Annotated in this window: 381 protein-coding genes, 3 tRNA genes and 4 pseudogenes; 147 read left to right on the forward strand and 241 right to left on the reverse strand. The window is 72.1% G+C overall.

Annotation, left to right across the window (positions count from 1 at the left end):
• Window positions 1-942 precede the first annotated feature (942 nt).
• Window positions 943-1,371, forward strand: coding sequence for a hypothetical protein (locus C503_RS37220; RefSeq protein WP_018680297.1), 429 nt, complete (start codon window positions 943-945; stop codon window positions 1,369-1,371).
• Here the strand turns inward: C503_RS37220 and C503_RS0100855 are convergent.
• The gene (locus C503_RS0100855) at window positions 1,313-2,305 is read right to left on the reverse strand and encodes an aldo/keto reductase (protein WP_026315860.1); all 993 of its coding nucleotides are present in this window, start codon (window positions 2,303-2,305) and stop codon (window positions 1,313-1,315) included. The two genes, C503_RS37220 and C503_RS0100855, sit on opposite strands and share 59 nt — an antisense overlap.
• Window positions 2,306-2,386: 81 nt before the next feature.
• Between C503_RS0100855 and C503_RS0100860 the strand changes: the two genes are divergently transcribed.
• The 3 genes from C503_RS0100860 to C503_RS0100870 are packed head-to-tail and all read left to right on the forward strand — an operon-like array spanning window position 2,387 to window position 5,022.
• Complete coding sequence (locus C503_RS0100860; RefSeq protein WP_018680299.1) at window positions 2,387-3,436, forward strand: LLM class F420-dependent oxidoreductase; 1,050 nt, start codon at window positions 2,387-2,389, stop codon at window positions 3,434-3,436.
• Complete coding sequence (locus C503_RS0100865) at window positions 3,433-4,260, forward strand: undecaprenyl-diphosphate phosphatase (protein ID WP_018680300.1); 828 nt, start codon at window positions 3,433-3,435, stop codon at window positions 4,258-4,260. Before C503_RS0100860 ends, C503_RS0100865 begins: the two co-directional genes overlap by 4 nt.
• Window positions 4,261-4,320: 60 nt before the next feature.
• On the forward strand, window positions 4,321-5,022 hold the full coding sequence (locus C503_RS0100870) for a histidine phosphatase family protein (RefSeq protein ID WP_018680301.1): 702 nt from the start codon (window positions 4,321-4,323) through the stop codon (window positions 5,020-5,022).
• 2 nt (window positions 5,023-5,024) lie between these two features.
• On the opposite strand, the gene C503_RS37225 is transcribed toward C503_RS0100870, so the two are convergent.
• The 4 genes from C503_RS37225 to C503_RS37230 form a co-directional block, all read right to left on the reverse strand.
• Window positions 5,025-5,420: an SSI family serine proteinase inhibitor gene (locus tag C503_RS37225; RefSeq protein ID WP_018680302.1), complete on the reverse strand. Its 396-nt coding sequence runs from the start codon at window positions 5,418-5,420 to the stop codon at window positions 5,025-5,027.
• Between the two features lie 581 nt (window positions 5,421-6,001).
• On the reverse strand, window positions 6,002-6,655 hold the full coding sequence (locus C503_RS0100880; protein ID WP_018680303.1) for a hypothetical protein: 654 nt from the start codon (window positions 6,653-6,655) through the stop codon (window positions 6,002-6,004).
• A complete protein-coding gene (locus C503_RS0100885; RefSeq protein WP_018680304.1) occupies window positions 6,652-7,476 on the reverse strand; it encodes an ATP-binding cassette domain-containing protein in 825 nt (274 codons plus the stop codon). Before C503_RS0100885 ends, C503_RS0100880 begins: the two co-directional genes overlap by 4 nt.
• A gap of 19 nt (window positions 7,477-7,495) precedes the next feature.
• Window positions 7,496-10,606 (reverse strand): GH92 family glycosyl hydrolase, encoded by a 3,111-nt coding sequence (locus C503_RS37230; RefSeq protein ID WP_018680305.1) that lies wholly within the window; start codon window positions 10,604-10,606, stop codon window positions 7,496-7,498.
• Between the two features lie 435 nt (window positions 10,607-11,041).
• Between C503_RS37230 and C503_RS0100895 the strand changes: the two genes are divergently transcribed.
• The 4 genes from C503_RS0100895 (at window position 11,042) to C503_RS42875 (ending at window position 15,382) form a co-directional block, all read left to right on the forward strand.
• The gene (locus C503_RS0100895; protein WP_018680306.1) at window positions 11,042-12,211 is read left to right on the forward strand and encodes an LLM class flavin-dependent oxidoreductase; all 1,170 of its coding nucleotides are present in this window, start codon (window positions 11,042-11,044) and stop codon (window positions 12,209-12,211) included.
• Window positions 12,212-12,873: 662 nt separating this feature from the next.
• Window positions 12,874-13,827, forward strand: coding sequence for a DUF2637 domain-containing protein (locus C503_RS0100900; protein ID WP_018680307.1), 954 nt, complete (start codon window positions 12,874-12,876; stop codon window positions 13,825-13,827).
• A 222-nt stretch (window positions 13,828-14,049) separates the two neighbouring features.
• The gene (locus C503_RS0100905; protein ID WP_018680308.1) at window positions 14,050-14,577 is read left to right on the forward strand and encodes a hypothetical protein; all 528 of its coding nucleotides are present in this window, start codon (window positions 14,050-14,052) and stop codon (window positions 14,575-14,577) included.
• Between the two features lie 94 nt (window positions 14,578-14,671).
• Window positions 14,672-15,382: a hypothetical protein gene (locus C503_RS42875; protein WP_156892884.1), complete on the forward strand. Its 711-nt coding sequence runs from the start codon at window positions 14,672-14,674 to the stop codon at window positions 15,380-15,382.
• Between the two features lies 1 nt (window position 15,383).
• Here C503_RS42875 and C503_RS0100915 read toward each other — a convergent pair whose 3' ends face one another.
• The 3 genes and pseudogenes from C503_RS0100915 to C503_RS0100925 all read right to left on the reverse strand — a co-directional run.
• Window positions 15,384-16,589: an RNA polymerase sigma factor gene (locus C503_RS0100915; protein ID WP_026315862.1), complete on the reverse strand. Its 1,206-nt coding sequence runs from the start codon at window positions 16,587-16,589 to the stop codon at window positions 15,384-15,386.
• Window positions 16,586-16,930, reverse strand: coding sequence for a YciI family protein (locus C503_RS0100920; RefSeq protein ID WP_026315863.1), 345 nt, complete (start codon window positions 16,928-16,930; stop codon window positions 16,586-16,588). The genes C503_RS0100915 and C503_RS0100920 overlap by 4 nt, the downstream gene beginning before the upstream one ends.
• A gap of 79 nt (window positions 16,931-17,009) precedes the next feature.
• Window positions 17,010-18,323: pseudogene (locus tag C503_RS0100925) on the reverse strand (M20/M25/M40 family metallo-hydrolase); the annotation flags it as partial.
• Between the two features lie 263 nt (window positions 18,324-18,586).
• Between C503_RS0100925 and mptB the strand changes: the two are divergent.
• Entirely contained in the window at window positions 18,587-20,209 is a 1,623-nt protein-coding gene (mptB, locus tag C503_RS37240; RefSeq protein WP_018680313.1) for a polyprenol phosphomannose-dependent alpha 1,6 mannosyltransferase MptB, read from the forward strand.
• An 83-nt stretch (window positions 20,210-20,292) separates the two neighbouring features.
• On the opposite strand, the gene C503_RS0100935 is transcribed toward mptB, so the two are convergent.
• The gene (locus tag C503_RS0100935; protein ID WP_018680314.1) at window positions 20,293-20,766 is read right to left on the reverse strand and encodes a nuclear transport factor 2 family protein; all 474 of its coding nucleotides are present in this window, start codon (window positions 20,764-20,766) and stop codon (window positions 20,293-20,295) included.
• A gap of 98 nt (window positions 20,767-20,864) precedes the next feature.
• Between C503_RS0100935 and C503_RS0100940 the strand changes: the two genes are divergently transcribed.
• Entirely contained in the window at window positions 20,865-21,440 is a 576-nt protein-coding gene (locus tag C503_RS0100940; protein ID WP_018680315.1) for a TetR/AcrR family transcriptional regulator, read from the forward strand.
• On the opposite strand, the gene C503_RS0100945 is transcribed toward C503_RS0100940, so the two are convergent.
• Together C503_RS0100945 and C503_RS0100950 are read right to left on the reverse strand one after the other, a co-directional pair.
• Window positions 21,433-22,350, reverse strand: coding sequence for a S66 peptidase family protein (locus tag C503_RS0100945; RefSeq protein WP_018680316.1), 918 nt, complete (start codon window positions 22,348-22,350; stop codon window positions 21,433-21,435). The genes C503_RS0100940 and C503_RS0100945 overlap by 8 nt on opposite strands.
• Window positions 22,347-24,263, reverse strand: a complete 1,917-nt coding sequence (locus tag C503_RS0100950) for a dipeptidyl-peptidase 5 (protein ID WP_018680317.1) — start codon at window positions 24,261-24,263, stop codon at window positions 22,347-22,349. Before C503_RS0100950 ends, C503_RS0100945 begins: the two co-directional genes overlap by 4 nt.
• Before the next feature lie 112 nt (window positions 24,264-24,375).
• On the opposite strand from C503_RS0100950, the gene C503_RS0100955 reads away from it, so the two are divergent.
• From C503_RS0100955 to C503_RS0100965, 3 genes are all read left to right on the forward strand, one after another.
• Window positions 24,376-24,942, forward strand: a complete 567-nt coding sequence (locus tag C503_RS0100955; protein WP_018680318.1) for a DUF3090 domain-containing protein — start codon at window positions 24,376-24,378, stop codon at window positions 24,940-24,942.
• 7 nt (window positions 24,943-24,949) lie between these two features.
• Window positions 24,950-25,744, forward strand: coding sequence for an SCO1664 family protein (locus tag C503_RS0100960; RefSeq protein WP_018680319.1), 795 nt, complete (start codon window positions 24,950-24,952; stop codon window positions 25,742-25,744).
• Window positions 25,745-26,542: 798 nt separating this feature from the next.
• Complete coding sequence (locus C503_RS0100965) at window positions 26,543-26,752, forward strand: hypothetical protein (RefSeq protein WP_026315864.1); 210 nt, start codon at window positions 26,543-26,545, stop codon at window positions 26,750-26,752.
• A gap of 4 nt (window positions 26,753-26,756) precedes the next feature.
• On the opposite strand, the gene C503_RS37250 is transcribed toward C503_RS0100965, so the two are convergent.
• Window positions 26,757-27,506: a VOC family protein gene (locus C503_RS37250; protein ID WP_018680321.1), complete on the reverse strand. Its 750-nt coding sequence runs from the start codon at window positions 27,504-27,506 to the stop codon at window positions 26,757-26,759.
• A gap of 139 nt (window positions 27,507-27,645) precedes the next feature.
• On the opposite strand from C503_RS37250, the gene C503_RS0100975 reads away from it, so the two are divergent.
• From C503_RS0100975 to C503_RS0100985, 3 genes are read left to right on the forward strand one after another with little or no spacing between them, the layout of a single operon-like run.
• Window positions 27,646-28,455, forward strand: a complete 810-nt coding sequence (locus C503_RS0100975) for a DUF3097 domain-containing protein (RefSeq protein WP_026315865.1) — start codon at window positions 27,646-27,648, stop codon at window positions 28,453-28,455.
• 40 nt (window positions 28,456-28,495) lie between these two features.
• Complete coding sequence (locus C503_RS0100980) at window positions 28,496-28,924, forward strand: NfeD family protein (protein ID WP_018680323.1); 429 nt, start codon at window positions 28,496-28,498, stop codon at window positions 28,922-28,924.
• 37 nt (window positions 28,925-28,961) lie between these two features.
• Window positions 28,962-30,149, forward strand: a complete 1,188-nt coding sequence (locus C503_RS0100985) for an SPFH domain-containing protein (protein ID WP_425393496.1) — start codon at window positions 28,962-28,964, stop codon at window positions 30,147-30,149.
• A 208-nt stretch (window positions 30,150-30,357) separates the two neighbouring features.
• On the opposite strand, the gene C503_RS0100990 is transcribed toward C503_RS0100985, so the two are convergent.
• The 4 genes from C503_RS0100990 to C503_RS0101005 form a co-directional block, all read right to left on the reverse strand.
• Window positions 30,358-31,044 carry a methyltransferase gene (locus C503_RS0100990; RefSeq protein ID WP_018680325.1) on the reverse strand — a complete coding sequence of 229 codons (687 nt, stop codon included), beginning with the start codon at window positions 31,042-31,044 and terminating at the stop codon, window positions 30,358-30,360.
• A 478-nt stretch (window positions 31,045-31,522) separates the two neighbouring features.
• On the reverse strand, window positions 31,523-32,332 hold the full coding sequence (locus C503_RS0100995; protein ID WP_018680326.1) for an LLM class flavin-dependent oxidoreductase: 810 nt from the start codon (window positions 32,330-32,332) through the stop codon (window positions 31,523-31,525).
• 365 nt (window positions 32,333-32,697) lie between these two features.
• Window positions 32,698-33,588: a ferredoxin family protein gene (locus C503_RS0101000; protein WP_026315866.1), complete on the reverse strand. Its 891-nt coding sequence runs from the start codon at window positions 33,586-33,588 to the stop codon at window positions 32,698-32,700.
• A 67-nt stretch (window positions 33,589-33,655) separates the two neighbouring features.
• Window positions 33,656-34,624 (reverse strand): helix-turn-helix transcriptional regulator, encoded by a 969-nt coding sequence (locus tag C503_RS0101005; protein ID WP_026315867.1) that lies wholly within the window; start codon window positions 34,622-34,624, stop codon window positions 33,656-33,658.
• Between the two features lie 64 nt (window positions 34,625-34,688).
• Between C503_RS0101005 and C503_RS0101010 the strand changes: the two genes are divergently transcribed.
• Window positions 34,689-35,786, forward strand: a complete 1,098-nt coding sequence (locus C503_RS0101010) for a winged helix DNA-binding domain-containing protein (protein ID WP_018680329.1) — start codon at window positions 34,689-34,691, stop codon at window positions 35,784-35,786.
• A 10-nt stretch (window positions 35,787-35,796) separates the two neighbouring features.
• Window positions 35,797-36,072, forward strand: coding sequence for a hypothetical protein (locus tag C503_RS37255; protein ID WP_084476714.1), 276 nt, complete (start codon window positions 35,797-35,799; stop codon window positions 36,070-36,072).
• Here C503_RS37255 and C503_RS0101020 read toward each other — a convergent pair whose 3' ends face one another.
• Window positions 36,073-36,732, reverse strand: coding sequence for an O-methyltransferase (locus C503_RS0101020; protein ID WP_018680331.1), 660 nt, complete (start codon window positions 36,730-36,732; stop codon window positions 36,073-36,075).
• Window positions 36,733-36,785: 53 nt separating this feature from the next.
• On the opposite strand from C503_RS0101020, the gene C503_RS37260 reads away from it, so the two are divergent.
• Both C503_RS37260 and C503_RS0101030 read left to right on the forward strand, forming a co-directional pair.
• Window positions 36,786-37,619 carry an SRPBCC family protein gene (locus C503_RS37260; protein WP_018680332.1) on the forward strand — a complete coding sequence of 278 codons (834 nt, stop codon included), beginning with the start codon at window positions 36,786-36,788 and terminating at the stop codon, window positions 37,617-37,619.
• 10 nt (window positions 37,620-37,629) lie between these two features.
• Window positions 37,630-38,151: a DinB family protein gene (locus tag C503_RS0101030; protein ID WP_018680333.1), complete on the forward strand. Its 522-nt coding sequence runs from the start codon at window positions 37,630-37,632 to the stop codon at window positions 38,149-38,151.
• Window positions 38,152-38,154: 3 nt separating this feature from the next.
• Here C503_RS0101030 and C503_RS0101035 read toward each other — a convergent pair whose 3' ends face one another.
• The 3 genes from C503_RS0101035 to add all read right to left on the reverse strand — a co-directional run bounded on the left by C503_RS0101035 (window position 38,155) and on the right by add (window position 40,342).
• Window positions 38,155-38,745: a class I SAM-dependent methyltransferase gene (locus C503_RS0101035; RefSeq protein ID WP_026315868.1), complete on the reverse strand. Its 591-nt coding sequence runs from the start codon at window positions 38,743-38,745 to the stop codon at window positions 38,155-38,157.
• A gap of 270 nt (window positions 38,746-39,015) precedes the next feature.
• The gene (locus C503_RS0101040; protein ID WP_018680335.1) at window positions 39,016-39,291 is read right to left on the reverse strand and encodes a hypothetical protein; all 276 of its coding nucleotides are present in this window, start codon (window positions 39,289-39,291) and stop codon (window positions 39,016-39,018) included.
• A gap of 49 nt (window positions 39,292-39,340) precedes the next feature.
• A complete protein-coding gene (add, locus tag C503_RS0101045; protein WP_018680336.1) occupies window positions 39,341-40,342 on the reverse strand; it encodes an adenosine deaminase in 1,002 nt (333 codons plus the stop codon).
• A gap of 125 nt (window positions 40,343-40,467) precedes the next feature.
• Here add and C503_RS0101050 point away from each other — a divergent pair, with 125 nt between their 5' ends.
• Complete coding sequence (locus C503_RS0101050; RefSeq protein ID WP_018680337.1) at window positions 40,468-40,881, forward strand: STAS domain-containing protein; 414 nt, start codon at window positions 40,468-40,470, stop codon at window positions 40,879-40,881.
• Between the two features lie 607 nt (window positions 40,882-41,488).
• A complete protein-coding gene (locus C503_RS0101055; RefSeq protein ID WP_156892886.1) occupies window positions 41,489-42,367 on the forward strand; it encodes a hypothetical protein in 879 nt (292 codons plus the stop codon).
• A 266-nt stretch (window positions 42,368-42,633) separates the two neighbouring features.
• On the opposite strand, the gene C503_RS0101065 is transcribed toward C503_RS0101055, so the two are convergent.
• On the reverse strand, window positions 42,634-43,197 hold the full coding sequence (locus tag C503_RS0101065) for a hypothetical protein (RefSeq protein WP_018680340.1): 564 nt from the start codon (window positions 43,195-43,197) through the stop codon (window positions 42,634-42,636).
• Window positions 43,198-43,273: 76 nt separating this feature from the next.
• On the opposite strand from C503_RS0101065, the gene C503_RS37265 reads away from it, so the two are divergent.
• A complete protein-coding gene (locus tag C503_RS37265; protein ID WP_018680341.1) occupies window positions 43,274-43,831 on the forward strand; it encodes a TetR/AcrR family transcriptional regulator in 558 nt (185 codons plus the stop codon).
• Entirely contained in the window at window positions 43,828-44,580 is a 753-nt protein-coding gene (locus tag C503_RS0101075; RefSeq protein WP_018680342.1) for an SDR family NAD(P)-dependent oxidoreductase, read from the forward strand. The genes C503_RS37265 and C503_RS0101075 overlap by 4 nt, the downstream gene beginning before the upstream one ends.
• A 6-nt stretch (window positions 44,581-44,586) precedes the next feature.
• On the opposite strand, the gene C503_RS0101080 is transcribed toward C503_RS0101075, so the two are convergent.
• The 3 genes from C503_RS0101080 to C503_RS0101090 all read right to left on the reverse strand — a co-directional run bounded on the left by C503_RS0101080 (window position 44,587) and on the right by C503_RS0101090 (window position 46,822).
• A complete protein-coding gene (locus tag C503_RS0101080) occupies window positions 44,587-45,900 on the reverse strand; it encodes an MFS transporter (RefSeq protein ID WP_425393495.1) in 1,314 nt (437 codons plus the stop codon).
• Window positions 45,901-46,031: 131 nt separating this feature from the next.
• The gene (locus C503_RS45565) at window positions 46,032-46,202 is read right to left on the reverse strand and encodes a hypothetical protein (protein ID WP_018680344.1); all 171 of its coding nucleotides are present in this window, start codon (window positions 46,200-46,202) and stop codon (window positions 46,032-46,034) included.
• A complete protein-coding gene (locus C503_RS0101090) occupies window positions 46,199-46,822 on the reverse strand; it encodes a class I SAM-dependent methyltransferase (protein ID WP_018680345.1) in 624 nt (207 codons plus the stop codon). The genes C503_RS45565 and C503_RS0101090 overlap by 4 nt, the downstream gene beginning before the upstream one ends.
• Window positions 46,823-46,908: 86 nt before the next feature.
• On the opposite strand from C503_RS0101090, the gene C503_RS42880 reads away from it, so the two are divergent.
• The 4 genes from C503_RS42880 to C503_RS0101110 all read left to right on the forward strand — a co-directional run bounded on the left by C503_RS42880 (window position 46,909) and on the right by C503_RS0101110 (window position 51,507).
• Window positions 46,909-47,517 carry a TetR/AcrR family transcriptional regulator gene (locus C503_RS42880; RefSeq protein WP_156892887.1) on the forward strand — a complete coding sequence of 203 codons (609 nt, stop codon included), beginning with the start codon at window positions 46,909-46,911 and terminating at the stop codon, window positions 47,515-47,517.
• Between the two features lie 366 nt (window positions 47,518-47,883).
• Complete coding sequence (locus C503_RS0101100; RefSeq protein ID WP_026315869.1) at window positions 47,884-48,873, forward strand: tyrosine-type recombinase/integrase; 990 nt, start codon at window positions 47,884-47,886, stop codon at window positions 48,871-48,873.
• Window positions 48,874-48,943: 70 nt separating this feature from the next.
• Window positions 48,944-50,527: a methyl-accepting chemotaxis protein gene (locus tag C503_RS0101105; RefSeq protein ID WP_018680348.1), complete on the forward strand. Its 1,584-nt coding sequence runs from the start codon at window positions 48,944-48,946 to the stop codon at window positions 50,525-50,527.
• Between the two features lie 50 nt (window positions 50,528-50,577).
• Complete coding sequence (locus C503_RS0101110; protein ID WP_026315871.1) at window positions 50,578-51,507, forward strand: RluA family pseudouridine synthase; 930 nt, start codon at window positions 50,578-50,580, stop codon at window positions 51,505-51,507.
• A gap of 352 nt (window positions 51,508-51,859) precedes the next feature.
• Here the strand turns inward: C503_RS0101110 and C503_RS0101115 are convergent, their stop codons facing one another.
• Window positions 51,860-52,327: a pyridoxamine 5'-phosphate oxidase family protein gene (locus C503_RS0101115; RefSeq protein WP_018680350.1), complete on the reverse strand. Its 468-nt coding sequence runs from the start codon at window positions 52,325-52,327 to the stop codon at window positions 51,860-51,862.
• A gap of 66 nt (window positions 52,328-52,393) precedes the next feature.
• Here C503_RS0101115 and C503_RS0101120 point away from each other — a divergent pair, with 66 nt between their 5' ends.
• Both C503_RS0101120 and C503_RS0101125 read left to right on the forward strand, forming a co-directional pair.
• Window positions 52,394-53,212, forward strand: a complete 819-nt coding sequence (locus C503_RS0101120; protein WP_018680351.1) for a prolyl oligopeptidase family serine peptidase — start codon at window positions 52,394-52,396, stop codon at window positions 53,210-53,212.
• The gene (locus tag C503_RS0101125) at window positions 53,185-54,126 is read left to right on the forward strand and encodes a phosphotransferase (RefSeq protein WP_018680352.1); all 942 of its coding nucleotides are present in this window, start codon (window positions 53,185-53,187) and stop codon (window positions 54,124-54,126) included. Before C503_RS0101120 ends, C503_RS0101125 begins: the two co-directional genes overlap by 28 nt.
• Window positions 54,127-54,145: 19 nt before the next feature.
• Here C503_RS0101125 and C503_RS0101130 read toward each other — a convergent pair whose 3' ends face one another.
• From C503_RS0101130 to C503_RS48375, 3 genes are all read right to left on the reverse strand, one after another.
• Entirely contained in the window at window positions 54,146-55,084 is a 939-nt protein-coding gene (locus C503_RS0101130) for an aminoglycoside phosphotransferase family protein (protein WP_018680353.1), read from the reverse strand.
• Between the two features lie 162 nt (window positions 55,085-55,246).
• Window positions 55,247-56,683 carry an FAD-dependent monooxygenase gene (locus C503_RS0101135; RefSeq protein WP_018680354.1) on the reverse strand — a complete coding sequence of 479 codons (1,437 nt, stop codon included), beginning with the start codon at window positions 56,681-56,683 and terminating at the stop codon, window positions 55,247-55,249.
• 206 nt (window positions 56,684-56,889) lie between these two features.
• Window positions 56,890-58,383: a hypothetical protein gene (locus C503_RS48375; protein WP_156892888.1), complete on the reverse strand. Its 1,494-nt coding sequence runs from the start codon at window positions 58,381-58,383 to the stop codon at window positions 56,890-56,892.
• 312 nt (window positions 58,384-58,695) lie between these two features.
• Here C503_RS48375 and C503_RS0101145 point away from each other — a divergent pair, with 312 nt between their 5' ends.
• Window positions 58,696-59,271: a YbhB/YbcL family Raf kinase inhibitor-like protein gene (locus C503_RS0101145; RefSeq protein WP_018680357.1), complete on the forward strand. Its 576-nt coding sequence runs from the start codon at window positions 58,696-58,698 to the stop codon at window positions 59,269-59,271.
• Between the two features lie 42 nt (window positions 59,272-59,313).
• On the opposite strand, the gene C503_RS0101150 is transcribed toward C503_RS0101145, so the two are convergent.
• Entirely contained in the window at window positions 59,314-60,003 is a 690-nt protein-coding gene (locus tag C503_RS0101150) for a MerR family transcriptional regulator (protein WP_018680358.1), read from the reverse strand.
• A 114-nt stretch (window positions 60,004-60,117) separates the two neighbouring features.
• Here C503_RS0101150 and C503_RS0101155 point away from each other — a divergent pair, with 114 nt between their 5' ends.
• The gene (locus C503_RS0101155; protein ID WP_018680359.1) at window positions 60,118-61,287 is read left to right on the forward strand and encodes an erythromycin esterase family protein; all 1,170 of its coding nucleotides are present in this window, start codon (window positions 60,118-60,120) and stop codon (window positions 61,285-61,287) included.
• 313 nt (window positions 61,288-61,600) lie between these two features.
• Window positions 61,601-62,803, forward strand: coding sequence for a tyrosine-type recombinase/integrase (locus C503_RS37280; RefSeq protein WP_018680361.1), 1,203 nt, complete (start codon window positions 61,601-61,603; stop codon window positions 62,801-62,803).
• Between the two features lie 129 nt (window positions 62,804-62,932).
• On the opposite strand, the gene C503_RS0101170 is transcribed toward C503_RS37280, so the two are convergent.
• The 5 genes from C503_RS0101170 to C503_RS47570 all read right to left on the reverse strand — a co-directional run bounded on the left by C503_RS0101170 (window position 62,933) and on the right by C503_RS47570 (window position 65,171).
• Window positions 62,933-63,304 (reverse strand): VOC family protein, encoded by a 372-nt coding sequence (locus C503_RS0101170; protein ID WP_018680362.1) that lies wholly within the window; start codon window positions 63,302-63,304, stop codon window positions 62,933-62,935.
• 119 nt (window positions 63,305-63,423) lie between these two features.
• Window positions 63,424-63,888 carry a hypothetical protein gene (locus C503_RS0101180; protein WP_026315874.1) on the reverse strand — a complete coding sequence of 155 codons (465 nt, stop codon included), beginning with the start codon at window positions 63,886-63,888 and terminating at the stop codon, window positions 63,424-63,426.
• A 98-nt stretch (window positions 63,889-63,986) separates the two neighbouring features.
• Window positions 63,987-64,289 carry a darcynin family protein gene (locus tag C503_RS37285; protein WP_018680363.1) on the reverse strand — a complete coding sequence of 101 codons (303 nt, stop codon included), beginning with the start codon at window positions 64,287-64,289 and terminating at the stop codon, window positions 63,987-63,989.
• Window positions 64,279-65,052: an NAD(P)H-binding protein gene (locus C503_RS42480; RefSeq protein ID WP_245572377.1), complete on the reverse strand. Its 774-nt coding sequence runs from the start codon at window positions 65,050-65,052 to the stop codon at window positions 64,279-64,281. The genes C503_RS37285 and C503_RS42480 overlap by 11 nt, the downstream gene beginning before the upstream one ends.
• Entirely contained in the window at window positions 65,031-65,171 is a 141-nt protein-coding gene (locus C503_RS47570; protein WP_245572378.1) for a hypothetical protein, read from the reverse strand. The genes C503_RS42480 and C503_RS47570 overlap by 22 nt, the downstream gene beginning before the upstream one ends.
• Before the next feature lie 106 nt (window positions 65,172-65,277).
• Between C503_RS47570 and C503_RS0101195 the strand changes: the two genes are divergently transcribed.
• On the forward strand, window positions 65,278-66,213 hold the full coding sequence (locus C503_RS0101195) for a LysR substrate-binding domain-containing protein (protein ID WP_018680364.1): 936 nt from the start codon (window positions 65,278-65,280) through the stop codon (window positions 66,211-66,213).
• 7 nt (window positions 66,214-66,220) lie between these two features.
• Here C503_RS0101195 and C503_RS0101200 read toward each other — a convergent pair whose 3' ends face one another.
• Window positions 66,221-66,598, reverse strand: a complete 378-nt coding sequence (locus C503_RS0101200; protein ID WP_018680365.1) for a DUF4267 domain-containing protein — start codon at window positions 66,596-66,598, stop codon at window positions 66,221-66,223.
• A gap of 94 nt (window positions 66,599-66,692) precedes the next feature.
• Here C503_RS0101200 and C503_RS0101205 point away from each other — a divergent pair, with 94 nt between their 5' ends.
• Window positions 66,693-67,283, forward strand: a complete 591-nt coding sequence (locus tag C503_RS0101205; protein WP_018680366.1) for a TetR/AcrR family transcriptional regulator — start codon at window positions 66,693-66,695, stop codon at window positions 67,281-67,283.
• An 11-nt stretch (window positions 67,284-67,294) separates the two neighbouring features.
• Window positions 67,295-67,429, forward strand: coding sequence for a hypothetical protein (locus C503_RS48380; RefSeq protein WP_281170480.1), 135 nt, complete (start codon window positions 67,295-67,297; stop codon window positions 67,427-67,429).
• Window positions 67,430-67,802: 373 nt separating this feature from the next.
• Here the strand turns inward: C503_RS48380 and C503_RS0101210 are convergent, their stop codons facing one another.
• Window positions 67,803-68,558 carry a putative protein N(5)-glutamine methyltransferase gene (locus C503_RS0101210; RefSeq protein WP_026315875.1) on the reverse strand — a complete coding sequence of 252 codons (756 nt, stop codon included), beginning with the start codon at window positions 68,556-68,558 and terminating at the stop codon, window positions 67,803-67,805.
• Between the two features lie 147 nt (window positions 68,559-68,705).
• Between C503_RS0101210 and C503_RS0101215 the strand changes: the two genes are divergently transcribed.
• From C503_RS0101215 to C503_RS37295, 8 genes are all read left to right on the forward strand, one after another.
• Window positions 68,706-69,581, forward strand: a complete 876-nt coding sequence (locus tag C503_RS0101215) for an NAD-dependent protein deacetylase (protein WP_018680368.1) — start codon at window positions 68,706-68,708, stop codon at window positions 69,579-69,581.
• Window positions 69,582-69,669: 88 nt separating this feature from the next.
• Window positions 69,670-70,599 carry an NADP-dependent oxidoreductase gene (locus C503_RS0101220; protein ID WP_026315876.1) on the forward strand — a complete coding sequence of 310 codons (930 nt, stop codon included), beginning with the start codon at window positions 69,670-69,672 and terminating at the stop codon, window positions 70,597-70,599.
• A gap of 225 nt (window positions 70,600-70,824) precedes the next feature.
• Complete coding sequence (locus C503_RS0101225) at window positions 70,825-71,946, forward strand: Gfo/Idh/MocA family protein (RefSeq protein ID WP_018680370.1); 1,122 nt, start codon at window positions 70,825-70,827, stop codon at window positions 71,944-71,946.
• Window positions 71,943-73,409 (forward strand): TldD/PmbA family protein, encoded by a 1,467-nt coding sequence (locus C503_RS0101230; protein WP_018680371.1) that lies wholly within the window; start codon window positions 71,943-71,945, stop codon window positions 73,407-73,409. Before C503_RS0101225 ends, C503_RS0101230 begins: the two co-directional genes overlap by 4 nt.
• Window positions 73,409-74,731 carry a metallopeptidase TldD-related protein gene (locus C503_RS0101235; RefSeq protein ID WP_018680372.1) on the forward strand — a complete coding sequence of 441 codons (1,323 nt, stop codon included), beginning with the start codon at window positions 73,409-73,411 and terminating at the stop codon, window positions 74,729-74,731. The genes C503_RS0101230 and C503_RS0101235 overlap by 1 nt, the downstream gene beginning before the upstream one ends.
• On the forward strand, window positions 74,728-75,534 hold the full coding sequence (locus C503_RS0101240) for a DUF4438 family protein (RefSeq protein WP_033400091.1): 807 nt from the start codon (window positions 74,728-74,730) through the stop codon (window positions 75,532-75,534). The genes C503_RS0101235 and C503_RS0101240 overlap by 4 nt, the downstream gene beginning before the upstream one ends.
• Window positions 75,531-76,322, forward strand: coding sequence for a DUF4438 family protein (locus C503_RS0101245; protein WP_018680374.1), 792 nt, complete (start codon window positions 75,531-75,533; stop codon window positions 76,320-76,322). The genes C503_RS0101240 and C503_RS0101245 overlap by 4 nt, the downstream gene beginning before the upstream one ends.
• On the forward strand, window positions 76,315-76,950 hold the full coding sequence (locus tag C503_RS37295; RefSeq protein WP_018680375.1) for a GntR family transcriptional regulator: 636 nt from the start codon (window positions 76,315-76,317) through the stop codon (window positions 76,948-76,950). Before C503_RS0101245 ends, C503_RS37295 begins: the two co-directional genes overlap by 8 nt.
• Before the next feature lie 223 nt (window positions 76,951-77,173).
• Here the strand turns inward: C503_RS37295 and C503_RS0101255 are convergent, their stop codons facing one another.
• The 6 genes from C503_RS0101255 to C503_RS0101280 are packed head-to-tail and all read right to left on the reverse strand — an operon-like array spanning window position 77,174 to window position 85,106.
• Window positions 77,174-78,196, reverse strand: coding sequence for a D-2-hydroxyacid dehydrogenase (locus C503_RS0101255; RefSeq protein WP_018680376.1), 1,023 nt, complete (start codon window positions 78,194-78,196; stop codon window positions 77,174-77,176).
• Entirely contained in the window at window positions 78,193-79,419 is a 1,227-nt protein-coding gene (locus C503_RS0101260; protein WP_018680377.1) for a pyridoxal phosphate-dependent aminotransferase, read from the reverse strand. The genes C503_RS0101255 and C503_RS0101260 overlap by 4 nt, the downstream gene beginning before the upstream one ends.
• Before the next feature lie 38 nt (window positions 79,420-79,457).
• Window positions 79,458-81,482, reverse strand: a complete 2,025-nt coding sequence (locus tag C503_RS0101265; protein WP_018680378.1) for a dipeptide ABC transporter ATP-binding protein — start codon at window positions 81,480-81,482, stop codon at window positions 79,458-79,460.
• Entirely contained in the window at window positions 81,479-82,375 is an 897-nt protein-coding gene (locus tag C503_RS0101270) for an ABC transporter permease (RefSeq protein ID WP_018680379.1), read from the reverse strand. Before C503_RS0101270 ends, C503_RS0101265 begins: the two co-directional genes overlap by 4 nt.
• Entirely contained in the window at window positions 82,368-83,345 is a 978-nt protein-coding gene (locus C503_RS0101275) for an ABC transporter permease (RefSeq protein WP_018680380.1), read from the reverse strand. The genes C503_RS0101270 and C503_RS0101275 overlap by 8 nt, the downstream gene beginning before the upstream one ends.
• 51 nt (window positions 83,346-83,396) lie before the next feature.
• Window positions 83,397-85,106 carry an ABC transporter family substrate-binding protein gene (locus C503_RS0101280; RefSeq protein WP_018680381.1) on the reverse strand — a complete coding sequence of 570 codons (1,710 nt, stop codon included), beginning with the start codon at window positions 85,104-85,106 and terminating at the stop codon, window positions 83,397-83,399.
• Between the two features lie 249 nt (window positions 85,107-85,355).
• On the opposite strand from C503_RS0101280, the gene C503_RS0101285 reads away from it, so the two are divergent.
• From C503_RS0101285 to C503_RS0101310, 6 genes are all read left to right on the forward strand, one after another.
• Window positions 85,356-86,285 (forward strand): succinylglutamate desuccinylase/aspartoacylase family protein, encoded by a 930-nt coding sequence (locus tag C503_RS0101285; protein WP_018680382.1) that lies wholly within the window; start codon window positions 85,356-85,358, stop codon window positions 86,283-86,285.
• 10 nt (window positions 86,286-86,295) lie between these two features.
• The gene (locus tag C503_RS0101290; protein ID WP_018680383.1) at window positions 86,296-87,033 is read left to right on the forward strand and encodes an SDR family NAD(P)-dependent oxidoreductase; all 738 of its coding nucleotides are present in this window, start codon (window positions 86,296-86,298) and stop codon (window positions 87,031-87,033) included.
• Complete coding sequence (locus C503_RS0101295) at window positions 87,030-87,770, forward strand: SDR family NAD(P)-dependent oxidoreductase (RefSeq protein ID WP_018680384.1); 741 nt, start codon at window positions 87,030-87,032, stop codon at window positions 87,768-87,770. Before C503_RS0101290 ends, C503_RS0101295 begins: the two co-directional genes overlap by 4 nt.
• The gene (locus C503_RS0101300) at window positions 87,767-88,132 is read left to right on the forward strand and encodes a RidA family protein (RefSeq protein WP_018680385.1); all 366 of its coding nucleotides are present in this window, start codon (window positions 87,767-87,769) and stop codon (window positions 88,130-88,132) included. Before C503_RS0101295 ends, C503_RS0101300 begins: the two co-directional genes overlap by 4 nt.
• Window positions 88,133-88,207: 75 nt before the next feature.
• Window positions 88,208-89,119, forward strand: a complete 912-nt coding sequence (locus C503_RS0101305; RefSeq protein ID WP_018680386.1) for a LysR family transcriptional regulator — start codon at window positions 88,208-88,210, stop codon at window positions 89,117-89,119.
• Between the two features lie 130 nt (window positions 89,120-89,249).
• Entirely contained in the window at window positions 89,250-90,464 is a 1,215-nt protein-coding gene (locus tag C503_RS0101310; protein WP_018680387.1) for an FAD-dependent monooxygenase, read from the forward strand.
• Window positions 90,465-90,466: 2 nt separating this feature from the next.
• On the opposite strand, the gene C503_RS0101315 is transcribed toward C503_RS0101310, so the two are convergent.
• The 11 genes from C503_RS0101315 to C503_RS0101365 form a co-directional block, all read right to left on the reverse strand.
• On the reverse strand, window positions 90,467-90,835 hold the full coding sequence (locus tag C503_RS0101315; RefSeq protein WP_018680388.1) for a hypothetical protein: 369 nt from the start codon (window positions 90,833-90,835) through the stop codon (window positions 90,467-90,469).
• A gap of 160 nt (window positions 90,836-90,995) precedes the next feature.
• Window positions 90,996-91,436 carry a hypothetical protein gene (locus tag C503_RS0101320; RefSeq protein ID WP_018680389.1) on the reverse strand — a complete coding sequence of 147 codons (441 nt, stop codon included), beginning with the start codon at window positions 91,434-91,436 and terminating at the stop codon, window positions 90,996-90,998.
• A complete protein-coding gene (locus C503_RS37300; RefSeq protein ID WP_018680390.1) occupies window positions 91,433-92,857 on the reverse strand; it encodes an endonuclease toxin domain-containing protein in 1,425 nt (474 codons plus the stop codon). Before C503_RS37300 ends, C503_RS0101320 begins: the two co-directional genes overlap by 4 nt.
• The gene (locus tag C503_RS0101330) at window positions 92,854-93,150 is read right to left on the reverse strand and encodes a WXG100 family type VII secretion target (protein ID WP_018680391.1); all 297 of its coding nucleotides are present in this window, start codon (window positions 93,148-93,150) and stop codon (window positions 92,854-92,856) included. Before C503_RS0101330 ends, C503_RS37300 begins: the two co-directional genes overlap by 4 nt.
• Entirely contained in the window at window positions 93,151-93,462 is a 312-nt protein-coding gene (locus C503_RS42885) for a WXG100 family type VII secretion target (protein ID WP_018680392.1), read from the reverse strand.
• Window positions 93,463-93,779: 317 nt separating this feature from the next.
• Entirely contained in the window at window positions 93,780-94,109 is a 330-nt protein-coding gene (locus tag C503_RS45575; RefSeq protein ID WP_018680393.1) for a helix-turn-helix domain-containing protein, read from the reverse strand.
• Window positions 94,106-94,543, reverse strand: a complete 438-nt coding sequence (locus tag C503_RS45580) for a cupin domain-containing protein (protein ID WP_018680394.1) — start codon at window positions 94,541-94,543, stop codon at window positions 94,106-94,108. Before C503_RS45580 ends, C503_RS45575 begins: the two co-directional genes overlap by 4 nt.
• 64 nt (window positions 94,544-94,607) lie before the next feature.
• Window positions 94,608-95,480 carry a helix-turn-helix domain-containing protein gene (locus C503_RS0101350; RefSeq protein WP_018680395.1) on the reverse strand — a complete coding sequence of 291 codons (873 nt, stop codon included), beginning with the start codon at window positions 95,478-95,480 and terminating at the stop codon, window positions 94,608-94,610.
• 16 nt (window positions 95,481-95,496) lie between these two features.
• Window positions 95,497-96,411 carry a transporter substrate-binding domain-containing protein gene (locus C503_RS0101355; RefSeq protein ID WP_245572379.1) on the reverse strand — a complete coding sequence of 305 codons (915 nt, stop codon included), beginning with the start codon at window positions 96,409-96,411 and terminating at the stop codon, window positions 95,497-95,499.
• The gene (locus C503_RS0101360) at window positions 96,389-97,147 is read right to left on the reverse strand and encodes an amino acid ABC transporter ATP-binding protein (protein ID WP_156892923.1); all 759 of its coding nucleotides are present in this window, start codon (window positions 97,145-97,147) and stop codon (window positions 96,389-96,391) included. Before C503_RS0101360 ends, C503_RS0101355 begins: the two co-directional genes overlap by 23 nt.
• Before the next feature lie 47 nt (window positions 97,148-97,194).
• A complete protein-coding gene (locus C503_RS0101365) occupies window positions 97,195-98,004 on the reverse strand; it encodes an amino acid ABC transporter permease (RefSeq protein ID WP_018680398.1) in 810 nt (269 codons plus the stop codon).
• 216 nt (window positions 98,005-98,220) lie between these two features.
• Here C503_RS0101365 and C503_RS0101370 point away from each other — a divergent pair, with 216 nt between their 5' ends.
• The 4 genes from C503_RS0101370 (at window position 98,221) to C503_RS45585 (ending at window position 102,048) form a co-directional block, all read left to right on the forward strand.
• The gene (locus C503_RS0101370; RefSeq protein ID WP_211222290.1) at window positions 98,221-99,252 is read left to right on the forward strand and encodes a sensor histidine kinase; all 1,032 of its coding nucleotides are present in this window, start codon (window positions 98,221-98,223) and stop codon (window positions 99,250-99,252) included.
• Window positions 99,249-99,902, forward strand: coding sequence for a response regulator (locus tag C503_RS0101375; protein ID WP_026315878.1), 654 nt, complete (start codon window positions 99,249-99,251; stop codon window positions 99,900-99,902). The genes C503_RS0101370 and C503_RS0101375 overlap by 4 nt, the downstream gene beginning before the upstream one ends.
• 59 nt (window positions 99,903-99,961) lie before the next feature.
• On the forward strand, window positions 99,962-101,530 hold the full coding sequence (locus C503_RS0101380) for a carboxylesterase/lipase family protein (protein ID WP_084476663.1): 1,569 nt from the start codon (window positions 99,962-99,964) through the stop codon (window positions 101,528-101,530).
• A gap of 194 nt (window positions 101,531-101,724) precedes the next feature.
• Window positions 101,725-102,048: a hypothetical protein gene (locus C503_RS45585; protein ID WP_018680402.1), complete on the forward strand. Its 324-nt coding sequence runs from the start codon at window positions 101,725-101,727 to the stop codon at window positions 102,046-102,048.
• Between the two features lie 830 nt (window positions 102,049-102,878).
• Here C503_RS45585 and C503_RS0101390 read toward each other — a convergent pair.
• From C503_RS0101390 to C503_RS0101400, 3 genes are all read right to left on the reverse strand, one after another.
• Window positions 102,879-104,414, reverse strand: coding sequence for an FAD-dependent monooxygenase (locus tag C503_RS0101390; protein WP_018680403.1), 1,536 nt, complete (start codon window positions 104,412-104,414; stop codon window positions 102,879-102,881).
• The gene (locus C503_RS0101395) at window positions 104,411-105,028 is read right to left on the reverse strand and encodes an acyl-CoA-like ligand-binding transcription factor (RefSeq protein ID WP_018680404.1); all 618 of its coding nucleotides are present in this window, start codon (window positions 105,026-105,028) and stop codon (window positions 104,411-104,413) included. The genes C503_RS0101390 and C503_RS0101395 overlap by 4 nt, the downstream gene beginning before the upstream one ends.
• A 117-nt stretch (window positions 105,029-105,145) precedes the next feature.
• Window positions 105,146-105,895, reverse strand: a complete 750-nt coding sequence (locus C503_RS0101400) for a dienelactone hydrolase family protein (RefSeq protein WP_018680405.1) — start codon at window positions 105,893-105,895, stop codon at window positions 105,146-105,148.
• A gap of 355 nt (window positions 105,896-106,250) precedes the next feature.
• Here C503_RS0101400 and C503_RS0101405 point away from each other — a divergent pair, with 355 nt between their 5' ends.
• Complete coding sequence (locus C503_RS0101405) at window positions 106,251-109,430, forward strand: S8 family peptidase (RefSeq protein ID WP_018680406.1); 3,180 nt, start codon at window positions 106,251-106,253, stop codon at window positions 109,428-109,430.
• 320 nt (window positions 109,431-109,750) lie between these two features.
• Here the strand turns inward: C503_RS0101405 and C503_RS0101410 are convergent, their stop codons facing one another.
• From C503_RS0101410 to C503_RS45590, 8 genes are all read right to left on the reverse strand, one after another.
• Window positions 109,751-110,302 carry a hypothetical protein gene (locus C503_RS0101410; RefSeq protein ID WP_018680407.1) on the reverse strand — a complete coding sequence of 184 codons (552 nt, stop codon included), beginning with the start codon at window positions 110,300-110,302 and terminating at the stop codon, window positions 109,751-109,753.
• An 18-nt stretch (window positions 110,303-110,320) separates the two neighbouring features.
• Window positions 110,321-110,443: a hypothetical protein gene (locus tag C503_RS48385; protein WP_018680408.1), complete on the reverse strand. Its 123-nt coding sequence runs from the start codon at window positions 110,441-110,443 to the stop codon at window positions 110,321-110,323.
• Window positions 110,443-110,997 carry a hypothetical protein gene (locus C503_RS0101420; protein ID WP_018680409.1) on the reverse strand — a complete coding sequence of 185 codons (555 nt, stop codon included), beginning with the start codon at window positions 110,995-110,997 and terminating at the stop codon, window positions 110,443-110,445. Before C503_RS0101420 ends, C503_RS48385 begins: the two co-directional genes overlap by 1 nt.
• Window positions 110,969-111,439, reverse strand: a complete 471-nt coding sequence (locus C503_RS0101425; RefSeq protein ID WP_018680410.1) for a hypothetical protein — start codon at window positions 111,437-111,439, stop codon at window positions 110,969-110,971. Before C503_RS0101425 ends, C503_RS0101420 begins: the two co-directional genes overlap by 29 nt.
• Complete coding sequence (locus tag C503_RS0101430; RefSeq protein ID WP_018680411.1) at window positions 111,436-112,140, reverse strand: hypothetical protein; 705 nt, start codon at window positions 112,138-112,140, stop codon at window positions 111,436-111,438. Before C503_RS0101430 ends, C503_RS0101425 begins: the two co-directional genes overlap by 4 nt.
• A gap of 34 nt (window positions 112,141-112,174) precedes the next feature.
• Window positions 112,175-113,809: a SelB domain-containing protein gene (locus C503_RS0101435; RefSeq protein WP_342663360.1), complete on the reverse strand. Its 1,635-nt coding sequence runs from the start codon at window positions 113,807-113,809 to the stop codon at window positions 112,175-112,177.
• Window positions 113,810-113,929: 120 nt separating this feature from the next.
• Entirely contained in the window at window positions 113,930-115,201 is a 1,272-nt protein-coding gene (selA, locus tag C503_RS0101440) for an L-seryl-tRNA(Sec) selenium transferase (protein WP_018680413.1), read from the reverse strand.
• A gap of 6 nt (window positions 115,202-115,207) precedes the next feature.
• Window positions 115,208-115,299: transfer RNA gene (locus tag C503_RS45590), tRNA-Sec, on the reverse strand.
• A 35-nt stretch (window positions 115,300-115,334) separates the two neighbouring features.
• Here C503_RS45590 and selD point away from each other — a divergent pair.
• Window positions 115,335-116,369: a selenide, water dikinase SelD gene (gene selD, locus C503_RS0101450; protein ID WP_018680414.1), complete on the forward strand. Its 1,035-nt coding sequence runs from the start codon at window positions 115,335-115,337 to the stop codon at window positions 116,367-116,369.
• On the opposite strand, the gene C503_RS42890 is transcribed toward selD, so the two are convergent.
• The 6 genes from C503_RS42890 to pqqA all read right to left on the reverse strand — a co-directional run bounded on the left by C503_RS42890 (window position 116,362) and on the right by pqqA (window position 120,382).
• Window positions 116,362-117,225: a phosphorothioated DNA-binding restriction endonuclease family protein gene (locus C503_RS42890; RefSeq protein WP_018680415.1), complete on the reverse strand. Its 864-nt coding sequence runs from the start codon at window positions 117,223-117,225 to the stop codon at window positions 116,362-116,364. The two genes, selD and C503_RS42890, sit on opposite strands and share 8 nt — an antisense overlap.
• A 64-nt stretch (window positions 117,226-117,289) precedes the next feature.
• Entirely contained in the window at window positions 117,290-118,162 is an 873-nt protein-coding gene (gene pqqB, locus C503_RS0101460; protein WP_018680416.1) for a pyrroloquinoline quinone biosynthesis protein PqqB, read from the reverse strand.
• On the reverse strand, window positions 118,159-119,241 hold the full coding sequence (gene pqqE / locus C503_RS0101465) for a pyrroloquinoline quinone biosynthesis protein PqqE (RefSeq protein ID WP_018680417.1): 1,083 nt from the start codon (window positions 119,239-119,241) through the stop codon (window positions 118,159-118,161). The genes pqqB and pqqE overlap by 4 nt, the downstream gene beginning before the upstream one ends.
• A complete protein-coding gene (gene pqqD / locus C503_RS0101470) occupies window positions 119,238-119,510 on the reverse strand; it encodes a pyrroloquinoline quinone biosynthesis peptide chaperone PqqD (RefSeq protein ID WP_018680418.1) in 273 nt (90 codons plus the stop codon). The genes pqqE and pqqD overlap by 4 nt, the downstream gene beginning before the upstream one ends.
• Window positions 119,507-120,217, reverse strand: a complete 711-nt coding sequence (pqqC, locus tag C503_RS0101475; RefSeq protein ID WP_018680419.1) for a pyrroloquinoline-quinone synthase PqqC — start codon at window positions 120,215-120,217, stop codon at window positions 119,507-119,509. Before pqqC ends, pqqD begins: the two co-directional genes overlap by 4 nt.
• 66 nt (window positions 120,218-120,283) lie before the next feature.
• Window positions 120,284-120,382, reverse strand: a complete 99-nt coding sequence (gene pqqA, locus C503_RS45595; RefSeq protein WP_018680420.1) for a pyrroloquinoline quinone precursor peptide PqqA — start codon at window positions 120,380-120,382, stop codon at window positions 120,284-120,286.
• Window positions 120,383-121,001: 619 nt separating this feature from the next.
• Between pqqA and C503_RS42895 the strand changes: the two genes are divergently transcribed.
• The gene (locus C503_RS42895) at window positions 121,002-122,966 is read left to right on the forward strand and encodes a collagen-like domain-containing protein (protein ID WP_051114709.1); all 1,965 of its coding nucleotides are present in this window, start codon (window positions 121,002-121,004) and stop codon (window positions 122,964-122,966) included.
• A 389-nt stretch (window positions 122,967-123,355) separates the two neighbouring features.
• On the opposite strand, the gene C503_RS0101490 is transcribed toward C503_RS42895, so the two are convergent.
• Window positions 123,356-126,364, reverse strand: a complete 3,009-nt coding sequence (locus C503_RS0101490; protein ID WP_018680421.1) for an amidohydrolase family protein — start codon at window positions 126,362-126,364, stop codon at window positions 123,356-123,358.
• Window positions 126,365-126,517: 153 nt separating this feature from the next.
• Window positions 126,518-128,122 (reverse strand): outer membrane protein assembly factor BamB family protein, encoded by a 1,605-nt coding sequence (locus C503_RS0101495; protein WP_018680422.1) that lies wholly within the window; start codon window positions 128,120-128,122, stop codon window positions 126,518-126,520.
• A gap of 628 nt (window positions 128,123-128,750) precedes the next feature.
• Here C503_RS0101495 and C503_RS48730 point away from each other — a divergent pair.
• Window positions 128,751-128,972 (forward strand): annotated as a pseudogene (locus tag C503_RS48730) (thiamine pyrophosphate-binding protein); the annotation flags it as partial.
• A gap of 168 nt (window positions 128,973-129,140) precedes the next feature.
• Window positions 129,141-130,298 (forward strand): thiamine pyrophosphate-dependent enzyme, encoded by a 1,158-nt coding sequence (locus C503_RS48735; RefSeq protein ID WP_342663366.1) that lies wholly within the window; start codon window positions 129,141-129,143, stop codon window positions 130,296-130,298.
• 84 nt (window positions 130,299-130,382) lie between these two features.
• Here C503_RS48735 and C503_RS0101505 read toward each other — a convergent pair whose 3' ends face one another.
• The 7 genes from C503_RS0101505 to C503_RS0101535 all read right to left on the reverse strand — a co-directional run bounded on the left by C503_RS0101505 (window position 130,383) and on the right by C503_RS0101535 (window position 146,974).
• On the reverse strand, window positions 130,383-134,570 hold the full coding sequence (locus C503_RS0101505; protein ID WP_156892891.1) for a DUF7507 domain-containing protein: 4,188 nt from the start codon (window positions 134,568-134,570) through the stop codon (window positions 130,383-130,385).
• Between the two features lie 387 nt (window positions 134,571-134,957).
• Window positions 134,958-136,028, reverse strand: a complete 1,071-nt coding sequence (locus tag C503_RS37325) for a M4 family metallopeptidase (RefSeq protein WP_018680425.1) — start codon at window positions 136,026-136,028, stop codon at window positions 134,958-134,960.
• A 146-nt stretch (window positions 136,029-136,174) separates the two neighbouring features.
• Window positions 136,175-137,209, reverse strand: coding sequence for a hypothetical protein (locus C503_RS0101515; protein ID WP_018680426.1), 1,035 nt, complete (start codon window positions 137,207-137,209; stop codon window positions 136,175-136,177).
• 14 nt (window positions 137,210-137,223) lie between these two features.
• Entirely contained in the window at window positions 137,224-142,200 is a 4,977-nt protein-coding gene (locus C503_RS0101520; protein WP_018680427.1) for an ATP-binding protein, read from the reverse strand.
• A complete protein-coding gene (locus C503_RS37330) occupies window positions 142,197-144,710 on the reverse strand; it encodes a CHAT domain-containing protein (RefSeq protein WP_018680428.1) in 2,514 nt (837 codons plus the stop codon). The genes C503_RS0101520 and C503_RS37330 overlap by 4 nt, the downstream gene beginning before the upstream one ends.
• Window positions 144,710-146,095 (reverse strand): hypothetical protein, encoded by a 1,386-nt coding sequence (locus tag C503_RS37335; RefSeq protein ID WP_018680429.1) that lies wholly within the window; start codon window positions 146,093-146,095, stop codon window positions 144,710-144,712. The genes C503_RS37330 and C503_RS37335 overlap by 1 nt, the downstream gene beginning before the upstream one ends.
• A 33-nt stretch (window positions 146,096-146,128) precedes the next feature.
• Window positions 146,129-146,974 carry an SDR family NAD(P)-dependent oxidoreductase gene (locus tag C503_RS0101535; RefSeq protein WP_018680430.1) on the reverse strand — a complete coding sequence of 282 codons (846 nt, stop codon included), beginning with the start codon at window positions 146,972-146,974 and terminating at the stop codon, window positions 146,129-146,131.
• A 70-nt stretch (window positions 146,975-147,044) separates the two neighbouring features.
• Here C503_RS0101535 and C503_RS0101540 point away from each other — a divergent pair, with 70 nt between their 5' ends.
• Window positions 147,045-147,971, forward strand: a complete 927-nt coding sequence (locus C503_RS0101540) for a LysR family transcriptional regulator (RefSeq protein WP_026315883.1) — start codon at window positions 147,045-147,047, stop codon at window positions 147,969-147,971.
• A gap of 16 nt (window positions 147,972-147,987) precedes the next feature.
• Here C503_RS0101540 and C503_RS0101545 read toward each other — a convergent pair whose 3' ends face one another.
• Window positions 147,988-148,761 (reverse strand): DUF899 family protein, encoded by a 774-nt coding sequence (locus C503_RS0101545; RefSeq protein ID WP_026315884.1) that lies wholly within the window; start codon window positions 148,759-148,761, stop codon window positions 147,988-147,990.
• Window positions 148,762-149,031: 270 nt separating this feature from the next.
• Between C503_RS0101545 and C503_RS48400 the strand changes: the two genes are divergently transcribed.
• The 3 genes from C503_RS48400 to C503_RS0101560 all read left to right on the forward strand — a co-directional run bounded on the left by C503_RS48400 (window position 149,032) and on the right by C503_RS0101560 (window position 153,601).
• Complete coding sequence (locus C503_RS48400) at window positions 149,032-150,627, forward strand: methyl-accepting chemotaxis protein (protein WP_026315885.1); 1,596 nt, start codon at window positions 149,032-149,034, stop codon at window positions 150,625-150,627.
• A gap of 400 nt (window positions 150,628-151,027) precedes the next feature.
• Entirely contained in the window at window positions 151,028-152,299 is a 1,272-nt protein-coding gene (gene aspS, locus C503_RS0101555) for an aspartate--tRNA(Asn) ligase (protein WP_018680434.1), read from the forward strand.
• Between the two features lie 117 nt (window positions 152,300-152,416).
• On the forward strand, window positions 152,417-153,601 hold the full coding sequence (locus C503_RS0101560) for a globin domain-containing protein (protein WP_018680435.1): 1,185 nt from the start codon (window positions 152,417-152,419) through the stop codon (window positions 153,599-153,601).
• Between the two features lie 215 nt (window positions 153,602-153,816).
• Here the strand turns inward: C503_RS0101560 and C503_RS37340 are convergent, their stop codons facing one another.
• Genes C503_RS37340 through C503_RS0101580 form a run of 4 tightly spaced genes read right to left on the reverse strand, consistent with a single transcriptional unit; the run spans window position 153,817 to window position 157,097 of the window.
• Window positions 153,817-154,239, reverse strand: coding sequence for a hypothetical protein (locus C503_RS37340; protein WP_018680436.1), 423 nt, complete (start codon window positions 154,237-154,239; stop codon window positions 153,817-153,819).
• 47 nt (window positions 154,240-154,286) lie between these two features.
• Window positions 154,287-154,916 (reverse strand): GNAT family N-acetyltransferase, encoded by a 630-nt coding sequence (locus C503_RS37345; RefSeq protein WP_018680437.1) that lies wholly within the window; start codon window positions 154,914-154,916, stop codon window positions 154,287-154,289.
• Window positions 154,913-156,376, reverse strand: coding sequence for an APC family permease (locus tag C503_RS0101575; protein WP_018680438.1), 1,464 nt, complete (start codon window positions 156,374-156,376; stop codon window positions 154,913-154,915). Before C503_RS0101575 ends, C503_RS37345 begins: the two co-directional genes overlap by 4 nt.
• A gap of 43 nt (window positions 156,377-156,419) precedes the next feature.
• Complete coding sequence (locus C503_RS0101580) at window positions 156,420-157,097, reverse strand: GPP34 family phosphoprotein (RefSeq protein ID WP_169514478.1); 678 nt, start codon at window positions 157,095-157,097, stop codon at window positions 156,420-156,422.
• A 1,080-nt stretch (window positions 157,098-158,177) separates the two neighbouring features.
• Here C503_RS0101580 and C503_RS0101585 point away from each other — a divergent pair.
• Together C503_RS0101585 and C503_RS0101590 are read left to right on the forward strand one after the other, a co-directional pair.
• Entirely contained in the window at window positions 158,178-158,831 is a 654-nt protein-coding gene (locus C503_RS0101585; protein ID WP_018680440.1) for a TetR/AcrR family transcriptional regulator, read from the forward strand.
• Window positions 158,832-158,978: 147 nt separating this feature from the next.
• On the forward strand, window positions 158,979-160,295 hold the full coding sequence (locus C503_RS0101590; RefSeq protein WP_033400027.1) for a cytochrome P450: 1,317 nt from the start codon (window positions 158,979-158,981) through the stop codon (window positions 160,293-160,295).
• Here C503_RS0101590 and C503_RS0101595 read toward each other — a convergent pair.
• From C503_RS0101595 to C503_RS0101610, 4 genes are all read right to left on the reverse strand, one after another.
• A complete protein-coding gene (locus C503_RS0101595; RefSeq protein ID WP_018680442.1) occupies window positions 160,292-160,768 on the reverse strand; it encodes a DoxX family membrane protein in 477 nt (158 codons plus the stop codon). The genes C503_RS0101590 and C503_RS0101595 overlap by 4 nt on opposite strands.
• Window positions 160,769-160,898: 130 nt before the next feature.
• Window positions 160,899-163,370 carry a SpoIIE family protein phosphatase gene (locus C503_RS0101600; RefSeq protein WP_018680443.1) on the reverse strand — a complete coding sequence of 824 codons (2,472 nt, stop codon included), beginning with the start codon at window positions 163,368-163,370 and terminating at the stop codon, window positions 160,899-160,901.
• Between the two features lie 19 nt (window positions 163,371-163,389).
• The gene (locus C503_RS0101605; protein ID WP_051114711.1) at window positions 163,390-167,916 is read right to left on the reverse strand and encodes a HAMP domain-containing protein; all 4,527 of its coding nucleotides are present in this window, start codon (window positions 167,914-167,916) and stop codon (window positions 163,390-163,392) included.
• Between the two features lie 112 nt (window positions 167,917-168,028).
• A complete protein-coding gene (locus C503_RS0101610) occupies window positions 168,029-168,430 on the reverse strand; it encodes an ATP-binding protein (protein WP_018680445.1) in 402 nt (133 codons plus the stop codon).
• Window positions 168,431-168,634: 204 nt separating this feature from the next.
• Between C503_RS0101610 and C503_RS0101615 the strand changes: the two genes are divergently transcribed.
• The 4 genes from C503_RS0101615 to C503_RS0101630 all read left to right on the forward strand — a co-directional run bounded on the left by C503_RS0101615 (window position 168,635) and on the right by C503_RS0101630 (window position 178,109).
• Window positions 168,635-174,850: a beta strand repeat-containing protein gene (locus tag C503_RS0101615; protein WP_018680446.1), complete on the forward strand. Its 6,216-nt coding sequence runs from the start codon at window positions 168,635-168,637 to the stop codon at window positions 174,848-174,850.
• Between the two features lie 102 nt (window positions 174,851-174,952).
• Window positions 174,953-176,479, forward strand: a complete 1,527-nt coding sequence (locus tag C503_RS0101620; RefSeq protein ID WP_018680447.1) for a M48 family metallopeptidase — start codon at window positions 174,953-174,955, stop codon at window positions 176,477-176,479.
• 8 nt (window positions 176,480-176,487) lie between these two features.
• Window positions 176,488-177,567, forward strand: a complete 1,080-nt coding sequence (locus tag C503_RS0101625; protein WP_018680448.1) for a DUF4034 domain-containing protein — start codon at window positions 176,488-176,490, stop codon at window positions 177,565-177,567.
• The gene (locus C503_RS0101630; protein ID WP_018680449.1) at window positions 177,564-178,109 is read left to right on the forward strand and encodes a GNAT family N-acetyltransferase; all 546 of its coding nucleotides are present in this window, start codon (window positions 177,564-177,566) and stop codon (window positions 178,107-178,109) included. The genes C503_RS0101625 and C503_RS0101630 overlap by 4 nt, the downstream gene beginning before the upstream one ends.
• Here the strand turns inward: C503_RS0101630 and C503_RS0101635 are convergent.
• On the reverse strand, window positions 178,094-178,804 hold the full coding sequence (locus tag C503_RS0101635) for a TetR/AcrR family transcriptional regulator (protein WP_018680450.1): 711 nt from the start codon (window positions 178,802-178,804) through the stop codon (window positions 178,094-178,096). The genes C503_RS0101630 and C503_RS0101635 overlap by 16 nt on opposite strands.
• An 85-nt stretch (window positions 178,805-178,889) precedes the next feature.
• On the opposite strand from C503_RS0101635, the gene C503_RS0101640 reads away from it, so the two are divergent.
• Window positions 178,890-179,543: a DUF998 domain-containing protein gene (locus tag C503_RS0101640; RefSeq protein ID WP_018680451.1), complete on the forward strand. Its 654-nt coding sequence runs from the start codon at window positions 178,890-178,892 to the stop codon at window positions 179,541-179,543.
• A 246-nt stretch (window positions 179,544-179,789) separates the two neighbouring features.
• Entirely contained in the window at window positions 179,790-181,241 is a 1,452-nt protein-coding gene (locus C503_RS0101645; protein ID WP_026315888.1) for an amidase, read from the forward strand.
• A gap of 513 nt (window positions 181,242-181,754) precedes the next feature.
• On the opposite strand, the gene C503_RS0101650 is transcribed toward C503_RS0101645, so the two are convergent.
• Both C503_RS0101650 and C503_RS0101655 read right to left on the reverse strand, forming a co-directional pair.
• On the reverse strand, window positions 181,755-182,645 hold the full coding sequence (locus C503_RS0101650) for a phosphotriesterase family protein (RefSeq protein ID WP_018680453.1): 891 nt from the start codon (window positions 182,643-182,645) through the stop codon (window positions 181,755-181,757).
• Window positions 182,642-183,058, reverse strand: a complete 417-nt coding sequence (locus C503_RS0101655; protein WP_018680454.1) for a carboxymuconolactone decarboxylase family protein — start codon at window positions 183,056-183,058, stop codon at window positions 182,642-182,644. The genes C503_RS0101650 and C503_RS0101655 overlap by 4 nt, the downstream gene beginning before the upstream one ends.
• Before the next feature lie 74 nt (window positions 183,059-183,132).
• Between C503_RS0101655 and C503_RS0101660 the strand changes: the two genes are divergently transcribed.
• Window positions 183,133-183,708: a CGNR zinc finger domain-containing protein gene (locus C503_RS0101660; protein ID WP_018680455.1), complete on the forward strand. Its 576-nt coding sequence runs from the start codon at window positions 183,133-183,135 to the stop codon at window positions 183,706-183,708.
• A 101-nt stretch (window positions 183,709-183,809) separates the two neighbouring features.
• On the opposite strand, the gene C503_RS0101665 is transcribed toward C503_RS0101660, so the two are convergent.
• Entirely contained in the window at window positions 183,810-185,039 is a 1,230-nt protein-coding gene (locus C503_RS0101665; protein WP_018680456.1) for an MFS transporter, read from the reverse strand.
• Window positions 185,040-185,165: 126 nt separating this feature from the next.
• Here C503_RS0101665 and C503_RS0101670 point away from each other — a divergent pair, with 126 nt between their 5' ends.
• On the forward strand, window positions 185,166-186,098 hold the full coding sequence (locus C503_RS0101670) for a LysR family transcriptional regulator (RefSeq protein WP_018680457.1): 933 nt from the start codon (window positions 185,166-185,168) through the stop codon (window positions 186,096-186,098).
• Between the two features lie 318 nt (window positions 186,099-186,416).
• Here the strand turns inward: C503_RS0101670 and C503_RS48405 are convergent, their stop codons facing one another.
• Window positions 186,417-186,995, reverse strand: coding sequence for a TetR/AcrR family transcriptional regulator (locus tag C503_RS48405; RefSeq protein ID WP_018680458.1), 579 nt, complete (start codon window positions 186,993-186,995; stop codon window positions 186,417-186,419).
• Between the two features lie 153 nt (window positions 186,996-187,148).
• Between C503_RS48405 and C503_RS0101680 the strand changes: the two genes are divergently transcribed.
• Window positions 187,149-188,108, forward strand: a complete 960-nt coding sequence (locus C503_RS0101680; RefSeq protein ID WP_018680459.1) for a helix-turn-helix transcriptional regulator — start codon at window positions 187,149-187,151, stop codon at window positions 188,106-188,108.
• An 80-nt stretch (window positions 188,109-188,188) separates the two neighbouring features.
• Window positions 188,189-188,662, forward strand: coding sequence for a DUF3291 domain-containing protein (locus tag C503_RS37350; protein ID WP_018680460.1), 474 nt, complete (start codon window positions 188,189-188,191; stop codon window positions 188,660-188,662).
• Here the strand turns inward: C503_RS37350 and C503_RS0101690 are convergent.
• The gene (locus C503_RS0101690; protein WP_018680461.1) at window positions 188,619-189,746 is read right to left on the reverse strand and encodes a DUF418 domain-containing protein; all 1,128 of its coding nucleotides are present in this window, start codon (window positions 189,744-189,746) and stop codon (window positions 188,619-188,621) included. The two genes, C503_RS37350 and C503_RS0101690, sit on opposite strands and share 44 nt — an antisense overlap.
• A gap of 175 nt (window positions 189,747-189,921) precedes the next feature.
• Window positions 189,922-190,605, reverse strand: coding sequence for an eCIS core domain-containing protein (locus tag C503_RS0101695; RefSeq protein ID WP_018680462.1), 684 nt, complete (start codon window positions 190,603-190,605; stop codon window positions 189,922-189,924).
• 325 nt (window positions 190,606-190,930) lie between these two features.
• Here C503_RS0101695 and C503_RS0101700 point away from each other — a divergent pair, with 325 nt between their 5' ends.
• The 4 genes from C503_RS0101700 (at window position 190,931) to C503_RS45600 (ending at window position 193,652) form a co-directional block, all read left to right on the forward strand.
• The gene (locus C503_RS0101700; protein ID WP_018680463.1) at window positions 190,931-191,605 is read left to right on the forward strand and encodes a sensor histidine kinase; all 675 of its coding nucleotides are present in this window, start codon (window positions 190,931-190,933) and stop codon (window positions 191,603-191,605) included.
• Window position 191,606: 1 nt separating this feature from the next.
• Window positions 191,607-192,260, forward strand: a complete 654-nt coding sequence (locus C503_RS0101705; protein ID WP_018680464.1) for a response regulator — start codon at window positions 191,607-191,609, stop codon at window positions 192,258-192,260.
• A 146-nt stretch (window positions 192,261-192,406) separates the two neighbouring features.
• Entirely contained in the window at window positions 192,407-193,045 is a 639-nt protein-coding gene (locus tag C503_RS0101710) for a helix-turn-helix transcriptional regulator (protein ID WP_018680465.1), read from the forward strand.
• Window positions 193,046-193,214: 169 nt separating this feature from the next.
• Complete coding sequence (locus C503_RS45600; RefSeq protein ID WP_156892893.1) at window positions 193,215-193,652, forward strand: hypothetical protein; 438 nt, start codon at window positions 193,215-193,217, stop codon at window positions 193,650-193,652.
• On the opposite strand, the gene C503_RS0101715 is transcribed toward C503_RS45600, so the two are convergent.
• The 15 genes from C503_RS0101715 to C503_RS0101785 form a co-directional block, all read right to left on the reverse strand.
• Window positions 193,579-194,877: a COG1470 family protein gene (locus C503_RS0101715; RefSeq protein ID WP_018680466.1), complete on the reverse strand. Its 1,299-nt coding sequence runs from the start codon at window positions 194,875-194,877 to the stop codon at window positions 193,579-193,581. The two genes, C503_RS45600 and C503_RS0101715, sit on opposite strands and share 74 nt — an antisense overlap.
• A gap of 63 nt (window positions 194,878-194,940) precedes the next feature.
• Window positions 194,941-197,682, reverse strand: a complete 2,742-nt coding sequence (locus C503_RS42900) for a PKD domain-containing protein (RefSeq protein WP_026315890.1) — start codon at window positions 197,680-197,682, stop codon at window positions 194,941-194,943.
• Window positions 197,679-198,848 (reverse strand): zinc ribbon domain-containing protein, encoded by a 1,170-nt coding sequence (locus C503_RS42905; protein ID WP_018680467.1) that lies wholly within the window; start codon window positions 198,846-198,848, stop codon window positions 197,679-197,681. The genes C503_RS42900 and C503_RS42905 overlap by 4 nt, the downstream gene beginning before the upstream one ends.
• Window positions 198,845-199,465, reverse strand: coding sequence for a phage tail protein (locus C503_RS0101730; protein WP_018680468.1), 621 nt, complete (start codon window positions 199,463-199,465; stop codon window positions 198,845-198,847). Before C503_RS0101730 ends, C503_RS42905 begins: the two co-directional genes overlap by 4 nt.
• Window positions 199,466-199,468: 3 nt before the next feature.
• The gene (locus tag C503_RS0101735; protein WP_018680469.1) at window positions 199,469-201,406 is read right to left on the reverse strand and encodes a putative baseplate assembly protein; all 1,938 of its coding nucleotides are present in this window, start codon (window positions 201,404-201,406) and stop codon (window positions 199,469-199,471) included.
• On the reverse strand, window positions 201,407-201,835 hold the full coding sequence (locus C503_RS0101740; protein WP_018680470.1) for a GPW/gp25 family protein: 429 nt from the start codon (window positions 201,833-201,835) through the stop codon (window positions 201,407-201,409).
• Between the two features lies 1 nt (window position 201,836).
• The gene (locus C503_RS0101745) at window positions 201,837-202,118 is read right to left on the reverse strand and encodes a PAAR domain-containing protein (RefSeq protein ID WP_018680471.1); all 282 of its coding nucleotides are present in this window, start codon (window positions 202,116-202,118) and stop codon (window positions 201,837-201,839) included.
• 66 nt (window positions 202,119-202,184) lie between these two features.
• Entirely contained in the window at window positions 202,185-203,954 is a 1,770-nt protein-coding gene (locus C503_RS0101750; protein WP_018680472.1) for a VgrG-related protein, read from the reverse strand.
• The gene (locus C503_RS0101755) at window positions 203,944-204,705 is read right to left on the reverse strand and encodes a CIS tube protein (RefSeq protein ID WP_018680473.1); all 762 of its coding nucleotides are present in this window, start codon (window positions 204,703-204,705) and stop codon (window positions 203,944-203,946) included. The genes C503_RS0101750 and C503_RS0101755 overlap by 11 nt, the downstream gene beginning before the upstream one ends.
• The gene (locus C503_RS0101760) at window positions 204,705-205,136 is read right to left on the reverse strand and encodes a phage tail protein (RefSeq protein ID WP_018680474.1); all 432 of its coding nucleotides are present in this window, start codon (window positions 205,134-205,136) and stop codon (window positions 204,705-204,707) included. Before C503_RS0101760 ends, C503_RS0101755 begins: the two co-directional genes overlap by 1 nt.
• Before the next feature lie 16 nt (window positions 205,137-205,152).
• Window positions 205,153-206,613, reverse strand: coding sequence for a hypothetical protein (locus C503_RS45605; protein WP_156892894.1), 1,461 nt, complete (start codon window positions 206,611-206,613; stop codon window positions 205,153-205,155).
• 1,335 nt (window positions 206,614-207,948) lie between these two features.
• Complete coding sequence (locus tag C503_RS37380) at window positions 207,949-208,107, reverse strand: DUF6760 family protein (RefSeq protein ID WP_156892928.1); 159 nt, start codon at window positions 208,105-208,107, stop codon at window positions 207,949-207,951.
• Complete coding sequence (locus C503_RS0101775; RefSeq protein ID WP_018680476.1) at window positions 208,104-208,553, reverse strand: hypothetical protein; 450 nt, start codon at window positions 208,551-208,553, stop codon at window positions 208,104-208,106. Before C503_RS0101775 ends, C503_RS37380 begins: the two co-directional genes overlap by 4 nt.
• Before the next feature lie 3 nt (window positions 208,554-208,556).
• Complete coding sequence (locus tag C503_RS0101780) at window positions 208,557-209,000, reverse strand: phage tail protein (RefSeq protein WP_018680477.1); 444 nt, start codon at window positions 208,998-209,000, stop codon at window positions 208,557-208,559.
• An 18-nt stretch (window positions 209,001-209,018) separates the two neighbouring features.
• Window positions 209,019-210,527 carry a phage tail sheath family protein gene (locus tag C503_RS0101785; protein WP_026315892.1) on the reverse strand — a complete coding sequence of 503 codons (1,509 nt, stop codon included), beginning with the start codon at window positions 210,525-210,527 and terminating at the stop codon, window positions 209,019-209,021.
• Between the two features lie 206 nt (window positions 210,528-210,733).
• Between C503_RS0101785 and C503_RS0101790 the strand changes: the two genes are divergently transcribed.
• The 3 genes from C503_RS0101790 to C503_RS0101800 all read left to right on the forward strand — a co-directional run bounded on the left by C503_RS0101790 (window position 210,734) and on the right by C503_RS0101800 (window position 212,702).
• Window positions 210,734-211,300, forward strand: a complete 567-nt coding sequence (locus C503_RS0101790) for an RNA polymerase sigma factor (protein WP_018680479.1) — start codon at window positions 210,734-210,736, stop codon at window positions 211,298-211,300.
• Complete coding sequence (locus C503_RS0101795; RefSeq protein ID WP_018680480.1) at window positions 211,293-212,135, forward strand: CU044_5270 family protein; 843 nt, start codon at window positions 211,293-211,295, stop codon at window positions 212,133-212,135. The genes C503_RS0101790 and C503_RS0101795 overlap by 8 nt, the downstream gene beginning before the upstream one ends.
• A 93-nt stretch (window positions 212,136-212,228) precedes the next feature.
• Complete coding sequence (locus tag C503_RS0101800; RefSeq protein WP_018680481.1) at window positions 212,229-212,702, forward strand: TspO/MBR family protein; 474 nt, start codon at window positions 212,229-212,231, stop codon at window positions 212,700-212,702.
• Here the strand turns inward: C503_RS0101800 and C503_RS0101805 are convergent.
• On the reverse strand, window positions 212,628-213,353 hold the full coding sequence (locus tag C503_RS0101805; protein WP_018680482.1) for an ABC transporter ATP-binding protein: 726 nt from the start codon (window positions 213,351-213,353) through the stop codon (window positions 212,628-212,630). The genes C503_RS0101800 and C503_RS0101805 overlap by 75 nt on opposite strands.
• Window positions 213,350-214,384 (reverse strand): ABC transporter permease, encoded by a 1,035-nt coding sequence (locus C503_RS0101810; protein WP_018680483.1) that lies wholly within the window; start codon window positions 214,382-214,384, stop codon window positions 213,350-213,352. The genes C503_RS0101805 and C503_RS0101810 overlap by 4 nt, the downstream gene beginning before the upstream one ends.
• Before the next feature lie 162 nt (window positions 214,385-214,546).
• Here C503_RS0101810 and C503_RS0101815 point away from each other — a divergent pair, with 162 nt between their 5' ends.
• The 3 genes from C503_RS0101815 (at window position 214,547) to C503_RS0101825 (ending at window position 217,203) form a co-directional block, all read left to right on the forward strand.
• Window positions 214,547-215,680: a sensor histidine kinase gene (locus tag C503_RS0101815; protein ID WP_018680484.1), complete on the forward strand. Its 1,134-nt coding sequence runs from the start codon at window positions 214,547-214,549 to the stop codon at window positions 215,678-215,680.
• Complete coding sequence (locus tag C503_RS0101820; RefSeq protein ID WP_018680485.1) at window positions 215,677-216,300, forward strand: response regulator; 624 nt, start codon at window positions 215,677-215,679, stop codon at window positions 216,298-216,300. The genes C503_RS0101815 and C503_RS0101820 overlap by 4 nt, the downstream gene beginning before the upstream one ends.
• 183 nt (window positions 216,301-216,483) lie before the next feature.
• A complete protein-coding gene (locus C503_RS0101825; RefSeq protein WP_018680486.1) occupies window positions 216,484-217,203 on the forward strand; it encodes a GON domain-containing protein in 720 nt (239 codons plus the stop codon).
• 54 nt (window positions 217,204-217,257) lie between these two features.
• Here the strand turns inward: C503_RS0101825 and C503_RS0101830 are convergent, their stop codons facing one another.
• The 3 genes from C503_RS0101830 to C503_RS0101840 all read right to left on the reverse strand — a co-directional run bounded on the left by C503_RS0101830 (window position 217,258) and on the right by C503_RS0101840 (window position 219,777).
• On the reverse strand, window positions 217,258-217,923 hold the full coding sequence (locus C503_RS0101830; RefSeq protein ID WP_245572385.1) for a zinc ribbon domain-containing protein: 666 nt from the start codon (window positions 217,921-217,923) through the stop codon (window positions 217,258-217,260).
• 169 nt (window positions 217,924-218,092) lie between these two features.
• Window positions 218,093-219,172 carry a P1 family peptidase gene (locus C503_RS0101835; RefSeq protein WP_018680488.1) on the reverse strand — a complete coding sequence of 360 codons (1,080 nt, stop codon included), beginning with the start codon at window positions 219,170-219,172 and terminating at the stop codon, window positions 218,093-218,095.
• Entirely contained in the window at window positions 219,172-219,777 is a 606-nt protein-coding gene (locus C503_RS0101840) for a TetR/AcrR family transcriptional regulator (RefSeq protein WP_018680489.1), read from the reverse strand. The genes C503_RS0101835 and C503_RS0101840 overlap by 1 nt, the downstream gene beginning before the upstream one ends.
• Window positions 219,778-219,914: 137 nt before the next feature.
• On the opposite strand from C503_RS0101840, the gene C503_RS0101845 reads away from it, so the two are divergent.
• Window positions 219,915-221,339 (forward strand): APC family permease, encoded by a 1,425-nt coding sequence (locus tag C503_RS0101845; protein ID WP_018680490.1) that lies wholly within the window; start codon window positions 219,915-219,917, stop codon window positions 221,337-221,339.
• Between the two features lie 79 nt (window positions 221,340-221,418).
• Here C503_RS0101845 and C503_RS0101850 read toward each other — a convergent pair whose 3' ends face one another.
• Window positions 221,419-223,023, reverse strand: a complete 1,605-nt coding sequence (locus C503_RS0101850) for a PucR family transcriptional regulator (protein WP_018680491.1) — start codon at window positions 223,021-223,023, stop codon at window positions 221,419-221,421.
• A 127-nt stretch (window positions 223,024-223,150) separates the two neighbouring features.
• On the opposite strand from C503_RS0101850, the gene C503_RS0101855 reads away from it, so the two are divergent.
• Both C503_RS0101855 and C503_RS0101860 read left to right on the forward strand, forming a co-directional pair.
• Window positions 223,151-224,647 (forward strand): CoA-acylating methylmalonate-semialdehyde dehydrogenase, encoded by a 1,497-nt coding sequence (locus tag C503_RS0101855; protein ID WP_018680492.1) that lies wholly within the window; start codon window positions 223,151-223,153, stop codon window positions 224,645-224,647.
• 32 nt (window positions 224,648-224,679) lie between these two features.
• Window positions 224,680-226,056, forward strand: coding sequence for an aspartate aminotransferase family protein (locus C503_RS0101860; RefSeq protein WP_018680493.1), 1,377 nt, complete (start codon window positions 224,680-224,682; stop codon window positions 226,054-226,056).
• Window positions 226,057-226,180: 124 nt separating this feature from the next.
• On the opposite strand, the gene gad is transcribed toward C503_RS0101860, so the two are convergent.
• Entirely contained in the window at window positions 226,181-227,587 is a 1,407-nt protein-coding gene (gene gad, locus C503_RS0101865; RefSeq protein ID WP_018680494.1) for a glutamate decarboxylase, read from the reverse strand.
• 114 nt (window positions 227,588-227,701) lie between these two features.
• Window positions 227,702-230,245: a P-loop NTPase fold protein gene (locus tag C503_RS0101870; protein ID WP_169514480.1), complete on the reverse strand. Its 2,544-nt coding sequence runs from the start codon at window positions 230,243-230,245 to the stop codon at window positions 227,702-227,704.
• A 191-nt stretch (window positions 230,246-230,436) separates the two neighbouring features.
• On the opposite strand from C503_RS0101870, the gene C503_RS44005 reads away from it, so the two are divergent.
• Complete coding sequence (locus C503_RS44005; protein WP_018680496.1) at window positions 230,437-232,326, forward strand: S8 family serine peptidase; 1,890 nt, start codon at window positions 230,437-230,439, stop codon at window positions 232,324-232,326.
• Between the two features lie 45 nt (window positions 232,327-232,371).
• Here C503_RS44005 and C503_RS37390 read toward each other — a convergent pair whose 3' ends face one another.
• Entirely contained in the window at window positions 232,372-233,709 is a 1,338-nt protein-coding gene (locus C503_RS37390; protein WP_018680497.1) for an FAD/NAD(P)-binding protein, read from the reverse strand.
• A gap of 137 nt (window positions 233,710-233,846) precedes the next feature.
• On the opposite strand from C503_RS37390, the gene C503_RS0101885 reads away from it, so the two are divergent.
• Window positions 233,847-234,302: an RrF2 family transcriptional regulator gene (locus C503_RS0101885; protein ID WP_018680498.1), complete on the forward strand. Its 456-nt coding sequence runs from the start codon at window positions 233,847-233,849 to the stop codon at window positions 234,300-234,302.
• Window positions 234,303-234,386: 84 nt separating this feature from the next.
• Here C503_RS0101885 and C503_RS37395 read toward each other — a convergent pair whose 3' ends face one another.
• From C503_RS37395 to C503_RS0101910, 5 genes and pseudogenes are all read right to left on the reverse strand, one after another.
• Window positions 234,387-237,563 carry a S8 family serine peptidase gene (locus C503_RS37395; protein WP_018680499.1) on the reverse strand — a complete coding sequence of 1,059 codons (3,177 nt, stop codon included), beginning with the start codon at window positions 237,561-237,563 and terminating at the stop codon, window positions 234,387-234,389.
• Window positions 237,564-237,610: 47 nt separating this feature from the next.
• Window positions 237,611-241,588, reverse strand: a pseudogene (locus C503_RS37400) (type I polyketide synthase); the annotation flags it as partial.
• Between the two features lie 68 nt (window positions 241,589-241,656).
• Window positions 241,657-242,295 carry a sulfotransferase family protein gene (locus C503_RS0101900; protein WP_018680501.1) on the reverse strand — a complete coding sequence of 213 codons (639 nt, stop codon included), beginning with the start codon at window positions 242,293-242,295 and terminating at the stop codon, window positions 241,657-241,659.
• Window positions 242,292-243,620 (reverse strand): adenylyl-sulfate kinase, encoded by a 1,329-nt coding sequence (gene cysC, locus C503_RS48740; protein ID WP_018680502.1) that lies wholly within the window; start codon window positions 243,618-243,620, stop codon window positions 242,292-242,294. Before cysC ends, C503_RS0101900 begins: the two co-directional genes overlap by 4 nt.
• A complete protein-coding gene (locus tag C503_RS0101910; RefSeq protein ID WP_018680503.1) occupies window positions 243,617-245,068 on the reverse strand; it encodes an arylsulfotransferase family protein in 1,452 nt (483 codons plus the stop codon). The genes cysC and C503_RS0101910 overlap by 4 nt, the downstream gene beginning before the upstream one ends.
• A 299-nt stretch (window positions 245,069-245,367) precedes the next feature.
• Here C503_RS0101910 and C503_RS47595 point away from each other — a divergent pair.
• From C503_RS47595 to C503_RS37420, 4 genes and pseudogenes are all read left to right on the forward strand, one after another.
• Window positions 245,368-250,212: pseudogene (locus tag C503_RS47595) on the forward strand (SDR family NAD(P)-dependent oxidoreductase); the annotation flags it as partial.
• A 116-nt stretch (window positions 250,213-250,328) separates the two neighbouring features.
• Window positions 250,329-251,414, forward strand: coding sequence for a daunorubicin resistance protein DrrA family ABC transporter ATP-binding protein (locus tag C503_RS0101920; protein ID WP_018680505.1), 1,086 nt, complete (start codon window positions 250,329-250,331; stop codon window positions 251,412-251,414).
• Window positions 251,411-252,439, forward strand: a complete 1,029-nt coding sequence (locus C503_RS37415) for an ABC transporter permease (RefSeq protein ID WP_018680506.1) — start codon at window positions 251,411-251,413, stop codon at window positions 252,437-252,439. Before C503_RS0101920 ends, C503_RS37415 begins: the two co-directional genes overlap by 4 nt.
• A 12-nt stretch (window positions 252,440-252,451) precedes the next feature.
• Window positions 252,452-254,314: an AfsR/SARP family transcriptional regulator gene (locus C503_RS37420; RefSeq protein ID WP_018680507.1), complete on the forward strand. Its 1,863-nt coding sequence runs from the start codon at window positions 252,452-252,454 to the stop codon at window positions 254,312-254,314.
• On the opposite strand, the gene C503_RS44230 is transcribed toward C503_RS37420, so the two are convergent.
• The 5 genes from C503_RS44230 to C503_RS0101955 all read right to left on the reverse strand — a co-directional run bounded on the left by C503_RS44230 (window position 254,200) and on the right by C503_RS0101955 (window position 267,322).
• A complete protein-coding gene (locus C503_RS44230) occupies window positions 254,200-255,360 on the reverse strand; it encodes a glycosyltransferase (RefSeq protein WP_084476681.1) in 1,161 nt (386 codons plus the stop codon). The genes C503_RS37420 and C503_RS44230 overlap by 115 nt on opposite strands.
• A 73-nt stretch (window positions 255,361-255,433) precedes the next feature.
• Complete coding sequence (locus tag C503_RS0101940) at window positions 255,434-256,231, reverse strand: alpha/beta fold hydrolase (RefSeq protein WP_018680509.1); 798 nt, start codon at window positions 256,229-256,231, stop codon at window positions 255,434-255,436.
• Entirely contained in the window at window positions 256,232-256,522 is a 291-nt protein-coding gene (locus C503_RS0101945) for an acyl carrier protein (RefSeq protein ID WP_018680510.1), read from the reverse strand. It lies immediately after the preceding gene.
• Window positions 256,515-260,717 carry a beta-ketoacyl synthase N-terminal-like domain-containing protein gene (locus C503_RS37425; protein WP_156892896.1) on the reverse strand — a complete coding sequence of 1,401 codons (4,203 nt, stop codon included), beginning with the start codon at window positions 260,715-260,717 and terminating at the stop codon, window positions 256,515-256,517. The genes C503_RS0101945 and C503_RS37425 overlap by 8 nt, the downstream gene beginning before the upstream one ends.
• Before the next feature lie 5 nt (window positions 260,718-260,722).
• Window positions 260,723-267,322: a type I polyketide synthase gene (locus C503_RS0101955; protein WP_018680512.1), complete on the reverse strand. Its 6,600-nt coding sequence runs from the start codon at window positions 267,320-267,322 to the stop codon at window positions 260,723-260,725.
• 274 nt (window positions 267,323-267,596) lie between these two features.
• Here C503_RS0101955 and C503_RS0101960 point away from each other — a divergent pair, with 274 nt between their 5' ends.
• The 3 genes from C503_RS0101960 (at window position 267,597) to C503_RS0101970 (ending at window position 270,622) form a co-directional block, all read left to right on the forward strand.
• Window positions 267,597-268,433 (forward strand): SDR family oxidoreductase, encoded by an 837-nt coding sequence (locus tag C503_RS0101960; RefSeq protein WP_018680513.1) that lies wholly within the window; start codon window positions 267,597-267,599, stop codon window positions 268,431-268,433.
• Window positions 268,434-268,436: 3 nt separating this feature from the next.
• On the forward strand, window positions 268,437-269,447 hold the full coding sequence (locus C503_RS0101965) for an aldo/keto reductase (RefSeq protein ID WP_018680514.1): 1,011 nt from the start codon (window positions 268,437-268,439) through the stop codon (window positions 269,445-269,447).
• 203 nt (window positions 269,448-269,650) lie between these two features.
• The gene (locus C503_RS0101970) at window positions 269,651-270,622 is read left to right on the forward strand and encodes a LysR family transcriptional regulator (protein WP_018680515.1); all 972 of its coding nucleotides are present in this window, start codon (window positions 269,651-269,653) and stop codon (window positions 270,620-270,622) included.
• A 56-nt stretch (window positions 270,623-270,678) separates the two neighbouring features.
• On the opposite strand, the gene C503_RS0101975 is transcribed toward C503_RS0101970, so the two are convergent.
• From C503_RS0101975 to C503_RS0102005, 7 genes are all read right to left on the reverse strand, one after another.
• Window positions 270,679-271,638 carry a CU044_5270 family protein gene (locus tag C503_RS0101975; protein WP_018680516.1) on the reverse strand — a complete coding sequence of 320 codons (960 nt, stop codon included), beginning with the start codon at window positions 271,636-271,638 and terminating at the stop codon, window positions 270,679-270,681.
• Window positions 271,631-272,203 (reverse strand): RNA polymerase sigma factor, encoded by a 573-nt coding sequence (locus C503_RS0101980; protein ID WP_018680517.1) that lies wholly within the window; start codon window positions 272,201-272,203, stop codon window positions 271,631-271,633. Before C503_RS0101980 ends, C503_RS0101975 begins: the two co-directional genes overlap by 8 nt.
• Before the next feature lie 82 nt (window positions 272,204-272,285).
• Window positions 272,286-273,527 carry an RNA polymerase sigma factor gene (locus tag C503_RS0101985; protein WP_018680518.1) on the reverse strand — a complete coding sequence of 414 codons (1,242 nt, stop codon included), beginning with the start codon at window positions 273,525-273,527 and terminating at the stop codon, window positions 272,286-272,288.
• On the reverse strand, window positions 273,528-273,947 hold the full coding sequence (locus C503_RS0101990) for a YciI family protein (RefSeq protein ID WP_018680519.1): 420 nt from the start codon (window positions 273,945-273,947) through the stop codon (window positions 273,528-273,530).
• A 228-nt stretch (window positions 273,948-274,175) separates the two neighbouring features.
• A complete protein-coding gene (locus C503_RS0101995; RefSeq protein ID WP_018680520.1) occupies window positions 274,176-274,775 on the reverse strand; it encodes an NADPH-dependent FMN reductase in 600 nt (199 codons plus the stop codon).
• Window positions 274,772-275,701, reverse strand: a complete 930-nt coding sequence (locus C503_RS37430) for an acyl-CoA dehydrogenase family protein (RefSeq protein WP_018680521.1) — start codon at window positions 275,699-275,701, stop codon at window positions 274,772-274,774. Before C503_RS37430 ends, C503_RS0101995 begins: the two co-directional genes overlap by 4 nt.
• A gap of 15 nt (window positions 275,702-275,716) precedes the next feature.
• The gene (locus C503_RS0102005) at window positions 275,717-276,865 is read right to left on the reverse strand and encodes an acyl-CoA dehydrogenase family protein (protein WP_018680522.1); all 1,149 of its coding nucleotides are present in this window, start codon (window positions 276,863-276,865) and stop codon (window positions 275,717-275,719) included.
• Between the two features lie 125 nt (window positions 276,866-276,990).
• Here C503_RS0102005 and C503_RS0102010 point away from each other — a divergent pair, with 125 nt between their 5' ends.
• The 3 genes from C503_RS0102010 to C503_RS37435 are packed head-to-tail and all read left to right on the forward strand — an operon-like array spanning window position 276,991 to window position 278,960.
• Window positions 276,991-277,251, forward strand: a complete 261-nt coding sequence (locus C503_RS0102010) for a hypothetical protein (RefSeq protein WP_018680523.1) — start codon at window positions 276,991-276,993, stop codon at window positions 277,249-277,251.
• Window positions 277,252-277,254: 3 nt separating this feature from the next.
• Complete coding sequence (locus C503_RS0102015; protein ID WP_018680524.1) at window positions 277,255-277,905, forward strand: 4'-phosphopantetheinyl transferase family protein; 651 nt, start codon at window positions 277,255-277,257, stop codon at window positions 277,903-277,905.
• Window positions 277,902-278,960: a phosphotransferase family protein gene (locus C503_RS37435; protein WP_018680525.1), complete on the forward strand. Its 1,059-nt coding sequence runs from the start codon at window positions 277,902-277,904 to the stop codon at window positions 278,958-278,960. The genes C503_RS0102015 and C503_RS37435 overlap by 4 nt, the downstream gene beginning before the upstream one ends.
• 983 nt (window positions 278,961-279,943) lie before the next feature.
• On the opposite strand, the gene C503_RS0102030 is transcribed toward C503_RS37435, so the two are convergent.
• Window positions 279,944-281,632 (reverse strand): carbamoyltransferase C-terminal domain-containing protein, encoded by a 1,689-nt coding sequence (locus C503_RS0102030; protein ID WP_018680527.1) that lies wholly within the window; start codon window positions 281,630-281,632, stop codon window positions 279,944-279,946.
• Window positions 281,633-281,665: 33 nt separating this feature from the next.
• Window positions 281,666-281,935 carry an acyl carrier protein gene (locus C503_RS0102035; RefSeq protein ID WP_018680528.1) on the reverse strand — a complete coding sequence of 90 codons (270 nt, stop codon included), beginning with the start codon at window positions 281,933-281,935 and terminating at the stop codon, window positions 281,666-281,668.
• Between the two features lie 151 nt (window positions 281,936-282,086).
• Between C503_RS0102035 and C503_RS42915 the strand changes: the two genes are divergently transcribed.
• Window positions 282,087-282,731, forward strand: coding sequence for a GNAT family N-acetyltransferase (locus C503_RS42915; RefSeq protein WP_018680529.1), 645 nt, complete (start codon window positions 282,087-282,089; stop codon window positions 282,729-282,731).
• A 33-nt stretch (window positions 282,732-282,764) separates the two neighbouring features.
• On the opposite strand, the gene C503_RS0102045 is transcribed toward C503_RS42915, so the two are convergent.
• Window positions 282,765-284,018, reverse strand: a complete 1,254-nt coding sequence (locus tag C503_RS0102045; protein WP_018680530.1) for an acyl-CoA dehydrogenase family protein — start codon at window positions 284,016-284,018, stop codon at window positions 282,765-282,767.
• Window positions 284,019-284,155: 137 nt separating this feature from the next.
• Here C503_RS0102045 and C503_RS0102050 point away from each other — a divergent pair, with 137 nt between their 5' ends.
• Entirely contained in the window at window positions 284,156-285,730 is a 1,575-nt protein-coding gene (locus C503_RS0102050; RefSeq protein ID WP_018680531.1) for a (2,3-dihydroxybenzoyl)adenylate synthase, read from the forward strand.
• Window positions 285,727-286,212 (forward strand): PaaI family thioesterase, encoded by a 486-nt coding sequence (locus C503_RS42920; RefSeq protein ID WP_018680532.1) that lies wholly within the window; start codon window positions 285,727-285,729, stop codon window positions 286,210-286,212. The genes C503_RS0102050 and C503_RS42920 overlap by 4 nt, the downstream gene beginning before the upstream one ends.
• 25 nt (window positions 286,213-286,237) lie before the next feature.
• Here the strand turns inward: C503_RS42920 and C503_RS0102060 are convergent, their stop codons facing one another.
• Complete coding sequence (locus C503_RS0102060; protein ID WP_156892897.1) at window positions 286,238-287,452, reverse strand: class I SAM-dependent methyltransferase; 1,215 nt, start codon at window positions 287,450-287,452, stop codon at window positions 286,238-286,240.
• On the opposite strand from C503_RS0102060, the gene C503_RS37450 reads away from it, so the two are divergent.
• Window positions 287,393-288,712: a condensation domain-containing protein gene (locus C503_RS37450; RefSeq protein WP_063710741.1), complete on the forward strand. Its 1,320-nt coding sequence runs from the start codon at window positions 287,393-287,395 to the stop codon at window positions 288,710-288,712. The two genes, C503_RS0102060 and C503_RS37450, sit on opposite strands and share 60 nt — an antisense overlap.
• Here the strand turns inward: C503_RS37450 and C503_RS0102070 are convergent, their stop codons facing one another.
• On the reverse strand, window positions 288,713-289,150 hold the full coding sequence (locus tag C503_RS0102070) for a VOC family protein (RefSeq protein ID WP_018680535.1): 438 nt from the start codon (window positions 289,148-289,150) through the stop codon (window positions 288,713-288,715). It lies immediately after the preceding gene.
• 102 nt (window positions 289,151-289,252) lie between these two features.
• Between C503_RS0102070 and C503_RS0102075 the strand changes: the two genes are divergently transcribed.
• Both C503_RS0102075 and C503_RS0102080 read left to right on the forward strand, forming a co-directional pair.
• Window positions 289,253-290,689 carry an MFS transporter gene (locus tag C503_RS0102075; RefSeq protein WP_018680536.1) on the forward strand — a complete coding sequence of 479 codons (1,437 nt, stop codon included), beginning with the start codon at window positions 289,253-289,255 and terminating at the stop codon, window positions 290,687-290,689.
• Between the two features lie 24 nt (window positions 290,690-290,713).
• Window positions 290,714-291,583, forward strand: coding sequence for an acyl-CoA thioesterase domain-containing protein (locus C503_RS0102080; protein WP_018680537.1), 870 nt, complete (start codon window positions 290,714-290,716; stop codon window positions 291,581-291,583).
• Between the two features lie 105 nt (window positions 291,584-291,688).
• Here the strand turns inward: C503_RS0102080 and C503_RS37455 are convergent, their stop codons facing one another.
• The 5 genes from C503_RS37455 to C503_RS42930 form a co-directional block, all read right to left on the reverse strand.
• Window positions 291,689-292,117 carry a hypothetical protein gene (locus C503_RS37455; RefSeq protein WP_018680538.1) on the reverse strand — a complete coding sequence of 143 codons (429 nt, stop codon included), beginning with the start codon at window positions 292,115-292,117 and terminating at the stop codon, window positions 291,689-291,691.
• Window positions 292,118-292,122: 5 nt separating this feature from the next.
• Window positions 292,123-292,833, reverse strand: a complete 711-nt coding sequence (locus C503_RS0102090) for a hypothetical protein (protein WP_018680539.1) — start codon at window positions 292,831-292,833, stop codon at window positions 292,123-292,125.
• Window positions 292,834-293,027: 194 nt separating this feature from the next.
• The gene (locus C503_RS0102095) at window positions 293,028-293,690 is read right to left on the reverse strand and encodes a response regulator (protein ID WP_018680540.1); all 663 of its coding nucleotides are present in this window, start codon (window positions 293,688-293,690) and stop codon (window positions 293,028-293,030) included.
• Window positions 293,675-294,778 carry a hypothetical protein gene (locus C503_RS42925; protein ID WP_018680541.1) on the reverse strand — a complete coding sequence of 368 codons (1,104 nt, stop codon included), beginning with the start codon at window positions 294,776-294,778 and terminating at the stop codon, window positions 293,675-293,677. The genes C503_RS0102095 and C503_RS42925 overlap by 16 nt, the downstream gene beginning before the upstream one ends.
• Complete coding sequence (locus C503_RS42930; protein ID WP_018680542.1) at window positions 294,771-295,937, reverse strand: sensor histidine kinase; 1,167 nt, start codon at window positions 295,935-295,937, stop codon at window positions 294,771-294,773. Before C503_RS42930 ends, C503_RS42925 begins: the two co-directional genes overlap by 8 nt.
• 202 nt (window positions 295,938-296,139) lie before the next feature.
• Between C503_RS42930 and C503_RS0102110 the strand changes: the two genes are divergently transcribed.
• The gene (locus tag C503_RS0102110; protein ID WP_018680543.1) at window positions 296,140-296,427 is read left to right on the forward strand and encodes a hypothetical protein; all 288 of its coding nucleotides are present in this window, start codon (window positions 296,140-296,142) and stop codon (window positions 296,425-296,427) included.
• 64 nt (window positions 296,428-296,491) lie between these two features.
• On the opposite strand, the gene C503_RS0102115 is transcribed toward C503_RS0102110, so the two are convergent.
• Genes C503_RS0102115 through C503_RS37470 form a run of 4 tightly spaced genes read right to left on the reverse strand, consistent with a single transcriptional unit; the run spans window position 296,492 to window position 301,348 of the window.
• Window positions 296,492-296,914: a VOC family protein gene (locus C503_RS0102115; protein ID WP_018680544.1), complete on the reverse strand. Its 423-nt coding sequence runs from the start codon at window positions 296,912-296,914 to the stop codon at window positions 296,492-296,494.
• Between the two features lie 12 nt (window positions 296,915-296,926).
• Window positions 296,927-298,198 (reverse strand): cytochrome P450, encoded by a 1,272-nt coding sequence (locus C503_RS0102120; protein WP_018680545.1) that lies wholly within the window; start codon window positions 298,196-298,198, stop codon window positions 296,927-296,929.
• On the reverse strand, window positions 298,195-299,607 hold the full coding sequence (locus C503_RS47175) for an FAD-dependent oxidoreductase (RefSeq protein ID WP_018680546.1): 1,413 nt from the start codon (window positions 299,605-299,607) through the stop codon (window positions 298,195-298,197). The genes C503_RS0102120 and C503_RS47175 overlap by 4 nt, the downstream gene beginning before the upstream one ends.
• Before the next feature lie 22 nt (window positions 299,608-299,629).
• Window positions 299,630-301,348 (reverse strand): FAD-dependent oxidoreductase, encoded by a 1,719-nt coding sequence (locus C503_RS37470; protein WP_018680547.1) that lies wholly within the window; start codon window positions 301,346-301,348, stop codon window positions 299,630-299,632.
• A 60-nt stretch (window positions 301,349-301,408) separates the two neighbouring features.
• Between C503_RS37470 and C503_RS37475 the strand changes: the two genes are divergently transcribed.
• Window positions 301,409-302,668, forward strand: coding sequence for a condensation domain-containing protein (locus C503_RS37475; RefSeq protein ID WP_084476685.1), 1,260 nt, complete (start codon window positions 301,409-301,411; stop codon window positions 302,666-302,668).
• A gap of 251 nt (window positions 302,669-302,919) precedes the next feature.
• Here the strand turns inward: C503_RS37475 and C503_RS37480 are convergent, their stop codons facing one another.
• On the reverse strand, window positions 302,920-304,293 hold the full coding sequence (locus C503_RS37480) for a cytochrome P450 (protein WP_018680549.1): 1,374 nt from the start codon (window positions 304,291-304,293) through the stop codon (window positions 302,920-302,922).
• Between the two features lie 190 nt (window positions 304,294-304,483).
• Between C503_RS37480 and C503_RS37485 the strand changes: the two genes are divergently transcribed.
• Window positions 304,484-305,929, forward strand: coding sequence for an amidase family protein (locus C503_RS37485; RefSeq protein WP_169514481.1), 1,446 nt, complete (start codon window positions 304,484-304,486; stop codon window positions 305,927-305,929).
• A 575-nt stretch (window positions 305,930-306,504) separates the two neighbouring features.
• On the opposite strand, the gene C503_RS0102150 is transcribed toward C503_RS37485, so the two are convergent.
• The 17 genes from C503_RS0102150 to C503_RS0102230 form a co-directional block, all read right to left on the reverse strand.
• On the reverse strand, window positions 306,505-306,780 hold the full coding sequence (locus C503_RS0102150; RefSeq protein WP_156892898.1) for a hypothetical protein: 276 nt from the start codon (window positions 306,778-306,780) through the stop codon (window positions 306,505-306,507).
• A gap of 23 nt (window positions 306,781-306,803) precedes the next feature.
• On the reverse strand, window positions 306,804-309,185 hold the full coding sequence (locus C503_RS37490) for an alpha-L-rhamnosidase-related protein (protein WP_169514482.1): 2,382 nt from the start codon (window positions 309,183-309,185) through the stop codon (window positions 306,804-306,806).
• 51 nt (window positions 309,186-309,236) lie between these two features.
• Window positions 309,237-310,415: an acyl-CoA dehydrogenase family protein gene (locus C503_RS37495; protein ID WP_018680553.1), complete on the reverse strand. Its 1,179-nt coding sequence runs from the start codon at window positions 310,413-310,415 to the stop codon at window positions 309,237-309,239.
• Window positions 310,416-310,491: 76 nt separating this feature from the next.
• Complete coding sequence (locus C503_RS0102165) at window positions 310,492-311,388, reverse strand: TIGR03560 family F420-dependent LLM class oxidoreductase (RefSeq protein ID WP_018680554.1); 897 nt, start codon at window positions 311,386-311,388, stop codon at window positions 310,492-310,494.
• 11 nt (window positions 311,389-311,399) lie between these two features.
• Window positions 311,400-312,530 (reverse strand): steroid 3-ketoacyl-CoA thiolase, encoded by a 1,131-nt coding sequence (locus tag C503_RS0102170; protein ID WP_018680555.1) that lies wholly within the window; start codon window positions 312,528-312,530, stop codon window positions 311,400-311,402.
• Window positions 312,527-313,762, reverse strand: coding sequence for a cytochrome P450 (locus tag C503_RS37500; RefSeq protein ID WP_018680556.1), 1,236 nt, complete (start codon window positions 313,760-313,762; stop codon window positions 312,527-312,529). The genes C503_RS0102170 and C503_RS37500 overlap by 4 nt, the downstream gene beginning before the upstream one ends.
• Complete coding sequence (locus tag C503_RS0102180; RefSeq protein WP_018680557.1) at window positions 313,759-313,947, reverse strand: hypothetical protein; 189 nt, start codon at window positions 313,945-313,947, stop codon at window positions 313,759-313,761. Before C503_RS0102180 ends, C503_RS37500 begins: the two co-directional genes overlap by 4 nt.
• The gene (locus tag C503_RS0102185; RefSeq protein WP_018680558.1) at window positions 313,944-314,654 is read right to left on the reverse strand and encodes a 2-hydroxychromene-2-carboxylate isomerase; all 711 of its coding nucleotides are present in this window, start codon (window positions 314,652-314,654) and stop codon (window positions 313,944-313,946) included. The genes C503_RS0102180 and C503_RS0102185 overlap by 4 nt, the downstream gene beginning before the upstream one ends.
• A complete protein-coding gene (locus C503_RS0102190; RefSeq protein ID WP_018680559.1) occupies window positions 314,651-315,445 on the reverse strand; it encodes an alpha/beta fold hydrolase in 795 nt (264 codons plus the stop codon). Before C503_RS0102190 ends, C503_RS0102185 begins: the two co-directional genes overlap by 4 nt.
• Window positions 315,442-316,497, reverse strand: a complete 1,056-nt coding sequence (locus C503_RS0102195) for a beta-ketoacyl synthase N-terminal-like domain-containing protein (RefSeq protein ID WP_018680560.1) — start codon at window positions 316,495-316,497, stop codon at window positions 315,442-315,444. Before C503_RS0102195 ends, C503_RS0102190 begins: the two co-directional genes overlap by 4 nt.
• On the reverse strand, window positions 316,494-317,690 hold the full coding sequence (locus C503_RS0102200) for a beta-ketoacyl-[acyl-carrier-protein] synthase family protein (protein WP_018680561.1): 1,197 nt from the start codon (window positions 317,688-317,690) through the stop codon (window positions 316,494-316,496). Before C503_RS0102200 ends, C503_RS0102195 begins: the two co-directional genes overlap by 4 nt.
• A 3-nt stretch (window positions 317,691-317,693) precedes the next feature.
• The gene (locus tag C503_RS0102205; RefSeq protein ID WP_018680562.1) at window positions 317,694-317,948 is read right to left on the reverse strand and encodes an acyl carrier protein; all 255 of its coding nucleotides are present in this window, start codon (window positions 317,946-317,948) and stop codon (window positions 317,694-317,696) included.
• Between the two features lie 50 nt (window positions 317,949-317,998).
• On the reverse strand, window positions 317,999-318,733 hold the full coding sequence (gene fabG / locus C503_RS0102210; RefSeq protein ID WP_018680563.1) for a 3-oxoacyl-ACP reductase FabG: 735 nt from the start codon (window positions 318,731-318,733) through the stop codon (window positions 317,999-318,001).
• Complete coding sequence (locus C503_RS37505) at window positions 318,730-319,803, reverse strand: methyltransferase (RefSeq protein WP_018680564.1); 1,074 nt, start codon at window positions 319,801-319,803, stop codon at window positions 318,730-318,732. The genes fabG and C503_RS37505 overlap by 4 nt, the downstream gene beginning before the upstream one ends.
• Window positions 319,804-319,806: 3 nt before the next feature.
• Entirely contained in the window at window positions 319,807-321,504 is a 1,698-nt protein-coding gene (locus C503_RS0102220) for a carbamoyltransferase N-terminal domain-containing protein (protein WP_018680565.1), read from the reverse strand.
• Between the two features lie 50 nt (window positions 321,505-321,554).
• Window positions 321,555-321,842, reverse strand: a complete 288-nt coding sequence (locus C503_RS0102225; protein ID WP_033400033.1) for a phosphopantetheine-binding protein — start codon at window positions 321,840-321,842, stop codon at window positions 321,555-321,557.
• Between the two features lie 76 nt (window positions 321,843-321,918).
• Window positions 321,919-323,610 (reverse strand): carbamoyltransferase N-terminal domain-containing protein, encoded by a 1,692-nt coding sequence (locus C503_RS0102230; RefSeq protein WP_018680567.1) that lies wholly within the window; start codon window positions 323,608-323,610, stop codon window positions 321,919-321,921.
• Window positions 323,611-323,793: 183 nt separating this feature from the next.
• Between C503_RS0102230 and C503_RS37510 the strand changes: the two genes are divergently transcribed.
• The 3 genes from C503_RS37510 to C503_RS0102245 are packed head-to-tail and all read left to right on the forward strand — an operon-like array spanning window position 323,794 to window position 327,514.
• Window positions 323,794-325,470, forward strand: coding sequence for an AMP-binding protein (locus tag C503_RS37510; protein ID WP_018680568.1), 1,677 nt, complete (start codon window positions 323,794-323,796; stop codon window positions 325,468-325,470).
• A gap of 11 nt (window positions 325,471-325,481) precedes the next feature.
• Entirely contained in the window at window positions 325,482-326,408 is a 927-nt protein-coding gene (locus tag C503_RS0102240) for an FAD-dependent oxidoreductase (protein WP_156892901.1), read from the forward strand.
• A gap of 53 nt (window positions 326,409-326,461) precedes the next feature.
• Window positions 326,462-327,514 carry a hypothetical protein gene (locus tag C503_RS0102245; RefSeq protein ID WP_018680570.1) on the forward strand — a complete coding sequence of 351 codons (1,053 nt, stop codon included), beginning with the start codon at window positions 326,462-326,464 and terminating at the stop codon, window positions 327,512-327,514.
• Window positions 327,515-327,554: 40 nt separating this feature from the next.
• Here the strand turns inward: C503_RS0102245 and C503_RS0102250 are convergent, their stop codons facing one another.
• Genes C503_RS0102250 through C503_RS0102260 form a run of 3 tightly spaced genes read right to left on the reverse strand, consistent with a single transcriptional unit; the run spans window position 327,555 to window position 329,690 of the window.
• A complete protein-coding gene (locus tag C503_RS0102250; protein WP_018680571.1) occupies window positions 327,555-328,421 on the reverse strand; it encodes a Scr1 family TA system antitoxin-like transcriptional regulator in 867 nt (288 codons plus the stop codon).
• 44 nt (window positions 328,422-328,465) lie between these two features.
• The gene (locus C503_RS0102255) at window positions 328,466-328,804 is read right to left on the reverse strand and encodes a hypothetical protein (protein ID WP_018680572.1); all 339 of its coding nucleotides are present in this window, start codon (window positions 328,802-328,804) and stop codon (window positions 328,466-328,468) included.
• A gap of 10 nt (window positions 328,805-328,814) precedes the next feature.
• Complete coding sequence (locus C503_RS0102260; RefSeq protein ID WP_084476691.1) at window positions 328,815-329,690, reverse strand: helix-turn-helix domain-containing protein; 876 nt, start codon at window positions 329,688-329,690, stop codon at window positions 328,815-328,817.
• A gap of 159 nt (window positions 329,691-329,849) precedes the next feature.
• Here C503_RS0102260 and C503_RS42935 point away from each other — a divergent pair, with 159 nt between their 5' ends.
• Window positions 329,850-330,587, forward strand: a complete 738-nt coding sequence (locus C503_RS42935) for a helix-turn-helix transcriptional regulator (protein ID WP_084476692.1) — start codon at window positions 329,850-329,852, stop codon at window positions 330,585-330,587.
• 36 nt (window positions 330,588-330,623) lie between these two features.
• Window positions 330,624-331,085 (forward strand): hypothetical protein, encoded by a 462-nt coding sequence (locus C503_RS42940; protein WP_018680575.1) that lies wholly within the window; start codon window positions 330,624-330,626, stop codon window positions 331,083-331,085.
• Here C503_RS42940 and C503_RS0102275 read toward each other — a convergent pair.
• Window positions 331,063-331,890 carry an alpha/beta hydrolase gene (locus C503_RS0102275; protein WP_026315899.1) on the reverse strand — a complete coding sequence of 276 codons (828 nt, stop codon included), beginning with the start codon at window positions 331,888-331,890 and terminating at the stop codon, window positions 331,063-331,065. The genes C503_RS42940 and C503_RS0102275 overlap by 23 nt on opposite strands.
• Window positions 331,891-332,168: 278 nt before the next feature.
• On the opposite strand from C503_RS0102275, the gene C503_RS48745 reads away from it, so the two are divergent.
• From C503_RS48745 to C503_RS47610, 4 genes are all read left to right on the forward strand, one after another.
• Entirely contained in the window at window positions 332,169-332,654 is a 486-nt protein-coding gene (locus tag C503_RS48745; protein ID WP_156892902.1) for a hypothetical protein, read from the forward strand.
• A 10-nt stretch (window positions 332,655-332,664) separates the two neighbouring features.
• Window positions 332,665-333,105: an NUDIX hydrolase gene (locus tag C503_RS44235; protein WP_169514483.1), complete on the forward strand. Its 441-nt coding sequence runs from the start codon at window positions 332,665-332,667 to the stop codon at window positions 333,103-333,105.
• Between the two features lie 124 nt (window positions 333,106-333,229).
• Window positions 333,230-333,922 (forward strand): RibD family protein, encoded by a 693-nt coding sequence (locus C503_RS47605; protein WP_018680579.1) that lies wholly within the window; start codon window positions 333,230-333,232, stop codon window positions 333,920-333,922.
• Window positions 333,919-334,374: a hypothetical protein gene (locus tag C503_RS47610; protein WP_018680580.1), complete on the forward strand. Its 456-nt coding sequence runs from the start codon at window positions 333,919-333,921 to the stop codon at window positions 334,372-334,374. The genes C503_RS47605 and C503_RS47610 overlap by 4 nt, the downstream gene beginning before the upstream one ends.
• 208 nt (window positions 334,375-334,582) lie before the next feature.
• Here C503_RS47610 and C503_RS0102295 read toward each other — a convergent pair whose 3' ends face one another.
• Window positions 334,583-335,758, reverse strand: coding sequence for an alpha/beta hydrolase family protein (locus tag C503_RS0102295; protein ID WP_033400035.1), 1,176 nt, complete (start codon window positions 335,756-335,758; stop codon window positions 334,583-334,585).
• Window positions 335,759-335,834: 76 nt separating this feature from the next.
• Between C503_RS0102295 and C503_RS0102300 the strand changes: the two genes are divergently transcribed.
• Together C503_RS0102300 and C503_RS0102305 are read left to right on the forward strand one after the other, a co-directional pair.
• A complete protein-coding gene (locus C503_RS0102300) occupies window positions 335,835-336,239 on the forward strand; it encodes a hypothetical protein (protein WP_051114713.1) in 405 nt (134 codons plus the stop codon).
• 14 nt (window positions 336,240-336,253) lie between these two features.
• On the forward strand, window positions 336,254-336,463 hold the full coding sequence (locus tag C503_RS0102305) for a helix-turn-helix transcriptional regulator (RefSeq protein WP_018680584.1): 210 nt from the start codon (window positions 336,254-336,256) through the stop codon (window positions 336,461-336,463).
• 79 nt (window positions 336,464-336,542) lie between these two features.
• Here the strand turns inward: C503_RS0102305 and C503_RS0102310 are convergent, their stop codons facing one another.
• The 7 genes from C503_RS0102310 to C503_RS0102340 form a co-directional block, all read right to left on the reverse strand.
• The gene (locus C503_RS0102310) at window positions 336,543-337,172 is read right to left on the reverse strand and encodes a response regulator (protein WP_018680585.1); all 630 of its coding nucleotides are present in this window, start codon (window positions 337,170-337,172) and stop codon (window positions 336,543-336,545) included.
• A complete protein-coding gene (locus C503_RS0102315; protein ID WP_018680586.1) occupies window positions 337,169-338,443 on the reverse strand; it encodes a sensor histidine kinase in 1,275 nt (424 codons plus the stop codon). Before C503_RS0102315 ends, C503_RS0102310 begins: the two co-directional genes overlap by 4 nt.
• Window positions 338,444-338,446: 3 nt before the next feature.
• Complete coding sequence (locus C503_RS0102320; protein WP_018680587.1) at window positions 338,447-339,187, reverse strand: ABC transporter permease; 741 nt, start codon at window positions 339,185-339,187, stop codon at window positions 338,447-338,449.
• A gap of 10 nt (window positions 339,188-339,197) precedes the next feature.
• The gene (locus C503_RS0102325; RefSeq protein WP_018680588.1) at window positions 339,198-340,106 is read right to left on the reverse strand and encodes an ABC transporter ATP-binding protein; all 909 of its coding nucleotides are present in this window, start codon (window positions 340,104-340,106) and stop codon (window positions 339,198-339,200) included.
• A 373-nt stretch (window positions 340,107-340,479) separates the two neighbouring features.
• The gene (locus C503_RS0102330; RefSeq protein WP_018680589.1) at window positions 340,480-341,904 is read right to left on the reverse strand and encodes an aldehyde dehydrogenase family protein; all 1,425 of its coding nucleotides are present in this window, start codon (window positions 341,902-341,904) and stop codon (window positions 340,480-340,482) included.
• Window positions 341,905-341,918: 14 nt separating this feature from the next.
• Window positions 341,919-342,827, reverse strand: coding sequence for an NAD-dependent epimerase/dehydratase family protein (locus C503_RS0102335; RefSeq protein WP_018680590.1), 909 nt, complete (start codon window positions 342,825-342,827; stop codon window positions 341,919-341,921).
• An 11-nt stretch (window positions 342,828-342,838) separates the two neighbouring features.
• The gene (locus tag C503_RS0102340; RefSeq protein WP_018680591.1) at window positions 342,839-344,020 is read right to left on the reverse strand and encodes a glycosyltransferase; all 1,182 of its coding nucleotides are present in this window, start codon (window positions 344,018-344,020) and stop codon (window positions 342,839-342,841) included.
• A 95-nt stretch (window positions 344,021-344,115) separates the two neighbouring features.
• On the opposite strand from C503_RS0102340, the gene C503_RS37525 reads away from it, so the two are divergent.
• Window positions 344,116-345,336 carry a cytochrome P450 gene (locus C503_RS37525; RefSeq protein ID WP_018680592.1) on the forward strand — a complete coding sequence of 407 codons (1,221 nt, stop codon included), beginning with the start codon at window positions 344,116-344,118 and terminating at the stop codon, window positions 345,334-345,336.
• Between the two features lie 541 nt (window positions 345,337-345,877).
• Here the strand turns inward: C503_RS37525 and C503_RS37530 are convergent.
• The 7 genes from C503_RS37530 to C503_RS0102380 form a co-directional block, all read right to left on the reverse strand.
• Window positions 345,878-347,155, reverse strand: coding sequence for a serine hydroxymethyltransferase (locus C503_RS37530; RefSeq protein ID WP_018680593.1), 1,278 nt, complete (start codon window positions 347,153-347,155; stop codon window positions 345,878-345,880).
• The gene (locus tag C503_RS0102355) at window positions 347,152-347,910 is read right to left on the reverse strand and encodes a thioesterase II family protein (RefSeq protein WP_018680594.1); all 759 of its coding nucleotides are present in this window, start codon (window positions 347,908-347,910) and stop codon (window positions 347,152-347,154) included. Before C503_RS0102355 ends, C503_RS37530 begins: the two co-directional genes overlap by 4 nt.
• Window positions 347,911-348,229: 319 nt before the next feature.
• The gene (locus tag C503_RS0102360) at window positions 348,230-349,321 is read right to left on the reverse strand and encodes a Gfo/Idh/MocA family oxidoreductase (RefSeq protein WP_018680595.1); all 1,092 of its coding nucleotides are present in this window, start codon (window positions 349,319-349,321) and stop codon (window positions 348,230-348,232) included.
• A complete protein-coding gene (locus tag C503_RS0102365) occupies window positions 349,318-350,439 on the reverse strand; it encodes a saccharopine dehydrogenase NADP-binding domain-containing protein (protein WP_018680596.1) in 1,122 nt (373 codons plus the stop codon). The genes C503_RS0102360 and C503_RS0102365 overlap by 4 nt, the downstream gene beginning before the upstream one ends.
• Before the next feature lie 172 nt (window positions 350,440-350,611).
• On the reverse strand, window positions 350,612-356,092 hold the full coding sequence (locus tag C503_RS37535) for a non-ribosomal peptide synthetase (RefSeq protein ID WP_018680597.1): 5,481 nt from the start codon (window positions 356,090-356,092) through the stop codon (window positions 350,612-350,614).
• A complete protein-coding gene (locus C503_RS37540) occupies window positions 356,089-362,664 on the reverse strand; it encodes a non-ribosomal peptide synthetase (protein WP_018680598.1) in 6,576 nt (2,191 codons plus the stop codon). Before C503_RS37540 ends, C503_RS37535 begins: the two co-directional genes overlap by 4 nt.
• Window positions 362,624-363,748, reverse strand: coding sequence for a ParB/RepB/Spo0J family partition protein (locus C503_RS0102380; RefSeq protein ID WP_156892903.1), 1,125 nt, complete (start codon window positions 363,746-363,748; stop codon window positions 362,624-362,626). Before C503_RS0102380 ends, C503_RS37540 begins: the two co-directional genes overlap by 41 nt.
• Before the next feature lie 537 nt (window positions 363,749-364,285).
• Between C503_RS0102380 and C503_RS0102385 the strand changes: the two genes are divergently transcribed.
• Window positions 364,286-365,506, forward strand: coding sequence for a cytochrome P450 (locus C503_RS0102385; protein WP_018680600.1), 1,221 nt, complete (start codon window positions 364,286-364,288; stop codon window positions 365,504-365,506).
• A 49-nt stretch (window positions 365,507-365,555) separates the two neighbouring features.
• On the opposite strand, the gene C503_RS0102390 is transcribed toward C503_RS0102385, so the two are convergent.
• Together C503_RS0102390 and C503_RS0102395 are read right to left on the reverse strand one after the other, a co-directional pair.
• Window positions 365,556-366,821: a cytochrome P450 gene (locus C503_RS0102390; RefSeq protein WP_018680601.1), complete on the reverse strand. Its 1,266-nt coding sequence runs from the start codon at window positions 366,819-366,821 to the stop codon at window positions 365,556-365,558.
• The gene (locus tag C503_RS0102395; RefSeq protein WP_018680602.1) at window positions 366,818-367,909 is read right to left on the reverse strand and encodes an LLM class flavin-dependent oxidoreductase; all 1,092 of its coding nucleotides are present in this window, start codon (window positions 367,907-367,909) and stop codon (window positions 366,818-366,820) included. The genes C503_RS0102390 and C503_RS0102395 overlap by 4 nt, the downstream gene beginning before the upstream one ends.
• Window positions 367,910-368,116: 207 nt before the next feature.
• Here C503_RS0102395 and C503_RS0102400 point away from each other — a divergent pair, with 207 nt between their 5' ends.
• Window positions 368,117-369,652: an AMP-binding protein gene (locus C503_RS0102400; RefSeq protein WP_018680603.1), complete on the forward strand. Its 1,536-nt coding sequence runs from the start codon at window positions 368,117-368,119 to the stop codon at window positions 369,650-369,652.
• Between the two features lie 64 nt (window positions 369,653-369,716).
• On the opposite strand, the gene C503_RS0102405 is transcribed toward C503_RS0102400, so the two are convergent.
• From C503_RS0102405 to C503_RS0102440, 8 genes are read right to left on the reverse strand one after another with little or no spacing between them, the layout of a single operon-like run.
• Window positions 369,717-370,445 (reverse strand): class II aldolase/adducin family protein, encoded by a 729-nt coding sequence (locus C503_RS0102405; protein ID WP_018680604.1) that lies wholly within the window; start codon window positions 370,443-370,445, stop codon window positions 369,717-369,719.
• Complete coding sequence (locus C503_RS47615; protein ID WP_018680605.1) at window positions 370,442-371,302, reverse strand: hotdog family protein; 861 nt, start codon at window positions 371,300-371,302, stop codon at window positions 370,442-370,444. Before C503_RS47615 ends, C503_RS0102405 begins: the two co-directional genes overlap by 4 nt.
• The gene (locus C503_RS37545) at window positions 371,299-372,075 is read right to left on the reverse strand and encodes an alpha/beta fold hydrolase (protein ID WP_156892904.1); all 777 of its coding nucleotides are present in this window, start codon (window positions 372,073-372,075) and stop codon (window positions 371,299-371,301) included. The genes C503_RS47615 and C503_RS37545 overlap by 4 nt, the downstream gene beginning before the upstream one ends.
• 11 nt (window positions 372,076-372,086) lie before the next feature.
• Complete coding sequence (locus tag C503_RS0102420) at window positions 372,087-372,866, reverse strand: beta-ketoacyl synthase N-terminal-like domain-containing protein (protein WP_018680607.1); 780 nt, start codon at window positions 372,864-372,866, stop codon at window positions 372,087-372,089.
• Window positions 372,863-373,951, reverse strand: coding sequence for a beta-ketoacyl synthase N-terminal-like domain-containing protein (locus C503_RS0102425; RefSeq protein ID WP_018680608.1), 1,089 nt, complete (start codon window positions 373,949-373,951; stop codon window positions 372,863-372,865). The genes C503_RS0102420 and C503_RS0102425 overlap by 4 nt, the downstream gene beginning before the upstream one ends.
• A gap of 3 nt (window positions 373,952-373,954) precedes the next feature.
• Window positions 373,955-374,452, reverse strand: coding sequence for a 3-hydroxyacyl-ACP dehydratase FabZ family protein (locus tag C503_RS0102430; protein ID WP_018680609.1), 498 nt, complete (start codon window positions 374,450-374,452; stop codon window positions 373,955-373,957).
• Window positions 374,453-374,457: 5 nt separating this feature from the next.
• Entirely contained in the window at window positions 374,458-374,826 is a 369-nt protein-coding gene (locus tag C503_RS37550; protein WP_018680610.1) for an ApeI family dehydratase, read from the reverse strand.
• Window positions 374,807-376,027, reverse strand: coding sequence for a CaiB/BaiF CoA transferase family protein (locus C503_RS0102440; RefSeq protein ID WP_018680611.1), 1,221 nt, complete (start codon window positions 376,025-376,027; stop codon window positions 374,807-374,809). The genes C503_RS37550 and C503_RS0102440 overlap by 20 nt, the downstream gene beginning before the upstream one ends.
• A gap of 365 nt (window positions 376,028-376,392) precedes the next feature.
• Here C503_RS0102440 and C503_RS45615 point away from each other — a divergent pair, with 365 nt between their 5' ends.
• The 3 genes from C503_RS45615 to dapF all read left to right on the forward strand — a co-directional run bounded on the left by C503_RS45615 (window position 376,393) and on the right by dapF (window position 382,117).
• A complete protein-coding gene (locus C503_RS45615; protein WP_156892905.1) occupies window positions 376,393-376,560 on the forward strand; it encodes a hypothetical protein in 168 nt (55 codons plus the stop codon).
• A gap of 677 nt (window positions 376,561-377,237) precedes the next feature.
• Window positions 377,238-381,227, forward strand: coding sequence for a Pls/PosA family non-ribosomal peptide synthetase (locus C503_RS37555; protein WP_169514484.1), 3,990 nt, complete (start codon window positions 377,238-377,240; stop codon window positions 381,225-381,227).
• A gap of 20 nt (window positions 381,228-381,247) precedes the next feature.
• Window positions 381,248-382,117: a diaminopimelate epimerase gene (gene dapF / locus C503_RS0102450; RefSeq protein WP_018680613.1), complete on the forward strand. Its 870-nt coding sequence runs from the start codon at window positions 381,248-381,250 to the stop codon at window positions 382,115-382,117.
• A 247-nt stretch (window positions 382,118-382,364) separates the two neighbouring features.
• Here the strand turns inward: dapF and C503_RS0102455 are convergent, their stop codons facing one another.
• Both C503_RS0102455 and C503_RS0102460 read right to left on the reverse strand, forming a co-directional pair.
• Complete coding sequence (locus C503_RS0102455) at window positions 382,365-385,745, reverse strand: TM0106 family RecB-like putative nuclease (RefSeq protein WP_018680614.1); 3,381 nt, start codon at window positions 385,743-385,745, stop codon at window positions 382,365-382,367.
• A 594-nt stretch (window positions 385,746-386,339) separates the two neighbouring features.
• The gene (locus C503_RS0102460; protein ID WP_026315906.1) at window positions 386,340-386,726 is read right to left on the reverse strand and encodes a DUF5997 family protein; all 387 of its coding nucleotides are present in this window, start codon (window positions 386,724-386,726) and stop codon (window positions 386,340-386,342) included.
• A gap of 57 nt (window positions 386,727-386,783) precedes the next feature.
• Here C503_RS0102460 and C503_RS0102465 point away from each other — a divergent pair, with 57 nt between their 5' ends.
• The gene (locus tag C503_RS0102465) at window positions 386,784-387,467 is read left to right on the forward strand and encodes a LysR family substrate-binding domain-containing protein (protein WP_018680616.1); all 684 of its coding nucleotides are present in this window, start codon (window positions 386,784-386,786) and stop codon (window positions 387,465-387,467) included.
• 34 nt (window positions 387,468-387,501) lie between these two features.
• Here the strand turns inward: C503_RS0102465 and C503_RS0102470 are convergent, their stop codons facing one another.
• From C503_RS0102470 to C503_RS0102505, 8 genes are all read right to left on the reverse strand, one after another.
• Complete coding sequence (locus C503_RS0102470) at window positions 387,502-389,181, reverse strand: hypothetical protein (RefSeq protein WP_018680617.1); 1,680 nt, start codon at window positions 389,179-389,181, stop codon at window positions 387,502-387,504.
• Window positions 389,178-393,002 carry a DUF5682 family protein gene (locus C503_RS0102475; RefSeq protein ID WP_018680618.1) on the reverse strand — a complete coding sequence of 1,275 codons (3,825 nt, stop codon included), beginning with the start codon at window positions 393,000-393,002 and terminating at the stop codon, window positions 389,178-389,180. Before C503_RS0102475 ends, C503_RS0102470 begins: the two co-directional genes overlap by 4 nt.
• Window positions 392,986-394,155 carry an ATP-binding protein gene (locus C503_RS0102480; protein ID WP_018680619.1) on the reverse strand — a complete coding sequence of 390 codons (1,170 nt, stop codon included), beginning with the start codon at window positions 394,153-394,155 and terminating at the stop codon, window positions 392,986-392,988. Before C503_RS0102480 ends, C503_RS0102475 begins: the two co-directional genes overlap by 17 nt.
• Before the next feature lie 49 nt (window positions 394,156-394,204).
• Complete coding sequence (locus tag C503_RS0102485) at window positions 394,205-399,070, reverse strand: hypothetical protein (RefSeq protein WP_033400037.1); 4,866 nt, start codon at window positions 399,068-399,070, stop codon at window positions 394,205-394,207.
• Window positions 399,071-399,072: 2 nt separating this feature from the next.
• The gene (locus C503_RS0102490; protein WP_018680621.1) at window positions 399,073-399,921 is read right to left on the reverse strand and encodes a DUF4132 domain-containing protein; all 849 of its coding nucleotides are present in this window, start codon (window positions 399,919-399,921) and stop codon (window positions 399,073-399,075) included.
• 446 nt (window positions 399,922-400,367) lie between these two features.
• Window positions 400,368-401,525 (reverse strand): serine hydrolase domain-containing protein, encoded by a 1,158-nt coding sequence (locus tag C503_RS0102495; protein ID WP_018680622.1) that lies wholly within the window; start codon window positions 401,523-401,525, stop codon window positions 400,368-400,370.
• 130 nt (window positions 401,526-401,655) lie between these two features.
• A complete protein-coding gene (locus tag C503_RS0102500) occupies window positions 401,656-404,214 on the reverse strand; it encodes an FtsX-like permease family protein (protein WP_018680623.1) in 2,559 nt (852 codons plus the stop codon).
• 3 nt (window positions 404,215-404,217) lie between these two features.
• On the reverse strand, window positions 404,218-404,943 hold the full coding sequence (locus tag C503_RS0102505) for an ABC transporter ATP-binding protein (protein ID WP_033400039.1): 726 nt from the start codon (window positions 404,941-404,943) through the stop codon (window positions 404,218-404,220).
• Window positions 404,944-405,084: 141 nt separating this feature from the next.
• Here C503_RS0102505 and C503_RS0102510 point away from each other — a divergent pair, with 141 nt between their 5' ends.
• Together C503_RS0102510 and C503_RS0102515 are read left to right on the forward strand one after the other, a co-directional pair.
• Window positions 405,085-406,341, forward strand: coding sequence for a sensor histidine kinase (locus C503_RS0102510; RefSeq protein WP_018680625.1), 1,257 nt, complete (start codon window positions 405,085-405,087; stop codon window positions 406,339-406,341).
• Entirely contained in the window at window positions 406,329-406,985 is a 657-nt protein-coding gene (locus C503_RS0102515; protein WP_018680626.1) for a response regulator, read from the forward strand. Before C503_RS0102510 ends, C503_RS0102515 begins: the two co-directional genes overlap by 13 nt.
• On the opposite strand, the gene C503_RS0102520 is transcribed toward C503_RS0102515, so the two are convergent.
• Window positions 406,963-407,799 carry a hypothetical protein gene (locus C503_RS0102520; protein WP_211222291.1) on the reverse strand — a complete coding sequence of 279 codons (837 nt, stop codon included), beginning with the start codon at window positions 407,797-407,799 and terminating at the stop codon, window positions 406,963-406,965. The two genes, C503_RS0102515 and C503_RS0102520, sit on opposite strands and share 23 nt — an antisense overlap.
• A 13-nt stretch (window positions 407,800-407,812) precedes the next feature.
• Window positions 407,813-408,481, reverse strand: coding sequence for a papain-like cysteine protease family protein (locus tag C503_RS0102525; protein ID WP_156892907.1), 669 nt, complete (start codon window positions 408,479-408,481; stop codon window positions 407,813-407,815).
• Window positions 408,482-408,971: 490 nt separating this feature from the next.
• On the opposite strand from C503_RS0102525, the gene C503_RS37560 reads away from it, so the two are divergent.
• Both C503_RS37560 and C503_RS37565 read left to right on the forward strand, forming a co-directional pair.
• Window positions 408,972-409,865 carry a hypothetical protein gene (locus C503_RS37560; protein ID WP_018680629.1) on the forward strand — a complete coding sequence of 298 codons (894 nt, stop codon included), beginning with the start codon at window positions 408,972-408,974 and terminating at the stop codon, window positions 409,863-409,865.
• Window positions 409,862-411,058: a hypothetical protein gene (locus tag C503_RS37565; protein ID WP_051114714.1), complete on the forward strand. Its 1,197-nt coding sequence runs from the start codon at window positions 409,862-409,864 to the stop codon at window positions 411,056-411,058. The genes C503_RS37560 and C503_RS37565 overlap by 4 nt, the downstream gene beginning before the upstream one ends.
• A 216-nt stretch (window positions 411,059-411,274) precedes the next feature.
• Here the strand turns inward: C503_RS37565 and C503_RS0102540 are convergent, their stop codons facing one another.
• A complete protein-coding gene (locus C503_RS0102540) occupies window positions 411,275-412,186 on the reverse strand; it encodes a hypothetical protein (protein ID WP_018680631.1) in 912 nt (303 codons plus the stop codon).
• Window positions 412,187-412,555: 369 nt separating this feature from the next.
• Here C503_RS0102540 and C503_RS0102545 point away from each other — a divergent pair, with 369 nt between their 5' ends.
• Window positions 412,556-412,918: a PLD nuclease N-terminal domain-containing protein gene (locus tag C503_RS0102545; RefSeq protein WP_018680632.1), complete on the forward strand. Its 363-nt coding sequence runs from the start codon at window positions 412,556-412,558 to the stop codon at window positions 412,916-412,918.
• Window positions 412,919-412,923: 5 nt separating this feature from the next.
• Complete coding sequence (locus tag C503_RS45620; RefSeq protein ID WP_018680633.1) at window positions 412,924-413,073, forward strand: hypothetical protein; 150 nt, start codon at window positions 412,924-412,926, stop codon at window positions 413,071-413,073.
• Here C503_RS45620 and C503_RS0102555 read toward each other — a convergent pair.
• Window positions 413,043-413,810, reverse strand: a complete 768-nt coding sequence (locus C503_RS0102555) for an ABC transporter permease (RefSeq protein ID WP_018680634.1) — start codon at window positions 413,808-413,810, stop codon at window positions 413,043-413,045. The two genes, C503_RS45620 and C503_RS0102555, sit on opposite strands and share 31 nt — an antisense overlap.
• On the reverse strand, window positions 413,807-414,724 hold the full coding sequence (locus tag C503_RS0102560; protein WP_018680635.1) for an ABC transporter ATP-binding protein: 918 nt from the start codon (window positions 414,722-414,724) through the stop codon (window positions 413,807-413,809). Before C503_RS0102560 ends, C503_RS0102555 begins: the two co-directional genes overlap by 4 nt.
• A 244-nt stretch (window positions 414,725-414,968) precedes the next feature.
• Here C503_RS0102560 and C503_RS0102565 point away from each other — a divergent pair, with 244 nt between their 5' ends.
• The 5 genes from C503_RS0102565 (at window position 414,969) to C503_RS37570 (ending at window position 418,866) form a co-directional block, all read left to right on the forward strand.
• Window positions 414,969-416,114: a sensor histidine kinase gene (locus C503_RS0102565; RefSeq protein ID WP_026315909.1), complete on the forward strand. Its 1,146-nt coding sequence runs from the start codon at window positions 414,969-414,971 to the stop codon at window positions 416,112-416,114.
• Window positions 416,111-416,779 carry a response regulator gene (locus C503_RS0102570; protein WP_018680637.1) on the forward strand — a complete coding sequence of 223 codons (669 nt, stop codon included), beginning with the start codon at window positions 416,111-416,113 and terminating at the stop codon, window positions 416,777-416,779. The genes C503_RS0102565 and C503_RS0102570 overlap by 4 nt, the downstream gene beginning before the upstream one ends.
• A 150-nt stretch (window positions 416,780-416,929) precedes the next feature.
• Window positions 416,930-417,715, forward strand: coding sequence for a hypothetical protein (locus C503_RS0102575; RefSeq protein WP_018680638.1), 786 nt, complete (start codon window positions 416,930-416,932; stop codon window positions 417,713-417,715).
• A gap of 191 nt (window positions 417,716-417,906) precedes the next feature.
• The gene (locus C503_RS0102580; protein WP_018680639.1) at window positions 417,907-418,275 is read left to right on the forward strand and encodes a hypothetical protein; all 369 of its coding nucleotides are present in this window, start codon (window positions 417,907-417,909) and stop codon (window positions 418,273-418,275) included.
• A gap of 288 nt (window positions 418,276-418,563) precedes the next feature.
• Complete coding sequence (locus C503_RS37570; protein WP_018680640.1) at window positions 418,564-418,866, forward strand: DUF2218 domain-containing protein; 303 nt, start codon at window positions 418,564-418,566, stop codon at window positions 418,864-418,866.
• Window positions 418,867-418,886: 20 nt separating this feature from the next.
• Here C503_RS37570 and C503_RS0102590 read toward each other — a convergent pair whose 3' ends face one another.
• Together C503_RS0102590 and C503_RS0102595 are read right to left on the reverse strand one after the other, a co-directional pair.
• A complete protein-coding gene (locus C503_RS0102590) occupies window positions 418,887-420,338 on the reverse strand; it encodes a chemotaxis protein CheW (RefSeq protein ID WP_018680641.1) in 1,452 nt (483 codons plus the stop codon).
• Window positions 420,335-422,755 (reverse strand): methyl-accepting chemotaxis protein, encoded by a 2,421-nt coding sequence (locus C503_RS0102595; protein WP_018680642.1) that lies wholly within the window; start codon window positions 422,753-422,755, stop codon window positions 420,335-420,337. Before C503_RS0102595 ends, C503_RS0102590 begins: the two co-directional genes overlap by 4 nt.
• A 130-nt stretch (window positions 422,756-422,885) precedes the next feature.
• Here C503_RS0102595 and C503_RS0102600 point away from each other — a divergent pair, with 130 nt between their 5' ends.
• The 3 genes from C503_RS0102600 (at window position 422,886) to C503_RS0102610 (ending at window position 427,643) form a co-directional block, all read left to right on the forward strand.
• A complete protein-coding gene (locus C503_RS0102600; RefSeq protein WP_018680643.1) occupies window positions 422,886-423,542 on the forward strand; it encodes a class I SAM-dependent methyltransferase in 657 nt (218 codons plus the stop codon).
• Window positions 423,529-425,532, forward strand: coding sequence for a putative bifunctional diguanylate cyclase/phosphodiesterase (locus tag C503_RS42950; RefSeq protein ID WP_156892908.1), 2,004 nt, complete (start codon window positions 423,529-423,531; stop codon window positions 425,530-425,532). The genes C503_RS0102600 and C503_RS42950 overlap by 14 nt, the downstream gene beginning before the upstream one ends.
• A gap of 65 nt (window positions 425,533-425,597) precedes the next feature.
• Window positions 425,598-427,643, forward strand: a complete 2,046-nt coding sequence (locus C503_RS0102610) for an MDR family MFS transporter (protein ID WP_051114730.1) — start codon at window positions 425,598-425,600, stop codon at window positions 427,641-427,643.
• A gap of 1 nt (window position 427,644) precedes the next feature.
• On the opposite strand, the gene C503_RS37580 is transcribed toward C503_RS0102610, so the two are convergent.
• Entirely contained in the window at window positions 427,645-428,298 is a 654-nt protein-coding gene (locus tag C503_RS37580) for a TetR/AcrR family transcriptional regulator (protein ID WP_018680646.1), read from the reverse strand.
• A gap of 113 nt (window positions 428,299-428,411) precedes the next feature.
• On the opposite strand from C503_RS37580, the gene C503_RS0102620 reads away from it, so the two are divergent.
• On the forward strand, window positions 428,412-429,617 hold the full coding sequence (locus tag C503_RS0102620; protein ID WP_018680647.1) for a cytochrome P450: 1,206 nt from the start codon (window positions 428,412-428,414) through the stop codon (window positions 429,615-429,617).
• A gap of 194 nt (window positions 429,618-429,811) precedes the next feature.
• Window positions 429,812-430,144 carry a hypothetical protein gene (locus C503_RS37585; protein WP_156892909.1) on the forward strand — a complete coding sequence of 111 codons (333 nt, stop codon included), beginning with the start codon at window positions 429,812-429,814 and terminating at the stop codon, window positions 430,142-430,144.
• Window positions 430,145-430,264: 120 nt separating this feature from the next.
• Here C503_RS37585 and C503_RS0102630 read toward each other — a convergent pair whose 3' ends face one another.
• From C503_RS0102630 to C503_RS0102675, 11 genes are all read right to left on the reverse strand, one after another.
• Window positions 430,265-431,578, reverse strand: a complete 1,314-nt coding sequence (locus C503_RS0102630) for an amidase family protein (RefSeq protein ID WP_018680649.1) — start codon at window positions 431,576-431,578, stop codon at window positions 430,265-430,267.
• Window positions 431,579-431,705: 127 nt separating this feature from the next.
• Window positions 431,706-433,676: a tetratricopeptide repeat protein gene (locus C503_RS37590; protein ID WP_033400041.1), complete on the reverse strand. Its 1,971-nt coding sequence runs from the start codon at window positions 433,674-433,676 to the stop codon at window positions 431,706-431,708.
• Between the two features lie 108 nt (window positions 433,677-433,784).
• Window positions 433,785-434,195, reverse strand: a complete 411-nt coding sequence (locus C503_RS37595) for a hypothetical protein (RefSeq protein WP_018680650.1) — start codon at window positions 434,193-434,195, stop codon at window positions 433,785-433,787.
• Window positions 434,192-435,127: a metallophosphoesterase family protein gene (locus tag C503_RS0102645; RefSeq protein WP_018680651.1), complete on the reverse strand. Its 936-nt coding sequence runs from the start codon at window positions 435,125-435,127 to the stop codon at window positions 434,192-434,194. The genes C503_RS37595 and C503_RS0102645 overlap by 4 nt, the downstream gene beginning before the upstream one ends.
• Window positions 435,124-435,540, reverse strand: a complete 417-nt coding sequence (locus tag C503_RS37600; RefSeq protein ID WP_018680652.1) for a cupredoxin domain-containing protein — start codon at window positions 435,538-435,540, stop codon at window positions 435,124-435,126. The genes C503_RS0102645 and C503_RS37600 overlap by 4 nt, the downstream gene beginning before the upstream one ends.
• Before the next feature lie 43 nt (window positions 435,541-435,583).
• Entirely contained in the window at window positions 435,584-436,231 is a 648-nt protein-coding gene (locus tag C503_RS0102655; protein ID WP_026315911.1) for a QcrA and Rieske domain-containing protein, read from the reverse strand.
• On the reverse strand, window positions 436,231-436,800 hold the full coding sequence (locus tag C503_RS37605) for an RNA polymerase sigma factor (RefSeq protein WP_051114715.1): 570 nt from the start codon (window positions 436,798-436,800) through the stop codon (window positions 436,231-436,233). The genes C503_RS0102655 and C503_RS37605 overlap by 1 nt, the downstream gene beginning before the upstream one ends.
• A 78-nt stretch (window positions 436,801-436,878) precedes the next feature.
• A complete protein-coding gene (locus C503_RS0102665) occupies window positions 436,879-437,739 on the reverse strand; it encodes an NAD(P)-dependent oxidoreductase (RefSeq protein WP_018680655.1) in 861 nt (286 codons plus the stop codon).
• Window positions 437,736-438,329 (reverse strand): TetR/AcrR family transcriptional regulator, encoded by a 594-nt coding sequence (locus C503_RS37610; RefSeq protein ID WP_018680656.1) that lies wholly within the window; start codon window positions 438,327-438,329, stop codon window positions 437,736-437,738. Before C503_RS37610 ends, C503_RS0102665 begins: the two co-directional genes overlap by 4 nt.
• Window positions 438,330-438,368: 39 nt before the next feature.
• Window positions 438,369-438,440, reverse strand: a tRNA-OTHER gene (locus C503_RS45625).
• Window positions 438,441-438,444: 4 nt separating this feature from the next.
• Window positions 438,445-438,518 (reverse strand) — tRNA-Arg (locus C503_RS0102675).
• 274 nt (window positions 438,519-438,792) lie between these two features.
• Here C503_RS0102675 and C503_RS0102680 point away from each other — a divergent pair.
• Window positions 438,793-439,623: an EamA family transporter gene (locus C503_RS0102680; protein ID WP_245572380.1), complete on the forward strand. Its 831-nt coding sequence runs from the start codon at window positions 438,793-438,795 to the stop codon at window positions 439,621-439,623.
• 66 nt (window positions 439,624-439,689) lie between these two features.
• Complete coding sequence (locus C503_RS37615) at window positions 439,690-439,902, forward strand: hypothetical protein (protein ID WP_018680658.1); 213 nt, start codon at window positions 439,690-439,692, stop codon at window positions 439,900-439,902.
• 43 nt (window positions 439,903-439,945) lie between these two features.
• On the opposite strand, the gene C503_RS0102690 is transcribed toward C503_RS37615, so the two are convergent.
• From C503_RS0102690 to C503_RS0102745, 12 genes are all read right to left on the reverse strand, one after another.
• A complete protein-coding gene (locus tag C503_RS0102690; protein ID WP_026315912.1) occupies window positions 439,946-441,553 on the reverse strand; it encodes an FAD-binding oxidoreductase in 1,608 nt (535 codons plus the stop codon).
• A 144-nt stretch (window positions 441,554-441,697) separates the two neighbouring features.
• Window positions 441,698-443,704: a tetratricopeptide repeat protein gene (locus C503_RS37620; RefSeq protein ID WP_051114716.1), complete on the reverse strand. Its 2,007-nt coding sequence runs from the start codon at window positions 443,702-443,704 to the stop codon at window positions 441,698-441,700.
• Window positions 443,705-443,712: 8 nt separating this feature from the next.
• Complete coding sequence (locus C503_RS48805; RefSeq protein WP_018680660.1) at window positions 443,713-444,333, reverse strand: VWA domain-containing protein; 621 nt, start codon at window positions 444,331-444,333, stop codon at window positions 443,713-443,715.
• A 1-nt stretch (window position 444,334) separates the two neighbouring features.
• Window positions 444,335-445,828, reverse strand: coding sequence for an Hsp70 family protein (locus C503_RS0102705; protein ID WP_018680661.1), 1,494 nt, complete (start codon window positions 445,826-445,828; stop codon window positions 444,335-444,337).
• Window positions 445,825-446,001 carry a hypothetical protein gene (locus C503_RS45630; protein WP_018680662.1) on the reverse strand — a complete coding sequence of 59 codons (177 nt, stop codon included), beginning with the start codon at window positions 445,999-446,001 and terminating at the stop codon, window positions 445,825-445,827. The genes C503_RS0102705 and C503_RS45630 overlap by 4 nt, the downstream gene beginning before the upstream one ends.
• Complete coding sequence (locus C503_RS37625; RefSeq protein WP_018680663.1) at window positions 445,998-447,578, reverse strand: TRAFAC clade GTPase domain-containing protein; 1,581 nt, start codon at window positions 447,576-447,578, stop codon at window positions 445,998-446,000. The genes C503_RS45630 and C503_RS37625 overlap by 4 nt, the downstream gene beginning before the upstream one ends.
• Window positions 447,579-447,581: 3 nt before the next feature.
• Window positions 447,582-450,125 (reverse strand): GTPase-associated protein 1-related protein, encoded by a 2,544-nt coding sequence (locus tag C503_RS37630; RefSeq protein WP_018680664.1) that lies wholly within the window; start codon window positions 450,123-450,125, stop codon window positions 447,582-447,584.
• A complete protein-coding gene (locus C503_RS0102725; RefSeq protein WP_033400042.1) occupies window positions 450,122-451,318 on the reverse strand; it encodes a hypothetical protein in 1,197 nt (398 codons plus the stop codon). Before C503_RS0102725 ends, C503_RS37630 begins: the two co-directional genes overlap by 4 nt.
• Complete coding sequence (locus C503_RS42955; protein ID WP_018680667.1) at window positions 451,318-453,984, reverse strand: SaeA-related protein; 2,667 nt, start codon at window positions 453,982-453,984, stop codon at window positions 451,318-451,320. Before C503_RS42955 ends, C503_RS0102725 begins: the two co-directional genes overlap by 1 nt.
• The gene (locus C503_RS0102735; protein WP_018680668.1) at window positions 453,984-455,663 is read right to left on the reverse strand and encodes an Hsp70 family protein; all 1,680 of its coding nucleotides are present in this window, start codon (window positions 455,661-455,663) and stop codon (window positions 453,984-453,986) included. Before C503_RS0102735 ends, C503_RS42955 begins: the two co-directional genes overlap by 1 nt.
• Window positions 455,656-456,261, reverse strand: a complete 606-nt coding sequence (gene grpE, locus C503_RS0102740; protein WP_245572381.1) for a nucleotide exchange factor GrpE — start codon at window positions 456,259-456,261, stop codon at window positions 455,656-455,658. The genes C503_RS0102735 and grpE overlap by 8 nt, the downstream gene beginning before the upstream one ends.
• Window positions 456,262-456,645: 384 nt before the next feature.
• Complete coding sequence (locus C503_RS0102745) at window positions 456,646-457,644, reverse strand: zinc-binding dehydrogenase (protein ID WP_018680670.1); 999 nt, start codon at window positions 457,642-457,644, stop codon at window positions 456,646-456,648.
• Between the two features lie 66 nt (window positions 457,645-457,710).
• On the opposite strand from C503_RS0102745, the gene C503_RS0102750 reads away from it, so the two are divergent.
• Both C503_RS0102750 and C503_RS0102755 read left to right on the forward strand, forming a co-directional pair.
• Entirely contained in the window at window positions 457,711-458,373 is a 663-nt protein-coding gene (locus C503_RS0102750) for a TetR/AcrR family transcriptional regulator (RefSeq protein WP_018680671.1), read from the forward strand.
• 42 nt (window positions 458,374-458,415) lie between these two features.
• On the forward strand, window positions 458,416-458,784 hold the full coding sequence (locus C503_RS0102755) for an MmcQ/YjbR family DNA-binding protein (RefSeq protein ID WP_018680672.1): 369 nt from the start codon (window positions 458,416-458,418) through the stop codon (window positions 458,782-458,784).
• A 10-nt stretch (window positions 458,785-458,794) separates the two neighbouring features.
• Here C503_RS0102755 and C503_RS0102760 read toward each other — a convergent pair whose 3' ends face one another.
• The 3 genes from C503_RS0102760 to C503_RS0102770 form a co-directional block, all read right to left on the reverse strand.
• Window positions 458,795-459,220 (reverse strand): Imm1 family immunity protein, encoded by a 426-nt coding sequence (locus C503_RS0102760; RefSeq protein WP_018680673.1) that lies wholly within the window; start codon window positions 459,218-459,220, stop codon window positions 458,795-458,797.
• A 177-nt stretch (window positions 459,221-459,397) separates the two neighbouring features.
• Window positions 459,398-459,943, reverse strand: coding sequence for a hypothetical protein (locus C503_RS0102765; RefSeq protein WP_033400043.1), 546 nt, complete (start codon window positions 459,941-459,943; stop codon window positions 459,398-459,400).
• A gap of 122 nt (window positions 459,944-460,065) precedes the next feature.
• Window positions 460,066-460,716, reverse strand: coding sequence for an S-adenosylmethionine decarboxylase (locus C503_RS0102770; RefSeq protein WP_018680674.1), 651 nt, complete (start codon window positions 460,714-460,716; stop codon window positions 460,066-460,068).
• Between the last annotated feature and the right edge of the window lie 220 nt (window positions 460,717-460,936).

Raw genomic sequence — 460,936 nt, forward strand, 5'->3', positions numbered from 1 at the left:
ACGGAACTTTCCCGGGCGTGTCGTTCGTTGCGAGTTGAGGTTGTGCGAGCGCGAGGGGAAGTCATGATCGCCCGCCCGACAGGACAGCGGGCCGCGACACCGGATGTGGATCGGGCAGGGCCGGGACACGGATTGCATTGGACAGCGGAACGGGGTAGCGGGGGAGAGGAAGCGGTAGGGCCAAGCAAGGCCACGGGAATGGCGTGGCCGCCGCAGCGCCGAGGGGATCCCGGTGAGGCTGGCGGACATGGGCACCCGGGCATCCCGCCTGCACGGGGCTGGCGGTGCCCGATCGTGAGCCGTGAGGCCCGTGAAGGGTGAGTCGCCGACCGCCAGTTGTGGAGGTGACGACACTTGGCGGTGGCTGCCACCGCCCGGGGCGCGCCTGCCGTGGCCGTCGCCCAGGCGCCCTGCGGGCCCGACCTCGATTGCCGAGGGGCGACATCGATCCATGCAGGCCCACCCAGTGTGCAGGCCTGCCCAGCGCGGACCACGCCGCCGTATCCGGGCTGCTGGCGTGCTGGGCGGGGTTAGGGCTGTCGGGAGTGTCAGGCTCGGTATCGCCGCTTGGCTACCGAGTTCGAGAGGGCGTGCTCGGCAGTGCTCAAGCGCCGCGTGCCCAGGGCCGCCGAGCGGGCGCGCGGAACGGAGCCAACAGGCACCCGGGCGGGAGGGCCGGTTCGTGTCCGCGCGGCGGGTTCGGCCGTTGGCGACCGCGTTGTCGCTCGGCGGGCGGGGGCGTGGATCGAGTCACGGGGCTGAGCCCGGGGGAGAAGAGCGCTACCCGGAGTCCGGACCGGATGGTCGGTTTTCGGCGACGGAAGTGCCATCACCGCATTCACCACACCGGGTTTTGTTACGACTGACGGGTGAAGTCGCAACCCAGCTGTAACACGGAGCGTGCTCGGGTCGACGGATCGGGCACGAGTGCCGGAGGTGGCTATGGCGATTGATCCCGCGCATCGGCCGATCCTCGGCGACACCGAGCCCGCCGATCCACCCGCACCCGTGCGCGCCGCCAGCGTGTTGCTTCTGCTCCACGTCACCGTCACCGGCGCCCACCTGGCGCTACTCGGCGACAACGGGCTCCCCGCCGTGCTCGTGCCGATGGCCCTGGTCACCTGGTTCGCGCTGAGCATCCGCGCCGGGCGCGACTGGGCACGCCCGGCCGCCCTCCTCGTCGCCGGCCTGACCCTGGTCCTCATGTCGGGCTTCGCCGACGGCCTCGCGGGCCTGTCCGCGCTCGCCGTGTCCGCGCTGCTCGTGCTCGGCGCCGCGCACCTCGTCTACCGGGTCGACGTCCGCGCCTACTTCATCGACGACCCGGCTGGTGCGGAATCCGCTCCGGGTAGCCGAACTCGACCGCACTGACATCGTCCAAAGCGGACCGGATCGCCGCGGGCAACGTCAGCTCCTCCGCCGCCAGCGACCCCCGCAGCTGCGCCGCGTCCCGGGCCCCCACCACCGGCGCCACCACACCCGGCCGGTCCCGAACCCACGCCAGCGCCACCGCCAGCGGCGAGGTTCCGAGACCGTCGGCCGCCGTCACCACCGCCTGCACGATCCGCGCCGCCCGCTCGGTCCGATGCCGCTCCACATACCGGGCCAACGTCGCCGACGCCCCACGCGAGTCCGCGGGCGTGTTCGCCCGGTACTTCCCGGTCAACACCCCGCGCCCCAACGGCGCCCATGGCAGCACACCCAACCCGTGGTGTTCACACGCGGGCACGACCTCCCGCTCCACCGACCGCTCCAGCAGCGAGTACTCCACCTGCGTGCTCACCAACGGCGCCGCCCCCGCCACGCACGCCTGACGGGTCGCCGCCGACGCCGTCTGCCATCCCGCGTAGTTCGACACCCCCGCGTACCGGACCTTGCCGCTGCGCACCGCCGCGTCCACCGCGGCCAACGTCTCCTCCAACGGCACCGCCGAGTCCCACGCGTGCAGCTGCCACAAATCGACGTGATCGGTGTCCAACCGCCGCAGCGACCCCTCCAACGCCGACAGCAACGCGCCCCGTGACGCCCCGCCCCCGAACGGCCCGTCGTGACGACGCGCGACCGCCTTCGTCGCCAGCACGATCCGGTCGCGCGGCACAAGATCGTCCAGCAGCCCGCCGAGCAGCTCCTCCGCCGCCCCGTCCGCGTAGATGTCCGCGGTGTCGACCAGGGTCCCGCCCGCCTCGACGAACGTCGCCAGCTGCGCCGCCGCCTCATCGGCGTCGGTGTCCGCGCCCCAGGTCAACGTGCCCAGGCCCAGTCTCGAAACCCGCAGCCCGCTGCGCCCGAGGTGTCGTTGCTCCACGATCACTGAGCCTAGGACGCGCGCCGTGCCGACGCGCCCGCGCCCTGGCGAGCGGCGGCTACCGGTGGGTAACCTCTGCGCATGCGACTCGGACTGAACATGGGCTACTGGGGTGCGGGCAACGACGCGGCCAACCTCGAAATGGCCAAGGAGGCCGACCGTCTCGGCTACGCGGTCGCCTGGGTCGCCGAGGCCTACGGCTCCGACGCGCCCACCGTGCTCGCCTGGGTCGCCGCGCAGACCGAGCGCATCGACGTCGGCAGCGCGATCCTGCAGATCCCCGCCCGCCAGCCGACCATGGCCGCGATGACCGCCGCCACCCTGGACACCCTCTCCGGCGGCCGCTTCCGGCTCGGCCTCGGCGTGTCCGGCCCGCAGGTCTCCGAGGGCTGGTACGGCGTCAAGTTCGACAAACCGCTTGGCCGCACCCGCGAATACGTCGACATCGTCCGCGCCGCCCTGCGCCGCGAACGCGTCACCCACCAGGGCAGGCACTTCACGCTCCCGCTGCCTGATGGTCCGGGCAAGGCCATCAAGCTCACCGTCCACCCGGTACGCGAGCGGATCCCGATCTACCTCGCCTCCATCGGCCCCAGGAACCTCGAACTCACCGGCGAGATCGCCGACGGCTGGCTGGCCATCTTCTACTCGCCCGAACACGGCCGCGAGTCCCTCGAACTCATCGCCCGCGGCCGCGCCAAGGCAGGCAAGACCCTCGACGGCTTCGACGTCGTGCCCACCGTGCCGATCGTCGTGGCCGACGACTGGCGCCAGGCCGCCGACCTCGTCCGCCCCTACGCCGCCCTCTACGTCGGCGGCATGGGCAGCCGCGAGCAGAACTTCTACAACAACCTCGCCTGCCGCATGGGCTACGCCGCCGAGGCCGCCGAATGCCAGGAGCTGTACCTCGACCGCGACTACGCGGGCGCCGCCGCCAAGGTCCCGCTCGGCTTCCTGGACGCCACCTCGTTGCTCGGCCCGAAGGAGCGCATCGCGGACAAGATGCGCGAACTCGCCGACTCGGGGGTCACCACACTCACGGTTTCGCCGATCCTGCAAGATCTGGAGCGCAGCAAGGCGGCCCTGCGGGTCGCCGCGGAAGCCCTGGAACTCGCGGGAGTCGGTAGTTGACCTGGTTTCAAGCAATCATCCTCGGCCTCGTCCAAGGACTGACCGAATTCCTGCCCATCTCGTCCTCGGCGCACATCCGCATCGTCTCCGAACTCTGGTTCGGCGACGACGCGGGCGCCTCGTTCACCGCGGTCATCCAGCTCGGCACGGAGACCGCGGTCATCATCTACTTCGCCAAGGACATCTGGCGACTGCTCAAGGCCTGGTTCGTCGGACTGGTCAAATCGGACACCCGTGCCGACCCGGACTACAAGCTGGCCTGGTACGTGATCATCGGCTCGGCCCCGATCGCCGTGCTCGGCGTGGTCTTCAAGGACCTCATCCGCACCGAGCTGCGCAACCTGTGGATCACCGCCATCGTGCTGATGGTCTTCGCCGTGGTCCTCGCCGTCGCCGACGAGCTGGGCAAGCAGACCCGCGACAAGCTCACCATGCGCGACAGCTTCCTGATGGGCCTGGCCCAGGCCATGGCGCTGGTGCCCGGCGTGTCCCGCTCCGGCGGCACGCTCACCGCGGGCCTGTTCCTCGGCCTGACGCGCGAGTCGGCCACCCGCTACTCGTTCCTGCTGGCCATCCCGTCGGTGTTCGGCGCGGGCATCTTCAGCATCCCGGACGTCCTCGACCGCAGCGGACCCGGCGTGCAGGCCAGCATCCCGCAGACCGTGGTCGCCACGATCATCTCGTTCGTCGTCGGCTACGCCTGCGTCGCCTGGCTGCTGCGCTACGTCGCCAAGCACAACTACATGCTGTTCGTCTGGTACCGGATCCTGGTCGGCGCGCTGCTCTGCGGCCTGCTCGCCACCGGCGCCATCTCGGCCACCTGATCGAGTGAGAGGACGACCTGGTCGGCCGCGGGTGATCGGCTCCGCTTAGGCTGTTCGGCCGTGGCCACCGTCGTCCTCCTCCGCCATGCCCGCTCCACCGCCAACGGCTCCGGCGTGCTCGCCGGCCGCAGCGAAGGCGTCTCGCTCGACGAGACGGGCCAACGGCAAGCCGCCGAGCTCGTCGAGCGCCTGACCGCCCTGCCGCTGGCCGGGCTCGTGCGCTCTCCGCTGCTGCGGTGCGCGCAGACCCTCGCGGCCCTGTCCGCCGCCCGCGACCTGGACCCGGTCGTCGACGACGCGCTCGCCGAGGTCGACTACGGTTCCTGGACCGGCAAGGCCATCAAGGACCTGGTCGGCGAGCCACTGTGGAAGGTCGTGCAGCAGCACCCGTCCGCCGCGGTCTTCCCCGACGGCGAGGGCCTCGCCGACGTACAGGCCCGCGCCGTGCGGGCGGTGCGGGCGCACGACGCCCGGATCACCGCCGCCCACGGCGAACGCGCGGTCTGGCTGCTGTGCAGCCACGGCGACGTCATCAAGTCGGTGCTCTCCGACGCGCTCGGCCAGCACCTGGACACCTTCCAGCGGATCATCGTCGACCCGGCGTCGGTGTCGGTGATCCGCTACACCGCCACCCGCCCGTTCGTGCTGCGGATGAACGACTCCGGCTCCCAGCTGGCAAGCATCGTGCCGCCCGAGCCCAAGCCGGACGAGGACCTCGAACGCGCAGGCGAGGCCACCGTGGGCGGCTCCACCGGCGCCTGACCTCAGGCCGGGTTCTTCCGCAGGTTGAACACGTCGTCGCTGGTGACCTCGGCGACGCACTGGTTCGGGTAGTCATGTGTGAAGTGGACCTCCCGGGCGCCCCAGGTCCCGTCCACGGTCACGGTGACCGGGTCGTAGTTGTAGGGACACAGCCTGCCCGTGTCGGGCAACGCGTTGAAGTCCCCGTCCACCTTGTCCAGGCTCGCGCACGCCCGGCCGGGCGTGGGATGCGTGCTGCCGTCGGTGGGGTCGCAGTTCAGCTGGGCTGAGTCGATCCCGTCGGTGCCGATGATCGAGATCGCCAGCCCGGCGGGCGTGCCCGCGGTGTCGGCCAACGCGGGCACGGCTCCCGCGGCGAGCAGCCCGAGCACGGCGAATCCGGTGAGCGCGGTACGCATGAAATCACTCCTGCGGATGGACTAATATCGAATGGTCCGTTCGGTGGTATGGACTCGTCCTACCCGACATCGGTCCGGCCCATGTCCTTCCGACGATGGGGAGCACTCGATCGAAGGACCCGATTCACCTGCGCCTTTACCCATCGACATCCGGATGCCTCTCCCTTTGGTTCATTATCCGCTATTCACTATCAAGATAAACAATGGCTGTTCAGCTCAGCTGGTGGCGCTCGCACACACCCAAAAACGCCCGGAGGGAAGAGGGCCACTCGGGTCCGCGCGGCGGGTATGGCTGTGGAGGTCCGCGTCGTCGTTCGACAGGCAGGGGAGTGGAACGCGTTCGAGCTCCGGGGGAGGGCTGTTGTGTGTACGTGGGCGCTCTCCGAACGGCCGCGCTCTGGCTGCGGCTCTCTTGTCCCTGGTCACGAATCACCGGAAGTAGTCCACAGGCAAGATCATCGGCGCTGGTGGACGGCCTGTTTTCGCTGGTAGAGTTGATTAGGGGGTTCCCCGGCAAGTTGTCCACGGGGTGTCGAGCGGTCCACAGGTGGGGTGTGGGGGCTTGCGTGGCGAGGTCGTGGTCAGTCCTTGCGGATGGAGATCTGGTGGGTGGCTGTCGCGGCCAGGGCGAGGATCGCGAGGCCGAGAGGGAACAGGCCTGCTGCCAGGGGGAGGGCGTCGTCGGCGTGGGTCGTCGTGGCGAGGGCTTTGAACAGCAGGTTCGGCGGTGTGCCGGTGATCAGCAGGGAGCAGGCGACCGCGGCCAGGGCGATGATGAGGGCCCAGCCTTGGCGGCGGATCACCAGACGTGAGCAGAGCAGGCCGATGCCCAGGCCGATACTCGCGCACAGCAGGTGTGTCAGGGCTCCGGTGAGCAGGTCGGGTCCGGTGAGCGGGCGGGGCATGAGGGCCAGCGGCAGGAACAGGCCGATGAGCATCAGGCCCGCGGCCAGCAGCAGGGCCACCAGGATGTCGGCGAGCAGCACCCGGACCGGGCCGCGGGCGGCGGTGATGGTGATGGCGCGGTGGGCGGGTTCGGCGGCGTTGAGCACGGTCATGGTCAGCCAGGCCGCACAGATGAGCAGGATCGCGGAGTTGAGCGCGTACACCCCGGCCATCGGGCCGGAGTTGTCGCCGGAGGAGATGCCGACGGCGCCGAAGTAAAGGAGTACGGGGGCGAGGTAGCGCTGGGCGTGCAGGGTGGTGGCCAGCGCGTAGCGGATGAGGGCGATCACCGGGCGGCCTCCTGGGTGAGGCGCTCGACCGACCAGCCGTGCCGGAGAGCGACGGTCAGCAGACCGTCGGAGTGGGCGCGTTCGACGCGCAGGTGTACGCGGCCGTCGTGGTGGGTGGAGCTGACCACTCCGGTGAGCGCGTCCCAGCCGGGGTCGTGGGTGCCGGTGCTGAGCACGACCTCCACCAAGTGGTCGGGGCCGTCGTCCAGCGCCTGGACGTGGCCCGCGGTGATGCGGTGACGGTGGGTGGCATGGGCGCGGGTGACGGACTCGCGGTGGTCGGTGAACAGGACCGTGCCGCCGTCGGCCGCGGTCTCGGCGATGATCGCGGCCAGCACGCCGTGGGTGTCGGTGTCGAGGCCGGACCAGGGTTCGTCGAGGACGAGCAGCCGCGGTGGCACGAGGAGGGCCTGGGCGAGGGCGACCTTCTGCGAGTTGCCCTTGGACAGGGTGCGCAGGGACGAGTGGACGCCGCCGACGAGGGCGAGCCGGTCGAGGAGTTCGCAGGCTCGGTCGTGGGCTGCCGGACCGCGCAGGCCGCGGACGCGGCCGAGGTGGGTGAGGTAGGCGAGGGCGGACATGCGTTCGCCGGGCGGGAACCGTTCGGGGACGTAGCCGACGACGGGTGGGCGGCCGGTGACCGTGCCGGTGCTGGGGCGGGAGACGCCCGCGATGATGCGCAGGAGGGTGGACTTGCCGGAGCCGTTGCCGCCCACGATGGCCGTGACGGTGCCCGGGGTGAGGGTGAGGTCGACGTCGCGCAGCACCCAGTGGTCGCCGTCGTAGCGTTTGCCGATTCCCGCCAGTCGCAGCACCGTCACCTCGCCGTGTCGGTCCTCGTCAGTCGGCGCCTGCCAGGAGCTGGATCTGGGCGAGGCGCACTGTGCCGTCGAAGATGAAACTGTGGTGGCGGTAGCGCGCCGGTGAAGTCACGCGGAACGGGCGGGTCTGGGCGCGCCAGGGGAAGGTCTGGCCTGCGCGGGTGTCGAGGGTGTACCAGGTCTCGCCGTCGTCGGAGCCGCGCAGGGTCCAGGAGGTCGGGTCCGGGCCGGTGCTCGCGGAGGTGAGCGTGTAGAGGCGGACGGAGGCGGGGTCGGTGGTGACGGTGACCGGTGCGTCCACTGTGGATTCGGTGCGGGTGGTGTCGTCGTGGAGCGGGCCGGGGTGGCCGAGGGTGATGTCGCGCAGGGGTGGGCCGTCGCCGAGGGGGTCGGGCAGGTGGTCGGCGCCCCAGCGGGAGGGTTCGGGGCCCATGGTGAACTCCAGGCGGGCGCCCGCGGCGAGGACGTCGTGGTCGATCCAGGCGTGCTCGTGCGGTTCGCCGTCGACCAGCAGGCTCTGCACGTAGACGTTGGTCGGGCTGTTGTGGTGGGCGATGATCTCCAGGTCGCGGCCGTTGTCCAGGTGCACGACGGCGCGCGGGAACAGCGGTGAGCCGATGGCGTGGACGGGGCTGCCGACGCGCAGCGGGTAGAGGCCGAGGGCGCTGAGGAGGTACCAGGCGGACATCTCGCCGTTGTCCTCGTCGCCGCAGTAGCCCTGGCCGATCTCGCTGCCCTGGTAGAGGCGGGCGAGGACGTCGCGGACGAGCTGTTGGGTGCGCCAGGGGCGGCCGAGCTGGGTGTAGAGGTAGGCGATGTGGTGGGCGGGCTGGTTGCTGTGCCCGTACTGGCCCATCCGCACGTCGCGGGCCTCGGTCATCTCGTGGATGGTGGAGCGGTAGGAGCCGGGGAAGTCCGCGGTCTCGGGGGTGGCGAAGTAGGTGTCGAGCTTGTCGCACAGCGCGTCGGGGCCGCCGTGCAGGGCGGCGAGTCCGGCGGGGTCGTGCGGTGCGGCGAAGGCGGAGGTCCAGCCGTTGGTCTCGGTGTGGTCGTAGCCCCAGACGCGTGGGTCGTAGGACTCGGGGGGTAGGCGGAAGGTCCGGTCGCGGCCCTGGAAGAAGCCGGTGGCGGGGTCGAAGTGGTGGATGTAGTGGCGGGCGCGGTCGAGGAAGTAGGCGTGGTTGTCCTCGTCGCCGAGGGCGGCGGCGAGGTGGGCGATGCCGTGGTCGTTGACGCAGCCCTCCAGCGCCCAGGACAGGCCCTCGCCGATGTCGAGTGGCGTGTAGTGCAGGAAGATCGACCGGTCCAGGCCCTTGCGGCCGACGCTGTCGTCGGGCGGTACGACGGTCGCGTTGCGCAGTGCCGCGCGGTAGGCGTCGTGGGCGTCGAAGCCGGTGACGCCCTTGGCGTGCGCGTCGGCGAAGGCGACATCGGAGCTGGTGCCGGTCATCAGGTTGGCGTAGCCGGGGGAGGACCAGCGGGAGACCCAGCCGCCGTCGCGGAACTGCTGCAGGAAGCCGTCGACGAGGTCGCCGCAGCGGGTGGGGGAGAGCAGGGCGTAGGCGGGCCAGCAGGTGCGGTAGGTGTCCCAGAAGCCGTTGTTGACGTGGATGCGGCCGTTCTCGACCGCGGGCGGGGTGACGGGGCTGGCGTAGCGGGGGCCGGTGTCGGTGATCTCGAAGCCGGAGTTGGGGTACAGGTGCAGCCGGTAGAGGCAGGAGTAGAGGGTGGTGAGCTGGTCGTCGGTGGCGCCGTCGACCTCGATCCGGTCGGTGATCGCGGCCCAGGCGGCGCGGGCGCGGTCGCGGACGGTGTCGAAGGAGGTGGTGGCGCAGCCGTCGATGGCGAGGTTGGCGCGGGCCTGTTCGGGGCTGATGAGGGAGGTGGCGACGCGGACGGTCACTTCGGGGGTGTCGGGGGCGAAGCGCAGGAGCATGGTGCGGGCGCGGGCCAGGCCGCGCCAGCGGTGGTCGGCGCGCAGCACGGCCTGGTCGACCTGGGCGTGGATCCACATCCGTCCGGCGCCGACGGACAGGCCGCTGCGGATGTCGGTGTGGCCGGTGATGGTGTTGCCGGAGACCTCGACGGCGCCTTCGTTGCCCGCGTTGTCGAGAATGAGGTTGACCGGGCCCGGGGGGAAGCGGAACCGGAGGATGGCGGCGTGGTCGGCGGGGGCGATCTCGGCGCTGACGCCGTTGTCGAAGGTGACCGCGTAGTGGAAGGGGCGCGCGTGTTCGTGGGCGTGGTCGAAGGTGAGCGCGCGGGCGCGGCGGCCGACGTCGGTGCCGGTGGTGGGCATGAGGTGGAAGGTGTGCCGGTCGCCCATCCACGGGCTGGGCATGTGGCTGAGGCCGATCGCCTGCAACGCGGGGCGGTTGGTGGCGGTGTTGCCGCGGTGGTACTCGTAGGACCAGTTGGTGACCGCGGCGTTGGTGACCGGGATCCAGAAGTTGAACCCGTGCGGGACGGCGGTGGCGGGGATGGTGTTGCCGCGGGAGAAGGTGCCGGTGGAGTGGGTGCCGCGGGTGGTGACGATCCGTTCGACCGGGTCGCGGGGTCGGTCGGGGGCGGGTCCGATGGCGAGGTCGTCGATCCAGCCCGCGAAGGTGGTGGGGCCGTGCGGGCAGTCGTAGGCGAGCAGGACGCGGGCGATGGTCCTGCCTGCGGCGATGTGGCCTAAGTGGACGGTGCGGTGGTTCCACTGGACCGGGAACAGTGCCCGTGCCTGGGCTCTCGGCGTGAACGGGAACCCGAGGTGGTCGACGGCGCCGAGCCGGGAGAGGCGGGTGCCGTCGGTGAACGCGAGGTCGATGGCGACGTGGGTGCTGGCGTAGTGCAGGTCGGTCCATTCGGGGAAGATCACGTAGGACAGCTCGGTGTCCTCGTGGACGGGTTGATCCGACCAGAACACCCGGTTGACGGCGTGCCCGCCCGCGCCTGCCTCGCCCTCGTACCGTAGGGCACGGACCCCGGTGAATCCCACGCCGGCGCGCGCGGCGTAGGCGGTGGCGGGGCCTGGGCCGAGGTGGGTACGAAGAGTGGCGGCGACGGGGTCGACGCCGATCTCGGGGGTGTCGAGCCAGGTGGGGACCGGGTCGGCGGCCTCGAACGAGGTACGGAAACCGCTCATGTGATCACGGTACGTGAGCCCGGTCGGTCACGCAGTGTCTTCATCCCGCTGATCATCGACCCGACCCGAGGACAGGCCCCTCCCGCCCGGGGGCCGGCCCGCGCGTGAGTCTATCTGCGCAGGTCAGGGCGATGGAAGCCGTGGGGGTCGGGTTGTGGATGGCTGCGGCGCCCTGTGGACGACACGCCCGGACGGCATCCCCCGACATCCCGTCAACCCACGCGCCGGACCTGTGGATGAATCGAGGGGATGTGGACAACTTCCCGGGGGACCCCCGGATGTCAATTCTACCAGCGGAAACAGACTCGGCGCAGCTGCTGGTGATCTTGGCTGTGGATGACGGGGGTCGTGCGAGGTGGGGCGGGCGCATCCTTGTGGCGTCGTGGTCGTTGTCGGTGACTGATCACCTCAGTGACACGAGCTGCCGGAGGGCGCATGAAGATCGACCTGTTCAACGAGATCCAGAACCCCAAGCCGTGGGGTGCGGGGCACGAGCAGCTCAGGTTCGGCCAGGCTCTCGAACAGGCGGTGCTCGCCGACGAGCTCGGCTACGGCTGCTGGTGGCAGGTCGAGCACCACGGAGCGGGGGAGTTCAGCCTGTCCTCGGCGCCGGAGTTGATGTTGGCGGCGTTGTCGCAGCGGACGAGTCGGATTCGGTTGGGGCATGCGGCGGTGTTGGCGCCGGGGCGGTTCAACCATCCGATCCGGGTCGCGGAGCGGGCTGCGACGCTGGATGTGCTCAGTGGTGGGCGGGTCGAGCTCGGGTTGACGCGGTCGACGATCCCGGAGTGGCGGCTGTTCGGCATCGACCCGGACGAGGCGCGCGCGCAGACGCGGCAGGCGTTCGAGATGGTGCCGGGGATGTGGATGTCGGACCGGTTCTCCTACGAGGGCGACGACTACCGCGTCGAGGACGTGTCGATCTCGCCGAAGCCGGTGCAGCGGCCGCACCCGCCGTTGTGGCAGGCGGCGGCCAGTCCGGCGTCGTTCGAGGAGGCGGGCCGACGCGGGGTCGGCGTGTTGGGCACGACGATGTGGGAGTCGCTGGAGCGCGCGGGCAGGCTGATCGAGCTGTATCGGTCGGCGGCCGGGCAGTGCACGGACCCGGTCGGGGCGTATGTGAACAACCAGGTCGGGTTCTTCACGTTCGTGCACTGCGCGGACACCGACGAGGAAGCGATGCGCGACGGCGCCGCGGCGGCAGCGGCCTGGTACACGGTGACGGCGTTGACGTTCTTCGAGGCGGCAGCCGAGTTCGTGCGGCTCAACGCGCGCCAGCAGGAGATCGTGGCCGCGCCGGACGGCGGCGGTCTCACCGGCGAGTTCCTGCGCGGGGAGTCGACGAACGCGCCGACCGAGGCGAACCTGTTGATCGCCAGGATCCTGCAGGGCGAGGCGGTGCCGGACGACGAGATCTTCACCGTGCTCAGCGCCCAGGACTCGCTGATCGTGGGCAGCCCGGAGACCTGCCGCCGGAAGCTGCGGGCGTACGCGGACCTGGGGATCGACCGGATGATGTGCCTGCAGCAGATCGGCGGTATCCCGCACGAGAAGGTGCTCAAGAGCATCCGGCTGATCGGCGAGTTGATCCCCGAACTTGCGTAGGCGGCACCCCCGCATGCACCAGAGCGTTGCGGGAATGGCCACCGCCGACTGAGGAGAAGCGCCTGGCCGATCCGGCGGGCAGCACTCGCTGCCCGCCGGATCGCCTCAGGCTGACGGCCCCGCCCGGTGGAATCACGTCTGGCGGCAGTCTCACGCTCGTTGCGCTGTCAGCGGAGCTGACCATCGAGGTGCGGAGCCGTGACTGAGCGCAGTCACCTCATGGACGCTCTCATCGGCCGCGGCCGGTGGCCGAACTACGTGTGGCAGTGGATCGCGCGTCCGCTGGGCAGTGCTTCTTTCTCGCGCGGGGAGGTCTGCGACGCGTTGGCGGCGATGGGTTCTGCGGCCGGGCACCGGCGCGCCCGGAGTTCTGGATCAACGCCACCAGTTCGACGCCCGGTCGCGCATGATGTGCGGCGCTCGAAGCAGGGGTGGGTGCCGGATGGTGACGCGTTGTTGCGGTATGAGCCAAAGAGCGACGGCCGGGTCGCTGGACCAGCGTGAACCGGATCGGCGGGGATCGGTGCCCGGGGGTGCGTGATCGCGTTCTGTCACTGCGGTTACCGTGATCAAGCCGTCGGGGCGGAGGTCGCCGTGGGTCTGGGTGCTGCACCGTTGGCGCGGACGCGTACTTCGGTGGTTGCGCTGGAGAGGACGGTGTCATGGTCGCGGTCTCGCCCCATGTCGAGGATGGGCACGCGGTGGCGTTGGGCGCCTTGCCCTTGCTCGGCGACAAGATCCGGTACGCGTGTGCGCGGGTCGAGCCGCCGACCACCGCCGGGGTGCGGGCGTGGTTGGGCGGGTACGGGGTCGAGACCAGGCGGTCGTATGCGTCCAGTGTGGTGACGAAGTGGCGGCGCGAGCAGGGCATGGGGGACACCGGCAGTCTGGTGCGGTTGACCCCCGAGCTGCTGGCCGAGCTTGACGCCCTCGGTCAGGACGCCGCCGAGGTGCCGGTGGCCGACGAGGTCGGGACCGGATTGCAGGTCGCCGAACGGGTCGGGACCGAGCGGTCGGTGACCGTCGAGAGCGACGCCGAGCCGGTCGAGCAGGCCGTGGTGGCCGACAGTGCCGAGTCGCGGGTGTTGCGGTGGGTGGCGACCGCGGCGTGGTTGGTGGTGGTGGCCGCGGCCTTGGGGATCTCGTGGTGGTCGTTGTTCGACTACGCGCGGACGTTCGCGATCCCGACTCCGTTGGCGGCGACGGTGTCGTTGGTGTTCGACGCGGCGGCGTTGATTGTGGCGGGGTTGGCGCAGCGGTACGCGTCGTCGCCGGACTCGGGGGCCGGGCCGCGGTTGACGATGTTGGTGCTGTTGGCCGGGTCGATCTACCTGAACTGGGAGCACGCGGCGAGCAAGGGCTACGGCGTGCAGGCCTCGATCATGTTCGCCGCCCCGGCCGCGATCGGCATCGTGTTGTTCGAGCTGCAGATGGCGTGGCGGTCGCGGGCCGCTCGTCGCGCGCGGGGCCGGGTCGCGCCGCCGCTTCCGGTGATCGGCGCGTGGCGGTGGGTGCTGCACCCGGTGCAGAACCTGATGACGTTGTGGATCGTCGGCCGGGCCGAGGGTCGGGCCGACCGCGCCGCTCGCCTGTCCCGTATCCCGACCGACCGCTGAACGCCCACCACGAACAGACCGCGCCCTGTGTTTGTTGGCTCGGCTTCGCCTCGCGGCGCGATCCCGCGTGGTGGCTGGGTTGGGGGTGGTCGAGTTTGGGGTGGTCGAGTTGGAGGGCTGGGCGGGGGGGTCGTTACGGGGTGTAGTGATGGTTCTCATTCATGACGCGGGGGGTGGGGGTGTCCCAGTAGGGTCGGATGGTCGAGATGAAGGGGGTTCCTGGTGGCACCAGGAGTCGGGGAGCTGTTCATCGCGGAGCCGGACGAGCAGGCGTGGCGTCGGCCGGTTGTGCGGTGGGTGATCGGTGGCGTGGCGGTGGTGGTGGTCGCGCTGGGGTTGTGGGTCGGTGGGTGGCTGCCGCGGTGGGGGGCGTTGGTGCTGCTCGCGCTCGGGGTCGTGGTGGTCGTGGTGCGCGCGGCGGGGTATGTGGGGCGGCGAAAGCGGCGGTCGAGTCCGTTGATGATCGATCTGGACGGGGTGCGGCTGCCGACGGGGCAGGGGCCTGCGGTGTTGCCGTGGGACGCGTTGCGGTCGGTCGTGGTGGACGGGCCGACGCTCTACTTCCGGGTGCGACCGAGCATCACGCCGACCACGCCGGGTGTCGAGGGGCTGCACCGGCGGGATGCCTGGCCGGTGGCGTCCGGGCCAGGGTTGCCGCTGGACAGCCGCCTCTACCGGCGTGGGCGGGAGGAGATCGTGGCGGCCGTCCGGGCGTTCTCCGGTGACTCTGTGCGTATCACCCGGGCCTGAACGTCACTCACTTGGCGTGCGCCCGAGCCGGGGCGAGCGGACTACAGTCTGCATCCGGGTGTCACACGATCGTGACGAGCAGGGGTGGTTCCGCGTGATCTCAGGGCTCTCCGGTGTCGCCGCGCCCCGCGTGCGCTCACCGCTGCTCGACCTGGTCCGGCTCACCCCGGTGCTGCGCCACGGCGTGGGCACGCTGGCGGTGGAGGTGCTGGCCACGGCCGCCGACACGCCGCACCTGACCGGGGTCATCGGCTTCTCCGGGCTGTCGATCTGCCCGCTGTCGCCGGTGCTCACCCGCCCGCTCGGGGTGGGTTGCCCGCCGGACGAGTTAGCCGACGTGCTGCGCGCGGTGACCGCCCGGATCGCCCTGGTGAGCCTCACCCTCGGTGCAGGCCCGGCCGACCGGCTGCGCGCGGCACTCGACGACGCGGCCGCCCGGGACGTGCTGGTGATCGCCGCGGGCGGTAACCGTGCGTTACGACACCCGTGGGTCGTGCCCGTTCTGTCGTGTACCCCGGCGGGGCGGCCGAGCTGGTTCGTCGACCTCGACCAGGCCGCCGAGTCGCGCGGGTTGCTGGCGCCGGGGGAGGACGTGCCCGGCCCGTCCGGCACCACCAGTGGGAACGGTGTGGCCGCGGCTGTGGTCGCGGGGACCGCCGCGTTGCTGTGGTCGCTGTTCCCGACCGCGCGCGCCGCGGACGTGCGCTCGGCGTTGATGATCGGGGCCACCTCGACCCGCAGGCTGTGCCCTCCGCTGCTGGACGCGCAACGCGCGCACGAGCACCTGGCCCACCACGCCGGATGAGTCATTCCGCCCGGGTGAGCAAGTCGCGCCGGGCGAGCAGGTAGTCGCGCTCGCGCCGGTTGTCGGCCAGCCCGGCCGCGGCCGTGAACGACTCCCGGGCCTCCCCGGCCCGCCCGAGCCGGGCCAGCAGATCCCCGCGCACGGCGTGGAACAGGTGGTAGCAGGCCAGATCGAGTCCCTCCACCAGCGACAACGCGACGGCGGGCCCGTGTACCTCGGCCACCGCGACCGCCCGGTTCAACGCCGCCACCGGCCCCGGGTCGAACACCACCAACCGGTCGTAGAGGGCCAGGACCTGTGCCCAGTCGGTGACCGGGTCGGTGTGCACGGCGTTGATCGCCGCCAGGACCTGGTAGCGCCCCGGTCGGTCACGGCGCAGACACGCCCGCACGATCGCCCGCCCCTCGGCCACCAACCCCGCGTCCCATCGCCCCCGGTCCTGATCCGCCAGCCGCACGAACGCGCCCCCGGCGTCGGTCCGGGCGGGCCGCCGCGCCTCGGTGAGCAGCATCAACGCCAACAGCCCCGCCGCCTCCGGCTCGTCCGGCATCGCCTCGACCAGCACCCGCCCCAGCCGGATCGCCTCCGCGCACAGGTCCGCGCGCACCAGCTCCGGGCCCGCGCTCGCGGTGTGCCCCTCGGTGAAGATCAGGTACAGCACTGCCAGCACCGCGTCGAGCCGGTCGGGCAGTTCGGCCGCGCGCGGCACGCGGTAGGGGATGCGCGCGTCGCGGATCTTCGCCTTCGCGCGCACGATCCGCTGCGCCATCGTCGCCTCCGGCACGAGGAACGCCCGCGCGATCTCCGGCGTGCTCAGCCCACCGAGCAGCCGCAGCGTCAACGCCACCCGCGCGGGACGGGACAACGCCGGGTGGCAGCAGGTGAACATCAACCGCAACCGGTCGTCGCGCACGACGCCCTCCTCCTCCGGCTCGCTCGGTGCGTGCAGGGCAGCGGCCTCCGCGTGCTTGCGGTCGCGCATCGACTCCCGGCGCAACCGGTCGATGGCGCGGTTGCGGGCGGTGGTGATGATCCACCCGGCCGGGCTCGGCGGCGTGCCCTCCTCCGGCCAGCGCCGGACGGCGGTCGCGAACGCATCCGCGACCGCCTCCTCGGCCAGGTCGATGTCGCCCAGCACCCGCACGAGCACCGCGACCGCCCGCCCGTGCTCGGCGCGGAAGACCTCCGCGATCCCGTCCGGGGTCAGTACGGCGCCCGGTCCTGGAACGGCCGCACCTCGATCGGCAGCGTCGTCGCGGCCGCCGCCTGCCGACCCCACGCCAGCGCCGCGTCCAGGTCCGGCGCGGTGATCACCCACAGCCCGCCGACGTGCTCCTTGCCCTCCAGGTAGGGCCCGTCGGTCATCATCCCGTCCGGCCGCACCACCGTGGCGGTGTCCGGGGCGTGCAGACCGCCGGTGAACACCCACGACCCGCTCTCCCGCAGCCGCTCGTTGAGCACGTGCAGCTCGGCCCCGATCCGGGCGAGCGTCTCGGCGTCGGGCACGCCGCCGTCGGGCTGGTAGATCGACAACAGGTACTGCGGCACGGTGAACCTCCGTCGCCCGGGACCGCCCGTCGCGGCCCGCTCACCCACTACACGAACGATCCCCGGCGGAATCGACACCTCACCCGGACAAAAACCGGTCGAGAACCTCCACACCGAACCGCAGGCCGTCCACCGGCACCCGCTCGTCCACACCGTGGGCCATCGCCCGGTAGTCGAAACCCTCGGGCAGTCGCAGCGGGGCGAAGCCGAAACATTCGATCCCCAGCTTCGCGAACGCCTTGGCGTCCGTGCCGCCGCCCATGCAGTACGGCACCACCACCGCCGCCGGGTCGTGTGCGCGCAGCGCCACGGCCATCGCGTCGAACCACGGCGAGTCCACCCTGGCCTGCACCGGCGCCTGGTCGGTGAGGAACTCCCGGCGCACACCCGGGCCGAGCAGGCGGTCGATCTCGCCGAGGAAGGTGTCCTCGGTGCCCGGCAGCACCCGCGTGTCGACCTGGGCCTGGGCCAGGCCCGGCACGACGTTGACCTTGTACCCGGCCGACAGCACGGTGGGGCGGGTGCTGTTGCGCACGGTGTTCTCCACCATCCTCGCCGCCACCCCGAACCGGGCGATCGTGGCGTCCACGCCCTCGGCCGACGACAGGTCCACCGGCACGTCCAGCGCGGCGCCGGTGCGTTCCAGGAACGCCCGCACCGCCGGGGTCAGGTGCACCGGCCACTCGTGCGCGGCCAGCCGGTGCACCGCGTCGACGAGCTTGACCACCGCGTTGTCGTCGTTGCGGCGCGAACCGTGACCGGCGCGGCCGGTGGCGGTCAGCAGCAGGTGCGACACGCCGCGCTCGGCGGTGCCGATCGGGTAGAGGTGGACCAGCGTGCCGTCGGACCTGCGGGTCGGCACGGTGTGCGCGCCGGACTCGCCGATCGCCGCCGCGCAGCCCTCGAACAGCTCGGCGTGGTCGACGACCAGCCAGTGCGCCCCGTAGGCGCCGGTGTCCTCCTCGTCGGCCACGAACGCCAGCACGATGTCGCGCTCGGGCACCCGTCCCTCCGCCGCCCACCGGGACACCACCGTCAGCACCGTCGCGCACATGTCCTTCATGTCCACCGCGCCCCGGCCCCACACGTAGCCGTCGCGGATCTCCCCGGCGAACGGGTGCACGGTCCACTCGTCCGGGTCGGCGGGCACCACGTCCAGGTGCATCTGCACCAGCAGCGCGGGCAGCTCCGGCCGCGCGCCGCTGACCCGGGCCACCACGTTGCTGCGGCGCGGCGCGCGCTCCAGCAACACCGGTTTGAGTCCGGCGTCGGTGAGCCGGTCGGCGACGAACTCGGCGGCCACGCGCTCGCCCCGGCCTTGCCCGTGCCCGCGGTTGGTGGTGTCGAAGCGGACCAACCGCGCGCACAGCTCCTCGACGGACTCGATCATCCGGGCGCTCCTCCTCGTCGTCCGACCGGTCGCTCATCCGTCCCGGTGCGGTTCAACCGGTCCCACAGTGGGCACAGGAACAGCACGGCCGCAACGCGAGGCGCGCGCCGGAGCGCATGAGCCGAACGGCCGCAACCGGTTGTGACCATCCGCACGCCGCCGGTGCGACCGGATCGACCATTGCGCGAAAGCCGTCGGGGTGCCCTGTGTAATCTCATGTCCCGATGGCCACCAGCACAGACCCGTCCTCAGACCTGGAAAGTTCCTTGGGCGCACAGAACGCAGAGATCGCCGGCCCCTCGGGGGATCCCGTCGGTGTCGACACCGACGCCGCCGCGGCGGACGCCGGTACCGCGCCGGGGGACGCGGACGACACCGTGGTCGACGGCCGCGACGAGCGCGCCGACGAGCGGCCCGGCCCGCTGCCCATCCGCACCATCGCGCTGGGCACCGCGGGCAGTCTGATGATCCTGCTCAGCGCCTTCGGCGCGGCGGGCGTGCTGGTCAGCGACCCGGTGCTGGGCCACGGCCCGCTGTCCTGGCTGCGCTACGGCCACGGCCAGATGCTGGCCACCGCCACCCTGTACCTGGGTTTCGCGCTGGTGGTGTGGGCGTGGGTGCGGCTGGGCAGGCACGTGCTGGCCGGACGGGTCGCCTCCCGGCCGGTGCTGATCGCCGCGGCCTGCTGGATGGCCCCGCTGGTGATCTCGCCGCCGGTGTTCACCCGTGACGTGTTCTCCTACCTCGCGCAGGGCACGCTGCCGCTCTACGGGTACGACCCGTACTCGGTGGGCCCGGTCGTGCTGGGGCTGCAGGACGTGGTGCAGAACGTGCACCCGTTCTGGCAGACCACCCCCGCCCCCTACGGTCCGCTGTTCATCCTGCTCGCCAAGGGCGTGGCGTGGACCTCGGGCAGCAACATGATCCTCGGCGTCGTGCTGATGCGCCTGGTGCTCATGGCCGGGCTGACGCTGCTGCTGTGGTCGCTGCCCCGGCTGGTGCGGCACCTTGGCGGGCACCTGCCGACCACGCTGTGGCTGGCGATCGCGGGCCCGATGACGGTCGTGCACCTGGTCGGCGGCCCGCACAACGACCTGCTCATGGTCGGGTTGCTGGCCGCGGGCGTGGTGTGCGTGCTGGAACGCAAGCACGTCCTGGGCATCACCCTGGTCACCCTGGCCGCGGCGGTGAAGGCCACGGCCGGGTTCGCGCTGCCGTTCCTGATGTGGGTGTGGGCGGCGCGGATGAAGTCCACGTTCTGGAAGAACTTCGTGCGCGCCAGCGCGGCGGTGATCGGCACGACGGTCGCGGTGTTCGCGGTGGTGACCGTGGTGTCCGGGGTGGACCTGGGCTGGTTCAAGGCGCTGCAGGCCCCGACGATGATCGTGAACTGGCTGTCGCTGCCCACCGGCGTCGGCGAGTTCGTGCACACCCTGGCCGACCTGTTCGTGGACTCCAACAAGACCTGGTTCGTCAACACCGCCCGCGTCATCGGCGGCCTGGCGTTCTTCATCATCGCGGTCCGCCAGTGGTGGCTGGCCCGCGGCGGCGGCTCGGACGCGGTCCGCCGGATGGCGTTCGTGCTCTTCGCCCTCGCCGTCCTCTCGCCCGCCACCCTGCCGTGGTACCTGACCTGGGGCTTCATGATCGCCGCCGCGCTGCCCTGGCAGCGCCGCCAGCTGGCGATCCTGGTCAGCGCGGGAGTGTTCCTGGTGCTGACCTACTCGCCCGCGGGCGAGGACCTGCTCTACAACTGGCTGTTCATCGCGGGCGCCCTGGCGGTGTCGGTACTGGCCGGGATCTCCCTGCTGCGCATCGACCCACTGCACCTGTTCGGCGACCGCCGCGAGCTGGTCACCGTGGACGCGCCGCCGCCGGTCAAGGTCTAGCCGGTCCAGGCGCACGGGCAGGCACGGACAGGCGCTGTGTGTTCGGCCTGTCCGCCTCTCACGAATGCGGCACGGCTCGAAGGTCAGTCGGCGGCTGCGGCCAGGGCGGTGGCCAGATGGCCGAGGCGTCCGGCGAGGCGGGCCATGCCGATGTGGTCGCCGTAGTCGCGGGACTCGATGATGCGGCCGTCGCGGACGCGGGTGATGAACACGCACGGGATGCTGAACGGGCGGCCGTCGAGGGTGCCGGTGTAGGCGAACTCGTGGATGACGACCTCCGGGTCGGCGGTCTGATGGACCTGTCCGACCGGTTCGAACCCGTCGACCGCGGGCACGCGCGAGTGGATCTGGGCGAAGTGCGCGCGCAACTCTGCTCGGGTGCGTAGCGGGGTGTCGCCCAGCGGCGAGAACGGGTGACGTACGTCGGTGTCCTCGGCGTACAGGTCGGCCAGTTCGTCGAGTCGGGCGTCCAGCCGGGCGCCGGTGGGCCGGTCGACGACCAGGTGGCGCACGCCCGCGGCGAGTGCGCGGACGACCTCGGTGGGAGTGCTCGGCACGGGACCTCCAGGAAGCGAAGTGTGGACTCCGGAACCACTGTATCGGAGTCCACACTCCGGTTGACACCCTATGCTTGGGGGCCGGGAGAGGGGGCCGAGTGCGGCAGGACGCGAAACGGAACCGGGAGCTGATCCTCGCCGCCGCCGAGGCGGTGTTCGGGGCGCACGGCGCGGGCGGGTCGACCGAGGAGGTCGCGCGCCGCGCCGGGGTCGGGATCGCCACCGTGTTCCGGCACTTCCCCACCAAGGAGGCGCTGGTCGAGGCCGCCCTCCTGCGGCACTTCGACCACCTCGCCGCGCGCGCCGCCGACCTCGCCGACGACCCAGACCCGACCACCGCCTGGCGCGCGCTCATCCGCGCCATGATCGAGACCGGCGCCACCAAGGTCACCCTCGCCGCCGCCCTGACTAACACCACCGGCACCGACACCGACACCGGCACGAGCATCCCGGCGAGCGCGGCCGCCGCCTCCGACCGGCTCAAGACCGCCGTCGACGGCGTGCTGCGGCGGGCCCGCCAGCACGGCGCGGTGCGCGCGGAGGTCACGATCGAGGAGGTCTACCTGCTCATCCGCGCCCTGGCCCAGGCCGCGGCCACCATGCCCACCGACCCGGACACCCTCGACCGCGCCATCGACGTCGTGCTCACCGGACTCGCCCGACCGGTCAGCTGAGCGCCGGTTCCAGCACGGTCACCGTCCCGTCGTCGGCGTCCAGCACGGCCTCGACGCCCAACGGCACCGTCAGCTGCCCGGGGCAGTGCCCGAACCCCAGCTCCCACAGCATCGGCAGGCCCAGCCCGCCGAGCAGGTCGTCCACCACCGCCCGCACCTCCTCCAGCGTGCCGCACCCGGCCCACGAGCCCAGCGCCACACCGGACACGCCGGTGAACCAGCCCGCCCGCAGCAGCTGGGTGAGCATGCGGTCCACCCGGTACGGGGCCTCGCCGATGTCCTCCAGCAGCAGGATCGACCCGTCCGGCGGCGGTGCGCAGCCCGCCACGCCCAGCGAGCCGACGATCAACGACAGGTTCCCGCCGACCGTGACACCCCGCGCGGCGCCGTGCCCGTAGGAGCCGGTCGCCGGACCGGTCAGGCGAGTCACCCGCTCCGGGGCGAACAGTGTCTCCCGCAGGTGCGCCCGCGAGTCGTCGTCGAACAGCGGGCCCGCGATCATCGGCCCGAACAACGTGGCCAGGCCCAGCCGCGCCCCGATCGCCTCGTGCAGGACCGTCGTGTCGCTGGACCCGACGAACACCTTCGGCGCCACGGCGGCCATCGCCTGCCAGTCCAGCAGGTCCAGCACGCGCTGGGTGCCGTAGCCGCCCCGCGCGGCGATCACCGCCGACACGCCGGGGTCGCACCACGCGCGTTGCAGGTCGGCGGCGCGGGCGTGGTCGCTGCCCGCCAGGTAGGGCAGGCGCGGGTGCCGGTCGAGCACGTGCTCCCCGACCCGTACCACCAGCCCCCACGACTCCAGCACCGCCACGCCCGCGGCGAGCAGCTCCTGCTCGACCGGCCCGGCCGGGGCGACCACCGCCACCGTGGAGCCGGGCCGCAGCCGCGGCGGCCGGACCCGGTTCACCGGTGCAGCTCCAGTCGCGGCGCGTCGGTGTCGAACCCGAACACCTGCCCGTAGAACGACAGCTCCGCCCGGTAGGCGGCGATGATCGTCTCCGCCCGGCGGAACCCGTGCGACTCGCCCTCGAAGGTCAGGTACGCGTGCGGCACGCCGGTGCCGTCGAGCGCGGCGACGAACCGGTCGGCCTGCTGCGGCGGGCACACCGGGTCGTCCAGGCCCTGCAACAGCAGCACCGGCCCGGCCAGCCGGTCGACGTGGTTGATCGGCGAGCGCTCCGCGTACCGGTCGCGGTGCTCGGGCAGGGCGCCGACCAGGCCCTCGATGTAGCGGGACTCGAAGTCGTGGCTCTCCGCGCCGCCCTCGGCCCACGGGCCCAGGTCCAGGATCGGGTAGCTGATCGCCGCGCAGGCGAACACGTCCGTGCCGGTCACCGCGGCGGCCGCGGTCCAGCCGCCCGCGCTGCCGCCCCGGATCGCCACCCGCGCCGGGTCGGCCAGGCCCTCCTCGACCAGCACTCGCGCCACCGTCACGCAGTCGCGCACGTCGACCACGCCCCACCGGCCGCGCAGCAGCTCGCGGAACGCGCGGCCGTGGCCGGTGGAACCGCCGTAGTCGACCGCCACCACGCCGATGCCGCGGCTGGTCAGGTACGCGATGCCCAGGTCCAGGTCGGGCTGGCAGTGCGCGGTCGGCCCGGAGTGCGGGTAGACCACCCACGGCGGCTTCTCGCCCTCCGGCCCGGCATGGTCGGGGTTGGTGGGCTCGTAGACCAGCACCGGGATGTCGTGCCCGTCGGGGGAGGGCAACGCGCGCGCCCGCGGCGTCGGCAGGTAGGCGGGGTCGACGGCGACCTCGGTGGCGCGCAGCACGGACAGCTCACCGCTCGACAGGTCCAGCCGCACCGGCGCGCGGTGCGCGTGCGGACCGGCCGCGGTCGCCACCAGCACACCGTCCTGCTCGGACCCGGCGTCGATGTTCGCCCACACCGACAGGTCGGTGTCGACGTCGGTCACGGTGCCGGAGCGCTCGTCCAGGATCGCCAGCCGGTCGGTGCGCAGCACCGCGAACCGGCCCCGGCCCAGCGGCGCGAACCACCGGTACCCCAGCTGCCACAGCGGACCGCCCAGCTCGTGCTCGCCCTTGGCCAGGTTCACCGCGCGCCCGTCGAGCCCGATCCGGTGCAGGTTCCACCAGCCGTCCGGGTCGGTCAGCACCAGCAGCGAGTCCGGCGCCTCCCACTCCAGCTGGCACACCGCCTCCTCCGGCCCACCCGCGACCACCCGGCGCGGCCCGAGCGTGCCGTCGTCCTGCACCGCGGCGACGCACAGCTCGTTGCCGTCCCACGGCATGTCCGGGTGCTCCCACCCCACCCACGCCGCGTGCCCGCCGTCGGGGCTGGGGCGCGGCGCGGTCATGAAGTGGTGGCTGCGGCCCAGCACCCGGGTCGGCCCGCCGTCCAACGGCACCGCGACCAGCTCGCGGTGGTCGGTGTGGTCCTCGCGCACGCACCACACCTCGTCCCCGCCCGGCCCGGCGACCAGGTCGGCGTAGCGCAGACCCTGCCGTTCGTCGGGCTCCGGGGTGATCGGCCGCGGGTCCGCGCCGTCCAGGCCCGCGACGTAGACGCGCTGGTCGTCGAAGTGGGTGAACACCACCCGGTCGCCGAGCACCAGGTACGGGTTGCCGCCGTACTCGTGCACCCGGTTGCGCACGTTCCAGGGCGCGCCGAGCACCTCGCGCGCCGCGTGCCCGTCGTGCCGGAACAGCGCGACCCGGCCGCCCTCGTGCGGCAGCCCGCGGACCCACCAGGTGTCCGGACCGTGCCTGCGCACCCAGCCCGGACCGGACGCGGACGCGGCGACGTCGTCGGCGCGGACAGGGGAAACCCACGTACCGTGGGGAGCGATCTTCACCACAGGCAGGACCCTACCGAGTCGAGGTGAGGCGCCCGATACGGTTACCCGCGCGGTGACACCGGTGGGGTACGGCCTGCCCGTCCCGCGGTTGTCCCATAAGGTCGGAGGTGCCATGGCCCGTGTCATCCACGTCTTCCGTCAACCCGACCGCTTCGTAGCGGGTACCGTCGGGCAACCCGGCGACCGCACGTTCTACCTGCAGGCGGTCGAGAGTGCCCGCACGGTCAGCGTGACCATCGAGAAACAGCAGGTCGAGGTGCTGGCCGAGCGGATCGGGTCGCTGCTGGACGAGGTGCACCGCCGCTTCGGCGCCGAGGTGCCGGACGGGGTGCCCGACGACGAGGTGGACGCCGAGCCGCTGGCCGTGCCGGTCGAGGAGGAGTTCCGGGTCGGCACCATGGGCCTTGGCTGGGACGCGGAGACCCGCGCGGTGGTCATCGAGCTGCTGGCCGCCACCGAGGGCGAGGTCGACGAGTCGGTGGTGCTCGACGACACCGAGGAGGGCCCGGACGCGGTGCGCGTGTTCCTCACCCCGTTGGAGGCGCGCGCCTTCGCCGAACGCGCCGGTCGGGTGGTGAAGGCGGGCCGCAAGCCGTGCCCGCTGTGCGGGGAGCCGCTGGACCCGCAGGGGCACGTCTGTCCCCGCCAGAACGGGTACCGCCGCAGCGACGAGGACTGAGCCGCCCGTGCTGCCCACCGACCCGCACGCCGGGGAGTTCCTGCTGCGCGGCGCCCTGGAGATCGAGGGCAGGCTTGTCGACGCCTCCAACGCCACGCTGTTCTGCGCCATCGACCACGACGGCGTCGCCGCCAAGTGCGTGTACAAGCCGATCCGCGGCGAACGCCCACTGTGGGACTTCCCCGACGGCACGCTCGCAGGCCGCGAGGTCGCCGCCTACCTGGTGGCCCACGCGGCGGGAGTGACGCTGATCCCGCCGACCGTCCTGCGCGAGGGCCCGTTCGGCCCCGGGATGGTCCAGCTCTGGGTCGACACCAAGGAAGGCGACGACCTGGTCGACGTCCTGGCCCCCGACGACGTCCCGCAGGGCTGGCGCCCGATCCTGCACGCCCTGGACCGCTTCGGCGACCCGGCCGTGCTCGCCCACTCCGACACCGCGCCGGTCGCGGTGCTCTCGGCCCTGGACGTGGTGCTCAACAACGCCGACCGCAAGGGCGGCCACGTCCTGCACGGCACCGACGGCGGCGTGTACGGGGTGGACCACGGGATCTGCCTGCACCAGGAGAACAAGCTGCGCACGGTGCTGTGGGGCTGGGCGGGGGAGGCCCTGCCGGACGAGGCGGTCGACGCCCTGCACACGCTCAACGCCGCACTGAAGACGACCCTGCCGGACGAACTCGCCCCGCACATCACGCGCGCGGAGATCGCGGCGCTGCGCTCGCGGGTGGCGGCGTTGTTGGGCGCGCCGGTCTATCCGGAGCCCGATCCCGAGGGCCGCCCGATCCCTTGGCCCGCGTTCTGACCCGATGGTCGAGCAGGCGACCACACCGAAGTTTCTCACCACGCGCCCTCGGCCCACCAGACCCCGACTGCGCCCTGCCTCCGTCTGTCTGACCGACTGAATCCGGGTCTGCCCTGAACCTGCGTGTGTCTGCCTTGGCCGTGTCGGGCCCGATCAGCAGGCCCCGCCCCACCAGGGGGCGGGCCGACAGGAAAGGACGCTAGGCGATCTTGAGATCTGTCAATAGGGGGTCGGTGGCGGCTGTGGACGAACCGGCGGGGTTGTGGACAACCTCGGCGGTAGCACGGACCCGAACCGGATCGGCCATGCACCTTGGCCGGCATCACGCTCGACGGTCCGGAGCCGAAGCAGGCCTGCTCGACCGGTAGGTCGTCCTCGCCACGGAGGCCAGCCTGCGGCCGTCAAGGGCGGCTCGGCCACTGGGGATGGTTTCGGGGGATGTGGACAACCCGCTGGGGACCCCCGATTTCCATTCTACGGGAAGGAAAAGCCCTGGTGGAAGTCGCGAGGGCGCGGGCCTGTGGATAACCCGGGTCGGCCGGAGGCGGGCTGTCGGAGCCGGACCCCAGGCCGTGCGCGATGTTCGAGATCCGGACAGGCGGCGGAATCCGGAGGCTCCCCGATGATCCCCTACCGTCAGCCCCGGCCATTCGTCCCCGTTCGGGCGGACTGGCCGGGAGGTCCCATTCGGAGGTGGTCCCATGGTCACGCGCGAGGCCGGAACCGTCCTGTCCGCCGACGCCGTCCGGGACGCCGCCCTCGGTGTGCTGCCTGCTGTTCCCATCCCCGGCCTCGCCGATGCGTTCGGACTGCCCGACTCCTGGTGGTGGATCCCGCTCGGCGCGCGGCCAGTCCACCGCGGCCATCACCAGCGCCGCCGTCGTGGCCAATGCCGCGGCGGCGGTCGTGGCGGGTGTGGTGGTGGTCTTCGTGGCATGGCTGCCCGCGGTCGCCGCGGTGGTGTGCGCGGGGTTCGCGGTGGCCGAGTGGCGGGTCCGTCCTGTGTAGACCGTCAGGTCTGGTACAGGTAGAACGTGGTGCCCTCCGGGTCGACGCAGTCGGCGAGCAGGCCGAACGGGCGTTCCTGGACCTCGCCTGCGGTGCCGCCGTGCTCGGCGATGGCGGTCAGGGTGGCGCGGATGTCGGCGACGCGGAAGCACAGCTGGGCGCCGGGTTCGCCGCCGTTGCCCCACAGGCCGATGTTGGTGTGGTTGGCGACCTTCCACCCGTTCTCGACGGTGCCGGGGGTGAACTCCCAGTCCAGGACCGCGCCGTAGAAGGCCTTCGCGCGGTCGGTGTCGCGCACGACCATGGTCAGGTAGTCGCACTCGCCGACCGGGGTGCGTGAGCTGCGGACGGTGATGGCGTTGAGCAGCCAGCGGTGCCCGAACGGGTCGACCAGGGTCGCGATCCGCCCGTAGCCGCGGTCCTCCGGCTGTCGTTCGGCGGTCGCGCCCGCCTCGATCGCGCGGGTGAAGACGGCGTCGACGTCCTCGACCTGGATGTGCAGGGACTGGGTGAAGGTGGTCGGGTTGTCCGGGGCGACGACCGGCACCTCGTCGAAGCCGCCCTCGGCGAGCATGAGCACGGCGTCGCCGACGCCGATCTCGGCGTGGCCGATCCGGCCGTCGGGCATCAGGTAGGGCTCGCCGCGGCGGTGGCCGTCGAACACGGTCACGTACCAGTCGATGGCGCGGGCGGCGTCGGCCACGGCCAGGTAGGGGGTGATGGTGGCGGGTCGGACGAGGGCGCTGTAGGTCACCGGGTCGCTCCAATCGGGAGGGTGGGCACCATCCTGGCCCGACAATGCCTGCCCGACAATCCTGGCCAGACCACCCCGCCCGGCGACACCCGGCGTGGCCTCCCGGCACCGACCGGGGGACCTCGCTAGCGTGGCCGCCGTGCGATCCCACGACTACGGCGACATCCTCTCCGGCCGTCCCCGCAAGGCGATCCCCGAGGTGGTGGCCGAGCCCGGCCTGGTCGTGGAGGACCCGGCCAGTGGGTTCTGCGGCGCGGTGGTGCGCTTCGAGCTGGGCAACGTGGTGCTGGAGGACCGCGGCGGCCGCACCCGGCTGTTCCCGTTGACCCCGGCCGGGTTCCTGGTCGACGGCAGACCGGTCACCCTTGTCCGCCCGGCGCCGAAGGCCGACACGACGCCGAAACGGTCGGCGTCGGGGTCCACCTATGTCGAGGGTCTGCGCGCGCGGACCGCGCGGGAGAGCCGCATCTGGGTGGAGGGCGTGCACGACGCGGAGCTGGTGGAACGCGTGTGGGGGCACGACCTGCGCGTGGAGGGCGTGGTGGTGGAGCCGCTGCAGGGCGTGGACCACCTGCCCGAGCGGGTGGCGGAGTTCGGCACCGGGCCGGGCAGGCGGCTGGGGGTGCTGGTCGACCACCTGGTGGCGGGCAGCAAGGAGTCCCGGATCGTCGACGGTCTGCGCGACGCGAACGTGCTGGTGACCGGACATCCCTACGTGGACATCTGGCAGGCGGTGCGGCCGTCGGTGCTGGGGATCGCGGCGTGGCCGGTGGTGCCGCGCGGCGTAGCGTGGAAGGACGGCGTGTGCGCCGCGCTCGGCTGGGGCGACCCGGCGGACGGGTGGCGGCGGGTGCGCGCGGCGGTCACCGGGTTCCGGGACCTGGAACCGCCGCTGGTGGGCGCGGTCGAGCGGCTGATCGACTTCGTCACCGACCCCGAACCCGGCTGATCGGCCCCGGGACCGGACCGGGGTCTGCGAGGATGGCGCCATGGCGGCTCTGATCTGGCTCATCGGCGGTGTGCTGCTGATGCTGGCCGAGCTGCTGTCTGGCGACTTCGTGCTGGTGATGCTGGGCGCGGGCGCGATCGTCGGCGCGGGGGCGGAGGCGCTGTTCGGGCTGCCGGTGCTCAGCGTGGCGGTGTTCGCGGCGGTGTCGCTGGGGCTGACCACGCTGGCGCGGCCCGCGTTGCGACGCCGCATCCACGGCGCGGTGGTGCAGGACAACGTCAAGGCGCTGGTGGGCGCCCCCGCGGTGGTGACGACGCGGGTCGACCAGCACGGTGGCCGGATCCGGCTGCGCGGCCAGGAGTGGTCGGCGCGCGCGTTGGACGCCACGCAGGTGCTGGAGCCGGGGACGGCGGTCACCGTCATGGAGATCTCGGGAGCGACCGCGGTGGTGTGGGCCGACGGGATCTGAGTCGGCCGCCGCGGGTGGAGTGGAGGAAACAGTGGACGTGCCCGTAGTCGTCGCCATCGTGGTGGCGTTGTTCGTGCTGATCGTGTTGTTCAAGTCGATCAAGGTGATCCCGCAGGCGCAGTCGGCGGTGATCGAGCGGCTCGGGCGCTTCCGCACGGTCGCCGAGCCGGGCCTGAACTTCCTGGTGCCGTTCACCGACCGCATCCGGGCCCGCATCGACCTGCGCGAGCAGGTGGTGTCGTTCCCGCCGCAGCCGGTGATCACCCAGGACAACCTGACGGTGTCGATCGACACGGTCGTCTACTTCCAGGTGACCGACTCGCGCGCGGCGGTCTACGAGATCGCCAACTACATCATCGCGGTGGAACAGCTGACCACCACGACACTGCGCAACGTGGTCGGCGGCATGAGCCTGGAGGAGACGCTGACCTCCCGCGACCACATCAACGGGCAGCTGCGCGGGGTGCTCGACGAGGAGACCGGCCGCTGGGGCATCCGGGTCGCGCGGGTGGAGCTCAAGGCGATCGACCCGCCGCCGTCCATCCAGGACTCGATGGAGAAGCAGATGCGCGCCGACCGGGAGAAGCGCGCGATCATCCTCACCGCGGAGGGCCAGCGCGAGGCGGCGATCAAGACCGCGGAGGGCAACAAGCAGTCGCAGATCCTCGCCGCTGAGGGCGCCAAGCAGGCCACGATCATGGCCGCGGAGGCCGAACGGCAGTCCCGCATCCTGCGCGCGCAGGGCGAACGCGCGGCCCGCTACCTGCAGGCGCAGGGTCAGGCGAAGGCGATCGAGAAGGTGTTCGCGGCGATCAAGGCCAGCAGGCCGAGCCCGGAGGTGCTGGCCTACCAGTACCTGCAGACCCTGCCGGAGATGGCGCGCGGGGACGCGAACAAGGTGTGGATGATCCCGACGGACTTCTCCAAGGCGCTGGAGGGCTTCGCCCGCCAGTTCGGCTTCAAGGGCGAGGACGGCGTGTTCCGCTACGAGCCGACCACCGAGCCGGTGGACACGTCGACGACCGGCGACGAGGAGGAGGTGTCGGAGTGGTTCGACACCTCGACGGATCCGGAGATCGCGCGCGCGGTCCGCGCTGCGGAGGCGGTGGCCCGCAAGGAGGTCGACGCGCCGCTGCCCGCCGTTCCCCCGGCTCCGGCAGCGCCGGTGGCGCCGGTGGACGTGGAACGCACGGAGGCGATCACGCCGCCGCGACCGGAGGCGTGAGGCGTGTGGGTGCGTGAACCGGCCGGGTCGGCGGTTCACGCACCCGCGCCGTCTGGTGGGGGAGGCGCGGGCTTCGAGCGGCACTGGTATGCGATCGACCGGGCGGGTCGTGCGTCCCGGTGGGGACTATCCGGCCTGTCGGGCGCCGACGTTCGACGCCGGGGCGAGCACCGGGTCCTGCTTCGCCGTCACCCGGTCGTCCTGGTGATTAGGTGAAGTAGTCGACCGTCCAGCCGTCGCGTGTGTGTCGGGTGGTGGCGAGGGTCTCGGCCGTGAATCCGGCGTCGGCGGCGCGGGCGAGCAGGTGGTCGAGGTCGCCGCTGGTGCCGAAGAAGACGAGCAGTCGGCCGGTGTCGGTGAGGTGTTCGCCGACGTGCGCGAAGAAGGTGTTGAGCGCGCGGTATCCGTGGTCGGTGGTGGCGGTTTCGAGCGCGTCGCGTGGGGCGAACCAGCGGAACGGCGGGTCGAACACGATCAGGTCGAACCGCCCGTGGACGTTGTCGAAGACGTCGCTGTGCCGGATGTCCAGCTCGACCCCGTTGCGCTCGGCGTTGGCCCGGGCGGCGTCGAGCGCGGCCGGGTTGACGTCCACGGCCACGACCTCGCGCGCGGTGGCGGCGGCGAGGATGGCGTTCACACCGCAGCCGGTGCCCATGTCGAGCACCCGGTCGCCGGGGCGGACCTCGGCGAGCACGGCCTCGCCGAGCAGGTGCGAGGTGCCGGTGATGGGCTGGACCTCGGGCGGGATCACGAGGCTGCGGCCGAGGTAGTCCCAGGTCTGCTCGGCCCGCTCCCGGGACATCCGGTAGGCGGCCTCATGCCACTGCCGCACCTGCTCGGCATACTCACCGGTGAACGTCGGCGTGTGCTCCACCCCGGCGAGGGTAGTGATCATCGAGCGGCATCGCGCCCGAGTTTCGCTTTGCTTGTCAACCGGATCGCGATCATGTGGACTACCGGGACCATTGTGGACAACTCGCCCGGATCCCCGAATCCGATCCTTCCAGCGATCGCGCTCCCGGTGGGCAAGGTTGTCCACAAGCCCTTCGGCTCGCCCGGCGACCGCGCGAGAGTGGGTGGGTCAAGGGCCTGCTTGCGCCTGTGGACTGTTCAGCAGTCTGTGGACGACCCCGAGCGGACCCCTGATTCCATTCTTCCAGCCGAGGCGGCAGGAGCGCGCGGAACCGTCCACAGGGCACTTGCCGAGCTGTCGACCAGGGGTGTGTCAAGGGGCGCGCCGAGCCTGTGGGTGGTTCGACGGGATGTGGACAACGCCCTGGGGACCCCCGAGTTCCATTCTGCCGAAACGGGAACTGTGGTGCGCGAAGTTGTCCACAGGGGTGCGGATGATGCCGGGTGTTGTCGTGGCTTGCCTATCGGCCGTTCAGCAGCTCCGGTACGGGGACGAACAGGTCGGTGTTGCGGCCATGCACGCTGAAGTAGCCGACACCGAGCTGATCGCGGCGCCGGAGCAGCTCGTCGGCCATCTCCTTCGGGCTGCCGCGCAGCAACGACAGGGAATCGTGGTTGATCAGGTCCGCGGTGGTCGCGCCGAGCAGTCCTTGCGCCCACGACTCCAGTTCGTCCTCGATGACGAACACGGTCATCGCCAGCTCGACCGGCCGGTCACCGGCGATCGACCGGACCTGCCGGGCAAGGTCGGCGACCTCCTCGCGGGTCGCCATCGCGGGCGCGGCGAGCATGACGGTGTCCGCGACTCGGGCGGCGAGGGCACGCGCCCGGGGCCCGGCCGCCGCGATCATCACCGGCGTGTGCCCGGCGCCGTCCAACGCTCGCAGTTCCTCGACGGTCACGGCCACCCGGTCGAGCGCTGAGGCACCATCGCTCAAACCCGACTCCTCGGCCGCGGCCCGCATGCGCGGGTTGCCGGTGCCGATTCCCAGCTTGAACCGCCCGCCGCTGAGCACCGACAAGCTGTGAGCCTCCCACGCCGCCAGCCGCGGTGCGCGCAGCGGAGCGGCCATGACCAAGGTGCCCAGCCGAAGCCGCTGGGACATCCCCGCTGCCATCCCCAGCGACACCGACGGCGCTGGTGCGTGCAAGTTGTCCGCCGTCAGCAGGACGTCGTAACCCGCACCCTCCGCGCACCGCACGGCGGCACGCCACTGATGCGGATCCCGCGGGTTGGCCACCATCCCAAGACGGATCTGGCCGCCGCCCATACTCTCTGCTCGCTCTCCGTCACATGCCGAAGGACGCTGGAACGGTAGAGCCAACGGCAAACACGCGTCGAGTCATTTAGAAGCGCCGCGCTGGACCACCAGCTACCCACCCAGCCAGTGGAGCGGCCAGGTGACAGCTCCGACCGCGGCCGGTTCCCACTGCTACGACCACATGCGGAGGTGTTCGGACCTGGCCGGGTGAGTCAAGGGGGATTCGCGCCGTGTGGATGGTTCGGCAGGTTGTGGACAACCGGCCGGGGGACCCCCGATCTTCATTCTACCTGGGCAGACGCGATGTTCGCGCGGTCGTCGGCCGGGGCCTGTGGACAACCCGGGTGGCCGGGCGCGGATGACCCGCCCGAGGCTCAGGAGATGTCGACGATCGTGTACGCGGTGGTCGGTCCGGGAGCGGCGCCGCAGCTGGCGGGTCGGTCCGGGGACGTGGGCACGGCCTCGACATTCACCGTCCACGCCCGCCCGTCGACATGGGCGACCCGCCAGCGGGAGTCGCGTTCGGACACCCGCAGCGCGTCCGGGTCGGTGCAGCCGATCAGGTCCCGCACCGCCAGTTCGGCCGCCTGTCCGGCGGGCGCGAACGTGGAGCGGCCCCGGCACCGGTCGGTGATCACGCCGGGTTCGGTCAGCAACGCCCGCCCACGCTCGACGTTCACGTCCCCGTAGGTGTAGCCGGTCGGCAGCAGCAACGCGGTGGGCGCGAACCGGTGCCCGCCGATATGCGTGCACTCCCACACCGCGTCCCCGAACTCGTCCGCCAGGCCCGAGGCCACCGGGCGGCCCGCGACCGCGCAGCACACATCCCGGCGCCCGTTGGTGCACACCAACAGCAACGGCCCGGCCGGCGCATCGCCCAGGCCGCCGTCGGATCCGGCGCCCGCGGCGGTGAAGTCCAGGTCGAGCAGTTGCTTGGGGTCGGCGAGCGTGGCCGCGCGCAGGAACGACGTGCCCGGGGCGGTGTGGGCGAGGTAGACCCGGCGCGGGGCCGGGCGGTGACGGTCGGGGTGCGGGCCGGGGCGGCGGATGAGCACGACGCGGACGCCGGTGCCCGCGGCGCGGGTGGCGAGCTCGCCCGCGAGGCCGGTGTCGAGGTGGCTCTGGGTGAGCGCGTCGCGCCCCCACGGGCCGGGTTGTTCCAGGCACAGCCAGGCGGTGGCGGTCGCGGCGCTGCCCGCGAACGGCTCGTCGAGCGCGCGGGAGAGCGCCGAGCAGGCGGCGGCCGGGAGTGTGGGGTGCGACATCGGCATCAGGTTCTCACGGCCGATACCGCCGTTCGAGTGCACCCGGCGCCACGGTCGGGTGAAACCGTCATTCCCGGCGGGAACGGGTGACGGCCCGGTCGAGCCGCGCGGCCAGCACGGCCATCCGTTCGACCAGCTCCGGGGGCTCCCGGACCTCGTACTCGCAGCCGAACAGCGACACCCACATGGCCATGCCGTCCAGCGAGTTCGCGCCGACGCGCAGGGTGCAGCGGCTGTCGTCGATCGGCTCGATGATGCCGGAGGTGGGGGTGACGTGTTCGGCGGCGGCCTCGGCGGACAGGTGCAGGGTGATCACGGCCTGGTGCCGGTAGGCGGCATACGACAGTCCGCGCGAGACATGCCCGGCCGCGTCCCCGGCGGGTGGTTCGCGCGGGGTGAACCGGGGCCCGGTCGGCGCGCGCGGGGTGATGCGGTCGACGCGGAAGGTGCGCCAGTCGTCGCGGTCGAGGTCGTAGGCGACCAGGTACCAGCGGCGGCCGGTGTGGACCATGCGCAGCGGCTCGACGCGGCGCAGGCTCTCGCCGCCGTCGTGGCTGCGGTAGTCGAAGCGCAGGACGTGCCGGTCGCGGCAGGCGCCCGCGATCGCGGCCAGGGTGTCGGCGTCGACCGTGGGGCCCTTGCCGCGCAGCGGCACCAGCACGGACTGCACCGCGTTGACCCGGTCGCGCAGCCGCGCGGGCAGCACCTGCTCCAGCTTCGCCAGCGCCCGCACCGAGGTCTCCTCGATCCCGGCGACCGTGCCGCCGGAGGCCGTGCGCAGCCCGACCGCGACCGCGATGGCCTCGTCGTCGTCGAGCAGCAACGGCGGCAACGCGGCACCGGCGCCCAGCCGGTAGCCGCCCGCCACGCCGGTGACCGCGTGCACCGGGTAGCCCAGCGAGCGCAGCTTGTCCACGTCGCGACGCACGGTGCGGTCGGTCACCTCCAGCCTGCGCGCCAGCTCGGCGCCGGACCAGTCGCGGCGGGTCTGCAGCAGCGACAGCAGCCGCAGCAGGCGGGCGGAGGTCTCCAACATGCGGGCGAGTCTGCCGGCCATTCCGGACAACCCCCGTCCGCGATAGCGCCTACGCTGCGCGCTCGTGACCGACCCGCTGACCCGCCGCGCCCGCAACCGGGCCCTGCTCGCCCGCCAACTGCTACTCGCCCGCGCCCCGATGACCGCGCTCGCGGCGATCGAGCACCTCGTGGGCATGCAGGCCCAGGCCCCGCACCCGCCCTACACCGGCCTGTGGTCACGGCTGCGCGACTTCGACTTCGCGGAGCTCTCGACGCTGATGCTGGAGCGGCGGGTGGTGCGGATCGCGCTGATGCGCTCCACCATCCACCTGGTCACCGCCGAGGACTGCGGGCCGCTGCGCGCGGCACTGCAACCGGCCATGGAACGGGCGTTCCGCAGCGGCTCGGGCAAGGCGTTCGCGGGCGTCGACCAGGACGAGATCGTCGCCGCGGGCGTGGAACTGCTCGCCGACGAGCCGGTCACCTTCGCCGAACTGGGCCGCGCCCTGGCCCCGCGCTGGCCCGACATCCCACCCGACCGGCTCTCCGCGCTGGTGCGCACCCGGATCCCGCTGGTGCAGACACCGCCGCGCGGGGTGTGGGGCCGCGCCGGTCAGGCCCGCCACGTCACCGCCGCCGCCTGGCTCGGCGCCGACGACCGCCCGCCACTGCCGCTACAGGATCTGGTGCGCCGCTACCTGGCCGCGTTCGGGCCCGCCACCGTCGCCGACGCCCAGACCTGGTCGGGGTGCACGGGGCTGCGCGAGGTGTTCGACCGGCTCGCCCCCGAGCTGCGCGTGTTCCGCGACGAGGACGGCCGCGACCTCTACGACCTGCCCGCCGCGCCGCGCCCCGACCCGGACACCCCGGCCCCGGTGCGGCTGGTCGCCGGGTTCGACAACCTGATCCTCTCGCACGCCGACCGCGCCCACGTCATCCCCGAGCAGCACCGCCTGACCGTGATCATGGGCACCGGCAACGGCATCGTCCGCCCCACCGTGCTGGTCGACGGCGTGGTCGCCGCCATGTGGGAGTTCGAACGCGCGCGTAAGGCAGCGGCCGTGGTGGTGTCGCCGTTCGGGAAGCTCACCGCGCGGGTGCGCGGCGAGATCGAGGCGGAGGCGCGGCTGCTGCTGGCCGTCACCGATCCGACCGCCGCCCACGAGGTGCGGTTCGCGTAGCGTGGTGATCATGGCGCGCACCGCGGACGAGCGCGCCGCCGTCACCGAGGTGATCGCCGCGGCCCGCGCGCTGGGGGAGGGCAACCCGGTCGCCCACCACGTCACCGACACGGTGCTCACCGAGATCGCCGATGGCCACGTACGCGCCCGCTCCCAGGGCCTCGGCGTCCAGGCCGACGGCGGCCGCGTCGGTGTCACCTACGACGACACCGTGCGCGGCCTGGAACACGGCTGGCGGATCACCCACCGGGTGGTGCGTGCCCGCCGCGTCCCGCTGCGGCCGTGATCAGCCGAGCACCAGGGCGAGGGTGAACCCGTCGTGGCCCTTGGCGCCCACGGTCTGCACGGCCGTGGCCGCCAGCCGCGGCTCGGCGGCGATCATCTCGTGCATCGCCCGGATCCCCGCCACCACCGGCGAGGTGCTGCCCGGGTCCGCCACGGCCCCGGCGCGCACGACGTTGTCGGCCACGATCACCGACCCCGGCCGTGTCAGCCGCAGCGCCCACTGCACGTACGCGGGGTTGTTCTCCTTGTCCGCGTCCAGGAACACCAGGTCGAACGGCTCGCCCACCAGGCCGGGCAGCGTGTCCAGCGCGGCCCCGACCCGTACCTCGACCACCCCGTCGAGCCCGGCCGTGGCCAGGTTCTCCCGCGCCACCTCGGCGTGCCGGGGGTCGTATTCCAGGGTCACCAGCCGTCCGTCCGGCGGCAGCGCGCGGGCCAGCCAGATCGAGCTGTACCCGCCGAGCGTGCCGATCTCCAGGATCCGCCGCGCGCCGTGGATGCGGGCCAGCAGGTTGAGCATCCTGCCCTGGTTGGGCGCGACCGCGATCGGCGGCAGCCCTGCCGCCGCGCTGCGGGCCAGCGCCGCGTCCAGCACCGGGTCGGGCGGCAGCAGCGTGCCGCACAGGTAGTCGTCCACCCGGGTCCACAGGTCGTCCACCACACCGCTCCCTACATTCCTTGACTGGCATATACCGTGCCGGCTATGTTCGAGGCATGGACGCCACACTGCTCACCGACGCGGGCCGCCCCGTCCTGCGCTTCGAACGCGCCCTGGACCACCCGGTCGACAAGGTCTGGCGCGCCGTCACCGAACCCGACCACCTCGCCCGCTGGTTCCCGGCGACCGTCACCGGCGACCGCGACCCCGGCGCCACCCTCACCTTCACCTTCCCCGAAGACGCCCCCGGCGGCACCGGCACGGTCACCGCCTACGACCCGCCCCGCCACTTCGCCTTCACCTGGCAGGGCGAACAACTCGCCGTCACCCTCACCCCCAGCGACACCGGCACCCTGCTGGTGTTCACCCACCACTTCGACGACCGCGCGGGCGCCGCCTCCTTCGCCGCCGGATGGGACACCTGCCTGGGCGCCCTGGCCGACACCCTCGACGGCCTCCCCGTAGCCGACCGCGACTGGGCAGCCGCGCACGAGACCTACGCCGCCGCGTTCGACCTGCTGCGCGGTACCGCCGAACCCGACGGCCACACCTGGCGCGTCCGGTTCGAACGCCAACTCACCGCCCCCGCCGACCAGGTCACCCCGCGCCTGCCCGACCTCCTCGGCCCGGGTACACACACCGAGTCCGGCTATACCGCCCACCCCGACCCGGACCAGACCGTGCGGGTCGAGCTGCGCCCGGGGCCCGGCGGCGCGCGCCTCACCCTCGTCCACACCGGACTGCCCGAGACCGCCGTCGTACCCGCCCTCATCCGCTGGCACACCGGCATCCGCGCGCTGGCCGCCCACCTGATGGGCACCACCCCCGGCGCCCCCGACGCCGACCTGGAGTCCTTCTACCGACACGCGACCGGCGCCGCGCTGCCCTAGACTCGGGGACATGTCCACCACCGGAACCACCCCGGAACTGGACCGCTCCTGGCCCGCCAACGACGCCGCCGACGAACTCCGACTGCAGCGGGAGTTCCTCGCCTTCCTGCGCGTCACCGCGGTCAACAAGGCGGCCGGACTGACCCCCGCCCAGGCGATCGAGACCCCGCTGGCCACCTCGCCGCTGATGAGCGTGCTCGCGGTGCTCAAACACCTCACCGCGGTCGAACGCTACTGGATCACCCGCACCGCGGGCGGCGCCGACGAACCGCTGCTGTGGGACCCGACCGACGTACACGCCGAGTGGCGGCTGGCCCAGTTCGACACCCCGAGCGCGGTCACGGCCGCCTACCAGCGCGAATGGGAACTCGCCGACCGCGCGATCGCGGGGCTCACCCCGGACTCCCCGGCGCGCGCGGACCCGAAGTACACGCTGCGCTGGATCCTGGCGCACGTCGTGCAGGAGACCGCCCGGCACGTCGGACACCTCGACATCCTGCGCGAGTACCTCGACGGCCACACCGGCGAATAACGCTCACCCGGTCGGTTTCCGCCAGACGAGGCTGTAGCGCAGCAGGACGTGTCGTCGGTAGTGGGAGCCGGGCAGCAAGTCCTCCGACAGCTCCCGCATCCGCGTGAACGTCTCCGGCGGCGGCCACACGGTCGGCGACGGGTGTTCCCAATGGCCTTTCACGAGTCGGTGCAGCGTGCTCGCGGCCATGCCGCGCGCCGTGTAGGGCAGGGATCCGCGGGCCAGACCGACCACCGCCAGCACACCGCCCGGCCGCACCAGCTCCCGCAGGCGCGCCAGCCCAGTCTCGGCGTCGACGTGGTGCAGGGTGGCCACGGAGGTGACGACGTCGAACGAGCCGGGCTCGAACCGGTGAGTCAGGAAGTCCCCGACGACGTAGTCGATGTCGTCGTCGTACCCGGCGGCCTCCTCGACGCTGGGGGCGTGCAGGTCGATCCCGGTGACCTTCGGGACCCGCCGCCGCAGCGCCCGCGCCAGCATCCCCTCCCCACAGCCCACGTCCAGGGCGTCGCGGACCTCGGCGGGGACGGCGCGCAGGATCCGTGGGTGGTAGTGGATGTTGTGGTTCCAGCGCCTGCCGCTCTTGAGCGTCACGCGGTCATCGTGCCGCAGCCACCACCACCCTCCGCACCAGGGCGGCCGCACCCGCAACGCCATCGTCCCGGTCGTGGGGAACCATGCCGCGCGGGCTTGTCCGGCACCCCCACGATCTGCTCCTGCACCCCGACCGGGCTGCTAAGCCCATGCTCCTACCCGGTCGGGCCAACGCGGCAGCGCCGCCTGCGGGGCACGACGCGCGAGTGGGAACAACGACCAGGCCGGGGGGGAGCAGGCCCCGCCTTGTGGCCAGGCAGTGGCGATGAGTCAGTGGACGCCCACCCGCCCTCGGCGCAGCACCCGCAACCCGGCGTCGGTCACCCGCACCGCCGACTCGCGCGCGCCCACCGCGACCCGGACCGCGACCAGCCCACGCCGCTCCAACACCGCCAGCGCGTCGGCCGCCCACTGCGGCACCCGCCCCGCGGGCGCGCCGTCCGCGCCCGCCCACAGGTACCCCGTCGGCACGCCCCACCAGCCCGAATGGCACAGCACCGCGCCGTCGGCGACATGCCGCAACGCGCTCGTCTCGTTTTCCGTCATCACCGAATCTCCCCAGGATCCACGGCGTCGACGAACCGGCCAGGGGGTGTCACGCCCCCGCGGCCACCCCCAGCCACCGGTCGACACCGGCCGACAACTCCGCCCGCACCCCGTCCGGGGCGAAGGACGATTCCACCGACGCGCGCGCGACCCGTGCCACCGCCACGTCGTCCCAACCCAGACCCGACCGCACCGCCGCGTACTCCCGCGACAACGACCGGCCCGTCACATTCGGCACGTCGGTGTTCAACGACACCACCAACCCCGCCGCCAACAACCGCGGCAACGGGTGCTCGGCCACCGACGGAACCAACCCCAGCGCCACGTTCGACGACACGCACACCTCCACCGGCACGCGCCGCTCCCGCAGCAACGCCACCACCTCCGGGTCCTCCAGCACCCGGAACCCGTGACCGACCCGCTCCGCGCCACCCACGACGACCGCCTCCAGCACGCTCGCCGCGCCCGCGCTCTCCCCGGCGTGGTGCGTCAACCGCAGCCCCGCCTCCCGCGCCGCTCGCAACACCGGCGCGAACGGCGCCAAGGGATACGTCTCGTCCCCGGCCACCCCGATCCCGATCACCCCCTGATCGGCGAACCGCACCGCCAACTCCACGGTACGCCGCAGCCGCGCCACGGACTGCCGTCTCGAATGATCCAGCAGCACCCGCACGGTGATCCCGTGCTCGCGCTGCCCCTCGGCCAGGCCCTCCATGACCGCGGCCAACGGCATCGCCAGGTCGCCGAGCCGCTCGCCGTGCGCGGCCGCGGTGAACGTGACCTCGGCGTAGCGGGTGCCGTCGGCGGCCTCGTCCGCGCAGAACTCCACCGCGATCCGCCGGAAGTCCTCCGGCGTGCGCAGGCAGTCGCGCACCCGCGAGTTCTGGTCGGCGAACGCGCGGAACCCGTCGAACCGGAACGGCCCGTGGCTCACCCCGGGCGGGACCTCGATCCCGTTGCCCGCGCCGATCTCGACCAGCGTCGCCGAACGCACGGTGCTCTCCAGATGAACGTGCAGATGCGCCTTCGGCAACAACCCCAAGTCCCGCACGCACCGAGAGTAGAAGGGGTCATCCCTCGACGCGCGCGGTTTTTTCGCCCCCACCCGGCAACCTTTCCGCCCCGGACGCGATCAAGGGATGTGGGGGACGCACCCGGACACCGAAAGGACACATCGTGGCCCTGAGATTCGCCAGGTCGGCGGCCCAGCAACGCCGCCGAGACCTGTGGATCGGCGTCGAACGCACCGCCCGCGCCACCACCGTCACCGCCGCGGGCCGCATCGACCTCGCCACCGAGGCCCCCTGGCACGACGAGGTCATGCAGGCCTGCACCGCCACCGACGCCACGGCCCACGTGACCATCGACCTGACCCGGGTCACCCACCTCAGCTGGGCCAGCACCGAGGTCCTGCGCCGGGCCCACCGCGCGTGCATCCGGCGGGGCCGGGCACTGACAATCACGGCCGCGGGCGCGGTGCTGACGAGCCTGCAGCTGACCAGGCTGCACGAGGAGATCGTGATCACGGCGGCACCGCGGCCCGAGCACGCCCGCCGACCGGTCGCCGCCTCCGGCTGGCTCACCGCCTGACCGGCTCTCGTCCTGTGCAGGCAGTTGTCCACAAGCAAGATCATCCGCACTGGCGGTCGGGCTGTTTCCGCTGGTAGAGTTGATATTCGGGGGTTCCCCGGGCGGGTTGTCCACACCCCGGGTGACTCATCCCCAGCATCCGCGGGCCGGTTGACGGACGTCATCCCGTCCTGTGCGCGAGATGGTCGCGGGCGACAACGAAGGCGCCACCGAGGCGCATACTCGATCTTGCCTTGGCGGGCGCGCCGCCGCCGCTCGTGGAGGGGCTTGACGGGATGCCGGAATGTCGTTCGGGCGTGTTGTCCACAGGGCATCGCGGTCATCCACAGCCGACAACCGTCGGCTTCCCGGGCCCTGACCTGGGCGGATAGGCTCACGCGCTGGCCAGCCCCCGGGTGGGAGGGGCCGTGTCCCGGGGCGATGATCTTGACGGGTGGAAGTGGTGGCGGTGTCAGCCGGAGTGGGCTGGTGGGCGCCGAGGTCGGGCGGACGTGGGGGCGCGTTGTTCTTCGTGGTGGGGGAGTCCTGGCGAGCGGGGCGTGGATTCACAGCGTAGACAAAGCTGGCCCTTATCGAACACACATGCAACCGGGCCATGGTCGTCGTTGTGACCACCGACCTCAGCCACAGCGCGCTCGCGGGCATCGCCTGTGCGGTGGTTGCCGCGTGTCTGTTCGCGGCCGGGGTGACGATGCAGCACCGGGCGGTCACCGCGACCGGGGCGGGACGGCGGGTGGTGGGGGCCGTCGTTCGGACACCGGGCTGGTTGGTCGGGATCGGGCTGGGGATGGTCGGGGGCGGTCTGCACGTCGTGGCGTTGACGTTCGCGCCGGTGGCGGTGGTCGAACCGGTCGGGGTGCTGGGGCTGGTGCTCATCGTCGTGGTCGGGGCACGGACCCGCGGGGAACGCGTCGACGATCCGACGCGGCGGGCGGTGGGGGCCGTGTGCGTGGGAATCGGCGGGTTCGTGGTCCTCGCGGCCGGGGCGCTGGGGGCACAGGCCGTAGCCCAGGTGGGGCAGGTACAGGTCGTGGTCGTCGGGGCCGGACTGGTCGCCGCGGTCGGCGTGCGGGCGCGCGGATGCGTCGGGATCAGCGCGGCGGCCGCGGTGGTGTCCGGGCTCGGGTCGACCGTCATCCACGCGGCCGCGCAGCACTGGACGGGCGGCGGGGGAGTGGGGGAGAACCTGCTGCTCAGCGCGGAGGCCGCCGCGCTCATGCTCACCGGGGGCTGGCTCATGCAACAGGCCTACGCCCGCGGATCCGCCGCACTCGTCGTCGGCACGACCACGGTCCTGGGCCCGATCACCTCGGTCCTGCTCAGCCTCACCCTTTACGGCGAGACCACGCCCACCACCGAGATCATCGCCGCCCAGCTGGCCCTGACCCTCCTCGCGATTGCCGGCGTCCGCACCCTGGCCCACGCGATCCCCACCGACACCCGCCCGCGCGCCGCCGAAGCACCGGAACCCGCCCATGCCGCATGACCCCGCACCGCGAGACTTCGCAGGCCGAGGACATCGACAGCCACATGGTCGGCGTGCGCGTGCACGCCACGACGTGCGGACCGCTCTGAGCATGTCCGTCCCGACACCATCCCGACACCATCCCGGTCTCCGGACGGCCTCGGGTTACCGGTTGGCGAGCCCGGCACCCGACATGCCGTCGCGCCTCGTCCCGCTCGACAGCCCCCAGGTCACCAGCCGCGCCGGCGTTCCGGGCGCTATCCGGCGCGAAGCCCGTGGGCGGCTGGTCATTCCGGGGCCCGGCCCCGGGAACGCCAGTGCGTCGGAACGCGGCGGTAGTCGGGGTCGGGGTCGCCGAACTCCAGGTCGTTCTCGTCGAGGCCATTGGAGACGGTCACCCGTCCGTCCGGGAAAGCGAAACTGACGGCCACCATGCCGTTGGCCACGTTCCGGCCCGCGTACTCAAGCAGCTCGGCCACCTGCAGCCGCCCACCCCGCAGCGCGGCCAGCTCGGCTCGGGCATCGCCCCGCCAGGCGAGCCGGAAGCCGCACACCTCGGGGTCGTCCAGGTCACCGGAAGTCCACGTGGGCCTGCCCACCGGGTCGATGGTGTTCCAGGTGATGGACAGGTCGCCGAACTTCCGATGGCTGATCTCGACCTGCTCACCGTCGAAGTCCAGCAGAACCGGGCCATCGGAGAACCACTCGTCGTCGTCGAGGTCCCAGAGCAGCCAGGCGTGTCGCAACCGGCGGCCTGCCAGGGCCTGGAGCCGCGGGCTGTGCGCGACGGAGATCGCCCGCGCGCCATCGAGCCACTGCGGTCGAAAACCCTGGATGTCGAAGTAGGACACCCGGGGATTGTGCGTGACCCGATGAGTCAGGGCATCCGCTTTCGACAAGCATGTATCGCTGATACAGTCCATATCAATGATACAGAGAAGTGACACCTGGCGGTCCCTCCTCGACGCCGCCACCGACCACATCGCCCGCAACGGGCCCGATGCCCCGCTGCGCGCGATCTGTGACCAGGCAGGAGTCCGCCTGCCCACGCTCTACCACTTCTTCGGCGACAAACAAGGTCTCCTCGACGCCGTCCTCGACGCCTGCCTGGAGCGCTACCTCGACCACAAGCGCGGGCTCGAACCCACCGGCGACGTCCGCACCGACCTGCGTCGGGGCTGGGACCTGCACATCGGCTTCGTCCGCGCCCACCCCAGGATCCACCCGCTGCTCTTCCCGCCAGGCTCCGCCGCCGCCCGCCGGAGCCTGGAACCACTGAGGGCAGGCTTCGAGCACCTCGCGCGGACCGGCACACTACGACCCGGTCTCACCGCCGAGGTGGCGACGAGATCACTGAGCTCGGCGTTGCGCGGCGTGGCCACCACGATCAGTCTCGACCCGGACCGACGCGACAACCTCAAGCTCTCGACAACCGTGCGCGATGCCGTCATCGACGCACTGCTCAACCGAAGGAGAACGACGTGACCTTATTGACCGACAAGGTCATCCTCATCACCGGCGCCAGCACCGGCATCGGCGCCGACGCCGCCCGCCTGTTCGCCCGCGAGGGCGCGCAGGTCGTGCTCACCGCACGCAGTGAGGGACTGCTCGCCGAGCTCAGCGACGAGATCACCGCCGCGGGCGGCACCGCCAGCCACGTCGCCGCCGACGTCTGCAACACCGACGACGTCGAACGCGTGGTGAAGACCGTCCTGGAACGACACGGCAGGCTCGACGGCGCGTTCAACAACGCGGGCGTCGGACAGGCCAGCGCCAAGATCGCCGACGTCGACGAGGAGATCTTCGACCACATCTTCAACGTCAACGTCAAGGGCGTCTGGCTGGCCATGCGCGCCGAGATCCGCGCCATGCTGGAGGCGGGCGCACCCGGCTCCATCGTCAACACCAGCAGCGTCGGCGGCCTGCGCGGCGGCCGCACCCTCGGCGCCTACTCCGCCAGCAAACACGCCGTCATCGGCCTGAGCCGCTCCGCGGCCCAGGACTACGGCCCCGACGGGATCCGGGTCAACGTGCTCGCCCCCGGCACCACCGACACCCCGATGATCGCGGGCTGGCGGGAACGCGGCATCATCGTCCATCTCGACTCGGTCACCCCGCTGCGCCGCAGCGCCCAACCGATCGAGGTCGCCGAGGCCGCCGCCTGGCTGCTCAGCGACCGCGCCTCCTACGTCACCGGCGCCACCTTCACCGTCGACGGCGGCATGGTCGCCTGACCCGCGCTACACCCGGGCGGGCCACCGTCGGTGCGTCCCGTCGATCACGTAGCGGTGTGTGTGCCGCCAGCCCTCGGCGCACCACGTCGCCCCCGCTACGTGCGGGTGCCCGCCGGACAGATCCGCGTGCACGTGCTCCACCACGTCAGCACCACGCCACACCCGGACCCCATAGAACAACCCGACCGCCGCCACCACAGTCAGACAACCCAGCGCGGCGGCGGGGGACAGCACCGCGCCCAAAACCCCAGCCAGCACATACGTCACCAACCAGGCCGCATGCGACAAAGCGTACTGCGCCGCGAACAACGCCGGTAGGTCATCGGCCGACCCCGACACCCGGATCAACCGACCCACCGGCGTCAACACCGCCGAATACGCCACCCCGAACACCAGCCACAACCCCAACAACGCCCACCAACCGGCGGACAGCAGCACCACACCCACCGCCATCGCGATCACCAACGCGACACCCGCCCGGACCATCACCACCCGATCCGGCACGCGGTCCAGCACGCGGGGGAGCAGCAGCGCGGCCGACATCGACCCCGCCCCGAACACCCCCAACGCCACCGCCACCGAGGTCTGCCCCAACCCCAGGTCACCCCGCACCACCACGACCGTGTTCACCAACACCATCGCCCCACCCGCCGCCGCGGCCAGGTTCAACCCCAGCTGCGCCCGCAACCGAGGCGTGAACACGAACACCCGCACACCCCGAAACACCCGCTCCGACAACGACGCACGCACAGACGCGCGCCCCGGCAGCGTCAACGTCACCACCAACGCCGCCGACACCAGGAACCCCAGCGCCGTACCCACGAACAGCCACGAGAACCCGATCACCGTCAACAACCCGGCCGCCAACACCGGACTCACCACCGACTCCAGGTCATAAGCCACACGCGACAACGACAACGCCCGCGTGTACTCCCGCTCCTCGGTGAGTACCAACGGGATCACCGCCTGGAACGCCGGAGTGAACGCCGCCGACGCCACCTGCAACACCGCGACCAACACCACCACCTGCCACACCGCATCCACCCACGGCAACACCACCACCGACGCGCACCGCACCAGATCCAGCGACACCAGCAACGTCCGACGCGGCACCCGGTCCACCACCGCCGTCGCCAACGGCGCCACCACCACGTTCGCGACCATCTTCACCGCGAGCAGACCGGCGAGCACCACCCCGGCGTCCACCCCGGCCAGCTCATAGGCCAACAGCCCCAGCGCCACCGTCGCCAACCCGGTGCCCACCAACGCCACGACCTGCGCGGTGAACAACCGCCGGTAGACGCGATCCCCGAGCACCACGGTCACTCCTCTCCAGACATACCCCGCCGGGCGACCATAGGGCCCGGAACCCGTTGCGTCGATGCCGCAAATGCAACAAACCCGCAGGTGAGAGGCATGTGCGGGGATCCGTGGGGACCCCCGCACACCGCTCACGACCCCTGCCGCCCCCACCGCCGGGCCGCCAACGCGACCGCGACATGCACGGCCAGACCCGCGAGCGCCACGAACAGACCGAACCGATAACCGAACCCGATGTGCACGACCAGGCCGACCACGAGCACCAACGTCGCGACCACCCGTGCCAGGTGCTGCCGGGTCACGGCTTGTCCGCCCGGACGCAGTGCAGGAACGACACCTGGTGCACCGACCGCCGCTCGAACCCGGCCGCGGCCGCCATCGGCTCGATCCGCCCCACCGGGTTCTCGCTCATCGCCGTGCCCGCCGTCCCACCCACCAGGTGCCGCACCAACCGGCTGCGCGGCGGCCGGAAGTCGGCCAGCAGCAACCGCCCACCCGGCCGCAACACCCGGAACATCTCGCCGAACGCCGCCTCCCGCACCTCCGCCGGGATGTGGTGCACCGCCAGACTCGACACCACCACGTCCACCGACGCGTCCGGCAGCGGTAACGCCTCGGCCCCGCCCAGCTCGAACAGGCAGTTCGCGCTCCCGCGAGCCCGCCGCGCCTGCTCGATCATCTGCTCCGACGGATCGATCCCGACCGCGCTGCCCTGCCTGCCCGCCGCCCGCGCCGCCAGCGCGGTGAGGTAGCCGGGACCGCAGCCCACGTCGAGGACCCGGTCACCGGGGCGGACCCCGGCCAACTCCACCAACCGACCGAACGTGCGCGCCCGGTGCCCGACGAAGGCGACCGAGGAGAACGCGTCGTAGAGCCGGGCGTGTCGGATCACGCCCGACCCGTGGCCGTGCGACAACCGCATCGAGACCCCTAACTTAGTAACGACTAAGAACCACGGCGGAGCTTAGTCACCACTAAGTTAGCCGGCAAGCCCGATAGGATCACCACGTGAGCGAACGGCCAAGACGCACCCGCATGTCCGCCGCGGACCGGCGCGAATCCATCCTCGACGCCGCCACCCGCGTCTTCGCCGACACCGGCTACCGCGCGGGCAAGACCGCCGCCGTCGCCCGGCTGGTCGGGGTCAGCGAACCGGTCGTCTTCCAGAACTTCGGCACCAAGTCCGCCCTGTTCGCCGCCGTCGTCGAACGCACCGCCGACCAGGTCTGCGCCCAGCTCGCCCACCTCACCGCGAGCCCCGTCCCGGTCCCTGGCCTGCTCCGCGCCCTGCTCGCCCCCGGCCACCTCGCCGACTTCCACGGCGCGGGCCACCCGGGCGCCATCTTCGCCGACGCCGCCACGATCACCGACGAACCCGCCGTGGAGTCCGCCGCGCGCGCCGCGGCCCAACGCTTCGCCGCGACACTGGCCGGGCTGCTGCGGCGCGGCCAGGACGACGGGGACCTGCGTACGACACTGGATGCCGAGGCGGCCGCTTGGTGGTTGCTGTCGCTGGTCGCCTCCCAGCGATACCGACAGGCCACGGCCGAACACCCGGACGACATCGAAGCCCGGTTGGCGGACACGACGCTGGAGTACCTCGTCGGCCCGCGGTGAGCCGCCGTGGACGAGCCCGGAAGGGGTTTCGATGTCGACTACTTGACATAATGTCGATTATCAACCAAACGTCGACCTGTGGATCCGACGTGTGTGTACATGGACATGAAGCGTCACGGTGACGAATCGGACGTATCAGACTCGGGTCGCAGACCGTCGATGATGATCATCACGTTCGGCAGTCGCGGGCATGTGGACGTGCTCGTCACGCGGCCGTCGGCCGAGGGCGAGTGTTGCGCGCGTCGGTGTGCAAGCCGCGTCGTTGACCTGCGTCGATCCCCGATGATCAGCGGATCTCTCGAACGCATGTTTGATGCATAATCGCGGTTATGCATCAAATACCGACATGATCCGACTGTCGGTGTGGTGCGGTATGTACCCACGGTGATGTTGATCGAGGCGCAGGACGCCTTCTTCCTCGCCCGGCGGTCCCGGAAGGACTCGCCGCACACGACGGCGGCGTATCGGCGGGACCTGGCCGGGGTGAACGGCGGGGTGGTCGAGGTGTGCGGGCGGGAGGCGGCCGCGATCGACCTGGACGAGGTGACCGCCGGAGTGCTGCGGGAGGCGTTCGGCGTGTTCGCGGACTCGCACGCGAAGAGTTCGGTGGCGCGGGCCTGGTCGACGTGGAACCAGTTCTTCCAGTTCTGTGTGGCGGACGGGCTGGTGGCGGGCAACCCGATGGGCGGGGTCGGCAGGCCGCGGCCCACTCCCCTCTCCCCCAAGCCGCTGCGGGGCGAGCGGACGCCCGAGGAGCTGTTGTCGGCGGTGGCCGGTGGCGCACGGCGGGCGCGCGCGCCGTGGCCGGAGCGGGACCTGCTGGTGTTGGCGTTGGGGCTGGTGGCCGGGTTGCGCGCGGCGGAGATGCGGGCGTTGCTGCGGTCGTCGGTGGTGGGGCGGTCGGGTGAGCGGCGGTTGTTCGTGCGGGGGAAGGCGAGCCGGGAGCGGTCGATCCCGATCGAGGTGCCGTTGGAGCGGGTGATCGAGTCCTATCTGGCGTCCTGTGAACGGAAGTTCCCCACGGCCAGGTTCGGGGACGAGTCGCCGCTGGTGCTGGGCACCGACGGCGAGGGCATCGGACGCGGGGCGCTGGACTACCTGGTGAAGTGCTGTTTCCGGGCGGCGGGCCTGCAGGACCGGGTCCCGGCGGGGGCGAACCTGCACGCGTTGCGGCACACGTTCGCGACGCGGTTGGCCGAGGACGGGGCGAACGCGGTGGAGATCATGGTGCTGCTCGGGCACGCGAGCCTGGCCACGAGTCAGAACTACATCGACGCGACGGGGGCGCAGCGGCGGGCGGCGGCGGCGAGCAACCGCACCTATCGGGTGTTGGGTGAGCTGGCGGGCGAGGAGTAGAACGCTCATTTCCCCGGGACGGCGGCCGATGGGTGGATCAACGGCGGCGGAGCGGGAACGGGGCGGGGCAATGCGGGTGCTGGACGATCGGTCGGTCCGGACGAAGATCTTCTCCGTGCTGGCGGTGGCGTCGCTGGGGATCGTGACGGTGGCGGTGAGCACCCATCTGGCGTTGGCGGACATGTCCGGCACCGCGGACGGCCTGTACGAGCGGGGTATCGCCGCGGGGTTGCAGGAGTCGCTGGTGCACCAGCAGGAGATCAAGGTCCGGATGGACCTGATGGGGCACGTCGGCGCGCCGGTCGACCAGCGGGCGTCGTGGGAGAAGGCGATCACCGCGGACGAGGCCGAGCTGGACGCGGCGGTGGCGCGGTACGAGCAACTGGTGGGCAACACCGACGACCTGGCGCCGTTCCTGAGCAGCTGGGGTCAGGTGCGGATGCTGTACCAGGGTGCGTTGCTGCCCGCGGCGCGGGTGGGTGACCAGGCCGCGTGGTGGTCGGCGTACAACGACAAGGTGGCGCCGGTGATCAAGCAGGCGGCGTCGGCGTTGGACGCGTTGGAGCTGCGGCGGGACGCGGAGGGGGCGCAGGCGCGGGAGGACGCGCGGGCGTCGTGGGCGTGGGGTGAGTGGTTCAGCCTGGTGGTGTCGGGGTTGGCGTTGGTGGGCGCGGTGGCGTTGGGGTTGTTGGTGACGCGGCGGCTCACGCGGCCGTTGGGGCATGTGGCGTCGGCGTTGGCGGGGTTGGCGCGGGGGGATCTGACGGCGCGGGTGCCGGTGTCGGGTCGGGACGAGGTCGGTCGGATGGCGGAGACGTTGAACGAGGCGATCTCCAGTGTGGGGGCGACGCTGGGTGAGATCGAGCGGTCGGCCTCGGAGCTGCGGTCGGCGTCGGGTCGGGTGGCTGCGGCGAGTGGGCGGATGGCGAAGGACGCGGACCAGGGGCGTTCGCGTACGGGTGAGGTGGCGGGGTCGGCGTCGCGGGTGACGACGAACGTGCGGTCGGTGGCGTCGGGTTCGGCGGAGATGTCGGAGGCGGTGTCGGCGATCGCGCAGAGCGCGGGTGAGGCCGTGCGGGTGGTGGAGCAGGCGGTGTCGGCGGCGGCGGGGACGGCGGAGACGATCTCGCGGTTGGGTACGTCGAGCTCGGAGATCGGGGCGGTGGTGAAGACGATCTCGGCGATCGCGCAGCAGACGAACCTGTTGGCGTTGAACGCGACGATCGAGGCGGCGCGGGCGGGTTCGGCGGGGCGTGGGTTCGCGGTGGTGGCCGGTGAGGTGAAGGACCTGGCGCAGGAGACGGCGCGGGCGACGGAGGACATCGCACGGCGGGTGGAGGCGATCCAGGCGGACACGTCGGCGGCGGTGTCGGCGATTGCGGATATCAACGGGATCATCGGGCAGATCAACCAGCACCAGCTGACGATCGCGTCGGCGGTGGAGGAGCAGGAGGCGACGACGGGTGAGATGAACCGGTCGTTGGCGGAGGCGGCGGCGGGGTCGTCGGATATCTCGGAGCACATCGGCGAGGTGGCGGCGGTGGCGGACTCGGTGGCCGAGGGTGCGGGTGAGACGCGGGGGGCGGCGCGGGAGCTGTCGTTGTTGTCGGCGCGGTTGAACGCGTTGGTGTCGCGGTTCCGGATCGAGGCGTAGTCGTCGAGGCGTTGGTCGGCGGGGCCGTGGTGGCTGGTTAGGGTTGGTCGGTGCGGCGCAGGCTTCGTTCTCCCCTTCCGCAGCGTCATGGTCTGGACGCGGCGCGGTTGCGGCTGCCCGAGGTGGGGGCGTGGGCGACGGTGTTGGAGCACTTGGTGGAGCGTCTCCCCCGGGTGGATCCGGCGCGGATCGAGGGGATGTTGCGGGAGGGTCGGATCGTCGGTGTGGACGGTCCGGTGGCGGTGGACGCGCCGTATGTGCCGGGGTCGTTCGTGTGGTTCCACCGGGATCTGCCGGAGGAGGTGCCGGTGCCGTTCGAGGTGGGGGTGGTGCACCGGGACTCGGACATCGTGGTGGTGGACAAGCCGCATTTCCTGGCGTCGATCCCGCGGGGCAGGCATGTGGTGGAGACGGCGCTGGTGCGGTTGCGGCGGCAGTTGGGGATCCCGGAGCTGAGTCCGGCGCACCGGTTGGACCGGGTGACGGCGGGTTTGTTGATGTTCGTGGTGCGGCCGGAGCTGCGTGGTCGGTATCAGACGTTGTTCCGGGACCGGCTGGTGGTGAAGGAGTACGAGGCGGTGGCGCCGGTGGATCCGGGGTTGGCGTTGCCGGTGGTGGTGCGGAGTCGGATCGTGAAGGAGCGGGGGGTGATCACGGCCCAGGAGGTGCCGGGTGTGGTGAACGCGGTGACGCGGGTGGAGCTGGTGGCGTCGCGGGGTGGGCTGGGGCGGTATCGGTTGGTGCCGGAGACGGGGCGGACGCATCAGCTGCGGGTGCATATGGCGGGGTTGGGGGTGCCGATCCTGGGGGATGATTTCTATCCGGTGTTGCGGGAGAAGGCGCTGGATGATTTTTCTCGGCCGTTGCAGTTGTTGGCTCGGGTGTTGGAGTTCGTGGATCCGGTGTCGGGGGTGTTGCGGCGGTTTGAGAGTGGGTTGGGGTTGGGGGCGTGGGAGTCGCCTGGTGAGTGGGGTTGTTGATAACCGGTGCTCGTTGGGGTGGTTCGGCGGGGCGCGGGGCGGTCGGTGTAGAGATGCATAGCGGCTGGTGCTGTGTTTATTGGCCTCGGCTTCGCCTCGGCGGCGGGATCGCCTTCAGCCGGTCTCTTCCCACCCGATCCCACTCGGCCCTGGGGGCCTCCTGGGATCGGGTGGGAAGAGACCGGCGCGATCCCGCGTGGTGGGCCAGTCAGGGGTGGCTGAGTTGGGAGTGGTCGGGTTGGGGGTGGCTGGGGTGGGGGTGGCCGAGTTGGGGGGGGTGAGTTTAGGCCGGGTTCTCTGGGAAGTGGCAGGCTGCTTGGTGCAGGAGGCGGTCCGAGCGTGGTGACGGGGCTTAGGCCTGGTGGTGGGCGGTGTGGGGGTTGGTGGTGTAGCGGGTGGGGCGTAGGAGGAGGGCGGTGCGGCGGTCCTCGCGCATGACTCGGTCGTATTCGTCGAGGTTGGGGTGTTTGCCGCCTGCTGCGGTGTAGATGTCGCGGAGGAGTTGGGGGAGATCGTCGATGTCGGGGTGGGGGTCGTCGGGGCCTGCGAGGTCGACGGGGCCGGTGGCGGAGATCCATTCCCAGCCGGAACGGAAGACGAGGGTGGCTCGGGGGTGGGTGCGCAGGTTGGTGAGTTTGGCGGTGCGGCCGCGGGAGACGCAGGCCAGGGTGGTGTCGCCGGTGACGGGGTGGGTGAGGATGCCCGCGTTGACGACGGAGACGCCGGGTTCGCCGTCGGGGCGGGTGGTGACCAGGACGGCGAGCCAGTGTTCGGCGGCGGCGAGTCGGGTGATGGTGTGCAGGGCGTCGTCGGGGGTCATGGGGTGTCCTTTTGGCGTGGGTCGAATGCTTGTCGCCAGTGTGGCTGTTCTGGCTACCGTGGCGGCATGAGTGAGCCGATCATGGATGTGGCGGCCGGGGTGCCGTTCACCGCGCTGCCGCCTGCCGTGCCTGTGTCCGGGCCTGTGCCGTTGGTGGTGACCTGGCACATGTTGGACGCGCCGTGCACCGACGTGTCGTTCGCGGCGGCGTTGCCGTTGCGGGAGGTGCCCGCGTGGCGGGTGCATCTGGGGATGCCGATGTGTGGGCGGCGGATGCGGGCGGCGGGCATGCAGGCGATCGTGGACCTGGCGCGGGAGGACGCGGTCCGGTCGTATGTGGAGCCGTTCGTGCGGCAGGCGAGCGAGGAGTTCCCGGCGGTGCTGGCGGAGCTGCGGGCGCGGTTCCCGGTCGATGACGGCCCGGTCGGGTTGGTGGGTGGGTCGCTGGGTGGGGGCGTGGTGTTGGAGGTGTTGCGGCGGGGGCGGGTGCCGGTGTCGGCGGCGGCGTTGGTGAATCCGGCGATCCGGGCGCGGTCGTTGGTGGCGGTGTTGGAGGGGATCTTCGGGTGGAGCTATCCGTGGACCGAGGAGGCCGGTGTGGTCGCGGATCGTCTGGACTATGTGGCGGCGGCGGACGCGGTGGCGGTGGGGAGGCCCGCGGTGTTGGTGGTGAGCGGGGAGGAGGACCACGCGCCGTTTCGGGTGGACGCGGTGGCGTTGGTCGGGGCGTTGCGTGAGCGGACGGTGGCGGAGTTGGTGACGGTGCCGGGGTTGGCGCACGCATTGGCGGAGTACCCGGGGGTCGAGCCTGCGCCGCAGTCGGCATCCGCGCAGGTGGTGGACGATACGATCACGCGGTGGTTGCTGAGCTGTCTGCGGGGTTGACCGAGGTCGGGGTTGTGGCGCGGGAGGTGGTCGGGGGCCGGGTGGCCGGGGTGGACCGGCTGCGCGGGGGGAGCAAGAAGGGGGTGTACCGGGTCCGGTTCGTCGACGGGCCGGGGGTGATCGTCTATCGGTGGGCGGATGAGGAGGACTTCTGGCCGGAGGCCACGGGGTCCGGGGTGTTCGCGCACGCGAGCGGGGCGGGGTTGTTCCTCGCCGCGCGGGGGGTGCTGGCGGAGGTCGGTGTGCGGGTTCCGCGGTTGTTGGCCGCGGAGGGGGATCTGGCTGTGGTGGAGGACGTGTCCGGGGGCACGTTGGAGTCGCTGTTCGCGGCTGATCCGGCTCGGGCTCGGGTGGTGGTCGGGGATCTGGCGCGTCATCTGGGGTTGATGCGTGCGCACCGCTCCCCCGGTTATGGGCGGGTCGGTCAGGCGGTGGTGACCGAGCCTTCGTGTGCGGAGGTGGTGCTGGAGCGGGCGTTGGGGGATCTCGATGAGGCCGCTCGGCGGGATGGGCGGGTCGAGCGGGCTTACGCGGGTCTGCGGGAGTTGTTGATCGAGCTGCGGGGGCGGGTGGTGCCGCGTGCGGAGTTCGGGTTGGTGCATGGGGAGCTGGGGCCGGATCATGTGCTGGTCGACGGGGACGGGCGGGCGGTGTTGATCGACATCGAGGGGCTGATGTTCTTCGATGTCGAGTGGGAGCACGTGTTCCTGCGGCTGCGGTTCGGGGCGTTCTACGAGGGGCTGGCCACCGCGGGGCTTGATCCGGTGCGGTCGGATTTCTATGACCTGGCCATGCGGATGTCGTTGGTGGCGGGGCCGTTGCGGTTGTTGGATGGGAAGTTCCCGGAGCGGGAGTTCATGGTGAAGGTCGTGGAGAACAATCTGCGGGCGGCGTTGGAGCGGCTGGCTTCGTGATGTGCCTGGGTCCGGCCGGTCACGCGGGTGGGCGGGTGGTGGACCTGGGGCCTGCCAGGAGGGCTTCGGCGATGGTGACCTGGACGGGGTCGAGGGTCTTGGTGCCGTCGGCGATGTCCCAGAGGCAGTTCTGCAGGACCCGGGCCAGGGTCCAGGTGGTGGCTCGGGCGCGGTCGAGGGTGAGTGCCTCGGTGAGGTGGTCGAAGCGGCGCAGGATCGCGTGCGGGATGTCGGGGGCGGTGGTGATGTCGTGCCAGCGGTTGTCCAGGGCGGGCATGAGGTCGAAGCCGGGGTCGCCCGCGAGTGGTTTGGGGTCGATGGCCAGCCAGGGTTCGCGGTCGGCGGCCAGGACGTTGTCGTAGTGCAGGTCCCAGTGCAGTAGGCGGTCGCCGGGTTCGTCGAGGAGTTCGGTCATGGCCGTGGCGCAGGTGCGCAGGAGGCGCCGCTCCCCCGCGTCCGGGAGCGTGGGGATGAGGTGGTCGGCGGTGTCGAGCATGGCCGCGGCGATGTCGGCGAGGCGTCGCAGGGTGGGTGGGGCCGGGTGCGCGACCAGGCGGGCCAGGAGGTCGGCGAGGATCGATACCGCTGTGTCCGGGTCGGGGTGCTCGGACAGGGGGCGGGTGGCGTCGAGGCGTTCCAGGAGCATGGTGCCGGTGGCCGGGTCGTGGTCGAGCAGCCGGACGATGGCGTCGCCGTTCCAGGCGCGCAGGCCCACGGGTTCGCCGTCGTTCTCCTCGTTGGTGGGCTGGAGTTTGAGGGCGGCGGGGGTGCCGTCGGGGCGGCGGACGGGCAGGACCAGGGAGACCATGCCGTGCCGGGCGGGGCCGTCGGGGCGCAGGTTCCAGTGGTCGAGCAGGTCGGCGGCGAGTCGGGGCAGGGCGGTGATCCAGGCGCGGCCCTCGGCGCCGCTGTGGTTGTCGTGGTGGGCGGCGAGGGCGGGTGGGACGTGGATGGGCACGGGGCGGCTCTCCTTCGTGGGGTGGGTGTGGGTCACGAAGGAGAGGTGGGTGGCGCGCGTCAATGGGTCACGCCACCCACCCTAGTGGTGCGACCCAGGACGTCGACCGCGTCTCGACCCGCCGATACACGGCCGACGTCCTGAGTCGCACCACTGGCGAGGTCAGTCGGTGCGGGTGCCGAACCAGCGGGTGAGGTGGTTGTCCAGGTCGTGTTGGTCGTCGCCGATCCAGGCGATGTGGCCGTCGGGGCGGAGCAGGACGGCGGGGGCGTCGAGTGCGGTGGTGGGGTCGGCGATGAGGTCGACGCGGTCGGACCAGCCCGTGGTGGTGAGCTGTTCGGTGCGGTCGAGTACGAGGCCGCGGCCGTGGTGCAGGTGGTCGTAGAGGCGGCTCTGCTTGAGGTCGAGGTCGCGGAGGCGGCGGCCGAGCAGGTCGGGGCCGTGGCCGAGGTCGTAGCGGATGTCGATCGCGGTGATCTTCTCGATGAGTCGGCGGTTGACCGCGTCGATGTCCATGAGTTCGGTGAGCAGTTTGCGCAGGGCTCGGGGGCCGGGTTCGGTGGAGTGCAGTTCGGTCTGGGCGCGGGTGTTGTCCAGGACGTCCTGTGCGACCGGGTGGCGTTCGGTGTGGTAGGTGTCCAGGAGGGTGTCGGGTGCGCGGCCGTGGACCTGGGCGGCGAGTTTCCAGCCGAGGTTGGCGGCGTCCTGGATGCCGAGGTTGAGGCCCTGTCCGCCGGTGGGCGGGTGGATGTGCGCGGCGTCGCCCGCCAGCAGGACGCGGCCGACCCGGTACTGCTCGGCGAGTCGGGTGGCGTCGCCGAAGCGGGAGAGCCAGCGCGGGGAGTGCACGCCGAAGTCGGTTCCGGCGATGGCGTGCAGCTGTCGTCGGAAGTCGTCGAGCGTGGGTGGCCGGGTTCGGTCGCCGACGCCGTCGGCGGGGACCACGACGCTGTGGATGCCCGCGCCGAAGGGGCGGAGCCAGAATCGTTGCGGGGCGTCGTGCAGGGCGGTGATGGTGGCGGTGATCTCCTCCTGCGGGACGCCTACCGCCATCTCGCCCATGAGCGTGTCGGCGCGGGCGGGTTCGCCGGGGAAGCCGACGCCGAGGAGTTTGCGGACGGTGCTGCGCGCGCCGTCGCAGCCGACGAGGTAGCGCGAGCGCAGTCGTTCGCCGTCGGCGAGTTCGATGGTGACGCCGTCGTCGTCCTGGTCGAGGCCGGTGACCGCGCGTCCGCGTCGGATCTGGGCGCCCAGGCCGGTCGCGTGGTCTTCGAGCAGGCGGACGATGACCGGCTGCGGGATGCCGAGCAGGTAGGGGTGTGCGGTGTCCAGGCCCTCGGGGGCGGGCTTGGGGATGCCCGCGAAGAACCCGGCCGCCGGGCGGCGCCTGCCGTGGTCGAGGAGGCGGTCGAGCAGGCCGCGCATCGCCATCAGCTCGATGCTGCGGATGTGCAGGCCGACGATCCGGACGAACGAGGCGGGCTCGGTGTCCTGTTCCAGGACGAGTACGCGCACGTCGTGCAGGCGCAGCTCGGCGGCCAGCATGGCGCCGGTCGGGCCGCAGCCCGCGATGATCACGTCGAACGGCGGGGTGTGCATGGGTGGTGCCTTTCGGGAGGGCCTTCTGGTCGAGGCGCTCCCGGACGACACCTACGTCGGTCGCCCGTCCGTGACCGGAAGGGGGAGCACCCATCTCGTTCTCGCGTTCATGGGTCTCACCTCCTCGGACGGTGTCACGGACGCCCGCAGGCTACAAGCCGGGGCGACGCGTGGTCCACTCGATTTTCCGGTCGGGTCGGTGGCGTTCAGTCGGTGGTGGTCGTGAGTCCGAGGCGGGTGGCGAGGGCGGTCAGGTAGTCGGCCAGGGGGTCGTTCGCGGTGACGCGGATTTCCAGGGTCGGGCCGGTGTCGGCGATGGTGGCGTGGGTGGATCGGGCGGTCTCGGCGCGCAGGACACGTGTGGCCAGGTCCGGTGCGGGGTGTGTGTCCGGGGTTCGGGTGCGCAGGGTCGTGGTGTCCGGGGCGGCGGGTGTGGCGGGGTCGTGGGTCGCGGGCGTCGTGGTGGGTGGGGCGAGGTGGCCGGTGGCGGCGAGGTCGACCAGCACGTCGCGGGCCGTCGGGCCGGACCGCAGGGTGGCGTGGAGCCGGGCGGGGTCCGGGATGGCGGCCAGGGCGCCGTGGGCGTGCAGGCGGGTGAGGACGACCTCGGCGCGCGTGTCCGGTTCCGCGTCGGCCAGGTGGGTGGTCAGGTCGGTGAGCAGGTCCTGGTCGGGGTGCTCGGTGAGGGCGGTGAGCAGGGAGCGCACGGCGGGTGGGGCGTCGGCGGCGAGGGTGGTCGCGAGGTGGGTGAGGGTGCGCAGGCGGGCGGTCGAGTCGTGGTGTGCGCGGCGTAGGTCGGCCAGTTCGGCGGACTGGCGGGTGACGGTCGCGGTGAGGGTGTCGGCGGTGGCGCGGGCGACGGCCAGCTCGGTGCCGGTCTCGGCGTGCGCGTGGGTCACCGTGTCGTGGGCGGTGGTGAGGGTGTCGAGCCGGGTGGTCAGGTCGTCGGCCCGGTGTCGGGCGAGGTCGCGGTCGGTGGTGGCGGCGTGTGTCTCGGCGCGGGACTCGGCCAGGGCGCGGGTGAGCCGTTCGTGCTCGTCGGCGGCGCGGCGCAGGTCGTGGGCCTGTTGGTCGGCGCGGGCGGCGATGGCCTCTCGGGTCTTGACCGCGTCGGTGGCGGCGGCGACGGCGTCCCGGCGGGCCTGTTCCGCGGTCACCGCGCGCTGCTCGGACTCCCCCGCGCGCGCCCGGTCGCTCTCGGCGCGTGCCAGCGCGTCGTCCCGCTCGGCGCACGCCCGGTTCGCGGTCTCCCGGGCCTGTGCGGCGGTCGTCTCGGCGGTGGCCTGTGCGGTCTCGGCGGTGTCGGCTCGGCGGCGGGCGTGTTCGGCGTGGGCGTCGGCCTCGGCGACGCGGCGGCTTTCCGCGCGGACGATCTCCTCCTGGCCGCGCAGCACCGCGCCGGTGTCGGCCAGCGCGACGCTGACCGGTGCCAGCAGGTCCTGCAGTCGCGTGAGGTGGTGTTCGACCACGACCAGCGGGTCCTCGGCGACGCCGTCGCCGCGGGCCGTCCGGTAGGTCACCACGGCGGCGCCGTGGCGTTTGCAGGAGAACGTGCCGTCGTCCCAGCGGCCTGCCCCTTCCGGGCAGTACCGCAGCCGCGGGCCGCCGCGCGCGCCGACGCGTTCGGGCAGCGGTTGTCCGCAGCACAGGCACCCGCCCTCGTCGCTCTCTGTCGCGCTGTCCACTGCCGCTTCGGTCACGCCCACTCCCCTGATCCACTCGTTCCGACCTAGTTGAATCATAGCAACTATGAAGTTGTAGATAGTTACAGGTAACTGATGTGTGATCGGGCCTCGTTTCGGACATCTAGAACGACAGAAGTGTGCTTCTGTCGTGTAGGAGGGCAGAGGCGTCCGCCGGGTGCCCGGGGAGCGCGGTGTCACCCGCGTCGGTCAGCGGGAAAAAGTGGTGTTAGTCGGCCGTATCCGAAACGCCTACGCTGGATCCGGCGCATACCCTGTTCGCGCCACGGAAAGGACCACAGGAACCACGAACATCCTCCGGAGCCTCCAGTGAGAAGCACCAGAATCGTGCTGTGTGCCCTGCTCGTCACCGGGATCGCGGCCGTCGTTCCCGCCGTCGCGTCCTCGGCCGAGCGCACCGCGTTCGCCATCACCAGTTCCGCCTTCGCCAACGGCGGGACGATCCCCAAGGTGCACGAGTGCACCAGCGGCGGCGGCAACGACCCCGCCAAGAAGAACGAGTCCCCGCCCCTGGCCTGGTCGGGCGCCCCGACCGCGGCCAAGAGCTACGCCATCGTCATGCGCGACCTGGACAACAACAACCTCATCCACTGGGTCATCTACGACATCCCGGTGACCGCCACCTCGCTGCCGCAGAACGTCGAGCACGCCTACCGGCCCGCCGTGCCCGCCGGGGCCCGACAGGTCTACTACCGCGGCAGCGCCAGCCTCTACGGCTACCAGGGCCCGTGCTCGCCCACGACGGTCAACACCTACGAGTTCGTCGTCTACGCGCTCAACAAGTCCTCGCTCACCAACCTGAGCAACAACTCCTCCACCCAGACCGCCGCCCGCGCCATCTCCGCGGCCTCCATCGGCTCCGCCCGCATGACCGGCGAGTCCTGATCCCATCCCCTGCTGTCCCGCACCGGCCTGCGGGGCGGCGGCCTATCCCTGCTCCAACTCGGTCAGATAGGCGTCCAGCCGGGCCGCTCCGGCGAGGAGGTCGCGGGCGCGGGTGAGCAGGCGGGTCTGCCAGGAGTCCAGGAACGTGCTCAACGCCTCCGTGCCGCCCGCCTCCCGCAACGACTCCAGGAACCGCGCGACCTGACCCAGCCGGTAACCGCCCCGCCGCAGCTGCCGCGCGATCTCCGCGTCCCGCACACAGTCCGGCCCGTAGTGGCGATACCCCGTCGCCCGGTCCCGCTCCGGACGCAGGATCCCCGCCGCCTCCCACGTCCGCAGCGTCGCCGCGTGCACGCCCAGCCGACGCGCCAGCTCCCCCACCGTCAACGGCCTCCCCCGCGCCGGAGCCATCGCCGACAGCCCGTCCAACGCGGCCGCCACCTCGGCGCGGGTGTCGCGCTCGGCCACCAACGCCACATGCGCGGCGTCCACCAGCCGGTACGCCGAGTCGGTGGCGCCCCGGTTGACCGCGCGCATGATCTCCACCGCCCCCTGGTGCCCGTGGCCGCGCCGCAACGCCAGGAACGCCCGCAAGGCCTGCGCGTGGCGTGGGGTGTAGCGGCGGTAGCCGGACTCGCTGCGGTCGGTCGGGGGCAGCACGCCCGCGTCGTCGTAGTTGCGGACCGCCTGCGCCGACAACCCGTGCTCCCGGGCCAGGTCGACAGGACGCAACCTCCACCTCCGATTGAGACCTCGACCCTATCCCCCGCAGGTCATCGTCGCGGAAGTCTCACCCGAACCTTCAACGATACGGTCGAGGGCAGGCCCTTTCCGAACGGAGTGTCCATGCCAGCCTCACCGCAGGGAACCACCCTCGACGGCCCCGCCCTCGACGCCCTGCTCGCCACCCGCGCCGAACCGCCCGCCCTGCTCGCGCTGGGCGAGCCCACCCACGGCATCGCGGCGTTCCCGTTGCTGCGCAACGACATCCTCGCCCACCTCGTCGACCGCGGATACCGGTCGATCGCGCTGGAGACCGACGTGTTCGCCGCCGCCCTCGTCGACGACCACGTCACCGGCGGCGACGCCGACCTCGACACCGTGCTCGCGACCGGGTTCAGCCACGGCTTCGGCCGCGTGCCCGGCAACCGCGAGCTCCTGGACTGGCTCCGCGCGCACAACACCGGCCGCGCGCCCGCCGACCAGGTCCGCTTCCACGGCTTCGACGCGCCCCTGGAGTTCGCCGCCGCCCCCAGCCCCCGGCGCTCGCTGCACACCGTCGCCGACCACCTGCCCGCGTCGTTGCGTCCCGTCTCCGCCCGTGACCTCGACGCGCTGCTCGGCGACGACGCGGCCTGGTCCGACGAAGCGGCCATGTACGACCCCGCCGCGTCCATCGGCGATTCCGAGCACGCCCGCGCCCTGCGCGTCGTCGCCGACGACCTCGCGAGCGCGTTGCGGCGCGCGGCACCGGACCTGCGCCCCGCCGACCCGACCGGCTACGACCACGCTGCCGCGCACGCCCGCACCGCACTGGGCCTGCTGCGCTACCACGCCGCGATGGCCACCCCCGCTGTCGACCGCCTCGGGAACCTGGCGGGTGTGCGCGCCGAGATGATGGCCGACAACCTCCTCGCCATCCTCGCCGCGGGTCACGGGCCCTGTCTGGTGTTCGCCCACAACGCGCACCTGCAACCCGCGCGCAGCGAGGGCGCGGCGGGCTGGGGCAACGCGGGCGCGCTCGTCGCCCGCACCCTCGGCAGCCGCTACCTGTTCGTGGCCACCGACGCCAACCCGGCCGGCGAACCGGGCACCCTGCAGGGCGTGCTCGCCGCGGCCACCACCGGCCGCACCCTGTTCCCCGCCGACACCCTGCGCGCCGCGCTCGACCCGTCCGTCCGCGCGGGCGAGCCGATCCTGCCCGGCCACATCCCGCTCACCCCCGCCGACCTCGACGGCGCCGACGCGGTCGTGTTCATCGCCGACACCGACGGCACCCGACACCGGTACTGGTGACGGGACTGTCGGTGGGGGTGGGCAGGATGCGGCCACCGATGATCTTGAGGGGAGCTTGCATGGGATTCACGACGCCGGACAAGCCGGTCGACATGGCCGGGCTGTTCCCCGAGTTGGCCGGGCAGGCGCGGACCTCGGTGCGCCTGCACCCGCGCCAGGGCGCGACTACGTGGAGTATCCGCACTCGCCGGACCTGCCCACCGAGGAGCTGAGCGAGCGGATCACCGCCTGGCAGGACGACACCGAGTTCCAATGCAGCTGACACCCCGCGGCGGCAGCGGGTTCGGCGTGGCGGGGCCGGCACAATCGCGCGGTGACCGATCTTCCCGACCTGCGCGCCGACGACGTGTCGGTGTGGCCGGGGGTGGGCGACCCGGTCGCCCTGCTGGACGCGGTCACCGACTGGCTCACCGGGTACGGCAACCACACCACCCGGCACACCTACGCCGGGCAGGCCCTCGGTCTGCCCGGCGCGGACGCCGACATCACCCGCTGGGCCGACGCCGAGCACGCCCCGCCCGGCTGGTCCGGTGCCGTGCGCCGGTACGCGGTCGCGATGCGCAGGCCCGCCACCCCGGGCCGCCCGCCCACCCGCCGCACCTCGTTGCCCCGGACCGGCGGGCACCTGCGGCAGCTGCACTGGTTCCGCTGGTGCGCGGCCCGCGACCTGGACCCGACCCGGGCGCGGGCCGCACACGGCAAGCAATGGCTGGCCGACCTCGCCGCCGCCGGGGCCGCGCCCGCCACCTGCGACAAGATGCTCGGCGCCGTGCGCGCCCTCTACGACCACCTGGTCACCGAGGACATCGCCGAGCACAACCCGGCCGCCCTCAACCGCAGACGGCTCGGCGTCGTCGCCCCGCGCGGCACCGCCACCCGCACCGTGACCCTGACCGCGGCCCAGGTCGAGGCCCTCTACCACCACGCCGGTCGCCTGCCCCGGCAACGCGAGCTCGACCGGCTGCGCGCGCGGGCGGTCATCGCGGTGTTCCTCGCGGGTCTGCGCGTGGGTGAACTCTGCGGGCTCGACCGGGTCGACCTGCACCACAACCGCGGCGCGCGCGCCCTGCGCGTGCACGGCAAGGGCGCCAAGGACCGTGTTGTCTACCTGGACCCGCGCACCGCGGCCGCCGTCGACGACTACCTCACCGCCCAGGACGGCGCGGGGATCGTCCCGACCGGGCGCGCGGCGGGCGCGCACACCCCGTTGCTGCGCAACCGCAACGGGCACCGCTGCACCCGCCAGGCCGTGTGGTCGCTGCTGCGCCGCGTCGCCGCCGCGGCCGACCCGGGACTGGCCGACGGCATGCACCCGCACGCCCTGCGCCACTTCTACGTCACCACCGCCGTCGAGCGCGGCCACGCCCTGGCCGACATCGCCGCCGACGTCGGCCACGCCAGCGTCGACACCACCCGCACCACCTACAACTCCGCCGCCCCCGACCCGCGGCGCAGTGCCGCGGGCCGGGTCGCCGACGCCGTCTTCGGCGCCCGCGAGGACACCGAGGACGGCTGACACCGGCTCAGCGGCCGGTTGTCTCTCCCCGGTCTTGTCGACCACATCGCACGCCGGCCTGGGGACCCGGGCTACACGCCGCTGAACATCCGATAGATCCCTTCCGGTCGGATTCGGCTCCGGCCCGGCTCAACCCAATCGGGCCCGCAGCAGACAGAACTCATTGCCCTCGGGATCGACCAGACAGTGCCAGGGCTCCTCGCCCGTCTGCCCGATCTCGGCCCGGCGCGCCCCGAGCGCGAGCAGGCGCTCCAGCTCGGCGTCCTGGTCGCGGTCGGTGGCGTTGACGTCGAAGTGCAGCGGCAGCTTGCCCGCCCTGGGCGTGGCGCTCGGGCTGAACACGAGGGTGGGCTGCAGGCCGCCGAACCCGTCCGGCGGCCCGATCTCGATCGCGCCGTCGTCGGTGTCGAGCACGATGAAGTCCAGTACCGCGCACCAGAAGTCGGCCAACCGCCGCGGGTCCCGACATTCGATGACCAACTCGGAGATTCGACATGCCATGGCGGGCACCCTAGGCACCGGTGACGGTGGGTGGCCACTGTTTAACCGGCGGTGGACGTGGTCGTGCCCGGGTGCCGTGACGGCACCCGGGCACGGGTGGGGGTGGGAGGTCCGGAGGTTCAGCGGCCGGTGTCACCGTCCTGACCACGCGAGCCTCCCTGCGGGGCGGTGCCCTGCCGCGACTTGCCGTCGCCCCGGGTATCGCCCTGGCGGGAGTCGCCTTGGGAGGAGTCGCCCTGCCGGGTGTCGTTCCGGCGGGAGTCGCCGGGGGCGTCCTTGTCGCCGTGGTCCTGGTGGCGGGCCACCCCGGGGCGGCCGTCGTGCCCGGTGGCGTGGCCGATCAGGAACCCGCCCGCGCCGCCGACCACCAGCAGACCCGCCGCGATGCCCGCGAGCACGGCCCGGCTCAGCGGCCGCCGCGGTGTCCGCGGGCTCGGCGCCTGCACGGCCGTGGCGTGGCCGAGCGGGGGCGTGGGCGGGTCGACCGGGGGGAGGGCCGAGGTGGGGATGGGGCCGTCGGTCGGGGTCGGGGTGTCCACGACCGGGGCGGTCGTGGGCTGGTTGTCGTTCTCCGGCTGCTGCACTGTGGTCCCTTTCGTTCGTCGCATCCCCACCATCGGCAGCGGGGGCGTGGCGAATCGAAGAGAGCACTGTGGGTCGGCTGTGTGTCCGCTGAGCGCGATCAGCCGTGGCAGTGCGCATGGTCGGGGATGAACCGGACGATGACGCGCGCGCCGTCGTCGGGGTCGTGCGGGTAGGCGTCGTGGTCGTCGGCCTCCCAGACCCAGATGTCGGTGACCCGCGCGGAGTAGAACTCCGTGTCGTAGAAGCGGGAGCGCACGCCGCGGGCGCGGGCCTCGATCACCGACACGACCTGGGCGGTGAACGCCGCGACCCGGTCGGCCACGGTCATCGCCTGCCACTCGGGTGTGGTCTTGACCAGCATGAACGCGGTGACCGCCGCCTCGGTCCGGTCAGCGGGCATCGGCGGTCCCCAGGACGGCGGGGGTGAGGATGCGCGCGCACCACTGCGCGAACGTGGTGCCCGTGCGCGGCGAGTGCTCGGCACCGGCGTCCAGGCCCTCGTCCTTGGCTCGCTTCATGTCGACCACGGCCTGCACGAACCGCGCGTCGAGGCCGTAGCCGAGCATGGTGGCGCGCATCTCGTCGAGCGTCTCGCGGTGGTAGCGGACCGGGCGACCGAGCTGCTCGGTCATGACTCGGGCGAGGTCGTCGGGCGAGAGGTCCTGCGGGCCGAGCACCGGGACGCTGTCGACGCCGGTCCAGGAACGGTCCAGCAGCAGCCCGGCCGCCGTCGCGGCGATGTCGGCCGCGGCCACCATCGGCGCCCGGCGGTCCGGGGCGGCGGCGTCGGTGAAGACGCCGTGCTCGCGGATGGAGTCGGCCTCCTCCAGCAGGTTCTCGAAGAAGGACGGGTTGGCCAGGGCGCGGTAGGCGACGCCGGAGCCCGCGATCAGGTCGTCCATGGCCAGGGAGGCGGTGACCAGCCCGGCGTGCGCGGCCTGCGGGGTGCCGCGGCCCAGCGCCGAGACGCCGACGACGTGGCCGACCCCGTGCGCGGCGAACGCGTGGGCGGCCGGGCGGGTGAAGCCGGACCACGCCTGCTCGGGGGTGCGCGAGCCGTCCGGCGGGACCAGCCAGAACACGGCGTCGGCCCCGGCGAAGGCGCGGTCGACGGTGTCGGCGTCGCCGTGCGAGCCGGTGATCACCTCGACCCGGTCGCGCACCGCGTCGGGGAGGCGGGCCGGGTCGCCACGACGCGCAACCGCTCGCCGGGCGCGGTGTCGAGCAGCAGGGACAGCAGCTCGCGGCCGATGTTCCCGGTGGGGGCGGTGATGACGATCATGAGTCCTCGCGGTCTGTGTGCGGATCGGTGGTGCCCTGCCATCGTGCGGAGCCGCGCCGTATTGCCACAATGGGAACTTCGGCATCCGATCATTGCCCGGAACGGAATGACGCTGGTGAACCTGGACGCCAACCTCGCCGTCGCGCTCGACGCCCTGCTGACCGAGCAGAGCGTCACCCGCGCCGCCGAGCGGCTGCGCACCTCCCCCGCCGCGATGAGTCGCACCCTGGCCCGGCTGCGCCGCGTGCTCCAGGACCCGCTGCTGGTGCGGGCCGGGCAGACGATGGTGCCCACGCCCCGTGCCGAGGCGCTGCGGGACGAGGCCGCCGCGGTGGTGCGCGCGCTGGCGGCGTTGCTCACCCCGAGCGGCGGGGTCGACCCCGCGGCGCTGCGGCGCACCTTCACCGTGCAGACCTCGGACCTGGTCGGCGCCGCCTTGGCGCCCGGTCTGCTCGCGCTGGCCCGTCGGCAGGCGCCGGGGGTGTCGCTGCGGGTGCTGGCCGAGGAGTGGGAGGCGGGTCCCGCGTTGCGCGAGGGCCGCGTGGACCTGGAGATCGGGGCGATCGACCACGTCGACCCGGAGACGCGGGTGGAGGAGCTGGTCACGCTGCGGATGGCGGCGGGGGTGCGGGCCGGGCACCCGCTCGCCGAGGGGACGGTGACGCCCGCCCGGCTGGCCGCGGCCGAGCATGTCGCGGTCAGCCGCCGGGGGCGATTCACCGGGCCGGTCGACGCGGCGCTGGCCGACCGGGGACTCGGTCGTCGGGTGAACGCCGTCCTGCCGGGACACCTGGCCGCGATGGCCCTGGCCGCGGCGGGCGACATGGTCTGCCTGGTCCCGACCTCGCTGCCGGGCGAGCCCCCATCACCTCTCGGCGACGCGGCCCGGGCGTTGGGGCTGTGGCTGCTGGAGATCCCGTTGCCGTTGCCGCCGTTGACGATCGGCATGGCCTGGCACCCCCGCCACACCGCCGACGGGGCGCATCAGTGGCTGCGGGACGCCGTGCGCCAGGTGCTTCGCCCGGCCGGACAGCCCGTCTAGTGGTGCACTAGGCGACGAGCAGCAGCACGCCGATCACCAGCATCACCGCGGCGGTGGCGGCGTGCACGCCGTAGGCGACCGACCTGGGCCCCTTGCTGCGCAGCACGATGAGCGCGTCACCGACGGGGATGCCCGCGGCGGCGAGCATGAACCAGCCCAGCACCTGCGGTGTCGCCGCGATCATCAGGACGAACAGGAAGACCCCCGACGCGATGTCCCGCACGGCCTTGACCGACAACCAGGCCCGGAAGGCGGGATCCTCGGTCGGCGTGCCGGGGATGCCGAACCCGGCCGCGGCCCGCGGCGCCCACAAGGCTCGCGCGCCGATGACGATGATGCCCGCGCCGATCAGCCCGGCGAGCACGTCGGCGATGGTGATGAGCACGAGTCGCCCTCCTTCTCCGGCGCTAGCGGCGCTAGCATCGGTAGCGACGCTAACCTGCCATCGACAGGATGTCTAGCGTTGCTAGAATGCGGCCATGTCCGCCACCGGCGAGCGCCGCGAACGCGACCGCGCACACCGCCACCAGCTGATCATCACCGCCGCGCGCGACCTCGCCGAGACCGAGGGCTGGGACGCGGTGACGACCCGTAGGCTGGCCGAGCGCGTCGAATACAGCCAGCCGGTGCTCTACAGCCACTTCGACGGCAAGGACGCCATCGTCGGCGCCGTCGCCCTGGCCGGGTTCGACGATCTCGCCACCCACCTGCGCCACGCCCGACAGTCGGCCCCCGACCGGCCCCTGCGCGCCCTCTGCCGCGCCTACCTGGGGTTCGCGACCGAACGGCCCGCGCTATACCAGGCCATGTTCATCCTGCCCACCGACCTGAAGTTCGCGAGCACCGAGACACCGCCCCCGCTGCGCGCCGCTTTCGACGAGTTCGTCAGCTGCTTCCGTCCGGACAACGAACGCCGCGAACTGTTCGCCGAGGTTCTGTGGAGCGCGTTGCACGGCATCGCCGTCCTGTCCGACAGCGGCCGTATCCCCCTGAGCGGACAGGAGCAACGACTCGACTTCCTTGTCGACCGGCTTGCGGACACGACCCCACCGATGCAGGCGCCGACCTGACCGTTGTCCCGGTGACGGACGTCCCGCCGTGCGCCCTGCTGCTCGCCTGGCCCGCACGCAGTACGTCCCCGTCCGTCGCGGCCCTCGCCCGAGCTGCCGTGCAGGTCGCGTCCGCGAACAACACCACGTCGTCCGCGCTCACATGAGGGTCCTGCTCGCCGGAACCGGCACTCGGAGCCCATGGACACCCGGGCGCCCTCGTGCAACGCGCGCCTGTGGACAACTTCTCCCGCGTTGCCCCGTCTTCCGGAAGAGTAGAACTCGGGGGATCCCCAGGCGGTTGTCCACAGTACGGTCAACCATCCACAGCCCTGGGTCGCTCCTTGACACGTCCGCCTGTCGAACCCGGCACCCCGACCTGTCCCTGTGGATGGATTCCTCCACCGCGCCGCTCTCCCTGGAAGAATGGAAATCGGGGGGATCCCGGGCGGTTGTCCACAGGCTGTCGAACGATCCACAGGCGCGGGTACGTCCTTGACCGAACGCCGGGAGCGGACGGGTCGGCGAGACCGGGCAGGGCTATCCCCTGTCGTGACGTCCCAGCACGATCGTGGCCTCCCGGTCAGCGCACCGTTGCAGGCGGGCGGTGAGACCGGCGGTCTCGAAGATCGACAGCGACTCGGGTGACTGTTCGACGCTGGTCTCCACCAGCAGGTGGCCGCCCGGGGCCAGCCAGTCCGGTGCCTCGGCGGCGACCCGGCGTTGGAAGTCGAGGCCGTCGGGGCCGCCGTCGAGGGCGGAGTGGGGTTCGTGGGCGCGGGCCTCGGGGGGCATCATCGCGATCCGGTCGGTCGGGACGTAGGGGACGTTCGACACGAGCACGTCCACCCGCCCTCGCAACGACGGCGGGAGTGCCGCGTACAGGTCTCCTTGGTGGACGTGACCGTCGGGCAGGTTGCGGCGCGCGCACGCCACCGCCGCGGGTTCGATGTCGGCGGCGTGGACCTCCACGTCGATCTCGGCCGCGATGGAAGCGCCGACCGCCCCGCAGCCGCAGCACAGATCCACCACGATCTGCCCCGGCCGCGTCAGCGCGATGGCCTGTTCGGCGAGGAACTCGGTCCGGCGCCGCGGGACGAAGACACCGGGTGCGACCGCCATCCGGGCGCCCCGGAACTCCGCCCAACCGAGCAGGTGCTCCAGCGGGATGCCCTCGACGCGCCGCGCGACCAACACGTCCAGCTCCGCCGACGTGGTCGCCGCGTCGGTCAGCAACCGCGCCTCATCCTCGGCGAACACACATCCCGCGGCACGCAGCCGGGCAATCACATCCACGCTGTCCCATCCTCCCGGGTAGAGCCTCGCACAGCCACAAGATCGACAATCGCCCGCTCCGGCGACACGACCCCAACAACGCCTGCCACCTCACCGACCCCAGCGAGAGTGCCGGGTACGGCGAGGCGCGCACGTAGACTCGGCGGCATGCGGACCCGGCCGACCCTCTCCTGGACGGCCACCACCGCCCCCCTGCCACGCACGACCAGCCTCGACGAGGTGGTCCCCGTCCTGGCCGGGGGCGGGGTGGTGGTGCTCAGCGGCGCGGGCCTGTCCACCGAGTCCGGCATCCCCGACTACCGCGGCACCGACGGCAGCCTGCGCAGGCACACCCCCATGACCTACGACGAGTTCGTCGGCACCCCCGACGCCCGCCGCCGGTACTGGGCGCGCAGCCACGTCGGCTGGCGCACGATCGCTCGCGCGCGGCCCAATGCCGGGCACCGGGCCGTGACCGCCCTGCACGAGGCCGGGCTGTTGGCGGGTGTCATCACCCAGAACGTCGACGGCCTGCACACCACAGCCGGGACACCCGCCGTCGTGGAGCTGCACGGCAGTCTCGACCGCGTGATCTGCCTGGGCTGCCGCACCACCAGCGCCCGCGAGGAGCTCGACCGACGGCTGCGCGCGGCCAACCCCGACTTCGGCGCCGTCACCGGCCGGATCAACCCCGACGGCGACGTCGACCTGCCCGAGGACGCGGTCGGCTCCTTCCACCTCGTCGACTGCGCCGCCTGCCCGGCGGGGACGCTCAAACCCGATGTCGTGTTCTTCGGCGAGAACGTGCCCCGCGACCGGGTCGATCACTGCAACGACCTGGTCGACGCCGCGGCCGCGCTGCTCGTCCTCGGTTCCTCGCTGACGGTCATGTCCGGCCTGCGGTTCGTGCGCCGTGCCGCCGCAGCGGGCATCCCGGTGCACATCATCAACCGCGGCCGCACCCGCGGGGACGAGCACGCCGCCGTGCGGGTGGACCTGCCGCTGGGGCGGGCGCTGGCCGAGCTGGTCGACCGCGTCGCCTGACCGTCCCGAGTGGACGGATGATCCACCTTGTGGGACAACGGATCCGCGTGAGTACCGTGGTCGAGGGGATCCACACAGGGAGGTCAGGGTGTCAAACACACATCGGGCGGTGCGGTTCGCGGAGTACGGCGGGCCGGAGGTGCTGGGCGTCGAGGAGGTGACCTCGCCCGACCCGGGGCCGGGCGAGGTGCTCGTGCGCGTGCACGCCGCCGGGATCAACCCGATCGACTGGAAGCTGCGCGAGGGGCTGGTGCGGTCGATCCTGCCGGTCGAGCTGCCCGCCGTGCCCGGCGCCGACATCGCGGGCGTGGTGGTCGCCGTCGGGGCGGATGTGACCGGGTTCGCCGCCGGTGACGAGGTGTTCGGGTCCATCGGCACCGGCGGCTACGCCGAGCTCGCGATCGCCCGTGCCGACCAGCTCGCGGTCAAGCCCGCCGGGCTGGCCTGGGATACCGCGGCCGCGATGCCGGTCGTGGTCAACACCGCCTACGCCGTGCTGGCCGAGCTCGACGTCCGCGCCGGGCAGACGCTGCTCGTCGACGGCGCGGCCGGCGGTGTCGGCGCGGTCGCGGTGCAGCTGGCCCGGCACCTCGGGGCCCGGGTGATCGGCACCGCGGGCGAGCGCAACCACGACTACCTGCGCGGTCTCGGCGCCGAACCGACCACCTACGGCGACGGCCTGGTCGACCGGGTCCGCGCGCTCGCGCCCGACGGCGTGGACGCGGCGTTCGACACCGCCGGGCAGGGCTCGGTGCCCGCGCTCATCGAGCTGACCGGGAAACCGGACCGGGTGGCCACCATCGCCGACTTCACCGCGGGCGGGCTCGGCGCGCGCGTGGTGTCCGCGGCGGGCCCGGAGCTGCCCGACCGGCTGGCCAAGGCCGCCGCGCTGGTGCTCGACGGAACCCTGGCGATCACCGTGGCGCGGGTGTTCCCGCTCGCCGAGGCGGCCGCCGCGCAGGAGGAGAGCCGGGGCGGGCACGTGCGCGGGAAACTGGTGCTGTCGATCACCGGATAAGCCGCCCGAAACGGGTCTGTCCGACGGTCGATGGCACGCCCCCTGATCCGACAAGATGACCGGGAGGGCTATTCATACAGGTCACCGATCACGTCGGTAGAACTCGATCGTTGCGATGGTCCGGACGGCGACCCTCCGCCCGCTTGTGACCTGCGCCACCCTTCGGAGATGTTGTCGACAATCGACAATCGACCTACGGTGGGCGCAGCGAGCGGAGGAGAACGGATGGACGGGCTTCGGGTTGCGGTGATCGGGGCCGGGCGGTGGGCGCAGTGGGCTCACCTGCCCGGCTGGGCGCGGGACGACCGGGTCGAGGTGGTGGCGCTGGTCGACACCGACCCGCGGGTGCTCGGCGAGGTGGCGGAGCGGTTCGGGGTGCGGCGGACCTCGACCGACTATCGGGAGGTGGTGGACGATCCCTCGGTCGACGTCGTCGACGTCGCCACGGCCAACTCCGCGCACTACGAGGTGGCCGCGGCGGCGATCGAGGCGGGGAAGCACGTGTTGTGCGAGAAGCCGGTGCACCGGGACTTCCGACGGACACGGGCGCTCGCCGAGGCGGCCAAGACCCGGGGGCTCAAGACGAAACTCGGGTTCACCTTCCGGTACGCCCCCGCGGTGCGGTACGCGAAGAGCCTCATCGACGCCGGGTTCATCGGCACGCCGTACGTGTTCAACGGCTTCGAGCAGAACAGCCAGTGGATCGACCCGGCCACGCCGATGCGGCAGGTCGATCCCGACGCCGACCCCACCGTGATCGCCACCTCGTCCATCGAGGGCTACGGGGCGCCGATCATCGACATCATGCACTGGTGGGCGGGTGGGCGGCTGACCTCCGTCGTCGGGACGATGCGCAACTTCGTGCCAGAGCGGGTGGTCTGGGCCACGGGGCGCAGGCAGCGGCTCAACATCGACGACGGCGACATGTGGATCTGCGAGTTCGACAACGATCTGATCGCGTCCATCCAGTCCTCCTACGTCACGGTCGGCAACCTGCCCGGGATCGAGGCCCGCGTCTACGGCTCCGAGGGTGCGCTGATCGTGCGACTGGTGGCGGAGTCCGGTGTCTGCCAGACGATCCGCACGGCCACCAAGGACGCCGCCGAGTTCGTCGAGCGGGAGATCCCGGCCGAGTTCTTCCCCCCGGGCGGCGCGTCCACGGAGGACTGGGGTGCCCTGTTCTACGCCAACCTCTGCGCCGACTTCGCCACCGAGGTCCTCGACGGCGGCGACACCAACCAGGGCGACTTCGAGCAGGGCGCGCTGGTGCAGGAGACGATCAACGCGTTCGAGGCGTCGTTCCACCGCCGCGCCTGGGTGGACTTCCCGCTCGGGGACGCGGCGTGAGCCCGCACGGGTGGGGTGCGCTGGCCGACGACGCCACCGCCGCGGCGCTGGTGGAGGCGGCGTTGGACGCGGTCGACGGTCGGGTCGAGCACGCCGACGTGCGGCTGGTCGAGGCCGAGGAGCTGCGGGTGTACCGCAGGCTCGGCGCGGACGTGGACGAGCGCGTCGAGCACACCCTCGGCATCGGCGTCCGCGTGCTGGTCGACGGTGTCTGGGGATTCGCCGCGTGCCCGTTGGCCGACAGCGCGGAGGCCGTCACCGCGGCGCGCCGGGCGTACGCACTGGCCGTGGCGGCGCGGGGCACGTCGAAACCGGTGCGGCTGCCGGAGCTGGAGGTCCACAGCGGACGGTACGAGACGGCCGTCGAGCAGGACCCGTTCACCGTCGCCGAGCACGCTCGTCAGGCGCTGCTGAGCGAGGCGCTGGACGCGGCGTGCGTGCCGCGGGACGTGGTGTCCGCGCAGGTGGGGGTCAACGCCAAGCGCCAGCACCGGCACTTCGGCAACTCGGCCGGGTCGCGGCAGCACCAGCACTTCCTGGAGACCGGTGTGCTGGTACTGGTGCTGGCCGCCGGGCACGGCGACGTGCAGCGGCGCAGCTACCCCAACTCCTTCCACGGCGACACGGCCGCGGCAGGCTGGGAGTTCGTGCTCGGGCGCGACCTCGTCGCCAACGCGGCGCGGGTGGGCGAGGAGGCGGTGGCGCTGCTGACCGCGCCGGTCGCGCCCTCCGGCACCGCCGACGTGGTGCTCGGCGGGCAGCAGATGTCGCTGCAGATCCACGAGTCCGCCGGGCACGCCCTGGAACTGGACCGGATCCTCGGCGACGAGGTCAACTTCGCAGGCACCTCGTTCATCGGCGTCGACGACGTCGGCTCCCTGCGCTACGGCTCCCCCGCCGTCACCATCACCAGCGACCCGACCGTCCCGGGCACCCGAGGCAGCTTCGCGTTCGACGACGAAGGCACGCCCGCCTGCCGCCGCACCCTGGTGGACGGGGGAATCGTGCGCGACACACTCTCCACCCTGGACTCCTCGGCGCGCGCGGGCCTGCCGCTCACCGGCGCCGCGCGCTCCGACGGCTGGGGCTACACCCCGGTGTGCTTCGCCACGCACGTCTACCTCGAACCCGGAACCGGCACGCTCGACGAACTGTGCGACCGCCTGGGTGAGGGCTTCTACGCCGAGGACAACCGGTCGTGGTCCATCGACGAGCGCCGGTGGGACTTCCAGTTCGGCACCGAGGTGGCCTACGAGGTGCGCGGCGGCAAACGCGGCAGGCTGCTGAAGAACTTCTCCTACGGCGGGACCACCCCGCGGTTCTGGGGCTCGGTCGAGGCGGTCGCCGACGACCTGCGGATCTTCGGCTACCCGTGCGGCAAGGGCGAGCCCAAGCAGTGGGGTTTCCTCAGCCACGGCGCGCCGTCCACATTGGTGCGTGGTGTGCGGATCGGGGTGGCGTGATGGGCTTCGCCGCTCCTGTCGAGCCCGCCCGCGCCACCGAGTTGCTCGCCGCGGCCGTGCGCGGGGCCGCCGCCGACCACGTCGAGGCCGCGCTGCTGGCGCGGGCCGGGGAGTACACCAGGTTCGCCGTTGAGCGGGTACACCAGCCGCAGGACATCACCGAGCAGCAGGTCGTGGTGCGCGCCGTGGTCAACGGGCACGCCGCGCGAGTCGCCACCAGCGCGCTCGACCGCGTGCCCGACGCGGTCCGCCGGGCGACCGCGATCGCCCGCGACCTCGACCACGCGGCGCCCGGCCCCGGCTCGGCGTGGACGCCCGAGAACGCCACCAATGACGATCACCTGCTCTGGCACGACGACACCGCCGCCTTCGACGCGTCCGAGCGGGTGACGATCGCCGCACACGCCATGGCGGAGGCGCGCCGGGTGGGCGCCACCGCGGCGGGCATGGTCGGCCGGGCCGTGACCCAGCTCGCCGTCGCCGCGAGCACCGGCGCGCTGCGGCACGTGGTGGCGACCGAGGCCACCGGCAGTCTCACGGTCGGCGACGGGGACGGCTCCGCGCACTGGGCGAACCTGCACCGGTCCCGCACCGAGCTGGGTCTGACCCCGGCGACGGTGGCGGACGTGGTGGCCCGTGCCGTGCGCACCCGCGGCCGGAAGCCACTGCCCGACGGCGTCTACACCGTCGTGCTGGGTCCCGAGGCCACCGGGGAGCTGCTCGGGTTCCTTGGCGTGCTCGGTTTCGACGGCGGTCTGGCCGAGGCGGGTGTCGGCGTGGCCACCGGGCCGGGGCGGCGGGTGGCCGCCGAGCCGGTCACGGTGGCCGACGACGCGTCGCACCCGTTCGGGCTGCCCATCCCGTTCGACGTGTCGGGCACGTCCAAGGCCGTGGTGCCGCTGCTGACCGCCGGACTGGTCGGTGCCGCGGTCGACGACCGGACCGGCCATGCCCACGTGGCGCGGGAGTCGCTGCCCGCCCCGGTCGCGGCGAACGTCGTGATGGCGCCCGGCCCGGACGACGACCTGGTCGCGGGCGTGGCGGACGGGCTCTACGTCGAGCGGTTCTGGTACACCCGGCTGGTCGACCGGCGGACGAGCACGATCACCGGCGTCAGCCGGGACGCGTGCTTCCGGATCGTGGACGGCGAGCAGACCGAGCCCGTGCGGGGTGCTCGGTTCACCCAGTCCGTGTTCGACCTGTTGTCCACAGTAGATGGTGTGGGGGCCGAGCTGCGGGCGCAGCCGATCATGAACGTGTGGAACGGGTCGGTCACCGCGCCCGCGATCCGCGCGCACGGCTTCCGGTTCGGTCCACGGTGATCCCGCGCAGCAACGCCGATCGGCTGCTGACCCAGATCCTGGTCGGCGAGGTCCGCCCGCCGCTCGGCGACCGTTTCGGCTACCGCGTCGACGCCGACGGGCAGCCGTTCCTGCTGCCCGGTATGGGTGGGGTCACCCTCGGTGTGCGGGTCGGCGACCCGGCCACGGGTCACGCCGCCGACCATCTCGAACCCGGCCTGTCGGTGTGGCACCCCGATCCGGCGGCCGACCACGCGCTGCAGTACCTGACGTGCGTCGGCAACGAGGTGACCGTGCTGATCGAGGGGCGCCCGAGGGGACGGGTCCTGGGGCAGCACGCCTCCGTGCTGGTGGACCTCGACGACGCGGCGGCGGTCGTGCCGGGCGATCGGGTGGCGATCCGGGCTCGCGGGCAGGGGCTGCGGCTGCTGGACCACCCCGAGGTCGGGGTGCGGAACCTCGACCCGGACCTGCTGCCGCGGCTGCCGGTGCAGACCGCGCCGGACGGGCGGCTGCGGGTGCGGGTCGCCGCCCGGGTGCCGTCGTCGGCGGTCGGCGCGGGGGCGGGGATGGTGTCGGAGTTCGCCAACACCGACCTCATGGGGGTCACCGACGTGCGGATCGGTGATCTCGTGGTGCTGCTGGACCAGGACCACCGCTTCGGCCGCGGTCACCGCGCCGGATACGTGGCGATCGGGACGATCAGCACCGGCGACTGTCGGTTGTTCGGCCACGGACCAGGACCCAGCACCCTGTTCACCGGTCCCGCCACGGCCTTCGACCTGGTCGACGACCCCGCCGCGAACCTCGGCGCCGCCTGGTGAACGCCCTGGTCCGGACCACCCTGCTCGGTGTGGTCGAGACGCCGCGACTGGGCGCCACCCCGCACCTGGTCGACCGGGACGGCGTGCCGTACGTGCCGACGGCGACCGGCGGCGTCGTGCTGGGACTGCGCCTGGGCGACGGCGTGTTCGACGTCGACGCCGACCACGCGGCGCCCGGTGTCACGCTCGTGCACCCCGACCCGGCCGCCTGCCACGCGTTGACGGCGTTCGCCTGTCTGGGCAACACGGCGGTGGTGCGTAGCGGGGACGCGCGCGGCGCGACCGGGCGGGTGCTGGGCAAACGCGAGGGTCGGGTGATCGTGGTGTACACACAGGACGTGCTGGCGCGGATGGTGCCCGGCGACCAGGTCGCGATCCACGCGCACGGCCAGGGTGCGGCGGGTTCGCTCAACGTCGACCCCGCGCTCCTGCCCGCCCTGCGCGGCCGGTCGGTGCGTGCTCGCGTGCCGTCGCACCTGGTGGGCAACGGGTTCGGGCGCCCGGCGCACCAGTGGGACCTCGACCTGCAGGTGGGCCCGGCGGAGGCGGCGCACTGGCGGCTGGGTGATCTGGTATGCATTGACGATGTCGACGTCCGGCACAACGCCGGGAGCAGGGAAGGGTGGTCGACCGTGGCGGTCCTGGTCCACGCAGGCAGCCCGCTGCCCGGCCACGGCCCCGGCGCGATGCCGGTACTGTGCGGACCGACCGCGGGGATCGACGTGCGGGTGGACCCCGACGGTCACGTGGGCGTGACGCCGGACCTGCTGGGGTGTCCCGGTGCCTGACCTGGAACACCTGTCCCTGCCCGACACGGTGCACCGGCTGCTGCGCACCCGCATCCTCAACAACGAACTGCCCTCGGGCACCCGTCTCATCGAGGCGTCGATCGCCGAGGACCTGGGCGTCAGCCGCGCGACGGTCCGCTCCGCCCTCGCCCGGCTGGCGGGTGAGGGCCTGGTCGAGATCAGCCCGCGCCGCCACAGCGTCGTGACGCGACTGTCCCACGAGGACATCCAGGACGCCTGCTACGCCCGCTATGTGTTGGAGGAGGGCGCGGTGCGGGCCGTGCTGGCCCATGGCGCGGCCGAGTTGGTCGACCCGCTCACCGAGTTGGTCGACCGGATGGAGCATGCCGCGCGCGACCGGGATCTGGCGGTGATGGTCGACCTGGACACGGCCTTCCACGGGAGTCTGGTGGCCGCCGCCCGCAAGCCGCGGTTGGCCCGGTTGTTCGCCGGGATGGACGCTCAGATGGGCGCGGTGATGCGGTCCTCGCTGGAGGAGCAGCACCTCGACCTCGCCGAGATGCCTCGCCTGCACCGGGACCTGGTGGACGCCCTGGCCGGTGGCGACCCGGCGATCGTCGCGTCCACGCTCTACCGGCACTACCTGCGCGAGGACTACGTGCTCTGAACTCCTCGTCTCCGCGCATCGTGGAGGTGGGTGGCCGGTTGATCGTGCCCGAGACACCACTAGTGGTGCGACTCAGAACGTCGACCGCGTCTCGACCCGCCCACGACGCGCCTGACGGCACCGCCGGAAACGACCAAGTACATCCAGTACGAGGCCGTCCCGGCGGCACCGCCAGCCACGCCGTGGACCCGCCGATACACGGCCGACGTTCTGAGTCGCACCACTAGTAGCCCAGGTCCGGCCGGTACAGGTTGTGCAGGGGTGTGCCGTCCAGCCAGCGGCGGAGGTTGTCGCAGAAGAGGGTGGTGATCAGGGCGTTCTCGTCGGCGGCGGTGGAGGCGGAGTGCGGGGAGATGATGACGTTGGGAAGGTTCCACAGTGGGGAGTCGGGAGGTAGCGGCTCGACGGTCGCCACGTCCAATACCGCACCGCGCAGGGCGCCCGTGGCGAGGGCGGTGGTCAAGGCCGGTTCGTCGATGACCTGGCCGCGGGCGATGTTGATCACCACCGTGTCCGGCTTCAGCGCGGCGATCTCGGCGGCACCCAGGAGGCCCTCGGTGTCGGGGGTGAGCGGGCAGGCCAGGACGACGGCGTCCACGGTGGGCAGGATCGGGCCGATCGCGTCGAAGTGGACCACCGTGGCGACGCCGGGGGCGGTGGCGGTGCCGCCCGGGCGGACCGCGCCGATCACCTCGACGCCGAGACCGGCCAGCACGGCGGCGGTGTGGCGGCCGACCGCACCCAATCCGACCACCAGTACACGTCGGCCTGCGAGGGTCCGGCTCGTGTAGCGGGTCCAGCGGTGTTCGGCCTGCCACGCCTTGAGCCGGGGCACGTCCTTGACGAAGTGCAGCAGGCCCGTCAGCACGAACTCAGCCAACGGCACGGCGTGCACCCCGGCGGCCGTGGTCACCGCGACCTTCGACAGGTCCAGTGGGTACTGGTCGGTGAACCGCCCCAGGCCCGCGCTCGTGGCCTGGAGCCAGCGCAGGCGCGGGAAGTCCTCGTTGACCCGTGAAGGGGCGCGGCGGTCGAAATCGAACGCCACCTCGGCCGTCGAGGTGAGGGCGGACCATCGGGCCCGTTGCTCGTCGGTCAACTCCGGCAGGACACCGACGTGGTCGCCTTCGTAGCGCGGTACGGGCAGCAGATCCGGCTCGTACAGCACGTCCACGCGCGGGTCGACCGCCGCGATGCGGTCGACCAGGTCGGGTTCCAGCGGTGAGCAGATCACGACCCTGGTCACGAGGCCACCGCCGCGTTGGTGAGTGCGTCGGCCATCCGGTCCAGGGCGGCCGCCCAGCCGGTCTCCTCGCGGGCGTAGCAGACCCGGAACCGGCCGTGGCCGGATGGCCCGAACTGGTACCCGGGGCTCACGATCACCCCGGCCCGCTCCTGCAGCACCCGCGCCACCCGGACGTCGTCGAGGCCGAGTGCGGAGACGTCCGGCCACAGGTAGGCGGTGCCCGCGCCGGGACGCACCAGCAGGCCATCGACCCGGCGCAGCCGGGCCACGCTCAGTTCCCGCAGCGCGGCCAGTTCGGTGCGGCGGGTGCGGACGAACTCGACGTCGTCGACCAGCCAGTGGGTCAGCACGTGTTGGGAGTACGCGGGGGCGCGCAGGCACGAGATCGCCATGACCTGTTCGATCGCGTCGACCACCGGGGACGGGCCGATCGCGACGCCCACCCGGTAGCCGCTCAGCGACTCCGTCTTCGACCCGCCGAGCAGGGTCACCGTCCGCTCCGCCATCCCCGGTTCCGCCGCGAGATGGGTGAACGGGACGTCGTCGTAGACCAGCCTGCAGTACAGCTCGTCGACGACCACGAGGAAGTCGTGCCGCACGGCGAGCGCGGCCAGTCCGCGTACCGTCTCCGGGGTGTACACGGTGCCCGTGGGGTTGTTCGGGTTGGAGGTGAGCACCAGCTTCACGCCCTCGCGGGCCACGGTCTCCAGCGCGGCCAGGTCCAGCTGCGGTCCGGCGGGGTGCTCGACCATGCCCACGCGCACCACCCGGGCGCCCAGGAACCGCAGCATCCGTTCCACGAACAGGTACTCCGGGTCCGCCAGCGCCACCATGTCGCCGGAGTCGACCAGGGCGCTGAGCGTGGCGAACAGGCCGCCCTGGGTGCCGGTGGTGATGATGATCTCGCGGTCCGGGTCGACGTCGACGCCGAGCAGTCCGGACACCGACCGCGCGCATGTCGCACGTACGGCCGCGTTGCCGCGGTAGCCGGTGTAGGCGAGTTCGCCGTCGCTTGCCGCGGCGGTGAACGCGGTCAGTGCCCAGGGCGGTGGGGGGAAGCGGACCGTGTCGAAGTGGGTGGTGTCCAGCAACCCGTGGCCCGCGCCGTCCAACCGCAGTCCCAGGTCCGCCTCCCGCACGGACACGCCGAGCGTGTCGGCCCGTTCCGGCAGGTGCGTCCGCAGCACCCGCCGGGATTCCACGGTGTCACGGGTTGCCGCCATGTCGGTGTCTCCCTCTGGTGTCGAGTGGTTCAGGTGGTTCACGGCCGCGCCCAGTGGCAGGCCACGCCGTCCAGCAGCGCGGGCACCTCCCCGGAGCACCGGGCGCGTTGCGTGTCGGTCAACTCGCCCAGGTAGGTGGGGCACCGGGTGCGGAACCGGCAGCCCGACGGCGGGTTCACCGGGCTGGGCACGTCGCCGGTCAGCACGATCCGCTCGCGGGCCCGTTCCTTGCGCGGATCGGGCAGCGGCACCGCCGAGACGAGTGCGCGCGTGTACGGGTGGCGCGGGTGGTCGAACACCGGGTCGCGGTCCCCGGTCTCCACCACCCGGCCCAGGTAGAGCACGGCCACGCGGTCGGCGATGTGGCGCACCACCGACAGGTCGTGGGCGATGAACAGGTACGCCAGGCCCAGCGAGTCCCGCAGGTCCTCCAGCAGGTTGATCACGTCGGCCTGCACCGACACGTCGAGGGCGGACACCGGTTCGTCGAGCACCAGCACACGGGGCCGCAGGGCCAGGGCGCGGGCGATCCCGATGCGCTGGCGCTGCCCACCGGAGAACTCGTGCGGGTAGCGCTCGGACCGCGCCCCCGACAACCCCACCGACCGCAGCAGCTCCAGCGCGCGGGCCCGCGCCTCGCGGCGGCCGGTCCCGTTGACCCGCAACGGTTCCGCGACCAGGTCGGCCGCGGTCATCCGCGGGTCCAGCGAGTTCATCGGGTCCTGGAACACGATCTGCAGGTCCCGGGCGTGCCCGCGGCGCGCCAGGGGTTCACCGTCGAGCAGCAGCCTGCCGCCGGTCGGCTGCTCCAGGGACATCAGCAGTTTCGCGATGGTCGACTTGCCCGACCCGGACTCGCCGACCAGGCCCAGCGTCTCCCCCGTCGACAGGTCGAACGACACGTCGCACACCGCGTGCAGCTCGCCCCGGTCGCGGCGGAACAGGCCTGCGCCGCGCACCCGGTAGTGCTTGACCAGTCCGGCCGCGGTGACGATCGGCGTGGCCTGTCCGGCCACCGGCGTGTCCGGCGACGGGGGCGCGGGGCGTGGCGGGAACACGTCCTGCGGGCGTTTGTCGACGAGATCGGCGCTGAAGTGGCAGGCGGCCAGGTGTTCGCCGTCGACCGGCGCCAGCGGCGGTTCCTCGGTGCGGCAGAGATCGGTGGCAAGCGGGCACCTCGGCGCGAACGCGCACCCCGTGATCGGCCGGTCCAGCGCGGGCGGGGTGCCCGCGACGGGTGTCAGCCGCACGTCCCGCGCGCCGTCGAGGCGGGGCAGGCTGCCCAGCAACCCCAGGGTGTAGGGCATGCGCGGGGCGTAGAAGACCTCCTCGACCGTGCCGGACTCCACGACCTTGCCCGCGTACATCACCACCACCCGGTCCGCCTGCCCGGCGACCACCCCGAGATCGTGGGTGATGAGCACGGTCGCCGCGCCGGTCTGCTCGCGGGCGGTGCGCAGCGCGTCGAGGACCTGGGCCTGGATGGTGACGTCCAGCGCGGTGGTCGGCTCGTCGGCGATGATCACGTCCGGGTCGTCGGCCATGGCGATGGCGATGACCACGCGCTGGCGCATCCCGCCGGAGAACTCGTGCGGGTAGTCCGCGACCCGTTCGCGCGCGTTGGGGATGCCGACCAGGTCCAGCAGCGCGATCGCGCGCTCGACGGCCTCCTCGCGGCCCAGGCCGGGGTGGTGCGCCCGAACCGCCTCGGCGACCTGGAACCCCACCGAGTAGACGGGGTTCAGCGCGGAGAGCGGGTCCTGGAACACCATCGCCACGGAGCGGCCGCGCACCGAGGCCAGCTCGTCGTCGCGCAACCCGAGCAGTTCGCGGTCACGGAACCGGACCGATCCGCCGACCCGCGCGCCGGGAGGAAGCAGCCCCATCACCGCCAGCGCGGTCGCGGACTTGCCGCAACCGGACTCGCCGACCACGCCGAGCACCTCCCCCGGGCGCAGCGACCAGGACACCCCGCGCACGGCCGTCACCCGGCCGCGCTCGTCGGGGAAGGACACGGTGAGGTCGTGCACGCCGAGCACCTCGGTCGTCGCCTGCCGGGTCATCGCCTGCTCCGGGACCTGGTGTTGTCGAAGGCGTCGCGCAGCCCGTCGCCGATGAAGTTGACGCTCAGCGCGATGAGCACGATGAACAGGCCGGGGAAGTAGAACAGCCACGGCCGGGTGGACACCGCGGTCTGGTTCTGGCTGACCAGCAGCCCCAGCGAGGTGTCCGGCGGGCGCACCCCGAAGCCGATGAACGACAGCGCCGTCTCGGCCAGGATCGCGACCGCGACGATGATGGTCACCGCGACGATGATCGTGCCGAGCGCGTTGGGCAGCACGTGCCGGAAGATGATCCGCCACGAGCCCGCGCCGAAGGTGCGGGCGGCGGCGATGAACTCGCGCTCGCGCAGCGACAGCACCAGACCGCGCACCAGCCGGGCGACATAGGGCCAGGTGAGGGCGGCCAGCACCAGGCCGATCAGCAGCCAGCCCTGACTGGAGCCGCCGACGTTGTCGGCCAGCACGGCCGCCACCGCGATCGCGGGGAAGATCAACACCAGGTCGGCGACGCGCATCATCAGCGTGTCGACCTTGCCGCCGTGCAGCCCGGCCACCGCGCCCCACACGCTGCCGAACACGCCGGACACCGCCGCCACGAACAGCGCGATCTCGACCGACCGCTGCGTGCCGCGCAGCACCTGGGCCAGCAGGTCGTAGCCGGTGGCGTCGGTGCCGAACGGGTGCCGGGCCGACGGCGGCTGGGAGTTGTCGGGGGTGTACACGTCGTAGGAGTAGTGCCACAGCGCGCCGCCGACGAACGCCAGCAGCACCAGCAGCACGAACACGACCAGGCTGGCGGTGGCGAGCCGGTGGCGCCGGAACCGGCGCCCCACCAGCCGCCACCGGGGCGTGGCGACCGGTACCTCGCCGCCCGCCCGCGTGATCTCAACCAAGGCGAACCCTCCTGTCCAGCACGGCGTAGAGCAGGTCGGCGACGAGGTTGAACACCACGACGATCACCGACACCAGCAGCAGCCACGCCATCACCGCGTAGATGTCCTTGTCCCGCACCGCGGACAGCAGGAACGAGCCCATGCCGCGCCACTGGAACACGGTCTCGGTGACCACCGCGCCGGAGAACAGCACGGCCAGGTCCAGTGCCACGACCGTGGTCAGCGGCACCAGCGCGGTACGCAACGCGTGGCGCACCAGCACCTTCCGCCGCTTGATCCCCTTGGCGCGGGCCAACCGCACGTAGTCGCTGTCCTGCACCTCGATCATCGAGGACCGCACGAACCGGCTCCACGGCGCGAACGCGGTCATCGCCAGCACGATGGTCGGGAGCACCAGGTGGCCCAGCACGTCCGACACCGTCGGCCAGAACCCGGTCGGCGGTGGGATGGCGGCCTCGCCGACCGTGTAGACCAGGGTGGACCCGGTGGCCTGGTTGAGGTCGATCGCCTGCTGCTTGAGCAGGATCGCGAACCAGAACGCGGGCATCGACAGCAGCAGGAACCCGATGGCGGTGAACACGTAGTCCACCGCGGAGTACCGCTTGACCGCGCTGACCACGCCGATCACCAGGGCCAGGATGAGCGCCAGCAGCACGGCGAGGGTCACCAGGCGGGCCGAGACCCACAGCCGGGGCCAGATCTCCGCGCCGATGTCGATCTTCTTGACCGACGGGCCCCAGTCGCCGCGCACGATGCCGCTCAGCCAGTGCCAGTACCGTTCCAGCACCGGCTGGTCGAGCCGCATCCGGTGCGCCTCGGCGTCCAGGACCGCCCTGGGCACCGGCGGCTGCTTGGCCTTGAGGTCGCCGAGCGGGTCGCCGGACGCGCTGACCATGACGAACGTGATGAACGAGCCGACCAGCACGATCGGGACCGCGTGCAGCAACCGCCGCAGCACGTAAGCCAACATCGCTGCCTGCCTTCCCCTGGGTGGCGCGGGTCCGGTGACCCGCGCCACGCGTCAGCCGGTGATGCCCCACTCGCCGCCGTTGTAGGGCGGCCCGAAGTAGGTGCCGTTGGCCCGGACGTTGACCAGGTTCGCCTTGTACACCAGCAGATCCGGCACCTGGTACAGCGGCAGGATGTAGGCGTCCTCGGTCAGTTGCGCGTCCACCCCGTCGAGGTAACCGGCGACCTGGGTCTCGTCGGTGGCGCGCAGCGCCTTGGCGAGCAGGTCGTCCACGACCGGGCTGGAGTAGCCGCCGAAGTTCAGGCCTGCCTTGGTCATGAACGCCTGCGAGTACTGGGAGGCGAGGAATGTCTGCCCGATCCAGCCCATCGCGAACAGGTCGAAGTCCTTGCCCGCCTGGTGGGTCACGGTCGCGCCGACCGAGTCGGTGGTCTGCACGTCCACCGTCACGCCGAGCTTCTTGGCGGTGTCGGCGAACAGTTGGCACACCGTCTGCAGGATCTGGTTGTTCTGGATGTAGCGCATGGTCAGCGTCGGGACCGGGGTGCCCCGGGGGTCGATCAGCCTGCCCGCGTCGATCTTGTAGCCCGCGTCGGTGAGGATCGAGGTGGCCTTGGCGACGTCACCGGTGCCCAGGGTGCCCAGGTTGTCCTGGTACCCGGGCTGCTGCGGCACGTAGATCCGGTTGCGCAGCGGTTGGGCGTCGGAGGTGAGCTGGCCGACGGTCTTGCCGATGGTCTGCTTGACGTCCATCGCGGTGAACAACGCCTTGCGCAGCACGGGATCCTGCATGGCGGGGTTGTTCAGGTTGGGCAGGATCATCTGTTTGCGCAGCCCCTGCACGAGCTGGTATTTCACGCCGCTGAGCGCCTGCACGTTGCGCAGCAGGTCGACCTGCGGGTCGGGGTTGATGATCTGGACCTCGTTGTTCTGCAGCGCGGGCACCTCCTGCGAGGTGTCGGTGATGACGCGGAACACCAGGCTGTCCAGTGTGACCGGCTTGCCCCACCACTTCGGGTTGGGCACGAGCGTGGCGGCCTGGTTGGTCTCCCAGGACTTGAACATGAACGGGCCGCCGGACCAGTCGGGGAAGGAGTCCTTGTAGCGGAACCCGTCGTTGAACGACTTCGCCAGGCCCTCGGGGGTGCCGTCGTCGCCGAGCTTGCGGGCGACGTGCGCGGGCAGGATCGGGCCGAACAGCGACTTCCAGTCGCCGAACGGCTCGCTCAGGGTCACCGTGACCGTGCGCCCGTCGTCCGTGCCGACCAGGGAGGTGATGTGGTCGTAGCCCATAGTGGAGGCGGCCTCGCACTTCGGGCACACCTTGGGGTCGGAGGCGCGTCGGACGTAGTCGAAGTCGGCCGCGGTGATCGGGGTGCCGTCGTTCCACACCGCATCGGGGTTGATCCTGTACACCAGCGTCTGCGGTGCCGTGCCGGTCTGTTCGGCGCTGACCAGCAGGTCCTTGTTGAGCTCGACGGTCTTCAGGTCGGGCAGGGTGACGAACGGGGCCGGGTCGTAGACGTCGGCGACCAACTGGGTGGCCACGCCGATGTCGGCGCCGAGCGGGTTCCAGTCGACGATGTTGCGTTCCAGGACGTAGGTGATCGTGCCGCCCTGCCGCGCCGTACCGGTGTTGACCGTGTTGGCCGCGCCCGTGACCAGGTTGCCCGTGTCGCCGCCGCCCCCCGGGGTACCCGCGGAACAGGCGGTCACCACCGCGGCGACGGCGAGGACGGCGGAAATCTTTCGACCTTTCATGCTGCTCCACATCTCTCAACGATGGGGCGGATCGAGGTCACCAGAGTGAACAGGCGAGTTCGCGGGAATGGCAAGCAACAATCGGTGAAGCCCCCTGTTAAGACCTGCTAATCGCGGTCCGACCTGGGCATGTGCGCTTCAAGCAAACGTAACCGGCGGCGTTGTCGAACTCTGTCTTGTGCTTCGCGATCGGGTCTGCGCAGAATCCGCCCACCGAATGTTCAGCGCAATGGACGTCAGGAGGGAAATATGCCGACACTCGCGGAGACGATCGAGTGGAGCGATCACCCGGTCGCCTCGTCACTGGCCTACGGCACCGTCGACGTGCGGATCGGGACGGTCGGGCACGGCGGTCCGGTCGGGTTGGTCGTGGCGAGCGTGCACGGCGACGAGGGACCCTGGGGCACCCTCGCGGTCAACCGGCTGCTGGCCTCCGTGCGGCGGGAGGAACTGCTCGGCACGCTGCGGGTGGTGCCCGTGGCGCACCCGTTGGCCACCGAGGCCGACGCCCGCCAGACCCACCTGGACCTGCTCGACCTCAACAGCTCCTTCCCCGGCGACCCCGGCGGCTCGCACACCCAGCGGCTGGCCGCGGTGCTGGCCGAGCACGCGGTCGACGGCGCCGACGTGGTGCTCGACGTGCACGGCGGCGGCAGCTGGAACATCAACTGCTTCACCTACCGGTTCCCCGGCAGCGAGCACGTGGCCGAGTGGATGGGCACGCCGCTGATCCTCGACGGCCCCGACCGCGCGTCCAGCCTCACCGGGCACGCCCGGGTGCGCGGCGCGGTCGCGGTGTGGATCGAGATGGGCGGGCGCGGCGAGTACGAGGAGGACAGAGCCGCCACGGTCACCCGTGGCCTGCGCCGGGCCCTGGGCAAGGCAGGCGTGCTGACCGAGGCCGACCTGCCCGACGAGCCGGGCACGCCCGCCACCGGCAAGCTGCCCCTGTCGACCTCCCGACCGGGCATCTACCGGCCGGTGCTGCGCGAGTCGGCGCTGGGCACCGTGGTCGAGCAGGGCACGGTCGTCGGCCACCTGCTCGACCCGGTGTCCAACGAGGTGCTGGAGACCTTCCGCGCGCCGTTCCCGCGCACCGCGCTCGCCCTGCTGCGCCCCACCCTGGCCCGGATCGAGTCGCCCGGCCAGGTCGTCGCCCTCGTCGCCGAGATCGTTTAGGAGAGCCAGGATGATCGACCCCACCGGCCGGTTCGCCATCGTGGCAGGCAACGCCGAGGACATCGGCCACGCCGTCGCCCGCGAGCTGGCCGCCGCGGGCATGACCGTTGCGGTGCTGTGCGACCAGGCCAACGCCGTGCGCGCGCTGGCCGAGGAAGTGCCGTCCGTGCACGCGTTCGTCACCGACTTCACCGACGCCGACGTGCTGCGCGCCGCCGCCGAGGATGCGGTGCGGCGGTTCGGCACGCCACGGCTGGTCGTGCACAACTCGGCGGTGTTCCGCGAGGTCCCCGTGCTGGAACTCGGCGTCGCGGCGTTCAAGGCCGAGTCCGACGCCATTCTGCAGAGCGCGTTCGTGCTCGCCAAGGCCGTCTGGCCGCACATGGTCGAGGCGCGCGACGGCAGCATCGCGTTCGTCTCGTCGGGCTCGGCGCTGTCCGGGTTCGCGAACGAGGCCGCATACGTCGCGGGCAAGCACGGGCAGGAGGGGCTGATGAAGGTGCTCGCCCTGGAAGGCAAGGAGCACAACGTCGCCGCCAACACCATCACCACCGGCGCGCCGATCGACGGTCCGCTCGCGTACACCTACACCGATGCCATGCGCGCGGTGATGGTGCCGCCATCGCGGCTGGCGCCCGCGTTCGCGTTCCTGGCGGGCATCGACGCGGACTTCGCCACCGGCCAGCGGTTCAACGCCTTCCAGCTCTCCGAGGCCATCCGAGTCACCCGGGAAGGGGTGTCCGCGTGATCGACATCAACGGCAAGGTGGCGTTCCTGACCGGCGCCGCCGAGGGGCTGGGCCGCGAGATCGCCCGTGAGCTGGTAGCGGGCGGCATGCGGGTGGCGATGATGGACGTGCAGGAGGCGAAGCTGACCGCGCTCGCCGACGAGCTGCGGTCGACCGGCGCGGACGTCCTGCCGATCACCGTGGACATGGCCGACCCGGTGGCCACCGCGGCCGCGGTCGAGACGGCGTTGGCGCACTACGGGACGCCTCGGGTGCTGATCCACAACGCCGCCGTGCTCAAGGAGGTGTCCATGGTGGACGTCACCTTCGACGACTGGCGGCGCGAGGTGGACATCATCCTCGGCGCGGCCTACGTGCTGACGAAAACCGTGTGGCCGCACATGGTCCGGGCGCGGGACGGCAGCATCGTGTTCCTGTCGTCGGGGTCGGCGCTGTTCGGCTTCGTCAAGGAAACCGCGTACACGCCCGGCAAGCACGCGCAAGAAGGACTGATGAAGGTGTTGTCCTTGGAAGGCAAGGAACACAACATCGCGGTCAACACGACGTCCACCGGCCGTCCTATTGATACGCCGATGTCGGACTCCCACTACACGGAGGAAATGCGGATCGGCATCGTGCCGCCATCGCGGCTGGCGCCCGCGTTCGCGTTCCTGGCGGGCATCGACGCGGACTTCGCCACCGGACAGCGGTTCAACGCCTTCCAGCTCTCCGAGGCGATCCGGGTGACCCGCGGATGATCCCTCCCGCGGGCCACTACCAACCGTTCGTCCGCGCGGGCGACACCGTCTACGTGTCCGGCCAGGTGCCGCGCCTGCCTGACGGGTCCTACCAGCCCGCCGACGTGGCGACCGAGACCACGCTGACCCTGGACAACCTCGCCGTCGTCGTGCGCGCGGCGGGCGGCGACCAGACCTGCGTGGTCAAGGTGACCGCCTACCTGACCGACGCGGCGGACTTCGCCGAGTTCGACCGGGCCTACGCCGCCCACTTCGGCGAGTGGAAACCGGCCCGCACGACGGTCGTGGTCGGGCTGCGGTCGGTCAAGGTCGAGGTGGACGCGGTACTGCACCTGCCGTCGGCGGGCGATGGCGGAGCGTGACAGTTGCCCGGATCGTGTCGGTGTTGTGCCAGGATGACCCCAGGCGGCGGGTACGGAGAGTGAGGTGACGCGGGCGTGCTGACGGTGAGCCTGGCGGGGCTGCGCGCGATCGACGCCCTCGCCACCCACGGGTCCATGACGGCCGCCGCCAGCGCGCTGGGCTACACCCCCTCCGCGATCTCCCAGCAGATCGCCCGGCTCAGCCGGGACGTGCGCCAGCAGCTCGTCGAACACCAGGCGGGCCGCACCACGCTGACCCCGGCGGGCCGGGTCCTCGCCGAGTCGGCAGGCCGGATCGTCATCGAGCTGGAAAGCATGAACGCCGAACTCCAGGCGCAGGCCGACACCGTCACCGGCACTCTCACCATCGCCGCCTTCCCCACCGCCGCCCGCGGCGTCCTGCCCGCCGCCCTGCGCGAGCTCGCCGACACCTGGTCCGCGCTGTCCCTGCGGCTGATCGAGGCCGACTCGCACCGCGCCGTCGAACTCGTCGCCCGCGGCACCGCCGACCTCGCCGTCGCCCACGACTGGATGGCCATCCCACTGTCCCTGCCCGAGGGCCTGCAGGCAAGGCACATCGGCGACGACCTGTCCGATGTCCTCGCCCACCACGCCCACCCCCTGGTCGACCGCCCGTCGGTCGACCTCGACGAGCTGCGCGACGAGTCCTGGCTGCACGAACCCGGCTCGGTCGCGCACGACTTCCTGATCAACGCCTTCCACCGCACCCCCAGCCCCACCCGCTTCACCCACATCGTCAGCGAGTACGCCAGCCAGATCCAACTCGTCGGCGAGGGCCTCGGCCTGGCCCTCGTCCCCCGCATGGGGCGCGGCAAGCTCCCCCCGACCGTCCGCCCCCTCGCCGTCCGCTCACCCCCGATCCGCCGCATCTACGGCGTCTGGCGCCTGCCCACCGGCCGTCGCCCCGCGATCACCGCCGCGCTCACCGTCCTGAACTCCGTCTGTACCCGACTGGAACACGACTGAGGCCCGGTCGGGGCCGAAGTAGTCGTGCCGGGCGGTGGTCGGTTTCGGGCTCGGCCGTGATGACCGCGAAGCTGCCGGTGGCAACGCATACACTCCGCGTCGTGATCCGGATGGGCGATCGGGGGCCGCGGTGAGCGGGGACAGGGTGTTGGTGGCCGGGGCGAGCATCGCGGGGCCCGCGTTGGCCCATTGGCTGCGGCGGCGGGGGGCCGAGGTGACCGTGGTGGAGCGGGCTCCCGGGTTGCGTCCTGGCGGGCAGGCGGTGGACGCGCGCGGGGTGGCCAAGGAGGTCATCCGACGAATGGGGCTGGACGCGGCCGTGCGCGCGGCCTGCACGGACACCGCGGGCGCGTACACAGTGGACGTCGACGGGAACGTGCTGGAGACCTACCGCGCCGACGACGACGGCGGTGACGGGCTCATCGCGGAGATCGAGATCCTGCGCGGGGACCTGTCGCAGGTGCTCTACGACGACACCCGCGACGGCGTCGAGTACGTCTTCGACGACCGGATCGCCGAGCTCGTCCAGGACGCGGACGGGGTCGACGTGACCTTCACCAGTGGCGACCGGCGGCGGTTCGACCTGGTGGTCGGCGCGGACGGGCTGCACTCGACGCTGCGTGCGATGGTCTTCGGGCCGCGCGAAAGGTTCGTCCGCCACCTCGGGCTCGTGTTGGCCTTCTACAGCGTGCCCAACGAGTTCGGGTTGGACCGTTGGTTCCTTGATTACCAGGACCACGAGTCCGCCCGGTCCGCGGGCCTGCGGCCGATCAAGGACGCCACCCGGGCGATGGCGGTGTTCTCCTTCCCCGCGGCCGACTTCGACATCGACCACCGCGACGTCGACGGGCAGAAACACCTGCTGCGCGAGCGGATGGCCGGTCTGGGCTGGTCGACCCCGCGCATCCTCGCGCATCTGGACGACGCCCCGGACTTCTACCTCGACCAGGTGGCCCAGGTGGTGATGGACCGCTGGTCGGACGGACGGGTGGCGTTGATCGGCGACGCGGCGTTCAGTCCGTCCCCGATGTCCGGGGCGGGCACCGGGCTGGCCCTGGTCGGCGCCTACCTGCTCGCAGGCGAACTGGCCGCCGCCCAGTGGGACCCCGCGGTCGGGTTCGCCGCCTACGAGGCCCGCATGCGCACGTTCGTCGAGGCCAACCAGGAGATCGGCAGGCTGCACGCGCAGAGCCGGGCCATCCCCCGACCGGACGACGAGCCTGCCGAAGAACCCGACATGGCGGCGTTCACCGCGCTGATCGACCGCGCGCTCAACGGAGTCGACCTCCCCGACTACGCCGGACTGCCCGACTCCAGGCCCTCGGCGTCACCGACCACGCCGTAGGGTCACCACGTTCGCGCCGACCGCACACGCGGATCCGGAGACCGACCATCGTTCGCCCAGGGATGGACCGAGGAGTCTTTTGCCTGCCTTCCTGAACGAGCTGACTTCGTGGTGGTCAACGACCCGTCGTCCGGGAGCGTCATGGTCCGGCGGCCGCGGAATCCGGGTGACATGTCCCGGTGCAGCTTGCCCTGCAGGTACACCTGCGCGCCGCCGATCGCCCTGACCAGCACGCCTGCCGCGACGAGCACCGCGATGCCCGCCGCCGGGGTCGAGGGCGCGCGCCCGGCGACCAGTTCGTCGAGCAGGAGACTGACCGCCCATGCCGCCGCCACGGGCGCGGCACCGTCCACCATGGTCAACAGCAGCACGACGCACAGCGTTCGCGGCGACGCCGACCACGCCGGCCGGACGGCCGACCGGGCCCGCCGCAGGGTCCAGGGGGATGAGCACCGGCGTCACATCACCCGACCGGGTCGTGATAGCCGCCTCCGGGGCAGGCAAGGGAGCGGTCGTGGATCAGGCGGACCGCTAGCTCGCCTTGCCGAAGGCGGTGATCACCGCGTCGCCGACGGAGCCCGGTGAGGAGTCGGCCGGTGCGCGGGTCTCGTCCGGGACCGGGGTGAAGCCCTTGCGGCCGCCCTCGTTGCGCTGGGGGGTCACCTCGATCCCGCCCGGGCCGCGGAAGACCTCGACCGACCTCGTGCCCTTGGTGTAGGCGGCGTAGGTGGTGACGCCGAACGCGTCGAGCAGGGGTTGGCTGGGTTTGCTGCCCCGGACCGGGTCGTCGAGGCCGGTTCGGGAACGGTCCAGGGCGTCGGTGACGGAGGCGCCGAGCCGCTCGAAATCGGCGGTGGCGGGCAGGCGGACCGGTTGCCCGTCCAGGACCCACATCCCGGAACGGGACTGCGAGTAGGTGATGACGACGTACTCCCCCTGCCGGAGGTCGACCCCCACCAGTTGCTCGCTCACGGGACCTCCGAGATGATCACTCGCACGTTCTTCGCCGCCGCGTACTGGCGCAGCTGGGTGAGGATCGCGCGCTGGGCGGGCGAGGCGACACCCGGTTGGATGGCGACCTGCAGGACTCGGTCGGTGACCTGGCTGGACCGGATCACTGTACCGTCGAAGGTGGCACCGTTGAATCCGGCGACCTTGTCCACGTACCCCTCCAGCCTGGACGCCAGCGCGCCGGTGTTCTGGTAGGTGGCCGCGGTGAGGTCGACGCTCTTGATGCTGGTGGCCACGCCGTGCTCGAACTTGTCGATGGTGGGGAAGCTGCGCGGCAGGTTGCCGCCCAGCCGGGCCTCGATCTCCAGACCCCGCTCGGACCAGCGCAGGGTCCACGCGCTGAGCCCTTCGAATGCGTCGTCGACGGCGGTCCTGCCGACGCCGGGGATCTTGCTCACGACCGCGGCGACGGCCTTGCTGAGCCGGGCGCCCAGGATGACCTTGAGCCGCTGCGCGGCCTCGGCGACCCGACCGAGCACCGTGCCGACCGTGCGGGCGATGGTCCCGCCGATCTCGACGAGCGTCTCGATGATCTTGCCGATCCGGGTGGCGGTGGCCGCGATCCTGGCCGCCTCGGCCGCCTGCGCGGCACCCTCGGCGATGCCCGCGGTGAACAGTCCGGCTACCGCGCCCGCCGCCTCGATGCCGACCGTCCACTCGGCGAGGCTGACCAGCTCGTCCTCGATGTCGTGGTGCGCCTTCTCGATCTGCCCGGCGAGGTCGGTGCAGCTCGTTGCCAGGTCGCGGCAGGCGGCGGCGACCGTGCCCATGTTCTCGCCGAGGCCCTGGCAGACCACGGTCGCGTCGTGCACCTCCGGCGACTGCTGGCCGGAGATGGCCGAGACGGCGGCGGGGACGTGGCCTGCGGCGGCGTCGAGCGCGCCCGCGGCGGTGGTCCACGCCTGGGCGGCCCGGCGCAGCCTGCCGGGGTCGCCGTCGGGCCAGACATAGCCGACGGTGTGCTCCACCAGCCACCAGAGCGCGGGTGGACCGACCGAGCCGCCGCGCGCGGAGGGCAGGTCGGCGAGTGGTTCGGGGGTGGGGGTGTAGATGGAGTCGTCCGGGGCCGTGGCGGCGGGCTTGCCCGCGTTGGACGAGTCCTCGGCCTGACCGTGGTTGAACCCGCTCTGCTGCAGGAGCGCGGCGAGGGTCGTCGAGGCGGTGGCGAGGTCGCCGACGAGGGCGTGCACGGTCTTGGCGGCCTCGTCGTAGGAGTCGGCCCAGGTGCTGCCCGCGGGGTCGGCGCCCGCCATCCCGCCCTGTCCGGACAGGCCGGACTCCAGGTCGGCGCGAGCCTTGGACAGCGCGGCGTGGATGTCGACGCCGAACACCCTGCTGGCGGCCTCGTAGGTGTCGGTGTCGACCTTGATGGGTCCGGTCATCGCAGCTGTTCCCACATCCTGGCGTTCGCGGTGGCCGCGTCGGTGTAGTTGCCGCTCGCGGTCCTGGCGATCTCGCGCATGGCGGTCAACGCCTCGCGCATCTTCCCGGCGCCGCGTTTCCATTCCTCGTGCGCGAGGCGGTGTCGGTCGGCGGCGTCGCCGGACCAGGTGGCGTGCAGCTGGTCGACCCGCTTGTCCGCGTCGTCGAGCGCGGCCTGCAGGTGGGTGTCGAACCGGCTCACCTCGTCGACGACGTGGTCGAGGTGGGCGGGGTCCACGCGGAACTCGACCATCTACAGACCCGCCCCGGAGCCGGTGATCCGGTCGGCCGCGTCCTGCTCGTTCGCGGTGTACGCCCGCTCGGTCGCCGACAACAGTCGTGACATGTCCTTCAGACCGTCGACGACCTCGTCCGCGCCGTCCCGCCAGTCCTGCCAGGCATCGGCGAACGCCGCGGCCGCGGGGCCCTGCCAGCCGCCGGAGAACAGTTCATCCACTTCGGACTGCAGGGTGCCCAGCGCGGTCCGCACCTCGTCGTCGACCTGCGCCAGCATGGCCGCGCAGTAGCGCAGCTCCTCCGGTGTCGCGTCGTATCCCGCCGTCATCGCACACCCCTCCGGACAGCTCCGCCGTTCCTCGACCGGCAGCGACGAACATTAGCAACCCGCGCCCAGGCCGTGACCATTTTTGCTCGATTTCGAAAAGCAAACCGAGGTAAATTCGGTCGAAGCGGAAAATTGGATCCGCTGCCCGAGGAGTGAGTCGGAGCTATTGGCGGGCTCGATTGTCGTAATGATTACCGGAAACAGCCACGGTCCGTCACGGATATTGCGCCAGATGGTGTACGTGCGTGCGCGGCCGAACGCGAGGCCGGAACACCGCTCGGACGCGCCACCGCACACCGGTGGCGCGTCCGAGGAGGTCAGTGCACGGCGCGGCGGTAGTCGCGCGGGCAACGGCCGTAGGTCTGGCGGAACACCCTGCTGAAGTAGGACGAGTCGGGGATGCCCCAGCGGGCACCCACCGCGCTGACGCCCGACATGTCCGTGGTGAGCAGGTCGTGGCGGCAGCGTTCCAGGCGGCGGTCGCGGATCCAGCGCGCCACCGTGGTGCCCTCCCGCTCGAACAGGCGGTAGAGCTGCCGGGTGGAGACGTGGTTGGCGGCGGCGACGCGGGCCGGGGTGAGCTCCGGGTCGGCGAGCCGGGCGTCGATGAAGGCGTGGATCCGGTCCAGCAGGATCGTGTCCGTCACGACTTGTATTCGGGGTGCAACGACAGCGCGATGAACTGGAACGGCCGGTCCACGCTCTGGTAGCCGAGCGGGCAGTGCGGCACCCCCGCCGGGATGTAGACCGAGGCGCTGGTGGAGATCTCGTAGACCTCGCCGTCGATGGTCAGCTCCGCCACCGCGCCCAGGTCGTTGATGTCGTCGGGGTTGGAGCCCATCCAGAGCAGCACCTCGTCGTAGTCGTGGGTGTGCTCCAGCACGTACGGGTTGGGGGTGGGGACCTGGTAGATCCAGCTGTAGGCGATGTGGACCTTGCAGCCCTCCACCTGCCAGCCGCTGACGAGCGCGTGCGCGCCGCTGGTACCGCCCTCGATCTCGCCGTAGGCCAGCACACCCTCGTTGGGGAGCTCCTCGCGGACCATGTGCCGGACGATGTTCTTCTCGTACTTCCCTGCCATGACTGGGGTTCTCCTTCGCTTCGGGCCTGTTCCGAAGGTACGAACCCGGCCTCGGGGCAGACAGTCAACCGCCTCGGGCGATCTGGTACTTTTCGCGGATCTCCCGCCGAAAGTCACCCGGGCTGGCGCCGGTCTCGCGTTTGAAGAACCGGCCGAAGTAGGACGGGTCCTCGAACGCCAGCCGGTGCGCGATCTGCACGACGCTCAGCTCCGTCTGCGCGAGCAGCCGCTTGGCCTCCAACGCCAGCGCGGCCCGGATCACCGCCCCGGGGGTGGTGCCCAGGGCGGCGCGCACGAGGTCGGTGAGGTGCCCGGCGGTGACGCCGACGCGGTCGGCGTAGGCGCTCACCGAGCGTTCGGCGAGCACGTGCTTGCTCACCAGGCGGGTGAACTGCCAGACGATCGACGAGGACGCGGGCACCTGCGGCCGGTCCTGCCGCAGCCGCTGGATCAGCACCAGCAGGATGTGCAGGTGCGCCTGCAGCATCGTGGCGTAGCCGGGCGCGCGCGTGTGGTATTCGCGGTCCAGGTCGTCCAGGACGCGCTCGATCAGCCCGACCTGCTCCCCCGTCAGCCGCAGCAGCGGGCTGCCGCCGGGCGCGGGCAGCAGCCCGCCGGGGTGCACGAGAAGGAACTCCTCGGCGAAGACCAGCACGCGGCCGCCGATGAGCGAGGTGTCCTTCCAGAAGTGCACCTGGCCCGGTGCCAGGACGTAGAGGGAGTTCGGCTCGATCTCGTACGGCTCGAAGTCGACGATGTGCAGGCCGCTGCCGCCGGTGAGGTAGAGGATCTCGTAGAAGTCGTGCCGGTGCGGGAACCGGGCGCGGGTGAACGAGCCGATCTCGTCGAAGGTCCCGATGGCGAACGGCGACAGGCCGGACGGCACCGGGACCTCGATCTCGTGCAGCGGAATGGGCGGCGATACCGGACGAACCACGAACGCCTCCCCGCTCCTATCCCTTCGCCGTGGCCAGGTTCAGGCCAGGCTCCGGGATCGACTTGAGTCCATAGTGGCCGATGACCCGGTCCAGTGTGCCGTCCGCCTTGAGCGCCTTCAACGCCGCGAGCAGCGCATCGGCCAGCTGCTGGTCGTCCTTGCGCAGGTACATGCCCACGTAGCTGAGGCCGAAGTCGTCGGAGACGATCACGATCGGGGCGTGCTGGGCCTCGATCGCGTACTTGGCCTGCTCGGTCACCGCGACCTGGAAGTCGGCCTGCCCGGAGCGCAGCGCCAGGTCCGCGTCCTGCGCGGTCGGGTACTGGCGGGCCTCCGCGGCCGGTTTGCCCTTGCCGACGCAGGCCTGCGAGATCTCCTCGGCGTGCTGCACGTCGGTGGTGCCGCGGATGGTGGCGATCCGCTTGCCGCAGGCGTCGTCGACGCTCTTGTACTTGCCCTCGTTGCTCTTGGCGGTCACCAGCACGCTGGCGGACTGCATGTAGTCGACGAAGATCCCGACGCGTTGGCGCTCCTCGGTGTCGGACAGGCCGTCGTCGGCCATGTCGAAGCGGCCAGCGGTCACCCCGGGCAGCAGCGCCTCCCAGGCGATGTTCTCGATCTTGTAGTCCAGGCCCAGCTTCGCCGCCACGGCGCGGCCGACCTCCGGGGTGATACCGCCGGTGATGTTGTTGCTGTCGTCGGTGAGCAGGTAGGGCAGGTTCGGCAGGGTGGTGCCCACGTGCAGCACACCCGCGTCCTTGATCCGCTGCGGGAGCATGTCGTGCAGCGCCTGGTCCTTGGCGGGCAGCGCCGAGTTCGCTGGCGCGGGCGCCGGTTGCTGCTGCGCGCCCGGGTCGCCGCAGGCGGCGAGGACGGCGGCGCAGGCCAGCACGGCGGCCATGCGGCGGCTAGGACTGCTGGTTCTGGGCATGGTCGGTCTCCTTCTCGGGGTGTCGGCGGACGTGCGCCAGGAACGCGGCGGTGCGCGCGGACGAGGGGTCGGTGAGCACGCGCTCGGCGGGGCCGGACTCGACGACCACGCCGTCGTCCATGAACACCACGGTGTCGGCCACGTCCCGGGCGAACCCGATCTCGTGGGTGACCACCACCATGGTCATGCCCTGCGCGGCCAGCCCGCGCATCACCGCGAGCACCTCGCCGACCAGCTCCGGGTCCAAGGCGCTGGTGGGCTCGTCGAACAGCATCACCGACGGCCGCATGGCCATCGCCCGCGCGATCGCCACCCGCTGCTGCTGCCCGCCGGACAGCTGCGCGGGCAGCTTGTCCGCGTGCGCGGCCAGCCCGACCCGGTCGAGCAGCGCGCGGGCCTCGCGCTCCACCTCGGCCGGGTCGCGGCGCAGCACCTTGACCGGGCCGAGGGTGACGTTGCGCAGCGCGGTCAGGTGGCTGAACAGGTTGAACTGCTGGAACACCATGCCCATGCGCAGCCGGGCGCGGGCGACCTCCCGCTCGGTGCTCTCGTGGAGCTTGCCCTCGCGCGGCTCGTAGCCCACCAGCACGTCGTCGACCTGCACGAACCCGCCGTCGAGCACCTCCAGGTGGTTGACACAGCGCAGCAGGGTGCTCTTGCCGCTGCCCGACGGGCCGATCACGCACACCACCTCGCCAGGCGCCACGTCCAGGTCGACCCCGCGCAGCACCGGCATCCCGCCGTAGGACTTGCGCAGCCCGCGCAGCCGCAGCCCGCCCGCGCTCACCGCGCCGCCCACCGTTCGAGGAACCGCTGGCCCACCCCGGCGACCGTGACCAGGATCAGGTACCAGCCGGTCGCGACCAGCAGCAGCGCGATAACCTGGTAGTTCTGCCCGTAGATCTGCTGGGCGCGGGTCATCAGGTCCCCGCCGCCGATCACCGACACCAACGACGTGCCCTTCAGGATGAGGATGAACTGGTTGCCCAGCGCGGGCAGGATGACCCGGATCGACTGGGGCAGCACGATCGCGCGGGTGGCCGCGGCGCGGGTCATGCCGATGGTCAGCGCCGCGTCCACCTGCCCGCGCGGCACCGCCAGGAACCCGCCGCGGATGATCTCGGCCAGGTAGGCGGCCTCGTGCAGGCCAAGGCCGAGCATGGCGGCCAGGAACGGGGTGATCACCTCGTTGGTGGGGGCGAAGCCGAGCGTCGGGAACAGCAGCGCCAGGTTGAACCAGAACACGATCTGAACCACCAGCGGCACACCCCGGAAGAACCAGATGTAGCCCGCGGCCGCCGCGACCGCGACCGGGTTGCGCGACTGCCGCATCAACGCCAGCACCGCACCCAGCACCAGGCCGACGCCGAGCGTGGTGAAGGTCAGCACGAGCGTGACGCCCACGCCCTCCATCACCGGGGTGGCCAGGAAGTACTTCCCGATCACCGTCCACTCCAGATTCGGGCTGACCGCCACCGTGTAGACCAGCCAGCCCAGCACGGCCACCAGCACCGCGCCCACGCCCCAGCGCGCCGCGAACCGTCGGCGCCGCACCACTTCCAGGGTGTCGAGCCCGTCCAGGGTGTCGAGCATCTCCGCCTCCCCTCTCCCGGGTGCGAAGGACGGTAGGCCCGGCCGGAGCACGGAATCTTGACTCTGCGTGCCAACCTCCCGCCCACCCGCCCGCTGCGTGCCAACCTCCCGCCCAGGTCAGAGCGGTGACCGACTGTGTGCCGAGGGTGCGCGGGTGAGGGCCGTCTCGGTCGTGGGGATGAGGTTCCGGTCCGGATCGCCCGACATACTGGGCCGGTGCGGATACGACCGGTGGACTGGCTGGTCACCGGGGTCGCCGTGGTCGCGACCGTGGTGCCGGTGGCGCTGACCGAGCCCCTCGCCTGGTGGGCCGTCGCGCTGGTGGTGCTGGCCTCGGCGCCGGTGCTGTGGCTGCGGCGGTGGCCGGTGCCGGTGGGTGCGCTCGTCGGGATCGCGGTGTCGGTGCTGGCGATCCTGCACCTGCCGCCGCTGGTCCCGGCCGGGCCGCTGGTGGCCGTCTACGAGATCGCCGCCAACGGCACCCGGCTGGTGCGGCTGGTGTCGGTCGCGGTCACGCTGGTCGGCACGCTCACCTCGCTGGTGCTGCCCGGCGAGCACGACACCGAGACCTACCGCTACCTGGCCGCCGCCTATGTCGCCGCCTACGCCCTGGGCACGAGCACCCGGGCTCGGCGCGCGCAGGCCGTCGTGGTCGAGGAGCGTGCTCGCGCCGCCGCGGCCGCCGAACGCGCGCGGATCGCCCGCGAGCTGCACGACATCGTCACCCACTCGGTCGGCATGATGATCGTGCAGGCCGAGGCCGGGCCGCTGCTGGTGCGCGCCGAACCGGGCCGGGCCGAGGCGGTGTTCGACACCATCGCCGACACCGGGCGCGCGGCGGTGGTGCAGCTGCGGCAGTCGGTCGGCGCGTTGCGCTCGGCCGGGGTCGCCGACATCCCGGCGCTGGTGGACGGGACCGGTCTGGTCGTGGACCTGGCCTGCGACGGCGCGCCGCGGCCGGTGCCGCCGGAGGTGGACGTGACCGCCTACCGGGTGGTGCAGGAGTCGTTGACCAACACCGTGCGGCACGCGGGCGCCACGGCGGTGCGGGTGCGGCTGGGCTGGACGGAGCACGCCCTGGACATCGACGTCATCGACAACGGGCGCGGTCCGGCGGGCACCCGGCCCGGGTTCGGGCTGATCGGCATGCGGGAGCGGGTCACCGCGTGCGGCGGCACGCTGGCGACCGGGCCGGGGCCGGAGGGCGGGTTCGCGGTGCGGGCGTCGTTGCCGCTGGGGCGGCCGTGATCCGGGTGCTGGTGGCCGACGACCAGGACCTGTTCCGCGGCGGGTTCACCATGATCCTGGCCGCGCAGCCGGACATCGAGGTGGTCGGGGAGGCCGCCGACGGGGCTGCGGCGGTGGAGGCGGCGGAGCGGCTGCGTCCGGACGTGGTGCTCATGGACGTGCGGATGCCGGTCCTGGACGGGGTGGCGGCGACCGCGCGGGTGTGCGCGCGGACCGACGCGCGGGTGATCGTGTTGACCATGTTCGACCTCGACGAGTACGTCTATGCCGCGCTGCGCGCCGGGGCGAGTGGGTTCCTGCTCAAGGACATCCGCCGGGACGACCTGGTCGGCGCGGTCCGGCTGGTCGCGGGCGGCGAGGCGCTGTTGGCGCCGACGGTGACGCGGCGGCTGATCGGCGAGCTGCTGCGGCGCGGGCACGCGGTGCCGCGGCTGGCCGCGCGGCTCGGGGAGCTGACCGAGCGGGAGACCGCGACGCTGCGGCAGGTGGCGCGGGGGTTGTCGAACGCGGAGATCGCCGCGGAGCTGTTCGTCACCGAGCACACCGTGAAGACGCACGTGAGCAACGTGCTGGCGAAGCTGGGGCTGCGGGACCGGGCGCAGGCGGTGGTGTTCGCCTACGAAAGCGGACTGGTGGTCGCCGGGGAGTGAGGCCGGGTTCGGTCCCGTCGGCGATGCGGTCGCGGTGGTCCGGTCGAAACCATGGGGGCATGCGAAAAGCACTGGGGTTGGTGGTGGCGGTGATCGTCGCCCTGGGTGTGCCCGTCCCCGCGTCGGCGGCTCCCGGGGGTTGCGCGACGACGGTCGGTTCCGGCGCTGTTGCGGGACGTTCCGCGGGTGGCGTGTGCGTGTTCCGGGGAATCCCATACGCGGCGTCGCCGACCGGCGAGTTGCGGTTCCGGCCGCCGCAACCGGCACGGGCGTGGTCCGGGACGTTGCAGGCCGTGGACGGCGGCGCGGTGTGTCCGCAGTTTCGGGACCGGTTGACCGAGGACTATCCGGACGACCGGCAGGTCTACCTCGACGAGGACTGTCTCCGGGTGAACGTGTGGACGCCCGCGGCCGATCGCGGTCGGCGGCCGGTGATCGTGTTCGTGCACGGCGGCGCGGCACAGTTCGGGACCGGGAACGAGCCGCGCTACGACGGCACGAACCTCGCCGCGCGCGGTGACGCCGTGGTGGTGACGGTGAACTACCGGCTGGGCGCGTTGGGCTGGCTGGAGCTCGGCGACCTCGACCCGGCCTACCGGGGGTCGGGCAACAACGGGCTGCGTGACCAGATCGCGGCGTTGACGTGGGTGCGGCAGAACATCGCGGCGTTCGGCGGCGATCCGGACAACGTCACGGCGGTCGCGCAGTCGGAGGGGGCGTTCTGCCTCAGCGCGATCCTGGCGACCGAGCAGCCGCAGAAGCTGTTGCGGCGGGCGGTGTTGCAGAGTGGCAGCGGGTACATGGTCCATTCGCGACGCATGCAGCAGACCGTGGACCGGCAGTTCCGGGACGCCAACGGGATCACCAGCGCCGGTCAGGTGCTGAGCATGTCCACTGTGGAGTTGTTAGCGGCGCAGGAGAAGGCGATGCCCGCGCACGCAACCGGGTTCGCTGTCTACTTCGGACCCAGGATCGACGGCGAGCTGGTGCAGGGGCCGTTGATCGACCGTGTGAACGCCGGGAACACCCGGGGAATCGACCTGCTGATCGGCACCACGCGGGACGAGGTGCGGTTCTTCACACAGATCGACCCCGGCATGGTGGCGATGACGCAGGCGGACTACGACCCGCTCTTCCCGGCACCGCTGGCCGACCGCCGTGCTCGGATCACTCGGGCATACGGGGACGACATCCTGGCCTCGCTGACCGACCAGTTCATGCGCGTGCCCGCGACGCGGTTGGCGGCGGCGCAGAACAAGTGGGGACGCGCGTACCTGTACCGGTTCGACTGGGCGCCGGTGCCGCAGGGCGCCGTGCACACCGGTGAGCTGCCGTTCGTGTTCGGCACGCTGCGGTTCGCAGGCATCCCGGGCGGCGAGGAGGCGTTGGCGCGGGACCGGGCCCGGATGACGTCGCTGTCGAACGAGATGATGGGTTCGTGGACGTCGTTCGCGCGGCGTGGCGATCCCGGGTGGCCGCGCTATGCCGTGTTCTGGCGGTTCACCAGGATCTGGGACACCCCGTCCTGGCTGGCCATCGCCCCCGACGACACCCGCCGGGCGGTGTGGGACGCGTATCCGTTCGCCGCCCTGGACGTCGCCCCGGAGGCAACCGCCGCGCACCCGTGACGCGCACGGTGGCCATCGACCGTCCCGTTCGGTCCAGTCGATCTCCCCCACGGTGTCCCGCAGGCTTTTCGGGACCACCCCGGGTCACGGCCGACGTCGATAGGGTGGTCGTGGCCGGTTCCGCGTCACCGAACCGCACCCGAGACATCCCCTACCCGCAACCACCGAGTGCCCGCAGCCGAAGGGGAAGTCTCATGTCACGTGCCCTGGCCACCCTCGTCACCGCCGTCACCCTCACCCTGACCGTCATCACCGGTGCCGCCACCACCGCCTCCGCCGCCCCCGCCACGACCACCACCCTCGACCGCACCCCGTCCACGCGCACCCTCGCCCTGGCCCGCCTCGTCGGCCTGCGCCCCGTCCTGGTCACCACCATCGACCGCCACGGCCACATCCACCTGTCCATCCGCTTCGTCCCGCGCACCCAGCCCACCGCACCCGCCGACGACGAGGTCGGCCAGCTCGGCGAGGGCGACGCCCAGATGGCAGGCGACGCCGTGAGCCCCGCCTACGACTAGACCCTTCCGACCTGTGTCCGGTGTCGACGCCCCCGTCCCCGTCGACACCGGACACACCCTCGTCCGGTGCTCGGTCAAGGGAGTGGCCGGGCCTGTGGATCGTTCGGCAGCCTGTGGACAACCGGCTGGGGATCCCCCGAGTTCCATTATTCCGGAGGGGGCGACGCGGCGGAGGAATCTATCCACAAGGACAGCTTGGGGTACTGGGTTCGACAGGCCAGCGTGTCAAGGGGCGACCCGGGGGCGGTGGATTGTTCGACGGTCTGTGGATAACCCTCGGGGGACCCCCGAGTCCTATTCTTCCGGACGACGGGGCCAGGCGGGATGAGTTGTCCACAGGTCAGCGGAATCCGACCCGGTCGTCTCCGCCGGTGGACCGCGATGGACGAAGGCGAGTCGAGGCGTGATCGGCGCCTGTGGACCGTTCGACCAGATTGTGGACAACCGCTCGGGACCCCCGGTTTCCATTCTGCCTGCGGGCGCGGGCCGGGTGCAGTGAGTTGTCCACGGCGGTGAGCTTGGCGGCTCGGCCCGCGCTGGTCGGATAGTGTCCATTGTGGAAGGCAGGCCGAGCTGTCACGTCCCTCGCCGCTTCTCCTGCCTGTGGACAACTTCACCCGCTCCTGCACCCACGCCGGCAGAATGGAAACCGGGGGTCCCCGAGCGGTTGTCCACAGCCCCGTCGAATCATCCACAGGCCCCCGCCGCCCCCTCTTGACAAGCCGCGAGATCGACTAGGCTGAAATCGGGGCCAGCCCCCTGGGTGGGCGGGGTCTGTGATGGGGCCGTCCCGACAGGCGCGTGGGTGGTGGCGAAGGTGAGGGGAAGCGTCAAGGGGTGTCGGGACGGGGCGGGAACCAGCGATGTGCGGCCGTTCGGAGGGCGGCGCGTTCCTTGTCGTCGGGGATCTGGGATGTGGAGGCCCAGGCGAGGTAGGTGTCCGGGCGGAGAAGGGCGGCGGTCAGGTCGGTATCGGTGGCGGCTTGGGCGGTGATCGTCTCGATGCCCAGTTCGGCCGCCAGGTCGGCGAGGGACGAGCCCTCGGTCAGGTCCAGCAGCAGCGGCCGGGTTTCGTGGGTCAGCTCGGCCAACCGCATCCGTCCGGCAGGTGTCCGCAGGTCCAGGTCTGGAGCGAACGTACCGACAAGTGGGTGTCCGGGGCCGAAGTCGTAGCGGACATCGGTTCCGGAGATCAGGTCCGCCAAGCGCTGCACGACCGACTTCTCCGCCAGCAGCTCCCCGACCACCGCGCGTAAACCCGTGATGTCCTCGCCCGGTGCCACCAATGCCGACTGGGCCTGGGCAGACAGGACCATGCGGTCGGCGGCGACGCGGCGTTCGGGGTCGTAGGTGTCGAGCAGGTCGGGCGGGGCGGTGCCGTGGATCTCGGCGGCCAGTTTCCAGCCCAGGTTGATCGCGTCCTGCAGCCCCACGGTCAGCGCGCCGCCGAGGGCGAAGATGTGCGCCGCGTCGCCTGCCAGGAAGACTCGGCCGCAGCGGAAGCGGTCGGCGACGCGGGTGTTGCTGCCGCGCAACCGGCGCAGGACATGCGGGCCCGGGCCGGTGGGGGCCACCAGCGGGATGTCCACGCCGAGGACGCGGTGGATGCTGGCGCGGAGTTCGTCGAGGGTCATCGGGCCCGGGGGTTCGGGTTGGTCCCATTCGGAGGTGTTGACCAGCGGCGGGTGGCCCGGCAGCGGCGCGTAGGAGAACGTACCGGTTGCGGTGCGCAGCGGCAGGAACGGGCGGATGACACCGTGGCCGGGAACGGTCAAACCGCCCGTGCCCGGGTCGAGCCACTCGGGGGCGACGGTCGCGTGCGCGGAACGGGACGTGGTGCGGTCCCGGGTGATGCCCGGGAAGTCGATGCCCGACAGCTTGCGGGTGACGCTGTGCGCGCCGTCGGCGCCGACGACGTAACGGGCGCGCAGGTCGGGCCGCCCCACCACGGTCAGGGTGACGCCGTCCTCGTCCTGGGCCAGGCCTGTCACCTCGTGGTCGCGGCGGATCTCGATGCCGAGCTCGGTCGCGTACTCGGTGAACACCTCGACCATGCGGGCCTGCGGGATGGGCAGGGCGTACAGGGGGCTCTGGTCGAGCAGGGACAGGTCCAACGGCATCGCTGCGAACATGAAGTACGCGGAGTTCGCGACCGGCGGGGTCGTGCTCCCGGTGAGCCTGCCGTACAGGCCGCGTCGATCGAGCGCGCGGACGACCTGGCCGAACACGCCGTTGGCCTTCGGTTCTCGGGTCGGTTCCGGTAGGGCCTCCAGCACCAGCGGGTCCACCCCGGCGCGTTTGAGTTCGCAGGCCAGCATCAACCCGGTCGGGCCGCCGCCGACTATCACCACGTCGTGCACGGTCATCGCCGCCTTCCCGGTTCCGGGAGTCCCGCGACCAGTTGCGCGAACGCGTCCCGCAACGTCGGTCCCAATGGGACGGGCGGTTCCGCGCCGAGACAGTGGTCCACGGCCTGGCCGCTGATCGCGAGCACGATGGCGGCCACCAGTTTCGGGTACAGGTCGGTGCCCACGTCCGTCCCGGTTCGTTCCGCGACGGCCTCCGCCAGTTCCGTCTGGGCGACCGCGCCTGCCTTCACGACCTCCCCATGCAGGGCGGGCTCGCTCAACACCAACCGCACGGCCTCGGTCCAGCGTTGGTCCTTCGGCCGCTCGGTGCCTGCGGCGAACTGCCGCACCACCGAGTCCACGATCGCCTCCCACAGCGGCGCGTCCCGGTCCTGCTCCCGCAGGTCCTCGGCGATGCAACGCATCCGCTCGATGTGGCTGGCCGCGATCGCCTCCGCCTTGCTGCCGAAGTAGTTGCGGAACGTCCGCACGGACACGTCCGCCTCGCCCGCGATGTCCTCGATCGTCACGTTCGCCCACCCGCGCTGCACGCACAGCCGGATCGCGGCCCGGCTCAACGCCACCCGCGTCTCCCGTTTCTTGCGCTCCCGCAGTCCCTCGTCCTCGGTCATGACACCGACCGTAGGAGAAACTTGCCGAAAGTGCAACTATGCCTAATGGGCAACTTTCTGCCCTGGGTGAACCCCGCCCGGCCCCGCCGCCTGGTCGCGGCGGGGCCGGGCTCGGGATCAGCGCGCGACGAGCGTGTGGTCCAGCAGGGACAGCAGACGGTCCCAGTGCCGCTGGAACGCGGCGGGATCGAACGCGGCCGTGTCGGCCATGGTGAAACCGTGCACGGTGTCGGGATAGATCTCGGTCGTGTACCCGACCCCGGCCGCGTCGAACGCCCGGTTCAGCTCGCCCAGCGGCTCGGCCGTGATGTCGTTGGGCGAGAAACCGAGGTGGACCCGCGCGCGCATCCCGGACAACAGCCGGTGCGGACTGTCCGCTTCATCCGTGACCACCGGACCGGGATGGAATCCCGCAACAGCCGCAACACGATCGGGACACGCCGCCGCCGCGCGCAACGCCAGCACCGCCCCCATGCAGTAACCGGTGGCGGCGACCGGCCCCGGACGCACCTCGGGCTGATCCGCCAGGAACCCCAGGTATGCCTCGGCGTCGGTCCGCGCGTGGTCGGTGGTGTGCGCCGCGACGATCGGCATCAGTTTACCGAAGACCGTCTGCCGGTCCGCCACGCCGATGTGGTCGGGAAGCTCGACCACCGGGGCCGGGCCGTGCCGGTAGAACAGGTTCGGGACGAGCACGTAGTACCCGTGCGCGGCCAACGTCGCGGCCATGTCCCGCAACACCGGCCGCAGGCCGATGGCGTCCATGTACATCAGCACCGCCGGATGCGGGCCGTCGCCGTCTGGGAAGGCGGCGAACGCGTCGGCCTGGCCGTCCGGGGTGGGGATCCGCAGCGTCTTGGTGGGCAAAGTGAACTCTCCTGTCGTGGTTGACGTTTCCAGCCTGTCATCAACCCGACCGAAGGCGGTGCCCGCGGCGCGCTCAGCCGCTCACCGGGTCGCCGATCCGTGTGTGGCCAGTGGCCGTCCCGGTGTTCATCACCGCCAGCATAGCCCGCGCGAAGCGGCCGTGTCGCCCGGATCAACCCGTCGACGGTCGGAGAGAGTTTCAGGTTTTCCCGGAATTTTCCCGGGAAAACGCGGAATTCGGACGTGGTCCGAACCATTCGCGTCACAACGGCGGGCGGCGCGTGGATCAAGGCTTTCCGCGGGCGGTCGGCACTGGTAGTGGTTGTTCCTCACAGCACGGGAGGAGCGATCTGGCATGGGGTGGAGGAACCGGTTGCGGGTGGTGGTCGCCGCGGCGGTCGTCGGCGGCACACTCGTCGCACCGGACGTCGGCGCGGTGGCACAGCCCGGGACGGGACAGCCTGTTGCGGGACAGACCGGAACGGAACTCACGTTGGTCACCGGGGACCGGCTGCGCGTGTGGTCGACCCCGGGCGGCGGCCGTGCGGTCTCGGTGCTCCCGACCCCAGGACGGGAACACATCGGGTTCCTGCGCGACGGGGACCGGGTCGTGCCCTCGGACGCGCTGCCGCTCATCGACTCGGGCAGGCTGGACCCGAGGCTGTTCGACCTCGGCCTGATCCCGCGCGACAAACCCGCCCCGGTGATCGTCACCGACCTGGGCCAGTCTCTGCGCGCCGCCGCCCCGGGCACCGGCGTGCGCGCGCTGCCGAGCGTCAACGGTGCCGCGATGACCCCTGCCGCCGGGTTCTGGGGCTGGTTCGCCGCCTCGACCGCGAAAGTGTGGCTCGACGGCGTCGCCAAGCCCACACTGGACGTGAGCGTCCCGCAGATCGGCGCGCCCGCGGTGTGGCAGAGCGGTTACACCGGCGCGGGCGTCACCGTCGGCCTGCTCGACACCGGCGTCGACGGCGATCACCCCGACCTCAAGGGCAAACTGGTCGACCAGGCCGACTTCACCGGGACCGGCACCGCCGACCAGCTCGGCCACGGCACCCACGTCGCGGGCATCATCGCGGGCACCGGCGCCGCCTCGGGCGGCAGGTACCGCGGTGTCGCGCCGGACGCGAAACTGGTCAGCGGCAAGGTGTGCGCGGCGATGGGCTGCCCCGACTCGGCCGTGATCGCGGGTCTGGAGTGGATCGCGCCCAAGGCCAAGGTCGTCAACCTGAGCCTGGGCGGCGCCTACAGCGACGGCACCGACCCGGTCTCCCGCGCGGTCAACGACCTCACCGCCCGCTACGGCACCCTGTTCGTCGTCGCCGCGGGCAACGACCGCGCGCTCGACACACCCGACCCGTTCGCCTCCGTCACCTCCCCCGCCGCCGCGGACAGCGCGCTCGCGGTGGGCAGCGTGACCAAACAGGACACCACCAGCCCGTTCTCGCCGCGCCAGCCCCGGTTGCGGGACTACGCGGTCAAACCGGACATCGCCGCCCCCGGCAGCGACATCGTGTCCCTGCGCGTGCCAGGCACCCCGGCAGGCGACACCGCCCCGGTCGACGAGCACTACGCGGCCCTGTCCGGCACCTCCATGGCCGCCCCGCACGTCGCGGGCACCGCCGCGCTGCTGGTGCAGAAGCAGCCGACGTGGACGGTCGAGCAGCTCAAGCCCACGCTGGTGAGCACGGCCAAGCCCACCGCCGACCCGTTCGAGCAGGGCGCCGGTCGGGTCGACGCGGCCCGCGCCGCGAGCCAGCGGGTCACCGCCCTCGGCGGCGGCCTCGGGTTCGGCTACCTGCCCTGGCCGCACAACACGCGTCTGGCCAAGACCGTGACCTACCGCAACGACGGCGCCCAGCCCGTCACCCTGCGGCTGGCCACCGACTCGCCGCTGTTCACCCCGTCCGCCCCGCAGGTCGTGGTGCCCGCGCACGGCACCGCCCAGGCAGGCGTCACCCTCGACCCGACCGGCAAGTCCGGCAGGCAGAGCGGCAGGCTCACCGCCACCGCCGACGGTGTCGTGGTCCAGACCGCGCTCACCTCGGTGCTGCAGGAGCAGACCGTCGGGCTGACGGTGAACGTCAAGGGCCGCACCGGCAAGACCGCGTCCGTGGTGGCCAAGGCTGTCAACGCCGACACCGGCGCCGCGATGGGCGTGCGGGTCGTCAACGGCGTCGGTACCGCGCGGCTGCCCGCGGGCCGCTACGACGTGGAGGCGCTGGAGGTGTCCGACACCAACGATGTCACACTCCTCGCCCGGCCCGGCGTGACCGTGGACCGCGACACCGCCGTCACCCTCGACGCGACCGCCGGGAAACCGGTCACCACCGCCGTCGACGGCACCGCGACCACGTTCACCACCGGCGAGCTGACCCTGGCCTCGGGCACCGCGTCCGGCGACCGCGTCTCCTCGCTGGGCTGGTTCTCCCAGCCCGACCAGCACATCTACCTGGCGCCCACGGCGGGCAAGGTCACCGACCACACGTTCGCGTTCGCCTACCGGGCCACCCTGGCCGGGCCGCAGAACTCCGTCTACCACCTGGTGTTCACCCGCGTCGGGGCGATTCCCGACGGCCGGTTCACCGCCAAACCCGGCGACCTGGCCCGGGTGGACGCCCGCTACTACGCCCAGGGCGCGCCCACCCAGGCCCTGCGCGCCGACTACGCGACCGTTCCCCTGCCCGGCCTCAACAGCGGCGCGTTCTTCACCCACCAGCTGCCCATCCCCCGGGCCCGCACCGAGTACTACAGCGCGGGCCCGGACGTCCACTGGCAGCACCTGACCGGCATGTACGCGGCCGACACCTCGGACGCGGAGACCTCGGTGTCGCTGCGTACGCACAAACCGGGACGGGAAAGCACGCACTGGTTCCGCGCGCCGGTCGGACCGGCGGTCGGCGACCCCAGCGGCGGGTTCGGTGTGCAGCGGGTCGACGGGGTGCTCAACGTGCTGGTGGGGCCGCTCTCCGGCGGTGACCCCGACCAGTTCACGGTGCTGCCCGCGGCCGCGACCGGCAGCACCACGCTCAGCCGCGACGGCGCCGTGCTCGGCACCAGCGAGGTCCCGGGCGCGGGCTCGTTCCCGATCCCGGACACCGCGGGCGTCTACACGCTACGCACCGTCCTGGACCGGACCGTGCCGTGGTCGCTCCTCGGCACTCACGCGGACGTGTCCTGGACCTTCACCGAGGGCGGCGCGTCCGCGACCACCCCGCCGCCGCTGCTGGAGGTCCGCGCCACCGGCGACGTCGACGACCAGGGCCGGGCGCCGCGCGGGCCGTTCCCGCTGCTGTTGACCGCACAGCACCAGGCGGGGGCGCCGAACGCGCGGGTCACCTCGACCCGGGTCGAGTACTCGACCGACGACGGCGCCACCTGGCTGCCCGCCGTCACGATCCACAGCGGATCCGGCGGGATTGCGGTGGTGTGCAACGGGAACAAGCCCGGGTTCACCTCGCTGCGGATCACCGCCAAGGACGCCGACGGGAACTCGGTGACCCAGACGGTCATCCGGGCGTTGCAGGTCAAGTAGGTTGGTTCCGCGGTTGTCGCACCACCTCGCCGAGGTGGTGCGACAACCGTCGGGGGCTCCGGATCAGGGTCGTGGTTCCACACTGTCCCGGGACAAGGGCCGTGTTCCACCTGGTTCCACAATGAAGGCCGCGTTCCGCTGAGGTCGCGTCCCAGCTGGTTCCGCTGCCTGACCCGCGTTCCATCCTGTTCCACAACGGATACCGTGTTCCAGGGAGTCGGTGTTTCATCCGGTTCTGCAACAAGGGCCGGATGTTCCGGGAAGGTTCTGTCCCGAGACTGCTTTGTCCCGAGACTGCTTTGTCCCGGGACAGGCTCCGGTCAGCCCGAGAACACCGGCCAGGCCGCGCCCAGCAGTGAGGCCAGGAAGCCCGCCGCCATCAGCAGGGCCAGCCGGGTCCGGAAGCGGGTCCAGCGCTCGTGCCAGTCACCGGGGAAGCTCAGGCTCGCCGTGGTCATCAGCGCCCGACCCAGGCCGAACCCTATCCCCGCCCATACCGCGCCCGTCCATGGCGCGGTCAGCAGCACCGACATCGCCGCCACGTAGGGCAGACCGCTGGGCAGGTAGGTGCGCACCCCGGTGCCCATCTCCACACCGAACTGGAACGGACCCAGCAGCCGCCCGAGACGGAACACGCTCTCCGGGACCAGCCGCCGGTTCTCCGGCAGCGTGAACCGGAGCACGCCCGTCTCCTTGAGCGCCACCGTCACCAGCGTGAGCGCGACGACCGCCCAGCGGGCCGGTTCCGGGATCGGGGCGCGCAACAGCGAACCCACCACGAGCAGGACGGCGGCGGTGATCGTGCCACCGACGAGAAGACCGGCGCGGAACGCCAGCGCGGGGGAACCTCGCCAGACCGGCGAGCTCAGCACATCGGCCGAGTTCCGGCTTCAAGTGGAGCCGGAGGTGGCGAACCCCGCGGTGGCGCCCAGGAACAGCCACGGCACGAACGCCGCGCCGCCCAGGGCCGCCGTCGCGAGCAGGCTCGCCAGTACGAGCGGGTGCCAGAACATCAGACGCGGGCCCGACAGATCGTCAGGTAGGTGTAGCCGTTGTTGCCGCCGCCCCAGTAGGTGCTGAACCCGTCGGAGCAGCGGTAGACCTTGCCGTCCGGGGTGGTCCACCGCCACGAGTTCTTCGTCGAGGTGGTGCCGCACGCGGTGGCGATCGGCTGGTGGTCCACCTGGACGTCGCCCTCGACGTAGGTGCCGTACTTGTGCCAGCCCGCCTCGCAGAAGTCGCTGCCGCGCCAGGCGCCGCCGATGCAGGTGGCGTAGGCGTTGACGAACTCGCCGCTGGTGTCGGGCTCCTCGGGGTAGCCGATGGGGTAGGCGTCGTGGCAGTCGGTGCGGTCCCAGCCGGTGAGCGCGTTGGGGCCGGTCTCGGCGCGGGCGCGGCGCGGGAAGGCGAGCACCGTGGAGCCGAGCGTCACCGCGCCGAGCGCGATGGCCTTGAGCACGGTCCGGCGGCGCCCCGTCGAGCCCAGACCGGTCAGGGCCTGGGTCCGTTCGACCGTGCCCCCGGCCGGGCTTTCGTGGTCAGGAATCCGATCCAACGCGAGAGCCACCGCGCACCCCCCATTCCGCCAACGCCTCGTCCACCTGTTCCTCCCGCACCGGCAGCAGCAGCCGGGTCACCCGGCCGTCCGCGCCGACCAGCATCAACACCGGCGGCGACAGGTGTGAGACCACCCGCCACGCCTCGCGGTCGCTGACCACGTCCAACCCGCTCTCCCACACCTCGGGCGACTCGTGCGTCAACACCACCGCCTCCTTCGCGCGCCTGGCCACCGCGACGCACAGCGGGCAGCCGGAGTCGCCCGCGAGCACCACGCGTCCGGCGAACCGGGCGCCGAGAAGGAGATCGGGGGCGGCCGCGCTGAACCCGCCGGAGTCGCGGGCCAGCTGGGCGCGCAGCATCCGCACCTCGCGCAGCACCGCCGCCAGCCCCAGGAACAGCAGGATGATCGCCGCCCAGGTGATGACCAGGAACGCGGTCGACGGGCTCACCCGGCGCTCCAGGCGACGTCGATGCCGTCGAGCCAGTCGAACCGCTCCTGCTCGCCACGCTCGGCGGTGTCGGCGAACTGGATCTCGGCGACCCCGGCGGCACAGCCGAGCACGAAGGTGTGCGCGGACAACCGGTTCGACTCCGGCAGCGCGATCTTCCACACCTCGCCGTGCGTGGTGCGGGCGCCCGCGTGGGCCGGGATGTGGTTGCGGGCCTGACGCGGACCGGGGATGGAGATCGAGCCGAAGTGCCGCACGGTCACGATCAGGTGCTCGCTCATGGTGTCCAGCAGCGTCGCGCCGCGCGGGACGGCGGTCATGCCCTCGACCCGGTCGGTGACGCGCAACGACGAGAACAGGGCGACCACACGCTCGCGTTTCGGCGCGGGACCGGCGTAGACGGTCATGAGCTCGTGGTACTCGCCGATGAGGGTGGCGATCGAGGACTGCCCGTCGTGCGCCTCGGCGACCACCACCTCCCGGCCGTGCACCGTGAACCGGTCCCGGGCCGCCGCCGGGGCGACGTGCGTGCAGGCGAAGTCGTGGTAGCCGCGCGAGCCGATCTGGAACCCGGTGCCGTGCGAGCCGCCCGCGAACCGGACGGCCGCCGCGACGCCGGAAACCGGTGCGTCGCCGGGGAGGGTGAGCGCGACCCGGGCCCCACTGGGCGCCACGAGGTCCAACCGTTGTGCCGTGGTCACGCGCCCTGACGCTAGAGCACACCGGGGAATGTGATCAACCTCCGTCGGGGTTCCGGAGTCTCCGGGTGTTGTCGGGAAGCCGTTCGGTGACGCCGTCACGGTCCAATATGTCCAATACGGCCAACGCGACCTGACGGCTGGTGTCGAGTGCCTGCCGGGCTTGGCTCGTGGTGAAGGGCTGCGGGATTCCGTGCAGCAGCGGGATCGCACGGGCGGGTGCGTCCGGGAGGAGTACGATGCCTTCGGCCACCTTGCGCAACCGTCCCACCCGGACGGCGGCCGCGAGTTCCCGTTTTCCCAGACCGAGTTCTCGCAATCTCTCCGCGGTGGGAGCGTGAAACGGGTTCATGTCCAGGTCTTTCGCGAGGGCGTCGACCGACGTGGTGACGGATGTGGGGAGTTCTCGGATTTTCCCAGTTTTGGTCGCGGAAATCAGTGGAGGGACCAGAGCGGGGTCGGGGAGGCGCAGGGCGCGTCGGATCGTCTCGGTGGGCGGGGCTGTTCCGAGGGGGTTTCGGGTTTCGTTTTGTGCCAACAGTTCCGCTGTTCGAGCGACGAGCCCACGCCAGGTGTCGGGGTCCGTGTGCCAGCCGTTGACGATGTGGTTCTCGTTGCGTCCCAGGGCTTTGCGTTGGGCGGTGGTGTGAAAGGGGGCGCGGTCGAGACGGTCGAGGTCGGTGATGGTGGCGCCCTGGATGTGGTGGTCGCCGGGGTCTCTGAGCAGGACCCGGTCACCGACGCGCAACGGGAGGGGACGGGCGAGGACCAGCCGGGCGTTCGTCCCGAGTGGATGGACGCGGACCGGGACGGCGGCGGCGCCGATGTGCAGGACGGCCTGGCGGTGCCGGGGCCGGGTGTCGATGTCCACCACGGTCGCCTGGTGGGCGGCGCCGGGGGTGGTGAGGGCGTCGCCTCGGTTGACGCGGTCGCGGGGGAGGTTGCGGAGGTTGACGGCCACTCGGGCGGTGGCGGTGACCTCGGTGCGGGGGTGGCCGAGGGTGTGCAGGCCACGGACGCGCACGGGGGTCCCGTCGAGATCGAGGTCGTCGCCGACGCGGAGGGTGCCTGCCTGAAGGGTGCCGGTGACGACGGTTCCGGCGCCTTGCACGGTGAACGAGCGGTCGATCCAGAGGCGGACGTCACTCTCGGTGTCCGGTCGCGGCAGGGCGTTGACCATGCGGGCGATGGCTTGCCTGACCTGGTCGATGTCGTCGGCGATGACGGTGGGGATCCGGCCCAGGGTCGTTTCGGCGATCCTGTCCTGGGCGGCTTTCGTGATCGGCGCGGGGTCGGCGAGGTCGGCTCTGGTAACGACCAGCAGGCCGTGTCGGACGCCGAGGGCGTCGAGGGCCAGGAGGTGCTCCTCGGCCTGCGCCATCCAGGGGGCGTCGGCGGCCACGACGAAGATCACCGCCGGGACGGGGCCGACGCCCGCGAGCATCGTGGGGACGAACCGCTCGTGCCCCGGCACATCCACGAACGCGACCTGGCCCGCACCGGGCAGATCCGTCCAGGCGAACCCGAGCTCGATCGTCACCCCCCGCGCCTTCTCCACCGCGAGACGATCCGGATCCATCCCCGTCAACCGCCACACCAACGTCGACTTCCCATGATCGACATGCCCCGCCGTGGCGACCACCCGCATCGCCGCCCCCTCCCCCGTGTGCACGCCCCGAACCCTGCCACCCCGGCCCACCGCGCCGCCGACCCGGATCCGCGTCGAACCGGAGCCGGTTGTCGCGCGCACCAAGGCCATCTGCCCAACCACCCGATCGGCTGGTGGGATGGATCATGTGCAGTGCAGTACCGCTTCCATCAGGAGCGGGTGCTCGGCGGCGGCGACGGTGCGCAGGTCGAGTAGGCAGCGGCCGTGTTCCAGGCGGCCGACGACCGGGGTCGGGGCCGTTCGGAGGCGGGCGGCGTAATGGGCGGGGAGGCTGATCGCGGCGCTGGGGAGGGTGGTGTCGGGGGCACCGCCGCCGCCGATGACGGCTGTGGTGGGGGTGGCGTGGGCGTCGACGCCTGCGGCGATCAGGTTCCGGACGAGGGTGTGGGCCTGGGCGAGGAGGGTGGCCGGGTCGGCTTCCAGGAAGACGGTCACCGGCGGTGGGGGGCCGGTGAGGGTGGCTTCGAGGGCGGCGAGGGTGAGTTTGTCGACGCGGACGGCGCGGGCGGCGGGGTGGCGGCGGAGGTGTTCGATCATGGTGGCGTCGCCGAGGAGGAGGCCCGCCTGGGGGCCGCCGAGGAGTTTGTCGGCGCTGGCGGTGACCAGGGTGGCGCCCGCGCGCAGCACGGTGGCGGCGTCGGGTTCGTCGGGGAGCAGCGGGTGGGGGCGTAGCAGGCCGGAGCCGATGTCCACCACGAGTGGCACACCCAGGTCGGTGAGGGCGGCGACGTCGGGCGTGGCGGTGAAGCCGGTGATGTGGAAGTTCGACGGGTGCACCTTCAGCACGAACCCGGTGTCCGGCCCGACCGCGTCCACATAGTCCGCGACGCTGGTGCGGTTCGTGGTGCCGACCTCGCGGAGCCGGGCGCCGGTGGAGGTCAGCAGGTCGGGGATGCGGAAGCCGTCGCCGATCTCGACCAGTTCGCCGCGGCTGATCACGATCTCCCGGCCCGCGGCGAGGGCGAGCGCGCACAGCAGGAGCGCGGCGGCGTTGTTGTTCACCACGTGCACGTCGCCCGCGTCCGGGACGGCCGCGCGCAGGGCGTCCACTGTGGTCTGGCCGCGGCGACGGCGGGTGCCGGTGGCCAGGTCGAACTCGACGTCGGTGGTGCCCGCGGCCTGCTGGATGGCGGACTTCGCCGCGCCCGAGAGGGGTGCCCGGCCGAGATTGGTGTGGACGAGCACGCCGGTCGCGTTGATCACCGAGCGGCGGGTGGCGAGCCGGGCCAGGACGGCGTCGTGGATGTCCTGTGGTGACCGGGTTCCGGAGCGGACTTCCTGCTGGGCGGCGCGGACGGCGGTCTTCACCGCGTCGCGGCCGTGTGCGGTGATCTCGGCGGCGAGTCCGGACAGGACTGTGTCGGTGTGCGGAACCGACCGGCGTGGGTCGGTCATCGCAGACGGAGGCGGACGGGAATCGAACCCGCCAGCGGCAGCACCTGCCGCTCGACGGTGTTGAAGACCGGGCCGGCCACCAGGCCGGAGACGCCTCCTCGCGACACCGCGTGATCATGCCACACTCGTCCGGGTGACCTATCGCCTGACCCAGTACGCCCACGGCGGCGGCTGCGCCTGCAAGATCCCGCCGGGCGAGCTGGAGTCCATCGTCGCCGCCCTCAGCACGCCCAGGGCACCGGTCGACGCGCCGACCGAACAGTCCGGTCGCGATCACTCCCCCACCGCAGACCTCGACGCCGCACCGAGGCTGCTCGTCGGCCTGGACACCGGTGATGACGCGGCCGTGGTGGACATCGGTGGTCCGTCCGCGTTGGTGATGACCACCGACTTCTTCGCCCCGGTCGTCGACGACGCCTACGACTGGGGCCGGATCGCCGCCGCCAACGCGCTCTCCGATGTCTACGCGATGGGTGGCCGACCGGTCATCGCCCTGAATCTCCTGGGCTGGCCGCGCGGCGTCCTGCCCATGGAGCTGGCCGCCGAGGTTCTTCGCGGCGGCGCCGACATCACCGCCCAGGCCTGCTGTCACCTCGCGGGCGGGCACAGTGTCGACGATCCCGAACCCAAGTACGGCCTCGCCGTCACCGGCCTCGTCGACCCGGCGCACCTGATGCGCAACGACACCGGCCGCGCGGGCTTCCCGCTCACCCTCACCAAACCCCTGGGTGTCGGCGTGCTCAACAACCGGCACAAGGCCACCGCCGAGGTCTTCCCCGCGGCCATCGCGTCCATGACCACCCTCAACCGCGACGCCGCCACGGCCGCCATCGCCGCCGGGGTCCGCTGCGCCACCGATGTCACCGGTTTCGGGCTGCTCGGCCACCTGCACAAACTCGCCCGCGCCAGCGGCGTCACCGCCATCATCGATCCCGCCGCCGTCCCCTACCTCGACGGTGTGCGCGACTCCGCCGCCGCCGGGTACGTCAGCGGCGGCACCCACCGCAACCTCGACTGGGTCGCCCCGCACGTCGACATCTCCCGCGACGCCGAGCTTCTCGCCGACCCGCAGACCTCAGGCGGTCTGCTCCTGGTCGGCGAGGTTCCCGGGCACCCGGTGATCGGCGAGCTGGTACCCCGGCGCGAGCACACCGTCGTCGTCAGATGACGTAGCCGTAGGCCAAGGGGCTCAGCCGGTCCTCGGCGACCACCCACGGGTGGATCACCCGCACGGTCCCGCCCACCGCCCGCGGTGCCGGGGCCGCGTGGTCGATCTCGATCCCGCCGACCACGACCAGCATCGCGTCCAGCCGGGCGAGCGCGACCTCCTCGGCGGTCAGCACGACCTGCGCGCCCGCCGACGTCGTCCCCTTCACCAGCACGACCACCTGCTCGTCGCCCCGGGTCGCGTCGAAGTCGTAGGGCTGCACCGCGCCGACATCGGCCACCGCGTAGCCCTGGGCGGTCAGGTGCTCGGCCGCCGCCCGCAACGCCCGCCGGTCGATCGCGCGCCGTTCGCCGGAGCTGAGGCCGAAGGCGGGTCGCCTGCGCCTGCCCGCCGCCAGGTCGACGAGCCTGCGGGCGTCGGCGACGTCGGGATGTTCCGGTGGCTCGGCCGACTCGACGCCGTCGAGACCGGTCATGGCCAGGGCCTCGGCGGCGTCCCCCGCGGGGAAGAAGCGGCGCAGCAGCGCGCCGACCACCTGGGCGCGGGCCTCCGGGTCGGTGGCCATCCGGGTGTGGACGCGGTCGACCAGCCCGCCGAGCGGGTCGGGGTCGGCGGAGGTCTCCTCCCACCAGGCGGTCTGTGCCAACGCGACGAACGGGACGTCCTCGTGGTCGCCGGACGGGTCCAGGGCGGCCACCAGGTCCCGCAGGCAGGACCGCGCCTGCGACCACCGCACCAGGCGGGGTTCGTCGCGGGCGGCGCGGCCGATCGCCCAGAGCAGGAGGATGGCCTGGTGGCGGGCCGGGCGGTCGGGGGGACCGTCCGCGCGGAGGGTGTTCACCATCTCCAACAGCACCGGACCACTCCCCTCGTCGCACCCGGGTCGGGCAGCAGCATAGGGGGTGCGCGGGAATCGGCTGTCAGATTTCCAGGCGGGTGCCGTCGAGCGGGACCGTGGCGCCCGCCGCGGATACGGCGGTGTGTTCCGGGGAGGCACGGTCGGCGACCGGGTTGGTGTTGTTCAGGTGCGTGTAGTGCCAGCGGATCCCGCCGTCGGGCAGCAGGGGCAGCGACTCGGTGATCGGCAGGTGGCCCATGCGGCGCTGGTCGGTGGTGCCGCCCGCGGTGGCGGTGGACATCTCGCCCGCGGTGTGGAAGGTGCCGTCGAGCAGGACGTGGTCGGCGTCGGCGACGAAGTCGGCGAAGCCGGGCGGCAGCTCGGCCACGCACGGCGCGTAGACGAGGGTCCCGCCGGTCGCGGGGTCGTGCACACGGTAGGCGACCACCCAGTCCGGCGCGGTCGGCGCGGCCTGGGCGTAGCGGGGGCGTTTGCCCGACAGCGGGAGGACGGTGCATTCCAGGCCGTCCCCGATGGCGAACGGCTCGGTCGCGGGCAGCCACGACCAGTCCCGGTAGTGGGCCAGGACCGGGCGCAATGGCAGGTGATCCAGCACCGGCGGCGGCGCCCACACGGTCAGCTCCGCGCCCTCGCGCAGGAACGTCAGGCCCAGTGTGTGGTCGAGTTCGGCGTCGGTCAGCAGCACCCCGCGCAGCGGTGTCTCGCGGCGGCCGGGGCCGGGGGCGAGCTCCGGGGTCGCGGTGAGCTGGGCGCGCAGGTCCGGGGAGGCGTTGAGCAGGTACCAGTCGCGGCCGGTCGCGCTGACGACCACGCAGTCCTGGGTCCGGCCGGGCACCGACGGGTCACCGGCGCGGGCGCGCACGCACAGGTCGCAGGCACAGTTCCACTGGGGCAGGCCGCCTCCGGCGGCGGTGCCCAGGATGATGACCTTCACCGCACCACCGGCAGGGCACGCATGCGGAACGGCACCTCCACGCTCGTCTCCGGCACGGCCTGCCGCACCACGTCGTGGTGCGGGGACAGCGAGCACACCGGGTCGGTGTTCTCGGCCGCGCCGGTCAGCAGGTAAGCCTGGCAGCGGCAGCCGCCGAAGTCCACCGCGCGCCGGGGGCAGGACCGGCACGGGTCGCGCATCCAGTCCTCGCCGCGGTAGGCGGTGAACGCCTCGGACTCGTACCAGATGTCGGCGAGCGGGCGGTCGGTGACGGTGTCGAAGGTCAGGTTCTCGATCACGTGCGCGGACGGGCAGGGCAGCACGGCGCCGTCCGGGGCGACGGTCAGCTGGCGGGCGCCCCAGCCGTGCATGCACGGTTTCGGGTATTCCTCGTGGTAGTCGGCGATCACGTGGATCACCTCCATGCGCCCGGCGAGCCGGTCGCGGGCCGCGCGCACCACGGGTTCGGCGGCGGCGAGCTGCGCGCGGGTGGGCATGAGCGCGTCGCGGTTGCGCAGGGCCCAGCCGTAGTACTGGGTGTTGGCCAGCTCCAGCCGTTGCGCGCCGAGCTCCTCGGCCAGCGCGATGATCTCGGCGACCTGGTCGAGGTTTCGCCGGTGCAGCACCACGTTCACCGTCAGCGGCAGGCCCACGGCGTGCACGGCGGCCGCGGCGGCGCGTTTGTGCGCGGTGACGCGGGTCCCGGCGATCTCGTCGGCGCGGGCGGGGTCGGCGGCCTGCACCGACAGCTGCACGTGTTCGACGCCGCAACCCGCGAGCTCGGCCATCCGTTGCTCGGTGAGGCCGACGCCGCTGGTCACCAGGTTCACGTAGCAGCCGAGGCCGGAGGCGTGCTCGACCAGGTCCGGCAGGTCGCGGCGGGCCAGCGGCTCGCCGCCGGACATGTGCACCTGCAGCACACCCAGCTCGCGGGCCTGGGTGAACACCGACCGCCACTGCGCGGTGTCCAGCTCGCGGGCGCGGCCGACCAGTTCCAGCGGGTTGGAGCAGTACGGGCAGTGCAGCGGGCAGCGGTGGGTCAGCTCGGCCAGCAGGCCGAACGGCGCGGCCGCGGTCATGTCGTCTCCCGTTCCACGATGTCGCGTTCGGCGAGGCCGCGCAGCACGGCCACGACGTCCTCGACGCGCACGCCCGCGTAGTGCTCGCCCAGCCGGTCGACGATCCGGGCGACCGTGCGGGTGCCGTCGCAGGCGCGCAGCACGGCCTCGGCGGTGGGGTTGAGCAGCAGCACGCCCTCCGGGAACAGCGCGACCGCGGAGCGGCGCACCGCGTCGAAGTCCAGCCGCACGCCGCGGCGCAGCCGGGGCACCCACTCGGTGGCGTTCACCGCTCGGCCGCCGCGTGCTCGATGGCGTCCAGCAGCGACCACAGCACGTCGCACTTGAAGGCCAGCGCGGCGATCGCGGCGTCCTGCGACTCGCGGGTGCGGCAGTGCGCGAGCACCAGGTCGACGGCGACCTTGCCCTCGTCGGACACGGCATCGACGCGGGTGGTGAAGTAGGCGAGGTCGTCGCGGCTGATCCACGGGTAGTGCGCGAGCACGTCGGTGACGCGGCGGCGCATGAGGTGCCCGGAGAACATCTCGGTGAGCCCGGAGGCGATGCCGATGATCCACGGCTGGGTGCGGGCGAAGCGCACGTAGGCGTCCACGGCGAAGCGCGCGCCCGGCACGACGTGCTGCTCGTCGAGCACCTCCGCGCGGGACAGGCCGAGCGCCTCGCACAGCCGCAGCCAGTGCTCGCGGCCGCCCTCGCCCTCCACGGCGCCGTCGTGGTAGACGATGCGTTCCAGCCAGGCGCGGCGGACCTCGGGCAGCGGGCAGTTGCTGATGATCGCCGCGTCCTTGCACGGCAGCACGCTCTGGTAGTACCAGCGGTTGGCCGCCCAGCTGCGCAGCTCGGCGCGGCTCAGCTCGCCCGCGTGCATCCGCAGGTGGAACGGATGCGTGCTCCAATAGCGCTCGGAAAGCGCGCGCAGCTCGCCCAGGAACTCATCCGGTGAGCGCGGGACCGCGTGCACCGACTCGACAGACACCCCGAATCCTCCCGACAGCACGGGCCGGTGGCGGCCCATTCCCGGCCGCCACCGACGCACCCGGTCTCAGTCCTGCCGCGCGACGTACGCGGTGATCTCCATCGGGGTGTCGTACTCGGTGTACTCCGGCGTGGTCCAGGGCATGAGCTCGGTGTTCTCGGTCATCTGCGTCCCTTCACTCGGTGCTGGTCGCCGCCCGGCGGGCGGCGACGGGCCGGTGGCCTGCGGGCGTGGCCGGGAATGCCCGAAACGCTGTCGTTTTCCGACCGCGTCGATCACCATACCCCGGATCTCGGTTCGGCCACCATTTCCGAGCGGCGATGTGATGCCATCGGCGAAACCTTTCCGAGTGGACAACACCACGGTCGAGCAACATTTGTGAAATATTCGCAGGTGGCGCGCATTCCCATATCCCGATATCCGGGACGGCCGCACGTTGCCGCACGCGGGCCCGGTCGTGGGCGGTGCTGGGATGAGCGGACGGTCCGCGATCGCCTGGGGCGACGGTCGAATCCGACCCACAATGCGTCGTTTTCCCGCTGGACACAATCGGTTCCCGCATTTCTGCGAATTCCGGACCGGGGGTTTATCCCGGGTCTTGCGGGAATCTTTACCCGGTGTACGCTCGGCTCGCTCGCGGCGGTGGCGGGAATCGGCGCGACGGCGATCCAAGGCGCCCGACGCCTGTTCGGGGCGCGCGTCGGGTGGCACTGCGACGGGTTTGGGAGAAATGCAGACAAACCATCGACGGGATGATTTCCTCATTCAACTGCGGCTCGATCTGGTGCGCGACCTACAGGCCCGCGCACTGCGGCGCGCGGTGTCCGACGACCCCGGGAAACCGGGCCGGGTGCACCGCGTGGTCACCCGCCGGGTGCCGCTGCTGCGCATGCGCGCGGGCTGGCACGAACCGGGACTGGAGTTCGCCGGGGACGGGCTGCGCCTGTCCGCGACCGTGCGCGGCGGCGCGCGGCTGGCCTGGCGGGCCCGCAACCTCGGCGCGAGCGGCACGGTCGGGGCCGACTGCGCCCTGGTCGTCGACGATCTCGTGCGGGCCCGGCTGACCCGGCCGCACCGCGACGAGGTCGACACCGCGGGCCTCACGGTCGAGTACCGGGGCGACGACAGCAGCCCGTCGCGCCCGGCGGAGGCGTTCGTGCGGCGGGTGACGCGCACCGGGCTGCACCGGCAGCTGTTCGGACCGCTCGCCGACCTGCCGCTGACCTGCCTGCCCGAGTCGCTCCCGGCCCGGCTGGCCCCGGCACCCGAGGGCGTCGCCACCGCGGCGCGGGTGTCCACCGACCCGCCCCGCGGCACGCTCACCCTCGCGCTGTCGTCGGTCGAGCGGGCCCCCGACCCCGACCGGCCGGTGGACCTGCTGTTCGCCCCGGCGGCCAACGCGGCCGTCGCGATGACCGAACCCGGCCTGGACGCGCTGCTGGCCTGGCACTGCCTGCGGGGTGTGGCCGTGGGCGAGCGGTGCCGCTGGTCCGGCGCGACCGCCAGGTTCGTGGGGCAGCGGGACATCCGCGTGATCGGCACGCTGCACCACGCCGACGGCGACATCGCCGTGGACCACACCACCGCCCTGACCCTCGACCCGGCGCGCACCGCCGTGCCCACCGCGGCGACCCGCGGGCAGCTGGTCGCCGCCGCGGTCGGGACACTCCTGCACCAGGTCTTCGCGTCGGTCGCGGTCACCACCAGGACCAAGTCCGGGCGGCCCGTCGGCACCGCGACCCGGGTCCGGCACCGGTTCGTGGTGCCCGGCACGGACATCACCGTCAACGCCGAGATCCTGGACCTGTTCGTCCAGGACGGTTATGTCGTCGCGCACTACCGCGTGCCCACCGGCACGGCCGTGCCGTTGCCCCTGCCGGAGAACGCCCCGACGCCGACGATCACCGCCGAACCCGGGGCCCTGGGCGCGGGATTCTCCGACTACCGCCTCACCGCCGACCTGGCCGACCACGGCACGGGCCCGTTCGACTACGCCTGGCGCGTCGGCGACACCGACGACCTGGAACCCGGCCACCGCCCGACGTTGACCGTGCGCGGGCTGCCGCTCGGCACACCCACCCGGATCGCGCTGCGGGTGATCGACCTGTCCGGCCAGACCGGCGACACCCACATCGATCTCGACCTCCCCGAGCGACCCGACGAACAGACCCAGGACATCGAACCCGCCACGAACGGCCGAGGCCCATCCGGTGCGAAGCCGCTCCGGGACCGGTCGTCAGCCCGGAACTCGGCCCGGCAGGCGGCGCCGCGCGGGGTACCGCTCGCGGCGGTCCTCGGCCTGGCGGGCGGCCTGGTCGGCGGTGCCGCCGCGGGCACGGTCACCACGATGCTGGTGGGCGACTCGACGCCCTCGGTCCACCAGATCGGCCCGACGGGCCTGCCGGGAACGGCGGGCGAACCCGGCGTGCCCGGCGAGACGGGCCCTGGCGGAGCCGCCGGACCGGCCGGAGCCCCCGGGGTCGCCGGGAGCCAGGGCGAGCAGGGCCGGGTCGGCCCAGCCGGACGCGCGGGCACCAACGGTCCCGCGGGACCGAACGGGATCCCGGGACAGAACGGGACCCCGGGCGTGGCAGGCGCGACAGGTGCGACGGGTCCCATCGGACCCATGGGACCCATGGGCCCTCCGGGACCGCCCGGACCTCCGGGGCCGCCCGGACCCCCTGGAACACCGATACCCACCGGGGAAACCGTTCCCACCGGCTATGCCGGTGCGGGACCCGGCCGATGACCTGGGCGGGGCGCCCTCGCTGAACACGCTGCCCGACCAGGCATCGCCGGATACCGGGAGCCGACGGGACGACGACGTCCCGTCGGCTCCCGGTTCTCGCATGTGCGGAACGGCCCGACACGACCGGGGACCCGACCAGGACCCACGCAACGCGGGACCACCGATCCCACCTCGTCCCGCCGAGAACCTCGACGGGGAACTCGGCCGGTGCCCCATCGGAACTCCCCCTGCCGCCGGACCTGGACGCGCCTGCCTCATGGAACACGGGGGAAGCTGTGTTCCGTTCCTGTTCCGTGTTCTGTACCCGTCCCGTCCGAGGCGGAACCGGACCGGGACACGGCGACGCCGGGTGTGCCCGGCGCGAAGGGGCACACCCGGCGTCGGTCCGGTCAGCTGCCCGCGAACGGGGCGAGCAGCTCGCCCACCGTGTAGGGGCGGCCGTTCTTCACGACCGTCTGCACGTTGGTCAGGGCGCTGATGTCCTTGGTCGGGTCACCGGAGACCACGACCAGGTCGGCGATCTTGCCCTCCTCCACGCTGCCCAGGTCCTTCTCCACGCCGAGCTGCCGGGCGGGCAGCAGGGTGGCGTTCTGCAGGGTCTGGAACGGGGTGAGGCCGAACTTGGCCATCGCCTGCAGGTTCATGTGCAGGCTGACGGCCGTGGTGTCCAGCGGCGAGTCGGTGCCCGCCAGCACGGTGCCGCCCGCGTCGATGAGCCGCTTCGCGGTGGCCACGTCCCGCTTGGCCCCCTCCAGGTCGCCGTCGAGGAAGCCGCACGGGCCCTGCTTGAGCGCGCACAGCACCTTGGCGTGCAGGGTCTGCTGTTCGAAACCGACGAACAGCGCCTTCACCCGGGGGTCGTTCTCGATCTCCGGGTGGTCGGCCAGCAGCGCGGCGGCGCTGAACATGGTGCTGCTGAACGGCATGCCGCCCTTGCTCTCCAGCTGCACGACGTCGTCGTACATGCCGCCGAAGGACGAGCCGCGGGCGAAGGTGAAACCCCATTTGGTCGGGCCGGACAGGTGCTCCTGCATGTCGCCGCCGTACCCGATGGACGGGTACAGGTAGTGCGAGGTGACCTGGATGCCCAGCGAGTGCGCCTTCTCGATGGTCTGGGCCTGCCAGTCCGACCGGAACCGCATGTAGGTCTTGACCTGGTCGTAGCCCAGGTCCTGGATGCGCGAGTACTCCAGCTGCAGCTGCTGCTGGTCGCGCACCGGGCGGGCGAACTCCCAGCCCAGGCGGGTGCCTTCGAGCATCTCGCCGGTCATGAAGTACCGCGGGCCGACGCGCGCGCCGGAGGCGAGCGACTCGCGGTCCTCCAGCGCCCGGTAGACGGCGTCACCGGTGGAGCGGGTGGTGGTGATGCCGAACGAGAGCAGCAGCCTGCCCTGCCGGTCGCCGTAGGACTTGGACCGCATCTGCTGGTGGTTGTGCATGTCGGTCAGGCCGGGCGTGATGGTCTTGTCGCCTGCCTCGATGACCTTCCAGCCGGTGGTGTCCCGGTCCGCGCGGTGCGGCTCTATCTTCTGGATGCGGTTGCCGACCACCAGGATGTCCACATCGGAGCGTGGCTCGGGGTTCTTGCCGTCCCACAGCTTGCCCGCGTGGATGACGAGCTTGGAGTCCGGCTCGTCCTGGGTGAAGGTGAGATCGTTCTTGATGTCGCGGGCGCCGCCGCCGTCGATGCAGACCGTGCGGAGTGTGCCGTTGTGCAGGTACAGCAGGGTTCGCGAGTCGCCGCTCCAGCTCGGCGCGTCGGAGGCCTCGCGGGTGACCTGCCTGGCCTTGCCGGTCGGGTTGCCCCGGGGGTCGACCGGCAGCACCCAGATGGTGCTGTTCATGGAGAACGCCAGCCAGCGCCCGTCCGGCGACCACACCGGGCCGTCGTCGCCGCGGGTGGTCACCGAGCCGAACGGGGCGGGCTCGATCACCTTGGTGGTGTTGGTGACGGTGTCGGCGAGCAGGATCTGGTTGCGCTGCGCCACGCTGACCGTCTCCGCCAGCGTGCGGCCGTCGGCCGACCAGGTCGGCTTGCCCGGCACGTTCTGCGCGGCGATCACCCGGGTGGGGGTGCCGCCCGCGACCGGGACGGTGAAGGTCTGGTAGGTGTTGTCCTGGAAGGCGATCCTGGTGCCGTCCGGGGAGAACGCGGGCGCGTACTCGGTGGCCGGGCCGGAGGTCAGCCTGGTCTCCTTGCCGGAGGCCAGGTCTCGGACGTAGATGTCCTCGGAGCCGCCCTTGTCCGAGGCGTAGGCCAGCAGCCTGCCGTCGCGCGACCAGGCCGGGTCGATCTCGTAGTACGAGTCGTTGGTGAGCTTGGTCGGCTTGCCGCCCGCGGTGGGCAGCAGGTAGAGGTCGTTGAGCGCCTTGAACACGACCTGCTTGCCGTCCGGCGACAGCTGCGGGCCGTCGATGCCGCGGGCCTGCTGCGGCGCCTTGGTGTCGAAGTCGTACTTCTTGTGCTCGTACTTCTGCCGGTCGAGCGTGAACGTGGCCGAGAACGGCACGACGCGGCTGGTGTTGCCGACCACGTTGGACACGACGACCTTGCCGTTGGCCCCGTAGAGGACCTCGTCGTTGGAGACCCACCGCGGCGGGAAGCCGAAGACGTCGTTGTAGGTGCCGATCTGCTTGCTCGTGCCCGCCTCGTACACCGCGAGGAACCGGCCGCCGGTCTGGCCGGAGCGCACGAATGCGACGCGCTTGCCGTCCGGCGAGTACGACGGGGCGCTGAGCAGGCCGCCTTGGCCCGCAGGCACGACCTTGGTGGTCGCGCCGGTGGCCAGGTCCACGCTCTCGACCGTGGAACCCTGCAGGTAGGCGATGTGCTTGCCGTCCGGTGCCCAGGTCGGCTGGGTCTCGGCGCCCGCCGCGGTGGTGACCCGGCGCGGCTCGCCGCCGCGGGCGTCGACGACCCAGATGTCGTTGGTGCCCGCGCGGTCGGAGTTGAACGCGATCTGCTTGCCGTCCGGGGACCAGGCCGGGTACCAGTCGTCGTACTCGCCGCGGGTCAGCTGCTTCTGGGTGCGGCCGTCCGCGGACACGGTGCGGATGTGGAACATGCCGTCGGCGAAGGACTGCACCACGATCTGGTTCCCGTCGGGCGACCAGGACGGCCAGAACGGGTCGAGCAGGCCGTTGCTGATCTGCTTGGCGGTGCCGCCGTCCTTGGGCACGGTGAACAGCTGGCCCTGCAGGTCGAGCACGAGCGTGCCGTCGCGCGGCGACGCGGCGACGGCCAGGTTGGTGCCCTCGGTCACCGTCACGCGGACGGTGTCGTGCTGGATGGGTCCCTTCTGCGCTGTGGTCGGGTCGGCCGCGGCGGTGAGCGGCACGGCGGTCAACAGACACGCCAGTGTCGCGGCACCGAATCGCCGGTGGTTCGGTTTTGTCATTCCGGAGGCTCCCTGAGCCGAACGCGGTGCCGCGCCGGGCAGCCGGACCCGGCGCGGAGCCGTCGTTACTGGATCAATCGGATCATCTGGGTCGACGGTGGCCGTTGGTCGACACGGCCCGGGGTCGCGGGGAAGACCCCGGGCCGCGCCGGTCTACAGCCCGAACGCCAGCAGGACGTTCCCGTGGTCGCTCGGGTAGGTGGGGTTGTAGCCCGCCTGGACGTACAGCATCCCGTTCGCCACGACGGGCCCGCCGTTGCCGGAGATGGAGCTACCGGTTCCGGTCAGGCCGTTGACACCCTTGAAGTCCTGGACGGTGTCGAAGGTCCACAGGACCTTCCCGTCCTTGGTGTCGTAGACGCGCATCTTGCCGTCGGTGCTGCCCTCGTAGAGCAGACCGGGGCTGGTGGTCACCGCGGGGGTGTGGCCGAGCTTGCACACGGTGGGGAACTTGGCCGCCCCGCCGGTGGTGCAGCCGTCGGCCGGGTTCGGCGTCTTCCACACCACGTCGCCGTTGGCGGGGTCGAGCGCGAACACGGTGCCGGGGTTGCCCATGTTGGTGGCCATGTACAGGTTCCGGCCGTCGAAGCTGCTGCCCCACTGGATGCCGGACAGGCCGCCGCCGGGCATGGGCTCGGACAGCTGCCGCCGCCACTGGACCTCGCCGGTGCGGGCGTCGAAGGCGTGGAACACGCCGCTCTTCTGCCCGACGCCGACGTAGCTGTGGCCCTTGACGGTGAACAGCGTCGGTGTGGCGCCGATGTCGTAGTCCAGCGCGGTGCCGTCCTTCTGGCCGGGACAGTAGCCCTCGTTGTCCGGCTTGCCGCACATCAGCCGCCAGGTGTCGGCCTTGGTCACCTGCTGCTTCCAGCGGACCGCGCCGGTCTTGGCGTCCAGCGCCAGCAGGCTGTCGAAGTCGCCGACCGTGCCGGTGTAGAGCTGCCCGGCGCCCACGTACAGGGTGCCGGAGCGCTGGTCGATGACCGGCGAGCTCCACACGCCCGCGCCAGAGGGCTCGAAGCGCTTGGCGCCGCTTGGCCAGGTGCCGACCTCCTTGGGCTCGGCGACGGTGAAGTAGCGCCACACCAGGTTGCCGGTGTCCGCGTCGATGGAGTCGACGTGGCCGCGGAAGGTGCAGCACGGGTAGTTGACGTCGAAGGAGATGTTCTCGCCGCTGGAGGCGCCGAGGTAGATCCGGCCGTTGTAGTAGACCGGGGAGCTGGTGTGCATCCCGGCCGCGTGCGGCTCGGTGTCCTTGGCCCACACCAGTTTCCCGGTGCGCTGGTCGAGCGCGTACAGGGTGCCGCCGAAGTCGCCGAAGTAGACCTTGCCGCGGGCCACGGTGGGCCCGTCGGTGGCGATGGTGCCGCCGGGGACGCTGTTGAGCGTGAAGCTCCACCGGGTGGCGCCGGTCTTGGCGTCCAGGGCGACGAACCGGCCGTCGGGGGTGCCGAAGTAGATGGTGTCGCCGACGACCGCGGGCTGGCTCTTGGCGGGGAAGCCGGTCTTGGCGTAGGCGTAGGCCCACTTCAGCTTCAGCTGCCCCGCGGTGCGGTTGGTGATCTTGTGTTCGGCGGCGGCGAACCGGGATCCGGTGCCGTCGCCGGTCCAGGTGGACCAGTCGCCGAACCAGCCGCCGCCGGACTCCTCACTCGCACCGGCGACCGCCGCGCCACCCAGTAACAGGGCCGCGGCGCCGACCAGTGCGGCGAGCCGGCGTTTTCGGTTGAACACGGGTTGTTGCTCCTCCCAGGTCATGAGCCGCCCGCGTGCGGGCGACCCGATCCGCTGACCGGCCGGGGTCTGTGTGGCCGGTGGGCGCGCCCCGCGCCCACTCCCGCCTCGGGTCTGCTCCGCCGCGCCCACCCGATCGCCTGGCACACCCGCCGCGCGGGTGACCGGCGGGAGGCTCCGGGTGGTTCGCGCTGTGTGCGGCCGGTCACGCGCGGTCCCGGGCCAGTCTCCGGGCGTGTTGTTCCGAATGACCAATCACGAAATGAGGATGGTGTTGCGTTATCGACTGACCGAGTGATCATTTCGCCGGCCGATACCCCGGATGTCATGGTGTTTATCCAGGTTCTCCCAGCTCAGCCTGCCCGCCGACTGCTTCGCCGGAAAGCGTCTGGGTTTTCCGGACATCGAACGGTCAAGCACCGAGTGGCGATATTCGGACACTCTCGGTGACGGAATTGGTCGTATTGTCCGGAGCGCGGGAAGTAGTGAGAGCAGGGCGCGGTGGGACCACAAGCGGACACTCTCAGTACATCCCGCGCCCGCGCGCGGAAGCTAGCGTGGCGCGCGTGAAGCCGATCGATGCGCTGCTCACCGTGTTGCGGGAAGAGGGCGTCACCAAGGTCTTCGGGAACCCCGGCACCACCGAGCTGCCGTTCTGGACGCGACGGTGGACGCCGACGACCTGGAGTACGTCCTCGGCGTGCACGAGGGCTCGGTCGTCGCCATGGCCGACGGCTACGCCCGCGCCACCGGCAGACCGGCCTTCGTCAGCCTGCACGTGGCGGCGGGTCTGGCCAACGGCATCATCGGCCTGCTCAACGCCTCCCGCTCACGCACGCCCATGGTGGTCACGGCGGGCCAACAGGACCGCCGTCACCTGCTCCAGGACCCCATGCTCTCCGGCGACCTGGTCGGTCTGGCGAAGTCGGCCGTCAAGCACACCTTCGACGTCCAGCACGCGCACGACCTCCCGTTGATGCTCCGCCGCGCCTTCGCCCTGGCGGTGCAGGCTCCCGCGGGCCCGGTCTTCCTCTCCATCCCGATGGACCTGCTGGCCGAGGACACCGACGTCGAGCTGCCCGCCCGCTCCGTCCTGGCCCCCACCGGCCCCGCCACCTCCCTGGACGCGGCCGCGGACTTACTCGCCGCCGCCACCCGCCCCGCCATCGTCGCGGGCGACGGCGTCGGCCGCGAGGACGCGGTCGCCGAGCTGGTGGCCATCGCCGAGTCGCTGGGCGCCGACGTCTTCCACCAGCCCATGCACGACGGCATCGACTTCCCCGGCCGCCACCCCCTCCACGCGGGCGCGCTACCCCCGGTGAACTCGGCCATCAACAAGGCTCTCACCGGCTACGACGCGGTCTTCGTGGTCGGCTGCCACGCTTTCATGCCGCACCACTACTCCCCCGGCCCCGCGATCCCGCACACCGCCAGGATCGTCCAGCTGGACTCCGACCCCGGCGAACCCGGCCGTAACTTCGCCGTCTCCCTGGGCTTGGTCGGCGGCATCAAGCTCTCTCTAGCCGCCCTGGCCCCCCTGATCGCCGCTCGGGTGTCCACTGAGGACCACACGGTCGAGCCCCGGCACGAGTCCCGCTGGACCGATGCCAACTCCCGCGCCCTCGCCGCCTACGGCCCGGCCCCCTTCGACCCGCTGGCGGCCGTGCACGCGATCGTCGCCGGTCTCCCGGAGGACGCGGTCATCGTCGAGGAAGCCATCACCAGCGGCCTGCTTTTCCGTTCCGTCTGGCCCATGGACCGCCCCGGGTCCCTGGTGCACACCGTCGGCGGCGGCCTGGGAATGGGCATCGGCGCCGCCATCGGCACCCACATGGGCGATCCGACCCGGCCCGTGGTCGCGGTGCTGGGCGACGGTTGCGCGATGTTCGGCCTGCAGGGGCTATGGAGCGCGGCCCGGTACCGGATACCGGTCACCTTCGTCATCATGAACAACGGCGAGTACAAGACCCTCAAGGACACAATGGACCGGGAGGGCAGCCGCGCCAGCGAGGTAGGCACCTACCCCGGCCTCGACCTGTCCCCCACCCGCCTCGACTACACCCGAGCCGCGGACTTCTTCGGCGTCCCGGCATTCCGTCCCACGGACCTGGCCTCCCTCACCGAGGCGATCGCCAAGTCCACGACCTCGGGCACCCCACTGCTGGTGGACGTCCCCATCACCGGACACCCGTCGCATTAGGGCCCGGTGGATCCAGGCGCACACACGCCAAAAGAATGTGGGCCGGTCGGGAATCCCCGACCGGCCCACATCCCTATCTACTCATCAACTCTTCCGAACCCGCCCCCGCCGAGCGACCAGCAGCAGCGAGCCGAGAGTCAACAGCACCAGGCTCCAGCCCAACAACGTGACCGCGTCGGTACCGGTGCTCGCCAACACGGCATCCCCACCGCCTGCAGTGGCAGCGGTGTCGGCAGCCCCTTCAGCGGCCACACTCTCATCCACCGGCAACGTGGTCTCCGAAGGCAACGACGTGATCGTGTCGCCATCCGGCGAGACCCCGTCGGCGGTGGCCACATTGTGGACGGACCCGGACGCCACATCCGCCGCGGTCACCGTGTAGACCGGTGCGGCACACGTCACGGACGCTCCGGCCACCAATGCGGTGGACGGGCACACGACGCCGGTGATCTTCGGGTCGTCGACCTTCACGTCGGTCAGGTCCACGTCACCGGTGTTGGTCACCAGGAACGTGTAGTCCACGGTCTCGCCCTCATCGGCAAGGCCATCCCCGTCCGTGTCGTGCAGCGCGGCCGACTTCACCAGTGTGATGGCCGGGTTGCTGCTCGCCTGGTTGGCGTCCTCCCCGCTGATCGTGCCCTCGGTCGTCGGGATCTCCCGGGTGACCGGCGGCGTCACCAGCGGCGGGTTGGTGCCCGGCGGCTGGCCGGACGCGGTGGCGATGTTGCGGACCACCCCGGCGGCGATGTCGTCGTCGGTGACCGAGTACGGCTCGGCGGTGCAGGTCGTCGACTCGCCCGGCTGCAGGACGGTCACCGGGCAGGTGACGGCGCCCGCCTTGGGGTCGTCCACCGAGATGTTGCTCAGCGGCACGTTCCCCGTATTGGTGACCACGAACGTGTAGTTGATGATTTCCCCGATACCAGCGAGGTCGTCACCGTCCTCGTCCACCAGCTGTGCCTGCTTGTCCAGGGTCAGGCTCGGGTTCGCCACCGGGACCTCGGCCTGCGCGGGCGGGGTCTGGATCGGCGGGCCGGTCGGCGGGGTGCCGAACGCGACCGCGATGTTGCGTACCACGCCCGCCAGCACGTCGTCGCCGGTCACGATGTACGGGGCGGCGGCGCAGGTGGTCGTGGCGCCCGGGGCCAGCACGGTGACCGGGCAGGTGACCGCGCCCGCCTTGGGGTCGTTCACCCGGATGTCGGTCAGGGTGAGGTTGCCGGTGTTGGTCACGACGAACGTGTAGTTGATCGTCTCACCCTTGTCGGCCAGGTCGTTGTCGTTCAGGTCGACCAGGTCGGCCCGCTTGGACAGGGTCAGGCCGGGCGCGCGCGGCGCCGTCGGGGTGCTGGTGGAGTCCGGCGGGGACACCACGTCGGGGCTGTCCGCGTCGCCCTCGTTGCCCACGGCGGTGGCCGTGTTGGTGACCACGCCCGCCAGGATGTCCGCCTCGGACACCGTGTGCGGGGCGTCGGCGACGCAGGTCGTCACGGCCAGCAGGCCCAGGGTGGTCACCGGGCAGGTGACCGGGCCCGCCAGCGGGTCGACGATATGCAGGTCGAACAGCGGGCGGTTGCCGTTGTTCACCACGATGAAGCGCCACTGGATCGTCTCGCCGAGGTCGGCGAGGCCGTCGCCGTCCGCGTCGCCAAGGACGGCGATCTTGTCCAGGGCCAGGGCCGGGATCGCCACGAACGTGGGGGTGTTGGTGCGCGACACCGGCGAGGTGACCGCCGCGCCGCTCGGGGCCGTGCCGGTCGCGGTGGCGGTGTTGACGACCTCCGCGTTCGCCACGTCCGCCGCCGTCGTCACGTACGACGCGTTCGAGGTGCAGGTGGTGCTCTGCTGCGGCGCCAGCGTCGTCTGCGGGCAGGTGGTGCCGGACAGCATGGCGTCCTGGATGGCCAGGTTCGACACCGCCACATTGCCGACATTGGTGACCGCGAACGTGTAGTCGATCCGCTCGCCCTCGTCGGCCAGGCCGTTGGAGTTGTCGTCGACCAGCTGGTCGTCCTTGACCAGTGCCAGCACCGGCCGCGGGTCGAACACCGGGATGTTGGACGTCACCGGGGCCGAGCGGACCCGGGAGCCGTCCGGCGCGGTGCCCGCCGCGGTGCCGATCGCGATGACCGCGCCGACGTCCACGTCGTGCTGGGTGATGTAGTAGAGCGCGCGCACGCAGGTGGCGCTCTGCTCGGGCACCAGCTGGGCCTGCGCGCAGCCCGCCTCCGGCTGGTCGCCCAGGGTGCCTTCGACGATCACGTCGGTCAGCGCGACGTTGCCGGTGTTGGTGACCGTGACCGTGTACTGGATGGGCTCGCCCAGGTCGCCGATGCCGTTGCCGTTCTGGTCGACCAGCTCGCCGGTGGAGGTCAGCCCGATCGAGGCGGTCGGCACGAACACCGGGGTGGTCGTGGTGATCGGCGCGGACAGCGCGATCGCGCCGCCCAGCGAGGTGCCGCGGGCGCGGGCCGTGCGCACCAGTGCCCCGGCGGTCGCGTCCTGCGGGGTGACCACGTAGGGCAGCGACTGGCCGCACTCCACGGTCTCGCCGGGCTGCAGCGACAGGTTCGCCAGGCAGCCCGCCGGGTTCGACACGCCGTCGGTGACGACGACGCTGACCGCGGTGAGCCGCACGTTGCCGGTGTTGGTCAGCACCGACCGGTACCGCATGGTCTCGCCGATCTCCAGCTTGCCGTCGTTGTTCTGGTCGCCGAGGACCGCGAACTGGGCCAGCGTGATGGCCGGGGCGGGCACGAAGGTGGGCGTGGTCGTGGTGGACGGCGCCGAGGTGACCGTGAGGCCGCCGGTGGTGGTGCCGGTGGCGGTCGCGGTGCGCACGACCGCGCCGTTGACCGCGTCCTCCTGGGTGATCACATACTGCGGCGACCGGACGCACTCGATGGTCTCGTTGGGGGCCAGCGCGGCCACCACGCCCGCGCACGGGTTGGTGCCCAGGCCGGGCTCGTCGACCACGATGTCGGTCAGCGGCACGTTGCCGGAGTTGGACACCTGGAAGCGGTAGTCGATGTGCTCGCCCGCCTCGCCCAGGTTGTCGCCGTTGGTGTCGACCAGGTCGGCCACCCGCACCAGCTCGATGCCGGGGGCGGCGGCGAAGGTCGGGATGTTGGTCACCGCGGGCGCCGAGTCGATCGTCCCGTCGTCGGGGGCGTTCGCGTGCGCGGCGCTGCTGGTGACGACCTGTCCGGCGGTCACGTCCGCGGCGGTGACGACGTGGTCGGGCGCGGTGCAGGTGGTGCTCTCGTTGAGCGAGAGCGTGGTGTCGGCGCAGGTGACGGCGATGCCGCCGGTGTGCGTGACGGTCAGGCCGAACAGCGTCACGTTGCCGGTGTTGTGCACCGTGAAGCCGTAGGTGATGCGCTCGCCCGCGTCACCGACCGCGTTGCCGTTGGTGTCCTGCAGCTGCGCGGTCGCGGTGAGGCCCAGCTGCGGGTCCGGGGTCGCGGTGGTGGTCACCGTGGTGACGCTGTTGTCGTCGGTGGTCAGCTCGCTGTCCCCGGCGGCCGGGGTGACCGTCGCCAGGTTGACCAGCGGGAACACGAACGGGGTCGGCGTGGTGCCGGTGACCCGCAGGACCGTGGACGCGCCCGCGGCGAGCGCGCCGCCCGCGCAGGTGACGGTGTTGCCCGCGGCCGAGCAGCCGGGGGTGGGGCTGCCGACACCGGTGACGGTGGCCGGGACCTCGTCGACGAGCTGGAAGCCCGCGGCGTTGGTCAGGCCGTTGTTGGTGACGGTGACCAGCCAGGTGATGGGCGCGCCGGGGGCGGCGGCCTCGGGCGCGTAGACGCTCGCGGCCAGGTCGACCGCGGCGCGCGGCGCGGGCTCGACGGGCGCCGGTTGCGGGGCGCCGGGGTCGGGCGCCGGGCTGTCCTGGACGGAGCTGTCCTGGACGGGACTGTCCTGGACGGAGCTGTCGGGGGCCTGCTCGGTGGATTGCTCGGTCGGCTCGGTCGACGTGGGCGACTGGTCCGTGGCGGGGGCGCTCGGCTCGACCGGGGCGGGGCTGCCCGGGTCGGCGGGCTGGGCGGGGTCGGCCGCCGGTTGTTGCTCGGCCGCCGGGGCGCCGGTGTCCGATGTGGTCGGTTGGGCCGGGTCAGGGTCGGCGAACACGGGGCCGCCGGTGGTCAGCAGCAGGGCGAGCACGGCGGCGAGGACGACCGCCACGGCCCCCGGGCGGCTGCCCGGTCTGGGCCGTGGGTCCGGTCGTCGTCGCCTGCCCGATTCGCCGAGGGAGAACTTCCAGATTCGCATCCCGCACCTCGCCACATGGTCGGATCTACCCCGGCATCGCCGATGGGTGGATTCAGAGGCTAGGGCCCGAATGAGGGAAAAAGCCAAACCAGGCCGAATAGCCACCCGGAAGAGTGGCCACGGTCGGTCTGAGCATGGGATTCATCGAACGGCAACCGGGTGCGGAGCAGGTCGCGGAGCGGCATTCCGGTGGGTGACCGTTACACATCGATCGGTTGATTCCCGGGTACACCGGATCGGGCGGCACGCGGCCGGTAACACCGGCTTGATCAACGCGATCGTGCAGTTCAGCGGCTTTTTGACCGGTCACAGTGGACGCTGCCGGACCGGCCGGTCGCCCGGGTACGGCGAAGAACCGAATTCACCGCGACCCGGGCTCCCGTTTCCTCAGTCGTTAGCCGGAGAGCGGGGGGTGAATTTCCGAACGGGCGGCGTCAGGCACGACGACTCGCCGGTTTGGGCCGGGACCGAGACCGCGTTCCAGGCCGCCTTCACGGTGTTGTAGGTGGCGCAGTCGCCGGGGGTGAGGTTCCTGGCCGCGGCCAGGGTGGCAACGCGGTACTTCGGATAGGAGAAGCTCTGGTTCTTCGTCAGCATGGCCACGTACAGGACCCGGATCGCGTTCCGCACACCGATACCGGTGATCGTCGAGCCGTCGCAGGTGGGGCTGGCCGGGCCGGTGGTCGGGTTGGAGCCCTGCGCGAGGAGGGTGAACCAGTGGTCGCCGGGGCCCGCGGCGCGGTGGATCTCCTGGGTGGGGACGGTGCTGTTGTAGCAGTCGAGGCCGCCGGTCAGCGACGGGTGGTACATGTTGCGCACCGCGCCGGAGTCGGGCCGGTTGGCCCGCTCGCCGATCAGGAAGTCCGGGGTGTCGCCGGGTTCGGGCTGGTTGGCGTACCACTCGGCAGCCGTGCCGAACGCGTCGGCGATGAACTCCGACGTGCCGCCGCCGGAGAGCCCGCCCGGGGTGTTGGTGTCGACGAGGTGGGCGTACTCGTGCCCGATGACGTCGAGCGTGCCGCCCCAGGCGCCCTCCCGGGTACGCGGGATGACGACGCGGCCGGGCTGGCCGGGGGTCTCGTTGCCGCCGACGGTGAGGTACCACTCCCGGCCGTTGCCGGAGGCGCCGTTGCGGCCGAGCCAGTCGACGGTCATCCGGCGGAAGGTCTGGGCGGCGTAGAAGGCGTCCACGCAGGCGGTCTCGCGGTCGCCCGGATCCCCGTTGCCCCAGGTGTTGTCCGGCGAGCTGAAGGTGGTCCTGGTGGTGCCGTCCTGGCAGTAGATGCCGGGGGACTGGGGGTCCTGCAGGACGTACTGGCCGCCGCGGAAGGTGGTGTCGAGCGGGACCGGGTTGAGGTTCCAGGCGCTGGTTCCGGTTCCGGTGACGGCTTGGGCGGGGATGCTGGTGAGACCACACAGGACGATGGTGAGCGCGGCCGTGAGTAGGCGTTTGGGCATGGACGGTCCTCCCCTGGGCGTCTTCGGTGCGTCCAGGGTTGGCGCCGGAACCGTTCCCGGGCAAGAGCGGTCGGGGATGAACAGATAAACAGTGTCGGGGTATGCGGATTCGGCTCGGGTCGGGCTTCTGCCGTTCGGCTTATCGGTCAGCTCGCCAGGAGTCCGGCGAGAGTCAGACCGGCCAGGCGGTGGTCATCGGCGGCCGGGAGGAATCGGTCGGCGATGGTCGCCAGCGTGCGCGCGGGGCCGGGGATGATCCCGAGATCCCCCAGGGAATCCAGTTCGGACTTGACCAGGAGTGCGACCCGGCGCCGGTCCGGCGGGGTCAGGTCCGGATTGTTGTAGGCGCGGGAGATGGCTTCCGTCCGTCTGGCCTGGAATTCCTCGTCCCGGTGATGGATCGCCGCGTCGCCCGCGATCCGGATGAGCTCGTCCAATTCGGGGAATCGCCAGTCGTCGCGTTCGGTCAGGCATTGCACGCGGATGACCAGATAGTCGACGCCCGTGGGATCCTCCAGGCCGTCGCCGACCCGGAGCCGCAGGCGGCCGTCGGCGATCTCGGGTGTGCCGCGAAGCGAGGCGGGCGGCGCGGACAACAGCACGAAGTGGCCCGGCCGGAGCACCGCGGGTCCGTCGCCGGAGGTCAGGGCGGCGTGCAGGCCCAGGACGGGGGTGTCGCCGGAGGCGCCCAGGATCGCGTCCAGGCCGTCGGAGAGCTTGTCGGCCACCTGGGCGGCGGTGGCCAGCGGCTGGCCGAGCAACGTGGCCAGCTTGCCGATCAGGCCCACGGCCGTCCCCAGTGGACCGTCGGTCGTTGCCTTGTACAGCGCGGCCTCGATCTCGACCACGCCCCCGGTGAACGGCAACAGCGCCGTCATCGGGAAGTCGACCTGCGCGCCCGGCGTCGTCCATTTGTCCGGCGGGCGGGCCAGGGTGGTGAACGCGGGCGTGCCGCCGAGCATGCTCAAGGACACGCCGCCGTGCAGGGCCGGGAACTGGTTCCGGCCCCATGTGCGCTGGTCGGCCAGGAAACCCTCGGCGAAGAAGATCCGCAGGTATCCGGCATTGGGCACGACGGGGGCGCCGTCGGGGTCGGGCAGGAACGCGAAGGTGTAGCGGTCGGACTCCTTGCTGAACCATTCGCGGACCTCGGTCCACAGGGCGCGGCGGAAGTCGGGCACGGCGGGGGTTCCTTTCACAGGTAGAGCAGGACGTCCCAGGCCGCCTGGTCCCGCGCGTGCGGGCTCTCGTGCCGGGCGATCTCGGTGCGGAGCTCGTGGGCGAGGTCGAGGATCTCGCCGGGGTGGATCCGGGTGATTCCGGTGAACCTGGCCTTGACCCGCCGGGCGAGGTCGGTGCCGAGCCGGTCGGGCAACTGCGGCAGGACCAGGACGGCGCCGTCGAAGGCGAAGTCCTCGGCCAGGCCGCACATGCCGGTGGCCAGGTCGCCCAGCGGCTCGGCGACGCCGCCCTCGACCGGTTCCGGCTGGAGCACGGTGAGCGCGGGGGCGACGAAGTAGCCGCCATCGGAGCGGGCGCTGTCGGCGGAGAGGAGGCGTTCGCCGGTGTAGGTGCCGCGCGCGGTCTGCTCGTACTCCGATCCGGACTCCCGGTCCGAGACCCGCAGGCACCAGCCCGCCATGGTCCGCACGGGTGTGCCCACCATGTGCAGCACGCCGATCGGGCGCCGCGCCGGGTTGCCCCGGGTGACGCCGGGTGGCGCGGTCTGGCCGCCGTACCCGGGGTTGAGGTTCCAGGGGCCGATGAAGCGGCCGTCGTCGCGGAAGGTGCGGGTGCGGGCCTCCTCGGCGTCGCGGAAGCGCGCGCACAGCACCTCGTGGCCCGCGAGTCTGCCGCCGGTGCGGCCGATGTCGCGTTCGATACCGTACGGGATCGCGTTGTCCGACTCGGCGTGCAGGACGGGCAGCATCAGATAGGGGACCTTGGTCTCGATCCACGCCCGGTCGGCGGCCGATAGCGCGGACAGCGAGTCGCCGTCGAACGGGAACTGTTCGAGAACCGGCGGGCCCTCGGTCACCAGGAGCAGGCCGTTGTCCTCGATCTGCACGCGTCTGCCGGACCACCACAGCGGGTCGCCCATCCGCACGCTGACGGTCCGCTGGGAGTAGCGCTGGCGCTGGCGCCGTCGTCGCCACCAGCCGCCGCCCGGCTCGACCACCTCGGGCCCGGCCTCGTCGGGGCGGCTCGCGGGGCCGAGCGGGCGGGCTTCCGCGCCGTCGGTGTCGCCGACCTGCGCGGGGCGCGCGGCCGTGCCCGGCTGGACTGTCACATACGGCTCGTCCAAGGGCACCTCGGCCTCGTACGGCACGTGCCTCCGGTGCGACCCGCCATCGTCGAAGGGGGTTCCGTGCCCGAACGGGACCCCGTTGCCGAACGGGACCCCGTTCCATGGCCAGGCATCGACCGGGACACCCTGGCCGAAGGGCACGTCCCCGGCGCCGGTCGGGCTGCCCGCCCGAGCGACCGGTCGGGGGTCCAGTTCCGGCACCGGGTCGCCGGGGTGTCCGTCGAGATCGCCGGTGACGACCCGGATCGCCATCTCGGTGCGGCGGCGCCAGCCGTCGCCCAGGCCGGTGCCCAGCCGCTCCGGGGAGGAACCCATCGTGAACCCGGCCCGGGAGGACGCGAGCGCGTGCAGGGTGAGGCAGCGCCGGGTGCCTGCCTCGTCGCCCGCGGCCTGGTACTTGACGCGGGCCAGGTCGAGCAGGAACAGGCCGTGGAACGGCAGGTTCAACGCGAGCAGCTCGCCTTCCGCCTGCGCGGTCCGCGCGATGAGCCGGGCCGGGAACCGGTCGAGCAAGGACTGCGCGTCGCCCCATCTCCCGGGGTCGAGCAGGGTCAGCACGCGCAGGGCGGCGGCCAGGTGGTCGTGCCGTTCCGGGCGCCGGGTCGCGGGGTCGTCGAGCGTGCGCAGCATGGCGACCCTGGCGCCGTCGGCGATCTCGTCCGGTACCGGCGTGCCCAGGTGGTGGGCCATCTGGAGCTGGTCGGCGCGGACGAACAGCCGGGGCCTGGTCCGCTGGTCGACCGCGGCCAGGTCGGTGACCTGGTAGTCCTCGGCGACCGGCCTGCCGGGTCGGGCGATGCGGGTGCGGATCCAGCCGCTCCAGCCGCCCGCGAGCTGCCGGGACGGCGAGTTGCGCCCCTCGGCCAGGGCGAGCGCCTCCCAGGCGGCTCCGGCGAGCGGGCCGCCCTCGCGGGCGATGCGCTCCACGGTGTGGGTGAGCACGGTACGGGCGCCGCGGGTCAGCTCGATCATGGCGGCGTCGCAGGCGGCGATGGTGTCCGGGGCGTCGCCCGCGGCGACGGCGGCGTCGCGGTGGCGGACGATGGTGTCCATGTTCTCGGCCAGCTCGGCGGGGTCGGCCTCGCGCGCCCACAGCACGTCCAGCGGCGGGATGACGTGGTGCCAGTACTGGGTGGGCCTGCCGCGGCGCAGGAGGGTGATCGGGTAGTAGCCGTCGGGCAGGATCCGCACGGCCGCCCAGTCGGCGCGCAGCGCGAGGGCGGCGACCACGAGCCGGTGTCCGTCGATGTCGTGGAAGTGCGGTTGGACCTGGTCGACCCAGTCGTCCAGCCGGAGCGCGGTCGGCGGCTCGCCCGCGATCATGGCCAGCACGACGCGGACGAGCCGGGCACGGTGGCGCAGCCGGGGCGCGACCCAGTCGGTCCAGCGGCCCGGCTCGTCCGGCAGGACGATCGCCAAGGCGGCCTCGGCGTCCGCGATCGCCTGGTCGACCTCGGCGAACATCAGGTGCCGGGCGGCCCGCAGCAGCCTGCCGACGACCTGGAACTCGGGTTCGGCGTGGGCGGTCAAGGTGCGGATGATGATGGCCGAACCCGGGCCGCTGACCAGCTCGGTGCTCGCGGTGTGGGACTCGGCGAGCGCGGCGACCGAGCCGTGGTTCTCCCCGGTGAGCCCATCGAACACGCCGGTCTCCCACTGCACACCGGACTGTTCGAACGCGAGCATCCCGGCGGTGGCGCGCAGGTTCAGCGCGGCCGCGGTGTCCGGGTCGGGGTGACGGGCGCCGAGTTCGCGCACTTCCCGCCACAGTCCGAGAAGTCCCGGCCTGCCGGGTTGACGCAGGGTCGCGGCGGCCTGGGTGGCGCGGATGGCACCGAGGACGGTCGGGTCGCCACCGCCGCGCAGCGCGTGTTCCACCGCGGCCGCGCGCGGCAGCACCTGCGCGGCCCAGCCCCACTGGTCCTCGTCGGTGACGCGCTGTTCGAACACCGTCCACATGTCACCGGCGGCGAGCGGGTCGAGCAGCCGAAGGGCGTTCTCCACGGCCTCGATCGGCAGGTCCGGCAGCGGGCACTCGCGCACCAGCGCGGCCATGTCGTCGGCCAGCAGGTCCCGGTCCAGGCGGAACCGGGTCGGGTCGGCGTCGATCACGGCGACCAGCCGGTCGCGCAGGTGCTCGTCGATCTCGATGATCCGGGGCGCGCCGTCGGCGTCGAACTCCACCGACACCCATTCCTGCGCGAGCAGGCCGGAGAACGCGGCGTCCGGGTCGAGGTCGCGGCGGCGTAGCGCGGGCTCGACCATGCGATGGTCGAACCGGCCGAGGGTGGCCGCGATGGGCAGGCTGTCGACCACGGCCGGGTCGGTGAGCCGGGCGATGATCCGCTGCTCGATGTAGGGGTCGCCGTCGGCACGCAGAGTCTCCGGGTCGAGGTCGGGTTCGGCCAGCGCCCAGTCGCAGTAGCCCGCGAGGTCGTAGGGGTTGACCGTGCCGGTGTCGGCGCGGGTGGCCTGGGCGACGAGCCCGTCGCGCAGGCCGGGGGCGAGCACGCCGTCGGTGTCGCGGCGGGCCAGGTACTCCCCCGCCTCCGCGCGGCTGAACCCGTTGACGGGCAACACGTCCAGGTACGGGCGTGGGGACAGCACCAGGGTCGACATCCTCGCGGTGCCGTGCAGCGCCGCGGTGCCCGCGCGCGGGGGGACGAGCCAGCGGCGTCCTGCGAACACCACCCGCACGCCGGAGTTGTGCGCGTGCAGGCGTTCGAGGATGTCGAAGGTGCGGTCCACGGCGGGCGCGCGGCCGCCCGCGGCGTAGAGCTTGGTCAGCTCCTCGCAGGTGTCGAGCACGAGCACGACCCGGGGCGCGAGCCTGCGCAGGTACTCGGCGAACGCGTCGACCGTCTCGTCCAGCAGGCTGTCGAGCGCGGCGGCGCGGGAGCGGTCGGCGAGGGCCTCGTGCATGCGGCCGACGGCGTCGTCGAAGCGGCGGCCGTGCCGGGCGGCGTCGCGGGTGCCGGTGTGCCCGGACAGGTCGGCGACCAGGGCCAGCAGCAGCTCGCCCGGCTTGCGGTCGGGGTAGCTGGGGTCCAGATGGTCGAAGTCCAGCCGGGACACCGGGAACGGGTCCAGGCCGTGCCGGGCGGCGAAGCGGCCGGAGGTGAGGTCGCGGACGGCCATGGTCTTGCCCATGCCGCCATCGCCGAGCAGGTGCAGCGCCCAGTGCGTGTCCGACCGGTCCGGGCTGCGCAGCAGCGTGCGCAGTGCGGTGTCGATGTCGTGGCGGGGCAGGTGGTGGCGCAGGGCGCGGGCGTCGACGGCCTCCCGGTAGCCGCGGTCGAGGCGCCACTGCGCGCGGCGGGCGGTGGAGCGCAGCGGTTCGCCCAACACGTCGCCGATGGCGCGGGCGGCGGCGACCAGCTCCAGCGCCGCGCTGGACAGGCCGTCGGTGACCAGCCGGTCCACCCGGTCGATCAGTCCCGCGCCGCGGCCGTCGAGCAGGGACTCCGCGGCGGTCGCCAGCCACCGCACCGGCGAGTCGGCGCGCGGGCCGTCCAGCCCGCGCAGCGCGGCCACGACCCGCCGGATGCCCGCGATGATCTCGCGACCGCTGGTGACCCGGGCCAGGTGCGCGGCGACCGCGCCGCGCTGGGACTCCCGCAGCCAGAACGAGATCCCGACCTGCCCGTCCGGCTCGACCCGCTCGCCGACCTCGACCAGGCCCGCCGCGCGCAGCCGGGCCAGCGTGCCGGTCAGCTCGTCGCGGGTCACCACCCCGGCCGCGACCGCCGCCTGATCGGTCCACTGTGGAACGACGGCGAGCGGCAGCAGCAGGTCCGGCTCGAAGGCGCCCAGCCGCTGGGCGTTGGCCCGCTCGGCGATCGCCGCCACCGCGTCCTCGCTCACAGCCGATACCCCTTGTTCGCCTCGACGTAGGCGTGCCACGCCCGTTCGTCGTCGCCGCGCACGCATCCCTTGAACGGCAACGCGCCCTGGATCGTGTAGTAGAGCTTGCCCTCCACACTGGTGGGCTGACCGCCCACGGCGGCGAGCATGCGTTCCCAGTTGGCCCGGTCGGGCCCGGCGGTGTAGGTGGCGCCGAACAGTTCCCGGTCCTCCGGCGGGCGGGTGGTCCACGGGTGCAGCAGCACCCACTCGTAGCCCAGGACCCGGTCCTTCTCCGACAGTTCCTCCAGCCGCAGCTCGTGCGCGCGCAGCCTGCGGATCTCCTCGGTGACCACCGGTCCCGCCTCGGCGGTCATGGACGCGGTGAGCACCACCGGCAGGGCGTGGTCGGGGTCGCCCAGGCCGCTGGCGCTGAGCATGGCCAGCAGGAGGCCGAGCGCGCTGACCGGGGCGTCCTGCACGAGATCTGTCGGGCTGCTCCAGCGGTGCACGTCGTCGCAGAGCAGGATCGCGCGGGTGTGCTCGCCGAACGGGTGCCCCCACTCGGCGACGGCCTCCGCGAGCCGGGCAAGGTCGTCGGCGAGCCTGCCGCGCACGGTGGAGGGGTCCATCGGCGCGCGATCCTGCACCAGCTTGAGCAGTTGCTTGCGCGCCATGCCGATCGGCTCGCCCTCCCGGTCCGCCGCCTCGGCGTCGAACTCCGCGCGCAGGTTCCTGCGTTGCAGGGCGGACAGCTCGCCGAGCGCCGTGCGCGGCAGGAACGGCGTCGTGCGCAGCACCTCCATGAGCTTGAGGACCTGCGCGACCAGGTGGCCGAGCAGGTCGTGCGCGCCGCTGGGGCGCAGGCTGAACGGCGGCCCCAGGAACAACGGCAGGTGCCCGTCGCGCAGCACCCGCCAGCCGATCTCGCGCAGCAGCCGCGTACCGCCCAGGGCGTTGATGGCGCCGGTGGCCAGCACGGACAGCACGCTGGAGGTCGACTCGTCGCGCAGCATCCGGTCGACCCGGTCGAACACGACCTCGTGGCCGATGAACACCGGCTCGCGGCGCAGCTCCAGCACCTCGCCGACCCTGGTCAGCCTGCGCGAGCGGGTGGCGTCGACCACCGCGAGGTCCGGGTCGAGGTGCTCGGACAGGTAGAGCGTGGGCAGCGCCCAGTCGATCACCGCGTCCGGCGATGCCCCGCCCATCAGCGCGGCGCGGCGCCCGTGCGCGGACGCCTCCACCGGGGGCGTGCCCTCGTGCAGGGCCTGGGCGAGGCGGCGGGTGTAGAGGCGGCAGGCGGTCTCGCCGATCTCGCCCGCCATCGCCGACACGATCGGCACACCCGCGGCGACCAGCTCGGCGGCCAGCGGCGAGGCGTCGGTCGGGTCGTCGACACTCTCCCCCGCCGACGCGGTGTTGCACGCCGACAGCACCACCGCCAGCGGCAGCCGCTTCGCCGCCGACAGGGCCGTCACGAGCGCTGTCGCGTCCTTCGCCACCGGTCCGCGTCGCCGACCCCCGTCCTGCTCGCCCGGCCCGCGCGGCAGTCGCAGCGCGCCGCGGCCGTCGTCGAGAAGCACGCCGTGCGCGACCAGGTGCACGATGTCGGGCTGGTAGCGGGCACACGCCTCGGCCAGCCTGTCGGTGGACGCCTCCTGCACCGCGGTCGCCCGGCAGCGGCCCTCGGCGTCGAGTCCGCGCAGCAGCCCCATGTACATGGCGCCGGGCCGGATCACCGGGTCGGACTGCGCGACGCTGGTCGCGAACAGCACCCGCGGGATGTCCACCACCGGCCGCGCGGTGGGCGCGCCGCCGGGCACCAGGCGGGTGATCGCCACGACCAGGCCAGGGTAGGCGGCCAGCGGCGCGGTCTCGTCCCGCATCGACTCCCACACCAGGCGGTGCAGGTCGCCGCAGTCCACCGGCCAGCGCAGGGCGATCTCCACGGCCCGCTCGGCGGCCACCCCCGGGTCCGCGGTGATCGCGGGCCACGCGGGGGCGAGCAGGCAGTCGAACAGCCAGCGCCCGTAGCGGGCGACGTCGTCGGGCGCGCCCTGCCTGCGCCGGATCCGGTCGAGCAGCCCGCCGAGATCGTCGGGCACCAGCGGCGCCGCCCCGGCCAGTCCGGCAAGCGCGGGCATGGTCGCGCCGTCGGAACCCAGTGGCGGGTCTTCGTCCAGCACAGTCTTGTCCAGCGCGGCTTTGTCTCGAACGGCTTTGTCTCGAACGGCCTTGTCCCGAACGGCCTTGTCCCGCACGGCATTGTCGAGTGCGGCGGTATCCAGCGCAGGACCATCCAGTACGGGCTTGTCCGGCAACGGCTGCGCGGCGGCGGCGACCAGCACGTTCGTGCACTCGCCCGTCCGCACGGCGCCGCGCGTGGCCGGGACGGCGGGCAGGACGCGGCCCGCCACCTTCGCGCGGGCCATCGGATAGGGCGGCACGAGCGGGGTCTTGTCGACGTGCACCTCGACCCGCCAGCCCGCGGCGGCGTCGACGGTGACGTCCACGACGACCCGGCGCATCAGGTGATCACCGGCCGGTGCGCGAGCAGGCGGTCGGTGAGCCGCTCGGCGATCGGGTCGACGTCGGCCTCGTCGCCGCCCGCCAGGTGGCCGTCCGGCCCGCACAGCGCCAGCTGTTCGGTGAGGTTGACCCGGATCCGGTCCAGGTCCCCGGCCTCGGCGCGGGCCGCCGCGGCCACCCCGCCCGCGACGCCCCAGCGAGCGGCGGCCCCGGCCTCGATCCCGGTCGGGTTGGGCGCGTCGGTCGGCAACTGCCGCGCCCACTGCTCGACCTTGCCGCCCGCGCTGAACGCCTCCGGGGTCCACCCGCACAGCTGCGGCAGCGTGTGCCCGGCCACGGTCAGTCCGGCGAGCGCGGCCGCCACGTCCGGGACCACGCGCAGGTGCGCCAGCACGGCCTCCCGGGCCGACTCGCCGATCTCGGCCGCCGGGATCCCGACCACCCACGCGCCGATCTCGGCCGCGCCCGGCCCGGGGTCGGGGACGCCCGCGAGCGCGGCCAGCTCGCCGAGAAGTGCCGTGCGCACGGCGGCGGGCGGGTAGCGGCCTGCGCCGTCGGGTTCGGTGACGAGGGCGCGGGGTCTGCCGTGGGTCAGCTCGTCGACCGCCCACGCGCCCGCCGCGCCGACGGTGAACACCGCGAAGGCGTCGGCGAAGGACTCCACCGCCCACCCGTACCACCAGCCGCCCACCGCGCCCCCGGCCGCCATCACCGCGTCGCTGGTCGCGCGGCGCAGCCCCGGGTCGAGGTCGCGCTGCACGTGGTGGCCGGTCTCGTGCGCGGCCAGCACCAGCCACCACGGCTCCAGCACCGCGGTGTCCGGCAACGCCACCACCGGCACGGGCAGCTCGCGCACGAACTCCGCGACCACCGCGTCCGCCGGTGCCCGCAGATCCGCGGGCACCGACTCGCGCACGGTGGCGAAGGCGTCGAAGCGGGCGTCCAGGTAGCTCAACGGGCCGGTCGGGGCCCGGCGCCCCAACCGCGCGAACGGCGCGGTCCAACAGCTGAGCACGATCCGGTCGGCGGCGCGCAGCGTGGGCGCGGTCCGCTCGGCCAGCCGCTGGTCGTACTTGTCGACGTACCAGTCGAAGGTGCGGCGCACCAGGGAGATCTGCTCGTCCAGCAGCCTGCACTCCTCGTAGAGCGGGCCGTCCTCCTCGATCGCCGCGAGGACTTCGGCGCGGGCGTCGAGCGCGTCGGTCATCCGGGACAGGACGGTCTCCACCTGATCGAGCTGCGGGCCGAAGAGCGCCAGCTCGACCCGCCCCGCCCGGTCGTCGAACCAGTCGCGGGTGTCCGCGCGCAGTGCCGCCACCCGGCCCCGGCTGCGGCGCAGACGGGCGGTGCGGCGCCCGCTGATCGGGTCGGTCTCGACGCCCATGTCGAGGTGATCGTCCCATCCGGGGCAAACGTGTCAGCGGGCCCCCGGGTGATCATGCTTCCAGGGCAGGACCCCACCGTCGCGCACCAGCTCCCCGTAGATCTCCGCGCGCGGCGGCGCGGCCAGGACGAAGTCGAGCAGCGCGGTCGCGGCCTGCGCGGGAGTGCGGGCCTGGCTGAAGTCGTCGAACCAGGGGCGGGACGCGGGGGTGTCGACCAGTCCGGGGCACACGGACGCGATCAGCGTGCCCGCGGCCAGGTCGGCGTCGCGGCGTTCCCGGGCGACCGCGCGCACGGCGGCCACCTGGGCGATCTTCGAGGTGGTGTTGATCAGCTCCGGCCAGCCCTCAGCCGCCGCGCTGCCCGCCAGCACGGCCGCGAGCCAGCCGTCCACCACGCGCTCGACCTCGTCGAGGGTGGCGCCGTCGAAGCGAGGGCGCAGGTGCTCGGGCAGGTTGTGCAGCTGCCCGAAGCCGCTGGCGACGACGATGAACCGGCCGCCGGGGCGCAGGTTCGGCAGCACCTCGCGCAGCATGGCGTGGGTGGCGCCGTTGGCGACGGCGACGAACTCCCCGGCCTGGTCGGCCTGCGGGCGGTCGGGGGTGAGCCGGGTGGCGGCATTGGAGAACACGACGTCGACGGGACCGAGGTCGCGGGCGAACGCGGCGATCGCGACCGGGTCGCCGACGTCCAGGACCCCGCCCTCGACGCGGGCGCCCGGGTGCCCGATCTCCCGGACGGCGGCCGCGACCCGGTCCGCGTCACGGCCGGTCAGCAGCACTCGGTCGGCGGGGGTCCAGCGGCGGGCGAGCTCGGTCACGATGGCGCGGCCGATGCCCTGGTTGGCGCCGGTCACGAGCGCGGTGCGCGGTGTGGTCATGCCTCGACGTTATGGGTGTCCGGGGTATGCGTCCAACGAGAGTTCGGCATGCGTGGTATGCGTAATGCTCATGGACTTCACCGATGTGTCGCTGGTCGGTCTGCGGGTGGTGCGGGAGATCGCCGAACGCGGCACGTTCAGCGCCGCCGCCACGGCCCTCGGCTACACGCAGTCGGCGGTGTCGCGACAGGTGGCCGCCGTGGAGCGGGCGGCGGGGATGGAGTTGTTCGAACGCAGGCACGACGGCGCCGTCCCGACCCCGGCGTGCCGGTTGGTGCTGCGGCGGGCGGCGGTGGTGCTGGACGAGATCGACGCGGCCGACCGGGAGCTGCGCGGCCTGCCGGTGTCGACCGGAACGGTCCGCCTGGGCGCGTTTCCCAGCGCGGGCGCGGTCCTGCTGCCCACCGCACTGTCCGACCTGCGCCGCACGCACCCGGGCATCACCGTCCACACCCGCGACGGCGGCACACCCGCCTTGGTCCGGGCACTGCGCGCCGGGACACTCGACCTCGCCGTGCTGGCCTCGGCGCCGCCGTTCCGCCCGCCGGACAACGACTCCCCGGCGCTCGTCGTGCGCGTCCTGGCCGAACGCAACCTGTGCGTGGCGGTGTCGACCGCGCATCCCCTGGCGTCCGACGAGGTCGTGACGGTCACCGACCTGCGCGGGCAACGCTGGATCACCGGCCGCCCCGACGGCGACGGCACCCCGCTGGGCGTCTGGCCGGGCCTGGCCGAACGCCCCGAGATCCACCACGTCGCCCGCGACTGGCAGGCCCGACTGGGCCTGGTGGCGGCCGACTGCGGCATCACCACCGTGCCCGCCCTGCTCGTCCCCGCGCTGCCACCGGGCGTGCGGGCGCTGCGGGTGGTCGGCGAACCCGAGGAACGCCGCCGCCTCGTCATCGCCCACCTGCCGCACACCCTCTCGGACGCCACGACCCGGGTGACCGAGGCACTGCGCGCCGCGGCCGCCCGGCTCGGTGGCGATCGGGACTGATGGTCCGGCAGGTGGGTCAGTGGCAGTTCTCCTGTCGGCCGAGGGTGTCGGCGGGTGCCACGCCGGGGCGGGTCCACTGGGGAGTCGGGCGGCTGGTCGGACCCCAACTCGGGTTCCCGTCCACGTCCGAGCGCCAGGTCCAGCAGGCGTGGCGGCCCTCCGGCCAGCCATCGGGGTTGTCCTCCCACGTCTCGCCGCGACCGTAGGGGGTCATGTCCAGCAGGCTGAACGACGGGGTGGCGCCCTCGGTGCCGCGACCGGTGGTGGAGTAGGTGAGGAAGGCGCGGTCGCCGTCGCGCAGGAAGGTGGTGAGGTGGCCCATGTCCCCGCCGACCGGTTCGGGCAGGTCACGGACCGAGTACCAAGGTTGGGTGTAGCCCATGAACCCGACGAAGGCGGCCACCTCGTCCCAGCGGCCGGTCGTGACCACCGCGAACGAGACGCCGCGGGCGTTGAGGTAGGCCGAGTCCTGGAGGTGCCAGACGGCGTTCGTGCAGCCCTCGCACTGGCCCTGGTGCGGGGCACCGTCGTACCACATGTGTTTGTAGACGATGAGTTCCTCGCGTCCCTGGAACAGATCCAGGAACGGAACCGCGCCGTCGGCCCCGACGACCTCGGTCGCCCCGTCGAACTCCACCATCGGAAGCCTGCGGCGAGCCGCGGCCAGGGCGTCACCCGCGCGGGTATGCGCCTTCTCGCGGACGAGCAGCTCGTCCCTGGCCGCCTGCCAGGTGGCCAGGTCGACCACAGGTGGGCGGCCAGCGGATACGTCGTTCGGTGTGGTCGTCATGGCGCGGGATCGTACGAGGCCCCCACGACAATGCCTGCGCGACACAGGACGCTGGCGCCCCCGACCATCGGCTCATGACACTCGCCCCCACCCGACACCCTTGACTCGACCACCACGCGGGGCGAAGCCGAGCCAACAAACACCAACGGGTGGTCGGGGTCACAGCGATTCCACCATTTTGCTTCAGCGTGTCCGGGCGCTGCCGATAGCAGAGGCGAAGCTCCAGGTGGGGGCTGACAATCGAGCGTGGTCCGGACAGGAGAGCTTCGCATGAGCACTGCAGTGTCAGGCAACCCGTTGAACCGCAGTCTGCGGACCCGGGTGTTCAGCGCGTTCCTCGCGCTCGCCATCGTGGTCATCGGGCTGGGTGTCTTCAGCATCGTCCAGCAGAACGACCTGCGCGACCGCGCCACCGCCATCTCCGAGGACACGGTGGCCCCGCTGGTGGACATCAAGGCCACCGAGACCGCGAACCTCACCGGCCTGCTCACCGACGTGGTGCTCGAAACCGTGAAGGACCCCGACGCGCAGAAGAGCCTGACCTCCGGCCGCGACTCCTACCTGGCCAACGCCGACGCGGGCTTCGCCAAGCTGAAGACCTCGGTGCCCGCGAGCCTGCAGCCCGCGCTCACCCAGCTGATGGCCGACAACCAGACCTTCTGGGCCTCGCACAAGGCGCGCCGCGCCGCCACCGCCGCCGGGGACGCCGCCAACGAGCAGAAGTACAACGCCGAGGCGCAGGCCAACCTGCCCAAGGTCAACGCGGGCTTCGCCAAGCTGACCCAGTCCCTGGTCGACTACGCCGCCGCGCAGCGCCAGACCATCGCCGACTCGACCGCCACCTCCCGCTGGCTGACCATCGGCGTCATCGCCATCAGCGTCCTGCTCGCGCTGGGCCTGGGCTGGGCGCTGAGCCGCAGCATCCGCCGCCCGGTCCGCAGCCTGCAGGACTTCGCCGACCGCGTCGCCGCCGGTGACCTCACCCAGAAGCTCACGCTGAGCTCGCACGACGAGATCGGTCAGATGGGCCACGCGCTGCAGAACGCCGTCGGCCAGATCCGCACGGTCGTCTCCGACGTCGCCGACTCGGCCACCGCCCTGTCCGGCTCCGCCGACCGCCTCACCGCCACCAATATCCGCGTCTCCGACGCCGCCGGGTCCACCTCCCGCCAGGCGGGGGAGGTCTCCAACGCCGCCGCCCGCGTCTCCGACAGCGTCGGCACCGTCTCCGCCGCCGCCGACCAGCTCGGCGCCTCCATCCGCGAGATCGCCCAGAACACCTCCGAGGCCGCCAAGGTCGGCGCCGAGGCCACCGCCACCGCCCAGCACACCAACGACATCATCACCCGGCTCGGCTCCTCCTCGGCGGAGATCGGCGACGTCCTCAAGACCATCCGCTCGATCGCCGAGCAGACCAACCTGCTTGCCCTCAACGCCACCATCGAGGCCGCCCGCGCCGGTGACGCAGGCAAGGGCTTCGCCGTCGTCGCGGGCGAGGTCAAGGACCTCGCCCAGGAGACCGCCAACGCCACCGAGGACATCGGCCGCCGGGTCGCCGCCATCCAGACCGACACCGAGGCCGCCGTCTCCGCCATCGGCCAGATCGTCCAGGTCATCGAGCGCGTCAACCAGTTCCAGTCCGCCATCGCCGCCTCCGTCGAGGAGCAGTCCGCCACCTCCGAGGAGGTCAGCCGCAGCGTCTCCGAGGCCGCCAACGGCAGCAACTCCATCGCCTCCGCCATCACCGAGGTCGCGGGCGCCGCCGACGACACCACCCGAGGCGTCAACGAGGCCGAACAGGCCACCAACGAACTCTCCGGCCTGAGCGGCCGCCTCCAGGAGATGGTCTCCCGGTTCCGCTACTGACCCACACGACAACAGCACCACCGGCACAGCGGGTCGGCTCCCACGGGGAGCCGACCCGCTGTGCGATCAAGCCCGGATGCCCGAAAACCGGAGGCGGGCCAAGCCACCGACCCCCTACCCTCCCCATCAACACGAAGACGGAGCCAAGTAGCCCCCGGACCCCCGAGCACAGAGAGCCACCACCAGCTGAGACGGCGGCCTCGGACCCAGGCGGCGAAGACCCTCCCGAGTGCGGGAAGAAACGGTCCCCACCCCCAGTGGGGACACCCGATGTCCCGCCGGCCAGCCCCCGTCACCGGGCCCCGAGGTCGCATACAAGGCGACGAAAGCGTGGTGGCACCGCGAGCCCCCTTCTCGCCCACGCTCCCAAGGGATCACCCCAACTCCGTCAGGAGCGGCGATGATCTCCCGAGTTCTCTCGAACGACCTCCCCGACCACGCAGGCAGCCGAGTGCGCGTCGCCGGTTGGGTCCACCGAGGCCGACACCTCAAGTCCGTCACGTTCGTGATCGTCCGGGACCGGTCCGGCATCACCCAGGTCGTCACCACCGGCGCTCCCCCGCCCGAGGAGTCCGTCGTCACGGTGACCGGCACCGCCACCCACAACCCGCAGGCCCCCGGCGGCGTCGAGATCACCGACGCCACCATCACCGTCCTGTCCACACCGGACTCCCCACCCCCGTTCGACCTCTACCGCCCCACCATCCCGGCGACCCTCCCCACCCTTCTCGACAACGCCCCCGTCGCTCTCCGCCACCCGCTGCTGCGGGCCAGGTTCGAGACGGCGGCGGCGTCCGTCGCCGGTTTCCGGTCCACATTGGACGCGATGGGGTTCACCGAGGTGCACACGCCCAAGATCGTCGCGTCGGCCACCGAGTCCGGGGCCAACGTCTTCGGCATCGACTACTTCGGCACCCGCGCCTATCTCGCGCAGTCCCCCCAGTTCTTCAAACAGGCCCTGGTGGGCGTCTTCGAACGCGTCTACGAGACCGGGCCGGTCTTCCGCGCCGAACCCCACGACACCACCCGCCACCTGGCCCAGTACACCAGTCTCGACGCCGAGCTCGGGTTCGTCGAGGACCACGGCGACGTCATGCGCGTGCTTCGCGAGGCCATCGCGGGAATGGTGACCGCCGCCGAGAAGTCCCTGCGCGTCCTCGACGTCACACCGCCCGAGGTGCCGGGCGAGATCCCGACCCTGCACTTCGCCGAAGCGCAGGAACTCCTGGCCCGCAACACATCCGAGGACCCGCGCGGCGAACCCGACCTCGCCCCGGCCCATGAGCGCCTGCTGTCCGAATGGGCCCGACGCGAACACGGCTCGGAGTTCCTGTTCGTCACCGGCTACCCCATGCGCAAGCGTCCCTTCTACACACACCCGGACCCGGCCCGCCCCGACTACTCCAACAGCTTCGACCTGCTGTTCCGCGGCGTCGAGCTGGTCACCGGCGGCCAACGCCTGCACCGGCACGCCGACTACCTGGCCGCCCTCGCCGAACGCGGCCAGGACCCCGAGCCCTACCGCGGCTACCTGTCGGCGTTCGCGCACGGCATGCCCCCGCACGGCGGCTTCGCCCTTGGCCTGGAACGGTGGACCGCGCGGCTGCTCGGCGTGCCCAACATCCGTGAGACGACACTGTTCCCCCGGGACCTGCATCGCCTTACCCCATAACCTTTTCAGGCTAACGAGATAGACCGAATGGCGGCACCCCGGACCGGGACCTAAGACCTCTGTGATCCGTCCGTTGCTCCTCTCGATCCGGGGCGCCGCCTGCCGCACCGTGGAAGGGTGATCGAAGCGAAGCTCTCCACCGGTTCCCACGACATCGTGCGGGCGACCCTTCCGGTCGTCCGCGCACACGCCACCGAGATCACCGGGGTGTTCTACGCCGCCATGTTCGACGCGCACCCGGAGCTGCTCGACCTGTTCAACCAGGGCAACCAGGCCACCGGCGCGCAGCGCGGCGCGCTCGCCGCCGCGGTGGTCGCCTACGCCGACCGGCTGACCGACCCGGACGCGGCCCCGTTCGGCCCGATCGCCGAGCGGATCGCGCACAAGCACGTCTCGCTGGGCATCCGCGCCGACCAGTACCCGGTCGTCGGCAGGCACCTGATGGGCGCGGTCGGCACGGTGCTGGGCGCGGCGGTGACCCCGGCGGTGGCTGCGGCCTGGGACGAGGTGTACTGGCTGCTGGCCTGCGAGCTCATCGCCGCCGAGGCCCGCCTCTACCAGCAGGCAGGCATCGACGCGGCGACCGTGTGGCGCCGGTGGCGGGTGGCCAAACGGCAGGACGAGGCCGTCGACACCGTGTCGTTCACCCTGGTCCCGGACGACGCGGGCGTCGTACCGGACTTCGTGGCGGGGCAGTACATCTCGGTCGCCGTGGACCTCCCCGACGGGCGCAGGCAGCCTCGCCAGTACTCGCTGTCGCAGGGGCCGGGTCGCGGGTCGCTGCGGATCACCGTGCGCCGGGTCCGCGGTCTCGACGGCGCCCCGGACGGCGCGGTGTCCACCCACCTGCACGAGCACGTCCACGCGGACGACACGCTCCTGGTCGGGCCGCCCGCGGGCGAGACCACCCTGCGCCCCGACGGCGAGCCCGTCCTGCTGCTCACCGCGGGCGTCGGCATCACCCCGGCGGCGGCCATGCTCGACGACATCGCCCGCACCGACCCCACCCGCCGGGTCGTGCTCGCGCACGCCGAGCGCCACCCGGACCGGCACGCGCTGCGCGCCGAGATGGCCCACCTGACCGGCGGTCTGACCGACGCGGAACAGCTCACCTGGTACGAGACCGGCGGCGACCGCACCGGCCGGGTCGACATCGACGCGATCCCGCTGCCCGCCGGGGTGCGGGCCTACCTGTGCGGCCCGATGCCGTTCATGAGCACGATGCGCGCGGGCCTCATCCGACGCGGGGTGCCCGCCGAGCGGATCCACGCGGAGGTGTTCGGTCCCGGCATGGCCGGTTGAGGAAAGTGGGTGCAGGTGGAGTACCCGCCGGCACCCATGTACGGGGGCAACGCCGATGTGTTCGGGCTCGACATGGTCGATCAGGAGAGTGGGTGTCGGCGGAGTACTCCGCCGACACCCACGTTTGGAGGTGCATCCGACTCGTTCGAGGAACTCATCCTGCCCCTCCCCCAGGTCGAAAAGATCGACCTTCGAGCAGCGTACCCGGCACGGGGTCAGACCTCGCCGCAGATGCTCCGCGTCTTCGCCAGCAGGTCCTGGAACTCGGGGTCCTCGACCTTCGTGCCCTGATAGGCCTTCAGCATCGTCAGCACCGAGGTGGCGAGCGGCCGATACGTCGAGTCCGTCTCGGCCGCGGCCTGGGCGAGCATGACCGCGGCGCCGAGCCGGTTGCCGGAGGCGACGTCCAGCCGGATCGGCAGTGAGCGTTCCAGGAGCACGCACGCCTCCCGGGCGTCGGCGGTGGCGCCCGAACTGCCGGACAGCATCCAGGCCAGGCCCATGCCTCCGGCGCCGAGCACGAGCCCGATCACGGCGGCCACCACGACGACCGCGCTCGGGGCGTGCCGGGGCGCGGGCGGGGTGCCGGGCACGATGACTAACGGCGGCTCGGGCGGTGGAGCGTCAGGCGAGATCATGGCCGGGATCGTGCACTATCCAAACAGGATTTCCCAGCCCTTTTCGGTCACGTTCGCGCGGTCCTCCACAAAGGCCACATGCGCGGCCCGTCCGCGGCCAGCCGGTACGGCTCGCCGAGCGCGCGGTAGCCGTGCCGCTCGTAGAGCCGGACGCTGTCCACAGTGCTCGCCTCCAGGAACGCGTCGACCCCCGCCGCGTCCAGTCGGGCGTGGTGCTCGGCGAGCAACGCGGCGCCCAGGCCCTGGCCCTGGCGGTCGGGGTCGACCGCCAGCAGCGCCAGATGGTGGTGCGGCTCGGCGGGGTGGTGCGACTCGAAGGCGTGGTCGAGTGCCCGGAACCGGTCGGCGTAGCGGCCGGTCGCGGCGGCCACGCGGGCGTCGTAGTCGGCCGGTTCCGGCATCTCCCGGTCCCGATGGAACCAGACCGCGACCGCGTGCGGCTCCCCCGCCGCACCGATCACGTCGACCCGGCCGTGTGCCAGGGCGTGCTCGACCAGGATCTCGAAGTCCGCGGCGAGCACCGGGACCCGGTCGGCCAGCTCGTCGATGAGCCACACCGTCTGCGGCAGCGGCGCGAACGCCCGCGCCACCAGGAGCGCGCAGGCGGGCACGTCCGCGGTGGCGGCGCGCCCGACCGGCCCCGGGGTGTCCGGGGCCGGTCGACGGGAGACGGTCATCGCGTCTGGAGGTCGGCGAGGTCGGCCGCCGCGGCGGCGCGCGCGCCCTGGCCGATCGCGGCGTAGACCGCGGGGCGGGTGGCGCGCAGCACGAACCCGTAGACGACGCCGCCGACCGCGACGGCCGCAAAGACCACCGGGATCACCCAGGACAGCGGGGTGTCGCCGAGGCCGAGCAGCAGCGCGAAGTTGGCGACCACGAGCACCAGGATCGCGGTGACCGCCAGTGCCGCCAGCGGCGGGGCGATCCTGTGGATCGTGCGGTGCTGCTCGTCCTTGTTGTCGTTGAGGTACTTCACCGTGGCGAACGCGGTCCCCGACAGCAGCAGGAGGACGCCCAGCGCGCCCGCGGTGCCCGCCACGTAGAACAGCTGCACGAACGGATCCCAGCCGCCGATCGCGTAGATCACGACCACGACGAGGGCGAGCACGCTCTGGGTGATCGAGGCCGGGCCGGGCTGGCCGGTGCTCGGCGTCGTGCGGCCGAGCACGGCGGGCAGCACCCGGTCGCGGCCGAGGGCGAAGGTGTAGCGCGAGCAGGTGGCGTGGAAGCTGATCAGCGCGGCGAGCACGCTGGTGACCACCAGTGTCTGGCCGATGTCGGAGGCCCAGGCGCCGATGTTCTGCTCGGCGAGGGTGAACAGCAGCCCGCCGGGCGCGGCGTTGGCCTTGGCCACGACGTCGGCCGCGCCCGCGGCCTGGATGGTGGACCAGGAGGACAGCGTGTAGAGCACGCCGAGGCCCGCGACGCAGATGATGGTGGCGCGGCGGACGGCGCCGGTGCTGGCCTGCTCGGAGAACACCGCGCTCTGCTCGAAGCCGACGAAGCCGAGCACGGCCAGGCCGAGCAGCGGGCCGAGGCCCGCGCCGAACAGGTCGCCGAAGGACAGGCCCGCGGCGCTGACGCCGCCCGCGGCCGGGTGGGCGAGGTTGGCGATGCTGTACATGAGCAGCACGGCGATCTCGGCGGCGAGCAGCACCAGCAGCACTCGCGCGGAGTGCCGGATGCGGCGCAGGCCGAGCACGGCGACGATCACCCAGGCGACCAGGGCGATCACCCACCACTTCACCTCCGCGTCGAACCACTTCTGCAGCAGCGGCTGGGCGAGCGTGCCGATGGCGCCATAGAGCCCGATCTGGAGCGCGTTGTAGGCCAGCATGGCCACCCACGACGCACCGACGCCCGCAGGCCTGCCGAGACCCTGGCTGATGTAGGTGTAGAAGGCGCCCGCGTTGGGCACCTTCCTGGCCATCGCGACGTAGCCGACGCTGAACACGGCCAGCACGACGGCGATCAGCACGAACGCCAGCGGCAGGCCGAGCTTGCCGGTGGCGGCCAGGCCGGTGGTCACGATGGCGGCGCACACGGTCAGCGGCGTGGCCGCGGAGGCGGTGAAGAACACCACTCCCGCGGTGGACACGCGCTGCCCGGCCAGGGTCTGGGCGGCGGATGTGGGCACGGACGACTCCTTCTCGCGAGCGGAAACCTGACTGCGGGGCCAGTCAGAACTGGGGGGTGAGCGCCTGGTCGACCAGGACCTCGCTGGTGTGCAGGAGCAGCTGCGCGCCGGTATGGCCGAGATTGCGCCTGAGCTGCTCGCCCAGTTCGGTGTGGACGGTCGGGTCGCAGTGGCTGAAGACCTCGCGGTCGCGCCCGGTCACCCGCAGCAGCCCGGCGAGCATGAGGTCGCCCGGCGACAGGTCGCGCGGCTCGCTCAGGTGCCCGGCGATGCGCACCCCGGAGGCGGCAGCCGAGCTGAGCGACTCCGGCAGATACAGCTCCAGTGGCTTGCGCAGCAGCCGCTTGCGAGTGACCCGCACGACTTTGTTGGCGGAATGCATGCGGTGGATGACCAGGGTGGCGACATCCCGCGCGACCAACACCTGGATCCAGTCCTTCGCCACGACCACGGACCGGTCGCGCAGCACCCACTGCCGCACCCGTTCCTGCAGCTCGTCCTTGCTCGGCGACTCGCGCACCAGCAGCCTGCCGTCGTCGATCGCGAGCAGCCCGAGCAGCGCCAGCTCGCCGAGCACGGCCGCGGCCAGACCCACCGCCAGCGCGTGCGGCTGCAGCCGCTGCTCCCCGGTCATGTCGTCCAAACCGGACAGGTAGAACTCGTCGGCCAGCATTCCGGGCCTGCTCCGGACCTGCCGGGAGACGCCGGTTATCTCGGACACCGCGGTCCCTCCATGTCGGACCCCTGCCGAGTGATCGACACCTTCCGCGACTCCCCACTTCATTCGACGTGTGCGGGCCGCAGGATAGGGGGGATTATCCGGATAAGGGGATACCCGTTGCCACTTCATCACTCGATCGGCCCAGTCCTGAACACCACTTTCGTGGGTTAGCCCACACTCTGGGCCGGTCGGAGCGGCGGCAGCGCTCCCGTTCGCGTGATCTTGTTGAGACATTCGGGTGGTCGTGCGCACAGGTGAGGGTTGTTCACCTGGGACTCGCGACCAGCGGTTGTCACACTCCACAGTGGAATTGGACCATTGCTCCGACGATTAGCGAAAGCGATCAGGGAAACGACTGGACAAAGGGCTGTCAATAACCGGTGGTGTGCGATTGGTCCAGTGCGGGACGTGCACGTTCGCACATCCGGATCACGCCGAGTTTCCCCGCCGTTTCCGCTATCCGCCCCGGCGCGACGCCGTCTCCAGTGGACGGTGCCGCGCCCGCCCGCGGGGCCTGGTCGACCCCGCCAGGGGGCAGCCCGCGTCCACGGTCGTCGACCCAGCCACTTGAGCGCTCGCTCAAATCGATCTAGGGTGCGTTTGAGCAGTTGCTCAAATCCGAGGGGGTGGGGGATGACACGGGAGCCGGGTGGGCCCGGTCACGCCGTCCGGACCCACCACCCGTCGCGTCGGGCCGTGATCGCCGTACTGGGGGTGCGGCGATCACGGCCCGACGCCCCGCCTCGGCCGTCGGCCGCGGGCGCGGGGGTGACCGCCGCGGACCTGGGGGTCGCGGCGGTCACCCCCGGGCGGGCGGCGGGTCCGGTAATCACCGGACCGGCATTGTTCTCGGGCGGAATTGCCGTTTCACCCGTCCAGGTGATGACCGCTTTCGCCGACCCTGGTTCGCCTACCTCGATATCGGCCCCGACAACCGCCTGTCCCGACCACTCCCGGGCACCGTGCGGGACCGCGCCGACCGGTCCCCGACACCGCCGCGCCGGTGGCCGGGGACCGGGTACTCGCGGTGACCGGACCGGCGCCGTCCCGACCGTCTCCGTGCGCGGATAACGTGACGCCATGTCCGACACCCGACAGCGCCTGATCGACGGTGCCGTCCAGACCGTCCGCGACCACGGGTTCGGCGGTGCCTCGGCACGCGCGATCGCGGCGACCGCCGGGGTCAACCAGGCGCTGGTCTTCTACCACTTCGGCAGCGTGAACGAGCTGCTGCGGGCGGCCTGCGTCACCGCGACCGAGGAACGCGTGCAGACGTTCCTGCACCGATTGGACGAGGTCACCGACCTGCGGGCACTGCTGTCGGTCGGCCGTGAGCTGCACACCGAGGAGCGCGCGCTCGGGCATGTGACGCTGATGGCGCAGATGCTGGCGGGCGCGCAGTCGGACCCGAACCTGGCCGAGTGGACGGCGTTCGCGCTGAACCTGTGGATCGAGCCGGTCGAGCGGACCATGCGCAGGCTGCTGGCGGACTCGCCGGTCGCGGACGTGATCGACATCCCGGGACTGACCAGGGCGGTGTGCGCGGGGTTCGTCGGCCTGGAGCTGTTCGAGGGCGTGGACCCGGCGGGCGCGGAGTCCGCGCTGGACGCGCTTGACCGGTTGGGCGCGCTGGTGGAGGTCGTGGAGGACATGGGCCCGGTGGCCAGGCGGGCGCTGCGCGCCAAGCTGCGGCGCTCGGAACGAAAGAAGGGCGAGCCGCCCCGACCGGGCTGATTCGGCCGCAGGCGGTGCCGGGCGTCGGACTTTCGACAATCGAGCGAAACGGCTACCCGACGAACGAATGGCGTATTTCACTTACGGGTGAAACGGCGGTACCGTGCGGGCGTGGCCCAGTCCTTTGCACGGCAATCCGGGGCATTCGTGAAAACAATTCCGGTAGCCCGGGGTGGGCTGCCGCTGCTCGGGCATGCCATTCCCCTGCTGCGCGACCCGCCTGCGTTCCTGGCCGACGTGGCCACCCAGGCCGACCTCGTCCGGCTCCGGCTCGGCGTGGGGTCGGCGGTGCTGGTGTGCTCCCCGGACCTGACCGACCGGGTGTTCCGCGACGACCGGACCTTCGACAAGGGCGGCGCGTTCATCGACCGCGCGCGGGACGTGGTGGGCAACGGGCTCAGCAACTGTCCGCACCACATGCACCGCAGGCAACGGCGATTACTGCAACCCGCCTTCCAGCCGGTACGGCTGCCCGCGTACGCCGAGACGATGACCGTCGAGATCGACCGGGTGCTGAAGTCCTGGCGGGACGGTGCGGTCGTGGACGTCAACGAGCAGATGTCGCGCCTGACCATGAACGTGCTCACCGCCACCATGTTCTCCGACACCCTGCCGCAGACGGCCGTGCGCGAGGCGTACGAGGACGCGGAGACGATCGTCTCCGGCATCATCCGTCGGATGCTCGTGCCCGCCGCACTGACCCGGTTGCCGTTGCTGGGCAACGGTTCCTTCGACCGCGCGGTGGCCAGGATGCGCCGCACGGTCACGACCCTGGTCGCCCACCGCCGCGACTCCGACGAACGCGCCGACCTGCTCGGCGCGGTGCTCGCCGCGCACGACCCGGAGACCGGCGACGCGCTGTCCGATGACGAGATCGCCAACGAGGTCCTCACCTTCCTCATGGCGGGCACCGAGACCACCGCGACAGCGCTGTCGTGGGCGTTGCACCTTCTCGCCGAACACCCCGAGATCGAGAGCCGACTGCACGACGAGGTCGACACTGTCCTATCCGGACGGTCCGCCGCGCAGGCCGACCTCCCCCGGCTGGAGCTGACCGGCCGCGTGATCACCGAGACACTGCGGTTGCGTTCTCCCGGTTGGCTGTTCACCCGGATCGTCACGACGGACACGGTGCTGGGCGGGCATCCGTTGGCCGCGGGGACGACCGTCGTGTACAGCCCGCTGCTGGTCCACCATCGGCCGGAGGTCTATCCGGAGCCGACGCGGTTCGATCCGGACCGGTGGCTGGACCCGACGATTCCGCGCACGGCGTTCATCCCGTTCGCGGGTGGCGCCCGGCGGTGCATCGGGGACAAGTTCGCTCTGGTGGAGGCGACTTTGGCATTGGCGACAATCGCCTCGCGGTGGCGGTTGGCCGGGTTGCCCGGTGCGCGGGTCCGACCCGCCATGGCGGTGGTGCTGCGCCCGAAACGGCTGCTGATGCGGACCATCCGGCGCGCCTAGTCGACGGTCCGGGTCCGGGCGTCGCCGAGCGCGATGAGGGTCAGCGCGGCACAGATCAGGACCACGTTCTTCAGCACGAACTCGCCGGTCGTCGTCAGCAGCAGGGCGTTGCCGTCGTGCACGGCGAGGTCCGGGGTCTCCACGAACACCAGGAAAGTGCCCACCAGGTGCGCCGCCACCAGCGCGGGCGCGGCCCGGCGGGGCTTGCCGACGAGCAGCGCCAGGCCCAGCAGGACCTCCACCCAGCCCAACGCGACCACCACCCACGGGTCGTGCACGAACGGGGTGCTGGCGCGGACCAGGTCGGCCACCGGGGACTGGCCGATGACCTTCAGCACGCCGAACCACACGTAGACCAGGCCGAGGGACAGCCGCAGGGCGGGCACGGCGAGGCGGGTGACGGCGCGGTGGGCCGCGTCGGTCACGTCACCGGGGCGGGTGAGGGTCATCGAGATCTCCACAGGGTCGGACACGAACCGGGTTCCGACCAGGGTAGGTCACCATTAACGCTTTGGTCTAGACCATTACTTTCCGTTGCGGCACAACGGAACCACTCGACCACCGGAACCTGTCGAAGATCGAGTCGGTAAAATGGGAAAATCGTCAGACGGCGCCGCGCAATTGGAACCCGACAATGCAGGTGTCGTCATCGGTGTCCGAATTGCTGTGGGTCAGCAGGCGGTCCAGGCGTTGGTCGAGGGTCGCGGCGCGGCGGGCGGCGGTGGCCAGCAGCCGGGCCAGGGACTCCTCCACGGTGCGGTCCTTGCGCTCGATGAGACCGTCCGTGTACAGCAGCAGGGTGTCCCCTTCGGACACCTTCAGGCTGCCCTCCGCGTAGTCCGGGTCGGCCAGCGCGCCCAGCAGCGGGCCCTGGATCAGCGGCAGGGTGGACGCGTCGGAGCCCTGGATGAGCACCGGCGGCAGGTGACCCGCGCGGGCCCAACGCAGGGTGCGGTCGGCCGGGTCGTAGAGGGCGCAGACGGCCGTGGCGGTGACGCGGTCGGTCAGGTGCCGGGTGACCAGGTTGAGCCAGCCCAGCAGCTGCGCGGGTCCGGCGCCGGTGGCGGTCAGGCCGCGCAGGGCGTTGCGCAGCACGACCATGCTGGTGGCCGCCTCGATGCCGTGCCCGGCGATATCGCCCACGCACAGCAGGATCTGTTCCGAGGGCAGCACGACCGCGTCGTACCAGTCGCCGCCGACGAGATGGTCCTTCTCGGCGGGGCGATAGCGCACGGCGATGTCCAGGTTCGGGGCGCGCAGCGTGTTCTGCGCGGGCGGCATGATCGCGTGCTGCAGCTGCAACGCGAGACGGTTGCGTTCCACCGACTGCTGTTCGCTGTGCGCGAGCTGTTCACGCGTGGCGGCCAGCGCGACCTCGGTCCAGTGCTGCGCGGAGATGTCCTGGTAAGCCCCGCGCACCCCGTAGACCACGGGGCCGTCCTCGGGCACCGGCTCGGCGATGACGCGGATGTGCCGGGCCACCCCGTCCGGGCGGCGCAGCCGGAACGCGGTCGAGGCCGGGCGGTGGTGGTGCAGCAGGGTGCGCAGGAACCGGCCGATGGCGACCGCGTCGTCCGGGTGCGCGTGCCGGGCCAGCTGCTCGATGGGCACCGGGTCGGCGGTGGGCGGCAGGCCGTAGAGCGCGAACAGCTCGCTGTTCCAGGCGATCTCGCCGGTGCTCAGGTTCTCCTCGAACCCGCCGATGCGGCCAAGCCGCTGCGCGTGCCGCAGCAGGTTGGCCAGCTTGGTGGCCTCGTCCTCGATCCGCCACACCAGCAGCACCGCACCGCCGTGCCTGCTGATGCCCAGCCCGGCGGCGGCGGTCAACGGCACCTGGCCGACCAGCGCGGTCACGTCCACGCTGTCGGCGCGGAACGGCTCGCCGGTGGCGTAGACGCGCTCCACCCGGTCCAGCAGGCCGCCCGGTTCGGCGGCCAGCGGGTAGGCCTCCAGCAGGAACGAGCCCACGATCTCGCCGCGCAATCGGCCCGCCGGGTCGTGGAAGCGCGGGTTGACGTGCTCGATGCGGAAGTCGACCACGCCGCCCGCGTCCAGGCACGGCCGCAGCACCAGCGTCGGGTCGCGCAGGCTGTCCGCGAGGCCGATCAGCTCCCCCACCGCGTCGGTGTCCTCGCCGGGCTCGGCCAGCTGCCCGGTGTCCAGGGTGCGCGCGCACAGCTCCGCGAGCGCCTCCACCTGGCGACGCACCGTCTGCGGCTGCTCCGGGATGGGCCGCGGCCAACAGATTTCCAGCACACCCAGCAGCCGCCCCGCGGTCCCGGCGGGCACGACCACATGGCCGCCGTCGGGGGCTTCGCGCTGCCCGATGCCCGCCATCCCGGCCGCCGACAGCGACGGCACCCACACCGTGCGCCGCTGCCGCAGCGCCTGTCGGGCGGGCACCGCCACGCCCGGTGGCACGTACCGCCAGCGGCCGCCCTCGTCCGGGCCGAACCCGGCGCAGCCGACCAGGGTCAGCGACGAGTCGGCCCCGGCCAGCCACACCGCCACGCCGAACGCGCCCAGCGGCTCGGCCGCGTGCCGCAGCAGCGACTCGGCCACCGCCTGGCTGTCCGCCGCGGCCAGCGCGCCGCTCTCCGCCCCGCGCAGCCGCACCGGTACCGGCACGGGTCCCGTCTCGCCGGGTTCGGCGTCGGCCGCGCACAGCCGCGCGGTCTCGGACATGTCGTCCTCGGCGGCCTGGTCGACGATCTCCGCGGCCAGCTCCACCTGCGGGCGCCCCGCCCGCTCGGCCAGCTCGGCCAGTTGCCCGGCGGCCTCCGCGGGACCGCAGCCCAACCGTTCCACCAGCACGCCGCGGGCCAGTTCGACCAGGCCGCGGGCGTCCGCGTCGGCGTGCGCGGCCCGCACCTGGCGACGAAGCCGCTCCACGGTGGCCGCGAGTCTGCCCAGGGTGTCGGGCACCGGCGCCGGGATGGTCATGTACCGCACCCGCCCGGCGTCACCGGTCCCGTTGCCGGACCCTCCGTGCCCGGCCGCCGAGACGCCCGCGGCGCCGTCGACGGTGCCCGAGCCGCCGGTGCCCGCGGTATCCGCTGTGTCCGCCGTGTCCATGGCGTTCCCTCGTCCCGGCTCAGCCTGCCAGCCAGCGGCGCACGCGGGCCATCAGGTCGTCGGCGTCCAGCGGTTTGGTCACGTAGTCGTTGGCCCCGGAGGCCAGGCTCTTCTCCCGGTCGCCCGGCATGGCCTTGGCGGTCACCGCGATGATCGGCAGCCGGGCGTGCGCGGGCATGGCGCGGATGGACTCGGTGGCCGCGTAGCCGTCCATCTCGGGCATCATCACGTCCATCAGGATCAGGTCGACGTCCGGGTGCTCGACGAGGATCTCGATGCCGCGGCGGCCGTTCTCCGCGTGCAGCACCCGCATGCCGTGCAGCTCCAGGATGCTGGTGAGGGCGAAGACGTTGCGGGTGTCGTCGTCGACCACGAGCACCTTGCGCCCGCCCAGCCGCCGGTCCACCCGGGCGGCGGGCGCGGGCCGCGCACCCGGCCGGGCGGGCGGCGGCACGTCGCCCGGCTCGTCCGCGCTCAGGTGCAGGGCGATCCGCTCGCGCAGCTCGTCCAGGCTGGCCAGCAGCTCCAGCCTGCGGGCGTCGCCGCGGCCGCGCAGGGCGTCCTCCTGGACGCTGTCCAGCCGCCGGTTGTGGTAGGCCAGCACGGGCACCGAGCGCAGGGCGGGGTCGCCGTCGAGGTCCATGTCGCGCAGCAGCCGCAGCGCGGCCTCGTCGGGCATGTCCAGCTCCAGCGCGACGCAGTGGAACGAGCCGCCCGCCAGCGCCTCCGCGGCCTCCTCGGTGCCCACGGTGGTCACGACCTCGATGGGCCGCTGCTCGCCAAGGTCGACAGAGCCGGTCACGTCGATCACCGCGGACTCGGCCACCAGCGACAGCAGCCCACGCGCGCGGTGCTCCACGACCAGCAGTCTGCGCGCCAGGGCGGCGGTGGGCGGCGGTACGGGTTGCAGGCCCAGCGGGTCCTCGGCGACCAGCGGCTCACCGGGCCGGGCCTCGAAGTCGGGGCGGGTGATCGGCAGGTACAGGGTGAAGGTGCTGCCCTGGCCGGGCACGCTCACCGCGGTGACCGCGCCGCCGAGCAGGTGCGCGATCTCCCGGCTGATCGACAGGCCCAGCCCGGTGCCGCCGTAGCGGCGGCTGGTGGTGCCGTCGGCCTGCTGGAAGGCGCCGAAGATGGACTCCAGCTGCTCCTCGGCGATGCCGATGCCGGTGTCGCGCACCCGGAAGGCCAGCACCGGCCCGTACTTGGCGGTGCCCGCGGGCAGCTCGGCCGGGTCGGCGACCTCGATGTCCAGGCCGACCTCGCCGGACTCGGTGAACTTGACCGCGTTGGACAGCAGGTTGCGCAGCACCTGCCGCAGCCGGGAGTCGTCGGTGAGCAGGTGGCTGGGCACCGCGGCGGCGGTGGTGACGTGGAAGCCCAGGTTCTTCTGCGTGGTCAGCGGCCGGAAGGTGGCCTCCACGTAGTCGAACAGCTGGCGGATCGGCACCCGCTCCGGGGTGACGTCCATCTTGCCCGCCTCCACCTTGGACAGGTCCAGGATGTCGTTGATCAGCTGCAGCAGGTCGGACCCGGCCGAGTGGATGATGCCCGCGTACTCGACCTGCTTGGCGGTGAGGTTGCGGGTGGGGTTCTGGGCCAGCAGCTGGGCCAGGATGAGCAGGCTGTTGAGCGGGGTGCGCAGCTCGTGGCTCATGTTGGCCAGGAACTCCGACTTGTACTTCGAGGCAAGCGCGAGCTGCTGGGCGCGGGTCTCCAGCTCCTGGCGGGCCTGCTCGATCTCCAGGTTCTTGGTCTCGATGTCGCGGTTCTGCGCGGCCAGCAGCGCGGCCTTCTCCTCCAGCTCGGCGTTGGAGCTCTGCAGCTCGTCCTGCCGGACCTGCAGCTCCTGGGAGCGGGCGCGCAGCTCGCCGGTGAGCCGCTGGGACTCCTGCAGCAGCTCGTCGGTGCGGCCGTTGGCGACGATGGTGTTGACGTTGACGCCGATGGTCTCCATCAGCAGGTCCAGGAACGCCCGGTGCACCGCGGTGAAGCGGTGCACCGAGGCCAGCTCGATCACGCCCAGCACCTGGTCCTCGACCAGTATCGGCAGCACGACCAGGGCACCGGCGTCCACGCCGCCGAGCCCGGAGGAGATCCGCACGTAGCCGGGCGGCAGGTCGTCCACGGCGATGGTGCGCCTGCTCCGCGCGGCCTGCCCGACCAGGGACTGGCCGGGGGCGAAGCCCGCCGCGGGGGCACCGGGATGCCCGTAGGAGCCGATCAGGCGCAGCTCGGCGCCGTCCTCGGCCAGGTAGAACGCGCCGTACTGGGCGCCGACCAGCGGCACCAGCTCGTCCATCACCAGCTCGGCGACCACCCGCAGGTCGCGGTGGCCCTGCATGAAGCCGGAGATGCGGGCCAGGTTGGACTTGAGCCAGTCCTGCTCCTGGTTGGCCAGGGTGGTCACGCGCAGCGACTCCACCATGGAGTTGATGTTGTCCTTCAGCTCGGCGACCTCGCCGGAGGCGTCCACGCTGATCGAGCGGGTCAGGTCGCCCTCGGCGACCGCGCTGGTGACCTCGGCGATGGCCCGGACCTGGCGGGTGAGGTTGCCCGCCAGCTCGTTGACGTTCTCGGTGAGCCGCTTCCAGGTGCCGGACACGCCCTCGACCTCGGCCTGCCCGCCCAGCCGTCCCTCGGTGCCGACCTCGCGGGCGACGCGGGTGACCTCGGAGGCGAACGAGGACAGCCGGTCGACCATGGTGTTGATGGTGGTCTTGAGCTCCAGGATCTCGCCGGAGGCGTCCACGTCGATCTTGCGGGTCAGGTCGCCGCGGGCGACGGCGGTGGTGACCTGGGCGATCGAGCGGACCTGGCTGGTGAGGTTGTCGGCCATGGAGTTGACGTTGTCGGTCAGGTCCTTCCAGGTTCCCGCCACGTTGGGCACCCGGGCCTGGCCGCCGAGCATGCCGTCCGTGCCGACCTCGCGGGCCACCCGGGTGACCTCGTCGGCGAACGCGGACAGCGTGTCGACCATGACGTTGATGACCCCGGCCAGCTCGGCGATCTCGCCCTTGGCCTCCACGATGATCTTCTGCGAGAGGTCGCCCTTGGCCACCGCGGTGGCGACGGTGGCGATCGAGCGGACCTGGCCGGTGAGGTTGGAGGCCATCACGTTGACGTTGTCGGTCAGGCCCTTCCAGGTGCCGGACACCCCGCGCACGGTGGCCTGGCCGCCCAGGTTGCCCTCGGTGCCGACCTCGCGGGCCACGCGGGTGACCTCGTCGGCGAACGCGGAGAGCTGGTCGACCATCGTGTTGATGGTCTCCTTCAGCTCCAGGATCTCGCCGCGCGCGTCCACGCGGATCTTCTGCGACAGGTCGCCGCGCGCGACGGCGGTGGTCACCTGGGCGATCGAGCGGACCTGGGCGGTGAGGTTGTCGGCCATGACGTTGACCGACTCGGTGAGGTCCTTCCAGGTCCCGGACACGCCCTTGACGTCCGCCTGACCGCCCAACCGTCCCTCGGTGCCGACCTCGCGGGCGACGCGGGTGACCTCGTCGGCGAACGCCGAGAGCTGGTCGACCATCGTGTTGATCGTGCTCTTGAGCTCCAGGATCTCGCCGCGGGCGTCGACGCTGATGTTCTGGGTCAGGTCGCCGCGCGCGACGGCGGCGGAGACCTGGGCGATGGAGCGCACCTGGGCGGTGAGGTTGCCCGCCATGAAGTTGACCGAGTCGGTCAGGTCGCGCCAGGTGCCGGACACGCCCTTCACATCGGCCTGGCCGCCGAGGATGCCCTCGGTGCCGACCTCGCGGGCGACGCGGGTGACCTCGTCGGCGAAGGCGGAGAGCTGGTCGACCATCGTGTTGATCGTGTTCTTCAGTTCGAGGATCTCGCCGCGCGCGTCCACGGTGATCTTCTGCGACAGGTCGCCCTTGGCCACCGCCGTGGTGACCTCGGCGATCGCGCGGACCTGGTTGGTGAGGTTCCCGGCCATGAAGTTCACCGAGTCGGTCAGATCGCGCCAAGTGCCGCCGACCCCGGGCACCTCGGCCTGACCGCCCAGCCTGCCCTCGCTGCCGACCTCGCGGGCCACCCGGGTGACCTCGTCGGCGAACGCCGAGAGCTGGTCGACCATGGTGTTGACGGTGTTCTTCAGCTCCAGGATCTCGCCGCGGGCGTCGACGTCGATCTTCTGCGAGAGGTCGCCCTTGGCGACCGCGGTGGCGACCTGGGCGATGTCGCGGACCTGGGTGGTGAGGTTGCCCGCCATCGCGTTGACCGAGTCGGTGAGGTCGCGCCAGGTGCCCGAGACGCCCTTCACGTCCGCCTGGCCGCCCAGCCTGCCCTCGGTGCCGACCTCGCGGGCCACCCGAGTGACCTCGGAGGTGAACAGGGACAGCTGATCGACCATGCCGTTGAACACCGTGGCGATCTCGCCGAGCAGGCCGTCGGCCCCGTCCGGCAGCCGGGTGCCGAAGTCGCCGTCGCGCACCGCCGTCAACCCGGCCAGCAGCCTGCGCAGCTCCGGTTCGCCGATGCCCCTGGCGGCGTCCCGGTCGAGCCCGAGATGGGCGGATTCCACTCTCGTCTCGCTCATTGCCCGTCCCTGTATGTCCGATCTCGGCCCGCGCGGCGGCGGAGGGGTCGGGGCCACGGTACTCAACACGGCGTCACCACCGCGTTCCGCTGCGAAGGTGAGTCGCCCGCGATCACCTGCCGTCGCCGACCGGGAAGTAGGCGGTGAGCGAGCCCCGGTCGGCGTCCACGGACAGGTCGACGCGCTCGGCGACGCGGCTGATCAGGCGCAGCCGGGCGTCGCGGGCGCTGGGGGCGTCGGTGGCGGGCGCGGTCCAGGAGAAGTGGTCGTCCGCGGTGAGGACGAGGGTGTCGGCGTCCAGGAACAGGCTGATCGTGGTCGGGGTGTGTGGGTGTCGGGGGTGATTGATGGCGTCGGTGATGGCCTCGTGGGCGGCGAGGACCACGTCGGCGCTCAGGGGTCTGGGGATGCGGCGGGCTTGTAGCCAGCGGCTGAGGGTGTGGCGCAGGGTGGCCAGGTGGTCGGGGTGGGCGGGTGCGGTTGTGGAGAACACGGCTGGGACATGCACCGTCATGGTGGGGGATTTCCCTGGCGGCCGGGGACCACACTTCTGATCTTCGACCGGATTGATGGTTGCCGAGCGTGGTCGCGCCAACCGATCGGGTCGGATGTTCTTGTGTCACAGGATGAATCCGCCCGCCATAGCCGTCCGTGACCGGCCCTGGCGACTCGTTCGGGGCAATCTGGCCGGAGGTTCGGCGGCGATGAGGAGACGGGGATGGGTGACCCGCGCACGCGGCGGTGGGGTAGTGCGGCGGCGATCGTCGCGGTGGCGGTGTCACTGTTGATCGTGGTCGCCCGGCCCGCGGTGGCGGCCCCGGCGAGTGTGCCGCGTTGTGGCGAGTCGGGTACGCCGTCGGTGGTGGCGTTGCAGGACACGCATTTCCACATCGACTCCGGGACCTCGCAGCTGTTGTCGGGGTACGCGGGATATCGGGTCGCCACCGGTGGGGCCGCCGCGAGCGGGTTGTGGGTCGGGCTCAGCGGGTTCACCGGGGGTGTCCTGGCGCTGGCGGGTGATCAGCCCGCGAACGTGCCGCTGCCGGATCTGGCGGGTGGGGCAAGCACTACCCGGTACTTCCTGCTGTCGGCCACCGGCGTCACCGCCACCCCGCAGACGCACACCGTCACCGTGTACGACGGGCCGCCCGGTGTGGCGAGTCCGGTGTGCAGTCGGAGCTTCACCTACGCCGATGTCGTGGACACGATCAAGGCGCTGGCCAACAAGGTCGACGGGGTCACGGCCACCGGCTCGGGCACCGCGCGCCTGGGCGACACCGTCACGGTGACCGTCACCGGGCACACCGGCACGCTGGGCGCGGGGCCCGGCAACGACCCTGGCGTGCTGTCCTACACCCCGAACGCCGTCACCGGGTTTCCCGCTTCGGCGTGGCGGTTGGAGCGTACCGAGTTGACGATCTCGCCGGATGGCTCCGCCCCGGCCGTCACCTATGTCGACGGCCTGTACCTGTCGCGGGCCAGTGGGCCCGACCGGCCCTACACTGCCCGCTACACCTTCCGCGCCACCGGGCCCGCCGCCGCGCCCGCGAGCGTGCGGCCGATCCAGTACATCGCCAGTGGGACGCAGGTGAAGCACACCGACGCGGGTGGGGCCGTGGTCGGGTCGCTGCCCGTGGTGTCCTCGTCCGCGCCGGTCACCCTGGCCAAGTCGCTCACCTCGCCGGTCAGCGGCGTGCTCGCCTCCGGTGGCGGTACCGCCACCTACCGGCTGGTGTTGACCAACTCCGGTGACACGCCGCGCACGCTGGACTGGGTCGCCGACACCATGCCCACCGATACGAGCTACCGGGCGGGCACCCTGACCCGCGACGGTCGCTCCCAGGTGGACCCGGCCGTCAGCGGTCGGGTGCTCACCATCGCCGGTCCGATCACCGTGCCCGCGGCGGGCACCACCGTGCTGTCCTATTCCCTCGATCACGGCGCCACCGCCGGGCAGCGCTCCGACCGCGCCGTCGCCCGGCTGGGGAACTCCACAGTGGACACCACGGCCGACGTGACCGACTCCGCGCCTGCCACCGCGACGGTGACCGTCCTCGGCTCGGCCACCCTGGGCCTGGTCGACGACGCCGCCACCACCGCGGCGGGCACGCCGGTCGACATCTCCGTGCTGACCAACGACACCACCCCGTCGGGTCTGCCGCTGTCGGTGTCCTCGGTGGGCACGCCCGACAGCGGCACCGTCGTACGCGCCGCCGACGGCACGCTGACCTACACCCCCGCCGCGAACACCTCCGGCAACGTCACCTTCACCTACACCGCCACCGACGGGTTCAGCTCCGGCAACGCCACCGTGCGGGTCGCGGTCACCCCGGCCGCCGTGCAGGACACGTACTCCACCGGCAAGAACACCACCCTGTCCGCGTCCACCGTGCTCGGCAACGACGTGTGCACCAGCTGCACCGTGCGCACGACCCCGGTCACCGGGCCCACGCTCAACGGCTCGGCCAGCGGCACGCTCACCCTGGCGGCGAACGGCACCTTCACCTACGTGCCCGCCACCAACGCCACCGGCACGGTCACCTTCACCTACCGGGCCACCGACACCGCCGGGCGCACCGCGGACGGCAAGGTCACCGTCTACGTGGCCGACCTGGCCCCCGACTTCGCCACCACGCCGTACGGCACCGCCGTCGTCGTCCCGGTCAAGGCCAACGACCCCGGCTGCACCGGCGGCTGCAAACCGCAGGCGGGCACCGGGGCGGGCCGCGGCACCGTCACCTACTCCAGCGGCGGCACCGTCACGGTCACCTACACCCCGACCACCGGCCTGTGGGGGCTCGACGGGTTCACCTACGGCATCACCGGCAGCAGCGGCAGCGCCACCACCCCAGTCACCATGCTCGTGGGGCCCCCGGCCGCGACCCTGCGCACCACGTACGGGGTCGACGCGCAGTCGCCGCTGCCCGCGGGCGGCTCGTGCACCGGCTGCGGCTACTCCCCCGGGACCGCGCCCGCGCACGGATCGGCCACAGTGGACCCGGCCACCGGCGCCTCCACCTACAGCCCGGCCGCCGGGTACGCGGGCACCGACTCCTACACCTACACCGTGTCCGACCCGGTCAGCGGCCTGCGCGTGAGCGGCACGGTCAACGTCACCGTGGGACCGGTGGCCGAGGACGACGAGGCCGCCGTCCTGTTGGGATCGAACGTCTCCGGCAATGTGTCCACGAACGACTCCTGCCCGGCCACTTGCACCCGGACCAAGCTCACCAACCCGGCCTCGGGCAGCGTCACCTTCCCCGGCGACGGCACCTACACCTATACCTCAGGTAGCGGGATCGGCCCGATGACGTTCACCTACCGGGTCGCCAGCTCGGTGTCCGGCTCGGCCTACGACGACGCCACCGTGCGGATCACCGTGCGCGGCGCGGTCGACGACACCGCGAACACCACCCCCGGGACCCCGGTCGACATCCCGGTCCGCACCAACGACCCGTGCACGTCCTGCACCCTCTCGGCGGTGAGCACGCCCACGAGCGGCACGGCCGCGATCGTCGGTCAGAACGTCCGCTACACCCCGGCGGCCGGGTTCACCGGAAGGCTGACCCTCGACTACACGTTGAGCCTTGGCGGCGTCGACACGAAGGCGACAGTCACCGTCACCGTCACCCCCGTCGCGGTGGCCGACCACGTCACCACGGTCGCGGGCGCCCCGGTCGACCTACGGCCGCTGGACAACGACCTCTGCGCCAACTGCGCGATCACCGCGCTGGGCACCCCGTCGGCGGGCACGGCCACCCGCACCGGCGACATCGTCCGCTACACCCCGGCGGGCACCGGCACCGCGACCTTCACCTACAACGCCACCGACGCGACCGGCAACACCACCACCGGCACCGTGACCGTGGACGTCGTGGCCGCGCCCGCGCTCACCGCCGACACCGCGAGCACGGTCGGCCGCGTGCCGGTCGCCGTGCCGGTGCTGGCCAACGACAGCTGCCCGGGTTGCGCGGTCAGCATCGACGACGACCCCGCCCACGGCGCCGCCGTCGTGGACGTACGCGGACAGGCCGGGTACGTGCCCGACCCCGGGTTCAGCGGCATCGACACCTTCCGCTACGCCGCCACCGACCCGACCACCGGCGCGCACGCCACCACCACCGTGACGGTCACCGTCGCCCCGGTCGCCCGCGACGACTCCGCCGCCACCACGGTCGACACCCCGGTCACCGTGCCCGTGCCGGCCAACGACGACTGCGCGAACTGCACCCTCACCTTCGGCGCCAGCACCGGCAACGTCACCTTCTCCGACCTCGCCGGGCAGATCCGCGCCGTCCCCGCGAGCGGCTGGAGCGGCACCGCGACCGTCGTCTACACCGCCACCGACCCGGCCACGAACCTCACCGCCCAGGCCACCCTGACCCTGGTGGTCAGCAACGCCACCCCGGACTCCACCACCGTCGCGGCGGGCGCGAGCGTCACCGGCCTGAACGTGCTCGCCAACGACACCTGCCCGGGGTGCACGATCGGCTCGGTCACCGCCGCCGACTACGGCACCGCCGTCGGCCATGGCTCCACAGTGGACTGGACGCCGCCCGCGGACTTCGGCGGCCTGGCCACCTTCGGCTACACCGCGGGCAACGGCACCGACTCGGTGTCCTCGACCGTGCGGATCCTGGCCACCCCGCCCACCCAGCAGGTCCAGGTCACCCGCGACCACGCCAAGACGATCACCCTGGCCGTGCTCGCCACCTGTGACGGCTGCCGGATCGGCCCGCGCACCGCCACCGACGACGGCGACCTCGACTACGACGGCGTCGACTTCCACTACACCCCGAACGCCGGCTACACCGGCCCGGACGCCTTCACCTACCGCGTCACCGACCCGGTGTCCGGGCGCTACGTGGACGCCACCGTCGCCATCACCGTGGCCGCGCCCCTGCCCGTCGCCGGTCTCGCCGTCACCACGGTCCCGCCCGACGCGGGCGTCAAACCGCAGGCGGGCGACCTGGTGATCTGGACATGGACGGCCACCAACACCGGCAACGTGCCGCTCACCGCGCTCGCGCCCAGCCTCGGCGGCTGCGCGGCGACGACCCTCGCCGTGGGCGACAGCATGCAGTGCACGACCACCCACCTGCTCACCCAGAACCAGGTCGACGCCGGACAGCTGCCCGCCGCGCTGGACGTCACCGCCAACAGCAGCGCGGGCACCACCTCCGGGCACGCCGCCGACACCGCCCCGCTGGCACGCGTCCCCGGCCTGAAGGTCACCGCCACGGCCGTGCTCGACAGCAGCCCGCCGTCGGTCGGCAATACCGTCACCGTGACGTATCGGATCGACAACCCGGGCAACACCACGCTCGGCCAGATCGCGATCACTCTCGACAGCGGCGACACGGTCACCTGCGCGAGCACCACCACCACGCCCGGCACGCCGGTGAACTGCACCGCCACACACACGATCACCCAACCCGATCTCGACGCCGGGACCTGGACCGGCAACGCCACCGCGACGGCCACGTCCCCCGGTGCCGTACAGCCGCTCACCGACCAGGCATCCACCACCACTCCCCTGCCCGCGACACCACCGACCACCACGACCGAACCCACGGTCACCACCACCGGCACCATCACACCCACGACGACCGAGACCACCACCGAGCCGACCACAACGGAGACCACCACCACGACGACCACCGAGCCCCCGGCCGTCACCACCACGGAGACCACGACCACGGAGACCACGACCACGGAGACCACGACCACGGAGACGACGACCAGCGAGACCACCACGACCACGACGGAGCCGACCGCGACCCTGACCACCACCACCGAACCAACGACAACGACAACGACAACGACCGAGCCGACCACCACGACAACCGAGTCCACAACGGAACCGACGACCACGACAGAACCCACCAGCACCACCACGGAACCGACCACGACAGAACCCACGACGACGACCACCGAACCCACGACCACCACGACGTCCCCAACCTCGACGACCACCGAGACCACCCCGACGTCGACCACCACTACCGAGCCGCCTACCACCGCACCGACCACCACCGCACCGACCACCACGGAACCGTCCACCACGACGGTGCCCGCGCCCACGACCAGCCCGTTGCCCCAGCCGACCACCAGCGTCACCGGCGTGGTCTGGTTCGACCGCAACCTCGACGGCGTGTTCGACCCCACCGAATGGCCGCTGCCCGGTGTGCACGTCACCCTCACCGCCGTTCCCGTGGCCCGCACCGCCCGCATCGCGGCCGCCGACACCGGGGACGCCGCGGGCACAGCAGCCGCGGCGGTCTCGGCGGTCACCGGCGCGGACGGCGTCTACCGGTTCGACGGCGTGTCCCCCGGCGCCTACACGGTGTCCGCCAACCTCACCGCCGCCGGGTTCGCCTACACCTCCGACAGCGACGGCGCCGCCGACTGGACCGTCCTGGTGCACCCGAGCCTGGCCGTCCCGTCGCACGCGGTGTTCGCGGGGATCGGCAAGGGCGCGGTCGGCGGCACCGTGTACGACCGGACCACCGGTGCCCCGATCGACGTCGCCGACGTGACCTGCCGCTGGGCGGGCCTGGACGACACCTTCGACACCGCCGACGACGTGCTGATGAAGACCTCCACCCGGCCCGGCGGCCAGTTCGGCCTCGACCAGCTGCCCTACGGCAGGTACTCGTGCGTCGGCGTCGATCCCGCCACCGGCGCCGGCTCCGATACTGCGGACGTGACCGTGCACTCCGCCGATCGCGTCCTGGCCCGCCTGCCGGTCGTGTCCAACGCACCGACGACGCCGTTCACCCCCGTCGCGCCGCAGACCGAGCCGCTGGCCGACACCGGACTGCGGCCGCGGTGGCTGGCCGACCTGATCGGCCTGGCCGCGCTCGGCCTGGCGCTGCTGGTCGCGGGCGTGCGGCTCTGGCGGTCGGGCAACCGTCGCGACGGCGGAACGTGACCCGTACCGGTGTGGACAACGCATTTGGCGAACGCGTCGGTGATGATGCACACTCCCGTTGCCGCACCTGGGCTTGCGGCTCTGGGGAGAGGTCGCGGATCCATGCGGGTTTCGGTGCGCGCCACCGTGGCGGTGGCCATGCTCGTCGCGTTCTACCTGCTCGCGGTGGGGCTCATCCTCGGCCTGCTCGCCGCCGAGGTGTTCGTCGTGTTCCACACCGCCGCGCTCGCCTGGATCACCGTGGGCGTCGTGGTGCTGCCCGCCGCCCTGGCCCTGTGCGCGGCGCTGGCCGCGGTCGAGCGTGGCGTCGACGAGCAGCTCGTGGGCGTGCCCACCACCGAGAGCAGGCAGCCCGAGCTGTGGGCGCTGGCCGCCAAGATCGCGCACGCCGTCGGCACCCGCGTGCCCGACGAGATCCGGATCGTGGACAGCGCCGAGATCTGCGTCAGCGACACCACCAGCCTGCTCGGCCTCTGGGTGCGCAGGCGCAGGCTCTACCTCGGCGCGCCGATGCTGGCCGGGCTCACCGAACAGCAGGTCGGCGCCGATATCGCGATCGCCCTCGCGCGCTCCCGCGCCCGCGGCACCCGGCTGGCGGGCACCGCACTGGCCGGTCGCGTCGCGCTGCGCCGCGCGCACGAGGCCATGGAGGCCGACCGCGCGCTCAAACGGCTCATCCGGGGCGCCCTCGGCGGCTACGCCTCCGCCTTCCGGCACCTGACCGACCCGATCAGCCGCCACCAGTGGCTGCGCGCGGACGCCGCCGCCGCCCGGGTGGTCGGCTCGGCCGTCACCGAGAGCGCGCTGCGCGAGAGCGCCGTGGTCGGCGTCCTGTGGCACCGCTTCGTCGAGGACCACCTGCGCGACGCCTGGGACGCGGGCTACCTGCCCGAGCGGGTCTTCGACGGGTTCGCCGAGATGCGCCGCGCGCCCGAGCTGTACGTGGTGCTCGAACACCTCCGCGGCCAGGTCACCGAGGACGAGACGGCCGACCCGCACTGCCCGACCGCGGCGGTCCGGGTCGCGGCCATCCGCGAGATCGCGGCCCCCGACGACGGCGTCGACCGCCCGGCCGTCGACCTCGTCCGCGACCCCGTGCGCACCCTGGACCGCGCGGTCATGCTCGCCATGGTCGAGTCCGCGGACGAGAAGAAGCGCGTCGACTGGCCCACCCTCTGGCATGTCGGCGTCCGCCACCGCGTCCGCGAGGGCACCGTCCGGCTGCTCCGCGCGGGTGCCAAGGCCACCGGGCAGCGTGCCTCGCTCGGCGCGGTGCTCGACGCGCTGGACGCCGACCGGCTGGTCGCTCTCGCCCCCACCGACGAGGGTCCCGGCGGCGCGGACGCAGGCCCGCGGGCCCGCCGCGAGTTCGCCCGCGATGTCGTCGGCCGCGAGCTGGCCCACCTGGTCATGCTCGCCTACGTGGACGCGGGCCACGGCCGCTGGACCCGGAACTGGGCGGGCCAGACCACCCTGGCCACCAAGCGCGACGACATGATCGGCCTGCCCGGTCTTGCGGGCGTCGCCGTCAGCGACGGCGGCACCACCGGCCTGCGCGAGTCGCTCGCCGCCGCGGGCGTCGCCGTCGACTTCCGGCCGTCCCGGGCCCTCCCCCGGACACCGAGGTAGGCCCCGCGATGCCGACCGGCCGCCTGTCCGCGCGCCTGCGCCTGAACCGCGCGGCCCGCAGGCTCGGCGTCGCGGTGCACGACCTGCCCGCCGACATCCGCTTCGCCGAGCCCGACCCGACCCGCTGGGGGCTGGTGCCCGCGGGCGAGGTCAGCGCCGAGACCCGCCACGACGACGCGCGCCTTGGCACCGCCGTGGCCGTCGCCCGCCAGGGCGACTGGGGCCAGGCCGCCGCCCTGGTCGCCGACACCTGGGTCGACTGGGACCGGCGCGCGCGGGTCGTGCGCGCCCTCGCCGATGTCGCCGCGCACGACGACACCTGGCTCAAGGCCTGGCGCGCCGCCGCGCCGGAGGACCCGCACGCGCTGGTCGTGCACGCCGACGCGCTGGTCCGGCTCGCCTGGCAGATCCGCGGCTCGGGTTGGCGGCACGAGACCACCCAGCGGCAGATCGCCGGGTTCCGCCGGGTCCTGCACGAGGCCGAGTCCGCCGCCTACGCCGCCGCCATGGCCGTGCCGGAGGACCCGACGCCGTGGCTGGCCCTGGTCACCGCCGCCCGCGGCCTCGGCTACGACCACGACGAGTTCGCCGAGGTCTGGCGGGGGCTCACCGACCGCGACCCGCTGCACCTGCACGGCCACGTCCAGGCCGCGCAGTACTGGTGCGCCAAGTGGCACGGCTCGGACGAGGAACTGGTCGCGTTCGCCACCGCGGGCGCCGAACGCTCCCCGGGGCTGGCCGTGCTCCCGCTGGTCGCCGCGCTCGAACTCGCCGAGGACGAGCGGTCCTCGGTCTGGCGGGCCCGGTTCGTGACCGGCGCACTCGACACGCTGCTCACCCGTCTGTCCGAAAAGGACTCAGCGGGAACGGCGCACACCGGGGACGCGCGGGACCGCGAGGAGCGCGGCTGGGCGGCCATGGCGCTGACCAACAGCGGCCGCTGCGACGAGGCCGTCGAGCAGTTCCGCGCCCTGCGCGGCCGCGCCGACGGCGAACCGTGGACCACCTACTTCCACGACCCCCGCCGTGCTTTCCTCGCCCACCGCCATCGGGCCTGCCTCGGCGCGAGCAAGCCCGGCAAGCAGTGAACGTCCTGCGCACCGACCGCCTGCTGCTGCGGAGGTTCACCCCCGAGGACGTCGACAACCTCACCGAGCTCGACAGCGACCCCGCGGTGACGCGCTATCTCACCGGCGGCAGGACCACCCCGCGGGAGACCGTCGAGACCGAGATCCTGCCCCGGCACCTCGCCTACCGGGGCCCGGTCGGCCGCTGGGCCGCGCACGACGAGACCGGCGCGTTCATCGGCTGGTTTGCGCTGGACCCGCGCGACGACCACACCAACGTCGAACTCGGCTACCGCCTGCGCGCGGCCGCCTGGGGCAGGGGGTACGCGACGGAGGGGTCCCGCGCGCTGGTCGACGCGGGATTCCGGGACCTGGGCGTGCTGCGGGTGTTCGCCGAGACCATGGCCGTCAACCTGGGCTCCCGGCGGGTGATGGAGAAGACCGGACTCCGGTACTTGCGCACGTTCCACCTGGAGTGGGACGACCCGATCCCCGGCACCGAGCACGGCGAGGTCGAGTACGAGCTGCTGCGCGCCGACTGGGCGGCTCAGGCCGGGGCGTAGGCACCGAGAAACGCGCGCACCGCGTCGTCGGCGATCCGGTCGAGCTCCTCCCCCGGCGGCGTCCCCGCGTCCGGGTCGAACATCGCCCGGTCCAGCGTCGCGCCCAGGACCAGGAACGAGAAGTGCTCGGCAGCCCGCCGCGGGTCCGGCGCGCGCAGCTCGCCCCGCCGGTCCAGCTCCGCGAACGCGTCGGCGAGCGCGCCGATCACCCGGCCCGGGGCCCGTTCGTGGTACTCGCGGGCCAGCTCGGGGAACCGTGCGGCCTCGGCGATGATCAGTCGCCGCAGCCGCACGACCTGCGGCAGCGTGGTGGCCGTGATGTGCCTGCGCGCCAGCTCGTAGAGCGCGGGCACCACGTCGTCGGCCTTGCGCAGCGCGCCGACCAGCTGCTCGGCGAAGTGCTCTGCGGTGGCGGTCACGCCCAGGACGATCTCGGTGAACAGCCGTTCCTTGTCCCCGAAGTTGTTGTAGACGGTCCGTTTGGAGACCGCCGCACTCGCCGCGATGTCCTCGACACTGGCCCCGAGATACCCCTGCCGCAGGAACAAGGTCGTCGCCGCTTCCACCACGGCGGCCCGACTCCGCAACGCCCGCGGATCCGGTGCCCGGTTGCCGGTGGCCCGAGCCTCTCGCGGACCGGACGCGGACACCCGCACCAGCAGCGTGTCGTCGGGCCCCTCCAGGCCAGCGGTCATGCCCGCCTCCCATCTTTTGCACTCAACGGTACCAGGTAGGTACTGTGCTGTGCACATTCGGTACTGCACAGTGAAGGATCATCCGATGGTCACCTCCCCAGAGTGCTTCGACCGCACCGCGGCCACCACCCGCTCGCTGCTCGGCTACGGCGTCCTCTCCGGCGCGTTCTACCTGGTCACCGGCCTGATCCAAGCCCTGACCCGGGATGGCTACGAGATCACCCGACACGAGCTGAGCCTGCTGTCCGACGGCCCGCTCGGCTGGATCCAGATCACCAACTTCGTCCTCAGCGGCCTGATGGTCCTGGCGGCGGCGGTCGGTATCCGGCGGGCACTGCGGGACCGGTGGGGGTCGTTGCTGGTGGCCGGGTACGGGGTGGGGCTGATCGGGGCCGGGGTGTTCGTGGCGGATCCGATGAACGGGTTCCCGCTCGGGACGCCCGCCGGTCGGCCGGTGGATCCCAGCTGGCACGGCACCCTGCACATGATCGTGGGCGGGGCGGGGTTCCTGTGCCTGATCGCGGCCACGTTCGTGCTCGCCCGGCGCTCCGGGTCGGTGTGGTACTCGCGGGGTACCGGGGTGGTGTACCTGGCCGGGTTCGCGGGAATCGCCTCGGGGGTGGACAACGCGGCCGTGGTGCTCGGGTTCTGGGTCGCCGTGATCGCCGGATGGGCATGGCTGGCCGTCCTGTCGATCCGCCTGTACCGAACGGTCCCGCGCCCCGACGGCGCCCGCTGATCCCGACACGGCTCCTGTGGACAACTCCGCGCGCCATCGCACCTACCTGCGGTAACGTAGAAATCCGGGGATCCCCGGCGAGTTGTCCACATCCCCCCTGAACCATCCCCATCCGCAGAGCCGCCCTTGACGGACGCCGGACAGCGGACCTCCACAACCATCGGCCCGATGTTGCCGGGGGCCGTCAATCCTGTTGTGCGAATTGGCATTTTATGGCTTCCACCAGGGGTCTATACGGTCGGATTCATGGAGTGGAACCTTCAGGCCGCAGAAGAACTCGTGGCCGCCCTGCGTGCCGGTGAAGTCACGTCGACGGAACTGACCGACGAGGCGATCGCCCGTATCGAACGCGACGACAAGGTGATCAACGCGATCTGCGTGCCGGACTTCGACCGCGCGCGGGCCGCCGCACACGAAGCCGACCAGGCGCGCGCCCGTGGTGAGGACCGGCCGTTCCTCGGTGTCCCGGTGACGGTCAAGGAGTCCTACAACGTCGCCGGGCTGCCCACGACCTGGGGCATGCCACAGTATCGGGACTATGTGCCCGCCGAGGACGCGGTCCAGGTGTCGCGGCTCAAGGCCGCAGGCGCGGTGATCCTCGGCAAGACCAATGTGCCGTTGGGGCTACAGGATCTGCAGAGCTTCAACGAGATCCACGGCACCACCAACAATCCGTGGGATCACACTCGCACGTCGGGCGGGTCCTCCGGTGGATCAGCGGCGGCCCTGGCGTCCGGGTTCGGCGCGCTGTCCATCGGCTCCGATCTCGGGGGCTCGCTGCGCACCCCCGCGCATTTCTGCGGTATCTACGCGCACAAGCCGACACTTGGGCTGGTGGCGAGCCGGGGCATGGTCCCGCCGACCACGCCCGCGTTGCCGGTCGACCTCGACCTCGCCGTCGTCGGCCCGATGGCGCGCACCGCCCGCGACCTCACGCTCCTGCTCGACGTCATGGCCGGACCCGACCCGCTGACCTTCGGCGTGGCGCACGAGCTGGCCCTGCCGCCCGCACGCCACGAGCGGCTGAGCGACTTCCGGGTCCTGGTCGTCGAGGAGCATCCGTTCCTCCCGACCGGGTCAGCCGTGCGGGCGGGCGTGAACCGGGTGGCCGACGCGCTTGTCGACGGCGGCGCCCGCGTCGTACGGCACAGTCCACTGCTGCCCGACCTGGCAGAAGCCGCGACGCTCTACACGCACCTGATGTTCTCGGGCTCTGTCGCGCGATTTCCCGTGGACGCGTACGAACAGCTGCAGATCTCCGCCGCAGGCTTGAGCGCGGACGACCGGAGTCTCGACGCGGCGCGGCTGCGCGGAATGGTGTTCAGCCACCGCGACTGGATCGAGGCGGACAATCTCCGCGAGCTCCACCGCCACGGCTGGCGGCGGTTCTTCGCCGAGTTCGACGCCGTCGTATGCCCGATCACGCCGACTCCCGCGTTCCCACACGACCACGACCCCGACCTGTTGGCCCGCCGGATCGACATCGACGGCACCGGGTACCCGTTCTTCGACCAGCTCGTCTGGGCCGGTCTGGCCACCATGCCCGGCCTGCCCGCCACCGCCGTACCGACGGGCCTGTCCCCCGACGGCCTGCCGGTGGGCGTGCAGCTCATCGGCCCGATGTTCGAGGACCGCACCCCACTGCGACTGGCCGAACTGCTGGAACAGCGGATCGGCGGCTTCCAGACACCGAGGTAGGGCGGCCATCCGGGTGTTCGCATCGGACGCGCAGCCGCCACGTCCGATGCGAACACCGCAGCCCACCCGCGAACAAGCCATCGAGGCCGACCCGCACCGCAGTCGAGTTGTCCCCAGGCAAGATCATCAGCGCAGGCGGCGGCCCTGCTTCCCTTGGTAGAATTGACATCGGGGCCCCCTTGAGGTTGTCCACAACCTGCTCGAACCATCCCCAGATGTGCTTGCCCTCTTGACGCGGGCGGACGGTGTCGCCTTCGCCGAACGCAGTCAGGCGGGCGTGGTCCTGCTCTCCGCACCTGTGGATAACGTTGGGATCCCTGGCGGCCGACAGCGGTAAAGTGGGAATTCGGGGGTCCCCCGGCAGGTTGTCCACAGGTCGCTGGTTCATCCACAGCCGGGCGGTCGGGGCTTGCCGGGCGTCGAGGTGGGTCGGTAGAGGCGGAACGGGACGCGCTGGAAGCCGTGGGGCTGTCGGTCGGAGTTCGGCGGATGAGTCGTTGCGGTCGCGGGATGTCAGCCGCGCCAGTTTGCCGTGAAAGCGTGGGACGGGTTGTCGATGAAGATCGCGGTGGCGATCTCGGGGCCCAGTTCGTGCTCGATTCGCGGGCGTAGGGCGCTGAGCAGGAACGGCATCCCGGGGCCGTCGGCAGTAGACCTCGCCGACGCGGTGGTGGTGTCGCCGCCGAGAAGGATGCGGTGTGCGTGACCGGCGTCGGCCAGGGCGGTGAGGCTGCGCAGGAGGAGCCAGTCGGTGCCGTGGTGAGCGCGGGACGGGCCGTCGAACGCCAGGAAAGCCCCGGTTTCGGCCGCCTGTCGGTGGATTCGGGGATCCGGGAATCGGTGCAGGTGTCCGAGGATCACCCGGTGCGCGGGAACTCGATGTGTGTCACACAGCAGGTGGAGCACGTCCAGGGCGGCGGTTCCGGCTTCGAGGTGGACGCCGATGGGCGCGTCGGTCGCGTGGTGCGCCTCGGCCGCAGCCGCGATCACATGTCGCGCATGGTCGTCGAGGTGGTGGTAGGCACCGGCGACTTTGATCATCCCCGCTCGTGGTCGGGCGGTCGTCAGCTCGTGGATGAACAGGCAGGCCAGGTCGGTGGCCTGCCGGAGTTCGGCCTGCCGGTAGTGCTTCGCCTGGTGCATTCCGGTCGCCGAGATGATGTGGACGCCGGATCGTCGGGACAGCTCGGGCAGATCCGCGACTCGCGGACCCATGCCCCAGGGTGTCCACTGCGCCACCGATCGACCGCCCAGCGCGGTGAAGGCGTTCAACTCGGCGAGGGCCGCTGCGGGATCGTCCAGTTCCTGGCCGGGCGACAGCGGGGAGCGCAGGAACAGGTGATCGTGCGCGTTGCAGACGCCCAGCTCCTCGGGCGCGATGTCCCCGAGCACGGTCCGGATCACCGCTCAGGCTCCGTGTCGGCGAGCACGGCGGCGGCGACGCGCAGGCCCGCCAGTGACCTGGGCACGCCGATGTACGGCGCCAGGTGCACGAACACCTCGATGATCTCCGCGTGGGTCAGGCCGACGCGCAGCGAGGTCCGGACGTGGCCTGCCAGCTGCGGATCGACACCGCCGAGTGCGGTCAGGGCCGCGAGGTTCACGAGCTGGCGGTCGCGCAGGGACAACCCGTCCCGCTGGTAGGTGCCGCCGAACAACGCGGTCACGATCCAATCCGCGTACCCGGGGGCGAGTTCCTCCAGTCCGGGCAGGGCGGCCTGCTGGGTCCCGGAGTCCTGCAGGAGATCCAGCAGGCGGTACCCCTCGGCACGGTCCAACCGTGCCGGGGTCAGCTGCTCCGATAACGGTCTGGTCATGGCTCTCCCTCGTAACGCTTCGCACGTTACAGCGACGCTAGCACGCGTAACGGCCAACGCGTTACAGTGCACGCATGGTGCAGGAGAACCCGCTTGCCTTCCGGTTCGACTGCGGCGCCGTGTGGTTGAACCTGCTCGCCACCCGGGGCCGCACCTTCAGCGCGACCCCGGTCGAGCGGCTGGCCACGCCCCACCGGCTCGCCGAGTGGCTGGAACACTGCGAACTGACCCCGGCTCGACCGCCAGACCAGGACGATCTGGTGACGACCCACCGGCTACGGGAGACACTGCGCCTCCTCGCCCTGGCGACCGTGGACGAACGGCCGCCGCCCTCGGAGACGGCCGAGGAGCTGATCGCGTTCCTGGCCGGACATGACGATCCGATCCACTTGACCGTGGACGACCGGCTGCGCCGCGACCGGCCCGCCACGGTCGGGGACGCCCTGGTCCGGATCGCCCGCCAGGCCGTGGACCACCTGACCGGCGCCGACCGGCTCGCCCTGAAGAGCTGCCCGGAACACGACTGCCGAGGCGTCTTCACCGACCAGCCGGGACGTCGACGCTGGTGCCCGTCCCCGGCCTGCGCGAGCCGGGGCAGGGTCCGCGCACTCCGCGCCCGCCGCAGCGCGGCCCTGCCGGACCAGCCCTGACCACCCGGAAACCGGTCCCGTGCCGCACATCGCCGAGGCCACACCGGTCCGACTCCGGCAGCACACATCACCCGGACGTCTTCGATAGGTCCGCCCACGGATCAGGCTCTGACGCTGGGGACAGGCTCGGCGTGTGTCGTTGTGCGGCGCGGTAGGACCAACGGGGTGGCGAGGAGCAGGACGCCCGCGAGGGCGATGGCCGCGCGGGGGCTGGTGAGCTGGGCCAGCAGGCCCCACGACACGGTGATCGCGGCGGTGCAGAGGCTGGTGCCGATCGACCACGCGGCCAGGACCCGGGCCTGGCGGTCCGGGGTGGTGTTGGTCAGCCGGTAGGCGGCGAAGATCGGGGTGAAGATGCCGATACAGAGGATGAGGCCGAACTCGGTGACCATCACGATCACCAGGCCGGTCAGGCCCGGTTGGATGAACGCGAGGCCGAGGGGCCAGCAGGCGCGGAGAGCACCGAAGAGCCGTAGTGCGGTGGACTCGCCGAAGCGGACGGTGACCCGGCGGGCGAGACGGGAGCCGATCAGGCCGCCGGTGCAGGGGATGGCGAACGCCAGACCGTACTGCCACGCCGGGAATCCCAGGTCGGCGAGCATCAGCACGGACACAAGCGGCTCGGCGGCCATGATCAGGCCGTTGACGAGCATGGTGTTGACGAAGAACCGGCGCAGCGCGTGGTGGGTGAGGATGTAGCGCCAGCCCTCGACCAGGTCGGCCCATCGGCGGGTCGCGGTGTGCCGTGGCTGTTCGGGCTCGCGGATCGCGGCGATGCCGAGCGCCGACAGGAGGTAGCTCGCGGCGTCGAGGACGACCGTGGTCACCGGGCCCAGCAGGCCGATGGCGGCACCACCCAGGGGTGGGCCGATGATCGTGGCCGACCAGGTGGTGGACTCGAACCGGCTGGTGGCCACCAGGAGCCGGTCGGCGGGGACGATCGTCCTGAGGTAGGCGCCGCTCGCGGCCGCGAAGGCGATCTTCGCCGTGGCGGTGACCACGGTGACCACCAGGAGCTGGGCGAACGACAGCACACCCAGCCAGTAAGCGAGCGGGATGGACACCAAGGCCGCGAACCGGAGCACGTCCGCCGCGATCATCACCGGGCGCTTGGCGCGGAACTCCACCCACGGCCCGAGCGGCACGGCCAGCAGCGCGCCGATCGTGAGCCCGGCCGACGACAGCGCCGCCACCTCCGCCGAACCGGCGTGCAGGACCGTGATGGCGACGACCGAGAACGCCCCGAACCCGAGTCCGGTGCCGTAGGCGCTGACCGCGTAGGCGGCCCACAACCATCCGAACGATCGCCCCAGGCCCGCCTGCCACCGCATGATCCGCCCCCGCTTCGCCACTCCGCCGTTGTCAGCGGGGATTGAAGTCGGTCGACGTGCACCGGCACCAACAACCGGACGACCGGCGTGCCACAACCGATCGTTGTGCCAGTAGGTTCTCCGCTCGTGGAACTCGACGCCGTCCGGACCTTCGTCGCCGTCGCCGACACCGGCCAGTTCCAGGCCGGTGCCGACGAACTGGGGATCACCCAGCAGGCAGCCTCGAAACGAGTCGCGACCCTCGAACGCAGGCTCGGCGTCCGGCTCTTCACCCGCACCGCCCGGGGCGTCCGACCCACCATCGACGGCCAGGCCCTGCTCCCGCACGCCCGCGACCTGCTCCGCGCCGCCGAACGCGCCATCGCCGCCGTCACCCCCGGGCGCCGGGCCCTGCGGGTCGACGTGATCAACCGCCGGGTCGCGCCCTCCACCGCCCTCCGCGCGTTCCACCGGCAGCACCCCGACGTCGAGCTCGACATCGTCGCCCTGGTCAACTCCGATGCCACGTCGGCACTCGCCGAGGTGGCATCAGGCACCCTCGACGCGACCTTCCGCTCACTCCGCGCCACCTCGGGCAAGGTGCCCGGCGGACTCCGGACCGCCCGCGTCATCCACGACCGCCACCAACTGCTGATCGGCCCGCGCCACCCGCTGGCGAACGCCGCCAGTGTCACGCCCGCCGACCTGGTGGACCACCCCATCTGGATGCCCGGCATGGCCGACCCCGAACCGATCGGCTACTACGAGGACCTGGCCACCGCCTTCGACCTCACCATCGACACGATCGGCCCGATGTTCGGCGTCGAGGCCCTCCTTGCCGAACTCGCCGACTCCCCACGCCTGGCCACCTTCGCGGGCGAGGGCTCCCGCTACCTCTGGCCGGAAAGCTACGACCTCCGCCGCATCCCGGTCGTCGACCCGACGCCGGTCTATCCACTCTCGGTGATCTGGCGCGCCGACAACCCGCACCCGGCCCTGCCTGGCCTCCTCGACTATCTCCGGGCGGGCAGGCAGGCAACACCCGGCGCGGACATCTGGCTTCCCGCCTGGGCCCACTGAACCCCCGACAACCGCATCATGTGATCGACATCGGCATGCGCCGACTCGCCTACGTGGTGCCGGGTCGCGCTCGCCGCGTGCACGAACACGGCCGACCCACCGAGACCGAAGCGCCGATCGGGCCAAGCGCAGGCCTCCCCTGTCTGTGCTTCTTTTGGGCGGTACAGGGACTCTCGTACCCACGACTGGAGCAACCATCGGTTATCTCGATAGTGAATAGTGAATAGAGAGATTTGCCAAGCCGGGTGGAGATTCCCGACGGATCGCCGGGATGAGACCATCCTCAACGGACCAGAACCGAACCGTCCACTATGGACGTCAGACCCGGGTCATCCCGGCCACTACCAGCTCCAACAGCCGCACCGAGCCGGGAATCGACGACTCCCGCACCCACGCCGCCGCCCCGATGGCGTCGAACAGCTCCCCCGGGGTCAGGTCCGCCCGGACCTCCCCCACTGCCTGGGCGGCACGCAAAAGACCGGCCCCACACCGGTTCATCGCCACACAGCCCGCGTGCCAGTGACTGGTCGGGTCCTGGATTCCCTGGCTCAGCTGGTCGACCAGGCCCCGGTACGTGCCGCAGAACTCCACCGCGTGCGACATCCACGCAACAAGCGCGGCCGACGGCGGCAATTCCTGTGCAGCACGCGAACCGTGGGCGAGCAGTGACGCGAGGCTGTCCCGCAGGCCGGCCTCTACCAGCGATTCCCGAGTGGCGAAGTGCCCGTAGAGGGTGCCGATGGCCACGCCGGCCGCGCGGGCGATCTCCTCCAGCGAGGTCGACGCGCCGTTGACCGCAAAGGCAGCGCGGGCTTCGCGCAGGATCGCGTCGTAGTTGCGGCGGCCGTCGGCGCGGGTCGGGCGTCGGGCCGGACGGGGGCCTGGCGTGTCGTTCACCGCGTCTCCCCCACCGTCCGGACCAAGGCGAGAGTACCTCGGGTTCGGCGCAGGTAGCTCGGACGGGTGAGATTCCCGGGGAACGGGGCGGGAACCCGACCGGAGTGAGGGAAGGTCTACCGATCGAACGCGGAGGGAGGTAGAAGGCCGGATATGGCTGCGCGCCTGGAGTGTCCGCCGCGGCGGACGGAGTTCGAGACGACCGATCCCGACCTGGCCCATGAGCAACTGCTCGCGGCCTACGACCACGGGCTGCGGATGAGCGGCTTCACCGGGGCGCGGCCGATGCGGCACCGGCGCACCGAGGCGGGCGCGTTCGCCGTCGACGACCTCGCGTTACCGCTGGACCTCGCGTTCAGCGCCGACGAGCTGGCGTTGATGATCCTCCAGGTCGAGTCCGGGCACGTGGAGCGCACGCTCGCCGGGGTGGAGAACCGGATCGGGCCGGGGGACGTGCTCGTGCACACCCAACCGGCGATGAAGTTCCGGGCGCGCACCATCGACGTCGTGTGCAGGCCGGTGCGGCTGGATACCGCGCTGTTCAACCAGATCACCACCGCGCCCAGCGGCCTGATCCGCTTCACCGGGTACCGCCCGCGCACGCCCGGCACCGCGGCGCACTGGAAGCGGACCGTGCACTACCTGAACGAGAACCTGCGAGAGAACCCGGAGGCCGCGGGGCACGAACTGGTGCTGGGCAACACCGCGCGGCTGCTGGCGGCGACCGCGCTGGCGACCTTCCCCAACACCGCGGTCATCGAGCCCAACGGCGTCGACCGGCACGACGCCGGTCCCGCCGCGCTGCGCCGGGCGATCGCCTACCTGGAGGAGCACGCGGACGAGGACGTGGTCGTGGCCGATCTCGCGCGCGCCGCGCGGGTGACGATCCGCGCCGTGCAGCTGGCGTTCCGTCGACACCTGGACACCACACCGATGGCCTACCTGCGCCGGGTCCGGCTCGAACACGCCCATCGCGAGCTCCGCGACGCCGACCCGGCGCGGGAGACCGTCGCGGCGGTGGCGGCAAGGTGGGGTTTCGCCAATCCGGGCCGGTTCGCCGCCTACTACCGGGTCGCGTTCGGGGTCACGCCCGCGCGCACGCTGCGCGGCTGAGGGATCCGGGCCGGATGGTCGTTAGTCCCTGAAATCCGTGAAAATCCGGGTCGGCCGGACGGAGGCATTACGCTGGCCGTATGGCGCACGAGTTGGCGCAGGTCAACGTTTCCCGGCTGAGATTCCCCACCGACGCCCCGGAAATGGTCGGGTTCCTCGCCGCGCTGCGGCGGGTCAACCGGACGGCCGAGCAGTCCCCCGGCTTCATCTGGCGGCTGGCCGGGGTCGGCGACCACCTCAACGGGGCCGACCTGGTGGGCGACGACCGGGTCTCGCTGAACCTGTCGGTCTGGACGTCCTACCAACGGTTGCACGACTACGCCCATCGGAGCGAGCACGGCCTGTTCGTGCGGCAGCGGGCGCGCTGGTTCGAGCGCGTCCCGCTGCCCGCCACGGCGCTGTGGTGGGTGCCCGCGGGCAGGCGCCCCACCCCGGAGGAGGCGCTCGCCCGCCTGGCCTACCTGCGCGCGAACGGTCCCTCGCCGCGCGCGTTCACGGTGCGCTGCCGGTTCACCCCGCAGGGCCGACGGGAGACGCGGTTCCAACGCGTGTAGACCACCGGGGCAGCCGGTAGGCCCAGTCCCACGCGGTTTCCACCGGTCCGCGCGGGAAGCGGCCGATCCACCAGCAGGCGCCCGCCATCATCAGCGCCGACACCAGCAGGAAGCAACCGACCGTCCAGAGTGGACCGCCGGTGAGCCCGAGGCCCCAGCGGTAGCAGAGCACCGAGGCCACCAGGTTCTGCAGGATGTAGCAGGACAGCGCGCACCGGCCGATCGCGGTGAGCCCGGTGCGCACCGGTCCCGCCTCGTCCCGCATCCGCAGGACCAGCGCGGTGATCCCGCCGAGCAGGCCGAACGCCACGATCGGCGCGCAGACGTAGCGTTCGACCATCGCCCACTCCACGCCCGCGTAGGCCGTGATCACGTTCAACGGAACGCCGACGCCGAATCCCCACGCCATCAACCTGCGCCGAAGCGCCGTTCCGCGCGCGGAGTTCTCCAACGCGCCCGAGCGCAACAACCAGGCGCCCGCCAGGAACAGGACCAGGCTCAACGGCAGCACGAATACCGCCTCCGCGCGGTATGTCGACGCGTATTCGACGCGGGCGAGCACCTGCGCGGGCCAGCTCGACGTGTCGACGGGCTTGCCGGTGCCCAGATCGGCGTGGCCGGTGAGCAGACCGGCGGTGATGAACCCGACGAACAGCACGTGCACCGTGCCCGCCGCGATCATCCAGCCGCGTCGCACGCGCGCGCCGCGGCCCACCAGGAACGCCACCAGCACCGACACCAGGGCGTAGAACATCAGCACGTCGAACTCGAACACCAGCACGTAGTGCAGCGTGCCCTCGACGAACAACAACGCCGAGCGCCACAGGTACCAGCCCGGCCAGCGCGCGCCGCGGCGTTGCGCGGACGCGTGCTGCAGGGCCAGGCCGATGCCGAACATGATGGACAGCAGGGACAGGAACTTGCCGTTGCTGAGCATCCGCAGCCCGGTCTCCACCGCGCTGCCCGGCGCGAAGATCGCGGCCACCCCGGCCGGGCTGGTGAAGATCCACACATTGGTGCCGAAGGTGCCCAGGATGGCCACCCCGCGCAGCACGTCCAGGGCCGCGATCCGGCCTGCCTTCATCGTTCCCCCTCGATCCCGGGTTTCGGACCGGTCCGAAACTAGGGATCGCGCGGGTGTCCCGCGTCCGGCGGCGGGTGGATCGGGCATCATGCCTTCGACGGACCCGGGCCTCCCGCCACCGTCACGACGGCAGGCCCCGTCCCTGGTGGGACGAGGCCGGTGGCCGGGCGCGGACTCACTCCTCGGGGGTTTCCTCCTCCTCCGCTTCCCGCTGCACGAACGTCTGTGCGGCCGGGGCCTCCTGTTCCTCCTCGTCCCCCTCGCCCTCGACCCGCTGCACCGGGCTCGCGGGCTGCGCCATGACGCGGTCGGCGTTGGCGACGGCCTCCCGCTCGAACCGGTCCCCCGGGTCGCTGACCCTGACCCCGCCGCCTGCCTCGGTCCCGTCGACCGGGCCGGAGCGCTGCTGCACGACGTGGGTGAGCTCGTGCGCGAGCATGTGCTTGCCCGCCGCCGAGCCGGGGTCGTAGCGGTCGCCGGAGAAGACGATGTCCGAGCCGACGGTGTAGGCCTGCGCGTTGACCGAGCGGGCGGACTCGGTGGCGGCGCCGCCGGTGTGCACGCGCACGTCGGCGAAGTCGGCGCCGCCGAAGCGGCCCTCCATCTCGGCACGGGTGCCCGCGTCCAGCGGGCTGCCGCCGGAGCCGATGACCCCGTGCACCGGCGACCGTTCCTCCTCGACCAGCGCGCCGACGCCCGCGTTGCCGACGGCGCGTTGCAGGCCGAGCAGTCCCGGCGCGCCCAGGACGTCGGGCCTGCCCGCCGCGGCGGCGCGGCCCAGCAGGTCCGGGTGCCCGGGGGCGTGCTCGGCGTGCTCGTGGCGGTGGTCGACGTCCAGGTCGTGCTCGTGCTCGCGCATCCCCCGGGCCCCCTGTTTCGAGTGGTGTTCACGGGTCACAATGTGCGCCCGGACAAATGATGGGCGGTCGGTTCGGCCCCCGATTCGCATTCGCCGGGCGCGACCGAGGGTGCTCCGCCGCCGGGGGCGCGGCAACGTCCCCCCGGCCGCCCGCGCGGGCAGTCCGGATCGCCCCTGCCGCAACGCAATCCGATCCGGCGAAGTACACCCGTGTGGGCGGTGTCATTCCCAGTCGGACACCGCCGCCTTACTACGAATGGGCGGGTATGGCCGCGCTCCGAAACGTGGCCCTCTCGGGCACCGATAAGGGTCATGCGGAGGGGACATGCGTCGGAACGAATCGGTTTCGGACCACGCCGGGGACGCCGGTTCCGACGGTGCGCGGCTGCTGCTGTTGCGGGAGCTGCACGACACCGTCGGGCCCGCGCTCACGGGGATGGCGTTCGGCCTGCGCGCGGCCCGGAACCTGGTGGGACGGGACGCGGACTCCGCCGCGCGCCTGCTCGCCCAGCTGGAGGACGAGCTGCACGGGGCGATCGCGGAGGTGCGCAGGCTCACCTACGGGGCCCCGCCGACCGTGCTGGACCAGGTGGGCCTGGTGGAGGCGATCCGACGGCACGCGGTGACGTTGAGCGGGCATGTGTCCGGCGCGGGCGGGGTTCCGCTGAGCATCGACGTGCAGGCCCGCGGCAACCTCACCGTGTTGACCCTCCCCGTCCAGGTGGCCACCTATCGGGTGGTGTGCGAGGCGTTGAGCAACACCGTCCGCCATTCCCGCGCGCGTTCCTGTGTGGTGCGCCTGCGCAACGAAGGCGATCTGCGGGTGGAGGTCGTGGACGACGGCATCGGTGTGCCGGGCGGCGAGGCCGGTCCCTGGTGCGGGGTGGGACTGCGCTCGATGCGCGACCGGGTGACCGAGCTGGGCGGCCGGTGGTCGATCGGGCCGGGCACGCCCGCCGGGACCCGGGTCATCGCGACGTTCCCGCTCGGCGCGGGCTGACATGTCCCAGGCCGCGACGGAACCGCGCCGGGTGCTGATCGTCGACGACCACGCCACCTTCCGGCTGGGCCTTGGCGCGCTGCTGCAGTCCGTGCCCGGCGTCCGGGTGGTCGGCGAGGCCGACGGCGGCGCGGCGGCGATGGCGTCGGCGCGCGCGTTGCAGCCCGACGTGGTGGTGATGGACCTGCACATGACCGACCTGGACGGGGTGGCCGCGACCGAGCGCATCACCCGCGCCTACCCCGGCGTCGGCGTGCTGGTCCTGACCATGGACGACGGCGACGACCGGGTGTTCGCGGCGGTCCGCGCGGGCGCGAGCGGCTACCTGCTCAAGACCGCGGGACAGGACGAGATCGTGCGCGCGATCCACGCCGTGGCCGACGGGGAGATCATCTTCGGCAGCCCGGTGGCGGCGAAGGTCCGCGCCCTGTTCGCCGCGACGCCTGCCCCGCGCACGGAGCTGTGCGGGCTGACCGCGCGCGAGCTGGAGGTCCTCACGATGATGGTGCGTGGCGAGGGCAACGCGACGATCGCCCGAGACCTGGTGGTCAGCCCGAAGACGGTGCGCAACCACATCACCCGCATCTTCCGCAAACTCGGCGTGCGCGACCGCGCCGAGGCCGTGCGGCGCGGTCTGGAAAGCGGTCTGGGGTGAGCGGTCCCGGGCGGGGTGGGACTCCCGTGGGACCGGGACCGGACTTACGGGACCAATGGGGACACCAGACGTCTATTCGGCCGTCATGATGGGCGACAGACTGTGTGCTATCGGTCCGAGCAGGGGGACGCGCGAAGGGGAAGTCGATGGTCACAGACCCGGTTCCGGTTGTGCTGCACGCGATGGACGTTATCTCCCGCGCGGGCGTCGACGCCGCGTTGCGGTCCCGCCCCGAGGTCCGCATGGTCGGCGAGGACACCCCCGTCGGCGCCGCCGACCGGACGGTCTCGCTGGTGGTCGCCGAGAGCTGGGACAGCGCGACCCAGTCCCTGTTCCGCAGACTCCAGGCCCGCGGCCGACGCCGGGTGGTGCTGATCGCGGGCGAGATCGACAACTCGCAGCTGCTGGAGGCGGTCGGCATCGGCGTGGCCGCGGTGATCCGCCGATCGGAGGCGACCCCGGAGGCACTGGTCCGGCTGATCGAGGCCACGGCGGCAGGCGATGGGACGCTGCCGCCGGACCTGTTGGCGCGGCTGTTGGACCGGGTGTCCCGGTTGCAGCGGCAGGTGTTGCATCCGCGCGGGTGGGACCTGGCGGGAGTGTCGGCGCGGGAGGCCGAGGTATTGCGGATGGTGGCCGACGGGATGGAGACGCGGGAGATCGCGGAACGGCTGTGCTATTCGCAGCGGACGGTGAAGGGGATCCTGCACGACATCACCAGTCGGTTCCAGCTGCGGAACCGGGCGCATGCTGTTGCGTTCGCCTTGCGGGAGGGGCTTATCTGACTTGGGCCTCGGTTGCGGCCTCGCGTCAAGCGGCGGGGTGGGGCTGGGGGTGGGTGGGAGGGGATGTGGACAACCGCGAGGGGACCCCCGGTTTCCATTCCACCGTCGCCGAGCAGCGGGATCATGGGGTTGTGCACAGCATGGAAGCTGTGTCGGGGAGGGGTGGCTGGTGCGTTATCTGGTGGAGTCCTTTGTTCGCACGGCATTGCGGCAAGGTCGTACGGTCGAGCAGTTCCTTGGCCCCTGCGGCACAACGGAACGCCCCGGTGTGGTCTATGTGCAGGTACGGCCGTCCGAGGCCGGGTTCGGGGTCTGGCTGTGCGAGGTCGAGGACGTCGGACACGAGGGGTTCTGCGATCTGGGCGAGTTCCCTCCGCTCGACCCGGAGGCCGAGGACGGTGGCGTGCTGCTGGGCGCCGAGGACGATCCGCTGGCCGCGGTGGGTCTGGCCGAGCGGCTCACCGCGGCCGTGCGTGGGCGTTGGGTCAACTATCCCCTTGCCGGGGACGAGTATCGGGACTTCCTGCGGACCGTCAGCCCTCGAAGCGGCCGGACAGTGAGATCGCCGGAGTGCAATTGCCCTTCTCCGGGGGGTTCTGGCAGCTGACGGCCAACACCACGGCCTCTCCTGGGGCGAAGACCAACGGCTGGACCCAGTGGTGGTCGAGGTCCCGGAAGTTGCCGAGGCCGAACTCGAACATCGAGATCGTGCCGTCCGGGGTGCGCCGCAGTACCCGCATCGTGCCCACGTCGGCGCGGGGGTTCTGCAGGATCATATCGGTCACGAGGAGGGTTTTCCCGGCCGGGACCACGAAGTCGAAGTTGCGGAACCGGCGGGCGTCCTGGTCGATCGGGGCGTCCGCGGCGATGCGGTGGTCGATCGGGGTGGTCGGGGGTGGGGGTGCGGCCGTGGGGACGCGGACCGGGACCGCCGGGTCGTTGGCCGGGGGTGCGGCCGGGTCGACGCCGACATTGCGGAGGGCTCGGTCGGAGCCGGTCTTGGCCTGGTCGGCCTGTTGCATGGCGGCGCCCGCGTCCTGTCTGGCGGCCTGGGCGACGGTGCGGACCTCCTCGGCCTGTTTCGCGGCGGCGTCGGAGGCGGCCGAGCGGACGGCGGGGCGCAGGACCGTGAACCACAGGGCCACCAGCGCCAGGAGGAACACCAGCAGGGCGGCGAGCAGGGGCAGCAACCACTTCGGCAGGACCTGGCGCTGGACGTAGGTGCCGTCGGTGATGACCGGGGGGCCGGTCACCGGGGTGACGGTGACCTGGAACGGGTGGCGGACCGGTTGGCCGCGCAGGAAGCGGCGGGCGGGTTTGGCCCGCAGCCGCACGTAGGCCGTGGTGCCCGCGTCGAGGGTGAGTTCGACCGGGCGGAGCTCGAAGTCCAGTTCGCCTTCCCGGTCCGCGGCTTCCACTCGCACCAGGGCGGGTTCGTTGCCGCGGTTGTCGACGGCGACCTCGAACGTGCCGACGGTGGCGCCCTCGGCCTTGGGCGGCACGACCTCGGCGGTGAGCTCGGCGAACGGGTCGACGACCAGCTCGCCCTCGCTCATCACCGAGCCCTCGGGGTCCTCCTGGGAGAACACCCGCACGCCGAACGGGAAGGTGCCCGCGCGGACGTCGGCGGTGCGCGGCGGGGCGAAGGTCACCGTGACCTCGGTGGTCTCCTCGGGCAGGAGGTTGACCGTGTCCGGGGTGACGGTCGCCCACGGGCCGGGCGGGCCGATCACGTCGATGGTGAAGTGGTCGACGATGCCGCCCGCGTTGCGCACGACGACCGTGCAGCTCACCTCCCTGCCTGCGGCGACCGACAGGGAGGTGGTGGACATCGTGGCGGAGGCTCCCATGGGACCGGGCCCCTTCCTGGCTGTGTTCCGGGCTGGTGGGGACGTTCACCGGGTGACGAACCGCGGGTCGCCGCGGACCTCGAAGACGACCGGTTTGAGCGTGCGGATCATGACGACGTAGTCGCCGGAGCCGGTCCGGCCGAACGGCGGCCCGGCGACCGGGTCGGCCCACAGCGCGCGCGGGCCCAGGATGTCCTTGTGGAACACCAGGACGCTCACGGTGAACGTGCCGTCCGGTCGGACCCGGACCAGGCCGGGGAACTCGGAGATGCCGGGGTTCCAGCTCAGCCGCACGGTGGCGTCGGGCGGGAAGTCCTGGCCGATGGCGTTGGTGACCGAGCCCTGCGGCCCGGCGGTCGGGTCGACGCGCAGGACCGGGCGGCGCACGACGATCCGCGCGGTGGCGGTGTTGTCACCGGGGTCGGTGTCGGGGCCGGTGGTGGTCACCGACGCGGTCACGGGCACGTCGACCCCGCCGGTGGCGATGTAGGCGGCGCGGACCTCGACGGTCTGGCCCGGTGCGAGAGTGCCCAGCGCGCACGGGGTCGGGCAGCCCGCTGGTTGGCCGGTGGCGAGGCCTGCGGGCACCGGGGTGCTCAGGCGGACGTCGGTCATCGGGACCGGGCCGGTGTTGCGCACGGTGTAGACGGCGGTCACCGGGGTCCCGCCGACGTACCCGGGGCTCGGGTCGACGGCCAGGCTCAGCGACAGCGCACCGGTCGGGACCGGGGCGGCCGAGACGGTGAGGGTGGCGCGGTCGGTGATCGGGTCGTTGACGTCGTCGTCCACCGTGAGCACGAGCGTGTAGGTGCCGGGTTTGGTGCAGGTGATCCGGGTGGACAGCTGGTCGGTGGAGGTGAACGCGCACGGGCTCGTGGCCGGTTCGACCGACCAGGTGGCGGTCGCGTCGGGACTGTCCGGATCGGTCACCGTGCCGGTCAGCTCGACCGACGTGCCCTCCTGCCCGGTGTACGGGCCGCCCGCGTCGATCACCGGCGGGCGGTTGTCGAAGCGGATCGTGGTCGAGTCGGAGACCGTCTGGTCGGCGCCGTCGGTGGCGGTGAGCGTGAGGGTGTACTCGCCGTGCTCGTCGCAGGTGACCGAGGCGGCGAGCGCGCCGGGCGGCACGATCACGCACTTCGCGGTCGCGGGCACGTCCGCCCCCGGCTCGACCGACCAGGACACCGTGGGTTCCGGGTCGTCCGGGTCGGTCACCGTGCCGCGGATCGGGACGGCGGTGTCCTCGGCGCCCGCGTACGGGCCGCCCGCGTCGACCACCGGCGGCACGTTGGTCACGTGCAGCCGCGTCCGTTCGATCACGAGCCGGAACATCCCGTCGGAGCCGGTCAGGGTGAGCGTGTAGTCGCCGAAGCGGTCGCAGGTGATCGTCGTGGCCAGCCGGGCGGGATCGGCGATCACGCACGTCGCCGACGGGTCGCCGCTGTCGCGGGTGTAGGACCACGACGTGCTGCCGGGCGGGCCGTCGGGGTCCTCGTAGGTGCCCCGGATCGCGATCGGGTGGTCCTCCAGGCCGGAGTAGGGGCCGCCGGTGGTGATGACCGGCGGCGCGTTGACCACCACCCGTCGGCAGTCCCCCACCGAGCCCGGCCCCGCCGCGTCCCGGCCCTTGGCCACCACGCAGACCCGGTGTACACCGGATGCCAGGTAGGGCAGCGTGGTCTCGTAGCCGACATCCACCGGACCCGCCTTCGGCAGCCCGGCGTCGATCACCTGCTCCGGCCCGTCATCCACGGTGACCGCCAGCCGGGTGAGCGCGGCGGCGAGCACGTTGCCCGCCTGGTCGGGCAGGTCGTGCCCGGACGTCATCGCCTGGCACGTCCCGTGCGTGCGGTCGGCCAGTCGGGCCAGCGAGTTCTCGTCGACCTTGCCGCAGGTCCCGCCGACGGCGATAGTGTCGAACACCATGCCCATGGGCAGTCCGTCGATGGCGGTGTCGAAGGCGGAGCTGCTGTTGTCGCCGTCCGACAGGAAGATCGCGACCTTGCCCGGCCGCCCGGAGTCGCGCGCGGCGTTCCCGGCCGCCGTGATCGCCTTGCCGAAGTCGGTGGTGCTCGCCTGAACCGGCTTGTTGGTGAACCGGCGGATGGCCGACTTCTGCAGGGTGTTCTCCGAGTTGGACAGCGAGAGGATCACCGTGTCCAGGTCCCGGACGCCGTCGTGGTCGGCGTCCGCGTCGGGCACGACGAACCCGGGGTCGGCGTCGCCCGGGTCCGGGTCGGCGAGCACGGCGTCGGTGCCGAAGCCGATGACACCCATGGCGCCGACGGTGTGCGAGTCGACGGCCCGTTGCACGACCCGGCTCGCGGCGGCCTGCTCGCAGTCGACCACGTCCGGTTCGGCGTCGCCTGGGTGCGGGGTGGTCGGCGGCGCGGTCGGCCCGGTGGGGTCCGGTGGCCCGCCGCCCGGACCGCCGGGGTCGGAGTCCGGTGGTTCCTGCGGCGGGAAGATCTCCTCCGCGGGCGGGTGCGTGTCCGGGGTGTGCCCGTTCGGGTCGCACGCCTTGTCCATGGTGCTGTCGGACAGGTCGACCACCACCATCAGCGCGGTGTCCGGCGCGGTCGACCGGCCGACCGCGGCCCGACCGCGCACCGTCAACGGGCCCGGCGAGACGATCTCGTCGTCGAAGACGTTGTCGATCGATACCGAGATGCCGGTGCCGCCGGGCAGCCGACTCTCCACCGCGAACGCCGGGGACGTCCCGGTGACCGACAGCGGCACGGCCACGAGCGCCGCGACGAGCGTGATCCTCCCCAGGCGTCGGGTCATGGTTGCTCGAACAGCTCGATCTCGGCGATGGCCACGTCGGTGCCCGCCAGCGAGCGGTGCACGTCCTCCACGTGCAGCTCGACCCGGGTGGCGCCCGCGCTGTGCGCGATCTCCACGGTCTGCGCCTCGGGGGTGTCGGCGAGCGGCACGTCGTAGCTCTCCTCGGTGGAGTAGACGAGGTGCAGCCGGGCGGGCCGGTGGGTGCCCTGGAACGTGGTCGGGTCGCCGACGCGGATGATCGCGCGGCGCAGGTCCACCGGGTGGTCGAAGGTGAACACCAGGGTCGGCTGCGGGCCCGCGATCGGGGCGGCCCAGAACGTCTTGGTCTGGTTGTCGGCGACCAGCAGCGCGTCGTGCCCCGGACTGCTCACGTTCGCGGTCACCGCGGTCGGCCGGACCGGCACCAGGTCGGCGCCGAACCGCCGCTCGACCCACTTGCGGCCCGCCACCACCTCCTGGTTCACCGAGGCACGGAACCCGGGCACCAGCCCGTAGAGGGCGGCCAGCGCGGCGAGGATCACCAGGAACACCCGGCGCAGCCAGCGGAACACCGCGGCGACCCGGCCGCGGCGGCGGGTCTTGCGGTGCCCGGCAGGCGCGGGCTCGCGGCGCGGCAGCAGGCGCCGCCACCAGGACCGGACCGGGGCCTCCTCGGGTTCGTCCAGCGGGCGGCCGCAGCCCATGCAGATCCGCCGGGTCGCCGGGTTGCGGGTGCGGCAGCCGACGCAGAGCACGTCGTCGTCGGCGAGCAGCCGCTGGTTGGCGTTCGCGCTGGGGCGCAGGGGACGCGTGTCGGTGGGCTGCTGCGCGCCCGGCTGGCGCGGGACCTCCGGCGGCGCTGTCCGTTCTGACACTGCCTGTTCTGACACTGCCTGTCCGGACACGGCTTGTTCGGGCACTCCCGGTGGGAACACCGCCCGTCCGGACGCGACCGGTGTGGCCGAGGGCGGGATGTCCGGGGTGGCCGGGACGGCGACCACCTCCGGGACCGTGCCGGACAGCGGGGGCGCGGCGGTGGTCCGGCGCGCCTCGGTCTGGGTGCCCGCCTGCGCGCCCCCTACCGGCTGGTCGGCGGTCGCGCCGGACCAGTCCAGGAAGGCTCCGCAGCCGGGGCAGAACCGGCTCTCCCCCGACGACCGTTCGCCGCACTTCGCACAGACGATCATGACCCGCTCCCGCTGTCGGTGGTGATGTCGACGGTGACCCGCAGGTGGACCGGGACCGCCTCGCGCACGGCCGCCGCCACCGCGGCCGCGTCGACCTGGCCGCGATCGGGGACCCGGACGACCACGCGCACCGCGCCCGGGTCGGTGCCCGGCAGCGCGCCGCCCGCGGACTCACGGACCACCAGCCCGCCGCTGTCGACGATCTCGACCGCGCCGCCGGTGAGCACCCGGACCTGGGCGGCCAGCGCGGCCGCGGTGCCTCGCGCGCGGTGCGTGCGGACGGCGGCGCCGACGAGGTCGCGGCGGCGGTCCAGGCTCCACCGCTCGTCGGTCTCCAGCGCGACCCACTCGCACAGCCAGTCCAGGAAGTCCGGCGGGCTCAGCGCCGGGTCCAGGTAGTCCGGGAAGGCGTCCAGGACCGCGAACACCGGGGCCAGCACCTCGTCCAGCGCGCCGGTGAACCGCTGGGTGAACTCGTTGCCCGCGTAGATGCCGGGCAGCCGGTCGCCGATCGGATGCCGGACCGGGACTCCCCCGGCGAGGTCGGCGGTCGAGCCCGCGCCGCCCACGGTGGTGGCGTGGACGGAGGCGATGGTGATCGCGGCGGCGGTGCGCACCGGTCAGCTCCTCGTCACTCGGACCTGGTGCCCGTAGGAGAACACCAGCGCGTCGGGTGGGATGTCCAGGCGGGTGACCGCGTCGCCGCGGGCGCCGGTCACCGGGTCGGCGGCGAAGAGCAGGACGTCGTCGACCATCTCGACGCCGGGGATGCGTTGCAGGACGGCGAACATCTCGCCCTCCTGCACGGGGCGGCCGAACGGCCAGCCGTGCCCGTCGGGGCCGCCACTGACCGGGTTGAGGTAGTTGTGCAGCGCGTCCGTGGCCCGTTCCGCCAGTGCCTCCGGGACCACGCGGGCCCGCGCCCGCAGCTGCGCCACCACGGTCACGCCCTGGTAGACCGGTGGCTCCACGGCGACCCGGGCGCCGAGGCAGCGGCGGGACGCGAGGTTGCGTTCGATGTCGGCGCGCAGGTCCGGGGCGAGCTTGAGGTCGGCGAAGCGCAGCTCACCGCGGCCCGGCACGTCCGGGACGACCAGGACGCGGACCCCGTTGGCGCTCTCCGGCGTCTCCGCGCACCGCACCCGCGCGACCCGGGGCGAGGCGCCGCGGGTGAGTTCCTCGTAGTCCTGGGCGGTGACCGCGCGGTCGAGGGTGCGCAGGGTCAGCGGGCCGCGCCGGACGGCGTCCGCGACGGTCTCGCCGTCGACGCCGCCGGTCGCGGGCCGGTGGTTGGTGACGGCGCTGATGAACGGCACCGGGTCGCGCAGCACGGCCAGCATGCCGCGGGCGATGTTGCCGCCGCGGCCGCCGCCGGTGCGGTAGCGGGGGACGCGGACGGCGGCGGCCTTGGCGGGAACCGCGCCGTGGTAGCGGAAGTCGCCGTCCGGTTGGCGGATGGCCGGGCCGAACACGATCTCGCCCGCCACCCGGTCCACGGTGAAGTGCCGGTCGGCCGGGCCGGACGCGGCGAACGAGCCGACCTCGGTCCACTCCTCCCAGCCGCCCGCCACCCCGACCTCGACCGCCAGCCGGTCGCCCGCGACGACCGGGCAGTGGGCGAGCGGGAACCGTTGTCCCGGCACGCCTTCGGACACGCCGACCACCTCGTCCCGGACGACCTCGGCGTGCACGGCGGTGCCGGTGGCGCCGACGGTGGCGGCGGTGATCGCGCGCAGGATCGGGGACGCCTGGTAGAAGGGCTGGCCGGGCGCCGGTTCGGTGGCCCGGCAGCGCAGCCAGCCCGCCCGATGCGTGCCGACGACGGACACCGCGTGCTCGGCGGGCAGGTGCAGCTCGACGTCGCCGGGGGTGTTGAACCCGCCCGTGGTGTCCAGGGCGACCTCGCAGCCCGACCAGTCCCGGCCGGTCCACGCCTCCCAGACCAACGGCGGGTCGCGCGGGTCGATGCCGACGCCCTCGACCTCGCATTCCATCCGCAGCAGCACCAGCCCGCCGGGCACGGCGTCGGATAGTCCGATGTAGACGGTGTCGCCGGGGCGCGGCGGGGTGGCGAAGCAGTGCGGGCCGCGGCCGTCGATCACGTCGTCGGTGCGGTCCACCGCGGGCAGGTCGCCCGCGCCCGCGGTGGCCAGGCGCGACCACGCGCACGGCCGGATCTCCAGCGTCCGCTCCAGGGTGAACACCACCGGCTCGGCCGCCTCCGTGCGCCGGGTGACGACCTGGCTGCCCGCCTGCACCAGCACCGGGTTCTCCTGCGGCGCCGAGAGCCGGAAGGTGGCGGGCGCGGTCGCGGCGGCGGGCGGGAACAGCGACACCCCGATCAGCTCAAGGAATCTCAGGTAGGCGCGTTCCGGCATCCGGTTCACCCGGTAGAGCAGCTGGTCGACCATGAACGCGAAGGTCTCGATCAGCGTCACGCCCGGGTCGGAGACGTTGTGGTCGGACCAGTCCGGGCAGCGCTGCTGGACCCGCCGCTTGGCCTCGTCGACCAGGTCCTGGAAGCGGCGGTCGTCCAGGTTCGGGATCGGGATCGCCATCTACGCCCCCTCCCGCGCGGTCCCCGGCACGATGTCCGGCTCGTGCGCCGGGATCACGTAGAACGGGAAGACGAGGTTGCGCGGGTCGTTGCGGTCGCGCAGCGTGTAGTGGATGTCGATGTAGAGGGTGCCCTCGGCGGCGGCCTCGAAGCCCACCACCACGTCGTCCAGCTCGATCCGCGGCTCCCAGCGCTCCAGCGCGACCCGGACCTCGTAGGCGATCTGGCCGGCGGTGGCCGCGTCCGCCGGGGCGAACACCAGGTCGTGGATGGCGCAGCCGAACTCCGGGCGCATCGGCCGCTCCCCCGGCGCGGTGCCCAGGATCAGCCGGATGCTCTCCACGATCTCCCGGTCGCCGCCGACCAGCGCGACCGCGCCGGTGGCGTCGGTGTGCACCGGGAACGCCAGCCCCCTGCCGATGAACTCCACGTCAGCCTCCGATCAGCACGGTCGGGCAGCCCAGCACGATGGGCGCGCCGCAGCCGGACATGTCCCCCATGCGCGCGGCCGGGCGCCCGCCGATCAACACCGTGGGGCAGCCCGGCGGCAGGATCGGGGTGGGCGGGTGCGGGGGCGGCGGCGGGAACGAGCAGGCGTGCATGGCGCCGACCGTGGCGGCGGGCAGCCCGCCGATGAGCACGGTCGGCACACCGGGCCCGGTGATGGTGCCCGGGTGCCCGGTCGGGTCGCCGACCCTCGCCGCCGGTGGCATTGTCCGTCCCCCTCGATCTCTTCTCGATCCTCGGTTGCTTCTCGATCCTCGGTTGCTTCCGGACACTCAGTTGATCCGCACCACGCCGCCGCTGACGACGACCGCGCCGCTCGCGCTCAGCTCCGCCTGTGTCTGTCCCTTGACCGACACCGTCATACCCTGGACCGCGACGTCCGCGACGGCCTTGACGCTCACCGACTGCCCGCTCAGCTCCAGGGCGCCCTGACCGGCGTCGACCTTGACGCCGTTGGCCGCCTTGACCGTGACCGCCTTGCCGCTGGTGATCTCGATGACCTGGTTGGCCTGGTCGAGCCTCACCACGAACTTCCCGTCCCCGCTGGCGATCGTGATGCCGTCGGCCTCCACGAACTCGACCCGGTGCCCCTTGCGGGAGACGAACCCGCGCACCGCGACCTCGCCGGAACCGCCGTCCAGCACGGGTTTGGCGAACGCGGGCGGGACGTCCTGGCCGTTGTGCAGGCAGCCGAGCACGAACGGCGCGTCGAAGTCGCCGTGCTCGAAGCCGACCAGCACCTCGTCGCCGACCTCGGGCAGCACCACCGCGCCCCGGTTCCTGCCCGCGCCGGACTGGGTCATCCGCGCCCAGCCACTGGTGTAGTCCTTGCCGAGCCAGGGGAAGGCGAGCTTGACCCGGCCCAGCTTCGCCGGGTCCTTGACGTCGCTGACGATGCCGGTGACGAGTCCACTGTGGTCGGTATCGGTGCCGCCGCCCGCGGCCAGGCCGTAGAAGGAGCGTTCCTGCCTGCCGGAGACGGTGAACTCGGTGGTGTAGCCCGCCTCGTCGCTGAACAGGTGCCGCGTGCCGGTCAGGGTGTACTTGCCGGTGAACGGCTCGCCGACGTTGGCCAGCGCCACCTGGGTGCCCGCGCGCAGCTTCGGGTTGCCCTTGGCGACGCCCGCCAGCTCCGCGCACGCACCGCCGAGATCGGCCGCCAGCGCCTCGGCGACGGCCTTGGCCGCGGCATCGGTGCCGCGGGCCGTCACGCCCACCAGGGGCGGCGCCTTGAACTTGGCGGCCAGCCCGGTCGGGTCGGCGCCCGCGGCCTCGGTGCCCGCGGGCCGGGGCTTCGCGGTCGCGGAGACGGCCTGCTTCTGCTGGAAGTCCCAGCCGCGCACCTCGACCTCGGGGACCTGCTCGGCGGCGGTCACCGTCGCCCGCAACGCGACCAGGTTCCGGTGCGCCTCCAGGACCAGCGGGTTCGTCGTGGCCTTGGCGTTGGTGGCGGGCGCGCCGGAGGGTTTGTCGGGCAGACGGAAGTTCAGCTTCTTCTCGACGACGGCGACCTGCGCGCCCACGGCGTCGGCGAGGCGGGACAGAAAATCCCAGTCGCTGATGTTGTTCTGGCTGAACTGGGTGTTCGGTGCGCCGCCGTAGCCGGAGACGTCGTCGATCGTGCCCGCGGTGAGCCCGGCCCGGGTCGCCACCCTGCGGACCACGTCCGCCACGGTCATGTCCGGGTAGACCGCCACCCTGGTACCCCGGAACAGGCGGTGCGCGTGGTCGTAGCCGCGGACCTCGGCGTAGGTGCCGGTGACGTCCAGGTCCACGCCGACGGCGGTGATCTCGCCGGTGAGCAGCGGCTGCGGACCGCCCGGGTCGGCGGTCTGCACCTTCAGCTCGATCGGGGTGCCGACGGTGAAGCCGCCCTTGGCCAGCGCGACGCCGCCCGGGTCGCGGAAGCGGAGCACGAAGGTGTCCGGGAGGTTCAGGCTGTCGTCCACGTAGGCGGTCGACAGCATCGGCTTGACGTCGGCGGCGAGCGGCTGCCCGTTCACGGTGACGACCAGGGTGTTGGCGAAGCTCTCATTGGCCATGCGCGATCTCCTCCAGCGCGGGGACCCGCAGCCGGGTGCCGGGGCGCAGCACCATGGGATCGTCGATGTCGTTCAGCTCGGCGATGTCGCGCCAGTAGCCGGGGTCGCCGTAGGCGCGGTAGGCGACGGACTGGAGCGTGTCCCCCGCGACGATCGTGTGCGTCGCGCGGACGACACGGGTGCCGGAGGTGGGGTTCTGGCCGCCCTGCTCGCCGGAGATCTCCTCCAGCGCCACCGTGCACACCGCCCGCACGGGCACGCCCGCCGGGGTGAACAGGGTGTACTTGGCCGAGACGCTGGAGACGTAGGCGGGGAAGCCGGTCATGCCGCCCCACTTGAACACCACCCACGGCGGCGAGCCCTTGCCGCTCTGCCTGCTGTCCTCGGTGGCCACGCAGCAGGCGAACAGCTTCTCCACGGTCTTGACCACCTGGTCGCCCATGGTGTCGGTGGCGTCCAGGAACACCTCCAGGCTCAGCTTGCACGGGTCCGCGCCGGTGAACTCCGGCGGCCCGCTCTTCTTCGCGTTGCGCTGGGCGTCCCGCTTCCACTTGGCGTTCTTGGTGAGCGTGAGCTCCTTGGGGTTGAACTGGAACGGGATGTCGTGCATGAACTCGCCGGGCTTGGCGGTACTGCCCGCCTGCGGGGGCTTGTGGACGGCCAGCTTCGCGCGTTGCAGGTTGGGCGGCGCGCCGTAGCCGCTCGTCGGCGGGGAACCGGCGGAGACGAAGGTGACCGGGGACGCGCTCATCACGCACCCCGGCCGAGGAACCCGTGGTGCGCCAGCTCCAGCGTCTCGGTGGCGACCTTGGGCGAGTCCGCCGACAGCTGGGGCCCGGTCCAGCGCACCGGGACCACGTCCAGCAGCGACCAGCTGGCGATGACCTTGCCCGCCAGCGTGCGGGCCTCGATGGTGGCGGTCTTGCGCCGGATCCCCTGCGCCATCCCGGCGATCCACTGGGTCACCTTGGCGCTGTCGGCGGTGACCGGGCGGGACAGCTTGATGTTCGGGTACTTGATGCGGGTGGGCAGCTGCCAGACGAACCCGTTGTTGCCGCCCTCCTCCCGCTGCTCCATGACGAACTCGCAGCCGAGCCCGTCACAGCTGCTGAACGCGCCGAGGCTGGCATCGTCGATCTTGACGACGTAGCAGACGGCGACGGCCTCCTCCAGACTGGTCACCGCTCCTCCTTCCGGTTCAGCGCCATCGGTCGGTCACCCGGCCCCGCCGCTCCCGCTCCAGCCGCAGCTCGACCTTGAGGCGGCGCAGGAGGGGGTCGAACAGCTTGCGCACCAGCTCCTCGGGCACCTGTTCGGCGGGTGCGTGGCCCGCAGGTGCATGGCCCGCGGGGGTGCCGGCGGGTGGTGCCGGGGTGTCGGTGACCGGCTCGCTCGGGCGCGTGGGCGGCTCCGCCGATTCGACACGCTGGGCGAAGGTGACCGGTCCCACCGACTGAACCGGCGTCTGCGGTGACCGGGGCGAAACCTGCTCGACCGCCGAACGCTGCACCGGAGCGAGAGGAAGGCCCAACGGCGCCTCGAACGACCCGATGAGCGGCGATGCCAGGCGTTGCAGGGTAGGTGCTTCGCCACCCGACACCGACCACTCGACAGCTCTCGACACCGGAACAGCGCCCACACCGGCAGTGGGGACCACCGGCCTGGAGCCGAACATGCCTGCCATCGGCGACCGGGCAGGCGAGTGCCCGATCAACGGAGAGTCGATCGTGGATGACGCGCGTCGAACCTCGGGCAGGCCATCGGCCACCGACGAAACCCTGTCGGGCCGGGTCGACGGAATCACGCCACCAACGGTCGGAGCCACCGAGCCCGCATCCAGTGCACTCGCCATCGGCGATTCGACAAACCGGCGCACACTCGACAGGGGTTCGCGGACGGAAGCCGATCGCTGCAGCGACGGCACACCATCAGCCGATGCCAAATCCCTACCCGGCGGCATCGAGGCAACCGCATCGGTTCCACCGACGGTCGGAACCACCGACTCGGCGCCGAGCGGACTCCCCATCGGCGACCGGACAAACGAGCTCCCGCCTGACAACGGTTCGCTCGCATAAGCCGATCGCTGCACCATGGGCACACCGTCGGCCGCTGCCAAGGTCCTGCCGAGCGCGGTCGAAGCAGCAGGGTCGACACCGCCGACGGTCGGAGCCATCGACTCGACACCGGCGCCGGGCGGGCTCGCCATCGGCGATCGGGCAAGCGGATGCCCGGCCTGCCGCGACTCGGTGTCGGGTGTCGAGCGTTGCAGTGCCGCGACATCACCGGCCGATACCAGCGGCCGCGCGGGTTCCGCCACGGGAGTGGCGCCAACGCCCCCGATGGTCGGGGCCGACTCGGAGCCGACCTCGGTCGGGCTCGCCGTCGGGACCTCCGGTGACCCGGCAACCGGCTCAGGGCGTGGCAGGTCGAGTCCGGACGTCGAGCGTTGCACCGCAGGCACATCACCATCCGAGGACTCCACCGATACCGTATGCGCCTCGGCCTGGAGACTCGCCATCGAGGTCTCGAAGACCAACGGCAGTTCGGTTTCGGATGCCGATCGCGGCAACGCCGGGGCGCCATCGCCAGGCATCGCCGACGGCATCACGAACCCGGCCTGCGAGGCAATGCCATGGCCGGTGCTGGACGCGCCCGTCATCGGTGCCGGGTGACGCCCGGCTAAGGGCAGGTCGGCTCCGGAAGGAGAACGTTGCACCGCAGGCGCGTCATCGGCGGGCGTCTGCGAGGACTCCACGCCCCCGATCAACGGGGCCGTGCCCACGGCGTCGGCGGACCGGGTTGTCCCCTGATCACCGATACCGAACGGCCCGGCCGAGGACGGCTCGCCCGGGGGAACCGGGCCCGAACTCTCGGCGACCGGGGCCACCGGCTCGGCGCCCGAGCCCGGGAGTCCCGGCATCACTGCCTCGGGCGGCCGCGTGGGCAGCGGCCCGGCAGGCAGGCCGGGTCCGGACGTCGAGCGCTGTACCGCTGAGCCGTCACCGACAGCCGGTCCCGACGTCGGCGCGCCGGGTGGTTCGAGGGCGGCGGACGGCTCGTGCGACACCGACACCGGCTCCGGCGTCGGCGCCGGTTCGGGCGTCGAACGCCGTGCCGGCGCGGGCGGCGGTTCCCCGGATACGGCCAGGGGATCGCCGATGGTGGGGCGGGCGTGCGCCACCATCGGCGTGGGAGCGGCCGGTCGCGGTACCGGTAGTGGCTCCCCCAGCCCGAGTCGCCGGGCCTGCCCCGATCCCTGGTCGGTCGCGACCGCACGTTGCGCGACCGGTGGGAGCGATGCCTCGGTGCCCGTCGACCCTGCCGGTGTCCTGGTGGGGTCGGGTGCGGGGCCGGTGCCACCCGCGGGGGACATTGTGGCATCCCCGGCAAGCGGGTGGTCGGGTTCGGCGGCGGCCGCGTCACCGGCCGTCGTCGCCGAATGGTCCAGGCCACTCGACCGGCCTACGACGAAAGTCGAGAGTTCCGGGCGGTCCGTGGTCGGATCGGGTGTCGGATCCGACCTTTCTCCGCCGAACGGTTGTTTCTCCTGCTCCGATCGGTCGGCGCCGACCCCCACCAGTTCAGTCCACAAGGGACTGTCAAGGGCGGGTTCCGGTACCGGCGACGGGCTCGGCGCGCCGGTACCGGACGGCACCGCGGGAGGCTCGAACGCGGCCGGGGCCGCGGGCGGTCGAGCCCCGGGTGCCTGATCCGCCACGGTCCGCAGCACCACCGCGGGCCGCGGACCGTCCACTACGGACGACACAACCTCCGCCGAACCGGACGGCTCCCCCGCTCCGACCCGGTGGCCCAGCGGGGCCAGCAGGGACGGGTTGCGCCACGCGGCCAGCCCGTCGGTGAACCGCTGCACCGGGTTCACCAGCGGGTGCTCGGGCACGATCCGCGCGATCGGCGGCAGCGTGCGCCACTCCGCCCGCGCCACCGGGGCGGCGGGCGGCGTCGACCTGCGTCGCCACGGCCACATCGCGAAAGCTCACCGTCCCTGCGTGATCCGGGTGTTGATGCGGGCGATCTCGGCCGCGTAGCGCAGCCGGTCGGCGTGTTCGAGGTCGAGGATGTCGTCCAGCGGCCAGTGGAAGTGGTACGCCAGGTACGCGACCTCCTCGTGCAGGCGGTCGGCCGCGTACGTCAGGATTCCCCCAGGCGACCGCCATGGCCGTTGGCGCCACCCGCGACGTCGACGGCGAACCCGTGGCCGCACTGCGGGCACTCCACCCCGGCCCGCGTGTGCCCCTCGCTGTTCACCCGCCGGTACAGGTCCTGCAGGAAGGCCAGGTCCGCGGCGAACAGGTTCTCGATGATCCCGGCGTGCACGTCGGTGATGTCCCCGAGCCGGGTCACCACCCGGGCCAGCAGCACCACGGTCAGGTACGGGGGGTTCTCCCGCACCCGGTCGTCGCGCAGCGGCACCAGCTCGTCCCGCGCGGTCGCCAGCCGCATGGACCCCGTGGTGTGCGTGCCGCCCGCGTCGTCCACGTACCCGCGGGGCAGCTCGAAGGCGAACTCGGTGCGCAGCTCCCGCCGCGGCCGCTCCTCGGCGCGCGGCGGTTCCTGCACACCGGCCATGACCCGGCGCATCGGCTACTCGACTTCCATCTGCTCGTAGGTGACGACCAGCTTCTCGGTCAGCACGCTGGTGTCCCCGGCCTTGAGCGAGCCGATCTCCAGCGACTTGGGCCAGGCGTTGGTCAGCTTGTACCGCTTGATGGGCGAGCCCTCGTAGTCGTAGACGATGATCGCCCCGCCCTTGCGCGCCGCGCCCATCTTGCCGAAGTGCGCGTCCTTCACCCACTTCTCGAAGCTGGTGTCGCCGGTGAGACCGCGGGTGAGCGTGACCTCGCCCGCCTTGGGGCGGCCGGGCAGCTTCTTGATGACGTACTTGCCGTCCGGGGTGTTCTGCTTCAGCTCGATCACGTCCTGTTCCATCTTCAGGCCGCTGACCTCGTTGATGCTCTTGATCTGGATGCCGTCGACCTCCAGGCCGAACGAGTGGCCGACGGAGGTGTCGAGATCGGGGAGTGCCATGTGCTGCCGCCCTTCGGGTTACTCGTTGACCAGGCTGGTGCCGCCGGAGAGCTGGGCCAGCCGGAAGACCACGAACTCGGCGGGTTTCACCGGCGCCACGCCGATCTCGCAGACGACCTGGCCCTGGTCGATGCTCTCGGCGGGGTTGGTCTCCCGGTCGCACTTGACGTAGAAGGCCTCGTCCGGGGTGCTGCCGAACAGCGCGCCGCGCCGCCACTCCATGACCAGGAACGAGCTGATCGTGCGCCGCACCCTGGCCCACAGCGCCTCGTCGTTTGGCTCGAACACCACCCACTGCGTGCCGTTGAGGATCGACTCCTCCAGGTAGTTGAACAGCCTGCGCACGTTGAGGTAGCGCCAGTCGGAGTCGCTGGAGAGCGTGCGCGCGCCCCAGACCCGGATGCCGCGCCCGGCGAACGAGCGCAGGCAGTTGACGCCCAACGGGTTCAGCAGCGACTGCTCGGCCTGGGTCAGCTGGGTCTGCAACGCGATCGCGCCGCGGATCACCTCGTTGGCCGGGGCCTTGTGCACGCCGCGGGTGGCGTCGTTGCGCGCCCACACGCCCGCCATGTGCCCGCTGGGCGGCACGAACACGGTGCCGTCGCCCGCCGGGTCGGCGACCTTGATCCACGGGTAATAGAGGGCGGCGTAGCGGGAGTCGTAGTTGACCTCCTCGCGCCACTGCTTGACCTGCTGCGCGTTCAGGCCGCGCGGGGCGTCCAGGATGGCCATCCGGTCGCCCATCAGCTCGGCGTGCGCGATCATCGCGGACTGCACGGCGCGGACGCCGTCGAGGTCGATGAGTCCACGCTCGTAGAAGCCCATGAGGTCGGGCACCGCGACCATGGTGACCTCGTCCACCACCTCCAGACCGCCGAACCCGGTCCGGTCCGCGACGTCCCCGACGATCTGCTCGGCCCGGATCGCCGCGGGCGGCGCGGCGGCGGGCGCGGCCAGGGTGACGGCTCCCTTGTCCGGCTTGGCGATCTGGCCGGAGGCGACCTCCTCCAAGGTGATCAGCGCGGACTTCTCGCGCACCACGGTCACCACGTTGTCCTTGCCGCGGCGGGTGGTCGCCGCGTGCGTCTCGACCACCTTGCCGTCCTGCTTGACCAGGAGCGTGAACCGGTCGTCCGGGGCGTTCTCCTCGGTCGGGTCGGCGACCTCGACGGTGATCTCGCCCGCGCCCTTGCCCGCGGGCAGCTCCCGGGTGAGCACCCGGTAGCCGCCGAGCCGGGCCTGGGCGGGACCGCCGCGCTGCTCCGGGGTGCCGACGCGCACGACGTAGCAGTTGCTGCCGCCGTTGAGGAAGTAGCCGAACACGGCCTGGGCGAGGTTCCCACCTTCCAGGAACCCGCCGAAGACCTGGGTGAACTGGCCCCAGTTGCCGACCAGTGTCGGCTCGTCGCACGGTCCGCGCTCGGCGAGCCCCACGAAGGCGGCGACCGCCGTGCCCACGCCCTCGATCGGACGGGACCCGGACTCCACCTCCTCGACGTACACACCCGGGGAGAGGTAACTGGGCATACGCTGCCTCCAAGGGACTACCCGCTGTTTCCCGGTCGATACTGGCCGTCGCCCCGGGCCCCGCCCACGCCCGGCCGACGGCGTGCGGGGGAACCCGTGCTTGCCCGAAGAGGCAGCCGTCCCTTCCGGACTCCGGCGGACCCCGTGAACCCGATCCCGTGGTCGTGGTGATAACCGGGTGTGGACACCAGGTCGGAGAGGAAGACATGAGCCCAACGGACGCGGAGATCATCCGACGGTCGTGGCGCGAGCCCGAGTCGTTCGCGGAGATCTTCGACCGGCACGCCCCGCACATCCTGCGGTACCTGGTCCGACGGCTGGGCCGGGAGTCGGCCGAGGACGTGGTCGGCGAGACGTTCCTGGCCGCGTTCGACAAACGCCTGCGCTACGACGTCCGGCGCGCGGACGCCCGGCCCTGGCTCTACGGGATCGCGACCAACCTGGTCGGACGACACCGGCGGCGGGAGGTGCTGCGGCTGCGGGAGCGGGTCGACACCGTCCAGGTGCACGACCACGCGGACCGGGTCGCGGCGGACGTCACCGCCCGCAGCGTCCGACCGGTGCTGGTCGGCGCGCTCGCCGGGCTGTCCGCCGGGGACCGGGACGTGCTGCTGCTGATCGCCTGGGAACAGCTCGGTTACGAGGAGGTCTCGGCCGCGCTGGGGATCCCCGTGGGAACCGTCCGGTCCCGGCTGCACCGTGCGCGCCGCCAGGTCCGACAGGCGCTCGGTGCCACCACCGACACGATCGAGGAGCTGCTCAACCATGGATGACCTGACACTGGTCCGGGAACTGGCCGACGACACCCCACCCCCCGACCTTGGCCCCGCCCGCGCCCGCCTGATGGCCAGGATCGCCACCCAGCGGCCACGACGGCGGTTCGGCCCGGTGATCGCCGCCGTCGCCACGGGCACGGCCGCCGCCGCGGCGGTCGTCGTCGTGTCGACCTCGGGCGGCCCGGCGGCCCCCGCGCCCGACGCGACGGCCACCGACCCGGTTCGTCTACTGGCGGCGGCGGCCGACGCGGCGCGGGCGCAGCCGTGGGTCGCGCCCCGACCCGACCAGTTCGTCTACACGCGGACCGGCAGCCGGGAGTTCTGGCGGTCGGTCGACGGCACGCATGACGGTCTGCTGATCGACGGGCCCCGGCACACCCCCATGCCCGGCTGCCGCAACGGGCGGACGGTGGTCGTGCAGGGGGACGAGATCATCGCCGGTCGGACCGACGCGTGCGAGGTGTCCCCGGGATACCGGGCGGATCTGCCCACGACGGAGGACGGCATGGTCGCCTACCTCCAGCGGGTCGCGGACAACCCGAACTCGCGGGGCAAGGAGGTGCTCGGCCTGATCGAGGAGTCGGTGCTGGCCCCCGCCACCCGCGCCGCCCTGTACCAGGCGGCCGCCCGCACCCCGGGCCTCACCGCCGTCCCGAACGTCACGAACGGCTCCGGCACCCCCGGCGTCGGCGTGACCTGGCCGCCCCCCGGCGGCGACCCGACCACGGCGGTCACCCTGGTGTTCGACCCCGACACCCACGAATACCTCGGCACCACCGACTCCACCGCGGGCCATCCGTCCATTGTGGACACGGTGGGCGCGCGGCCGTAAGGGGGACAGGAGGGCCCGCGTCGTCGCGCGGGTCCTCCTGCCGGGTCGGCCCCGACGTGTCACGCTTGGTGGACGGCGAGCGGAGGAGGCGACATGGCGGCGGTGGTCCAGCACGGTCGACGGTGGTGGGTGTTGGCCGGGTTCGCGCTGGCGGTGGTCGTGGTCGCCGGGGTGGGAGCGTTGGGGGTGCGCGGGGCCTCCGGCGAGTACGGCGGGCTGGCGCGGCCGTCGTGGGCGCCGCCCGCGTGGGTGTTCGGACCGGTGTGGACGGTCCTGTACGCGATGATCGCGGTGAGTGGCTGGATCGCTTGGCAGCGCGCGGGTTTCAGTTGGGTGTTCGCGGTCCAGCTGGTGTTGAACGCGGTGTGGACGCCGTTGTTCTTCGGGGCGGGGCTGTATGGGTTGGCGTTCGTGGACATCGCGGTGTTGTGGGTGATGATCGGGGTGAACGTCGTGGTGTTCCGGCGGGTGTCGCGGGTCTCGGCGGGGTTGCTACTCCCCTATTGGCTGTGGGTCACGTTCGCGGCCGTGTTGAACCTGTCGATCTGGCGGTTGAACGCAGGCTGAGGTGAGTCGACCGTCGTGCACCTCCACGATCTGGTCGGCGTGCGCCAGGTGGGTGTGGTCGTGGGTGACGAGGACCGTGGCTGTGCCGCGCTCGTGCGTGAGGCGGGTGAGCAGGTCGAGTATCGCGGTGCCGCGCGCGTGGTCCAGGGCGCTGGTGGGTTCGTCGACGAGAAGCACGGTCGGGGCGTTCACCAGGGCCCGAGCGATCGCGACGCGCTGACGTTGACCGCCGGAGAGTTGGTGGGGGCGGCGGTGGGCGTGATCGGCCAGGTCGACGGCGGCCAGCAGCTCACGTGCGTCGGTCCTCGGGCGGCCGGTGATGTGCGACATGACCTGGAGCTGTTCTGCGGCGGTGAGCGAGGGCAGCAGGTTGGGCTGTTGGAAGACGATCCCGATCCGACGGCGGCGTAACTCGGCGAGTTCGGCCCGACCCAGACCGGCCGTGGCGGTGCCGTCGATGGTGACCGTGCCGCTGTCCGGGGTGATGAGCGTGGCGGCGACGGCGAGCAGGCTGGACTTGCCGGAACCGGACGGGCCGACCACGGCGGTCAGGCTGCCCTTCGGCACTGTGACTGTGACGTTGTCCAGGGCGGTCAGTCGGGTGTCGCCGTCGGGGTAGGTGAGGGTGACGTCGGTCAGTTCGAGGGTCATCGGGCACTCCCCAGCGCGGTCAACGGATCGACGGCGGCGATGCGGCGGATGGACAGGGCGGCCCCGAGCGCACCCAGCAGGACCATGACGGCGGCGGGGGTGAGCACTGTGGCGGGGGTGAGCAGGAACGGGACGCTGCCGCCCACCAGGGTCCCGAGCCCGACGGCGGCTGCGGTGCCGATGGCGGTGCCACCGATCAGCAGGACGAGGGCTTGGCCGAGGGCGTCGCGGAGTAGATAGGCAGTGGCGGCGCCGAGGGCTTTGAGCACGGCGATGTCGCCGCTGCGCTGGATTGTCCAGACCGTGAAGAAGGCGCCGATGACCAGTGCGGAGATGGCGAACAGGAAGCCGCGCATCAGCTGGAGGGAGCCGTTCTCCGACCGGTAGGACCCGATCGCGTCGAGCGATTCGTCCTTGCTGACGGTGGTGGTCCCCGCTGCCGCGTCGACTGCTGCGACATCCACGCCGTTGCCGCTGACGGCGATCACCGTCGCCGCCGCACCGGGCGAGAGCTTCTGCCAGGTCTGCAGGCTGGTCCAGACGACTGGTGTATGACTGAAGTAGTCGTCTCCGGCCACTTCCGCGACGGTCAGCGACTGCCCGGCCAAGCGGATGGTGTCTCCTGGCCACACGTCCAAGTCGGTGGCCGCTTTGGTGGACAACACCACCGATCTGTCGTCCACGTGGGCGAACCCGGGCCGCACACCGAAGATGGCGACGGCGGCGTTGGTATCACCGGCGGTGGCCTTGGTCATGGCGATCCCGAGCGGCTCGGCCCGGGTCACCCCGGGTGCGGCCGCCCATTGCCGGAGTTGATCATCGGTCACGGTCGAGTCGGCGTAGGACGGTTCGGCGCCGCCGAACACGATCAGGTCGGCGGCCAGCCCGGTGATGCCGGAGACGTTCTGCCTGCCGAGCCCGGCCGTGAGCCCCGACAGCAACCCGACCAGCAATGTGATCAACACGATGACCGCGCCCATCAGGGCGAACCGGCCCTTGGCGAACCTCAGATCTCTCCAGGCGACGAACACGACCGACCTTTCACAGCGGGAAACCAGCACCGCCCACTGTCCAGGCCGAGCACCCCGGGGACATCCCGCCCAGGCCGCCACTCCCGGGGCCGAAAGCAGCCTGCCGCCCTACACCTTTCGACAGAGGCAGCCATCCCGCACCACCTCTAGACTGGGTGCACTGTGGACACGATCACCCCGACCAGCCGAGCCCTGACCTGGTCCCTGCACCTCCTGGTGGCGGGCCTACTGGCCCTGGCGGCCATCCGAGGGCTGATCGACCACACCCCGGCCACGATCGCCGCGGCAGCCCTGATGGCAGGCACCTACGCCATCGGCCCGGCCACCCCACGCATCCGGTCGAACAGGCGAGCAGCCGCCACCTGGCTCACAGCTCTCAGCGCGACCTGGTTGATCCTCCTGGCCCTCACCCAGGACGGCGCCTGGCTGGCCTTCCCCCTCTACTTCCTCCAGCTGCACCTCCTACACCGAGCAGCCCTACCAGCGGTAGCAGCGACCGCCACAGCAGCCGTCATCGGATTCTCCGCCCACGCCCACTCATTCACGCCTGCCACAGCCATCGGCCCATTCCTGGGCGCGGCGGTGGCCACGGCAGTAGTGCGCGGCTACCAGGCCCTCTACCGCGAAAGCGACCGCCGCCAACAACTCATCCACGATCTCACCACCACCAGGGCCGACCTCGCCCAGGCCCAACACACGGCAGGCGTCCTGGCCGAACGGGAACGCCTGGCCCGCGAGATCCACGACACCCTGGCCCAGGGCCTGTCCAGCATCCAGCTCCTCCTGCACGCCGCCGAACGCGCCCCCACCCCCGAAACCACCCTCCGCCACGTCGAACAGGCCCGACAGGCCGCCGCCGACAACCTCACCGAGGCCCGCCGCTTCGTCGCCGCCCTCTCCCCGCCCGGCCTGGAAGGCAGCACCCTCGCCGACGCCCTGCACCGCCTGTGCGCGACAACCTCGTCGCGGCATCCCCTCAAGGCCCGCTTCCAGGAGACCGGTATCCCCGGCCCCTTGCCCACCGCCCACGAGGTCGCCCTTCTGCGGGTAGCCCAGTCGGCCCTGGCCAACACCGTCCAGCACGCCCGCGCCACCACCGCCGAGCTCACCCTCACCCACGCGTCCGACCACGTCACCCTCACCATCACCGACGACGGCACCGGCTGCACCGCCCCCGAGGGCTTCGGCCTGGCGGGCATGCGGGCCCGCGCCCGGGACCTGAACGGCACCTTCGAGGTCCGGTCGGCGAACGGCACCGCCGTGACCATCCGGCTCCCCCGGGGAGCGGGCTCGTGATCCGCCTCCTGATCGCCGACGATCACCCCATCGTGCGGGCGGGACTGCGGGCCGTGCTGGAGACCGAGCCGGACCTGCTCGTCGTCGACGAGGTGGCCACCGCAGAGGACGCCGTGACCCGGGCCGCGCGGGACGACGTCGACGTGGTCCTGATGGACCTGCGCTTCCCCGGCGCCATGAACGGCGCCCAGGCCACCGCCGCCATCACGGCCCGGCCCGGCGGGCCGCGCGTCCTGGTCGTCACCACCTACGACACCGACGCCGACGTGCTCCCGGCGATCGAGGCGGGCGCCACCGGCTACCTGCTCAAGGACGCCCCGCCGGAGGAGCTGGCCGCCGCCGTGCGCACCGCGGCCGCGGGCCGGACCGCGCTCGCGCCCACCGTCGCCGACCGGCTCATGCGGCGGCTGCGCACCCCGGGCGCGAGCCTCACGCGCCGGGAGGTGGAGGTGCTCGCGTTGGTCGCGGAAGGACTGTCCAACCTGGCCATCGGTGGCCGCCTGCACCTGACCGAGGGCACGGTGAAGTCCCATCTCGCCCGCGTCTACGCGAAGCTCGGCGTCGACTCCCGCACGGCCGCGGTGGCCGCCGCCACCGATCTCGGGTTGATCCGCCGCTGACCCGACAAGGGCCATTCGGGCAACCGCGCGGGCGGAACATCCGGTCCGAAATCGACGGCAAGACCTCTGGTGGGCGAATCCTCTACACATCCGGGTAATGGCAATGGGATCGCGCCGATTGTTAGCGTTCGAACGTTGGCAACCACCATGGAACTCACGATTGCGAGTAGGGCCTTGAGAACCGTGACGCGCATTTCACTCGCGTTCTGCACCGCATTGGCCGCCACCACCGCGACCACCACCGCGAATGCCGCACCCGCGGCGACGACCGGCCTGCTGGACAGCTGCGCCGCCGTGCACGCACTGCTACCCGGCGCGCCCGACGGGAACTATTTCCTCGCCACCAACCGGTATCTGCTCGGCGTGTACTGCCACGACATGTTCGGCACCCCGCGCGAATACCTGAACCTCGCCGCCTCCGGCCCCACGGCGAACTTCTCGCAGTACACCGCGGGTGGCGCCGCGCCCGGTTCGAACACCCGGACCACGTTCAGCAAGCTGCGCCTGAACCCGCAGAACCTCACCATCGACGTGAACGACCTGACCTTCGCCACGTCCACCGGCCAACTCACCCACGGCAACCAGACCGTCACCTCGATCCCCTACGGCACCGCGGTGGGCTGCAACTCCTCCGCCAACGGCGTGGCCAACGTCGACCTGCGCGGCACCGCCTTCGCCGTCAGCAGCACGTTCCACCTCGGCGGCTTCATGCCCGCGGGCACGTCGACGGCGAGCGCCGCCAACCAGCTCTTCAACCTGACCGGCGGCGGCTACTGCGGCTGGAACGCCCCGTCGGCGACCGCGTACAACCCGTTCAACCCCACGGGTTCCGACTACTCGCTCACCCTTTCCTGCACGCCGGACGGCCTGCTCCGACCGCAGCCCTGTCTCGACCTCGGCTGAGCCACGCGCGACCATTCGGTGCCGGATCGGTCCATTCGATCCGGCACCCGCGTGTCACCGGTGTTTCACATTCCCGGCCGGGCCGCCGGTGTGGCTGAGGCGGCTGGCGAAACAGTCCACCGGGGCGAATCCCTGACGGTCGCACCACGCGTTCGCGTCATCGGGACTGCCATAGGGCGTGGACTCCAGCGCGACCCACACGGATTTGCGGGTGAAGTTGGTGTAGTCGCTTGAGTTCACCAGGATCGCCCGCGGGTAGCGGCCGCGCAGGTTCCGAAAGTCGGTCATGATCGCCGCGTTGTCGTAGGTGACGCCGTTGACGACCAGGCCCTCGACCCGCGATGACAGCTGCGGGACCCACTGTCCGACCAGGCTGTCCGCAGTGGACCGGTCGGTCTCCATCTGGCGACGCAGGTCCACGTCGGAGGCAGTGGTCCGGCTCGGAGCGGTGGTCGACGCGGCGACCGCGCCGGTGGCGGTGACCGGCACGGTCGTCGGGCGGGTCGACGTGACCGTGCTCTCCGGTGTTGCGCTCTCCGGTGCCGCGCTGGTCGTGCGCGGACGCGTGATCGTCGTGGGTCGAGGTGTCTCCTGCGCGGAGTCCTGTTGCGTGAACACGATGACCCCGGCGGCCGCACCGACGATCGCCACCCCCGCCACGACCACGGACAGCACCGCCGTGCGCGCCGTGGATTGCCGTCGTACTGCGGAATCCGGCACGGGCGGTGGCGCCATGGGTCGGTGCGGAGATGGCGACTGGTCGACCGATGCCCCACAGCTCCCGCAAAGGCGCGCCTGGGGAGGGAGTTCCCGTCCGCACGCCGGACAGAAGTTCATGTGGATATTGTCGCGGCACCACGGGTGCCGTTACCCGCGTGGCGGGGAAACGTCACCGACCGTTCTTGAGGACGAGGTCCACCATTCGTTCCACCGGCAGGGCGGGCGAGCGGTGGCCGAGCCGTCCGGTCATGGAGGTGGCCGCGACCAACGCGTTCAGCACCGCTTCCTCGACCGCCTGCACGACGGCGGTGAAGAAGTCGTCCATACGGTTCCACGGAATGTGGCGGAGGTTGTCGTAGCCCGGTTCGCCCTGGGGGAATTCCGATGGGGTGAGCACATTCCCGGTGGAGAACGCCAGGAAGATGTCGCCGGAGAAGTGCGAGCCGGTGGTGCCGGTGCGGGCCAGGCCGAGCGGGACGCGGCGGGCGAGCGCGGTGCACTGGCCGGGCAGCAACGGCGCGTCGGTGGCGATGACGGCGATGACCGAGCCAGCGCCGGGCGGGATCAGCCAGTCGTCGTCCTCCATCGGGTTGTCGTCGGCGAGCGCGGTGCCGAGTGGGACGCCGCAGACGGTGAGCTCGGCGCGGGAGCCGAAGTTCGCCTGTACGAACGCGCCGACCGCGTACGAGTCGGTGCCGTAGTCGACGACGCGGGAGGAGGTGCCGCTGCCGCCCTTGAACGCGTAGCAGTTCATGCCGGTGCCGCCGCCGACCGAGCCCTCCGCGATCGGGCCGGACGCGGCCGCGTCGATCGCGGCGACGGCGTGGCTCGGCTGGATGTGCGGGCCGTTGATGTCGTTGAGGTAGCCGTCCCAGGTCTCGGCGACCACCGGGAGCAGCCACTGCTCGGCGACCGCGGGCTTCTCCCGGGCGGTCCAGTCGATCACGCCGCGGTGGCAGGGGCCGACCGCGTGTGTGTTGGTGATCAGGACCGGCAGGCGCAGCAGGCCGGTCTCGTCGAGGAAGGCACTGCCGGTCATTTCGCCGTTGCCGTTCAACGAGTAGCGACCGGCCGCGCACGGCAGGTGCACGTCCGCGCGCGAGCGGGGAAGGATCGCGGTCACGCCGGTGCGGACGGACTCGCCCTCGACGAGCGTGGTGTAGCCGACCTCCACCCCGGGGACGTCGGTGATCGCGTTGTGCGGGCCGGTGTCTCCGGTCAGCGGCAGGCCGAGGTCACGGGCGCGCATCAGATCTCCAGTTCGCAGTGGGTGGCGTCGGCCGCGTGGGCGATCAGCATCGCCTCGGCCTGGACCACGGTGAAGGTGGGCACGGCCTGGGTGAGGTGCAGGCCGAGCCCGTCCTCCAGGGCCACCAGGCCGCGGGCGATGGCGCCCGACTCCCGGGTCAGCTCGAACACGCCGGTGGCCGCGCCGATCTCCAGGATGGTGGAGTACAACGCGACCTGCCGCTCGTAGAGCCGGATGTGCTCGGCGGCGTAGGCGGGGTCGCGCCGGGCGTACGCGCCGAGCTCGTAGATGAGCACGCAGAGCTCGTCGTCGAGACCGCTGGGCAGCCCGGCCCTGATGGTGCCCACCAGCTTGCGGCGCGGGTCCGGCTCGCGCCGGGCCGCCTCCTCGCGGTCGACGCAGAACCGTTCGACGGCCTCCCGCTGCACCTCGTAGAGCAGGTCGCCGAGGGTCGGGAAGTAGTACAGGACCGAGCCGGTGGACATGGCGGCGCGGTCCGCGACATCCTTCAACCGCAGGTCGAGCACGCCCCGGTCGAGGACGGCCTGGCGCGCGGCGGCGATCAGCTCACCGCGGCGTTCATGGGCGCGACTTGGTCTCGGCATGCGGTCGATTCTTCAGCCGATCTTCAAAGAACGCAAGCGATGAGTGCCGTGACACAGTTGTTTCCTGCCAGGTTATTGACGTGGGTCACGCGGAGTTCTTTGATGTCGAGTCAAAGAACTGCATCGGAGGAGCCGCCATGGCCGAGCCGTCATCCCCGCCCACCACCGCGCCGTCCACCCCGGCCCTGCGCCGAGGCCTGAAGGTCCTCGGCACGCTGCTCATCACGCTGTCCGCGATCTCGCCTGCGTCCTCGGTCTTCATCATCGCGCCTGGCGTGGTGGGCAAGGCGGGCAGCGGCGCGTTCTGGAGCTTCGTCATCGCCGCCGTGGTGGGCGTGTTCATGGCGTTCGTCTACGCCGAACTGGCCTCGGCCTACCCGCTCAGCGGCGGCGAGTACGCCATCGTCGGCCGCACGCTGGGCAAACTGCCCGGGTTCGTCACCCTGGGCCTGCTGATGGTCACCCAGCTGCTGATCATCGCGGTGATCGCGCTCGGCGTCGGCACCTACCTGGAGGTGCTCATCCCCGGCCTGCCCGGCCCGGCGGTGGCCGCGGTGACCACGGCGGGCGCGACCGTGCTGGCCGTGTTCGACATCAAGGTCAACGCCTGGATCACCGGCGTCTTCCTGGCCATCGAGCTGCTCGCGCTGGTCGTGGTCAGCGCGCTCGGCTTCTTCGACCCGGCCCGCCCGCTGGGCGACCTGCTCGGCTCGCCGGTGGTCGCGGACGCCAACGGCGTGGTCGGCCCCGCCGCGTTCGGTCTGGTCGTCGGCGCCGCCGCGGTGGCGATCTTCTCCTACAACGGCTACGGCTCCGCGGTGTACTTCGGCGAGGAGACCAACAACGCGCACCGCGGCATCGCCCGCGCCATCCTGTGGGCGCTGGGCATCACCGTGCTGGCCGAGCTGATCCCGGTGACCGCCGTGCTGCTCGGTGCGCCGTCGCTGCCGGACCTGTTCGGCTCGGGCAACATGATGAGCTACTTCGTCGACGCCAAGGGCGGGTCCACGCTGAACACCGTCATCAGCCTGGCCATCGCGCTGGCCATCCTGAACGCGGTGCTGGCCATCATCCTGATCACATCGCGGATGGTGTTCAGCACCGGGCGGGACGCGGCCTGGCCGGGCGGCCTGAGCAAGGCGCTGGCCGCCATCCACCCCAAGACCGGCACCCCGTGGATCGCCACCCTGGTCACCGGCGCGTTCGGCACCGCCCTGTGCTTCGTGGACGCGAACTTCCTGCTGATCGTCACCTCGACCACCATCGTCGCGGTGTACGCGGCGCTGTGCCTGGCGGTCATCAGCGGACGGCGCAACGGGACGACCAGGCACGCGGCCTACCGCATGCCGCTGTTCCCGGTGGCACCGGTGCTCGCCCTCGCGGCCCTGGTGTACGTGATCTGGCAGAACGCGCTGGACGCGGAGGTCGGCCGCCCCAGCCTGTTCATCACCCTCGGCATCGGCGTGGTCTCGGCCCTGTACTACCTCCTGGTCGTGCGTCGCCGCGGCCAGTGGGAGCTCAAGGGCGAGCACGAGGCCCCGGCGGACGTCGAGGCTGCCTGACCGGCCTCGACCTCGGTCCGGTGTGGCCGTCCACTTCGGTGGGCGGCCACCGCCGTGTTCGGGGCGGGTTTTCGTCGGGTCAGCCGGGGACGCGGGTGGCCTGGTCGTAGGCCAGGACGGCGAGGTGCAGCGACAACCGGGTCTCGGCGTCGGCGAGGTCGCGGCCCAGGACGTCCGTCAGCCGCTTCAGGCGTGCGTACACGGCAGGCCTGCTCAGGTGCAGAGTACGAGCCAGGACCGCAATGTTCCCGTTCGCGTCCAGATAGGACCGCAACAGGTCCAAAAGGTCCTGTTCCTCGTGCCGGTGCGCCCGATGGCTCAACAACGGCTGCAACTGCAGCTCCGTGAACTGCTGGAGCCGCGGATCCGCCCGCAACGACCACAACAGACCCCGCGCGCCGAGATCCCGCGTCCGGTAGACCTCCCGCTCCCCCACCCGCCCCGGATCCGCGCTCACGGCATCGGCGACATGGCTCGCTTCCTCCAGCGCCGCCGACAGGCCGGTGAGCCTCGTGGTCGGGGAAGCCGCGGCCACGACCATCCCCGCGGGCAGGCGCGGTTGGCCCGACATCGCCGACCGGAATGAGCGGACGGCGGCCGGTTCGTCGGTGTCCGCGGGGCAGGCGAACACGACCGCCACCCGGCCGGGGGCGATCACACCGGTGAGCGCGGCCCGGCCCTGACCGCGGGCGGTCGAGGCAGCGGCGTCCACAGCGGACTGGTCCACATCGGCCGACGGGTCACCGGGCACCGCCAGCACGAGCACCGCGTACGCCCGTCCGGCGCGCAGGCCGAGGGCCCGCAGACGGGCGTTCACCGCCTGCTCGTCGGTCACCTGGCCCGCGAGCAGGTCGCGCAGCAGGCCGCCGTGAGCGTCGAGGGTGATGTCCCGGTTCTCCCGCTGCAGCATCCGGGTGATCGCGAGTGTGTCCGCCGCCCGTTCCAGCACCGTGACCACGGACTCGATGTCGGGTACGGCCAGCGGCACGACCAGCCGCCCCCACCGGCCGCGGCGCGGGCCGACGGGCGTGGTCAGCCATCGTTCCGGTCCCGCCACTCCCGTCTCGCCGCCGACCGCGAGCCGGGACCGGGACTCCCAGTCGCGCAGCAGTTCGCCCGCGCGGGTGGTGCCGCTGAAGGCGATCGCGTGGTGGGCGAGGTCCTCCAGCACGACCGGGTGGCCGCCGAGCGCGCTGGCCTGGGCCAGGATCTCCTCGACCCGCGCGCCCTCCACGGTCAGGGTCGTGAACACCTGGTTGACCTGCTGGGTGAACCGCAGCCGCTCGTGCTGGACGTCCAGGATCCAGGTGTGCACGGCCTCGGTGATGTCCACGAACCGGACCGAGCGGCGCAGCTCGACCAGCGGGAACCCGAGCCGCCGGGCGGTGCGGACCATCGGGTCGGGCAGCACCGGCAGCCTGCCGCCCAGCTCGACCACCAGCGCGCTCACGCCTGCCTCGTGCAGCGCGGTGACGTAGCCCGCCGGGTCGGCGCCGGGCGCGGTGGTGACGATGCCGGTGGACAGCAGCAGCTCGCCGCCCTCCAGCGTGCCCGCGACGTCGGCGATCTCGCTGACGTGCACCCAGCGCACCGGCCGGTCGAGGCTCTCCTCCCCCGCGCGCACCCGTGGGTCGCCCGCCTGGACGCTGGGCGAGGCGAGCACGTCGGCCACCGTGGGGTACATGGCCGGACGGTAGCACGCGGCTTTACACATCGTCGGCAATCGCTCGTGATCACCGGCACTGTGTAACTGGCAGCGCGGGCCGGGAAGGTCGAGGCTCGACGGGAACAGGCGCGACGAAGGGATACGGATGAGCGCGGAGACCGTGGGGCACTGGATCGACGGCGCGGAGGTGCCCGGCGACTCCGGCCGCGCCGGGGACGTGTTCGACCCCGCCACCGGCACGCTCGCGCGCCACGTGGCGCTGGCGGGCGCGGCCGAGATCGAGCGCGCCGTCGCCTCCGCCGCGGCCGCGTTCCCCGGCTGGCGCGACACCGCGCTGTCCCGGCGCACCCGGGTGCTGTTCGCCTTCCGCGAGCTGCTCGACAAGGCCAAGGACGAGCTGGCCGAGATCATCACCGGCGAGCACGGCAAGGTCGTCTCGGACGCGCACGGCGAGGTCGCGCGCGGCCTGGAGGTCGTCGAGTTCGCCTGCGGGATCGGACACCTGCTCAAGGGCGGGCACACCGAGAACGCCTCCACCGGCGTGGACGTGCACTCGATCCGGCAGCCGCTCGGCCCGGTGGCGGTGATCAGCCCGTTCAACTTCCCGGCGATGGTGCCGCTGTGGTTCATCCCGATCGCGATCGCGGCGGGCAACACCGTGGTGCTCAAGCCGAGCGAGAAGGACCCGTCGGCCGCCTTGTTCATGGCCGGGCTGTGGAAGCAGGCCGGTCTGCCCGACGGCGTGTTCACCGTGTTGCAGGGTGACAAGGAGGCGGTCGACGGGCTGCTCGACCACCCGGACATCAAGGCCGTCTCGTTCGTCGGCTCCACCCCCGTCGCCCAGTACGTGCACCAGCGGGCGAGCGCGGCGGGCAAGCGGGTGCAGGCGCTCGGCGGGGCGAAGAACCACATGGTCGTGCTGCCCGACGCCGACCTGCAGCTGACCGCGGACGCCGCGATCAACGCCGGGTTCGGCTCGGCGGGCGAGCGGTGCATGGCGATCAGCGTCGTGGTGGCCGTCGGCGAGATCGCCGACCCGCTGGTCGCCGCGATCGCCGACCGGGCCCGCGCACTGCGCACCGGCGACGGGCGGCGCGGCTGCGACATGGGCCCGCTGGTCACCGCCGCGCACCGCGACCGGGTGGCGGGCTACGTCGCCGAGGGCGAGGAGGCGGGCGCCAAGCTGGTCGTGGACGGCCGGGACGTGCGACCCGACGCGGACGGGTCCGGCTTCTTCCTCGGCCCGACACTGCTCGACCACGTCACCCCGGGCATGTCCGTCTACACCGACGAGATCTTCGGGCCGGTGCTCTCGGTCGTCCGGGTGGACACCTACGCCGAGGCGCTGGCCCTGGTCAACGCCAACCGCTACGGCAACGGCACCGCCATCTTCACCAGCGACGGCGGCGCGGCCCGGCGGTTCGAGAACGAGGTCGAGGTCGGCATGATCGGCGTCAACGTGCCGATCCCGGTGCCGGTCGCCTACTACTCGTTCGGCGGCTGGAAGGACTCGCTGTTCGGCGACACGCACGCGCACGGCACCGAGGGCGTGCACTTCTTCACCCGCGGCAAGGTCGTCACCTCCCGCTGGCCGGACGAGGGGCACCGCGGTCTCAACCTCGGTTTCCCGCGCAACGACTGACCACTCACGACAGAGCACAAAGGACGGCACGCATGACGCTCACCGAGCACAGCCCCGCCGGGACGGGTGGTCCGACCACCGGGTGGGGGAACCTGTGGCCGCACTTCACCCGCCTGTCGGCGCCGCGCGTCCCGGTGATCACCCGGGGCGAGGGCGCGTACATCTGGGACGACCAGGGCCGCAAAGTCCTCGACGGACTGTCCAGCCTGTTCGTCGTCCAGACCGGACACGGCCGTCGCGAGCTGGCCGAGGTGATGGCCGAACAGGCCGCCGAGCTCGCCTACTTCCCGGTGTGGGGCTACGCGACCCCGCCCGCCATGCAGCTGGCCGACCGGCTGGCCGCGGCCGCGCCCGGCGACCTGAACAAGGTCTTCTTCACCACCGGCGGCGGCGAGGCGGTGGAAAGCGCGTGGAAGGTGGCCAAGCAGTACTTCAAGCTCACCGGCCGCCCGCTCAAGCACAAGGTGATCAGCCGCTCGATCGCCTACCACGGCACCCCGCAGGGCGCGCTGGCCATCACCGGCCTGCCCGCGATGAAGCAGGCGTTCGAGCCGTTGACCCCGGGTGGTTTCCGGGTGCCGAACACCAACATCTACCGCGCACCCGAACACGGTGACGACCCTGTCGCGTTCGGACTGTGGGCGGCGAACCGGATCGAGGAGGCCATCCTCTTCGAGGGCCCCGACACGGTCGCCGCGGTGGTGCTGGAACCGGTGCAGAACTCCGGCGGCTGCTTCACCCCGCCGCCCGGCTACTTCGCGCGGGTGCGCGAGATCTGCGACAAGTACGACGTGCTGCTGGTCTCCGACGAGGTGATCTGCGCGTTCGGTCGGCACGGCACCACGTTCGCCTGCGAGAAGTTCGGCTACCAGCCGGACATCGTGACCTGCGCCAAGGGCATGAGCTCCGGCTACGCCCCGATCGGCGCGATGATCACCACCGACCGGGTGGCCGAGCCGTTCGAGCAGGGCAAGAACATGTTCCCGCACGGCTACACCTTCGGCGGCCACCCGGTCGCCGCCGCGGTGTCGCTGGCCAACCTGGACATCTTCGAGTCCGAGGGCCTCAACCAGCGCGTCCTGGACAACGAGGCCGCCTTCGGCGACACCATGCGCAGGCTGCTGGACCTCCCCATCGTCGGCGACGTCCGCGGCGACGGCTACTTCTGGGCGGTCGAGCTGGTCAAGGACAAGGACACCAAGCAGACCTTCGACGCCGCCGAACGCGAGCTCCTCATCCGCGGCTTCCTGCCGAAGGCCCTGTTCGACAACGGCCTGTACTGCCGCCCGGACGACCGGGGCGACCCGGTCGTGCAGGTGGCCCCGCCGCTGATCTGCGGCCAGACCGAGTTCGACGAGATCGAGCGGATCCTGCGGCAGACCCTCACCGAGGCCGCGAAACTCGTCTAGACCCCGTCCCTGCGGCGGGACAGGCTCCCTGGTGATGGGAGTGTCCGGGGTGGACACCTGTGGCCGGTGTCCACCCCGGACTACTTGTGTGGATCATCCATCTGGGCCTGGCCGGTGCGGCGGTTCAGGGCGAGCCCGCGCCGTGGGAGAACGACGCCGCCTCCACCCCGCGCTGCGGTTTGTCCTGTTCGCGCAGTCTCGGGAGGGCACGTTCCAGGGCGTCGATGAGCAAATCGGCCAGATCGTGCGTGAAACCATTCCGGATGACGACGCGCAGGACCGCGAGGTCTTCACGGTCGGCCGGAAAGGTGTAGGCGGGGACGAGCCAACCCTGTTCCCGCAACGCCGCCGAGACGTCGAACACCGAGTACCCGGTCTCGCCGTCGGCCAGGGCGAACGCGAACACCGGCAGCTGCGACCCGTCCGTGACCAGCCGAAACGGCCCCATCGCGGCGATCCGGGCGGCGAGATCGGTCGCCACGTCCCGGCAGTACTGTTGAACCCGCTGGTAACCCTCCCGACCCAGGCGCAGGAAGTTGTAGTACTGGGCCACCACCTGCGCGCCGGGCCGGGAGAAGTTCAACGCGAACGTGGGCATGTCGCCGCCCAGGTAGTTGACCTTGAACACCAGGTCCTCGGGCAGCGCGTCGGCATCCCGCCACAGCACCCATCCGACCCCTGGATACACCAGCCCGTACTTGTGCCCGGAGGTGTTGATGGACGCGACCCGGGGCAGCCGGAAGTCCCATTCCAGCCCGGGGTCGCAGAACGGCGCGATCATCGCCCCGGACGCACCGTCCACATGCACCGGGATGTCCCAGCCGTGCTCGCGCTGGAGGCGGTCGAGCGCGGCGCAGATCTCCGCGACCGGCTCGTAGCTACCGTCGAAAGTGGACCCGAGAATCGCGACGACCCCGATGGTGTTCTCATCGCAGCGCTTGATCGCCTCCTCGGCCGTGAGGTGGAAACGGTCACCGGACATGGGGACCAGCCGGGCTTCGACGTCCCAGTAGTTGGCGAACTTCTCCCAACACACCTGCACATTGACACCCATGACGATGTTCGGCCGGTCGGTCGGTTCGCCCGCCGCTGTCCGCCGGTGCTGCCAGCGGCGCTTCATGGCGAGCCCGGCCAGCATGCAGGCCTCGCTGGACCCGGTGGTCGAACATCCCACCGCCGAGTCCGGGTCGGCCGCGCTCCAGAGATCGGCCAGCATCCGTACACACCGCTGCTCCAGCTCGGCGGTGCGCGGGTACTCGTCCTTGTCGATCATGTTCTTGTCGGCGCACTCGGCCATCAGGGCGGCGGCGGTGGGTTCCATCCAGGTGGTGACGAAGGTGGCCAGGTTGAGCCGGGCATTCCCGTCCAGCATCAACTCGTCATGAACGACCTGGTACGCGGTATCGGCGTCGACCTGGCCGTCGGGCATCCGGTTGCGTGGTATCCGCACCGGCTCGCGCAGGAAGACCGGATTGACGGCGACATCCGCACGGTCGCTCTGGGGCGGCTCGGACGGGTGGTTCAGCGGCATACCCCCACCCTCCCCTGTGCCCCGGCGGACCGCCACGCCATGTGGGCGACCCGACCACCCGGCACCCCCGAGGCCGAAGGCCAGGCAGGAAGCGCCCAGAGCGGGATGAAAGCCTCACACATCAAGCAAGTACGAGAAGCGTCGAACCCGAGGAATCCACCGCTGGAACGCGGCAAGATCCGCCAACGTGACCTGATTGGTCACCGGCACCAACCCCCGGTGCAACCTCCCCCACTCCCCCGCATCGGCATCAACCACAATCCGAGCACCATCCACAAGGTCAGCGGCAAACGCTGCCCAACTGGACCCGGCAGGCCGATACAGGAGCCCACCAAGCACGGAACCCCCAGGCCGGGCCGCGAACACCAGCCCCGCCAAAGCAGGCGAAGCGGTGAGAATCCCCAGTAGGATCACCACGGCCTGATATTCCCCGGGCCGATCGTTATCCCCGAGAAAGTCATCAGCGGTCGTGAACTCACTGGACCGCAGCATCCGATACACATTCGCCAACCGCTTCGCCGCCCGCGGCGTCGTGATCAGCAGGTCGAGCGCGTCGAGAAACGCGAGCTCCCCCTGACCAAGACCACGCGGCGGCAGGGTGACCGGCTCCGCGACCGACAGATACTCCGGAGTCGGCCTCGGCTCGACCCGATTCAGCCCAGCGCCATGCGGCATGAACATCACCGGCGCCACCTGCTCCTCCACCGGATCCACCAACGACCGCAACAACGCGGGCAACCCGCCCCGCCCCATCCGCGGCAGGGTGAACGGGATGTTGATGATCTTCTCCAGGTAGTCCTCCGGCGTGGCCTGCCGGGAGTCCACCAACCCCGCGTAATGGCCCCGGACCGCACGCACGAGCCATCGTGGGTCCACCCCGATGACCACCAGGAACAGATCCAGCGTCATCAGCAGGTGGACGGCCTCCAACACCTCCACCACCCGCCCGGGCGGACAGCGGTCGAGATCGTCGATATAGAGGACGATCCGGTCGATGGGCCGATCCCCGGCCGCCCGCCAGTCGGCGAGGCGGTCCACGAGTTCGTCGAAGTCGCGTCGAACATGGCTGACCGCGGTCAACTGAGGTGTGTAGGCGGCGAGGCGCTCGGTGCGGAAGGTCTCGAAGCGGAGGGCCGGGTCCAGCTCGACCAGGCGGGCGGTCAGCGTCGACACCCGTTCCACCACGGTGTCGCGCGCGGTGCTGGCGACCCGCTGTTCGGCCTCGACCTCGCGCAGGCGGTCCAGGGTCGGCTGGATGGCCGCGCGGTCCCGGGCCTCGGTGACCTCCGTCAGCCGGTTGCGCAGGTCGTCCCGTAGCTCCATCAGGCCGATCAGGCCGTTCTTGGCCCGGCCCGCCCACGCGGCGCTCAACCAGCCGAGACCCAGGGCCGGGCCGAGCGCGGTGAACAGCCACGGCGCCAGGAACCCGCCCAGCGCGACCATGGCGGCGATCCCGGCGGCGACCAGCGCGAGGACGGCCTTGCGCTTGGTCTCCGGGGTCTTCACCTCCTGGTAGTCCCGGTAGATCCCGCGCATGGCCTTGGAGAAGACCTTCGCCCGGTCCACCTCCTCGGTGATGCCCAGCTGCTCCCAGGCCCGGTCGAGCCGGGCGGCGAGCACGTCCGAGGTGGTGATCGCGGTCAGCACGTCCCGGGCCGTGACGAGGTGTCTGCCCTCGGTCTCCTCCACGACCTTCTCCAGCCGCGCGACCTCCTCGCTCGCGCGGGCGTTGACCTCGTCCAACCGGGATCGCTCTGTCTCGGCGGCGGCCAGCTCCCGTCCCGCCGCTTCCCGTTCGCCTGCGGGTGAGTCCGGCGTGCCGAGGCCGTCGAACACGGCGTCGGCGATGCTGGCCCAGAGGTTCGCGTCCGCGTAGTGCCAGGCGTTGAATCCTATGTGGACGATGTGGCCGCAGTGCTGCTCGGTGCCCTGCAGCGCGGTGATCCGACCGCGCAGCAGGGCCATGAAGTAGCTCTTGCCGGAACCCCAGGCACCGAAAACGCCGACGCACAACGGGACCGGGGTGTCCCGGCGCGCGATGACACCGGCGATCATCCGCACGTACGGCATCACGTCGAGACGGTCGGCGGAGGCGTCCAGGGCGATGTCCGCCTTCACCAGGTCACTGTCGACTCCGCCCGCCAGCACGGCCGGAACGGCAGCGTGTCCGGTATCCGCGAGCAGCTCCTCGGCGGAGGACGAGCGGTCGAACAACACGACCCGGCGGAGTATGCCACGCTTGCGATAGGCCACCGCAGCTCGCACGGCGGTCGCCATCTCCCGGAGGGCGACGCTCTTGGACACCTCCCGGTCACCGGTCCCGATCAACGGCAGTGCCAGGCCGGTCACGCCGGAATCCATCGCGAGGCGGATCGCGCTCCTCGTGGCGACCGCGATCGGTATGGCCGGGGTGCTCGACACGATCACCAGCCCCAGGCTCGGAGTCACCTGCTCGAAGAGCGTGCCGTCCGGGGGAAGCCTGGCCACGGCCTTCATGACGACCGGTTCGAGGTCCGGGAACGCGTCCAGGAAGGATCGGCCCAGTGAGCCCAGGCCCGCGGCCGCGGGGATCACCAGGGCGTCGGTGTCCAATGCCCACGGCTCGGTCGTCACCGTGAACTGGACGACGGTGCCGTTGGCCTCACCGAGGGTATGCACCGCCAAACCGTACAACACACGACAGTCGTGGCCCCGGCGGGTAATCACGGGCTGCCAAGGGAACCAGCCAGGCTGGGCCGATCGCGCGGGGTGGTGGGGCATTCGAGCGAAGATCAGCTGATCGGGTTCGGCAGGCGGGCGCGCTTTCCTACCCTTCGGGCGAATGGCGAGGTCGAGTCCGGAGGTGGGATTTGGTCAGGTACATCGCGCTGTCCGCGGTCGTGGTGACCGCGGCGACAGCGGTGGTCGTGGGTGCGTCGCCCGCGACGGCGGAGGTTCTCGGTGCGGGGCCGGGCGTGGTGGCGGGCAGCTACCTGGTGACGTTGCGGGACACCGCGGTCGACCAGGGGCGGTTGGCCGCGCGATATTCCGGTGCGATCAGATATCGGTACAACGACGCGTTACGCGGGTTCTCCGTGCAGATGTCCGAACCGGCCGCGCGCAGGCTCGCGGCCGACCCGGCCGTGGCGTCCGTGCAGCACAACCGGCGCGTGCGAGTGGACACCACGCAGACCTATCCCCCGTCATGGGGATTGGACCGAGTGGACCAACGGGATGCCGAACTGGACGACGCGTACTCCTACTCCACCACCGCGTCCACTGTCACCGCCTACGTCATCGACACCGGCATCTACACCGCGCACAACGACTTCGGCGGCCGGGCCGTGTGGGGCACGAACACCACCGGGGACGGGCAGGACACCGACTGCCAGGGGCACGGCACGCACGTGGCCGGGACGATCGGCGGCAAGGACTACGGCGTGGCCAAGGGCGTGCGCCTGGTCGCGGTGAAGGTGCTGGACTGCGCGGGCGACGGCACGACCGAGACCGTGGTCGCGGGCATCGACTGGGCCATCGCCAACCACGTGTCCGGGCCCGCGGTCGCGAACATGAGCCTGGGCGGCGACCCGGACGCGGTCCTCGATGCCGCGACCAAGCGGTTGGTCGCGGATGGCGTGACGACGACCGTGTCGGCGGGCAACAAGAGCACCGACGCGTGCGGGCAGTCGCCCGCGCGGACACCCGAGGCGATCACGGTGGGCGCGACGTCGGAAGGGGACGAGCGGGCGTCGTTCTCCAACATCGGTACCTGTGTGGACATCTTCGCCCCGGGCGACTGGATCACCTCGGCCACGAAGGGGTACCCGGACGCGTCGGAGACGTTGAGCGGCACGTCCATGGCGGCACCCCATGTGGCGGGTGCGGCGGCATTGCTGCTGGCGGTCGACCCCGCGACGACGCCCGCGCAGGTCGGCGCGCACCTGGTGCTGGACGCGACGTCCGGGAAGATCGCCGACGTCGGGACCGGGTCGCCGAACAAGCTGGTGGTCGTGAACACCGGGACGCGGCCGGGGTATCCGATCGTGTCGAACCCCGGATACCGGGCGCAGCGGACCGGGACGCCGATGACCATCCAGATGACCGCCGCGGGCGGCACCGCGCCGTACACCTGGTCGGCGACGGGGTTGCCCACGGGGGTTTCCATCAACGCCACGACGGGATTGATCTCCGGGACGCCGACGTCCACCCTGGTCGCCGCGACGGTGGGCGTGTCCGCGAAGGACAAGGCGAACCGGACGACCACCGTGCAGTTCAAGGCGACCGTGGTGCCGCCAGGGTGGACCTGTCCCACCGGCGGGCAGAAGCTGGTGAACCCGGGTTTCGAGAGCGGGGACACCGGGTGGTGGACCAGCGGGTACCTGATCGACCGCTTCACCGGCCCGGACGCACCGCGCACCGGGGTCTACTCGGCGAGCATCCCGGCGTTCACCGCGTTCGGGGACAGCGTGGTGCCCGATGACGTCAAGATCCCGCTGGAGTGCGCGTGGTCGACGTTGTCGTTCTACGTGAAGGTCACCTACGAGGAGGCCGTGGACGTCTACGACAAGCTGTACGTGCGGATCGACGGCCAGGACCTGCTTGCCATCCCGGGCAAGGGGGCGCCCGCCGGGTACAAGCAGTACACGGTGGACCTCGGCCGGTACGCGGGGCGGACGGTGTCGATCTGGTTCACCAGCTGGGGGGACACGGCCAACATCACGCACTTCGTGCTCGACGACGTGGCGCTCAACGCCCGCTGACGCACACCGGGAACCGGCGGTGCGAGCCGCCGGTTCCCAGGTCCGTCAACGGCCGCCCAGGGTCAGGTTCACGGTCTGCCGGTCCGGTGGAGTGGCCAGATAGGACAGTAGATCGGTAGCGATCTCGGTTGCCTGGGCGCGAATCTCCGGGATGGCTGTGGTCTCCCAGAGCGTGCCGAGCCGCAGCGCACCCAGTGTCCACAAGGGATGATCGGAGAGCCTGCCCCGGGAGTCGGTGTCGAAGCCGAGGCCGTGCGGACCGGGCGTGGTCAGGCCTGCGCGCAGCAGGCTCGACACCAACGGGTCGGTCACCGCCTTGGGGCGCTTCTGCGGGCCGGTGCAGTTCACCACCGCACCCACGTGCACGAACCGGTTGCCGCTGAGCCGGATACCCAGACCGGTCGGCGTCGGGGTGGCGTCGAGAACGCCCGCGCGGCGGATGCACAGCCTGCCCGCGGACCGGGCCTCGTGCAGGCGGTCGGCGACCACCGGCGGCATGCGATGGCGACGAACCTCCCACTCGCGCAGGTAGATGGCCAGGAACCGGTCCTGGTCGAGCGGGGACAGCTCGCGCCAGACGGTCGAGGTCAGCGGGCGCAGGCCGTCCATGGCAGGCCGCCAGTCCTGGCCGGAGCGCAGGCACGCGCGGATGTGCCGGGTGACCGTGCGGTGCAGGTCGTCCAGGCCGGCGGCGGTGGAGAGGTCCGGTGGGGCGATGGGTGGCGCGAGCCGGGCGTTGTGCCTGCGCGGCAGGAGACCGTGCCGGGAGACGGCCGTGATCGTCCGATGTGGACGATCCAGGGCCAGGACCATGTCCGCCATGGTGAGGCCGGTGCCCACCAGCAGCACGTCCACGTCGTCCGGGATGGCGGACAGCGCGCCGGGTTGCCACGGGTCCGCGATGAAGCGCGGCGAGTCCAGCAGGGCGGGCGGGGCCCAGGACCGGTCCGGCGGGAACACGCCCAGGGCGAGCACGGCCGCGTCCACGTGCGCCCGCTTCCCCGAGGCCAGGGCGAGTTCGAGGGCCAGGCCCGGGTGGACGGCGGTCACGCGGTCGCGCACCCGGTGCAGGCGGCCGAACCGGCTCCGGCGTTCGGTGGCGGCGAGCACCTCGGTCAGGTAGCGGCCATAGGTGGGGCGGGGCAGGAAGGCCGTCGGCGGGGCGGCGGCCCAGCGGGCGAAGTGGTCGGGGTCGTCGGGCAACGCGCTCAGCCGACCGGCGGGGACGTTGAGGAGATGGGTGTGGTGGGCGGTCGAGTAGGCGACGCCGCGGCCGGGGTGCGGGGCGGGGTCGACGAGGTCGATGTGCAGCGGCGTACGGGTGGCGGCCAACAACCGGATCGCGGTGAGTGCGCCCGCGGCCCCGGCGCCGACGATCGCCACTCGCGATGTCGTGTGTTCCATGGGCCCCTCAGGGATAATCCATCAAATCGGTGGATTTTATAGACCAGGTCGATCATGTTAGTTCCACCCCGGCGCGGAAGGAAGGGTTCTGGCCCGAGAATGATGAGGACGTGAGGGTGACGGCGAAGGTGGAATACGCGATCCGGGCCTGCCTGCAACTGGCGGCGGACGCGGCGGCGGGGCCGGTGACGGCGGCCCGGATCGCCGAGGAACAGGACATTCCGCTGAAGTTCCTGCACGCGGTACTGACCGAGCTCAAACGCGCGCGGCTGGTGCTCAGTACTCGTGGTTCCGGTGGCGGATTCCTGTTGGCCCGATCGGCCGACGACATCAGTGTGGCCGATGTGTTCCGGGCGATCGACGGCCCCATGCTGACCGTGCGCGACCGCGGGCTGTCCGACCTGCGTTATCAGGGCGCGGCGGAGCCGCTGCTGGAGCTGTGGCTGGCGACCAGGACGAGCCTGCGGGACGTCTTCGAGCGCACGACGCTGGCCGACATCGTCCGCCGGGAGCTGCCCACGGCGGTCACCGAGCTCGCCGAGCGGTACCGCGAGGACCGCAGGCACGAATGAACCCGGACACGACCGAGCGGTGTGGCGGCGGGGCCTGTCTCCCCGCGCCACACCGCTCGTCCGTTACCGCTGTTCAGTTGTCCGTCAGCGCAGCTTGTAGGCGTCGATGACGGTCAGCTCCTCCGTCTGGCCCGCCTTGTCGGTGGCGACGGCGTGCAGCGACACCGTGCCCGGCTGGTTGGGCTGCCACAGGAAGGCGGTGCCGAAGAGCACCGGCACCTTCTGCCAGGTCTTGCCGCCGTCGTAGGAGGCCTCGACCTTCAGCGTGCGCGGCGCCTGGGTGTCGGTCGACCCCTGCTGCTGCAGCGAGAACGGCACCGCGAACGGCCTGCCCTTGAGCGAGGTGTTGTTCTGGTCCAGGTTCGGGCTGACCCGCAGCGTGGACAGCACGATCGGGGTCGTCACGTCCGTGTGGCTCGACGGGAACGTCCAGGACGCGGTGACGTGGGTGGACACGTCCGTGGTCCCCGGCGCCCGGACGACATCCGCGACCAGCTTGTACGTGCCGTCCGCGGCGGGCATGGCGAAGGTCGCCTGCTGCGTCGGGTCGGTCGACTCGCCCAGCTTCGTGTCGCCCTGGTAGAGCGTGGTGACCTTGCTCGCCACCGGGGCGTCGCCCGCGTTGCCTGCGCCGTCGCCGAACAGCGACATGGTCCCCCGGAGGGTGTCCTTGGTGCGGTAGATGTAGGACTGGCCCTTGGGCACCGGCGGGAACGACGGCGCGAACACGCCCTGGTTGTAGGTCTCGCGGTAGTCGTGGCCCGCTCGGTAGCGGCGCAGCGGGCTGATGAGCACGGCCTCCGGCGTGGTGCCGGTCTTCGGCATCTGCACCAGCTCGGACACCCAGGCCGCGCCGTCCTTCTCGGTCGTGTAGTACTCGTCGCGGGCGAACGGCAGCGCCGCGGCCTGGTAGCCGGGGTTGGAGTCCATCACGCTGCCCTCGACCGGGAACGGCCCGGCGCCGCGCAGCCCGATGTTGCCCGGGTTGGTGCCGCGCAGGTCGGCCCGCACGTGTGCAAGGTCCCGCTTGGACGGGTGCTTGTCCAGGCCCGCGGGCAGGCTGCCGTGGCCGAAGTAGGCCAGGCCGTAGAAGTCGCCGTCGTCGCCGACCCACTGGGACTGGATCTTGTACGTGACCGCGTTGCCCGGGGCGGGGTCGCCGATCGTGCCGGTGAAGGTGCGGGTGATGTCGGTGCCCGCGAAGCCCGCGTAGAGGTCGCCGTAGTTCAGCGCGACGTCGGCGAAGGTGGACCGGGCGGTGTGGTCCGGCGGGGCGATGCGCAGCTGCTTGGCCTGCCGGTAGTCGACGGTCAGCTTGGCGTCCGCGGTCACCGTGAAGGTGGGCTGGAACAGCCAGTCGACGTTCTCGCCGACCAGCGCCGAGCTGACCGAGTACTCGCCCTTGGGCAGGCGCACCCGGCCCGCGGCGGTCACCGGATACCGGTAGGCGCCCGGCGCCTTGGAGATGAAGGTGACGGTGCCGTTGACGGCGGGGTAGCCGTCGAGGCCGATCTGGTCGACCGTCATCTCGAAGGTCTGCTCCGCGCGGACGAAGGCGATCGGGGTGCGGACGGTGCCCGCTGGTCCGGTCGCGGTGGCCAGGCCGCCGTAGACGCCCTGCAGCGTGGCGGTGGCCGGGTTCACCGCGTAGGTGGCCGTCGCGGTGCCGCCCGCCGGGATGTCCAGCTTCGACGGGGTGACGGTGGCCATGCTCGTGAGCTTGCCGTCCGGGCCGAGCAGCACGATCTTCAGGTCCAGCGTGGTGTCGGCGGTGCCGGTGTTGCGGTAGGTGACCTTCCTGGTGAAGTCCTGGCCGCCGGTGTCCGGCAGCCGCTCCAGGCCCATGTGCACCGAGGCGGGCGAGGAGGAGACCTGCTGGGCGATGGCCGCGCCGACGTCCACCCGGCCGGTGCCCTCCTGGAAGATCGTCTGCTGCTGGCCGGGCTTGGCGCTGGCCATCAGCACATCCTTGAGCTGCTCGCCGGTCCAGTCCGGGTGCTGCGAGGACAGCACGGCGGCGGCGCCTGCGACGTGCGCGGCGGACATCGAGGTGCCGGTGTCGGACACGTACCGGCCGTCGCCGACCGAGGCCGCCGAGCGGGCGGCCACGATGCCGACGCCCGGGGCGGTGATGTCCGGCTTCACGGCGCCGTCGCCGATGCGCGGGCCGCGGCTGGAGAAGCTGGCGATCTTGTCGGCGCGGTCGACCGCGCCGACGGTCAGCGCGGCGTCCGCGCTGGCGGGCGAGTCGATGGTGCCGGGGTTGGCGCCGCCGTTGCCCGCCGCGACCACGAACAGCGTGTTGTGCTGGGCGGACAGCGTGTTGACCGCGTCCTCCAGCGGGTCGACGCCGGGCAGGTCGTTGTCGCCGATGCTCAGGTTGACGACCTTGGCGCCCTGGTCGACCGCCCACTGCATGCCCGCGATGATCCACGAGTCGCGGCTGGTGCCGTTGTCGTCCAGGATCTTGCCGTCGAGCAGGGTGGCACCGTTGGCGATGCCGCGGTACTTGGCGTTGTTGCCCGCGATGATCGAGGCCAGGTGGGTGCCGTGGCCGAGCCGGTCGAGGTCGTCGCCGGAGCCGGTGAAGTTCTGCTCGGCGGCGACCTGGGTGGCCAGGTCGGGGTGGGTGGTGTCGATGCCGCTGTCGAGCAGCGCGACCTTGACCCCGGTGCCGGTGTAGCCCGCGGTCCAGGCGGCCGGGGCGTTGATCTGCACGGCGCTCTTGTCCAGCAGCGGCTTGCGCACGCCGTCCAGCCACACCTTGCGCACGCCCGGGTTGGCCACCGCGCTCCACGCCGAGCCGTCCCGGCGGGCCTCGATGGCCGAGCCGTTGACCGCAGCCAGGTTCCGGCTGCTCGCCACGCCCGCGAGCGCGACCGGGGCGATGCCCGGCTGGTAGGTGACGATCACCGGGAGGGTGGCGCTGTGCGCGTCGTCGTAGCCGTCGGCGAGCAGGCCGTCGATGTCGAACAGCCGCTCGTCCACGCGGCCCTCGTTGATCGGGGTCAGCGCCTCCACCGGCACGACGAAGTGGTGCCCGTTCTGCTCGTAGAGCGAGAACATCGCGTTGCCGCGGTTCGGTCCCGGCTGGATCTGCCGGTGGCCCAGGGTGTCGACGACCACCCGGTCGCCGGTCAGCAGCGTGACGGCGCGACCCCCGGCGGTGGCCACCGCGGGCGGGGCCGCGAACGCCGGGACGAGTTGGACGCCGCTCAGCACGCCGCCGAGCGCGATGGTCACGGCGGCCAGCCGTACCATCGAACGCCTCCTGGTAGTACGCATGGTTCCTCCGAACCGGGGTTGGGCTATGCGAGTTCCACGCGGAGGCACTCGGCCACCGCCGCGGGTGTGGGGTGGTCGAAGACCAGCGTGGGCGGCAGGGCGACGCCGGTGGCCAGGCTGAGCCGGTTGCGCAGCTCCACCGCGGTCAGCGAGTCGAAACCCAGGTCGCGCAGGGGCGCCCCGGCGTGCACCGCCGCGGCACCCGGCCGTCCGAGGACGGCCGCGACGTGCTCGCGCACGAGGTCCAGCAGGTTCTCCACATCCACGGTCACCTCGACCGGTGCCCGCTGATCGGCGAGCACCGCGAGATGGCGCAAGGGGACCGGCACCGTGGGCCAGAACCGCAGCGCGGCGGTGTCCAGCTCGATGGCGGCCAGAACGGGTTCAGGCGTGCGCAGCGCGGCCGCGACCAGTGCCTGTTTGTCCGCGAAGGACAGCGGGGTGATGCCGTGGTGGATCTCCTCGTCCGGCCCCCAGGCCAGCGACAGGGCCCGCTGCCCGCGCGCGGCCCGACGGCGGGCGAGCGCGTCCAGGGCGGCGGCGGGCACGGCGCCCTTGCCGCCGGAGATGCCCGAGACGTTGCCGGACAGGACGAACAGCGCGGCCTCGGCGGTCAGCTCGTCGAGCGCGCGCGCCTCGTCGTAGCGGGCGCCCGCGTAGACCAGGCAGGCGAGGTGTTCGGTGGCGGCGAGCGCCTGGGTGACGTCCTGGTCGGTGTACCGGACCGTCGGGGAGGCGGCCAGCCCGTCGATCGGCGCGCCGAGGACGAGCAGGTCGCGGGCGCCGAGGTCGAGCATGGCGCGGGCGAACATGGCCCGCTCGGGGTCGGTGCCGCCCGCGATCACGACCGTGCCCGCGGTCAAATCGGGGGCCGGGCTCTGGCCCACGATGGGCGCCAGCCTCGGCTCGTGCAGGCCGTCGGCGTCGAGCCGCAGCTGCCCGCCCGCGCCCGCGATCGCGGCCACGGTGGCGAGCGGCTCGGACTCCGGTAGGTGGACCAGGCTGACCCGGTCGGGGTGGGCGAGCTGGGCGGAGCGCACGTAGCCCCACACCGCCGCGCAGGCGGGATCGTCCGGCGAGTCGCCGCGGGTGACCACGACCGGGCGGACCTGCGCCCACGCCGGATCGGTGCGCCAGCGGGTCAGCGCCTCGGACACCTCGCGCAGCGCGTCCAGCATGTCCGAGGCGGTCACCGGCAGCACGAGCAGGCTCGGCGCGCCCGGGACGAGCTCGTCGGCGGTGACCACCGGCAGCCCGGCCGGGGCGGGCTCGACCCTGGTCCACTCCAGCCGCATGAGGGTGCCCAGGGTCTGCCGCTCGGCGGGGATCCAGTAGCGGCTGCGCTGGAACGGGTAGCCGGGCAGCCGCACCGGCGCGTCCGGCAGCGCGGACAGCGCCGCGGGCCAGTCGAGCGCGACGCCGTGCACGTGCGCGGTGGCCAGGTTGGTCAGCAGCCGGGCAGGCGAGCCGTCGTCGCGCTGGATGGACGGGATGACGGTGGGGCTGCCGTGGCCGTGCAGGTTCTGGTGCAGCGCCGTGGTCAGGATCGGGTGCGCGCTGACCTCGACGAACGCGGTGTGCCCGAGCGCGGCCAGGGTGGTGACGGCGCGGTCGACGCGGACGGGGGCGCGCAGGTTGCGGTACCAGTACTCGGCGTCCAGGGTGCCGACGTCCGCGCCGGTCACCGTGGAGATCATCGGGACCTGGACCGGCCACGGGGTGATGTCGCGCAGCTCGGCCAGCAGCGGGGCCTCGACGACGGCCACGTGCGGGCAGTGCGAGGCGTAGCCGATCGGGGTACGGCCTGCGCGCACGCCGTGCGGCTCGCAGTAGGCGACCAGCGCGTCGAGCACCTCGGGCGTGCCGGAGACGACGACCGAGGTGGGCGAGTTGACCGCGGCCAGCCAGACGCCGGTGATCGGGCAGCCGTCCGGTTCGCACACCGAGCCGTTGGCGCCGCCCACGACGTGCGCGGCGGCGTGCACCCAGTCCCAGGGGGCGTGGATCCAGGCCATGGCGCCGCCGTCGAGCCCGGCCACCAGCCGGGAGCGGGCGACGACCACGCGGGCGGCGTCGTCCAGGGACAGCGCGCCTGCGAAGCAGGCGGCGGCGACCTCGCCCTGGGACTGCCCGACGACGGCGTCCACGCGCACGCCCGCGGCCTGCCAGACGGCGGCGAGCGAGAGCATCATCGAGAACAGCGCGGGTTGCAGCATGTCCACCCGCCGCTGGGCGTCCGGGTCGGACAGCACCGCGCGGACGTCCCAGTCGACCAGGCGCGCGAACGCGTCGGCGCACTCGGCCATGCGATCGGCGAACACCGGGCAGGTGCGGATCAGCTCCTCCCCCATGCCGACCCACTCCGCGCCCTGGCCGCCGAACACCAGGACCACCCCGGACCCGCCGCGGCCGACGTCGCCCGGTCCGGGCACGACGGTCACGGACTCGTCCGCGGCCGTTCCAGCCTCCGCCACGGCGGCCAACCCGGCCGTGGCGGACTCGGGCGAGGAGGCGAGCACGATGGCGCGGTGTCCCAGCAGCGGTCCGCGAGCCAGCGCGACGCCGACGCCGCCCAGGGACGGTTCCCGTTGCAGCAGTTCACGCACCTGATCGGCGCGCGCCCGCAACGCGGTGGCGGAGGCGGCGGACAACAGCAGCGGCACGGTCGGACCGACAAGGCCCAGGTCGGTGACGCCCGATGTGGACTCGGGCTCAGCAGTCTCGGGTGCCGTGAACTCGGGGGCCTGTTCCAGCACGACATGTGCGTTGGTCCCGCTGATCCCGAACGCGGACACGCCCGCGCGGCGGGGTCGGCCGGTGTCCGGCCAGGGCACTTCCTCGCGCAGCAACGCGACCGGGCCCCAGTCGATGCCGGAGCTGGGCGTGTCGACGTGCAGGGTGCGGGGCAGCACGCCGTGCCGCAGGGCGCCGATCATCTTGATCACGCCCGCGACGCCCGCGGCGGCCTGGGTGTGGCCGATGTTGGACTTGACCGAGCCCAGCCACAGCGGCCGCTCCCGGTCCCGGCCGAAGGCGGCGGTCAGCGCGCGGGCCTCGATCGGGTCGCCGAGCCGGGTGCCGGTGCCGTGCGCCTCCACCGCGTCCACATCGGACGGTCGGAGGTCGGCGTCGGCGAGCGCGGCGGCGACCACGCGGGTCTGGGCGTCCTGGTCGGGGGCGGTGAGCCAGCCGGAGGCGCCGTCGGAGTTGCTGGCCGTGCCGCGGACCAGCGCGAGCACGCGGTGGCCGAGCCGCCGGGCGCGGGAGAGGCGTTCCAGCACCAGCACGCCCGCGCCCTCGGACGGGCCGAAACCGTCGGCGCCCTCGGCGAAGGCACGGCAGCGGCCGTCCGCGGACAGCGCGCCCATCCGGCCGAACTCGGTGAAGGTCATCGGGGTGGACATCACCGTCACGCCGCCCGCCAGGGCCAGCGCGGACTCGCCGCGGCGCAGCGACTGCACCGCCAGGTGCAGCGAGACCAGCGAGGACGAGCAGGCGGTGTCGATGGTGACCGCGGGCCCGCTGAGCCCGAAGGTGTGCGCGACCCGGCCGGAGAGCACACTGGCCGCGCCGCCCAGGCCCAGCTGCCCGGCGACCTCGGCGGGCACGGTGCGCAGCCGGGCGCCGTGGTCGTGGTTGACCACGCCGACGAACACGCCGACCGGTTCGGCCGCGGTGTCCGGGCCGCCGGGGGCGATGCCCGCGTCCTCGAACGCCGACCAGCACACCTCCAGCAGCACCCGCTGCTGCGGGTCCAGCGCGGGCGCGGTGCGCGGGGTGACGCCGAACAGGTCGGCGTCGAAGTCCAGGGCGTGCGCCAGGAACCCGCCGCCGGTGAGGCCGCGCGGGTCCCAGCCGCGGTCCGCGGGCGGGCCGGTGACCAGGTCCCGGCCCGCCGCGACCACGTCCCACAGCTCGTCGGCCGAGTCCACCCCGCCCGCGAACCGGCAGCCGACGCCGACCACGGCGATCGGCTCGGTCAGTTCGGCGACCCTGGCCCGCAGCAGGCGTAACTCGGCGAGCAGCTGCTCATCCATCGGTGGTGCCTTGCCCTTCCGGACACGAGCGGTCAGGCCTTGACCAGTCGTTCGACCATGGACTGGAACGACGCGGTGTCGTTGAGGTGCGGGAAGGGCTCGTCCGGCACCGGCACCTCCAGGAACTCGCACAGCGGTTCCCAGCCCTGCCCGACGGTGTAGGCGAGCAGCCGGTCGGCAGGCACGGCGGCGCGCACCTCGGCGTTGTGCGCCTCGAACCGGCCGATGATGTGGTCGCGGTCGTCCAGGCGGCCGCCGAAGGACAGCTGCGCGATCGCCGAGACCAGCCGCCCGTACCACTCGTAGCCGGGGATGGCCGCCATCTTCGCGGGGTCAGCGGCCATCTTCCAGACCGGCAGCAGGGTGCTGGACATGCTCTTGTACCAGGACTCCGGGTCCCGCTCGGTGAGCAGGATCTTCGCGTCCGGGTAGCGCGCGGACAGCTCCCGCCAGAACGAGCAGCCCGGCCAGTCCACAGTGGACTCGAAGCCCGCGAGCAGGCCGTCCCACTCGACCGGCTCGTCGGCGAACGCGGCCAGCCACTGCTGACCGTGCCCGGGGTGCTCGGTGACCTCGAACATGTGGTAGCACGGGCCGAAGCCCAGCCGCTCCAACGCGGCCTTCACCGATGCGGTGCCCGTGCGGCCGAGTCCGGCGCCGATGACCTTCATGCCTGCTCCTTCTGTGCGGCCGGGGTGTCCGCCCGCGACGGAGCCGCGGGCGCGGGGGCGGGGGCCAGCTCGCGGATCGCGGCCAGCACCCGGTCGGCGTCACCCGCCCGGCACACCACCAGGTCCGGCAGCCAGGCGTCCTGGCCGCCGTAGACCAGCGGGGAACCGTCCAGCCTGCTCGCGTGCAGGCCCGCGGCCAGCGCGACCGCGACGGGCGCCGCCGAGTCCCATTCGTACTGCCCGCCGCCGTGCACATACAGGTCGGTCTCGCCGAGCAGCACCGAGGCGATCTTCACCCCGGCGGAGCCCATCGGCACCAGGTCGGCGTCCAGCTCGGCGGCCAGCGCCGAGGCCAGCGCGGGCGGCCGGGTGCGGCTGACCGCGATCCGGAACCGACCCGGGGTACGCGGCCGGGCGTGCGCGTCCAGCGTGCTGAGCACCAGGTCCCGCGCGGGCAGCGCGATCGCGCCCGCGGCGAGCGTGCCGCGCCGCCACAGCGCGACGTGCACGGCCCAGTCGGTGCGGTCCTGCTCGCCGAACTCGCGGGTGCCGTCCAGCGGGTCCACGATCCACAGCCGGTCGCCGGTCCCGTCCCCGGGGGACTCCTCGGAGCGCAGGTGGTCGGCGGGGCGGTGCTCGGCGATCCGGTCGGCCAGGTAGGCGTGCGAGATCTTGTCGCCCGCGTCGCGCAGCGCTGCCGGGTCGGTGAAGCCGCGCTCGGCGCGCAGGCCGAGCAGCCGCCTGCCCGCGGTGACCGCCAGCTCGCCCGCCAGCACGTGGTCGCGGGTGTCGGCCGGGGACCGGCGCAGCAGCGCCAGGATCCGCTCGACCGCCGCGACCGGCGTGCAGGCGTCGGTGTCGATCACCAGCTCGGGCCGGGCGGGCGGCTCGTACGGGTCGCTGATGCCGGTGAACCCGTCGATCTCGCCCGCCAGCGCCTTGCGGTACAGGCCCTTGGTGTCGCGCCGGATCAGCTCCTCCAGCGGCGCCCGGACGTGCACCTCCAGGAACGGCGCGGAGGCGCCGTCCAGGCTGGCCCGCACGGCGTCGCGGGCCTCGCGGTACGGCGAGATCAGCGCGACGATCACGGTGACGCCGTGCCGGGCCAGCAGCCGGGACAGGTAGCCCACGCGCTGCACCTGGATGTCCCGGTCGTGCTTGCTGAAGCCCAGCTCGGCGGACAGCCCGGCGCGGACCTCGTCGCCGTCGAGCACCTCGGTCGGCAGCCCGGCGCCCGCCAGCTCGCCTGCCAGCCGCCGCGCGATGGTGGACTTGCCCGCGCCGGACAAGCCGGTCAGCCAGATGACCGCGCCCCGGGTGCTCATGCCGGCGTCACCGACACGACCGCCGAGGAGCCCAGCACCCTGCCGTTCGCGTCGAGCGCGCGGACCTGGGCGTACTTGGCGGCGCCCGCCGCGGTGACCATGGTCTCGAAGCCGGACCGGTCCGCGGTGGTCACCACCTTCAGGTGGTTGCGGTCGTTGCCGGTGAGCAGCTGCCAGCGACGCAGCTCGGTGGCGCCGTTCCAGCTCGCGTAGACCGCGACGCCCTGCGCGTTGCCGTAGGCGGCGACCGCGGGCGGGTCGGTCGGCGTGCCGTGCCAGTCCACGTGGTTGGCCACGTAGGTGTTGACCGTCGGGCCGGTGAAGTGCGCGGCGAAGATCAGCTGGTTGTTCTCGTCGAACTCGCTGAGCCTGCCGGTGTCGCCCCAGTTGACCAGGTCGTGCCCGTCCGGGAGCAGCTGGTTGCTGCCCTGGGTGCCGGTCGACAACCCGTCCACGGTGCTCACCGAGCGCGCCAGGGTGGCCGTCTTGGTGGCCTCGTCGACGTGCAGCAGGATCGCCCGCGAGGCGGGCCTGCTCGGCGGGACCGACGGGAACGCGGCGGCTGCCTCGTTGTCGAACATGCTGAACCCGCCCGGCTGGTAACGCACGTTGTGCTGCCAGGCGAACTCCGCGTCCGGGGTGAGCTTGTAGTCGGAGAACCGGCCGCCCAGCCGGGACAGGATCTGCCCGCTGTGCCGGTCGATCGTGTAGATCGTGTGCGTGTTGCGGCCGCTGACCACGATGTTGCCGTTCGCGTCCAGGTCGATCGCGTTGAAGTGCAGGTAGTCCCAGCCCATCAGCTCGTTGGAGCGCAGGTAGGACTCGGTGACCGGGATGTGGTCCAGGCTGTTCCAGGTCGTGAGCACCTTGCCGGAGGCGATGTCGATCTCCCGGATGGTGCACTCGACGATCGGCCGCAGCGTCGGCCTGCCGTCCACCACGCTGGTGGTGTGGTAGCTCACCGCCAGCAGCGTGTTCTCCGGGGTGATCTTGATCGCGTGCAGGTCGATGCTGTCGTCCATGCCGACCTGGGCGATGGTGCGGTAGTGGTCGTCCGCGATGACCACGTGCCCCATGCCCCAGCCGAGGGGGACCCAGGAGCCCTCCCACCACATGATCACCGGCTTGCCCTTGTAGGTCTGCTGCTGGGCGTTCATCACCAGGCGCAGCTTGTCGCCGCGCGGGGCGAACCACACCGGGCTGCCGGTGTCGTCGATCAGCATCGGGCCCAGCTGCTCGTTGGTGGTGGCCTTGGGGGTCAGCAGCATGAGGCCGGGCGAAAGGGGCGCGGTCTTGAGGTCGATCGCCATCGCGGGCGGGACCAGGTCCGGGCGCGAGTAGTAGCGCTGGACCAGTCCGTCCGACCCACTCGCCGGGGCGGGCGCGGTGCGGGCGGTGGGTGCCGCGTACACGGCGGGCAACGCCTGGCCCGCCTGCGCGGCGGACACGGGTAAATCGGATATACCGACGGCGAGTACGCCGAAAAAGGCACCGATAATCAGGGTGCGCGCACGTTCACGGGTGAATTTCGTCGACTGAGACATTCCGACATCCATACGGCCGAGGGGTGGATACCGGATCGGTACCACCGTGATCCGGAAGCTCGGCCAGCATCGCACAGGGGGCGAGGCAGGCCAAGGTCGAAGCATTCCCGGAATTATTACCAACAGATGTTATAGCTGTTTCTTATATCCCTCGGACGGAGCGGGGGTAGCGATTAGCAGGGAGCGCGTCTTATGTTCGGCCAGTGGACACCGAAACCCCGGCGACAACCCCGGCGACCGTGCCGATCGCGGTAATCGGCCTCGGCTGCCGTTACCCAGGCGCGGTCGGCTCGGCCACCGAACTGTGGCAACTGGTGATTTCCGGCGGCGACGCCATCGGACCTTTTCCCCGGGACCGGGGGTGGGACCTGGAAGGCATCTTCGACCGCCGTCCGCGCCGACCCGGCCGCAGTTACACGCGGGAGGCCGGTTTCCTCTACGATCTGCCGCTGTTCGACGCCGACCGATACGGCATCAGTCCGCGCGAGGCGTTGGCCATGGACCCGCAGCAGCGCTTGCTGCTGGACGTGACCTGGGCGGCGCTGGCGCACGCGGGCATCGACCCGGCGGACCTGCGCGGCAGCGAGACCGGAGTGTTCACCGGGGTGGCCCACCTCGACTACGGCATGCCGCTGCACCTGAGCCCGGCGACGGTGGCGGGCAAGCGGCTCACCGGCAGCCTGTCCAGCGTGCTGTCCGGGCGGCTGTCCTACGTGCTCGACCTCGCCGGGCCCGCCATGACCATCGACACCGCGTGCTCCTCGTCGCTGGTGGCGCTGCACCTGGCCTGCCAGTCGCTGCGCTCGGGCGAGTCGGACCTGGCGCTGGCGGGCGGGGTCAACGCGATCAGCTCCCCCGGCCCCATCGTCGACTTCGCGCAGACCCGCGGCCTGGCACCGGACGGGCGGGTCAAGGCGTTCGGCAGCCGCGCGGACGGCACGGCCTGGGCCGAGGGCGCCGGGATGATGGTGCTGGAGCGGCTGGACGACGCGCGCCGCAACGGGCACCGGGTGCTGGCGGTGGTGCGCGGCAGCGCGGTGAACTCCGACGGCGCCACCGAGGGCCTGCGCGTGCCCAGCGGTCCCGCGCAGGAGCGCGTGATCGCGCGGGCACTGCGCAACGCCGGTCTGACACCGGATGACATCGACCTGATCGAGGCGCACGGGACCGGCACCCAGGTGGGCGACAAGATCGAGGGCAACGCGCTGGTCGCCGCCTACGGTCGGGACCGCGGCGCGCCGCTGTGGCTGGGGTCGGTGAAGTCCAACATCGGCCATTCCGCCTCGGCCGCGGGCGCGGCGGGCATCATCAAGGCCATCGCCGCCATGGCGCACGGGGTCCTCCCCCGCACCTTGCACGTCGAGGAGGTCTGCGACGGCGTCGACTGGGCGGCCGGGCCGATCGAGGTGCTGCGGGAGAACACGCCGTGGCCGGATCGCGGGCGTCCGCGCCGGGCCGGGGTCTCCGCGTTCGGCATCAGCGGGACCAACGCGCACGTGCTGCTGGAACAGGGTGACGCGGCCTGGCCCGCCGAACCCCCGGCGCCCGAGGGCACCCGCACCCGGTACTGGCTGCCCGACCACCTGCCGCTGCGGACCGGCGCGCTCGCCGCGCCGCATCCGTTGCTGGACAGCGGTTTCGAGAGCGAGACCGGCGAGTTCGTGTTCACCGCCGCGCTGGACGCGCACCCGTGGCTCGCCGAGCACGTCGTGGCGGGTACACCGACGCTGCCCGCGTCCGCGTTGGTGGAGTGCGCGCTGCACGTGGGCCGTCGCACCGAGCACCCGGTGCTGGACGAGCTCGTGCTGCACTCCCCGATTCCCGTTGTGGGCAGCGAGATCCGGGTGATCGCGGCGGCCCCGCTGGACGGCGGCCGCGCCATCCGGATCGAGTCGCACGCCACCGCCGACGACCCGGAAAGTCCACAATGGACATTACGGGCCACGGGCGGGCTGCGCGCCGACGATGGCGCGCCGTCCCCCGTGCCGTGGGCCGCCACCTGGCCGCCGCCGGGCCGCCCGGTCGACCTGATCCGGCTCTACCGCGACCTCGACGGCCGCGGCTACGGCTACGGGCCCGCCTTCCGTGCGCTGCGCCGCGCCTGGCACGGCGACGACGGCTGCCTCTACGCCGAGACCATCGTGGACGCCGACCAGGTGCGCGGTTTCGACGTGCACCCGGCGCTGCTGGACGCCGCGCTGCACGTGCTCGGCGACAGCGAGGCGGCCGACGGGCTGCCGCACACGTTCACCGAGGTGCGCTCCGGCCACCGCAGTGCGCGGGCGCTGCGCGTGCGACTGTCCGTATCGGACGGTTCGGTCGAGCTGGCCGCGGTGGACTCCGAGGGCAAACCCGCGCTGTCGGTGGGCTCCCTGGGGTTGCGCGCGGCCCCGGCCGGGCTGTTCTCGTTGCGCTGGAACCCCGGCACGCCGTCGACCCGCACCGGCCAGGTCGCCGTGCTGGGCGACGCCGAGTGGACCGGCGCCGCCGCGCGCTATCCGGACCTCGCCGCGCTGGCCGCCGCGTTCAACGCGGGCGCGCCCGTGCCCGACATGGTGTTGGTCGAGCGCGGCGGGTCGACCCCGACCGAGGCCGTCTCCTGGACGCTGGAACTGGTGCAGGACTGGCTCGCCGACGAGCGTTGGCGGCACGCGGTGCTCACCGTCGTGACTCGCGGCGCGGCGGGCGACGAGGCACCGACCGACCTGCCGGGCGCGGCCGTGTGGGGCCTGATCCGGTCCGCGCGCGCCGAGCACCCCGGCCGGTTCGCCATCGTGGATCGGGCCGGGCCGCTGGACGTGGCCGCCGTGGCCGCCGCCGCGGTGGGCGAGGCGGTGTCGATGGGCACCGCGATCCTGGTGCCCAGCCTGGCCCCGCACGCGCCGGGCGGGCTCGACCTGCCCGCCGGTGGCTGGCGGCTGGCGCCGGGCGCGCGAGGCGCGGTGGAGGACGTGGCGCCGGTGCCCGCCGAGGAGCGCGAGCCGGGGCCGGGCGAGGTCGAGATCGAGATCCGCGCGGCCGGGATCAACTTCCGGGACGTCCTGCTGGCGCTGGGTTCCTACCCGGGCACCGGGGCGATGGGGGTGGAGGCGGCGGGCGTGGTCGGCCGCGTCGGCCGGGACGTCACCGCGTTCGCGCCGGGCGACCGGGTGTTCGGCGTGGTCCCCGGCGCCTTCGCGGTGCGGGCGGTGACCGATCAGCGGCTGCTGGCCCACCTGCCCGCGCACTGGTCGTTCGCCACCGCCGCCACGGTCCCGGTCGCCTACCTGACCGCCTGGCACGGGCTGTTCGACCTGGGCGGCCTGCGTGCCGGGCAGACCGTGGTCGTGCACGCGGCCGCGGGCGGCGTCGGCATGGCCGCGGTGCGGCTGGCGCAGCTGGCGGGCGCGCGGGTGCTGGCCACCGCCTCGCCCGGCAAACACGACCTGGTGCGTTCGCTGGGCGTCACCGAGGTGGCCTCGTCCCGGGACGCCGGGTTCGCCGAACGGTTCCGCGGCGCCGACCTGGTGCTCAACTCGTTGACCGGGCCGCTGCTGGACGCCTCCCTGGACCTGCTCGCGCCCGGCGGGCGACTGATCGACATGGGCAAGCTCGACCCGCGCGACCCGGACCAGGTGCGCCGCGAGCACGGCGTCGAGTACCGGGCGTTCGACCTGTTCGACTCCGCCGGGCCCGACCGGCTCGGCGAGCTGCTCGGCCTGCTGGTCGCGCTGGCCGGACGCGGCGAGCTGGGCCCGGTGCCGCCGCGGGCGTGGGACGTCCGCGACATCGCCCGACCGCTGCGGCTCATGCGCGCGGGCGCGCACACCGGCAAGCTCGCGGTGACCCTGCCACCCGGCACCGAGCCGGGCACGACTACACCCCGCAGGCTCGCGACCGGGACCGTGCTGGTCACCGGTGGCACCGGCGCGCTGGGCCGGATCCTGGCCAGGCACCTGGTGCGCGAGCACGGCGCCCGGCACCTGGTGTTGGTCAGCCGGTCGGCCGCGCCGGAGGACCCGCTGGCCGCCGAGCTGCGGGCCGACGGCGCGGAGTCGGTGGTGATCCGCGCCTGCGACGTCACCGACCGGGCCGCGCTCGCCGCCGTGCTGGCCAAGATCGAGGTGGACCGGCCGCTGGTCGGCGTGGTGCACGCGGCGGGCGAGCGGGCCGACGGCGCAATCGGCGCGCTGACGCCGCGCCAGGTCGAGCGGGTGCTGCCCGCCAAGGTCATCGGCGCCGGGAACCTGCACGAGCTGACCGCCACCGCGGACCTGGACCTGTTCGTGCTGTTCTCCTCCGCGTCCGGGGTGCTCGGCGCGGCCGGGCAGGCACACGACGCGGCGGCCAACGCCTATCTCGACGCGCTGGCCCGCACCCGGCGATCGGTCGGGCTGCCCGCCACCTCGCTGGCGTGGGGAGCGTGGGCGCACCTCGGCGCGCGGACCGCCGACCTGGGCCGGAACGCGCGCACCGGCATGGCCCCACTGTCCATAACAGACGCACTGGCCCTGTTCGACCGCGCACTGGGAATCCCGGACCCGGTGCTGGTGCCGTTGCGGCACAGCGGGATCCCCACCGGCTCGGCCGATCGTGGGCCGGACCCGACAGCGGGGCAGGCGAGCGAGGCGAGCACGGACGTGCTCACCCTGGTGCGCCGCGAGGTGGCCACGGTGCTCGGGCACCGCGACGCCGCCGCGGTCGACCCGGCGCGCCAGTTCCGGGACCTTGGTTTCGACTCGCTGTCCGCGGTGGAACTCCGCAACCGGCTCAGCGCGGCGACCGGCAGGCCGCTGCCGCCGACGCTGGTGTTCGACCACCCCAACCCGGTGGCGCTCGCCAGGTACCTGGCCGCCGGGACCGGGTCGGGCGCCGGACCCGTCGTTCCCATTCCCGAACCCGTTCCCATTCCCGAACCGATCACCGTGTCGATCGCCACACCGGCGGACCAATCCACCCGACGGTCCGCGATTTCCGCCGCCACACCGGCGATTCCGACCGCCGTGCCCGTTCTGCCCGACCAACCACAAGACGATCTTATAAGTGGATGGGATTACCCCGGTCAGTGAATCACCGTCCACAATCGAGAGGTGTCCCGCGGCCGAACGCTGCCCGAGGTTTCAGAAAGGACGAACCGGTGCCCGAGAATCGGACAAGCGCACTGGGTCGCCTTTCCGATGACCCGGTGGCCACGCCCGCGAGAATCACCGACCCGCGCATCGACGTCGTCGACCTCGGCAAGACATACGACCAGGTCACGGCGCTGGCCGGGGTGAACCTGCAGGTCGCGGCAGGCAGTGTGGTCGCGGTCCTCGGGCACAACGGGGCCGGGAAGACGACCCTGGTCGACATACTCGCCACCCGGGTCAAGCCCACCTCCGGCACCGCGACAGTGTGCGGATTGGATGTCGTCCGCGACAGCCACGAGGTGCGCCGACGGATCGCGCTGACCGGACAATTCGCCTCGATAGACGAAACGCTCTCCGCGAAAGGAAACCTCGTTCTGGTCGCCCGACTCCTCGGCGCGCCGAAGCGCGCGGCGAAAGCCCGCGCGGAGGAACTGGTCGAGGTGTTCGGATTGGTCGACGCGGCCGATCGACCGGCCATGACCTATTCCGGCGGCATGCGGCGCAGGCTCGACCTGGCCGCCTGTCTGGTCGGCTCGCCCGAGGTGCTGTTCCTGGACGAGCCGACCACCGGGCTGGACCCGGTGAGCCGCATCGGGCTGTGGGACACCGTCCGGCAGCTGGCCGCGCTCGGCGCCACGGTCGTGCTCACCACCCAGTACCTGGAGGAGGCCGACCGGCTGGCCGACCGGCTCGTGGTGCTGGCCGCGGGCGCGGTCGTGGCGGGCGGCACCCCGGCCGAGCTGAAGGCCAGGGTGGGCGCGCGCACCGCCGCGGTGTCCTTCCCGGACGCGTTCTCCGCGCGTTGGGCGCTGGAGGAGTTCCACCGGCTGGGGCTGCGGCCGACCCTGGATCCCGGTTCGCACACCGTGCACGCGCCCATGCCGTCGCCCGGCATGATCGTGCCGCTGGTGCGTGAGCTGGACCGCTACGGCCTGCGGGTGCTCGACCTGACCGTCACCGAGCCCACCCTGGACGAGGTCTACCTCGCCCTGCACCACGCCGCCTGGTCGGCGGAGGGCGTCGGCGCCGACCAGGCGGCGGCAGGCGGATCGGGCGACGACCCGGAGGCCACCGGTCCGGTCCCGGTCGTCCCGGTTCCCGGACCCGCCCGTCCCGCCGATCCCGCGGAGGAGTCCGCATGAGCACCGACCACCCGCGGGCGTCCAGCCGGGCCGAGCGGCGCCGGGCGGTGGGCGCGCTGGCCCGCGGCACCGCGGCCAGGAACACCGCCGCCGCCAAGGGTTCCGGCACTCCCGACACACCCGCCAGTCCCGACGGGGTCGAGGCAGGCCAGGACGCCCGGCACCCGGGAACCCGGGCGGGCAAGGCGAAGCCGGACGGGCACGGCAACGCCGAGGACGGCACGTCGGCGGCCGACCGAGCGGCCTGGACCGGCAGCTCCGTGCGGACGCAGGTGTGGGTGCTCACCACGCGCTCGCTCCGGGCCGCGTTCGGCAACTACCGGCTGGTGTTCTTCGGTTTCCTGCAGCCGGTCGTGCTGCTCCTGTTGTTCAGCCAGGTCTTCTCCGGCGTCAGCGCGCTGCCGGGGATGGCCCAGTACGCCGGCTACATCAACTACCTGATGCCCGCCACCCTGGTGAACATCGCGCTGCTCACCGCCATGGGCGCGGGCGCAGGCCTGATCGCCGAGACCTACTCGGGGGTGGTCGGCCGGTTCCGCAGCCTGCCGATCAGCCCGGTCTCGGTGCTGGTGGCCCGCACGTTCGCCGACACGGCCCGGCTCGCGGTCCAGCAGACCTCGATCGCGGTGGCGGCCGTGCTGTTCCTGGACTTCGCCCCGGACGGCGGCCCGCTCGGCCTGGCCGCCGCGATCCTGCTGACCCTGGTCGTCGGCTGGGGCCTGAGCTGGATCTTCGTGGCCATCGCCACCTGGCAGCGCAATGTCGAGCTGATGCAGGCGATCTCGTTCATCGCCATGTACCCGCTGATGTTCACCAGCAGCGCGTACATGCCGCTGCAGAGCATGCCCGCGTGGATCCGGGCGGTGGCCGCGGTGAACCCGCTGACCTACGCGATCGACGCCACCCGCGCGCTCGCGCTTGGCCGGATCCCGGGCTGGTCGCTGCCACTGGCGGTGGGCCTTGCCCTGGTCGCCGCGCTCGCCGGGGCCGCAACCGCCGCCCGGAACTTCCGCCGGGTGACCTGACCGAGGACCGTCATGACCATACGTATCGAGATCGTGGGCGCGCTGCGCGGCAGCCTGGACGACGTGCCGGTGACCCCGTCGCAGCCCAAGCTGCGCAGGCTGCTTGCGCTGCTGGCGGCCAACCCGGGCACCGTGGTGCGACACGAGACGATCACCGACGAGCTGTGGTCCGGGCCGCCGTCGGCCAAGTACGCGCGGATCGTGCAGACCTACGTGTCCCAGCTGCGCAAGCTGTTCGGCACCGCCGACATCTGCGTGCACACCCCGAAGGTGGGCTACCGGCTGGCGCTCGCGCCGCCGGACTACCTCGACGCCGAGCATCTGCTTCGGTTGCGTGACAACGCCGAGTCGCACCTGCGCGCGCACGACACCGCGGCCGCGGCCGACGTGCTGGGCGCCGCGGTCGACCTGTGCCGGGGCGACGTGCTCTCGGACGTGTCGCTGGGGCCGGTGCTGCGCCGCGAGAAGACCCGCCTGGACCTCGTGCGGGTGGGCGTGCTGGAGCGGTACCTGCGGGTGCAGCTGGACCTCGGGCACCCCGAGGCCGTGCTGGCCCAGGTGGACCGGGTGATGCGGGAGGACCCGCGGCACGAGCAGCTCTACGCCTCGCTGCTGCTGGGGTTCGCGCACGCCGGGCAGCGGGCCCGCGCCACCGACCTGTTCCACGAGGTGCGCTCGCGGCTGGCCCGCGAGTCCGGCCTGGAACCGGGGCAGGCACTGCGGTCGGCGTTCGAGCAGGCGCTGCGCGACGAGCCCGCGCCCACCGGCGTCCTGCCGGGGCTCGGCTCGCCCGCGGGCGCGGTACGGCCGTTGCGCGGCCCGCGACGGGACCGGCCGGAGCAGGTGCTGCCCGCCGGGGAGGTGTTCGGGCACGACCCGCAGGCGGCGTTCGCGCGCGCCGAGCTGACCCGGTCCGCGCGCACCGGGCCCGCGGTGCTGGCCGTGGTGGGCGCGCCCGGCGTGGGCACGAGCACGTTCTGCGCGCGGGTGGCCGAGGAGGTGCGCGCGGCCTACCCGGACGGCAGGCTGCTGGCCGACCTGGCCGAGCACTCCCCCGCCCGGGTGCTCGGTGACTTCCTGCGCGCGCTGCGCCCGGACGCGCCCGTCCCGGACGGCCTGTCCGCGCGCGCGGCCCTGTTCCGCAGGCACACCAGAGACACCCGGCTGCTGGTGATGCTGGACAACGTGAACGACACGACCGACCTCACCGCGCTGACCCCGGGTTCGCCGGACAGCGCGCTGGTGCTGGGCTGCTCGTCGCGGCTGTCCGCGCCGGTGGTGTCGGTGGAGCTGCCGCGGATGTCCGGTGACGAGCTGCTCGCGCTGTTCGCCGCCCGGGTCGGCCCGGCCAGGGTGGAGCGCGAGCCCGCCGCCGCCTGGTCGCTGGTGACCCGCTGCGCGGGCCTGCCGCTGGTGGCCGCGGTGCTCGCCGAGCTGGCCCGGTTCCGTCCACATTGGTCACTCGGGCGGCTGGCGCAGCGGCTGGCCGACCCGCCACCCGCGGCCGGGAAGCTCGACCTGGCCACGAGTGTGGCGCGCAGCGCCGCCGCGCTGGGCACCGCCGAGTGGGGCGCGCTGGCCCGGCTGGCGCACCGCGACGGTCGCCCCGACGCGGTGTCCGCGGAGTGGGTGAGCCGGGCGGTCGGCCTGCCCCGCGCGTCCGCCGCCGACCTGCTCGACCGGCTCACCTGGGTGCGCCTGGCCGACCCGGCGCCGCCGGGCAACTCGCGCGCGGGCATGCGGTATCGCATCGATCCGCTCTACCTGCGAGCGGTCCGCGAGCTGTGCGCGAGGTCCTCCAGGCGTGACACGACGGCCTGGGCGCCGCCCGCCCGGTCGAACGACGTGCGCACCCGGCAGGCCGCCTCCACGTAACCCGGATCGGAGATCACCGCGCGCAGCGCGGCGGCGATGTCGTCGGCGCGCGCGTGGTCGAAGCGCAGCCGCACGCCCGCGCCCGCGGTGACCACCTGGTCGGCCAGCACCGGCTGGTCGTCGCGGATCGGCGCGATCACCAACGGCACCCCGTTCGCCAGCGTCTCGCACACGGTGTTGTGCCCGCCGTGGCAGACCACCGCGGCGGCGCGCGGGATCAGGTCCAGCATCGGCGCCGCGGGCACCACGATCACGTCCCCGGACGCGGTCAGGAAGCCGCCGGGGTCGGCGATCACGCCCTGCAGGTCCGGCTGCTCGGTCAGCTCCGCCAGGGCCAGCGCGGCCTCGGCCAGGAACCGGCCGCCCGCCTCGGAGTTCGTCGTGCCCAGCGTCACCAGCACCAGCCGGGCGTCCGGGCGCAGCCGCGCCCAGGGGAACTCCACCGGGCGGCGGTGCGCCAGCGACGGACCGACGTACCGCGGGTCCTTCACCGCGACCACCGGCTCCCCGGCCAGCTCCACGGTGCTGAACACCACCGTCGAGTACGGCGAGAATCGCAGGTCGTCCTCGCCCGGCACGCCGTGCCTGGCGCGCAGGCCGCGCTGCTGCTCGCGCACCCAGTCGCCGATCTTGGGCAGCCCGCCGAGCGGGTCGGCCAGCTCCGCCGAGGTGCTGGCCGAGGTGACCCAGGGCAGGCCGAGCCGCTCGGCGACCAGCGCGCCCGCGAACGTCTGCTGGTCCACCACGAGCAGGTCCGGGCCGAAGTCCTCGACCGCGGCCAGCACCCCGGGCACCATCGCGTCGGCCAGCGGCACCAGGAAGTCGGCCCACAGGAACCGCAGCGCGGCGAACGCCCGCAGGCCCGCGGGCCGCCGCTCCAGATAGGACCCGGCGGGGTAGACCCGCTCCCCCACCAGGTCGCGCACGACCGGACACGGGCCGACCCAGGCGACCTCGTGCCCGCGTTCCATCGCCGCGGCGGCCACCCCGATTAGTGGGTTGACGTGGCCTGCCAGCGGCGGTACGACGAACAACAGCCTGCTCATCCGCGGTGCTCTTTCATCCACACTGCTCCTCCTCCGCCGCTCCTGCTCGCGCCCGCGCCCGGCGGGCCGCTCCCTACCCGTCCGTGACGGGCGTGCCGTGCCTGCGCACCCAGTCCACGAGCAGCCCGCGCACCGCGCGGTGCTGCTCGACCAGCACCGAGTGGCCCTGGTCGTCGAACACGTAGAGCTCCCCGCGCGGCATCAGCGAGGTCAACGCGTCCAGGTCGTCGGACTGGTAGCCGTACCGGCCGAGGATGGACAGCACCGGGACCTCGATCGCGGACACGTCCTCGATCGACATCAGCGCCCCGGTCGGCACCTCGTCGGCCATCGTGGTGTCGGTGAACCGCTTGGCCGCCAGCCGGGCCAGCCGCCGGTGGTGCGCGCCGAAGTTGGCCTCGATCCAGTCGTAGTTCTCCTCGACCGACAGCATCTCCAGCGTCGCGGCCAGGGTGAAACGCATCTTCGTCGCCCAGATCTCGGTGGGCGGCTCGGACTCGATGGACACCACGCTGCGCACCCGCTCCGGGAACCGGGCCGCGAACGCGTAGGCGATGGTGCCGCCGAAGCTGTTGCCGACCAGGTGCACCCGGCGGTCCCCGACCAGCGCCACGATCAGCTCGTGCAGGTCGGCCACGAAGTCGGCCAGCGCGTAGCCGCTGACCGGCCGCTCGGACTTGCCGTGCCCGCGCAGGTCGTAGCTGATCACATCGATGCCCGCGGCGGCCACCGGCGGGGCCAGCGTCAGATAGAAGCTGGCCAGGCTGTCGGTGCCCATCCCGTGGATGAACACGACCGACTCGGTCGGCTCGCCCGCCCCGGACAGCACCTGGTAGTTGGTGCGCAGTCCGTTGACCTTCAGCTCCGGCACCTAGTCCTCCTCCCGGAGGCGGTCGGCGACGTACTCGGCGATCTCGCCGACGGTCAGGCCGATGACGTCGTCGAGGTCGTACTCGGCCAGGTGCGCGGCCAGGTTGACCCGGGGGCCGAAGCGCTCGGCGAGCAGGCCGCCCAGGGTCACCAGGTCGATGCTCTCCAGACCGAGGTCCTCGTGGAAGGCGGTGTCCCGGCGCACCTCGACGCCGAGGATGTCCAGGTCGTCGCCGACCAGGCCGCAGATCAGCTCGACGACGTCGTCGAATACGGTGCTCGTGTCAATCATCTCCGGTGGTCCTCTCCACTCGGGCGGAGACCGCGTTGGGCCCCGCGGGCGCGAGGGCGACCCGCAGCGCGGGCACCTCCAGGCCATGGTGTCCGGACACGCGGAGACGGTCGCCGTCCCCGGTAACCAGGATCTCGGCGGGGAACACCCGCTCCACCCCGTGCGCGGCCAGCCAGGCCCGCACGGCGTCCTTGGCGGCGAACCGCCCGAGCAGCCAGGCGCGCAGGTCCCGCGGCGGGACCGCCGCCAGCTCCGCGCGTTCGGGCTCGCTCAGGTAGACCCCCACGAACAGGTCGCGGGCGGCCACGGTCGGCCACCGGTCCTCGACCCGCCACCAGCCGTCGGCCTGCGGCCGGGACAGCTTGTGGTCCTGTGGGAACGCGTAGACGGCGTGGTCGGCGCGGTCGCAGTCGAGCCGCAGGTCGTGCCAGCCGGTGACGCGCGCCCACACCCGGCCGCCGGACAGCACGTCCGCGTCCATCTCCAGCGCCCGCTCGTCCGGGATCCGGGCGTCGGCGACGCAGTCCACCGCGGCGCCCAGTGGCGGGGGCGGGCCGTGGAAGGTGATCGAGTCGACCCGCACCGGGAACGCGAGCCTGCGCTCATCGGAGCGCACGTGCAGCCAGCAGGCCAGCATCTGGCCGACGTTGTCCAGCACGAAGCCGGGCGCGGGCAGCACCTCGATCCGGCCGCACACCTTGTCCTCGGCGTGCGAGGTGACCTCGGTCAGGCCCTGGTACTGCGGGCCGTGGAACATCTGCCGCTCGTCGTAGATCTCCGTCGGGGTCAGCGCGGGGCCGACCTGCGGGCCCGGGTGCCTGCGCGGCTCCGGGGCGGGCGGGTAGCTGTCGGCGAGGTCCACCGTCATGCTCGCCGACTCTCCCATGTGGACGGTGACGGGACCGTCCAGGACCGGCCGTTCCAGCCGGATCTCCAGGTCCTGCGCGGGTTCCGCGAGCGTCCAGCGGGTGAACCGGATATCCCGCACGGTGACCGCGACCTGGCCGGGCCAGGCCTGTTCGGCGGCCCGCTGGGCCCACTCGACGAGCGTGGTGGCGGGCACCACGGGTCGGTAGTCGGACTCGTCGGGCCAGTCCGCGCGCTGCCGGAAGAACCGGTGGCTGCGCAGGTAGGGCATCGCGTCCACGGAGATCCGCAGCCGCGTGGTGCGGACCGTGCCGCCCTCCTCCACCGACACCGTCCGGGCGGGCGGGGCAGGCTCCACCGGCTTGTCCTGTGACACCTGGGTCTGTCCGGCCGCGGTGGGCCGGGCCGCCAGGGCGCGGCGGGGCGCGCGTTCCGGGCGCGGCCGGGCCTGGGCCACGGCGGCGACCACGGTGCGCACGGCGTCGTCGGTCTCGGTGATCAGCGCGGACAGCTCCGCGGCGATGTCGCCGGGAATCCCGGCGGGCAGGCTCGGACGCGGACCCGACCGGCGGTCGAGCATCCCGCGCACGGACTCGCCGACCGAGAGCGAGGAGGTGGTGACCCGTACCTCGATCTCCCCCATCGCCGAGGCCTTGCGCCCGGTGTCCTTCTTGTCCCTGCCACGAACACGCCGACCGGATGAATCCACAGCGGACTGTCCAGTCGACCGGACAGGGTCCAAAGCGGACAGGTCCGGATCGGCGCCCTCGACCCACAGCGCGGTCGCCAACCGACGCAGCTGCGCCACGCCGGGACGCGCCGAGGACGCGGCCGGGACGACCAGGTGCGGCCGGTCGGCCAGGGTGTCGGCCACGAACGAGCCGAGCTGGCCCGCTCCCATGTGGACGAACACGCGGTAGCCCTCGGCGTACATCCGGTCGACCAGCTCGCGGAACCGCACCGGCTTCAGCAGGTGGTCCGCGGACAGCCGGTACAGCTCCAAGGGGTCTTCCGGGTACCGGTCGGCGATGGTGGCCGACCAGATCGGCGCCGTGGTCGGCCGCACGCCGATCTCGGCGAACGCCGCCAGGTAGAGGTCGAGGTAGGGCGCCATCATCGGGGTGTGGAACCCGGTGCGGAACGGCAGCGGCCGGGCGAACACGCCCGCCTCGCGGAACCGGGCCGCCAGCCGCTCGATCGCCTCGCCCGGACCGCACACGACCGTCTGCCGGGGCGCGTTGTCGTGCGAGAGCACGACGTCCGGCTCGTCGGCGATGCCCGCCATGGCCTCGTCGACCGAGCAGCCCAGCGCCAGGTAGTCCACCTCCGCCATGGGCAGGCCGACCAGGCCCGCACCCGGCCGCTCGTCCTGGTACATGCCCGCGGCCATGGACGCGGACCACTCGCCGATGCTGTGCCCGGCGAACCCGTCCGCGTGCACGCCGAGCCGCAGCACCGCGTGGTGCAGCAGCACGCCCGCCACGGACACCGCCGCCACGTGCGCGCCGACGCTGTCGGTCTCGAACGTGGGCGGCTCGATGCCGAGCAGCGCGGCCACCTCGTCCATCCTGGGCGCGAAGTCGGCCTCCAGGCCGGGGAAGACGAACGCGGTCTTGGCCCCGGGCTCGCGCAGTAGCGGCGCGCCGGTGAACCAGACGTCGCCGGAGGACCAGGTCCAGCCGGGCTGGCCTGCGCGAGCCAGCACGCGGCGGGCCACCGACCGGCGCTTCTCGTCCGGCCCCACGATGCCCAGCCGGTAACGCCCGGCCGGGTCGCCCAGCGGCTCCGCCGTCGCACTGCCGTCGCCCGCGTGCCGGTCCAGCAGCTCGTCCAGCTCGCCCGGGTCGTCGGCGGCCAGCCGCAGCACGCGCTCCGGCTCGGCGATCGTCGTGCTCGCCCGTCGCGCCGGGCGGCTGACGTCCTGCTCGATGACCACGTGCGCGTTGATGCCGCCGAAGCCGAACGCGTTGACCGCGGCCCGGCGCGGGCCCACGCCATCCCACGGCTTGGCCGCGTCCAGCGGGTGGAACCGGGTCTTGGCCATCAGCGGGTTCGGTTCCGAGCAGTGCAGCGTGGGCAGCAGCACGCCGTGGTACACCGCCAGGGAGGACTTGATCAGGCCCGCGATGCCCGCGGCAGGCATGGTGTGGCCGATCATCGACTTCACCGAGCCGATCACCGCCGAGGCCCCGGCCGGGGCGCCGAACACGTCGGCCAGCGCGGTCAGCTCGGCCGCGTCGCCCACCGGGGTGCCGGTGCTGTGCGCCTCGACCATGCCGACCGAGTCCGGCGCGGCCGGGTCCAGCCCGGCCGCGGCCCAGGCCATCCGCAGCGCCTTGCGCTGCCCGTCGGCGTCCGGGTTGAACAGGCTCTGCGTGCGGCCGTCGCTGGCCGAGCCGACGCCGCGGATCACCGCGTAGACCCGGTCGCCGTCGCGGTGCGCGTCGGCGAGCCTGCGCAGCACCACCATGCCCGCGCCCTCGCCGATGAGCAGCCCGTCGGCGTCGGCCGACAGCGGGCGGATGCACTCGGTCGGCGAGAGCGCGCGCAGCTGGCTGAACACGGCCCAGAACGAGTCGTCGTGGCCGTGGTAGACCCCGCCCGCCAGCACCGCGTCGCAGCGGCCGGACATCAGCTCGTTCACCGCCTGGTCCACCGCCAGCAGCGAGGACGCGCAGGCGGCGTCCACGGTGTAGGCGGGGCCGCGCAGGTCCAGCCGGTTGGCCACCCGGGAGGCGGCCAGGTTCGGCACCAGGTTGATCGTCGACTCCGGCTGCATCGGGCCGAGCGACTCCTGCAGCGCGTCGCGCAGCCGGTCCAGCTCGGCGTCGGTGATGCCGGGGCTGAGCTCGCGCTGCATCCGCAGGAACATGCGGATCGCGCGGACCCGCAGGTCCAGGCCGACCATGCGCGGGCCGACGTAGCCGCCGCGGCCGAGGATCACGCCGACCCGGTCGGAGTCGCCCAGGGCGGACAGGCCGCCCGCGTCGGCCACCGCGGCGGCCGCGACCCGCAACGTGAGCAGCTGGTCGGGCTCCACGGTGTTGACCGAGTTGGGCATGATGCCCAGCGCGACGGCGTCCACGCCGAACGGGGCGAGGAACCCGCCCCGGTGGCAGTAGGTGCGGTCGGCGGGGACCGGGGCCATCGGGTCCGCGGTCTCGGCGTGGAAGAGCGGGTCGCGCCGCTCCTCCGGGATCGGGGTGATGGCGTCGAAGCCGGTGCGCAGGTTGTGCCAGTAGGTGTCCAGGTCCGGCGCGCCGGGCAGCATCACCGCCATCCCGACGACCGCGACCGCGGCGGGCCCTCCGGCCGATGGGGCAGACACCGGCGTCACACCCAGGCCGTGTACACGACCGCGCGGCTGTCCGGGCCGCCGTGGGTGAGCTCGCGCATCAGGCAGTCGGTGCCCTCCTCCGGGTCGATCAGCCGGATGCCGCGCCGGTCCAGGTCGCGGGCCAGCTCGTCGGACACCATCCCGGTGTGCTCGCCGCTGGGCACCCACGGTCCCCAGTGCACGGTCACCACCCGGCAGCCGGTGCGCTCGGCGAACGCGGTGCCCAATGTCTCCAGCGAGTCGTTGCCCGCCGCGTAGTCGATCTGGCCGGGGTTGCCGAACACGCCGGACACGCTGCCGAAGAACAGCGTCAGGCCGGGTCGCACGCCCGCCTCGGTGATCCCGTCGAGCAGCGCCCGCGCGCCGTCGACCTTGGTCGAGTAGACGAAGCGGAACGACTCGTCGTCCTTGTCCAGCATCAGCTTGTCGTCCAGCACGCCGGAGGCGTAGACGACCGCGTCGAGCCTGCCGTGCCGGGCGTGCACGTCCTTGATCAGCTGCCGCACCGCGGCGCCGTCGCGCACGTCGACCTGCCGGTAGTCCACCCGGCCGCCCGCCGCGCGGATCTGGGCGACGGTCGAGGACACCTCGCGCTGGGTCACGATGGCGCGCACCGCGCGCTCGATCTCCGGCAGCGGCGTGCCGCCCGCGGCCAGCGCGGCGCGCAGGCCGTTCTCGTCGGCGGTGGCCAGCTCCGGCGACAGCGCCGACTCCGGCGGCCAGGGCGTCCGGCCGGCCAGTTCCAGCTGGCAGCCCGCGGCGGCGGCCAGGGCGATGCCGCACCGGGCGGTGATGCCGCGCGCGCCGCCGAGGACCAGCACGACCGAGTCGCGGTCCAGGCCCAGCTCGCCCGCGCCCGCCGCGTCCAGCTCGGCCTCGACCACCTCGAAGGTGAACCGGTCGGTGCCGCTGTGCCGGACCACCGGCAGCTCGGCCCGATCGGCCAGCTCGCCCGCCAGCAGCCTGGCCAGCGCGACGGGGTCGATGTCCGGCTCCACCTCGACCAGACGGGCCAGCAGGTCCGGCCGCTCGACCTGCACCGAGCGCAGCATCCCGCGCAGCCCGGCGGTGTGCGTGGGCGCCTGCCCGGCCTCGTGCGGGGTGACGACCACCAGCGTGCCGGTACCCGCGGCCACCGCGTCGCGCAGGGTGGCGAACACCTGCGGCGCGATCGGCTCGTCGGCCGGGGTCAGCGGAGTGAGCAGGACCAGGGTGTCGGCGTCGTCGGTCGTGGTGGTGGCGCCGTGCGCGGTCACCATCTCGGCGACCGCGGCCGCGTGCTCGATCCGGGAGGGGTCGTGCACCACGCGCACCCGCTTGCCGGACAGGTCGGGCGCCGCCGCCACCGCGGCCGTGGGTACCGCGCGCTGCAGGAACCGGCGCGGCCGCACCCCGGTGATCTCCCGTTCGACGACCGGCGCGGGCGCGGCGCCGATGCCCATGCGCTCCTCCAGCCAGTACGCCATGGCCTGCGCGCTGCGCCTGCGGTGCAGCTCGTCGTGCACCGTGCCCTCGACGGTCACGCCGAGCTTGGCGATCAGCGTGCCCGCGATCTCGGTGCGCTTGATCGAGTCGATGGACAGGTCGGCCTCCAGGTCGAGGTCGCCGTCGATCATCTCCGGCGGGTAGCCGGTCCGCGCGCTGATCACCTCGACCACCGCGGCCAGCACGTCCACCGGACCGTCCACAACGGACACCTCGGCGACCGCGTCGGCGGGGGCCGCCGCGGCCTCGGTGAGCGCGGGCGCCTGCTCCAGCACCGGGGCCGCCGCCATCAGCACCGGCGCGGCCGGGGCGAGCGGCGCGGCGGGGGCGGCGGCCGCGGCGCCGAAACCGAGGTAGCCGAGCAGCACGTCGCGCTGCGCGGTGACCATCTCCCGGTTGGTGCGCAGGAAGGCGGCGACGACCTCGTCGCGGGGGTCGCGCTCGGTGGACGTGGTGTCGGTTGACATCAGGGACCTCGTGATTCGTCGGGCGGGGACCAGGGCCCCGGGCGGGATGGTGCCGTCGGCGCGGCGGACCAGCTGGCCGTCGACCGTCCAGGGGGCGACGCCCGCGGCGGGCGTCGCGGCCGACAGGGTCCGGTCGCGGCCGCGCACGAGCCAGTCGGTGTCGACCGGCACCCCCGCGGCGGCCAGCCGGGCGAGCGCGGTCAGCAGGCCGCGCAGTCCTGGGGCGCCGGGGTCGGTGGCCACGGCGGTGTGCGGGGCGTCGCCGAGGATCGCGCCGACCAGGCCGGTGAGCACCGAGCCGGGGCCGACCTCGACGAAGGTGCGCGCGCCCGCGGCGTGCATGGCGCGCACCTGCTCGACGAAGCGCACCGGCGAGGCGACCTGGGCGGCCAGCTCGGCCCGAACGTCCGCACCGGACCCCGTCTCCGGGGATTCCGGGGACCCGTAGGGCGCCGCGGTCCGGTTGGCGTACACCGGGAGCCGGGGCGCGCGCAGGTCCTCCTCGGCCAGTGCGGCGGCGAACAGGTCGGCGGCGGGCGCCACCACGGCGCTGTGGAACGCGCAGGCGACCGGGAGCCGCTTGGCGGACAGTCCCTCGCCGCTCAGCCGTTCCACCGCGGCGGTCACCCGCTCGGTCGGACCGGACAGCACGATCTGCTCGGGGCCGTTGTGGTTGGCCAGCACCACGTCGCCGTCCAGGTCCCACTCCCGCAGCAGCGCGGCGACCGTGTCGGCGGGCGCGCGCACGGCGGCCATGGTGCCCGGATCGGCGCCCGCCGCGGTCATGATCGCCTCGGCCCGCCGGGCGCTGAGCCGCAGCAGGGTGGCCCGGTCGAACGCGCCCGCCGCGGCGAGCGCGACCAGCTCGCCGTAGCTGTGCCCGCCCAGCAGGTCCGCGCGCACGCCCACCCTGGTGAGCAGCTCGTGCACGGCCGTGCCCGCGATCCCGAGCGCGGGCTGGGCGGCGCGGGTGTCGCGCAGCGCGACGTCCTGTTCCGCGGCGGCGTCCGGGTGGAACGCGGTGGGCGGGAACATCAGCGGGGCGACCGCGTCGGCCGCGCCGTCCAGGCTCGCGCGCAGGTCCGGGAACGCGACGAACAGGTCGGCGAGCATGCCGGTGCGCTGGCTGCCCTGGCCGGGGAACAGGAACGCCACCTTGCCGGGGTCGGCGTCGGGCACGGCCGGGAACAGCGCCCGGTCCGGCCTGCCGTCGACCGCCGCGGCCAACGCCCGCGCCAGCTCGGCGTGGTCGCGCGCCACGACGGCGAACTTCACCGGCTCCCGCCGCGGCCAGGACGACACCAGGGCCGCGAGGTCCGCCAGCGACCGCGCCCCGCTGCCGACCGCGTCCGTGGTGAACGCCAGCAGGTCCTTGACCGCCGAGACCGAGCGCAGCAGGAACAGCTCGGCGTCCCAGTCGCGCAGCGCGTGCCGGTCCAGCGGGCCGCCGGGGCCGGTGGTCAGCACGGCGTGGAAGTTGGTGCCGCCGAAGCCGAACGCGCTCACCCCGGCCACCCGCCGCTCACGCGGCGTCAGCCACGGCCGCGACGAGGTGCTGAAGGTGAACGGGCTGCGCTCGCGATCCCAGCCCGCGACCGGCTCGGACACGTGCAGGGTCGGCGGGATGACGCCGAACCACAGCGACAGCGCGGTCTTGATCACGCCTGCCAGGCCTGCCGCACACTTGGCGTGCCCGATCTGGCTCTTCACCGAGCCCAGCGCGCAGGACGCGGGCGCGGCGCCCGCGTCGGCGAAGAACCCGGTCAGCGTGGCCAGCTCGGTACCGTCGCCGACCACCGTGCCGGTGCCGTGCGCCTCGACCAGCCCGACTGTCGCCGGGGACACGCCCGCCATCCGGTACGCCCGCTCCATCGCCCGCCGCTGGCCCTCCGGGCGCGGGGCGGTGAGGCCGAGGGAGCGGCCGTCGCTGGCCGTGCCGACACCGCGGACCACCGCATAGACCCGGTCGCCGTCGCGTTCGGCGTCGGCCAGCCGCTTGAGCACCAGGCAGGCCACGCCCTCGCCAAGCGAGATACCGTCGCTGTCGCTGCTGAACGGCCTGCACCGGCCGGTGGGCGAGAGCGCGCCTGCCGAGGTGAACGCCAGGTAGTCGGCGATGCCGTTGTGCACGTCCACCGCGCCGCACAGCACCATGTCGCTGCCCTCGTGCGCGAGGTCCCGGCAGGCCAGGTCCAGCGCGGCCAGCGAGGAGCCGCAGGCGGCGTCCACGGTGAAGTTGGCGCCGCCCAGGTCGAGCCGGTTGGCGATGCGGCCCGCGATGACGTTGGTGAGCGTGCCGGGGAAGGAGTCCTCGGTCACCATCGGCAGCTGCGCCAGCAGCTCGTCCGGCAGACCGTCCAACCAGGACGGCAGCAGCGCGCCCGCGATGTTGGCGTTGGCCAGGTCGCCGCCCGCCTCCGCGCCGAAGATCACGCTGGTGCGCTCGCGCGGGAAGGCGCGGTCCAGGTAGCCCGCGTCGGCCAGCGCGCGGCGGGCCACCTCCAGCGAGAGCAGCTGGGCCGGGTCGATGCTGCCCATGGACGCGGGCGGGATGCCGAAGGAGGTCGGGTCGAACGGCACCTGCGGCAGGAAACCGCCCCACTTGGACGGGGTCGTCCCGCGTTCGCCGCCGCCCTGGCGGAAGAAGATGCGCGAGTCCCAGCGGTCCGGCGACACCTCGGTCACCTCGTCGCGGCCGCGCAGGATCCCCGACCAGAACCCGGGCAGGTCGGTGGTGCCGGGGAACACGCACGCCATGCCGACGATCGCGACGTCGACCGGGGCCAGCTCCGGCTCCTCCACCCGCGCCTGCACGAACTGCCTGGCGCCCAACAGGTCCGCGGCGTCCGCGGTCACCTGGCGGTGCAGGGTGGCGATGTCGGTCAGCTCGTCGCGCAGCACCGCGACCTGGCCGACCATGTACATGCCCTCGGCGACCTGGCCGTCCTCGTCCACCCGGACCAGCTCCGCGCCCTCGCGGCGCAGGCCCTTGCTGGCGATGCGCAACCGGCCGACGTTGAGCTCCTCCAGCACCTGCCACCGGTCCCGCACGGACACGCCGCGCTCGGTGAGGTCGGCGGCGACGGCCTGGAACTGGTCGACGAACGGGCTCGGCAGGCACCGGGTCTCGTGGCCGGGCGCGGTGCGCACGGTGACGGTGCGGTCGGCGTCCATCACCTCGCGCTGGTACCGGCCGGTGATCGCGCCGTGCCGCACGGCCTCCTCGGTGAACAGGTAGGCGGTGCCCATCAGCACGCCGATCCCGGCGCCCCGGCGGGCGGCTGGCGCGGCCATCGCGGCCACCGCGGCGGCGGAGACCTCGTCGTGCACGCCACCGGCGAACAGGACCTCCACATCGGACACGTCGGCCCGCTCGGCCAGCACGCCGAGCTGGGCCTCCCACAGCGAGAAGCTGGAGCGTGGGCCGATGTGGCCGCCGCACTCCATGCCCTCGAACACGAACCGGCGCACGCCCTGGTCGAGGAACTGGCCCAGCAGCGTGGGCGATGGCACGTGCAGGTAGGCGGTGATGCCCTCGGCCTCCAGGGCGGCGGCCTGCGCCGGGGTGCCGCCCGCGACCAGCACGCTGGCCGGGCGCACCGCGCGGATCGCGGCCAGCTGGGCGGCGCGCAGCTCCTCGGGGACGAAGCCCAGGATGCCCGCGCCCCAGGGGCGGTCACCGAGCAGGTCACCGGTCTCTCTCAGCAGTGCCTCGGTGCGCGGGCCGTCGGCGAGGGCGACCGCGACATACGGCATGGCGCCCTGCTCGGCCACCGCGAGGGCGAACCCGGGCTGGTCGCTCACCCGGGTCATCGGGCCCTGCGCGATGGCGTGCTCGACACCGAGCGACCGGCACACCGGGGCGCCCTGCGCGCGCGGGTCGACATCGACGCCCGCGGTGTCCAGGTCCCGTTGCAGGGCACGCACGAACGCCTCGGCCGAGCGGTAGCGGCCCGCGAGGCTCGACGCGAGGTGGGCGTCCTCGCCGAGCGGCAGGTCGGTGCCGCGCAGCACCCGGTGGCCGTCCCGCAGTTCGGTCTCGGTGCCATCCGCGGCGGCCAGTCGGGCACGCGATTCGGACGACAGGTCGCTTTCGGTGAAAAGCCCCAATTGGCTGTCCAGCACGACACCCGCCGCGCCCACCGCCACCGCGCCGAGCGCGGTGTGCGGGCCGATTCCGCCGCGCACCCACACCGGGGCGTCCAGCGGCAACAACCGTTGCAGCAGCACGAACGAGGTCAGCTCGCCGACCGCACCCGCGGCCTCGACCCCCACCGCCACCAGCCCGTGCGCGCCCGCGTCCAGCGCGGCGCGCGCGGCGTCGACCTCGGTCACCTCCACCAGGACCGGCAGGTGCGCCGCCACCTCCGCGACCGACCACGGCGCGTCCGGGCCGAGCACCACCAGTTCCACGCCGTGCCCGGCCAGGTCGGCCGGGGACAGCGGGCAGCCGGGCCGCACCCGGGCGCCGACCCGGTCGGCCAACCCGGCCGCGCGGGCCAGGACGGCCGGGGCGTCGGCGTCCAGGTCGAGCACCCCCAGTCCGCCGCCCCGGCCGACAGCGCCCGCCAGCCGCGGGTCGGGCAGCTCGAAGGGGCTCATCCCGAGCACGCGCCACCGGGCACCGACCTGCGCGTCCGACATCGCGCCTCCTATTTCCGTGAGCTGGTCGTTCGGCCGCCGTCGAGCCACGGCCATTTCCGGGAAAATGTGAACACCGCATGGCGGCTCGCTGACAATGCCCGCATCGATGGCCGGTTGGCCACATTCAAAGAATAGGTTTGAGTGCGGCTTGAGCGGAATTTCAGCCAACCGGCACCACACCTCGGAACGTGTTAGCGTCGCGGGCGTCCAGGAATTCACTGATGCCATTTTCCCAGATTCAGCGACATAGTTCGCAGGTACGCAGGGAGAACTCATGGAGCTCACCGGTCGCGTGGCCGTGCTCACCGGGGCGGGCCACGGCATGGGCGCGGCGATGGCCAGACGGTTCGCCGCCGAGGGGGCGCGCGGAATCGTGGTCTCCGACCTCGACGGCCGGTCCGCCGCCGAGGTGGCCGCGTCGATCAACGCCGCGGGCGGCCGCGCGGTGGCCAGGGCCGCGGACGCGGCCAGCAAGACCGACCTGCGGGCGCTGGTCGCGCTCGCCAACGAGCTGTACGGCGGCCTGGACGTGTTCTGCTCCAACGCGGGCCTGGCCGTCGGCACCGGTGTGCACGCCTCCGACGAGCAGTGGCAGAAGTCGTTCGGGCTCAACGTCCTGCAGCACGTCTACGCCGCGCAGGCCGCGCTGCCCACCATGCTCGCCGCCCGCGAGGGCTATCTGCTGATCACCGCCTCCAGCGCGGGCCTGCTCAGCCTGCCCGGCGACGCGCCCTACTCGGTGACCAAGCGCGCCGCGGTGGCACTGGCCGAATGGCTCGCGGTGACCTACCGCAGCCGCGGCATCCGGGTCAGCGCGCTGTGCCCGCTCGGCGTGCGCACCCCGTTCCTGGAGGACGGTGTGCGCGCCAACCACCCGGCCGCGGCCGCGGTCGTGGCAATGGGCCCGCTGATGGAGCCGGAGGAGGTCGCCGACGTGGTGATCACCGCGATGCGCCAGGAGAAACTGCTGATCCTGCCGCACGCCAGCGCGGGCGAGAGCTACGCGCGCAAGGCGGCCGACCCGGACGAGTGGCTGCGCGAGACCATCGCCACCCTGCCCACCCGGCAGCCCGCCGCGGACACGTCCGGTATCACGACCGGGAGGGGATGAGCCGTGCGATACCGGCACCTGGGCAACTCCGGTCTGATGGTCAGCGAGATCGGCTTCGGCAACTGGGTGACCTTCGAGAGCGGCGCCGCGGCGGAAGCCTGCGTGCGGACCGCGATCGACGAGGGCATCACGCTGTTCAACACCGCGGCGGCATGGGGCAGGGGCGGTGCGGAGGAGTCCCTGGCGCGCGGCCTCAACGGCGTCCCGCGGGACGCGGTCGTGCTCAGCACCGGCGTGTTCTGGCCGGAGGACGACGCCCCGCACCAGGGCGGCCTGAGCCGCAAGAACCTCTTCGCCTCGCTGCACGGGTCCCTGCGCAGGCTGCAGACCGACCACATCGACCTCTACCACCTGCTGCGCTACGACTACCAGACCCCGCTGGAGGAGACCTTCATCGCCCTGTCCGACATGGTGCGGCAGGGAAAGGTGCATTACGTGGCCACCTCGGAGTGGACCGCGGAGCAGATCCAGCAGGCCGCCGCACTGGCCGAACGGCACCGGGTGCCGCTGGTGGGCAACCAGCCGCAGTACTCGATGCTCTGGCGGGTACCGGAGTCCCAGGTGATCCCGGTCTGCGAGCGGCTGGGCATCGGCCAGCTGGCCGTCGTCTCGCTCGCCCAGGGCGTGCTCGCGGGCCGTTATAACGGTGGGAATTTCCCAGCGGATTCCCGGGTCGCCACCGGCGGCGACCTGGCCCGCGCGCTCATCTGGCCGTTGCTGCACGAGGACCTGCTCGGCCGGATCGAGCCGCTGTGCGGGGTCGCCGGGCACTGCGGGCTGACCATGGCCCAGCTGGCTTTGGCGTGGGTGCTGCAAAACCCGCTGGTGGCCACCGTGATTACCGGCGCGTCCCGGCCGGAACAGATCAGGGAGAACGTGGGCGCGGTGGGCGTGACGCTTGAGCTGGATGTCCTAGGACAGGTGGACCAGCTATTGGGAACTTTCGTACAAACCGACCCAAGGCTGACATTCACACCACCGCAATATCGGGCAATAGATCCGGCAACGTTGTAGTCCCCGGTGGCAACAAACCGCCCCTATAATGGCTGGGCGGTCCGACCGACCGCTTTCTCTTACTGTGAACGGCGAATCCGTCTTCCGGCACCCGGCGCGCCCGGGTGCCGGTGTCCCGAGGCGGCCGCCGTTCCCGATCGGGCGCGTCGTGCCGGCCGACGAGGAAAGCGAGGCGCCCCAGCCCTGCGGACGGAGACAACACCATGGAGGTCGAGATCCGCCATCTGCGCGTGATCGTGGCCATCGCCGAGTCCGGGAGCCTCAACCGCGCCTCGAAGGTGCTCGGGCTGTCCCAACCCGGACTCACCGGTCAGCTGCAGAGAATCGAGAACACCCTGGGTGGCCAGCTGTTCTTCCGCGCCGAACGGGGATCCAGCCCCACCCCGTTCGGGCACAACGTGCTCGCCGAGGCCCGCGCCGTGCTGCGCGGGCTGCAGGGCATCCGCCGCCGGGCCGAGTCCCAGGCCCAGCTGGCGGGCGCGCCCCCGGTGCGGGTGGGCGGCTGCGGCGGCCCACTGCACATCGAGCTGAGCCGCTGGCTCGACGGCCTGGAGTGGGTTCCCGGGCTGCGCCTGACCGAGGAGAACGACCCCCAGTCCAGCGTCGACCGGGTCGCCAACGGCTCACTGGACCTGGCCGTGGTCTACGAGTGGCCCGGCTTCGGCGCGCGGCTGGCCGAGGGCGTGCACAGCGAGATCATCGTGCCGGAGGAACCGGTGCTGGTCATGCTGGCCCCGGACCACCCACTCGCCGAGGAACACGCGATCCGGCTGGAGGCGGTGTCGGAGTACCCGTGGGTGGACGAGCCCCCCGGCATGAGCCAATGGCCGATCTACCTGCGCCGGGTGTGCCACCGCCACGGCGTGTCGATGGACCAGCAGCACGAGGTCCTGTTCGCCCCCACCGCCCACGAGCTCGTCGCCACCCGCGCGGCCCTGGCCCCCGCCCTGGTCACCGGTCAGGAGATCCCGGGCCGGGTCCGCCTGCGCGGCCTGGTCGGCAGCCCGCTGCGGCAGTGCCTGCGGGTGGTGTACCGGCCGGAGACGCTGGTGGGGGAACACATCGAGGAGGTGTGCGCGGAACTGGTCGACATCTACCAGCGACAGGGCGCGCGCAACGAGTACTTCCGTCGGTGGTGGGCCAACGAGGGCAGACACCTGGCACCCACGTTCTGAATAGTCCACTGTGGACGCCCCGGGGTCGTTTCCCCGGGGCGTCCGCGGGTATCGGGTCAGGAGGGCAGGGCGTCCACCCACTCGCAGGTGACGCTGAACGTGTCGCCCTCGCCCGCGCTCGTCGCGGCGCCGTCGAAGGTGACGATGAACGAGGTGCCGTGCACCCGGCCCGTCGCCGGGTCCACCACCAGCCGGTAGTCGCCCGGGAGCAACAGGCCCTGGCCACCCGGGACCGGCCCCAGCGTCCGCACGCCGGGTAGCTCGGCCAGCAGCCGGAACGCGGCGGCGCGGGTGCCCGGTTCGGCGGGGACGGTGGACAGCAGCGAGGACAGCGCCAGGTACAGGCCATCGGCTCGGTCGGCGTCGGTCAGCGGGCCAGCGCCGGTGCGGGCGTCGCTGTCGGCCAGCGCGTCGACCAGCACGGCCCGCAGCGCGGCGGGCTCGGTCGGCAGCGCCCGCAGCCGGTCGTAGTCGAGGGTGACCAGGCCCAGCCTGAACACCCGGGACCGGCCGCCCACCATGACCCGGCCCTCGGTCTTCACGTCCCGGAACCACGTCAAGCCGTCCTTGTCGACCCACACGTCGTACGGCGGGTCCACGACCGAGCTGACGCGGACATGCCAATACCTGCCGGAGGTGGCGGGCGCCCGGGCTGCCGCGGTCGCGGCGGCGAGCAGCACCGCCGGCCCGGAGACCGGCGTTTCCTGGCCGGTCACCGGCACAGTCGTCGGCATGAGCCGACCGGTCGCGGGCAGGCTCGTGCTCCCCGACCCCGACGCCGCGGGTGGGCCGGACGGCGGCGACTGCGCGGGCACGACCGCGATCACGACGACGGCGGCGGCAGCACCGGCGGCGACCCCCGCACCCGCGATCCGCCACCCCACGCGGACGCGTGCGGTGGGCGGCCCGTTGGTGATCCGGTTGCGCAGCCGGTGCCCGCTGCGGTCGATGACCTCCTGGTCCGGCTCGGGCACCGCGAGCGTGGAGCGGACCAGCTCGTCGGTCTCGTCAGTCATCGGGAGTCTCCTTGGTGAGAATGGCGTCGAGCTTCCGGCGGGCGCGGCTGAGCCGGGAGCCGACCGTTCCCGCCGAGATCCCCAGGGCGACAGCCACCTCCTCGTAGCCGAGCTGGCCCAGGGCGACCAACAGCAACACGTCCCGCTCCCCCACCGACAGCCGGGCCAGCGCCGCCGCCAGCCGCGGCCGCAGCCCGCGGGCCGCGACGGCGGCGACGACGCGGCTCTCGTGGCTCTCGACCGCGCCGGGCGGCCCGACCCGGGCGAGCGCCCGGTAGTGCCGGGCCTCGGCGCGCCGGTGTCGGGCGAGCAGGTTGGTGGCGATGCCGAACAACCAGACCCGCAGCGTGCCGCGGTCGGGGTCGAACGTGCCGCGCCGGTCGAAGGCGACCAGGAACGTCTCCGCCGCGATGTCCTCCGCGGCCCCGGCGCCCAGTCGCCCGGCGACGTACCGGTAGACGGCCGTGAAGTACCGGTCGTGCACCTCGGTGAACAGCTCCGGGTCCCGCGTGAACCGGGCGGCCAGTTCGGCGTCGGTGACCCGTTCCCCCGTCTCCGCCGTCATGTACCTGCCCCTGTCATCCGGGATCCCCCCGGTCGGCGAACACTCACACCCGTACTTCGCCGCAGGCCGGTTTCCTCTTCCCTCACCTGTCGAGCGCGGCCACCTTCCGCTCCAGTACCGCGCGCTCCCGGTCGTTCCCGCACAGACCTATCGCGGTCGTCAGCTCGGCCCGCGCGTCCTCGATCCGCCCCAGCCGGACCAGCAGTTCCCCGCGCACGCTCGGCAACAGGTGCGAGCCCGCCAGCGAGCCCGCCGCCACCAGCTCGTCCACCACGGCCAACGCCGCCGCTGGCCCCTGCGCCATGGAGATCGCGACCGCCCGGTTCAGGTCGACCACCGGCGACGGCGCGAGCCTGCCCAGCGCCTCGTAGAGCAGCACGACCCGGTCCCAGTCCGTGTCATCCACCGATGGGGCGACGGCGTGACACTCCGCGATCGCCGCCTGGAGGCCGTACGCGCCGAGGCCGCGGCCCACCTTGCCTGCCTGGACGAGGGCCGCGCGGCCACGGCGGATCGCCGACCGGTCCCAGCGGTGGCGTTCCTGGTCGGCGAGCAGCACCGGTTCGCCGTCCGGGCCGGTGCGCGCGGGGAAGCGGGCGGCGGTCAGTTCCAGCAGCGCCAGCAGGCCGTGCACCTCGGGTTCGTCCGGCACCAGCCGGGCCAGCACGCGGGCCAGGCGCTGCGCCTCGCCCGCGAGGTCGAACCGGATCAGGTCGGTGCCCGAGGTGGCCGACGACCCCTCGGTGAAGATCACGTACAGCACGCTGAGCACGGACCCGAGCCGCTCGTGCCGCTCCTGCGCGGTGGGCACCGCGAACGGCACCCTGGCCGCGCCCAGCGTCTTCTTCGCCCGGGTGATGCGGGCCTGCGCGGTCGCCGTCGGCACCAGGCACGCCTTGGCGATCTCGTCGCTGGTCAGACCCCCGACGACGCGCAACGTGAGCGCCACCCGGGACTCCCGGGCCAGCACCGGGTGGCACGCGGTGAAGATCAGCGCGAGCACGTCGTCGTCCACCCGGTCCGGGTCGTAGAGCACGTCCTCCGCGACCTCCTCCTCGGCGAGGACCGCGTACTTCTCGTCCAGCACGGACCGCCTGCGGTAGGTGTCGATCGCCCGCCGCTTGCCGACCGTCAGCAGCCACCCGGCCGGGTTGCGCGGCAGCCCGTCCCGCGGCCAGGTGACCAGCGCCTCGGCCAACGCCTCCTGGGCGAGGTCCTCGGCCAACGCGAGATCGCCGGTGTACCGCGCGAGCGCACCGACGATCCGCGCCGACTCGATCCGCCACACGGCGGCGACGGCCTCCCGGCCGGTGGGGTCGGCCACTCAGAGCTGCCCGGTGGCCTCGCGCCAGGCCCGCTCCTTGATGATCCACTCGTTGTCCTGCGGGAACTCGTCGATGGACGCGACCCGGCGGATCTCGGTCTTGAACCCGGCCCCGCTGATCGGCGACCGCTTCGCCCACTCGACCGCCTCCTCCTTGGAGGCGACGTTGAGGATGTAGAACCCGTTGAACAGCTCCTTGGTCTCCCCGTACGGCCCGTCGGTCACGATCGGCGGCTCCGCGGAGTAATCCACCACGACCCCACCGGCCGCGTCGTCGAGCCCCTCGGCGGCGACCAGCACGCCCGCCCGGATCAGCTCGTCGTTGTACTTGCCGATGGTGGCCAGCATCTCGTCGAAGTCGATGGCACCCATCGACGCGAACGCCTCGTCGGTGGCCCGCATGATCAGCATGTACTTCATGGTGTCGGTCTCCCTGGTTCGTCCGGCCCCTCCCTGGGACCCTCTCACCCTGGAGTCGAACGGCGGACATCCGGGATCGACACACGCCCGAAAGTTTTCCCGGACAACTTTGCGTGACCTATTCGTCACGCTTCGTCCGAACGGGAAAGAAGCATCCCGAGATCGGTCGGACCGGCGCTGAAGGTGATCTCCGCAGTCCACCGGCGACCGTGTCGACCGAGCCCACGGTCAGGCCTGGACGACGTCGCGGAGGGGTTCCGGGATGGACGGGGACGCGCGGCGGGCCATGGTGACGATCTGGTCGAGCATGATCCGCAGCCGCTCCGCCACCTTCCCATCACTCGGCACCCCCGCAGCGTCCAACCGGATCGCCGGACTCGTGGCCGTGATCCCCAACGGCGTCGGCCACCCCCGCAGCGCGTGCGCGATGGTCCGCAGCGTCGCGAGCGTCGAGTACGCCCCCTGATCCCCGTCCCCCACCGCCACACACCCCACCGGACGGCCGTCCAGGAACGGCGAAGGCGCACCGGCAAGATCATTCAGATAGTCGAGTGCGTTCTTGAGAACCCCGGGAACCGTCCCGTGATACGTCGGCGACACCAACAACACCCCATCCGCCTCGGCCACCCCCGACACCAACCGTTGCGCGGCCGCACCACGAAGAGTCGGAAGTGGACGGTAGTGCGGCAGGTCCAGCGCGTCCCCCTCGAACACACTCGTACGAACACCCATCGCGGTCAGCTCGGCGGCGCACCACGTGGTCAGGAGGCCCGTGGTGGAGGCCGGGCGCAGCGAGCCGCCCAGGCAGACGATGTGCGGGGTGGTCATGAGGCGTCCCTTCCGGCCGGGAGGATCAGGTCCGACAGCTCGGCGCGCAGGGTGGCGGGGTCGCCGCCGTGGGCGTGGTGCCAGAGCGCGCGGCGGTACCACTGGTGGGCGGGGTGCTCCCAGGTGAAGCCGACCGCCCCGAGGGTCTGGATGGCCGTCTCCCACGCCGCCACGGCCGTCTCGCGGGTGGCGCAGGCGGCGGCGAGCGCGTCCGCCCGTGCGGACGGTTCGCCCTCGCCGACGCTCCAGGCCGCGCGGTAGGCCAGCGAGTGGGCCAGTTCCACCGAGGCGTACACCTCGGCCAACGGGTGCGCCACGGCCTGGTTCACCCCGATCGGCCTGCCGAACTGCACCCGCGTCCCCGCGTGCTCGACCGCGACGTCCACCGCCCGGCGGGCCGACCCCACGGCCTCGCACGCGTACAGGGTCAGTGCCAGGTCGTCCATCTCGAACGCGCCGTCCAGCGCGCGCGCCGGGGTGCCGTCGAAGACCACGTCGTAGGCGTCGCGGGTGGTGTCCCAGGCGTGCTCGACCGGCACGAGCGTGGTCTGCGACAGGTCGACCACGAACAGCCCGTCGACCACGCAGTCCGCGCAGAGGATGGCGTCCGGCGGCGCGGTGGCGCGGCCGTGCAGCACCCACTCGTCGCCGATCTGCTCGAACGAGTAGTCGCCGGTCTGGGCCAGGGTCGTCGGCCGGGTCAGCGGCACCAGGCCCGCCACGGTCGCGGTGGTCACCCACGGGCCGCGGTGCAGCGCGTATCCGCACTCCTCCGCGATGACGCCCGCGGTGACGGTGTCCAGGTCCGGGTCGGTCCAGCCGAGTTCCACCGCGCGGGCCCAACCGGCCTCGGGCGGGAGGTCGGCCAGGGCTTGTCGGGCGACGTCGGCGATCGCGGTCTGTTCGGCCGTGCGGGCGAAGTCCACCGGTTGTCCTTCCCGTCAGCGGGATTTGGGCAGGCGCAGCACGCGGTGGGCGACGATGTCGCGCAGGATCTCCGACGTGCCGCCTTCGAGCGTGTTGCCGCGGCTGCGCAACAGTTGGGTGCGCCAGTACGCGCGCCACGGGCCGCCGTGCGCGTCGGCGACCCGCACGGCGAGGTGGGCGAGCCGCTGGTTGGCCCGCGACCACCGGAGCTTGACGATCCCGGTCTCCGGCCCCGGGGAACCGGTGCGGCGCAACGTGGTCAGCGACCGCAGGTTGGTCCACCGCAGCCCGGCCAGCTCCACCCACAACGACACCAGCTCGTCGCGCACCAGCGGGTCGTCGTCGGCGCCGCAGTCGCGGGCCATGCCCATCAGCCGGTCCAGCTGGACCTCCAGGCGGGCGGTGAGGGTGAACCCGAACGTGCCGCGCTCGTGGGCGAGGGTGGTCATGGCGACCTTCCACCCGTCCCCCGGCGGACCGACCACCGCGGCCGCGGGTACCCGCACGCCGTCGAACCGGAGTTCGGCGAAGTCGGACGCGCCGGTGATCTGCCGCAACGGCCGCACCTCGACACCCGGCGACGCCAGGTCCACCAGCAGGCAGCTGAGCCCGGCGTGACCGGTGGCGTCCGGGTCGGTGCGGGCGAGCACCAGGCAGTGGTCGGCCAGGGGTGCGTAGGAGGACCAGAGCTTGCCGCCGTCGAGACGGTAGCCGTCGCCGTCGGGGATGGCCCGGGTGCGCACGGCGGCGAGGTCGCTGCCCGCCTCGGACTCGGAGAAGCCCTGGCAGAACACCGTGTCCCCGGACAGGATGCCGGGCAGGAACCGGGCCCGCTGCTCGGGCGTGCCCCAGGCGATGACCGTCGGCCCGACCATGCCGACCCCGATCACCCCGGCGTGCTCGGCCGCCCCGCGCCGCGCGGTCTCCTCCAGGAACACGGCCTGGCAGCCGATCGGGAGATCCTGCCCGCCGTACTCCCTGGGCCAGCCGAGCCCCGCGTACCCGGCCTCCCATAGAGCGGTGGTGTAGCCGCGCACGAACTCGCGGTCCTGCCAGCGTCGCGCGGCGCGCTCGGCGTCGGGCTCGTCCGGCACGGCGGTGGCCAGCCAGTGCCGGAGCCGGGTGCGGAAACTCGCCTCGTCCGGTCCGTCGCGTAGGTCCACGGCACGGACGCTAGCCCCGGGTCCGCTGTGGACAACACCCGCGCGCGCCGAGGGTTCCGCCGCGCTCGCCGCCGGTGCCACGATGTCGCTCGCATCCGCGACCAGGATCGATCGAGGAGAACCCGTTGGCCGCGCCCGAATCCGCCCCCGCACCGGACACCACGGCAGCCGTGAGCTTCGCGGCGCACATCCGCCCGCTGTTCCGGGAGATGGACATCGCCGAGATGACGTTCCTGCTGGACCTCACCGACCTGGACGACGTCCGCGAGTACGCCGACGCCATCCACGAACGCGTCGCCAACGGCTCCATGCCCTGCGACGCTCCCTGGCCCCCGGAGAACGTCACCCTGTTCCGCTCCTGGGTCGACGGCGGCTGCCTGCCGTAGGCCATGCTGATCACACAGCTGGTGCCCGCGGCCGTGCGCGCGGTCGAGTGGTTCGGGGACCGGCCGGACGCGACCGTCTTCCCCGGCGAGGACGGTCACCTGCGCCGCGGCGACAGCGCCCGGCGCCGGGAGTTTGCCACGACCCGGGCCTGCGCGCGCGAGGCGCTCGCCGGGTTGGGTGTGCGGCCGGGGCCGATACCGGTGGGCGCCGACCGGTCGCCCGGCTGGCCCGCGGGCGTCGTGGGCAGCCTGACGCACTGCGCCTGCTACCGGGCCGCCGCCGTCGCCAACAGCCGGGCGGTGCGGTCCGTGGGGATCGACGCCGAACCCGCCCATCCCCTGCCCCGTCGGGTACTGGAGCGCGTGACCACGCAGGCCGAGCGGGCTGCGCTGCCCGCGGATATCCACCCGTTGGACCGGGTGCTGTTCTCCGCCAAGGAGACCCTGTTCAAGGCCTGGTATCCCATCACCCGCCGCTACCTCGGGTTCCTGGACGCCACAGTCGAGATCCGGCCGCCGCACCGGTTCCTGGCCAGGATCCTGGTCGACGACTGCCCGACGAGCCTCCGCGGCCTGCTGACCGGCCGCTACATCGTGGAGCGCGGCCTGGTGATCACCGCGTTGACCGTGCCGCACGAAGGGGAGCGATCGTGACCGCCATCGAGCATGTCACCCGGCCCGACCGGATCACCCCGGACTGGCTCACGGCCGCGCTCCGCCGGTCCGGTGCCGCGCAGGGATCCGTCCGGGACTTCACGGTAGAGCCGTTGGGCGAGGGCAATGTCGCCGACTGTGTCCGGATAACCCTGGACTGGGCCGGTTCCGGACCCGCGTCGGTCGTGGCGAAGTTCCCCGCCGCCGACGAACGCAGCCGCGCGACCGGACAGGCCAGCGGTTCCTACGAGCGCGAGGTCTCCTTCTACCGGACCCTCGCACCGCTCACGCCGCTGCCGGTGCCTGCCTGCCATCTGGCCGAGCATGATCCGGGGACCGGCGAGTTCGCACTCCTGCTCGCCGATCTCGCGCCTGCCCGGCCCGGGGACCAGCTCGCGGGCTGCGCGGCAGGCGAGGTGGCCGATCTGCTGCCCCGGCTCGCGGCGCACCAGGTCCGGCTGCGGGACGAGATCGAGGGACAACCCTGGCTTCCGGTTCGTTCGGCGGACGGCGGGCGGAACCGGGCGGCGATCTACCGGCTGGTCGGGGACAGGTTCCTGGAGCGCTTCGGGGACCGGCTCTCGGCGGGGGCGGTGGCGGTGTTGGAGCGGTGTCGGGCGGCGATGCGGGCGTGGGGGCGGGCTGACCGGGGACCGTTCACCGTGCTGCACGGGGATCTGCGGGCGGACAACCTGTTGTTCGGGGCCGACTCGGTGACGGTGGTCGACTGGCAGACGGTCACGGTCGGGCCGGGGGCCAGTGATGCCGCGTACCTGGTCGGGGGAAGTCTGCCGACCGAGGTTCGGCGGGGGTGCGAGGGTGAGCTGTTCAACTGCTATCTCGCGGGGCTGTTGGCAGGCGGGGTCGAGGCCGACCGCGACCGGGTGTGGGCCGACTACCGGGTGAACACGCTGGCCGGGCTGCATATGACAGTGGTCGGGGCGATGCTCGTCGGGCCCGGTGAGCGCAGCGACGAGATGTTCGTGACGATGACCGAGCGGCACGCGGCGCATATCGCCGACCTTGATCCGTTCTCGGCGTTGGAGGCGGTGTGATGTTCGCGCATCTTGCCGAGGCCGGGGGGCGGCCGCACCGGCACTGGCGGGAGAGTGTGTTCTTCGTGGCGCATCCGGTGGGGGGTGGGGATGTGCTCGCGGCCACGGTGATCGCCCGGCCTCGCCGGGGGTCGGTCGAGGCGTATGTCATGGCTCGGGTGGATGGGGAGCTGAGCTTCACCCGGTGGGCTCGGGCGCCTGGGGATCCGGCGTGTGAGCCGCTGGCCGTGGGGGGTGTGACAGTCGATCTTGCGGACTCCGGCCGGATCCTGGTGCGGGCCGATGATCCGGCAGCGCCGGTGGGGTTCGATCTGGAGTGGACTGCTCGGACCGAGCCGTATCGGCTTCCGCATGGGACGGTCACCGACGACCGAGGGCCCGTCTGGGATCAGGATCATCTGTTTCAGTCGGGGTGGTTCAACGGTTCCTATCGGGTCGGGGATGAGGTGCGGGGGGTCGAGAACTGGTGGGGGCAGCGTGATCACTCGTGGGGGATTCGTGATCACCGGCGGACGTCGATGTGGTTGTGGCTCGCCATCCAGCTTCCCGACGGGATGCTCGGTGCCTGGTGCTGGGAACGAGCCGACGGGACTCGCGCATATACCGAGGGCTGTTGGGCTCCCACCGACGGGGCGCCGGTCCCGCTGACGCATCTTGCCCACGATCTCCATTGGGAGGGCGACCATGGCCTGGGTGGATCTGTCGAGTTCGGACTGTCCACTGGCTACACAATCGCGATCACGGGCGCGGGCGAGTTCGCTTCTCGCTATGGGCGACTTGGTGGTGGGCAGCAGCTCATGTCCGTACGGACTTCCGATGGGCGAGTGGGGACCGGCATCTACGAGCTCACCGGTTCGCTGCACAACCGCTACTTCCCCGGCTCGCCGGAGTAGTCCGGCACCGAGGTGGGTTCCGAGGTTCGGGGCACTGACAACGGACGACGGCCGTGCCGGGATCACCGGCACGGCCGTCGTCCGTTGTCGTCAGGGTTCGTTGGAGTAGAGCGTCCCGTTGGACCACACGTGTGCCGTGCAGCCCCAGCGCATGGCGGACTCCGCGTCGGGGAAGAAACCGCTTCCCTTGAAGTTCGCACTGGTATTGCACAACACCGGCACCCCGGTACTGCGCTCGTACGCGGTCAGCAGCCGGAACATCAGGTCGTTGTCCGGGCCCACCGTCTGCAACCGGGCCGTCCCATCCAGGTGGACGATCGCCGGTACCTTGTCCCTCCACTCCGGACGGACCATGTGGTCGAACAGCATGTACGGGTCCGGTGTGCCCGGGTCGAACACCTCCGGCGCCCGGTGCTCCAGGCAGATCGGCGCCACCGGACGGTACGACTCCCGGTTCTTGATCTCGTTGAGGCGGTCCTTCATCCCCTCCGACACCGCCGGGGCGATGATGCTCCGGTGTCCCAGCGCACGTGGCCCGAGTTCCGCACGGCCGCTGACCACCACCACCGGCTCGCCACGGACCTCCAGCAGCTTGGCCAGTTCGTCGATGTCGCAGGCGCGGGCCGTCCAGCCCGCAGGCGGGTGCCCGGTCTCCACCACGTCGGGACCGGCGAAGACCGACCACTCCAGCGCCGAGTTGCCGGTCAGCCGGACCATCTCGGCGGTGGCGCTGCCGATCGCCGAGCCCGAGTCGTTCGGGAACGGCGGCACCCAGACGTCCTCGAACAGGCCGCTGGCGCGCAGGCCCGAGTTCCATTTGATGTTCAGTGCGCAGCCGCCCGACATGCACAGCGGCAGGCCCGCCAGGTCGGGTCGGCGGGCGAACATGTCCTTGATGCCCTCCAGCAGGGCCCGGAACAGGTACTGCTGGAGCGAGCCGATCAGGGTCGGGTCGGACAGCCCCAGACCGTCCGTCGCCGTCAGGACCTTGCGGGTCCACAGGTAGGCCGGGATCGCGCCGTCGACCAGCCGCACCGCGTCGGTGGCGTGGCGCATCGCGACGATGGCGTCCTCGGAGACCTCGTCCAGCGCCGCGTAGGCCATGGCCTTGCCCGCGATCGGCAGCAGGGCCTCCAGGCCGGGGCCCGCGTTCTTGGACATCCGGTCCGAGTGGTTCACCCGGAACGCGTCGAAGTGCGAGGAGAAGATCGGGAACAGCGCGCCGGAGATCGGGCCGACCGGGCCGAGGCACTCCAGGTGGCGGGTGCCGGGGTCGAACACGTACAGGCACGGCGGCATGCCGCCGTCCCACACGATCACCAGCGCGCGCTTGCCCGCGCGGGCGAACGGGCTGGTGCAGTACGAGGCGAAGACGTGGCCGGTGGCGTGGGTGAAGCTGCGGAAGCCGGTGTTCGCGGTGCCGAACAGCGGGCTGGTGCCGGTGACGCCGTCGAGCATGCCGGTGGCGCCCGGTTCGTCGTGGTAGAGCGCGACCTCGACCGGGTTGGCCGTGCCCGCGTCGTCGAAGACCTCCACCCAGGTCTCGCCCTCGGCGCCGCGGGCCCAGCCGTCCACCGCGACCGCGGCCAGGTCGGCGGGGGCCAGGTCGTGGTCGGCGAGCCGGGCGGCGAGGTCGGTCGCGACGTTCATCGGGGCATGCCGATCCCGGTTGGCCAGCTTCTCCGCCTCGGTGGAGAACAGCAGCTCGCCGTCGGCGACCACGGCCACGCCGCCGTCATGGGTCAGTTTCAGACCGCAGATCAAGTCCGAAGTGGACAACTCGGTGCTCCGTTCTCCCCGGTCCCGGTTCGATCAGCTCGCGGAACGGCTCGCGACGACGGCGACACAGTCGTTGATGGTCGGGTTCTCGAACAGCAGGAACAGGTCGATGACCTCGCCGTAGCGCTCGTTGATGTCGTTGCAGATCTGCATCAGCTGGATGGAGTCCAGACCGAGGTCGAAGAAGCTCTCGTCCGGGCGGACCTCCACACCCGCGACACCGACGACGATCTCGCGCACCACCGCGGCGGGGTCGGCGTTCTCGCTCTTCTCCGCCTGGTCGGTCGGGTTGGGCAGAGTCATCTGGGTTGTCTCCACTTCGCGGGGCCCGGACGCACGGGCGGGTCGGACTGCCTGGCGGGTCGACGGTATGCGCGGTCCTGTGTGTACGACAAGCGTTTCCGTTACCCCGCAGGCGGTTCGCGCGCGCTCCGGCCGTTGCTACCGTGCCCGGGTGACCTCCACCGTCTCTCCCCCGACGCTCCGGATCCGCGAGCTGCGCAAGGACGAACGGCGCATGGCCGCGGGGCTCACCGCGCGCGCCATGCGCGACAACCCGACCACCATCGCCATGTTCGGCGACGAGCCGCTGGACCGGCTGGTGGGCATGCTGTCCATCTGGACGGCCTTCTTCCACCACCCCGCTCCCCCGCAGCTGGGCGCCTTCTACCGGGGTTGCCTGGTGGGCGTGGGCGCCGCGGTCCCGCCCGGCGGCTGCATCGGCGACGCGCTCGGCGCCGACGCGGACGACCTGGCCGCGGGCGAGGCCCCGCCGATCGGGCACCCGGGCCGGGCGCAGTACGTGCGCGCCAAGTACGCGGTGCACGACCTGGCCACCCCGCACTGGCACGTCGGCCCGGTCGCGGTCGAGCCCCGGTTCCAGGGCAGGCGCATCGGCGAGACGCTGATGCAGGCGCTGCTGGACATCATGGACGAGGACGGCAGCCCGTCCTGGGGCGAGACCGACACCGAGGCCAACGTGCGCTTCTACCGGGCGCTGGGCTGGGAGCTGGTCAAGACCGAGGAGGTGATCGGCATCCCGCTGTGGTTCCTGGTACGCGGTGGCAAGGGCGCGCCGATCGAGATCCCGCAGGGTTGAGAAGGGCGGGCCGACCGGCCCGCCCTTTCCCGGTCAGACCGCGCGCAGCACGGCCTGCAGCTCGGCCCACGGGTCGAGCCCGAGCGTGACGCGCCCGATGTACTCCATGGCCTCCAGCGGCGAGTACGGCTGCATGAACCCGCCCGCCCGCACGTCCCGGTAGAGCCTGCCCAGGATGTGCCCGGTCCGGTAGGCCTGTCCGCCGGTGACCGACATGGCGGTGTCCACGATCGCGCAGGCCGCCTGGTTCACCACCAGCTTCGCCAGCTGGAAGTCCTGCACCGCCGCGTGCACCTCGGCCATCTCGTGCTCGCCGTCGGGCCGGGTGAGGAACTCGTCGATCGCCTCCGCCGCGCTCGCCAGCGTCGACCGGGCGGCCGCCAGCCGCACCCGCATGTCGGCCACCGCCAGCTGCACCGGCGAACGGTCGGCCAGCAACGTCCCGAACGGCTGGTGGCGCTTCTTCCCCGCCGCCGCCACGGTCAGCTCCAGCGCCTTCTCCGCGATGCCGACATAGGCCGCGACCAGCGGGAAGTTCACCGCGAGCAGCCCACCCCACTCGGTGGCGAGATCCCCGAACGGGCGGCCGACCACCATCATCTCGGCGGGCACCAGGCAGTCGGCGAACCGCACGTCGTGGCTGCCGGAGCCGCGCATGCCCAGCGCGTCCCAGGTGTGCTCGACGGTCATGCCCGGGGTGTCCCGCCGGACCATCGCCGTGCCCGCCGCGTACCCGCCCTCGGGGCGCGGGACCCGGGTGAAGACCACGACCAGGTCGGCGATCTCGGAGTTGGTGGCGAAGATCTTGTGGCCGTTCACCAGGTAGCCGCCGTCCACCGGTCGGGCCTCGGTGGACGGGAAGGACAGGGCGCCGCCGCCGGGCTCGGTGCCCGCGTGCGACATGACGATCCGGCCCCGGCCCAGCAGCCGCAGCAGCATGGTCAGCTGCCGGTTGTCCGACCCGCCGGTGTGCCGCCAGGTGCGGGCCATCGACAGCCCGAACCCCAGGTGCATGTTCGCCGCGATCGCCGTCGACGGGCAGCCCCTGGCCAGCCGGTCGACGGCCACCACGAGGTCCCGCACGGTGTCGACGCCCATGCCCCCGGTCTCCTCCGGCGCCGTCGCCCCGAGGAACCCGGACTCCCGCATGGCGTCGAAGTTCTCCCGGACGAACGTGCCCTCCCGGTCGTGCATGTCGGCCCGACCGGCGAAGTCGGCCGCGTGCTCCTCGGCCAGCTTCACCATCCGCGCCCCGGCCGCCGTCCGCGCCTGCAGTTCCCTGGTCACCGGGCTCCTCCCAGCCGAGTGGCGTGCAACTGCGGCGTTTACTCAGTCGCACCTGGGCTCGCAGGATAGGAACGGCGGCACCCGCACGGCAATCACCCGCCGCCTTCCGTCCGAACTCGACAGACGAGGAGCCCCCGGTGCTCGACGGGTGCGTGCCCTGGCCGCCGGAACTGGCCGAGCGATACCGCGAACAAGGCCTCTGGACCGGCGAGCGCCTCGGCGACCTGCTCCGCCGCCATGGCGACCGCGTCGCCCTGGTCGACGGCCCCCACCGCTGGACCTACGCCGAGCTCGACGCCCGCGCCGACCGGCTCGCGGCGGGCCTGGCGGACCTCGGGATCCGCCCCGGCGACCGCGTCCTGGTGCAGTTGCCGAACAGCGCGGCCCTGGTGTATGTGAGCGTCGCCCTGTTCCGCCTCGGCGCACCCCCGGTCTACGCGCTGCCCGCCCATCGCAGCGCCGAGATCACCCACCTGGCCGAGGCCACCGGCGCCGTCGCCTACATCGCCCCCGACCGCATCGGCCCCTTCGACTGCCGGGCCCTGTCCCTCGCCGGTCCACACTGGACAGTCATCGACGGTGACCCCGGCCCGCACCTGTCCCTCGCCGACATCACCGCCGCCCCGAGGCCACTGCCGCCCCCGGACCCCGGCGGCGTGGCGTTCTTCCTGCTCTCCGGCGGCACCACCGGCCTCCCCAAACTCATCCCCCGCACCCACGACGACTACGCCCTCCAACTCCGCTCGGCGGCAGCGTCGATGGGCGTCGACGAGCACTCGGTCTACCTGGCCGCCCTCCCCGCCGCCCACAACGCCGCGCTCGGCTGCCCCGGCGTCCTGGGCACCCTCCGCGCGGGCGGCAAGGTCGTCCTGGCCCGCACGCCCAGCCCCGACGAGGTCTTCCCCTTGTTGACGGAGGAGGGCGTCACCATCACCACCCTCATGCCCCCACTGCTGTCCGCGTGGACCGAGGTCGCTCCCCTGCTCGGCGTCGACCTGACCGGCCTGGTGGTCGAGGTAGGCGGCGCGGTACTGCAACCGGAAGCGGCCCGCCGCGCCCAGGACGCGGGCATCCGCCTGAGTCACTGGTTCGGCATGGCCGAGGGCGTCCACTGGCACACCCGCCTCGACGACCCGCCCGAACTGGCGGCCACCACCCAGGGCCGCCCCCTGATCCCCACCGACGACTACCGGATCATCGACGAGAACGGCGACGAGGTCCCCCCGGGCTCCCCCGGCGAGTTCCTGGTCAGCGGCCCCTGCACGCTACGCGGCTACTACGACTCCCCCACCTACAACGAATCCGCCTTCACCCCCGACGGCTACCTCCGCACCGGCGACCTGGTGCGGTTGGACCCGCACGGCAACCTGGTGGTCACCGGCCGCGTCAAGGACGTCATCAACCGGGGCGGCGAGAAGATCGGCCCGGCGGAACTCGAAGGCCACATCGAAACCCACCCGGACATCCGCACGGCCGCCGTCATCGGCCTCCCGGACTCCTCCCTCGGCGAGAAGATCTGCGCCGCCATCGTCCCCGAGCCCGGCAGCACCCCGACCCTGGCCGCCCTCCGCACCTACCTGACCGCACGCGGCGTGGCCACCTACAAACTCCCCGACCACCTGCGCATCGTGGACACGCTGGCCCTCACCGCCACCGGCAAGATCGACAAACGCACCCTCCGCGCCACCCTCACCACGGAGTCGACTCGATGACCCTGCACCGCCTGGACCAACGAGCCACCATGCTGGAGACCGACTGCTTCGTGTGCAGCGCGTCCAACGAACACGGCCTCCGGATCCCGTTCACGTATGACGATGAGGCAGAGCTGGTCACGGCGGAGATGACGTTCGGGATCGAACACTCGGGCGCCCCGACCTACGTCCACGGCGGCCTGAGCCTCGCCGTGCTGAACGAGTCCATGGCATGGGCTGTCGTCGCGACCACGAGAGGCTTCGCCATCACCATCGCCATGAACAGCGAGTTCCACCGACCGTTGCGGATCGGCACCACCTACCGGGTCGAGGCCCGCGTCACCGGCAGCGAGCCCAACCTACGACACGCCGAGGCCACGCTCCGCAACCCATCGGAAGACCCCTGCGTCACCACCACGGCCACCTTCCGAACCCTCTCCGACAACGTCTCCAACCGCCTACGCGCGCGGGTGGCCAGGAACCAGTCCCCGGCAGCCACATAACCCCACAGGGCACCCGTTTGGACCGTCAGCGAGCATCCAGCCGATACAACCGATGAAACCGATGCTCCACCGGCAACACCGTCATCCGAAACCCAGCCTCCTCCGCATACCCCCGCACCACCTCGGGCCGCAAAACCGCCCCACTCCCCACCGACCCCTCCCCCATCCCCACCGGCAAACAATGCAGAACACTCACCGCATACAAAAACCGCTCCACATCATCAGCAGGAGCCGAGAACTCCTCCCCACCCCGAGGCTCCATCAACAACACACACCCCCCATCCCCCAAAACCTCCCGGCACTCCCGCAACACCCCCACCGGATCCCCCATATCATGCAAAGCGTCAAACACACAGACCAACTGATATCCCCCAGGCTCCCCCAACTCCCCCACCCGCCCGGCGGCAAACGTGATCCGCCCGGTCACCCCAGCAGTCACAGCATTGGCCCCGGCCTCCGCGACCAACCCCGATGACAGCTCGAACCCATCCACCCGAGCCATCGGATAAGCCCGAGCCAACGCGATGGAAGACCACCCCACCCCACACCCCACGTCAGCCACAGCAGCCCCCGGCCGACTCAACAACGCATGCACGTCAGGCAACGCGGTCCGCACCCACCGAGCCAGCTCATGCTCGAAGATCGGCCGGTTCATCCCGGTCTGGGCAACCCGCAACTCATCCCCGTAGTCCGAGTACTCCAGCCCCTCACCCGACCGATAAGCCTCGGCCAACAACGGCAACGCGGGCGCGATCCCCGCCACCGGCAACACGGCCAACGGCAACACCGACATCGGTCCGGTGTGGTCGGTCAGCGCCCGCCGATGCCCTTCCGGCAGAACGAACCGGCGCGACAACGGCTCGGCGACAACGTCCTCCACCTCCACGATCCCCGAGGCGGCCTGCTGCTCCAGCCACTCCCGCGCGTACCGGACCCCGATGTCCGCCCGCGCCGCCAACTCTCCCGCCGTGGCGGGCCCTTCGGCCAGTGCCCGGTAGAGCCCGAGCCGTTCGCCAAGGTAGACGACCATCAGTTCGGCCGCCCCCAGGCTCGCCGTGAACAACCGGCTGCTCAACAGCCGCGCCTGCTGGGCCGGGTTGGAATTCGCCACCGTCGTCGCCCCTTTTGCCGAGACCTGAACAATCGCTTCCGGAAGCCTGCCGCAATTAGACTCGCCCGCATGACTGGGCGTGAAGTACCGGCCTCCATCGGCCAGCGGCTGCTGTGGTTCCTGGAGCATTATCGGGCGGATACGACTTCGCTCAACTGTCCCGTCGTGTGCAGGCTGCACGGCCCTCTCGACGTCGGCGAGCTGCAGGTCGCGCTCGACCGGCTGGTGGCGCGGCACGAGGCGCTGCGCACCACCCTGCACCGCAGGGGCCGCCACCTCGTCCAGCACGTGCACCCGGCGGGGCCCGTCGACCTGGTGCGGCGGACGCTGACCGCGCCGACCCCGGAGGGCATGGAGGGCGTGCTGGAGCAGGCCGTCGCGGACGAGGTGCGCTCGACCGTGGACGTGTCCGAGTGGCCGGTGCGGATCACCCTGTGGGAGCTGGGGCCCGCGGAGCACGTGCTCGCGGTGAACATGCACCACCTGGTGTCCGACGCCTGGTCGTGCGGCATCATCGTGCAGGATCTGATCCGGTTCCTGGACGCGGGTCCGGACGTCGAGCCCGAGCTGACCCCGGTGGGCTGGCAGTACCCGGACTACGCGCAGTGGCAGCACGACCAGCGGGAGAGCGGCGCGCTCAAGCCGCACCAGGACTACTGGTCCGGCAAGCTGACCGGGATGACGCTGCCCGAGGTGCCCCGCCTCGACGTCGACCCGGCCGCCACCGACCGGCGCAGCTTCGTGGAGGCGGGCACGATCGAGCGCGGCACGTTCAACCGGCTGCGGCTCATCGCGCGCACCGAGCGGACCACCCTGTTCGCGGTCATGCTGTCGCTCTACTACTTGATGCTGGGCCGCGAGACCGATCGCACCGACCTGACCGTGGCGTCGCTGTTCGCCAACCGGTCGCGGCGCGAGGTGCAGTCCACGGTCGGGTTCTTCGCCAACATGCTGATGCTGCGCACCACACTCGACCGGGACGCGACGTTCAGCGAGGTCGTGCGCGCCACCCGGCAGACGGTGATCGACGCGTTCCTGCACGAGGGCATCCCGTACCAGATGCTGCCGATCAGCAAGCCCGGCGGCCGCGCCGACGACGTGGTGTTCCAGATGCTGCTGACCCCGCCGCCGGGCACCAAGGTGGAGGCCCGCGGCGTCCAGTTCGACCTGTACGTGCCGGAGGCGCTGCGCAGCCGGTTCGGGCTGGAGCTCGGCCTGATCCCGCAGCCCGCGGGCGACTGCCGGGCGCTGCTGTTCTACGACGACCAGTTCGCCCCAGAGTGGGCGAAGTCCTTCCTGGCCGGTTACCTGGAGCTCGCCGAGCGGGCAGCGGCCGATCCGGGGACCGTGCTGCCCGCGCGGGCGGGCTCGGCGGCTACTGCTCGGTGACTACTCGGGCCTGATCTCCTGCCAGCCCGGCTGCAGGTCCACGTGGTCGCTCAGCTTCTGCCAGAACGTCCACGTGTGACCGCCGAGGTCGTCGGCCATGTAGATGCGGGCACCGTAGGGCTGGTCGGTCGGGGCGGGCGCGTCCAGGCCCGCCGCCACGGCACGCGCGTGGTGGGCATCGACGTCGTCGACGTAGACGATGCTCATGCCGCCCGCGGGCGTGGCGGGCGGCTCGTCGGCCGGGCCGCCGCCGTGCAGCATGATCAGCGTGTCGCCCGCGAACAGCTCGGCCTCGCGCACCACGCCCTCGGCGTCGAGGAATCGGACTTTCTCCTGGAAACCGAACTTGTCGGCGAGCCAGTCGAGGGCCGCGGCGCCGTCGGCGTAGTAGAGGTACGGGCTCAGCCCGCCGAAACCGGCGAAGGGTGGGTTTGCCATGGCGAAAAGTATGTCAGGAGAACCGGAACGACCGATCGTGCCGCGACGGTCCCCGGCGGTAGCGTCCACTCCGCCCAGCATCTGTGCCAGGAGGACCCACCCATGACCGGATCACACACCCAGGACGCCGCGGCCACCGCCCCACCCGGTCCGGCGCGGCCGGGCCTGGTGCTGTTGGTGGTGTGCCTGGCGCAGTTCATCGTCGTGCTCGACGTGTCCATCGTGAACCTCGCGCTCCCGCACGTCGCCGACGAGCTGGGCATGAACGACGCGGACGTGCAGTGGGTGGTCAACGCCTACACCGTCACCCTGGCCGGGTTCCTGCTGCTCGGCGGCCGACTGGCCGATCTGTACGGTCGCAGACGGATGTTCCTGGTGGGCCTTGGCCTGTTCGTGCTGGCCAGCCTGGCAGGCGGGCTCGCCCAGGGCGGGCTGTGGCTGGTGATCGCCCGCGCCGTGCAGGGCCTGGGCGCCGCGGTCGTCGGCCCCACCACACTCACCGTGCTGACCACCTCGTTCACCGACCCGGCCGCGCGCGGCAAGGCCATCGGCGCGTGGAGCGCGGTCGCGGCGGGCGGCGGCGCGGTCGGCGCGCTGCTGGGCGGCATCCTGACCGAGTACCTCACCTGGCGCGCGGTGCTGCTGGTCAACGTCCCGCTCGGACTCATCCTCATGGTGCTGGCCGTCTCCGCCATCACCGAGGCACCGGGCACCGGCAAGGCCAAGCTGGACATCGCGGGCGCGGTCAGCGTGACGGCGGGGCTGGCGGCCGTGGTGTACGGGATCGTCGCGGTCGCCGATCACCCGTTCGGTTCGGTCGAGGTGCTGCTGCCGCTGCTGGCCGGGGTGGCGCTGCTGGTGGTGTTCGTCGTGGTGGAGCGGACGGTGGCGGCGCCGATCGTGCCACTGGACTTCTTCAAGCACCGCAACCTGACGCTCGCCAACATCGTGGCGCTGATCGGCGGCACGGCGATGGTCGCGATGTTCTTCTTCCTGTCGCTGTCGATGCAGAAGGCGTTCCAGTGGAGCGCGGTCGAGGCGGGCCTGGCGTTCCTGCCGCTGTCCGGCGCGGTCGTGGTCGGCTCCATGGTGTCGATGAAGACGCTGAAGGCACTGGGCCCGCGCCCGCTGCTGGTCGTGGGCGGTCTGGTGGCCACGGCGGGTCTGCTGTGGATGTCGCGCACGCCGGTGGACGCGTCCTTCGTGGTCGACCTGCTCGGACCGACCGTGCTGGCCGGGCTCGGCATGGGCCTGGTGATGGTCCCGATCACCTCGGCCGCCACCAGCGGCCTCGAACCCGCCCGCGCGGGCCTGGCCTCCGGCGTGATCAGCACGACCCGCCAGCTCGGCGGCGCGATCGGCCTGGCCACCCTGGTGACCGCGGCGACGGCGCACGCGGCCTCGCTCACCGCGTCGGGCACCGCCCGGACCGCGGCCCTGACCTCCGGCTATGACCGGGGATTCCTGCTGTGCGCGGCGCTGCTGCTGGTCGGCACGCTGGTCAGCGGGCTGCTCCCGGGCCGTCCCAAGCCCGCCTGAGCCATTCGGAAAGGTGCACCGGTCATGGGCGATCTCGCCGAGGACACCACCCTCACCCCCGTGGACGACTCCGGCCTGCTCTTCCAGGCCGAGCTCAACGACGACTGGGCCCTCATCGGCCCCAACGGCGGCTACCTCGCCGCCGTCGCCCTCCGCGCGGCGGCCGCGGCGACCACGCTTCCCCGCCCCGCGAGCCTGTCCTGCCAGTTCCTCAGCCCACCCCGTTTCGGCCTGGTGGAACTGGAGGTCGTCCGCCTACGCGCCACCCGACGCGCGGCGGCCCTGCGGGTGTCGATGCGACAGTTCGGCAAACCGGTACTGGAGGCCCTGGTCTGGGCCGCACACGACGGCCTGTCCGGACCGAGGACCGACTGGACCCCGATGCCGTCGGTCCCCCCGCCGGACGACCTGCCGGACCTGAAGGACCTGCTGGTGGCGGAGGGCCGCGGCATCCCACCCTGGCACGACTCGGTGAACCTGCGGGAACTGTCGGGCCGCACGACCCAGAAGACACCCGCCCCGGTGGCCTTCTGCTGGGGCCGCTTCCTGCCCCGCAGCACGTTCGACGGGGACTGCTGGCTGGACGCCTGTCGCAGCGTGGTACTGATCGACAGCCTGCAATGGCCCGCGGTGATGAACGCGTTCCCCGAGTTGGAGCAACAGCTGTTCGCACCGAGTATCGATCTGTACGTCGGCTTCCACGACTTCGCGGTCGCTGATCCGTGGCTGCTGGTGGACGCATCCGGTCGGGCGGCTGGTGGGTCTGGGGTGTTGGCGGGGGACGCGCGGGTGTGGGCGCCGGATGGGCGGCTGTTGGCTACGGGGGCACAGCAGATGCTGAGCACGTCGACGCGCCGGAACGCGGCACTGGCGAGCATGGGGCGCCGGGCCTGAACCATCGAAGGACTGTCCACACGTACGCCTATCGTGTGGACAGTCCTGTCACCGCCCGAATGGCTTCGTTCAGCCTTCGTTCAGCGAAATCACCGGCATGCCGACCTATTCCCGCGGAATCTTGTCGCACTGGTCGAGCCGCCCGGTTTCGAGGACCGCCAACGCCGAATCGGAGACGACCAGGGCACCCTCGCCATCCAGCCCGAAGTCGTCGACCCCGGCCCTGCCGGTGACGTCCAACCAGCTGAACACGGGATAGGATCCGAAGTCCTCGATCATGTCGACACCCTCGGGCGCGAGTGTGGTCGCCGCCGCGCGCAGCTCGAACCCGGTCGATCCCGACTCGGCTATCCTGCGGGCCATCGTCTCGGTCACCAGGAACACCGGATCACTGGTGACCAGATCGTCGCCAAGCCAGTCGTGGAACGCGAACTCCACCCGGCGAACCACCCACGGAACGACCGTACGGTCCACGTCGGAGCCCGGCCCGAGCTGCCCGGGAACCTCCGGTTCAAGCCGGTAGTAGCGCGTCACCCGGCTCACCTTACCGGAGGCCGGAACTCGGTCCCGTACTTTTCGTCGATCGAGGTGGCCCAATCGAGCAGCTGTTCCTTGGTCACCTTCTTGCTCTTGTTTGCGCGATAGAAGATGTTCCACTCCTTCCGGATGGCGCTCAGGTGGACCCTGTTGTTCGTCGCGCCGGTCGGGATTCCTCTCGGGTTCTCCAGCGAGTGGATTTCTTCCGGCGTCAGTCCGGCATCCGGGAACCGATCCATCGCCTGTTGTTCCACAGCATGGTGTACCCACACCGTGCCGCTGAGATCCGGGTGCGCCTCGAAGAAGGTCCTCTTGTAGTTGGTCGACTCACTACGGCCGAACGTGGCTCTGGCGGTCGGCGACCTCGGGCCGTTGTCGTTGTTGGCCTCGGCTGCGGACGTGGATACCGATCGCGGACCCGTAGGTGGGTCCATCCCCGGTGCTCCGGCTCCTCGTCTGCCGTGGTGACCGGCAGCGTCGACGATCGCGGTACGCACTTGGCCCAGAGTGCGTTCGAGCTGTTCGAGAGTGCTTCTCACCGACTCCAGCAGGCCCATGACGGTGCCTGACCCGGCCGAATGCCCCAGGGTCAGCTGAACGGTCCGGGTCGTCTCGTTCAGCCACGCGGTGAAGGGGTCCACCAGCACCGTCAGCGACTCCGAGACGGTCTCGCTCAGCGCGTGTAAACGTTCGGCTTCGCTTTCGATGGACACGTGTTCGCACCCTACTGGGAGGGCCCGACAGCCAGTTTCGGATCGGGCCGTGCCGCGAGGACCGGGGCGACGCGTGGCGGCATCGATTGTCGGCTACGGGGCACAGCAGTTGCCGAGCACGTCGACGCGCCGGAATGCGGCACTGGCGAGCATGGGGCGCCGGTGAACCCGGCCTGCACGAACGTCCACACGGGTCAGTGGTCGGGCAGGTCGTCCAGCAGCAGCCAACCATCCTCCAGACCCCGAGCGAGCAGCTCGGCCTTGGTCGGCGCCGACCTGCCCGCACCCGTGTACTTGACCCGCACCCGTTCCAGGTAGGTGCTCAACGTCCGGGTGCTGACATTGAGCCTGCGCGCCGCGGACTGTTTGGACGGGGCCGCGAACCACGCCCGCAGCGCGCAGAGTTCCATCTCGGAGAGCCTCGGCCGGGTCGGATCGGTATTCGAGGCGATGGCGCCGCTGAGTGCGGGCGGCAGGTAGAGCCTGCCGTCGGCCGCGGCGTGGATCGCGGCCACCAAGTGCTGCTCACCCTCCCGTTTGGTCACGAAGCCCAGTGCACCCGAGTCGAGACAGCGCAGGGCGATCCTCTTGTCCGTGGAAGCGGTGTAGACGACGACCTTCCGTCCTTCCTTGGCCAGCCTGCCCAACACCGCGAACTCCAGGCATGGGCCGGTCAGCTGCAGGTCGAGGACGACAACGTCCGCGGTCGCGCCCGGGCCCGTCCAGACGTCGACGAGCTTCGCGCGGGCGTCGATCACCGTGATGGGCGGACTCGCGCGCTCGCACCAGGAGCGCACGCCTGCCGCCACCACCGAGTGATCGTCCACGACCACCGCGGTGATCACGCGGTCCGCCATCTGACCTCCACCCAGGTGAGATCGTCCTGCCGGAACTTCTCCACCTCGATTCCCTCGTGATCCGGATCGGTGAGCTCGATCTCCCCGCAGTCCGCGACGACACTGATCGTCAGCAGCCCGGGGGTGCCCAGCGCGGTGACCCGCGCGGACGTCCGCGCGGTGGCGAGCACCTCCAACGGCGCCTGGGTCAGCGCGCGGCGTAGGGAACGGTCGGGGAGGCTCCATGCACCCGCGAACTCCAGGTCCACGATCACGCCGCGACGTTCCGCGACATCCGCGCAGTGCGCGAGTTCGTGCATGAGCGGGTTGGCCACGTCCTCCACCTCCGCGAACAACCTGCGCAGGCGAGCCGCCTCGATCGCGCACGCCCGCTGCACACCGGGGTCCTCGGGGTCGAGCACACCGTCGGCCAGGCCGCGCAACAGCGGGACGGCCGACTGGTCCAACTCGGCGAGCCGCTCCCGACGTTTGCCGTGCAGCGCGGCGGAGACCTCCTCGGCCGACCGCACCTGTTCGACCTGATCGGCTGCCCGGTGTGCGCGTGCGGCGATCGAACGCAGGACCGTGGCCCCGAAGCCGGTGCCGAGCGGGAACCCGATCCCGCCCACGGCGGCGACGAGCGCGTTGAGCACCGACATCCCGGTCGGGGCACCGAGCAGCACGACGGCCACCGTGGTGGCCTCGTGCAGCGCCAGGAACCACACGAGGTGGGTGAACCGCTGGTCCAGCAGGAGCACCACACCGACCCACCCGGTCGTGCCGTAGGCCCAGTCCAGCGCAGTGGTGTTGCGGCCTGCGCCGAGCCCCACGGCGGACACCACGGCCGCCGCGTAGCCGAACCCCAGACCGATCCAGCGGAACCGACCCCATGACCTGCCACGCGCCGACAGGACCAGTTCGGCGGCCATGATGGCCGCGTCGGTGCCGAATGCCGCCAACTGGGGCCACAGCGGGTGATAAGCGGCGAGGTTCCGGAACAGGCTCGCCGTCGCCAGCACGGCGGTGGTGATCACCAGGATGCCCACCCGCAGCCCGACCACGAGCCTGCCCGCGGTGCCGAGGGTGGCGTCGGTGCCCTGCTCAGCCACGCGGCCACCGCAGCGTGACCGAGGTCCCGCCGCCCGGCGTCGAAGCGACGGTGGCCGAGCCGCCGATGCCGTCCAGTCGGCCGTGGATCGAGTCCTGCAGACCGTGCCGGGTGTCACTCACCCGCGCCGGGTCGAAACCGCGCCCGTGGTCGGTGATCGTGACGACCACACCGTCCTCGTGCGGACCGGGATGCCGTACCCGCAGGTATGCCTCGTCCACACCCGCGTGCCGCGCGACGTTCCGCACCGCCTCCGCGCTCGCCTGCGCCAAGCCGCGGGCCACGGCGCCCGGGACGACGATCCGCGTCGGCACGTCCAGGTGCGTCTCGACGGCGGCGTGCCACGCGACCGATCGCAGCAAGGGGACCAAGTCGGTCTCGGCTGAGCTCTCCATGTCCGCGGAGAGCAGGAAGTCCAGGTCGCGCCGTGCCTGTCGGTGCAGAGCGGGGTCACCGGAGGCCACCTGTCCGAGACCGACCATCAACAGCGTGGTCGCCGCGGTGTCGTGCAGCGCGACGGCCAGCTGACGCTCGTCGGCCCGGACGGCGCGCCGGACCCGCTGGTCGGTGCGCGCGGCCGCGGCCGCGTCGATCGCCTTGTCCGCCACCGCGGCCGCGCGGCTGACGAGCGTCCACAGCACCCTGGCCAGCAAGGCGATCACCAGCGACCAGCAGACCGATACCACGGACGGCAGCGGCACCCGGCCGCGGTAGGCGACGACTACTCCAACGGCCAGGCAGGCGTGGATAAATACCGCAAATGAGACACCGATGATCACTCGAAGGTGATATTGGTACGCGACGCATGCCGGCGTGAGCAACGGGATCAGCCAGGACTTGCCCGTGGCCAACCAATCCGGGGGAATCGCGACCGGAGTGCTCAACGCCAGGGCGCCGAGAGCGGTGGTGTCCAGGCAGGCAGTCCACAATCCCGTGCCGTACCACATTCCCCACAGATAGACCGCGCTCGCGACGAGCACGAGGGCGAGAACGACCGTCGTCGGCCCGATCGTCGCCCGCGTCGCGGCGAGCACGCCGACCGCGGCGACGGGCAGGAACGCCACGACCCGTATCCAGGTCGCGTACTGCCGCCCGAGCGAGCCGACCCTGGCCGACGTGACGCCAGGCGGCCGAACCCCGGCCGATGACAGGCTGGTCATCTCTGCGCGCCTCCGTGGGATGCGATCGGGTACAGCTTGCATTCCCGTTTTCCCACTTGTGCCGGTCGTTCGACCGACACCGAGCGTTACCGGTTGTCGGTCGAACGACCGACCGGCGCGGCGCCGCGCCGATTTACGTTTGGCTCGTCCTCGGGAGAACCCCGGGGACGGGAACCGTTGGGACAGCGTAAGGAGCCTGGACATGCGGACCTTGAGCAAGGGCATGGCGGCCGTCGCCATCGCGACCGGTGTGCTCGTGCCGGTCTCGATCGCCACCGCCACCCCCGCCGCCGCGCAGAGCAACTGCCGTGCGGGCACCTGGGGCGGGATCTACGGCTGGGGCGAGTGCGGCGGCCAGGGCAGGTGGCAGTTGAAGGTGTCCTGCACCTGGGGTGGCGACGCCACCAGTTCGGTGCTTTCCGGGCCCGGGCACGTGGACGTCCGGTGCCCGTGGGGCAGTGCTCGCAACGCGTCGATCATCTACCTCTGATCGACGGGAGCGCATCGGTGCCCGCGCGTTCGACGGCGCGGGCACCGATGGTGCCGCCGCACGATCAGCCCGCGGGGATGGTGGTGGGCTCGTGGCTGGGCTGGTAGGTGCCGATGACCCAGACATGGCCTTCCGGGTCGCGGGCGGCGTAGCCGCGGGAGGTGCCGAAGTCCTCGTCGCGGAGTTCGCGGATGATCTCGGCGCCCGCGGCGACCGCGCGGGCGTAGTGTGCGTCCGGGTCGTCGACGACGAGGTAGATGCCGCCCTGGCCGACCTCGGTGGCGAGGCGGACGCCGGTGCCGATGGAGTTGACCATGACGGAGTTGCCGTGCCAGCCGAGTTCCGCGTGCGCGATGGTGCCGTCCGGGCCCTCGAACTGGATGTTGCGGGTGAAGCCGAACGCCTCGACGAGCCAGTCGATGGCCTTGCGGGCGTCCTTGTACAGCAGGCACGGGTAGAGGCCCGCCTTCGGGATGTCTGTCGTCATAAGGAAACCGTATTACAGCGGCCAGCGGACCAACAGCCGCTCGGGGCCGTGGAAGGACGTGTTCGCCGGGTGCGCGAAATCCTGGCCGGGCACCAGACGCATTCCCGGCAGGCGGGTGGACAATTCCTCCAGGAACACCCGCAGCTGCAACCGGGCGAGCGTCGCGCCCAGGCAGGCGTGATTGCCGTCGCCGAAAGTCAGGTGGCGCCGCGCGCCGCGCCGGGCGATGTCGAATGTGTCCGGCTCGGGGAACACCGAAGGGTCACGGTTGGCCGACGCGGTCACCAACAACAACGGCGCACCCTCCGGAATCGACGTCCCGCCGACAGTCGACGTGCGCGTGGCCTTGCGGCGCCAGGCAACCACGGAAGGCCGATACCGCAGGCATTCCTCCACCGCGCCAGGAATCAACCGTCGATCCGCGCACACCGCGGCCCAGGCCGAGGGATTCTCCAGCAACGACCACACCGCGTTCGCCGCCCCGGCCGCCGTCGTCTCGTGGGCGGCGGTGGCGCCGTTCAGCACCAAGGACTGCAAGTACGTGTCACTGAACAACTCCGGCGAACGACCCTGCGCCTTCACCGCGTGGGCGATCCACCCACCGTCCTCGCGCGGGCATTCCTTCAGCTCACGCACCATCGTCTGCGCGTAGGCCCAGAACCGGCCCATCACCTCACACGACTCGACCTGCTCGTCCTCGGTCGGCAGCCCCCAGTTGAACACCGCCTGGGACGTCGACAATGAGGCCACTTCGGACAGTTGTCCGCGCGGAACGCCGATGAACAGCAACGCGACCAGGGCAGCCGTCTCCCAGAACAACTCCCCCACCAGATCAGCCTCACCCCGCCGGGAGAACCGCTCGATCCGCGAGACCACCAGCTCGCGGACCGATTCCTCAAGCAACGCAACACGATTCCGGGTAAAGGGACGAGCCAACCGCCGACGCCGCCTACCGTGTACCGGCTCGTCCTCGTTCGCGATCACCGGCCCACCCGTGAACCGATGCCGGACCAGCGCACGCAAAGCAGGCCGACCCGGCGGCCGGATCGGGTCCATCGCATTGGCGGCGGAGAAGATCTCCGGGGCCCGGAAGACCGACCGGATGTCCCGATAACGGGTCACCACCCAGTACCCGGTGGTCCCGTCCCGATACACCGGCCGGTGTTCCCGGCATTCCGCCAACGACGCGCCCGCATCCGCCTGGTACTCGGGTCCGAACAGGTCCACCCCGGGCGACTCGGCACCGAAGCCGAACGGGCACCCGGACACGGCTTCCGCACTCATGACACTCCCGTCATCGGGCCGGACACGCCCGCCAGGCCCTCGAACTCCGCGCGGTCGGGACCGTCCAACTGCTCCGCGGGCAGCGGTCGATCACCCAGGTGGGCCACCACGCGCTGGACGACCTCGCGGTCCCCGAGCAGCTGGGTCGGCGTGATCAGCAGGTGCGCCATCCGCCCCAGGCCCCGACCGACGACCTCGTCCCGCGCGGCCAGGTCCTCCATGCCCGCCATCAGCCGGGCGAACGGATCGGTCGGCGGATCGGGCCGCTCGCCGCGCAGTCCGGCCGCCATCCGCGCGAGGCCCGCGGAGTCGGCGACGATCTGCGTCCGGTACCAGACACCCAGGTTTCGCTCGGTCCACTCGTCGAACTCCACCGCGAACCGATACGGATCGTCGATGAACTCCAACCCGCCCGCGAGCTGCTGGGCGTGCGCGAAAGCCAACGAAACCCCACGCCCATATGTCGGGTTCGTCTGCAATGCGGCGTCACCGAGCAACACGAGCCCGACCACCGCGGGCCCGTCCGGTCCCGCCAGCCGCTGCCGGCGGTTCTCGATCCGGGACATCATGTGCACCGGCCCCTCGGGCACCCCGCGCACCGCCCAGCGAGCCGTGTGCGGGACGGCGTCCACGAACCGGTCCCAGACCTCGGGGTTCCGCAGCGCGTGCCGCATCGGGTCCTCGGTGGACAGAGTCACCGACAGCGAGAACGTCCGACTGTCAGCCGGAAACGCCAGCGTGGCCGCATACCCGAGACTGGTCGCCAACGGACGGTCGAGAGCCGGGATCTCCTGACCGGGCAACAGCCGATAATGCCTGGTCAGATACACGAACCCACACGTGTGCACCTCCGGCGAGGGCAGGTTCGGCAGGTCCAGCCCGTCCGCCAACCGCGTGTGCCGACCGCCCGCGTCGACCACGAGGTCCCCGGACACGACCTCGCCACGGTCCAACCGCACACCGGTCACCCGCGGCACGTCCCCGGCCACGGTCGCGAGCCCCACGACCCGCGCCCCGGCACGCACGACCACCCCGGGTTCCCGGTCGGCCGCGCGCCGCAGGACCGCCTCATAGGCGAGCCGCCGGGCAGCGAGCGCGTAGTCGGTGAACTCGCCCCGGCCCGCGTCGAACCGGCTCACCGGCACCCGGGCCGCCCCGGCGCGCAGCAGCGCGTCCAGCACGTCCGGGGCCTCCTGCTCCAGGACCCGGCAGGACCGGCCGAGGAACTTGTGCGAGTGCCTGGCCTGCGGGACGCCCGGCCGGTGCCAGGCGTCGAACGCGGTGTCCGGGCCGTCCGGGGCCGTGGCGACGTCACGTTCCAGCACGGTCACCCGGTGGCCGCGGCGGGCGCAGAACAGCGCCGCCGACAGCCCTGCCATCCCACCGCCGACGACGACGATGCGCGTCATGGTGCTCCCTCGCCCGAGCGGGTCAGCGGCGGATCTTGCCGAAGTGCTCGAACCCGGTCTGCGCGAGCGTGCGCGCGGTCCAGCCCTCCTGCTCGACCGGGACCCGGGCGAACACCCGCTCCAGCGCGCCGCGCAGCTCCGCCGCACAGTCCTCCGGCGCGGTCAGCGAACGCCACGCGACCAGGCCGTCGGGGCGCACCAGCAGCGCGGCGTCCGGGCCCAGCTCGTAGCGCTTCCGGACCTCACCGGTCGGGTCGGCCAGGTCGGCGCCCAGCGCGTGCACGGCCAGACCGAAGCCCAGCTCGGTGTCCAGCGCCTCCGCCGCCGCCCGCCACGGCGAGTCGGCGGAACCCAGCAGCAGCACGTGCGAGCGGCCGAACAGGTCGACCATGGACGCGTCCGCGCCGTCGCGCAGGATCGGCACATGCGGGGCCCGGCTGCCCGGTCGGGCGAGCGCGGTGACCGGGTCCTCCAGCAGGGTGCCGTCGTCGTCCGGCTCGGACACGACGTGCGCGGAGTGCACGCGGTAGCCGAGGTGCTCCCAGATCGCGGAGACCTCCTCCGGGAACTCCAGCACCTTCAGCTGCGGTGCCATCCGGTCGGAGAGCCGGTGCAGCTGGCGGTTTGTGGTGGACTCGCCGATCGCGCGGCGCTCCACGTCGTAGCTGTCCAGCAGCGCGCTGCCCGCCTGCCCGGTGTGCACGGCGGCGATGCGCCAGGCGATGTCGTAGCCGTCCTGGATGGCCATCGCCCCGCCAAGGCCGCCGGTCTGCGGCATGACGTGCGCGGAGTCGCCCGCCAGGAACACCCGACCCTCGCGCATGCGGTCGGCGACCCGGTGCGCGATGACGAAGGTGGACTGGTCGGTGATGGTCACCGCCAGCTCCGGCCTGGCCATCGCCTTGCGGATCAGCTCGGTGCAGTACTCGTCGGTGAAGTCCTCCTCGCGGTCGCCGCGCTCCAGGAAGAAGTTCACGCCGATGAGGTGCGCGCCGGAGACGCCGAAGACCTCGATGGCGTTGTCCAGGTAGGCGTAGAGGCCGGTGAAGTCGTCACGCTTGAAGTAGGTCAGCAGCGCCTTGCGACCGGCCAGGATCTCGTCGAGGTCGGCGTCGAACAGGATCGTGCGGCACCGCCACAGCTCGCCGACGCCGTGCGTGGGGATGTCCAGCCAGTCGCGCACCGGGGCCTGCCAGCCGTCGGCGGCCACCAGGTAGTCGGCGGCGATCGTGTACGCCCGCCCGGTGTCCACATCGGACACTCGGGCGACCACGCCGTCGTCGTCCTCGTCGAAGGACTCCAGACGGGTCGAGAAGCGCAGGTCCGCGCCGTTCTCCTCGGCCGCGTGCCGCAGGATCAGCTCGATCTTGGACTGGGGCAGCGCGCCGAACCCCGCCGGGGTCAGGCCGGTGAGGACGGACATGGTGTCGTCGTTGCCCGCCAACAGGACCTCGGGGTCCGGGTCGGCCATGTCGTGGGCGATGGTGATGTGCGCCTCGTTGACGAAGTCGATGACGTCGGCGGCGAGGATGCGTGGTTCGAGACCGGGGATCTGGCGGAACAACTCCATGCTCCGGTGCACGATGCCGAAGGCCTTCGGCTGCACGGAGGTCGCGGGGTGTCGCTCGACGAGCAGGACCGGGACGCCGCGCCAGGCCAGGAACAGCGCCGCGGTGAGCCCCGCGTACCCCGCTCCCACCACGATGACGGTCGTCCGCTCGGTGGCCGTTTCCGAAGGCATGGCACAGATCTAGCACGCGCGCAGGCCCGTTCAGTAGTGCTCCGCTCCTACACTCCCCCCATGCCACGACAGCTTCCCGCCTCCATCGGCCAGCGCCTGATGTGGTTCCTGGGCCACTACCGCGCCGAGTCGGCCTCGGTGAACTGCCCGGCCGCCTTCCGCATCCACGGCCGCCTCGACGACGACCGGATCGCCGCCGCCGTGACCCGCCTGGAACGACGCCACGACGCCCTGCGCACCACCCTCGAACGCGACCGCCGCGAGCTGGTGCAGGTGGTGCACGAGGAACCCACCGCGCGGATCGAGTGGACCTCGCTGCCCGCCGGAGCGGAGGATGAGCTCACCGAGCAGTACGCCGCCGAGCTGCGGGCCCCCATCGCCGTGCGCGAGTGGCCGGTGCGCTGGCACGTGTGGCGGCTGGGCCCCGAGGACACGGTGCTGGCCGCCAACATGCACCACCTGGTGTCCGACGCCTGGTCCTGCGGCGTCCTGATCGACGACGTGCTGGCCCTGCTCGGCGCGGACGGCCCGGCCGCCGACCTGCCGCCGATCGGCTGGCAGTACCCCGACTACGCCGCGTGGCAGCACGGCGACGCGGAGAACGGCGCCCTGGCCGCGCACCAGGACTACTGGAAGTCCAAACTGGACGGCATGCGCATGCCCGCGCTGCCCGGCACGGCGGCCGCCACCGGCGAGCCCGCGCTGGCCCTGGGCACCATCCCGGCCGACCAGGCCGACGCGCTGCGCACGTTCGCCAAGACGCACCGCACCACGCTGTTCTCGATCATGCTGAGTCTCTACTACCGTCTGCTGCACCAGGAGACCGGCCAAGCCGACCTCACCGTGGCGTCGCTGTTCGCCAACCGGATGCGGCCCGAGGTGCAGAAGACGGTCGGCTTCTTCGCCAACATGCTCGCCCTGCGCACGACGCTGGACCCCGACCGGCCGTTCACCGACCTGCTCCGCGCGACCCAGCGGACGGTGATGGACGCGGTGGTGCACCAGTCGGTGCCGTACCAGATGGTCCCCGTCCCGTCCCTGCGCGACTCCGGCGGCCGGGTCGACGACGTGGTGTTCCAGATGCTCCCGGACCGCCGCCCGGAATCCTGGAACCCCACCGACGTCGGCGCCGGCCTGCGCATCGACACCTTCCGCCCCAGCCAGGGCCTGAGCCGCTTCGGCCTGAACCTCACCGTCATCCCCCGAGCCACCGGCTTCGACGTCCGCCTCTCCTACACCCGCGACCGCTTCACCGACGCGTGGGCCGAGGACTTCGTCCGCCGCTACGTCGCCCTGGTACCGACCATCCTGGGTGTGTGAGTTGGCTGTGTTTATTGGCTCGGCTTCGCCTCGCGGCGGGATCGCCTTCAGCCGGTCTCTTCCCACCCGATCCCACTCGGCCCTGGGGGCCTCCTGGGATCGGGTGGGAAGAGACCGGCGCGATCCCGCGTGGGGGCTGGGTTTACCGCCCCGCGTGGGGGCTGGGTTTATCGCAGAACAGGCCCGGCGCCCTGTGGTGGGGGGCCGGGCCTGTCTGTGGTCTGGCTTGCCGTGCCGTTCGTGAAACCGGGTCAGGTCGCGGGGACCTCGCGAGGTTCTGCGATCACAGAGGCACCTCTGGAGGGGGTCAGTAGGACGTGGGAGGTCTTTTGTTGTTCGGGGGCGGAGCCGGGGGCGGCGCGTAGGGTCATTCGGCGTACCACTTCCGGGATGACCGCCTTCATCTCGATCATGGCGAACTGCGCGCCGAGGCAGTGCCGCCGACCGCCGCCGAAGGGGACGAACGCGCTCTTGGGCACGTCGTCGCCCAGGAATCGCTCCGGCCGGAACTCGTCCGGCGAGGCGAACGACTCCTCGCGGGAGTGCAGCAGCGGCACCGACGGCGCCACCCACCAGCCGGACGGGATGCGGTAGCCTGCGATCTCCAGGTCGCCGGACAGCGCGCGCGGCATGACCGGGACGATCGGCCGGGTGCGCATGGTCTCCTTGATCACCGCCTCCAGGTACGCCTCGTCACCCGTGGCGCACTCGTCCACCAGCTTCCGGTACACCTCGGGCTGGCGCACCAGCCGCTCGAACACCCACGCCATCGCGGCGGCGGTGGTCTCGTAGCCTGCCTCCAGGAGCGTCATCAGCGCGTCGCGCAGCTCCAGGTCGGTCATCGGGGTGCCGTCGTCGTCGGTGGCCCGCAGCAGCTGGGACATGATGTCCTTGCGCTGCTCGTTGTCCGGCTCGGCGCGGCGGCGGCGGATCTCGTCGTACAGCACGGCGTCGCAGTCCGCGCGGGCCTTGCTGAACTTGGCCGCCGCGCTGCCCGGGATGCGCCGGAAGATCGGCTCGATGCCCGCCCACGCGGAGCGGGACAGCACGAATGCCAGGGTCTCCATGGAGGAGGCCGAGGCGGTCAGCCGGGGCAGCATCTCGCGCAGCTGGGCGACCCGTTCGAGGTCCTTGATGCCGAACACCACGCGCAGCAGCACGTCCAGCGCGACGATCTGCATCTTGGGCCGCAGCGGGAACTCGACCCCGGTGTCCCAGGTGTCGATGGACTCGTTGGCGATCTCCCGGATCTGCTCCTGGTAGCTCTGCAGGTACCGGGTGTGGAACGCGGAGCCGATCATCTTGCGCTGGCGCAGCCACTCGTCCCCGTCGAGCACCAGGATGGAGTTGTCGCCGACCATGCGCTGCAGGAAGTCCTGCCTGGTCCGGCCCGCGTTGCCCACGCTGCGGTCGGTGGCGAACACCTGGCGCACCAGGTCCGGGTCGGCCACGTACACGATCGGCGGCATGCCGACCAGGGTGACCTTGAAGATGTCGCCGAACTCCGCGTGCGCCTTGGCCAGGAACTCGATCGGGCCGCGCACGAACTTGCCGGTCTGGGCGAAACGGGACCCCTTCGGGCCGGGCGGGAGCTGGCCGGTTTGTCGGGGCGGTGCGGAAGTCATGTCAGGGCATCCCCAATCCTCGTCACGGGTGGCATCCGCTGGGGCGCTGTCGTCCACCCGTCCACCCGGGACGGAGCGCCGCGTGGCCGCCCCGGCCAGGGTCGCCGCCGGGGTACGGCGTGCACAAGTGTTCCCGCCGGCCAACCGGGGAATCTCCCCGCTCGCCCACCCGCCGCCCTACCGTGGCCCGGTGACCCTCGCGATGTCCACGGCCGCAAACCTGCTGCGGATGCTGGCCGCCGGTGAACTGTCCAGCACGGAACTCCTGGAACACCACCTGGAACTCGTGCGCGCGCGTAACCCGGCGGTGAACGCCGTGGTCGCGCTGGACGAGACCCGCGCCCGCGCCGCCGCCCGCCGCGCCGACGACGCCCACGCCCGCGGCGAGTCCCTCGGCCCCCTGCACGGCCTCCCGATGACGGTGAAGGACGTGTTCGAGACCGCGGGCCTGGTCACCACCGCGGGCTCCGCCGACCTCGCCGCCCACGTGCCCGCCACCGACGCCGAGGCCGTCGCCCGGCTGCGGGCCGCGGGCGCGGTGATCTTCGGCAAGACCAACGTCCCCCCGTACGCGGGCGACCTGGAGACGGCCAGCGAGCCCTACGGCCTCACCCGCAACCCGTGGGACCCCACCCGAACCCCCGGCGGTTCCTCCGGCGGCTCGGCGGCAGCTCTCGCCGCGGGCCTGACCCCGCTGGAACTGGGCAGCGACATCGCGGGCTCCATCCGCCTCCCCAGCCACTTCTGCGGCGTCTACGGCCACCTGCCGACGTTCGGCGCCGTCCCGACGCGGGGCCACATCCCCGGCGCTCCCGGCAGCCTCGCGACGTCCCCGCTTGGCGTGGTCGGTCCGATGGGCCTGTCCCCGGGGGATCTGGCGCTGACCCTGTCGGTCCTGGTCGGCCGCGACCTCGCCTGCGTCCCCGGTGGCGCGCTTCCCCCGGCCGGTGACTGCCGTCTGAAGGGCCTGCGCATCGCCGTCTGGCTGGACAACCCGATCGTCCGGACGTCGCGTGAGGTGAAGGACGTGCTGCGCGGCCTGGTCGACCAGCTGTCGGACCTGGGCGCCATGATCGACCGCCGCCCACGCCCGCCGCGCCCGTTCTACGAGGCCTACGAGACGTATTTCGACCTGCTGCTGGGCGTGATGAGCAGCGACTTCCCCGAACCCACGTTCCGCAGACTGACCCGGATCGCCACAGCGGCCCGCCCCGACGACGACCGCCCCGTGGTCCGCCTCGCCCGCGCCGTCGCCCAGCCCTTCCGCCAGTGGCGCGCCGCCGAGGAACGCCGCGCCCGGATCGCCGCCGCCTGGGAGTCCCTGTTCGACGACATCGACCTGGTCCTGACCCCCGTCGCCCCGACGACCGCGCGACCGCACCAGACCGACGTGCCCCCGCTGGCCCGCGAACTGGTCATCGACGGCCGCCCGACGCCGTACTTCGGCCAGGTCGTCTGGGCCACCCTGGCCAGCTCGGCCCGCCTGCCCGCGACGGTGGTCCCGGTGGGGGCGAGCGGCGAAGGACTGCCGATCGGCGCCCAGTTGATCGGCCCCCGCTGGAGCGATCTCACCCTCCTCACCCTCGCCGACCGGATCACGGCGACGACCGGATCCCTGCGCCTCCCCACTCGCTGAACCACGAGACCGCGAACACCAAGATCCCACGTTCGCCCGGACACCCGCCGCAACGCAACCCCCGCCCACCCAGGGGGCGACCCCACTACCAATCTATGCGATCACGGCCGCTGTCAATGTCGCCCAGCCGTGCCCTGTGGACGGATCGCGATGGTTGTGGACAAGTCCGACCGGACTCGATGTCCACTGTGGACTCATAGATGCCCGCGTCCTGCCGGACCGACTGTCCGCACCGATCGCGCCGAGGCGGCGCGCGGATGTCCGGCTGCGGTACGGACGTACACCTGATCTCGCCGAACCTGGTGGACGCGCGGCCGGGTGGGCAGCACCGGCGAGGACGTGCCGCACTCGATCGCCTCACTGCCCCTCATCGGTCCCCGACCACCCGACCGGCAATCCCACCTGCACGACCCGGATCGAGTGACTCTCGTCCCGCTTCGCCCGACCGGGCCTCAAACACGCCCCGCCCCACCAGGGGGCGGGCCCAAAAACGACGCTACGCGATCATGGACGTTGTCAATATCCCCCGGTCGAGACCTGTGGATGAATGGCAGGGGATGTGGACAACCCAGACCTCAACCATTCCCCGCGTCCACCGCCGCCGACCAAGCCGCACTGGCCGCCGCCCGCGCGCTCGCATGGGCATCGCGGGTCAACACGCACCGCTCCCCCGCACCCGCATCACGCGCGCGCCCCAACCCCACCGCCGCCTCCACAGCCGCCACCAGTGCCACATCCACCGCGACGCGGTCATCGGCGCCGGCACGGAGCAGGGCAAGCGCGTCCGAGAGGAGCGACACCGCCTGGTCGACCGGATGGACCCGCACCCGCGCCACGCCGTTGACGTTCACCGTCTCCTCCGTTCGGGTCACCGTCATCGCCCCGCCGTGATCAGTTCGAACGTGCCCGCCGGTTCGTGCCGCACGGTGCCGTCGAGGTCCAGCTGGATCGGCACCGGCGAGTCGACCCACACCCGGTCCCGGGACACCTCCACCGTGATCGGCCCGTGCGGACTCGGCACCGCACCCCGCGCCCACGAGAGATCCCCGAGCCGAGGCGCCACCCGCACAGCGTCGAAACCGGGCAACGCGGGACTGACCCCGAGCACATACATCGGCAGGTCCCGGGTCGGCGTCGACGACCACCCGTGGCAACGCGAGCCGCCCGACCAGGTCTCCGGCCACGTGGTGGCCCCTTCGAACACAGCCCAGTCCCGGCAGAGCTCACCGACGCTCCCACCCAGCAACGCCACCGCGTCATGCACCACATACCGGAAGAACGGCTGAGCCTCCACAACCTCCGAGGCGACATCCCAATCCGGCGCGGGCGGCCCCATCGCCGCCATCAACGGCATCACCCCGAACGACCAGGCCCGACGAACCCGATCCCCCCGCTCAAGCAGGAACGACAGCACAGCGTCCCGACGCCCGAAAGGAACCAGCCCCCCAACCACCGCAGCAGCCGAAGCGTGGTCACTCATGGAAGGAGAACCCAGCCAGTCCCGGTAAGCACCACGGGACTCGTCCCAGAAAGCCGCATAGGCACCACACAACCGAGCATGGTGATCGCGCGCCCACCGAGCACGCCCCTCATCCCCCAACCACGAGGCCATCTCAGCGAAGTCCAGCAGCGCCCGCCCCCACAGCCCGTTGAGCACCGCCCCCGCCCCACGCCCCTGCACGCTCGCCCAGTCCAGCAGCACCCACCCGGTCACATCGGTCAACAACCCGTCACGCACATACCGCGCAAACCACCGCAGCAGGTTCTCGACGACCGGTAGCAGCGACGCGACGACCTCGCCGTCCCCCGTCCAGCGCCACAGGTTGTGCACGGACCGCACCCAGTGCAACGCCCAGTCCGGGATGTAGCTGGTGCCGTGGTGCTCGAAGTCGCACACCACCGCCATCGGCAGCATCCCGTCCGGCCGGGGCGCCGCCGCCAGCAACGGATAGGCCTTCGCCAGCGACCAGTCCGGGTTGGTCAGCAGGTCCACGGACTGGTGCACGACCGCGTCGCCGATCCACGCGCGCTGTTCCCGCGTCGGGCAGTCCACATACGCGTCCTGCGCCGTCAGATCCACCGTGCGCAGGCCGACCTCATAGATCCGGTTCAGAACCGGATCCGAACACTCGAAGAACGCCCCCGACGGTCGCGGCCGTAACCGCTCCCGCACCGCGATCCGTCGCAGTGACACCCGCCCGCGCCCGTGCACCACCACGACCGCGTACCGACCACCCGTCGGATCCGACGACTCGAACCGGTTCTCACCGTCACGGGTCACACAGCGCATCGCGAACTCGGACGCGCCCCCGTCCAGGGACTCGGCCATCCGCGCCGTCACCACCACCCCGGGTTCGGCGTCCACGCACAGTTCCACCGTCCCCGCGACCATCCGCCCCCAATCGGCGGTGAACACCACGGCCGCGTCCGAGTCGACCGAGACAGGCAACTCCACCGGATCACCCGCGACCGAGAACCCGACCGCCATGGTCAACTCCACCGGCCCCAGAGAGAGGTCAGCCGCAACCACTCTCCGACAGACGGACTCCGGCAGCTGATCACGCGCCGAGGAGACCCGACGATCCCCCTCGGGCAACGGCCCATACGGATCCGTCGGCGGCACAGACCGCCCGATCCCGCCAAGATGCAACGCCGTCAACACCCGAGCAGGCACCCACCCGGAATCGTCGAACCCGGCAGACGTCCACGCCGGATCCAGCAACCGACCGTCGAAGACCTCCGGCAGCACGCTCCCCACGCCACGCGGCCGCTGCGGTGTCCACGCCTCCGACACCTGGCACCGCCAGTCCCGGTCGGTGCCCAGCAGCCCGTCCGGCAACGCCAGCTCGGCCGCCAACACCCCGGCCCCATGGCTGAACGTCGGCGTCGCGGGCACCCACCACGCGTTCGGCAACCCATAGAAGCGGACCAGGACGGCGATGGCGTTGCGCCCCGTGCGCAACGCCCCCGCCACGTCCAGCACATCGTGGTGCAGCCGCCACGGATGCGTCCGCACCGGCCCGCGCCCTACCTCGACCCCGTTGACCCACACCACATACCGCGAGTCGGCGGCGATCCGCAGCAGGCACGACGCGGGCACCGGGCCGAGGTCGAACTCACGGCGGAACAGCACCCGCCGATCGTGCGCGTCCTCCGCCACGACCGGATGACCGGAGAACTCCCCGGTGCGCCGGATCCACGGCCGCGGACACCACACCCACCGACCCGTCCACGCCCCCTGGTCGTTCCCTGCCACTGTCCACCCTTTCTCCAGCACGGCGGAGGGAAGCGAACCCCCGAGGAGGGATCACATCATCCAGGGGTCCGGCACCGGCACGCCCAGCTGCGCGCGCCCGACGCGGGTCTCGTGGTACTCGGAGAAGTAGCCGTGATGGCTGCCCGCGTTGATGTCCCGCCAGCAGCGCTGCAACGGCGAGTGGTCGAACAGCGCGCTGCCGCCCGCCAGCCGGAACACCGAGTCCACGACCTCCACCCCGGCCCGGATCGCGTGCCCGGTGGCCAGCCGCACCGAGGCGCGGTCGTCGATGGTCATCTCGTCGCCCGCCAGCGTGCGGTCCCAGGCCTTGCCGAGCACGTCGTGCACGTAGGCCTGCGCGGCGCCCAGACGGCCTTCCGCGCGCGCCACGGTGATCTGCACGGACTGTTCCTCGGCCAGCGTCCGGCTGCCGCGCGACTTGTGCTCGGCCATCGCGACGAACTCGTCCAGCGCGCGGCGGGCGATGCCCAGCGGGAAGCCCGCGAACAACACACCCATCAGCGCGAAGAACGACCAGCGGAACACCGGGCCGTCCACCCTGGCCGGTTCGAAGATCGGGTTGGCGGTGTACTCGGGCGGCACGATGACGCCGTTCATCCGCACGTCGTTGCTGCCGGTGCCCTTGAGCCCGGCGACCGCCCAGGTGTCCATGACCTCCACGTCGGCCTTGGGCACGAACACCAGCCGCCAGTCCGGGCGGCCGGGCGGCACGATCGCGGGCTTGTCGCCGTCCTGCACCATGACGCCGTTGGCGAACCAGGAGGCGTTGCGACAGCCGGTGTTGAACGGCCAGCGCCCCTCCACCCGCAGCCCGCCGCCCGCCTCCGGGTAGGCCTTGCCCAGCGGGGCGAACACGGTGGCGATCGCGCGCGGCCGGTCGGCCAGGATCGACTTGGCGACCTCGGCCTCCAGCCAGGCCACGAAGAACGTGGAGTTCAGGCTCAGCACGGTGAACCCGGCCGAGCCGTCCGCCCTGGACAGCTCGGTGATGACGTCCACCACGGTGGACGGGTCCAGCTCCAGCCCGCCGTACTCGGCGGGCAGCAGCAGGTCGATCAGGCCCGCCGCGGACATCGTCTCCAGCAGGTCCTCGGGCAGGCAGCCGATCCGCTCCCCTTCCTGGGCGCGGTCGGCGACCGCTGGCGCGATCGCGCGCGCCGCGGCCAGGGCGTCCTCCCGGGTCGTCGGACGCTCGGCGGTCTGTGTCATGACATGCTCCTCACCACTGGGCGAATCCGGCCCGGCGTGGGCCAGTCTGCCAACTCGACGCCGTCCCCGACAGCGATCACACGTGCACGTTCCTGCCCACTGACGCAAATCCGGCCGCTGTGTCCACTACGGACTCCAGCAGCGCGTACCAGCGCGGCTCCAACGGGTCCGGCGGCGCCACGATGGCCAGGTCGATTCCCAGCCCCGCGAGCACGCGCAGCCGGGACACCGCGGTCTCGACGTCCGCCCGGCCCGCCAGCTCCAAGCGGCCGAAGCTGGTGCGGGTGATGTCGTCGAAGTCGCGGCCGACCTCGTCGCAGTACTTGCGGAGCAGGTCCAGCTTGAGCCGCACCAGGTCGGGACCGCCGTCCTCGAACAGGTTGCAGGCGTCCCCGTAGCGCGCGACCAGGCGCAGCACCCGGCGCTCGTGGGCGCCGCCGATGAGGATCGGCGGCGGCCGCACGGGCGGGGGCCGCAGCACCGGACCGTCCAACCGATAATGCTCGCCGTGGAAGGCCCCCATGTCGCCGCCCCACACCTGACGCGCCAACTGCAACGTCTCGGTGAGCCGGGCGAACCGTTCCGGCCACGGCGGCACGGGAATCCCGAAGGCGCGCTGCTCCTCCTCGTGCCACGGCGGGCCGATGCCCAGCCAGGCCCGGCCGCCGGACAACGCGTCCAGGGTGCTGACGATCTTCAGCAGCAGACCGGGATGCCGATAGGTGGCGCCGGTGGTCAGCGTGCCCAGCTCCAGCTTCTCGGTGACGGCGGCGAGGAAGCCGAGCGCGGTGTAGGACTCGGGCACGGGCTCGGTCGGGTCGCCGAAGGTCGGGATCTGCCAGAGATGGTCGTTGAGCCAGATACCCGCCGCACCCGCCTTCTCGGCGGCCCGGCCGATCCAGGCGAGTCGACGGCCGAGCCCGGCGTCGCCGCCGGGACCGTGGAAGGTCGGGATGAACACGCTGATCCGCACGGCTCCTCCGGTCAGATCCGCCGGAGCACGGACGCGGTGCCCTGGGCGCCGCCGCAGCACATGGTCACCAGCGCGAGCTCGCCGTCGACCCGTTCGAGCTCGTGCAGCGCCGTGGTGAGCAGGCGGGCACCCGTGGCACCCATGGGATGGCCGAGCGCGATGGCGCCGCCGTTGCCATTGACGCGTTCCGGGTCGACGTCCAGCCGCTGCGCCCAGGACAGCACGACCGACGCGAACGCCTCGTTGACCTCGATGACGTCCACATCGGACAGACCGAGACCGGCCCGGTCCAGGATCCGGCGGGTGGCGTCGACCGGGCCGTCCAGCAGGAAGTACGGGTCGGAGCCGGTGACGACCTGGTGGGCGAGCCGGGCGCGCGGGCGCAGGCCGTGGCGTTCGGCCGCCTCCGCCGACATCCACAGCACGGCCGCGGCACCGTCGGAGACCTGGGAGGTGGTCCCGGCGGTGTGCAGGCCGTCGCGGCGGGCGGGTCCCAGGGCGGCGAGGCCCTCGGGGGTGCTGTGGCGCAGGCCCTCGTCCACGGTGAAGTCCGGCGCCTCGGGCACGGTGACCACCTCGCGGTCGAACCGGCCGTCCTGCCAGGCCTTCGCGGCGCGCTGCTGGGAGAGCAGGCCGTAGGCGTCGAGGTCGGCGCGGGTGAGACCCTGGCGGGCGGCGATCCGCTCGGCGCCGCCGAACTGGAGGCCGGGCGGGTCGTCCCACGGGTAGTCGTCGGTCTGGTAGTCCTGCTTGCCGGTGATGTTCCGCCCCGGCGGGACCCGGCTCATCACCTCCACACCGCAGGCGATGCCGATGTCCAGCTGCCCGGCCGTGATCAGCGCGGACACCAGGTGGTTGGCCTGCTGGGCCGAGCCGCAGCTGACGTCGACCGTGGTGCAGCCGACGCGCGGGTCCATGCCGGTGGACAGCCAGGCGTTGCGGGTGACGTTGAGGCCCTGCTCGCCGGTCTGGGTGACACAGCCGCCGATGACCTGCCCGACCTCGCCCGGGTCGATGCCCGCGCGGTCGATCACCGCCCGCAGCGCCGCCCGCAGCACCTTCGCCGCGGGCAGGCCGGACAGGGCGCCGCCGCGACGGCCGATGGGCGTGCGGACGGCCTCGACGATCACCGCGTCGGTCACCGGGGCACCGCCCGCACCGGCAGGTCGGTCATGCCGCGCAGCACCAAACTGTGCGTCCGGGTCGGCTCGCCCGCGGGCTCGATGCGGCTGGTGCGGGCCAACAGCTCGGAGAGCACCGCGGTGACCTCGGCGACGGCGAGCCGGGCACCGAGACAGTAGTGCGGGCCCGCGCCGAAGCCGACATGCTCGTTGGGGCTGCGCTCGGGCACGAACAGGTCAGGCCGCGGGAACTTGCGCTCGTCGCGGTTGGCCGATCCCCAGACCACCAGGACGCGCGCGTCCGCGGGCAGGTCGCGCTCGCCCAACCGAACCGGGCCGGTGGTGCCGCGCCACAGCGCCTGCACGGGGGTGTCGTAGCGGATGGCCTCGTCGACCGCGCCGGGGATCAGCTCCGGATGCTCGCGCAGCCGCTGCTGGACGTCCGGGAAGCGGAGCAGGGCGCCCATCAGGTTGGTCAGCAGGTTCGTGGTGGTCTCGATGCCCGCGACCAGCAGGAAGGCGCAGAAGGCGAGCAGCTCGTGGGTGGACACGCCCGCCTCGCCCGCGCTGCCGATCGCGTCGAACAGCGTCGGCCGCTCCCCCGCGCCCGCGTTGCGGAGCTGGTTGCTGAAGTAGCGGAACATGTCCATGCCCCGGCCGACCCCGTCCGGCAGGCCGTCGACCTGGTCCAGGTCGGTCGTGATCACCGTCGACCAGCCGCGGAACCGCTCGTGCATGTGCTCGGGGACGCCGAGAAGCTCGGCCAGCACGGACACCGGGGCGGGCTCGGCCACGGTCGAGAAGAAGTCCGAGGTGCCGTCGGCGCGGTGGTCCAGCAACGCACCGACCCGGTCTCGCGCGATCTCGGCGATCCGCTGCTTGAGCGCGCCCACCGACCCCGGCGAGAACGCCTTGGCCACCGCCCGGCGGAACACCTGGTGCTCGGGCGGGTCGGTGGCGATCAGCACGCGCACCTTGGGCCCGCCGATGCGGTAGTTGACGCCGGTGGACGGGCCCTCCCGGCGCTCGAAGTCCGGGCTCATGCCGATCTTCGAGGAGAACGCGGCCGGGTCCCGGGCGACGCGGGTGGCGTCCTCGTAGCGGGTGACCATCCACATGTCGTAGTCGGGCAGGTAGGCGACCGGGTCCTCGTCGCGCAGCCGCCGGTAGGCCGGGTAGGGGTCGGCGAGGGTGGCCTGGTCGAGCGGGTCGAACAGCGGGTGCGCCCCGGCCCTGACCTGCTGCGCGGTCATCGCCCGCCCCCGAGGTCGTCGTGCGTGGCCGGGCGCGGGCCCGGGATCCCGTGGTCCCGGCGCAGGTCGGCCAGGGAGTGCTGGGCGAAGATCAGCCCGGCAGGCACGAACCAGCCGAAGATCGACACGATGCCCAGCCAGAAGCGCCGCGACGCGAGGTCGTCCGGACGGTGTCGCGGGCTCATCCACAGCCTCCGGCGGTGTCGGTGTCGTATGCCCCGGCGGGCACGGGCGGTCGCGGCTCGGCGGGCGGGTCGGCGCGGGCCAGCAGCGCCTCGGCGAAGGACTCGACGCGGTCGAGCCCCCAGTAGCGGTGCGGGCCGACGCGGAAGTACGGGATGCCGAAGATGTCGTCGTGGTAGGCGGCGACCAGGCAGCGGGTGGCCTCCGCGCGGATGTCCGGGTCGCCGGTGGCGTCGGCGATCGCGGCGGGCAGGCCGAGCCGCCCGGCGATGGCGCGGACGGCCTCGGGCACGCACACGTCCTCGCCGCGCTCCCAGCGGGCCGCGCACACCTCGTCGTAGAACTCGCGGCCGCGCCCCAGTCGCTGGGCGGCGAGCCAGGCCAGGTGCGGGACCTCCCACCACGGGTCGTCGTCGATCGGCCAGCGCATCGTCACGCCGAGCCGGGCGGCCTGGCGGCGGGTGTCCTGCAGGATGTAGAGGTGCTTGGCCTTGCTCATCTGCACGTAGTGGAACCCGGCATCCTGCTCGGCCAGCGCGGCGTCGGTCTGCGGGTCCGGGTCCCAGAACGGCACGAACCGCACCCGGTCGTCGAGGTCCGGGACCAGCTCGCGCAGCCGCAGCAGGCCCAGCCAGCTGAACGGGCTGCGGAAGGAGAAGTGGATCCGGGGCACCCGGGCCCCGGCCCGCCCCTCGTCGAGCGCTCTCACACCGTCCTCCTCGGGTCCGGTAGCACGGAACTGGCGAATCCGGTCACGGCCCGGCCGAACCGGGCGGGGTGGCGCACGTGCCCGAAGTGGTCGTGCTCGACCTCCAGCAGCACGGTGCAGCGCGGCAGCCGTCCGGTCAGGTCGTCGCGGTGCGCGGTGCCCAGCCCCGGGTCGCCGTCGCCGGTGACGACCAGGACCGGCACGTCGACCCGGGCCAGATCGAGGTGTCCGCTGGCGAGGTAGCTGTCGAAGCTGGCCAGGAACGCCACCGGCCCCAGGCGACCGCGCGCCCCGGCCACGACGGCGTCGACGATGTCGTTGTCGGTGGCCCGGCCACGCCGCCCCAGCCGCACCCGCACGCCGTCGCCGAGGTGCCGTTCGAACACCCGCTTCGACCGCTCGAACGTCCGCCAGGTCACCTCGGCCTCGGGCGAGCGGTGGAACGGGGCGAACAGGACTGCGCCCGCCGACGGGGGCCGTTCCGCGCGGGCGAGCACCTCCAGCACGGCGTTGGCGCCGAAGGAGTGTCCGATGAGGACATCGGGGGTGTCGGGCAGCGCGGCCAACCCGGCGGCCAACCAGTCCCCCGGCGTGCCCTCGCGACGCCAGCGGTAGTCGTTGCCCGCCCGCCACGGCAGGCACAACGCGCGCAGGTCCCAGTCCGACCCGAGCGCGACGGCCAGCGGTTCCCAGCTGCGCCAGTCGTCCTCCAGACCATGCACCAACACGGCCGACCGACCGGTACCGGTCGCGCCCGCCCCCACCGGGTACGCCCGGGACGCGGTGATCACGACCGGCTCCAGGCCCGGACGGCGGCGACGCCGAAGGCGCCCTCCGGCGTGCGGGCGACGAGCAACGAGACCGCGCCGTCGCGGGCCGGGTCCGCGCGGTGCTCGGACAGCAGGGCCGCCAGTTCGACCGCGCCGACGGCGGTCGGGCAGTCGCCCACCACCTCGTCCACGCGCAGCCTGCGAGGCGCACGGCCGTCCAGGGCGGCGACCGTGGCCTTGAACGCGTCGTCGTCGGTGCCGGAAGCGACAGTGGTGATCTCGCCCGCGGCCAGGCCCGCCCGGTCCAGCACACCCCGGATCGTGGCCCCCAGCGCCGTCGAGATGTCCGTGTCACGGGGGCAGAAACCCAGGCGCACGTCCAGCACCTCCGCGTCGCCGCGCGCCGCCGCAGCCCCGCGGACCACGAACGCGGCGCCGCCCTCGCCCGGGGCCACGTCCGCGCCGGAGAGCTGGGTCAGCCAGGCGGCGTGCGGGGTGAACTCGTCGATCGCGGCGGCGATCAACGTGTCCGCGCGTCCGCAGCGCAACAGGGTCCGGCAGTAGCGCAACACACTCAGGAAAGCCGTCCGCCCACCTGCCAACGTCGCGTTGACCCCGCGCAGCCCGTACCAGATCGCCGACTGGCCCGCCGCGCAGTTCATCACCGTCGTGGGGAACAGCGCCGGGTTCACCAGGTGCGGCGGGTCCTGGGTGAACGTCTCCACCGCGTAGTCCACAGAGGATCGAACGCTGCCCGCGGTCGTGCCGACCACGATTCCGGTCCGGTCCCGGATCTCCTCCGACACCGCCACGCCCGCGTCCGCCAGCGCCCGCCCGCAGGCGATCACCGTCAACGCCGTGCGCCGGTCGAAGAATGACGTCCCCTTGCGCCCCAGCTCGGCCCGCGTGCTGAACTCCGGCAGCGCATAGGCCAACGCCCCGGGCAGCTCGGCCTCGTACATCCCGGTCACGTCCACCGGACCGCCCGGCGTCGACAAGGCCGACACCAGCTCGTCCGGCGTGTTCCCGGCGGGCCCGACCAGACCCAGACCGCTGATCGACAACGCGCTCATACCGCCCCCAGCAACGAGATGGCGTTGTTGCCGCCGAAGGCGAACCCGTTGTTCTGCGCCACCCGCACCTTCGCCTCCCTGGCCCGGTTGGCCACCGGGTCCAGCCACGGCATGGCCGGGTCCGGGGTGGTCCAGTTGATCGTCGGCGGCAGGAAGCCGCGGGCGATCGCCAGCGCGGCCGCGATCAGGCCGAACGCGCTGGCCGCGCCCATGGTGTGGCCGAGCATCGACTTGATCGAGCTGACCGGCGGCACCCGACCGGCGAACGCCGCGTGCAGGGCCTCCGCCTCGGTCGCGTCGTTGGCCAGGGTCCCGGTGCCGTGCGCGCACACGTAGTCCACGTCCTCCGGGGTCAGCCCGGCGTCCGCCAACGCCAGCCGCATGCACGCGGCGATGGTCTCCGCGCGCGGGGCCACCATGTGGTGGGCGTCGCAGTTGAGCGCGTACCCCAGCACCCTGGCGTACGCGCGGGCGCCGCGCCGGGCCGCGTGCTCCTCCGACTCCAGCACCAGCATGGCCCCGCCCTCCGCGGTCACCATCCCGGTGCGGTCCCGGTCGAACGGCGCGCACTCCAGCTCGGCCACCGCGCCGAGCCGCACGAACCCCGCGTGCGCCCACCGGCACACCGAGTCGGCCCCGCCGGTGACGACGATGTCGGCGTCCCCGTGCGCGATGGCGTCGTAGGCGTAGCCGAGCGCGTAGTTGCTGGCCGAGCAGGCGGTGGCCAGGGTGACCGACTCGCCCGCGATGCCCAGCTCCTCGTTGACCGCGAACGACAGCCGCCCGGCGGGCAGCTGCTCGGCCAGCGCGGCGGGCACCGCGGCGAAGCCCTCCCCGGCCACCCGCCTGCCGAACTCCTCGATCACCTTGGACTCGCCGCTGGTCGTGCCCACGACCACGCTCGCGTCCCGCAAGTCCACCTCGGACAGACCGGCGTCGGCCACCGCCAGCCGGGCCGCCGCGGCGGCGAAGCAGGCCGACCGGCCCCACCGGTCCGCGTCCAGCACGCGCAGCAGCTCGCGCGGGCGGAACGCGGTCACCTCCCCGGCGCGGGTCCGGGGGAACCCGGTGGGGTCGAAGGCGGTGATGTCACCGACGCCGCTGCGCCCGGCCCGCAGCCCGGCCTCGAACGCGCGCACGCCGATGCCGATGCTGGAGACCGGTCCCAGGCCGGTGACCACGACGCGGCGCATGGCTCAGCCGTGCCAGCCCGCGTACGCCGCGGTGATCTCGTAGACGGCCTTCAGGTTCTGCATGCCCGCCAGCTCCTTCTGCGGGATCTGCACGCGGTAGCGCTTCTCGATGCGGGCGAGCATCTCGATCGCGCGCAGCGAGTCGGCCTCGTACTCCTCCTGGAAGTCGGCGGTGTCCGACAGCTCCTCGGGCTCCAGCTCCAGCACCTCGGCGACCAGCTCGCGCAGTTCCGCCAGGTGCTGCTCGGTGTCCGACATTGCGGTGTTCCTCTCCTTGGTGGGCCTGACTCGACGGGTCGGCGGGCCGCTCACAGGGCCATGCCGCCGTCCACCCGCAACACCTGGGCGGTGATGTAGGCGGCGGCGGGCGAGAGCAGGAACGCGACCACCCCGGCCACGTCCGCGGCGGTGCCGAAGCGGCGCAGCGGGATCGCGGCCAGCGCCTTGGTCCGCTGCTTGGCCGAGAGCGCCTCGGTCATGTCCGTCTCGGTGAATCCCGGGGCGACCACGTTGGCGCGCAGCCCGTACGGCGCCAGCTCCTTGGCCAGCGACTTGGTCAGGCCGATGATCCCGGCCTTGGCGGCCGAGTAGTTGGTCTGCCCGGCGTGTCCGTCCACCCCGGCGACCGAGGAGATGTTGACGATGTCGCCCGCGCGCCGCTTCAGGAAGCGGAAGCTCACCGCGCGGCTGATCGTCCAGGTGGCGGTCAGGTTGGTGTCCAGCACGGCGCGGAAGTCCGCCGGGTCCATCAGCACGGCGGGCGCGTCCCGGGTGATGCCCGCGTTGTTCACCAGCGCGGTCAGCGGGCCCAGCTCGGCCTCGGCGGCCTCGATGAACGCCTCCACCGCGTCGGCGTCGGTGACGTCGCAGGGGCGCAGGAAGGCGGACACGCCGTGCGCGCGGATGTCGCGTTCGGTCTGCTCGGCCGCGTCGCCGCGGGCCCGGTAGCAGCCGGAGACGTGGTAGCCGCGGGCCGCCAGCTCCAGCGCGACGGCCCGGCCGATACCCCGGGAGACGCCGGTGATCAGCGCGTGCCCGGTCACCTGGCCACCTCCACCGCGGTCACTGTCCTGGGAGTCGCTGTCCTGGGAGTCGCTGTCCTGGCAAGCACGGTCTGGCAGGTCACGACGGAGAACCCGCTGCGCAGCCGTACACCATCGTCCGCGCGCAGGCCGACCTCGTCCGCCAGCCCCGCGAGGGCCCCGGCGTCGCGTTGTCTGCCCGCGAACAGGGTGAGCATCTTCAGGTCCATGGCCGCGCCGACCACGTCGGCCGGTCCGGCGGGCAGCTCCTCCACGACCAGCACCCGACCGCCCGGCGCGCACGCACGGGCACAGCCGCCCAGGATCGCCCGCGCGGTCGTGTCGTCCCAGTCGTGCAGGATGTCGAAAAGCAGGTAGACGTCGCCGCCTTCGGGCACGCCGTCGAGGAAACTGCCGCCCACCACGGAGAACCGGTCGGACAGCCCCGCCTCGGCAGCCGCCGCGCGGGCTCGCTCGGCCGGTCCGGGCAGGTCCACGAGCGTGCCGCGCAGGTGCGGGTGGGCGGTGAGCAGCGCGATCAACGTGCTGCCGTTGCCACCGCCGACGTCCACCACGTGCGTGGCGTCGGCCCAGCCGGGCTCGGCGACCAGGTCGGTGATCACGCGGGTGGACTTGCCCGCCATGAGCGAGTCGAAGGTCTGCTGACGGCCCGGCCGCTCGGCCAGGTCGTCCCAGAAGGAGTGCCCGAACACCGCCGGGAAGCCGGGTTCACCGGTGCGCACGGCGTGCAGCAGGCCGCCCAGGGCCAGGTCCATCCGGCCGCCCGGGCCGTCCAGGTCCAGCCAGGTGCGCAGGCTCGCCGGGTGCGCGTCGGACAGCATCCGCCCGGCCGGGGTCACCGCGAAGGTGCCCGGCTCGGGTTCGCGGTAGACGTTGAGCAGCACGAGGTAGCGCAGCAGCCTGCCGAGCGCGTCCGGGTCGGCGCCCGCGGCACGGGCCAGCTCCGGCAGCCGGTCGTACCCGGCGGCGATGTGGTCGGACAGTCGCAGGGTCGCGGCCACCCGCAGGGCGAACGGCGGCAGCATCTCCAGCATCGCGGAGACCTGCGCGCGGCGGGGCTGGGTGGACACCCCTCACCCGCCCGAGGTGTAGAGCACGCCCTCGGACCAGACCCGGGTGACCCCGCCCCAGCGCATGGCCGACCCCGCGTCCGGGAAGAACCCGCGGCCGGGGTGGTTGGCGCTGGTGTTGCAGAGCACCGGAACGCCGCTGAGCCTGGCGTACTCGGTGAGCAGCTCGTAGGCGACCGGATGGTCCGGGCCCACGGTCTGCAGCCGGGCGCTGCCGTCGGTGTGCACGATCGCGGGCACCCGGTCGGCCCAGCCGGGCCGGATGTGGTGCTCGAAGAGCATGTGCGGGTCGGGGGTGCCCGGGGCGAACACCTCGGCGGCGCGGTCCACCAGGCAGATCGGGGCCACCGGCCGGTAGTGCTCGCGGCCCTTGATGTCGTTGAGCCGGTCGCGCATGGCGGCCGTGGTGGCCGGGGCGATGATGCTGCGGTGCCCCAGCGCGCGCGGGCCCAGCTCGGCACGGCCGCTGACGACCACCACCGGCTCGCCGTCGGTGTGCAGGAGGCGGGCCAGCTCCGCGAGGTCGCACGGGCGGCCGGACCAGCCGGGCGCGGCGGAGGAGGCGACCACGTCCGGGCCGGAGAACACCGACCACTCCAGGCCGACCTCGCCGGTGCGGCGGAACCGTTCCGCACACGCGGTGCCGATCGCCGAACCGGCGTCGTTGGGGAACGGCGGCACCCACACATCCGAGAAGTGGCCGGAGGCGCGCAGGCCGGAGTTCCACTTGATGTTGAGCGCGCAGCCGCCGGACAGGCACAGCGGCTCGCCGTCGGCGAAGTACCGCGCGCCCGGCCCGTTCGCCAGGCCCTCCCGCAGCACCCGGAACAGGTACTCCTGGAAAGAGGCGATGAGCGCCGCGTCGGACAGGCCCAGCCCGGCGACCTTGGCGATCACCCGGTGGCTCCAGACGAACGCGCCGGTGATGCCCACCGGCCCCATCGCCGCGGAGACCTCGACCATCGCCGCGATCGCCCGCTCGTCCGGGTGGTCCAGCGCGGCGTAGGCCATGGCCTTGCCGGAGACCGGCAGCAGCGCCTCCAGCTGGGCGAAGTCGCCCAGGCCGCCCAGCTCGCGGCGCCGCTCGGCGGGCACCCGGAACGGGTCGAACTGCGCGGCGAACACCGGGTACAGGGCGCCGACCATGGGGACGACGACGCCCAGCGACATCAGGGTCCCCGCGCCGGGGTCGATGCGGTACAGGGTGGCGGGCATGCCACCGTCCCACACCAGGACCAGGGCGGGTGCCCGGCGCAGCGCGTGCGGGCTGGTGGAGTAGCTCGCGAAGGCGTGACCGGTGGCGTGCGGGTAGCTGTGGTACTCGAACGTCTTGCCGCCCAACGGGAAACCGCTCCCGGCGAACGCGCCGAGCGCGGGCAGCGGCTCCTCCGGCGTGCCGATCACGGCGTAGCCCGCGAGGTCGACCATCCGCTCGCCCTGCTCGTCCACGATCCGCGCACCGGCCAGGCCGTCGGTGGACTGCACCCAGCCGTCGACGCTGACCGCGTCCAGGTCGCCGACGTCCACGCCGTGCCGGTCGAGCTGGTCGACCACGTCGGCCAGCTCCGGCAGCGCGGCGTGCCGCCGTCGGTTGTCGATCTTCTCGGCCTCCACGGAGAACACCAGCCGGTCGCCGTCGAGCACGGCGACCGCGCCGTCGTGGGTCAGCTTCAGACCGCAGATCACGCCTGCACCGGCCATCGCCGGTCCACCTCCTAGAGCCAGCCCGCGGGCGTGGATCGGTCGGCCGCCTACTGCCCGGACACCGCGACGGACTCGTCCGCGCCGAGCTGGCGGATGACGTAGTCCTCGATGTCCCGGGCGGTCTTGATGTTCTGCACGCTCTCCTCGTCGATGGGCGGCAGGTCGAACTCGTCCTCCAACGCGAACGCCAGCTCCAGCAGCGCCAGCGAGTGGTATTCGAGGTCCTCCACCAACAGAACGTCCTCTTCGGACGCCCCCTTCTCGGGATTGGGGGCCAGTTCCAGCACGATTCCCCGGATTCGGGTCCTGGTTTCCTGCTCGTCTGCTTCGGGCACGGGACGAGACTAGCCCGGCGCCGTCGTGGGCGGGAAGCGTTCGCGCACAACGGGAACGGCGCCAGGCGTGCGCACCTCAGCCGTGCTCGCGCGTGTAGAGCACGCCCTCGGACCACACGTACCGGGACCGGTTCCAGTCCATCGCGGACCCGGGGTCGGGGAAGAAGCCGCGGCCCGGGTGGTTGGCGCTGGTGTTGCAGAGCACGGGAATGCCGCTGCGCGCGTGATAGGCCGTCAGCAGCTCGTGCAGGGCCGCGTTGTCCGGCCCGACGGTCTGGAGCCGGGCGCTGCCGTCCACATGCACCACGGCCGGGACGCGTTCCACCCAGCCGCCGCGCACATCGTGGTCGAAGAGCATGTACGGGTCGCGGGTGCCGGGGTCGAAGACCTCGGGGGCGTGCTGTTCCAGGCAGACCGGTGCCACCGGGCGGTATCCCTCGCGGCCCTTCATCTCGTTGAGCAGGTCGCGGGTCGCCGCCGAGGTGGCGGTGGCGATGATGCTGCGGTGCCCCAGGGCGCGCGGGCCGACCTCGGCGCGGCCGGTGAGGAACACGACCGGTTCCTGCCGTTCGTGCAGCAGGGTCGCCAGCTCCGGCAGCGAGCACGGCTCGCCGCGCCAGCCCGCCGGGATCCGGCCGTCCCAGCGGATGTCCGGTCCGGCGAACTCCGACCAGTCCAGGGCCATCCGACCGGTGGTGCGGACCATCTCCGCGCAGGCCGTGCCGATCGCCGAGCCCGCGTCGTTGGGGAACGGCGGCACCCACACCGCCTCCGCCAGGCCGGAGTCGCGCAGACCCGAGTTCCACTTGATGTTGAGACCGCAGCCGCCGGACACGCACAGCGGCAGTCCGCGCAGGTCGGGGAACCGGTCGAGCATCCGGTCCAGGCCCGTCGCCAGCTCCCGCAGCAGGTACTCCTGGAACGAGGCCAGCACCTCCGCGTCGGTGGGCGCGCCGGACGCCACCTGGTCCAGGACCAGCCTGCTCCACTGGAACGCGCGCATCGCGGTGTCGACCCGACCGTCCATCCGGGACGTGGTGGCGGCCATGGCGTCGATCACCGCCTCGATCGGCTTGCCCAGCCCGGCGTAGGCCATCGCCTTGCCGGACACCGGGAACAGCGCCTCCATGCCGAACCGGCGGTCCGGGTCGTCGCTGGTGCGGTCCACCCGGAACGGGTCGAAGTGCGCGGCGAAGATCGGGTACAGCCCGCCCGCGAACTCCGTCACCCGGCCCAGGCCGCGCACCGCCGCTTCCCCCGGCTCCACCAGGGACAGGAACGGCGGCATCCCGCCGTCCCACACCAGCACCAGCGCCCGCCTGCCCTGCTCGGCGAACGGGCTGGTGCAGTAGGCGGCGAACAGGTGCCCGGATGCGTGCGTGTACCCCGAGAACCGGGCTGGGCCGCCGAAGCCGGGCAGGTCCGCGTGTCTGACCGCGACCGGCCCCGGATGGTCGGTCACCGGGTCCTCGTAGTCGGCCACGTCCAGGTCGGTGCTCGCCCCGGCCTCGTCGACCAGGCGCACGTAGGACGCGCCGTCGTAGGTCTTGTTCCACCCGTCCACCGCGACCGAGGTCAACGCGGCCGGGTCCACCCCGTTGACACCGAGCTCCGCGGTGATGTCCGCGATCCGGTGCAGGTCGGCGTGCCGGGGCCGGTTCTCCAGCTTCTCGGTCTCGGTGGAGAACAGCAGCCTGCCGTCCTCGACGACCGCCACCGCGCCGTCGTGGGTGAGCTTCAGCCCGCAGATCAACGACTTTCCGGGCACCTGAGTCCTCCTCCGCCCGCCCGTTCAACCGAGCGTTCCGCTCAGTTGCCCACGCCCCGAGGGCATGTCGCAGGCATCGTCGCGAGAACGCGGGTGCCCTCACAAGGCGCGGGATTGCCTGCGCGGCAGTGCTTCGGGCAGCGTGTGCGCCCAGGGTCGACCGTCTCCGGCCGAGGAGTGTCCGTGCCAGACAGCAACGCAGGCGTCGCGGCGGTGTCGCCGGTGTCCGGTTCCGCCGCGCTGCTGTCGTGGGTGGACGACCCGCGACCGGACATCGCGGTGCGCTTCGCCGACGGCGCCGACGACTGGCGCCCGGTCCCCTACCCCGAGCTGGCCGCGGGTGTGCGCCGCACGGCCGCGGGGCTGCGCGCGGCCGGGGTCGGCACGGACGACGTCGTGGTGATCGTGGCGCCGACCGGGGCCCGGTTCATCGAGCTGCTGTTCGGCACCATGCTGGCGGGCGCGGTCCCGTGCCCGGCCGCGCCGCCCGGCTTCGGCCAGGACCTGACCGGCTACGGCGTCCACCTGCGACAGATCGTCGCGCAGGCGCGGCCGCGGTTGGTCGCCACCGTGCCGGGGTTCGTCGACACGCTCCGGGACATCGTCGACGACACGCCCGTGGTGCCGGACGACCGCCTCCTCGCCGACGACCCGGGACGGTTGGACCTGCCGCGCGCCGAGCTGGCGCTGTTGCAGTTCACCTCGGGTTCATCCGGGAAGGCGCGCGGTGTCCGCGTGCCCGCGTCCGCCCTGGCCGCCAATGTGGACATCATCCGGGACTGGCTGGGCATGCGGCCGGACGACCCGACGGCGTCGTGGCTGCCGATGCACCACGACATGGGCCTGATCGGCTGCCTGGTCACGCCGGTGACCACCCAGACCGACCTGTGGCTGCTGTCCCCGCAGCAGTTCATCCGCTCCCCCCTGCGCTACCTGCGCTGCTTCGGCGAGCTGGGGGCGCGGTTGACCGCGATGCCCACGTTCGGCCTGGAGCACGTCGTCCGGCGCGTCCGGCCCGCGCAGTTGGCCGGGATGGACTTCTCGGCGTGGCGGGCGGTGATCGTCGGCGCGGAGCGGGTCGCGGCGGACACCCTGACGCGGTTCCACGAGCTGCTCGCACCGTTCGGACTCGACCGGCGCAGCCTGCTGCCCGCCTACGGCCTGGCCGAGGGGACCCTGGCGGTGACCGGGCTGCCGCTGGCCGAGCCGTGGACGTCGCTGCCGGTGGACGCGAGCGCGGTGCGGCTGGGCGCCCCGGCCCCGATCGACCCGGAGCACGGGTCCGCGTTGGTGGCGTCCGGTCGCCCGCTCGGGCCGGTGGGCGTGACCATCGTCGACGGGGACGGCGCGCCACTGCCGGAGGGGCACGTCGGCGAGATCGCCGTGACGGGCCCGTCCGTGGCCGACGGCTACCACCACGCGGGCGCGTCCGGGAACGCCATGGTGACCAGCTTCGCGGGCGGCTCGCTGCGCACCGGCGACGCCGGGTTCCTGCACGACGGCGGCCTCTACGTGCTGGGCAGGCTCGGCGACAGTCTCAAGCTGCGCGGCCGCGTCCTGCTCGCCGAGGACGTCGAGGCCGCGCTGGAGACCGCCGGCCTGCCCCGGCACCGGCACACCGTCCTGCTCGGCCTGCGCGGCGACCGCCCGACCGCGGTGATCGTCGCCGAGCACACCGACCCGGCGCGGCTGGACGAGACCGTCGCGGTGGTCGACCGGGTGACCGAGGGCGCCGACGTCGTGCTGGTCGCGGCCGGGGTGGGCACGATCCCGCGGACCACGAGCGGCAAACCGAAGCGGCACACGCTGTGGACTATGTTCCTCGCCGGTGAGCTGGACACCCAGCCGCGGAACCGATGAGAGGGACGAGCATGCCTTTCGACGCAGTGGTGCTTGGCTCGGGCGTGGCCGGGCTGAGCACGGCCATCCGCCTGGCCGAGGCGGGCGCGACCGTGCTGATCCGCACCGCGGCCGAGCCCGCGGAGACCACCTCCGCGCTGGCCTCCGCCATGATCGGCCCGAACCTCTACCCGCCGGGCGACGAGCAGCGCGACTGGGCGGACGAGACCCTGCGCGTGCTCACCTCGTCCGACTTCCCCGGTGTGGTCGAGCGCACGGGCCTGTTGGTGGCCCGCCCGGCGAACGCGACACCGCCGTTCGTGGAACGCACCCCCGGGTACGCGCCGTGCGCCGAGCTGCCTGCGGGCTTCGGCACCGGCTTCCACGTGCGGCTGCCCATCGTGGACATGCCCGTCTACCTGGCGGGCCTGCGACAGCGCTTCCTCGACCTGGGCGGCAAGGTGGAGCTGAACCCGGTCGGCAGCCTGGCCGAGGCGGCCGGGCTGGCGCCCCGGGTGGCCAACTGCACCGGCCTGGCCGCGGCGTCCCTTGTGGACGATCCGGAGCTGCGCCCGGTGCGCGGCCCCAAGATCGTGGTCGAGAACCCGGGCCTGGACACGTTCTTCCTGGAGGCCCCGATCGGCGCGGTCTGGGCGGCCATCCTGCCGCACGGCGACCACGTCGTACTCGGCGGCACGTCCAGCGACAGCGCCGACACCACCCCGGACCCGGCCGAGGAGGCCGAGATCCTGCGCCGCTGCGCCGAGGTCGAACCGCGGCTGGCGGGGGCGCGGGTGCTGGAGCACAAGGTCGGGCTGCGGCCCGGCAGGCCCCGGCCGCGGGTCGAGGCCGAGCGGGTCGGCGGCGCCCTGGTGGCGCACAACTACGGACACGCGGGCAACGGCGTGATGTTCTCGTGGGGCTGCGCGGCCGCGGCCGCCGCGTTGCTCGCGGACTGACCACAGGCGGGGCGAAGCGGTGCCGCGCCGCGAGGAGATCGGAACTCTTGGCCATGAACGATTCCCTGGCACACGGCGCCGAGGCCGCCGCCCTCTACGACGCGGCGGCGGCCCAAGCACGCGACCTGGACACCACCCAGGCCCGCGCCGCCCTGCTCGACCCGCAGGGCAGGCACAAGTGGCCCCGCCACCGGGTCAACGAGGTCGAGCTGGAGTGGCGGCGCTGGCGCATCCGCCACCACCTCGGCCTCCCCGACGCTCCCCCGTCCTCGATCACCCTGTTCGAACGCCTCTGCGTGGAGTCGGGCACCCCGGCCGCCGACGTGTCCCCACTGGCCGACGGCGGCCCCCTGGTCGGCATGTCCTACGACGAGATGTTCCCCCAGGGCCCCCTCATCGTCCGCGCGGTCAAGTCCCGCGTCGTCCGCAAACCCACCGACCACGACCAGGACGACGACTACCTGGACCTGCTCGCCCGCTCCGAACGCAGGCGCGCGGACTACCTGTCGATGCTGACCACGGCGGACCCGTGGTGGCACATCCCGGACCTGGTGTCGGCCGCCACCGCCAAACGCTGCGCGGCGGACGTCTCGGTCCTGATGGACGCCCCACGCGGCGAGGCCTACGCGGGTGGGCCGCAACCGGGCTGGGACGTGGAACATGACGCGCTGGTCAGCGACTCGCGCAACATGTACCTGGGGGCCGGACCGACATTGATCGACGTGCACGAGGACCAGGCCCTGGTGGACCTGGTGAGCGCCAAGATGGGCCGCCCGATGCACCCGACGCGGTGCACGTACCTGAACTACCGGGCCGGGGACTACCTGGGCGTACACACCGACCAGCCGACGTGCGAGGTCTCCCTGCTGTTCACGATCGACGGCGCGCCGGGACCGATGCGGTCCTATCTGGACGAGACCGACGAGGCACCGGTGTGGTTGGACCGGTGGGTGCGGACGGAGGGCAACTTCCCGGATGGTGGCCGCGACTTCGTGTATGAACCCCGGGAGGGCCTGGTGTTGACCGGGCGCGCGGTGCCGCATGCCCGGTTGCCGCAGACGGAGCCGACGATCATCGGCGCCCTGTTCTACAGCGGCCTGACCTGATCGCCGTGGTTCGGGGGCGGCCGACCCGTCCCCGAACCACTCAACGCGATGCCCTGGGGTGCTCGGTCCACCAGGAGATCAGTCCAGGGTCGTGGTCCCGCTTCCTCGCCTCGCGGAGACGCACGTCCAGCTCGGCGGCGAGTTCCTTGAGGAACCGCACGGTGTCGTCCGCGCTGAGCGCGGCGGTCTGGATGTCCTGGATGGTATCGAGATGCTCCGCGACGAGGGCGGGATCGTCCCGGTAGAGCACGGCGTCATCGAGATCGAAACACGCGACGCGGGTGTCATCGGCGAGGGCGACCACCCGATACGGGACGGCGATATCCATGACCGCGTCGGGAACCATGCGGATCGTCACCTGCGGCTTGCCTGCGTCCCGGATGAGCCGCCGAATCTGCTTGGCGGTGGTCTCCAGATCCCGCGCGGTACGGATGAACGCGACCTCACCGATCAGGTGAGTGAACGTCGGTGTCGTCCGGTGTCTCCGTGCGAACCGGAAGTCGCGGCGCCGATGGACCCGAACGCGCAGTTCCGGCGGGATATCCATCGGCGAGTAGGTGATCACGCCACATGCCTCGGCCGCCAACTCCCGCCACACGACATCGGCGACGTGCACCCGCCCCAACCACAGGCGTTCACGGCAGGTCCACTCGTTGCGCTCGACCTGTCGTTTGAGGGTGAGCAGCATGGCGTGCTCGCGATCGGAGGTCACACCGCACTGCCGAAGAAGCCGCAACGTGTCCTCGTCGGTGAGCAGTTGATCGCCCCTCAGCCGCCGCCACAGCGTGGTCGTGCTGATACCGAGATCGGTGGCGAGGTCGGCCTGGGTGTAACCCGCGGTCTCCGCCAGGTCTTTCAACAACGCGGCGAACACGCGCCTGCCGATGGTGAGCTTCCTCTGCGACAACAGTGAATCCTTCTGAATCGTGCGCAGGCTCGTCCTATGGATCGTCATGGCGTCCACAGCCCGGACGAGCCGATGACAAGCCGCGGAGCAAGGCGGGCGTCGGGCGCCGGGAGGTCGATCAGGCAATCGACAACCTCGACCAGGCCGCCCTCGCGGCCCCAGACGATGTCTCCCGCACCGGTGCAGCGCACGGCCGCGACGTCGGTGAGATATCGGACAAAGACGAAGTCGACCCAGTTCCCAGGCCAGATCCGATAACCGTGCACCTGCGACACATGACCATCGTCCCCGGTGGCCTGGAACGTCCAGCCCGCATCCCGCAGATCGATCAGACGTTGCAACTCCGGGAATGCAGCCACAGCGAGCACGTCAGGCGAGGTCATGACCTTCCCGTCAGCCTGCCCGAGTGAGACCGCAGGCGGCGCCTCGCCGAAGCCGTTCGAGAGCCTCGGCGATCCCGGCCACACTTTCTTCGTGGCTGAGCGCGGCCGCGCGGGCATCCTGGATGTCCTGGGCAATACTGTCGAGTTCTTCTCCCCGGTGCAGCCACAGGATGCTCCGGCGGACGTGGGTCACCGCGAATGTGGTGTGCGGAGTTCGAGTCACGGTGACGGCCTGGCCAAGGCTCTCGCCGCGCTCGGTCGGCGTCAGACGCAGGTCGATGCGCGGATGAGCAGCGAGCCTGAGCAAGTGATCGAGCTGGGCAGCGAAGCCACCGGCGTCCTTAGTCGGCGGGACCAGCGCGGCCGTACCGAGAAAGACGGTGATGTCCACGTCCGACTTGCCGAGGACAGGCCGTTGACGCTCGCGCAGCGCGGCCACATGAGCGACCGCCTGATCCGCGGGCACCTCCCCCGCCCACGCGATGCCTGCGGCAACCTCGCGGGTACGCAACAACGGCGGCACACACCGGGGCGCCAGTTCGGTGATATGGGTGGCGACCGCGGTCAACGCCAGGTAGGCGTCGCGCTGGATGTGCTGTTCCTCGTCGGTGGTGGCAATCCAACACGGGTGATCGAGGTCAGTGCACAACCGCATCACCCGACGAAACCCGCCCCGGTCCACCCCCAACACGGCCAAGACGTGCGTCGCCTGCTGCGGCGTGATCACCCGCTCACCGGTCTCCCACCGACACACGGTCGGCGCGTCCTTGTCGACCCGATCGGCAAGCTCACGCAACGACACCTTCCTCTCCAGACGAAGCCGCCGGAGCGTCAACCCGACAGCGACAGCACGAGGAGGGCGAACATCTTTCTTGCTTTGAATCATGCAGGTCGTCTCTCTGGCTCTTGGGCTTGGTAGGCAATGCCGCCCGCGGGAGTCATCGCCTCCAGGGCAGGCGTCTGTCATTGACTTTCCTGCTGCCCCTCGGTCCGAACCAGAACAGCCCTGCCTCGTTCTGGTCACGGAAACTATGCACAGACAGCCATGAGCAGGCAAAACGCACTTGCTGGGCTGTGTGGGACACTGAGCGTCATAGCATCACCACGGCCGCTGCTCGCCCGGCTGCGTAAAGCGTCCGGCTACACCCAAGAAGGCTTGGCCGAGGCCTTGCACGTGGACCGTATGACTGTCTATCGCTGGGAAGCGGGACAACATCAACCCCAGCCCTATCTCTGGCCCAAGCTGGCAGCGCTACTGCACACCAGCCGCACGGAACTGACGGCCATCTTCAACGACAGTGTGCCCGTGATCTCCACTCCATCCACACCGAGCCAACCTGCCGCTGAGACCTGGCGGGCTCCGGCGGGCCGCTTCGACCACGACACCCTGACTCACCTGCGTCAACAGCTCGGCCAATACATGAACGCCGACGGCAATGCGGGGCCGACCGCCGTTTTACCCAATGTCCTCGCGCTGCTTCAAGCCGTCGAACACTACGCCCCGGACGTCACTCCAGGCGTCCGCCAGGAACTACTGACCTACGGCGCCCAATGCGCCGAGTTCGCTGGCTGGCTCTGTCGGGACAGCAAGCGTCTGTCACAAGCCGTGTACTGGTACGACCGGGCCATGGAATGGGCCCAGGAAACCGGCGACTTCGGCATGCAGGGGTACATGCTGCTGAAGAAGTCCCAGATGGCCTATGACGGCCGGGACGCCGCTCGAGTGGCGGCCCTGGCAAAGGCCGCCCAGTACAGCCCTTGGACCCTGCCCGCAAAGGTCTGAGCCGAAGTCACCCAGCAGGAAGCCCTCGGGCTAGCCATGACGGGAGAACCACTCGATGACGTACGTCGCAAACTCGATGACGCCCAGGCTATTCTTGCCCAGGACATCGCGGCCGAGACGACGGTACCGAACGCCTACTTCGACGCGGGTACCCTGCTGTTGCGCAATGCCAGCACCCTCACCGAGGCAGGCCGCCCGGCCGAGGCCGCGGCCATCTTCGGCACGGTGCTCGACACATCGGCGCTCTCCCGACGCGACCTGGCCTACTTCCGGGCTCGACGCGCCGCCGCCCTGGCGCTTGGCGGCGAACCGGACGAAGCCGCGACGGTCGGCCTGCTCTCCATCTCGGACGCTCAGGTGATGCGCACCGAACGGACCGTCGCCGTGCTCCACGATCTGTCGGCAGGCCTGACCCCCTGGAGCGGCAGACCCATGGTCCGCCTTCTCCGGGACGCGCTCCGACAAGCAGCCGGGTCTACTCGGTCAACCACTGGCTGACCGTGGCGATGACCGAGGCTTGCCAGGCTTGGCTACGCGGGTCGCGGTACTCCGGGTCGTCATGAACCGCGAAGCCGTGCTGCGCTCCCTCGATCTCCACCAGACGGTGCGCCACCTGGAGCCGGGCAGCCGCGGCCCGGGTCGTGGCAATGTCCACCAAGGTGTCTTCAGTGCCGTGAACCAGCAGTGTGGGTGTCTGGACGCGACCGACCGCCTCGTGCGGTCGCAGCCAGAAGACCTCATTCAGAATGGCCCGCCCATGCCGCAACCCCGGCTTGAAGTCGATATATCCCGTGTCGGCCAATCGCGCGGCCACCGACTCGTCCAGATAATCGTCAGTCCAGTAGTCCCTACTGTCGATCGTGCGCCTCTTGTAATCGAACTGAGGATTGAGAAGCACCAGCCGATGCAGCTCCTCGGGTCGCTCAGCGGCGTAATAGCCACAAATGCCACCAGCGAAACTGGTGCCCAACAAACCAGCCTGCACCTCGCCAGTTCGTTCTCGCATGTCGGCCAAGGCGACTCGGATGTCATTGAGAATGGCAGCCAACGTCAGATCTTCTTGTCGCCCCTCACTCTCACCATGCCCTCGCAGATCAAAACGCAGAGAGGCGATACCCGCCTGCGCCACACCAGCGGCCAGACGAGTGAAGAACCCACCCTCGTCACGGGTCACGCCGCCGCCATGCACCATGACCAGACTCCCGCCCAGCCGTACAACCGACCGGTCCGGAGTGACCAGGGTCGCCGCCAAGTGTAGGCCATCGAGGGTGCGAACTCGGACGCTTTCGCTGGTAAATGACATGGCAGGCTCCCTGAAGGTAGGCACCCACAGTATATGGGACGAGCACAAGGCAGCGTAATGACTCTCTATTCTCCCGGCCATTCCCTCGCTTCATACACGAGAATGATGCGACCTATCGGGCGCCGATACCCGACAACCTTGCCGTCCCCTGCTGGTCGCGCCGGTGGCGTGAAGCACGGGGCCCCACCGGTTGTCCACAACCACGCGAACCATCCCCGCCCCACACCGTCCCTTGACACGTCTTGCCCACGTCCCGGCCCGGGGATATAACAGTGATCATGGCCGACGCGCGGACCATCGCCCACCGCATGTACGCGACCTTCGTGGTCGCATGCGCAACCTTCGTCCACTCACAAGGACGGGAACACCGCGCGGCGGGACATCTCAGGACGTCTCATGCTAGTCTCGAATGTCCCCTAAACGTCATCGATCAGAGGGCGCATGACCAACGAGCGATTGAGAACGCCCTGCTCCACAACGGCTTCGGAGCCGAAGCGATCCCGGCCAAGGCGCGCAACACGCTCGCGTTCTTTCGGCCACTCGCGAAAGCGTCGGGGATTCATATTCGCGTACACGGGACGGTTTTGCACAATAGCATCTACCGGTTCGATGATGACATGCTCGTGAACACTCACGTCTACGGTTTCGTCGCCGGACACGCGCCATTGGTACATATTCGTCGACTGTCGGATGGCGACCTGTTCGAGACATACTCGGAGAGCTTTGACAGAGTGTGGGAAACAGCGCAAGACCCGACGTGGTAGAGGACCCGACATGGCCCGGACCGACTATTACCAAGACCCGGATGCTCCAACGCCGAACAGTCTCGTTGTCGCCGTCAGCGTCTACGTGACCAATGAGTCCGGCGAGATCCTACTGATTCGACGGGTCGACAACGACCTGTATTCAATCCCCGGTGGCGGCCAAGAGCCGGGCGAGACACTCAGTCAAACGGCAGTTCGTGAAACGAAAGAAGAGACGGGGATCGACATTCGGGTAACCGGGCTGGTCGGCCTCTACAGCGATCCTGCGCACATCATCGCATACACCGACGGAGAGGTTCGTCAGGAGTTCTCGATTTGCTTCCGCGCTGTCGCTACGGGTGGTCGACTTGAGACAAGTTCAGAGAGCAAAGAAGTCGGCTGGAGCACGCCGGGCGACATAGAACAGCTCACGATGCACCACCATCCGCCTGCGCATCGCGCGCGCTCGTGAGAACAACCCCGATCCCTATTTCACCTGAGCCTGTCGGTGGCGGCCTCCCTCGGCGCCCGACTGGCCGAGTTCAGCAAGGTCCCCACCGTCACCGGCGAGCACTCACCGCAGGGGAGGTCCGACCATGACCGAGCACCCTCACGTACTGCTCAGCGTGGCCACCAGCATCGACGGCCACATCGACGACGCCACACCCGAGCGTCTGCTGCTGTCCAACAAGGCCGACTTCGACCGCGTCGACGAGGTCCGCGCCAGTGTCGACGCCATCCTGATCGGCGCTGAGACGGTACGCCGCGACAACCCCCGCCTGATCGTCAACAGCGAACAGCGCCGCGCTCGACGTCGGGAACGCGGAGAACCGGAGTATCCGCTCAAGGTCACGATCACCGCGAGCGGCAACCTCGGTCCCGACCTGAAGTTCTGGCACCACGGCGGCCGCAAACTCGCCTACACCACCGACGCCGGGCGCACCCGGCTACGTGAGCAACTGAACGCGCTGCCCGACGTCGAGATCGTCTCCCTCGGACCGGACATCGACCTCTCCGCCCTGCTCGACGACCTCGCCACCCACGGTGTGCGGCGCCTCATGGTCGAGGGCGGCCAGCACGTACACACCGCGTTCCTGTCGGCCGGACTCGTCGACGAGATCCACCTCGCCATCGCCCCCTTGGTGGTCGGCCACAGGGACGCGCCCCGTTTCCTCGGCCCAGCCGACTACCCCGGCGGCCCGACCCGCAGAATGAGACTGGCCGACACCCGCACCGTCGGCGACGTCGTCCTCCTGCGCTACCTCCCTAAACAAGAAAGCACCGAATGAGCCACCACGACGACGTGCACTGGATGGGCGAAGCCATCACCCTCGCCCACCGCTGCCCGCTCACCGACCACGCCTACGCCGTCGGCGCGATCATCGTCGGCTCCGACGGCACCGAACTGGCTCGGGGCTACTCCCGCGACACCGACCCCCACGTCCACGCCGAGGAATCCGCATTGGCCAAACTCCCGGCAGATCACCCCGACCTGGCCACGGCAACCCTCTACAGCACCCTCGAACCCTGCTCCCAGCGACGATCCCGCCCCCGCACGTGCACCCAACTCATCCTCGACACCGGAATCTCCCGAGTCGTCTACGCCTGGCGCGAACCCCCTCTCCTCGCCGACTGTCACGGCCACGAACAACTCGCCGAAGCAGGCGTCACCGTCATCGAGCTCACCGAACTCGCCGACCAGGCCCGCCGGCCCAACCGACACCTCTTCGACAACCCGTAGACACGCCTGACCTCCGTGCCGTTGCTGCACCCGACTGCGGCGGGTACATGGCCCCGTGGACAACGTGCCCATCCCCACCAGTCGTCCACAGCCGCGCTGCCCCTCTTGCCCCGTCTCCCGTCAAGGACTAGCGCGAACCATCCACGCAGCACCATCCCAGGCCGCGAGACAGACAAGCCGGTGGCCGGACCCCAGAGCCTCAACCGACTCATCGAACGAACCGGACCTGCGGGTACCCAGCCGAGGGCCGCTGGAGCAGCCGACTGTCGAGTCGACGCAGATGCAGGTCGAAGAAGGCTCGCACATAGTCGCGTTGGGCGTGGATGGCGCGGTCCGGTTCAAGAGTGCCGATTGCCTGCGTCACCTGCTCGGGCGTCAAGCCCAGGATCGGCGCAGCCTGCGGTAGCAGCGTTTCCAGGTCGGTGAACGAGATGTGCGTGGACCCGGCAAGCGCCAGTTCACGCTTCCACCCGTACTGGCTCGCCCAGAACTGATCCCAGCTGGGATCCTCCGACCCCACCCCAGGATCGCTGCCGAAGAGCAGGAAGGGACGCCCGGTGCCCGCCGTCACCGGCGGCAGGAGGCTCCCGTCCAGATTGACGCCCGCGCGCACCCGCCGGTCGGCACGCATGGTCGCGGCGGTCGCGGCGCCACCGAGGGAATGCCCGAACATGCCGACGCAGGACAGGTCGAACGCGCCGGACAGGGGACGTCGTCCGGCGTTGAGCGCGGCGAGCTGGTCCAGCACGAACCGGATGTCCGCCGTGCGCACCGCCAGGGCCTTGGCGATCAGGGCATCGTCGATGTCGCCGGTGATGGCGAAGGTCTCCACCCGGCCGTCGGGGAACTCGACCTGGTCGGCGTCGTAGGTGTGGTCGATGGCCACCACCAGGTAGCCGTGACTGGCCAGTTCCTCGATCAGGACCGTGCCGAGACTCCGGTCGCTGCGCAGGCCCGGCGAGTACAGCACGACCGGCCTCCCGCACCGGCTCCAGTCCACCGGCGTGTCCGATCGGGCGTGCGTGGTCGGCAGCAGCAACGCGCCGGGCGGGATGCCTTGTGCCTGTTCGAAGAGCGCGGCGGCGCCGGGCGACATCCACGGTGCGTACGGGTGGCCAGGCGTGGCGAGCGTCGGATACCAGAGCTGGATCATCAGCTCCCGCGTCGGGCGGGACGCCTGCCAGGGATCGACCCGTGTCCGGTCGATCAGGTGGAGCGAGACCGTACCGAGGGGATACGGGCCGGTCGGCGCGGGCAGGGTGAGCCGCGGCGGAGTCGGCGTGCGGCGGGACCGGGCGGACGCGGCGGTGGCCAACGGGACGGTGATGATCGCCGATGCCGCGGCGGTTGCCAGCAGCGATCGGCGGCTCAGGAGTCTCGACATGGTCGAAATGTAAAGCTGACCTGACATGGAGTCAAGAACACTTGACTCCATGGAAAGTCAGGCTTACATTCTCCGCATGGCAGAGGTGCGGAAAGATCAAGCGACGCGGGCCGCCCGCCGCGCCGTGCTCATCGACGGCATTCCGGTGAGCACGCTGGGCGTCGTCGCTCTGGCGCTGGGCAGCAACCCCGATCCGAGCGCCGCGCAGAAGACCTGGTGGATCGCGACGACCATCGCGTTCACCCTCGCGGTGGCCTGGACACTGCTGCGGGCGTTCCGGCGCGGGGACGAATACCTGCGCAAGATCCAACTGGAGAGCATGGCCATCGCGTTCGCCGCCGTCCTCGTCGGACTGCAGGTGGCCACGCTGCTCGACGCCGCGGGCATCATCCAGCTCCACCAGCTCGCACAACTGATCCTGATCGGCGGCGTGGTCATCTGGCTGACGATCGCGGACCTGCGCACCCGCTTCACCCGCTGAAGGGGGACGCACCCGTGCAGAACCGGCTACGCGAACTCCGCGCGGCCCGCCGGTGGAGCCAGGCCGACCTCGCCGACCGGTGCGGGGTCTCCCGGCAGGCCATCAACGCCATCGAGACCGAGCGCCACGATCCCAGCCTGCCCCTGGCCTTCACCATCGCGGACGTCTTCGACCTGACCATCGAGGAGATCTTCCGTCCCGACCGGACCGACAACCCTGCCTGACACCGATTCCGCCCAACGGATATCCCGGTCCGTTGTCGTACAGACGACCAACGGGGACGAACCGGGTAGTGCGCAGCGCTCAGCCCCGAGGCGTCAGATACCCCCGGGAAAACGCGGTCGCGACGGCCGCCGCCCGGTCGCTCACCCCGAGCTTCGCGTACACATGCAGCAGATGCGTCTTCACCGTCGCCTCACTGATGAACAGCTGCTGCGCCGCCTCCCGATTGGTCGACCCCCGCGCCACCAGCTCCAACACCTCGATCTCGCGCTGCGACAACGGCTCCGACGCGGGCTGCCGCATCTGCCCCATCAACCGCGTCGCAACCGCAGGCGACAACACGGCCTGCCCCTGGGCAGCAGCCTCCACCGCCCGGAACAGCTCATCCCGAGGCGCGTCCTTCAGCAGATATCCCGTAGCACCAGCCTCGATCGCGGGAAGCACGTCGCTGTCCGTGTCATACGTCGTCAACACCAGCACCCGCGCGGGCACGCCCCGCCGCGCCAGTTCCCTGATCGCCGTGACCCCGTCCGTGCGCGGCATGCGCAGGTCCATCAGGATCACGTCCGGCCGCAGCCGCTCCCCCGCCGCGATCGCCTCGGCGCCGTCGCCCGCCTCGCCGAGGACCTCGAAGCGGGGGTCGGCGCTGAACATGCCGCGCAGGCCGTCGCGCACCACCGGGTGGTCGTCGACGATCAGCAGGCGGATCACTCCACACCCCCGGCCGGGATCGCCGGGACGCTCGCCGAGATGGCCGTGCCGCCGCCCGGTTCGGACTCGATCACCAACCGGCCCGCCAGGCGCTGCACCCGCTGGCGCATGCCCGCGAGGCCGAAGCCGCCGTTGGTGGAGCCGTTGGCGCGTTTCGCCGCCGGGTCGAAGCCCACCCCGTCGTCCCGGACGTCGAGTGTCACCAGATCCTCCATGTAGGACAGGGTCAGGCCGACCCGGCCCGCCCGCGCGTGCTTGGCCACGTTGGTCAACGCCTCCTGGGCCGTGCGCAACAGCGCCACCTCGACGTCGGCGTGCATGGGGCGGGCGTCGCCGGTGGTGGTGAGCACCGCATCGATGCGGTGCACCTCCGACCAGCGGCGGGTCACCTCGCTGATCGCCTCCGGCAGCCGGGCCTCGGCGAGCACCACCGGCTCCACCGCGTGCACCGTGCGCCGGGCCTCGGCGAGGCTCTCCCTGGCCAGGTTCATCGCGTTGGTCACGTGCCGGTGCCACGTCGCGGGCTCGGCGCGGGTCTGCTCGGCGGCCTGGAGCTGGGCGAGGATGCCCGCCAGGCCCTGGGCGAGGGTGTCGTGGATCTCCCGCGCCATCCGCTGCCGCTCGTCGAGCACCCCGGCCTCGCGGGCCTGGACCAGCAGCTGGGCGTGCAGGCCCGCGTTCTCCTCCAGCGCCGCCTCCAGCTTGGCGTTGGTCTCGCGCAGCTCCACCAGCGCCACCTTCTGCCTGCGGTTGCGCTGGTCGGCCATGTCGGTGAAGTAGGACAGCGACCCGGCCAGCACCATGGTGACCGAGCCGAGCGCCACCCACGCCCACCAGTTGTCCCCATCGATCTTCCCGCCCATGTAGGAGGCGGCCGCGATCATCGCCGTCACCGCCACCCCCGCGTACGGCCAGCGGCCCGGCAGGTAGTGGAACGCGTGCGCGTAGCCGATGACGGTGAAGAACCCGAACCAGGGCGCGACCAGTACCAGCGTCGCCGCCAGCGACATCAGACCCACGTAGTACACGGCCATGACCGGGCGGTTGCCGTGCCACTGCGGGTGCAGGGTGTGGAACCACAGCACCCAGAGCCCGGCGGCGAGGGTGAGGCCGAGCACCAGCGGTATGTTCACCTCGACGTTCCAGATCACCTGGATCACGGTGATGAGCGCGCTGACCGCGAGCAGGAAGTACGGGAGAACCTTCACGACCGCGCTCTCGCGGCGCTCCCACCGGTCGAACTCCGCCCGCAGCTCGGCCTCGATGCCCACTCGTCACTCCCAGCGGAAGTACCGCGCGGCCAGACCGCCTGCCACGATCGTCCACCCCAGCATGACGGCCACGTGCAGCAACTGCGGCCACTGACCGGCGAGGGCGTCCTGCAATGATTGCACGCCCGCGCCGAGCGGGGTGAAGTCGCTGATCCGGCGCAGCAGGTCCGGCATCGACGCGCGCGGCGCCCACAGACCGGCGAAGAACAGGATCGGGAAGAACAGGATCGTCCCGATCGCGCCCGCGCCCTTGCCGCTCGGTGCCAGCGACGCCACCAGCAGGCCGATCGCGAACATCGCCAACGCGGCCAGCACGTACGCCACGAGATAGCCGACCGGCTGACCCGGCAACCGCACGTCGAACGCCAGCCTGCCGATGGCCAGCACGACCAGCATGGTGAACACGGACAGCGCGGTGGCCATCAGCAACTGCGCGCCGAGCAGCACGACCGGTTTGACCGGTGTGGTGCGCATTCGACGCAATATCCCCTTTTCCCGGTAGGTGGCGAACTGCTGGGGCAGCCCGTTGATCGCGAACATGGCGATGGCCATGGCGATGACGATCGGCGCGTATAAGTCGATCACGCGCAGTCCGCCGAGGGTGGGGTCGGGCTGCCGCATGGACGGGATCGAGCCGAGGATGACGAGCAGGATCGGCGGGAACGCGAGCGAGAAGAACACACTCACCGGCTCGCGGAAGAACAGCGTGGTCTCGGTCTTGGTAAGACGGGCGAGAGCGGACATGACGGTCTCCTCAGGAGTCGATGGGGCGGCCGGTGAGCGCGACGAACGCGTCGTCCAGCGTGGTCTGTTCCAGCCGCAGGTCGGCCGCGACGACCTGATGGCGGGCGAGAACGGTGGTGACCGCGAGCAACAGGTCCCCACTGCCGGTCACGACAAGCTGGCTGCCCGCGCGTTCGACCGAGCGCACCTCGGGCAACGCCAACAGCACGGCGTGGTCCAGCGGCGCGGACGGCCGGAACCGGATCCGCTGCCGACCGTCCACCTTCGACACCAGCCCGGCGGGCGTGTCGATCGCGACGACCCGCCCCGCGTCGATCACCGCCAGCCGGTCGCAGAGCCGCTCGGCCTCCTCCATGAAGTGCGTGACCAGCAGGATCGTCACGCCCCGGGCCCGCACCCCCTCGATCAGATCCCACGTGTCCCGTCGGGCCTGCGGGTCCAGCCCGGTGGTCAGCTCGTCGAGCACGGCCACGCGCGGGTCGCCGACCAGCGCCAGGGCAATCGACAGCCGCTGCTTCTGGCCGCCGGACAGCCTGCGGAACTGCGTGTCGAGCTTGTCGGTGAGACTCAGCGTCTCGATCAGCTCGTGCCAGTCGGCTGGGCGGCGGTAGAAGGAGCTGTAGAGCTCCATGGCCTCGCGCACCTTGAGCTTCTCGGGCAGCTCACTCTCCTGCAGCTGCGCGCCGAGCAACTCGCGAAGCTCTCCGTTGTCGCGTCGCGGGTCGATGCCGCAGACACTGACACTGCCGCCGTCACGGGCGCGCAGACCTTCGACGCACTCGACGGTGGTGGTCTTGCCCGCCCCGTTGGGGCCCAGGATGCCGAAGATCTCGCCCGGCTCGACGGAGAAGCTCACCCCGTCCACGGCGGTGTGCTCGCCATACCGCTTGACGAGCCCGTCTACCTCGATGATTCCCATACGAGAAGCCTGCCGCCCACCCCGGCTCCCCCGAATCGACCGCGCGGCCAGGCCTGACGACGACCACAGTGGACCCGGCCATCAACCGATCGGTTGATCCCCAGCTCAACCGCCCACCGATCCGGACCTCGGTCCACACCGGTATTGGGCATCGCATGCCCGCCCATCACGAGCCACGACGCCCTGCCGACCGCCTCGACACCACCTGCACAGACCCCGCCCAGTCACGCCGCCAAGATCGACAGCCCGCCAGCACACCCCGCCCACCCAGGGGTTTTGGGTCCCTACTCAAGGCTAGGCGAAGTCGATCACTGTCAATAGCCCTCGCCGAGACCTGTGGACGGACAAGAGGGGATGTGGACAACTCCGGGGCTCAGCGGGGGCGGCGGACGACCCGGGGGGCGGTGTAGCCGTGGAGGCCCTCGGTGCCGCCCTCCACGCCCAGGCCGCTGTGTTTCAGACCGGCGTAGGGCTGATCGGGGCCGAGCTCCGCGTGGCCGTTCACCCACACCGTGCCCGCCTCCAGCCTCCCGGCGATCTCGTGGGCGCGGTCGATGTCGGCGCCCCACACCGAAGCACCCAGGCCATAGGAAGTCGAGTTGGCGGCGGCGATCGCCTCGTCGAGGTCGGTGTACGGGAGGACAGGCAGGACCGGACCGAACTGCTCCTCGTCCACCACCACCATCCCCGCCCGCACATCCGCCAACACCGTCGGCGCGTGGAAACGGCCTGCCCCATCGAGGCGGCGGCCCCCGGCAGCCACCCGCGCACCTGCGGCGACAGCCGAGGAGACCAAGTCGGCGACGCGGTCGAGCTGCTCGGGTGTGGTGACCGGCCCCAACTCCGTCCCCTTCACCCGGCCATCCCCCACACGCACCGACTCGGCCCGCGCGGCCAGCGCTGCCACCATCGCCGCATACCGGTCGGCGGGCACGTACAGCCGCTTGACCGCCATGCACGCCTGGCCGTTGTTGGCGAACGCCTCCCAGAACATCGTGTCCGCGATCGCCGCCGGGTCGACGTCGTCGAGCACGATCGCCGGGTCGTTGCCGCCCAGTTCCAGTGTGGCCGACCTCAGACCAGCCCCCGCCGCCGCAGCGACGTGTCTGCCCGCGGAAACCGAGCCGGTGAAGCTGACGTGCGAGGTCGCCTCGTGGGCGACCAGGGCCGCGCCCAGCTCATCGGGTCCATTCAGGACAGTCAACACCCCCGGCGGCAACACCTCGCGCAGAATCGCGCCCAGGAGCAATGTCGCGAGCGGCGTGTGCGGCGAGGGCTTCACCACCACCGCGTTGCCCGCACGCAACGCCGGGGCGATCTTGGCAGCGGCGATCGCGACGGGGAAGTTCCACGGTGTCACGGCCGCGACTACGCCGTGTGGACGTCGGGTCAGCTCGACGCGGGCCCGTCTGCCGTCGCCGAGCTGCTCCATCGGCAGCTCCATGCCCGCGTGCGCCCGCAGCACGGCGGCCGCCGAGTAGGCCTCGCCGATGGCCATGGCGATCGGCTTGCCCTGCTCGGCGGTCACCAACGCGCCCAGACGGGCCGACATCGATGCGACCGCCTTGCCCGCCGCCAGCAACGCCGCGCGGATCGCCGCATCGTCGCGCGCCCACGCGGGTTGCGCGGTCACCGCCGCCGCCATCGCCTCGTCCAGCAGGGCCGCGTCGCACACCGGGGCGTGCGCGATGATCCCGCCCGTCGCCGGGTCGTCTACCGCCAGTGTCTCGGCCGTGGCGACCGCCCGGCCCGCGACCGTCATCGTGACGTCGGTGTCCGGCAGCGAGATCACGGTCATGTCTCCCCCTCGGCTCACATCGCGCCTTCGTCACGCGCCTGCAGGATGTTCCGGAACGCAGGCCGGAAACCGAGCACGTCGCGCGCCTTCGAGATGTCCAGCGCGCAGGACGACAGCACGGCTCCCGGCAGGTCGGGCAGGCCTTCGGCGGCGGATCCCGGCCCACCGGCCGGGATGTCGAAGTCCGCGGCGACGGACCGCAGCTCGGCCGCCGTGGTCGGGCCGTCGTCGCCGAGGTTGAACGTGCCGCGCACCGGTTCGTCCGCGCCGAGAGCGGTGAGCACACCCTGCCGCACATCCGCGTGGTGCACGAAATGCAGCCGATCGTCCGGATCCGCGGACTCGGCCCAGTGCAGCGCCTCCGCCAGGTGTGGATCCCGCTCCCCATAGGTGAACGCGACTCGCAGAACGCATGCCGCCAGGTCACTGTCCGCATAGCCGGACAACGCGCGCTCGGCGCCCAGCTTCGCTGCGGGGAAGCTCGCCGACGGCGCGGCCAACACCGGCGCGTCCTCCGCGAGCACCCGACCCGGGTCCGGTTCGTACACGAGATAACTGCTCATCGACACGAACCGCCGCACCCCGGCCGCCAGTGCGGCGGCGGCGAGCTTGCCGGTCGCGATCTCGTTGAGCTCGTCGGCCCCCGCCGCGTCCACGCCCTGGAACGCCGACGCGATGTGCACCACCGCGTCCATGCCCTCCACCGCCGCCCGGCACACCGCGTCGTCGCCGAGGTCGCCCATCACGATCCGGCCACCGGGTACGGGCGGCGGCCCCGGCTCCGGCGTCCAGACCAGCATGCGCAACGTCGCGCCGAGCTTGCTCAGCAACGGCACGAACCGGGCGCCTACCCGGCCGGTCGCGCCGGTGAGCAGGATCCGGGCGGGCACGCGGTCGACCCGGGGCTGCTGTCGCACGGTCACGGACACACTCCTCATGCGTCGTCGCGGAGCACGGGCTTTCCCGTGGCCGCCAGTCGTTCGAGCAGTTCGATACCGCGCTCCACCGGCGGCATGGCGTGCAGTTCCGCTTGCAGCCGGGCAGCGTTGCGGCGGTAGAGGTCGTCGTCCAGCACGGCGCGCACGGACTCGCGCAGCCGCGTCGCGGTCGCCTCGGCCTCACTCAGCCTGATCGCCACGCCCGCCGCCGCAAGGCGATGCGCGTGGTAGGGCTGGTCGACGGCGACGGGTACGACGACCATCGGCACACCGTGCCGCAGCGCGCCGACCGTGGTCAGGTAGCCGGAGTGCTGCACGAGCACGTCGGTGCGCGACAGGATCTCCTCCTGCGGCACGTAGTCGACCACACGCACGTTCGGCGCGTCGATACCGACCGCGTCGACGTCCACCCCGGACCCGACGGTCATCACCACGTCCACGTCCTCGTCCCGCAGCCCGTCGGCCAGCGCGCGGAACAGGTGCGGGAACTCGTTGAACGCCGTGCCCATGGTCATGTAGACGAGCGGCCTGGTCCGGGGCGCGGTCAGCCAGTCCGGCACCGCCGCCGGGACCTGGTAGAGCGGCGGCATCACCAGGTGGTCGACGTCGCCGGACCGGTCGCCGCCGAACCAGGCCAGCGGGTTGTCCGACAGCGGCTGCATGCTGGGGATATAGGAGTCCAGGTAGAGATACGGATACAGGCGGTGCATCCCCGGGTCGGGGTCCAGGCCCAGCCGCGTCCGCGCCGCCGTCCACGCACCGGACATCACCTCGGCCGTCACCGCGCGCGGCAGCCGGGGCAGCTGGCCGAGCGCGGCGAACGGCACGCCCGCGCTGTCGGCGGCCAACGGCCCGGCCCACTCCAGCGACTCGTGCAGCACCACATCGGCGTCCCGCTCGCGGACCGTCTCGACGATGCCGGGGATGAGCGCGGCCGTGGCGACGGCCATCAGCCGCAGCCTGCGCCGCTGGTCGTCGAACTGGTCGGTGCGCGGCCCCTCGGCCAGCCAGTCCGGCCCCAGCTCCACCACCTCCAGCCCGGACCGGCGCACCCACGGCGCCAGGCCGCGCCCGGTGGCGACGACGACATCGTGGCCCGCGTCCCGGGCGGCGATCGCCAGCGGCGCCACGGCGTGGAAGTGCCCGGTGGCGGGTTGGCAGGTGACGACTACTTTCATCGTGGGCGCGACCTCCGCAGAATCGGGGATGCCCGTGCTGGTCAGGATTCTCGTGCACGGGCGGTGCGCGACAACACCTTCCCGAGGGAGCACCGATGCCCGAGACCCGAGCCGCCGTCGACTTCTTCGCCACGGCGGCGGGCGCCGAGTACGTCGCCGACCCGTACCCCTGGCTGCGCGAGCTGCGCGCCGCAGGCCCCGTCGTGCCCACCGAGGCGGGCTTCTGGCTGGTGCCGCGATACCGCGATGTCGTGGCAGGATTGCGGGACCCGCGCCTGTCCTGCGAGCTCGGCCGCCTGCCCGCCTACGCGGACTACTTCCAGGCACGCGGCATCGACGACCGCTTCCCGCCGCCGCTCAACGCCCTCGACGCCCCGGACCACACCCGGCTGCGCGCGGCGATGAGCAAGGAGTTCGTGCCACAGGCGGTGGACCGGATGATCCCGACGATCGATCGGGCCGCCCGGTCGGTGGTGGACTCGCTGCCGGACGAGGGCGAGATCGACCTGGTGTCGACGGTGTCCTACCCGGTCCCGATCGCCATCATCGGCGCGCTGTTCGACCTCCCGGACGAGGACCTGCCGACCCTGGCCCGCTGGTCCCGCGCGTTCGGTTCGGCCTCGGACCCCGATGTGCTGCTCGGCCCCGCCCAGGTGACCGCCGCCGCCGACGCGACCCGGGAGGCGGGCGAGTACTTCGGTCGGCTGGTGGGTCGTCGGCGCCGGGGTGGGGACGACCTGTTGGCGCGGTGGCTGGCGGGGAGTCGTGCGGAGCGGACGTTGACGGTGGCGGAGACGCTGGTCAACGGGGTGTTCCTGCTGATGGTGGGGCACCACAACACGGTGAGTCTGATCAGCAACGGGATGTTGGCGCTGCTGCGTGCTCCCAGGCAGCTGGATCGTCTTCGGTCGGATCCGTCGTTGATGGACTCGGCTGTGCATGAACTGCTTCGCTATGACAGTCCGGTGCAGACGGCTACCCGAGCGACGGTCGAACCGTATGAAGTGGATGGAGTGGTGATCCCGTCCGGCCATCCGATCCTGTTCCTCCTGGGCTCGGCCAACCGGGACGAGACCACGTTCCCGTCTCCCGACCGGCTCGACCTCGCGCGGCCCGATGCCAACCGCAACCTCGGTTTCGGGCGCGGGGCGCATGCTTGTGTCGGGGGGTATATGGCGAGGTTGGAGACGGCGGCGACGTTGCGTGCGTTGTTGGCGCGTTATCGCACGATCGAGATCGCGGGCGAGCCTGTGCGGCAGATCCCCAGCATGAGCCTGCGCGGCCTCGCCGCCTTCCCGATCCGCGTGGCCCGATAGCCGGAGTGGTCACGGACGAGCCGTACCCGCCTGCCCGTCCGTGATCACTCTTCATCGACCGCGATGCCGGCGTGCCGTTCCGGCCCTCCCGACACGCCGGCGCGTCAGACCGTCCAGACCGGCCCTGGCAGCGACTTCGACCCGCGCTCCAGGCTCAACGAACCACCACGGCGCGCACCCCTGCCCCAGCACGCCCCACGTCATGATCCACAAGGCCGCACCGGCCATACCCCGCCCACCCCTGGGGTTTTCGAGCCCTTGTGCAGCCTATGCGTTGTGGATCGTCGTCAATAGGCACGGCGACAGCCTGTGGATGAATCCGCAGGTATGTGGACAGCCCGACCTTCCGCGCCCCATCTGACCCTCGCAGGCCGCCGCCGCGCCCAGCGCAAGATCGACAATCGGCCGCGCGGCACGCCCCGCCCGCCCCAGGGGTTTTGGGTCCCTACTCAAGGCTAGGCGAAGTCGATCACTGTCAATAGCCCTCGCCGAGACCTGTGGACGGACAAGAGGGGATGTGGACAACTCCAAGGCAGGGGCATCAGTCCAGGTGGGGGCGGGTGCTGTACTCCGCGACCAGCTCGGACAGCAGTGCTCGTGCCGGGCCACCGGGGCGTTCGTCCACCAGATCGCCCACGACGGCGGCGACTGTGCCTGCCAGGGTGGTGATCTCGGTGGAGGTCAGGTCGCGGAAGGCGAGGTCGTTGGTGCCGAGGCGGACACCGCTGGTTTCCCTGGTGGGGCGAGGGTCGGCGGGTACCAGGTTGCGGTTGGTGAGGAGGCCGAGGTCCTGGAGGGAGTCGGCGACGACGCGGCCGGAGACGGGGGTGGCGCGCAGGTCGAGCAGGACCATGTGGGTGTCCGTGCCGCCGGTGACCATCGGGACGCCCCGGTCGGTGAAGGCGGCGGCGAAGATGCGGGCGTAGTCGACGACGCGCTGCATGGCGGCGCGGAAGTCGGGCGTGGCGGCGTGGCGGAAAGCGATGGCCTTGCCCGCGATGGCGGCGAAGTCGGGGGTGCCCTGGAAGCCGGGGAACACGGCGCGGTCGATGGTCGACGCGGACACCCTGGTGGGTTCGCCGAGCATGACCAGGCCGCCGCGCGGGCCGCGGAGTTGCTTGTAGGTCGACGTGGTGACCAGGTCGCAGAACGCGGCCGGTGACGGGTGGACGCCCGCGGCGACGAGGCCGCTGATGTGGCTGATGTCGGCCAGCAGCAGCGCGTCCACGCGGTCGGCGGCGGCGCGGAAGGCGGCGAAGTCGAGTTGGCGGGGATAGGCCGAGCCGCCGCAGATCACCAGGCGGGGGCGGGTGCGGGCGACCAGGTCGGCGAGCGCGGCGGGGTCGACGGTGCCGTCGTCGCCGACCAGGTAGTGCGCGGCGTCGACACGTTTGGAGATGCTGGCCTGGCGGGACACGTGGGACAGGTGGCCGCCGTGGGCGAGGTCCAGGGACAGCACGCGGTCGCCGGGGTCGAGCAGGCCGTAGAGGACGGCCAGGTTCGCCGCCGAGCCGGACGCGGGCTGCACGTTCGCGTGCGAGACACCGAACAGGGAACGCGCGCGTTGTCGGGCGAGCGACTCCAGGTCGTCGATCGCGACGGCGGCGGGGTGGTAGCGGGCCCCGGGGTAGCCCTCGGCGGTCACGGCCCAGAAGCCCGCGCCCGCCGCGGCCGAGACGGCGGGGAGCGTGGGGCTGGACGCGGCGACCAGGTTGAGCGTGCGGGCCGCGTAGGCGAGGTGGGCGCGGGCGAGGTCGGCGACCGCGCTGTCCTGTCGGTCGAGCAGGCCAAGTGCCTGGTCGGCGACGACGGCCGTCACGGGGACACCGGCCAGGCCGCGCCGACACCGGGGAGCGCGAACGCGCGGTTGAGTACGGCGCCGACGACGCGGGAATCGTCGTCGGAGAGGTAGAAGTGGTTGCCGGGGAAGACTTTCAGGTCGAACCGGCCGGTGGTCAGGGCCGCCCAACCGGCCAGTTCGGACAGTTCGACGTCGCGGTCCTGGTCACCGGTACAGACGAGGATCGGACAACGCAGGAGCGGCTCGGTCTCGGGTTTGTAGGTCTCGCTGATGCGGTAGTCGGCGCGGAGGACGGGGAGCAGCAGCTCGCGCAGCTCCGGGTTGGCGAGCGCCTGCGCGCTGGTGCCGCCGGAGTCGGCCACCTCCCGCCACAGCTCGTCGTCGTCGAACAGGTGCGCCTGTCGGCCCGGGTCCGCGGGGGCGGTCCGCCCGGAGACGACCAGCAGCGTGGCGCGCACGCCGGATCGGGCCGTCTCGTAGGCGACGGCCGCGCCCAGGCTGTGTCCGAAAAGGACTGTGGGGCACGGGGGCAGGTCGGTCAACGCGCGGGCGACGTCCTTGGCGAGCGCGACGAGATCGGTGGGCGGCGGCTCGGCGAGGCGCTCGCCCCGGCCGGGGTACTGGACGCCGACCAGGTCGACGCCCGCGGGGAGCGAGGTGATCCAGTCCCGGAAGAAGGTGGCACTGCCGCCCGCGTGCGGGAAACACACGAGCCGCAGCGCGGGCGCCGCCGTCCGGCGGTGCCATCGCAACACGGGCGAGGCGGTGATCACAGCGACACCTCCACAGGGTCGGGAAATGGGGCCGCGCCTTGGACATGGCGACGGGTGGGGAACTCGCGTGGACCGGACGTCAAGGGCCCGGGAATCGGCCTGTGGACAACTGTCCCGGCCGGGATGAAACGGTCGGGGATCCCCCGAGATTCCATTCTACCGGAGGGAAAGGGGTGGCCGGGGTGCCGACGATCTTGCCGGTGGACAACCGTCCCAGATGGACTGGCATGCCCGGGGATCCCCCGAATTTCCATCCTATCGGCAGAAGGGAGCCGGGCGCGGGCTTGGCGGTCTTGGCTGTGGACAACCGGGGGACGTGTCATGGGGAGACCTCTGCGGCGTGCAGGAACAGGTCCGCGCCGAGGACGTCCGGATCAGGAGGGTTGATCAGGTCGACCGGGCCGAGATGGTCGGAGATCTCCTTGGCCAGGGCCGTGACGGCGAGGTGGTACTGCCCGTACGGCATCGGGTCCGTGCCGACATTCGACCACATCGTGCGGATGGCCGCACGGACACCGGCGGGCCAGAGGTCCGACAGGACGGCCGACATGGCGGGGGCGTCGGGTGGGCCCAGGGACGTGGTCGGGTGGTCCAGGTGGGCGTCGGTCAGTTGGTCGAAGGAGCCGACGTCGTTGGAGTCGGCGGGAAGATGGGGGCGGGGGGACCAGAGGACGGGGCCCGCGCTGCCGAGGAGGGTCAGGGTGCCGCCCTCGGTGCCCAGGGTGATCCGGTGCCAGAGGTGCGCGTGGTTGTCCGGGCGGGCGGGATCGAGTTGGTGCTGGATCCGCAGCGTGACCGGGATGCCCGCGATCATGCCGTCCAGCGAGCGGAACGGGGGCCGGGCGCGCATCCGGGGGAACTCGGCGGGCGCGGGCGCCGGGGCGAAGGACCACGGGCGCAGGGTGCCGAGGGACTCGCCCAGGACGTCGAGGAGCGTGTAGAGGACCTGGACGCTGGTGATCGCGTCGAGGAACAGCGGGGGCTGGTGGCGCAGGAGGGTGCGGACGGCCTCGATGAAGCGGCGTACCGGGGCGACGTGCACGTGGTGGCTGGTGAGGCGGTAGTGGGTGCCGGTCTCGCGGGCGGTGCGCAGGCAGGCGGCCAGTTCGTCGGCGTGCAGGGGGTGTTCCTGCAGCACCGGGACGCCCCGGCGGAGCAGGTCCATGGCGAGGCGGGCGCCGGGGCCGCCGGTGGGGGCGGAGCCGACCACGACGCAGGCCAGGTCGATGTCGGGTACGTCTGCCAGGGACGTGTACAGCGGGACGCCGAAGCGGGCGGCCACCGTGCGGGAGCGGGCGCTCCCCCGGGCCAGCAGGCCGACGGCGGTGAACGGGAAGTCGGGGTCGGCCAGGGCGGCCAGGTGGACGCGGCCGAAGCCGCTGCCGCACACCAGCACCCGGGGGGCGGTCACAGCGCGCCTTCCTCGACGGGCTCGGGGATGTCGACCGGGCCGTCGAGGAGCTCGAAGCCGGTCAGCACGCCGGTCGTGGTGAGGGCGTCGACCAGGGCGGGCGGGTCCAGGGCCTCGGCGGCGTAGTGGGCGCCGACCGGTACCCGACGCTCCAGGACCTGCAACGCGGCAAGGCCCAGGACGGTGCCGGTCAGGGCCGACGTGTCGGCCGAGCGGACCACGACGGAGCGCACCGAGCCGTCCGACCCGGTCAGCTGCTGGACGATCAGCTGGTAAGGCTCGCGGCCGAACAGGTCCAGGTCGGCGGCGGCGGCCAGTTCGCGGGCGGCCTCGGACAGGTCGCCGACGCCGGACATCGCGCCCTGGTGGCGGCTGAGGGTGGACATCATGTGCGTGCCGCCGTCGAACACCGAGTACCAGCGGACGGTGTCGAGCCCCAGGTCGACGGCCAGCCTGCGGGCCTCGTAGCCGAGATAGGGGAAGGCGCTGACCGGCCCGGGGAAGCGCGGGAGGTGGACGTCGGCGAGCGGGGGCAGGGCGCGCGGCACGAGCCTGCCGCCCAGCCAGGCCGCGCGGGACTCGGCCTCGCGGTCGCCCAGGCTGAGCAGGTAGTCGACGGCGCCCTGCGGGGTGAGCCGGTCCATGACGCCGACGTAGGCGGTGAGTTCGCGGGGTTGCGGGACCGTGGTGGCGAGCAGGCGGGGCAGCAGGCCGGTCAGGCCCGGCATCATGCCCGCGGTGACCAGGGCCCGTCTGCCGGACGCGGCCGGATCGGCCGCGGTGAGGCGGTCGTGCAGGGGTTCGTCGCCGCCTGCGTCCACGTAGTCGGCTCCGGCGGCGAACGCGGCGACGGCGACGCGGTCGAGTACCTGGTAGGAGGCGCCACTGGCGTTGACGACCAGGTCGCAGCCACGGCAGAAGTCAGCCAACGCCACCGGGTCGTAGACATCCACGGCCTGGGCCTCGCCCGCGCCACCGAGGTCTTCGCGCACGACCGCTACGGCACGCTCCACCGAACGACCGCCGACCCGCAACGGACCGGAGTACTCACGCCCCAACAGACGAACGGCCGCACGACCGACGGCACCGTAGCCGCCGACGACACCGATCCGAGTCATCCCAGCCACCCCCGCACCACGAACCTGGAAGCTGCGCACGGTGACACGGGCTGCTCGCAGGCAGGTCGAGCGACGGCCATCAACCGGAATCGACCGTTGCCACGAGGCGAACCAGGCCGGGTGGTCACGACCGCTCGACGGTGCCGATCCGACGGGGTGTGGCGACCGATGGTCATGATCGCCCCCGGGTGGTGAAGGTGACCTTGCCGAGGCAGGTTCGTTCCCAGAAGGCGCGCACCGCGCGGGCGCCCGACGGCCACAGTTCCGGGTCGAACTCGATCACCACGGTGACGTCGCCCAGGTAGGGCTGGGGGTCGTGGCGGTGGAGGGCGTCCAGGCCGTGGCGGAAGAGTTCATGGCGTTGTGCGCCTTCGGCACCGAGGTGGGCGAGGCGTTGCGCGGCCGGTTGCTCGGCCAGGGCGCGCAGGCGGTCGGTGACGCCGGGGGTCGGGCCTTCCTGGCCGGGGTAGGCGAGGCGGCCCGGGGGCACCGCGTCCGGGGAGACGGCCAGGATGGACTCGACGGCGGCGGCCAGGTCGGGCTCGGGGATCGGGCCGGGGCCGCCCAGGGCGCGGGTGAACAGGTACTCGGCCAGCAGGTCGTCGCCGACGGCGGCCGAGACAGGGCAGTCCACGTGCACGGTGAGGGACGGGACCGGGCGGCCGGACTCGGCCAGCACGCGGGCGATCTCCAGGGCCAGCAGGCCGCCGAGGTCGCGGCCGACCAGGGCCGGTGCCGGGTCGGTCAGGTGGGCCGTGTACTCGGCGGCCTGCCACTCGATCAGGGTGGTGGGGTCGGAGCGCAGGTACTCGGCGGGGTCGGCGATCACCAGGGCAGCGGCCGGTTCCCGGCCCGCGACCAGGGCGGGGTCGGCGAGGCCGGTGCCGTCGTGGACGGCGACCGTGGTGGGGGTGCCGGGGCGTAGCACGACGAAGGGGGTGGCCTCGGTCCGGGAGTCGCCGATGGAGTCCATAGTGGACAGTCCATCGGCGAGGATGCGGATGGTGGCGCCCTCCAGGAGGTCGCGCAGCATCCGGTCGAAGGGGACGGTGGCGGCGGCGGGGACCTCGTCGCGGATGCGGCCGACCAGCTGGGCGGCCAGCAGGGAGTCGCCGCCGAGGACGAAGATGTCCTGACCGCGGCCGACCTCGGGGACGCCGAGCACCTGGCCCCACACCTCGGCCAGGGCGGTCTCCACGTCGCCGACGGGGCGTTCGGTCGCGCCCGCGCCGGAGCCCTCGGCGGGGTCCATGGCGCGCATGGCCTTCAGCGCGCCGCGGTCGAGCTTGCCGTTGCGGGTGACCGGCAGGTCGTCCAGGACGGTCAGCGAGGCGGGCAGCATATAGGCGGGCAGGCGGGCGGCGAGGTGGCGTTCCAGTTCCGGAGTGGACACCGGGGCGCGGTCCGACTTGAACCGGGCCGCGAACACGTGCATGCCGATGGAGTCCAGTGCCCGGTCCGCCTCGGACAGGCACACCGCGGGCTCGGCACCGCAGTCGGCGAGCACCTGGCGCCACTGGTCCAGGGCGACGAAGGTCTCGTCCTGGCCGCCGCGCACGTCCTCGAAGTCGCCCGCGGTGGCGTCGAAGAGGAACTCCATCGAGGTGAGGATCTGGTAGTTGTCCTTCGTGGTCTCGATGAACACCAGCCAGCCGCCGGGCCGCAGCAGCTCGCGCAGCCGCGCCACCGCGTGTTCGACGTTCTTGGCGTAGTGCAGCACGTTCGCGCACAGCACGACGTCGTAGCCGTTCGGCGGCTGCCCCTGGGAGGCGTTGTCGATGTTCAGGTCGAACAGTCCGTAGTCGACCCACGGGTGCCGCTCGCCGAACCGCTCGCGCGCCGCGTTCAGGAAGAACGACGACACGTCCGTGAACAGGTAGCGCACCGGATACGGGTCGAGCGCGGGAATCAGGTCGATGCTGGTGCCGCCGACACCCGCGCCCACCTCCAGCACCCGCAACGGGTCCTCGCCCGCGTGCGAGCGGGCGAGTTCCACCACGGTGGACACGACGAGCCGGTTGACCGCCTTGCTCAGGAAGTTCCCCTGGTAGGCGGACTCCTGGATGTCGAGGCTGCCCTCCGGGAACAGCAGCCGCACCGGGTCGGTCTCGTCGGCGAGCAGGGTCGGCAGGTGCTCGGTCGCGGTGCGGAAGTACTCCACCAGCTCGGGCCGGTGGCCGCCGTCCGGCAGCAGCTCGTACACCCGCGCCCACGCCGCCGCCACGTCCGCAGGCGTCACCGACGGCACACCGGTCAGCCTGCCGTCCGCCGAGCGCATGACGCCGTTGCGGGTCAGGGCCTTGACCCATCGGCGGACGAGGCGCGCGTGCTTGGGCGCGACCCTGGCGGTGGTGACGATCTCGTCGAAGGTGTGCGCCGACTCGGGTGTGGCGAACAGGCCCTGGCCGCGCAGCGCGGAGATCATGGCCAGCAGGGCGGTGCGGTCCAGCTCGGCCGCGAAGGCGACCGCGCTCTCGGCGTCCATCTCCGCGCGCACGGCCGCGATCTCGGCCCCAGCGCCCGCCCGCAACCGGGCCACCAGCTCGGCGGGGTCGGCCGCCTCGGCGGGCGCGGTCTCCACGAACGCGGCCAGCCTGCGCTCGAACGGGTTGTCGCCCTCGACCAACGCGACCGCGCCGCCGACGGCCTCGTGCGCCAGCAGCGCGACCTCGATCTCGGCCAGCTCGATCCGGTGGCCGCGGATCTTGACCTGGTCGTCCTCGCGGCCCAGGAACTCGATCGTCCCATCCGGCCAGTAGCGACCCAGGTCGCCGGTGCGGTAGAGGCGCTCGCCGGTCACCGGGTGCGACCGGAACCGGTGGGCGGTCTGCTCGGCGTCACCGAGGTAGCCCTCCGCCACTCCCGCGCCGCCGATCCACAGCTCGCCGATAGTCCAGTCAGGACAGTCCTGGTCGGACTCGTCCAGCACGTGGAAGGTCTGGTTGGCCATGGGCTTGCCGTAGGGGATGGATGTCCACCGAGGATCGACAGTGCCGATCGGGTGCAGGATGGACCAGATCGAGGCCTCCGTGGCGCCGCCCATGCCGACCAGCTCCAGCCCCGGCACGCGGGCACGGGCCTGGTCGGGGAGCGGAACGGGGATCCAGTCGCCGCTGAGCATCGCCAGGCGCAGGGACGGCAGGTCGACGCCCGCGTCCACGCGCAGGTAGTCGTGCAGCATCTGCAGCTGGGCGGGGACGGAGTTCCAGAGAGTGACGCTGTGCATGAGCAGCAGGTCCACCCAGTGCGACGGGTCGCCGCGCCGGTCCCGGTCGGGCAGGACCAGCGCGCCGCCCGCCGCGATCGGGCCGAACAGGTCGTAGACGGACAGGTCGAACGCCAGGCTCGCCAACCCCAACACCCGGTCCTCTGGACCGACCCCGAAGCGCCGGTTGACATCGCGCACGGTGTTGGCGGCGGCCCGGTGGGCGATCATGACGCCCTTGGGCCGACCGGTGGAACCCGAGGTGTGGATGACGTAGGCCAGGTCGGCGGGGTCACGCTCGGGCCGGGTCACCGCGGCCGGGTCGATCGCGGCCAGCTCGTCCACCACGATCACCTCGGCACCACCCGAGGTCTCGACGACGAGATCGGCCGTCGCCTTCGTCGCCAGCGCGTACCGCACACCGGCACCGGTGAGAACCGTGGCGATGCGCGCGGCAGGCTGCGTCGGATCCACCGGCACATACACGCCACCGGCGAGCAACGCGCCGAGCACGCCGACCGGCTGCTCCCACCCGGTCTCCATCACCACACCGACCAGGTCCCCCGGCCGCACACCGCGCTCCAGCAGCGCGGCCGCCACGGCGGAGGCCCGGCCCAGCAACTCGCCGCAGGTGACCGTGCGGTCGGAGGTGAGCACGGCCGGGCGGTCCGGTGCGCGCAGACACCGGGCGACGACGTCGTCGTGCAGCAAGGTATCCGGCTCGGTGTACACGGTGTCGTTGACCGCGCGCCGCACCTCCCGCTGCCGTTCGGGCAACGGAATCGACGTCGTCTCGGACCACGCTACGGCCGAGGAAGCCAGCGAGCGCACGAGATCACCGAACGCGGCGAACATGTCCTCGACCACGCCGTCCGGGAACACGCCCGCGCGGACGTCCCAGTTGACCGTCAGCCCGCCGTCGCGTTCCAGCGCCTGGCAGTCGATCCACACCTGCGGGGTCTGGCTGATCCCGGCACCGAGCGCGCCCGCCTCCTGGGCGGGCTCGTCCAGCTTGTCCAGGTCGCCCAGCCCGAGCGCGCTGGTGAACACCACCGGCATCAACGCGGCGTCCTGGCCACGGCGGCGGGCGACCTCGCGCAACACCTCGACCCCGCCGACGAGCCGGTGGTCCAAGTGCTCCCACAGCCGCGCTTGCACACCTTGCGCCCGCTCCCCGAAGGAACCGGACACTCCGGAGTCATCGGAGTCCAGGTCCAGCAGCACGACCGAGGTGAAGTCCCCGACCAGCCGGTCCACCTGCGGGTGCAGCGGCAGCCGGTTGAGCAGGGTCAGGTTGAGGGTGAACCGCCGCTTGCGGCTCCACCGGCCGATCACCGCCGCGTAGCAGGCGAGGACGGCGGTCGACGGGCTCAGGCCGTGCTCGCCCGCGTGCGCCCGCAGCGCCGCGTAGGCCGCGCGGTCCAGGGTCAGTTCGTGGCGGCGGAACCGGACCCGGTCGCCGCCGCGATCGCCGCGCACGGGCAGGTCGGGCGCGGGCGGCAGGTCGTCGATCAGGTTCCACCAGTAGGCGCGGTCGCGTTCGTGGGCGCGGGTGCCGCGCAGGCGCCGCTCGGCGGCCAGGTAGTCGCGGAAGGTGATGTCCAGGGCGGGCAGCGGCTCGGCCGGGTGGTGGTAGAGCCTGGTGAACTCGCCGAGCAGGACCTGGATGCTGACGTAGTCGGCGATCAGGAAGTCCACCGAGATGTGCAGGACCGCGCCGCCGTCGCCCCGGGTGACCCGCACCCCGAACAGCGGCCACTCGCGCGGGTCGTAGACGTGGTGGTCCAGCTCGGCCCGGGTCGCGGCCACCGCGCTGTCCAACGCCTCGGCACCTCGACCGCGAACGTCCACGGCGGGCACCGACAGCACGGCCTCGGGCAGCACGCGCATGGCGGTGCCGTCGTCGACCATCGCGCGCAGCATGTCGTGCCGCTCGACCAGGGCCTGCCAGGCCGCCGTGACCCGCTCCGGCTCCAGGTCGGCGAACCGCAGCTCGCCGTAGGCGTGGCAGCCGACGCCGCCGTAGGCGAAGGCGGAGCCGCGACCCAGCAGGTAGGAGGCCTGGATGTCGGTCAGCGGGAACGGCTCGAACCGGGCGGGCTCGTCGTGGGTGGCGGTGGCGAGCGCGCCAAGGTGCTCGGCGATGGCGGACTTGTGCTCGCGCAGCCGGGCCCGCAGGTCGTCCCCGAGGGCGCCGCGCGCGGCCCGGAACCGGACCTGCCCGTCCGCCACCCACAGCTCCACCCCGGCCGCCTCCGCCTCGGCGACCAGCGCGGCGATGGTCCCGTTCGCCGTCCCATCGAGTCGGGTGGGCGGGTGGGTGGATGTGGACCCGTCCGGGTGGGTGGATGTGGACCCGTCCGGGTGGGTGGATGTGGACCCGTCCGGGTGGGTGGGCGTTGGCGTGACCGGGAGCGTGGACACCGCGTCGGTCTCGGTGGGGTTCACAGTTCGCCTTCCTCGTAGGTCTCGCCTGCCGGGTCGGACCCGGTCGCCGCCGCCCTGGCGGCCACCAGCCGGGCCTGCGCGGCCACGGTGGGCGCGGCCATCAGGTCGCGCAGGGTGAGCCGGACGCCGAAGGTCCGCCTGGCCCGCTCGACCAGCCGGGTGGCCAGCAGGCTGTCGCCGCCCAGGGCGAAGAAGCTCTCGTCGCGGCCGAGCGCGCCGCAGCCGAGCAGGTCGGTCCACAGCTCGGCGATGGCCAGCTGCAGCGCGCCCTCGGGGGCCGCCGACCCGGTGGCCCGGGTGCCGGTCGCGGCGGTGGCCAGCGCGGCGCGGTCGACCTTGCCGTTGCGGGTCAGCGGGATCTCGTCGAGCACCAGCACGGTGGCGGGCACCATGTAGTCCGGCAGCCGCTCGGCCAGGTGCGCGCGCAGCGCCTCGGTGTCCAGTCCGGACGCGTCGGGCACGACGGCGGCGGCGAGCCTGCGCACCGGTTCGCCGACGACCAGCGCGACCGCCCGGTCCACCCCGGGGTGTCCGCGCAGCGCGGCCTCGACCTCGCCCAGCTCGATGCGGTGGCCGCGCACCTTGACCTGCTGGTCGACCCGGCCGAGGAACTCCAGCGTGCCGTCCGGCCAGTAGCGGCCCAGGTCGCCGGTGCGGTACCAGCGGCCGTCCGCCGTGGTGACGAACCGGGACGCGGTGGTCTCCGGGTCACCGTGGTAGCCACGGGCCACGCCCGCGCCGCCGATCCACAGCTCCCCCGGCACCCGGTCCGGTCTGTCCCGCCCGTCCGCCACCACGCGGAACCGCTGTGCGCGCAACGGAGTGCCGTACGGGATGGACGTCCAGTGCGCGGGGACCTCGTCGACGACGTGGAAGTTGGACCAGATCGCCGCCTCGGTGGCACCGCCCATGGCGACCAGCACGCAGCCGCCGGTGTGCGCGGCGACCCGGCCGGGCAGGTCAAGGCCGACCCAGTCGCCGGACACCAGCGCCAGCCGCAGCCCGGTCGGGGCGGGTCCGGCGTCGGTGGCGGTCAGCATGTCCAGCAACGCGGGCGCCGAGTTCCACACGGTCACCCCGTGCTCGGCGATCAGCGCCCGCCAGGCGGGCGCGTCGGCGCGGTGGTCCTCGTCCACCAGCACGACCGCGCCGCCGACCGCGAGCAGGCCGAACACGTCGTAGACGGACAGGTCGAAGCCGAGCGAGGACACGGCCAGCACCCGGTCGTCCGGTCCGACGCCGAAGCGGTCGTTGATGTCGGCGACGGTGTTCCAGGCGGCGGCGTGGTCGACCTCGACGCCCTTGGGCTCACCGGTGGAGCCGGAGGTGAAGATGATGTAGGCGGGGTCGCGCGGGTCGGTGGGCGCGGGCGGCCCGAACGGCTCGGCGGTGTCCGATGGACGGACCAGCGCGATCCCGCCCGGCAGGGGGTCGGTCGAGGCGGTGATCACGGCGCGGGCCCCGGCGGTGATCAGCATCCGGTCGCGACGCTGCGCGGGCTGGTCGACCCCGATCGGCACATACACCCCGCCCGCGTGCAGGACGCCGAGCACGGCCGCGATCTGGTCGGCGCCCCGCGCCAGGTTGACCGCGACGCGGTCACCACCGGTCACGCCCGCCGCGCGCAGCGACCCGGCGATCCGGTCGGCCCGCTCGCGCAGGGCCCCGTAGGTCAGGGAACCGCCGGACCACGCCAACGCGACCCGGTCCGGCTCGGCGGCGGCGCGGTCGAGGAACCCGGTGTGCAGCAGGCGTTGCGGGACTGGGTCCCCGGTGTCGTTGACCTGTGCCCGGATCCGGGCCTGCTCGGCGGGCAGCGGGATCACCAGCGGCTCCGACCAGTCGGCGTCCGGTGCGGCGATGTGGTCGAGCACCCGCCGGTAGGCGGCGAACATGGTGTCGAGCACGTCGTCGGGGAACAGGTCCTCGACCGCGTCCCAGTTGAGCAGCAGGCCGCCGTCGTGCTCGGTGACCTGGTGGTCCAGCCACACCTGCGGGGTCTGGGAGAGCCCGCCGGAGTACTCGCCGAACGGGGTGCGCAGCGAGAAGGGCCGGTCCGACACCGCCGCCATGCCGATCGTGCTGGTGAACACCACCGGCACCGGCACGTCCATCCGCTCGTGGTGCGCGGCCAGGTCCCGCAGCACGGAGACGCCCGAGTAGGCGCTGTGCTCCATGTCGGACCACACGCGTTCCTGCATGCGCCGGGCCGCGCGGGCGAACGGCTCCCCCGCTTCCGGCTCGTGCGCGACCAACAAGAGAGAGGTGAAGTCGCCGACCACGCGGTAGATGTCCGGGTGCAGGTCGGGGCGGTCGAACAGGGTGAAGTTGAGGGTGAACGACGGGTCCGCGCTCCAGTTCGCGATGACGGCGGCGAACGCGGTGGCCACGACCGTGGACGGGGTCACGCCCCGGGCGGCCGCGCGCTCGCTGATCGCCTGCCACGCGGTCGCCGACAACCGGCCTTCGCGGCGGGTGAACCGGGGAGTGGTCAACTCCTCGGGTTGACGTGCCAGCGGGAGGCGTGGTCCCAACGGCAGTGTGGGGACGCGGTCCAGCCAGTACCGGCGCGCGCGCTCGACGCGGTCGGTGTCGGGGGCGCCTGCGAGCACGCAGTCGCGGAAACTGACCCCGATCCCAGGCAGGACCAGATCCGGATTCGCGTATCGCTCGGCCAATTCGCCGACGACGAGCATGATGCTCATCGCGTCCAAGGTCAGGAAGTCCAGCCCGATGCCGACCGTGGCGGTGCCGTCGGCGGCGGTGACCACGCGCAGGTCGAACAGCGGCCACTGATCGGGCGCGAAGACCCGGTGCGCCATGGCCTCCCGCATGCGCGCGACGGCCTCCGCTCCCCCGTGCGTGGTCTCGATGACGAACCCGGGCACCTCGGCGAGCACCCGCTGGTCGCCGTTGTCGTCGAAGATGGCGCGCAGCATGTCGTGCCTGCGGACGACCGCGTCCCACGCCCGGGTCAACCGGTCCACATCGACCGGCGCGCCGGTGAACTCCCAGTACCAGTGGGATCCGACGCCGCCGAGCGTGAACTCCGGGCTGCGGCCCAGCCAGTAGGCGCGCTGGACGTCGGTCGCGGGGAACGGCTCATACCGCTCGCCCGGTCGGGCCATCAACCCGGACGACGCGGCCGAAGTTGTTTCGTCGTCGACTTCCCGTGCCACCAAGCCTTCCGCGAGCGAACGCAAGGTCGGACGGGTGAACAGATCGGACAGTCGCACATCCGGGAAGCCGACTCCGCGCAACGCGGTCACGAGTCGGGTCGCGAGGAGACTGTTGCCGCCCAGGGCGAAAAAGTCGTCGTCGCGGCCCACGTTCTCCTTGCGCAGCAGATCCTGCCACAGCGCGGCGACCCGCTCCTCCACCGGTCCCTCCGGCGGCGCGGTCGGCGCGGCACCGTCGGAACCGGTCAGCAGCTCGGCCACGGCCCGGCGGTCGATCTTGCCGTTGGCGGTGAGCGGCAACGTGTCCACGCGCGCGATCCGGCGCGGCACCATGTGTTCGGGCAGCCGCGTCGACAGTTCCACGCGGACGGCCTCCGCGTCCCAGGTGACTGTTTCGACCGTATCCGTTCGGACCGTCACAGTGTCGACCGTGACCGCAGCAACGAGCGCAGGCGGACTGTCGCGGGTCAGCACGGCCACCGCCCGGGTCACCCCGGGCAGCGCGGTGAGCGCGGCGGCCACGTCGCCCAGCTCGACCCGGTGGCCGAGGATCTTGACCTGGGCGTCGACCCGGCCGAGGAACTCCAGCGTGCCGTCCGGGTGGAAGCGGGCCATGTCGCCGGTGCGGTACCAGCGGGTGCCGTCCCACTCCGGGAACCGCCGCGCGGTCAGCCCGGGATCGCCGCGATAGCCGGGGCCCACGCCGACGCCGCCGAGCAGCAGCTCACCGGGCACGAGGTCCGGCCGGTCGCGGTCGGCCGCGTCGACCACCCTGGTGAGCTGGTTGCGCAGCGGCGCGCCGTAGGGGATCGAGCGCCAGCCCGCCGGGATCCCGGCGACCTCGTGCCAGGTGGAGTGGATGCCCACCTCGGTCGCGCCGCCCAGCGCGACGAACCGGCACCCGGGCGCCAGGGCCAGCAGCCGGTCGTGGAGGTCGAGGCCGACCCAGTCGCCGCCGACCATCGCCAGCCGCAGCGGCAGGCGGACCTGCCGGGCCTCGGCGGTGACCAGCAGCATGTCCAGCAGCGCGGGCACGGATGTCCACACGTTCACCCGGTGCGCGAGCACCAGCTCCAGCCAGCGGTGCGCGTCCTTGCGGTGCTCGGGCTCGACCAGCACCAGGGAGCCGCCGACCGACAGGAAGGCGAAGATGTCGTAGACCGACCAGTCGTGGTCCAACGCGGACAGCGCGAACCCACGCGACTCGCCGGTGACGCCGAACCGGTCGCCGATGTCCTCCACCGTGTTCATCGCGGCCCGATGCGTCATCTCCACGCACTTGGGCTCACCGGTGGAGCCGGAGGTGTAGATGACATAAGCCAGGTCGTCCGCGTCCGCAGGCACCGGTTCGGCCGGTTCGGCTCTCTCCGAATCGGACAATACGAACACGGGGACGTCGTCGCCCGCGTCGATGTCGGAGTCCGCGAGAACGAACCGGGCCCGCGCGACCCGGTGCACGGCGGCCCGGCGCGCGGCGGGAACCTCGACCCCGACCGGCAGGAACACGCCCCCGGCGAACAGGATCCCCAGCACCGCCTCGAACTGGCCGGCCCCCTTCGGCAGCGTCACCGCCACCACGTCGCCGCGTTCCAGCCCGGCCGCGCACAGCATCCCGGCGACCCGGCGGGCGCGTGCGGCCAGCTCGCCGTAGCCGATCTCCCGGCCGTGTGCGACCAAGGCCGGACGATCGGGATCACTGTCGACGGCGGCCAGGAAGCCTTCCTGCAGCACGGTCCGCCGCTGCGGCCCCTCGGTCGCGTTGACCTCCGCCCGACGCGCCACCGCCTCGGCGGGCACCAGGCACGGCACCGGTCGGTGCCAGTCGGAACCGGGCTCGGCCAACCAGTCCAGCAGGGAACGGTAACCGGCGAACATCGCGTCGAGGACGCCGTCGGGGAACAGCTCCTCGATGGCGTCCCAGTTCAGCAGCAGGCCGCCCGCGTCCTCGGTGACCTGGTGGTCGAGCCACACCTGCGGCGCCTGCGAGATGTTCCAGCCCGCGTCGCCGAAACAGGACCGCACCTGCGAGGTGAACAGCTCGCCCAGACCGATGGCGCTGGTGAACACGACCGGCGCGATCGCCTGTCCCCCGCGTTGGCGACCGAGCTCGCGCAGCACCTCCAGCCCGGACACCGCCGAGTTCGCGGTGTCGGCGGTCAACCGTGCCTGCACCGCCCGCGCGGTGTCGGCGAAGGACGGGCCGCCGGTCTGCACGGCCACGATCAGCAGGTTGGTGAAGTCGCCGACCAGGTGCGCCACATCGGGGTGCAGTAGTTCACGGTCGAACAACGGCACGTTCAGCACGAAGTCCGGTTCCGCGCTCCACGCGGCGACGGTCTCGGCGAACGCGGCGGCGAACATCATCGACAGCGTCACCCCGTGCCGGGCGGCGGCCACGGCCAGCACACCGCGCTCGTCCGGGGTGAGCCGGTGGAACCGCCGGGTGACGCGGCGGTCCTTGGTCAGCCGTGCGTCGGTGGAGCGGGGCAGCGCGGGCGGACCGGGCAGTCCGGCAACCCGCTCCTGCCAATACCGTTCCGCCGCCGCGCGCGCCGGGTCCGGGCGGGAGCGGCGGTCGGCGAGGTAGCGGCGGAAACTGTAGTCGATGGGCGGGAGCGGCTCGTCCGGGTCGGCGTAGAGGCAGGCCAGGTCGTGCAGGATGATCCGGAAGCTGAGCGCGTCGGCCACCAGCATGTCGAGGTTGAGATGCAGCCGCGCGGTGCCGTCGGGCAGCAGGGACAGCGCGATGTCCATGACCTCGCCCGCGCCAATGTCGAACCGGCGGTGTGAAAGCCTTTCGCGTACCGCTGCCAGTCCCGCGGTCACGCTTTCCTTGTCAAGAGCGCGGAAGTCGTGCACGGTGGTGCCCGACCACGGCGAGCGCGGTAGCACACGTTGACGACCGTCGTCGAGGATCTGCGCGCGCAGCATCGCGTGCCGCTCCAGCAACGCGCGCACCGCGGTGTCCAGGCGGGCGCGGTCGATCACGGCGCCGTCGAACTCGGCGTAGAAGTGCGTGGCCACACCGCCGAGGACGATGCTCTCGTCGCGGCCCACCCAGTAGGCGTGCTGCATGGTGGCCAGATCGAACGGTTCCAGGTCGTCGGCCGCGGCGGCTGCGTCGACCGGGGTGGGGGCCGCGGCGGTCTGCCCGCGCAGCAGCTCCCACCAGCCGTCCAGGGTCGGGCGGTCCATCAGGTCGGCGAACCGGACCTCGATCCCGGCCGCCCGCCAGCGGCTGGCCAGGACCATCACCTTCACCGAGTCCAGGCCGCAGGCGATCAGGTCCCCGGACGCGGCGTCCAACGCGCCCGGGTCCCCCACGGCGGCGCCGATGTCGGCCCGCAGCCGGTCAAGCGAGACCACCGGCGGCGCGAGGGGGTTGCGGGACATCCTGGCTCCTCGGGTCGACGTGCGGGGTGGCGGTGAGCTGGTGCGGGATCGGGCGCGGGCCGGGCACCGACGCGTCCGCGGTGGCGGCCGAGCGCTCCTTGAGCTGCTGAGCGAAGCGCATCCAGTCCTCGGCCATGCCGCGGGCGATGTCGGCCACCACGTACATGCAGTGCGTGGGGATGTCGTCGACGAACTCCTCCCAGCCGTCCGGGCCGGTGGTGCGCGCGTCAAGCCAGCGCAACAGCATCCGGCCGGACTGGCAGAAGCGCAGCGCCGGGTCGCGGCGCAGCCGCAGCATGATCGTGGTGCGGTCCGGGGCGACCGGGGCGCGGCGGCCGCGCTGGGCGGGCGGCACGGCCCGGGGCTGCTCGCCCGCCTCCGCGCCGCGCTGCCGCGGCGGCAACGGGTCGTCGCCGCGGCGCATCCGCTCGCGCACGTCCCGCGCGGTGGCCGGGGAGATGCCCGCGGACTTGGCGATCTCGCGCAGCGACGCCTCCGGCTGCGCGGCGATGATCTGGCTGGCGATGCGCCTGCCCTCTGCGCTGTTGAGCGGCCGCAACCGGCCGTCCCGCCCCATCCGCGCCTCCGGCTGGGGCAGCTCGTCCTCCATCCGACGGCGGATCGCGGCGATGGTCTTCGCGGCCAGTCCGGTCGCACCGGCGATGACCCGATCGGACCAGTGCGCGTGCGAACGGATCACCCGCTGCGCCGCGGACTCCCGGTCGGCCAGCGACAACGGCAGGCCGTGCGCGATGTTCGCCTGCACCGCCAGCACGAACGCCGCGTCCTCGCCGCCCTGGAAGAACCGGGCGTCGATGTGGTCGTCGCCGCGCAGCACGGCCGCGCGCAGCCGGTGCATGCCGTCGATCACGCGCATCGTGGGGCGGTGCACCAGGATCGGCGGCAGCGCGCCCTCGGTCTCGGCCAGCAGCCGGGCGTGTTCGAGGTTCTCGCCGTCGAGCCGGGGCGAGTCGGCGGGCAGCAGGGAAGCGACGTGCACCCGGCAGACCGGCCCGGACACGTCGTTGCCGGGTAGTGGAATCCTGCCTAATTCTTCGCTTTTCCCGGTCTCGACAGTCGGCATGTCCCAGGCCCCCCTTGTGACCAGTCGGATTGCTCGCCGTGTCCGGCCTTCGCGCTCGTTCGGCACCGCCGGTGATCCTGACCGGAGTGTCCACCTGAGAGCAATAGGCGACACGAGTGGATGCGCCGGGCGCGTCGACACCGCTGCGTGACTTCCGTTGCCGGGTACCGACTTCGACCACAGTGGACGGCGGAAATCCAGGCGGCGCAGGCAAACCCGGATACTGGGCCGATCGGCGCAGCAGCCGACGGCCGGGCGCGGGAGTCGCCGGACGAATCCGGCGTGGTACACCGGACGCCCCGGATCCGGGTACCCCGGGCGCGGACACCGCTCCGGTCGCACCGACCGGTTCGGACCGCCCGCGGCGACCGCCCATTCGGGTATGAATCCACTGTGGTCGGTTTCCCACCGGGGCCATTCATTACCGGGCAATTTCACACAGGTGAACCGCCGATCGGCCGCACCCGGCGACAACGATCTTGAATGGCGGCGATCCTTGGCCGCGAAATGCCCGGCCGACATCCTTGAGGAGCGCCCATGACCGCCGCCCGCGAGACCTACGACGCGGTGGGGATCGCCGCGCTGGAGGACCCCTACCCCGCCTACCGGGAGCTGCGCGCGGCGGGCCCGGTGGTGCCCGCGGGCCCCGGCACCTGGGCGGTCACCCGGCACGCGGAGGTGTCCGCGCTGCTGACCGACCCCCGGCTGGGGCACGAGTTCCCCGACCTGGTCTACCGGGCGTCCGGGCAGCCGGAGGAGGTCACCGACTTCTTCCGCGCCACCGTGCTCAACCGCGACGCCCCTGTGCACACCGCTCTGCGCCGGGCCATGGGCAGGCTGCTGAGCCCGCGCGCGATGGCGACGCTGCGGGAGCGGATCGACCGTCTGGTGGGCGAGCTGTTCGCGCGGATGGCCGAACACCCGACCGCCGACATCGTGGCCGACCTCGCCTACCCGCTGCCGGTGACCGTGGCCTCGGAGCTGCTGGGCATCCCGGCCGCGGACCGGGACATGGTCCGCCCGTACGCGGTCGCGCTGAGCCGCTCGTTCGGCACCGGGGTGCGCGCCGAGGGCGACCTGTCCGCGGCCGCGGCCGCGGTGCGCTGGCTACGCGACTACGTCCGCGCGCTGCTGGAGGACCGCACCGGCCGCGCGGGCGACCCGCTGGAGGGGGTGCTGGCCACCGCCGACGCGGGCCTGGGCATCACCGCCGACGACCTGGTGGACAACGTGATCTTCCTGTTCTTCGCCGGGTTCGACACCACGACCAACCTCATCGGCACCGGCTGCGCGACCCTGCTGCGGCGGCCCGACCAGCTGGCCCTGCTGCGCGCGCGGCCGGAGCTGGCCGGGTCCGCCGCCGAGGAGTTCCTCCGCCACGACGCCCCCATCCAGGCCACCGCCCGGGTCGCCACCGCGCCGCTGGCGGTCGGCGGGCGGACCATTCGACCGAACCGGCTGGTCGTGCTGCTGCTCGGCTCGGCCAACCACGACGAACGCCGGTTCGCCGAGCCCGAGCGGGTCGACATCACCCGCTCGCCCAACCCGCACCTGGGGTTCAGCGCGGGCCCGCACTTCTGCCTCGGTGCCGCGCTCGCCCGGATCGAGGCCGCGTCGGTGTTCACGCACGTCGCCGCGGCCGCCCGGTTCGAGTCCGCGGGCGCGCCCACGCGCCGGGAGCACACCAGCTTCCGCGGGTTCGAGACCGTGCCCGTGGCCATCGGCCGACCCGGGTGCTCGACCGGGAACGCCGGATAGCAGGTGCTCGTCGAGGCCGGGTCGAGGCGCGTTCAACCGGGGCAAAGGCTCAGTTGGCGGCCTTGCCCCCGGTGACCGCCACCGGCAGCGCCTTGATCCCGTTCATGAAGTTCGACGCCAGCCGCTCGGTCGGGCCCCGCCTGCGCAGCCCGCCCACGTGCGGGGCCAGCGCGCGCAGCAGGGCCACCGCCTCCGCGCGGGCCAGGTGGGCGCCAAGGCAGAAGTGCGGGCCGACGCCGAAGGACAGGTGCGGGTTGGGGTCGCGCGCCAGGTCGAGCAGGTGCGGGTCGGCGAACACCGACTCGTCGTGGTTCGCGGACAGGAAGTAGAGCACCACCTTGTCGCCCTCGGCGATCGCCTGGCCGTCCAGCACGGTGTCGCGCACGGCGGTCCGCCGGAACTGCATGATCGGGGTGATCCGGCGCAGCAGCTCGTCCACCGCGGTCGCGTGGTCGCCGCCCGGCCCCAGCGCGGCCCGCACCTCCGGCCGGTCGGCGGCCAGCTCCACGGTGCCGGACACCAGGTGGCGGGTGGTCTCGTTGCCCGCAACCACCAGCAGCAGCCACAGGTGGCAGAACTCGCGCTCGGTCAGCCGCCTGCCGTCGACCTCGGCCGTGACCAGCCTGCTGACCAGGTCGTCGCCGGGCCTGCGGCGACGGTCGGCCGCGGCGGCCAGCGCGTAGCCGAAGGCCTGTACGAAGGTCTGCTGGAACGCCGCGACGTCGCCGCCGCCGAACTCGGGGTCGTCGAAGCCGACCAGGTTGTTGCTCCAGTCGAACAGCAGCGCCCGGTCCTCGCGCGGCATGCCCAGCAGGTCGGCCAGCACCAGCAGCGGCAGGTCGGCGGCCAGGTCGGCGACGGCGTCGAACTCCCCGGCCGCGACCACCCGCCCGACCAGGGCGTGCGCGTGCGCCTCGATGGCGGCGCCGAGCTCGCGGACCGCGCGCGGGGTGAACGCGGCGGTGACCACGCGGCGGACGGCGGTGTGCTCGGGGGCGTCCATGCTGACCAGCAGCTGCCGGGTGCGCTCGGCGTCGGCGCGGGACTTGGGGTCGGTCAGGAAGGCGCCGCCCGCGGCGGAGGAGAACACCTCCGGGGCGCGGGAGGCCTCGCGGACGGCGGCGTAGCGGGTGACGGCCCAGAAGCCGTCCCCACGCTGGGTCACCGCGGTGCCGTCCGGGCGGTGCCGGACCAGCTCGGGCTCGTCCACCCAGCCCACCGGCTCGTGTGCGCGGCGGCGGGCGAACTCGGCCATCGGCGGCCCGGCCACGTAGCGGGCGGGGTCGGCCAGCAGGCTGCGGTCGATGGTGGTCACGCCAGGATCCCGTCCGCCTTGAGCAGCGGCAGGACGCCCTCGCCGAACCAGTAGGCCTCCTCCAGGTGCGGCTGCCCGGACAGCAACAGGTGGTCGACGCCCAGCGCGTGCAGCTCGGCGATCCGCTCGGCCACCTGCTCGTGGCTGCCGACCAGGGCCGCGCCCGCGCCCGGCCGCAGCATGGCGTAGCCCGCCCAGACGTTCGGGTGGACCTCCATCCGGTCGTCGGCGCGCGCCGACATGGCCGCCATCCGCCGCTGCCCCTCGGACTCGCTGCGCGCGAACCGGGCGCGCGCGGCCTCGACCTTGGCCGGGTCCATGCCCGCCACCAGCCGGTCGGCCTCCGCCCAGGCCTCCCGCTCGGTATCGCGGGCGATGACGTGGAAGCGGGTGCCGCAGCTCAGCCGCGCGCCCTTCGCCGCGGCCCGTTCCCGCACGCCCGCGATCAGCTCGCCCAGCTGCGGCGGGGACTCGCCCCAGGCCAGGTAGACGTCGCCCTGCGAGAGCGCCACGGACTGGGCGGCGGGCGAGGAGCCGCCCACGAAGATCGTCGGCTCGACGTCGGCAGGCTTGGCCAGCAGGGCCTCGGCGACCTGGTAGTGCTCGCCGGTGAAGGAGAACGGCTCACCCCGCCATACGCCGCGCAGCACGGTCAGGAACTCCTCGGCGCGGGCGAAGCGGGCGTCGTGGTCGAGCCAGTCGCCGTAGCGGCGCAGCTCGTCCGGGTCGCCGCCCGCCACGATGTTGAACATCAACCGGCCGCCGGACAGCCGCTGGAAGGTGGCCGCCATCTGGGCCACCGCCGTCGGCACGGTCACCCCGGGCCGCAGCGCGACCATGAACCGCAGCCGCTCGGTCTCCCTGGCCAGCACGGCCGCGGTGAGCCAGGCGTCCTCGCAGAACAGGCCGGTCGGGGTCAGCACGCTCTCGAACCCGAGCCGGTCGGCGGCCAGCGCGACCTGGGTCAGGTAGCCGATGTCCGGGTCGCGGCGGGCCGCGCGGGCGCTGGCGTGACCGGCGCGCGGCCGCCAGCCGATGTCGCGTCCGTCGCTGTGCGAGGGCAGGAACCAGTGCAGGTGCAGCGCCATCGGTCTCCCCGGATCTGTCGTGCCGACCGGCGTTCCCGCCGGGCCCACGGTAGGCAGGCGGCTAGGCAGCCGACCACGGCGCACAGCAGAATCTCCGGTGCGCCGACGCACCCACAAGCCCGACACCGCGCGACCTGAGAACCACCACCACCACCTGATTGCCTCGACGAGGGCGCGTCCCGCGCCTGTGCCACGGAGGGGGACGGCATGGCCGGACTGCTGGAGCCGATGTCCAGGGAGCGGGCCGACGAGTCCGCTGTGGACGACGGGCGACGCCGGGTGTCCTGGTCCGAAGTGGACTCACGGGTGAACCGATGGGTACACCTGGTGCGTTCCAGGGGGATCCGACGCGGCGACCGGGTGGCGGTGGTGGCCGGGAACCGGGTGGAGACCGTCGAGATCATGCTGGCCTGCCTGCACGCCGGGCTGGTGCTGATCCCGGTGAACTGGCACCTGACCGCGCCGGAGATCGCCTACCAACTGTCCGATTCGGACAGCGTGGCGGTGCTGGCGGACGAGGACCACGCCGCCGTCACGGCCCAGGCGGTGCGGGAAAGCGGCCTGTCCCCGCTCCTGGCCGCGGTCTATGGAGCGGACGACCAACACGGGTTCGCCGCCGTGGAGCCATTGCTGGCCGCGATGAGCGACACCGAGCCCGCCGACCAGGTGTCCGGCACCGTCGGCCTCTACACCTCGGGCACCACCGGCAAGCCCAAGTACGTGGTGTCCAACCTGTTCGGCCTCGGCGACGGCATCGAGAGCACCCGCACCCGCGTCGACCGGATCTGCGCACACCTGGGCATCCGCCCGACCGGCGCGAACCTGCTCTGCGGGCCCTGGTACCACTCGGGCCAGCTGTTCTTCTGCCTGCTGCCGCTGCTGCACGGCGCGCCACTGATCACCCGCGCCCGCTTCGACCCGGCCGAGACCCTGCGCCTGATCGACGAGCACGCGGTGAGCCAGACCCACCTCGTCCCGACCCAGTTCGTCCGCTTCCTCCGCCTCGACGACACGGTCCGCACCGACTTCTCCGGCCACACCCTCCGCCGCGTCTGGCACGGCGGCGCCCCCTGCCCGGCGGAGCTCAAACGCCAGATGATCGACTGGTGGGGCCCGGTCCTGGTCGAGTACTACGCGGCCACCGAGGGCGGCATCGCCACGGTCATCGACAGCGTCGACTGGCTCCGCCACCCGGGCAGCGTCGGCCGCGCGATGGCGGGCACCCGGTTACTGATAGTCGACGAGGACGGGAACGAACTCCCACCGGGCCGGGAAGGACGGGTATTCCTGCGCAGGCGGACCGGGTTCGAGTACCAGAACGCGCCGGAGAAGACCCGAGCAGCCCATCTCGGTGACGGGACGTTCACCTATGGCGAGATCGGGAGGTTGGACGATGAGGGGTACCTGTATCTGACCGGGCGCGCTGGGGACATGATCGTGTCAGGTGGGGTGAACGTGTATCCGGCCGAGGTGCAGATCGTGCTGCTGGATCATCCGGCGGTGCTGGACGCGGTGGTGTTCGGGGTGCCGGACGAGGAGTTCGGGCAGCGGGTGTGCGCGGTGGTGGAGTTGGACCCGGAGGCCGGGTTGGCCGATCCGGACAAGGAGCTGGACCGCCATTGCCGGACGCGGTTGGCGGGATTCAAGGTCCCGCGCTCGTATCAGGTGGTGCCGTCACTGCCTCGCGAGGCGTCGGGCAAGGTGCGGCGGCTGGTGCTGCGGGAGCGGTTCGGGGCGGACTGAGGACAACCGGCCGGAACCATCCACAGGTCCGCAGGCATGGTCGACAGCGACCGGCAGCCCGGTATCAGTCGAGCAGGTCAGGCTGGTCGTGCACGATCTGCTCATACAGCGGCCGGAAGTTGAGCCTGCCCAGCTGCGGCGACCCGATCACATCCCGAGTCCCACGCGCCTCCACCGGGTCGATGAGAACCGGCTTGTCCGCGGCCTCCGCGATCAGCTGGACCCGGCAGCAACTCTCCATGCTCACGAACCACCAGGCAGCCTCCTCGATGGACCCGCCCACCGTCAGCAGCCCATGGTTCTGCAGGATCACCGCCTTGCACGGCCCAAGCGCGGCAGCAACCCGCTCCCCCTCGGCCGCATCCAAAACCACCCCGCCAAACCCCGCGTAGTGCCCGTGATCCTCATAGAACGCACAAGAATCCTGCGTCAACGGATCCAACCGCCGCCCCAGAGCAGCAAACGCGCGGCCATACACACTATGCGTGTGCACAGCGGCCACCACATCCGGCCGAGCCGCGTGCACCCGCGAATGGATCACATACCCGGCCGGATTGACCTTCCCCTCCCCCTCCACAACCTCCCCGCCCGCGTCCACCAGGATCAGATCCGACACACACAGCCTGCCGAACGACCGCCCGAACGGGTTCACCCAGAACCGCTCCGGATACTCGGGATCGCGGACGGTGAGATGCCCACCCGCCCCCTCATCGAACCCATACCGATGGAACAGCCGCAGCGAAGCCGCGAGACGCTGCTTGCGCCGCAGCCGTTCCTCGGCAACCGTTCTCACGCCCGCCGCCCGAGCAAGGCCACGACGGTCGGTGGGTCCAGCTCCGCCACGCCGCCCGCGTCCGGACCACGGCTGATCGCATAGCCGTGCAGGATCTGGCCCTGGGCCACTCGAACCCATTCACCATCGCGGTGGACGTCGAAGTCGACGCGGCCGTCGAAGACCATGTCGCGGAGGATGCCGGTCACGGTGAAGCTCGTGCGGATCTCCTCCTCCATGTGCGCGTCGCCGAACATTCGGACGGACGCGCGGGAGACCACCGGGATCCAGCCGCGCTCGGTCAGGAAGCGGCCCACGGAGATGCCACGGTCGGCGAGAAAACGATCCACGACCTCCTCGACGGCGCGGACATAACCCGACATCTGCATACGGTCGGAGTACTGGCAGTGGAAGTAGGGAATACGCCAGGTCCAGCTGTAGTCGGCCTCCTCCGCTTCCGGCGCGTCGGCGACCACCTCGTCCACCACCAGTTCGGTCAGGTCATCGGGCACCGGCACGACCGGGGCGGTCCGGTCGTGGTCACGGACCAGCGCGACGCGGAGCTTGGCGCGCAGCACGGTCTCGCCCTCGCGGGCCCGCAGCCGCACCGCGAACCGGTCGACCGAGATCCGCTCGACCTCGGCGGTGACCACGTCGTCGACCTCCAGCACGGCGGGCAGCAGCGCGGAGACGTCCACGACGGACAGACCGACGCCGCAGTCGTGGTAGAGGCGGGCGGGTCCGTCGCCGCGGTCGCGGAACCAGCCGAGCACGGCCTCCTCGGCCAGGTAGAGAAAGTGCTTGAAGCCGATCCAGGTCCGGATGTTGGCCCCCTCGTACCGGGGGCGCAGGGCCGCGGTCGTGCCTGCGACGGTCATCGGGCGGTCTCCTTCGTCTGCACCGGGCCGAGCGCCCCGGTCGTGAACTCGTCGATGATCTCGGCCACCCGCGCCGGGGTGCGGATGTGTCCGAAGTGGTCGTAGTCCGGCTCGACCCGGACCGCGGCCGCGGGCATCGCCTTGGCCAGCGCCTCGTCCCGGCCGCCCGCCAGCCCCAGGTCGCGCGGACCGGTGAGCACCAGCGTCGGGGTGGCCACGGCGGCCAGGTCCAGCCCGGCGGTCGCGGTGAACTGGCGGAACCACTCGGTGAAGGCGAGCGGGCCCATCCGGTCCACCAGCTTGTCGGCCATCCCGGACAGCACCCGGGGATCGGCCCCCGGCTTGCCGTGCCGACCCAGCCAACCCCGCAGCGAGTCGGTGATCAACCCCTCGAACGCGGCCCGCGTGGCGTCGAACATCTCCCACGACACACGGTGCTCCGGCGGACAGTAGAACGGGGCCAGCAGCACGACGGCCCGCGCGAACAGCCCATCCGCCAACGCCTCCAGGGTGGCGCTCGCGGCGAACGAGTGCGCGACGACGACGTCGGGCCGCTCCGGCAACGCGTCCACCGCGTCGGCGACCCACCCGCCGGGAGACCGGTGGCGGGTCCAGCGGTAGGCGTTGCCGGTGTGCCAGGGCATTTCGAGCGCGGTGAGCCGGTAGCGGTCGCCGAGCCGCGCGGCCAGGCGTTCCCAGCCGCGCCAGGACGCTTCCATACCGTGCAGCAGCACAGCCGATCGCGCACCCTCGGCAGCCGACAAAGTGTGCATCCGAAACAGACTCATCGCCCACCCGCCCGGAAGACCGTGATCGACCGCCGACCGTCGGCGTCGTCGCCACCGACGATCTCGACCCGGTCGGCATCCGGTTCGGACACCGCCATCGCCACCCGGATCACACTGTCGGCGCCGTAGAACTCGTCCGGTTCGGACAAACCTTCGACGGATCGGACGAGACCGAGGTCGGCGAGGGCACCGGGCGCGCCCGCCGGTTCCAGCAGCAGGCAACCGGCGCCCTGCCGCAGTTGTCGGGGCTTGCCCGACCGGCCTGCGTGCACCTCGCGGGCGACCGGGTCCTCCGGCTCGGCCCCGACCACGACCACCCGGCGCGCCCGGCCCGAGCGGATCAGCAGGCCACCAGCGGCGATGGCGTCCATACCGGCCAGGGCGCCGGAGCAGAACAGCAGGTTGGGTCCACCGAACCGGTACCAGATGGCCACCGTGCTGGCGATGACGTTCGCCGAGGCGTTGGGCGCGGCCAGTGGCGACACCGACCGCCAGCCCTCCGCCCGCGCCGTCCGCACAGTGTCCACAATGGACGAAACACTGCCCAGGTTGCTCGCGGCCACCACGGCCGTGTGCGGGTCGACCTCGCCGGGCTCCACCCAGACGCCGTCCTCCCCACCCAGAGCCCGGTGCACGGCGCAGAGCGCAAGGCGGGTGGCGGGTTCCTTGTAGAGCAGGCCCTTGCGACCGAGGACCTGCTTGGCCTTCTCCGGTCCGGGCGCGCCCAGGTCCGGCACATAGACACTGCATCCCGTGACCGACACCCGCGCGCTCATCGGACCGCCTCCACCACTGTCACGGCGTTCACCCCGCCGAATCCGAACGCGTCCACCACGGCCGTGCGCAGCGCGGCCGCCGTCCGCTCGCCTGCCAGCCGCAGACCAGCCGCTTCGGGGAGCGGCGTCCGCAGCCCCACGATCGGCGGGCACACCCCGGCGCGCAGAGCCCGGACGGCGACGTCCAGGCTGTGCAGGGCGGAGGCCCCCGAGGTGTGGCCGATCGCCCCCTTCAGCCCGCTGACCAGCGGCTTGTCCCCATACACCGCGCCGAGCACGCCCGCCTCGACCGGATCGTTGAGCGCCGTGCCGGTCCCGTGCGCCAGCACCAGATCGACGTCCTCGGGCGCACGCCCCGACCGTTCCAGGGCGTCGTCCACCGCGCGGCGGATGCCCGTCGGGTCCGGGGCGGTCTCGTGGTGGGCGTCGCACGAGAGTCCGGTGGCCAGCACGCGGGCCAGCGGGGCCGGGGCCGAGCGCACGAGTACGAACGCGGCGGCGCCCTCCCCGAGCAGCACGCCCGGCCGGTCGACGTCGAAGGGGCGGACCCGGTCGGCGGGCTCGTCGGCGACCCGGCCGATCATGGCCAGCATCGACTCCGTCACCGAGTCCGTCGCCGCGACCACCACCACGTCCGCGTCGCCCAGTTCCAGCATGTCCTGGGCCAACGCCAGCACATGCCCGCCTGCACCGCACGCGTTCGACACCGTGCGCACCTCGGCCGCCGGGCAGGCCGCGCGCACCGCGTCGGCGAAGTGCAGGCGCTCGGCGGCCACGGGCACGTCGTCCACGAACGCCCGCTCCACCGCCCGCAGCTCCCCCAGGCCGGTCCCCACCAACGCGACGACCCGACCCGCGAGCCGGACGGACCCGACCGCCTCCGCCACGCAGGCCGTCAGCAGCCTGCTCGCCCGGAGTGGGTCCTCGGCCGACGGACCGGCGATCGGGTAGCCCCGGCGGACGTGCACGGCGTCCGGGCTGATGTAGGGCAGGTCGGCGACCCCGCACCGGCCCGCCACCACGGCGTCGAAGGTCTCCGCGCCGTCGCCCAGGCAGGTCCGCACCGCGCTCGCGACGATGTCCACGGCTCACCCGGCCAGTTCGGCGCCGGGCCGGGTGACCGCGATCAGCGAGCCGAACCGCGCGATCACCCGGTCGCCCACCAGGACCTCGCCGGACGCGAACGCGGCCCCGTCGCTGACGTGTTCCAGCCGGACCTCGTTGCGCAGCACGTCCCCCGGGTAGGCGGCGCCCTCGAACGAGACGTCCCGCAGCCCGGCGAACAACGGCAGCAGGTTCCCGCCGGTCAGCCGCTCACGCTGGTCGGCGGGACCGACCAGCAGCCACGCCAACGCCGCCGACTGCCCGAACGACTCGACCAGCAACGCCTCCGGGTACGCCCAGCTCTCCGTCGGCGCGGCCGCCGGGATGGCGCGGTAGCAGGGCTCGGTCGCGCTCACGGCCTTGACCGAGGTCAACCCGTCCGCGCGCACCTGGACCACCCGGTCGACGAGCAGCATCGGATAACGCTGCGGCAGCAGGTCGCGGATCGCCGCGTGGTCGACCACACGCTCCACAGTGGACATACCAGTCACCTCCGCTCGAACTCGGCGTGCAGCCGGGTGGTCAGCTCGCCGTCCGAGCGGCGGCGACAGTCGGCCCGCGCGGTCAGCACGCCGTCCGCTTCGGTCACCTCCGCGTCCACCTCGAACCCGTCCCCGGCCACCACCGGCGCGACGAACCGCACCGACCGCAGGGCCACCAGGCGGACGTCCCCGAACCCGGCCGCCACGGCCTGCTGCAGCGTGTCGATGAACAGCACGCCGGGGAACACCACGAGTCCGGGAAAGTGCCCGGCCAGGTAGACCTCGTCCGGGTCGACGACGGTGTGCGCGCGCACCCGGCTCCCCTCGACCGCCACCGAGGCGGCGGCCACCAGCTCAGATCGCGCGGAGGGCACGGAGTTCCTCGATTCGGTCGGTGTCGAGACCCGCCGCGCGCAGCACGTCGTCGGTGTCCGCGCCGGGCTCGGGGGCGCCGGTGCGGACGCGGGTGGGGGTGCGGGAGAACTTGATGGACGGTCCGGTCAGCGGTGCCGTGGTGCCGTTGCACAGCACGGTCTCCTGCACCATGTCCCGCTCGATGACGTGCGGGTCGGCCGCCGCGTCCGCGAACCGCCGCACCGGCGCCGCCGCCAGCCCCTCCCCGGCGAGCGCGGCCACCGCGTCGGCCACCGGCCGGGTCGCGCACCAGGCGGCGACGACGTCGTTCACCGCGGTCCGGTTGGCCCGTCTGGCCTCGTTGGTGGCGAAGCCGTCGGCGCGGGCGAGGTCGGGGCGTCCGATCAGGTCGGCCAGCACCCGCCAGTGCTTGTCCAGGGCGATGGCGAGGTAGAGGTGCCCGTCTGCGCAGGCGTAGGTGCCCGCGGGGACGACGAACTCGGCCTCCGCGCCCCAGCGCCGGATCGGGGTGTCGGTGGCGCCGAGGGTGAGGTAGCCGCCGCTGTTGTAGAGCAGGGAGTCCAACAGGGACACGTCCACGTGCTGGCCCTCGCCGGTCACGTCCCGGTGCCGCAACGCCGCCAGTGTCCCGATCGCCGCATGCAGCCCGGCCAGGTCGTCGGCGAGGAACGTCGGCGCCTTCACCGGCGGGCCGTCCGCGGAACCGTTGAGCGCCATCCACCCGGACACCGCCTGCGCGATCGGGTCGTACCCGGGCGCGTCCGCCATCGGCCCGAACTGGCCCCAGCCCGAGATCGACACGAACACGATCCCCGGCCGCCGGGCCGCGCAGGCCGCGTACCCGATGCCCCACCGGTCGAGCGTGCCCGGCTTGTAGTTCTCCAGCACCACGTCCACACCGGCGACGAGGTCGAGGAACACCGCGGCGGACTCGGGCTTGCGCAGGTCCAGGGACACGCTGCGCTTGTTGCGGTGCACGGACTCGCGGAACCAGGACCGCCCGGTCCCGGGGATCTCCGGCGGCATCCGGCCCTCGCGGTTGCCGGGCATCTCCACGCGGACGACATCGGCGCCGAGATCGGCGAGCAGGCAGCCTGCCATCGGACCGGACCAGACCTTGCTCAGCTCCAGGACCCGCACCCCGTCCAGCGGACCTGCCCGATCACCGCGCGCGTCCCGGTAGAACTCCCGCTTGTCCACGTGTCTCCCCTCGCCTCGGACAGGCGCCATCATCGAACGGGGTCCACGTTGTACAACAGTGTTCGATTTCCTCCCGCCACCCGCCCCCTCATCCCCGCCCGGCACCGTCCCCGGCCTGACCGGGACACCCTGCCGGTGGCCGGATTCGGCACCACGAAACCAAAGCGGTCGCACCGGCGAGTGGGCATCGGCACGCGACACACCGGACAACAAGGACACCCGGACGGCGGCGGGCTTCAGGACGCCCCACGCAATCGGCGTGTTATCACCGATTCGCTCTCCGTCGACTCGCCACGGTCAAGGACGGGAATGTCCTCAGTTCCACCGTCCCACGCAGGATCTTCCTTTTCGTATCGTCACCTACCATGTTCACCATGGACGCGCCGTTTGAACTCCTCGGCGGCGTCGACCTACCACCACATGAGGTGGGTGTCGTTCAGCTGTTCGAGATAGGCGCTCGCCGCCGCATTGTCGCTCACCTCGCGCACCGCCGCCGGAAATCACCGGACCTGCCGAACGCCGCCCCCGCGTGATCGCGGTCGCACTCCCGCGGTTTCCACCGACGGGACGCGACCGCCCGGATCGCCGGATTCCGAACCGGCCGCAGGCATTTGTCCCGATGATCCCTCGATCGACGAACAAAACGTCCGCCGCCACATTTCCGACCTTCGTATGGTCTCGGCCCCCGAACGCCGGGAATGTCCCCCGAACGACCGTCATCCCCGATGACCCCGGCGAGCGCGGACCGGTGTCCGGTTCGTCGAATTGGCTTCACATTCAACAGTTGCCGAACAAGGCGCCGTCACCCGTTCGACCCACGTCGATCGGAGTTCGTCGAACCGCTTTCCTGGAACGTTCCCAGAACTCCCGCCGAATTCCCATTCGACAGCGGACGAAATGGGCCATCCCGGCACACAGACGGGGGCATCCGGGAATATTATAGAAACCGACTATGTCCCGCCATCGGTCCATCGCGCACGCGCCGGATGGCGGTATCAAGACAATCATCGCCTGGTTATTTTTGGCTCGTTCCACGGCGATCGCGAACAGATCCCCGCGCAGTAGGCCGCTGCCCTCGTCCGACCGGCGCGCGGTATTTCGAGCGCCGTGCCGACGTGACCCGGGCAGCCCGGCCCACCCAATCTCGTTCACCAAGGGACGGAATATGGCGCGAACATCGGATTCCCCGGCACGCACTTCCACGGCGGTGGTGACCGCCGTACGGGCCCGTGCCCTACCGGAGTGCTTCGAGCTGAGCTGTGACCACGCGCCGGACGCGGTGGCCGTGGTCTGCGAGGGCGAGCAGCTCGACTACCGCGGCCTGGACGAGCGGGCCAACCGGCTGGCCCGGCTGCTGCGCGCCCGCGGCGTGGCGACCGGCGACAACGTGGGCATCCTGCTGCCCCGCTGCCTGGACACCTACGTCGCCATCCTGGGCGTGATGAAGGCGGGCGCGGCCTACGTGCCGATCGACACCTCGTTCCCGGCCGACCGGGTCGGGTTCATGGCCGAGGACGCCGCCCTCACCCACCTGGTGACCTGGTCCGGCGGCCGCGACCGCACCGCCGACCTCGGCTGTCCGGTGCTGGAGCTGGACGAGGAGCGCGCCGCCCAGGCCGAACAGGCGAGCGACCGGCTCGACCTCGACGTGGACCCGGAGCTGCCCGCCTACGTCATCTACACCTCCGGCTCGACCGGCAAGCCCAAGGGCGTGGCGATCTCGCACGCCAACATCGTCAACTTCCTGGACGTGGCCACCCCGATCTACGGCGTGACCGCCACCGACCGCGTCTACCAGGGCATGTCGATCAGCTTCGACTTCCACCTTGAGGAGATGTGGCCCGCCTGGGTGGGCGGCGCCGCCCTGGTGGCCGGGCCGAACGACGCGCGCCGGTTCGGGCAGGGGCTCACCGAGTTCATCGCCGAGCAGGGCATCACCGTGCTGTGCAGCGTGCCGACGCTGCTCACCACCGTGGAGAACGTGCCGCCGTCGGTGCGCTGCCTGCTGGTCAGCGGCGAGGCGATGCCCGCCGACCTGGTGCGCAAGTGGTCGGCCCCGGGCAGGCGCATCCTCAACTGCTACGGCCCCACCGAGACCACCGTCTCCTCAAGCTGCGCCGAGCTGGTCGCCGACGAGCCGGTGACGCTCGGCAAGCCGTTCCCCACCTACCGCTTCTACGTGCTCGACGAGCGGCTGCGCGAGGTGCCCGACGGCGAGACCGGCGAGATCTGCATCGGCGGCCCCAGCGTCGGCATCGGCTACCTCAACCGCCCCGACCTCAACGCCGAGCGGTTCATCGTCAACCCGGTCGAGCGCGACCGGGCCGAGGCGCCGCGCGTCTACCGCACCGGCGACCTGGGGCGGCGGACCCCGGCGGGCGAGTACGAGTTCTTCGGCCGGATGGACACCCAGGTCAAGATCCGCGGCTACCGGGTGGAGCTGGGCGAGATCGAGCAGGTGCTGCGCGAGGACCACGAGGTGGAGAACGCCGTGGTCACGACCCTGGACCGGGACGGCGTGCCGCACCTGGTCGCGTACCTGACGCTGATCCCGCAGCCGCCGGGCCTGTTCGACGACGGCGCGGACCAGGCCGACGGGGAGCTTCGCGACCGGCTGCACTCGACCCTGCGCCGCCGCCTCGCCCCGTACATGGTCCCCAACTACATCGAGGTGCTGGAGAGCTTCCCGCTGCTGGCCGCGGACAAGGTGAACCGCAAGGCCCTGCCCGCCCCGGTCTCCCCGCCGCTGGGCGCGAGCTCCGGCCCGCACGTGCCGCCCCGGGGCGCGCTGGAGACCAGCGTGGCCGAGGTGTGGGCGCGGGTGCTGGAGATGGACAAGGTCTCGGTCGAGGCGGACTTCTTCTGCGACCTGGGCGGCCACTCGCTCAGCGCCGCGCGGGTGATCTCCAAGCTGCGCGAGGTCCCCGAGCTGCGCGGCCTGGCCATGGGCGACATCTACGGCAACCCCACCATCCGCACCCTCGCCGCCTACGTCGAGACCACCGCGGCGGCGGCGCCCGATCCAGCCGACTCGGTGGCCGCGATCGAAAGACCCGCTCCGCTGCGTCATTCCGGCTTCCGGGTGTGGCGGTGCGGCCTCGCCCAGCTGGTACTGCTCTACGGGTGGATGCTGCTGCTCGCGACCCCGACGCTCGCGCTGACCTACATCGTGACGGCCAAGGTGGGCTCGCAGGCCATCGGCACCTCCTTGCTGGGCTCGTCGGCGAACCTGGGCGTGCTCATCCCCATTTGGCTCGTCTGGTTCGTCATCACGACCTTCGGCCTGCCCATCATCGGCGGCAGGCTGGTGCTGCTGGGCGTGCGACCGGGCTTCCACCCGCTGTGGGGATCGACCTACCTGCGGTTCTGGTTCTACGAGCGGGTCGCCGCGCTCGCGCCGCTGCGGCTGCTGGCGGGTACCCCGCTGCTGCCGATGTACCTGCGGCTGATGGGCGCCACGGTCGGCCGCGACTGCCAGCTGTCGTCCGCGCAGGTCAACCTGCCCCGGTTCGTGACGATCGGCTCCGGCGTGAGCATGGGCGACAACTCCCGCATCGAGCCCTTCACCGTCGAGGAGGGGTGGCTGCGGATCGCGCCGGTGCACGTCGGCGACGGGGCGTTCATCGGTGCCAGCTCCGGTGTCCTGGCGGGCGCCGAGGTGGGCGCGAACGCCTCGATCGGCGACCAGTCCCTGGTGCACACCGACATGCGGGTTCCAGCCGGTGAGCACTGGCTCGGCTCGCCGCTGCGGCGTCAGGCCAAGGCGCCCCAGCTGCTGGCCACCATGGCCGAGGGCGCGGAGGACGGCCGCTGGCGGCTGTCGGTGCTGCTGGGCTACCTCGGCGGCCTCGTCCTGCTCATGCTGCTGCCCACGATCCTGCTGGTGCCCAGCGGCGCCCTGATGGTCTACGCGTTCGCCCAGGGCGGTCTTGTCTGGGCGGTGGGCAGCATGGTGGCGTCGGGCCCGGTCTTCGTGGTGTTCACGTGCCTGGTGCTGGTCGTGTTCAAGCGGCTCGTGCTGTTCCGGGCCAGGCCGGGCATCCACTCCGACCGCGGGTTCTTCGGGGTGCGGCTGTGGGTGTCCAACCGGCTGCTGGAGATGTCGGTCGCCCAGGTCCGGACGATCTACTGCACGCTCTACGCGATCCCGTTCCTGCGCGGCCTCGGCCTGCGGGTGGGCAAGTGGTGCGAGATCGCCGTGCCGACGCTGCTCGACGTCGACATGACCACCATGGGCGACCAGTGCTTCCTGGCGGGCGGCATCATCGTCTCCCCGCCGGTGCACCACCGCGGCCGGGTCGCGCTGCGCATGGCCGAGCTGTCCGACCGCAGCTTCATCGGCAACGTCGCGCTGGTCCCCGGCGGCACCCGGATGGGCAGCAACAGCCTGCTCGGCGTGATGTCCGTGCCGCCCGCGGACCGGCCGATGGACCCGGAGACCACCTGGCTCGGCTCGCCGTCGTTCTTCCTGCCGCGCCGGGAGACCAGCCAGAACTTCCCGGAGAAGATGACCTACCTGCCGACCAGGGGCATGGTGGCGGGCCGGTTGTTCGTGGAGCTGTTCCGGGTGTTCCTGCCCGCCATGCTGATCACCGCGGGCACCTTCCTGAGCTTCTACGCCATGGTCGGCCTGCTCGCCCGGTTCACGCTGCCGGTGGTGGCGGTGCTGCTGCCCGCGCTGACGCTGGCCATCGGGTTCGCGCAGACGCTGGTGGTCGTGCTGCTCAAGTGGCTGATCATGGGCCGGTACCGGCCGCGCACCGAGCCGTACTGGAGCACCTGGGTACGCGGCACCGAGCTGATCACCGGCCTGTACGAGGCGGTCGTGGTGCCCACCTTCGTCGGCAACCTCGTCGGCACACCGTGGATCGCGCCGGTCATGCGGCTGCTCGGCCTGCGCATCGGCCGCCGGGTCTGGCTCAACACCGTCTCCTTCACCGAGTTCGACCTGTCCCGCATCGGCGACGACGCCATGGTTGGCCAGGAGGCCGACCTGCAGACCCACCTGTTCGAGGACCGGGTGATGAAGATGTCGTACTCCACCGCGTCGGCACGCTCCACGATCGGCAGCCACGCGGTCGTCCTCTACGACGCCGAGGTGTCCGCGGACACCTTCCTGGACGCCGACTCGCTGGCGATGAAGGGCGAGGTACTGCCCGACTCCACCGGCTGGCGCGGCATCCCGGCCCGGCCACTGTGAACGACGAAAGGGAGTCCGTGGTGGACATCGACCCGCGCGCGCTCGAACTCGACCGCGAACGCCTGCACGGCCGAATGGCCCAGGGCGTCGACCTGGGCAGGCTGACGTACGCCCTCATGCACGGCAACGGCAACGTGATCCTGGTCGTCGACGCGGACCGCAGCGACCTTTCTCCGTCCGATGTGGACGGAGCATTGGCGCGGGAGATCTGTCGGACCTTCACGGCCATCCGGGTCGACGGCATCGCGTTCCTGTCCGGTGTGGACGATTTCCTGCGGATGACCTACTTCGAGGGCGACGGCATGCACTCGCAGATGTGCGGCAACGCGTTGCGGTGCGTGACACGGTATTGCACCGAACGCGGGTACCTGTCGCCGGACGAGGACTTCGTGTCCACCGACGACGGTCTCAAGTGGGTATCGGCCGCGGGCGGCCAGGTCCGGGTGGCCCTGGGCGAGGCCCGGGAGTTCCGCCAGGTCGACACGGACCGGTGGTTCGTGTTCAGCGCCCTGCCGCACCTGGTCGTGCAGGTCGACGACCTGGACGCGGTGGACGTGAAGACCGAGGGCGCCCGACTCCGGTTCGACACGCTGCTGTGCCGGGCACTCGACCACCCGGAGGGCATCCACGTCGACTTCGTCCAACGCGACGGCGACGTGGTGCGCATCCGCACCTACGAGCCGGGCACCGAGGACGAGACCCTCGCCTGCGGCACCGGCGTCGGCGGCACCGCCTACGTCGCCAACCGCGTATGGGGCATGCCGTTCCCGATCCGCGTGATCCCGCGCGGCGGCGAGATGGCGGTCGACCTGTCCGAACACGGACTGCTCATCAGCGGCACGATCGGCTATCTGCTCACCATGGACGCCCCGGTGAGCGCGACACCCTGACCGCCCCCTGACCGTGTCCGGGCGGGACGCCGTTCCGTCCCGCCCGGACACGACCCGCCGAGCCGATGACCCGGTGTCCACGGTCGACCAGCCACCGCGCGTACCGACCGGTGCCGCAGGCGGCGTCCAGCGCGACGCCCGGCGGCAGAGTGTCCAGGATGCGCCGCACCACCGGGCCGTCGATATCCGAGCGGCCTCACGGAACCACTCCACACCTGGCTCGGCACACCGGCAGGCTGAGCCCGCACTACGACGTCGGCCACGGCGTGGCGTCGTTCATCAGGCCGATCATGCCGGAGACCAGGCGCATCTGGTCGATGGTGCGGATATCGGCCTCGACCAGGCGCGGCGAGCACAGCAGGACGGCCAGGGTCTGGGCGCGGGACAGGGCCACGTTGAGGCGGTTGCGGGAGAGCAGGAAGTCGAGCCCGCGCGGGAGGTCCGCGGCCGAGGACGCGGTCATGGTGGCGAGGACGACCGGGGCCTCCTGCCCCTGGAACCGGTCCACCGTCCCCACCCGGACCCCCGGGTGACCGGCCTGCTCCAACGCCCGGGTGACCACGCGCGCCTGCAGGTTGTACGGCGCGACGACCAGGATGTCCTCGTCGGCCAGCGGCCGGGTCTCGCCGCGGTCGTGCCAGGCGCGGCCGTGCAGGGACCGCACGATCTCCACGAGCGCGGCGGCTTCCTCGGTGGACCGCGTGGTGTTGCCGTCGTGGTCGATCTCGGCGAGGTAGAGGCCCGGCCGGACGCCGTCGAGCGCACGGTCGGCGGCGGTCGGGTGCGCGTGCAGCCTGCCCGCATAGGACAGGCGGGAGACCGGGGCGCAGACGTCCGGGTGCATGCGGCGGGTCTGGTCGAGGAAGAAACCCAACTCCGGGGGCACGATGTCGTTCTCGCCCAACAGGTGCCCCAATGCCGACGCCTCCGCGCCCGGCGGGTGGGTGCCCTGCACGACCTGCGGGAGCTGGCGGGGGTCGCCGAGCAGCACGAGGTTGCGGGCGCAGGTGGACACCGCGAGCGCGTCGGCGAGGGCGAACTGGCCCGCCTCGTCCACGATCAGCACGTCGAACGGTTCCGCGCGCAGGGCCTTGTTGGCGAAGTTCCACGCGGTGCCACCGACGAGGTGCCCCATGTCGTGCTCGGCGCGCCACCGGGCCAGCGACGGCAGGTCCTTCGGCTGCTCCCACGGCGCGGCCGGGTCCGGGGTCTTGCCGCGCGGCCGCTTCGCGCAGGGCAGGTCGGGCGCGGTGGCGAGGGCGGCGGACAGCACGTTCTCCACCGCCTTGTGGCTGGTCGAGGTCACGCCGACGGTGCGGCCGGACTTCACCAGGTGCGCGATCAACCGGCCCGCCAGGTAGGTCTTGCCCGCGCCCGGCGGCCCCTGCACGGCCAGCGTCGACCCGTCCAGCCGGTCCACGGTCTCGATCACCGTGCGCACCAGGTCCGTGCCGGGATCGGGCAACGCGCCGCCACCACGCAGCCGGGGCGGTGTGCGGCGCAGCAGGTCGATGCCCGGCGACGCGGGGAGCATCGGAAGGCCGTCCGCCACCGCGCGGGCGAGCAGCTCCACGGCCTCGTCCTTGGGCGCGGGCCGGATCGGCGCGCCGGGCAGCACGGCCTGCGGCAGCCCGTCGGAGACCTCGTCCGTGCCGCGACTCTCCTCCACGACCAGGTGACTCGCCGACGCCTCGATCACCCGACCGTCCCCGCTGCCGGTCCCGTAGCGCAGTCGGATGTCGTCGCCGAACGCGAACGGGTGCGGCCGATCCGGGTCGCAGCTCATCCGCACAGTCCGCTTCGCCTTGCCATTGCGGCGTTTCGGCGGCACCCACTCCCCCGCCTCGACCCGCACCGGCACCGCGCACGACGTGTCGGCCTCCAGGTCCCCCATCGGCGCGGCGAGCTGCCGGAAGTACTCCCACCAGGCCGGATTCGTCTCGCGCCGGTAGTAGCCGACCGACGCGGCGAGCAACGCGCGGGCCCGCTCCTCCGGCGTGAAGTCCGCCGGGTCCTCGGGCAACCCCTCGATCAGGTGTCCGACCAATTCGGCCAGTTCCGCCGCTTTGCGCGCCCGTTCCTCGTCCTGCACCTCGCGCAGCGCCGAGTCCAATTCGGACTCCTCGGCGGGCGGCGCGAGCGCGATGCCTTCCTGCTCGCGAACCCGGTGCAGGAACTCGAAAAGCTTCTGCGTGGACACGCAGTCGTACTCGTTGTAGTCGGCGATACCTTGGAGCACCTCGCAGGCACGCCCCGTCTCACCCGCGCCGGTCAGCGTCAGGTACTCCTCGTACGCCTCGATACTCGACGCCGCCGTCTTGACCTCGCCCTCGCGCGCGCTGGGCATGTAGAGAGGTTCGAGGGCCTTGATGGAGTACGACCGCTGCGAGACCCGCAACGCCTTGCGCACCACGGCATACAGGTCGACCAACGCACCGTTCCGCAGGAGTGTGTCGACCTCCTGCTCACGCGTCCCGTGCAGCGCTGCCAGGCGTTTGAGCGCGGACGACTCGTACGGGGCGTAGTGGTAGACGCGCGCGCCCGGGTGCGCGGTCAGCCGCTCGACCGCGAAATCGACGAACCCCTCGAACGCGGTCCGCTCAGCGGCGCGGGTGTGTGCCCAGAAGGGGATGAACCGACTGTCCGCGACCGCGCCGAACAGGTACTCCAGCCCCGTACCGCCGATCGCGTACGGGTCGCCCTCCATGTCGAAGAACACGTCACCGGGACTGGGCGCGGGCAGGTCGGCCAGCGCGGCCGGGTCGACGATCTCGTAGGCGACCTCGCCGGTCGCGTCCTGTCGCACCTGGATCGCGGCCTGCGCGCGCAACGCGGTGAACGACGAGACCGACATCGTGCCGGGCCGCTCGGTCGGCGCGGCGGCGGCAAGCGCGTCGATGGTGCCGAACCCGGCGTCGAGCAGCTTGCGCCGCTGATCGGCCCGGATTCCCGCGACCAGCGCGAGATCCCGATCCGCTTCGCGTCCGGCTGCACAATGCTCCGCGAACGAACACCCGGTGCAGGCCGGACGCTCCGCTCCCCACGCGCGGTCGGGCAACCCTGCCGCTCGACCCACGAGCCGTTCACGGAGGCGGTGCAGCAGCGGCAGAAAGTCGTCGACCCGGAACGTGGCGCGACTGCCGTCACCGAGGAGCAGGTGCATGTCCGGGCCGACAGGCCAACCTGCCCGCTGTAGCGCGTCGGCGTAGGCCGTCAGCTGGATCACGGCGGAGGGGCGTGCGTGGCGAGCTAGCTTGGTGTCGTAGACCTCGTAGCGACCGTCGGCGTCACGCTGCAGGAAGTCGGCTCGACCGCTCATCCCGGCGTCGCCCAGCTCGTCCTCGTGGAACACCGCCTGATAGACCACGGGCGCCCCGGACCGCAGAGCGTCGGCTGTCTCGGCCGCGCCGGTCACCGGGTCCCGGGTGTCGATCTCCACCACGGCGTCGACCTGGCCTCGCATCTTCCCGAGCGTGGACAGCTCGTGCTCGCGCCCGTACTTGACGGTCAGCCGGTCCGGCCCCGGACCGGGCCTGGGCGCCCCCGGCAGTCCGACGGCATGCGCCTGCGCGAGGACGCTGCGATGCTCGCAGTCCAGCAGATCAGCCAGGTCCGACGGGGTATACATCGTCGGAGACTGTTCCACCGGCGGCGCCCGGTCCCAAGCGGACACGCCGTGGACCTCCCCACAGGTGTCCTTCTACGCGACGACAGAACGCCACCAAGCCCACGCGGAGAGCCCTCGTCCTCGCTCCCGCCCTGGCCCCTTGATCGCCTCCGACACCGGCCGACTTATCCACAGGCACCCGCCGCCACGGCTTCCACCTGTGCATTCGCCCCCGGTAGAATAGAAATCGGGGGTCCCCAGCGAGTTGTCCACAGCCTTGCTGCACGATCCCCAACCCCACACCGCCACTTGACGAGCCTGCACGCCACCGGCTCCTGTGGACAGCTTCGCGCGCAGCGTCGCTTATCAGCGGTAACGTAGAAATCCGGGGATCCCCCAGCCGGTTGTCCACATCCCGGCGATACATCCCCAACCCGCCCCGCACCCTTGACCGGGCCTACCCGCGGAGTCCATCCACAGCCAAGATCGCCACTCACCCGTGCATCCGGTCCATGCCCCGGGCTGGAGTTCGGGGGTCCCCATCAGGTTGTCCACATCCCCACGGGCGCGTCCACACCCGCAGCGCGGGCCTTGACGGGAAGTCCGCGACGGGGATCAGGAGCGCGGGTTGGGCTTCTCCACCTTGAACCGCTCGGCCTCCTTGCGGACCTCGACCTGGGTCGCGCGCTCGCGCTGCAGCCAGTCCGGGTTCTCCGACTTCAGTGCCTCGATCTGCTCGGTGGTGAGCGGCTCGGTGAGGCCCGCGCGGGTGAGGCCGCCGATGGAGATGCGCAGCTTGGCGGCCACGACGGGGCGCGGGTGCGGGCCGTTGCGGCGCAGGTCGCGCAGCCAGTCCGGCGGGTCGGCCTGGAGGGCGTTCAGTTCCTCGCGGGAGACGACGCCCTGTTGGAACTCGTCCGGGGTGGCCTGCAGGTAGACGCCCAGTTTCTTCGCCGCGGTGGCGGGTTTCATCGATTGGGAGGACTTGCGCGGCGAACTCATGCGTGCAGGGTACCGGGCGCCTGCCGCGGGGCCGGTCACGCCCGGTAATCTGGGCGCGTGACCAGCCCGGATGTCCCGTCCCCGTTCCGGCTCGGCTATGTGCCGGGGGTGACGCCGGGCAAGTGGGTGCGGCTGTGGGAGGAGCGCTCGCCGGGCCATCCGCTGGAGCTGGTGCCGGTGTCCGCCGCCGAGGCGGCCGACCTGGTACGCGACGGCGGCGTGGACGCGGTGCTGCTGCGGCTGCCGACAGACCGAACGGGGCTGCACGCGATCCCGCTCTACACCGAGGTGAGTGTGGTGGTCGTCCCGAAGGACCATCTGGTCGCGGCGGCGGACGAGGTGGCGCCCGCGGACATCGCGGACGAGCTGGTGCTGCATCCCGTGGACGACACACTGAGCTGGGAGGTACCGCCGGGGCTGCGTGCCGTGGAACGCCCTGCGACTACGGGGGACGCGATCGAGTTGGTCGCGGCCGGGGTGGGGCTGTTGGTGGTGCCGCAGTCGTTGGCGCGGTTGCATCATCGGCGGGACCTGACGTACCGGACTATCTCGGACGTGCCGCAGTCACAGGTTGCGCTGTCGTGGTTGGAGGAGGAGACCACGGATGCGATCGAGGAGTTCATCGGGATCGTCCGGGGGCGGACCGTGAACAGCACGCGGGGGCGTCAACCGGCTCCCGCGCAGCCCAAGCAGCCCGAGAAGCGGCGTGTGCCGCAGCGGGGGAAGCCTCGCCGCCGTTAGCGTTGTCCATGCACCTCGCGGCCGACGTATTGGGTCATGGGGTAAGCCAGCTGCGGCGGATGGTCGCGCGGGTGAACTCGCGGGCGTGCACGGCGGCGGTCAACCAGGCAAGCGGGAAGGCGTCGGTCTCGTCGGCGATCACCCTGCCGAACACATCGCGTTCCCGGTCGCGGGCCTGTTCGGCCAGGTCGTCGAGGATGTCGGCGGTGGCGGTCAGGCCGATCCTGGACAGCGTCCGGACGTCGCGCGCCGTGGACGGCAGGGCGGCGACGGCTCGACCGCCGAGGACCACGCGGTGTACGACGGTGGTGAGCAGGCCGGTCGGGGACGGCTCGGGCGTGTGCTCGGTCAGGATGGCTGTGGGGGTGCGTCCGCGCAGGTGTGAACGTTGCAGTTGGTCGATGGTGAGGTCGACATGGCGGGAGACGGCGAGGTCTCCGGCGACGGCCAGCGCGACGGCGGTCGTGGGCTGGTCGGGGACGAGGCGGGCGATCACCCGTAACGACAGGTCGGGGGCCTCGGCGAGGAGTCTGAGGTTGTCGCGGGCCGTGGCGGTGGTGCCGGTGAGGTCGACGTCGGTTCCGGTGTCCAGTCGGAGGCGTAGCGCGGTCCGGGTGGGGCCGATGATCGTGCCGGTGAGGAAGAGAAGGTCGTCCGGGGACGTGTGGGCGCGCGCCAGTTGATCCGGGAGGGGCTGGTCCCAGAGGCTCGTCAACGGGTCCTCGTGCCAGGTGACGGTCGTGGCCGAGACCGCGCGGACTTGTCGTCCGGCGCCCAATCGGTTGTCCGGGGAGCGGGTTGCTCCGGAAACCACGAGGCCTGACCGTCCGAGTTCTCGGTGCGTGAGGCCGGATTCTCCGAGGGCCACCGGTCCGTCGGCGGTCAGGATGGCGCGTTCGAGGCCACCCGGGCGGACCGCCTGAACTGTCCACAGTGTTCCGTCCGAGTCGGCGAGGTGGGTGACGACGCCCGCGTGACCCGAGGTGGTCACGATTGCCTCGGTGCACAGGCCGTGCAATCGGAGCGCGCCGATCGGGCGGTATTCGCGCCGCGCGGTGCCACGGTCGGTGTCGCCCGTGCCCCTGCGGAGGTCGTGACAGAGGAGCATGACCTCGACGAGATCAGTCGCCAGGGTCTCGCGATCGAAAGCCGATGACCCGGCCTTGGCCTCGGCCAGGCCCGTGGCCACGCGAATACCGGCCGCCGCGGCTCGGTGCAAACCCACGACTCGCGCGGAGTGCACAGCTCGGAGCAATTCGCCCCGGACGACGGCACCGCTCGCGGTCACGCCCACTCGGAGGATCTCGGCGCAAGCGCGCCACAACGCGGTGGCAGCGACGCGTTCGCGTTCTTGCACCGGCTCCGGACGCAGGATCGCTTCGACCTCGGAGACCGGCTGCGATTCCTCCGGCTGCGGGGCATGATCCGGCTCGGCGATCGGAGCGCCTGCGGCCGCAAGGGCGCGATGGAGGCACTTGGGGGCCAGGAGGCAGGTGCAGGCCAGGTCCCCGGCGGCCGTCAACACTCCATTGTGGAGTGTCCAGGTGAGCACGGTGTCGTCGGCGAGGGCCGCGCGGGCACTTTCGTTCGCGACCTCGATCGTCCACTCGTGCACGCGATCGAGCGCAGCATCGACCCGTTTGCGCAGGCGAGGCGGCAGGGTGTCGAGGACATCCGGGACGACACCGGGGAGTGCCGGTGGAAGTGTGGTCATCCGCGCACCTTCTCCCCCACCCACCTGGCCAGCTCCAACGGACTCAGCGCCGCGACCGGCATACCCGCCGCGGCCAGCCCACCCGCGACGGAGGTGCTGTAGCGGGCCGTGCCGGTGTCGTCGAGGCTCGCGCACCCGAGGAGGGTGACGCCTGCGGCGACGAGATCCCGGACCTGGGCGAGCAGCGGGCCGACAGGGCCGCCTTCCTCGAAGTCGCTGACCACGACCATGAGCGTGCGCTCCGGCACCGTGACCATTGAGCGGGCGTGCTGCAACGCGCCCGTGATGTCGGTGCCGCCGCCGACGCGAACCTCCAGCAGCAGTGACAAGGGGTCTGCGACGTGGTCGGTGAGGTCGATGATCTCGGTGGAGAAGGCGAGGAAGTGCGTGGTCAACGCGGGCACCCCGGCGAACACGGCGGCCGTGAGCGCGGCCCACACCGTCGAGGCCTCCATGGACCCGGACACGTCGACCACGAGCACCAGTCGCCAGTCATTGCTCCGAGTCGCCCTGGTCCGAAAAATCGGACGGTCCGGCACCACAATGAGCCGACCGTCCGCACCCCGACGCGCGGTGGCGAGATTGGCCCGCACCGTCCGTCGGAGATCCAACCCACCTCCCGGCCGCCGACTGGGCCTGGGCAACCGAATCCCGGTCAACGCAGGCGTGAGCCGAACCGCGAGTTGCGCGGCCAACTCACGCACGAGCCTCGCCACCAACGGCCTCAACCGCGCGAGCGTGTCCTCTGCCAGTCCGCCCGCGAGAGATAGCACTGTCCGCAATAGATCGACGGACGGCCGGACCGTGTCGGCATCGAGGTGCAACGCCGCGTCGGCCCGTCCGCCCTCGACAGCCGCAGCCAGAACCTCTTCGCGGACACGGTCTCCGAACAACAACCGCAGCTCCTCGGCCCACTCGCGCGTGTCCGGGAACGGTGTCCCTCGGCCTACCCCGATCCCGTGTCGGTCGGCTCCCTCGCCCCGATCCATCCCGTACAATTCGTCCAGCACAGCCGAATACCGTGCGTGCCGGCGATCGCCCCGCTGGTCCTCGATCCCCAACACCAATCGCCATCGCATCCCGGCCTCGACCCCGCCGCCGACACCCAGCGCGACATCCGCTTCACCGGATCGAGAGCCGTCGACCGGGAATGCCCCTCGGCGTGTCATTTGTTGCGTGATAAGGAGGTGCGCGCGGCCAGCCGGATCCACCGCATCGCGAGTCGCCGACTCGGGAGCGTCCTGCCCGGCACCCGGCCGGGCAGTACGGAGGGCCCGGATGGTCAGAACGTCGAGAGCGTCCTGCTCGGCCATCAGCCATCCGGCGACCACCTGCGGATCGCCGGAGACAGCGATGTCGACGCGCGTCCCGGTGTACTGCCCGACGATGTCGGCCAGCCGCCGACGCGGCGTCGGCCCGACCGTGGCGAAGGCGGCGCGAAGAGCCGGGAGGCGGTCGAGGAAGTCGCGGTCGGGCAGCTCGGTGACCCGGTCCACCAAGGGGAGGAATGCCTCGGGAGCTTCCAGCAGGGGCTCGGCGGCGGCCAGGGCGCCGGTCAGGAACGCCCGGAGGGTGTCGCGGCCATCGGGAGTGGTGGCGTTGTCCACAAGGGACGCTGCCCGGTCACCGAGGTCGGCGGGGTCGAGCAGGCCCAGGAGGACGCGGGTGGCGCAGGCGGCCCCGGCGATCATCGGGGCCCCGCGGTCGGTGAGTGCGCGTAGAGCGGAGGCCAGGCGGAGGCCGGTGCCGTGTTGATCGTGGCGTCTGCCGAGTTCGACCAGGGAGCGGGCGTCGGCGGCGCTGTCGGAACCGGCCAGGCCGTCGACCTGGGTGACGGCGGCCGTCTCCAGTTCTCGGACCAGATCGGCTACACGATGGGGCAGATCGTTGTGGGCGGGCGACTCGGTACGTCCGGGGGTCGATGCCGCGTTCTGGCGCGACTTGGTGGGGTCGGTGGCGCGAGGTGAAAAGTCTTGGTGTGGGGGGATGGCGCCTGGGGTGCTGGCCGTATCGGGTTTCGAGGTGTCGGGTGGGGTGGCGTTGGTGGGCGAATGGTTGGTGGGGTGGGGTGTGAGTGGGGGGATGCCGGGGAAGTGGCCTGCGCGGAGGCGGTCGAGGAGGTCGAGGGTGGTGAGGATGTCGGGGAGGGTTGCCGCGGCGGGGAGGGTCGTGGCGGCGGTGTCGAGGAGGGTCGGTAAGAGGTTGGGGAAGGCGCAGTGGGCGGCGTTGGTCAGGTCGGTGATCACGTCGGTCGGGGTGTGGTCGTCGCGGTCGGTGTGTCGGGAGTGGAGGTGGCCTGCGGCGGCCAAAGCGAGAGTGGGGCCCCATAGGCCTGCGACGGGGAGAGTGGCGGCGGTGGCCGGGGTCCAGGCGACGGTCCAGCGAGTGGTGAGGGCGTCGGCGCCGCCGGTTCCGGTGGTCGCGGTCGGGGTGGCGTAGGGGACGCCGAGGAGGGCGAGTCGGCGGAGGGTGATCTCGCGGCGGGCGTCGAGGTCGGAGCGGAGGGGGTCGAGGCGCAGGTCGACCGGGTCGCGGGTGTCCGGGCCGGGGAGGCGGAGGTCGGCGAGCAGGGTTTCGACCGAGGGGGCCAGGCCGGAGCGCGGAGTGCCGGGGGCCAGGCCGCCGGTGCGGCGACCGACGAGGACGTCCCCGGCGGCGCGGGCCACGACCCGGCCACGGCCGAGGGGATCGGCGTGGGTGAGGACGGTCTGGATCGCCTCGACCACCTCGCCGCGGCCCGGGGCGGGCAGGCCGCGCAGACGGGCGAGATCGACGGCGAGGCGGAGGGTTTCGCGAGCTTCGCCTGGGCCTGCCGGATGCCCCAGTTCGCGGACGCGGGCGCAGATCTCGACGATCACCCGCGCGGCGGCGGCCGCCACCGCCTCCGGGTCACCCGCGGCGTCGAGGATCGCCTGTTGCCACTCCGGGTCGCGGATGCCTGCCGGGTAGCCGGAACGTTCGTCGAGCATGGCGAAGGTGTAGGGGACGAGGGCGGTGACGATCTCGCTCGGGCTGGTACTTGATGAGTCCGTCTTGTCACGAATCGCTGTAGGAGGCACGTGGTCGGAGTTGGCCGGCTTGATCGCGGCATCCGGCAAGTCGGGGCGAGCCGAGGCAACAGTCCTGATGTTGTATGGGCCACCGCTTCCGTCCGGTGTGGCCGGTTGGTCGGGCAGCAAGGCCGTGGCGTGGAAGGAGCCGATGACGGCGGCGCATCGTCGGTCGCCCAGGTCCGCGATGGTGTGGCGCATCCAGGCTTCGCGGTGGAGGTCGGCGGTGGTCGGTGGGGTGTCGGTGCGGAGGGCCCAGCCGACGTAGAGGGCGGCGTGGCGGATGGACTCCGGGGATTGGGTGAGGGCGGTTGCCTCGACGAGGCGGTCCCATAGGTCGTCGTCGGGGCGGCCGGTGATCTTGCGGCGGAGGGCGTCCGACAGCGGCGTCGGGGCGGACACCGGAGGCTCGTCGTCGCGGGGGCGGTGGGAGAGGGGGAGGTCGCAGGTTCGGACTTCGACGCCGGTGGCGTGGGCCCAGCGGATGGCGGCGAGTTCCGGGGAGAAGTCGGCGAAGGGGTAGAAGGCCAGGGAGCCGCCGTCCTTTCGGGCAGCCGACAGGGCTACCGGGGTCTTCAGCCGGGGGTCCGCCAGGTGTGCGAGCCACTCCCCCAGTTCCTCGGGCAGTTCGATGAGGACGACGTCGGGTGCGGCGGCCGTCAGCAGGGCGGGGATGACGGCGGCGAGGGCGGGCGAGTGGTGGCGGACGCCGATCAGGTAGGGGTGGCGGTGGGCCGCCAGGGCGGCGAGGGTGTCAGGTGTCGAGGACATCGCGGAGGTCCCAGAGGCGGCGCCAGGTGTGTGTGCCGGACTCGGCGCGACGGCGGACCGCTCCATCCCAGTAGGACAGGAGGCGGGCGGCGTCGGTGGGGTCGTCCTTGCGTACGACGCCGAGCAGGTGGCCGGGGAGCAGGGCGAGCGGGTCGCGGTCGCCGGTGAAGTAGGCCTGGGACAGGCCGAGTGAGGTGGCCACCGAGACGGCCTCGGCGGTGCTCATGACCGTGGTGGGGCGTTCGACCGCCCAGCCCTCGACCGAGATGCCCGCGCGCAGGTCGCGGAAGGCGGTGACCAGGGCCTCCAGCACGATGTCGTCGATGGCGAACGGGGCTCGGACCCGCTCCAGCGCGGCGGTGGCCTGCCTGCGTACCAGGGCGATCTCGGCGGTGAGGTCGCCGATGGGGCCGACCGCCTCGAAGTTGAAGCGACGTTTGAGGGCGGCGGACATCTCCGAGACGCCGCGGTCGCGCAGGTTCGCGGTGGCGATCACGGTGAAGCCGGGGGCCGCGTGCACGGTGGCGGCGGCGGTGCCGGACAGTTCGGGCACGGCGACGCGGCGGTCGGACAGGATCGACACCAGCGCGTCCTGCACCTCCGGCAGGCACCGGGTCACCTCCTCGACCCGTACCACGCCGCCGGTGCGCATGGCGGTCAGCACCGGCGAGGGCACCAGGGCGCGCAGGCTCGGTCCCTCGGCGAGCAGCAGCGCGTAGTTCCAGCCGTATCGCAGCTGGTCCTCGGTGGTGCCCGCGGTGCCCTGCACCACGAGCTGGCTGGTGCCGGACACCGCGGCGGCCAGCAGCTCCGACAGCATCGACTTGGCCGTGCCCGGTTCGCCGACCAGCAGCAGTCCGCGCTCCCCGGCCAGGGTGACCACCGCCCGCTCCACCAGTGCCCGGTCCCCCACGAACTTGGGCGTGATCGCCAGTCGCGCGGGCAGGCCGTCCACCGGTCGGGGCAGGGCCAACGGCGCCCCACCCGGGTCGGTGCCCATGACGAAGGTGACGACCGCCCATGGCGTGAGCCGCCATCCCGGCGGCCGTGGCCCGTCGTCGTATGCGGCGAGGAACGCCAGTTCCGCGCGGTGGGCGTCCTCGGCCGGGTCGACCTGGCGCGCGGCGGGCGTGGACACGTCGGTCGCGGTCATGAGCGGCACCCCTTCGTGCGTGAAAAGTCCGACCGGGCAGGGAAAGTGTTCATCGGCGGCGGCCCGTCTCCAGTCGTTCGTAGGCGGGCGCGTCCCCCGCCAGGACCCGTTTCCAGGCCCGGGTGAAGAGATCGGCGACGGGTTCGTGGGGCGCGATCACGATCCAGGGGTGGTCGGTGAACCCGTACATCCGGGTCTTCCACGCCTCCAGCGGCAGGTACGGGTTGGCCAGTGCCAGCCACTCGCCGGGCAGGAACAGCGACCGGCCCGCACGGGCCCGTTTCGCGCTGAGGACCAGTTCGGTCTCGGCGAGCGCGGCGCGGGCGGCGCGCAGCCGGGCGGGTTTCCAGCCGGTCCAGCGGGCCACGTTGGCGTCGGTGGGGTCGGGTAACGCCAGCAGTTGCAGGTAGAGCGCGGCCGCGTCCTGGTCGAGCCGGTGGTGCGCGGCGACCTCCGCGACCAGGTGCGGCACGGACAGCGTCGGGTCCTGGAAGTACGCGGCCGGGTCTACCTCGGGCAGCGGCGGGACGGCGCAGGCGGCGGTCAGGCCGTCGGCGGCGAGCAGGTCGAGCGCGTCCAGGATGTTGGCTGAGCCGGTGATCTCCATGGCCGCGACCAGCAGGTCCCGGTCGTGCGGGCCGACCCGACCAGGCCACACGAACAGCGAGTAGTGGTGGCCGTCGTAGGTGGCGTCCAGCCAGTCCCGCACGCGGACGACGCCCGGCTCGGTCAGCGGCTGGATGCCGAGCAGCGGGATGGCCTCCTCGTCGTCGAGGTAGCCGCCGATGGACAGGCAGAAGTCCGGGTGCGCGACGCGCTGTCGGGCCGCCGCCAAGGCCTCGGGCAGGGCGGCGCGGTGCGGGGATCCGGCGGGCAGCCGCTGGGCCAGCCAGAGCAGCACCCGGGGGACCGCGTAGAGGTCGGACTCGCCGAACCCGTCCTTCTCCCGCTCGACCAGGTCCCGTTCCTCGATCCGCATCCGGGCGTCGGTGGTGAGCCACCGGGCGGCCTTGGGGTTGAGCACGCCGGTGACGTATTCGGTGGTGCGCCGCAGGGGCAGCCGTTTCGCCGCGTCGACCAGTACGTCGTCGTCGACCGGCGTCAACATGCCGAACCGGGCGGTCCACACCTCGGCGACGGCCGCCACGTCGGGCCCGTCGGTCCAGAGCCGCTCGGGCTCGGCCGGGACCGCGGCGGCCAGCAGCCGCAGGCGCAGCGGCTCGCTCAGTCCACGCATGCGTTCCTTGGCGGCCTTGGCCCCGGGGATGGACAGGCCGAGCGCGGCGCGGTCGCCGGTGCTGATGAACGACGCGCCCCAGCGATCCACGCCGGGCAGGCCGCCGAGCAGGTAGGCGGCCTCGGCGGTGCCCAGGCCGGTGCGCCGGACCAGGTCGGCGGCGGCCTCCTGCCGCCACCCGGCCGGGCCGCGCTCGGCCAGGACATCCAGGAACCGGGTGATCCAGGCCGCGCCGGTGGTGGCCGGGATGTCCTCCTCGCCCACCAGCGACCAGCCCTCCGGCAGCGCGAAGGTGCCCGGGGTGCGGGTGAACTGCAGGCCGGTGGCGGACGCGCCCGCGCCGTACCAGCTGGTGGAGATCACCGCGATGAAGCCGTCGCGCACCGGGATCGTCCGGTAGCGGTGGACGGCCTGGTCCTTGGGTGGCTGGACGGTGACCCGGCGCCAGTGGCCGGGGTCGTCGAGGATGCCGCTGTCGGCGGTCCACCGCAGTACCCGGACCAGTGCCGCGCGTTCGGCCTCGGCGGTGATCGGCGAGGCGGCGCGGAGCGCGACCGCGCCGATGTGCGGGAGCGTGTCGACCCAGGCCGAGCACACGCCTTCCGGCAGGCTCTGCGGCGCGTCGCCGTCCTCGGCCACGATCTCGCGCAGGGCGGTGATCAGCGTGGGCAGGGTGGTCTGTGCCGGACCGATGTCGCTGCGGCGATGGCCGCCGAACCAGTCGAGCGCGGCGGTGATCTCGCCCTCGGTCACGCCGGGCGTCGCCGTGGCGGGCGCGGCGGGCAGCTGTCCGACCGTCGCGGCGATCTCGGCGAACTCCGCGCAGGCGGCCCGCACCGAGGCGGCGCGACGGACCACGGCCGCCACCCCGGCCAGCAGTGCCGGGTGGCTCACCTCGGGCAGCGCGGCGCGCACGGCGGCGACGACGGGGTCGTGGTCCCCGCGCACCACGGCGGCGTGGCGGTCGCGGTTGGCGTCGGAGTCCTCGCCCTCGGCGTCCCAGTCGAACGCGCCTTCGGTGGCGGGGCGCGCGGCGACGGCGGCGGCCAGCATGGCCTCGGCCGCCTCGGTGGTGACCGCGCGCAGCGCGGCCGATCCGGCCTCGTCGCGCGGGCGCAGCAGGTGCCACCAGTCCATCGGCACGACCAGCGGCGTGCCCGCGGCGAAGTCGGGGTGCCGGGCGCCGAAGGTCGTCGAGCCGACCGGGGCGCCGTCGGGGTCGAGCAGGGTGACGGTGGTCCCGTGCAGGGCGACCGTGAGCCTGCTGCCGGGCAGGTCGAGCAGGCCCGCCACGGGCACCGCGGCCCGCACGCCGCGGCCGTCGACGCCCTCGCCGGTCCAGCCGCCGTCGGCCTCCTGGCGCAGCCGCCAGCCGTGCAGGCCGTGCGCGGTGCCCAGCGGGCTGTCGCCGGTGCCCGGCGCGGCGGGCCGCAGGTGGCTGTGGACGAGGTCGAGGGTGGTGCCCGCGGCGGCGAACTCGTCGAGGAACGCGGGCAGCGCGGTGCGGCCCTTGGCACCGGTGACCGGGTCGACCTGGTGCCAGACCCACTTCCCCGGGCCGCCGGTCTCCTGGTACTCGGCGGACCACAGGGTGACGCCGTCGCCGTGGGTGGTGCGCGGGAACGGGACCCGGGTGTCGCCGCGGTGCACGGCGCGTCCGCCGGTGAACCGGCCGCCGTCCGGAAGCGGGATGGAGGCGGCGGCGGTGTCGGGCAGGACCCAGGCGTCGGTGCCGCCGGGGGCGAAGGGGCGTTGGGCGTCGTCGCTCCAGTAGCCGAGCCTGCCCGAGGGGCCGGACCAGCACACCAGCAGGGCGCCGTCGAACCAGTGCGCGACGGTGTGGGTGTTCCACTTGTGGCGTTGGTCGTCGGCGACGCGGGCGACGTGTTCGGCGAGCACGCCGTCCGGTCCGGCGACCACGAACGACTGGTCGACGCCCAGGACCAACGCGGGCCAGCCCTCGCCGCGGAGGCCGAACGACTGCGCGGCGGCCGCGGGGAACCGGCTCGCGGCCTCTTCGAGCGCGGGCCAGCCCAGTTCGTCCATCAGGCCCGCGCGCAGCGTCCGGCGCAGCGCGGCGGCGATGTCGACGCCCGCCACCGCGGCGGCGGCCTCGGGCGCGTCGGTGAACGCCTCGGCCACCCGCAGGGTCGCCATCTCGCGCACCTTGTCGGCGACCTCGGCGATGGTCCGGCCGAACCCGGTGGCGTGTTCGGTGATCCAGTCGCGCAGGGCACTGCGCAGGCCGGGCACCTCCAGTACCTCGCGCACCGACTCCACCCTGGCGATGTTGCTCCGCCCGGACCGGCTGTACAGGTAGCCGACGACGCCCTCGCCGAGCGGTTCGCCGCGCTCGCTGGCGGCCAGCGCGACGAGGTCGCGGCGGCCGGGAGTGCTGTCGCCGAACCAGTCGTCGATGTCCACGTGCAGCGGCCAGGATTCCGGTCGCGCCAGTGGCACACCGCCCGCGACCAGCAGGTCGGCGAGGTCCAGTTCGGACTCGCGCCAGCGGCCCGCGATGTCGACCGGCAGCCCGTCGGCGACCAGCCTGTCGATCATCGACGCGGCCAGGGCGAGCAGCTCGGGCGACCGCGGCACGTCCCGCCAGCCCGCGGTGCGGGTGGCGACCACCGCGGACAGCCAGCCCGCCGGGGTCGTGCTCGCCCCGGGCCGCGCGGGCCCGGTGAGGTCGGCGGTGGCGCCGCAGGCGGCCAGGATCTCCAGCCAGGTGGGCAGGGCGGTGGTCTGCTGCGGCACGAACTCCAGCAGCCGCGCCCGGACCGCGTCGTCGCGGGTGGCCAGCCCGACCACCGCGTCCCGGTAGGACTTCCAGAACCCGGCGGCGGCCCGGCCGATGGGCGCGGCGTCGAGCACCGCGCGCAGCACCAGCTCGTCCTCGGCGGCCGCGTCGCGCTTGGCGGCCTTGGCCATCCGCCGCAGGTCCTCCGGCATGCCCGCGTGCGGCGGTAGGCCGCCCCGGACCCGTTCCACGCACAGCGTGCGGAACTGCTCGTAGGCCTGCTCCGCCGGGTAGCGGCGGGTGAGCTCCCTGGCGTGCGCGGACAGTGCCTTGGCCGAGAGGGCACCGGCGAACGCGAACTCCAGGAACACCGCGCGCACCCGCTCGGGGTCGACGGTCAGCCGGTGGGCGGCCTCGGCCTCGCGGGCCTTGCCGAACATGGTGGCCGCGTAGGCGGTGTTGCCGTGCCGGAGGAAGACGCGGCCCGCCTCCTCGTAGAAGGTGGGCAGGAAGTGCGGGGCGGCGCGGCCGAGCAGGGCGGCCAGTTCGGTGAAGCCGTCCTTGGCCGCGCCCGCCCGGGACTTGGCCACCCGGTCGAGCCGTTCGATCTCCTTGACCAGGGCGAGCGCGTGGTGGCCGTTGGCCGGGTCGTTGATCAGCGCCCAGGCCGGGAAGCCGAGCGCCTCGCGCCGGGCGGTGCCGACCGGCTCGACCCGCGCGGGCGCGGCGAAGCCCAGGTACTCGCAGCTGAGGTCCTCGGCCTCGCCGAGCACCGCGGGCACCAGCCGCACCACGACGCGGTCATCCAGCGCCGGGTGTGTGTAGTGCCGGGCGACCAGGGTGTCGCGGTCGTCGCCCGGGGCTTGGGCGCCGGGGAGCACCGCGCCCGCGGCCAGCAGGGCGGAGTCGGTGGTGGCGGTGTTGGCGGTGTTGACCATGCTCACTGGGAGACCTCCTCGACGACACGGCCCGCGTGGATGGCGGCGGCCATGCGCATGCCCTCGGACCAGGCGACCGGGCCGACCGCGGCGAGCGGGACGCCGGTGCCGTCGGGCCGGGCCCAGCGCAGGTCGCCGGTCCACGCCTCGTACTCGGGGTAGTCGACGCCGAGCCAGAACCGGGCCTGCACGACCTGGCCGTCCTCGAACGCCGAGTAGACGGCGTCGCCGCCGCCGACCCGGTAACCGAGGGTGCGGCAGCGGGCGAGGGCGTGGTTGCCCTCCTCGAACCGGCCGCCCGAGTAGTCGCTCACGTGGTCGCGGTCGGCGGGCAGGTCGGCGGGTTTGCCGAAGGTCTGCCGGAAGAGCTGTTGGGCCTGCTGGTCGACGCCCAGCTCGGCGGCGAACTCGCGCAGGTCGTCGAGGTCGTCGAGCAGGACCGGGTGCGGGACCGTGATCACCTCGGGGTGCCGCCGGACGGTCTCACCGTCCAGGTCGACCAGGCCGACGCCGCGGTCGGCGTCGGCCTCGCGCAGGAAGCCGGTGACGCCGTCGGCGACCACCACCAGGTCGCGCAGCACCTCGGCCCAGTCCGGGTCCCGCCACACCTCGGCGACCAGCGCGACCGGCACCGGCAGCGACCGGACCAGCCAGGTGTCCACTGTGGACGTGCAGTCCGCGCGGTGCCTGCCGAGCCACTCGACCAGCTGACGCAGCCGCACGACCTCCGGGTCCTCCTTCAGCGCGGCGGGGACGGCGGCGAGCACCTTCCCCTTGGCGTTGCGGCACTGGACCCGCCCGTTCTCCCCCACGCGCACCTGATACCCGGCCGCGGCATCGAGCCAGCCCACGGTGACCTCCCCCTGCCTTTCCGATACAGCGAGCCGACCAGAACCGGTCGGCGGAACCCGAAATCCAACGGCCGCAACGCTAGCGGCACCCACCGACAGTCCGCACCGAGTTGTCCACAGGCGGTCGCGACCTCGGCCTACCCGACCGATCGGTCCACTGTGGAGTTCTCATCGGGCGCGCCGGGCCACCGCCCCGCCCGAGACCGGCCGACACCGGGCCGGTGCGCGGACACCCCGTTCGCCGGGTCGGCCGCGGCCGACCGGTGCCATCCGGGGGCGGCTCCCGCCCACCTCTCGGTAACGAACACACGGCGCCGATCGTAGGGCCCGGCGCGCGCGGCCCGACCGAGACCGTCCACTACGGAGGTAGTGCCGTGAACGCCGCCGCGCCCGGCCCCCGATCCATCCGGGTGCCGGGCGCGGCGAGGTTGTCTATCGAGTGGGGATCACGCGCTGTCGCCGCACAGGCCCGCCACGATGAGGTCGCGCGCCGCAGCCGAGGCCTTGGGCAGGGACTGCGTGTCGCGCGGGTCGAGCGCGCCCACGGTCACCGACAGCTCCACCTGCCTGCGGCCGTCGGCGGTGGCGAACATGACCGAGGTGTAGCCCTGGATGCTGCCGGTGTGCCCGACGACGTCGCAGCCCGGGGCGAGCCGGTCGGCCTCCAGCCCGAGTCCGTACGCGGACACCGGGCCGGTCGGCAGTGCGGTGCGCATCTCGGCCACCAGCGCGGGCGGCAGGATTTTGCCGCCCAGCAGCGCGGACAGGAACGTGTCCAGGTCGCGGGTGGTCGTGACCAGCTCCCCGGCGGAACCGGCGGCGGACGGGTTGAGCCGGGTCACGTCCACGGTCACCGGCTTGTCGTCGCGCAGGTAGTTGTAGTAGCCGTGCGCGTGCGGGCCGCGGATGTCCGGGTCGGTGCCGGGCAGCGTGGTGTCGCGCAGGCCGAGCGGCCGCAGCACGCGCCGCTCGACCTGGGTGGCGTACGAGGTCCCGGTGACCCGCTCGATCAGCTGACCGGCCAGGATGTAGTTGGTGTTGGAGTAGGACCAGCGCGTGCCCGGCTCGAAGTTGGCGGGCTTGGACAGCGCGAGCCGGATCAGGTCCGCGGGTCGGTAGGTGTGGAAGCGGGTGTCGACCCAGGTCTGGCCCTCCATCGGGATGCCGGGGTCGAGGGTGCCGTCCGGCCGGTTCTCGCCGGTGTAGTTGAAGATGCCGCTGGTGTGCTGCAGCATCATCCGGACCGTGATCCGGCCGTCCAGGCCGTAGTCCGGCAGGTAGTCGCGCAGCGGGTCGTCCAGCTTGACCCGCCCCTCGGCCACCAGCTGCAGGACCACGGTCGAGATGAACGTCTTGGTTATGCTCCCGGCCCGGAACCTGCCGTCGGTGGCAGGCTTGCCCGGCCTGCCCAGCTCGCGCACGCCCGCGCTGTCGGCCCAGACCCCCCGCTCGTCGTGGAACCGCACCTGGATGCCCGCGATGCCGATCATGCCACCGATGTCCACCACCGCCTTGTGCAGGGCTTCCCGATCGTGGCCGCCCCCGCCGGTGGTCTCGGCCCCCGCAGGCGCCCCGATCAGGCCGGTGCCCAGCACGGCGGCCATCCCCACGGCACAACAGCGCCGCATCCTCGTATTCATCGCTACCCCCTCCGATAGTGGCTTCCCACGCCCCCTGTGGACAACTTCGGGAAGCCGTACATCGTGCGGCCTTACCGTGCCGCACATGGAAACCTCAATCACGGACCCCGATCGCCTCGATGGGGCGCGCCCGCAGGCTCAGCCGGGTGGGCACGGCCACCGCGAGCAGGCCGAGCGCCGCCGCGCCCGCGACGATGCCCAGGTAGACCGCGATCGGTCCGCTGGGCACCGGGTCGCCCGCGAGGCCGATGCCCAGCATGACCAATGGGGGCACCGGGATCAGCGAGCCGACGACGACCGCGATGCCGGACAGCACCATGGCCTCCACCCGGGTCATCCGCCGGACCTGGCGCCGGGTCGCGCCCACCAGGCGCAGCAGGGCGAACTCGCGGGCCCGCTGCGCGGTGGTCATCGCCAGCGTGTTGGCCACGGCGATCACGACGTAGCCGAGGATCACCCCGATCGCCACCAGGTTCACCCAGAACTGCTGGCGCTGCACCGTGTTGTCCGCGGCGGCCATGGCCGAGCGGTCGCCGACGACCACGCCGGGGAACCTGTCCGCCAGCTCGCGCAGCGCGGGTCCGGCCGTGCCGTCCATGCCGGGGGCGAGCCGCACCAGGACCGAGCTGTCGACCTGGTCGGTGGCGTGCGCGCGGGCCAGGTCCGCGGGCAGCAGGAAGTCGCCGAACGCCAGGTCGTGGGTGAAGGTGGCGGCCACCCGCAGCCGCGCGGTGCTGCCGTCGCCGAGGTGCAGGTCGACCTCGTCGCCGATGCCCTTGCCCAGCCAGCTCGACTCGCCCTCGCTGAGCGCGACCGTGTTCCCGGTCAGGCCGGACAGGTCGCCGGTGACCTCGCCGAGGTCGAGGGTGTCGCGCACCCGGGCGCCGTCCACGCCGAGCGCGGACTCCGTCCGTACCTCGACCGTCTCCCCCGTGCTTGTCGCCGTCACGACGTGGGTGCGCACCAGCGGGACCGCCGCGGCGACCCCGGGGACCCGGCGGATCTCGTCGGCCACCTGGGGAGAGAGCCCGCCCGCGGTACTGGTGACGACATAGTCGGCGGTGGTCGACGTCCGGGTCTGGTCCTGGACGGCCGCCGACATGATCGACTGGCTGAAGAAGTTGGTGATGGCGAAGCCGACCGCCAGCATCAGCGGGGTCACCGCGGCGGCCAGCCGCCGGGTGTTCGCCACGCCGTTGGCGGCGGCCAGGTAGCCGCCGACGCGGGAGATCCGGCCGAGCGGACCGGCGATCCGGCGCAGGATCACGCCGACCACCAGCGGGCCGAGCAGCCCCAGCCCGATCACGATCAGCAGCGCCGACACCCCGGACAGGCCCGCGGCGAGCGCTCCCGACAGGAACAGCGGCAGCGTCGACGAGCCGACGCCGAGCCCGAGGAACAGGACGCCCAGGGCGGTCCGCGTCCGGCCGAGGCCGGGCTTCTCCACGGCGGCCTCGCCCAGGGCCTCGACCGGCGAGATCCGGGCCGGGCCGCGGGCGGCCGCCCAGGCGGCCAGCCGGGCCGCGCCGACGCCGAGCAGCAGTGCGCCCACGACCGGCAGCGGGCTCATGGCCAGCTGGAAGTCCTGGGGGATCACGCCGATCGTGGCGAAGGCGTCGCGCAGCCCGCCCGCCACGGCCAGGCCCGCGACGCCGCCGAGCACCGCCGCGACCGAGGCCACCAGCATGGTCTCGCCGCCGACGAGGGCGCGGATCTGGCGCGGGGTGGCCGCGATGGCGCGCAGCAGCGCGAACTCGCGGCGCCGCTGGGCGACCGAGAGCGACAGCGTGCCGCTCACCACGAAGATCATCACCAGCAGGGCCACGCCGCTGAACGAACCCGCGATCGCCATCAGGATCGCGCGGGACTGTCCGACATCCACGAACTCGATCATGCCCCGATCCGGGCCCGTCGTCACGGAAAGACCCTGGTCCGCTACGGCGTGCTCGATCCGCTCGGCCAATACGGCCTCGTCGACGCCCGGGTCGGCGAGCACACCGACGGCGTGCACGCGGCCGGGACGGGCGAACAACGCGTCCGCTCGCGCGGGCGAGAAGTAGAGCGCCGACTGGCGCGAGAGGTCCGGTGCCGACGCGAGGCCGATCACCAGGTAGTCGCCCGCGCCGGTCGGGGTGTCGACGCGCACCTTGTCGCCGATGGACACGCCTGCCCGCCGCGCCAGCTCGCCGTCCAGCACCACCTGGTCGGCCCCGGTGGGCCGGGCGCCCTCGGTGAGGGTGAACGGCGCCAACGCCGAGGCGTCCCAGTTGTGGCCGCGCGAGGGCGCGCCGCCGGGGCCGGTGAGCAGCAGGCCGTCGGGGGTCACCACGTTGGCGGGAAAGTCCACTTCGGCCACCGCGGACCGCACGCCCGGCACGGCGGCGACGCGGCCGACCAGGTCGGCCGGGACGGTCGGCTGTTCGGCGACGTGCTGCCCGGACAATGCGTCCGCGCCCTCCGGCCGCACGGTCTGCTTGCCCGCGACCACGACGGCCGCGGCGGCGTAACGCTGGGTGGGCACGCCAGAGCGGATACCCGACTCGATCAGCACCCCGCAGGCGGCGACCAGCGCCGTCCCGCAGAGCACCGCGAGGAACGCGCCCACGAACCCGCTCTTGCGGGCCTTGAGCGTCTGCCAGGCCAGTCCGAGCACGGCTCACCACTCCCCGAGGTGCGTCATGCGCTCGGCCACCGCGTCCGGCGTCGGCTGTTCCAGCGCGCCCGCCAGGCGACCGTCCGCGAGGAACAGGACGCGGTGCGCGTAGGAGGCGGCGACCGGGTCGTGGGTGACCATCAGCACGGTCTGGCCCAGCGTGTCGACCAGCTCGCGCAGCAGCTCCAGCACCTGCCTGCCGGTGCGCGAGTCCAGCGCGCCGGTCGGCTCGTCGGCCAGCACGACCTCCGGCCGGGTGACCAGCGCGCGGGCGATGGCCACCCGCTGCTGCTGGCCGCCGGACAGCTCGGCGGGGCGGTGGTGCAGCCGGTCGGCGATGCCCACCCGCTGGGCCACCTCGCGCAGCCACGTGTGGTCGACCCGGCTGCCCGCGAGCCGCAACGGCAACGTGATGTTCTGCGCCACGTCGAGTGCAGGCAGCAGATTGTATGCCTGGAAGATGAACCCGATCCGGCCGCGCCGCAGCTGGGTGAGGGCGGTCTCACCCAGACCGGCCAGGTCGGTGTCGCCGAGCAGCACGCGCCCGTCGGTCGGTCGGTCCAGCCCGGCGGCACAATGCAGGAAGGTGCTCTTGCCCGAACCGGACGGGCCCATCACCGCGGTGAAGCTGCCTTTCGCCAGGGCCACGCTCACCCCGTCGAGCGCGGTCACCGCTCCCCCGCCCCTGCCGTACACCTTCCGCACCGCTTCCAATGTCAATGCCCGCATCGCGATTCCCTCTGCCGCTCGTCCGTCGGAGACCACGGTAGGTCCCGGGGCGGGGTCGGCTCGATCCCACCGACGGGCGGAACCGGGGTAGCGCCAGCACTACCACCGACACCCCGGCGGGCCATGCCGCACAATCGCGGCATGAGCAGCACCAGCCGCGCGCCGAACGCGGTCGTCCGGGCCTTCGCCGAGTGTTGGCGGGCCATCCGCTACCTGGTCATCGGGGGCGGTACTGCTTTGTTGGCCATGATCGGGATCATCGGTGTCGTGTCCATGGTGGCGTTCTCGGCGATCGGGGTCGGCCTGCCCGCCGTGCCCGAGGCGGCCCGCCTGCTGCACCGGCTGACCAACCTCGACCGCCGCCGCGCGGCCGAGCTCACCGGCACGCCGATCCCCGAGCCGCACCACCCGCTGACCGGCTCCCTGGGCGAGCGGATACGCACGGTGGTCACGGACCCGGCCACCCGCCGCGACGTGGTCTGGCTGCTGCTGCACGGACCGCTGGGCCTGATCCTGCTCGCGCTGGCGATCGGCCTGCCGCTGGGCGGGCTCAACCAGCTGGCGATCCCGGCCTACTGGCGGCTGGTGCCCGGCGGCGTGCCGGGGGCGCTCGACTTCCAGGTGGACTCGTGGGCGAAGGCGTGGGCCAGCGTCCTGATCGGACTGACCTACCTCGGCATGACCCTGCTGCTGCCCGCCGCCGCCCGCGGCCACGCCCGGCTGGCGCGGAAACTGCTGCGCCCGGCGACCGGCGTGCGGCTGTCCGACCGGGTCGCCGAGCTGACCGCGTCCCGGGCCGCCGCACTCGACGCGCACGGCGCCGAGCTGCGCCGGATCGAGCGCGACCTGCACGACGGCACCCAGGCCAGGATCGCCGCGGTGATCATGCAGCTGGGCATCGCCGAACAGCTGCGCGGGCGCGACCCGGACGCGGCCTTCGGGCTCGTGCGCAAGGCCCAGGACACCGCGATGGACGCGCTGGCGGAGCTGCGCGACGTGGTGCGCGGCATCTACCCGCCGATCCTGTCCGACCGCGGGCTGGACGGGGCGGTGACCGCGCTGGCCGCCCGGTCCCCGATCCCGTGCCTGCTGGCGCTGGGTAAGGTCGGCCGCAGACCGGCGGCGGTCGAGGCGGCGGCGTACTTCATCATCGCCGAGGCCCTGGCCAACGCCACCAAGCACTCCGGCGCCGAGCAGGTCACGGTGGGCCTGGACGCGACGGGAGACACGCTGGTGATCACGGTGGGCGACGACGGTCGTGGCGGCGCCGACGAGGCGCTGGGCAGCGGGTTGGCGGGCATCCGCCGCCGGGTCGACGCCTTCGACGGCCGCACCGAGCTGACCAGCCCGGTGGGCGGGCCGACCCGACTGCGGGTGGAGCTGCCATGCGGGTCGTGATCGCCGAGGACGACGCGCTGCTGCGCGAGGGCCTGGTGCTGCTGCTCAACACCGCGGGCATCGAGGTGACGGCGGCGGTCGACAACGCCACCGACTTCCGCGCCGCCGTCGCCGCCGAGCGGCCGGACGCGGTCGTGGTCGACGTGCGGCTGCCGCCGACCTTCACCGACGACGGCCTGCGCGCGGCGGTCGAGGCACGCCGCCTGTACCCGGGGCTGCCGGTGCTGGTGCTGTCGGCGTTCGTGGAGAACAGCTACGCGGCCGAGCTGCTCGCCGATGGCGCGGGCGGGGTGGGGTACCTGCTCAAGGAACGGGTCGGGCGGGTGGAGCACTTCCTGGACTCGCTGCGGCGGGTCGCGGACGGGGGAACCGCGATGGATCCGGAGGTGATCTCGCAGTTGTTGGTGCGGCGGCGGGCGGATGATCCGTTGTCGACGTTGACGGCGCGGGAGCGGGAGGTGCTGGGACTCATGGCCGAGGGGCATGACAACAGCGCGATCGCCGGGTTGCTTGTGGTGAGCGATGGGGCGGTGCACAAGCACATTCGGAACATTTTCACGAAGTTGGCGTTGGTCGGGGACGAGGGTGGGCATCGGCGGGTGTTGGCGGTGCTCGCGTACCTCAATGCTGCCCAGGGCTCGTGACTGCGCCCGGCTGGAGAGACAGTGCCTGCTCGGCCTCGTCGGGGTCCTCGGTCCGGGTGGCACGGCGGCGTCGGACTACCACCATCGTCACTGCGGCGATCACGATCACACCGCCTGCGACCGCCACCACGATGACCACAGTGGACGGGCCGTGGGCGATGGCGTCGTTCGGGTCCTGGACGGTGAAGCCGATGCCCTGGTTCTTCTCGTAGTCGGAACCGGGAAGCTTGTCCCCGTAACGGGACTTGACCTGCTTCTGGTAGTCCGCCAGCGGCACCAGCGCACCCACCGGCGACTGCGGCAGTGACGCGCGCAGCAGCTTGACGCCGTCCGGGGTCCACTCGTACCAGCCGTTGATCTGCGGCTCGTTCATCAGTACCGCGCCGGGCGGCAGGTGGGTGCTCAGGTCTTCCTCGTCGTTGCCGGAGAAGACGCTGCCCACGCTCCACTGGCCGGTCGGTTCCGGCATGGCGCGCAGGGTGGCGCTCTCGCCCTTCTCGTCGGTGGCCGTGACCGCGATGTACTGCAGCACGCCCGCGGGCGCGCCGGGGACGCCGCGGACGAAGTCGGGATTCAGCACATAGGTGGCGACCCCGCGCTCGGACAGGGTCAGGGTGGTCGGGTCGGTGCCGTGGACCTGCCGGAAATTGGTCTTGGCGAAGCTGATCGCCTCCGGTTGGCGCGCTGCGGCGAGGGCGGCGGCGTAGTCCGCCGGTGAGGGCGGTGCCACCTCCCCCTCCGCCGACGCGGTGGAGCTGAACAGCACCATGATGAGGGCCACCACGGTGCACACGAACGATTTCCGGCAGGCCACGACCACTACCCCTTTAGCGCTTCCGGATGTTGACGATGGTGTCGTTCCACCGGAACTGGCTGTTCGACCGGTACTGGGTCAGGTTCCAGGTCTGGTAGCGCTGGTAGGACGGCCACGGGTCGCCGATGTAGATGGTCTGGTTCGACGAGTCGTAGCCGTAGATCACCTCGGCGTGGCCGCCGCCCGAGGTCCAGTAGATGCCGGTCAGCTGCGGCGAGCCCGCGTCGATCTGCTTGGTGATCGTCGCGAAGCTGACCGGGCCGCCCGCGTCCTGGGCGTTGAAGCCGGTGCCCTGGAAGCCGCGCACGATCTCGCTGATCTGCGCGCCCTGGTTGACGCACCGACCCTTGCCCGCCGCGCAGAACTGCTGCTGCGAGGCGGTGCCGCCCAGGGAACGCTCGATGCTGGAGCCGTCGGCCGCCCAGCACCACTGGTCCTGGGTCTGCACCTGCTGGGTGTAGGTCAGCTTCTTCGCCGCCAAGGGCGCCGCGTCGAGCGAGGCGCGCCAAGGGGCGATCTCCTTGACCTCGGTGTGCTCGGCGGTCTTGATCAGGCCGTTGGGTCGGGCCTGCGCACCGGACGCGGCCGACGCCGAGCCCGTCGACGGCAGTACGACCGCGGTGATGGCGGCCGCCGCGGCGATGACCGCAGGCAAGCCTCGTCGGATGGTTGTCCGATCCACGAATGTTCTCCTCGCAGGGTAGGGAACCGTTTCTCCGCACCGGCCATGACCGGGGACAAAGGCCGGATGGAAATACCGTCGCGCGCCTTTTCAGCCGGAACAATGGCAGGCCATTCCCAACCGGTGGGAGGTGATCGTTCACCGGCCACCCGGCACCGCGGCACCGGCTCCAGCAGCACCGCCACTCGCCGCGACCTCCGTGAACGGGCGGCGAGCAGGAACATTCATCGGACATTCACCTGTTGTGAATGACACGCCGCGGTAATGGTGATCGGACTCTTCGGACAAATCCGATGGGCCATCGCCCGCGTCTCGGCAAACAGGCGTCCGCCCACGTAATCGCACCGCGCCGGTCGAGCGCTACCGGCGTCGAGCGAATTCCCCGCTGCGCGGGTGGACAAAAAGGAGCCACGCCTCCCGAGAACGTGGACACGTAGGCCGTACGGTACGGTCCCGCTCCCCACGCCCCGTCCACGGGAGGAGCCGCGCGATGTCCACCTCCGCGCACGTGCAGCCGTCGGAAGACGACGACGGCGACGCCATCTACCTGGAGCAGACGCTCCGGCACGCACCCACCGACCTGCTGCTCGACGACTCGGCGGGCAAGGGGGTCGTGCGCGACACCTGGCGCCGGTCCGTCCGCCTGTCGATCACCCTGCTGGTCGTGTTCATTCTCTTCTGGCTGTTCAACGGAGGTCTGGCCGGGGCATCGTCCTCGCGCGGCAGCAGCAGCAGCAGTGGCGGAGGCTCGACACTGTTGGCGATCGGATTCATCCTGGCGATCCTCGCGTTCGTCGGCACGTGGGTGGTCTTCCTGTTCCGCGAGCAGCAGGAGGCGGTCAGCGAGTGGTGCACCGTGCTCGCGGGCAAGGCGTGGGCCGCGGAATCGGTGTACAGCCACATCGCGGGCAGGCTGCGTGACCGGCAGCTGCCCATGCAGTACAACGTCCACCGTCGCGCGACCTCCTTCGGCACGGCCAACCGGCTGGTGATGGTCGACGGCAACTACTGGGTCTTCGTGTCCGCGTTCCGCTACGGCACCGGTCTATACCTGGGCTGGACGATGTGGCGGATCCGCAAGGGCACCGTGCTGCTCGCCGACGTCAACCGCGCCAACCGCACCGATTTCGTCGGGAGCGTGATGAACGAGGAACGGTTGAAGGCGATGCGCGAGACCGTGCACGCGGTGTGCCGCGAGGCACTGCACACCGCCATCCGGAATGTCAACGTGGCCGAGAACTACGGCTTCCCCGGTGGCATGCCCGCCATCGAGGGCCTGCCCTACGCCGCCGCCGCGCCACAGCCGGGTCCCGCCCAGCCGGTTCACTCGCAGACGGGCCACCACCCCCAGCCGGGGCCGCCGCAGCCCAGGCAGGCGCGATGACGCGGGCGGGGCTGGTCATCGCGGGCGACGCGAGCCGGTCGTGGGTCTGGGCGGCGAGCCGGATAGGCCCCGCGGCCACCGCCGTGGTCGGTTCCCCGACGCCGGAACCGCCGCCCGCGCCGCCCTTCGGGGTGCACAACGTCCAATCCGGACCGGCGCGGTCGGTCGTGCAGACCGGACAGGTGTTCGGCGGCCTGCACATCCACGGCCACGAGACCGCCCAGGTGCCGGACGACTCGGCGTGGCTGCGGTCTTGTTGGGAGCCGCTCGTCGACGCGAACGCGACCGTCGAGATCCGGTACCTGAACCGCCCCGGCGAGTCCTGTGTGGACGCCTACCTGCTGGTCCGCGCCGAGGGCCCGGAGCCGGACCGGACCGAACAGCTCGTGGCGGACCTGCGCGACCATCTCGCCGTGCTGCCCGCGCACGCCACCGCGACCCCGGTCACCGACGACGCCGAGACACTGCGGGTCCTCGACCCGTTCCGCCCCGACAGCGCGGGCATCCTGGAGATCCGCAAACGGCTGACCTCCCGACCCACGCGCCGCGACGACGCTCACCATCCGTGGCTGACCGCGGTGACGCCGTTCGTGCGCCAACACAGGCCCTGGGAGCCGTTGTGGTCGGCGTTGGCCGGGCTGCCATTCCGCGCCATGTTGTCGATCGGACTGCGGCCCTACCGGGTCGGCCCGGGGTTGCGGGCCCATCTCGCGCAACGCGCCACCGACCTGTCCCGGCTCGCCCGGCCCGGACCGTCGACCACGGCGGTGTGGCGGGTGGCCCGACCGGCGGACGAGTTCGCGGCCGCCGCCTACCCGCTCGCCACCGACGCCCTGCACCGCTACACCGATCACGCGTTCCTGTTCCGCGCGTCGATCGCCGCCGAGCAACCGGTGCCGGGTCTGCTGGCGGAGCTGGCGGCCGACACCGTGTCGGCGCGCGCCGCCGACCGCGGGTTCGCGGGCGCGGGACCGGCGCTCGTGCGTCCGCACCCGGCCGAGTTCCCGACGGCGTGGCGCAACATCACCTCGCTCGACTTCACGCCGCTGGCCGCCGAGGCCCAGGGGGCTCCGCCGGAGGCGGTCGACGAGGTGGCGCGGCACCTGCTGGCGATCGTGGACCTGGACGAGGCCGCCGCCGTGTTCCGGCTGCCCTACCGCGACGCCGGTCAGGCCTCCCCGTTCGGCGGGTGACCTCCGCGGTGCCCGGAGAGGGGCACCGCGGAAGTCCGCACCGGTGCCGCGACTAGTGGTGCGACCCAGAACGTCGACCATGTCTCGACCCGCCCACGACGTGCCTGACGGCACCGCCGGAAACGACCGAGTACATCCAGTACGAGGCCGTCCCGGCGGCACCGCCAGCCACGCCATGGACCCGCCGATACACGGCCGACATTCTGGGTCGCACCACTAGACCGTGACGCGCCAGTGGCTGTTCGCGGTCACGTTCTCGAACTTCAGCGTCGGGCAGTCATAGTCCGCGGGCCGCGGGGTCGCGGTGGGTCGCAGCGGCGAGTTCGACTGCGTTGCGGCGACCCACTGGCCGCCGATCCGCAGCTTGATCGAGCTCGACTCGAACACCGTGCCGCGGGCGTCGTTGCAGTAGTACGCGCGGCCGGTGGAGTTGTTGTGCGTCGCGTAGATCTCGAAGATGTCCCAGCCCTCGTTGAGGGTGCTCTGGTCGGAGCCGCTCTGGGTGAACAGCGCGTCCCACGCCCCGGTCTTGACGTTCTGCAGCTGCGCGACCCAGGTGTTGCTGGAGGCGTTGGTGCGCACCTCCTGCACGGTGTATGCGGGGTGGCCGTTGACCGTGGTGGTGTAGTTCGACAGGAACGAGCTGTCGATCTGCACGACCTTCGCGGGCGAGACGGACTTGCACCAGTCCCACGCCCAGACCTGGGCGCCCTGGCCGAGCCCGTAGGCGGTGACGACCTCGATGCACGAGTGCCCGGTGGGCTTCATGGTGGGCGCGTAGACGACGTCGGACCGGTTGGAGATGCGCAGGTTCGGGGTCACGCTCTGGGTCACCACGAACCCGTCGGCGTTGCTGTTGAGCTGCGGCTCCGGACCCCAGAACGTGTGCTTCTGCGCCGCTGCCCGCGGCGCGACCGCCTTGCCCGCCTGCTCGCGGCGCAGCTGCAGGAACCGGTCCGCCGACGGGCCCGCGGCGGCCTTGGCGGCGTCCCCGGTCAGTCCGGGCACCTCCCGCGCCAGGGCCGGGGCGGGGACCGCGGAACCCGCCGCGGCGGCCGAGTGCGCGCCCACGGCGGCGGCCGCGATCAGTCCGGCGGAACAGGCCATGACCAACAATTTCCGCTTCACGGTATTTCCTTGTGTTCGCAGGGAAGGAATCGTGCGGGCGTCGGGACAACCGACCCGCGGTACTTAAATGCTATGTCCGGGATTCCTTCCGACCGCGGGGTTGCCATTCCCATTGAGACTGTTCACACAGGTCAGCGCGGTGATAGCACTTTTTCGAGCGCCAAGTTATACCGGCGTCAAGAACCGGCAACCCGACAATCCGGACGGCTTCGCCGGATTGTCGGAGCGCGCGGGAGCGGTTCGGGCGCGGCGTCGGCGAGCGGCGGACGGAGTGGTGGAAGTGGCCGAAAACCACCATCGGAGGGCCGAGCCCGGACTGTCGGTCCGGTGCCCTAACATGTCGCCGTCCGATCGACGTGGGGGTTGGGGATGTTGTATTTCGAAGGGTTGTTCGGGCTCGCCGTGATGGGCCTGTGGATCTTCTGCCTGGTCGACGTGATCACCACGCCGGACGGGCTGCCGCGGAACCTGCCCAAGTTCGGCTGGCTGATGGTCGTGCTGTTCCTGCCGCTCATCGGTTCCCTGCTGTGGCTGGTAGCCGGGAAGCCGGAGCAGGCGGGCCGGTACCGGCCGGGGGCGTACGAGCGGAGCGCGCCGCGCTTCCCCGAGTACGACCGGCCGGGTCGGTTCGCGGCCAACGACTCGGCGTCCGACGAGGAGTTCCTCCGACGCTGCCGGGAACGGGCCGAGGAGCAGCGGCGCAAGGCACGCGACAACAAGCAGGAGTTCTGACCGGTTTGACCCAGGACGGCACTGCGCTGCTGGACAGCATGGTGTTGCTGAACTGCACGGTGTTCCCGGACGACATGGTGTCCGGCGCGACCCCCAGGTCCGCGCCGGACACCGCTCCCCCGGCTCAGGCGTCCCGCGAGCGCAGCACCAGGTAGCCGCCCGCGAGGGCCAGCGCGGTCCATGCCGCCATCACCAGCAGGCCGGTCCACGGTCCGAGCACCGAGCCGGTCGGGTAGTGCCGGAAGATGATCTGGTTTCCCGCCTGGTCCGGCAGGAACTGCCCGACCACCCGGACCCCGGGTACGTGGCCGAGGATGTTCGACACCATGAAGAAGAACGGGATCAGCGTGCCGATGGCGACCGCCGGGCTGCGCAGCATCGCGGTCACGCCCATGGAGATCACCGCGATCATCGTCAGGTACAGACCGGTGCCGAACACCGCCCCGAACACACCGGGATCGGTGATCGCGCCGCCGTGCGAGCCCAATGCGGCCTGCGAGCCGAAATACATCACGAACACGGTCAGCTCGGATACCGCGAACGCGAGCGCGCCACCGACGAACATCTTGGCTCGATAGAACTCACTGCGACGAGGCACGGCCGCCAGCGCGGCTCGGATAGTGCCGCCGCGGTATTCCGAGCCCACCACCAGAACGCCGAACACCACGAGGACCAACTGGCCGTACTCGACCATGGACATCGCGAAGTCCGACGGGTCGAACGTGGCGCGGGACTCGGCGCCGAGCCGGTCGAATGTCGTGGACAGGTAGAACGACACGCCGACACCGAAGGCCACGGTGATCACGAACGCGAGCACCAGCGTCCACGCCGTCGACCGGAGCGTGCGGATCTTGGTGAGCTCGGCCGCGGCGAGCCGGGGGAACGTGGTCACCGGCCCGCCCCGTCCGCGGCGCGGAACTCGACCGAGTCGGCGGTCAGCCGCATGAACGCCTCCTCCAGCGAGGCGGTCCGCGGGCTGAGCTCGTCCACGGCGAGCCCGTCCGCCGCGGCCAGCGCGCCGATTCGGGCGGGCTCGACCTCGTCCACCTCCAGCGTGTCGTCCGGCCCGGCCACCGCCCCGATGCCCGCCGCGGTGAGCAGGGCCAGCATCCGGGCCGGGTCCGGGGTGCGGACCAGGACGTGCGAGCGGGCGTTGCGGCGGATGAACCCGGCCATGTCGGTGTCGGCCAGCAGCCTGCCCCGGCCGATGACCACCAGGTGGTCGGCGGTGAGCGCCATCTCGCTCATCAGGTGGCTGGACACGAACACCGCGCGCCCCTCGGCGGCCAGGTCCCGCATCAGCGTGCGGATCCACCGGATGCCCTCCGGGTCCAGCCCGTTGACCGGCTCGTCGAGCAGCAGCACGGCCGGGTCGCCGAGCAGCGCGGCGGCGATGCCCAGCCGCTGGCCCATGCCCAGGGAGAACTCGCCCGCGCGCCGGTCCACCGCGCCGCCAAGGCCGACCAGGTCGATCACCTCGCGGACGCGGGCCCGGCCGATCCCGTTGGTCTGCGCCAGCCACAGCAGGTGGTTGCGGGCGGATCGGCCCGGGTGCACGGCCTTCGCCTCCAGCAGCGCGCCGACGTGCCGCAACGGTTCGCGCAGCGCGTGGTAGGGCTTGCCGTCCACCAGGACGTCGCCCGCGGCGGGCACGTCGAGGCCGAGCATCATCCGCATGGTCGTGGACTTCCCGGCGCCGTTGGGGCCGAGAAACCCGGTGACCCGGCCGGGGGCCACGGTGAAGGTCAGGTCGTCCACGGCCAGGGTCGGTCCGTAGCGCTTGGTCAGGTTTCGCACCTCGATCATGACCGGCACGCTCCCGCGCCGGGCCGGGTCGACACATCGGCCCGACACCCGAGTTCGCGCCTCCGCCCCACGGCGGAACGCGGGCACGTTCCGGCGGGCGGACTCATACCGTGGTCTGTCATCCCGTGGTCCGACGCGGTTTCCGGGGCGGGTGAATACAGTGGGACGGGTGCACGAGCCAGGCCCGCGTCCCGACTCAGCACGTCTCGTCTCAGCACGTCTCGTCTCTGCGCGTCCGGACTCCGTGCGGCGGTGGAGTCGCGGCGCGTTGGTCGCGGCCGACGGTGTCATCGCGTGCGTCTACGCGTTGGTGCTGCCGATGATGACCCGGGACGGCCCGACGCCCGGTCCGGCGCTGTGGTGGCAGGGCATGGTGGTGGCCGGGATCGCGCTGCCCTGCGCGGCGCGCCGGGTGTGGCCGGTCCCGGTGTTCTGGACCGTCCTGGCCGTCACGGTGTTCGGCTGGTCCACCGGGCACCTGCGCGAGCCGTTCGCGGCGGCGGCGTTCGCGCTCTACCCGGTGGCGCTCGCGGACGCGCCGCGCCGGGGTCCGTCCACGCGGGTGATCGCGTCGGTCAGCCTGGGGCTGTTGGCGGTCGGCCTCGTCGCGGGCACCCCGGTGGCATGGCAGGGCGACCTGGTCCGGCTGCTGCCCCTCGGGCCGGTGATGCCGGGCGCGTCATGGGCGATCGGGCGGGCCCTGCGCGATCGGAGGGCCGCGGCCGCGCGGGTGACCGAGGAGCTGGCGGGGCGCGCGGTCGCCGAGGAACGGCTGCGGATCGCGCGCGAGCTGCACGACAGCGTGGCGCACAGCATGGGCGTGGTCGCGGCGAAGGCCGGTGTCACCCGGCTGCTCCTCCCGGCGGGCACCGACGCGTCCGTGCGCGCCGCCTTGCACACCATCGAGACCACGAGCCGGGAGGCGCTCACCGAGATGCGCCGCATGCTCGGCGTGTTGCGCACGGAGGTCGGGCCGGATGAGCTGGCGCCCGCGCCCGGTATCGCACAGCTGCCCGAGTTGGTGCGGCAGGCGGCGACTGTCGGGGTGCGGGCGGAGCTGGATGTGCGCGCGGCGGGGGATCTTCCGGACACCGTGCAGCTGACTGTCTACCGCATCGTGCAGGAGGCGTTGACGAACGTGGTCAAGCACGCGGGCCCGACCCGCTGCCGGGTCGTCGTGGCGGCGACCGGGCAGGAGGTCCGGATCGAGGTCGCCGACGACGGCGAGACGGACCTTGCCGACCCGGCGGCGGGCGCGGGCGGCCACGGCCTGGTGGGGATGCGCGAGCGGGTGGCCATGTACGGCGGCGAGTTCTCCGCAGGCAGGCGCGACATCCGCGGGTTCTACGTCAGCGCGAGCCTGCCCTACCGCGCGGGGGAACGCCGGTGACGGAGCGGATCCGCGTGCTCGTCGCGGACGACCAGGCGTTGCTGCGCGGCACTTTCCGCCTCCTGGTGGACAGCGCGCCGGACCTCGTCGCGATCGGCGAGGCGCGCACCGGTGCGGAGGCGGTGGACGTGGCCCGGCGCGGCGATCCCGACGTGGTGCTGATGGACATCCGCATGCCCGAGCTCGACGGCATCGAGGCGACCCGGCTGATCTGCGCGGCCTCGCCCGGCACGCGCGTGCTGATCCTGACCATGTTCGACCTCGACTCCTACGTGTTCGGCGCGTTGCGCGCGGGCGCCAGCGGCTTCCTGCTCAAGGACACGCCGCCGGAGGACCTGCTGTCCGGTATCCGGACCGTGGCCGCGGGCGAGGGGCTGCTGACACCGCGGATGACCGGCAGGCTGATCGCCGAGTTCGCCCGGCACGCGCACCCGACGGCCGCGGTACCGCGCACGCTCGACGGGCTGACCACGCGCGAACGGGAGGTATTGACGCTGGTCGCGCGCGGGTTGTCGAACGCGGAGATCGCCGGGCACCTGCACCTGAGCCCGGCGACGGTGAAGTCCCACGTCGGCCACCTGTTCACCAAGCTGGCGGCGCGGGACCGGGCCCAGCTGGTGATCGCCGCCTACGAGTCCGGCCTGGTGGCGGCCGACCGCCGGTGACCGCCCGACCGAATCCGTTGCCGCATCGCAACAATCCCGGGCGGCCCTTCTCGTCCACAGTAGACCCGCCAGGATTGGACCAGGCCATCCACCGCGGGCGCCGCGGTGAGATGATCAGTGTCCGGGTGGCCCAGGACTGGAGGGCAATCGATGACGGACGAACACCTCGCGCGGCTGCTGTTCGACGGTGCGGACGACCCGGCGGCCGAGACCGGGGACGAGGTGGTCGACTCGGTCGTCTACATCCACGACACCCACCACCGCCTGCTCAACGACGACACCGCGTGGGGCATCCTGCTGCACGCGCTCGCCCGGACGCCCGGCGCGCCGCTGCGCCGTTTCCTGGACGCGACCCGCACGACGCACGAGACGTTCGCGACCTACTCCAGCATCAGCATCGCCGCTGCCCACTACGGCGATTCCCCGCGCCTGTACCAGGTCTACCCGGCGTGCGCACCGCTGTTCGGGCGAATGCGGGAGGCGCTGACGGGCGTCGCGGGGACGAACCGGAAGCTGTCGACGACCACCGCGCTGGCGTTGGTGTGCATGCAGTCCCCCGTGCTGGAGCTCGCGACCACGCGCGGCCCGGCCGCGTTGCACTTGGCGGACGTGCGGATCGACGACCTGCCCGACCGCCGGTGGGCCCGGCTGCTCGCGGGCGGACCCGCGCTGCCGCACCGGGTCGCGGCGGCGGCCGACGCGGCGGTGGCGCCGGTGTTCGGCACGGCGGCGCTGGACGCCGACCTGGCGGGCGGCACGCTGGCCGACACGGCGGCGGTCGAGTTCGAGGAGCACTGGCGGGCGTGGGAGGTCGCGGCCTACGCGGCGGCACGCGCGGAACTGCCCGGGATCGCGGTCCTCGACTACGCGGGCCACCGGGCCGCGGCGGGCCAATTGGCCCGGGTGACCGGGAACACACTCGACTTCCGAGGGTGATCATCGGCATCCGCCGTTCGTCCTACGGAGAACATCGCGGGCGGCGACGCAACGTGCCGCGATGAAACCGGACCGGATCGCGGTTTTCACCCTGAGTGGATATCGCCTACTGTCAAACAATCCATTTGGGTCTATGAGCCGCCGGTAGCGTCGGAAGTGGTTCGGAAATCGACCAGAATGGAGCCAGCACGATGTCCGTCCGCATCCCCGCTGCCGCCGCCGTGATCGCCGCCGCGGGCGCGATCGCCCTCGCGGCACCGGCCCAGGCACAGTCCTCGGTGTACCTGTTCACCGTTCCCACCTCCGCGCAGTGCAGCAGCGCGGGCAACAACGGCGTCGCAGGCGGCGTGTTCGCCTCGTACCAGTGCCAGAACGGGGTCGCGGGCTACAGCCTGAGTGTCGACCCGACCGCCAACCACTTCGCAGGCGTCTACATCACCACGCTCTCGACCCAGTCGGACGCCAACAACGCGGGCTTCGCGGGCATCAACGGCCACGTGTGGAACGCGTACTTCAGCCGCTCCGGCGTGGCAGGCTGGGACCTGCTCGTCACCCGCTGACGCGCGAGGATTCCGCCGCGCCGCCTGCGCGGCGGAATCCTGCAGGCGAACGGTTGTCCACGCTGTCGCAAAAGGCCGGGTCCGCCATCCGGAATGGACAATCCCGCGTGACCGGTCACCGGCGAGAGAATGGGACGAGCCCGCTGGACGAATCGGACTCGGAAGACGTCCGGATACACAGCGCGGATTCACCCATCGGAGCTATGACTCACGCCACACCGAGGGTTGTTTGAGGTTTCAACGGGGCGGGGCGAAGCTGTAAGGGTCACCTAACCCACGGGAGGACCTGTGCCGCTCTACACCTCGCGCGCCGACGTGCGGACCGACAGCCCGGAGCGCTACGCCAAGCAGCTCGTCGCGCACCTGAGCCGGAAGATCGAGTTCAGCACCGAGGGCCCCACCTCCACCACCACCCTGGACACCACCACCGGCGCCATCACCATCGGCGACGGCGTCCTCACGCTCACCGCCACCGGCACCGACCCCGAGGGCATCGCCCGGGTCGAACACGTGCTGGGCAGCCACCTGGAGCGGTTCGGCCAGCGCAAGGAACTGGAAGTCACCTGGACCCGCACCACCGACGAGTCCTGACCGCGGCACACCGCCGCAGGTCAGGCGGCGGTGTGCCGGGCGGCGGGTGCGTGGTGGCGACCGGCCAGTTCCAGCAGGTCGATCTCCGGCAGGGTCCGGGGGTGCCCGTCCCCCGTCACCCTGACCAGCGGGAACGACCGCCTCGGCCCGTCCGGCAGGACCTCCTCCCAGATCGAGTCCTCGATCGCGTGCAGGGCCGACACCACGAAGCCGACGAGGTCCCCGCCGGTGCCGACCAGCAGCACCTTGTCCGTCGCCCCGACCGGCGCGGGTCGTTCCAGCACGTCGGCGAGCCGGATCAGCGGGACCGCCACGCCGCGGTGGGTGAACAGGCCGTGGATCTCCGGGCTGTTGACCGCCAGCACGTCGGCCGGGTACTCGATCACCTCGCTGACCCGCAGCAGGTCCGTCGCCGCCTCGATGCCCGCCTGGAAGGTCAGCATCGGGCGGACGCGTTCGCGGATCTTACGGCCGCCGGACTGGTCGTCGCGGCCGCTGTCGGACAGTTCGCGGACCACCGGCGGTGCCGCGGCCGTGGTCATGGTGACGGCGCCCAGGCTGCGGACGTTCTCGTCGGCCACCACGGCCGCGTCGTCGATGACGAGCCGCTGTACGGCGCCGTCGGACAGGGTGCCCGCCAGCAGGGGCATGCTCGCGCGCACGGAGGCGGGCGCGGCCATGATGTCCTGCGCGGCCACCGACGCCACGTTCGTGACGTCCTCGACCGCGAGGACCACCATGCCGCGCGGCAGCCGCAGGCACACGCCGCGCATCGACGTCGTCGCGCCGAGGCTGCCCAGGCCGAGCAGGGCCAGGGTGTCCACGACCGCGACGGTGTACTCCCCCACCTCGGCCACGCCGAGGCAGACGCCGCGGGCCACCGCGGACGGGGTCACCCGCAGGTCGGGCACGACCGAGTGGACGTGGTCGACGCCGACGCACAGCCGGGTCTCGCCGCCGCTCAACAGCAGCACCGTCCGCATGGTGCCGTCGATCGCCCGGCGGTGGGCGTTCACGTCGTCACGGCCGCGGTCGCGGACCGCGGGGACGTCCGGCAGCGTGGTCACCGCGTCGAAGTCCAGCACGCTCACCAGCGCGCCGTCCGCCTGCTCGAAACCGGTGGAGAACAGCACGTGCTCGCCCGCGGTGCGCATGTGGAACAGCGCGTCCGCCTCGACCGTCTCCACGCCCAGGATCTCGTCCGCGAGCAGGCCGATGACGTGCCCGTCGTGCGCGGCGACCACGATCACCTCGGGACCCGGGGCGGCCGCGCCGCCGAACAGGTCGCGCAGGCTCAGCACCGGGATCGCCAGGTGGCGCAGGTTGACCGCGCCGCGCACGGCGGGCTGCCTGGTCGGCATCGGGTCCAGCGCGGCGGGCGCCGGGATGACCTCGCGCAGCCGGGCCAGCGGCAGCGCGACCCGCTTGCCGTCCACCGCGAAGACCCCGTACAGGGCGTCGATGTCGGTCACCGCTGCTCCCCGGTCAGCTCCTTGATGAGGGCGTTCACCTCCGTGGAGGTCTCCTGCTGGCGCTTGGTCGATGCCGCGATGGCCTGGATCGAGTCGGTGGTCTTGCGCACGCTCTGCAGGATCTCGCCGAACGCCGCCTGCGCCCGCTGGGACACCTTGGCGCCGTGCCCGACCCGCTCGGCCGAGTCCCGGATCAGCTCGGTGATCTCCCGGGCGGCCTCGGAGGACCGCTCGGCCAGCTTGCGCACCTCGGCGGCCACCACGGAGAACCCGACGCCGTGCTCACCGGCGCGGGCGGCCTCGATGGAGGCGTTGAACGCCAACAGGTTGGTCTGGCTGGCGATCTCCGAGATCACCCCGACGATCTGCGCGATCTTGTCCGAGGAACGCTCGATCAGCGAGATGGCCTCGATGGACTCGCGCAGCTCCTGGTGCCCGACCTCGGCGTTCTGCTGGGTGCGCCCGGCCAGCTCGCTGGCCTGCTCGCTGCTGCGCACGATGTCGCCGATGGCGTCGAACAGGCCCTGGATGGACTCGCTCATCTGCCCGGTCTTGCTGGTCAGCCGCTGCTCAAGGGCCACCTGGTCGGTGATGTCGTGCGCGTACTTGACGACCTTGAACGGCTCGCCGCGCAGGTTCAGGATCGGGTTGTAGCTGGCCTGGATCCACACGTCGCGGCCGAACTTGCCGACCCGGCGGAACCGGCCGGTGAGGAACTCGCCCTTGCGCAGCCGCAGCCAGAAGTCCCGGTACTCCGCGGAGGTCACGTAGTCCTGCGGGCAGAAGACGCTGTGGTGCTGGCCGACGATCTCGCGCAGCGAGTAGCCCAGGGTGCGCAGGAAGTTGTCGTTGGCGTCCAGCACGTTGCCGTCCAGGTCGAACTCGATCACGGCCTGGGCCCGGCCGATCGCGTCGACCTTGCCCTTGAACTCCGAGTTGCGCAGCTTCGCCTCGGTGACGTCCATCGCATACTTGACGACCTTGTACGGGCGACCGTCCAGGTCGAAGATCGGGTTGTAGGTGGCCTGGATCCAGATCTCCGTGCCGTTGCGGCCGACCCGCTTGAACTCGCCCGCGTTGTGCTCGCCGCGCCCGAGCCGCTCCCAGAACACCTGGTAGTCCACGGTGGTGGCGTAGTCGCTCTCCACGAACATCCGGTGGTGCTGGCCGATCACCTGGCCGCGGGTGTAGCCCATCAGGTCAAGGAAGTTGTCGTTGGCCTCCAGGATCCGCCCCTCCAGGTCGAACTCGATGGCGGCCTGGGCGCGGTCGATCGCGGTGACCTTGCCCTCGAACTCGGCGTTGCGCAGCTTCACGCCGGTGACGTCCATCGCATACTTGACGACCTTGTACGGGCGACCGTCCAGGTCCAGGATCGGGTTGTAGGTGGCCTGGATCCAGACCTCCGCGCCGTCCTTGCCGATCCGCTTGTACTCGCCAGCCTCGTACTCGCCGCGCCGCAGCCGCCGCCAGAACGCCTCGTAGGCGGCGTTGGTGGTGGTCGCCGGGTCGACGAACATCCGGTGGTGCTGGCCCTCGACCTCGTCGCGGACGTAGCCGACCAGCCGCAGGAAGTTGTCGTTGGCGCTGATGATGGTGCCGTCGAGGTCGAACTCGATCACCGACTGGGCCCGGCCGATGGCCTCCACCATGCCCTCGTAGCCCGCGTTGCGCAGCTTCACGTCGGTGACGTCCATGGCGTAGGTGACGACCTTGTACGGCACGCCGTCCGGGTCGAAGATCGGGTTGTAGGTGGCCCGCAGCCACACCTCGCGGCCGTCGCGGCCGATCCGCTTGTACTCGCCGGTGGCGTACTCGCCCGCGCCCAGCCGCTGCCAGAACGCGCGGTAGGCCTGGCCCTTGGACTCCTCGGGGTCGACGAACATCCGGTGGTGCTGGCCGAGCACCTCGTCCTCGGTGTAGGCCAGCAGGGACAGGAACGACTCGTTGGCGGCCAGTGCGATGCCCGCCAGGTCGAACTCGACCACGGCCAGCGACTCGCCGACGGCGGCCTGCTTGGCCTCCAGCTCGTGCGCGTGCCGGTAGCTGTCGGTGAGATCGTCCGCGCACACCACCACGGCGCCGCCACCGGGCAGCGGGCTGCTGCTCAGCCGGGCCCAGCGGGTGCTGCCGGTGCCGTCGTGCACGGCCTCGTCCATGATCACGGTGTGCCGGTTCTCGGTGGCCAGCAGGGCGGCGATCACCGTCGCAGGCAGCTTCCACACCTCGGCCAGGGTGGCCCCGACCAGCGCGTCCAACGACCGACCGGTCAGCTCCAGCGCCCGCGCGTTGGCCCCGAGCACCCGGCCGTCGGCCACCGCCACCGTCATCAGGGCCCGGTTGGCGGTCACCAGCCGCAGGCACGCGGCCTGGGTCGGACCGTCCATCTGCTCGTCAAGCAGGACGCTGTCAGTCACCCGAGACTCCCTGTGGTTCGTGCTGTAGTTCGTGGCGGCCGGATTACCCGCCGCTCGGGCCATCGGGATCGTCGGTGTCGAGCTGAGCGGATGTCCCCGACGTCACCGGACCGCGTGGTTGACTTGCCCGGTGCGTGACGTCACCCCGGACGGCAGTCCCGTGGAGGTCTACGCGGCACTGCCCGCGCTGGGCGAGCCGGAGATCATCGAGGCGGTGCTGTCGGGTCGCGGGGACGTGCTCGACCTGGGCTGCGGGACGGGCCGGATCGCGGACGTGCTGGCCCGGCGGGGGCACCGGGTGGTGGCGGTGGACGAGTCGGCGGCGATGCTCGAACGGGTGCGGGTGGCGGAGGTCGTGCGCGCGCGGATCGAGGAGCTGCGCCTCGAACGCCGGTTCGACGTGGTGGTGCTGGCCAGCCATCTGGTGAACACGCCGTCGCCTGCCGCGCGTCGGGGCCTGCTGCGGACCGTCGCCCACCACCTGCGCGCGGACGGCCACGCGGTGATCGAGTGGCACCCGCCCGCGTGGTTCGACGAGGTGCGCGAGTCCACGAGCGTGCTGGGCGAGGTCGGTGTCCGGCTGGGTGATCTCCGTCGGTCGGACGACCTGCTGACCGCCACGGTCGTGTACACGCTCGGCTCGGTGGCATGGCCGCAGACCTTCACCGCGCGTCGGTTATCCGAGGCCGAACTGTGCACCGACCTCTCCGAGGCGGGGCTGGTGTTCGACCAGTGGCTCACTCCGGACCGGACCTGGTTCAGTGCTCGGTGCGATGCGGCTGCCTGACGGGCCGGGCTCGCGGGCGGTGCTGATCGGGGCGGGCCGGTACGAGGATCCGGATCTGCCCGACCTGCCCGCCGTGTCCGCGAACCTGGCCGCCTTGGCCGAGATCCTGGTGAGTCCGGCGGGGACCGGACTGCCCGCCGAGAACTGCTCGGTGTTCTCCGACCCGGACGACCTCACCAACCTGGGCGTGAGCATCGAGGCGATCGCCGAGCAGACCCGGGACACGCTGCTGGTCTACTACTCCGGGCACGGCGTGGTCGACGCCCAGGGGCGGTTGTGCCTGGCCATGCCGGGGACGATGCGCAACCGGCTGCGGTGGACGACGCTGGAGTTCACCCGGCTGCGGGACGTGCTGTTGGAAGCGCCTGCCGAGAACCGGGTGCTGATATTGGACTGCTGTTTCTCCGGGCGCGCGATCGAGGCAATGGCGTCGGCGGAGTCGGTGATGTCGGGGCAGATCGAGATCGCCGGGACCTACACGCTGGCCTCCGCGCCCGCCAACGCCGCAGCCAACGCACCCATGGGTGAACCGCTCACTGCGTTCACCGGGGAGCTTGTCCGGGTCCTGCGGGACGGTCTGCCCGGCGGTCCACCGCTGCTGTCGTTCACCGCGCTCTACCCGCACCTGGTCCGCGCACTCGACGCGCGCGGACTCGCGCGCCCGGTCCAACGGGGTGTCCGCACGGCCGATCAACTCGCGCTGGCACCCAACCGCGCGCACGCGCAGAACAGACTGCTTACCCGGGACGCCTTCCTGCGGCAGGACGCGGACCTGGTGACCGGATCGGCGGCGGTGATCCGCGTCGAGCTCACCGGGCACCGCACGCACCAAGCGGTCCTCGGGTACGGCGAGTCGGAGCGGATGCTCACCGAGGCAGCCCACCGGCTCGTCGAGACCGTCGGCCCGGACGCGCCGGTCGCCCGGCTGGAAGGTCCGTCGTTCGCCGCGTTGTTGGTCGGCCCCGCGGCGCAGGAGGTCGACGCACTCGCCGAGCGGGTGCACACCGAACTCTCCCGGCCGTATACCGTCGCCGAACTGGCCGTGCACGTCGGCGTCCTGGTGGGGCATTCGGCAGGCGATCGCCCGGTCGAGACGCTGCTGCACCAGGCGGACCTCGCGCTGCAGGCCGCATGGGGGCCGCATCCCGTGCGCGACTACCAGCCGACGATCGGCGACGTGTTCCTGCGCCGGTACCAGATCGCCAGCCGGTTCCGACGCGGCATCGCCACCGGCCAGGTCCACGTCCGCTACCAGCCCCGAATAGCGCCCGCGTCCCGACGACTGGTCGGCGTCGAGGCGCTGGTGCGGTGGCGACACCCCGAACTGGGCTCCCTCGACCCGAACGAGCTGGTACCCACCGTCGAGTCGACCGGGCAGGCCGACGAGCTGACCGACTTCGTCCTGTACTCGGCGCTTGGCCGCGCGCGGGCGTGGTCGAACGACGGTCTGGACCTCTCGATGTCGGTGAACATCTCGCCGCGCAACCTCGACGACCAGGGCTTCCCCGATCGGGTGGCCGCGCTGCTGGCGGACCACGCCGTCCCGCCCGGATCGGTGACGCTGGCGCTGACCGAGTCGGCGCTGGCCGTCGACCCCGAGCGCGCCATGTCGGCCCTGTGGCGGCTGCGCGAGACCGGGGTTCGCATCGCGCTGGACAACTTCGGCAGCGCCCAATCGTCACTGTCCTATCTGCGACAGTCGCCGGTGGACGAGGTCACGATCGACCGCCAGTTCGTCGGGGACCTGCTCGACGACCGGAGCGACCGGACCGTGGTCCGGTCGCTGGTGGACATCGCGCACTCCCTCGGCCTGACCGCGTGCGCGATCGGAGTGGAGGAAGCCACCACCCTGAACGCGCTCACCGCCATGGGGTGCGACATCGTCCAGGGCTACCTGATCTCCGGCGCCCGGAGCGGGAAACGGCTCGCCGCGTGGATCGCGACGCACACGACCCGGTCGGCGGACTCCGCGTTCACCTGGCGGCCCTGACACTGCACATGCGACTCGTCGTGAGCGGTCATATCGTCTCCGTGTGCGGCCAGTCCAGTGTCCCAATGGAGGTGGCGCCGGTGAGCGCGAGCGTGGTCGAGCGGGCGGCGGGGGACGGGATCGGGTTGTCGCGGGCGCGGATGAACGTCGTGTTCGGCACCATCCTGCTGGGCATGCTGCTGTCCGCGTTGGACCAGACGATCGTGGCGACGGCGTTGCCGACGATCGTCGGGGACGTGGGCGGCGCCGGGCACATGAGCTGGGTGGTGACCTCCTACATCCTGGCCGAGACGATCGCCACCGTGCTGGCGGGCAAGTTCGGCGACCTGTTCGGCCGCAAGGCGATGTTCCAGGTCAGCGTGGCGGTGTTCATCGCGGGCTCGTTCTTCTGCGGGCTGGCCGACAATATGGGGCTGCTCATCGCGATGCGGGCCGTGCAGGGGATCGGCGGGGGCGGGATCGCGGTGACGGCGACGGCGCTGATCGCGGATGTGATCCCGTTGCGGGAGCGCGGCAAGTACCAGGGTGCGCTGGGCGCGGTGTTCGGCGTGACCACGGTGATCGGCCCGTTGCTCGGCGGTCTGTTCACCGACCACCTGTCGTGGCGCTGGGCGTTCTACATCAACGTCCCGATCGCCATCGTGGTCATCGCACTGGCCGCGCGCACCATTCCCGGCCGCGCGGACCGTGCCACGCCGCGCATCGACTACCTGGGCGTGCTGTTCGTCGCGCTCGGTGCCAGCGGCCTGACCCTGGCGACGACCTGGGGTGGCACGGAGTACCCCTGGGGTTCGGCCACGATCGTGGGACTGTTCGTCGGGTCGGTGCTCGCCCTGGGTGTCTTCGTGCTGGTCGAACTGCGCGCGGAGGAGCCGATCCTGCCGATGCGCCTGTTCCGCGGCCGGGTGTTCACGATCGCGTCGCTGCTGAGCTTCATCGTCGGCTTCGCCATGCTGGGCGCGTTGACGTTCCTGCCGTCGTACCTGCAGTTCGTGTCGGGCACGTCGGCCACCATGTCGGGCATCCGCACGCTGCCGATGATCCTCGGGCTGCTCATCACCGCGCTGGCCTCCGGACAGGTGATCGGCGCGACCGGCCGCTATCGCGCGTTCCCGATCGCGGGTACGGCCACGATCGCGGTCGGCCTGTTCCTGCTGTCCCGGATGGACGAACACACGTCGGTGTTCGTGCAGTCCCTGGACATGTTCCTGCTGGGCGCGGGCATCGGTCTGGCCATGCAGGTGCTCACGATCGTCGTGCAGAACACCGCCGACTACCGCGATCTCGGCGCCGCCACCTCCGGCGTGACGTTCTTCCGCACGCTGGGCAGCTCCTTCGGCGCGTCGATCATGGGCACGGTCTACACCAACCAACTCGGTGACGTCCTGCCCCGCGCCCTCGCCACCACCGGCGTCGCACCCGCCGCCGTGGCGGAGCCGTCACTCGTGCACGTGCTGCCCGACGCGGCTCGTGCACCGATCGTGCACGCGTATTCGGAGGCATTGCAGATCGTGTTCCTGGCGGGTGTCCCGGTGGCGGTTCTGGGATTCCTGGTGGCGTTGTTCCTGCCCCAGGTGAGCATTCGCGGCACCGCGCGTGACGCCGTTCGCGGTTCCGGCGAGGGTTTCGCCATGCCGTCCGATCCGCATTCGGATATGCAGCTGGAGAACATGATCGGCCGCATTCTCCGGCACCACCCCGAGGCGTCGGCCGAGGTCCTGCGCCATTCCGGCCTGCCGCTGGACATCCCGACCGTCTGGGGACTGGTCGGTATCCACCTGCGGTCCGAGCTGCTCGGCGTCGGCACCCGTCCCGAGGACATCGAGGACCAGATCCGTGTCCCCCACGGGGTCCTGGAATCCTTCTACGACGACATCGTCCGCGCCGGTTATCTGACCCGCTCCGATGACGGCTGTCTGAACCTCACCGCACGCGCCCAGGTCGCGGTGGAGACCCTCACCGACGCGTGGACCGTGTGGATGCTCGACCAGCTCTCGGACTGGGTGGGCGACCGCGACCCGGCGACTCTGGACGCCCAGGTCCGCGTGGCAGTGCACGGCGTCGCACGGAAGCTGATGCTGGAACAACAGCGGGAACTGCAACCCGTCTGACTCATCCGCGAGGGTGCCGGGGCGCCAGCAACAGCCCGGTGGCGGCATCGGTGAGCGCGTGCCCGATCAATCCCCAATCGGCCGCCTCCCCGGTCTCCGCCGCCACCCGTTCCCTTTCCGCGCAGGTATGGATGATCGCCATCCGCACGGCCTGCTCGCGCAACGCGGCCTGTTCGATCGGCAAATCGGGCATACACGACCAGAGGACGTCCAATGCCTCTTTCCGGTCACCCAGCAGCCGCTCCCCCGACAACCCGGCCGCGAACGCCGGATCCGTACACACCTGCGCCGTGAACCGAGCGAACCAGCTGGGATTCCCCAACGACGCCAGATGGTCGATGTAGGGCAGCACGAGACTGGCCACGTGCACCCGCGGATCGGCCACGCCGTGGGCGCGCTCCACCATGACCTGGGTCCGATCGGCGATATCGCCCCCGTGTGACCGCGCGATGGCATGGATCAGGTCCGTGCGAGTACCCACGTGGTAGGTCAGGGCCGAGTTGTTCGCCTGGCCCGCGGCCTCCACGATCTGCCGGTTCGAGACCTGCGCGAGCCCGCGCTCCGCGTAGAGCCGCTCCGCCGTCTGCAGCAGCAGCGCCCGGGTCGCCTCCGCCTGGGCGCGGCGGGGGGTCCGCGGCGGGGTGTCCGTGTTCATGGCGTTGATCCTCTCTCTCGCGCGCCCCGATCGCCGTAAGACACGCATCTCAATTCGGTGCTACGGTGACTTAAGACGATCGTCTGACCACCTAGTGTCACGGGGGCACGGACATGACCACCACGGATCCCAGGCCGTATCCGTTCAGCGAGACCCGACACCTCGACATCGAGCCGCTGTTCGCCGCACTGCGCGCCGAGCAGCCGCTGATCCGGGTGCGGCTGCCGTTCGGCGAGCCCGCCTGGCTGGCGACCCGCTACGACGACGTGCGCACCGTCCTGGGCGACCCGCGGTTCAGCCGGGCCGCGGGTGACGGCCGCGACCAGCCGCGGCTGCGACCGTTCGTCCCGCCACCGGGCAACATCCTCAGCCTCGACCCGCCCGACCACAGCAGGCTGCGCAGGCTGGTGACCAAGGCGTTCACCGTCCGACGGGTCGAACGGCTGCGCCCGCACGTCCAGGGGATCGCCGACCGGCTGGTGGACGCGATGCTCGCGCACGGCTCGCCCGCCGACCTGGTCGACGAGTTCGCGCTGCCGCTGCCGATCACGGTGATCTGCGAGCTGCTCGGCGTCCCGTACGAGGACCGCGGCGACTTCCGCGTCTGGTCGGACGCGTTCCTGGCCACCACCAAGTACACACCCGCCGAGGTGGGCGAGTACACGAAACGGATGAACCGGTACCTGGCGGGCCTGGTCGCGCAGCGCCGGGAGACGCCGACCGACGACCTGATCGGCGGGCTGGTGGTGGCCCGGGACCAGGACGACCGGCTCTCCGAGGACGAGCTGATCTCGCTGATGATGACGCTGCTGGTCGCCGGGCACGAGACGACCGCGACACAGATCCCGAACTTCGTGTACGTGCTGCTCACCCATCCCGAGCAGTTGGCGCAGCTGCGAGCGGATCCCGGGTTGGTGCCGCGCGCGGTGGAGGAGCTGATGCGGTTCGTGCCGTTCGGCACCGGGGCGGGCATTCCGCGATATGCGACGGAGGATGTCGAGCTTGGCGGGGTCGTGGTGAAGGCGGGGGAACCGGTGCTCGCGTCGATGTCTTCGGCGAACCGGGATGAGACGGTGTTTCCCGACGCGGAGCGGTTTGACCTGTCTCGTGAACCGGCGGGGCATGTGGGGTTCGGGCATGGGGTGCATCACTGTTTGGGGGCGCCGTTGGCTCGGATGGAGCTTCAGGTCGCGTTGGACACCTTGCTGCGTCGGTTGCCGGGGCTTCGGTTCGCGGGTGGAGTGGGGGATGTGGTGTGGAAGGTGGGGATGTCTACGCCGGGGCCTGCGCATTTGCCGGTTGCTTGGGATGTGGCGTGAGGGGTTGTCCGCAAACAGGGCTCGTGATTCATCCACTGGGCTCGATTGGGGGATATTGGCGGTGAGACGAGCTCTGGGGCGGGGTGCCGGAAGTGCGGTGTTCGGGAGCGCGTCGAAAGGCTGGGCTGTTCGGTGATGCGGGGGCGGGATATCGGCTTGACCCGGATGGGGTGTCGACTTCTACCGTGGCCGCCATGACCATCACGATTCGCCGTGCGGATGACGATGAGGTTCTCGGGCATCTGCGGCCCAGTGGGGACTTCTGGCAGCCCATGACCGTGTTCCACGCCGCCCTCGCCGCGCCGACGACATTGGATGTGGCGGAGGAGTTGGTGCGGCGGGACGGGTTGTCGTGTCTGGCGGAGGCGTGGTGGGTCGAGGATGGGGGCGTCTGGCGGGAGGCTCGTATCCAGGAGGCTCGGCCGGATCGGCTGCGGGTGCGGTGGGCTGATCCGATGGTCGACCAGCCCGCGCACGGTGTCTGGATCGACCCGCGGGCCGTGCGGGTGCAGCGGCACCGGCCCTAGGCGGTGGTTCGCTTCTCCCGTCATCGGGCGGCGGCGGCGATCGTGGAGTGGGCGAAAGCCTCCGGTCATGCGGGACGGCCGCCGTGATCGGTCTCCAGGTGGAGACGGATCACGGCGGTTCTAGGCGTTCGGCCGGAGGGCGGTCTCGACGGATTCCGCGGTGCGGAGCAGGCGGGTGTCGGCGAAGGGGTGCGACTCCAGGGTGATGCCGACGGCAAGGCCCGTGGCGGTGGTGCCCGCGGGCAGGGTGAGCATGGGGAGACCTACGACGGTGCCGGGGGCCACGTTGCGGGTGACAGTGGGGAAAGTGGGGACGAGGCGACCATTGTGGGTGATCACGTCGTCCTCGCCGATGTGTGGCGGGAGGACCGGTGAGGTGGGGAACAGCAGCACGTCGACCCGGGTGAACAGGTCGAGGTAGGCGCGGCGGAGATGCAGGCGGGCGGCTCTGGCGGCAGCGTAGGCCGCGGAGGTGACCGGGGTGGTGTGCATGGACTCGATCAGGGCGCGGACGTCCGGGGAGGCGATCTTTCCCGGCCAGTCCGACGGGTCCGCGTGCACTCGCCGGGCGAGCAGGCGGGGGGCCTCGTGGAAGACGAGATCGAAGCCCGCGCCCTCGGCGGTCTCGATGTCGTTCGGCAGGTCGACCTCGATCAGTCGGGCGCCTGCCTGTTCCAGCGAGGACAACGTTTCTGCCGCGACGCGGGAGAGTTCCGGTTCCAGGTCGGCGTAGCGCCTGCCGACGATGCCGACGCGTAGGCCCGTGAGCGGGATAGGGGCGTGTGCGGGTTCGCCGGTGATCAGTTCGTCCAGGACGCGGGCGTCGTGGGCGGTGCGGGTGTGCAGGCCGATGGTGTCGCGGGTGGTGGACAGGTTGACCACGCCGTCGCCCGGGTAGCGGCCGGTGGTGGGGCGGAAGCCGACGATGCCGCAGTAGGACGACGGGACGGTGACCGAGCCGCCGGTGTCGGTGCCCAGGGCGAACGGGACGGTGCCCAGGGCCACGCAGGCCGCGCTGCCGCCGCTGGAGCCGCCTGCGGTGCGGGCGGGGTCGGCCGGGTTGCGGACGGGGCCGAACGCACGGTTGTTGCTGGTGATGCCGAAGGCGAGTTCGTGCAGGTTGGTCTTGCCGAGGACCACCCCGCCCAGTGCCTTCACCGCGCTGACGACGGTGGCGTCGGCGCAGGCCGGGTCGGTGTCCAGGAGCGGGCTGCCCGCCGTCGTGGACAGGCCCTCGACGTCGATGTTGTCCTTCACCGCGAACGGGATGCCCGCGAGCGGGCCCGGTTCGTGGGGTACCGGGTCGGCCAGGTGGAGCCAGTCGCCGTGGGTCGAGGTGGCCGCTCGGGAGGCCGCCTCGGCGCGGTGGTGGGCGCGGCGCGGGTGGGTGAGGGCGAGCCAGTCGGCGAGGGTGGTGGGGTCCTCGGGGGGCATGCGGGCTCCTCTCCTGGCTCCTGAACCGGAAAGGGGGACGGTAGGAGGGGTGGCGGGGCCGGTCAATGGACCCCGACGACCCGTGGTGTGCTCTGCGTGCACGACAGGCGCGGCGGTCCTGTTCGGTCTACGCGGGTGGTGTCTCGTCCAGCAGGGCGTCGACCCGGTCGACGTCGGCGTGGTCGGCGGTGGACCGGTACAGGGCGCGGGCGCGCTGCCAGGCGTCGCGGGCCTCGGCGACGCGGTGCAGGTCACGGAGCACCAGGCCCAGGTTCGACCAGGCCGTGGCCTCGCCCGCGTAGTCCGGTTCGGACCGGGCGGCGTCGATGGCCAGGTGGCAGGTGCCGATCGCCTCGTCGTGGTGGCCCGCGTTCCACAGCGCGAGGGCGAGGTTGTTCCAGGCGAGCCCGCGGTTGTGGTCGTCGCCGGTGTCGTCGAACAGGGCGATCGCGCGGCGGGTGGCGGCGACGGACTCCTCGGCGCGGCCGGTGTGCCGCAGGGCGATGCCCAGGTTCATCCACGACGTCGCCTCGGCGTGCCGGTCGGCGGCGGCGCGGTGCAGGTCCACGGCGTGCTGGTGGGCGTCGCGGGCCTCGTCGAAGCGGCCGAGGGCGCGCAGGGTGGTGCCCAGGTTGTCGGCGGCGGCCGCCTCGCCCGCGCGGTCGCCGAAGCGGTGGTAGCGGGCCACGGCGTCGCGGCAGGCGAGCAGGGCTTCGGCGAACCGGTGCGACGCGCGCAGGGCGGCGCCGAGGTTGTCGGCGGCCTTGGCCTGGTCGCGGGGTCCGAAGTGGAGGGCGCTGCGGCGGGCGTGCCGGGCGACGACGACCCAGTCGGTGAGGTGGTGGTTCCGGTCCAGGTGGTCGGCGAGGGCGGCGGCGAGACGGACGGCGTGGTCGTGGTGGCCGGTGAGGCTGGTCCAGACGACCACCGCGACCAGGTTGACGCGTTCCGCGGCCAGCCAGTCGACGGCGTCCTTGAGGTGGTGGAAGCGTTCCACGGGTCCGTGAAGCCGTTGGCGGGCTTGCTCGGCGGTGAGCGTGTAGTGGTCGAACAGCCGGGCCAGGGCGGACTCGTTCTCGTCCTGGCCGGGTGGGATGTGCGAGCGGACCAGGTCGTGCAGACCCCAGCGGCCCGGCGCGGTGGTGCGGACGAGCCGGGCGGCGCGCAGCGCGTGGAGATCGTTCTCGCCCCGGCCGGTCAGCACCGCAACGGCCTCTGTGGACAGATCAGGTCCGGGTGCCAGGCACATCAGGCGCAGCATCTCCGCCCGCTGCGGGGCGGTGCGCGACAGGTGCCGCCAGGCAAAGTCCACAATGGAGTCCGTGGCAAGCCTGCCGGCGAGCACGTCCGGCGACAGCTCCTCCAGCAACGCGCCCGCGATGCGCAGGGACAACGGGAGACCGAGCGCCTGCAGGGCCGGGGCGTCGGTGAGGTCGTGGTCGCCGAGCAGGAGCCGGGCGGCGTCGGCGTCGAGCGGGCCGAGTGGCACGTGCTGGGCGGGAAGGTCGAGCGGCTCCCGGGAAGTGACCAGGACGACGTGGTCGCCGGAGTCCGGCAGCAGTGGGAGAACCTGGGCGGGCGTCGAGACGTTGTCCAGGATCAGCAGCGTCCGCTCGCGCCGGATCCAGCCCCGGACGGTCTCCGCCGCGACCGGGTCCGGGGCGTGTCCGCGCATGTCGACCAGGAAGACACCGCCGGGGAAGTCCGCCGCGACCCGCCGGGCGTGGTGCCGGACGAACGTGGTCTTGCCGATGCCGCTCGGCCCGGTCACCATCGTCACGCCCGCGGGCTCCCAGGCGAGCTGCTCGTCGCGGCCCACGAAGACCTCGTCCACCGGCGAGTCCGGCCCGAGGGTCTCCACCCGCGCGGCGCCGCGGCTGTCGATGTCGGGCGGGCGGGCCGCCGGGGCGGGCCGCACCCGGACCTGCCGGACGAACAGGGCGGCCGCGGGCAGCAGGGCGACCATCCAGATGACGACGGCGGGCGGCCGGTTCTCCTCGGCCAGGCTCGGCCAGCCGAACAGGAGCAGCTCCCACAGGCCCACGACCACGGCCATCACCGCGACCGCCACGAAGAGGGCCTGCCACCACCGCGCCATCCGACTCACCCCCGGTACCGACTCCGAGCATGATCATGCCGCACCGGGCGGGCCGGAGCGGGTCCGGCCCGCGGGTGCCCACCCGGCCCCCTCGACCGGGCGGACGCGCTAGCGGTGCGCCCCCTGGAGCGCGGCATCCGCCACGGGTTGCCGAGACCTGCGCCGGTACAGCACGTCCGCGGCCAGCAGGACCAGGATGCCGAACTCGGCGACGATGCTCAGCAACGCCTGCGGCGCCGGTTCCAGCCCCGCCTCCATGAACCCGAACAGCCCCACCGTCCGCGACATCAGGAACCCCGCCAGCGTCGTCACCGCCACGCCCGCGGCCAGCAGCCGCAGCATGAGCAGGGAGGTGAACGGCAGCAGGATCGCCAGCGCGAGGGCGCCGGAGGCCTGCAGCAGGAAGCTCGGGCCGATCACCGCGAGCACCCGGTACCCGTGGATGTAGAGGTCGGCGTGGATGAAGCTGGTGGCCGCCAGGCAAATGGCGGCACCGATGCGCAGGAACACAGACGTCATGCCAGTTTCACGTCCTTCACCGCGAGCGAATGGGAGCCTTGCCGATATCCGACCTCCCGGATCCCCAACGCGTCGGCGAGCTGCCCGGCCGGGAGGGTGACCGGTGCGGGGGCCGGGGCGGTGCCGGGCCTGGGGAGCGGGTAGGCCGTGGTGGTGGCGCTGTGGAAGGTGACGTTGCCCTCGGTCTTGGTGAACAGCTGGTGCACGTGGCCGTTGAGGCAGGTCACCGAGGCGAACCGGCGCAACAGGTTCAGCACCTGGGCGGCGTCGTCGGTGCCCCAGCCCCACTGCGGGTACATCGCGAACAGCGGGATGTGGCTGAACACGACGATGGGCGTGTCCGCGGACAGGCCCGCGACGTCCTTGCGGACGAACTCGATCTGGTCGGTGCCCAGGTGCCCGAGCTTCTCCAGGCTGAGCGTGTTGACCAGGGCGATGAAGTGCACCCCCTTCAGGTCGAAGCTGTACCAGCCGTCGCCGACCGAGCCCTTGCCGAACGCCGCCCGGTACTTCTGCCCGGCGTCGTCGACCGAGTCGTGCTCGCCGGGGACGGTGAAGTGCCCGCCCGCGCGCATCGTGCCCATCATCTGCCGGACCTGGTCGAACTGGGCCGGTGTGGACAGGTGCGTCAGGTCGCCGGTGTGGATGACGAAATCCGGCTGGTACGGCAGGGAGTTGATCTGGTTGACCGCACGGGTGAACGAGTCGGTGACGGCGGTGTTGGCCGGGCCGGTGAAACCGATGTGGCTGTCGCTGACCTGCACGAACCGCAACGCGTTCGGGTCGTCCACCACGGGTTCGGCCGCCGCGCCCGGGGTGTGGATGTGGCTGATCACCTCGCCGCTCGCGACCGTGAGCACGACGGCGGCGCCGAACCAGGCGGTGTGCCGCAGCAGCTGGCGGCGGGTCATGCCGTGCGGGTCCTCGCTCACGCGGTCACCTCGACCGCGGCGGTCATGAACGGGTGGATCGTGCACAGGTACTCGAACCGGCCGGGCACGGTGAAGGTGTACTTGTACGTCTCGCCGGTGTTCATGGTCGGCGACTTCAGCGGCCCGTTCCCGTTGCTGGTGACCGTGTGCGGCTCGGTGTCGCCGTTCGTCCAGGTGACCGTGGTACCGACCTTGACCCGCACCTGCGCGGGGGCGAACGCGAAGTCCTTGATGGACACCGTGTCCGCGGCGACCGGGGCGCCCGCCGGAGGCGCGGCCATGGACATGCCCGGCATGGCCGACATGTCCACAGTGGACGGTGCGGTGGCCGGGGTCCCGGAACCGCAGGCGGTCAGGGCCAGCCCGGCGGCGAGGACGGCCGACAACCGTTGTGCGACAACCAGTTTCTTCATGCCAAGGGATACCGGACCGGGTTACGGCGGCCCGTGGTCACCGTCAGGTGGCCACGGTGGGCACGAACACCTCCACGTGACCGCCGGACTCGCGCACGAGCAACGTCGGCAGCGGTCGCAGCTGGATGGGCAGCTGGTGGCGCAGCACCCGGCCGTCGACGGCGAACGCCGTGTGGTGGCACGGGCAGTCCAGCTCGCGCGCGGTCCGGTCCAGGCTCAGCTTGCACCCCAGGTGCGTGCACACCCCGGACACGCCGCGGACCTGGCCGCCGACGCGCTCCACGAACCCGGTCAGCGTGCCGAGGTCGAACTGGTGCACGCCGCCCTCGGGCAGGTCGCGGCCCGCCACGACCGCCTGCCACTCCCCCGCCTCCGGCATGATCACCGAGGGCGCGGTGTCGGGCAGCGCCACGGCCTCGACGACCAGCCGGTCCACCGCCACCCCGACCGCCGCCGACGCCGCGGCCACGGAGGTCACCTGCACGAACCGCCTGCGCCCCTGGTCGCGCGGCTCCAGCTTCTTGCGCAGCCGGGCGTGCAGCGAGGCCACGAATTCCTCGCCCGGCGCGCCCTGCTCCGACCCGCCTGCGCCGAGCAGCACGGCGGCGCGGGCGTCCGCCGCCTCCTGGTCGGTGACCGGTGTCGTGCGGCGACGCACCAGATTCCGGATATACCGTCGAACTCCGGACATCACGTCTCCACTCCGCCTGCGACCTCGCCCGCCCGGCGCACCGCGCGGTGCTGCAGGACCTTCACGTTCGCCACCGTCACGCCCAGCTCGGCCGCGGCCTCCTTGAGCGAACAGCCCTGCAGGAACCGCAGCCGCAGCACGTGCGCGTACCGCTCGGGCAGCGCCGCCAGGATCCGCTCGGCGCGCTCCCCGGCCCGCGCGTCGATCAGCTCCGGCACGGTCTCGGCCACGTCCCGCTCGTCGTCGAAGGTGGTGATCTCGCGCCCCAGCGTGCGCCGCCAGTGCTCGGCCAGCACCGTGCGCGTGGTCGCCACCAGGTAGGTGCGCACCTCGCCGACGCTCGCCGACAGCCGCAGCGGCCGCAGCGCACGCAGGAAGACCTCCCCGGTCAGGTCCTCCGCGTCGGCCCGGTTGCCGACCCGGGAGAACATCAGCCGGAACACCCGGTCGACGTTGTCCCGGTACACCGCCTCCCAGTCCGGGTATGCCTCGGCCGACACCACTCGCAGCCGCGCCCTCGGCTCGTCCTGGCCGCCCGACTCACGCCGGGCGGGTAAGCGTCGCCCCACCCCACACCATCCGGCACCCCTCTCCCCGGTCGAATTCCTCCGAACCTGGATAGGGGCCAGGGTTACACCGGGCCGGGGCTATTCATAACTTGCCAGGTAGGCGGCGGCCAGGTCGGCGTCGCCGTGCCCCTTGGCCGAGGCGCGGGCGAGCCGGTCGGCGGCCGCGGCCACGCCGTCGAGCCGGATCCCGAGCCGGTCGGCGGCGGCGAGCACGAGGCGGGCGTCCTTCTCGGCGTTGTCGACGGAGAACGTGACGGCGTAGTCGTCCGCGCGGATGGCGCGGGCCTTGGCCTGCAGGAAGCCGCTGTCCAGGGGGCCGTCCGCGATCACGTCGAGGGCGTGGTCGGCGGACACGCCCAGGCCCTCGGCGAGGGCGAGCATCTCGCCGACGCTGGTGGCGAGGGTGATGACCAGGGTGTTCAGGGCCAGCTTGAGCCTGCTCGCGGCGCCCGGCTCGGTGCCCACCCACACGGTCTTCTTGCCGATGACGTCGAACAGCGGGTCCACGGTATCGCGTTCCGGGCCCGCGGCCACGATCACCAGCCTGCCCTGCTCGGCGGGCTGACGCGTGCCGGACACCGGCGCGTCGACCAGTGCGAGACCGTGGTCGGCGGCGAAGGTCGTCAGGCCGTCGATGTCCTCGCCGACGGTGCTCGACTGCACCCAGACCACGTCGTCGGCCAGGCCGGGGGCGGCGGCGGTGATGATGTCGAGCACGGCCGGGGCGTCCTTGACGATGGTGAGCACGACCTTCGCGCCGCGCACCGCCTCCTCGGGGGTCTCGGCGACGTGGACGCCCGCGGCGGCCAGCGGGTCGGCCTTGGCCCGGTCGCGGTTCCAGGCGCGCACGTCGAACCCGGCGGCCGCCAGGTTGCGGGCCACCGGCGCGCCGATGATCCCGGTGCCGAGCACGGCCACCGTCGGTCGCGTCGAGGTCATGCCGGATCACTCCTCTGGGTCGGTTTCTCGAACGGGCGCAGCACCATCGCCACGATGGACTCCAGGTGCGCGCGCGGCATGGTCTTGCCCAGGACCCGCAGGCCGTACATCGAGCTCAGCACGTGGCGGGCCAGGTCTTCGGGTGGGTCGGTCATGGCGGGCTCGCCATCGCGGATGGCGTGCGTGAGGGCCTGCTCCATACGTCGGAAGACGGCGGCGACGAGGCGGCGCGCGGCGGGATCGTGGTCGGCCAGCTCGATGGCGGTGTTCACCGCGAAGCACCCGCGCGGCTCGTCGGGCGCGGATTCCTCGTCGACGACGGCCATCAGCAGCGCCCGGACCCGCTCGTGCAGCGTTCCACCGCCCGCGAGGAGCCTTTCCTGCCTGGTTGTCCACACTGACTCGTATCGGCGCAGCGCCTCGTGGAACAGCTGTTCCTTGCTGACGAAGGCGTGGTAGAGGCTGCCCCGGCCCAGACCGGTGGAGTCGACGAGGTCCTGGGCCGAGGTGGCGTGGAAACCCCTGCCCCAGAACGCCTTCATGGCACCGTCGAGCACCCGGTCGGGGTCGTACGCCTTGGGGCGGGCCATGACCGTGACGATAGCAGTTGTGTAACGCTCGTTCAAGTATGGTCGCGCGGCCCGGGGTCGAACCGGGCGCCCCGGGGATATGAGTCCCGGGTGGTCGCCGGACACCGCGCGGCAGCGTCCCCGCCAGGACTCGAACCTGGGACCTCCGCATTCGTAGTGCGGCGCTCTGTCCAGCTGAGCTACGGGGACCGGGGGTGGCATTCGGCGTGAAATGCGTTGGCGCGAAACGAGAAAGCCGCCCGGACCGGGGTGTCCCGATGGGCGGCCGCGCGACATGACCTGGGTCAGATCATGTCTCGGCAGCCGCGGCGGGGCATGCGCATCGTCGATCGGCGTCGCATAGCCACTCCTTCCGCTGTCCGGTGTGCGCACAGCTTGCGGCACGACGGGTCGGCGGTCAAACCCATTTAACGGCAGGGCAGGATGAGCAGATCGCTACCGGACCTGGGGGGCACTCGTGCTGATGATCCTGTTGTCCGTGTGCAGCGCCTGCGCTTTCGGCGTCGCGGACTTCCTCGGGGGCAAGGCGACCCGGGGCGCGCACGTGCTGCGGGTGGTGGGGATCAGCGCGCCCGCGAGCCTGGCCGTCGAGCTGGCCGTGCTGCCGTTCCTGGGAGCACAGTGGACGGCGGCGGCGGTGGGGTTCGGCGCGTTGTCCGGGGTCGCGTCCGCGTTCTGCTTCGCCCTGCTCTACCTGGCATTGTCGATGGGGCCGATGAGTGTCATGGCACCCATCACGGCCATCGTGTCCGCGCTGCTGCCCGTGCTCGTCGGCGTGATCCGCGGTGAGCACCTGACGTTCACCGCGGCGCTCGGCATCCCGGTGGCGGTGGCGGCCATCGCGCTGGTCACGATCCGGCGGCGCACCGGCGGGCACGTGGTGTCGCCCCGCGCGGTCCTCGTCGCGGTGGGGGCCGGGGTGGCGATCGCGGCCCAGCTGATCCTGCTGAACGCGGCACCGCACGACAGCGGAGTGGCGCCGCTGGTGGCCGGGCGGGCGGTGAGCAGCGTCGTGGTCCTGGGCGTCGCCTTCGCGGTCCGGCGGCGGATCGGCCGGGGCGAGGTGCCCGTGGTGACGGCGGCCGCCGCCGGGTGCATCGACTCGGCGGCGAACCTGTTGTTCCTGCTGGCTTCCCGCGAGGGGCTGCTGAGTGTCAGCGCGGTGATCGTCGCGCTCTACCCGGCCGCGACGGTGCTGCTCGCGGCGGTGGTCCTCAAGGAGCGTGTCGGCCGTGCCCAATGGCTCGGCCTGGCGGCGGCCGCCGCGGGCGTCGCCCTGCTCGCCGCGGCCTGACCGCCCCGAGCCCCCGAGCGGCGCTGGTACCGTACCCGACCAGGAGAGATACGAGGCTCGGGACGGGTGAGGTTGAGCGACGACGAACAGGACGAGTCCGACTCGTCCAGCGTGCCGGACGAGGTGCACACCATCTGCTTCCTGTGCGGCGGTGGCGGGGCGATCGCCGACGCGAAGCTGGCGGTCGTCGGCGGTCAGCCGCGGACCGTCGACAACGGCAGGCCCTGCGCGCTGTGCGCCACCGAGGGGAACCTGGCGGGTATCGTCCCGCCCGTCTGAGGTCGGTCGATGACGGACGCCCTCACTCGGTACACGGGCGAGGTCAAGGGAGCCGGACGGACACCGCATTGCGGAACACGTCACGCGGGTCCCAGATGGACTTGACGCTTTGCAGGCGGGGGTAGTTCTCCTTGTGCAGCAACTGTTGCACGCTCAACCCCGAACCGTTCCAGGTCGGGTCCAGCAGGTCGAGATCCGGCCAGTTCACGTGCAGCCCGTCGGTCCGGTCGTCGGGCACCGGGACGCCGCCGGTCGCGGCGAACAGGTCGCGGTAGAAGGTGCGTGTCCAGCCGAGGTGCTTCGGGTCGTCGGCGGGCACGTCCCACACGGTGTTGACCGAGGCCACCATCGTGCTGGAGCGGTGCGGGGTGGCCGTGGCGTCCGGGGCCACCGCGTTGATGCGGCCGCCGGAGGTGGTGACGGCGAGGTTGGCGGGGGCGTACTGGTAGTCGGCGCGGGTCAGGTAGGCGTGGATGGTCCTGGCCTGGTCGTCGGTGAACCGTTTACGCAGATAGGCCACCTTGGTCTTCCAGCGTGCCTGGCCGAGGACGCCCTGCGAGGCGGCCGCGTCCGGGGCGTTGGTCGAGTTGGTCAGCCACGGCATCGGGCCGATCTTCACCGGCCGTGCGGTGAGACCCGCCGTGACGGCCGCCAGGTAGCCGTCGAGAACGGACTCCGCGCCGGGGATCGTGGGGTCGACCTGGCCGATGACGAACATGCTGCCCTTCGCCCTGCTGGTCGCGTTGAACGCCCCGTACAACGCGGCACCCGGCGCGCCCGGGGCGCTGTTCTGCTCGACCCACGTCCCCCAGTTCGCCGCCAACCGGACGAAATCGGCCTCGGTCAAGGTGGACCAGTCGACCACGACCCGGCCCAGCAGCATGGATTTCGGCGCCTTCGGCAACAACGCGGTCGGATCGGACGAGGTCGCGTCCGGGGAACGGAACCAGAACCGGGTCACCAGGCCGAAGTTGCCACCGCCCGCGCCGGTGTGCGCCCACCACAGCCCACGATTCGGATCGGTGCGCTCCCGCGTGGCCACGACCGCGCGGGCCCGGCCGTCCGCACCCACGACGACGATCTCGATGGCGTAGAGGTGATCCGCGATGCCACCGTACAAACGCGACTGCGCGCCGAACCCGTTGCCCGGGATGTGACCGCCCGCGCCCACCGTCGGATAGACGCCGCCGGGCAGGGTGACGCCCCAGCCGTAGTCGAGCGTGCGGTAGACCTCGGCGAGCGTGGCGCCGGGCTCGACCATGAACGCGTCGCGGTCCGGGTCGAACCGGACCGCCCGCATCTCGGTGAAGTCCACGACCACCTGCGTGTCCGGGGCATCGACCACGCCGTCGAGACTGTGCCCGCCCGAACGCGCCACGACCCGCTTGCCCGCCGCGACCGCGTCGTCCACCACCCGCACCACGTGGTCGGTGGTCCCGACGATGTGGATGTGCTCGGGCTGCGACACCAGGCGCTTGTTGAACCGGCGCAGCAACAGGTCCTGGTAGCGCGGATCGCCCGGGGTGACGTCGACCGGTCCGGGCGGCACCGGCCGCCCGGCAGGCTGAGCGGCGACCGGACCGGCGACGGCGACACCGAGCGCGGCCGACCCCGCGCCCGTGAACAGCACCCGACGGGAAATCCTGGGCATGCGCGTTCCCCCTGGACTGGCACGGAAAGGCGGGCATTCCACCGTCCGCGACCCTATCCAGAACCGGACGCCACGCGGAATGAGCGCGCACAATTCCCGGAAACGAGGGACAAGAGTCCCGAACGAACCGGGACGGCACGCGTTTCAGCGATCCAGTTCCGCGAGAATCCGCTGGGCCCGCTCACGATGCGCCCGAGCGGCGGTCGGCTCCCCCAACAACTCCAGGGTCGCGGCCAGTTCCCTATGCGTGTCGGCGAGATGGAAGTGCGTGCCCAGTGCTTCCTGCTCGGCGATCGCCCGCACCTGACAGGTCGCCGCCGGGACCAGCCGCCCGAGACCGCGCAACGCGAGGGCCAACGCGGCCAGGGCGTTGGCCTGCCCGTAGCGGTCGTTCTTGGCACGGAACAGCGGCAGCGCTCGACCGTGCAGTGCCACGGCGCCAGGATGGTCGCCACGCCGGGTGGCGATCCGTCCCAGGAGGTTCACCGTGCTGGCCCGCCCGATCGTGTCGTCGAGCGCGGTGTATCGGCGCAACGCCTCGGTCGCGTCGGCCTGCGCTGCGCCGAGGTCGCCCAGGCGCAGGTGACTGCCCGCGCGGCCGTTGAGGGTGTCGGCGAGGGTGTTCGGGTCCGCGTCGGGCAGGTCGAGCACCGCGCTGTAGCAGTCGCGGGCCTGCTCGCACTCCCCGAGTTCGTTGTGCGCACGGGCCAGGCCGCGCAGGGTCCGGGTGACCGCGACCGTGTCCCCCAGCGCCCGCGCCGCACCGAGCGCGTCCCGTTGCGCGGCCACCGAGTCCTGCCAGCGGCCGTGGAGGTAGAGGAAGTTGACCGCCGTCCACGGCAACTGCCAGGCCCGTTCCCGATGCCGGGTCGCGGCGGCCAGGCGAGCGGCGGCCAGCAGGTTGTCGATCTCGGCGGTGAACCATTCGATCGCGGCGGCGTAGTCGGCGATCACGGGGGCACCGGGCCCCGGCGGCAGCGGGATGGGTTTGCGGTGGGAGTTGAGCAGCCGGTCCGCGCGGAATGCCGTGTGCAGATAGTGGTCGAGCATCGCCGTCACGGCGGCCTCGCGCGCGTCCTCGGGTTCGTCGGCCATGCAGCGCTCCTTCGCGTACGCGCGGACGAGATCGTGAACGCGGTAGCCCGTCGCGGACTCGGTGACCAGGTTGTGCGAGACGAGCTCGGCGAGCGCGGAGCGGCTGTCGGTGTGCAGCACGGCGGCGAGGTCTGCGGACACGGTGTCGCCGGGGTGCAGGCCCAGCAGGCGGAAGAGGCGCGCGGCGGGAGCGGTCAGACGGTAGTAGGACCAGGACAGTACTGCGGACATGTCGGCGGCCGGGGCATCCAGGGACAGTGCGCTCAGTCTGGTCCGTTCATCCGCCAGGTCGCTCACCAGCCAGGCCAGTGCGGCGGTGGGGCGTTGGGCTGCGGTGGCGGCGGCGATCGACAGTGCGAGCGGGAGTCCGGCGCAGAGTCGGGCGATCCGCTCGATGGCGGGTTTCTCGGCTGTTGCGCGTTCTTGGCCTATATAACCGGTGATGAGTGTGCGGGAGTCGGTGGGCTCCAGTGGGGGTAGGTGGATGTGGTCGGCGCCGTAGAGGGCAGACAGGGCGCTGAGGCGTCTGCGGGAGGTGATGACCGTGAAGCAGCGGCCGTCGCCGGGGAGGAGCGGGAGGACTTGGTCGCTGTCTCGGGCGTTGTCCAGGATGACGAGGATCGCTTGTTCGTGGACCAGGTCGCGGAACAGGGCTGTGCGGGTGCCGAGGTCGGCGGGGATCCGATCCGGGGGGATTCGCAGAGCGGACAACAGCATGAGTGCTGCTTGCGCCGGGTCGACGGGGTCGCCGGAGGGGGCGAAGCCTTTCAGGTCCATGTAGAGCTTACCGTCGGGGAACGCTGTCGACGCCTTGCCCCAGTGGACGGCGAGGGTGGTCTTGCCTACGCCTGGCGGGCCGTCGATCACGCAGACCCTGGCTTGGTCGGTGGCTGTGGTGAGGTGGTCGGTCTCGGGGGCGCGGCCTACGAAGTGGCGGGTGACGGCGGGAAGTTGGTCCGGGGGGCGGGTGCTGGGGGTCTGGTGGAGGTGCACGTTCCCGTACACGGCTCCGGCATGGAGCACGGTGCTGTGGGCGCCGTGCGGTCGGTTGTCCACGGGAGGGATCATCTTCCTGTTGATCTGTCTGTGGTGAAGCTCCGGGCCATGTCGGCGATTCCGGAAGCCAGGGACCGTACGTCCTTGATCACCCTGGGCGGCGCCGTGTTCGGGCACTGCAGCGGAGCCAGCGCATCCGTCGCCCCCTGCCCCAATCCCCGCACCACGATCCGAACCCCACGAGCACAAAGCTCCCGAGCAAGCCGAACCGGCTCCTCCGGCTCCCCGATGTCACCATCACCGAAGATGCACAACACCCGATCAGTGTCATACGGAACGATATCCCCCTCAGCCGCCCGCAAAGCGGGCAACAACCGAGTCCCCCCACGAGCACTCGCCCCGTCAAGCGCCAGAACGATCTCCGCGTGCGGCGTCCCGATGACCAGCTGCATCGCCACCCCGTGGTTCCACAGAATCAACCCACACCGGTAATGCGCCTGCTCCGCCTCACGAAGAAACCGCCGAGCGCCCTCGACCGCCTCCCCCAACCGACCGGTCATCGAGCTGCTCACGTCCAAGCACAACAACGCCACCCCGCCATGCCGCGATTGCAGCAACGGCAAGTACTTCCCGGGCGGACACTGGGTAAGCCCGACGCCCTCGAAGTTGTCCCGCGTCCAGGTAGCCACGTCACTGTCCGATCGTCAGCCCGGCAACGGTCTCGGTCAACCGCGCCGACGCCGCGCTGTCCACCACCCCGTCGACATATGCTCGCAACGACAACTCGACCCCGGTGCTCGGCTCCCGGGCGGTCACCGACAACAACCCGTCCGCGCTGACGTCCAGGGTCACCTCGATCGGTGTCCCCGCGGGCGTGTTCGGCAATCCGGTCAACACCCCGTCCAGCACCCGCCGGTTGTCCTCGACACGTGTGGACGGGATGTCCCCCGCCTGTTCGTAGATCTCCACCCGCGCCGTCCGCTGGCCTTCCAGGATCGTGCCGAGCCGAACAGTGGAACGGGCCGGAAGCGGGTCGTTGCGATGGACCAGGTGCTCCACCACGCGTCCGCCGTCCGGGTCGTGGCTGTCGGAGATCAGGACGCCGAAGCTGCGGGGGACCACGGATCTGGCCGTGCCGGTGCCGGCGCCTGCCAGTTGGTGGGCGCGGCGGGCCGCGCCCAGTACCACCGCCAGGTCCGGGTCGACCAGGCGTGGGGTGCGGCCGAAGGCGGCCGAGACGGCCTCGGCGATGGCGGGCATGCGGGTGGCGCCGCCGACCAGGATGATCTCGTCGAGGTGCGGGACGCCGCGTTCGGTGGCGGCGCGCAGGCAGCGGCGGGTGATCTCCAGGGTGCGTTCGACCAGGTCGGCACCGAGGGTGCGGAGGGTGTCCCGGTCCAGGTCGACCGTGACGGCGGTGGTGCCGTCGCGCAGGGTGGTGCGGTGGTGCAGGCGGGTGCTCATGGCTCGTTTGACGTCCTCGGCCGCGGCGGCCGTGCGGGCAACGAACTCGTCCTCGTGTTCCGGTTCGCCCGCGACGCGGACGAAGCTCTCCACCAGGTGGTCCGTGAGGCGTTCGTCCCAGTCGGCGCCGCCCAGGCGGGGGTCGCCGTCGGTGGCGATGACGCAGGCGCCTGCGGGGTCGATGCGCAGGACGGTGGTGTCGAAGGTGCCGCCGCCCAGGTCGTAGACGAGGACGGCGCCGCCGCGGCCGTAGTGCAGGGCGGCGGCGACCGGTTCGCTGAGCAGTTCCAGCACCTCGATGCCCGCCAGCCGGGCCGCCTGGTAGGTGGCCTCGCGTTCGCGGATGCCGAAGTAGGCGGGCACGGTGATCACCGCCCGGACCGGGCCGCTGGTGCCCAGATGCGCGTGCGCGTCGGCGACCAGGGCACGCAGGATGATGGCCGACACCGACTCCGGGGTGTGCGCGACGCCGTGGAAACGCATGCCGAACTCGGTGCCCATCTGGCGTTTCACCAGGGCCACCACGTTGTCCGGGTCGTGCGGGAGCGCGTCCGCGGCCGCCCGGCCGACGACCGCCTCGGTGGCGGAGGTGAACGCGACCACCGACGGCGTGGTGGGCTCGCCCATCCGGTTGGGCAGCACGACGGGTCCGCCGCCCGCGTCCACGGCGGCCACCGCCGAGTAGGTGGTGCCCAGGTCGATGCCCAGCACAAGGGTCACAGCGGCCGCCAGCCCCAGTCGATCCAGGCCTGGTGGATGCCCTCGATCACCGAGGCGACCCACGCGATCAGGCCCGGGGCGGCGTAGCCGAGGGTGACGGCGCCTGCCGCGAGCACCAGCCCGACGACGGCCAGCAGCACGCCCCGGTGCACGCGGTAGTCCGGTGGGGTCATGCCACCTCCTCCGAGCGTCGGGGCCTGCCCGGCACCGCGAACCCGGTGCGGGACAGCAGCCAGTCGAACGGGGCGGCGGGCGAGTCGGTGGCGGGCGTGCCCGCGACCGAGGCCACCACGAAGAACCCGACCTCGGCGAAGTCCCGGCGCGCGGCGAGCACGAGGTTGTCCAGGCCCGCCGCCATCAGCCAGTCCGCCACCGCGCCGGGTCGGCCGGACAGCAGGTCGGCCGCGGGTGCCATGCCGGTCAGCAGGTCGGCCTTGACCACCGCGATGGCGAGCCTGCGTTTGCCGGTGTCCACGTGGAAGTCCCGCAGCCTGCGCACGGTCAGGTGGTAGGTCTGCTCCGGGTCGGCGACGGCCGGGTTGGCCCTGGTCACCGCGGGCGCGCCCGCCCCGCCGAGCTGGTCGCGCAGCCAGGGCACGGAGAACGGGTCGACCACGAACACCAGGCCCTGGGCGTGGTCGAGGAACTCCAGCGAGGTGTTCTCGTCGCGGTCGAGGAACGACTCCCCGGCGGCGTCGAACAGGTGCAGCAGGGCCCGCCGACCGCCCGCGGTGAGCCGGGCGGTGATGGCCGGGGGCAGCGCGGTGGAGGTCTTGAGCGTGGTGGCGCCGCTGAGGATCACGGCGGTGCCCTCGTCGAAGGCGGCCCGGCTGTCCTCGTCGACGAAGTCCAGGGTGCCGCCGACGGCCGCGACCCGATCGCGCAGGGCGAGCATGCCCGCGTAGACGAGCCGGGTCTTGCCCGCCAGGACCGGGCCGAACACCGGCAGCCGGATGTCGGTGAGCACGGCCGCGCCGCGCCGCAGCGGGGTCTCGCAGCGCGGGCAGGTGGCCGTCATCCGGCCGGACGCGCGCAACACCGTGGTGGGCAACCGGGTCCCGCACGCGCACCGCCGCCACAGCGCGCCCAGCTTGCCCGGCCGGATGTCGTAGTGCGCGCCTCCGCAGGAGGGGCAGTGGAACAGCGGCACGTCGGTGACGTAGTAGCAGGCCGGGCAACTGCCCGACGCGCGCCGCAACCTCCGCACGGCAATGTCCACTGTGCGGACCGGTCCCAACACCAGCAACCATCCCGCCCGGACCAGCAACACCACCACGGCACAGATCATCGCGAGCGCGAGCCAACCCAGAACCAGGCCCGCGGTCGCCAACGCGAGCGGCGGACCCGCCAGGATGCCCACCCCCACATGGGTCCGGCCTGCCAGGTCACGCAAAGACCGCCACCTCCGCCGGATCTGCTCGGCCATACCGTCGACGATCGCCCGCTGGTCGACACGCCACTGCGCCACCACGTACACCGGCCACGCCTGGTCACGCGGGTCCGCGCCGCGTCGCTTGAGCACCGCGCCGGACCGCACCTGGTCCGGCGTCACCAGCGGCGGGCCCCAGCCGTGCCGGTCGGAGAGCACGGCCAGCAGCACCACGAACGCCCACCCCACCCCGGTGAGCAGGGCCAGCACGCCCACCACGAAGTAGAGCGGCAGCAGGATCCACAGCAGCGCGGCGAAGAACAGCCAGATCGCCAGGTAGATCAGGACGATGGCGACGATGCCGCCGATGACGTACTGCATCGCTCACCTCTCCCGCTTGCCGAACGGCAACCGCGACAGCAACGCCGACGGCCACGCGGTGCCCTTGGGCCGGTCCGGGTCCTTGGCGCGCCGGGTGGCGGTCTGCCGCAGCTGCTTGAACTTGCGCGGCGCGACTTCCTCGATGTAGCGGGACCAGGCCTGCGAGCGGCGCGGGTCGACGGTGTGCAGCAGGCTGCTCACGTCACGGATCTCGTCCGGTTCCGCCGCGCGCAGCCAACCGGTCAGGTCCTTGTCCAGCGCGGTGGTCGGCGCGGTGGGCATGCCCGCGAGGTAGCACAGCATGCCCAGGGCGACGAGCTTGCGCTCCTGCCGCCTGCCTGCCTCGTGCCGCCAGAGCGACGGGAGCCGGTCCGACAGCACCTCCGCGAGCCTCGGTCCGGCGGTGCCGACCACGTGGCCCGCCAGGTCGAACGGCAGCCGCCTGGTCAGCGTGGGCACCAGCACGTCCCGGCGGGCCGCCAGCACCCCGGTGCCGATCTCGCGCAGGTCCGCGCCCGGCTCGGGGCCGGTGGTGCGCTGTTCGGGGGCCGCCATCCACCGGCACAGCCTGGTGTCCTGCTCGTACAGGTCGTACAGCCAGCCGTCCAGGCCCGGCTCGGCCCGTTCGGCCAGTCTGCGCAGCACGTCCAAGGGGACCGCGGTGACCTGCCGCCGCAGAGCCGGTTCCACCGCGCGCAGCATCCGCGTGCGCTCGGGGTCGCGGACACGTCCCGGGCAGGCGGTCAGCAGGTCGGCGAGTTCCTCCGGGGTCGGCGTGGCGTAGCTGAACAGCGCCCGCCAGGCCGCGCGGACCACGTCGTCCGCGGGCAGCGCGCGCACGGCGTCGAGCACCATGCGCACGATCCGGTGCCGGGACGGCGGGTCGGCGTCGAGGGCGGCGGCGAGCAGGTAGGCGTCCAGGGCGGTGGTCGGGTCGGTGCCGCGCAGCACCCGACCCCAGTGCGTGCGGATCTCGTCCACCACCTCGGGCAGCCCGGCCGCGTCGGCGCGGTCGAGCCGGTAGCCCAGCTCGTCGCGGACCTGGTCGAGCACCGCGCCGGACTCCGGCCAGCGCGCGGGGTCCAGCCGGGTCTCCGGGTGGTCGACCCACCAGCGGGCGAACCGGTGCAGCCCGTCGCGGTAGTTCGGCACCGCCGGGGTCAGCCGGAAGTCGGTGGCCAGGCCCAGCAGCGGGGCCACCCGGTCCGGCGCCGCGGTGTCCAGAGTGGACTCCAGGAGTCCGGCGCCCGCCTTGGCGCCGCCATGGAACCAGGCCCGCTGCGGCGGCGCCTGCGAGGTCCCGCCCGCGAGCACGGCGGTGATCTCGGCGCGCAGCAAAGCCATCCGGGTCGCCCCGCCCAGGGTACTGCCCGGGTAGGCGACCAGCGCGGCGTCGAGATCGCGCAGCACGGCGACGTCGGCCTCGGCCGCCAGGACGGTGCGGGCCACCGGGTCCACGACATCGTCGACCGACAGGCCGGGGTGGCGGCCGAGCCACGCGGCCAACGTGCCCGCCTCCCGCGCGTCGACCTCCTCCCCCAGCACCACCGCACCCGCCACCAGCCGATCGGCCACGTCGTCGACAGGGACGGCCGCTTCGGCCGCGGGCAAGGCATCGGAAGTGCCGTCGGCCACCGAGGTCTCGGGTGCGGCCGAGGCGATGGCCGCGAGGGTGTAGTCGTGGGCCATCTCCACGGCGTCGACCACGTCGTAGGGGTCCCGGTGCAGGAACCTCGGCACCCAGTGCGCGGCCGCCGGGGTCGGCTCGACCGCCGGAAGGTTCCCGCGCGCGAGGTCGAACACCACGAACTCGCCGTCGCCGCCCGCGTAGGGGCCCGCCCAGTCCGGGTGCACGGCCAGCACGTCCTGGGCGGTGTAGCGGGGATTCGTGGCGAACACCCGGAACCCGATCCGCACCGCCCGCCGCTGCGGCAGCAGCAACGTGCCCGCGGTGATCCAGCCCAGCACGGCGTTCGCGTCCTCCGCGATGAACAGCACCCGCCTGCGGTCGGGCCCGTCCAGCCGGTCGAACACCGACACCACGGCGGTCAACCACTCCTCGCCGCCCGGCGTTCCCAGCACCCACTCGCGCACCGCGTCCACGCCCCACGGGCCCGGTTCCGGTTCGGCGGCCACCGCGTCGCACACGGTGCTCGGCGCGGGCCGTTCCACCCACCACGGCGCCTGCCACAGCTGCGCGGGCCGGATCTGCCCGTACGCCTCGGGATCCGTGGTCGACACCGCGTGCGTGAACTGATTTCCCTCACGCGCGCCGTTCGCCTCCGCGCCCAGGTAGATCCCCCGCGCCGTGACAAGACAACCGTCGGCGGACAGGTGTGTCAGCGACGGCGGATACTGCTCGGCCGGACGCTGCTCACGCATCCACGCCACCGGAGCCTCGTAGAGCGAGGTCCGCTGCACCAACGTCATCGTCTCGTGGTCCACACCGGCGGACACGGCCTGGAACTGGAAGCCCGCGCCGCCGCGCAGACCCTGCCCGGGGGCACAGTCGGTGTAGTACAGGGATCGGAAACCCGGTTCGCTCACGCGGTCCTCGTCTCGACGACCTTGAACAGCCCCAGCAGCCACAGCAGCGGCTCGTCCACCCGGAACGGCCGCACCCCGCCCGGATCGACCTTCGCGCGCTCGTAGTCCGGCGCGGCACCCAGCGAGGACACCGGGAAGTAGCGGTACCGGCGGTAGTGCGCGGCCAGGTGCGCGTCGATGTCGTCGGCGCCCATGTCGGCCAGGAACGCGCGCACGTGGTCGTCGGTGTCGCGGCCCGCGCCCTCGTGGTAGAACGGCCCGGCGGCGGGCGGGTGCAGCAGCGGGTGGTCGCCGCCGAGCAGGTCGAAGAAGGCGTCGAACTTGCCGAACACCACCGCGATCGGGATGTTGATCCGGCCCCGGCCGATGTCGTGCGAGCCGCGCAGCATCTGGGTGATCCGCGACAGCACGTTGAGCGGTTCCTCGGTGTCGCGCGAGGGCGGCACGGTGATCCGGTCGCGCGCCCCGGGCAGCTGGAACGGGTCCAGCAGCACGATCAACGCGTCCGCCGACGCCAGGTAGGCCTGCCCGTTGACGAAGTCCTGGGTGGTCATGTCCTCGCCCGCGGCGTCGTAGAACGACAGCGTGGTGGTGCTGTGGCTCTCCATGCCCAGCCGTCGCCGCGGCTGCCGCCACTGCAACACCAGCGGCACCTTGATGCCGCCGCCCGCCGCCCTGGTCGACTCGAACAGGGTGCTGTCGCCGAACAGGGCCCGCTCGTACTCGTTGAGCCAGTCGTCGATCGTGCCGTGCCCGCCCTGCTGGTCGCCTGCGAACCAGATGTCCGCGGCGAACCGCCTGCGGATCTTGTTGCGCAGCTCGTGCGCGAGGACCGTGGTGTACACGGTCTTGCCCGCGTTCTTGCCGCCGACCATGCCGATCAACGGCGAGCGGTGGTCGGCGAAGTTCGCGGGCAGCGGCGTGTGGCAGACCTGGCACGCCCGGATCCCGGTCGCCACCCCGCAGGTCGGGCACGGCACCATCCGCTTGGCCAGCGGCGAGCGGCTCTCCGGCGGCGGGAACGTCGGCCAGGACTGCCCGGCATACCCGGTCAGCCTGCTGCGGTCCTCGTCGGTGACCTTGGTGCAGCGCGGCCTGCGCGGCGACGCCCGGCCGGTGCACTGGAACCACAGTTTCCCCGGGCTGATGCGGTGGTAGCAGTAGGGGCAGCAGACCTTCGACAGCAACGACATCACGAGACCTTCAGCTGCGTGGTGGGGGGATCGACGAGGCGGACTGTGCCGCCTTCGGTGAGGAAACAGCGCACCCAGTAGGGCTTGCGGAGCCTGGGCAGCTCGGCGACGTGCTCCACCGGGGCGCCCGGCACCGACCGCACGGTCCACCGCGCCAGCTCGGACCCCTGCTCGGCGCGCAACGGCAGCACCCGGCCCGCGGCGACCACGAGCACGACCGTGCACTCCACCGGCTCCGCGGCGACGAACTCCACCCGGACCTGGCCGCCGCCGACTATCGGTTTACGGGTCATCCGGACCCGGTACGACACCGCGGGCACCCGGTCGCCGATGGTGATCTCGGTCGGCGCCGACCGGCACTCGCCGCCGCTGCCCGCGACCAGCCCGACGACCCGCACGACCACCTGCCCCGGCCCGAATCGCCCGCGGAACCCGCCCTCGGCGCGGTACCGCTGTCGGGTGACGCGGGTGGTCGAGCCCGGCCAGGACACTTCCGCGCTGCCCGCCCCGTCCGGCCACACCCAGGTCAGCACGTGCTCGTCGCCCAGCCTGCGCTCGGCCAGGCCGGTGACCGGGGACGCGGTGCCGAACACGACCTCGCGCCCGCAGAGCAGACCGTCCGGCCCCCGGGTGAAGGCGGTGTAGTGGAACAGACCGGTGGGCACGTCGGCGCGGAGGGTGCGCCGCTTCCCGTCGTCGACGAGGTCGCCGCGGACCTCGTCGCCATGCCCGGCCGCCTCCGCCGCCGACACCACCTCGCCCGGGTGCCAGGGCACCGGGACGCTCGCCCGCCGCACGGTCACGTCGGCCGCGGCCGGTCCGCTCCAGCCGATCGACACCCGCGACTCGCCGACCGCCGCCACCTCCAGGTCCGTCACCGGCGCGGCGCGCGGGCGCTGGGCCGACCGGACCGACACCACCGGCGACTCCACCAGCGCCCCGTCGGTCCGCCGGTAGCGTGCGACGATCGAGTACTCCTGCTCGTCCGGCCCGACCTGTTCGCGGAACGCCGTCCGGCCCGCGACCGCCACCCGCACCCGCCTGCCCGGCGCCCGCCGGGTCACCCCGACCTCGATCGCGTCCGGGTGCGCCGACCAGTGCGCGGACACCTCGCCGTCCTCGTGGGTGACCCGCACGTCGACCACCGGCGGGCACGGCACCAGCACCCGGCTCGCGGGCCGGGACCAGGCACCACCGTCGACCCGGGCGAACACCGCGTACCCGACCTCGCCGCCCGCGGGCGCGTCCCGGTCGACCACGACCGCGCCGCCCGTGTCCTCGTGCGCTGTGGTCCCGTGCGCTGTGGTCTCGTACACCGCAGTACCGTCCGCGGGGTCGTCAGGGGGCCGCCCGAGCTTGCGCACCACCCGGTACACCGCGTCCTCGGGGTGCTCGGCGGGCGCCCGCCAGGACACCCGCACGCCAAGGCCCTCCGGGGCGGCGTTCACCTCCAGTACCGGCGCGGGCGGCACCCGCCGCAGCTCGGCGGCGATGTCCTCGTCGTCCACCGCCAGTGCCGCCGCCTGCCGGAACCGTTGGCGCGCGGCGGACTCCGACCCGGACCGCACCGCCTCGCGGGCCGCGTGCAGCGCGGCGGCCACCCGTTCCTCGTGCTGCCGCACCAGCTCCCCGGCCGCCGCCGAGTCCTCTGTGGACGAAAGACCGGCGAGCAGCTGCCGGGCCGCGACCAGTCTGCCGTCGGCCAACAGCTCGGTGATCTCGACCAGCCCGCCGCGCCCGACCCTGGTCGCCTCGTTGCGCACGCTGAACACCACCAGCCGCGCCTCCTCCTCCACCAGCCCCGACGCCCGCAGCTGCCGCAGCAGCGCACCCTCGGGCACGCCCTGGGCGTGGTTCTGCCGGATCGGGTCGAGCAGGTGGAACAGCGCCAGCTCACGCAGGTCCGCGCCCGCGCGGGCGGCGCTGGACAGGATGCCCAACGCCTCCCGGTGCGGCTGGTTGCCGGACTGGCGGTTCGCCCGGTCCACCGCGCTCGTCACCGCCGCCGCGGTGAGCCCGCCGTCGGCGCCCGGCGCGCGGAACTCCCGTAACAGCCGGAAACCGGAGGTCACGCCGTGCACGAGCTCCACCACGCCACCCACCCGCGCCTCGGCGAGCCGGGTGCGCAACGTCCGGTAGACGGTGTCCTGCAATCCGCTGGACGCGGGCAGCTCCACCGGCTCCTCGCGGCGCACCCCGGCCGCCGCCAGCGCCCGGTCGACCTCCGCCGGGGCCAGCGCGGTGGCGATCGCCCGCAGCGTGGCCTCCAGCTGGCCCGCGGTGACCAGGCCGAGCGTGCCGAAGGTGGACCGCAGGGTCCGGGTCAGGTCGTCGATCTCGCCCTGCCGGGACCCGGCCCGCCGCGCGGCGAACTCCCGCCACCACGCGGCCGTCTCCAGCCGGGCGCCCTCGCGGGCGCGCAGCTCCGCGTCCGCGGCCACGAACGCCTTGTAGATCACCCGCAGCGACTGGGCCTTCCCGGTCGAGGTGGCGCCCTTGTTCCACACCGCGCGCACCTCCGCCAGCCGGTCGGCCAGCTGGGCGTCGGACATCTCCGCCGTCACCGCGTACCGGCCGAGCAGGTCGTCCGGCAGGTCCCGCCCCGACCACCGGCGCAGCGGCTTGACCACGGCCTCCTCGTAGGCCCTCGGGTCCAGGCGGGGCATCAGCCGGTGACCGCCAACCCGGACACGACCCGGGTGGCCGCCGCCACCTGCGCGGCGTCCAGCACGCTCACCCGGACCTGGATCTCCAGCTGCTGCCCGGTGGCCCGCTCGGTGGCCCGCAACCGCAGCAGCCCCTCGTCGTCGACCTCCATCCGGATGTCCACCGGGGCGCCCGCGGGCGCGGGCCGCAAGCCGGTGATCGCGGCCGCGCCGTCGGCCAACGGCTTGTTCTCCGCCATCTCCGGCCCGGCCACCACGCCGGACTGCTCGTAGAGCGCCAGCTCGATCTCGGTCTGGTCGTCGACCACGGTGCCCGCGGTCATCGTGCGCTCGCCGGTGGGCAGCCGGTCGTTCGCGTGCACGAGGTGCTTGACGTAGTGGCGGGTCGGCTTGCTCCGCCAGTCCGGGTCGTCGGTGTCGACCAGCCGCACCCCGAACGCCTTGGGCAGCACGTTGTGCGTCTGCTTGCCGGACAGGCCCGCCAGCGTCGAGGTGGCGATGCCGGTCCGCGCGGCCACCGTCTCCAGCGCCTCGGCCGCGGCGGCGTCGCCCGCGACGTCGTCGGCCGCCTCCGCGCGCGCCTGGTCGACCTCACGCAGCACCACCCGGCTCAACGCGAACAACGCCGCGCCCTTGGCCACGGCCAGGTGCGGGTCGTGCAGCCGGGGCTCCCAGCCGAACTCCTCGCGCAGCCGCCGCGCCACCGCGGGCATGCTCGACGAGCCGCCCACCAGCAGCACGTCGTCGATCGTGGTGCCCGGTTCCTTCGCCACCAGCGTGGCCAAGGTGCGCTGGACGATGTCGACGGTCTTGTCCAGCAGGTCCCTGGTCAGCTCCTCGAACTTCTCCCGGGTGACCTCGACGCGCGCGCTGGCCCCGGCCCCGCGCAACGCCACCGGCCGCGCCTCCGCCCGGGACAGCTGCTTCTTCGTCTCCTCCGCGGTGGTGACCAGCGCCTGCAGGAACTCCTCGTCGTCCTCGACGTCCACGCCCGCAGGCACGTGTTCGGCGAAGCGCTCCAGCAGGTGGTCCCGCAGCCGCGCGTCCCAGTCGGCACCGCCGAGCCGGTCGTCGCCGTCGGTGCAGACCACCGAGATCTCGGTCTCCGACACCCGGATCACCGAGGTGTCGAAGGTGCCGCCGCCCAGGTCGTAGACCAGGATCGTGCGCTCGCCCGGCTGCGTGGTGGCCTCGTAGTGCAGCGCCGCGGCCACCGGCTCCGGCACGATCGCCAGCACGTCCAGCCCGGCGATCCGGCCCGCGTTCTTGGTCGCGTCCCGCTCCAGCATGCCGAAGTAGGCGGGCACGGTGATCACCACCTGGCGCACCGGGCCGTCGGTGTGCGCCCCGGCGTCCTGGGCCAGCTGCTTGAGGATCAGCGCCGAGATCGACTCCGGGCCGTGGTCGACATCGTCGAACCGGTAGGTCGCCTGCGTGCCCATCTCCCGTTTGATCAGCGACACCACCCGGTCCGGCTGGGTCACCGCGGTGTTCTTCGCGACCGACCCGACGACCACGTTGGACTCGTTCTCGAAGTACACCACCGACGGCGTGGTCTCCAGCCCGTCGGTGTTGCGGCACACCGACGGCCGCCCGGTCTCGTCCACGTAGGCGATCGCCGAGTAGGTGGTGCCCAGGTCGATCCCGAACACGCGCAGCTCGCTGTCGCTGTCACTCATCGGACTGCCCTCCCGCCGCCCCCGCGGCCGCCTCATCGGTGCCGGCGGGCTCCCACCGCCGGACATGCACGCGCGCGGGCACGGTGACCCGCTCGGACGTGGTGTCGAGATAACCGTCGGCGAGCACCTCGGCGATCGTGTCGTCCTGGTCCGCGGACTCCGCCGGGACCGTGCGCACCGCCCGGTGGACGCGCGGCGAGAACACCTCGCCGATCTCCGGCCGCACCGGCACACTGCCGCACCGCTCCAGGGCCTGCTCGACCGACAGCGCGAACGAGCGCAGCAGGTTCGCGGCACGGTCCCGGTCGAGATCGGCGGGCAGCGAGTCGGCCTGACGAAGCAGGTCGTCGCGCAGCCTCTGCAGATCAATGGTGACCGGCCGCAACAACAGGCCCTGCTCGCCCACGCGCAGCCGCTCCAGCTCCGCGTGCAGCTTGTCGATCACCCGCTCCCGCGCCTTGGCGCGCTCATGGTGACCGCGTACCTGCTCGGACAGCTCGGCCAACGCCCGCACCACGACGTCCTCCGCCGCCGTCCCCGGTCGATCAACCGGCAGATCCGGCTCGGCGAGCACGGCCCGCCCGACGGGTTCCGCCACCGGTCCCCCCTCGGTTCCCACCGCGACCGATCCATCCACTTCGGACACTTCGGGACACCACCCTCTCCGGCGCGCGCGAGTGGCCCGCGCACTTCTCCTGAGTTGTTTCCTCCGATCGGTCGATACCGTTACCACAGTCATTCACCCGGCCATAGGACAAATGTCGGACAGCGGGATCCGGTGACGTTTTCCCGCCACCGTTCCCGCGTTCGACAACCACGCCCGACATGCGGACACGGAATTCACCCGACCCGGCGGGACGACCCGGCACCCGCCCCGACCTCAGGCCGCCCAACGCTCCGCGCCGCCACGGACGCCGAGACGAGCCGCCCGCGAGAATCCTTCACCCTCGGCCAGGAATCCCCGGCACGTTTCCGACGGCGATTACCCGGCGACGCTGATCACGAGCTTGCCCCGGGCACCACCCGCCCGCAGATATCGGATCGCGTCCGCCGTCTCGGCCAACGGGAACACCCGGTCGACCACCGGTCGCACCGTGCCCGACGACACCATTCCCGCGAGCGCCACCAAATCGTCGGCACGTTCCGAGGCGATCAACCCGCCCAGCCGCTGCCGCACGAACAGCGACACCAGCGGCGCGCGCAGGGTGCGGCCGAAGCCGCCGAGCCAGCGGCCGTCGGTCTCGCCGCCGACGATCACCAGCACGCCGCGCGGGGCCAGGGCCCGACGCAGGTGTCGCAGCGTGCGGTTGCCGCCGATGTCGATGACCACGTCGTAGCGGCGACCGCCCTCGGTGATGTCGTGCGCGCGGTAGTCGAGCGCGTCCACGCCCAGCGAGCGCACCAGGTCGACCTTGCCCGGCCCGCACATCCCGGTCACCTGCCCGCCGAGCGCCTTGGCGATCTGGACCGCGAACGTGCCGACACCGCCGGAGGCACCGATCACCAGCACGGACTGGCCTTCCCGCACCTTCGCGTTGTCCCGCAAGGCTTGCAGTGCGGTCAGCCCCGAGATCGACATGACAGCCGCCTGCTCGAAGGTCGACTCGGCAGGCTTCAAAGCCAGCTTGGCCGCCTTCGCGCGGACCAACTCGGCGAACGTGCCCTCGCCGATGCCGAACACCTCGTCCCCCGGCCGGAACGCCGTGACGCCCTCCCCCACCGCCTCGACCACGCCCGCCAGCTCCCGTCCACGCACCGGCGTCCTCGGCGCGCGCAGCCCGATCGCCAGCCGCACCAGGTAGGGCCGCCCCGCCATCAGGTGCCACACGCCCTGCTCGACGCCCGCCGCGCGGACCCGCACCAGCACCTCGTCCGGTCCGATCACCGGCACCGGGATCTCGGCGGGCCGCAGCACCTCGGCCTCCCCGTACCGGTCCTGCACCACGGCCCGCATCGTCGCCTGTCCGACCGCCACAACCATCGCTTCCCTCGCTCCTCGGCTCGCACTTACGATGTAAGGGTGAGGCTTACGATGTAAGGTCGTCAAGTGCCGAAACCGGACCGCCCCCCACTCACCCGGGACGACGTGCTCCGCGCCGCCGTCGCGCTCGCCGACACCGGCGGCCTGCCCGCCGTGTCCATGCGCAAGCTCGGCGAGGCCCTCGGCGTCGAGGCGATGTCGCTCTACCACCACGTGCGCAACAAGAGCGACCTGCTCGACGGCATGACCGACCTGGTCTTCGCCGAGATCGACTTCCCCACCGACGCCGACTGGCACACCGCCATGCGCGTCCGCGCCGTCGCCACCCGCGCCACCATGGCCCGCCACCCCTGGGCGATCCGCCTGATGGAGAACCGCACCTCCCCCGGCCCGGCCACCCTGCACTACCACGACGCGGTCATCGGGGTCCTGCGCCGCGCGGGCTTCTCGATCCCGATGGCCGCGCACGCCTTCTCGGTGCTCGACAGCTACACCTACGGCTTCGCCCTCCAGGACGCGGACCTGCCGTTCAACACCGGCCAGGAGACCGCCGACCTCGCCTCGGCGATCCTCGCGGGCATCCCCGCCGACCGGTACCCGTACCTGGTCGAGATGACCCGTGAGCACGTCATGCGCCCGGACTACGACTACGGCGCCGAGTTCGCCAACGGCCTCACCCTGATCCTGGACGCCCTCGCCCGCGCCCTGTCGCTCCAAGACCGGACCTGAAGCCCTGCCGGGTTGTCGGTGGGCGTTCCTATACTCCGCGCCATGGGCTGCTCAGGCGACGACCTCCTCCGCATCGTGACCGCGTTGACCGAGGTCACGCGCGGTGAGGGGCCGAGCTACAGCTCCTTCAGCGTGCACGGTAAGAAGTTCGGCTACTACTGGCCGCGCACCGCCACCGCCGGTCTCAAGCAGACGATCTCCGAGCAGCTGGCCCTGGTGGCCGAGCGGCCGGACGTCTTCGAGGTCCAGTTCACCTCCGGTGGCTTCGGCTGGGTCGTGGTCACCCTCGCCCGCGTCGACCGGCGGGAGCTGACCGAGCTCGTCTACGAGGCGTGGCGGCTCACCGCGCCCGAGGACCTGGTGGCCACCGCGCCGGACCCGACCAAGCAGGTCGGCAGACGGCGACGGTGACGACGGACCGTCACAGGGTCTTCCGCCAGGTCACGCACGTGGGCCGGACGGCCGTCGCCAGGAACTCCTTGATCGCCCGGGCAAACAGCTCGATCGAGATCCCCGAGCCTGCCGGGAAGTCGTTGTAGTCGTAGTGGTACGCCCGGGAAGCCGCATCACCCACCGCCGTGCAGTGTTCGTGCTCCGCGCTGTAGTACAGGAGATAGCCGTACCCGCGCTGAACCAACGCCCACATCAGATGGTCCGGCACGATCTCGCCGCTCCACTCCGACCGGATCCGCGTGCGCGCGAGGTGCTCCACCGACGCCGGTTCCGCGCTCGGCTCGGTCAGCAGGGCCACCAGCCGGTCGACGTCCTCCGGCGTCTCGGCGACCAGCTCGCCGTTCGTCGGCAGGTTCTCCGGGTCGTGGATCTCCCAGCGCGCGTGGATGCCCATCCCACTCCTCACCGTCCTGGCGTCTTTCTACCCGCACCGTCCGACACTCCGGCCACCCGGGCAGCAATCACCAGTTATCTTGATAGCCAATAGTTGATAACTATGTCACTTTGCCAAGAGGGAGAGAGAATCGCCCTGGCCGGGTCGGGAATCGCGGTGTCTACTGAGGACTGACGACTAGCCGGTGGCCCGGACGGCGAAGCTGGTGATGGTGCCGCCGGTGACGGTGTAGGTACCGTGGAACGTGCGATGGCTGCCGTCGGTCTGGTACGCGGTGAGACCGAGGGTCACCGTGCCGCCCTGGACCGTCTCGATCGAGATCTCGTCATGGTCGGTGCCCGCGAACCCGGCGGCGAAGTCGGTGTAGGACTTGCCGGTGTTCTTGCCGCCCAGGTCCCACGCGCGCTGGTAGTCGTGCGCGTTGATGGCGTCGAAGTACGCGTTCACGACCGAGCCGGGGTCCCCGAGCGTCACCGGCGCCACCGAGGTGGTCGCGGGCGCGGACTCCGTGGTGACCGACGGCTCCGACGACGCCGAGGTTGCGGACGGCTCGGGCGCGTCGGATGTCTCCGGCGGCTCGGATGGGTCGGTGGTCGACGTTGTGGCCATGGTCACAGGGGCCGCGATCGCGGAGCCCGCGACCGGGGTCGCGCAGGCCGCGCTCGCCAGCAGGACGGCCGCGCCGACCGACCACACGCGCCAGTCCAGCCGTGCTGCACCCACCGAACCTCCACCCGCCGACCTGTTCCACCGGACGTGTCGACCCCGGCCGGGCTTCCGTTACCGCGCGTGCCGACCACCGGACGTGATCACCCGATCACCCCTCGGGTATCCACAATGGAGTGTCAGCGCGCCTGCAGGCCGCGCTCGCACTCCTGGACCCGGGCGCCGCGCAGGTCCAGCGCGTCGACCAGCCGGTCCACGATCGCCAGACCGTCGATCGCACCGCAGCTGAACAGGTCGATCGCGGCCAGGTTCTCCTCCGGCCAGGTATGCACGCTCAGGTGCGACTCGGCCAGGATCAACACCAGGGTGATCGCGCCGTTGGGGAAGAGCACGTGACTCTCCTTGAGCACGTGCCCGCCCGCGTCCCGAACCGCGCCGACACACGCCGTGGTGAGCCGCTCCAGGTCGGCCGCCACCGAGCCGGGCGCGAACTCGCCGTCGACCACGTACAGCCACTTGGGCGTGCGCGCCTCGGCGACCCGCAGGTCGGTGTGGTCCTGACCGTCGGCCCACCTGTCCGGGTGCGCGTGGTCGGCGATGTAGGCGGCGAGAGTGTGCAGCGAGGCCAGCGCGTCGAGGTTGAGGTCCTCGGCGGCGATGTCCACTCCGTAGCGGTCCTTGACCTCACGGAGCAGTCGGACGCCGCTGACGGAGTCCAAGCCCAGGCCTCCGGCGAAGAGGGGGAGGTCGGTGGGGGCGGTGAGCATGGAGCTGTCGCCGGTGATGTCGGTGAGTAGGTCGCGCAGGAGGGTGGTCAAGGGTTCCGTCATCGCGGACCTGCGGTGGTCGAACGGATGACGTCCTCCTGGGGTGCTGGGTTCTGGTGTGAGAGAGCTTAGTGGGTGTTGGGTTTTGTGGGGATCTCGCTGTGTTTGTTGGCTCGGCTTCGCCTCGCGGCGGGATCGCCTTCAGCCGGTCTCTTCCCACCCGATCCCACTCGGCCCTGGGGGCCTCCTGGGATCGGGTGGGAAGAGACCGGCGCGATCCCGC

Source organism: Actinokineospora enzanensis DSM 44649 (assembly GCF_000374445.1).
GTDB lineage: Bacteria > Actinomycetota > Actinomycetes > Mycobacteriales > Pseudonocardiaceae > Actinokineospora > Actinokineospora enzanensis.

Coding starts and splice junctions, on each gene's coding strand:
- C503_RS0101000 (WP_026315866.1), bottom strand. CDS start 33,588: ATGTCGCACCCCACACTCCCGGCCGCCGCCTGCTCGGCGCTCTCCCGC.
- C503_RS37335 (WP_018680429.1), bottom strand. CDS start 146,095: ATGGGCGTCGAGACCGACCCGATCAGCGGGCGCCGCACCGCCCGTCTG.
- C503_RS0100860 (WP_018680299.1), top strand. CDS start 2,387: ATGCGACTCGGACTGAACATGGGCTACTGGGGTGCGGGCAACGACGCG.
- C503_RS0101615 (WP_018680446.1), top strand. CDS start 168,635: ATGGGTGACCCGCGCACGCGGCGGTGGGGTAGTGCGGCGGCGATCGTC.
- C503_RS37230 (WP_018680305.1), bottom strand. CDS start 10,606: ATGAGCGGTTTCCGTACCTCGTTCGAGGCCGCCGACCCGGTCCCCACC.
- C503_RS0102205 (WP_018680562.1), bottom strand. CDS start 317,948: ATGTCGGACACCGAGCAGCACCTGGCGGAACTGCGCGAGCTGGTCGCC.
- C503_RS0102220 (WP_018680565.1), bottom strand. CDS start 321,504: ATGGCCGGTGCAGGCGTGATCTGCGGTCTGAAGCTGACCCACGACGGC.
- C503_RS0102505 (WP_033400039.1), bottom strand. CDS start 404,943: ATGCGGGCATTGACATTGGAAGCGGTGCGGAAGGTGTACGGCAGGGGC.
- C503_RS37220 (WP_018680297.1), top strand. CDS start 943: ATGGCGATTGATCCCGCGCATCGGCCGATCCTCGGCGACACCGAGCCC.
- C503_RS0102460 (WP_026315906.1), bottom strand. CDS start 386,726: ATGAGTTCGCCGCGCAAGTCCTCCCAATCGATGAAACCCGCCACCGCG.
- C503_RS0102325 (WP_018680588.1), bottom strand. CDS start 340,106: ATGGGAATCATCGAGGTAGACGGGCTCGTCAAGCGGTATGGCGAGCAC.
- C503_RS0101805 (WP_018680482.1), bottom strand. CDS start 213,353: ATGACCCTCGAACTGACCGACGTCACCCTCACCTACCCCGACGGCGAC.
- C503_RS0101625 (WP_018680448.1), top strand. CDS start 176,488: ATGCCGACCGGCCGCCTGTCCGCGCGCCTGCGCCTGAACCGCGCGGCC.
- C503_RS0101265 (WP_018680378.1), bottom strand. CDS start 81,482: ATGACCCGGCAGGCGACGACCGAGGTGCTCGGCGTGCACGACCTCACC.
- C503_RS0101745 (WP_018680471.1), bottom strand. CDS start 202,118: ATGCCACCGGCGGCGAGGGTCGGCGACCCGACCGGGCACCCGGGCACC.
- C503_RS0102245 (WP_018680570.1), top strand. CDS start 326,462: ATGAACGATTCCCTGGCACACGGCGCCGAGGCCGCCGCCCTCTACGAC.
- C503_RS0101840 (WP_018680489.1), bottom strand. CDS start 219,777: ATGCCGAGACCAAGTCGCGCCCATGAACGCCGCGGTGAGCTGATCGCC.
- C503_RS0102455 (WP_018680614.1), bottom strand. CDS start 385,745: ATGTATACCCCGTCGGACCTGGCTGATCTGCTGGACTGCGAGCATCGC.
- C503_RS0101860 (WP_018680493.1), top strand. CDS start 224,680: ATGACGCTCACCGAGCACAGCCCCGCCGGGACGGGTGGTCCGACCACC.
- C503_RS48385 (WP_018680408.1), bottom strand. CDS start 110,443: ATGTTCTGGCACCCGCTCGTACTGGCGAGCCTGCTCGCGACGGCGGCC.
- C503_RS0101665 (WP_018680456.1), bottom strand. CDS start 185,039: ATGCGGTGGCAGGCGGGCCTGGGGCGATCGTTCGGATGGTTGTGGGCC.
- C503_RS45585 (WP_018680402.1), top strand. CDS start 101,725: ATGTCACGTGCCCTGGCCACCCTCGTCACCGCCGTCACCCTCACCCTG.
- aspS (WP_018680434.1), top strand. CDS start 151,028: ATGATCTCCCGAGTTCTCTCGAACGACCTCCCCGACCACGCAGGCAGC.
- C503_RS48735 (WP_342663366.1), top strand. CDS start 129,141: ATGGACCTGCTGGCCGAGGACACCGACGTCGAGCTGCCCGCCCGCTCC.
- C503_RS0101750 (WP_018680472.1), bottom strand. CDS start 203,954: ATGGCCAATGAGAGCTTCGCCAACACCCTGGTCGTCACCGTGAACGGG.
- C503_RS0102560 (WP_018680635.1), bottom strand. CDS start 414,724: ATGATCGAGGTGCGAAACCTGACCAAGCGCTACGGACCGACCCTGGCC.
- C503_RS0101585 (WP_018680440.1), top strand. CDS start 158,178: ATGTCCGACACCCGACAGCGCCTGATCGACGGTGCCGTCCAGACCGTC.
- C503_RS0101795 (WP_018680480.1), top strand. CDS start 211,293: ATGGATGACCTGACACTGGTCCGGGAACTGGCCGACGACACCCCACCC.
- C503_RS37580 (WP_018680646.1), bottom strand. CDS start 428,298: ATGAACACGGACACCCCGCCGCGGACCCCCCGCCGCGCCCAGGCGGAG.
- C503_RS0102745 (WP_018680670.1), bottom strand. CDS start 457,644: ATGGTTGTGGCGGTCGGACAGGCGACGATGCGGGCCGTGGTGCAGGAC.
- C503_RS0101235 (WP_018680372.1), top strand. CDS start 73,409: ATGGGCTTCGCCGCTCCTGTCGAGCCCGCCCGCGCCACCGAGTTGCTC.
- C503_RS0101300 (WP_018680385.1), top strand. CDS start 87,767: ATGATCCCTCCCGCGGGCCACTACCAACCGTTCGTCCGCGCGGGCGAC.
- C503_RS0101785 (WP_026315892.1), bottom strand. CDS start 210,527: ATGCCCAGTTACCTCTCCCCGGGTGTGTACGTCGAGGAGGTGGAGTCC.
- C503_RS42920 (WP_018680532.1), top strand. CDS start 285,727: ATGACCCTGCACCGCCTGGACCAACGAGCCACCATGCTGGAGACCGAC.
- C503_RS0101855 (WP_018680492.1), top strand. CDS start 223,151: ATGAGCGCGGAGACCGTGGGGCACTGGATCGACGGCGCGGAGGTGCCC.
- C503_RS0100895 (WP_018680306.1), top strand. CDS start 11,042: ATGAAGATCGACCTGTTCAACGAGATCCAGAACCCCAAGCCGTGGGGT.
- C503_RS0101735 (WP_018680469.1), bottom strand. CDS start 201,406: ATGGCGATCCCGATCCCGAACCTGGACGACCGCCGCTTCCAGGACCTG.
- C503_RS44235 (WP_169514483.1), top strand. CDS start 332,665: ATGGCCCGGACCGACTATTACCAAGACCCGGATGCTCCAACGCCGAAC.
- C503_RS0101780 (WP_018680477.1), bottom strand. CDS start 209,000: ATGGCACTCCCCGATCTCGACACCTCCGTCGGCCACTCGTTCGGCCTG.
- C503_RS0101635 (WP_018680450.1), bottom strand. CDS start 178,804: ATGACCGCTGGCCTGGAGGGGCCCGACGACACGCTGCTGGTGCGGGTG.
- C503_RS0101105 (WP_018680348.1), top strand. CDS start 48,944: ATGCGGGTGCTGGACGATCGGTCGGTCCGGACGAAGATCTTCTCCGTG.
- C503_RS0102510 (WP_018680625.1), top strand. CDS start 405,085: ATGAGCAGCACCAGCCGCGCGCCGAACGCGGTCGTCCGGGCCTTCGCC.
- C503_RS37330 (WP_018680428.1), bottom strand. CDS start 144,710: ATGCGCCGGGTCGTCGTGGACGTCACCGTCGACGCCGCCGCGGGCTGG.
- C503_RS0101030 (WP_018680333.1), top strand. CDS start 37,630: ATGTCCACCACCGGAACCACCCCGGAACTGGACCGCTCCTGGCCCGCC.
- C503_RS0101600 (WP_018680443.1), bottom strand. CDS start 163,370: ATGGACACGGCGGACACAGCGGATACCGCGGGCACCGGCGGCTCGGGC.
- C503_RS37345 (WP_018680437.1), bottom strand. CDS start 154,916: ATGACCGTCTCCCGTCGACCGGCCCCGGACACCCCGGGGCCGGTCGGG.
- C503_RS0101715 (WP_018680466.1), bottom strand. CDS start 194,877: ATGTCCACCACCTCCCTGTCGGTCGCCGCAGGCAGGGAGGTGAGCTGC.
- C503_RS0100900 (WP_018680307.1), top strand. CDS start 12,874: ATGGTCGCGGTCTCGCCCCATGTCGAGGATGGGCACGCGGTGGCGTTG.
- C503_RS47610 (WP_018680580.1), top strand. CDS start 333,919: ATGAGCCACCACGACGACGTGCACTGGATGGGCGAAGCCATCACCCTC.
- C503_RS0102575 (WP_018680638.1), top strand. CDS start 416,930: ATGACGGACGAACACCTCGCGCGGCTGCTGTTCGACGGTGCGGACGAC.
- C503_RS42885 (WP_018680392.1), bottom strand. CDS start 93,462: ATGACGGCGGGATACGACGCGACACCGGAGGAGCTGCGCTACTGCGCG.
- C503_RS0102690 (WP_026315912.1), bottom strand. CDS start 441,553: ATGCCCAGGATTTCCCGTCGGGTGCTGTTCACGGGCGCGGGGTCGGCC.
- C503_RS47175 (WP_018680546.1), bottom strand. CDS start 299,607: ATGACGCGCATCGTCGTCGTCGGCGGTGGGATGGCAGGGCTGTCGGCG.
- C503_RS37265 (WP_018680341.1), top strand. CDS start 43,274: ATGATACAGAGAAGTGACACCTGGCGGTCCCTCCTCGACGCCGCCACC.
- C503_RS0101120 (WP_018680351.1), top strand. CDS start 52,394: ATGAGTGAGCCGATCATGGATGTGGCGGCCGGGGTGCCGTTCACCGCG.
- C503_RS0101945 (WP_018680510.1), bottom strand. CDS start 256,522: ATGATTGACACGAGCACCGTATTCGACGACGTCGTCGAGCTGATCTGC.
- C503_RS0100980 (WP_018680323.1), top strand. CDS start 28,496: ATGGCGGCTCTGATCTGGCTCATCGGCGGTGTGCTGCTGATGCTGGCC.
- C503_RS37495 (WP_018680553.1), bottom strand. CDS start 310,415: ATGACACAGACCGCCGAGCGTCCGACGACCCGGGAGGACGCCCTGGCC.
- C503_RS37625 (WP_018680663.1), bottom strand. CDS start 447,578: ATGCAGTACGTCATCGGCGGCATCGTCGCCATCGTCCTGATCTACCTG.
- gad (WP_018680494.1), bottom strand. CDS start 227,587: ATGCCGCTGAACCACCCGTCCGAGCCGCCCCAGAGCGACCGTGCGGAT.
- C503_RS0101695 (WP_018680462.1), bottom strand. CDS start 190,605: ATGCGCGAGCACGAGCACGACCTGGACGTCGACCACCGCCACGAGCAC.
- C503_RS0101710 (WP_018680465.1), top strand. CDS start 192,407: ATGGTCACAGACCCGGTTCCGGTTGTGCTGCACGCGATGGACGTTATC.
- C503_RS0101990 (WP_018680519.1), bottom strand. CDS start 273,947: ATGAAGTACATGCTGATCATGCGGGCCACCGACGAGGCGTTCGCGTCG.
- C503_RS0102680 (WP_245572380.1), top strand. CDS start 438,793: ATGATCCTGTTGTCCGTGTGCAGCGCCTGCGCTTTCGGCGTCGCGGAC.
- C503_RS0102015 (WP_018680524.1), top strand. CDS start 277,255: ATGCTGATCACACAGCTGGTGCCCGCGGCCGTGCGCGCGGTCGAGTGG.
- C503_RS0102365 (WP_018680596.1), bottom strand. CDS start 350,439: ATGACTCGGATCGGTGTCGTCGGCGGCTACGGTGCCGTCGGTCGTGCG.
- C503_RS0102420 (WP_018680607.1), bottom strand. CDS start 372,866: ATGAGCGCGCGGGTGTCGGTCACGGGATGCAGTGTCTATGTGCCGGAC.
- C503_RS0102495 (WP_018680622.1), bottom strand. CDS start 401,525: ATGGCCGCCGTGCTGGGCACCGGCCTGATCGGGGCGCCTGCGGGGGCC.
- C503_RS0101495 (WP_018680422.1), bottom strand. CDS start 128,122: ATGACCTGGGAGGAGCAACAACCCGTGTTCAACCGAAAACGCCGGCTC.
- C503_RS0101115 (WP_018680350.1), bottom strand. CDS start 52,327: ATGACCCCCGACGACGCCCTGCACACCATCACCCGACTCGCCGCCGCC.
- C503_RS0101355 (WP_245572379.1), bottom strand. CDS start 96,411: ATGCCCAGAACCAGCAGTCCTAGCCGCCGCATGGCCGCCGTGCTGGCC.
- selA (WP_018680413.1), bottom strand. CDS start 115,201: ATGACCGACCCACGCCGGTCGGTTCCGCACACCGACACAGTCCTGTCC.
- C503_RS37600 (WP_018680652.1), bottom strand. CDS start 435,540: ATGAAGAAACTGGTTGTCGCACAACGGTTGTCGGCCGTCCTCGCCGCC.
- C503_RS42935 (WP_084476692.1), top strand. CDS start 329,850: ATGAGCAGGCAAAACGCACTTGCTGGGCTGTGTGGGACACTGAGCGTC.
- C503_RS48745 (WP_156892902.1), top strand. CDS start 332,169: ATGGCCGACGCGCGGACCATCGCCCACCGCATGTACGCGACCTTCGTG.
- C503_RS37470 (WP_018680547.1), bottom strand. CDS start 301,348: ATGCCTTCGGAAACGGCCACCGAGCGGACGACCGTCATCGTGGTGGGA.
- C503_RS0101205 (WP_018680366.1), top strand. CDS start 66,693: ATGTCCGCCACCGGCGAGCGCCGCGAACGCGACCGCGCACACCGCCAC.
- C503_RS0102385 (WP_018680600.1), top strand. CDS start 364,286: ATGACCGCCGCCCGCGAGACCTACGACGCGGTGGGGATCGCCGCGCTG.
- C503_RS0101390 (WP_018680403.1), bottom strand. CDS start 104,414: ATGACCGTGCACGACGTGGTGATAGTCGGCGGCGGCCCGACCGGGTTG.
- C503_RS0102475 (WP_018680618.1), bottom strand. CDS start 393,002: ATGTCCTCGACACCTGACACCCTCGCCGCCCTGGCGGCCCACCGCCAC.
- C503_RS0102180 (WP_018680557.1), bottom strand. CDS start 313,947: ATGAGCCCGCGACACCGTCCGGACGACCTCGCGTCGCGGCGCTTCTGG.
- C503_RS0101835 (WP_018680488.1), bottom strand. CDS start 219,172: ATGCGCGCCCGTGACCTCGGCCTGCCGCTGACCGGAGACACCGGCCCG.
- pqqA (WP_018680420.1), bottom strand. CDS start 120,382: ATGACCGAGAACACCGAGCTCATGCCCTGGACCACGCCGGAGTACACC.
- C503_RS0102630 (WP_018680649.1), bottom strand. CDS start 431,578: ATGCCCCCCGAGGACCCCACCACCCTCGCCGACTGGCTCGCCCTCACC.
- C503_RS42905 (WP_018680467.1), bottom strand. CDS start 198,848: ATGATCGTCTGTGCGAAGTGCGGCGAACGGTCGTCGGGGGAGAGCCGG.
- pqqE (WP_018680417.1), bottom strand. CDS start 119,241: ATGACCGCGGCCGCGCCGTTCGGCCTGCTGGCCGAGCTGACCCACCGC.
- C503_RS0101090 (WP_018680345.1), bottom strand. CDS start 46,822: ATGCGGTTGTCGCACGGCCACGGGTCGGGCGTGATCCGACACGCCCGG.
- C503_RS0101640 (WP_018680451.1), top strand. CDS start 178,890: ATGGTCACCTCCCCAGAGTGCTTCGACCGCACCGCGGCCACCACCCGC.
- C503_RS0101975 (WP_018680516.1), bottom strand. CDS start 271,638: ATGACTGACGAGACCGACGAGCTGGTCCGCTCCACGCTCGCGGTGCCC.
- C503_RS42930 (WP_018680542.1), bottom strand. CDS start 295,937: ATGACCAGCCTGTCATCGGCCGGGGTTCGGCCGCCTGGCGTCACGTCG.
- C503_RS0102755 (WP_018680672.1), top strand. CDS start 458,416: ATGGGCTGCTCAGGCGACGACCTCCTCCGCATCGTGACCGCGTTGACC.
- C503_RS37260 (WP_018680332.1), top strand. CDS start 36,786: ATGGACGCCACACTGCTCACCGACGCGGGCCGCCCCGTCCTGCGCTTC.
- C503_RS37420 (WP_018680507.1), top strand. CDS start 252,452: ATGACCATACGTATCGAGATCGTGGGCGCGCTGCGCGGCAGCCTGGAC.
- C503_RS37545 (WP_156892904.1), bottom strand. CDS start 372,075: ATGCACACTTTGTCGGCTGCCGAGGGTGCGCGATCGGCTGTGCTGCTG.
- C503_RS0102340 (WP_018680591.1), bottom strand. CDS start 344,020: ATGAAAGTAGTCGTCACCTGCCAACCCGCCACCGGGCACTTCCACGCC.
- C503_RS0102080 (WP_018680537.1), top strand. CDS start 290,714: ATGGGCGATCTCGCCGAGGACACCACCCTCACCCCCGTGGACGACTCC.
- C503_RS0102655 (WP_026315911.1), bottom strand. CDS start 436,231: ATGTCCGGAGTTCGACGGTATATCCGGAATCTGGTGCGTCGCCGCACG.
- C503_RS0101605 (WP_051114711.1), bottom strand. CDS start 167,916: ATGAGCGAGACGAGAGTGGAATCCGCCCATCTCGGGCTCGACCGGGAC.
- C503_RS37285 (WP_018680363.1), bottom strand. CDS start 64,289: ATGCCCGCTGACCGGACCGAGGCGGCGGTCACCGCGTTCATGCTGGTC.
- C503_RS37525 (WP_018680592.1), top strand. CDS start 344,116: ATGCCCGAGACCCGAGCCGCCGTCGACTTCTTCGCCACGGCGGCGGGC.
- C503_RS47615 (WP_018680605.1), bottom strand. CDS start 371,302: ATGACCGTCGCAGGCACGACCGCGGCCCTGCGCCCCCGGTACGAGGGG.
- C503_RS0101660 (WP_018680455.1), top strand. CDS start 183,133: ATGGTGCAGGAGAACCCGCTTGCCTTCCGGTTCGACTGCGGCGCCGTG.
- C503_RS0101365 (WP_018680398.1), bottom strand. CDS start 98,004: ATGCTCGACACCCTGGACGGGCTCGACACCCTGGAAGTGGTGCGGCGC.
- C503_RS0101280 (WP_018680381.1), bottom strand. CDS start 85,106: ATGAAAGGTCGAAAGATTTCCGCCGTCCTCGCCGTCGCCGCGGTGGTG.
- C503_RS37500 (WP_018680556.1), bottom strand. CDS start 313,762: ATGACCGCGCAGCAGGTCAGGGCCGGGGCGCACCCGCTGTTCGACCCG.
- C503_RS0102275 (WP_026315899.1), bottom strand. CDS start 331,890: ATGTCATTTACCAGCGAAAGCGTCCGAGTTCGCACCCTCGATGGCCTA.
- C503_RS0101290 (WP_018680383.1), top strand. CDS start 86,296: ATGATCGACCCCACCGGCCGGTTCGCCATCGTGGCAGGCAACGCCGAG.
- C503_RS0101170 (WP_018680362.1), bottom strand. CDS start 63,304: ATGGCATGTCGAATCTCCGAGTTGGTCATCGAATGTCGGGACCCGCGG.
- C503_RS37560 (WP_018680629.1), top strand. CDS start 408,972: ATGTCCACCTCCGCGCACGTGCAGCCGTCGGAAGACGACGACGGCGAC.
- C503_RS37340 (WP_018680436.1), bottom strand. CDS start 154,239: ATGATCTCGCCTGACGCTCCACCGCCCGAGCCGCCGTTAGTCATCGTG.
- C503_RS0101545 (WP_026315884.1), bottom strand. CDS start 148,761: ATGACGACCACACCGAACGACGTATCCGCTGGCCGCCCACCTGTGGTC.
- C503_RS37595 (WP_018680650.1), bottom strand. CDS start 434,195: ATGACGTCTGTGTTCCTGCGCATCGGTGCCGCCATTTGCCTGGCGGCC.
- C503_RS0102380 (WP_156892903.1), bottom strand. CDS start 363,748: ATGCCGACTGTCGAGACCGGGAAAAGCGAAGAATTAGGCAGGATTCCA.
- C503_RS0102300 (WP_051114713.1), top strand. CDS start 335,835: ATGGCAGAGGTGCGGAAAGATCAAGCGACGCGGGCCGCCCGCCGCGCC.
- C503_RS0102200 (WP_018680561.1), bottom strand. CDS start 317,690: ATGCGCCGCGTCGTGGTCACCGGCCTGGGACCGGTCTCCAGCATCGGC.
- C503_RS0102395 (WP_018680602.1), bottom strand. CDS start 367,909: ATGGCGCTGCACCTGCACTGGTTCCTGCCCTCGCACAGCGACGGACGC.
- C503_RS0101845 (WP_018680490.1), top strand. CDS start 219,915: ATGGCCGAGCCGTCATCCCCGCCCACCACCGCGCCGTCCACCCCGGCC.
- C503_RS0101800 (WP_018680481.1), top strand. CDS start 212,229: ATGGCGGCGGTGGTCCAGCACGGTCGACGGTGGTGGGTGTTGGCCGGG.
- C503_RS0102295 (WP_033400035.1), bottom strand. CDS start 335,758: ATGTCGAGACTCCTGAGCCGCCGATCGCTGCTGGCAACCGCCGCGGCA.
- C503_RS0101755 (WP_018680473.1), bottom strand. CDS start 204,705: ATGAGCGCGTCCCCGGTCACCTTCGTCTCCGCCGGTTCCCCGCCGACG.
- C503_RS42940 (WP_018680575.1), top strand. CDS start 330,624: ATGACGGGAGAACCACTCGATGACGTACGTCGCAAACTCGATGACGCC.
- C503_RS45630 (WP_018680662.1), bottom strand. CDS start 446,001: ATGACCCCACCGGACTACCGCGTGCACCGGGGCGTGCTGCTGGCCGTC.
- C503_RS0101690 (WP_018680461.1), bottom strand. CDS start 189,746: ATGAAGGCAGGCCGGATCGCGGCCCTGGACGTGCTGCGCGGGGTGGCC.
- C503_RS0101215 (WP_018680368.1), top strand. CDS start 68,706: ATGCGGACCCGGCCGACCCTCTCCTGGACGGCCACCACCGCCCCCCTG.
- C503_RS37225 (WP_018680302.1), bottom strand. CDS start 5,420: ATGCGTACCGCGCTCACCGGATTCGCCGTGCTCGGGCTGCTCGCCGCG.
- C503_RS47605 (WP_018680579.1), top strand. CDS start 333,230: ATGACCGAGCACCCTCACGTACTGCTCAGCGTGGCCACCAGCATCGAC.
- C503_RS0101610 (WP_018680445.1), bottom strand. CDS start 168,430: ATGACGGTGCATGTCCCAGCCGTGTTCTCCACAACCGCACCCGCCCAC.
- C503_RS0101680 (WP_018680459.1), top strand. CDS start 187,149: ATGGCTGCGCGCCTGGAGTGTCCGCCGCGGCGGACGGAGTTCGAGACG.
- C503_RS37610 (WP_018680656.1), bottom strand. CDS start 438,329: ATGGCCCGCCCCAAGGCGTACGACCCCGACCGGGTGCTCGACGGTGCC.
- C503_RS37585 (WP_156892909.1), top strand. CDS start 429,812: ATGACCATCACGATTCGCCGTGCGGATGACGATGAGGTTCTCGGGCAT.
- C503_RS0101260 (WP_018680377.1), bottom strand. CDS start 79,419: ATGGCGGCAACCCGTGACACCGTGGAATCCCGGCGGGTGCTGCGGACG.
- C503_RS0102320 (WP_018680587.1), bottom strand. CDS start 339,187: ATGTCCGCTCTCGCCCGTCTTACCAAGACCGAGACCACGCTGTTCTTC.
- C503_RS0102470 (WP_018680617.1), bottom strand. CDS start 389,181: ATGACCACACTTCCACCGGCACTCCCCGGTGTCGTCCCGGATGTCCTC.
- C503_RS0101490 (WP_018680421.1), bottom strand. CDS start 126,364: ATGACAAAACCGAACCACCGGCGATTCGGTGCCGCGACACTGGCGTGT.
- C503_RS0102725 (WP_033400042.1), bottom strand. CDS start 451,318: ATGTCGTTGCTGTCGAAGGTCTGCTGCCCCTACTGCTACCACCGCATC.
- C503_RS37300 (WP_018680390.1), bottom strand. CDS start 92,857: ATGACCGGACCCATCAAGGTCGACACCGACACCTACGAGGCCGCCAGC.
- C503_RS42900 (WP_026315890.1), bottom strand. CDS start 197,682: ATGACCCGACGCCTGGGGAGGATCACGCTCGTCGCGGCGCTCGTGGCC.
- C503_RS0102515 (WP_018680626.1), top strand. CDS start 406,329: ATGCGGGTCGTGATCGCCGAGGACGACGCGCTGCTGCGCGAGGGCCTG.
- C503_RS0101960 (WP_018680513.1), top strand. CDS start 267,597: ATGGAGCTCACCGGTCGCGTGGCCGTGCTCACCGGGGCGGGCCACGGC.
- C503_RS0101970 (WP_018680515.1), top strand. CDS start 269,651: ATGGAGGTCGAGATCCGCCATCTGCGCGTGATCGTGGCCATCGCCGAG.
- C503_RS45580 (WP_018680394.1), bottom strand. CDS start 94,543: ATGGCAGGGAAGTACGAGAAGAACATCGTCCGGCACATGGTCCGCGAG.
- C503_RS0102095 (WP_018680540.1), bottom strand. CDS start 293,690: ATGGCGGACCGCGTGATCACCGCGGTGGTCGTGGACGATCACTCGGTG.
- C503_RS37350 (WP_018680460.1), top strand. CDS start 188,189: ATGGCGCACGAGTTGGCGCAGGTCAACGTTTCCCGGCTGAGATTCCCC.
- C503_RS45615 (WP_156892905.1), top strand. CDS start 376,393: ATGTTCACCATGGACGCGCCGTTTGAACTCCTCGGCGGCGTCGACCTA.
- C503_RS0102400 (WP_018680603.1), top strand. CDS start 368,117: ATGGCCGGACTGCTGGAGCCGATGTCCAGGGAGCGGGCCGACGAGTCC.
- C503_RS37395 (WP_018680499.1), bottom strand. CDS start 237,563: ATGGTACGGCTGGCCGCCGTGACCATCGCGCTCGGCGGCGTGCTGAGC.
- C503_RS0102760 (WP_018680673.1), bottom strand. CDS start 459,220: ATGGGCATCCACGCGCGCTGGGAGATCCACGACCCGGAGAACCTGCCG.
- C503_RS0101900 (WP_018680501.1), bottom strand. CDS start 242,295: ATGAAGGTCATCGGCGCCGGACTCGGCCGCACGGGCACCGCATCGGTG.
- C503_RS44230 (WP_084476681.1), bottom strand. CDS start 255,360: ATGAGCAGGCTGTTGTTCGTCGTACCGCCGCTGGCAGGCCACGTCAAC.
- C503_RS0102110 (WP_018680543.1), top strand. CDS start 296,140: ATGCGGACCTTGAGCAAGGGCATGGCGGCCGTCGCCATCGCGACCGGT.
- C503_RS0102070 (WP_018680535.1), bottom strand. CDS start 289,150: ATGGCAAACCCACCCTTCGCCGGTTTCGGCGGGCTGAGCCCGTACCTC.
- C503_RS37540 (WP_018680598.1), bottom strand. CDS start 362,664: ATGTCCCGCAACCCCCTCGCGCCGCCGGTGGTCTCGCTTGACCGGCTG.
- C503_RS0101330 (WP_018680391.1), bottom strand. CDS start 93,150: ATGGTCGAGTTCCGCGTGGACCCCGCCCACCTCGACCACGTCGTCGAC.
- C503_RS0101225 (WP_018680370.1), top strand. CDS start 70,825: ATGGACGGGCTTCGGGTTGCGGTGATCGGGGCCGGGCGGTGGGCGCAG.
- C503_RS0101405 (WP_018680406.1), top strand. CDS start 106,251: ATGGGGTGGAGGAACCGGTTGCGGGTGGTGGTCGCCGCGGCGGTCGTC.
- C503_RS37415 (WP_018680506.1), top strand. CDS start 251,411: ATGAGCACCGACCACCCGCGGGCGTCCAGCCGGGCCGAGCGGCGCCGG.
- C503_RS0102480 (WP_018680619.1), bottom strand. CDS start 394,155: ATGACCGCGACCGACGTGTCCACGCCCGCCGCGCGCCAGGTCGACCCG.
- C503_RS48400 (WP_026315885.1), top strand. CDS start 149,032: ATGAGCACTGCAGTGTCAGGCAACCCGTTGAACCGCAGTCTGCGGACC.
- C503_RS0101195 (WP_018680364.1), top strand. CDS start 65,278: ATGACGCTGGTGAACCTGGACGCCAACCTCGCCGTCGCGCTCGACGCC.
- C503_RS0101285 (WP_018680382.1), top strand. CDS start 85,356: ATGCCGACACTCGCGGAGACGATCGAGTGGAGCGATCACCCGGTCGCC.
- C503_RS0102060 (WP_156892897.1), bottom strand. CDS start 287,452: ATGCTCCAGGAACCACAGCAGCCGCTGGCCGATGGAGGCCGGTACTTC.
- C503_RS37255 (WP_084476714.1), top strand. CDS start 35,797: ATGGCGCGCACCGCGGACGAGCGCGCCGCCGTCACCGAGGTGATCGCC.
- C503_RS0101275 (WP_018680380.1), bottom strand. CDS start 83,345: ATGTTGGCTTACGTGCTGCGGCGGTTGCTGCACGCGGTCCCGATCGTG.
- C503_RS0101955 (WP_018680512.1), bottom strand. CDS start 267,322: ATGTCGGACGCGCAGGTCGGTGCCCGGTGGCGCGTGCTCGGGATGAGC.
- C503_RS0102580 (WP_018680639.1), top strand. CDS start 417,907: ATGTCCGTCCGCATCCCCGCTGCCGCCGCCGTGATCGCCGCCGCGGGC.
- C503_RS0101980 (WP_018680517.1), bottom strand. CDS start 272,203: ATGACGGCGGAGACGGGGGAACGGGTCACCGACGCCGAACTGGCCGCC.
- C503_RS0102735 (WP_018680668.1), bottom strand. CDS start 455,663: ATGAGTGACAGCGACAGCGAGCTGCGCGTGTTCGGGATCGACCTGGGC.
- C503_RS0102260 (WP_084476691.1), bottom strand. CDS start 329,690: ATGATTCAAAGCAAGAAAGATGTTCGCCCTCCTCGTGCTGTCGCTGTC.
- C503_RS37450 (WP_063710741.1), top strand. CDS start 287,393: ATGACTGGGCGTGAAGTACCGGCCTCCATCGGCCAGCGGCTGCTGTGG.
- C503_RS0101380 (WP_084476663.1), top strand. CDS start 99,962: ATGCGAAAAGCACTGGGGTTGGTGGTGGCGGTGATCGTCGCCCTGGGT.
- C503_RS0102120 (WP_018680545.1), bottom strand. CDS start 298,198: ATGAGTGCGGAAGCCGTGTCCGGGTGCCCGTTCGGCTTCGGTGCCGAG.
- C503_RS0102610 (WP_051114730.1), top strand. CDS start 425,598: ATGGAGGTGGCGCCGGTGAGCGCGAGCGTGGTCGAGCGGGCGGCGGGG.
- C503_RS42950 (WP_156892908.1), top strand. CDS start 423,529: ATGCGGCTGCCTGACGGGCCGGGCTCGCGGGCGGTGCTGATCGGGGCG.
- C503_RS42955 (WP_018680667.1), bottom strand. CDS start 453,984: ATGCCCCGCCTGGACCCGAGGGCCTACGAGGAGGCCGTGGTCAAGCCG.
- C503_RS0100965 (WP_026315864.1), top strand. CDS start 26,543: ATGCGTTCGGACTGCCCGACTCCTGGTGGTGGATCCCGCTCGGCGCGC.
- C503_RS0101995 (WP_018680520.1), bottom strand. CDS start 274,775: ATGACCACCCCGCACATCGTCTGCCTGGGCGGCTCGCTGCGCCCGGCC.
- C503_RS0101655 (WP_018680454.1), bottom strand. CDS start 183,058: ATGACCAGACCGTTATCGGAGCAGCTGACCCCGGCACGGTTGGACCGT.
- cysC (WP_018680502.1), bottom strand. CDS start 243,620: ATGAGCACCCGGGGCGCGGTCATCTGGCTGACCGGCTTGTCCGGCGCG.
- C503_RS0102240 (WP_156892901.1), top strand. CDS start 325,482: ATGCCTTTCGACGCAGTGGTGCTTGGCTCGGGCGTGGCCGGGCTGAGC.
- C503_RS0102770 (WP_018680674.1), bottom strand. CDS start 460,716: ATGACGGAACCCTTGACCACCCTCCTGCGCGACCTACTCACCGACATC.
- C503_RS0101005 (WP_026315867.1), bottom strand. CDS start 34,624: ATGTTGGAGACCTCCGCCCGCCTGCTGCGGCTGCTGTCGCTGCTGCAG.
- C503_RS0102485 (WP_033400037.1), bottom strand. CDS start 399,070: ATGGTCAACACCGCCAACACCGCCACCACCGACTCCGCCCTGCTGGCC.
- C503_RS0101040 (WP_018680335.1), bottom strand. CDS start 39,291: ATGACGGAAAACGAGACGAGCGCGTTGCGGCATGTCGCCGACGGCGCG.
- C503_RS0101395 (WP_018680404.1), bottom strand. CDS start 105,028: ATGACCGAGGACGAGGGACTGCGGGAGCGCAAGAAACGGGAGACGCGG.
- C503_RS0101535 (WP_018680430.1), bottom strand. CDS start 146,974: ATGACCACACCGCGCACCGCGCTCGTGACCGGCGCCAACCAGGGCATC.
- C503_RS0101155 (WP_018680359.1), top strand. CDS start 60,118: ATGCCAGCCTCACCGCAGGGAACCACCCTCGACGGCCCCGCCCTCGAC.
- C503_RS47570 (WP_245572378.1), bottom strand. CDS start 65,171: ATGATCGTCATCACCGCCCCCACCGGGAACATCGGCCGCGAGCTGCTG.
- C503_RS0102075 (WP_018680536.1), top strand. CDS start 289,253: ATGACCGGATCACACACCCAGGACGCCGCGGCCACCGCCCCACCCGGT.
- C503_RS0100955 (WP_018680318.1), top strand. CDS start 24,376: ATGGCCCGTGTCATCCACGTCTTCCGTCAACCCGACCGCTTCGTAGCG.
- C503_RS37475 (WP_084476685.1), top strand. CDS start 301,409: ATGCCACGACAGCTTCCCGCCTCCATCGGCCAGCGCCTGATGTGGTTC.
- C503_RS0101620 (WP_018680447.1), top strand. CDS start 174,953: ATGCGGGTTTCGGTGCGCGCCACCGTGGCGGTGGCCATGCTCGTCGCG.
- C503_RS0101850 (WP_018680491.1), bottom strand. CDS start 223,023: ATGTACCCCACGGTGGCCGACGTGCTCGCCTCGCCCAGCGTCCAGGCG.
- C503_RS37325 (WP_018680425.1), bottom strand. CDS start 136,028: ATGCCCAAACGCCTACTCACGGCCGCGCTCACCATCGTCCTGTGTGGT.
- C503_RS37480 (WP_018680549.1), bottom strand. CDS start 304,293: ATGACTTCCGCACCGCCCCGACAAACCGGCCAGCTCCCGCCCGGCCCG.
- C503_RS0101790 (WP_018680479.1), top strand. CDS start 210,734: ATGAGCCCAACGGACGCGGAGATCATCCGACGGTCGTGGCGCGAGCCC.
- C503_RS45605 (WP_156892894.1), bottom strand. CDS start 206,613: ATGACGGGCGCGTCCAGCACCGGCCATGGCATTGCCTCGCAGGCCGGG.
- C503_RS0102195 (WP_018680560.1), bottom strand. CDS start 316,497: ATGAGCGCGTTGTCGATCAGCGGTCTGGGTCTGGTCGGGCCCGCCGGG.
- C503_RS0102620 (WP_018680647.1), top strand. CDS start 428,412: ATGACCACCACGGATCCCAGGCCGTATCCGTTCAGCGAGACCCGACAC.
- C503_RS0102545 (WP_018680632.1), top strand. CDS start 412,556: ATGTTGTATTTCGAAGGGTTGTTCGGGCTCGCCGTGATGGGCCTGTGG.
- C503_RS0102430 (WP_018680609.1), bottom strand. CDS start 374,452: ATGTCCACTGTGGAGCGTGTGGTCGACCACGCGGCGATCCGCGACCTG.
- C503_RS0100990 (WP_018680325.1), bottom strand. CDS start 31,044: ATGATCACTACCCTCGCCGGGGTGGAGCACACGCCGACGTTCACCGGT.
- C503_RS0101700 (WP_018680463.1), top strand. CDS start 190,931: ATGCGTCGGAACGAATCGGTTTCGGACCACGCCGGGGACGCCGGTTCC.
- C503_RS0101705 (WP_018680464.1), top strand. CDS start 191,607: ATGTCCCAGGCCGCGACGGAACCGCGCCGGGTGCTGATCGTCGACGAC.
- C503_RS0101505 (WP_156892891.1), bottom strand. CDS start 134,570: ATGCGAATCTGGAAGTTCTCCCTCGGCGAATCGGGCAGGCGACGACGA.
- C503_RS0102115 (WP_018680544.1), bottom strand. CDS start 296,914: ATGACGACAGACATCCCGAAGGCGGGCCTCTACCCGTGCCTGCTGTAC.
- C503_RS0101360 (WP_156892923.1), bottom strand. CDS start 97,147: ATGCCGGTGCTGCGCGGGGTCGACCTGGACGTGGCGCCTGGCGAGGTG.
- C503_RS0102330 (WP_018680589.1), bottom strand. CDS start 341,904: ATGACCGTGATCTCGCTGCCGGACACCGACGTCACGATGACGGTCGCG.
- C503_RS37590 (WP_033400041.1), bottom strand. CDS start 433,676: ATGGCGCGGTGGTGGCAGGCCCTCTTCGTGGCGGTCGCGGTGATGGCC.
- C503_RS0101645 (WP_026315888.1), top strand. CDS start 179,790: ATGGAGTGGAACCTTCAGGCCGCAGAAGAACTCGTGGCCGCCCTGCGT.
- C503_RS0102255 (WP_018680572.1), bottom strand. CDS start 328,804: ATGACCTCGCCTGACGTGCTCGCTGTGGCTGCATTCCCGGAGTTGCAA.
- C503_RS0101775 (WP_018680476.1), bottom strand. CDS start 208,553: ATGCGCCGGGTCATGGCCGGTGTGCAGGAACCGCCGCGCGCCGAGGAG.
- C503_RS0101540 (WP_026315883.1), top strand. CDS start 147,045: ATGGACTTCACCGATGTGTCGCTGGTCGGTCTGCGGGTGGTGCGGGAG.
- C503_RS0100995 (WP_018680326.1), bottom strand. CDS start 32,332: ATGGGCGGCGGCCAGATCCGTCTTGGGATGGTGGCCAACCCGCGGGAT.
- C503_RS0101135 (WP_018680354.1), bottom strand. CDS start 56,683: ATGCACACCCCGCCGTTCGACGTGATCATCGCGGGCTGCGGCCCGACC.
- C503_RS0102035 (WP_018680528.1), bottom strand. CDS start 281,935: ATGACTCTGCCCAACCCGACCGACCAGGCGGAGAAGAGCGAGAACGCC.
- C503_RS0102665 (WP_018680655.1), bottom strand. CDS start 437,739: ATGACCTCGACGCGACCGACGGTGGCCGTGCTCGGCACCGGGATCATC.
- C503_RS37565 (WP_051114714.1), top strand. CDS start 409,862: ATGACGCGGGCGGGGCTGGTCATCGCGGGCGACGCGAGCCGGTCGTGG.